We start from the raw sequence: 461,373 nt of genomic DNA, 5'->3' as shown, positions 1-461,373 counted from the left end.
CAGTCCCGGTCGTGATGTTACCCCATTGGTCGGAACCACCCATCTGCAAGCGGCAACCTTCGTTCTGATACAAGAACAGGAAATCGTATCCCTGCAACAACTGGTAAGAAAATTCAGTGAAGGACATACCTACACTCGATTCGGAGCTAAGACGTTTCTTTACAGAATCCTTAGCCATCATATAATTAACTGTCAGGTGTTTACCGATATCACGGATAAAGTTCAGGAAGGTATACTCTTTCATCCAGTCGTAGTTATTCACCAACTTGGCTGCGTTAGGAGCATCTGAATCGAAATCCAGGAACTTTGACAACTGTTTTTTGATGCTTTCCTGATTGTGGCGAAGCGTTGCTTCATCCAGCAGATTACGTTCTGCCGACTTCATTGAAGGGTCTCCGATCATACCGGTGGCACCACCGACCAGAGCGATAGGACGGTGTCCGGCACGCTGTAAATGCTTCAGCATCATTACACTAACAAGGTGTCCGATATGTAATGAATCGGCCGTCGGGTCAATGCCTACGTACGCAGAAGTCATTTCTTTCTGTAACTGCTCTTCTGTTCCGGGCATCATATCATGAATCATGCCCCTCCATCTTAATTCTTCAACAAAATTCATCGTTTTAATTATTCATTATTATATAGTTAATGCGGGCAAAGATACGACTTTATGTGGATACGCAATTCATAAAGTAAACATAAACAAGACAACCGCATCAAAATAAAGATTCACTTTGTTGACAGATTATATATATTATAACCCAAATTGCAGATTACCATCCACTAAAAGTTATTCTCTTCTACATACTAATTATTCATAAATCCGTCAGCCATAATTTTTGCTATCTAAAACCAATATTCTATCTTTGCTGTCATTACCGGGGAGAAATCCGGTAATTTGTTATAGAGCATTTAATTATCTAGCTGTAAAACTGGAAATTTAACAAAGATGATATTTAGATGTTCGTGCCACGCTTATGTAAATTTTGTTACGATAAGTGGGGGTACGGGCATACTATGTATTCTCATCTTTGGGGTATTCCAGTACCTACAGCTAGGGTTTATGTATATGTTACGTGCCCCTTTTTTGTGCGGTTGCGAAACATATCTGACTTAAAATTCAGTAGGATATGAAAAAGAAAACACTAGTACAACTTCGCCACATCGCCGACCGCATCCCGCAACAATGCCCCTGTGAGATTGCCGCCTTTCTTTACTCCATCTGTGAGGAGTGGGAATTTGCTTTTTTGAACGGTTGCCTGGTATTTATAGCAGATGGAAACCCTGTCCTCGTCATGCCGCTAACCACTATTTATGGGACATTAAGAACAGGCAATACACTCTATATCCTTTGTAATAACGGAGCACTGCATTATTTCGACCGAAAAACACACCAGCATTGGGTTTCTTTCCTCGACAATACGGACGAAGACCTCTTTAACTGTATGTTCAACTGACGCGGATCAAACGAACTTATTATCAGATGTGAAAATGATCTCTCATCCCATTGATCCGATCATTTTATTCCAATGAATAGGAGAAGAGTTCTCAATGTCTTTTTACTTAGAGGTAGGTGTAAACAGATTTAGAGGTAGGTCTATTTTCATTTAGAGGTAGGTGTAAATTGATTTACACCTACCTCTAAATGAAAAGTCATTGGATACATGTCGGAATAACTATTAGACGATACGGACAAAAGATTATGATGCGGTAGCCCCGGAACATAAACGATGTACTGTTAGTTCAACCTGGTTACCCAACTCATCAACAGATATTTGAAGGGCAGCAGCGATATGCTGATAGATTTCCTGTATAGGACAGGAGGATTCGTCTGTTTCAATCAACAAACATTCCGGCCAGGCTTTACGCAAAGCCGATTCCTGGAAGTGTTCCCCAAAAGAGAGGTAAAAGCCTTGCTTCAATAATTGCTCAGCCTGCTCTCCCTTTTTACGGAAGCCGTGAATGATCCAGGGCATAGACGGAGCGCATTTCTTACGGATGGCTATCAACTCTTCCCACGCCCTGACGCAATGGATGATCAAGGGTTTCTTCAACTCTTCAGAAACACGAATCTGTTCTTCAAATACCTTGACCTGCAAATCAAACGGTATGGATATTTGCTTATCCAGCCCGGCTTCTCCTATCATTATCACTTGCTCATTCAGGGCCAATTCCCGGAACCGCGCCAGTTGCTCTACCACCGCCTCCTCCCGGATATACCACGGATGGATACCGCAGGATACAGGTTGCCCGGAAGATACATCTGAAAGAGCACCTTTTCCTACAATTACATTGTAACAAGCCACTACATCCTCCACCACAGAAGTCTGTACCGAGTGAGCATGTATATCATAATATACAGTATTTATCTGCCTTTTCAATTCATTCATAATGAACGACAAATATAACAAATAGACGGAAGAATATCTCTTTCAAAGGAAGTTTGAAGTAAAATAAGAAACCGGGAAACGATTTTACGGTACCGGATCATATCCGCTTCCGCCCCAGGGATGGCATCGGAGCAGCCGTTTGACAGCCAGATAAAGACCTTTTATGGGACCGTGTTTTTTCAGTGCCTGCACAGCATATTCGGAACAAGTAGGTGTGTACCTGCACGAAGCCGGTGTCATGGGTGAGATACAATATTTATAGAAATAAACCGGCAACAGGAGAAGTGTTGTAAAGAATTTCTTCATTATTCCTTGTCGCGCAATATCCTGATTGCTTTTGTCATCGCTTTCTCCATATCGGTAAAAGGATGGATTTCCTTATCCAGATAGAGGAAAGCAATAAGCATGCGCTTGTTTTTTTCTGTCAACGGATCGATCAAATCGTATTTACGTACCCGGTAGGCTTCACGCACCTGACGCTTGATCAGGTTCCGTTTTACGGCACGTTTGAATTTCTTCTTGGGGACGCTGATCAGGATAGAGACAGGAGCAGACATCTCTTCCTCCAGCGGTAAATAAACAACCCGCAGTGGAAACGCCACAAACGATTGTCCTTTTTCAAATAACAGGTCAATGTAACGTTTCCACGACAGGCGCTCTTCTTTAGAAAGGGTATACCTTTTATTTTCCATTCTTTTTGTTTCCACCCAACTCTTTCTTCAGATACAAATCCAGAGCAGCCGTCATCGACGGAGCCTCGGGAGTAGGTGCTTCCACATCCAACCGGAGTCCGGCGTCCTTCACAGCCTTCGCTGTCGTAGGACCAAAGCAGCCGATCTTTATATCTTCCTGTTTAAAGTTCGGGAAGTTCTTCAGTAATGAAGAGATTCCTGAAGGACTGAAGAATACCAACATATCGTAATCGAATTTCTCGTCTTTCGCAAATTCGTTACTAACCGTTCTATACATTACAGCTTTTGTGTAGTTGATTTTCTTAGCTTCCAACATAGCCAACAGATCATCTTTGTGCACATCGGATACAGGCACCAGATATTTTTCTTTCGCATGCTTTCCGATAACAGTCACCAGATCTTCTGGCTTTCCGGTCTGGCTAAAAAAGATTTTACGTTTTCTGTACACGATATACTTCTGAAGATAAACTGCAACAGCTTCTGTCATACAGAAATATTTCATTGTTTCCGGAATGGCTACACGTAGTTCTTCACATAAATGAAAAAAGTGGTCAATAGCTGTACGGGCGGTAAAAATTACTGCCGTATAGTCCAGAATAGAAATTCTCTGCTGTCTAAACTCTTTGGAAGAAAGAGCTTCTACTTTGATAAAAGGACGGAAGTCGATCTCGACCCCATATTTCTCTGCAATGTCGAAATACGGTGACTTCTCGGATGCAGGCTTCGGTTGTGATACCAGCAACTTTTTGATGTTCAATGCCATAGAGTACTCGTCTCAATAAAGTTATACAAAAAAATCATACCTTCGTACAAAAATATGAGGGGTAGGATTTCTTGGGTGCAAAGGTACAAACTAATATATAAAAAACCGACATTATTCTTGTGAAATATCCGTATTGTCTTATAAATTATTACAAAACGACACAAAAAATAGAAAATACAAAACAATATTACGGGAGCTAATGTTTTACTTCCTACGAACATTAACCATACGACCGGAATATATAATAACATCCCCCAGGACCCCATAATTGCATTATAATTCTTCTTCCAGAATTTATATTTATCAGGGGGCGAAAAGACAAAGCCTAACAGATAATAACTCAACTGCTTGAACTGGTAAAACAGAAATAATACTGAAAAAATAATCAAAATGGCAAAGAGTACCTCCTTTTCTCCCAGATGATTGACCATCCCTCTTGCCCGGGCAATTGCAAACAAGGCAATACTGCAAAGAAACAAAGCCTGGAAAGTCATAAAATTACGGAAGAAAGAACCACTTTTACCGATGGTTTCGTCAAACAGGTTTTGCCGCTCCTTCAGATACACGACATCTTTCAGCATCTTTACAAAATGCTGAAAATTAGAGCGAAATATAATAGCAAAGGCAATCAGCAGGGACAAGAGCAGCGAGAAGATCACATCATCCACCAGCTGCCCGTCCCATAAACGAATGCCTACATACCCTTCAAACATATCCATGCGCTGCGATTTAGCTTTGCAAAGATAGAGATTTAAATCAATAAAGTGCTTCTTTGATTATCTCTCCGACAGTAGGATGCGGGAATACGATTGATTTAAGTTCTTCGGCTTTCATGCCTTTCTCGATGGCAAGGCCAGCTATCACGATCAGTTCAGAAGCTGGATTTCCCAACAAATGAGCGCCAATTACCGTTTCATCTTCGGCCAGGATCAGCTTGCAGACACCGTTTCCTTGCTCATTTTCTGCCACGAAACGACCGGAAAAAGCCATCGGTAACTTCTTTACCGTATAAGGGATTCCTTCCGCCTGCAATTCTTCTTCAGTTTTACCTACACCGGCAATCTCCGGATTTGTATAGACAACACCCGGTATTGCTTTATAGCTCATTCCGCCACCGGCTTTTCCCTGAATATGTTTCACGGCGACTTCCGCCTCACTTACAGCGGTATGGGCAAGCAAAGAGAAAGCAGTGATATCACCGCAAGCATATACGTTCGGCAAAGAGGTCTGCATGTATTGATTCACTTTTATACCGTTCCGGAAAGGCTCGACACCCAACGTTTCCAGTCCGAAACCTTTGGTTACCGGGCGGCGGCCAACGCTTAACAATACTTTTTCTCCGTTGATGACAAAGCTCTCCCCGTCTTTCTCGACGGTGACTTCGCCATCGTGAACGGCTGTCACTTTATGGCTCAGATAGAATTTGATGCCTCTTTTTGCGTATTCAGCCTGAAGCATATCGGACAATTCCTTATCCATCGGACCTAATATTTTGTCCAGCATTTCTACCACATGTACCTCCGTTCCCATGCTATTGAAGAAAGAGGCAAACTCCATACCAATCACGCCGCCACCGATAATAACGAGGGATACGGGAAGCTCTTTTGTCTGCAATGCTTCACGGCTCGTCCAGTACTCAGTTTCTGCCAGGCCGGGGATCGGTGGGATCACCGTTTCAGAGCCGGTACACAGTAACAGGTTGGCTGCCTCATAAGTTTCTTCACCACAGGCGACAGTGATAGTTCCGTCGGCGGCACGCCCTTTAATTTCAGCCTCTCCACTAACGACAACAACCCCATGTTCCGTCATTTTCATCCGGATACCGGCAGTCAGTTTTTTCACCACCTTATTTTTACGGGCAATAATTTTAGGAAAATCAAATGCAGGATTCTCCGCTTTAACGGCATATTTCTGTGCATGTTTAATAGTATCATACACTTTAGCCGAATAAAGCAATGTTTTTGTGGGAACACAGCCTTCATTGAGGCAGACACCTCCCAAGGCATTTTTTTCAAACAACACAGTGGATAGTCCACTGGCAGCCGCTCTCTCAGCAGCCGTATAACCGGCAGGTCCTCCCCCGATTATAGCAACGTCGTATTTCATGTTTTCAGATTTAATTAAGTTTTATATTTGGATTTATTTCTAATAAAGTTGATATAAAAGTATCGATATCTTTCACAGCAAAGAAACGTTTCCGTTCAGCCTTACCTCCTGGCCAAGTATAGAATACCCTAATCCCTTTATCGATTTCTTGAATACGGTGAATCTGATCTACCTGAATCGTTCCGTTTCCTTGAAGTACATTTATATCGGTCAGCTCATAAGGTTTCAAATAGGCCACTATCATAAAAGGCAAACAACCTAGTAATCCTCCACAGTATGCAAATCTGAGTGAAGTCAACGCCACACAAAGTAAGACTAACAATAAAAAAACAGAAAATAAGACAATAGGAAACCATATCGCCTTGTGACTGAAATCTTTTTTAAATTTCGCTTTCATAATATCCCGGCATTACTCTTAATCTCGATATCCGGATTAATTTTCTTCAACAGCTTTACAAACTCTTTCTCGCTTTGCGGAGATATCAACATCCACATTTTTCCTTCTTTCCAGATAACGATCCTGTCCAACGATAAGGAATAACTAAATACAGGCAGAATGGAAGGTTGTAACGCCTCTATATCAGCGATGGCAATCTCTTTTTTAGGAAAGAAGCCGCAACGGAGCAGCAACATTCCGTCTGCCGTAATCACATAATAGGTATTAAAAAATACATGCAACGTCAATGCGCTGGCAACCAACGATGTAACAATAGCCGCTACATTCTGATGTAAGACAGATATTACACACAATACTGCCAGCACAATAATCAATAAATGATACCACCAGCCGATCTTAGATTTAAAGACTCTATCCATTTTACGAATTTTCGCGCAAGATAGTCATTTCTTCATTTACTTGTTGTAAAGCAGCCACAAATCCTTCGGTATCGACCGGATAGACCGTGTTGGTGTACTCCTTGTCTTTATAAGGTTTAGTGTAATAAATCACGACACTACCAGACTCTTTTACAAATAACTTCTCTATATCCTTGATAGGGATCGCCACAAAATTACCTTGCGTCAGATAACCTTTATCGATCTTATAAGGATAAAATACCGGTATAATGAAAATCAGGATCAAAATATAAGCAATCAACTGTATCTGGTTCAAATAAAACAATCCAAACAGGATTACTATGCTGACCGCTATCGCAACATGCTTCGGGGTCACTATTCTCTTTCCAAACGTCTTCTTTTCCATAACCTTATGTATTAAAGTTTGCAATAAGCAATATTACGAATTTTTGCTCACAATAAAAATGTTTACCGGACTAAAATATTATCATGCAGAAAAACAAATAATACAAAATAACATCAAACAATACGATATTCTAACAAAAATAGAAAATAAGCACTATTTCAGTAACTTCAATTAACAAAAAAAGAGTCGTTCCAGCATTCAAAAATAAACATATATTAACACCAAATCCTGCTTTTTCTCTTTTTTCCTACTCCCAAACAAACTCCAAAATTCGTCTAAAGCAAAATATAAATCCATTTAAAACGAAATAATATTCATTTTAAACGAGATATTATTTCGTTTAAAGGGGAAAAAACGTTCATTTAGAGTAGAAAAAAACTGCTATACAGCAGATTTTATACTCTACAACAACATTATACCCTGTTAAATTCCAACTAACAATATGTCTACAAAAATATTATTAAGACAAAATAGCAATACAATCAGCAACAAAACAGCAACATAAAGCAACCATTACGTCAAATATGTATCTTTACGATATTCCCTATCTCTCCGAGAAACGCATTAAAATCAAACGTTCAGACTCCACACTTAAATATGCGAACCACAGCCAGGGTAAAATAACATTTTGATAAAATCTCATTAAGAATAAAACAGACAAACTTCGGTGTGATCCTGATCACGACAAAAGGCGAATATCTCGGGAAACAAGAAGACAGATATTGGAAACGTTATCGGAATAGAATAAAAAAAGAGAGTGAATTCTAATATCCTTCAAGGAATTCACTCTCTTTTAAACAACACTCCCTATTGTTGTTTTAGCCTTTTAATCACTTTCTCCCTCAGGTAGTCGGGGAAATTCTCATGAAAAGGAAATCCGGAAGTAAAATCCGGTTCTTTTTCGATAGCATTCCGATCATCCGGTTTATTTATAAAATTGCCGTAAAAGACATTTCCATCAAACTGAGTAGATTTACTGCTACCTGTTATGAACTTATATTCCAGATCATCGTTTATTACATAAAAAATATTTTTATTGAACACCGTATTTTCCGGCCAGGGTCCTCCCCAGTTATCCATGATAAGTACCGAACGGTCTATCTCCGGTGAAGGCTTTTTCATAATAACAATCACATTCTCTTCAATAGCGGTCTGTTTTGCCGGTCCGGAAATATGTATGACAGGAGAGAACCAGCCGGGACGTGTCGGATAAGCACGCAAACCGTCGTTGATACTTACATTATGACGGATTATCGTATTTTCCGTTCCTATATTATAAGGTTCACCCAAAGTATTGCCTTCGTTACACACCATCACAAAACCTCCGGCATTATCATGGCTGAAATTGTATTGGATAACGGTATTACGACAATTGTAATCCGAATCGAAAGCCTGCCCGTCCCATTTGGCATTCTGTCCGCTTACCTCATTAAACTGGATAATCGTGTTATCACAACTCCAGGGCCAGATACCGGCAGCGGCATCTTCTATCCGCAGAAGATCAGGACTATCCCTCACTATATTATGTTCTACCAATGCACCGTCGCAGGCAATAGGAACAATCCCGTCTCCCGGAACCTGCTCGATCAGGTTCCCCCTGATAACGACATTCAAACTGGGAAACCATTTGTCACGCCCACTATTACCATTACCGGTTATTCCATTCCGCTGGCAACGGTAAATATGGCAATTCTCTATCAGTAAATCAACAAAACGGGTCGGCACTTCATCTCCCCCGTTATGCCAGTAAATTCCGTTTCCGGCTCCTTCATTCTTTATACAACTTCCGTTCACATCCCTGACAGTCAGGTTTTTCAAATGGATATGATGTACGTCACCTTTATCCCAGGCATAAATAATAATACCATTTCTACCGGGATCCGGTTTTTCCCCTTTATTGGTAACTTCCAGATTATTCAACTCCCAATACTCAAGTCCTTCCAGTAGTATCGTATGTTGTTTCTGACCGTCTCCATGCAGGATAGGTTTCCCTCCGTCTCCGTATTTATCGACCATCACCGGTTTTCCTTCGCTCCCGCTACCTTTCGGTTCAAACTGCCCGACATATTCAGTCCCCGATTTAAATAAAATCCTATCACCCGGTTCAAAGACTTGCTGGTTCAGTTTATCGAGACTTTTCCAGGCTTCTGTCGGTGAAGACCCTTTATTCGCGTCATCTCCGGTTATGCTATCCACATAAAAGGTTCGCTGTGTTGAGGTACAGGCACATAATAACAATGCCAGTACGAAAGTGTACATTTTCATTTTCTAAAGTTCTATTGTTTCTAAATCGAGGTATTATAAAGAGAAGCCACCGTAAACAGGTTTAGAGTGGCTTCTCTGCTCATTCTATTCTTACCAATCTGGATTTTGTTTCAAAAGTGGATTTTTAAACAATTCTTCATTGGATACAGGATACAGATACATCTTGTCACTCCATGTACGCTTGTCAACAAGCTGACGGGTATAGATCAATCCGTCCCCCTGTTTCTCAATCTTCACCCCATAAATATCCATTGTCTGAGGAGCGATTTTCCATCTTCTGACATCCCAGAACCGATGATCTTCAAAAGCGAGTTCCACCCGGCGTTCATTCCTGATCCGTTCAAGAAAATCATCCGAAGCAACTCCCGGCATTCCGGCACGTGCCCTGACTTTGTCGATGGCTGCCCGTGGAGATAACGTAAACGTATTATCCGTATAGTCCGGATTGCCGTAGGCCTCATAAAGAGCTTCCGCATAGTTCAATAATACCTCTGCGTACCTGAAAAGTATCCAGACATGACGATCGGTAGTCGTATTGTTCGGATTCAGACTGATTGTTTCGACAACATATTTCTTCAAATAATAGCCTGTCGGTGTCGCACCATCCAGAGGCGCTCCGTTTTTACCGCCTACAAAAGTCTCAACAGCCGCATTCTTGAAAGTAGAGCCATTCGTCAGAACAGTCTTAAACAAGCGGGGATCCCTCTTTTCCGGATTGTACATATTATCGATATGTTCCTGGTTTCCCCAGTCGAACCGGCTTCCATCCTTCATTTCAAAAGCATCCACGAGATTTTGTGTAGGACAGGTTCCGGAGTTTCCTCCCTCATAACCGATAGGGAAATTCAGTTTTTCAAAATCATTTGAATTACCTCTGCGCGTTTCCAGAATCAGTTCTTTGGAAGCCAGATTATTCCATATCTGTTCATCTACCAGTTGATACCGCCCGTCCGATTCAACCTTATCGATCAGTTGTTTGGCCGCTTTAGCCGCTGCAATCCATTTTTCCTGACCAGCCGTCCCGGCATATAAAGGGCTGGCTGCATACAGTAACGTTCTTGATTTCAAGGCCATCACGGCTCCCTGGGTGATACGGCCCGTTTCATATCCCGGCACATCTTTATAGGATACAGGCAGCTTATCCATGATCTCATCGCATTCACTGACAATAAAATCAATCACTTTATCAAAATCAGAAGGAGTCACGCTATTCGCCTCATCGAGTTCCAGACATTCCGTAATCAGCGGGACGTTCTTATACCGTTTGGCCAACTCGAAATAGTAGAAGGCACGTAAAAAACGAGCTTCATACGGATAGTACTGATATTGCTGCATCAAAGTCTCATAATTATCATTCCATTCAATATTGGTGAAGTCTTCCTGATAATTATTCAGAAACATATTAGCAGAGCGGATTGCGGTATAGTAAGTGCCCCACACATTATCGATTGTCAGGATCGGACTCCACGAACCGTTATTATACCGGATGATGCCCGATGTATTCCAAGCATATTCCGCTTCATCGGTCGCCGCTGCACGGGTCGCTCCGTCAAAATTACCGAAATCGGCGGGTAGATATGAATATACAGTGGTAAGCATACCTTTTGCTCTTTCAAAATAGGTGAACATATCTTCTTTGTCAAATCCGGACGATTCATTATAATCCAGATAATTGCAGGAAGACATACACACTGCAAAAGCAAATATGGCAGATAATATTTTCTTATTCATAATGTCTATTTTTAAAAATCAAGAGTTAATCCAATGTTATATGATCTGAAAGATGGATAAGTAGCATACATTTGTTCCGGGTCCATATCTTTCACATGGTCAAATGAAAACAGATTCATACCTCTGGCAAACAGGTTGATATTGCTGAGTCTGATCTTGTTTACCCATGATTTAGGTAAAGTATAGGCCAACTCCACATTTCTCAGTTTCAGGAAATTGCCGTTTTCAGCCCAGATAGAACTTTCCCTGAAATTATTATCATTCTGTTTAGTTGTCAGACGCGGATACCGGGCATTGGTATTCTCCGGTGTCCAGCGATTTTCCAGATAATGTTGAGAGACGTTCTTATTACCGACCAAAGGACGGTACATACTTGACATATTTCTAACTAACGTATAGTTGGCTACTCCCTGGAAATCAGCTTTCAGACTTACATTCTTATATCCCAATCCAATAGAAAACCCGTACATAATTTCCGGCAAAACAGTACTGTAACCGATAGCCACCTTATCATAATCATCGATCACCTTATCACCATTCTGGTCTTTATATTTTACATCGCCCGGAACCACATTGGAGAAAGACTGTGCAGGACTGCCCGCTATATCTGCCTCATCCTGAAAGAAACCGATAGCCTCCAAACCATAATACTGCCCGATCCGGTTTCCTGTATTTTTCAGGTAATCATACGGTTTATATCCTTCGTCCATATTTACAATCTCATTACGGGCAAAAGTGAAATTACCAGCCAGCATATAGGTGAAATCTCCGATACGGTCACGCCAGGAAAGACCGGCTTCAAATCCATAGTTCTTAACTTCGCCATCATTCAAAATCGGTGTGCTGACTCCCAACACGGAAGAGTAAATAGCAGAGGAGTTCACCAGAATATTCGTCCGCTTTTCATAAAAGGCATCCGCTGATAAAGACAATCGTTTGAATACTTCCATATCGATACCGAAGTTAAACTTATAGGCTGTTTCCGGCTTCAACTTCAAATTAGGTAAACGGAACTCGCCATTACCAGATACAGAGTTATTATTATCTCCGAAAAAATAGGAGCTGATGCCCGTTTTGAAATAATATTTATCATAATCATAAGCAAACCGGTCACTTCCGGTAATACCCCATGAAGCCCTCGCTTTCAGATAATCTATCGCTGTAACTTCTTTCATAAAGTCTTCGGAAGAAATGACCCAACCGGCAGAAACGGCAGGAAAAAATGCATACTTATCAGAACTTCCCAATACACTCGACCCGGAATAAGTCAACACCAAATCGGCCAGATACTTGCTTTTATAAGCATAGCTTGCATTTCCTATATAACTCTGCCGTCTATACGTATTATTAATTCCTTTCAGGGAATTTTCTTCCTGATGATAAATGACCGCAGCATTCAGTTGATGCATATCCTGCCAGTTTTTTTCGTAATTGACTTTTGCCTCGAATGTTGTTACACGGTTCTGATATCCCAGGCTGGAACTGAAAGACAAATCCGTTTCCTGTCCGTAACGTGTACGGGTTATGTCGGTAATAGTACCTCCGTTATCCCTGACCGGCTGCAAACTTTCATACAGATAATTCTTTGTTTTATTATCCCAATAGCTGGCCCGGTTATCATAAGCAATAGCAAGCTCTGCACTCAAACCGGAAGTAAGAACCGACAGGTCCTGGATAATCCGCAAGTCGGCATATAAAGCCCGGTCATTTCCAACGGAAAAACCTTTAGCCACCGATTCTGCAACAGGATTTTTGCGTACATTATCACCGCCCCATACACCAGTACTCGTCTTTACCGGGAAAGCCGCTGCCGGAACATCATAGATCATCGGGAACAAAGTCGAATACTCCGTTGCCGGACGATTATGTTGCGACAATTCACCCAACAAATTCAATTTTACCAGCGTGAGTTTTGTCGCATTAATATCGAGGTTCGCCCTGGCACTCAGTTTATCCCACGACATCTGACTGGAATAATCCGGGCTGAAATAGTTCTCATTCATAAAACCGTTATCGCCGATGTAATTGATTGCAGCAAAATAACTCACATTCTTTCCCCCTCCGGTAAAAGAAGCATTAAACTGATGAGTCGTTCCTTTATTTTTCAATACTTCATCCTTCCAGTTCACATTCGGGAAAAGCTCCGGGTTAGAACCCGTACGAAAAGCTTCCAGATCAGAATTGCTATACAAAGCAGACAGTCCGTCCATCCGTAAAGCTTCGTTCATTGCCAATGCATACGTATATCCGTCCGCCATATCGGGGAGACGAAATAGAGTATTTATCCCGAACTGATAGCTTGCATGCACTTTCATTCCTTCCAAAATACCGCGTTTGGTAGTCACCAGAATGACACCGTTTGCACCCCGTACACCATACAAGGCCTGCGATGCAGCATCTTTCAGAACCGTAACACTCTCTATCTCATCCTGTGACAAGGAACTGAGGGGGCGTTCAAAACCGTCGATTAGAACCAAAGGAGTTCCTGCCCCCATCGTGGCAAGACCTCTCACATACATTGTCGGATCATTATCCCATGCTACAGTCGAGCCTTGCAGACTGAACAATCCGGGAAGTTTTCCATACAGGGAATTAGCCGGATTAATATCAGACGTTTTAGAATCATCCATATATATCGTGGAAACTGCCGCCGTACTTTCTTCGCTACGCCCGGATAAATTGAATCCACGGTTTATCATTTTTGTATCCTGTGCATAGGAGAAAACAGACACAGACAAAAATGCAGCTACATATATTTCTTTTATTATTTTCATAACCTGCTTTTATGATTTATCAAATGAATTACCATCCCGGATTCTGGACCAATCCATAACCTTTATTAATCTCTTCAGGCGGGAATGCACACAAATACCATTTGGGCGACCAGTTCTTCTTCCAGTAACGTTCGGCCAACTGCCATTTTTCATATTTATAAGAACCGTCTGCCTGACGCCAGATTTTTACACCGTACAGAGGTTTGGTAAAATCTTCCGCACGTTTCCAGCGGACCAGGTCAAACCATCTGATCTCTTCAAAACCAAATTCCACGGCACGTTCATTCAGTACCATTTCACGGAATTGCTCCTGTGACAGATTACGCTGCAACTTCGGTAAACCGACCCGTCCGCGGACTTTGTCTACCCACTCATAAGCTTCACCCGTACGTCCGAGTTCATTCAAAGCCTCCGCATAGCTCAGATAAATCTCAGCCAGACGCAAGTAAGGCCAGTGAATAACCGAACCGGTCAGAGTGGCATAATCATGTTCACGAAGGAATTTACGCATAACGGAACCGGTACGGCAACGCGTCGAATTTTCAGTATTCTGTTCTTGTCCGCCGATATAGGTTTCAGCCGTACGTCCCTGCCATTTGTCGCCATTAATAACAAGAGTTTCATACAACCGGGGATCTCTGCCATCGAACGGATTGACGCCCTGCGGTATATTATCCCAGTCTATATTAAAAGACGTTCCGTCGGCATTACCGAACATATCCATATAATTCAATGTCGGACAGCTACAACCATACCAGCCGGCCGACTGCATAAAATAAAAATTTCCATCCCAAATATCCGGGCAAGTATAAGCTACACGCGTAGATATCAGCACTTCACCGTTTCTTCTTTTATACCATGCATCCTGAAAATCCTGCCGGTAATCCCCTGTCTCAACCAACTGGTAGTTATAAGAACCCGAGTTGTTCGCCTGTTCGAATTCTTTACAGGCATCCACAACATCCTGCCAGCGTTGATCGGATTTATTTCCATACCAAACCATCAGGTTCGTACTGGCTTCGCCATCCAGATAAGGCTGGTTGTCATTAAACAAAGGACTAGCTGCAAATAATAGCACACGCACCTTTAATCCGAGTGCAGCAGCCTTGGTGAAGCGCCCGTCTTCTTCCACCGATACCTGCCAGGGAAGTACGGATGCGGCTTCATTACACAAATTGACGATAAAATTAACCGTCTTTTCAATGGTTTCACGCGGATAATTATAGTCATCGCCCGGATAAATCGCTTTATCAATCAAAGGCAAGCCGCCGAAATGACGCATCATTTGAGTGTACTGTACTGCTATCACCATCTTGGCTTCACCCTTACGGATAGCCTTTTCTTCTGCTGTCATATCCGGTACCCTGTCTACGTTTTCCAGGAAAATATACGCTTTACGGATGGCTTCCCAACTGCGTTCTTTTGTGTAAGCATACATTACATCATAGGTGTCGGCAACCGAAGCATTATATTGTCCGTTATAATAATGGCGTTCCGCACCACATCCCCATCCCAGATAAGACTGGCAAAGGTCGGTTGTCGATTCAAGCAGATCCACTCCCAGTTTGTCTTCGGCAGGGTCCCAACTGTACATAACCCCATAAGGTAAATGTCTGTAAGCCGCAGCCAGCGCACGTTCGGCATACTGCTTGGAGGCAAAAATCGTATCCAGGGTAACATCAGCTCCCGGAGCCTTTTCCAGAAAATCATCGCCTATCTTCAAGTCGTTACATGAACCGAAATAGAAAGAGGCGGCTATTATAGATATTGGTATTAATAATCTTTTCATACTATTGTATCATTAGAAATTTACATTCACTCCAAAATTGTAAATACGCGTATTGGGATACTTGTTCTTATTACTGATTTTTGATTCCGGGTCGATAAATCCCAGATGGTCAAATGTCAGCAGGTTATATCCGTTGGCAAACACCCTGAGTTTCTGAATACCGACTTTCTTCAACACATCCGTATTCAACGTATATCCTATCTCCAGGTTCTTCAAACGCAGATAAGAGGCATCTCTCACCCAGAAATCCGACATTTGCGAATTATGCATTCTGTTGGTTTGAGTAAAACGCGGGAATTGGGCCGATTGTCCTTTCTCTTCTGTCCAACGTTCCTCGACCATCCATTTCATCAGGGGAGCGTCACCGGTATTGAACGGACGGGTAAAGTCTTCTTCCAAACGTCTGGAAACGTTAGTTGCCCCTGTCCAATTCATCGAGAAGTCAAAACCTTTATATTCAAATCCGGCATTCAGACCGAAAATATACTCGGGATTTTCTCCATAACCGAAATAAGTTTTATCATCCCCATCGATTACTCCGTCATTATTCAGGTCTTTGAACAGAATATCACCTGGCTTGAATGTTCCCGACTGCGTAGGGATTCCCGTGATTGTCGAACCATCCTCATTAAAGTCTTTTGCCTCGAAGAAACGATCGAAAACATATCCGTAATTCAAACCGATAGAACGTCCTGTTTCATACATATAAGGTTCATTCTGTGGAATTTCATCTTTATAAACAATCTCATTTCTGGAAAAAGAGACATTTCCTTTCAGCCAGTAGCGGAACTTGCTGCCAATTTTATCGTTCCATCCCAAAGAGATTTCATATCCTTTATTGTTCACTTTACCCAAATTGACAGCAGGCAGGTCGGCTGCAACGAATCCCGGAACTGTATTTTGCTGAATAAGAATATCCTTACGTTTCTCAAAAAATACATCCAGAGAGAAATTCAAACGCTGATCCAGCAGATTCATATCCAAACCGTAGTTTTGTTTGGCAGCCTTCTCCCAGGTAACATCCGGATTTCCCAAAATCAGTTCCGATGCGCCCGGATAAGCCTGCGGAGTATTCACTCCCCAATAATATCCACCCGAACTGGCTGAATATGAGTCCGGCAAATACAAGAAACGTTTATATTCATTCAATATGTCGTTACCTACCAGACCGTAAGAAGCTCTTAATTTAAGGAAGCTGATAAAATCTACCTGCTTCATAAACTTCTCTTCCGATATCACCCAACCGAGTGAGGCAGCCGGAAAAAATCCGTACCGTTTACCCGGAGCAAAGTTTTCCGAACCATTATAACCGGCATTGAAATCGACCAGATAGCGGTCTTTATAAGCATAGGTGACGCGCCCAACCAATCCCAAATATCCTTTCGGGATATCCGTATTAGCCTTGGGATAATACTGTTTGGTCATATTATACAAGAGCAAGCCGCCGACTTTATGATCCCCGAAAGTACGGTCGTAACGTAAGCTGGCCTCTACATACCAGTCACGCGTTTTGGTACTCCAGTCCTCCGACGCAGACAAAGCACTCGCTGTACCTTCAAGCTGATACACAATCGTATGATCAAAATTAGGATCATCAATAGCCAATCCCGGATCGGTCAGACTGGATTTGTAGACCGGAGTATACGATTCCATCGAGCCGTTCCATGATTTACTTCCCGTATAAGAGGTATTGTAAGCTCCTTTAATATTAAAAGAAAGACCTTTGGTGATGAAATCCAGTTTCTGTGTTAAATCCATATCCAGATTCATCGTATTTTGCGAAGCCTCTGTATATCCTTTTCCATAATACATGGAGAACAGGTTACGCATTGTCATCGGGATATAACGGTTCTTAATCTGAACCAGATTTCCATCTACAAAGCCCGGACTGGAGAATGGTTGTACACGGAGAATCTCCATCCATAAATTGTTTTGTTCGCCGAATTTAGGATCCTTCTTTGTTTCCAGACGTCCGCCCAACCCCAATTTCAAAGTAGTGCTCTTAGTTACGTTAATGTCGAGATTCGCCCGGTAGTTATAACGATTATTTTTATAGTTCGGATTATAACTTTCATAAAATCTCTTCAGCAAACCATCCTGATACAGATAACCCAGGGAAATAAAAAACTTCACATCCTTCGTTCCTCCCGAGATATTCAGGTTATGCTGGGTTTGCAAAGATGTTTTCTTAAACATCAAATCTTCCCAGTTCGTATTCGGGAACATGATCGGATCGGCATTCGTCCGGAACATATCCAATACATAAGGCGAGAATCTCAAATCGTTGGGACCTAAATCGGGATTGTCGCTCAATTGCATTTCATTGAAATATTTGGCATGGTCATAACTCCCCATCATTTCCGGAACACGCATCGCTTCACTGATACCGACTGAAGAAGACAGCGATATTTCCGTACGTCCTTCTTTTCCTCTGCGTGTCGTTACCAGGATAACTCCATTCGCACCCCGTACACCGAATACGGCCGTTGCCGAAGCATCCTTCAAAACAGTAATATTCTCTATTTCATTAGGGTCCATGCGGAAGAAAGAACGTTCCACCCCATCCACCAGAATCAATGGTTGTGAGCGGGCGCCATCCAAAGAAGCAATACCTCTGACAAATATTTCCGGGTCTTCAGCTCCGGGCTGTCCGCTATACTGAACGGTTGAAATACCCGAAACAGAACCGGCCAGCATATTACCGATACTGGACGTGGGCGATTTCAACAAATCTTTTGTGTCTATCGAAGAAACAGAGCCGGTCACAGTCAGTTTCTTCTGGGTTCCATAAGCGATAATTTGCACCTCTTCCAGCAATACATTATCGGAAGTCAAAATAACATCTATGACTTTTCGGTTACCAACCTTTATATCCTGAGGCGTATAACCCAGATAAGAAACCTGAAGAATATCATTATCCGTACATTCAATTTCATAATTTCCATTCATATCAGAAAGAACTCCCTGGGTCGTTCCTTTGATAGAAATCGTGGCTCCTATCATTAATTCGCCAGCATCGTCGCTGACCGTTCCCTTTACCAGCTTCTTTTGTCCTTTTTGCTGGGTTATAGACGGGACATTACTATCCGGACCGGAAGCAAAGGCTGGATTGTTAGCTTCAGCCTGTACATCTGGTCGTATAAACAAAATAAGCAGCAACAGTACGCCGACCTTTTGAAGGGGACTACCTACCAGCTTATACTTAGCCTGTACTTGATTCATAAGTTTAATCGTATTTTTAGTTTAAAGTCAAATTCACCAATCATTTTTCTAAGAGTCCGTCGATTAGACGGAGGTGGTCCTTTCTGCATAATAATTACATTTTTTTTCATCTGATTTCAAATTTAAGATATACCGACAAATGTATAGTCTGCTTTCAAAAAGGGCGTCAAATCCTGTCTAAAAGTATTCCTCTATCGTATAATCATTTATTAATCAGCAGATAACAATCAATAGTTTTGAGTACAAATTCACTCTTCAGGCTATTATCCTTGTTGGGAAATTCATTGTTTAGCCGTATATTTGTAAAAAAAGTAAAACTGAATTATGAAATTTTTTTCACACATAGCATATATTATTCTACTCTGTCTTTTACCTGGTATCGGACAATGTAACAACGCCAGCTATTACTTCAAACAAATAGCAATCGAGCAGGGATTATCACAATCGAGCATCAACTCTATTCTATGTGATCATAAAGGAATATTATGGATAGGAACAAAATCCGGATTAAACTGCTACGACCAACATGAGCTAAAAAGCTTCTTCAACGAAAAAGACAATAAATATTCGCTTCCCGGTAACCACATACAGTTTGTTGCGGAAGATTCACTCAATAATCTTTGGGTTTCTACTAACAAGGGACTGGTTAAATATAATCCGGACTATAACCACTTCGACCCGATCATAAAAGAAAAGATATTTTCTTATCTCTGTATACCCGGAGGGATTCTTTTCGGAGGAGAAAAAACACTCTACCGATTCGACTACAAAAACAAAAATACCGAACGTATCCTTCTCCATACGGAAAATCACCTACGGGAAACCGGAGAATACTCCATTCTCAACATATTAAAGATAGAAGGAAATAAAGTATTACTGAATACAAAAAAACATGGGCTGCTCACCTATAATTATACGACAAACGAAATTTATAAAGATAACTCGTTGCCGTTTACCAATACCGTATCCGCCATTTTTATCAATGAAAAAGGATATATTTACCTGTCACCATACAGACAGGGACTTTTCTGCTACGATCCGAAAGGGAAATTGATCGCCCACTATAAAAGTGAAGACTCTAAACTCAGTAACAATATCATTCTCAGTATTCTGGAAAAAGACGGAAACATATGGATAGGGACAGACGGAGGAGGAATCAATATTTATCATCCCGACACAAAAGATTTTACCGTCTTACAACACATTCCGGGAGATGTGAATTCACTTCCCGTCAATTCCATCACTGTTCTCTATATGGATAATGAAAATAACCTCTGGGCAGGGAGCGTGAGAGGCGGTATATTCGGAATTAAAGAAACTTATATCAAGACATTCAAAGACGTAGCCTTAAACAACACCAACGGATTAAGCGAAAAAGCCATTACCAGCCTGTACGAAGACAATGACAGTCTTTTATGGATCGGGACAGACGGCGGAGGAATCAATGTATACAACCCATTTACCGATACATTCAAACAATTCACCTCCACCTACGGCGATAAGGTGACTTCCATCACCGGCTTATCCGACACGGAGCTTTTGGTTTCGTTATTTAACCAGGGAATAGTTGTCTTCAACAAGCAAACGGGAAAATACACCCCATTTACCATTGTCAACGACCAGATCAATACAGAAGAATGTTATTACGGCTTTATGCCCCTGGCGCATAAAGTCAGCAACGACAAAATATATATTCTGTCGCTCAGTGCACGTATCTACTATCCTGAAACAAAGACCTTTTCTACCCTAAAAACAAAAGAAACCGATTTCTCCCTGGAAGCGTTGAATCTGACCTATGCGGACGATTCGCTTATTTTCATGATAAAAGAGAATTATGTCTTACAGACATTACAAAAGAACGACAGCCTGTCCCTTCTATTCACCACTGAACCAAGCGAAACGATCCATACCCTGTGTTATGACAAAAAAGGGACCGTCTGGATAGGAAGCGACCAGGGACTCAGTTATTACAATCTGAACGAGAAAGTATTACACCGAATCAATACCCGGCTTTTCAATAACGTGTCTTATCTTTTCTTCGACGATAAAGGGCGTCTCTGGATAGGTGCACAGAATATGCTCTTTTCGTATGTTATCGATGAAGGGAGATTTATTATCTGGAGCGAATCCGATGGATTTTCGCCGAATGAAATCCTGTTTATGTATCAGGAACAGTCCAAAACAAATAACATCTACCTGGCAGGAACCGACGGACTGGTAAAAATAGATAAGAATATTTCCTATAATGACGATCTTCAACCGGAAATTGATTTATCCGATATTCTATTCAACGGGAGTACCTATCTGAAACAATTCAACACGACTCACCGGTCGGTTGCAATTCCCTGGAATTATACATCTCTATCGGTCGTATTCAATATAAATCAGAAAGATATATTCAGAAAAACAATGTTCCGATACAAAATAGAAGGGGCAAACGAGCAATACATCGAATCTTATAATAACAAACTAAACCTACCGGTATTACTCCCGGGAAGTTATTCGATTATTGCATCCTACAATACGAAAAGCGGGATATGGAGCCAACCCAAAAAGATACTCACACTCCATATCACTCCCCCTTGGTATAAAAGTAACCTTTTTATTTTCAGCATAATTCTGTTAATCTTAGGAATTATTACCGTCACGGTATATATTATCCTGAAGAAAAAAGAAAACCGACTGAAATGGGAAATGAAAGAACATGAACAGGCCATGAACGAAGAAAAGATACAGTTCCTGGTCAATATAAGTCATGAACTCAGGACTCCCCTTACACTCATTTACGCCCCGTTGAAAAGACTTATCGACACCAGCCATGAGAATCTGACTCCCGAAGTTATTCACGGACAGTTAAATACTATTTACAAACAGTCGAGAAAAATGAAAAACCTGATTAACATGGTTCTCGACCTGAACCGTATCAAAACGGAGCAGAAGTCTTTACAGAAACAGCCTCATCCATTAAATAAATGGATAGTATCCGTCTCCGAAGATTTCAATACTGAATTAAAGGAAAAGAGTATCCAGCTGATATATCAGCTGGATACTCAGATTGAATCAATCTGGTTCGATGAATGGAAATGCCAGACTATTTTTTCCAACATACTGATGAACGCCCTCAAATTCAGTGAACCGGAGACACAAATAACAATATCGACCCAACTAATAGATAACTATGTCAGAGTCGCCGTCGCAGACCAGGGTATCGGTCTGCAAAATGTGGACCCGAAAAAGCTTTTCAACCGTTTTTATCAAGGTGAACATAATAAGAGCGGTAGCGGAATCGGTTTATCTTATGCCAAAGTATTGATTGAAATGCATGGAGGGCGGATAGGCGCCTATAACAATCCGGACAGAGGAGCTACATTCTATTATGAGTTACCCGCATTGACCGATAGCATCAACTCCGGACAGCAAGAGGTACAGGAAACAGAGATTAGCGAAAATCTATCTATACCGTTAGACTTGTCCGCGACCGGAATTTCCTGCGCGGGATATTCTTTACTCATCGTAGAAGATAAAGATGAACTCCGCCTTTTCCTGAAAGATTCGTTCAAAGATATATTCAAGCAGGTTTATACCGCAGAAAATGGTCTTGCCGCCCTGGAAATAACCAAAGCCAAACAACCGGATATCATCGTCAGCGACGTCATGATGCCCCAAATGGACGGCTATGAACTCTGTAAGAATATAAAAAACGATATTGAAATCAGCCATATCCCCATCATCCTGCTGACAGCCAAATGCGATCAGGAAAGCACTGCACAAGGATATAAGCTCGGTGCGGATTTTTATATCCCGAAACCGTTTGAGTTAGACTTCCTGCTGACTATCATTCTTAATTTGCTGAAAAGCCGGGAAGCCGTCAAACAAAAATATAAGGAATCTTCTACCCTGCTCCTGCCACAGGAAGTCACGATCAGCAATGCGGATGAACACTTCATGTCAAAGATGAATGAACTGATAGATAACAACCTAGCCAACCCGGACCTCGATGTAAGCTATCTGATGAAAAAGATGACCATGAGCCGTGCTTCCTTATATAATAAGGTAAAGGCTCTGACCGGTATGGGCGTTAACGATTACATCAATAAAATCCGTATAGAGAAAGCCTCTCTGATGCTTATACAAACGGATTTGACCATATCGGAAATATCATATGAAGTAGGTTTCACTTATCAACGGTATTTCAGTACCATATTTAAACAAGTTAAAGGAATGACTCCAACCCAATTTAAAGAAGAAAACAGAAGGAAAGAGAGCTGACAGGGGAAAAGAAAATACGCCGCCGCTTCACAGCAACAGCGTATCCACTTAAACCGGTCAAACAATTCCAAAAAGGAATATATTTTACTTATTTCACTTCTTCGAGTACGGAATAAGATTGTAATACATTATTATTATTGTATTGCTCCGTACGGACTACCCCGATATTGGGAGCATACCATTCATATCCGTAACCTTCGATTGTTTCTTTCGGGGAACGTGATTTGATTTTAAATTTTACTTTCGTACAATCGAATGTTCCTGCCGGAGTGGTGATCTCTTCGGTTTTCACATATTCGCGGTCGTAAATAGAAATGTTCTTTCTGTCCTTACGATTCTTCTTCGAATAAATGTTGATCACGGCATCGTCGAAATAGACATCATCCGAAGATGCTCCCTGCGCTACGCTCGGATAATTGATTACGGCATCTGTAGCCGCCACTGCGGTATTCGTTGTAGTAACAAAAGATGGATTGGACAGCACCTCTTTCATATCCATAAAGAATTCGCCATCCTGACAAAAAGCCTCCAGTTCGCCTTTATCGATAACTGTCCCGTTATTATTGACGAACACGTAATCGGCTTCGACTTCCAGGCCGGATTGTTTACTTTCCACCTCATCCACTACATAAGTCATCACACCTGACAGGTTTCCTTTGCCGTCATAACTCTTTTTCACCAGTTTTGTACCTTTTGTCGTAGGGAAAAAGAATGTACAATCTTGTGCCATAGCCCCGCCTGCCAACATAGCGGCCAAAGCTACCAGTAAAACTTTAGATTTCATATTTCAAAACGTTTAAGTATTAATAATAAGCCGGATATCCAATGCGTAGTTAAAACAGGGGAAACCTGTGAATGTTTATGGCTTTTCTTTTAAAAATAGCAAAAGAATGCCTATTTCGCCCTTATTTATAAGGAAAGGGGGCATCGAAGGGTACAACCATAAAAGTTAATTCCTAACTTTGGCGATCTAAACAGTAATGTCTTATGGTACAAAGATTCGATTTCTTAGTGATAGGTTCCGGTATTGCAGGAATGAGTTTCGCACTTAAAGTTGCCAGCAAGGGAAAAGTAGCCCTGGTATGCAAAACTAATCTGGAAGAAGCTAACACATATTTCGCTCAGGGAGGCATCGCCTCGGTAACGAACCTGATTGTTGATAATTTCGACAAACATATTGAAGATACAATGATAGCCGGCGACTGGCTCAGCGACCGCGATGCCGTGGAAAAGGTCGTGCGCAACGCCCCTCAGCAAATCAAAGAGCTAATCAGTTGGGGTGTAGACTTCGACAAAGACGAGAAAGGCAACTTCGACCTGCACCGTGAAGGGGGACATTCCGAATTCCGCATCCTGCACCATAAAGACAATACAGGTGCCGAAATACAGGATAGCCTGATTCAGGCCATCCAGAAGCACCCCAACATCACCGTATTTGAGAATCATTTCGCAATCGAAATACTGACGCAGCACCATCTGGGTGTCACCGTCACCCGTCAGACACCGGATATAGAATGCTACGGAGCCTATATCATGGACCCGAACGGACGAATCGACACCTTCCTTTCCAAGGTAACGCTGATTGCAACCGGCGGTGTAGGTGCCGTTTATCAGACAACGACCAATCCGTTGGTAGCCACAGGCGACGGCATAGCGATGGTTTACCGTGCAAAAGGGACCGTTAAGGACATGGAGTTTGTACAGTTCCATCCAACGGCTTTGTACCATCCGGGCGACCGCCCTTCCTTCCTGATTACGGAAGCGATGCGTGGTTACGGCGGTGTTTTGCGTACGCTGGACGGAAAAGAGTTCATGCAGAAGTATGATAAACGTCTTTCACTGGCTCCCCGCGATATTGTGGCACGCGCCATTAAAAACGAGATGGATACCCGTGGAGATGACCATGTATATCTGGACGTTACACACAAAGACCCGGAAGAGACAAAGAAACATTTCCCGAATATTTACGAGAAATGCCTGAGCCTGGGCATCGACATTACCAAGGATTATATCCCGGTAGCTCCTGCCGCCCATTACTTGTGCGGAGGTATCAAGGTCGATCTGGATGCACGTTCTTCTATCGACCGTCTCTATGCGGTAGGCGAGTGTTCCTGCACCGGTCTGCATGGCGGCAACCGTCTGGCTTCCAACTCACTGATCGAAGCTGTTGTCTATGCCGATGCAGCAGCCAAGCACAGTTTGGGAATCATTGATTCATTGAAGTATCAGGAAAACATCCCGGAATGGAACGACGAGGGCACGACCTCTCTGGAAGAAATGGTCCTTATCACCCAAAGCGTGAAAGAAGTAGGACAAATCATGAGTACATACGTCGGCATCGTCCGCTCCGACCTGCGCCTGAAACGTGCCTGGGACCGTCTGGACATCATCTATGAAGAAACGGAGAGCCTGTTCAAACGCTCGGTAGCTTCGAAAGATATCTGCGAACTGCGTAATATGATTAATGTAGGTTATTTAATCATGCGCCAGGCCATCGAACGAAAAGAGAGCCGTGGATTGCATTATACGTTGGATTATCCGCCGGTAAAGAAATAACTATCAAAAATTACTGTCGGAAGTCTCAACATAATACACAGATTGAGACTTCTGACATATTTACTTATTCACTTCACCTTTTCCAGTTTGAGCGTCCAGGCATAATTACAGGAAAGTTCTTCAAAAGACAAAAATGGCATTGTTATCCGGATATTATCCTTTTCCTGTTTCCATTCTACCTCTTTATCACATCCCAGTAGTGATATTTTTGTTTGCGATGTAGAGTAAATGTCTTTTAAAACAATACTTTTGAGATACTTTGGCAAGATTGCATATATATTATCACCCTTAGATGTAAAGAAAACTTCTTGTACCGCATAACCCGGATCCGGATCAACAGTCTGCTTAAGTATAGCATTGCCACTTACATAATATTTCCCATTATATTTCCAGTTTCTGTCACCACTAGACCACTGATCTACATGCTTCCACCGACGTGTTCCATAAATAGCCTCTCCGTTAATTTTCAGCCATTCACCCATTTGGGACAAACGTTCCTGCATGATCGGAGGTATTTTCCCATTAGCTGTCGGTCCGATATCCAGAAGTAGATTACCACCTTTGCTAACAATATTAACCAATGTCAATATCAACGCCTGAGGAGTTGCATAATCTTCCAAATCTTCATTTTGATTATACCCAAAAGAAAATCCCATACCACGGCATTCTTCCCAAGGCTTATCAAAAACAGCATCATTGGCACTGTATTCACGCGTATAATAATCGCCATGTTTCTTACCATCCGAGAATTTAGCCCATCTGTCATTTACGACAACACTATCTTTTACAACAGATTCTGAATACAACCACGATAAAAATTCTTTTGTCTTCCAAACCGTATCACTAATATCGTCCGGACCATCAGACCACAGAAGATCCGGCTTATAACGATTAATCAGATCTTTCAACTGAGGATAAAAGTGCCTGTCAACATAGAGATCCATTGTCTCAGGGAAATATAAAGGATTATCCCACTCGCGACAAGAGAAATAACATCCTACTTTTATATCTGTTTTTCTAATAGCTTCGACATATTCTCCGACCAAATCTCTCTTAGCGCCAATCTCCATACTATTCCAAGGTCTCCCATAATCGCGAGAAGCCTCTTTGCTGGGCCATAAAGCAAAACCATCATGGTGCTTTGTTGTCAACACTGCATATTTGGCTCCCGCCTCTTTAAATAAAGCAGCCCATTCATTGGCATCATAGTCCTGAGCTTTAAACAACGGAGCAAAATCTGCATAAGTAAACCCCTCTCCATACGTTTTTACATGGTAGTCGTATATTTCAGTACCTTTAAAATCGCCATTACCGAACAATTTCTTATTATCCAACCAATACTTGTACCACTCCGAATAAGTGCCTTTAGGCGACCATGCCGGAACTGAATATAATCCCCAATGAATAAAAATGCCCAGTTTGGCATCCTCAAACCAAGAAGGAACAGACCGTTTATCTATAGACTTCCAATCCGGTTTATAAGGTTGGGCAGATATTATCATCCCCAATAAACAAAAAGAAAAAACGAAACTCAATCTTCTCATACTCATTCTTCTTTAACAATAATAATGAGGGAGGTGTCAAAAAAGTCTGTATTCGGTAATAGCTTTTTTGATTCACCTCCCTTTTTACTAATAAATAATTACATCAATTATAGAAAACTTATTTACTACCTGCAGGTTCATACCCCAGAGTTTGTTTCAAAGCAGTATTATTAGTCAATGTAGTTCTGTCAATCGGCCATAACAGCTTTTGTTCATTTCCTTTTTCAGCCCAGGTATATTTAAATACGTATTGACTTCCAAAACGACGTAAATCATACCAACGTTTTCCTTCCATTATAAACTCTTTAAAACGCTCTTCAAGAATAGCCTCATTGACATCTGAATCAATTGCTTGATGGGGATAACCATAAACAGATTCTTTATAATTTTTTCCATAAGCACGCATTCTCACCTCATTAATCTCTTTCGAAGGATCTTCACCCAACAAAGACTTTGCTTCAGCCAACAATAATAATAAATCGGCATAACGATAAATAGGGTAATCATCATTCAAAGACCGACTATCACCAACATCCTGAATTCCCTGATACTTGTAAGTGAAAACACCAACTAAAACAAAATTCCCGTTTTCATCCTTATTATAAACTCCTTTCAAGGTACCCTGTTTCCGGCTATCCGCATCATCATAACGGTCAAGATTGGCATTCCTTATACCCAATCTCACTAATCCAAATCGATTCTCCTTCACTATATCAAATAGTTCGCCTGTAGCTATATCGTAATAGGTATTCAATCCATTCGAATGAGGAAGAAAATTACCACCAAAATTCCCATTCCATAACGAAGTCTCATTCAATTTATTCCGAACGGCAAAAAGAATTTCTTTATTTCCTTTCAAACCATATGCAAAAGCATCGACAAAGTTATCCATAAGTCCGAGGTCTGAGATATTATTTTGAATATCGGTTAATGCATTCTTTGCGATCATTGCGTCATTCGTTCCTCCGTTCATCTGACGGCTGGACCATAAATAGACTTCCGCCTGCAACATAAGGCTGGCAGCCTTAGACCATTGAGATTTTTGATCTTTAATCGTATAATCAGTACCAAAACGTTTCAACGATGCGTCAAGGTCTTCCTTTATTTGTTTCATTACATCTACTTCCGATGAAGCCGGTTTTGCCAGGTTACTTACATCCAGGGAATAAGTCGGAGTTGTAGTAATTATAACACTTCCCCAGCTACGCAATAAATGAAAATAATAATAAGCTCTCAATCCGTATGCCTGCCCTAAATAATAATCCCTTTTTGCCTCTGATATAGCGGTCGTTTCAATAGCTTTATCGATAATCAAATTAATTTGATTGATATTTTCATAAAAACTCCCGTAGTTTGAAACTAAAGGCGTTTCTTCATTCATCGTATTAAAAGGAAGCCGCTCCAAATCCTGAGAAGACGTTCCACCTATTGGAGGATCTCCAAAAACATCACTTCTAGTTTCTCCCAATACAAAAAATGTATAAGAATGATCTCTGAAACGTGCATGGATACCCATCATAAAGGCATCATACTGATCATCCGTTTGCCAATATTGTTTGTCTGAAATAGAGCTCACAGGTGTTGTATCAAGCCAATCACAACTTCCCAACAACAGGAAAGCAATAAAAGTCAAATATAAATATCTATTTTTCATGTCTGTATTATTTTTATGTTAGTAATTAAAATGAAACGCTGACTCCTAAAAGAACCGTACGTGGCATCGGATATCTTCCCTCGTCCACACCGGCATTATCTTTTTTGATCGACGGTTCAGGAGACATCCCGCTATAGCCGGTAATATAAAACAGATTTTGTCCGGTAATGTAAATAGAAGCATCACTCAAAGTTGCCTTCTCTATCCAGTTTTTAGGCAAACGATAACTCAGAGTTATTTCTCTTAATGCCAAGTAGTCTCCTTTCTCGTAGAAACTGGAATTGTTGCTATTAATATTAGCACGGGCAACATTAGAACGTGTTATATTTCTTTTTATAGACTGATCTGCATAATAGAACCGGGGAAGATCACTATTCGGATTATCCGGACTCCAACTGTTTTTCACTTCTTTGATTATATTGAATGATCCTTGATACTGACCCAATGAACGAGCTTTAAGGTCATTATACAAAACATGGCCTAATGAATAATCAAAACGGGCAAACAAAGAAAAGTCTTTATATGACAGATTGGTAGAGAAACCGCCTGTCCATTTGGGGAATACATTTCCAATTTTCACCTGATCATATTGATTGATAACTCCATTGTTATCCAAATCTGCCCACAGTACATCTCCCGGCTCAATCGGACGCTTGCCTTTTCTTTCATCCTCACTCATTTGTGCCCATTTATTAGGACCGTACAATTCTGCAACAGCATCATAACGATCACCCGCATTTGCTTTTACATCATCCCAGTCTCTAAATATCCGTTCCTGCTTAAACGCATATACATCTCCTAAAGTCTGACCTTCCTGGTAACCGCCTACCCAAATATATTCTCCGGATTTCGGATCATATACTTGCAGGCCGCCCTGACGATTATTCTGATTACCATTCTCCGGCAACTCTATAATTTTATTTTTTACAAAAGAAGCATTGAAAGAAACATCCCAGATAAAAGCTTTCGGATTAGAAAGAATGTTAACTTTTACCTCTGCTTCAAATCCTTGATTACGTAATGACCCTAAATTTGTCCGAATACTACCAAATCCTGTATATCCCGGAAGAGCCAAATTAGTCAACAAATCAGTAGTCGTTCTATTATAGTAATCTGTAATGAAATTGACACGATTATTAAAAAGCCCGAAATCTAATCCAGCTTCAAACGATTTACTCTTTTCCCAACGAAGACCTCCATTAATAAGTTTTGTATTCAGAAAACCGATATTTCCATCATAAGCAGTCTGTGTCCCATACTCCCCATAGACTTCGTAATTACCTAATCCGGCAACATTCCCATTAACACCATAGCTAATACGAGGTTTTACACTTGACACAACAGAGGATAATTTTGAATCTTTAAAAAAGTCTTCCTCATGCAAATTCCATCCGGCTGAAACACCGGGGAAGAATCCCCAACGATTGTCACTCAATTTAGAGATTCCGTCATAACGAGCCACTACAGAGAACAAATATTTGTAATTGAAATTATAATTGATACGCCCGAAAGCAGACATCATACGGTAACCATCTTTATAAGAGTATACCTCTGTTCTGTCGCTGGAGGCATTTAAAGTAGGTATGTCATCACTCGGCGCTTTTTTTCCTTTTGCCTGAAGCTTAAAACGACTATAATCAAACAATTCACCACCGATCATTACATCTAAATTGTGCTTTTCAACAAATGACTTAGCATATGTCAAAGTTGCATTATGCTGTTGTTGAAACTGACGCTCATACATGGCACGCGCAGATCTTGTATCATTGGGAGATCCGCTACTTGACAACTTAAACTTTTTATCAAAATCTTCCTGTTCATTATCAATATAATAAATAGAACTATTTTCATTCAAAGACACGCCGGGAATAATTTCCCAGGTACCTCCTATATTGAAAGTTGTTTTACGTATATTGTTTATACGCTGCAATTTATTTTTCCAATATAGCGGATTACCATCAGAAGAGCCAATACCGGATGTCGGTTCTCCATTTTCATCGTATGGGCTTACAGTCGGCCATATACTCATAGTACGGTAAAATAACTGTGCCTCACTCATCCACAATCCAGGTTTCTTGGAAAAAGAATAAGTTGCTCCTGCATTTATATTGATATTATCACGAACTTTATACGAGCCGTTAACATTACCAGTAAACCTTTCATAAGAGGTACTTACAACCTGGCCATCCTCCTTATAATATCCAAAAGATGCCAGAAAAGAAGCTTTGTCATTTCCTCCTGTTATATCCACATAATGATCTTGGGTAAAAGAAGGATCGTTAAATGCTTCTTTCATAATCTGGCCACTATAGTCTTTGAATAATAACTGGGTAGTCTCATCATACGGGTCAGTCATTTGTTCCCAGCCCTCTTGCAAAAGATGCTCATTTTCATCCGACAAAAAGCGAATTGAAAACCAATCTCCGGCATTAGGTCCATATCCTGAAGTTCTATTCACATCCGCTAATGTTCTACCCGCATTTTTATTACCTAACCTGTTATAATGAATAAAATCTCTCGCGTTAAGGAACTCATAACCTTTACGAGCAAAGGTCAAACCTCCTTTAAATTTGTAAGACACAGTCGCTTTGCCTGCCTTGCCCCTTTTGGTAGTAACCAAAATTACACCACTGTTAGCACGTGCTCCATAAATGGCAGTAGAAGCTGCATCTTTTAAAACCTGGATTGATTCAATATCAGCCGGATTGACATCATTCAGGGATCGTACAATTCCATCGATAACAACAAGAGCCTGGTTATATGACGGATCATTTGTTATTGTTGCGCCACCACGCAAAACGATATTCGGTGCTTCCCCCGGTCTTCCTGAAGTATTCACAACACGCAAACCACTGACACCTCCCTGCAAAGCCTGGGCAGCATTTGATACCGCCACATTCTCCAATGCTTTATTATCCAACTTTGAAATAGCAGTGGTCAACGTTGTACGTTTTTGCATACCTCCATAACCGGTTACCACAACTTCTTCCAACTGCTCTGTATCTTCAGACAAAACAACATTGATGGTTGTTTTGTCTCCCACAGGGACTTCCTGTGGCCGGTAACCAATGTATGAGAACTGTACAACAGCATTATCTCCAGTAAGAGAAAGCTGATAGCTCCCATTCAAATCAGTAACGGTTCCGTTAGTTGTTCCCTTCTCTATAACATTCGCACCGATAACGGGTTCTCCAAACTGATCTTTTACGAGCCCTTTAATACTTCTGACATTTTGCTGGGGAGAGGATACTTTTTTCATTAACAAGATATTACTGCCTTCCATTGCATAAGTAATATCCGAATTCTCAAATATATTATTCAAAACCTCTGCAACAGTCTTATTACGGACGTTCAAAGAGACCGTCTTACTCAGATCGACCTTTTCGTTATTATAAACAAAAAGATAATCTGTTTGCTCTTCTATCAGCTTAATAACATCTTTCGCCTGTAACTTATTTGCCTCAATACTGACACATGCAGTCTGAGAGTTTACATTATTGGCAAAGATTGTTGAACCACATAATAGTAAAAAAATTAAGGATAACTTCATAACTCTAAAAATGTGTTTAAATTCGCTTAATAACAGGGCATAACATCCCCCTGTAGATTTTTTTTTCATAACTTTGTATTATCTGAAATGTTAGTACTGATTAATTTTTGCTAGGTTGTCAGCATGCTGACATTTTCGCCGGATTATGCGTCAACATAATCCGGTTTTTTATTCGTTTCTTCTATTATTTCATCATAGGCAATTCATTTTATGGTGATTTTATTTAATTCATTATCTTTTATATAGGTGAACTTATGTTCCAACTGTAACACTTTCAATATATGTTCAATACCATCTTTTATACGGAATTTCCCGGAATACCTTTGTTTTAAGAACGAACGGTCTGTTGTACTTATTTCGATGTCAAAATACAGGCTCAGTTCATCCATAATCTCAGATATAGGTTGGTTGCTAAAACATAAAAGTCCTTCTTTCCATTTAAAGTAATCCATATCTTTTATATCGGTAGATATATATTTCCCCTCCTTAAGGCGAATCTGTTCACCCGGCTTCATTCTATATTTCAGAGATGATTCCGAAGATTTCAGCTCAACACAACCTTTTAACAATGCAACTTTAAATTCCAGATTTTTTGAATAAGCGGAAACATTAAACTCAGTACCCAGTACTTTCACATCCATCTTCTCTGTCTTTACTATAAAAGGGGAAGTTTCGTCATGCTTCACATCGAAATAGGCTTCTCCGTCAAGTTCTACCCGACGATAGTTTTTATTAAAAGTAACCGGATAAACGATCCGGGAATGTGCATTCACCCACACTTTCGTACTGTCAGGAAGAATCAACTCAGCCCGCTGACCGGATGGGACATATAAAGTTTGAAATAAAGGAGCCACTTCTGCCATATCCTCCTTTTCTAATAGAAATTCAATACCCAATACCACCAAAACTATTGCAGCTACTTTTATAACTTCATTTATAATACGACGAAGCAGGGGCGGGCGGGAAGTTCCTGTTTTTTCCTGTGATAACACAGGTTGATTTAAAACAGAAATGTTATACAGTTTATGTAAAGACATGAGTTCCTTTACATGTTTTTCATTTGCATCCAGCCAATCAACAACTGTCTCCACCTCTTCCGGTGTGACGTTGCCTTCAACATATCTTTGTAATATATCTTTATTCATCTCTATTATACCGTTTCTAATATAGAGAGACAACACAGAAACAAAAATCCCTAAATAGTTTTGAAATTATTTTACTAATAAAGCATGAAATAAAAAACAAAAAGATATTCCTTTAATGATATTCGCAAATATTTTAATGATTTGGTTATATGATATTCGACGCTTTTGGGACTAATGGATAACTCTTCCGCTATTTCTTTTACTGAACGACATTCATAACGGCTCATCTCAAATACACGACGTGTTTGCTCCGGTAACGATTGTAATGTTTCCTGTACTATACGGGTTATTTCTGAAGAAAACATTTCTTCAGGATCACAGGCTTGTAAAGTTGACAGCCTATAATTCAAGTCGCGTGTCATTTTAGAAGAGATAGACTCCGATGCGGTTTGCTTGACCTCCAAATGTTTCAAATAATTTAAAGACTCATTTTTCAAAATAACTAAAAGCAATGACAAAGGGTGTTCCACTTTTTCTTTTTTAGTTGTTTCCCATAGATTAATCAGAGCATCAGACACAATATCTTCGGCCACCATATCATCTCTGACATACGACTTTACAAACAGAAAGGAGCGTTTGTAATAACTGGTGTATATTTCACTGAAACTAATGCTCATATCCCCTTTAGGCATCCTCAAGAGTTTTATCCATCATCATTATGCAAAAATAAACTTTATTCCTACATGAGACAATCTTTATTGAAGAATCTACATTTTAATCTTTCTATTACTTATCACAACTGCATTCCTTTCATATCACAGTTGGATTCCGTTTGTTTCACAGCTGTGATATGCAAAGGGAATGCAATGGTAAGGGAAACGATACACCGGGTTAACGACAGTCTCTCCCTGGTAACCGGCTCTACCCCAAGGGTAACGGAAACTATAAAGCATTATAACGGGAAGGCGATACACCAAACTGATTCGTAAAGTGCTTGCGGAATGTATTTATATCGTTATAACCGACCATTTCGGCCACCTCCTGAACAGAATATTTCTTCTGCATGATCAGGGAAGCTGCCTTGCTGATACGGATACTGCGGATCACTTCGATAATCGACAGGTTACTCTGCTGCTTCATCTTCCGGTATAAGGTAGGCTGGCTGAGATTCAACAGGCTTGCCAGGCTTTTGGCACTGAAATCCGGGTTCGTCAGGTTGGCTTCGACGATACTGATTACCTGCTGCATGAAAAGGCCGGCCTGCTCTTCTTCCTCCGGCTTCTCTACCGTATGTTTCAACATCAGGGTTTTCGTATAGATACGTTTCAGCTGCTCACGCATGCGGATCAGGTTCTCTGCCTTGGCTTTGAGTACTTCGGGGTTGAAAGGCTTCATGATATAATCGTCCACACCGATCCGGGTACTTTTCAGCAAATCCTCCTCCTCAGCTTTGGCCGTCAGCATGATGATCGGGATATGGGCCGTCTGCAACTCCTGCCTAATCTCCTGACAACAGGTAAAGCCGTCTTTGACCGGCATCATTATATCCGAAATGATCAGGTCAGGGATCTCTTCACGGGCGATCCGCACGCCCTCTTCACCGTCCCGGGCCTCCAGGACACGGTATTTCTTCTTGAATAGCGTATGGATATAATGTCTTATCTCATCGTTATCTTCAATAACCAGCAATTTCTTGCCTGATTCGGGGGATGTCTCTTCACGAACCTTTTCCGGGGCAATGAATGCTTCCTCCTTCTGTTCATCACGGGTATCCTCAACCAGTTGATATACATCTTCTTTAAAATGCTCGCGCCCCAACGGAAGGTAAAGGATGAACTCGGAGCCTTTGCCGGGAGCACTGTTCAGCAAGACTTTCCCATGATGGAGGTCCATCGTGTTTTTAACGATACGCAGACCGATACCCACCTTGGTAGAAAATGAGGGATCATTTTCGCCCGTTATAAAGGATTCAAAGATGCGTCCCTGCAAATTTTCAGCGATGCCGGGACCATTGTCTGCAACGGATAATAAACAGAACATTTTCCCGTCCACTTCCTTCTCCGTGATCGTAACCCTTATCTTTCCGCCCTTCGGGGTATATTTGAGCGCATTCGAAAGAAGGTTCTTCAAGGCTGATTCTATTTTTGGAGCATCCAGCCATAAATCAAGCGACGAGATACCGGAGTTCAGGACATACTCATGCAAAACGATACTTCTTTCTGGTCTATATCGCCTGATGTTCTTTCCCTTGTCCTGATCGATTACAAAAAAAATAAAGATGGAAATATAGCAGAGGTTGACCTGAGGGTAGAAATGGAGTTTACCGGTTTAGGAGGAAACGATACCGATTATATGGCTTTTTGCCAGTCGCCGGAAGGCTTGATCTATATCGGGACGAATTGGGGAAATATCATTACATTCGATCCGGAGACATTCCAGGTAATAAGTAAAGGTGAGTTGCCGAAGGTTAGTAAAATGCATGTACATAGACTTTTATATTCCGAAGGATATGTGTGGATCGCCACTTGGGCGAACGGGGCGATCCGCTATAATCCGGAATCGGGAACTTATACGCAATATACTTATAATCCGGAGGACAAAGTAAGAACATTATCCCATTGGGATGTTTACCAGATGGTATCGATCAGCAACAGCCGTTACCTGGCAGCCACCTGGAATGGATATACGATCATGGTACCTGACAAAGATGATTCTACCCGTTTTACGACAGAAGTATATAATAATACAGCATCGCAGTTACATCGCAATCTGGAGACTCGTATGATCTCTGCTTATTATGATCCTGAAGGAATTATTTGGGTGGGAACACAGGGAGGAGGAGTTTATGCTTCTGATTTGCGTAAGCAGTTTTATCAGCGTTTTCATCAGGAGACGCATAATGAAATATGCGGAATGGCAACCGATAAAAAGCAATATATCTGGCTGGCAACTTTCCACAAAGGAATCCTTAGAAGTACGAAACCGTTTGACCCGCAAAGCCGTCTGTCTTTTGAACCGGTGTCGTCCGGTAGCGGAAATACGGTCTTGTGTGTTACCACTGATAAACGGGGTGATTTGTGGTTTGGTAATAACAGGTCTGAACTGATTCACTATCATTCGGATACCGGTAAGCTGAGTATTTTTCCTATTCGTGTATCCGATAATCCTCAATGGACGGGTTGGATCTGGACTTTATTGTTTGACAGCCAGGAGCGTTTATGGTTAGGGACATCAAACGGTTTGTTACTTTTCGATCCTGTTACGGGATTGTTTACGCATTATTCTACCGGTTCCGGTGCTATACGGGCAATGACAGAGATATCTGGAGAATGTCTGTGGTTAGGAACTATATACGGACTTAAAAAGTTTAGCTTCACAGATGGTACTATCCGTTCGGGATTTGAAAAGCAAACTAATATCCCGGCCAAGGAGATTCGTTCCCTCTTTTCTTCCTCTGACGGAAAGTTGTATATCGGTTTTACAGACGGGTTTGGTATAATGGATTTGTCTTCTGATACGATCGAGAGTTTTTATACAACCCATGATGGGTTGAGCAGCAACTTTATCGGCTGTATCAGCGAAGATTCGAAAGGACATCTTTGGCTGGGTTCCAACTCCAGCATTTCGCGTTACAGCAAGCATCAGAAACTCTTTTATAACTATTATATATCGGGTAATAACCGTTCGGTAATGCATTATAAGAATTTCTTGTTCTGGGGAAATAACAAGAATATGACCTATTTCCTTCCGGACGAAGCCATGAATGACCATCCAGTCTCTGACAAAGTGGTAATAACCCAATTGGAAGTCGATAACAAATCCGTCGAGATCGGACAAAAGGTGAACGATCAGGTCATTCTGGAGAAAGGTATTCCCTATACCAATGAGTTTACACTGACTGCTGCCAATAATAACTTTTCACTGATGTTCAGTAATCTGACTTATTCGGACGAGTTACAGAAGTACAGCTATCGGTTAACGCCGGCTCAGTCGGACTGGCTGATTGCTGCCGATGGGGAAAGGGTTTCCTATGCCAATTTACCCCCGGGAGAATATCTTTTTGAAGTAAGTAGTATTATGCCGGACGGTTCCAATGGGAATGCGACTTCGATGGTAATCCACATTTTGCCTTTCTGGTATGAAACAGCCTGGTTCCGTTTCCTGATAGCTACTCTGGCTGCCTTTCTTATTTATTACCTGATACGTCGTGTAAGGAGAGAGCAAGCCCGGCTGAGACAGGAGGAGCGCCTGAAACATGAGTTGTTTGTTTCCAATCTGGAACGCGAGAAAGAGAAGCAGATCAACCGTGAACGCGGAAACTTCTTTACGAACGTATCCCATGAACTTCGTACACCTCTCACACTGATTCTTTCTCCTTTACAGGAGTTGTTGCAGACGGAGCGTCTTTCAGAAACTTTGCATGATAAGTTATCGTTGGTCTATAATAATGCGACCTCATTATCTACCCTGGTGAACCAATTGCTGTACGTCCAGAAAATCGAGGCCGGAATGGTTCAGCTACATTTGTCGAAAGTGGAGATCGTTGCTCTGGTTGAACACGTAATGTCTTCTTTCAGGCATATGGCCGAGATAAAAAGTACTGAGTATGTCCTGAACTCCGGTATATTTTTCACTGATCCTCACCGGTATGAAATGCTCCATCCGGCGGTCGAAACAAAACAGTTGTCCGTTGGCTATCAGCCAAAGCAAGCCGTTCTCCGTCTCGCTGATATGAAACACCTTCATATAAAGGCTATCCGAACCGAAGTTCTTAATGTTTTTTCCGTCATACCGACTCAGTCCGTTATCAGTACCGAACCACATGAAACCATCCCGGTCCTTATGGATGCAGGAAACCGTATTATCGGCCAATCCATTCTGCATAGTAAGTACCCGGATATCCTTTTCAAAAAAAGCATAGCCTGTAAAGCTATAAAAGATAACAAACGATATAACTATAATAAATTTCCTCATTTCCACATTCACGTACCTCCCTGAGGTTAACATCAGGTTCATATACAAAGAAACAAAAAAAGAAGGAGAGTAAGGACAATTAAACAAAAGAAAAACCACCCGCATAGCACGAATGAACAAAATACCCACTATCCGTGAATAAAATACAAAGTATACTGAATATCAATAAGCGAAATAAAGAAAATACCCATTGTTAATGACTAAAACACTTGCCAGTCCATTCAGGCATACCCGATACTTTTGCTTACAAAGATTATTTAAAATTTAGTATTCACAACCTTAAAACTAAAAGAGGATGAAGAAGAGAGTCACATTATTAATTGCACTGCTGATGGCCAGTATATCCTATATATATGCACAGCAGTTAACCATTACTGGTACTGTTACAGACAAGGGTCTGGGTGATCCGGTTATCGGAGCAACCATTCTGGTACAAGGAACCACCAACGGAACTGTCACCGATATGGACGGTAAGTTTTCCCTGGATGTATCAAAAGGAGATATACTACATATTTCCTATATCGGTTACCAACCACAAACCATCAAAGTTGACGGAGTACAGAAGGTGTACACCATCCAGTTGGGTGAAGATACACAGGCACTCGACGAAGTAGTCGTTGTCGGCTTCGGTACACAAAAGAAAGTAAACCTGACAGGAGCCGTTTCCACCGTCGACACCAAAGCACTCGAATCACGCCCGGTAGCTCAGGTAGGACAAGCCCTGCAAGGTGTTGTTCCCGGTCTGAACCTTTCACTCAACAACCAGGGAGGTGCCCTGGGTAACGCTTTGAAAGTAAATATCCGCGGTACAGGTACAATCGGTGAAGGTTCTAACGATGCCCCACTAATCCTTATCGACGGCATCGAAGGAGATATGAACGCATTGAACCCGGATGATATCGAGAACATCTCCGTATTGAAAGATGCTGCCGCATCCAGTATTTACGGTTCGCGTGCCCCGTTCGGTGTGATCCTGATTACTACCAAAAGCGGAAAAAGCGGAAAGACACAGGTTACCTATAATAACAGCCTGCGCTGGTCTACCGCCACCAACTTGCCGGATATGATGGACTCATACACGTTTGCCAAGTACTTCAATGCAGCTGCCCTGAACAGCGGACAAAGTGCATCATTCAACGATGAAACTATCGGTCGCATTATCGCTTATCAGAAAGGAGAATTAACGACATCAACCATACCGAACAGTGCCAACGGAATGTACCAGTTCCACCAACTGGCCAATGACAACCAGAACTGGACCCGCAATCATTTCAAAACAGCTTTCAGCCATGAACATAATGTTAATGTAAGCGGCGGTACAGAAAAGCTGACTTATTTCATGTCGGGTGCCTTTATGGACCAGGGCGGTAACATGCGTTACGGCGATGATGACTTCAAACGTATGAATGCCTCGGCTAAGATCAACTCGAAAGTAAACGACTGGTTGCAGATTGGTTTAAGTACCCGCTTCATCCGTGAAGAACTCGATCGTCCGACTTATGCAAATGACGATCCGGACAATACGGCAAACGGTATCCAGGTCGGTTTATATTACCACGACATCTCACGTACCTGGCCGACCATGCCTTTCCAGGACCCAAACGGCCACTACATGCGTAACTCCAAGATCATCCAGATCAAAGACGGCGGACGTTATAAACGCCGGAAAGACATTATCTATACACAGGCCAACGTAACTATCACTCCGCTGAAAGACTGGAATATCCGCGGAGACGTTAGCCTGAAGGCAGAACATATAAACAAAGACGAAAACCTGGCTAAAGTGTATGAATGGAACTCAAAGAATGAACCGGTGCCTATGGCATTTGCCGGGAGTTATGGTCCGGGAGCAACCTATGCATGGTCTTCCGCACAGGACAATAACTTATTGACAACCAGCTTGTATACCGATTACTTCAAGTCGTTCAATAAGAATAACTTCAAAGTAATGGTCGGTTTCAACACCGAACTCTACAAGCAGAACTATGTGTATGCTAAACGTGACGATGTGATCAGCGACGAAGTACCGAGTATCGACACCAGTATGGGTAAAGATTATACTTCTGCAAACAAGAAGGAATGGGCAACTGCCGGCTTCTTCGGACGTTTGAACTACGACTACGACGGTCGTTACCTGGCTGAGATCAATATCCGCTACGACGGTTCTTCACGCTTCCTGCGTGATAAACGCTGGAATGTATTCCCTTCTTTCTCGTTGGGATACAACATCGCACGTGAAGCATTCTGGGAAGATCTTTCGGAATATGTAGGCACTTTGAAGCCCCGTTTCTCATGGGGTAAGCTGGGCAACCAGAACACGAAGGAATTTTATCCGTTCTATCCGGCACAGCCGCTGGGACTGAAAAACGGAAAATACCTGATCGGCGGACAGCAACCGACTACGGCTACTGCCCCATTGATGGTCAGCGACCTGATGACATGGGAAAAGATCACGACCACCAATATCGGTTTCGACTTCGGTGCCCTGAACAACCGCCTGACAGGTTCGTTCGAATGGTACATGAGAAAAACAGACGACATGGTCGGTCCTCCCGAAGAGAAATCCTCTATCATCGGTATCGACAACGACAAACTGCCGCGTATCAACAACGCTGCCATGCAAAGTAAAGGATGGGAACTGGCTTTAACCTGGAACGACCAGATCGGTAAGGTGGGCTATACCGTCGGATTTACCTTGGCAGATGCCCGTACCAAAATCACCAAATACCCGAATGATGCGCAAATCATCGACCGCAAGAATTCGGATGGAATCATGGAATATGTCCCTTATAACGGCAGATACATGGGTGACATCTGGGGATTCGAAACCATCGGTATTGCCAGGACAGAGCAGGAAATGCAGGATCATCTGGCAACGACAGACCAGTCACAGATCGGTAGTAAATGGGGGGCAGGCGACATCATGTATAGAGATATCAATGGTGACGGTAAGATCACAACAGGCTCCAACACGGTTGGCGATCCGGGCGACCGCAAAATCATCGGTAATGAAACTCCCCGCTATCAGGTAGGTATCACACTGGGAGCCGATTGGAACGGTTTCGACTTCCGCGCTTTCTTTCAGGGAGTCTGCAAACGCGACATCTGGCTGGACGGTAACTTCTTCTGGGGCGCTGTAGATGGCGGTATCTGGCAATCTATCGGATATAAGGAACATTTCGATTACTTCCGTCCGGAAGGTGATGATATGGGTGCCAATCTCAACGCTTACTTTCCAAAGCCCTATTTCGACGCTAATGCAACAAAGAACCATAAAACACAGTCCGGTTATCTGCAAAGTGCCGCTTACCTGCGCCTGAAAAACCTGCAGATCGGTTACACGTTGCCTAACCAGCTCACCTCGAAGATCGGTCTGAGCAAAGCACGCGTATTCTTCTCCGGCGACAACCTGTTTACCATTTCTTCCATCTTCGGTGTATTCGATCCCGAAGCAGTAGGCGGAGCATTGGGTAACGGTAAAATCTATCCGCTTTCAAGAACACTGTCATGCGGAGTAAATGTTTCATTCTAAAATATTAAAGCATCATGAAAAAGCAATCAATCATTATATTATCGCTGGCAGTCGGTTCCCTCAGTTTCACTGCGTGTAACGATTTCCTCGACCGTGAACCCCTGTCGTCCGTCACTTCCGAACATTATCTGAATACGGAAGCCGAGTTAGCCAGTTTCGGAGCTGCCCAATACGACGCACTTCCGGCACACAAACCGGGTGAATACAGTATCGGTGTCTTCAAAACAGACAACAACAGCGACAACCAATGCGCTGCAAAAGAAGATGATAACTTCGTTCCCGGCGAACGCCGCGTACCGACCAGCGGAGAATGGGATTTCAAGAAGATACGCGATTGTAACTATTTCCTCGAAACCGTACTGCCCAAATATGAAGAAGGTAAGATCAGCGGCTTAGATGCCAACATCCGCCATTATATCGGTGAAATGTATTTCTTCCGCGCTTTCCAGTACTTCACATTCATGAAAAAGTACGGTGACTTCCCGATCGTAGATAAAATCCTGTCGGACGATTATGTCGAACTGGCCGAAGCCAACCAACGCCGTCCGCAAAACGAAGTGGCACGTTTCATCCTGACCGACCTGGATAAAGCCACAGAGATGATGAAAGAAACAGCTCCCGAATCCAACCGTCTGACTAAATACGTAGCCCTTCTGCTCAAATCGAGAGTCGCTTTGTACGAAGGAACCTGGTTGAAATATCATGCAGGAACCGATCGTGTTCCGGGCGGACCAGGCTGGCCGGGTGCCAATGCCAGTTATCTGAAAGATTTCACCATCGACCTGAATTCGGAAATAAACTTCTTCCTCTCGGAAGCAAAGAAAGCATCCCAGGAAGTTGCCGATGCTTTCCCACTGGGAGATTATTCAAGCATGTTCAACAGTGTTGACCTGTCCGATATGAAAGAGGTTTTGCTTTGGAGACGATACGACATCAGCCTGAAAGTATTCCATTACGTTGTTTCTTATCTGCAAACGGTTCATCCCTCCGGCAACGGTTGCGGAAATACAGGTTTTACCCGTACGCTGGTTGAAAGCGTTCTGATGAAAAACGGGCTGCCTATCTATGCCTCCGGTTCCGGTTATAAAGGCGATAAGACATTGGAAGATGTAGCGACCGACCGCGACAATCGTTTCCGCGAATCAATAAGTATCCCGGGCGATCCGATCAACAGCCTCAACAACTTCACCCGCCCGGGCATAACTATCGTTACGGAAAACAAGAGTACCACCGGTTATTGCCTTCGTAAAGGATTGAACCAGGATATCAGCATGGGCCCGACGTTGCCGAGCAATACCGGATGCGTAATTTTCCGTGCCGCAGAAGCATATCTGAATTATATCGAAGCAAACTACGAACTCGACCATAATCTGGATGCCAAGAGTACCGCCTACTGGAAAGCCCTGCGCAACCGTGCCGGTGTGGATGAAGATTTTCAGAAAACTATTGCAGCTACCGACCTGTCGAAAGAAAACGATTTTGCCACTTATTCCGGCGAACAACTGGTAGATGCTACATTATATAACATACGCCGCGAAAGACGTATCGAGTTTTTGGCTGAAGGCTTCCGCCTCGACGACCTGTACCGTTGGAGAGCACTCGATCGAATGAAAGACTACCAGGTAGAAGGTTTCAACCTCTGGGATGAAAATTATAAGTTGTATGACGACCTGAAAGTGGAAGGTGAAACAGACGAACCGAACGTTTCCAGCCGTTACAACAAGTATCTCCGCCCGTACCAAATACAACGTAACAACAAGGCATACCTGGGATATACTTTCATGAAAGCTCATTACCTGGCACCTATCGCTTACGACGTGATCCGTCTGAGTACCCCTCAAAAGGGAGGTGATATAAGCACTGCTTACATCTACCAGAATCCGGGATGGGACGTACAACCGGGAACAAGTGCCAAGAAGTAAAGGACATAGTAGGCAGAAAGCTACAGCCTGCTAATACAAACGTCCTTATCTGATATACTTTTGACCTGGGTCAAACGGGTATTCGACCCAGGTCAAACACATAGTCGACCCAGGTCAAACATGTATTTCACCTGGGTCAACTATATAAAAGGTCCTATATTAAACATTACAAAGCAGATATGAAACACTTACCGGAATACTTACTTTTGATTACTTCCTGCCTATACAGCGGCACCATACAAGCTAAAGAGAAGCCATCTTCTCCTAACCTAGTATTCATTATGGCCGACCAATGGCGCGGACAGGCTATAGGATGCCTGGGATTGGAACCGGTCCGGACACCCAATCTGGACAAGCTGGCCTCCGAAGGTGTGCACTTTACGGATGCGATCAGCAGTTATCCCGTCTCATCCCCTGCCCGAGGCATGCTGATGACTGGCATGTATCCGGTAAGCAGCAAGGTAACAGGCAACTGTAATTCCAATACTGCCCCTTACGGAGTTGAACTTCCCGAATCGGCCCGTTGCTGGTCCGACGTCCTGAAAGACCAGGGATATGAGTTGGGATACATTGGAAAATGGCATCTCGACTCCCCCTATCAGCCCTACATTGAAACCAATAACAACAAAGGAAAAATAGCCTGGAATGAATGGTGTCCCAAAGAACGCCGCCACGGTTTCAGCCACTGGATCGCCTATGGCACATACGATTATCATTTGAAACCCATGTACTGGGATACGGATGCTTCGCGCGACGAATTTTATTTCGTCGACCAATGGGGACCGGAATATGAAGCCGACCGGGCCATCGACTATATCGCCAATCGAGATAATAAATTACGCGACGCAGGCAAGCCTTTTGCCCTGGTCGTATCCATGAACCCGCCTCATACCGGATATGAGCTGGTTCCCGACAAATACAAAGAAATCTACCGCAACGTAGATGTCGAAACAGTATGCAACTCCCCCATCATCGCCCCCAAAGGGACAAAAATGGGAGACTTCTACCGCAAGAGTGTGTTGGATTATTATGCCTGTATGACAGGTGTCGACGAACAGGTCGGCCGTATCATCCGCCAGTTGAAAGAACAGGGATTGTTCGACAATACAATTGTGGTGTTTACTTCCGATCATGGCGACAGCATGGGGATGCACGAGCATATCGGTAAAAATATTTATTACGAAGAAGCCATGCGCATCCCGATGATGATTAGCTGGCCGGAAAAGATCACGCCGCGCCGGGATTCTACCCTGATGATTGCTTTCGCCGACCTGTATCCTTCCCTCTTGTCATTAATGGGATTCAAAGACCGGATACCGGCAGAGGTCCAGACTTTCGACCTGTCCGCTTCTATCCTCTCACCGGAGAATACACAGGAGATCGTACAGCCCTATTATTATCTTCTCCCTGAAAATTTAACAACCGGATACAGGGGATTACGGACGAAAAAATATACATTTGCAGTACACGCCACAAACGGCCGGACTGACGAATGGATATTATTCGACCGCGAACAGGATCCATTCCAGCTAAACAACATAGCCCCCGATCAGCCGACACTGATTAAACAGTTTTCAAACCAGTTGAAAGACTGGCTGAAGAAGACCAACGATCCGTTTATGAACTGTCTGTAAATTATATACACATGAAAACACATCTTTATCTGGCAATCTTACTGATAGCAAGTATTTTCCCGGCAACGGGACAAGAGGCGGATATCCCCCGTCCGGCCCCTCACCAGTTGAAATGGCACGAGTCGGAAATGGGCGTCGTCTTCCATTATGATCTCCATGTCTTCGATGGCATCAAATACGGTCAGGGCAACAACCGCGTCCAGCCAATAGAAGATTACAATATCTTCAACCCTACCCAACTAAATACGGACCAGTGGGTACAGGCGGCAAAAGCAGCGGGGGCCAAGTTTGCCGTCCTGACGGCCACCCACGAGACAGGCTTTGCCATTTACCAGAGCGATGTCAATCCGTATTGCCTGAAAGCGGTGAAATGGCGCGACGGGAAAGGGGATATCATCCGCGACTTTGTCAATTCATGTAGAAAATACGATATAATGCCGGGGATCTATGTCGGTATCCGGTGGAACTCACTTTTTGGCGTTCATAATTTCAAGGTACAGGGAGAAGGAGAGTTTGCCGCTAACCGTCAACAATGGTATAAGCATTTCTGCGAACGCATGGTTGAAGAACTTTGCAGCCGCTACGGTGATTTGTTTATGATCTGGTTTGACGGTGGCGCAGACGATCCGAAAGGCAACGGGCCGGACGTATTGCCCATCGTCAGCAAGTACCAGCCGGAATGCCTTTTCTATCATAACGTAGACCGGGCGGATTTCCGCTGGGGCGGTTCCGAGACAGGGACGGTCGGTTATCCCTGCTGGTCTTCTTTCCCCTACCCTTACTCACACAGTAATAATACGGAAGGGAGCCGAAACCATAACGATCTGTTGAAACAGGGCGACAAGGATGGAAAATACTGGGTTCCGGCTATGGCAGACACTCCCTTGCGAGGCATGAACGGACGGCATGAATGGTTCTGGGAGCCGGATGACGAGAATACGGTTTACCCGGTTGAATCTTTAATGAATATGTATTATAAATCGGTCGGAAGGAATGCAACACTGATTGTCGGTCTGACACCCGATACAACAGGCCTGATCCCATCCGGCGACGTGCAACGACTGAAAGAATGGGGCGACGAGATAAACCGCCGCTTCTCCTCTCCGCTTGCCTCTACCTCCGGACAAAAGAAAAGCCTGACACTGAAACTGGATAAGGCGCAACCGGTCAATCATTGCATTATCCAGGAAAACATCCGGAACGGTGAGCGTATCCGTCAATATAAAGTAGAAGCCAGGGTAAACGGTAAATGGCAAACCATTTGCGAAGGCGAATCGGTAGGGCACAAGCGTATAGAACAGTTCCCGGCAGTAGAGGCTTCCGCTTTGCGCCTGACAATCTCTCAATCGGTAGCACAACCGGATATACGTAACTTCAGTGTTTTCAACGTTCAAGAAGTAAATAAATGACAAGAAACAAGACATATTTGCTGACATTGATCCTGAGTAGTGCGGCCTGGCTCAGCCCTTCCCTCTCCGGACAAACAACCTTTGTCTATGAACGGGGAAAGATGTTCAACGATGTCGATGCTTTCCGGATGGAGCAGGCTATCGATCTGAAGAAGCAACAGACACCTGTCTATTATGAAAAGAACATACCGGGAGAGCAACAAACAGTCTCTTATAAAACGAATATACCCTCCTATAAACAAGGCATATTCTTTAGTCGCGACTCCCGCTCCGGCGATTATCAGTGGCCCAATAATACCAACCGGTTACTGACCTGGGTCTTTACCCGGCTCGACGATCTGGCGAAGGAAGATTATCCGGGTATCCCGTCTAACGGGGCGCCTTCCCTGCTGGGAGATGCCTTATTGCTGGAACTGGTTGACGGACAATATATGTTTGCCAAAGCTGTTGCCGGAGAGAATAGTATCAGCTGGTTCCGGGTGAACAGGGATGGTTCGTTAACAGTCTTCCTCTCTACTTTGGGAACAGACAATCTCGCTCCGCAAGCTCCCGTCCTGTTAATGGAAAAAGGGAAAACGGCCTATGAAGCCATTCATAAAGCATATATCGCTTTAACCGGCAACCGGGAGGTTTCGGCATTGCAGAAGAGAACGGATAAAGATTATTTCGAAGCCTTTAAATACCTGGGTTGGTGTTCCTGGGAACATTATCATTACGATATCGACGAAACAAAGATGCTGAATGACCTGGACGGCATCGAGGCTTCCGGCCTCCCCATCCGTTACGTCCTGATAGACGACGGCCATCTGGCGAATAAAAACCGCCAGCTTACCAGCTTCGTCCCGGATAGAGAACGGTTTCCCAACGGATGGAAGAACATCATCTCCCGGAAGAAAGAAGATAAAGTGAAATGGATGGGGTTATGGTATAACTTCTGCGGGTATTGGATGGGAATATCTCCGGAAAACGATTTCCCGGAAAAGGTGAAGCAATCGCTTTACCCTTACAACGGCAGCCTGTTACCCGGACAAAGCAGGGAGAATATCGACACGTTCTATCACTATTATATCCGGACATTGAAAGGATATGGTTTCGATTTCCTCAAGATAGACAACCAGTCTTTCCTGTTGCCTCTTTATATGGGAAACAAGGAGGTCGTACGGCAGTCTAAAGCATGTAACCTGGCATTGGAAGAGCAAACCCATAACCAGCAGGTCGGACTGATGAACTGCATGGCACAGAATATTCTGAACATAGACCATACACAATACAGCGGTGTGACCCGTGTCAGCATCGACTATAAGAAATATGATGAAGATATGGCCAAATCGCATCTGTTCCAGTCGTATACCAATACGTTACTGCAAGGACAGACAGTCTGGCCCGACCATGATATGTTCCATTCCTGCGATACGGTTTGCGGCAGCCTGATGGCCCGCTCGAAAGCCTTATCCGGTGGTCCGGTCTACCTGTCGGACTCTCCTGCCGATTTCACCCGGGAAAACATTCTCCCTTTGATCGACGAGGAAGGAAAGTTATTCCGTCCCGAAGCCCCGGCTATCCCGACACCCGAATCGATCATCACCAATCCTTTACAGGGTGGAAAGGCATACCGTGTATTTGCTCCGACCGGAGACGAGGCCGTTTCACTGATCTGCTATAACCTGAATACATCGCCTCAACACCGCAAGGTACAGGCTACGATCAGCCGGTCCGATTACCTGTTGCGTGAAACCATGACAGGAAAACCCATTCCTCAGAACAAACGGATCATCCTTTACGACTGGACCGGACAGACGGCCAGCGAACTGGATACGGATCAACAGACAGAACTGGAAGGTTTCACCGACCGGTTATATCATCTCTGTCCGGTAAACAATGGCTGGGCGGTTATCGGAGTACAGGAGAAATTTCTGTCGCCGGCAACCGTCAGGATCATCTCCTGCAACCGGAAACAACTCACCCTCGATGTCCTCTGCCCCGGAACCGTCCGTGTATGGGTAGAATCAGGGAACAAAAAGGAATTACGCAGTATCCCGGTAACAACTCCGGGCACTATAACAATTAACAAATGAACTAAAAACGATACGAGCATGAACAAGAGACTATTTCTATCACTGGCAACACTTCCATTATTGGGAGCAGCCGGGCAAGCCGAAGCGGCCAAACCGCAGGACCGGCCGAATATTATTCTCTTCCTGGTAGATGATATGGGCTGGCAAGATACTTCCCTCCCTTTCTGGAAGGAAAAGACACATTATAATGAAGTATACGAAACGCCTAACATGGAACGCCTTGCCCGCCAGGGTATGATGTTTACCCAGGCTTATGCTTCCAGCATCAGTTCGCCGAGCCGTTGCAGCCTCTATACCGGTATGAATGCAGGCCGCCACCGGGTAACGAACTGGACGTATCCCAAAAACAAATCGACAGACCGGCAAAGCGATGTGCTGGAATTGCCGGACTGGAATGTAAACGGTATCTGTGAGGTCGCAGGCATCGAACATACTTACCAGGTCACCTCTATGGCTCAAATACTGAAAGATAACGGTTATCATACCATCCATTGCGGAAAAGCCCATTGGGGAGCGGTAGACACACCGGGAGAGAACCCGTATCATTTCGGATTCGAAGTAAACATTGCCGGACATGCCGGCGGCGGCCTTGCCAGTTATTTGGGAGAAGCCAATTTCGGTAACCGAACAGACGGTAAGCCGAATCCCTGGTTCGCCGTTCCGGGCCTGGATAAATACTGGGGAAAGGATATCTTTATCTCGGAAGCCCTGACACAGGAAGCTACCAAAGCACTGGATAAGGCGCAACAATACGATCAGCCGTTCTTCCTTTACATGTCGCATTATGCCATTCATGTCCCGATAGATAAGGATATGCGTTTCTATCAGAAATATATCGACAAAGGACTGGGAGAGAAAGAAGCCGCTTATGCCGCCCTGATAGAAGGAATGGACAAAAGTCTGGGCGATATCATGGATTATCTGGAGAAGAACAAGCTGGCGGATAACACGATCATCATCTTCATGTCCGACAACGGCGGTCTGGCTGCCGAACCGGAATGGCGCGACGGCAAACCTCATACCCAGAACTCCCCGCTGAACAGCGGTAAAGGTTCCGCTTACGAAGGCGGCGTTCGTGAACCGATGATCGTCAGCTGGCCGGGCAAGGTACAGCCGCAGAGCAAATGCGATAAATACCTGATCATCGAAGACTTCTTCCCGACCATCCTCGAAATGGCCGAAATAAAGAAATACGAGACTATCCAGCCAATAGACGGCGTCAGTTTCATGCCGCTGCTGACCAATACCGGCGATCCCTCCAAAGGGCGCAGCCTGTACTGGAACTTCCCGAACCTCTGGGGCAACACAGGGCCGGGTATCGGAGCCACCTGCACAATCCGCCAGGGTGACTGGAAACTGATCTATTATTATGAGACAGGAAAAAAAGAGTTATTCAATATTCCCGACGATATAGGCGAAAAGAATGACTTGTCCGCTTCCCATCCCGACTTGATAAAGAAACTATCCAAAGACCTGGGCAAACAATTACGAAAGATGGAAGCACAGCGTCCGTCGTTTAAGGCAACGGGTAAACCTTGCCCCTGGCCGGACGAGATATAATTTTTAGCAGTTATTCCTGCACTCTTTCAATATTATATCCTATCTTTGCCTGTAACAAAATTATTTAACTATGAAGAACAGGCATAAGACAAAAAGAATGTCCATACCTCTACAGGTACAACAGCTACAGAAAGAGGAAGCGAACATTCTCAAAGAGTTTGGAAAATATCTATTGGATATATCGAAACTAGTAATCGGAGGTGCTGTAATTACTACTGTTTTACAACTCAATACCGATAAAATTTTGGTGATAACAATAGCTGTTAGTATAGCAATTCTTTTATGTATTGCAGGGTTTTTAGTATTAACCTATAAAAAGAAATAAATATGGAACCTGCTATATTTTTATATCTCCTTTTAGGTGCGATTGCCATAGGAATTATTATTTTTGTTAAAACTCCAGCAGGCAAACGTTGGCTAGACAAATATAGTTAACTGGCAAATAAGATTCCAGGCACGGATCACACGATCTATTATCGCATGTGCTCCGTGCCTGATTATTTATATAAACCTCTCCCTCTTCTGCAAATTCAGCAACCCGATCATCATCCACACAATACCACCTATCAAAAGGAAAATACGGTTCTTGACGATCAACCCTTCCCAGATTACCGGCAGGAAGTTATCAGGTACTTTAAAAGGATTCAGGAGGATATTCCAGAATGAACGTTCTATTATTTCCATCTCGCTCGTTATCAGAAGGAGAATAGCCAGGATAATCGTAAACACAGCCGTGCCGTTGCCACTGCGGGTGATGGTGGAGAGCATAAAGGCCAGATTCCCGAAAAAGACAAGGGGGAACATCAACTGGACAGACATCTCGAACGGATTGACCGGATATAACAATAATGTAGCCAGATAAGAAAAAGCCACCAGGATAAAGAATATAGCGACATAAATCATCAGCAGGCGTACTCCCCAGACTTTATATTTGTAGTCAGGGATACCGAAAAGGATTTCCAGTATCCGGTTATCCTCATCATTCTGGATGCCGAATACGGCAGGATAGAATACCAGCAGGACACAAGGGAACATCAAAAGGTTATAGATCAGTCCTTCGTTGATCTCCGCCCTATTCCAGGCAGCCTGGAACATGAAATAGGCAAAGAATGCGAATGCCGCCAGCAAGAACCAAATGAACTTGCCGGCGAAGATGATCTTCAGGTTATATTTTACCACCTTGGGTAATAAAGGTATCAATTGCTTTATCGTCATAACTATCTTTTTACAACATTAATCTACCACTTGAGTCTCGCATCACGCCTGAGATTAGCAAGAAACTCATTGTCCGCTTTTCCCTTCCATATTTTTCAGCAAGCAGAGATAAGCATCTTCCAGGTTCGGCTCTACTTCTACGGCTCCCTCATAAGGCGAACCGACAGACAGGTAACGCACCTGTATCGTATCTCCATCCTGTATATGATGGACCACCATCGTTTTGTCCAGCACCTGTTCGAACGACTCACGGTCGATATGGAACTGCCAGACCTTACCGGTAGCCATATCCACCATATCGGTCGGATCGCCGAAGTATTTCAGTTCGCCTTTGTTGATAACCACCACCTGGCTGCATGAACTGGAAATATCTTCGATAATATGCGTGGAGAAGATCACGATACGGTCTTTACTCAACTCTACCAGCAGGTTACGGAAACGGATACGTTCACGCGGGTCGAGACCGGCTGTTGGCTCATCCACCACCAGAATACGGGGAAGATGAAGCAGGATGAGGGCTATACCGATACGCTGTTTCATACCGCCGGAGAAAGAACCGATCTTGTCGTCTTTCCGTTCGTACATATGAACTGCTTTCAACACATATTCCAGACGTTCTTCCCTCAGCTTATTATCGGTAAGCCCTTTCAGGATCGCCTGATAATCGAGAAACTCCCAGGAAGACATATTCTCGTAAGTTCCGAACTCCTGCGGAAGGAAGCCGATCAGGCTCTGCAATTCCTCCCGGTAAATGCGGGTATCCAGTCCATTAATCCAGATGCTGCCGTAACTCTGTTCCAGGATACCGCAGATAATACGCATCAGAGTTGATTTGCCGGCGCCATTAGGTCCCAGCAAACCGAACATTCCCGTACGGATCTCAAAAGATACGCCTCGCAAGGCTTTGAAAGGCCTGCGCTGTTTCCCGATCAACGGAATCCCTTTGACCATACGGAACCAGGAGCGGCGAAGTCCGGCCAGCCGTCCTTTGATACGTTCTATATTGACATTCTTTTCATACAAGTATTGCGAAGAAACATATACGGCAATACAGAAGGCCCACAGAAGGCCCACAACGGAAATCAGTCCGGTATTATCCATCTTCCGGAACAGAATAAACAGGATGATCGGAGGAATACTCCAGAATATCAGACGGTTTATATATTTCACCCGCTTATTTTCCCCGAAACGGTAGAACAGGTATTGACGGACCTTCCGCCACAGATAAAGGATCGTGGCATAGATGGCAAACGACAACAGGAATATCCACAGCCTGTTATTGATGAAGAACCAGGTGAAATACATACCGAAAAGCAACATACCGAACTGCCACAGAACGTTGACAAAATCTTTCAGCGAACGATATTCATTGCTCAGTCCCAGATGCCGGCGGATATTCAGGCCGCTATTCCACTGACGGCTGATACGTCCCGGCCAGTCGTATATCTTCACCAGATTGCGGACAGAGATATGTATATCTTCCCCGGGATCGATTACTTTCGAACGGGCACGCCTCAAACTGGTCTGAGCAAAATAAGTCACTCCCGGAATACCGAAAACCAGAAGAACCATGTAAACAGACTGCCACAGCATCCCGTCGGCATACAACCAAATACCAGCAACCCCCAACAGGAACAGTACCAGATGGAATATCCAGATTTTACGGGACAGGCCCCGATACCACTGCAAGGTATTCTCCAGCCCCATACAAACAGTCGGTATCAGGATCAGCGTCAGCAACGCAGAGAATGTCAACCCGCCGATCACCGTAATGGCAAACGGCGCACCGATAGCACCGGCATATTCCGAATCGCCCATCGCCAACGGGAACATGGCGACAATTGTCGTTATCGACGTAATCAGGATCGGACGGATACGTGACAAGCCAGCCGTCATCAATGCCCTGTTACGCCTGTAGCCTCGTTTGCGAAGGATATTGGAATAGTCGATCAGGATGATACCGTTATTCACGACCACGCCCAGCAGGATCAGGAAACCGGTCAGCGTATTCGCATTCAACAGGCTATTGCTTGTCAGCAACAATGCCAACAAAGAACCGATAGCAGCCAGCGGTATCGAGAAAAGCAGGACGAAAGGCGTCACCAGCGATTCAAAGACAGAGGCCAGTATCATAAAGATAAGGATGAAAGCTGCCAGTATCAGGAACTTAAAGTCTGCAAACTCATCTTCTTCATGGAACACCTCCACAGCAACCCCCGACGGCAGATTATAATTGGCAACCAACTGGTCGATATCCGAGCGATATCCCTCGAGCAGGTCTTTCGACGATTGCACGTCTTTGGAGAAATTATAGAACACCTCTATCTGTTTATCCTGGTTGACCCGCATGATACGGGTACGTCCCCGGCCATAATTGACAGAGGCCAGGTCCTGCAAATCATGCAGTCCGCCGTTGGCATTCTGTATCTGTACGCGGCGCAGGTCATCGACGGTTTTGTCTTTCTTTTCCGTCTCTGCCTCTTCTTCTTCGTTCTCTTCGTCGCCGGGGATATCGTTACGGATGATAATATCGTAGGTATCCTCCCCGATCTTGAAAGAGGTGCCCGAAGAATACTCCGGATTAAGCGCCGCCAGCCCGGAGGAAATATTGGCACGGGTAATCTCGTATGAAGTCAGCAGGATCGGATCGAAATCGAGGTGGATTTCAGGCTGCCGGCGGTTGTAGGAGACGCGCGAACCACGGATAAACTCCTGTTCATCGAGGTAATAGCGGAAATCTTCAGCTACCAGTTGCATCACATCGAAATCGGAGCCTTTTATCACGATCCGTTCACGGTTCTCACCGATACCCAGCAGGCGCATGAAATTGCCCAGGCCAGCCATAGCTCCTCCTCCTGCGCCACCTCCGCCGCCGCCACCCGACATCGATTCCTCCACGGAGATTTCCGCTCCCTGGATATTGGATACGGTGGCCTGCACCGTGGCTTTATATTCAGCCATTTTACTTCCCGCCTTCTTCACAAAGTCATCGGTGAAGTTAAGCGTGAGGACGGCATTCTTTTCATTTATACGACTGATCAAGTCTTTCCTGCCGGGAAAACTGTCCAGGCGCGCTTCGATCACCTTCACCAGTTTATCCGCATTATCGAGCGTACTGCCCGTCGGCATCGTCACATAGATATTGATACGGTCGGTATTCACATCTTTCATCTGCTGCACATTCATGTAGATGGAAAGGATCAGGGTGACGAACAGGACGATGATCGCCCCGAAAATCGTTACTCCCGGATTCCGCATACATGTTTTCAGCAAAACCAGGTAGACCTGTACAGGACGCTGTACAATCGAAACCTTTTCATAAAAGACGCTCTGCCCGTTTTTCTTCCTCAGCAGCAGGTAAGTTGCCATCGGGATGAACAGCAGGGCGACAAACAAGGAGATGGTCAGGGTAGAGATAATCGAAACACCGACATGATGCCCGATCAGCTTGATCATAAAGTTGTCGGAGAAAACGAAGGGAAGGAAGACCGTCACCGTCGTCAGCGTAGCCGCCACGATAGAACGCCATACCTCCTTTGTACCCTGTGTAACGGAACGTTCGGGCGTACAACCGGAAGCCGAAAGGCGGTAGATATTTTCAAGCACCACCACACTATTGTCGAGCAGCATCCCGATAGCCAGCGCCATCCCCACCAGCGTCAGACTGTTGATCGTTATACCGAAGGCATAGAAGAAATTAAATGCCGTATAAACGGATATAGGGATTGAAAGGGCAATAAAAAATACCAGCCGCAGGTTCTTCAGGAACAGCCAGAGAATCAGTATGGCCAGCAGACCGCCCACCAGGGCGAGATTGATGATCTGGTCGATATTATTCTCCATTGTCTCGGCCGTATTCTCCTGCACCACCACTTCCACCTCGAGATAAGCCAGCTTCTCGTTCAGCCGGTCGATAGCCTCGACGGCCCGGTGCGACAAGTCGATCAGGTTCGCCTGCGAATCGCTCATCAAGGCAACCGATACCGCATCTTTTCCGTTCACACGGCTATAGGAAGTCTCTTCCTTCAGGTCGAAAAAGACGGTGGCTACATCTTTCAGCAGCACAGGACCGGGGGCGACCACGATATTCTCCAGGTCGGACACCTTCGAATAGAGAGCATTGACATGGATAAAGTATTTGCTGTCCGGTTCATTGGCAAAACCGACAAAGGCCTTATCCTGCGTGTTCTGCGTCAGCAGGCCGCTGATGGAAGACGGCGTCAGGTTCAACGCCTTGCAAGCCTCGGGGTTGAGGCGTATCTCAATCGCTTTCTCCCGGCCGCCGTAGATATTGACGGAAGCAACCCCGTCCACATTCTCCAGGTCGGAACGAATCTCCTTATCCACAATATTACGTACCCTGTCGACACCGCCCGAACCGCGCACCTGCAAAACCATAAAGTTATTGGCCATCTGGCCGACATCGACCTTCTGCAACTGCACATTGAAGCCGTCGGGGAAAGTGGCTGCCAGTTCGTTCACCTTCTCCTGTAGACGGAGGGAGGTGATCTTGAAGTTCACCGTGTTTTTGAAATCTATCTGTATGGTAGACTGGCGGCTGTCGACGGTGGATTGTATCTTATCCACCCCTCCGATCGAACTGATCGCCCCTTCAAGCGGAATAACGATTTCCGATTCCACGTACGAAGGGTCCATGTCCTGCTGGGATGAAACCTGTACGAACAGCATCGGCAGTTCGGCATTGGGCAATAACTCCACCGGCAACTGCTTATACGACACATAACCGAGCATGGTCAGTGCGATAAACAGCATACAGATCGTTATTCTTCTATGTAGTAAAAAGTTCATATTCTTTTTTTTATATATTACACCCTGTAAAATACCTTCGTATCGTGCGCCGGGACTTTGCAGGCCTGCAAAATGCTTTCGCATCGTGCGCCGAGGCTTTACACGTCTGCAAAATGCTTTCGCATCATGCGCCAGGACTTTGCATGTCTGTAAAACGTTTTCGCATCATGCGCCGGGACTTTACACGCCTGTAAAACGCTTTCGCATCATGCGCCGGCATTTTACATTATTTGTTCCCTCTATTCCAGCTATTCTTGAGTCTTTCCAACACATAATAGACACATGGTATCACCATCAAACTCATCAAAGTAGATGTCACCAACCCTCCGATCACGGCAATAGCCATCGGCGAACGCAACGAAGCACCTTCGCCAAAGCTGAACGTCATCGGGAGCAGGGCAAGTATCGTAGTGAGCGTTGTCATAATGATCGGACGGATACGTTGTTGTCCGGCCTGTACGATGGCATCTGTCAAGCCGGTTCCGTCTGCTTTCAGCTGGTTGATACGGTCTACGAGGATGATCGAGTTGTTCACCGCGATACCTACCAGCATCACGATACCGATCACTCCCATCATATTGATCGTCGTGCCGGTCAGGAAGAACAACAGGATAGCACCTACCACCGCCAACGGGATCGTCAGCAGGATCGTGAAAGGATGCAGCAACGATTCGAACTGGGAAGCCAGCACCATATACACCAGGATGACCGACAGGGCAAGGGCAAACAGCAGACTGTTCATCGACTCCTGACGCTTCTCCTCTTCTCCGGTTACCGTAACCGAATAGTTGACCGGCAGTTCGATGCCTTTCACCGCCTGACGGATTTCTTCCGCCACCTTGTCCAGTGACTTGCCGGCATCCATATTGGCCATTACCTTGCTGATGCGGTTCTGGTTACGCCGGTATATTTCTTTCGGGGCCTGCGATTCACCGAAGGTGGCTATCTCACGCAGGCGGAACTCCTGTTCGCCATTCTTGATAACCAGGTCGCCCAGGGCACGCAACGGAATATCAGGAACCTTGATGACGATGTCGCGCATCTCTCCGCGATATTCCATCTTTCCGGCTTCTTTCCCGCTGAGTTGTTGTTTCAATTGTTCGATGACGGTCGATACACTCAGGTTGTTGATACCCGCGATCGTCCGGTTGATAGAGATCGTTATCTCCGGAGCACCGTCTTCAATGGAAGATACAATATTATAGAGTCCCGGTACCTCCTGCATCCGGCTTTTCACTTCTTCCGTAATATCGGCTATTTCATCCAGTTCTTCCCCTTTCACTTCAACAACGATAGGGGCACCTTCGCTACCCAGTAACGAGCTGAGAGAATTTTCCTCCTGTTTGATGGTCAGTTCCAGTCCGTCGGGATTCTCCGCCGTATGGACAAACTGCTCGATAACAGCCTCGGGAGCTACCCCGCACTCGGAGGAAAGGACTACTTTCATCATTGCCGTGTTCTCTCCTTCGAAGATGGCATTCTCCGAACCGCTACCCTCGCCGATATGGCTGTAAACGGTCAGCAGGCTATCGCCCGTAATGGTATAAAGCAATTCTTCCAGGTTCGCCACCGCCGAAGAAGTACGTTCCAGCTTTGTCCCTTCCGGCATCTTCACCACAACAGTAAAAGCCTTACTTTCCATGCGCGGCATAAACTCCGTCCCAATGAAAGGAAGCAGAAAAACCGTCAGCACCATCAACCCGACTGCCGCCGAAATAACAATCCAGCGATGTCCGATCAGGCTACGCAACAGATGGCTGTACCCTAATAACTGAATACCTCTTCCAGCCTCATTACCTGCTTCTTTTTTAGCGTCCGATGGTATCCGGCTCCCCTCTCGAGAGGGGGCAGGGGGTGTGTTCATCAACCTATCATACAACATCGGTATCACCAAAATAGCCACAAACAACGACGACACCAGCGAGAACGTCACGGTCCAGGCCTGGTCCTTAAACAATTCCCCCGAAGCTCCATGCAGGTAAACGATCGGCAGGAAAACCACAATAGTCGTCAGCGTCGAGGCAATAACAGCCCCCGCCACCTCCGACGTTCCCCTGATAGCCGCTTCACGTATGGACAACCCTTTCTCCTGGTTCCGGAAGATACTTTCGATAACGACAATAGCATTATCCACCAACATACCGGCTCCCAGAGCCAATCCTCCGAGCGTCATAATATTCAGCGTAAGCCCGTTAAAGAACATCAGGTTGAAAGTAGCGACAATCGAAATAGGAATCGCCATACTGACAATCAGCGTCGTCCCGAACCGGCGAAGGAAAACGAACAGCACGACAACCGCCAGGACGATACCTAGCACGGCACTGTCTTTCACCTCCCCGATCGCATTCTTGATAAACGTCCCCTGGTTGGTTATCACTTTAAACTGATAACCAGGCAACGCCTGTTCGATAACACCCAGCTGGCGGGATACACCGTCCACCACCTTCACGGTGTTATAACGCATTTCTTTATAGATCGAAAGTCCTATGCTACGTTTGCCGTTGATACGGACGATATTGTCGGGGCGGGCATTTTCAAAAGTTACGGTAGCGACTTCCCGCAAGAAAAGCGGAGCCTTGTCGCCCGAAGCCGTTGCCGTACCGGCGGAAGCATTCGTGCCTGTTTCCTGTTTAGCCACCTGTTTATAACCGACTATCAGGTTCTCGAAATCCTCTTCCGAACCGAACAGACTGGAACTTTTCACCAGATACTGCAAGCCCAGTTCACTGACACGGCCTCCCGATATGCTCTGATTGTTTGCTTCGATACGCGAAGCGATATCTTCTATCTTCAGACCGAAAGCATCGAGTTTATAAGGATCGGTGCGGATCGTCAGGGTACTCTCCTCCTGTCCCGACAGCGTCACCTCGGCAACGCCTTCCAACCGGATCAGCTCGTTGCGGATATAGCTTTCCGCCACCTTCCGGAGCTCCGCCATATCGGTTATATTCTGATGGGACATTCCGATCAGGATAACCGGTGACTGGTTCGGATCATGTTGCGTGATCTTCAACTCGGTGATATCTTTATTCTGGGCAAACGGATTCATTGCTTTCTGCAAGTCAAGGAAAGCCTCATCCATATCTTTCGTCCAGGTATATTCCACTGTGATACGGGCCGAACCGGCTTTAACAACCGACGAAACTTGTGTGACATCGCTCTGACGGATAGCCATCGACTCCATGTTCTTCACAAACTGTTTCTCGATCTCTTCCGGCGGACGCTCGCCGGCCTTCAACTCGATGAACAGCCGGGGATTATTCAGGTCGGGCAGCAGGTCGACACTCAGCTGGTCGTAGGAAATCTTTCCCAACAGCAGGATGGCCAGCACGACCATACAGATAGTGACCGGATTGCTTACCGCAAATTTGACAATGTTCTTCATAATGTTCCAATATTATCAGATATAAACTGTCCGATTATTGACCGGTTGTACCTGGCTCCCCTCTCAAGAGGGGAATTGGTTACTCCCGTTACTACAAACAGATAGTTCACCTTTTTCTATTTCTGTACTTTCACTTTACTGTTCTCCTTCAATGTTTCAAAGCCTTTGGTGACAAGGTTGTCGTTTTCGCGAAGGCCTTCCAGAACCTCGATATTGTTCTCGTCTTCCATTCCGGTCTTGATATTCCGCAGGATAGCCGTATTCTTATCCACGATAAACACAAATTTGCGGCGACGGTTGGATTGTACCACGTCTTTCGGAATGATGATAGCGCTGTCGGCCCTGTCAACGACGATATCCGCCTTGACGAACATTCCCGGACGCAGTTTCAGGTCATTGTTCTGTATCATCACTTTTCCCTTGAATGTGCGTGTTTCCGTACTGATAGCCGGCGAAAGTTCGCTGATTACTCCCTTCAATGTATCTTCCGGCAATGTATAATGCGTAATAAATACAGGCTGATCCGATTTGACATAACTGATGGCACTTTCCGGCAGGTTGACATCCATGTACATCCGGGCATAATCCATAATACCCACCATCGGTTTCCCCTGTTCTACCCGCACATCAGTCGTGTAATGAGGCAGATCGACAATAACACCGTCGAAAGGAGCCTTTATATTCATCTTCTCCAGATTGATCCGGGCATTCTCGAGGTCATAACGGGCATTCGTCACTTTCACTTCGGTATTACGCATTTCGCTCAGGGTCACACCGCCTTTTTCATAAAGGGCTTTCTGTTTCGACTGTTCCTGTTCTGCTATTTCCAGACTCAATTCCTTGGCATCTATGGCAATACCGTTCTCATATTCCTTATCTTCCAGATGGATAATCAACTGTCCTTTAGAGACCAGGTCGCCCAGTTTGAAAGGTCTTCCTGTCTTCGGGTTGATCTGGAGTTTGTACAGACCGCTCATTTCCGAGTTAAGATCGACTCCATACGTAGGCTGTGCCGTCCCGGTCGTGTTAATCAGTTTACTGATAGAACCTTTTTTCAGTTCCGTTACCGAAACCGGTGTGGCTATATCGCTGGGAGGATTCTGCGGCTGATTGTTACAACCGGTTGTTACTATGGCAAATAATACAAAAGATACAAAGGTATGACTATACTGTTTCATGGCTGATTATTTTTCTGATATAAAGTCTTTCATCGGAACGATCGGAGCATTCAGCTCAAAGTCGTACAGGGAAAGTATTTTAAGATTCAACAATTCGATCTTGTAATTGATCAGGGCTTGTGTATAAGAGATCTTCTTATTCGACAACTGTGTCTGAAACTGACTCATTTCCATTCCGGTCAGATCGCCTTCACGATAACGGGTCAGGTTCAGATCGTATGTACGTTGTGCATTCAGCACGTTCTGTTCGGCAATCTCTATCTGTGTCCGTAAGTTTTCCAGGCTACGCCATACTTGGCGGATATTCAATTCGATATCGACTTTATCTTCATGGAAATCGAGTTTGTTGATATTCTGGGCCACTTTCTGCGCACGGACACGGGCTTTCTTTTCTCCCCAGTCGAAGATGGGCACCGTAAAGCTGATTGCCACCCGCGGGTTCTGTGTCGGGTTTTCATAGATATTCTGAAAACGTTTGTTGTCACCTATCAAACCAAAAGAGAGTGAGATATCTCCCTTAAATTCATTCAAGGCCTTCGTCTTGATCATATCGAAACCAAGTTCATCACTTTCAATTTCCCGCTGGCGAAGCTCCAGGCGCGATTGCAGACCGTGATCTATCGCTTGCCGGAGGTTAACATCGATCGGTTTGATATCTATCTCGGCAAAAACCATCAAGTCGTCATCCAGGTTCATACCCAATGCCTGTTTTAGTTTATCTTTTGCATTCTCCAGGGAGACTTGCTGTTCTTCTACCGAAGAGCGGGCGGTTGCCAGGTTCAGTTCCGCCTGAAACAGTTCGTCTTTGGCTGACAGATCAGCTTCCACCTTATTCTTTATAATATCGTAGCTTTGCTGGGCATTCACCAATTCTTCGCGGGTAATAGCCAACTGACTTTGCGCCATATAAACACTATAGAATTGATTGGTGATGTCTTTTTCGGTATTCAAGCGTTGGAGAGCATAGCTGATATGGGCATTCTCGTAATCATACTCGATCTGTTTCAACTCCATCTTTCGCTTATTGTAAGTAAAGATTGGTTGCGAAAGTTGCAGATAGAGGTTGTTGTTAAACGCCTTATTACTATTCTTGTCACCGTCGATATTCGAATTATTATCCTGCCAGCCGAACGTATTGATCAACGAAATCTCACCATCCGTCCACAAGATAGGCTGGTCCACCCGGAAAGTTCCGCTGGTACTGAGTTTTTCGTTTGTATACCATTGCGACAAACGATTGTCGAAACTCCTGTTCTTACTATAATCCAGGGGATTCAGGTTCAGTGAGAATTTGGATTTAAGGGAAGCCCGCTGGGCTATCAGCGTTTCCTGATACCGGTCCAGGTTCATGTGCGAACGGCGCAGGGTCGGACTGTTCTCTTCTGCTATATCCAATGCCTTCTCGATGGTCAGTGACAGTTGTCCGTGGGAAAACAGAGGGATTCCCGACAAGAGAACAACCACAAGGATCATCTTTTTCATCCATACTAACTCTCTTTGCATATAAGTAGACTGTTTTAATGATTATCGTTTTACCAGTTTGACGGCATCGGCCGTTACACTTCTTAATTTACATTCATTCGTTAGGGTAATGTAAGCCGTATCGGCCACAAAATAATAGACGCCCAGCTGTTCCCATCCTTCATTCGCTTTCCGGAGGTTGATATACGCATCTTCGCTTTCTTCCCCCTGTCTGATCCTGAAACGATATTCCCCCTGGGCCCGGTCATTATACCGGAGTTCGTTATCCTTACTTACATAATAATAGGCATCATAGGTACCCTCCGACGGGACAGGAATTTTCCAGGTTGCCGTCTGGCTACCGTTGCCGCTCTTTATCACATAAGCGGAACGAATATATTTACCGTAATAGTTTGCATTGGTGGTTGCCGTCCATTCCAATGGAGGCCGCCAGCTGGAAACACCTGAATACTTGAATGAAGTATCTTCCACCTTATCCAGCCATTTAGGTAATAACCCCACTACATCCGGTTCGGAAAGGATGAACAATGTACTGTCTTCATTATCTACAATAATTTCTCCCTCCGTCCCGAAAGAGGAATCGGAAATTATAAAATCTCCTTCTGCATCTATATTCTGCCTTCTCTCCTGTCTGATATTTCCGACAGGTTGATTGATCACACTCGGCAAATTACCGGATATCAAGGTATTGACGGTTACATCACGGGGAGCATCCTCCCAAACGGATACCAGTTCCTTTGTCTGGTGAGCTTCCAACGGAATCTTCCGGCTGGTACGCGGATCGATATCGTTCTGGCTGCTTCTTCCGACTCCCTGAATATCGATATGTATAATTCCATCATAATCCGAATTATTGCTGACCTGCATTTTCAGGACAAAAGATTCCTGTCCCCGGTTAGTGATTTTTGTCACTTCCGGTCGTCCCAAACTATAAATTGGCAGAGGCGTAGGATGCAACCATTCCTCCAATCCCGACCGGATATCCGCATGGCTAATCATCCCCAACGTATCCAGTAAACTTTCAAACTGGATATTCCGGAAAGTATTCCGTTCGAGTAATGTATAAAGCGAATCCCTGAATGCATTCACCCCGATATTGATCTCAGGAATAGCAAACAACCGATAAGTCTTTAAACTGATAATATTCTCCAGCAAATCCCGGTATTCCACATTACCCAGCAACTCCTTAAAGGTTTGCTTTTCCATCAGCAGGCTGGCTTTTTCATTGTTACTGATGCCATTGATCTCACGCTCCCAGCCATAGTTATCCGATTTCTTTTGCAGATAAAGTTCGATCGCAGTATTGGCGACCGGCCATTCGGGAGAAAATATATTGTACCGGTAATTATACAATTGCGGGAACAGGAAATAAGGGTTTGCCTGCGAACTGATATTATAATTACCACGGCCGCTGGATGAGAAATTATAGTTTCCTTCCGGCCGCTGGAATATCCAGAAGAAGTTGTTCAGTGTACGTATCTTTGCCTCTTCTTCCGTTATCTCACGTCCTCCCCGCTTCGACCATTTCACCTGGTTACGCCACATCTTGTCCACATCCAGCTGGCCGAACATACATCCTTTTTCCGGGAATAAAACCATCTCGGGCTGTACAGCTTCCTGAGCCTGCGACCAGGCACGGGTATAGGTGGAGAACTGAACAGGCACTTCCACAATCGAGAAACGGCTGAACGGATAACTCAGTTTATAGTTACGTTCCAGATTATCTCTCATATTACGGATAAAGCTGGGGATGGTATCGAGTATGGAGTCGAAAGTAGCCGTATAATAATCGTTTCCCTCAATGTGCCATATACTATATAATGTACTGTCCGATTCCAGACTTTGCTGTTTGTACTTACCCACAATCACGGAAATTGCCTGTGCCGGATATTCGGAGGCAAACGAATAAACGCCGTCCTCTCCTTTCACTCCCTCCCCTTGCGAAAGCGGGGTGAGACCCGGAAGAGGCTTTACTCGCAAACCGAATTTACTGAAATAAGTCTGCTGCCAATCCGGACTCATATTGCTGTAGGAGGTTCCGGGGCGCGGATACCAGTATGTTTCGGGAGTGAACAACAGATAATCCGGTGTCTGAAACACATATTGCTTATCTATATTAAACAGGAAATCCCTGCGCTCTTTCTGCAAAACCTCTGCCGGAATATCCAGGTAACAGAACTTACTGTCAATTTTCCCGCTATACCTGATAGAGAAAGATACCGTATCGCCAGGTAAAACCTCCTCACCGAAATCGACCAGCAGTATCTGATTATCCCTCTTGAAATCAAGAGGCTTCCCTCCTCTTTTTATTTCCTCCACCTGCAAACCGGGATTCAGACAAAAAGTGAAAACAGTCGCCGGCTGCAAAGCCATCCCTTTCATTTCCACCTCCGAAACCACTCGTTCCGGTTGCTGTTCGAGTGATATATCGTATTGATTGATTATCATCTTGGGAGTATTCACATACTTATTATTGATCTCGGTGTAAAGGGTACGCACCTCCCCTTCTCCCAGGATGGAATGAACATGTTTATATCCGGCCGCCCCACTTATCAGCAGCATACAAAACGAAAGGAACAACCACGGATAATTACTGCGCGACGAATTGGGCAACCGCCTGAACAGAAAGATCGTAAAAAAGATAAAAGCCAATCCGGCAAAGAAATAGATCGCCCGGTGATTCAATACAACTTCCAGATTGGTAAAGCCCACGATAGTCGATTTAACCAGCGGCAGACTATAAGCCATATAATCGAACAGGTAATAAAACTTATCGCTGATATAAAACAATGTCAGTCCAATATATCCCAACAGGATAATAAAGGTCAGTGCCTGATTTTTCAGTACCAGCATCAGGAAGATGGACAATCCGATGATAAAGATCAGTGTCGGAATACTTATCAGCAGGAAATAAACCGGATACGATAGCCAGTCTACCGACATGCCCGATCCTATAAAATTAAATATCAGAGCCATTCCCATGACGATCAGGTTCAGTATCAGGAAGACCCGCAGGTTTCCCCATATCTTTCCGATCACATACTCCGCATTGCTCAACGGACGGACATAAAAGACCTCGGAGGTATCCAGCTTCTTATCCCTTTTCAAAAACTCCGAAGCAAGGAATATCGATATGACTGCCTGCCCGGTATTCAGTAAAAGCAGGTTCAGGTAAGGGAGATTGGAAGGGAGTGCTTTCAACATCCACATACCTCCGCCATTGTCGGCAACCAACATACCAAAGTCAAAGAATCCGAGTATCAGAAGAGCCAGCACGGTAAACACCTTAAAGAACCAGCTTCGGATCAATATCTTGCTTTCGTATTTTGCTACCGATTGTATATTGTTGACAAACGACATAGGGGGTAAAGTAAAAGGTTACTAATCATTGGTCCAGAGATTCAATTTATTTTCCATATAATATACATAAGCATGTTCCAGATTGGGAGGATACGATTCAGCCTCATACCCTTCGATCTCGTCGGCCACCACCTGCACTTCCCAACCCGAACCGGAAGGAATCGTAGAGATAACAGGATATTTCTTATCCACCTCGTGCAGTTCATCACTTGTCACTTTAATGCGCCAAACTTTCCCTTCCGCCTGTTTCAACATATCCTGCGGAGAACCGTAAAAGGAAACCTGTCCCTTGTTCATCAACGCCATGCAGTTGCAGGTACTGGATATATCTCCCACAATATGAGTGGAAAGGATAATCGTCACATCATTCTCACTGACTTCCGACAGCAGATTACGGAAACGGATACGTTCTTCCGGGTCCAACCCTGTCGTCGGTTCGTCCACAATTATCACCTTCGGATGGTGGATCAATGCCTGGGCAATACCCAGACGGCGTTTCATACCGCCCGACAGTTTATTCGCATACCGTTCGCGCACATCGAAAAGACCGACATTTTCCAGCATGGCATCGACTGCCTGCTTGCGTTGCTTGCCATTCGTCATGCCTGATAAACGGGCCGCATAATCCAGAAATTCATGTGTCTTATATTTGGCGAAGAAACGGAAATCCTGCGGGAGATAACCTAATATTCCCCTGATCTCCTTCCGCTGTTTGAACAGATCGTATCCGCAAATATTCACCTGTCCTGACGACGGTTCCATTAATGCAACCAGGATACGCATCAATGTAGATTTACCGGCACCATTGGGCCCGAGCAGTCCAAACATGCCCGTAGGTATCTCCAGATTAATGTCTTTCAAGGCGTGGTTTCCGTTCGGATACACCTTATTTAGGTCTTTTATCGATATGCTCATTCTGCCAACTATTCAGAAGAAATTAGAATTAAGTATTAATGGCTGGTAAAGATATATTTTATTCGCATGAATACAAATAAAAAACGTCCTTATCCCCAATATATTGGATAAGGACGCTTAATTTTTTAATTAAAATCTGATTTTAATAGTTCTGCTTCATCGGTTCGAAGAATGCCTGCGGATGTTCGCATGCCGGACATTTCATCGGCGCTTTCTTGCCTTCGATCACGAAACCGCAGTTACGGCACTGCCAGAAGATAGCTTCGTCTTTTTCGAATACTTTGCCTTCTGTCAAGTTAGCCAACAGTTTACGGTAACGTCTTTCGTGTTCAGCTTCCACTTTAGCAATCATTCTGAAAGCAACTGCAATGTTTTTGAAACCTTCTTCTTCTGCGATGTCAGCGAATGCAGGGTATAAGTCAGCCCACTCTTCGTTCTCACCGTCAGCAGCAGCAGCCAGATTTTCCATTGTTGTGCCGATCACACCGGCCGGATAACAAGCAGTAATTTCCACCATACCACCTTCCAGGAATTTGAAGAAACGTTTAGCGTGTTCTTTTTCCTGTTCAGCTGTTTCCATAAATACACCGGCTATTTGTTCGTAACCTTCTTTTTTAGCTACGCTTGCAAAAAATGTGTAACGACTTCTTGCCTGAGATTCTCCGGCAAATGATTTAAGCAGATTCTGTTCGGTACGTGTACCTTTAATACTTTTTTCCATAATGCTAATTATATATGTAGTATAAAATGAGTTTGTAAGATCGCCCTATTGAAATAACTCTCAAAAGTAGGAAAATGTTTAATACTTTAATTCATTCTTTTACTTAAAATATATCTATCCACAGATAAATTCCATCTATTACTTTTCTCCCGAAAGACAAGTAATCATTAGTTCAGGACAGATACAGATACAATTTTTACCACATTTGCAATGTCGACATTACAATATATCCTATATTTTATGCTTTACGCTAAATATTATTGTATCTTTGCATCAAAATTTAACATACTAGGCAGAAAGATGGAACGTAAATTTGATTTTCAGCCCAAGTTGATCTCGGCACTGAAAAACTATTCCAAAGAAAAATTCATGGCAGACCTGATGGCAGGGATCATTGTGGGCATTGTAGCCCTTCCGCTTGCCATCGCATTCGGTATTGCTTCGGGAGTTAGTCCGGAAAAAGGATTGATCACCGCTATTATCGGTGGGTTCATTGTCTCTTTTCTGGGAGGCAGCAATGTGCAGATCGGGGGACCGACGGGAGCATTTATCGTCATTGTATACGGTATCATACAGAATTTCGGTATCGAAGGACTTGCCATTGCAACCGTTATCGCCGGTATCATACTGGTAATTATGGGAGCATTAAAACTCGGCACAGTCATTAAGTTCATCCCCTACCCGATTGTTGTCGGCTTTACCAGCGGTATCGCACTGACTATTTTTACCACACAGATGAAAGACCTGTTCGGACTGACGATGGAAAAAGTGCCGGCCGATTTTATCTCCAAATGGATTGCTTACTTCGAACATTTCCATACGGTCAATCCTTGGTCGTTCGTAATAGGGATTGTCAGTATACTTATTATTGCCATCTCTCCCCGATTTTCCAAAAAGATACCGGGATCGTTGATTGCTATTATCGTCATGACAGTCATCGTATATATTATGCGCAATCATCTGGGTATCGCAGGTATTGAAACCATTGGCGACCGTTTCACTATCAATGCTTCCCTCCCGCAACCGGAAGCTATTTCTTTCAATATGGAAACAATCAATCTCCTGCTTCCTGCGGCTTTTACCATCGCCATGCTGGGAGCTATCGAATCACTTCTTTCAGCAACTGTAGCCGACGGTGTGACGGGAGATAAACATAATTCGAACACGGAACTGATCGCCCAGGGAGCTGCCAATATCATTGTTCCCATCTTCGGAGGTATTCCCGTTACCGGAGCAATTGCCCGTACGATGACCAATATCAACAACGGAGGCCGTACACCTGTTGCCGGTATTATCCATGCAGTCGTACTGATGCTGATCCTGTTGTTTCTCGGACCGCTTACCAAGCATATTCCGATGGCTTGCCTGGCAGGGGTGTTGATTATTGTATCTTATAATATGAGCGAATGGCGTACCTTCCGTTCGTTGATGAAGAATCCGAAAAGCGATGTTTCTGTTTTGCTGGTCACATTCTTCCTGACCGTTATTTTCGACCTGACCATCGCCATTGAAATAGGTTTGCTGATCGCCATGTTCCTGTTTATGAAACGGGTAGCGGAAACGACGCATGTGTCTGTTTCCAAAGACGAGATCGACCTGTCCGATGAAGGAGAAATCCATCATGATGAAGAAGTGCTGACTTTACCGAAAGGCGTAGAAGTGTACGAAATCGACGGTCCGTTCTTCTTCGGCATAGCAAATAAGTTCGACGACGTCATGAATATCATAGGTGACAAACCTAAAGTGCGTATCATCCGCATGCGCAAAGTCCCGTTCATGGATTCGACCGGTCTGCATAATCTGGAAAGCCTGTTCCGTCTGTCGAAAGCAGAAAATATCCATATGATATTATCCGGAGTAAACGAAGATGTACGCCGGGTATTGACCAAATCCGGATTCGACAAGAAGATCGGACCGGATAATATCTGCTCCAACATCAACGAAGCCGTCAGGAAAGCGGAAGAAGCTGTAAAATAATTTCTAAAACTGAATGCCTATGGAAAGGAAGAACGAATGCGTCATCTTCTTTTTCCATAGCATATCGTTTAGCGGTTTCCGTTCAATCACGAGGTTACGGCGACCGCCATACACATCATAGTTAGAAATGGTATATCCGGCTGAAAATACCCAGCTTTCTACTTCGATCTGCATAAAACTCCTTACATTCCAATATAACCAATCCCCCTTCAGGTTAGTCACATCTTCCGTATGCAGAGCCGGAGTGGGGTGTTTTTCATTTTCATAACCCACCCGAAGCGTTTCGTTGGCAGGAACAACCATATATGCGCCGGGTTCCATATTGAACGTTACCTTCAGGTCACGATCTCCCCACCTGTTTATATTGGGTGTACGCAACCGGAGGGCCGGACGGAAAAGTATCCGTTTTACATTCGATTCATCCGAACCGATATACCATCTCATGTTTCCCGGAGCAGAGCCGGAATAATATTCATCGTAAAACTGTCCTGTAAAATTAACACCTCCTGTTATACCGACATACCGGCAAACAAAGAAAGTAAACGCCGGCTCCACCTCCCAGGAATAGTTATTATTCAACCCTCCTGAAAGAGCAAATTCCCATCTCCTGAATGCCTCTTCCTCTTTTGCCCCGGCAACAACAGGGAGCAACAACACCATCCATAACAACAATCGTTTCATATCTTTTCCGTTTTCACTATTGTGAAGACATGAAAAACAAGAAATACCCCTATCAATAGGATAGAGATATTTTACTTAATCCACCTTCAATATATTAATTCTTATTCCATTTTATTCTCTATATAATCCTATTCTTTTTACTTACATTTGCGTTTTATAACCGAATAATCTAAAATTATGGCACAATCAGGAAGACTGCTCTCACTGGACGTAATGAGAGGTATTACAATTGCAGGGATGATCATGGTGAACAATCCGGGAAGCTGGGGATATGTATATGCTCCGCTACGGCATGCATCATGGAACGGCCTCACTCCTACCGATCTGGTATTCCCGTTCTTTATGTTTATTATGGGAGTTTCCATGTTCTTTTCATTGCGGAAATACGACTTCAAATTATCCGGAGAAAGTGTTACGAAAGTACTGAAACGGACCGTGCTGATCTTCCTGGTCGGATTTGCCTTGAATTTATTCGGACATCTCTGCTACAACGGATTTTCCAATTTCGAAAACCTGCGTATCCTGGGAGTTATGCAACGGCTGGCACTGGCTTACGGGATCGGCTCACTGATCGGATTATCCGTTAAGCATAAATATATTTTACAGACAGCAGCCGGAATACTGCTGTTTTACTGGATACTTTTAGCCGCTACCGGCAGCCAGACGTTGTCGGAAGATAATATAATTGCAATAGTCGACCGTGCACTGTTCGGAAATACGCATATGTACCATGATTATCTGGCAGACGGAACCCGCATCGCCTTTGACCCGGAAGGGTTGCTGAGTTGCCTGGGAAGTATCGGGCATGTATTGCTCGGTTTCTATGTGGGTAAAATGATTCTCGACTGTAAGAAGAACAATGAATTAATTATCAGGAATTTGTTTATCTTTGGAACAATTATTCTGTTCCTGGGATTCCTGCTAAGTTACGGCTGCCCGATCAATAAAAAACTATGGAGCAGTACATTTGTATTAACCACTTGCGGATTCGGCTCGTTGTTTCTGGCGTTGCTGATCTGGATCATCGACATAAACGGCAAAAAGAAATGGTCGCTGTTTTTCGAATCTTTCGGGATTAATCCGTTATATCTCTATGTACAGGGAGATGTATTTGCAGTGGTACTCGATAAATGCGGAGTGACACCGTATGTATATGCAGATGTCCTGGTCCCGCTCTTCGGAAACTTCGGAGGTTCGTTGGCATGGGCTATTTTGTTTGTCGTATTGAACTGGATACCGGGATATTGGTTATATAAGAAACGTATCTACATCAAATTATAATGAATCGTTACAAACTGTTTTATCACTGCATTTATATAAGTATCATCTGCTTATTCCTGTTTTGCCCCGGCAAAGCAAAGTCGCAGATAAGCGAAGGAGGAAAACCGGTTAGTTTCAACTATCAGAACCCGTTGAAAAGCTGGCAACCGGCTGTTCAGATACCGGTAAATTTCAGTGTGGAAGACAGGATAGCAGTCGATGAATGGCGGGTAAGCCAGGGAGCACCTCTGGCTGTTTCTGCATTGATAGATACGGATTTGAATATGGAAAATGCCGGAGAATGGCGGGTATTGCCCGGCGGAGAAAAAATCTGGCAGCTTCGCCTTCAGGCAAAAGGGGCGATTGCCTTAATGTTATATTATGAAACATTTTACCTGCCTGAAGGCGGAAAACTATTCATATACAATGCAGAAAAGACGCATTTACTGGGAGCCTATACTTCGCAAACCAATCCGGACGGAAAATCATTTGCTACGGAATTTGTGGCCGGCGATGATATCATTCTCGAATACGAACCGCCTGTTTCGGACGAAAAAGCCCGTATAGCCATTAATCAGATAGGATACGGATACAATCATCTGCATGTAACTACTGACTTACGGAATACCGGCCCGGGAACTTCCGGTTCCTGCATGGTCAATATCAACTGCGAAGAAGGAGAGGAATGGCAACACGAAAAGAACGGTGTTTGCATGATGGTTGAGAAAATAGGGAAGGCCGGATACCTCTGTTCCGGTTCACTGGTGAACAACACGGCGAAAGACATGAAACCTTATATATTGTCGGCTTTCCATTGTACACAAGATTACGATAACGGAACAACTGCTTCGGAAACAGATCTAAACCAATGGGTATTTTATTTCCATTTTGAACATACCGGATGCGAAAACGCTTCGCCAATAGCCGGACATAAAACAATGACCGGCTGCCGGCGGATTGTAAGTATTCCGATAGAGGGCGGTTCCGACGGACTGTTATTATTGCTGAACGACAAGATCCCGGCAGAATATAATGTATATTTCAACGGTTGGGACAGAAGTGAAACGGCTACTTCATCCGGAGTGAATATTCATCATCCTTCCGGCGATTATATGAAAATATCGACCTTCGGTAATCACCCGGTAAAAACAACGACCTGGATAGATAATCTATCCAAAGCCGGAGCTCTCAATGCCCATTGGAATGTCATTTTCGACAAAACAACCAACGGGCACAGTATCACGGAAGGCGGTTCTTCCGGTTCGCCGCTTTTCAATGAAAATAAGCAGATAGTAGGTACACTGACCGGCGGTAATTCTACTTGCCGCCTGACAAGCGGCAATAACTTATACGGCAAGTTTTCTTATCACTGGGATAAATACAGCCAAGCTGATACCGGACGTATGGATATCTGGCTCGATCCGTTGAACACCGGTGCAACAACAATTCCCGGTTTGTCGCAAACCGGAGAGGAGGGGAGCCTTATCAATTATAAGTCACCGACAAATGTTACTGCCCAATCCATTTCTTCCAATAATGTTCTTATTCAATGGAATGCACCTGTATATACACAGTTGATCGGTTGGGGTACACAAAATTCGGACGCACAAATCGGATACCATGGCACTCCTTTTTATTTCGGTCAAAGATGGGAGTCTAAAGAATTGATAAACATACATAAAAAGAAATTGGTAAACGTAAAATTCATTCCTGTCTACAGTGTGAATTATGCCATCTTTATCAAACAAGGAGAACGGACCTATCAACAGGAAATAACCAATCTGACGGCCAACCGGTCCAACACGATAGAGTTGAAAACACCTTACACGATTGATGCCAACCAGGATCTGATCGTTTCCATCTATGCCAGGAAATACGGACGTTCGGTTTATCCTGCTTTCGTAGATAATGGTCCGGCCATTAACGGAAAAGGGAATCTGGTATCTTTTGACGGAAACGAATGGGAATATTTGCTGGACGAAGAATTCAATATTAATTTTATCCTGTCTGCTACCGTCACTTCCGAAGAAGGTGAACCGACACTTCCCCTTCCCGCAGCAAACAGTAATATACAGATTCCGGCTTTCCCTGCTATTACCGGATATAACATATACAAAGACCAGATGTTACTAGCTTCTGTCCCTGCTTCCACATTACAACACACAGATAAAAATGTCACCGGAGGCAAGCATGACTACAGTGTTTCTGCTCTATACGATTCAAAAGAAAGCAGAGCAGCCACAGCTACAGCAGAAACAAATGTAAATACGGAGAGTATACAGGAAACAACCGATTTCCATATCACCCCTGCAATATTCAAAGACCGGATACAGATAAATAATTACCAGCAAGTCAAAAGCCTTGAAATTTATTCATCCGACGGAAAACTGATCCGGAAATTAACCGATCCGGCAGAATGGATAGAGACAGGTAATCTTCCGCAAGGTGTTTATTTCTTCAAACTAAGCAATGATAAGACTTTCAAAACCATTCGCGGCATCAAACAATAATGAACAAACATTACTAATGTGTTAATGAATAGAGCAATTAGTTCAATTATTTCTATATTGGAGTTTCATAATAATGTTTCATCAAATGTACTGTCATACTATCATATTTTTATATAATACGCATATAATCAATATGTTATTCTATGACAGTTGCCATTTTCAACTATCATAATACTGTCATAAAACCATCATTTGGACTATATTTTAATTAAACATACATTGTTTAAGACCTAAAAAAGGCTTTACAAATAGGATAAATCGCACTTATATATTGCTTTCCCTACTATATATTTTGCGAAAATATATAGACTAATCTCACAGGAATACATACTTTTTGTTCTCAAGATGCCCTTCTCAGCCTGTTTTACACCCGGATGTTGACCGTGCCCAGACCCGGGTCTCAATATTGTCGACACCCAGGTCTCGAGCAACATAAATAACTATTTCGCTGATAATAAGTCATATATTTCAGTAAAACAAGAAGCATATATTGGGTTTCAGGATAAGACTATGATAGTTGCATGATAAGTAAATGACGGTTGAAAACAGGAACTATCATAGGATAACCTATTGATTATAGGTATATTATATAAAAATATGATAGTATGATAGTTCTTTTATCCCTGTGATAGTTTTGAGAAACGCCTTTCATCTCTTTAATAGGAAACCGTCACATCAAACCCTTCTTTCCGTGCCCGGTCGGCTATGGCGTCCAATGCTTCTTTGGAAACTTTTTTAAGTCCTTTCAAAGGAGTTTCACGGTCGATGGTATAGATCATTACCTGTTTCGGTTTGATTTGCTTCAAGGCTTCAAGCCAGCCGGTTATTTCTACTTCGGTTGTATTATCCACTGATTCGCCATTCACTTCGCCTTTCAGGAACATAGTCTGGATAATCAGGTTTCCTTCGAAACGGCATAACTGTCCGAGCAATTTATCGAATGTAAAAGCAGGAGAATTGGGAGCATTCAACTGTTGTATCCGGCTGTCGAGCACAGAATCGAGTTTCAGGATATTATCTTCAATTTTATTCAATGCCCGGAATACTCCTTCCTTATGCAACATGGTTGAATTGGATAAGACAGCAATTTTGGCATTCGGAAAAAAACGGTCGCGGGTGGCAATTGTATCTTCTATAACACCTTCAAACTCCGGATGCATGGTAGGTTCTCCGTTACCGGCAAAAGTAATCACATCGGGAACAATTCCTTCGGCCTGCATAGCCGATAACTTTTCCGTCAATGCTTCCTTCACTTCTGCACGGGTCGGCAATTTGGTACGTGTACGCCGTTCCCCGTTCAGTCCGCATTCACAATAAATGCAATCGAAAGAACAAAGTTTGCCGTCCACAGGAAGCAGGTTCATACCCAGAGAAACACCCAACCGCCGGCTATGTACCGGACCGAACACTATTTTATCAAAAAGAATCGTTGACATATCTAATACGTTTTTATCTATCAAGTTCTCTATATAACAAAGAACAGGACAATATTTCCTGAATTACGGATACAAAGCTACAAAAGACCTTATAATTACCAAGGAAGAAAAACTAAAAAGAGGATCGTCACCCTTGCTTTATTGAAACATAATTTATTATTAATTAAATAGGCAATAAGCTATGTTTCACTACTTTTGCGACTGATCGATGATCATATATAGGCGATATTTATCATAGAAAGCGTCCGGCTTTATCCTTTTCAGTTTATATTTCATAGTTTATAGAATTTCGACACACTAGTATTTCACATTACCTGTAACAGGTAAGTAGTGATATACCAGGGTGCCTTATTGTGTGCTGTAAACTGTGATGACTGACTGTTGATACGATAAAAACCGGTAAATTCCTGCGTTTTCTTTTATAACAATTGTCACTTCAGGGAATCAGTGACATAATTTTTTATATTGTGCTGTTTAATTCCATTGAATTCATTTGCTTCCTGCCGATCGTTTTCATTGTATATTGGTTAGCAGACAAGCATTTGAAATGGCAGAACTTCCTTGTCGTAACAGCAAGCTATATCTTTTATGGCTGGTGGGATATACGTTTTCTTTCTCTGATCATACTGACCAGTTCCTTTTGTTTTGTCAGCGGACTTCTCATCGAACAGGCCGAAGGCAACCGGAAGAAACAGAAGATAATCAACACGATCAATATTTTACTCAATATAGGTATCCTGGGAACGTTCAAATATTTTGATTTCTTCAGTACCAATATTGAAACTGCATTACATTCATTAGGGTTTGAACCGGATTGGATAACACTGGATATACTTCTTCCCGTAGGTATTAGTTTTTATACTTTACAGGCTTTAAGCTATAGTATCGACGTATATCAAAAGAAAATATCCGCCTGTCATGATCCGATTGCATTCTTCGCTTTTGTCAGTTTCTTTCCGCAGCTGGTGGCAGGTCCCATAGAAAGGGCCACCAATCTGTTACCCCAATTTTATAAACGACGTACATTCGACTACAGTAAGGCAATAGACGGTTGCCGGCAGATGTTATGGGGATTTTTTAAGAAGATGATCATTGCCGATAATTGTGCGATGGCAGTCAATGAAATATGGGGCAGTTATCAGTATCAGAGTGGTTTTACTCTTTTACTCGGCGGTCTTTTATTTACTTTTCAGATATACGGAGATTTTTCCGGTTATTCGGATATTGCTATCGGATGTGCCCGGTTATTCGGAATAGATTTAATGAAAAACTTCAATTATCCCTATTTTTCAAGAGACATATCTGAATTTTGGAGACGCTGGCATATTTCATTAAGTACCTGGTTCCGCGATTATATCTATATCCCGTTGGGAGGAAGCCGTTGCAAGAAAACAAAAGTAATCAGAAATACTTTCATCATATTCATTATCAGCGGACTCTGGCATGGGGCAAACTGGACGTTCATTCTATGGGGTATTTATCATGCCTTGTTGTTTATGCCTCTCTTGCTGCTCAATAAGAACAGGAGATATACGAAAAATGTAATCGCCGAAGGCAAACTTTTACCCTCTTTCAAAGAAGCTGTACAGATGTTTTCCACCTTTTTCCTTGTCCTTATCGGATGGATTATTTTCCGGTCCAACGACATCGGCGAAGCATCCGACTATTTAGCACGTCTTTTTTCCCCATCTTTATTCGAGGTATCCTTTCCGCACGGCAAAAGAGCGTTGATATATTGCTTAGTGCTACTCATTATTGAATGGATGCAACGGGAAAAAGAACATGCATTACAGATAAATAAAGAGATCAAATCACCTGTGGTACGTTGGGGAATCTATTATATCCTGATTTTTATAATCGTCTTTCTGCAAGGTACACCGGCCGATTTCATTTATTTTCAATTCTAAACGATATGAAGAAATTTATAAAACGATTGATTATCTTTCTGATACCTATCCTGATACTGTTCATCCTGTTGGAGTATGCTATCCGGCAAATACCGAATACTTACAAATATAAAAACGAATGGATGTCACAGCATGCAGATAGCCTGAATACACTCATATTGGGTAATTCACATTGTATGTCGGGAGTCAATCCTTTATACCTGACCAACAGCGCTTTCAATTTCGCAAATTCTTCACAGGATTTGGAACGTGACTATTTTGTATTGACCAAATATGAGAATATGTACAATAATTTAAAATGCGTTATTCTTTCTTTTTCGTATTGTACGCTTCAGGACAGGATGGATAATACGGATAAATCCCGGTTAAAATATTATGGTATTTATATGGGATATGAAAAATATAAATACAGTGTGGAAATAACGAGCAGCATTACTTATGAGAAAATAAAAGATTATCTGAAAGAGGGTACTTCACAATATTCTCCTTTAGGATTCAGAGTAAACAAATTTTCAAAAGATAATTTGGAAGTAAGTGGTATAAAAGCAGCCAAACGACATACATTAAATAACCGGAAAGATTTGGATGATAATCTGAAATATCTTCACAAAATCATTCAGTTCTGTGAAGATAAACAGATTCAATTAATTCTTGTCACCACACCAACCTGGCATAGTTATTATGAGCATCTGGATAAGCATCAACTCGACCAATTATTATCCATCGCAAAAGAGCTGGATAATAATCACAAAAATGTATTTTATTTCAACTTTCTAAAAGATGACCGATTCAATGATAACGATTTCAAAGACGGCGATCATTTATCAGAAGAAGGTGCTGAAAAATTCACTAAAATACTAAAGGATTCAATCAAACATAAATTAGATATTGAATTGTAAATATATATTCTAAAACTTATACCGTAAAAGCATATACATATCCGTTTTATTATGTCCTTTTATCTCTTCCTGATCCGTACCGATTAAGTCGCGGTCTGCATAATAACTATGTCCTAGTTTAGCAGAAAGAGAAAGTTTCTTTAGTATATCCCATCGGAAAGAAAATGACAACCTGATTCCTTTCCCATAAAACGAAGGCATACTGAAAGCATACAATATATTTTTCTCATACGAATTGATACGGCTGTAATAATCGTCCGTATGAAAATAAGCCAGGTAAATATCTGATTGGAATGGGAGAGAAGACGGTTTCCAGCCTGCACCTTGCGAAATCATCCATCCGAGACTTCGTTTTCCTTTTCCTTCATCATAATAAACACCGTCGGCCGATGTTTTCAACACCCATGTCGATTGTATTCCGTAAAGCAATTGCAGTCTGATACGCTGCTGGGAATAAGGCAGAATACTCAATGCCGATTCATTTTCCAATGTCCGGTTCTTTTCTTTCTTTCTGTATTTATAACGCAAATAGGTTGTAAAGTTTTTTCCCGAATTATAATCCAGCTGAACCATATATTCCTGGCCCGAAGAAGGAGCATCCACACCGTATTTCAACCAGGGGAAACGGAACAAATCCGCATACGCCGACAATTTGAAACGGGCAAACGGCGTCCACTGCATCCCGGTATAAAACCCCTGTTCATTCTGTACGGATGAATGCTGTCCGAAAGCATTCCCGAAAAAAGCCTGATACTTTTTATCATAATAACGATGAAGCAACAATAAAGAAAAATAGGAGACAGGCGTTAACCGGATGGCATTCAATGTGGCAACTGCCTTGTTTGAAGACATGGCAGTTTCTCCGTAAAACTTTATTTTCTTTGTTTTAAACATGTAATCAACGCTTATGTCGATATTATCGTTTCCACGGAAATAGAAAAGATTATAGGGTTTCGGATCCGGTTGTACCTGATATTTTCCGAAAGAGTAGGAGAGAGCTGTAAACCCGATGGAAAAATTAGAAGTCGTATAGTGTACATTTCCGCCGTATGTCTGCATAGGAACCGTATGTTTCTTTTCCCAATCCCGCTCCAGCCGGTGCAAACCATCTGTTTTAAATGTACTGACTTCATAGTTATCAACACCGGCATCTAACTTTCTATACGAATATAACAAACTGATATATACCTGTTTTAATACTAAAGTAGAAGCTACTCCGCGAAAGTAATCATTTTCATTTGTTGAAAAGTGACGACGGAAACCATTGCTGCGTCTTTCTGCCTGTGCCACTATCGAACTGCGGCCGGGAGTAAAATCATTACTGATAACCAGACCTTGCCCGAAAGAAACCTTATAATCACCGATGGCCAAAGTTTTCAACCATTTATTCATATCTTTGAAAAACAAGTGTACTGAATAAAAATCATAGCCTTTATGATAGTTATTCCAAAACGGTTCACCGGCATCTTTTTCAGCTACCATTCCCCATTGAAACCTGTCATCAAAAGTATACGAATAACGCAGGGAATGATAGAAAGGTTCCCCCAGATATTTCCGGTTCGGATATTGCTGCAAGATACTATCCGGATATGAACAATATCCCTTTTTCTGTTGAAAACACTTATCATATCTGATTTGCAACTCATTAGAACCATACTTCAACATGTTCTTAACAGAAAAGAGTCGCTTATTAACCGATATATCTCCGATATAAACAAACGGAAGCAATAAAAAAATCGTTGAAAAATCCATTCCTTCCACATTCTTCAGTTCATAAAGAGTAACCAGCTTTCCATATTTCACACGATAAGCCAACAGGCTGTTTATTTGTTGGTCGGACAGGAAAGGCAGGCGTTTCAGTTCAGTTTCGGTCACACTGTTCAGTTCAAAAGGGTGTTCCGACAGATAGGAAAGGTCCGAATACAGGTTTTCAATCTGTGCTTCATCTTCCGTTTCAGAAGCCATTTCTTCTATATATTCCATCCACTTATCAACAGAATATATAGTCTGACTATTAAGGTTATAACTATTTATAAACAGGTATACCAACAGGGTTGTCAACAATCTTTTCATAGTGATCATTCCGTTAAAAACAATACTTCAAACCAATACCGGAACTTATTCCCAACACCGGGTGATAAAGAGCGGCCACATCTACAATAAAACCCGATAACCGGTATCCTATTCCCAGGGTGGGCAGGAGAGGGGTTGTCTTAATACCGGTGCGTACATAAAAATGAGTAAGCAACTGATATTCCATGCCGATACAACCTGTTAATACAGTCTGTTTATTCGTCTCCGCATTTCCAGCTATCAACAGGTTGTTAATTACTTCCCATTGAAAACCTATTTGTAATGAATAGGATATAAAAGACTCTATATCAATCTCTTTTTTCTGAATACTGACGGATGGAAAATCCTGTATCAACACACCAATCAACAGCTTTTCAACGGGAATAAACAAGATACCGACATCGGCGGACAAGTATTGCGGCTTTTCTTCAACCAGCTCGGTCTGAAAAAATGTATATTGAATACTGATACCGGCTGTCCATTTTTCAGTAAGTGATTTTCCCAGGAAAACACGGAACATACTTTCCCGGTATCGGTCATAACCGAAAGAAGAGATATTAACACCCGCAGAAAGTAAGTTGTTCGGATAACTGAACGACAAACCCACCGTTCCCAGTTCTTTCAGTCCGTAATAATTAAAGTAATTGATATCAAAAGACTTATAACTGTCCAAAGCAACTACCGCAGGATTAAAAAGTGCAGATTGCACAACACCACATTCGCCCATTCCCATACAACGAACACCGGGCAAACGAAGGTTATTAACAGCATGCAAACAGGGAGAAATCCCCAACAGGAGGCATAAAAACAATTGTTTCATAGATAAGATATTTTTGGTTGTTAATAAATAAACGCTCTTTTAATGCAAAATACTATTCAATGTTCATAGTCATATCGTTTTGTCATTATCAGAATCGGAGCAAATATAATGATTCTTATTGACTTGACAACTTATTAACAACTAAATTATCATTTCCATATAATTAGTCAAATTCTGTAAAACCGGTACAGGCTATTGGTAAATCACCTACTTTTGTAAACGATGATAAAGAAGAGATGGTATAAAATCCTGATTTTATTTCTATTCTGTGCAGTCGGAAGCCAGGCGCAGAAGCTGAAAATAAATACACTTCCCGAAGGTGTACAAAGAGCGTATGTCGACGGGAAAGATACCATTGCCGTTGTTAACTTGCAGGAAGTCTTTGTCTTTCCGCAAGTTCGTTTTAAAAACAAACGGGAAGAACAAAAGTATAACAAACTGGTCCGCGATGTCAAACGTACGTTACCTTATGCCAAGATGGTCTACGAAACATTAATAGAAACATATGAATACATGGAAACCCTTCCCGATGACAAAGCCCGCCAGGCTCATCTGAAGCGGATGGAAAAAGACTTGTTCAAAGAATATAAACCAGAGTTGAAAAAACTGACCTTCTCGCAAGGCAAATTACTTATCAAACTGATAGACAGGGAATGTAACCAATCCAGTTATAACCTGTTGAAAGCCTATCTGGGTAGTTTCAGGGCCGGCTTCTGGAACCTGTTTGCCGGTATGTTCGGAGCCAGCCTGAAATCCGAATACGACCCGAAAGGAAAAGACGCCATGACGGAACGTGTCGTTATTATGGTGGAAAGAGGATTACTCTGACAACTGTTTAAAGAAATCCCAGATAACAATCCCGGTCGTTACCGACACATTCAATGAATGTTTTGTCCCGTACTGAGGTATTTCAATACACATATCACAGTTATCAACAACGGATTGTTGAACACCTTTTACTTCATTCCCCATGACAATAGCGTATTTTTTATTCCTGTCTAACAACAACTTATCTAACATCACGCTTCCCTCTGCCTGTTCAATGGCACATACGGCATACCCTTGTTGTTTCAGGTTATCAACAGCCTCGTGTGTATCTTTAAAATATTTCCAGTCGACCGTTTCTTCCGCCCCTAAAGCCGTCTTGTGAATCTCTGCATGAGGAGGACAGGCTGTAATGCCACATAAATAAATAGCCTCTACCCGGAACGCATCGGAAGTACGAAAAACGGAACCGACATTGTTCAGGCTCCTAATATGGTCAAGTACAACAATTAAAGGTATCTTTTTACTTTCCTTGAAAGCCTCCGGCGTGAGGCGGTTCATTTCTGTTATCTTCAGTTTACGCATAGCTATTTTCTTTGGTTGCAAAAGTAGCGAATTAATGTGGATATGCCGTTGAAAAGGTATTGATAAGTAGTGAACACAAAATGAAAAAAAGTTCTTGCATTATTCAGAATCTCCGTTATACACCCCCTTGTTTTAATTATGCAACAATTATAACCCATTATTTATTACGAGCTATTAACAAGGGTTATACACGTTTCAACAACCATCCGGAGATATAAACTTTTACACACAACCAGTTATCAACATAAAACTAATAAAGTAGCTAATATAAAGATATACAGCAATTAAAATATCATTATTCATGTTAGTATCCTCTTGATAACCGGTTCATATACTTTAATAACTCTCCAAACAAATATTGTAACATAAATGTATTAACTGTTTCAACAGGATATCATATTCATCATATTTAAATTTAAAATTAAAGATTAATAAGAATATAATATATGATTGTGGATAACTAATGGTTGATGAAACCTCATGTCATTAACTCCTGTCATCGGATTAAGAATAGTGACAGCGAATGTCCCGAAGGGACTAACTGTGAATACCCCCCGGATCCGGTCAATAACATTGAATTAAAACCTTCGTATTATTATCCGGATAGCTATGACTAAGGTCAAAGGTAATAGACTTTAAGCGTAAAAGCAATAGGCTTTAATGATAAAAGCTATTAGCTTTGAATATTGTCGTCCCGGTGAGGCGGCATCAACATCGGGATGGCATTTCAATGTCATCGGGATGATAATAAGCTACTTCCATTGAATGTATTCAAATGTTAACGGTGACAAACTCAAGGGCAAAAGTAGTATGTTTTTACCCCTGGTTGTAATCGTTTTTAAGGGTAATCGTTTGATAATGAGGTGTGACAAACTCTCTGCTCGCCCCTATAGAATAAGGTAAATAATTTATACCTTTTTTGTCATCGGATAGCTAAGTTTTGCTTTTGTTTTTCGGCGGGAATGAATAAAGTTTTTACCTTTGCAGATTATCAACAAGAAGTTAATAACTATACTAATAGTAAGAATATCAATAATAAAGACTGGTGATAACCTTGTTGATAGGCTATTGAAATCAGGAATAATATAATAGATATACTATGTTGACGAATCAATCAATCGGATATATGGACGCACTGGTTCCTAAAGATATAAATCTGAAGGAGGCCATCGATAAGTTGCGTAAAGAGAAAAATGCGGTTATCCTCGCTCATTATTATCAGACAGGAGATATACAGGATATAGCAGATTATGTAGGAGACAGCCTGGCACTGGCTCAGTGGGCGGCTAAAACAACGGCGGATATCATTGTTCTTTGCGGTGTTCATTTCATGGGTGAAACGGCGAAGATTCTTTGTCCGGATAAGAAGGTACTGGTTCCCGATCTGAATGCAGGCTGTTCGCTGGCAGACAGTTGTCCGGCTCCGGAGTTTGCTGAATTTGTAAAACAGCATCCGGATCATGTGGTTATTTCTTATGTGAATACAACTGCTGCTGTGAAAGCGGTGACAGATGTGGTGGTAACTTCCACGAATGCCCGTCAGATTGTTGAAAGTTTCCCGGAAGGAACGAAGATGATTTTCGGCCCGGACCGTAACCTGGGTAATTATATCAACAGTATTACCGGACGTAATATGTTGCTGTGGGATGGTGCCTGCCATGTACATGAACAATTTTCACTGGAAAAGATACTGGATTTGAAGAAACAGTATCCGGATGCAGAAGTAATCACCCACCCGGAATGCAAACAGCCCGTTATACAGGTTTCCGACTTCGTAGGTTCGACTGCGGCACTTTTGAAGCACACTATCAAGTCGGACAAGAAACAGTTCATTGTAGCGACGGAAAGCGGCGTCATTCACGAAATGCGGAAAAAGAGTCCGGAAAAGGAGTTTATCCCGGCTCCGCCAAACGATAGTACCTGTGCTTGTAACGAATGTAATTTCATGCGTTTGAATACGATGGAGAAGCTCTATAACTGCCTGAAGTATGAGATGCCGGAAATATTCGTAGACGGAGAGGTGCAGAAAAAAGCTATTAAACCGATTCGGAAGATGTTGGAGATATCTGAGAAGTTAGGTTTATAATAAAAAATCAGCCCTGTTATTCATCATGATAACAGGGCTGATTTTTTATTTTACTACCATTATTTTAGTAACGACACTTTCTTTAGCTTCCGGTGTTGCTGATAATACCAGGTAAATTCCGGTAGCAACACGGCCACCACCTTTTCTTCTGCAATCCCATGTAAATGTTCCGCCGGCCGATTTACCCTGATAAATGATATTGCCTTTCAGGTCGGTTATTTTTACATTTGAATCATTCATCAGTCCGACGATGGTTACACGGTCATTCTGTTCCGGCCGAACGGGATTCGGATAAGCATATATATCCGAATAATCTTCACTGCCTTCCGTGGCATCTCCCATATAAGATACCAATCCTTTTTCGGTACCGATGAAGACTTCTCCTGTCTGCTGGTTGATAGCTAGAGTATTGACCTGGTTGGATGGGAGTGGAGAATTGGCTGTTGTAAAGTTGGAAATGGTTTCCATCCCGTCTTCACTGACTAAAAATACACCGGAACTTTGTGTTCCTATCCATTTACGGTTTCCTCCGTCAACGGCGATGGCATTGACTTGTTCACCATCCAGAAATGCATAACCTTCTCCATTTCCGTCTTCTAACGGACGAATGACACGGGAGAATTGTAGTTTACTTATTTCAGCTTTGGAATTAAGACAATAGACAGGACCTCTGTTTGTCCCAATCCAGATTTGTCCGTTCTTATCTTCTGTAACACAATAGAAACCGGCAGCTTCTATACTTTCGTTATTATTCTTGAATATTGTAAATGAATCAAATTCATCATCACTGACGTCATCTATCGTTCCTTTATCATCTAAAACGAAAATACCAATTGGAGATGGAGAGTTAATCCATTTTCGATTATTTGAAGCAATTAATATTTTATCTGCCTGATAAGCATGATTCAATTTGTCATGAATCAGAGAAATCCAAGTACCATCTGCTTTTAATACTTTGATGCTTCCATCGTCTATCTCACAGTTGGTCATCCATAGATTACCTTCTTTATCGAAGGTTAAACTTCCTATTCGGTTGTAAGTGAATTGTTGTTCAGTTGTTTTATTTAATGCGGGAGATATAGTACTATTAGTATGATTGTATAGTTTTACGAATTTATTTTCTCTAAACTCTAATACACCTTCTCCATAAGCGGAAACAAAATAATGGGTAGGATCTTTGGGGTCGACTGCTATCCCTGTGTAATCTTTTGTTGTAAATATGAAGTTATTCTCTGGAAATTGTTTGTTGACTTCTTTATTAACTTCGTTTTCGTCGAGATTAAACCATTCGTTTCCATTGTAAATCATTAATGTTCCGGGAATATTTAATCGATCAGAATTACGGCCTCCACCTACAATATATAATTGATTGTTTTCTATGGTCATAAAATAATTATAATTCCGTTTGGGAGAATATAATTCATTATTTGTATTTTCCAGGATAGTAGTATATTGTTCGTTGCTCTTTTTAATTCCTTTTATACCATTTATTCCGGTAGCTATCCAAAATGTATTAGCATCTTTACCGGATGTAACATCATTGATATTTTCTACATTAATAGCATCTTTAGTCGTAAAATTTGAATAGATATAAAGAGTGGAACCAGTATAAGTAATTAGATTTTCATTCCGGACAAGTAAATTTTTTAATTGATTGTTTTGAGAGATTATGTTTATCTGTCCGTTAGATTGGTAATAAACTCCACTATTCTGAACAAAGAAACATAAATTATTTTGGAATAAAACTATTTTTCTGATGTTATTACTATTAAATATAGAAGTATTGAGAGAATAAGCAGACCAGTTATTATGATCTAATAAATTACTATCTAATTTAGCTCTGATTACTCCGCTCTCTGTAGCAGCATAGATATACTCATCTTTAATACAGACAGAATATACTTTTTTATTCAGCTTATAGGTATCTGTAATGTCTTTTTTATCTATATTGATTAGCATAATTCCAAAATTGGTGGATAAATAAGCGTATTCATTATATATGAATATACTGTTAATCGTCTTATCCTGAATATTGGAATTATTCATTAAATAAGGTAGGTTGTAGATACCTTTATCACTCAATAGGTCAATATTTCCACTGATGCTATATGTAATTAGTAGTGTATTTGTAGTCGGGTTGAATGCTACATTATTTATATCATTGTCACTTAACCCTGTTTGTTTTGAGTAATAGGATATACTGTTATCTTCTTTATTATAACTGTATAACGAACCGTTGGCTACACCGAATACATGATTATTACCTTCAGCAACCAAAGTTGTTGAGTAATAAGATAAATAAGTATTCCATTGGCCTATTGCCTTTTGAGCTACTGCATTCGTAACGAGTAAGCAGAAGAATATAAGTGTATATAGTATCTTCTTCATAATTTATTCTGATAATGTAGATAAAAAAGCACTTAATTTTTTTACAGCTTCAGCCCGGTGGCTGATTGTATTCTTTATATCATTACCCATTTCGGCAAATGTCTCCGTATGATTGTCCGGCATAAAGATAGGGTCGTATCCAAATCCGCTTGTTCCGCGTTTATCCTTTGTTATCTGACCGTTTACTATGCCTTCGAACAGATATTCCTTTCCATCCAGAATAAGTGCTATAACGGTACGGAAACGGGCTTTGCGGTTTTCCATCCCTTCCATTTCCCGGAGAAGTTTTTTCATATTGGCTTCCGAATCATGTCCGGGACCGGCATAGCGGGCAGAATATACACCGGGAGCATTGTTCAGCGCTTCTACTTCGAGGCCGGTATCGTCGGCAAAGCAGTCGTAACCGAATTTATCTTTAATGTAACGAGCTTTCTGGAGCGCATTACCTTCCAGGGTATCGGCTGTTTCCGGTATGTCATCATGACAATCGATGGCAGCTAGACTTACTATTTCTGTATGACTGGCTGTTATTTTTTGTACTTCATCCAACTTATGTTGGTTATTTGTTGCGAATACGAGTTTCATATCTATAAATGTCTAAATAAAAAAGCACTTCTGTACGATATATAACGTATGGAAGTGCTTTTAATTGTTTGAATGAATCTTTTATGTTTTTATCTGGTCAAATCCTTCTCCGTAAACTCCCCGGACAATACTTTGCGAGATGAATGCCTGATGGTCTATCTGTTTTACCAGACGGAAAATGGATACTGATTCTGATTTCTTAGCTAATAATACGACAACTTTGACCGGTTTGCGGGAATAACCTCCGACACCGTCCAGGATGGTACATCCACGGTCCAGGTCGTGAATGATTCGTTCGGCTATTTCATCGTATTTCTGTGAGAATATGAGGAATTGCACCGATTGACGGTTACCATTCAATACCATGTCGAGGACATAGTTGCTGATTATCATTTCTACGAAACCAAACACGATCTTATCCACATTATGGAAGAGGAAGAAAGAAGAACTGATAATGAAGAAATCGCAGAATAACAAGGCACGTCCGATGGATATGTTCTTGTATTTATTCACGATAGCTCCGATAATATCGGTACCTCCCGTACTTCCGTTTGCAGAAAAGACCAGTCCGAGTCCGGCTCCGCAAAGGAGGGCACCAATCATGATAGCCATAAACGGCTGGTCGTGCAGAATCGGGTTTCCTTTCAGCAGCCATTCAAAAAATGAAAGGGAAGCGGAAAGGGAGAATACTCCGAATATGGTTTTTATCAGGAACTTAAAACCTAATATTTTAAGTGCGGCCAGTAGTAAGACTACATTGATAACAAAGTATGAAACCGATACCGGTATGGCGCCGCCTGTGGCGAAGAATATCAGCGCACAGATACCACTAACGCCACCGGTAACAATTTCATTCGACAGGATAAATGCATTGAATCCGAAACCATATAATAAGGTCCCGAACAGAATCATCAGATAATCCTGTATTGAAAAATAAATTTTATAAAACTGAGCAGCTTTCATCAGATAACGATATTAACAATCTTACCCGGAACGACAATAACCTTTTTAGGTGTTTTGCCTTCCGTCCACTTAGCGGAACTTTCATGGCTGAGAGCTGCCTTTTCAACCTCTTCACGGGGCATGTCAGCCGGAAGTTCCATACTGAAACGGGCTTTTCCGTTGAATGAGATAGCGTAGGTAACTGACTTTTCTTTCAGATACTCTTCGTTGTGCTGGGGCCATTGAGCATCGCAAACCGTAGTCGTATGACCGCATTCGTGCCATAACTCTTCTGCCGTATGAGGTGCAAACGGGGCAAGCAGGATAACCAGTTGCTCCAGGATAGCACGCTTGTTACATTTCACGCTACTTAATTCATTGACACAAATCATGAAAGCACTGATAGAAGTATTATAAGAGAAATGCTCGATATCGAATGTTACTTTCTTAATCAGTTTATGTAATGACTTTAATTCCTCAGCTGTCGGTTCGGCATCGATTATCTGAAGGTTGTCGGTATTTCCGTAGAATAAAGCCCATAGCTTTTTCAGGAAACGATGAACACCGTCGATACCGTTTGTATCCCAAGGTTTGGATTGTTCCAACGGGCCTAAGAACATTTCATACAGACGTAATGTATCTGCACCGTATTTTTCAACAATCATATCCGGGTTTACTACGTTGAACATAGATTTTGACATCTTTTCAACAGCCCATCCGCAGATATATTTGCCGTCTTCCAGGATAAATTCAGCATTCTTATATTCCGGACGCCAGTTTTTAAAGGCTTCGATATCCAGAATATCATTGTATACAATGTTTACATCTACATGGATAGGAGTAACTTCGTACTGGTCTTTCAGGTTCAGAGAGACAAATGTATTGGTATCTTTGATACGGTATACGAAGTTTGAACGTCCCTGAATCATACCCTGGTTAATCAACTTCTGGAACGGTTCATTCTCGCAGATAACTTCCATATCATACAGGAACTTGTTCCAGAAACGACTATAAATCAGGTGACCGGTAGCATGTTCCGTACCACCGATATACAGGTCTACGTTTTTCCAGTAATCATTTACCTGTTTATCTACCAGACCTTTGTCGTTATGAGGGTCCATATAACGCAGGTAATAAGCGGAAGAACCGGCAAAACCGGGCATCGTACAAAGTTCCAGCGGGAAGATTGTTTTATTATCTATCTTGGAGGTTTCAACTACTTCTTTATTAACCGAATCCCAGGCCCATTTGGTTGCATGTCCCAATGGAGGTTCGCCTGTGGCAGTCGGTAGGAATTTGTCTACTTCCGGTAATTGTAAAGGCAATGCTTCAAACGGTAACATCTGAGGCATTCCGTCCGCATCATAATATACGGGGAACGGTTCGCCCCAATAACGCTGACGGCTGAAGATAGCATCACGCAGACGGTAATTTATTTTTACACGTCCTAACTTATGTTCTGCTACAAATTTCTTGGTGGCGGCAATAGCTTCTTTAACGGTTAATCCATTCAGTGACAATTCGCAATAAGGAGTAACGTCCGGTCTCGGTGAGTTGCAGACGATACCTTCCTTGGCATCGAAACTTTCTTCGCTAACGTCGCAACCTTCAATCAACGGGATGATAGGCAAGTTGAAATGTTTTGCGAAAGCATAGTCACGGCTATCGTGAGCCGGAACAGCCATGATGGCTCCTGTACCGTAACCGGCCAGCACATAATCGCTAATCCATACAGGCACTGCATCTCCGGTAAACGGATTGATTGCGTATGAACCGCTGAACACACCTGTTACCTGGCGGTCGGCAATACGTTCACGTTCTGTACGTTTTTTGGTACGGTCCAGATAAGCGTCTACTTCTTGTTTTTGTTCCGGAGTTGTTAATTTCTCAACCAGTTCGCTTTCGGGAGCCAGTACCATGAAAGTAACACCGAACATCGTATCGGCACGGGTAGTGAAGATAGTAAATTCCAGGTCGCTGTCTTTTACCTTGAAATTGACTTCGGCACCTTCGCTTCGGCCTATCCAGTTACGTTGTGTTTCTTTCAATGAATCCGTCCAGTCGATGGTATCCAGTCCGTCCAGTAAACGCTGGGCGTAAGCAGATACACGCAGACACCACTGACGCATCATTTTTTGTTCTACCGGGAAGCCTCCACGTTCGGAAACGCCGTTTACAACTTCATCATTTGCCAGTACGGTTCCCAGTTCGGAACACCAGTTAACCATTGTATCACCCAGATAAGCGATACGGTAATTCAGTAATATTTCTTGTTTTTCTTTGTCACTTTTAGCTTTCCATTCAGCGGCGGTGAAACTTAATTCTTCGCCACAGGCAACGTTCAGACCTTCAGTACCTACGGTTTCAAAGGCTTCAATCAGGCTTTCGATAGGAAGTGCTTTCTTTTCATCGTTGCAATAGTAGCTGTTGAACATTTTGATGAATGCCCATTGTGTCCAGTGATAATATTCCGGGTCGCAGGTACGGATTTCACGACTCCAGTCGTAGCTGAAACCTATTTTATCCATCTGCTCACGATAACGGGCGATATTTTGTTTGGTAGTTACTTCGGGATGCTGTCCGGTCTGGATGGCATATTGTTCTGCCGGCAAGCCGTAAGCATCGTATCCCATCGGGTGTAATACGTTGAAACCCTGTAACCGTTTGAAACGGGAATAAATGTCAGAAGCGATGTAACCGAGCGGATGACCTACATGTAGTCCTGCACCGGATGGGTAAGGGAACATATCCAACACGTAGTATTTGGGTTTATCCTTATTTTCTTTCACTTTATAAACCCCGTTGGCAATCCAATATTCTTGCCATTTTTTCTCGATTTCTCTGAAATTGTACTCCATAATATCTAATCGTTTTTTATCGTTTTCAGTTTAAAGCCACAAAGTTAGTTATTTTATTTAGTTTTACTTCACATAACGAATCTTCGGTCCGGGTTTATCGTTCTTTTTGAACGAAGACTCGTACAAAATGAGCCTGCTTCGGCGGATACTTATTTGCCTCATTCTACCCCGTCACAATTTCCTTAGCAGGAAACTCTAGTTTCTTCCATAGGAAACACGTGTTTCCTGTCTGGGAAATTACAGTTCCCTATGGAGGAAATTGAACCTTCTTTCCATCCTCTTTGTTATTGAATGACAATAAATTTGAAACGCCATTAATGCCTTTAACCCGACCTCTGACAAGCAAGCTAAATTTAAACTATAAAAATTACAAGTAATGAGAAGATGTACTATTGTTTTCCTGGTTGCCTTGTTGACAATGTCGATAAGCGCTGCCCCTGTCGATGTGGAACAGGCCCGGAGCGTTGCGCTCAGTTTTCTGAAAAGCAATCGTCCGCAGACCAAATCCTCGCTTACGAAACTGACGTTAGTCTGGTCGGATGGCGGAGTCGCTACCAAATCGGATGCCGGTTCGCAGGATGCTACTTTTTATGTGTTTAATCAGGGCGATGATAACGGTTTTGTGGTCGTTGCCGGTGATGACGTTGTTTATCCTATTCTGGGATATGGTATGCAGGAACCGTTCCGGAAAGATTCCATGCCGGTTAACCTGCGTTCATGGTTTGACAGTTATCAGCGTCAGATTAACTGGATGCGCGGAAATAAAACGGTAGCCGGTAAAGAGATAACTGCCGCCTGGAATCAGTTGCGGCAGGGCACTATGCAACTGAGTTCGGATGGTGTATTACTGACGACTGTGTTGTGGGACCAGATGACACCTTATAATAATCTTTGCCCGGTGGTAAACAGCCAGCGTACTCCGACCGGTTGCGTGGCGACTTCTACTGCTATTGCCATGCAATACCATAAATGGCCGGATGTAGGACAGGGCAGTCATTCCTATACTTCACAGACATATGGCTTATCTCTTTCCGCTACTTTCAATACGCCTTACCAATGGGATAATATGCCTTCTACTTATACTGCCGGACAATACACTACCCAGCAGGCGCAGAATGTAGCCACTCTGATGTATGATGTCGGTGTTATGTCGGAAATGAATTACGCGCCCGGAAACAGTGGTGCGCTGACAATTACAGCAGCCCAGGGCCTTGTCAATTATATGAAATACGATAAGTCCCTTCATGTATTGCAACGTGAAAACTATCAGACGGCTGAATGGGAGTCTATCATCAAAGGTGAATTGGATGATAATCGTCCTGTCATTTATGGTGGTGAAAATGGTCAGAACGAAGGTCATCAGTTTATTATCGACGGATACAATACATCCGATTATTATCATGTGAACTGGGGTTGGAGCGGACTGGCGAACGGTTATTACCTGCTATCGGTTCTCGAACCCGAAGAACAGGGAACAGGTGGCAATAGCGGTGGTGGTTTCTCCCTCGACCAGAATGCCATTATCAGCATGATGAAGCCGGTGGAAGGTTCGACCTATCAGGACGTACTGGTGTTTTTCTATGGTGAAAATGAGGGTACTGTATTCAATGGTCTGTCTGTTACGACTGACGATTTCGAACAGAACCAGCTTTTCGGTCTTCAATACGGTTATGTAGGAAATATGAGTATCCGTGATTTCACCGGTAACCTTGTTGCAGCTCTTGTGGATAAGGATGGAAATACCAAAGAATTTATTTCCAGCGAAGAACCTGTCACTATCGAGATAGAACGCGGAGTGGGGCAGGAGATACCTTGTACGATTACCAAAGCAATCGTTCCGGGTGACCGTATCCGTTTGCTTTATAAGAGCAGTGACGGCAGCGAATGGAAATGGGTAAGAGGCGGTGGTAATACGACCGGCGAGATTCTGGTGGCTGCCGACCCGACTTCGACGGAAGAAATATCTTCGGATATGAATGTTTCTGTCTCCTATGTGGATGGTACAGCTTATGTAACTTCTCCTGTAGCTATTCTGGAAGTTGCTTTGTATGATATGAACGGCCGCCTGTTAAAAAAGCAGCCGGGAAGCAATAACTCAACCGTTACGCTTTCTTATAGCGGATATCCGGCAGGTATTTATGTGATGGAAGTACAGACTGTGGAAGGAAGAAGCAGCCATAAGTTGGTAAAAAAGTAAATATATAATAGAAGTAGAAGGGATGTCCAAAAGTCGGACATCCCCTATTTTCAATGGTTTTACTTCTTCAGCAACGGCCAGTTCGGGTCTTCGATGTGTTCACGAACCATGATTTCTTTCAGTTCGGCTACTTTTTCAGGATATTTATCCAGGATGTTATGTCTTTCCGAAGGATCGGCTGCTAAGTTATAAAGCTCATAATAAGGCTTATCGCCACGGATATTCATGTGAACCAGTTTCCACGGACCTTGACGGACAGCCTGACGACCGTTCATTTCCTGGAATTCGAAATACAGGAATTCATGTTCTTTCTGTCCTTTACGGTTTTGAAGCAACGGTAACATGCTTACGCCATCCATCTCTTTCTGTTTAGCTTTCGGGCTGATGATTTCTTCGAATGTAGGCAATACATCCCAGAAAGAACACATAAAGTTTGTTTCTGTTCCCGGTTGGATATGTCCCGGCCATGAGATAATCATCGGCACGCGGATACCGCCTTCATATAAGTCACGTTTGTAGCCACGGTACATACCGTTGCTGTTGAAGAAATCAGGATCAGCACCACCTTCCATGTGCGGACCGTTGTCGCTGGCGAAAATAATGATTGTATTATCGTATAAACCTTTATCTTTCAGCTTCTGAACAATCTGTCCCACATATACGTCCAGACGATATATCATAGCAGCAAATGTAGCGTGCGGATGAAGCTGTGTGCAATAACCGCCTTTGCGGAAAGCCGGACTGCCCGGTTCTGTTCCTTTGTAAGCCTTTTCGGGATACATGCCACGGAATTTCTTAATGATACTGTCTTCCGGTACGATCAGTTCGGCATGCGGCAGGATAGTCGGATACCACATAAAGAAAGGTTCGTCTTCCTTGAGGTTATCCAAATAATCGAGTGCTTTTGAATGGATAAGATCCTGCGAATAAGTACCTTTTCCGTATTGAACTTCCAATACATTATCTTTTAGTTCCACTCGTTGGTCGTTATCCCACAGGTGGTCGGGATAGTAACTATGTGCCAGCAACTGGCAGTTATATCCGTAGAATGTTTCACAACCCTGGTTTTTAGGATCGCCCGAAGTACCGATATAACCCAATCCCCATTTACCGAAGGCAGAAGTCTTATATCCTGCATCCTGCATTACATGGAAGATGGTGCGGGTACCTTCCGGCAACGGGAATTGTCCTTCCGGGTCGAGTTCTTTGTTTCCCCGAACAGGAGTATGTCCGCTGTGGGTACCGGTCAACAGGCAGGAGCGGGAGGGGGCACTGACAGTCGTTCCCGAATAGCACTGGGTGAAACGCATACCGTTTTGCGCCAGTTGGTCGATGTTCGGAGTTTCAAACTTTTCCTGTCCGTAGCAGCTTAGGTCACCGTATCCCAGGTCATCTGCTAAAATAAATACGATGTTTGGTTTTTTGTCTTTGTTCTTTTGTGCTTGTACAAAAGGAACAGCCAGCATAAAGCCGGAAGCGAGTAATAAAGTTTTTTTCATGATTCTAAGATGTTTCTTGTCAGACATGCTGGCAAAGTTATATTTTTTATTTAAAAAGTGTAGGAAAGTTTTCTAATTAATAAAGAAGCTGATGCAAGAAGAGGTTATTTTTCTCTCACAAAAATTTGTACCTTTGTGCGGTTGTAAATAAAATGATAAAAGATATATCCCGTGGCAAAGATCGTTGAAACCCCATTGATGAAGCAGTATTTCGATATAAAGGCGAAACATCCGGATGCTGTACTTCTGTTCCGTGTAGGAGACTTTTACGAAATGTATGGCGAAGACGCCGTGATTGGTGCCGAGATACTGGGAATCGTACAAACAAAAAAAGCCAACGGGCCGGGCCAGTTTATTGAAATGGCCGGATTTCCGCATCATGCCCTCGATACTTATCTTCCCAAGCTGGTCCGTGCCGGTAAACGTGTTGCTATCTGCGACCAGCTGGAAGACCCGAAGATGACTAAGAAGCTGGTGAAACGCGGAGTGACGGAGTTGGTTACGCCGGGTGTCTCTATCAACGACAATATCCTGAATCATAAAGAGAATAATTTCCTTGCCGCCATTCATTTCGGTAAGGATGTTTGTGGAATTTCCCTGCTGGATATTTCCACCGGTGAATTTCTAACTGCTGAGGGAACAATCGACTATATCGACAAACTGCTCAATAATTTCTCTCCGAAGGAAGTATTGATCGAGCGTAATAATAAGAAACGTTTCGAAGAAGCCTTCGGTCCCCGTTTCTTTACCTTTGAAATGGAAGACTGGGTATTCTCGGCCGATGCCGCCAACGACCGTCTGTTGAAACATTTCGAAACAAAGAATCTCAAAGGTTTCGGAGTAGAACATCTGAAACTGGGCGTCGTCGCATCGGGAGCAATCCTTTATTATCTGGATCAGACACAACATACACATATTTCGCATATTACAGCATTGTCACGTATTGAAGAAGACCGTTATGTGCGCCTGGATAAGTTCACCGTGCGCAGTCTGGAACTGGTCGGTACGATGAATGACGAAGGAACCAGCCTGCTGGACGTAATCGACAAGACGGTTTCTCCGATGGGTTCACGTATGTTGCGGCGTTGGGTACTTTTCCCGTTGAAAGATGTGAAACCTATTCAGGAACGGCAGAATGTCGTAGATTATTTCTTCCGTCATCCGGAGGTGAAGGAGATACTGGATGAACAAATCGAACAGATCGGTGATCTGGAACGTATTATTTCAAAGGTAGCGGTAGGCCGTGTTTCTCCCCGGGAAGTGGTGCAACTGAAAGTTGCTCTCCGGGCAATCGAACCTATAAAGGAAGCCTGTATGGCCAGCGACGAACCGAGCCTTTCCCGTGTCGGTGAGCAGTTGAATGCCTGTACCGAAATACGTGACCGTATCGAGAAAGAAATCAATAATGACCCGCCCGCTTTGCTGAATAAAGGAGGTGTGATAGCTAAAGGTATCAATGCAGAACTGGACGAATTGCGTGCCATTGCCTATTCCGGTAAGGATTATTTGTTGCAGGTGCAGCAGCGGGAAAGTGAGAAAACGGGTATTCCGAGTTTGAAGATTGCTTTCAATAATGTATTCGGTTATTATATCGAAGTGCGTAATGCGCATAAAGACAAAGTTCCCGCCGAATGGATACGCAAACAGACGTTGGTAAACGCTGAGCGTTATATCACGGAAGAACTGAAAGAATACGAAGAAAAGATATTAGGAGCGGAAGAAAAGATTCTCGCCCTCGAAAACCGCCTGTTTACCGAATTGGTTACCTGTCTGGCAGAATTTATACCACCTATTCAGGTGAATGCCAATCTGATAGGTCGTCTGGATTGTCTGTTGTCGTTTGCTAAAGTGGCGGAAAGTAACCGCTATATCCGTCCGAATGTGGATGATTCGGATGTAATCGACATCAAGTCGGGCCGTCATCCGGTAATCGAAAAACAGTTGCCGTTGGGGGAGGCTTATATTGCCAATGATGTGTATCTGGATAGTGAGAAGCAGCAGATTATTATTATTACCGGTCCGAATATGGCGGGTAAATCAGCGTTGTTGCGTCAGACGGCATTAATTACCCTGATGGCGCAGATAGGTTGTTTTGTGCCGGCTGAGTCTGCCCGTATCGGTATGGTAGACAAGATATTTACCCGTGTAGGAGCTTCCGATAATATCTCTGTCGGTGAGTCTACTTTTATGGTAGAGATGAACGAAGCATCGAATATCCTGAACAACATGTCTTCGCGCAGCCTGGTTCTTTTCGATGAGTTGGGCCGCGGAACAAGTACTTACGATGGTATCTCGATTGCCTGGGCGATCGTTGAATATATCCATGAGCATCCGAATGCCCGTGCAAAGACGCTTTTTGCCACTCATTATCATGAATTGAATGAGATGGAACGTTCTTTCAAACGCATCAAAAACTACAATGTTTCGGTGAAAGAGGTTTCAAATAAGGTAATATTCCTGCGTAAACTGGTTCCCGGAGGTAGCGAACATAGTTTCGGTATCCATGTAGCCAAGATGGCCGGTATGCCGAAAAGTATCGTGAAACGTTCCAACGAAATCCTGAAACAACTGGAAACGGATAACCGCCAGGAGGGAATCGATTGCAAGGAGAAAGCTAAAGGTAAGGTAAAGGCGAAACCAGTCAAGGAGATTGCCGCTGCTGCCGAAGGCTTCCAGTTGAGTTTCTTCCAATTGGACGACCCCGTATTAAGCCAGGTTCGCGATGAGATCAAGAATCTCGACGTAAACAACCTGACACCTATCGATGCGTTGAACAAGCTAAGCGAGATACGGAAGATCATTACAGGAAAGTAGGTTTACCTGTGGAATGTCGGATATTTATTATGGAACCGGTATCCGATACCCAGCATTAAGTAATTGGGAGTATGGAAATTTTGCAGGTTATATCCTACGTGGATAAATGAACTGCGGGTAACTTCTACTTTGAGGGCCAGTACCTGGTATAAACCTTTCAGGTCACCGCCACGATGTATGACATTTCCTCCCAATCCTATTCCGACTGTGAAATAAGGCATGACATATTCTGCCCGGGCAGAAAGTCCCAACGCCATTTGGTAGCTGAGAGGCGGCCTGTAGAAGCGGTCGGACGAAGAATATTCGTCGGCATAAATATTGGCGCTCTCATCATAAACGCCATCCAATGATACTCCGGCGCGGAAGTTATATCCGAAGTTGTACATCGGGTTTATATTGAATCCCGCTACTGCAAAAGCACCGGGGGCAGCAATTTGTCCTTCTCCTACATAAACTCCTTTCCGCCGCCAGGAACCGAATAAGACCACATCATAACTGATATGACGGGGAAAGCGGGGGACAGGAGGTTGGAATAAGGGACGGGAAAGACATTCATCCTTCCTGTTGATGTTATATACTAATCCGATTTTTAATCCGATCGTGTTCAGTCCGGCATTCGGGAATCTTGTGTTACCATTCGAGAAATGTGTTAAATCGACTCCGGCTGTCAGGTCTATTTCTTTTGAAAGGATATAGTCCAGATAGAAATTCGTATTGATATAAGCATTGATTTTCGAACCGATCACCTTATTATACCGGTTTTCAACTTCATCGAAAGGTTTCCAGCCGAAAGATGCGCCGAAGTTCCATTCGTAATTGAGTGACAAACGTGGATTGAATCGTTTGATGCGGGCTCCCTGGAAAACGTAGACAGCTATCGGATTTCCCAGTTCTTCCTTATTCTGGAACGAGTATCCCGATAATCCGATACCTTGGTAGGAGCCTCTGTAAATCCGGTCTGTGTAACTGTTCGGATAGTATTGGAACGAGTATTTTAAATGTGCGGAGACAGACCGCCGGATGGGTTCCATTTCCGTATTCTCTCCTTTCAGGAAAGAATTGGTAGGGAAAATATAAGTCGGCCGCACGTCGAAACCTAACCGATGGATTAAACGACGTGAATAGGATACGGAATCCGTCATATCCCCCGATGCGTTTTTATGTGCTCCTTCATCAGCTAATGCAATGGCGGATGGAAAACACATTGCAATCAGGATAATCAGTACATTCAACCTCTCTGTTCCACTTTTCATACGTTATTCTGCTCGTTTGTTATTTTAGATAATCAAGGTAAATCCCTTATATTTCGCAAATATAACATTTTAGAGCATTTACTATGGTCTATAATCGCTTCATTTTTACTTTTCTACGATAAAGTTGTAAATACCCGAGCCTGTTTCCACCTTAATCCGCCCGTTTACAGGGGCGCTGAACTTCATTCCTTTTATTTCTTGTAACGGTATTCCGCTTTCCGATATTTGTCCGGGAGCATTGGCCGGCAGGTAAATCGAGGCACTACTGTTTGCCGGTATTTCTACCCGGAGACTGAATGTTTCCTTATCATCTTTCCAGGACGAATGAATCAGGCCATAAGGAGATTCATAAGAGGTATCCGCATCCCGGATATCACCTGCCGGCTCCGGTTTGATGACGATGTTCTTAAAGGCGACAGATCCTTTTTCCTGGCGTATGCCTCCCAGTCCGCTGAAAAGCCATTCCATCAGATGTCCCAGCATACAGTGATTGTTCGAGACAAAGCCGTAAGCCTGCCACGACTCTGTCAGAGAGGTCGCTCCGTGTGCCAGTTGCCAGCCGTAACCGGGAACATCATATTTGCAGTTCATATCGTAGATTACATCGGATGCGTTATTTTCTTCCAGTGCACGGAGCACATAGCGGTAACCGACATCACCGGCTGTCAGGGCATTATTGCGGTTACGGATATCGGCAATCAGGTTGTTGAATACCTGTTCTTTGTTGTGGGGTTCGACTAAGCCGGTATATAAGGCGATGGCATTAGCTGCCTGGCTATCGCGGTCGTATTTGCGGGTGGATTTGTTCCAGAATGTAGTGTTGAATGCTTCCTTGATTCGGGAAGCCTGCTCTGCGTATTTGTCGGCATCGGCGGACTTATTCAGCAAAGATGCGATTTGCTGCATGATAACCGTATTGTAATAGAATATGGCTGTTGCGGTTACTCCGTTGCTGGTTAGCTGGGATTCACCGGGGTGGTTCGGGCCGATATCATACCAGTCGCCCAGACCATAGGAGATGATATAATTATCGGATTTCGACAGCAGGTAATCCAGGTAACGTTGCATGTCGGGATAATTCTTTTCGATAAGCTGTTTGTCCCCGTACCACTGATAAACGTACCAGGGAGAAATGATAAAGGCGCTGCCCCATTCGGGGGTATCTTTGAAACCACCTTCAAACTCAACCAGTTCGGGGGTAGTAGTGGCTATCTGTCCGTTTTCGGCTTGTGTCGAACGCATATCGTTCATTACTTTTTCGTAAAAGCGAGCCATATTATACCTGTACTGGATGGAGTATTGCATCAGATGTGCAACTTCCAGCCAACCCAGTTTCTCCCGGTGAGGGCAGTCGGTCAGTACACTTGCCATATTGCTGCGGACAGACCAGTCGATCAGGTTATATATCTTATTGAACATTTCGTTGGAGCAACTGAATTTACCGGCTTCATCCGCAGAGTTGCATGTATGGAGTCCGGTGATGTCGATGATTTCAGGCAGTCCTTCGGGATTCGGTTGTCCGCTCGGGACGGCACCTTCCACTTGTACGTAACGGAAACCGTAATAGGTGAACTGGGGTTGCCATGACGCTGTCCGGTTACCACCTTCAGGGATATAAGTAAAATAGAACGGTGCTCCCGATGCGCTTTGATTGATGCTGTTGTCCGGATTTAATAACTCTGCCGGATACAGTTTGACCGGATGCCGGTCGGTTGCCCGCACCTTTAGTTGGAGGATACCGGAAAAGTTCTGTCCGAGGTCGTATACCCAGTCTCCTTTTTCTGTTTGAAGGAGACGGATTGTCGGGATTCGGTCGCGTACTTTTAACGGAGGAATGCGTTGGGAGATTAATGCAGTTTTCCAGTTTGAATTGATAGCCTTATTCCAGTCGGTATCATTGAAGCCGGGCTGTTTCCAGCCTTCCTGTTCTTTGCTGGCATCATATTCTTCTCCTCCGTAAATGCTGCTGAAGGTGATGGGGCTTTCTGTTACTTTCCAGTCGGTGTCGGAGACGATATGCTGTGTACTGCCGTCAGTATATTCCAATTGTATCTTCATGATGAGTTTAGGAGCACCGTAAGAGGTCAGTATCTTGTAATAACGCTCTCTCGGAATATTGAAAAAGCCGTTTCCCAACATGACTCCGACGGCATTATTTCCCTGTTGTAAATGTTCGGTAATGTCGAAAGATACATAAAGAGCGCATTTATCGTATTTGGTCCATCCCGGATCAAGGAAATTGTCTCCTATTTTAGTACCGTTCAGGAACATATCGAAATGACCGAGCCCGGAAACATAGGCTATGGCACGTTTAAGCTGTTTGTTGACAGCAAACTCTTTTCTGAATTGCGGCAGGCGGTATGTCCCCGTTTTCTTATCTCCAATGGCATTTTCTACCAGCGGAGCATGGATACCTGTCGTAATAATCTCTTCTTTTCTGTCTTTTTCTAAAGCGATCCATTTAGCGTTGCTCCAGTCCTTTTCCGAAAGCAGGCCGATATTGAACTGATTGGCAGGGCTCCAGGGAGAAGCATTCCCTTGTTTATCCCATATCCTGACTTTCCAGAAATAAGTTTGCCCGGCTTCCAACCCCTTCCCGTTAAAAGGAACCAGGATGGAAGCCGGACTGTTTACCTTCCGGCTATTCCAGATAGTACCGTTTTCGTTGTCGAGTGCTTCGGGGGTGTCGGCAACCAGTATTTGCCAGGCTGCCTGTTCAAAGTTTCTTTCTTCTGCATTGATCTGCCAACTGAAGCGGGGCTGGAGTTTTTCTATTCCCAGAGGATTCGTTTCCTGTTCGCATTTCAGATTATAAACTGAAAAGGAACCTTTGGCAAACATAGCCAATGAGAATAAAGAAAGCAGTATGGAGATATGGAAAGACCTTCTATTTTTCATTTTGTACAGAATTAAAGTGTAATAGCTGTACAAAGATGCTTATTTATGAGTAAAATAAGGTATTAAAAATGATTTTATGACTTAGGAAAATGACATCTTCCGTTTTTTACTTATTCATTTCTTTTGTGATCTCCTGAATGTCCTGGAGGGTGAAGTTACCCAATAACTGGATTACGTTGAAGCTATTGTCCGTATCGGCCAGCATGATCATTTCGCTTATCAGGTCTCCTTTCTGTTTGACATAGAAGGTGGCGCGTGTCTTGCCGTCTTTCACCCGCATCAGTTCCTGGTGGTCTTTACTGATCAGCTTTTTGAAATCATCACGCATTTTTTCCTTTATGCTGTTGTTCTCGGTAGTGAGGACTTGCAGACTTTCTATTTTCCCTTTCAGGTTCATCAGGTTGAGGCCGTTTGTTTCGATCTTGGGCATCATCTGGAACATGGCTTTTGAGATATAGACGGAGGTGACGTTATCCATTTCGGAATATTTGTCGAAAAGTTTGTTCTGGGCAAAGCAAATGCTTGTGCAGCACAGAAAGAGAATGAGCAATATATTTTTAGTTTTCATCTTGTTAATCTTTTAAATGTTTATTCAGTATTTTGTTTACTTTATTCATTTCCTGTTGGGCTTCGTTCACTTGTTCGATTCCCTTATTCAGGTTTACAGACATGAAAGCGAGTGCTTTCTGGGCGGCCATGGCGGCTTCTTGCGGATTGGTATACGTATCTGCCAGTTGGTGTTCCTCATTGGGGGTAGTAAACTGGAAGATGCCTATGCATAACAGTGCTACGGCAGCGGCTCCGCTGAGCCAGTAGAGAGAACGGCGGCGGAAAGATGAACGGATCGTCTCCTTCTTTTCGGCGGCGGCCCAGGCATCTATCTGCTGCTCCAACCGTTCGGAAAGTCCTTCCGGTAGCGTTTGATCCTCCCGGAGGGCCTTGTTGATTAATTCATCTATCTGTTTATCGTTCATATTCGTATAATTTTTCAAATTGTTCCCTGATTACTTTTCGTGCCCGGGAAAGTAGCACACGTACATTTACGGCATTCAGGCCGGTTATCTGTTCTATTTCATCCATCGAGCAATCGTCGATTCCCCGGAGACGGAGTACCTGCCGCTGGTTTTCGGGTAAACGGTTGATCAGCTGCCGGATTTGTTGTTCCTTGTCTTTCGTTTCCAGTTCCTTTTCCGGTGAAGAATCGGTTGCCAGCGTAAATACACTTTCTATTTCTTCTTCCCGTCGGTTGGCACGTGGGGAACGGAGGAAATCGAGAGAGAGGTTCTTGACCAGGGTCACACAGAAGGCTTCGGGATTCTCTATGTCGGGCAGTTCGTCCCGTTTGTTCCATAATTTGAAGTAAGCATCCTGAAGGATATCTTCTGCATCGGCTTTATTCTCAACAAGTGCGTAGGCGATCCGGAAAAGCTTGGGGTGGAAGGAGAGGAACTTTCGTTTGAAGTTCTCAGCATCCATTCCCATGATCTTTCACCACTTTTTCTATATCGGATGGTTTGATCTTACCTTTGATGCGTACCAAGGCATTGCTGTTGCCGGTGGTGAGGACTACCATTTCGCGGATCATGTCTTTTTCGATACGTACCATGACCTTTGTGCGACTGCCTTTTTCGTTGGAGGTGACCATTGTCTCGAAGTCGGGGTCTTTCAGTTCCTTGATCGCTTTTTCGAAACGTTGTTTTACATCGCTGTTACAACTGCCGAACTCGAGGACTTCGATGCCGTTTACGCCCATTGTTTCAGTGAACAGACTGGCAAGTTTCATAGTGATATTGCCTATTTTGACATGGTTGATCTGTTCTATTTTGGAGAACTCGTTGAACAATTGGTTCATTGTCTGGCTGTTTCCTGCCTGGCAGATCAAGATCAGCGCCAGGATAACAAAGTATCGTTTCATCTTTCTATTGTATTAAATGATTACTAATTCTGTTTGTTTCCGCCTTTCCTCGTGCGCACTTCGGAGAGGCTTCATAAGGTAGACGGGAACAAAGAATAAGTTGTTACAAAGAAAGGGAAAAAAATTATCTTTTATCTTTGCTTTCCGCTATTTCAACGAAATAGACGCTCGAACAGATCAGTGCGATGGCGATCATCTGATACCAGCTGAAACGGTCCTGCCCGATGGAAAGGGAGACGATGGTGGCAACAATCAATATAATGTAGCCGTAGAGGGCAACCAGCGTAGTACTCAGATATTTCAGGCCTATCGGAATGAGTAGATAACTGATTGTGGTGGGAAAGATAAGGACAAACATCAGGACAAGGAAAGGCGTCCATTCGAAATGACTGAACAGATGGCCGTCGAAACCGGTAAAAGCCATCACGATCAGAGAGGATACAGCTGCTCCGAGGAAACTATAGCGTAACATATTGAGCGAACTGACTTTTCCCAATACTACATTGCTTACGATCAGATAAGCAGCGTAGGCTATAGAACTGATCAAACAGAGCATATTACCCGTAAAAGCATCGGAAGCCAAATCGTCGCTTTTCTGCGTCAGGATACAGAGTAGTGCGCCGCCCAAGCCGATCGCGATACCGATTATCTTCATTGCCGTAATACGTTCCCGTAGGAAAATGACGGAAAGGATGAATACCCAAATCGGTTGCAGGCTGCTGAACAGCGAACTGGAGACCGGTGTTGTTTTGCTGACTCCAAGCAAATAAAAGAACATGAAACCATATAATCCGATCGCTCCCAGCAGGAACAGGGTTATCTTCTCCCGCCGGGTTGTTTTCTCTTGTTTCCAGAATATACTGATGATCCAGAACACAATGGCAGCGAATACACAACGAAACATAACTCCTGTCAGCGGAGCAATCCATAAGGGTAGGAGATATTTGAGGGCATTCGCATTCAAACCGCTGAAGGTTTTGGATACGATCATACTTAGGTTGGCTTCTGTCTTTTTATTCTTCATATTATTGGCGTTTTAATGATTAAAAATCGGATGTAAAGGCTTCTTAGGCCTAGGAAATGGCATTTGAATGGTGAAAGTGGCTTCCCGAGGCCTCGGAAACCGGTTTTCAACGTTGAAAGTGACTTCCCGAGGTCTCGGAAATGACTTTTCAATAGTGAAAGTGGCTTTCTTAGGCCTAGGAAACCGACTTTAAACGTTGAAAAGTCGTTTCTGCTTTTCCGGAAGTCAACTTTCACCATGTAAATGCCATTTCCGGAAATGTTGAAGCCGTTACATCATCTAAAACTTATCGTTAAACAGGAACGAATCCTGTTTGATATAAGCCCAAACAGCAGCAGCCAGTGCAATGATCATATTGAATATGAAAGCGAACTGTTGTGTTTCTATGTGGAGCATATCTTTGAATACATTGATGATAAACGGGCATAACAGGATGGCCAGGTAATTCATTGCCATCACGAAAGCCAGTGCCAGTGTTACTTTCGATGGAATAGCCGTGCGGGTCGTCTTGTCGTAAGCGATTGGCTGGATAACGCCATAGGCAAATCCGGTAAAGATACAGCCTAAGCCGATCAGCCATTCCGTTCTTGAAATCAGGATCAGTAGCATACCCAGAGCGATCGAGAGCAAACAATAGAATTTCGTCTTTTTGCCCAGGAGGTCGACGATCTGGTTCAAGATAAATCCCGGAGCCATGATAGCCAGGAAAAACAGCGAGATCATGATACCTGAATTACCGCTGGTGAAATGGTATTCTTTCATCAGGAAGGGCAGGTTGAAGCTGACTATGATGACCAAATAAGTCGCCAGTCCGTAGAACCCCATGATCTGCATCAGGTGTTTAACCTGTATGCCCAGTTTTCCGAATGTGGGATCAGCAGTAATAGTTTTGTTTTTCTCCGAAACTGTTGCATGAACGGGTAGGGGATCGATATTCTTTTTCAGATAGAACGACAGCACGATCGAGATCAACGGAAATAGATAAACCAGGAACGGCAGATGCCAGTTCACCTCCGCCAAATAACCGGTCAGGATGGTTGCCAGGACCAGTGTAACGTTGGTGATGGCGGAACTCAGACCGAACTGCTTTGTCCGGTATGCCCCGACGAAAAACCGTGAAATTAAGCCGGTCGACAGCGGAACAATCAGTCCCGAACCGATGCCCAGCAGGGCGCTTACTGCAATCAGCTGCCACATCTTGGTTGACAGCAGATATAATACTCCGCTGACGGCGAAGATGCTCAACCCGATTTGTAACAACCAGATGTTGTTGACCTTTTCCGTCAGCTTCCCCGATAATATAATAAAAGGTATAATCAGCAGCGAAGGCAGAGATGATAACATTTGTATATCCAGCTCCGTTGAGTGGGGGAATATGGCGGACAATTTTCCCAGGATAGGAGAGACCGCCAATCCCGGCAGTGCATTCAGCGCCGAAATCGACCATATACCTATTAATGTAATAAGGGGTATCGTCCCCTGTCCGGTTTTTATTCTCATAATTAAATAGCTGTTTTATAAGACAAAAAACAATTCTTATGGCTGAATGTTCATTTTAACAGAATTGTCATCTGCGTGCCATTAACGAACTTATTACTGTTTTCTCTCATTTTAAATAACATTGTTTTAATAAACCCCAAATATTCCCTCATTAACCAAAATCGAAGAACAATTCTTTTCAGAGGCTGTTTTTGCACTACAAATCGACGCACGAATGTCGGTTGCGCCAATTCTTAATAATTTAAAAACAAAAAGACATGAAAGATTCAAGTTTTAGAGAAGGTGATGCCAAAACCGCGATTTTTGGCTCGAATGCAATGTTGCATCCCGCTCCAGTAGATGTAATCCCTGATGGTCCGACCACTCCGGAGATTGCTTATCAGATGGTAAAAGACGAAACTTTCGCCCAGACACAACCCCGTCTGAACCTGGCTACATTCGTTACCACCTGGATGGATGATTATGCAACAAAGTTGATGAACGAAGCAATCAACATCAACTATATCGACGAAACTGAGTATCCGCGTATTGCTGTGATGAATGCTAAATGTATCAACATCATGGCTAACCTGTGGAACAGCCCCGAACAGGCACAGTGGAAAGCCGGAGCCTTGGCCATCGGTTCTTCCGAAGCATGTATGTTGGGTGGTGTTGCCGCCTGGTTGCGTTGGCGCGAAAGAAGAATAGCACAGGGCAAACCGACCGACAAACCTAACTTCGTTATCTCTGCCGGATTCCAGGTAGTATGGGAAAAATTCGCCCAGCTGTGGCAGATCGAAATGCGCCAGGTGCCATTGACACAAGAACATATCACACTCGACCCGCAGGAAGCCCTGAAGTATTGTGATGAAAACACCATCTGTATCGTCCCCATCCAGGGTGTTACCTGGACAGGTCTGAACGACGATGTGGAAGCCTTGGACGCTGCACTCGACGCATACAATGCAAAGACAGGTTACGATATTCCTATCCATGTGGATGCCGCTTCCGGTGGTTTCATCCTGCCGTTCCTGAAACCGGAACTGAAATGGGACTTCCGCCTGAAATGGGTACTTTCCATCAGTACTTCCGGCCATAAATTCGGCCTGGTATATCCGGGTCTGGGTTGGGTTGTCTGGAAAGATAAAAAATACCTGCCGGGCTCCATGTCTTTCAGTGTAAATTATTTAGGTGCAAACATCACTCAGGTCGGTTTGAATTTCTCCCGTCCTGCCGCTCAGATTCTGGGACAATACTATCAGTTCATCCGTCTCGGATTCCAGGGTTACAAGGAAGTACAGCAGAACAGTATGGCTGTAGCCGACTACCTGCATGCTGAAATCGGCAAGATGGCTCCGTTCCAGAACTACAGCAAAGATGTTGTGAACCCATTGTTCATCTGGTATCTGAAACCGGATTATGCTAAATCAGCTAAATGGACACTGTACGATTTGCAGGATAAACTGAAACAGAGCGGATGGATGGTTCCGGCTTATACATTGCCTGAAAATCTCGAAAACTGGGTAGTTATGCGTATCGTTGTCCGTCAGGGCTTCAGCCGCGACATGGCAGACCAGTTGCTGGGCGACATCAGCAATGCGATCACCGACCTGGAAAAACTGGAATATCCGACTCCGACCCGTATCGCACAGGACAGACAACAGGCTGTAAAAGGCTCTGTCTTCACTCATACCGGCTGTCCTAAATCAACTAAATAATTTGTTTGGTTATGGATAAAAAGATTTCCGTTTCACAAATAAAAGAAGTGGCCCAGGAAGCCTATGAAATGTTCAAGACGAACACAGGCGGTAAGAATGCCGATTACATTCCTTATCTGGCAAATATAGATAAGAACTTGTTCGGTATCAGTATCTGCCTGATGGACGGGACACTCATCCAGTTGGGCGATTCCGAATATCGTTTCGGTATAGAATCCGTCTCAAAGGTACATACCGCCGTGTTGGCATTGCGCCAGTACGGTGCACAGAAATTGTTGGAAATGATTGGTGCCGATGCAACCGGACTGCCTTTCAACTCCATCATGGCTATCCTGCTGGAGAAAGACCATCCGTCTACTCCGTTGGTCAATGCCGGTGCAATTACTGCCTGTAGTATGGTTCAGCCGATAGGCGACTCAGCTAAGAAATGGGACGCCATCGTTGCCAATATTACCGACCTTTGCGGCAGTGCGCCTCAGCTGATCGACGAATTGTACAAATCGGAATCGGCTACCAATTTCAACAACCGCTCCATTGCCTGGTTATTGAAGAACTACAACCGTATCTACGATGACCCGGATATGTCGCTCGACCTGTATACCCGTCAGTGTTCGCTGGGAATCACAGCTGCCCAATTGTCTGTCTGCGGAGCAACGATTGCCAACGACGGCCTGAACCCGATATCCAAAAAGCAGATATTCGACGGTTCATTGTCACCGAAGATTACTTCGCTGATTGCCACCGTTGGTTTCTACGAACATACCGGCGACTGGTTGTACACCTCCGGTATTCCTGCAAAAACAGGTGTAGGCGGTGGTGTGATGGGAGTGATGCCCGGCCTGTTCGGTATCTCAGCCTTTGCCCCTCCAATTGACAGCGCGGGTAATTCTGTAAAAGCACAATTGGCCATCAAATATATAATGAATAAACTGGGTCTGTCCATTTTCAATGGCGACCGGGTAACAATAACTGAATAACAAACAGTTTATTCTTTTAATTGGCAAGCCTCTTCGTACCTCGTTCAGAGGGCGGGAGGCTTGTTTGGTTATGGATTTCGTCTAACACCCATCTTTATGGAATTGGAGGTCACGATTTGTGACTTCCAATTTTGAGTTTCTCCCCACTTTCCCCATGCTTGTGGGGAAAAATCCCCACAAGCATGGGGAATATGTCCCACCATAGTGGGGAAATTCTTTCCCCCTTACCAAGCATGTCGTTCTACATATTGGTCGAAGACCGGTTTGGTGTCGATTCCGTGTCGCGTAAGAATACAAAAAGTGAATCTGTTTAAGTATCTCACAGACGTGATAAACAGAACCGCAGAATGGTAACCTTCTGTCGGCAATGAAGATATCCATTCTGCTGGGATAGAAATAGCAATAAGGGGTTATAAACTCTGTATCAAACATCCTGAGATGAGAAATAAGCCTTTATATATCACTTCATTCAATGGAAGTATCGTTAGGACAAACTTGTTGAACGGAACCTATACCGAAATAGATGTTCCGGCTAAAGGCACATATATTATTTTCTTTGAAGGATTCAGTCAAAAGATTGTAATAAAATAGTAGAATAAAACACTCACTACAGGCATGGGTTTCTTTTATGAGGTCCATGCCTGTTTTTTTGTATAGAACGTTAGTGATCGAAACAGCTTGTTTCCTACGATGTTATTTTTCCCCTTCCGCAGGTTTCGATGCCGTCTGTTTTGCTGCTTCCGGTTGCGGCGTATTATCTTCATTATATAATTCATTCTTCCGTTTATTCGCGTTCTGTACGAGACTGGTTACATAAACGGTGAAGATCGGGAACATCATCATTCCCAGTGCTGCCAGCAGAACCGATAGTATCCGTCCTGTCGGTGTGACGGCGTAAATATTTGAGCCAACTGTCGTAACGTCCATAAAGGCCCACCAAAGAGCATCATCATAGCCGGTGACCTGCGGATTTACCTTATGTTCGATCACGAAGAATATCAGGCTGGAGAAATAAACCGTTGCCAGCAACATGGTCAGGTAGGATACGAATAGTCCTGAAGCCTTGTTTGAAGATAACCATCCTACTACGATTGCCAGTGCATATCCGCTGCGTGCCAACGGGATAAAACGCAGGAAATAGGTGATTTCCGGGGAGAATTCAATTCCGTAATAACTGATAATATTAAGATAAGGAATAGATACGATTAAGAAAATAAAGTGGGTTTGTAGATAATATAATTTACGTTTTGATAAGAAAAACTCCAAAACGAAATCGGCAATAAAGAACATGCAGATCCAGAACTGTATCTTCAGATAGGAACCCTGTGTCATGAAAGGGATATTCTTAAATGTATCGACTGAGATGACTACAATAAGGAAAAGGGAGAGTAGCAAAATGATAACATGCAAGACTCCGTATATTCCTCTTTTCTCGTAAATAATGTCATTGAAAGCAGACTTCATTGCGTTTAATTATTAGGCGTTTAGATAGAAATATTTTAGGTTATCTAACAAAGGATACCGTGATTTTGTTTTTAACACTATTCTGTTAATTAACCTAGTTTGACATCTTGTTGACAAACTAACACAATAACGATTTGTTTTACTGACATATTTAAAGCGAAACTAAACAATACAAAATTCACATTTAAACAGTAAAATTCATGGCAAATGTAGGAAAAGCAGTAAAACTTGGAGTTTTTACTCTTGCAATTATGAATGTTACGGCGGTAGTGTCTCTCCGCGGACTACCTGCCGAGGCTGTATACGGATTAAGTTCAGCCTTTTATTACTTATTCGCGGCAATCGTATTTTTGATCCCTACGTCGCTGGTGGCAGCCGAGTTGGCCGCTATGTTCCAGGACAAACAAGGTGGAGTTTTCCGATGGGTCGGGGAAGCCTACGGGAAAAAATGGGGTTTTCTCGCTATCTGGGTACAATGGATTGAAAGTACGATCTGGTATCCTACCGTGTTGACCTTCGGTGCTGTTTCCATCGCCTTTATCGGGATGAATGATGCGCATGATATGACACTGGCTTCAAACAAAATGTACACGCTGGCTGTGGTGCTGATCATTTACTGGCTGGCTACCTTTATTTCGTTGAAGGGGTTAAGTTGGGTTGGTAAGGTTGCTAAAGTGGGCGGTATTGTCGGTACGATCCTTCCGGCTGCCCTGTTGATTATCCTTGGAATCGTTTATCTGTCTATGGGTGGTCATTCAAACATGGACTTCCATGGTGATTTCTTCCCTGATTTCTCTAAGTTCGACAACCTGGTGCTGGCCTCCAGTATCTTCCTGTTTTATGCAGGTATGGAGATGGGAGGTATCCACGTAAAGGATGTGGAAAATCCCTCTAAGAACTATCCGAAAGCCGTATTTATCGGTGCGTTGATCACTGTTCTTATCTTCGTATTAGGTACTTTCTCTCTGGGTGTTATTATTCCTCAGAAAGATATCAACCTGACACAGAGTCTGCTGGTCGGTTTCGACAATTACTTTAAATTTATCCATGCTTCCTGGTTATCTCCGATCATTGCCGTAGCTTTGGCATTCGGTGTGCTGGCAGGTGTATTGACATGGGTTGCCGGTCCGTCAAAAGGTATCTTTACCGTGGGTAAAGCAGGTTATCTGCCTCCTTTCTTCCAGAAAACAAATAAGATCGGTGTTCAGAAAAACATTCTGTTGGTACAGGGATGTGCGGTTACTTTATTGAGCCTGCTGTTCGTGGTAATGCCTTCCGTACAGAGTTTCTATCAGATTTTGTCACAGTTGACAGTGATCCTTTATCTGGTTATGTATCTGCTGATGTTCTCCGGTGCTATCGCATTGCGTTACCGGATGAAGAAGGCAAACCGTCCGTTCCGTATCGGTAAACATGGCAACGGATTGATGTGGTTTATCGGTGGTCTTGGTTTCTGTGGTTCGTTATTAGCTTTCATCTTGAGCTTTATTCCACCCAGTCAGATTTCTGTCGGTAGTAATACCGTCTGGTTTGCTGTATTGATTATCGGTGCCATTGTTGTTGTGGCTGCTCCATTCATTATCTATGCTTCTAAAAAAGCATCATGGGTTGATCCGAATGCACATTTTGAGCCTTTCCATTGGGAAGAAGCTAAAGTACAGGCTCCTGTTGCCGGTGCAACAGCCACAACTCAGACTGCCAATACAAATAGCACAAATACAACTAAATCGAATAATACACAAGCATAATATATACTTATGTAATTTCTATTCTACGTACTAAAAAGAGGAGGGGCGGAACCGTGATGGTCTCGCCCCTTTATTATACAGTGCGGGTCTCGGATTAACGGACTATTTCGATGGATGCAGTACCCAACAGGCCGGCTTTCGTACTACCCCGGTACATGGTCGGGACAGACAGGTAATAGTTGGCTGCGGTATTGTAAAGCAATATCTCGATCTGGTTATCTCCTTCCCTTATATATTCCGTGATGTCGAAACGCCAGGGCGGAGTGAGCTTCAATCCGGCTTTCTGCTTATTTATCCAGACTTCGGCTGTGGAGACCACTTGTCCCAGGTTCAGATATACTTTATCTCCGTTATTCTTTTCCAGATGAATGTTTTTCCGGTACCAGACACCACCGGAGTAAGTGGAAAGACCCTCTATCTGTGTCCAGTCTCCTGCGGAAATGAGACCGTCCCCGCAGGTTTGTTTAATCGGGCCGTCGATAGCGGCGCCTCCGGCATTTCCCCAGGGTTCTTTTATGGATATGGCTACGGTTGATATCCGTTTGGACGGATTGGTCATTACGGCTTCATATCGGATCAGGCCGTCCGGACGTTTCTCTTTTACGCTTAGATTGCATAAGGTACCGTTTATCCAAACTTTGGTCTCACCGAAGGCCGAAAACTCGAGTTTCTTCAGTCCGGGAGCAGAGGTGAAGCGGTATTGGCCGTAAGTAGGCTCTTCGGTTTTGTTTATATCGAATGGCAAAAGGGATAAGTCCCCCCGGAAATTCGTAGCGAGAGGTTTTTCTGCGGTAACTTCTTTCAGTATACGAGGGGTATCTCCGGCTTTACGCACCACACAGTAAGTTACCCCGAATGTATCGTAATGGAGAACGATTTCATTGGTTCCTCGGTTAAGAGTGACGGTAGAAGTGGAGGGGCTGACTGCTTTACCATTGATGTAGATATCGGCAGGTTTTAGTTCTCCGAATATCAGTTGGTAATTACCCGTTTCGGGAGCCAAAACGTTTGAATAGAGGTAATAGTTTTTGTTTCCGTTAGGATCTTCTACGCGGACTGTTTCTCTGAACTCTTTTTCGAGTTTACCCATACGGATAAATTCATCGTGAACAGTGGCTTTCAATCCATGCCATCCCTGATGACCGTAATCGTTCTCAACACCCCAGCGCCATGAATATTCATAGGGTTTCCAGGCATATTTCTTATTATCGATTTGAACCCTGTTGCTTTGATAGGGAAGATGGGTGAGAAGTTCTTTCTCAGATAATTCAGGAGTGGCTTCCAGTATCATAAACTTGGTTCCGTAGGTGAAAGTCTGGCTTTTCCATCCTGAATCGTCGAAGGAGGGAGATTGCCAGTCCGCTGTTTCGGAAGAGACCTGGTTGTATCTGGCTTTATAGATATAAGCACCCAGCAGTTCATCGGTTGCAGGCCAGTGGAAGTCTCCGAATTTATTATTTAAAGAAGGTTTGAGGTCGAATGACCATTCACCGTCGAGTAATATGGTTTTGGAGACGCTCGTTTGAGGTACTTCTGCAATTATAGCCTTTTGGGCCGGATCGAAGACGAATAGATGGAGGTCTTGTTTTTCCATCGGCATTTGGATGATAGTTCCTTTGTCTGTTGTTTTTGAGGCGGTAATTTCTTTTGTTTTACCTGTCCAGGGATCCCATAATTCGATTCCTCCGGTGGCGCGGAAAAAGCATTCGGTACCGGAAGGAACATTGTATACGGCATACAAGTCCTTATTTCCGAGTTTACGGTGCATGATGTATGGCATATCTTTTTGCGGTTGCTGCGACAGGATGCGGAAGTCGCGGGTAAGGTTTGTGTCGAGAATGTCGAGTACTTCTTGGTTCTCCTTGGCTACAAACGCGTTCTTGCTGTCGGGCCCGAACAGTTTGTTTAGTAACGAACGTACTTCGGGATCGTTCAATCCTTTCTTTTCCGTTGCTTCAGGTAGTTCTCCCAGGTTGATGACTATCCCGCCATTCTGTTTGAACTGCAAGGCTTTTTTCAATGAAGAATGACGGATTGCTTTCATGGACGGGATGATCAATACTTTGAATTCTTCGCCGGAGATATGGATCTTACTGTTTTTTATACTGGCTTTTGCAAGCGATTCATAATCCATAAAGTCGAAATCGACACCTTCCCGATATAGATATTCTCCCAGGCTGAATGCTTTTTGCACAGCTGTCTGGTCGTAGCCGGCTACAACTGATTCAACCGGATACAGGATAGCGACATCGGCCCGGTGGTATCCCTGGGAGAGAATGTAGCTGAGACGTTCGGTACATTCCAGGAACGGTCCCATTTCTTCCCAGTAAGGCATGTGGGTATGATTACATGGAGGCGCCCATTCCCACCAGCCGCCCATCGTACTGTAGTAGAAACCATGCAGGCTGAGCAGGTTTTGCCCCATCACGAAGTTGGCAAAGGTGGCATCGGTCAGATTGGCTGTATTGGTATCCCAGTTACTGCTGTGGAAACCTTCCAGCCATACCCTTGGACGTTTGTAAAGGTGGGCGATGGAGGAGGCTACTTTGTTCTTTATAATGTCTTTTCCCAGGTTTGGCTGGTCGCAACCCGGTGCCTGGTTCCATCGCTGGGTACGGAAATAATCGCCGAATTCACTGACATCTTTTCCCCGTCCGCCATGGTCGCAACCATAGATCAGGTTACGGTCTTCGTGCCATTGGTATACCGGAATAAAGAAGTTTTCTTCACTCAGTGAAACCATGACATCGTTGTAGTCAAGCCGTATTTTAGGTGTGATCGGACCGATATGGGTGAACAGGGCGGTAAGATAAGGAACGATATCGTATCCCTTACGTTTCCGGAATTCGTCTCTGAAGATTGAATTCCATATATAACCATGCAGATTGAAGTTCAGCTCATCGGAGAAGAAGAAGTTCAGTCCTCCTTTGGATTGTTCCGGGAACCGGTCTTCAAACCGTTGGAAGAAGTGTTTGACATAGCTTTTTCCGGAAAGAGGGTGCATCGGGTCGAGCGAAGGTTTTTTAGCTACGCTGTATACCTGGGTGACGATCCAGTTTCCTTCCGCGGGTGATTGCCATTCTATTTTGTTGCCTTTTAGATTTCCGGACAGGTCTATGCCTGAGTTTTCGATGATTTTCCCATCTGTTCCCAATTGGTAGGCGTAGAGGGAGAGTAACTGGTTGTGGCATGTTTTTGCATACTTATCCTGGATCGTATCGCTTTCGAATTTAAGTTCGGCTCCTGTCAGTCCGGGATTTTCATTGAGGGCGTCGTCTACATAGGAACCTTGTCCCACTCCTAAAGTATAATCGCTGAGGCTGACGGTCATATTCCGTTTCTTTGCTTCCTCCATGAACCATCCGAACAGGTCCCACCATTCTTCTGTGAACAGGGCCGGTTTGGAAGGAAAAGTCAGTCCATAGCTGACGCCTCCTTTGTCCGAATGGGCATAATTTACCTGTAGGCTGGTTACTTTTTTAGCTGCCATCTGATCCAGATGATAGGTAAGATGTTCTTTGGTTAGTGTATCTCCCATCCACCAGTAAAAAGGTACTTCACCATACCCTTTGGGTGGCGTTGCAAAACCTTTCTTCAGGTCTGTCTTAGCGGTGCGGTCCGGATGACCGGGAGATAATTGTCTCGTCTGTGCAGCAATGGACAGGGACAAGACAGATAGAATAAGGGTAAAAAGTTTTTTCATGGGTGATTAGTTTAGAATATGTATTGAAGCAAAAATAACTATTAATCAGAAGAATAATGTTTCAATAATGATATTAATGTTATGTGTTTTGGCTGAAAAAGCAGAGGGATGCCATAACGAAGGCATCCCTCGATCTGTTTATAGTTGATTTGTTCCGGTATTTGCGATTCGTTCGTTGAGTATCGTTTGTTTGTTGCTGTCCCAGTACTTACAATCGAGTTCGAAGAAGGTGGAAGTATAGGGTTTTGTCAGTTTTGTTTTGATGATGACTACTTCAAACAGATTGCTGATGCTATCCAGTCGGGCTATCAGGTCATCATGCCTGATGCTCGTTATTTCAGTTGCCGGAAGGACATTTCCCATCTCTGTTTTCAGATCATTTATCCCCGGGCAAAAACCTTCTTCCAGAAAAGATAGTTCTTCGTCCTGATAGATATGGGCATACACATGCAAAGAGTTATCCACCATCTTTTTTACTGTGCCCAAAACTTCCGTATAAGGCTCGTTTGCATATAAAGTGGTGATACCTTCCCTGGTTTGTAACGGATAAGCCATATCTGTGATGACAATCCAGTTACGGTGTCCCAGCAGAGGGAGTTTGTCTTGCAGGACGGTTTGCCAGTTTGTTTTGTGTTGGGAGTGGTGGTTGGTTGCTTCTTTTTGGATACACCCTCCACTCAGGAACAAACAAGCGAGTAAGTAGTAGATAATGTTTGATTTACCCATGGCTTTATCGTTTTATGACTTGTTTGTTGCCTTCTTTCAGGTCAAAATGCTTTAACCGTATTTCTTTTTCGCTACCGACGGTAAGGGATTTCAATTGGAGAGAACCGCTTATTACTTCGATTGTGATATCCTTGTCGCTGACGTCGATAGTTCCCCATGAGTAGCCATTACTCCAAAAATAATTTCCCGGGCGTGCCGTAATTTTCATACTTTTATCAATGCCTGAATACTGAAAGTCGCTAAGTGCAATGATAGCAGACCAGCTTGCCATGGATCGGGCGTAATGATGACCGCATTCCGGTTCGCTGAATGGATTACGTTTTGCCCCATCATGGCGGTCGCGGATGGACCGGATACAGGTGAGTGCTTCTTTTTCCATTCCTTCGTAAATCATACCTACGGCTGCACAGTATTCAAATCCTGTCATTACCTCAGCAAAATAAGGAAACGGTACTTCCAGACGGCCTTTGGGCCAGGATGCCATAAGTAGCCCGGATTCATTGCCCATCACATATGAACGCATATTGTTGAAATGACGGCTGAAATCTGATACGTAGTTGTATTTCATGATGCTGTTCATGGTGGTCTGAATATGATCTTTGTTTCCGAGATAACCCAGCCCGCATAAATGTGACATGTATTGGCCGACTAACTGGTCTACCAGACAGCCGGGGCCTAGCTGGAAAGATGGAATTTTGACATTCGGATTATTCATATCGAGGTATTCAAATGTCTCCGGATCGGTTATTTTGTGTTCATAATATTCGCCGTTGAATAAATTTTTGTCCATCCAGTTACTGCCTTGTTCGAACAGAGTTCGGCACTTTTGAGCGAAGCCTTTATCTTTCATCGCTATAGCCATTTTTTCCGCTGCTTTTAGTGCTCCCATATACCAGAAGCCCATTTGAGGGTTGGGACCAAAGTAATTCACGTCCATAGTGTTGTGTTGCGAACCCTCCATTACGCCATCCTGGTTGCCATCCCACCCCTTTTCAGTCCAAGCGTAAGAGAGTACTTTTTTGATCTGTCCCCAGTTATTTTTCAGGAAATCATTGTCTCCGGAAAGTTGCCATTCGCGGTATATCTTCATGATACAGCCCATTTGTCCATCGGCTGCGGCACTGTTTCCTTTATTTGCTTCATTTAGTGGGAGAGAGGCTCTGAAGTTCATCAGGCCGTTCTCTTTAGTTGCGTAATTGAACTCTACGTCACGCATTGTTTTTGCCAGTTCTCCGAATAGATAAGGAGTAGCTGTTTCATAGTTCCAGACATGCGTACAGGAACCGGCGCAGGAACCGAAACGATCCATTACGCCTTCCCAACCCATCATATGACCGCTGGGTAAACGGAATACGGTTTGCGACCGTAAGGTTGCCAGGTTGAATAATGCTGCTTCTTTTACAACATCCGGATAAGAAGTATTGAGTAAGGCGTTTACGAAAGATAAGGTTTTTTTCTCCAGTCCGGGAATTTGCGGAATGATTGTTTCTGCCGCTTTCCAGGCATCTGTATATTGACGGCTGTAATAATTTCCGACAACTGTGGAGGACCAGGCTTTCCGGTTTGGAAAATTCCAGGTGATATAGAATGTGAATGTTTCCGTGCTTTGCGGTTTTACTGTTTTTTTTACGGAGAGTGAGGCCATCGGGTCTTCATCTTCCTGTTTGTTTCGCTCGGTTAGCATACCGTCGGCACTGAAATCATCCCAGAAGTTCAGGATACCGTTATTCCAGTTGTCGGCTTTCGATGAAGTACGGTAGCTTACTCCACTGGTTGCCTGTGTCGTGAGAGCGACTGTTCCCCAGGCAGGATCATTTTTATCCACTCCGTCTGAATAGAGATAGATTCCTTTTATTCCTTTGTTTTCAACGTATTTGTTTTTATTGTCTTTTACACCGGTTGGGATATAGTCTCCTTTCCAGTCGGTACGGAATTTGCTTCCGTCTTTCCCTATAAAATTGCGCATGGAGCCACAAATAGCAATTTCCATCGGTTGACTGGTTGTATTGGTCACTTCATAGGAAAGTACGGCAACAGGTAATCCGCTTGCTTCTGCATCCCCCGGAATAAGCGGGTTGAATCCTTTTATCGTGACTTTCACCGGTAGGTCTTTGTCTGATAAATGTACTTGTCCGAACGGATAAGCAGCATCAAATGAAGCCTGTGCAAAGCGAGGTAAGCCATGATGATTTACCGGACGACCTTCATAATGGAGATATTCCTGAGGGTATAAAGGACCGGCCAGTAGAGTGGTGGTGGCTTCCTGATTTTGTGGCTTCGCATAGATTGCGAAGAACGGGGCATTGTTTCCGGTTGTTACCGTACTGTATTTCTTGGCAGGTACATTCATGATCTCCCAATCCCGGAGTTCTCCGCGACCACCCAGCGATACCGTTCCGGTCCCGATGCCTCCTAATGGAAGTGCAATCTGGTAAAGGTGTTCCTGGTCGTAGTTTTTCAGTACCGGCCATTCTTGTGGCTTCCATTCCTGAGATGCAATGGCTCCGGAAACGAGTGTACAAATTGTTAGTAATATTAATTTGTTCATATTTTAAAGTTAGTATAAAAAGCCGATCAGACTTTATTCGGATCGGCTTTTTCTTGTTAATATAATTACCAATTCGGATTTTGCCCTAAGTTAGGATTCTTATCTCTTGCTGACTGAGGAATCGGCCACAGGTAATGTTTACTTGCGTCAAAAGTACGGTTTTGTCCCAGGAATTGTTCTACGGAATAATCTCCAATAGGAGCCTTTTCATCCTTATTGATGCCGTACCCTGGTTCGTTTAGAACTTTTTCTGCTGTTTTCCAACGAAGAATATCAAAGTAACGTTTATGTTCCGCTACGAATTCGTGTCGTCTTTCTTCCCGTATCTTTTCTCTCATTGCTACCTGGTTCCCTGTCAGTTGATCCACACCAGGCAAACCTGCTCGTCCGCGCACCTGATTGGCAGCCCATGCTATCTGTGGGTTTCCCGGATCATATTCATTTAATGCTTCTGCATAGATCAAGAGGACTTCTGCATACCGGTACAGGCTGAAATTAGTCCAGGAGGCATCGGGTTTCACCAGTTCCTGATCATTGTATTTCAGATACATATATCCTGTAATACCGCCTCCTTCATGATTTATTCTCTCGTTTTTATTGTAAGCCGGATGTGGCATATAAGGTTCGTATGAACCGTTCGGACGCAAGCATTCATAACCAGGCAGGAAGAATGTTTTCTTCAGTCGGGCATCCCGGTTTTCCCACGGGTTGTTCATGTCATATAAATCCGATTCAAAAATGGTTTTACCGTCTGTCATTTCGTAAGAATCGACCAACTGGCGGGTCGGACAGAAACTTGCCCATCCTTGTCCGGTAATTCCGGTTCCGGCCGGAGATGCTAAAATCGGTAACATGTGAGTGATTTCATCTTCCTTATATTGGTAAGCCAGAATAACTTCCTTATTGTTATTATTTGCTGCTGATTTAAAAATGCTTGCAAAGTCATCTTCCAAACTGTACAGGTTCATGTCGATCACTTTCTTTGCAGATTGGGCGGCTTCTTTCCATAACTCTGTGCCGTCCTGGTTGTGATGAAATTTTGCGTAACTAGCCATATCCAGGTACATATCGGCTTTCAATGTCAGAGCTGCTCCTTTGGTTATGCGTCCGATATCATCACCGGAATAGGTTTCCGGCAGATATTCGATTGCTTTATTAATGTTTTCCAATGCGTAGTCGAGTACCTCCTGTTTAGGCGAACGTGGCAATGCTGCTTCATCCAGGTCTATCGGCTTTTCTTTGATTAGCGGAATGTCGCCGAAGTGACGTGTCATACGGTAATAGCGTAATGCCAGGATAAACCGTGCTTCCCCTTCGAAACGTTTCTTTTTGCTCTCATCGATGTTCATACCTTCCAACCGTTCCAGGAAATAAAGGATTCTGCGGATATGGTCGTATTTCCACTCCTCGGAAAGGTAACCGGTAGCTGCGTTATGTGATCCCTGACAGATATATCCCAGCCCGCTTTCGCCCCAGGCATTGGTCATTAATGAGTTATCACTTTGGCAATCTCTCCAGAAATCACGGGAGTTGGGTAATAATGGGTATAATGCGTTTACACCTGCCAACGCATCAGCCTCTGTTTGCCAGAATGTATTTTCTGAGGCTTGGGAAAGAGGATCCCGGTCCAAAAAGTCCGAACAACTGCCGAATGTAAGGGCAGAAGCCAATATCAATGCTATACTATATTGTTTCATAACTTATTAAAATTGAAGATTAAAACCAAATGAGAATGTTCTTGCCAGCGGATACCATCCACCTTCCGGGTCGAAACCGTCATAACCTGTGATCGTAGCTAAATTCTGGCCGGACAGATATACTCTCAAATATTTAATATTAACACGTTCCAACACACTTTGGGGGACAGTATAACCGACCTGTACGTTTTGAATTTTCAGGTAATCGGCTGTACGTAACCAGAAACTATTATATCGTGAATCATAATCATTGGATGTGTTTGTCAGTGTCAATCGTGGATAAGAGGCATCCGGATTACTTTCGTTCCATGCATCCAGGTGCATAGGGCGTGCATTGTCTGTCAGATAGAAAGCCCATCCTTCGTATCCTTGCAGATACTTTTTCGTATTCAGTTTTCCATACATATTCAGGGAGAAATCGAAATCTTTGTATCCGAAAGACAGGTTCATACCGAAGTTCAGAGGGATTTTCCGGTTCAGCACTACGCGGTCTTCCCCGTCGATAATGTTATCGCCGTTTTGATCTTTATATTTGATATTACCGGGTAGAACATTTCCCTGGTTCGGAGAATTGGCAATCTCTTCTTCGCTCTGGAACAGGCCGATCGCTTCGTAACCGAACGGTAGCTGATAACGGTCGTTCAGATAGGTTACCGTATTATTTTCAATCCATCTTTCAGAATCTCCCATTTCCAGCACCTTGTTTTTGGAATAACTGAGGTTGACGTCGATGCCCCAATGGAAATCACCGTTCCCATCCTGATAACCTGCCATGATATCCATACCCTGATTCTTCATTTTCAGTAAGTTTGAGTAAGGAGCATTTAAGCCGAATTCGCTTGGAACGGGTGGTCTGTACAGGATGTTGTCTCTCATGTTTATAAAATAGTCGGCAGACAATTTGATCCGTTGGTCAAACAATCCGAAATCCAAACCGATATTGGTATATTTGGATTCTTCCCATGTGATGTTCTGGTTGACGGCGATGTTATTGTATGCACCCCCTACCAGTTTATCATTGAAGGCATAAATCTTTGGATCATAAGATAATATCTGAGCTGTCGGATAGTAACCTACTTTTTCGGCATCTCCCAGGACACCCCATGATGCTCTTATTTTCAATTCGGACAGCCAATTGTTCGTTTCAATCATAAATGATTCACGGTGCAAATTCCAACCGGCCGAGAAAGACGGGAATACCCCCCAGCGGTGATTTTTGGCAAAACGGGAAGAACCGTCCGCACGTAAACTGGCTTCGAATAAATACTTTCCTTGATAATCATAATTCAATCGACCGAACCAGGATTGAACCGCCACGTCATTGGCGTATTCGTTTCCGTCACCGTCTGCACTACCATTTTGTTTATTGCTGCTACCGGTGTTTAATACGTCCACATTATCAAACGGCATGTTATCCCGGGATGCCCAGAAACCGTCGGATTTATAATATTCCTGCGAGTAACCGGCTAACACTTTAAAGTTATGATCGGATGCGATTTTAAAAGAATAGTCGGTTGTAAACTGCAACTGTGTACGGAAATTGTATGTATTCGTTTCTTTTAGAGAAGATACCCGGTTTTCCGTTTTTGCGATATTGCCTTCTTCGTCGTATAAGTAATATGTACTTACACGGTTTTTGGTAGTCGTATTATGGGAATAAGTAGCTATATTTCCTTTAATATTCCAGTCTTTCAGAGGAGAATAGGTCACATCGAAGATCGCCATCATTTCTTTATGCCTTTCTTTGGAATAGCCGGATTCGTTTACTCCCGCAATCGGGTTGCCTCCCATTGCCCCACCGGCAGCGTATGAACCGTCAGAATTCCTGATCGGAGTGATCGGAGAGATTCGGGCAGCCTGTGATTGCCATCCTGTAGTACCTCCGTTCGGGTTTTTGATATTTGTCTGTGTATATTGCAGGCTGGCATGTGCTTCCAGGTTCTTCAATATCTGAAAACGCATATCCGGTTTGAAGATCAGACGATTGTAATTATTATTCGGTAAGTTTCCATCCTGATAGTCGTTGGATATGGAGAAACGGTAAGCAATCGATCTCTCTTTACCGGACAACGCCAGATGCGTATTATTGATAATGGTATTTTTCTTATAAATTTCTTTGTACCATTTATTATCTACATACTTACCGGCTCTCAGGTCCTGGATGCCCTGTTCTCCGTAAATAGCATCCTTTCCATCGTTGATCATTGCCTGGTCGTATAGACGCATGAAATCTTCTGATCCGACAAAGTCCAGCTTAAACTGTGGATTTTGTATACCGATATTACTGGAGAACTCCACAGTCGGACGCTCTGTTGCTTTGGCCGTTTTGGTAGTCACCAAAACAACACCATTGGCAGCGCGTGAACCGTAGATAGCAGCAGAAGCAGCATCTTTCAACACGGATACACTTTCTATATCATTGGGATTTAATGTATAGATATTACCCGGCATACCATCGATGAGAACCAGAACGCCGGAACTGTTACCGATAGTGGAAGTACCACGTATGTTGATGCTTGCACCGGAACCGGCTGCACCGCTTCCTTTCGATACGACCATACCCGGTACCGAACCGGCCAGCAATTCCTGTACGTTGGTCACAGGACGGGATTTAAGGACCTCATCTGTTTTAACGGTACCGATCGATCCGGTCAGGTTCACTTTCTTTTGTGTACCGAACCCGACCACAACCACCTCGTCGATAGCCTGGGTATCCTCCTTCAGAATGATTTTCAAACTGGTTTGTTTTCCGGCTTTGATTTCTTGTGAAGTATAACCGATGTATGAAATAACGATAATATCATTATCAGATATATTTTCCAGGCTGAAATTGCCGTCTACATCTGTGATCGTCCCGTTCGTAGTACCTTTGACAGATACATTTGCACCGATCACAGGCTCTCCGTTATTGTCTTTAACCGTACCTGTAATTTTCCTGTTTAACTGTTGGTTATCATTAACGGCATCGGAGTGATTCTTTTTAGATAACAAAATGTATTTGTTGGTAAATTCGTAACTGATATCTGTACCTTCGAAAGCGTCTTTCAGGTATGAGATCACTTTTCCTGATTTTTCCTGAACACGTATTGTCCGTTCCGTATCAACTTCCCGGTTGCGAAATACTACCAGATAGTCTGTTTGTTTCTCTATTTGATTGATGAGTTGCCCGATGGATATCACATTTGTTTCCAGTTTCATAATGGCATTCTGTGCTTCTGTATTTGTTGCCATCAGTTGAAAAATACAGACGAATAGCATAAATAGCGATACTCTCATGATTCTAAAATATTCTTTAAAGTGTTGATCATGTACAATAAAGAGTGGTAACAAAGTTTTTATTTTCATATCTTTGCTAATAATTAAGTGAATACTAAAAATTTTTGACTTGATGTGTTTACTTGATTGTCAACGGCGGATGTTACAGCATCTGCCGTTTTTGCTTTTAAAAGTGTTTCTTCATAGGCATACTAATTTTAATGATTATACATGTTATCTGCTTAATGTGAAGATATTCTTTTCTTCATCTTTGCTGATTTTGAATTTGTGTATTTTCTGTATCATGTGTAAAATTTGATCGATGCCATCACGTTGACGGAATTTCCCGGTGTATTCCCAGTTGTATATGGATTGATCTTTTACAATGATCTTTACGTCATAATAGAGTTCGAGTTTCTTCAATATGTCGATAAGCGGTTCGTTGATAAAGCTATATATCCCGTCTCTCCATAAGAAATAATCTGCATGGGGCAGGGAGCCTATTTTCATTTGGTTTCCCTTTATTGTCACTTGTTCATCCGGTTTGAGGATAACTCCTTTGGATTCGGCATGAGGAAAATATACTTTTAACCCTCCTTCAAGCAGGCTTGTTTGAATTGTCTCTTTCCCCGGATAACTGTGGACATTGAATTTTGTGCCCAGGACCTTCATTTCTACTCCCTGTGAAGATACGATAAACGGTTTTTCCGGGTTTTTAGCGACATCGAAAAAGGCTTCACCTTCCACGGTTACTCGTCTTTCTTTTCCAGAGAATAAAGCCGGATAAGTTAATTTTGTTTGTGAATTCAGCCAGACTTCAGTTCCATCCTGCAAAGTCAGTTTTACACGTTGACCGGCCGGTACATACAGGGTATTCTCAATGTCCGCTACAGACTGTTGTATATCATAGTGACTGGTGGTAAACCAGTAGGTAGACAAAACCAGTAATGTGATGGCTGCTGCATAACTGGCAGTATGTAATATGATTTTGCGTATCTTTTTTGTTCGGATGATTTTGTTGAACAGTATATATCCCTGTCTGTTTTCCTCTTTATTATCTGACTGATCGGAAAGAGTTAGCAGGGCATGCATGTTTTTATATTCAATGAATTGTTTTTTCAACTCACTGTTAGTTTCCACCTGTCTTAAAAACTGCAATCTTTCTGTAGTATTAAGCTCTCCCTGGAAATATTTTATTATTTGTTCATTCATAATTTTGTCCTTGTATATAGTAAACACCTAAGCATGAAAAATCCGCTAAACGGGAAAATATTTTTTTCTGATTTCTTAAAGACAAAGAATAAATAGTAGTATCGGAAAGTAATCTTTAAGTTCGATTCTGAGTTTTTTATAAGCAATGCCCATTTGAGTTTCAATGGTGTTAATAGAGATATTCAATTCCTGGGCTATTTCTTTTTGTTTTTTACCTTCGATTTTACTCATAATGAATATTGTCCGGCATTTTTCAGAAAGGGTGTCTAATGCACGGGAAATAATTTTTTCTATATCCTGGTCAGAAAAAAGGTTATTATCGAATGCTTCTAATGAATCTAAATTCATTCGTAGGGAAATGGTGTATTCTTCCTGTAGTTTACTGGCTGTTTCTTGTACGACTAATTTGTGACGAAGATGATTCAGGCATTTGTTTTTTATGGTAGTGAACAAATAGGCGATGAGATTCATATGCATATTGAGCATTTCTTTGTTTTCCCAAAGTTCAACGAAGACATCCTGCACAATATTTTCGGCATCTTCCTCTGAGATAACGTATTCTTTGGCAAAATACTTCATCTTTGAGAAATATGAGAGATAGATGTCTTCAAATCTGGTCTCTTCTCTTTGCTCAGGGAATGCCTTTATTTTCATAGGTTAATAACTTTGTTCTAGAAGAACTACTATGTTTATTCAAATGCAAATATAAGTTATTTATGAGATAAGTACCTAATTATGTGGAACAATTCATTTAGTTCCTCAAATTGTATAAAAAGGATGTTTACGTTGTAAGTATGAGTATGTTTCTTAATAATCAGTGTGTTGATTTTGTAATAATGATATAGTTCTTCTAGAACTAAGTCAGTTTTAGTATTTCAAAAGCTTTTCCTTCCTTTTTGTTGAATAAAGAAAACCTGTTTCCAGAGTCAATTTGTTTGAATATTGACCTGATGCGTTGCCCATCCAGATTTCGATAGTTCTGAGAAGCTGTTTTGATTTCATTGTTTTGCTTCATTTATAGAAAAAGGTGAAACCTTCAGAGAAAAAGCTTACGTTTTTTTCAGAATGGGTAGGCAGCCATTTCAAATAAGTGCCGCAGTGATTTTTCATAACCGCGGCAACTACTGCAAATGACTGTAGTTGGTATCTAAAATGGCTCCTACAAGCGAGATCCATATATTTATCTTTCAGCCTTCAGTTATTTCAAGGTGTTGATTTATAAAGTGTTATCCTGAAATGATAATAAAACGTGTCATTGAGGTAAAATATGTACTGTAGCGTCCTGAATTTAGTTGTCAGATTGTATTTCTGCCAACTATTTTCATCCTTCAGGATTATGATCTGATTATCAAAGGGAGGAAGCTCCTGAAAGCTGAAACGTGTATAATGAATAGATAGTTATGTATGTGACGTTACATAGTTATCTATATGCAATTACATAGTGACTAAAATCCAGCCTATAGGGAAACAACTGCTACCTTCAAGGGAATAAGCAGGCAGGATATAGAGAAGCGGCAGCTGCCCTTTAGGGAAAAAACAGGTACATTTCCGGGGAATAAAGTCTGCTTGACCAGGGTTCACCGCCACTTTCATACCAATTTCTAACAAATAAAGCAATAAGTTATTCATAAACGGCAGTATAAAAAAACTCCGGCTCATACTTTTGTTATAATAAGTATGAACCGGAAAATGTGTGGATTGGAAAAGTAGTCGTTATTTATTCATGTTTACGTAATCCTGTTTCAACTTTTTCCATCTGTCTCCTAAACTTTGAATCGTGACAATATTAGGTTTTTTACCTTTGCTGGCCTCGTAAATAAAAGGGCCTTCATAGCCTGATTCTACTAAGGCTGAGAGTAACTCTGTCCAGTCAATAACTCCTTCTCCTGGTAACCAATGTCGTTCGTTTTTACGGTCGTAGTCAGACATGTGGGTATTTTGGATCTTTCCTTTTGTATTTTTCACAAAAGTGACCTGGGGTTCAATTAACAGGTGATTCACATCGAAGCATATTGCTGTATTATCAATGCCGTTAATGATCTCCAGTAACTCGGTGGATGTATTTCCCAGGCATGTTCTGGGAAGATTTTCAACCAATAAAGGAATATTCAGTTCCTTTGCTTTAGCAGCCAGTTCTTGTAGAGACTTCTTACTGGCTACTATCCTTGTTGCACGTTCCTCATTGGAAATAGGCTCTGCACTGGGATGAATGACAAACTTTTCAGGTGCAACGATTTTTGCACTTAATATCATATCATTCATATTCAGTTCTACCGCTCTTTGCCTTAAAGTATCGTTCGTTTGCGAAATATCGTAAGGACCGCCAAATGGCAAATGAACAGACCATATCACGATTCCGGCCTTATCTGCCCGATTTTTGACTTTTATGGCCCATTCTTCCATCTCCTCCTGCGTTTTTTTAGCAGAATAAGGCCAGTCTATTTCCAGATACGGCAGATCGTTTTTGGCGAGTGCATCCATCTCTTCCTGCGTCATTTCAATAAATACGTCATCGTTGGCCGAACCTGCTTTCCAGTAGTCTAGTGGAGATGACTTTTTTTGACTGCAGCTCATCGTGAGAAAGGCTGTGGCAGCAATTATCAAATGTATCTTTTTCATTGTTTATCAGAATATTAATCAGTTGAGAATAATTGTCCATTGTTGGGAGCGTGTACCGCTGGCAGAAGTGACGGTAAACGTCTTCGTCTTTGAAGACCAGTCACTGTATCCATCTAATGCCGGTGAAATGTTAGCTCCTGAAGAAAGCCCGCAAGTGAGGAAAATACTGGATAGATCCGTTCCTGTTTTCACAGAAATGGTTACAGTTCCTTTCTCTGTATCGATAATCGGATTTTCTGAGATGATATTTCCTTTGTTTCTATCATAAGCATTCACTAATAATATTTCTGTTTTATCGAAGTTAGGTGCATCCGGAATTTCTGTTTTTTCGCATGCGGAAAGGACAAAACAGGTTATAATGGCTATTATATATTTTAATTTGTTCATAATGATACATATTTATGTTAGACAATTGCTTAGTAACCAGTATTTTGTTTGATGGCACTCACTCTGATAATCTCCTCATAAGGAATAGGATGGAGATAAAGGCGATCGTCCCAACTTCTGGTGTCGACTGTCTCAACAGTAAATTCAGTTGGTGAAACGAATTTGAGTCCATGAAGTTTACCTTGTGTCTGTGCACCGATTCTCCATCGGCGAACATCGTAGAATCGATGATCCTCAAAGGCAAGTTCCAGACGGCGTTCTTTCCGGATCAGCTGACGGAGTTTTTCCTGATTTGTTTCTGTATAGGCAGGTAACCCGACGCGTGCCCGAATTTCGTTTACGGCTTTTAAGGCACCTTGTATGTCATTAGTCTCTACACGGGCTTCTGCTTCATTCAAAATAACTTCGGCGTAACGGATCATGATCCAGTTCGTACTATGATCTTTGCCCGAAGCACCTGCATATGGATAATTATAATTGTCATAATCGATCCATTTCCATACGTTATAACCGGTTTGTGAAGCATCGCCTTTGTCGGGGGTATCCATTAAGTAATGATCTACCGTAACGGGGCCTTTATCTCCTTTGAAAAATATTTCCGATCCGTGGAAGACTATATTAGCGTAAAATCTTGGTTCCCGGTTTTCATATATTTTGGAGGTATTGACATCAAACACTTCTCCGTTATCTTTTTGTGAGAATGCGGGAGCAGGTGTTCCGTCTTTCAATTCAAACTCGTCTACCAAATCCTGTGTCGGTCCGATGCCGCCCCAACCTCTGTCTCCATAGGGATTATTTATATAACATACCAGATTGAAAACCATCATATTGTTATATACGTCCGGGCTTTTGAATTGTAGGTCGAATATGATTTCCTTATTATCCTTATTCGTTATCCACCAGATGGAACGATAATCTTCGGGTGTTGTGCCGGGTATCAATTCATAATCCAGTTGTCTGACAGCTTCGCAACTCTTAATGGCATCGGCATATCGTTTGTCATATAGTTCTGCTCTCGATTTTAAAGCCAGGGCTGCACCTTTAGTTGCTCTTCCCTTGTCTTTGCCGCTCCACGTGTTCGGAAGTAGTTCGATCGCTTTATTCAGGTCGGCAATGATAAAGTCATAACTTTCTTTTTCTGAGCTACGTGGAATTTCCCAGTTATCTTCCATCGTAAGTACTTTATCAAGAAGTACTACTCCGCCATACCGTTTAACAAGGTCGAAGTAAAACATGGCCCGCAGGAAATGGACTTGTCCTGTCAATACATTTTTTTCATCTTCTTCAATACTAGACTCTCCTATTCTTTCGAGAAAACGGTTACACTTACGGATTTTCTCGTAGTGATCGTTCCAGATGTTATCGTTCGGATCGGTGGCACTCACCAGATTATAATTAAACAAGTAAGTACTGGCACGAAACTTATCTCTTTGAGCCGAAACGGAGTTGTCTGTTCTGTTTTCTTGCTCCAGACGTGTGTCCAAATAGATTATTGAATATAGATTATTTACATAATAATCGACTAATATCGGGTCTGCCCAGAATGCATCATCTCCAATCTCATCCAAAGGAGTTTTATCCAATATGCTGTTACAGCCATACGACAGGAATGCCAGCAGGAATAAAAGTGATAATTTTATATTTTTCATACTGTGGTAATTTTATTATTAGAAGGTAATATTTACTCCAAGTGTATAATTCTTCATCTGAGGATATGCCGAACCATCCATACCGGCATCTGTTGCGTTGTCGGTACGTAACTCAGGGTCCATGTATTTGATGGCAGAGATTGTAAACAGGTTCTGTGCACTGGCAAACAGTCTCAATCCCTGGATCATAGCTACATTCTTCAGGAGATACTTTTTGAAGTCGTATCCTATTTCAATGTTTTTCAGGCGCAGGTAAGAACCGTCTCGTTGCCAGAAAGATGAAGTATAGTTGTTATTGGGATTGCCGCCATAATACAGGCGTGGAAACTCTGCATCTCTATTCTCCGGTGTCCAGGTATTGTTTATATGATGTTCGAACAACGTACTACCTTTACCTTCTGAATAGGGATGTGCCAGAAATCCGGTGTAACCATAAGTTGTAAGCCCTGCTCCCTGAAAGAATAACTGGATATCAAAACCTTTGTATTCACCGTTCAGATTTAGACCGAATACCAGTTCGGGGAATTTGCTTCTTCCGATAGCCACCTTATCTTCTGCATCAATAATACCATCACCGTTCTGGTCTTTGTATTTGATATCTCCTGCTTTTGCTTTACCGAATTGTGGTTGCGGAGAGTTATCTGCTTCTTCGTCGGACTGGAATAATCCTAAAGCCTCATAACCGAATTGCTGGTTCATCGGACGTCCTGTTATTCTTGTGTTAGGGTTATTTTTCTGTCCGGCGGGTTCCAGCAGGTCTATAACCTTATTTCTGGCCCATGTCAGGTTTCCTGTTACCGAGTAATTGAATTCGCCTACCGTATTTCGGTGAGAAAGATTCATGTCAATCCCGCGGTTATCAACCGTACCTACATTGGCTGCCGGTAGTTTGTAGCCTAAGATTCCCGGCATATCAGTACGTTCACGTAAGATGTCGCGGGTAATTTTATAGAAATAGTCGGCTTCCAATGTCAGCTTACTGTTGAAGAAGGAAGCATCCACACCCACATTGAACATTTCTGAAGTTTCCCAGGTAATGTTGGGGTTCGGGAATCTGTTTTCCGTATATCCTATGGCAATTTCGGGCGACTGACCGCCGAACACAGCATTATCTCCGGTTCCATAAGCAGACATATATCTGAATCGCCCGATATTGTCTGTGCCGGCTTTACCCCACGATGTTCTTATCTTCAGGTTGTTGACAATGTGTTCTACCGGTTCCATAAAAGGTTCCGATGATATTCTCCAGGCTGCAGATACGGATGGGAAGAAACCATATCGTTTGGCTTTAGGAAATTTCTCTGAACCGTCTATACGTCCGTTTGCTTCGAGCATATACTTTTCTTTATAGTTATAGGTCAGACGGAACACGGATCCAACTTTTGCATCTTCCTTGGCCTTGCCGCTGTTGTCTTTATCTTTGTCGGGTCCCGCAAATAGTTGATGGATAGATGATATTTGATATTTATACCGGGCAGCCCAGAAGTCATCTCCCTGTCCCTGTGATGTCGTGAATACGAATAAGGCACCTAACTGGTGATCTTTTGCAATCGTTTTGTTATAACTGGCTTGTGCCTCAAAGGTATAAGACTGGTTTTGTTCAAATGATTCTTTCAGGTCGGCTCCTTCTTTGTTAGGCGAGCTACCGTCGTATTCACCCAGTATCTTGTTCCAGATATAGAAATTGACGGGGCTTGTCCATGTTTTTGTTTTGTCGAAGTCCTTGTCGTAGGCGAAGATACCTTTTACATTTAATCCTTCTACACCGGGTATTTTTAAGTCAAGAACAAAGCGTGTGTTCAGGATGCTTTTCCTGTTATGGCTATAACCGCCGTCTGTAACCAATCCGATCGGGTTGTATCCTAACGACACCTTTCCCAGTTTGCCGTCAGGGAACCGCCCCGGGTCTGTCTGTGGATTACGATACATATTAGAGAAGATAAAAGAGGTACTTTCTGCAATTGTATTTCTATCTTCCTGTCTGTATGCCATGTCTGCCGATAAGGTAAGCCATTTGTCAATGATATTGGCGTCTATATTGGCACGGATATTATAACGTTTGAAATCAGTAGAAGGTGTATTAGTACGTGTATCTCCATATAGGGCGTCCTGATTTACAAAACCGAATCCTACGAAATATTTTACGCTCGAATTTCCACCGCTGGCTGTCAGGCTGTGTTGTTGTTGCCATGCTCTGGGCAGCAGGACTTCTTTGGTCCAGTTGGTGTTCGGGTATCCGTAAGGATCTGAGCCGTCTCTGAACTTTTGCAATTCGTCTTCCGTATATACACCATACATACCCGGATCATTGCCCATGCTCATTTCTTTGTTGCGCCATGCATCATTCATAAGGCGTGCATGATCGTAAGAACTGGCTATTTTCGGCATGCGCGTCGGGACTCCAAAGCCACCTTTGAAGCTATAATTGACAGATGTTTTTCCGGTATTCCCGCGTTTGGTGGTAATCAGGATAACCCCGTTGGCTCCGCGTGCACCGTAAGGAGCAACAGCAGATGCATCTTTCAGGACCGTCATACTTTCTATCTCGCTGGGGTCGAGCTGACTCATGCTACGTCCGACTATTCCGTCCACAACGATCAGCGGATCTGACGACGTAGGAGAACTTGAACCGCGGATAATAATTTTAGGATTCTCATAACCCGCTTCACCACTACTTTGTTGTACCAGCAAACCACTGACACGTCCGCCCAGCGAAGATGATAAGTTGGTAGAAAGCAATGACTCCAGGCTCTTCACCTTTACAGTAGAAGCGGATGCTGTTACCGTCTGCTTTTTCTGGACACCGTATCCTACTACTACGACCTCTTCGATCTTTTGCGTATCCTCAAGCAGTTTGATCGAAAAAGAACTCTTATTTCCTACAGCTATTTCTTGGGTAAGATAACCGATATATGATATCTGCAATAAAGAGTTTTCAGGTATGCTTAAAGAGAAGTTACCATCTACATCGGTAATTGTTCCGATAGTGGTTCCTTTTACAGATACGTTTGCTCCGATAATTGCTTCACCGTTCTCGTCGGTAATTATGCCGTTAACTGTTTTTTCTTTTTGCTGTGAAGCCTGAACCTCTGCTTTTGATTCTTTCTTCATCAGCATAATGTTGCTGCCCTCCATTGCATAGACGATATCGGTATTACCGAACGTCTTGTTTAGGATCTCTGCTACCGTTTTGTTGTCTGCATTGATCGTTACTGTTTGATTCAGGTCAACTTCATTTTTATTATATACAAACAGATACTCTGTCTGTTTCTCTATTTCCCGGATAAGATCTTTTGTAGAGATACTATTGGCAACAATGGAAACTCTCGCAGTCTGTGAGGAGGCTTCCGTTGCAAATAGTCCGGAAACAAATACAAAGAGGCACATAAAGGCTAGTTTCATAATACGAAATATGTGTTTAAATTGTGGTTTAAGCGGGACAAAAGAGCCCCTGTACAAAATATTTTTCATACTTTTGTAAACTGTGTTAGTTAATACTTAGATATTTAAGGAAAGAAGTCGGGTATTGACTTACTCTTGGCCGGAAAGTGTTGGAGCACTTTCCGGTTTTTGTTTGTTCATGTCTTTTATCTCATAGGCTAACTGTTTTTGTGATTAATTATTTAATGATTATCAGATTCAAGTCATTGTCTTTCGTATAGGTAAACTTATTCTTTAATTGAAGAACTTTCAATACATGCTCTACACCGTCTTTGGTACGGAATTTTCCAGAGTAACGGTTCCTGAGCAATTCCTTGTTTTGTACATCAATCTTTACATCATAGTATAATTCAAGTTTTTCTATCATTTTTCCTACAGGTTCATCATAGAAGCATATTAGTCCTTCTTTCCATAAGAAATAAGTGTCGTGTTCTATTATTCCTTTTTTCAGCTTACCGTTTTCTATATAAGTACGGGTGTTGGGCTCCAACCTGACGGTGGTGTGGGTGTCTGACGACGAAACTTCGACAGAGCCTTTTAGCAAAGAAGTTTCAAAGTTAGAAGAAGCGGAATATGCTGTGACATTGAATTCTGTTCCTAATACCCTGATATCATATTTCTCGGTTTTTACGGTAAAAGGCTTTTCTGCATCTTTAGCAACATCGAAATAACCTTCTCCGTCCAATATGACGTTGCGGCTGTCGGCTGTAAATCTGTCGGGGAAACTAAAAGTAGTCTTTGCATTTAGCCAGACCTTTGTTCCGTCTGTCAGTGTCAGCTCGGCCCGTTGTCCAGGCGGAACAAAAATTGTTTGCATATTAGCCGGGTCTGTTGTTTCCTCATTTATAATAAATGAGTACACGACGGTAAAAGCGATGATGAAAATGGCAGCTATTTTAGATAATTCAATGGCTATAGTCCGTAATGTCCATTGTTTCTTGTCTGTCGCTTTGTTTTCCTGAATAGTGGAATTCGCTTCCTGCTGCCAGATAGATATATCATATAGTTTACGCAGGGCAAGAAACTCTTTCATGTTTTTCTTGTCGGTATCCAACCAGCGGGCAACCTCTTCTTTTTCTTCCGGAGTTGCATCACCTGCGATATATTTATTTAATAATTCCTGGTTCATTCCTTTACTTTTGTGGGGATGTGTTTCATGCCCCGTTATTATTAAAACGATTCATTGAGTGATAACCCTAGTGGAGTATGAGAAATTATTGGAAAAAAAAGTAGAAATAGAAGAGCGGCAGGTAATCCTTCAGATTTTCACGCAGAGGCTTTAAAGCCTTTGTGATATGATACTCAACGCCTTTAACTGTAAGTTGGAGTTCTTCGGCTATTTCTTTATTTGTTTTGTTTTCGAAGCGGCTCATTTCAAAGACACGCCGGGTCTGTTCTGGCAGAAGAGCTAAAGTTGCTGTGACAATCTGCTGCACTTCGGTAGAGAATATGTCTTCGGGATTACATGCTTCCAACGTAGAGATGCGGATATCCAGTTCCCTTTGTCTCATATCCGTCAAGGTGTGAAGTGCTTCTGTTTTGACAGCTTCATGTTTCAGGTGGTCGAGCGATTTGTTTTTTAATGTTGTCAATAGCAAGGCTTCAATATGTTCTATCTCCTTTTCCTTCAATATTTCCCATAATTTAATCAGGACGTCCGATACAATATCTTCGGCGATACATTCGTCATGTACATAGGATTTAGTGAACAGAAAGGATTTTCTGTAGAATTTAGTATATAAAGTGTTGAAGTTATGTATTTCAGTCCCGATCATTTATTTCCGTTGTATTCACAATAGTCATTGGAAAACAAAAGTAGGGAAAATATGGAAAATATAATTCTATTTGATGAAATAATACGTATTGAATTTTTGAGGAAAAGAAAATAGTAGCATAATGAAACCGGCCCCGGCAAGGTTTATAGTCAAATAAAAGAGTGTTGTCGGCGATAAGTTGAGAGGGAATATGTGTCCTGTTGAGTGCAGGACGCGGTATTCGGGGCCGGCTTCATTACTACTATTTTAGTATTAATTAAATGTATACGTAACTCTCACGAGTTAGTTCGTTCAATCATTTTAGGAAAGGACCGGCCGCTGCCGGATCCCGGATGGTTGTTTCGGTGTAGTGGCCGGTGGCAAGAAGCATGGAACAACTTGCCACGGCGTTTACACTTATAGAATCCTGTCGGAAGGTTGTTTTTTAGGCCTCTTAACCGGATGTCGGGGTTGTGAGGGAGACTGCTTTCCTTCCTTGGCGGTAACTGTATTTCTTCTTGCAATGCCGGACTGTCTGCTCTATCAGACGAATCGTCCGTACATCCGGGCACCAGTGCATCGGCATCGCAACAAAATACAGTTACCCAGTGATTCTAAACCATAACCAAAACATAAAATAAAACTTACATAATGCTGCTTGTAGCATCTTCACCGTTACCCTGTATCCAGTCCGTAACGGATACCTCTTTCAATGTAAGAGCCTCTCCGCTGAGAGTTAATTTGTAGAGGTATTTATGTCCTTTTTCCCACATCGTCTGTGCAGGCATCTTGTACTTATATGAATTCCCGTTGATTGTGAAAAGAGCTTCGATGTCTCCTTCCGCTATGGGGGCCGTTGTCGGAATCACCCTGATCTGTTGGGTTTTGCAATATTCCTTACCTAATGTAACCGGTTCCGGCAAATTCAGACGGGTCGAGGTGCTGCAACCGGCTATTTTAGTGATTCGTCCGTTTCTGATGTCCATCATGCCTTTGCATATCAGGGAGCTTCCTCCGGCTTTATTTCCTATCTGTATGGCACTTAGCTGATAGCTTTCATTTTCTCCTTCCGGCAGATTCACCTGGAAAGAAATGAGCGACAGCGCATGTTCCATATTCAGCAAGACCACCGGGGAGATGCTGTTTACTATTTTTTGGCCGAGAGCGTGTGTGCCATACATATAGTCGCGGGTTTGAGTGGCATCGGGCGACAGCTTCACAGGAATGCTTGCTGTTCCGAGCTTCATCTGCGACTGATATGGATAATAGGCATACACGGTGGCCGGGTCAAAATTAAGTGTGACTTCCGGCGTTTGCCGCCAGGAGATTTTATTACTAATTAAATTTGCTTCTGCTTTTACATTTATATAATCACTATCCTCGTCATAAAGTCCGCCGTCGCTTTCGCGTGTAATCAGCAGTCCTATTTCCGAACCTTCTTTGAATTCCTGTACGAAATTCGCCGATTTAGTAGTTAAAATACGTGTAATAATTTTTAATGGCTTTTCTTTCGCGCTAATACTCTCAATGGCTGAGAAATTGCTCTCGTGCGAACAACCAGCCAAACCCGAAATCAGTGTAATTAATAGTAATAAATTTCTCATACTTTTATGCTATTTTTGTATCAAATTTCATATTGCAAATATCCGGCAGTTTGGGGAAAGAGAGGGATCATACGGTATAAAACCACGATGAAATGGTATAAAAACGCATGGTGCAAATAATCCAGAGGCGTCAAATTGTCTAAATAGAGTGCAAATCAACTAATTGAGGGACCAAATTGTTTATACTAAAACGAGGGGAAAGAATATGCTGGACAAAATACAGTTTTTATTGAGTATGCAAATAATAGGCCTGTGCGTATTAGGAGGCATTATGATGCTATTGAGGTCATTTGGTAACCGAGCACGACTTATTTTGGCATGGAGTATGATTATGTGGGCTTTGATGGCTGTAATCAGAATTTCCGTTAATTCTTATGTGGATGAAGCAAAGGAAGCGTTCCATCCCGACGTTCTTATTGCAAGCTGTTTTGTGACAGCCTGCCTTGCTAGTTATGTGATTGAAAAGCTACGTCCCGGTTTCCTTACTTTAAGGCGTTTTTCGGTTTTTCTTTCGCCTGTTATAGTAGGTGGTTTATCGTATCTTACTTATCGGTTATCGGGTGGGGAGATTCATGTTTTTTATTCGATAAAAGATGTTTTTACGCATTTTAATCTGGATGTATTTCTGCGGCTATTGGTCTTGGCGCTTACTCTTTTTTATATGATTGTGCCGATATATCTGGTTATAAAATATGCCGATGAATATACAGCTTATTTAAGTGAAAATGTGTCGGACCCTGAAAACTATGACCTGGAGTGGTTGAGGCGGACAATGATCGTGTTGTCTATCCTGTATTTCCTTTATGTTATTTTGTTGCTGACCGACCGGACGATTCTTTATGTCGTTATTAAGTCTGTTATGCTGGTAGTATGGTTTTATTTCTTCTATAAGGCTTTATTCCTTAAAAATATCCGGCTTGAGCATTCCTTTAAGAACGGGTGGGATCTTCCTTCGAATGATGAGGAAGAGGATGATGATGACGAGGAACAGCGGGGTGCCCTTTTCAAACGTTATGCAGAAGAGGTGAATACTTGGTTCGAGCGGGAGAAACCTTATCTGAATGATGACCTCCGGTTAACTGATCTTCAACGGGTGTTCCCTATCAGTCGTTCCTATCTTTCGCAATTGTTTAATAAGGAATTGGGAATGTCATTCTCCGATTATGTAAACCAGTTCCGGGTGGAGGAGAGTAAGCGCCTGATGGATGCCGAGTCGCTTGCCAGTATCCAGGAGATTGCCGAACGTTCCGGTTTTCATTCCATGAGTACATTCCGCCGTGCCTTTATTAAGCAGACAGGGATTGTTCCTTCCGAGTACAAGAGGGGATAGGTTGTATTATCGGTTTTACTATATAACGGTCTGAGAGAAGTATCATATATTATGATATTATAGTCGCATATATTATGAAAATGTTGTATCATAATATATGATATTTTGTTATCGTAATATATGAAATAAATATCTTGTAATGTACGGAACTATTTTCTACTTTTACGTCCTATTAAAAAATACGCTTACCATGAATAACACAACTACTACTGCCCGTCCGCATATTGTCTGGCTGGACGCACTTCGCTTCGTTGCTATCCTGATGGTGATTGCCTGCCATTGTACGGACCCTTTTAATGCCTCTCCGGAGTCGCGTGCCAATCCTGATTTCAATTTCTGGGGATCAGCTTATGGATCAATGCTGAGGGCCTGTGTGCCTCTGTTTGTGATGATGACAGGTTTCTTGTTGCTTCCGGTGAAGCAGGAGGCTTCGGTCTTTTATAAGAAACGTATTCCGCGTGTCTTTTTTCCTTTCCTGATCTGGTCAGTGCTGTTTAATCTGGCTCCATGGTTTATCCAATGGGTAGGAGGGAGTCCGGAACTGGTGACAGACTTTTTTCCTTACGCACCCAATCCTTCAGCTTCTTTGGCCGACGGGTTGAAAGATGTAGCTATGATACCGCTCAATTTTACCGTTTACGCAACGCCGATGTGGTATATTTATGCTTTAATCGGATTGTATCTTTATATGCCTGTCTTTTCTGCCTGGGTGGAAAAAGCATCCGAAAAGGGTAAACGCTGGTTCTTATATATTTGGGGAGCTTCGTTGTTTATTCCTTATCTGATGGAGTTTGTTTCTCATTATCTTTTCGGAACTTGTTCATGGAATGCTTACGGCCTATTCTATTATTTTGCCGGTTTTAACGGGTATTTATTGCTCGGGCATTATTTAGGGAAAGGAAATGACTGGTCGGTCGGCAAAACACTGGCTGTTGTTGTTCCTTTGTTCCTGATTGGCTATCTGGCCACTTTCATTGGGTTCAGATATATGACATCGGACCCGAATGTGAGTGAGGAAGGCATGGAACTGTTCTTTACTTATTGCTCTCCGAATGCGATGTTGATGACGGCGGCCATATTCCTTCTGATGCAGAAGGTCCGTATTACTTCTCCTTTGATTTGCCGGGCGTTGGCTAATCTGACGAAACTGGGGTTCGGCGTTTATTGCGTACATTATTTCTTTGTAGGGCCTTCTTATTTACTGACGCTTTGGTTGGGTATTCCTATTCCGGCAATCGTTCCGGTATCGGCTGTCTTTACGCTGGCAGCGACCTGGCTGTTTGTCTATTTATTGAGCAAACTGCCTTACTCCAAATACATTATCGGGTAAGGCGCTTCAACGGCCCGGCCGGCCTTTTGTGCAAATGATGTTAAAAGCCGCTCCGGGAAGTATATCGTATCTATATAACCACTACTTTTGTGTTATAAAACATATTTATAGAATATGTTTAGACAAAGAGATCGTTTTAAATAATTAGTATTGCGCTATGAAAAAGTTAGCAAGAAAGTGTCTCAGCTACCTGGAAGTTTTGGGTAGATATGCGATGCAAAAGTATGGAATAGAATAAAATGAAGTTTTTCAGTGTTGGGGATATCCGGAAGGGTGTCCCTTTTTTATGGCTGATAATAGCCGTAAGGTATTAACTCTTCTCTGTTTTTTATCTCTTTCAGGTAGCAATCGTCGAGCAGGGTGATTCGGTTCGCTATTTTGTGTACTTCCCTGAAATTGTGGTCTGTCAGAATGATTCCGTGGTTTTGGGCGCTTTCGGTCATCAGTTTGCGTATCTGTTCGGCAACAACGGGCGAGACGCCGCTGAAAGGTTCGTCCAGCAGGATATAAGGGGCCGGACTGAAAAGGGTGGTTTTGATTTCCAGATAACGTTGTTCTCCGGTTGATATTTCACAGATACGGGAGGTCCGGATGCGAAATAGTATTGGGTCTGCGAAAAAGCGTTTCCTGTCTTCCGGAGCGATACAAAGTTCTGCTATCCGTGACACTTTCAGATGTGAGGGAAAGGAGGGATGCTGTGGCAGATAGGCAAGCAGTCCGGAGCGGAAAGCCGGCCCTTTTATGACTTTTCCGTCGATGCGGATAAACTTCCGGTCGGCTTTCAAGGTGCCGAAGATGATATTCAGCAAGGTTGATTTGCCTGTCCCGTTTCGTCCGAAAAGGGCAATAATATCTCCCCGGCAACATTTCAGGTAAACATCTGCCAGTATGGTCCGTTCGCCGAACGATTTAAGTATGCTGTCTATTTCAAGGCCTGTGTACATAGCTCGATGATTTGATTCAGTAGATTACAGCAGATGAACATGACGATAAACGTAACGATCCAGAGTTGATACTTGCCGATTCCCTGATTATAATAGAAAAAATATTCTTCTTTGCGTGTCAGTTCCTTGTAGATATAGTCGAATCCCAGTCCGACCGTAGGGATGAGTTGTAGCCATAGTCTGATAGAGTCGATCATGCTAACATAGAATCGAAGTGCGCTAAAAGAGGCAAACAGAAAACCGATCAGGACACTGAATTTTAATGTACTGAGGAAGAATGTCCGGTAAAACCGGTATTGTGTTTTCCATCTTTGCAGGCTATCCATAATCGATCGGTTTTAAGAGGATAACTGATTTTCCGCTAAGATATTCAAATCCGGGGGAATTGAGGTGGGATTCTTTTTAATAAAGTATAAAAGGGGATGAATAAGATCTTTTAATTCACACCTCAATGTAGGTTTCATTGTCTGTTTGGTTCCGCATAAACCACATAATTGGAATATCCTGTATTATCATCCAGCAGCAATAAAACAATATTGACACGTTCTGTCACCCAAATGGCAACAGGGTAAGCACTAGGATATACCTTTTGTTCGGAGAACAGTTCGTCATACAGTTGCCACATCTTATCTCTATTATCTTCATATGTGGGGACTGAATAGAGTTTGCAGAAATAGTCGTAAAGTTGGTAGCTTTGAGTCATGTTGCCGTTAAAAACCCTTACTTCGGCATATGGGACAGTGCCGCAAAGGCCGTATGTGGTCATCAAATTAGGGCCACTTTTAAGTACATCTGCATAAGTACTCCATGCTGATGAGTTTTTAGTAATGTCTTTCCAGTTGTATTCCAGAAAATCCTTCTCATCGGTAATGGTGACGGCGAGTTGATGACGGAAGATAACCTTGTTGTCTTTCCATGCAGTCAGGTTAGTTTTATATTCACCGGGATACTTGAAACAGTGCCCCCATTCCAAAGTCAGACGGTTACCTACCCCTTCGTGTTCAAACACTCTGAAACTGTTGTTTATCTCATCTACTGTCCAAACAATAGAATCGCATACAACAGAAAGACTATTAGAATTAATTGACTTCGAATCTTCATTATAGAGATAAAAATTCATCGTATCGAAAATGTTCCCTTTCGGTTGTTTTACGGCAAGACGGGGCATCGGGTATTCTGTCACTTTCACCTTTATTGTGGCTGATTCTCCCGTTTCATGGTCGGTGACGACAAGATCTGTTTCACCTTTCTGTTTACCCTTAATTTCTATTTTAGCCTTATAGTCGTCAAGCTCCCAAATATAAGCGGCATCAATAAGCTCCGGGTTTTCAACATTCAACGTAGTGTTTTCATGAGCAGTCAGATCAATGGAAATACTGTATCCCTGTATTACTTCGCACGAGTTTTGAGAAAGCTCCAAATAGTATTCCTGTTTATCATCTTCACTACAACTTGTAAAACCCATTGTGAACAGGAACAAAAGCATTCCAAATAGACTTTTTATTTTCATATATTTCTTGTTATATATTCTTATATTCTGCCAAAGATACGAAAAGTATTCACTAATCTCCGCTTTTTGTTTAATAGCCAATAAGATTCATGATTTTTCAAGCCTTTTCTCCTTTATCTCTGTGGCAAAGAATTAATCTTTCTTTTTTCAAATAAATATTCCCTCTAACTTTGCGAAATCTCTGAATTGTTTCGAAAGCAGGAGGGAATAAAATATGCGGATAGGCTATGATTACCTGTCTTTTACTTTACAACAAAAGTCTCTTTTAATTTGATATCGTTGGAAGAGGCTCCGATGCGGACTTCAAATTCGCCCGGTTCGACTGTCCATTCCATATGTCTGTCGAGAATTTGCAGGTCTTCCGGCAAGAGGACGAAGGATACGGTCTTTGTCTCGCCCGGTTGCAGGGAGATACGTTCAAAGCCGCGTAACACGGATTCGTAAGCGATTACACTGCTTACTTTGTCGCGGATATATAACTGTACGACTTCGTCACCGGCACGTTTGCCTGTGTTGGTGACATCTACGGTAACGGTTACAGGACTTTGCGAATAGGGTGTTTCCTGTTTTACGGAAAGGTTTGAATAAGCAAAGGTGGTATAACTCAATCCGTAGCCGAACGGGTAAAGAGCACCGTTTACACGGGTTCTTCCTGAACCGTTAGGGCCTTCGAAGTATTGGCCGTCCTGTGAACCCGGCTTGAACGGGAAGTTGAACTCGATCTGTCCGATTGAACGGGGGAAGGTAACAGATAAGCGGCCGCCTGGGTTATAATCGCCGAATAAGGTCTGCGCGATCGCTTCTCCACCTAACTGGCCGGGGAACCAGGCTTCCAGGATGGAGGGAATGTTGCGATCAGCCCAGTTGATAGTCAGCGGCTGTCCGTTGATCAGGACGAGTACGACGGGTTTGCCGGTGGCGTGCAAGGCTTCCAGCAGTTGTTGCTGACGGCCCGGAAGATCGAGGCCAGTGCGGGATTTACTTTCGCCAGTGCAGGATTCGTCTTCTCCCAGTACGGCAATGATAACGTCACAATCGGCGGCGGCGGTGGCGGCTTCGGCAATCCCTTTCTTTTCCTCGTCGGTTAGCGGAGTCGGGACGATTTCGCTGTCGGGCCAGTTGGCGTCTTTTACTTCGCAGCCTTTGGCGTAAATAACTTCTGTCTGATTGCCCAGATAGTCTTTGATGCCGTCGTAAACAGTGATGTTATCCAGTCCCTGAGGGCCGTAACGGCTGATCATATAGTTCGTTTCCTTGGCTAACGGACCGGCTATAAGAACCTTTTTCGTCTGGTTCTTGTCCAATGGGAGCAGGTTGTTTTCGTTTTTCAGCAATACGAGGGATTGTTTCTGCATATCCAGTACGAAGTCGCGATGTTTGTCGGCTCCGACAATCTTATCGGCGGCTTTCGGGTCTTTTACATACGGAGAATCGAACAGTCCCAGTTCGAATTTAACGCGCAATACGTCGGCAACCATGCGGTCGACCGATTTCATGGAGAGTTTGCCTTCCTTTACCAGTTTACGTACCGGCAGGATATAGTCTTTCGGATGTGTGAAGTTGGTGCGGACGTTCAGGCCGGCTTCTACTACCTGGCGTACGGCTTCTTCATAAGAATCGGCTACATGGTGCTTGGTCTGAACGAACTCGACCGCTTCGCTGTCACTTACTATGTATCCTTTAAAACCATATTCCTGGCGCAACAGCTGTGTCAGGAAATAATAGCTGGCTGTTACAGGCACACCGTCCCAGTCGTTATAACTGCTCATCACACCTTTCGGATGCGCTTTCTGGACAACTCTTTTGAAAGGATAGAGATGGATCTCATGCAGTTCGCGGGGAGCCACATGCGGGTCGGTACGGACGGCGGCATCGCGGCCACCCTTCGGAATGCTGTAAACGGCAAAATGTTTCAATGTGGAAGCTACACCGTTCTGCTGGATACCTTTTACCATCTGTGTGCCCAGTTCGCCTACCAGATAAGGGTCTTCTCCGTAAGTCTCCAGCACACGTCCCCAGCGCGGATCGCGGGCGACGTCGAGGATGGGAGCGTACACATTATTGTATCCTAAAGCCTTTGCTTCCTTACCGGCTATATCTCCCGCCTGATGAACCAGGTCGCGGTTCCAGGTGCTGCCGATATTAATGGGAGCGGGCAGGGGAGTTGCCTTGGTATGGTTCAAGCCGTGGATGCCTTCGTTGGAGAAGTCTACAGGGATGCCCAGGCGTGTTTCTTCGATGAACCAGCGCTGCGTTTTGTTGATCGCTTCGGCATGGTTGCTGAACGGGTAGATCAGGTCGGGTGTGCGGCGGCGGGCGCTTCCCACACCGTTCAGTTGTTCGTCGATATTGGCGATACCGTCTTTCCAGATCTCATTCTTCCATCCTTCGGTGGGCAGGGAGTCTTTCAGGACACGCCCGAAGCCGTAGAGGGTGGCCATCTGGCAACTTTTTTCTTCCAGTGTCATCTGGTTCAGAAGGTCTTGTACACGCGCTTCGATAGGGGCTTCGGGATCTTCATAAACGTCTTTTACGCCGTTCTTGTTAAGGTCTATCCACCCTTTTTTGTAGATCGAGTCTTTCGCTTGTATAGTCACACTACCCAGACAGGCGGCAGCAAGTAATAGATACTTCACATTCATGTTTTTCTTCGCTGATTATGATATTTTTGTAATAATAAAAACCGTATGATTGTAATCATTACAACAAAGATAAGGATTATCAACCATACGGTCAAGAGATTAGTGACAAAGTGAAAAATACTTATTTAGTATCCCACCATAAACGTGCATCAATTTTGTTGAATTCAGCTTGCGTGTTATAGTTTTCAGTATTCATAGAAGCCTCTTTTGCCGGATACAACACACGTACAGGTGCATTTTCCTTGTTTAGCAAAGCCCCGTTCAAGCGGTCGTCATCCAATATAGGCAGGTCTGTACGACGATATTCAGCCCATGTTTCATAGATTTGCAGGAAGTTAAGATGCATCCACTTTTGCGTAGCGATCTGTTCCAACGCCTTTGAAGCATCAAACTTGTAGGCAGAAGAAGCAATCCAGTTACGTAAAGTCTCGTCCGAAACGTCTGTTCTGGCTAATTCTTCGTCCTTGCCTTCCGCATCACTGGTCTTGTAGTAGTCGTAATAGTTTTGTACAGACAAAGCGATGCCTTTGTTATAAAACTCCTCTGCATTCCCGCTGTACAATCCACGTTGAGCAGCTTCCGCCAGGCAAAGGTAAGTTTCGGCAGCCGTCATACCAATTCCGACAGGGAACTGGAAGTTCTTACGGAAAGTAACCGAATTTAAACAACCATAGGTTTCGCGCAGACTTTTTTCAGTGTTTCCATTATATTCGTTGATCAAAGCAATGGCCTTGTCGGCTGAAGCCGGATAACCTAGGATCTCTTTGCTGTCTTCATATACCTTGCCTTCGTCATCTGTTGCAGGTTGATACAAGACATACAGGCGAGGGTCGTTTGCTTCTTTGAACTTGTTGACCATCAACTCCGGCGCATACATATAAAAACCTTGTCCCGTAGAATGGCTTTCATTCATAGCACGCCATAGGGCATCAGGAGCGGTTGACTGGCCTGAAACTTTGATATACGCATTATCATCGTTGGTTGTAATCAATTGGTCGATAGACAATTCAGACAGTACAGATTTGGCCTTTTCAGGATCTACGTTTGAGATACGCATCGCATAACGCAGGCGCAGTGAATTAGCAAATTTAGACCAACGCTGGCAATCGCCTGCATAGATGATATCCTGACGTTTGAATGTATCGTCTGAAGTTGCTGTCTTGAAATAATCGGCAGCCACCTTCAAATCGTCCAGCATGTTGTAGTAAATATCCTTTTGCGTATCATATTTCGGGCGGAAAATCACTGCTCCTCCGTAGATAACATTACGTGCGGTAAAGGCTTCCGAGTAAGGCATATTGCCAAAAAAGTCACTAGCGATAGCCGTATTGAAGGCCTTCATCACCTTTGTCGCTTCGAAATATTTTTGATAGCTTTTTTGTTCTTCGGGAGATAACGTGGCATAAATCTTATCGATTTCCGTCAACGTTCTCATACGCGTTTCGTAATAGTTTTCCCAACGTCCCAGGTCGTCGGTAATATTCTGATACAACGTATTGCGGTTTTCACCTTCCTGGCGGGCCGTTGTCTGGAGATAAACACCCAGGCGGCGGAACGTCAAGTTGTATGTATCTACATAGTCGATAGCGATTGTTTGAAGCGCTCCTTTAGTAAACAGATATTCTATTTCGCTGGAAGTAAACGCATCCGGATTATCATGCTTTTCATCCAACTTGTCTGAACAAGAAGAGAAAGCGACCATTGCGCTTAAAATGAATCCATATATTGTTTGTTTCATAGATTTACTTATTATGTACATTAATTTTCAAAAAACTTAGAAACTTGTTTTAAGTGCAAAACCGAAACTACGAGCCGACGGGTAAGTCGTATATTCTACATAAGCGTTGGTTCCGCTTGTACCCAAAGTAGCTTCCGGATTGATGTTGGGGACGCTCTTATAGATGTAGAACAGGTTGCTACCGATAAGAGAAATATTCAGGTTCTGCAAACCGATTTTAGACACCCAGTTGTTAGGAAGCTGGTAAGACAGTTTCAACTCACGCAGTTTGATATACGTGTTGTCATACAGGTTATCTTCCGAACCGTTACGGTTATAACGCGAATTGTAGTAATCCGAAGCTGCCACGATGATGTCGTTCTTGCTGCCATCAGCCTTTACACCTTCTGCAATCATACCGTCATGATGTACGCGGCCTTCCAACGCATTGGCAGGAGCCGAAGCACTGTGGCTATCCAAAGCTACTTTTTGGTTGGTGTTCTTGTCAATATAGTAAGCCAAACCGCCATATTCTTCATCACGGCCGAACAAAGATTCTTTGCCGGCACCTGTGGCTTTCAAGAAGTTGTTGGTGAATGAAAGCAATTTACCGCCAAATGAACCGTCAATATGCGCACTCAATGAGAAGTTCTTATAGTGGAAGGTATTTGTGAAGCCGGCTACCATCTTGGGTGCAGCGCTTCCGGCATACGTAAATTCTGCTTCCTGCTGGTAATTACCGTTTTTATCTACAATCATATTTCCCTGATCATCGCGTACCCATTTGCGGATGAATACACTAGGAGTAGCATATCCCGGGACAGCTTTGAAGATAGCCGCACTCCAAGGAGAACCGATCTGGCGGTCTTCCATACCATCAATCAACGAGATCAACTCATTGTGCGTGAAAGAGAAGTTCAGCGTACTTTCCCACGTGAAATTCTTTGTTTCAACCGGTGTACCGTTCAGTTGAAGCTCGATACCGTAGTTACCGATTTCACCGGCATTCATACGCATACCTGTGGCACCTGTAGAGGGAGCGACCGGCACGGTGATAATCTGGTTTTTGGTTCTGTTGGTATAATAAGCCAGGTCGAAACCGAGGCGGCCGTCAAACATGCGGCTTTCCAAACCGAATTCCCATGAATACGTCTTTTCGGGAATAATGTTTGTAGGCGGAACGTCGTTGCCGAAGTCGTTGGTAATGGCCGAGTTGTTGAACGAACCGTAATTGTATTCCGTATTAGTGAAATAAATAGTCGGTGTCGTATTACCTACAACCGCGTATGAACCTCTGATTTTTCCGTAATTCCACCAATCCGGCAGATCCAATGTTTCGGTGAACACAAAGCTTAAACCGGCAGAGGGATAGAAGAAACTGCGATTGCCTGCGCTCAGGCGTGAAGACCAGTCGTTGCGGGCCGTCAAATCCAGATACAAGAACCGTTTGTAAGCCAATTGGGCAGATGCGAACACAGCACCCAGGAATTCACCTCGGTTGTAGCCCGTATCTCTACCTGCAGCTTTCGGGTCTTTCTTGTTATTGTTGGTAGAGAACATGCCGTTGTATTTCAAACCTTCAGAGCTCCAGGTCATACCGGTTTCCGCGATATCTTCGCCTGAGATACCCAAGTTGGCTGTCACGTCGAAGTCTTCTTTAAAGGTTTTGTTGAACATCAACAAACCTTCTACATAATCTTTGCGGTAATGATTGTCGGTCTTGCGGTAAAGCCCCTGCAAGTCGCTCATGTTTGCCGGATCGGCATATCTCTTGAACATTTCCTTGTCTTCCTTCTTGTCGTTGTAACGGTCCGTACCCCCACGCAGGCGGAAGTTCAAGAAATCGAATATCTTGACATTGGCAGACAACGAAGCGATCAAACGTTCGCGCGTCTGTGTATACTGGTTTTCATTCTGCTGCCATAACAGATAGTTGATGATGTTGTCGCGGTTTGAGCCGCTGATGCCACTGATTTCGTCGGTCAGGTAGTAGCCTTCGCTGTTCTTATAGTGATCCTTCCACAACTGGGTGATTTCGTTACGAGGCATCGGGTAATTGGATACGCGGTCAATACGCGTGGGCGGATTTTTTGTATCTGAAATGTTGAAAGAGACGGCAGCATCGAATGTCAAACGTTCGTGCACTTTGAAGTTGCCCGAGAGGCTGAAGTTATGCTTGTTCTGTTTAAAGTTTTCCAGGTAACCGGCATAGTTCATATTGGTATATGACAAGCGGATGTTGTTCTTGTCGGTGCCGTTTGTAATAGAGATACTGTTATTGTTGGTAAAACCATCTTTAAAGATATCGCGATAGTTATTAGGCTGCGGAGAGAACGGACGTTTCACGCCATCCCACCAAACCACCTCCGTACCGTCCATGCGCGGACCGAAGCTGCGGTAAGTAGTACCACTGTAGGTATAATCTCCGTTTTCGTTAGCCACGAAATAAGGCGTGCTACCTCCACCGAAGACGTTCTGATATTCAGGCATGTAAGCACGCTGGTCGTATGTATAGGAGGTACCTACCTGGATGCCTAATCCCTTCTTTCCGCCGTCGCCGCGTTTGGTTGTGATCACGATCACACCATTCGTTGCACGCGAACCATACAGGGCGGCCGCATTAGCACCTTTCAGGATAGACATGGATTCGATGTCGTCCGGATTGATATCGTTCAAGGCAGAACCCTGTTGCGTCTGGTCACGTTCGCGACCAGCCCAGTTAGAGTCTGTATCGTTAATAGGAATACCGTCAACAACGATTAGCGGACGTGTATTACCTTCTACGGAGTTGATACCGCGGATTTGAATCTTTGTACCTCCCGTAGGACCGGCAGCCGTCTGTGCAATTTGTACGCCGGCAGCCTTACCATATAATGAGTTGGCTACGTTTTGTACCGGCACGAGCTGGATATCGTCCGACTTCAGTTCGCTCATGGCATAACTCAAGGCGCGTTTTTCCTTTTTGATACCCATGGCGGTTACGACTACTTCATCCAGTTTCTGTGTGTCTTCCACTAATTTGATATCCAACGAAGTCTGTCCGGTATACTTGATTTCTTGCGAAATATAACCGATAAAGGAGATCGTGATAGTAGCACCCTGGTTTACTGCCAAAGAGAAGTTACCGTCCATATCTGTAATAGTACCTTCATTGGTTCCTTTCACAGAGACGGAAGCTCCGGCAACGGGTCCGAATTCATCAACAACGGTTCCTGTTACCTGTTTTTTTTGTTGATTGATGGCAAAAGCCATTTCCGGCTTACTGTCTGCCGCATACACCTGGTTGGGAGCGCAGAAAATACCGGAAAGCAAAATAAGTCCGATAGGTCTGAATACTTTTTTCATAAACGAATTTTTAAGTAGATTCAAGAAATCTGAAATTTTTGATTGCAAATCTATATGATTGTTAAAGGATGATGTATTAATATAGGTTGTTAAAGTGTTGAATGCGGTTTGCGACGGATTTTATCGTTTTTTTGACAGATATTGCTATTTTATTGTTTCATAGTCGCTCTTGCTTCAATGATCCTTTAATGATCCTCCAGTGAAGGTCCACTCATGGGAAGTGACGTAACAGTGACGTAACAGTGGCGTAACAGTGGCGTAAATGCAGTAAACATACGATAAAATGTTATTTGTATGTCATTTTGAGGCCCGCCGTCCGGCCGGATATTCGTTTTGGAGGTATAATTATATATAAACATTATCATTAATCGTTGAAAATAGTTTATTTTTGCATTAAATACCTACTAATCATGAAATCCAAATGCTTCTGTCTGCTTCTTTGTTTATGCGTATTTCTTCCCGTATTGCCGAAAGATTTATATTTCAGGCATATTGATTTGAATGAAGATTTTACGCAACCTTCTGCCATATCCGTTTATCAGGATGCTCAAGGACTGATTTGGTTTGGAAATGATAATCTGAATGCCTATGATGGGAGAGTGGTACACTCTTTTCGCCTTTCCAATTATCTGGAAGGGGCGGAAGATAATAATATCCACGGGATATGTGGGGATGGAGAGGCGTTGGTTTATATGCTGGCCAACAAGGATGTGGTTATTTTTGACAAACAGGCTGAAGAGTTCCGCTGGGCAGGCGTAAAGGCGCAAGCCATCGAATATCATGAGGGAGTGTTGTATTATGCTGTCGGGAATGAAGTGTTTCGCTATCTACCGGAGGGGGAGGCGGAAAAGGTCTGTGCGTTGCCTGAGCGGTCGGTTATAATCAAGGATTTGTTTTGGCAGGACGGGGTTTGTTGGATGGCTACCACGCGTGGCGTGTATTGTTTTGATAGGAACACGTTGCAGGCGATGTTGGAAGACGAGTCGGTCACTTCCTTGTTTATGGATCGCGACGGGAGATTGTGGGTAGGTACGCTGTCGAACGGGGTGAAGATGCTTGATCGGGGGAGGTGGCTGTCATGGCAGGAAAACGACCCTGTACGTCCTTTGGTCAATAATCAGGTACGCGTCATCAATCAAGACGACAAAGGGAATGTCTGGATCGGAACCTACGATGGCATCACTGTGGTAGATCCTTCTCTTCGCGATCATTATCATTTGTTGCATAAGGAGCAGGCGCCTTGGTCGTTGAAGCATTCGTCGGTGTATGCGATTTATAAGGATAACCAGGGGGGCATGTGGGTTGGCACGTATTATGGCGGATTGAGCTATTTTAATCCGGATACGGAGAATTATGCATTCTATTCCAATGTCGGCGGAGCGGGCGGTTTGAACGGTTTTTTGTTCGGCAAAATGACTGAAGACGGCAGGGGCAATTTGTATGTGGCCACCGAACACGGGAAGTTGAACTGCCTGGATCGTAATACCCGGAGGGTAAAGCCGCTCGATGCGGCCTTGTCGGGGCTACCGGCCTCTACTACCAAATCTGTCTGGTATGATGCTGCTACCGGGTGTCTGTATATCGGCACGTTTCAATATGGTTTGTATTGCTATTCGTCGGGTCGCCTCGAAGCGGTGGGGACAGATTTGCTTGCGAATGATAGTCAGCGTATCATAACCGACCTGATTCCCTGGAAGGACGGGCTGATAGTCGTTTCGCAAGATGGATTGTTTTTGCTGGATTTGGATACCCGGCAGTTGTCGCCTTTATTTTCCGACAAGGGCCTTCGTGAGCAGGCGGGAGGTATTATCAGGTCTGCCTTTTTGGATAGGGAGAACCGGTTGTGGCTTGCCCTGGCCAATAAGGGGGTGGTTTGTGTCCGTATGAATGACCAGGTTGTCGAGGTGATTCCTTCGGTGAGAAACCGGATCGGAAAGAAACCGGTACAAAGCATTGCGGGCGACGGGCGCGGGCATATCTATTTTGCCGTGTCGGGTATCGGCCTGCTGGCGTATGATCCGGTGGATGACTTTTGGTCGTGTTATAACCAGGAGCAGGGGCAGTTGCTGACGAACGATTCTTTTCGTGTGCTGGTCACTCCCACGGGGCGGTTGTTGGTTACTTCGAGCCGGGGCATCACGTTGTTGGATATGAAAACCGGGAAAGCGGCTCATACGCTATTGGGGGTATCTTCGCCTTTGCACCGTCTGAATGCCAATTGCGGCGTGTATCTTTCGCCTGCCGACAGCATGATTTTTATCGGTGGGATAGAGGGGATGATTGCGATGAAAGAAGCTGGCTTTTCGTCGGTGGAGACGCCTTATACGATATTGTTTAACAGTCTTTCTGTGAATAATACGCCGGTCGGGCCTTCTGCTTCTTCCGGTATTTTACAGAAATCGATTTTCTATACCTCCGGGTTTACTTTGCCTTATGACCGGAATAACATAACGTTGGGTTTTACTTCTACAAATTACCGGCATGTGGAAAAGAATCTGTTTGAATATAAAATGGAGGGGTTGGACAAGCAATGGACACGTACACGGCACCGGCAGATTGTCTATACTTCCATTCCTCCGGGAAAGTATACTTTATGCCTTCGTGAGATGGGTGGGGGGAAGCAGATTAACCTGTCTGTACAGGTACGTGCGCCTTTTTATGCCTCGTGGTATGCTTTTGCGTTGTATGGTTTATTGATTCTTTTATTTTTGGTCTGGTTGATTCGTTTTAACAGGAGCCGTGCGGTTTTGAAGGCTTCGTTGCAACTGGAGCAACAGGAAAAGGAGCGTATAGAGCGGTTGAACCAGATGAAGTTGAAGTTCTATATTAATATATCGCACGAACTGCGTACGCCGTTGACCTTGATAATTACTCAGATTGATCTTATTCTACAAAATTACGGCTTGACAGGAGCCTTGCGGAGCAAACTGTTGAAAGTACGTCAGTACACCTCTCAGATGCAACAGCTTATTACTGAAGTACTTGATTTCAGACGTTTGGAGCAGGGGAAGATGCCGCTTCGTGCCAGGCCGCAGAATATGGTTGTATTCATGCGCCGGTTGTTTGATTCCTTTAAGGATTATGCTTTGACCAATCAGATTCAGTATAGTTTTGAAACAGTGGAAGATGAGATACCTGTATGGTTCGATCCGATACAAATACGTAAAGCGTTTAATAATTTGCTTTCCAATGCGTTTAAGTTTACTCCGAAAGGAGGAACGATCCGGGTGAGTCTACTTCGTAAAAAAGGGATAGTCGAGATACGTATCTCTGATACTGGCTCCGGCATTCCCCGGAGCCAGCAGGCGCATATCTTCGAACGATTTTATCAGGCGGATAATGCGTCGGGGGTTACTTCGGCGGGAAGTGGTATCGGTCTGTCGCTGACCAATGAGATCATTATGCAGCATAAAGGGCAGATCGGGGTGGAGAGTGAATTGGGAAAGGGAACCACCTTTACGGTTACTTTGCGCTTGGGTGACGAGCATTTTACTTCCGAACAGAAATCAATAGAGACGCAATCTACCGACATGCTGCCCGGACAGGAGGTGGTGCAGGAGAGGGGTGTGGCCGGTTTATTGGATTTGCCGGACATCGGAGAGGAGGCAAAGTCTTTTTCCGTATTGCTTGTAGAGGATAATAAAGATTTGTTGCAAGTCTTGGAAGAGGCTTTTTCCATCAAATATAGGGTCTATAAGGCAGAGGATGGAGAAGAAGGCATTCGTTTGGCTGAGGAGAAGCAGCCGGATCTTATTATCAGCGACGTGATGATGCCGGGTATATCGGGGACTGCTATGTGCCAGCGGCTGAAACGTCAATTAGAGACGTCGCATATTCCGATTATCCTCTTGACAGCCCGTGTCGATTTAGAGAATGCCTTGGAAGGGCTTAAATGCGGTGCTAGCGATTATATCATGAAGCCCTTCAATATTGAGTTGCTTTTGTTGAAGTGCCATAATATCATTACCACTTTGAAAAGCCATCAAACTCGTTTTCATGCAGAGGTGGCATCGGTTCCTTCCGAGTTGGCAACCAATCGTCTGGACCAACAGCTTTTGGACGAATCTGTGCGGATTATAGAGGAAAATATGGAGAATAAGGATTTTGACATCGATATGTGGTGCCGTGAGATTGCTATCGGCCGTACCCGTCTGGGTACCAAGATCAAAGCGATAACAGGCCTGACCTTGAATGATTTTATCATTCAGACGAAACTTCGTAAGTGTGCCTCTTTGTTGGAAAAGACAGATTTGACGATTGCAGAGATTAGCTGGAAGACCGGCTTTTCCAGTTCCAGTTATATGGGGAAAAACTTTAAGGACTATTTCGGTGTCACTCCGTTACAGTACAGGAAAACGAAGAATGCTTCTTCCTGAAATCAGTAAGAAGAATCCTTTTCTTCCCCCTCCATGATTTTTAAACTTCATCCATCACAGCTGTAATGTGTTGTATTATAGTTTTTTGTGGTGAAGTCTGCCTTTCCCGATTATTTTTATGCTCAGAAGAAAAAAACTTCCGAATGAGTAGGCATCCGTTCCGGAACGGATAGTTATCCACCGGGCAACCGATGCCTATCCGTTTGGGAGACCGTACGCTTTCGAATAATTCACATAGTAGTCCTACCATTAATCACACTATTGTGCTAGCTATACTGACACAGTAGTGTGATTAATGGTAGGATTACTATGCTATAAGGTACCGCCCGATAGTGTATAGGGGATCATTTGTATTACAACGTAATATAATCGGTGAAGGGTGAAAGTAAATATATAAAACCCCATTGTAGGAGAGCGTTTTTCATAAAAAAAGACATTTTTGTTTGGTTTTATAAGGAATATATCATAAATTATATGCGTAAAAAAGATACCTTATGAGAAAAGTAATGTTTTATTTAGTCCTGTCGCTTTCGTGTCTGGTACTAAGTGCTCAGAAGGTAACCCGTGACAGCTCGCTTTGTGCACGACGAACGGCAGAGATTGTTGCCGAGAAGTTACAAACCCAGTTGGCCTTGTTTCCGCAAGAAAAGCTTTACCTGCATTTGGACAAACAGGTGTATGCACCGGGCGAGCAGGTCCGGTTCAGAGCCTATCTGGTGGATGCCGCTTCGCATCGGCCGGTGACGAAGAGTGGTTATGTATATGTGGAATTGGTTGACCGGGAAGAACGGGTGGTGAGCCTGGCGAAGGTGCGTGCTGATTCGTTACATCTGTTCCATGGTTATTTGTTGCTTCCTAAAACGTTGGAGGCGGGTAGTTATCGGGTGCAAGGGTACACGGATTATATGAGGAATACGGGGAATAAAGAGTACCTGTTCCGGCAGACGATTCAGGTGTTGGCAGAAGCATGCCCGATTGCAGAGCAAGAAACGGTACTTTTGGAGCAAGAAAACTATGTTTTGCAGGTGAAAGAAGTATCGGATAAGATCGCTATAGAGGTGACACAATCGGATCATGTAGCCTATCCTACCGATTCTTTGTATCTGTTGTTGCATACGCGGGGTGAACTGCTTTCTTGGACAAGCTGGAAACCGGGGCAGGAACTGCTTTGTTTGGATAAGGATCGTTTGCCTGCCGGTGTTTCCCAATTGCTTTTGTTGGATGGAAGGAATCGCTTGCTTAGTGAACGGTTACTTGTCATGAGACAACCTGAGAAGGAACAGATAAAGGTCGAAGCCGAACGGCATGGGGAACGGATGACGTTGCATTTCTTTTTAGTGGATAGTACGCTGATTGCTTCAGAAAATTACGTTTCCATAGCGGTAGTGGCGGGCAAGAAGAAGGTTGCAGGTTCTTCAGGTATCTATTCAAATATGTTGTTCACTTCTGATTTGTTGGAAGGGGAGGTGCCTGAGGATGGCCTGTCGGTGATGCGTCAATCTTGGAAGAGGTATGACATGGAAGCTGTATTGAATAACCGCTATGTCGTTCCTTCTATTCCTTATGAGTCGGCTTTGTCGGAAGCTGACGATTGGCTGGTAACAACCAGGTTGGATGAAGATGGAAAGCAAAAGGTTTCTTCCGAAAAAGGATTTTCCCGTTATCAACACTATTGTTCCTCTTCTCTTTCTAAGAAGGATATAGAAAAAAGGAAAGCAACGACTACAGATGAGTTGTTGGTTCGTTTGCCGGGAATGAGTAAATATCGGAACTTTTATCGGGCTTTGTCGGGCGGGACAACGCCTAAGGGGAATGGTTGTATGGTGGTTTTCAATGATGAGTTGATGCAACCTTATTTTGATATCAATCAGATAGAACCTTCTGCTATTACCTTTATGGGGGTTATTTCCGGTCCTAAGATGGCCATGTTTGGAAGAGAAGGTTCACCGATTGTGGATAGGAATAATTTGACAATAACACCACAACATGCGTTGGTGATTTCTACCCGTTCTGTGGATGATTCATCTGAAAAACGTGTAGAGCTATCGGAGGTTAAAGGAAGGGATAAAGATACGATCTTCTATTGGAATCCGGCGGTAAAGTTGGAAAAGGAGTTTTCCATATCGTTCGACATGCCCTCATCTCACTCAAACTATCGGGTTGTGTTGGAAGGGATACTGGAAGACGGACGGGTTGTTTGTGTGGATGCCTATTGCTGATTATTTTATGATGGAACCACGTTTGAAAGATAAGTATTGTGAATACACGTTACCCATCGGATTCCATTCTTATTGGGAGACAGGAAAAGGAGAGGTGACGATAGGCGATAAGTAGTAATGTTGTGAAGGTGAAAATAGCGGTGCCATCGTGTGACTGGTACCGCTATTTTATTTTTTACACGTTGAATCGGAAGTGCATGATATCTCCATCCTGTACGACATATTCCTTGCCTTCTACGCTCATCTTGCCGGCTTCTTTCACGGCGGTTTCCGAGCCGTAGTGGATATAGTCGTCGTATTTGATTACTTCGGCACGGATGAAACCTTTCTCGAAGTCGGTATGGATCACACCGGCACATTGCGGGGCTTTCCAGCCTTTCAGGAACGTCCAGGCACGGCATTCGTTGGGACCGGCGGTCAGGAAGGTTTGCAGGTTCAGCAAGCGGTAGGCCGATTTGATGAGGCGGTTCACGCCCGACTCTTCCAGCCCGATCTCTTGGAGGAACATCTGGCGTTCTTCATACGTTTCGAACTCGGCGATTTCGCTTTCGATCTTGGCGGCCACCACCAGGATCTGCGCATCTTCGTCTTTGACGGCTTCGCGTACGGCTTCGACATATTTATTGCCGCTGACAGCACTCGCTTCGTCGACGTTGCAGATGTACATGACCGGTTTGCTGGTCAGCAGGAAGAGGTCGTGGGCGATCTTCTGCTCGTCTTTGGTCTCGAAGGTGACCGTACGCGCGCTTCTACCCTGTTCCAAGGCTTCTTTGTATTTGACTAATACTTCGTAGGCTTGCTTGGCTTGTTTGTCGCCGCCTGTCTGGGCCTGTTTCTGCACTTTGGCGATGCGACTTTCGATGGTTTCGAGGTCTTTGATTTGGAGTTCGGCGTCGATGATTTCTTTATCGCGCACAGGGTCTACCTTGCCATCTACATGCACGATGTTGTCGTCGTCGAAGCAGCGCAAGACATGGAGAATTGCATCGGTTTCGCGGATATTGGCCAAGAATTTGTTACCCAGCCCTTCGCCCTTGCTGGCACCTTTCACCAGGCCGGCGATGTCGACGATTTCGACGGTTGTCGGGATCACTCGTTGCGGATGTTCAATTTCCGCCAGTTTGTTCAGACGCTCGTCGGGAACGGTAATTACACCAACGTTCGGTTCGATCGTACAGAACGGGAAGTTTGCTGATTGTGCTTTTGCATTTGATAAGCAGTTAAAAAGGGTAGACTTCCCAACGTTCGGAAGACCTACGATGCCACATTGTAATGCCATAAATTAGTATGTTGTTTTTATTATCTATTCGTATTGTTTCATCTCGGAAGCTGCCGTCCGGCAGACTTTTTCAGCGGGCAAAGATAACCATTCTTTCTTGTATATGTGCAATTTTCATTTATTGAAGAGGTTATTCATAGTTTCCCGTAGATTTCCAACTTGAGTTCGTCTATCAGATACAAATCGCTTCGGCAATGTAAATCGGCTTCTCCATCCTGCAATAATTGAAATGTAAGGGAATGGAAAAATAAATCCATAGCTTTTGCGTAAGGTATTTTCATTTGCTCTGCGAACCCTTTGATGATTCGTGCATATTTCAATAGCTTTAATGTTCCGACTGCATCCATAACTTTTTATATCAAATCGATTGCTTCTTTAAATACCAGATATTGCTCCAGGATAGCATCATTCAATATGCAAATCTGATGGTTAGGCTTTTCATATTTCAACCTGTCCAATGCAATGTCTTTACTCATATATCCTGAAAAATAAGCATCCAATGTGGCAAACACATTATCATTCGCCACACCTCCGATTATTACATCGTATTGTAGATAAATAGTTTCTCCCTTCCGGCAAGCGAATATAAAATCCAGCCATTCTTCATCATAGGCAGTAAATGTTTTTACCTTGAAGCCGGAGGACTTTAAAAGATTTTCATCCAGTTCGTATACATTGAGTATAGCTGCTTTTCGGGCTCTTAGAAAACGTTTGCTCCAACGTTCTGCCTGCTCGCGGATAGGGGTTATATAGAAGCCTTTACCAAAGTCTAACTTTTCCCGGGAGAAAGTGAGTTCCGGCCTCTCCACCCTGCAATATGAACCGTGATAAACAATCATAGGATCTGATTTTCTTTCATTAAGTTGATAATATCTTCCACTATATATTCCCGGCTTTGTGTGTGTAGTACATCATAAAACTCGACGATATAGTCTTGCAGAACCCGGTTTTGCATCATGAGGTCATATATTTCTGTTGCCGGTTTTTGCAGTTCTTCAGCAACGCACATCACACAAAAAACAGCAAATTCCATTTGCCGGGGTGTCATATTATTATATTCTGCATCGCTCATAGATTTTTGTTGTTAATTGGAGTTGGCAAAGATAACCATTCTTTCTTGTATATTCTTCAAGAACAGGGATTATCCTGGTTTTTACAGTTAATTTATGCTGCTGCGGGAGAAGGCCAGATGCCTGTGACCTGCGGTGTAGCGGGTGCCTTCTTTTTCGTAAGGGATTTTACGCAGCATTATTTTCCAGATGTAATCGTAGAGTGACATAATCGGTGGGTTTATAGGGTTGTTTTTAACTTGCTTAGGTACAAATGTTGTTCTTCTATGTCGTAAGAGACGGCATATAAATTTTCCTCACGGCTGTCTGTTACCAGGTAGACGACCGGGTTTTTTATCCGGAGGCAGGAGAGTAGCTTTCCGCTTTTGTCGAATACTAATATTCCGTTTTCTTTCATCTGTTTTTCCGACAGGTACTGGCTGAAGGCGTAGATATGTTCTTTTCCGGCTGTGATGCATCCGAATCCCTCGTGGTGAAGGTTGTCGAATTCGATGCGGTTGTTTACCCTTTGGTACAGGAAGTCGGACGTTTGCTTTTCCCATTGTTTGGTCAGGCGTTCGTTTTCGTAAGAATAGGAAGCGATATAACCGAAATAGGTGCTGGCGTATATGAACTGGTTGTCGTGCCGGGCCAGGTGTCCCTGGAAATAGTCGAGGTATTCCTGGTATTGATATTCCGTGCCGGCAATGGGATAATTTCCGAAGAAGTTGATTTCTTTGCTTTGTTTGTCTTTGTCGAAAACACTGAGTAGTCCTTTGAGGTAAGGGCCGAGACCAACAAATAGTTTATCGCCTACCTTGAACGCTTCTTTGGGCGAGAATTTACCTAACCGCAGGCGGGTGAAATCGGCGATCGACATTTCTCCGCGGTCTACAGCGAGTTCGTAATAGACGTTGTTGGCCGGGTTCAGATATTCGAGCCGGGCCTGTAAATTCTTGTCGGGAGATATGACGATGGCGGTGTCTTTCTTTTTTAGTGTATACTGGTTCATTTCTTTGCCTGTAGTCTGGAAGATACGGATGGAGGAGGCATCTTGCTGGTTCAGCAGGCAGAGTAATGTATCGTTCAGCAGATGCAGGGGAGGAGCGAATAGGTCCGGGAGATCGGCCAATGCCTCTTCTTCGATTGAGATTTGTGAGACTGCGTATGGGTCGATCTTTTCTAATCTCACTTCCGGCCCCGAACAACTGCTGGCCAGTAAACCTGCGAATAGAACAGATAAAATGTTTCTTTTAGTCATCTTTCTTTGATTTATTTCATATTACCGTATTATACTGATGCTGTTTCATGCACTATCCGTCTGTCTTTTAGTTTTTGAATTTCAGGATCATCAAGACCGGGTTATCTTCTTCCTTTAGGTTGGAGGCTATTTCTTTCAGTTTCTCGTCCGTTATCTGGTTATTGGCGTAGGCTTCTGCCAGGTCCATGGCATTCAGTTCGATCAGGCCGTAGCCGTAGGGGACAGCTGTAGTGTTGATGAACTTCGGGTCCATCTCGCGGTTGTTTATGGCACGGTTGCGATAGACCGGTTCGCACCATTTCGGCGATATCTTGCAACCAGACTTCTTTGGGTGGATAGTTCTTTGCGACGTCGACTGTGACCAGTTGTATGTTTTTATCGTTCGTTTGCTTACAGGAGCAAACGAACGATAATGCCAGGGCAAGAATGAGGTATTTCATATACTAGTATGTTTTATCAGACCTCTGTTTAATGTGCCTCCAGCCAGTTCTTCCCTTCACCGCAGTCGGCGATCAGGGGGACTTGGAGCTGGATGGCGTTTTCCATTTCTTCGAGGACGATCTGACGTACTTTTTCCTGCTCGTCTTGGCAGACGTTGAAGTTGAGTTCGTCGTGTACCTGAAGGATCATTTTGCTTTTCAGACCTTCTTCTTCGAAACGGTTGTAGATGCGTACCATCGCTACCTTGATGATGTCGGCGGCGCTACCCTGGATAGGGGCGTTGATCGCATTTCGTTCGGCATAACCGCGTACGATGGCGTTGTGCGAATTGATGTCCGGCAGGTAACGTTTGCGTTTGAATATCGTTTCGACATAGCCTTTTTCTTTTGCGATGCGGATACTCTCGTCCATGTAATCGCGGATACCCGGATAGCTTTTGAAATAACCTTCTATAAGCTCTTTGGATTCTGCCCGGGGAATGTTCAGCCGTTCGGCAAGTCCGAATATGGAGATGCCGTAGATGATCCCGAAATTGGCCGTTTTTGCCTTGCGGCGCATGTCGCCGGTCACTTCCTCTACCGGGATGCCATATATCTTGGCAGCGGTTGCGGAGTGGATATCGGCGCCGCTGCGGAAGGCTTCGATCATGTGCTCGTCCTGGCTCAGATGGGCCATGATGCGGAGTTCGATCTGCGAGTAGTCCGCCGAGAAGAAGGTGCAATCTTCGTTGTCGGGAATGAATGCTTTACGGATCTCACGTCCCAGTTCGTCGCGGATAGGGATATTCTGGAGATTCGGATTCGTCGAACTCAGGCGGCCGGTAGCCGTGACGGTCTGGTTGAACGAGGTATGGATCTTGCCTGTTTCCGGATTAATCAGTTCGGGAAGGGCATCTATATAGGTACTCAACAGTTTTTTCAGTCCGCGATATTCCAGCAGCTTGCCTACCACCGGGTGTTTGGAACGCATTTTTTCCAGAATATCTTCGCTCGTACTGTAACTGCCTGTTTTTGTCTTTTTGGCTTTCTCTTCGATCTTGAGATGTTCGAAAAGGACTTCGCCCACCTGTTTGCTGGAATTGATATTGAATTTGACTCCTGCCAGTTCGTAAATCTCTTTTTCCAGATTGTTGAGTGCGGCGGTCAGTTCTTCCGATGACTGCTTCAACGCAACCGTGTCGAGCTTGACGCCTGTCACCTCCATTTCTACCAATACATATATTAAAGGCATTTCGATGTCGAAGAAGAGAGACTCGATACCGGCTTTCTTCAATTCGGGGGCAAAGAAGTTTTTGAGCTTGAGGGTGACGTCGGCATCTTCGGCGGCGTACTCGGCGATCTGGGCGAGAGGGACGTCGCGCATGCAAAGCTGGTTTTTCCCTTTCGGACCGATCAACTGCGAGATGGGGACGGGTTTATATTTGAGATACGTTTCCGCCAGGTAGTCCATCCCGTGACGAAGTTCCGGGTTCAGCAGGTAGTGGGCGATCATCGTGTCGAATAACGGACCGGCCACGCGGACTCCATACTTGCGGAGGACGATCATATCGAATTTGATGTTTTGTCCGATTTTCTGTGATTTGCGATTTTGGAGGGCAGGGGAGAAGTGGGCGACAACTTTCGTAGCTTCTTCCTTGTCGGCCGGAACCGGGACGTACCAGGCTTCGTTTTCCTTCACCGCGAACGACATTCCGACCAATCCGGCAGTAAGCGGGTCAATGCCATCTGTTTCCGTGTCAAAAGCGAAAAAATCCTGATCTGCTAAAAAACGGCCTAATTTAGCCATTTCTTCTTCAGTATCAACGGTTTTATATACATGAAGGGTCGTTTTTAAGCTCGCGAGAGTCGAATATTTTGGAACACTCGGCTCCTCGGTCGCAAATAAGTCAAAGAGATTGCCTTGAACAGGGCCTTTCGCTGCTACCTTCTGCGGGGCGGGGGCGGGCTTTTTCTCTTCGCCTGTCATTTTGTTAATAAATGTTCTGAATTCTAATTCCGTGTAAATCTCGGTCAGACGGGTTTCGTTCGGTTTTTCACGGACGCATTTCGCGGCATCGAACTGGATGGGGACGTCCGTCTTGATCGTTGCCAGGAATTTGGAGAAGCGGATTTGTTCGGCATTCTCCGTCACTCTCTTCTGGAGGGCGCCTTTCAGCTTGTCGGTATTCTCCAACAGATTTTCGATCGAGCCATATTCCTCGAGAAGTTTCTGCGCCGTCTTCTCTCCGACACCCGGGCAGCCGGGAATGTTATCGGAACTGTCACCCATCAGACCCAGCAGGTCGATCACCTGGTCGACCGAAGTCAGCGAGTATTTATTCAGGACTTCTTTGACGCCCATCACCTCGTAGTCGCCTCCGAACTTGGGGCGGTACATAAATATATGTTCGGATACCAGCTGGCCGTAGTCTTTGTCGGGTGTCATCATATAAACTTCGAATCCCTCTTTCTCGGCCTGCTTCGATACGGTGCCGATCACATCGTCTGCTTCAAAGCGGGGGACTTCCAGTATAGGGATATTGTATGCTTCTATAATATCCTTTATAATAGGAACGGATTGCCGGATCACTTCTGGGGTTTCTTCCCGCTGTGCCTTGTATAACTCGTAGGCTTCGTGACGGAAGGTCGGGCCTTTCGGGTCGAAAGCCACGGCGATATGCGTCGGGTTCTCGCGTTTCAGAACGTCTTCCAGACTGTTGATAAAACCGAAAATGGCAGAAGTGTTCATGCCTTTCGAGTTGATACGCGGATTTTTAAGAAATGCGTAGTACGACCGATAGATCAGTGCATACGCGTCTATGAGGAATAGCTTCATCTCTTTTAACACGTTTTAGGGTGACAATAGACGGTAAATGTACGAAAAAACTCGCTTACTCAATACTTTTTGTTACTTTTGCGAATCTTTGGATAGATTATGAATGATAGAAAGAAAATAGAACAACCGGTTGCGGAAGAGTTTAAACGCTTTAACGATGAGTTTGCGGATTCACTTCGTAGTGAGACGCATAGGTTGCAATCAGCTATCGACCAGCTCTTGCATGCCAGTGGCAAACATGTCCGCCCGTTACTGGTACTTCTCACAGCAAAAGCTTGTGGAAAAGTAACCGACCATACGATCAATTCGGCCGTTTTCCTTGAATTGTTGCATACGGCTACCCTGATACATGATGATGTTATCGACGAGACGAAACAGCGTAGGGGAGTCCCTTCGCTGAATGCTATTTTCGATAACCGCATTTCGGTGTTGGTAGGTGATTATGTCCTTTCCACCGCATTGATTCGTTCTATTCAAACAGGCAATTTGCAAATCATAAATATCGTATCCAACCTCGGACGTGACCTATCGGAGGGTGAGATCAAGCAGCTCGAAACGGCCGAAGAGAGTATCCTCGACGAGGCTTGCTATATGCAGGTGATTAAGAAAAAGACGGCTACGCTGCTTTCTTCCTGCACGGAGATCGGTGCTATTTCGGCGGATGCTCCGCAGGAACTGGTGCTTAAATGCCGTAAGTTCGGAGAGTATCTGGGGTATTGTTTCCAGATCAAGGATGATATTTTCGACTACTTCAAAGAAATGAATATCGGCAAACCGACCGGTAACGATATACGTGAGGGAAAGGTGACGCTGCCTTTGCTGCATGCACTTGAAAGTGGCAGGAGAGAAGAGGTGGAGTCTTTCTTGAAAGTGATTAATGAAAAGGATTTCTCATCCGGGAATATTGATGCTTTGATCGAGTTTGCCAAGGCGAACGGCGGTATTGAATATGCAGAAATGCGTATGAAAGAGTATCACGACAAAGCAGTGGAGGTGCTTATGCAGCTTCCGGAATCGGATGCCCGCGAAGGTTTGCTGGCGTTGGCCGATTATATTATGGAACGGCAGAAGTAATAGCTTCCAAGTTTGTTGGTTGTATCTGATATCTTAGAAAGGGGACGCGGATTACGCAGACGGGCGCAGATGAACACAGACTTTTTGTTTTTGAACAATAATTATCTGCGTTTCTTTGCGCCCGTCTGCGTAATCCGCGTCCCTTTTTTCTAAGATCGCTTTTCCGGAGATGAATTTATATCCCCAGGCGGTGCTCAATATCTTCAACCAGGCTGCTGGCACCGATACGGAACAGTTCCTTGTTCAGCCAGTCGTTGCCCAGTACTTCTTTGACGATTGTATAGTATTTGACACCATCTTCGGCAGTGCGTACACCTCCCGATACTTTTATACCGATCTGCTTTCCTGTGATGGAATGGTACTTTTTGATCACTTTACACATCGTATAGACGGCTTCCGGGGTTGCGCCGGGGTAACCCTTGCCTGTGGATGTTTTGATGAAATCTGCGCCTGAATACAGGGCTAAGATAGCAGCTTTCCGGATATTCTCCGGAGTGACCAGGGCACCGGTTTCGAGAATCACTTTCAGCTTGCTTTCGCGGCAGCTTTCTTTGATCTCCTGTATCTCTTCAGTCAGTTCTTCATAGTTATCTTCCATGAAATAACCGAGGTTCATCACTACGTCTATCTCGTCGGCTCCCGTCATGACTGCCATGGCTGTTTCTGCAATCTTCACTTCGATGAATGTCTGTGAGGAGGGGAACCCGGCAGCTACCGAGGCGATCTTTACTTCCTGTGCCGTCAATGCCTGCTTGACTGTTTCCACGAATAGGGGATAGGTGCAGATGGCAGCGACATTCGGAACGTCGGGGCGGGTACCTTCGAAATCATTTACCCGGTCTACCAGTTTCCAGATACTTTCTTTTGTGTCGATGCTGGTCAGCGAAGTCAGGTCGATGCATCCGTGGATTTGTTTCAGGACTTCGGGAGTGAAGTTCTCTTTTTCGTGTTTCTCCAGAATGGATGCAACGTGCTTTCCTACTATTTCTTCCGTTCCGGCCGGGTCGAATTTGGCGAACGCTTCATGGTATTTGTCCATGTGTTCGTGTTCATGATCGTGATGATGTTCATGATCATGGTCGTGACCGCAGCTGCAATTGTGTTCGTGTGCCATAAATTATAATTTATTGTTGTTTATATGTCGTTCTTTGTCCCGGCTGGTTTTCTTCTGCATATTCTTTTCGAATGCTGCGGTCAGGTCCACGCCGGTCTGGTTTGCCAGGCAGATCAATACCCATAGCACATCGGCCATTTCATCGCCCAGATCGCGGTTTTTATCGCTTTCTTTGAACGATTGTTCGCCGTAGGTGCGTGCCATGATCCGCGCCAGTTCGCCAACTTCTTCGGTCAGGATCGTCATATTGGTAAGCTCGTTGAAGTAGCGTACGCCATACGTTTTGATCCACTGGTCCACTTTCTCCTGGGCTTGTTGCAAGGTAATATCAGCCATCTTATTCTTTATTTTGCGAGTCGATCAGGATAGTGACCGGCCCGTCATTCAGTAACTCTATTTTCATATCTGCGCCAAACTCTCCGGTGGCGACATTCTTGCCGATTTGCAGTCCCATTTCGGCACAGAATGATTCATACATCGGGATGGCAAAGTCCGGTTTGGAGGCATGGATGTAGGAGGGGCGGTTTCCCTTCTTTGTAGAGGCATGTAAAGTGAATTGGCTAACCACCATTACCTCGCCGCCCGTATCGATTACAGAGCGGTTCATAACCCCGTTTTCATCGTCGAAAATGCGCAGGTTGGCAATCTTCTTGCACAACCATTCAATGTCCTCCTGTGTGTCGCGGTCCTCGATACCGACCAATACCAGCATCCCGTTTCCTATATTGGATTTGAGTTGTCCGTCGATTGTAACGGAGCAATGCTGTACACGCTGTATAACTGTTCTCATTTGTATGTTTACTTTAAACCATTTATTAATGCTTTTGTTTTAGCTTCCCCGATCAATTCCTTCAATTCATCGAAGCTGGCTTCCCGTATTCTCTTTACGCTCTTATAATGACGCAAAAGTAATACTTTAGTCTTTTCTCCGATTCCATTGATGCTGTCCAGTTCGGAGCGGGTCTGGCTTTTGCTGCGCTTGTCCTTGTGGAAAGTGATGGCAAAGCGGTGCACTTCGTCCTGTATCTGTGTAAAGAAACGGAACATCTGGCTTTGTATCGGCATACCGACCGTAACGGGAGGGAAACCGAAAAGAAGTTCAGAGGTCCGGTGCTTTCCATCTTTCGCCAGTCCGGCTATCGGTATGTCGAGATGGAGTTCGTCTTGTATGACTTCCCGGACAACTTCCATTTGCCCCTTTCCACCGTCGGTAAGGATCAGGTCGGGCAGGGGAGAACCTTCGTTTACGGCTCTCTGGTAACGGCGGCGTACCACCTCTTTCATGGATGCGTAATCATCGGGGCCGACCACCGTCTTGATAATGTATTTGCGGTAGTCTTTCTTTGATGGTTTCGCCATTTTGAAGACAACGCAGGCAGCCACGGCATCGCTTCCCTGTATGTTGGAGTTGTCGAAACATTCGATATGTATCGGCAATTTGGGTAGATGCAAAGCGTCCTGTACTTCTTTCAGAATACGTGTGTTCCGTTGTTCCGGGTTGAGTTTTTCCGCTTGTTTCAGTCGGTCTACCTTAAATTGCTTTACATTCATTTCGGATAGTTCCAGCAACTTCTTTTTATCGCCACGCTGTGGAACCGTAAAGGTCACATTACCTAATTCCATTTCCATTTCGAAAGGAACGATGATTTCGCGTGCCGTACTTTTAAAACGATCGCGCATTTCTACGATACCCAGGCTGAGCAGTTCTTCTTTGGTTTCGTCCAGCCGTTTTTTGTATTCAAAAGTATAAGCCTGTACGATCGCCCCGTTTCCGATATGCATGAAATTGATATAAGCCGACTTCTCATTCTCTGCAAAAGAGAATACATCTATATTATGAAGCATAGGCGTAACTACTGTCGATTTTGCCCGGTAGTTTTCTATTACTTCGTATTTCTCTTTTATTTTTTGAGCTTCTTCAAACTTCAGTTCTCCGGCCAAAACCTGCATCTCTTCATAGAGGTGTTTACTGATCTGGGAGATATTTCCGCGAAGGATTTCCTTTATTTCGGAAATGTTTTGCTGGTATTCTTCCATAGATTGCAAACCTACGCAAGGCCCTTTGCAACGTTTGATATGGTATTCCAGGCAGACCTCGTATTTCCCTGCTGCAATAGATTCCGGTGTCAATGGATATTTGCAGGTACGTAACGGGTAAAGTTCCTTCAGCATCTGAAGCATGACTTTGGCAGTGTATACGGACGGGTAGGGGCCGTAATATTGTGAGCCATCCTTTACTATATTCCGGGTCTGAAATATGCGGGGAAAATATTCGTTTTTTACGGTAATCGAAGGATATGTTTTGTCATCCTTCAGCATGACGTTGTATCGGGGGCGATACTGTTTAATCAGATTGTTCTCGAGTAGCAAGGCATCCTCTTCTGTGTTGACAACAATGTATTTGATGTCGCGGATTTGCTTTACCAGTACACGTGTCTTATTGCTGTCGTGTTCCTTGTTAAAATAGGAGGATACACGGCGCTTCAGGTTCTTTGCCTTGCCTACATAAATGATTGTTCCCTTGTCGTCGAAGTACTGGTAGCAACCAGGCTTGTCCGGCAAGATAGAAAGTATCATTTTTATATGTTTCTCCGTTTCTGAACTCATCTTGTTTAACTGTTTCTGTCCTATACCCAGTGTTTTAGCTTCTTTTACCTAAAGTAAATGTTTCACGTGGAACAATTCGCGTTTTATCTTCCGAGGAGTACCAGTAGGATGTTTATATCGCTGGGGGAGATGCCTGGAATACGGCTTGCCTGCGCAATAGTATCCGGGTCGATCTTCGTGAGCTTTTGCCTTGCTTCGGTCGATAAAGACTGGATCGAATTGTAGTCGAATTTACCTTTGATATGGATATTCTCCAGGCGGTTTATTTTCTCTGCGATGATCTGTTCGCGCCGGATATAACCGCTATACTTGATCAGGATTTCTGCTGCTTCGATAATCTCTTCTTTACGTGAAGCAGGAACCTTGTCCAACTCTGTGCGGAGTGCGGGGACGAGGGTGGCAACGCTTTCCAAAGTGAGTTGCGGACGAAGGATCAGGTCGATCAGTTTACAACCGTGAGCGAGTGGGGTAGTACCCAGCTTTTCCAATCCTTCGTTTATGTATTGCGACTTTACGGAATAGTTTTCTGCAAAGTTGATAATAGCATCCCTGTGTTCTTTTTTCTCTGTCAGCAGGTCGTAACGCTCTTGTTTAGCCAAACCTATTTTGTAGGCTTTTTCTGTCAGGCGCATATCGGCATCATCCTGGCGGAGCAGGATGCGATATTCGGCACGGGAGGTAAACATACGGTAAGGTTCGTCTACACCTTTCGTTACGAGGTCGTCAATAAGTACGCCGATATAGGCTTCATCGCGTCCTAGGATAAACGGTTCGCCTCCGTGGCAATTGATATGTGCGTTGATGCCGGCTATCAATCCTTGTCCGCCTGCCTCTTCGTAACCGGTTGTACCGTTAATTTGTCCGGCAAAGAACAGGTTACGGATTTGTTTTGTTTCCAGGTTATGATGTAATTGCGTCGGATCAAAGAAATCGTATTCGATTGCATATCCCGGGCGATAGATTTGAATATCTCTGAATGCAGGGATTGCTTGCAGCGCACGCAACTGGATGTCTAATGGGAGAGAGGAGGAGAAGCCGTTCAGGTAATACTCCTGTGTTGTTTCGCCTTCCGGTTCCAGGAACAGTTGGTGTTGGGTTTTATCTGCAAATGTTACGATCTTTGTTTCGATGCTGGGACAATAGCGCGGACCGATACTCTGGATTTGTCCGTTGTACAGGGGAGAGTCGGGGAGACCTTCACGCAAAATATTATGACATGCTTCGTTTGTGAAAGTCGTCCAGCAGCTAAGTTGTTTTAACGGGCGCGGCTGAAAATCGAGATAAGAGAATTTATGAAAGTCGTTCTCTCCCGGTTGTTCGCCCATTTCATCGAAGTGTATGCTGCGACCGTCGATACGTACAGGTGTTCCGGTCTTCATCCGTTCCGATTTAATTCCCAGAGAAACCAGTTGTTCCGTGAGCCCCGTTGCTGCCGGTTCCGAGATGCGTCCGCCACGTAATTGTGTACGTCCGATATGCATTAGGCCGTTCAGGAACGTTCCGTTAGTTAAGACTACGCTTTTTGCCCGGAATTCTACATCCATATTGGTTTTGACCCCACAAACAGTATCTCCGTCCAACATTATTTCGCGGACAGTATCCTGCCAGATATATAAGTTCGGAAGGTTCTCCAGTATTCCCCGCCAGCAATCAATAAAGCGGGCACGGTCACTCTGGGCACGGGGACTCCACATAGCCGGACCTTTGCTCCGGTTCAGCATGCGAAACTGAATCGCAGTGCGGTCTGTTACAATCCCCATATACCCACCCAGCGCATCTATTTCACGGACGATCTGTCCTTTGGCGATACCGCCTACGGCCGGATTGCAACTCATCTGTGCAATCTTGTTCATGTCCATGGTGATAAGAAGCGTTTTTGAACCCAGGTTGGCGGCAGCTGCTGCGGCTTCACAGCCTGCATGGCCAGCACCTACCACGATCACATCGTAATTGAAAGTCATTGTCGTAATTCTCTTTGTTTCTTTTGCAAAGATAGTCATACTCCGCCTTTTAGCCACCATCCCAAAGGATATTTTGCTTATGCTTTGTTTCGTTAAAGATTCCACGGATGCAGATCTGTTGGTGGCTTTATCCTAAATATGTTTTTTTATATGTTTCTGTGCAGCTTTTAAATTCTATAGTCCATCATATATATAAGTCTAAAAAGAATGTTATGAAAAAGTATTTGTTTTTATTGGGGCTGTTGATGTCAACCCTTTCGTTGTTTGCCCAGGAGGCGTCGGTCGGAAAATCGTTGTTTTCTGTCCATGCGGGTCCCTCCTGGTATTTGGGAAAGATGATCGGGATTACAAACAACTCCGATGCTTATCGCAGTGATTTGCGGAACGGGGTTTCCTGGGGTGTTAACTACTATTATCTGGGGGATAAATATATCTTCGATTCATTTAAACTGTCTCCCGGTCTCATTTATCAGGGTGGACAGTATAAAAACAGTCATGATGAAGGCTCCGATAAAATTCTGATGAACTACATTGCGCCACAAATCGCCCTGTTCTACGTCAAGCAGAAGTTTAATTTATCTTTGTCGACGGGTTTGGGATACCAGCTTTACAAAGATAAAAGTTTGGTGTACGATAAACCGCGGAATGTGTCGATGAACAAGCTCGCTTATAATTTATCAGCAGGCGGTGAATATCTCTTTTCCCAACATATAGGAATCTCTGCAAAGGTGAATTGGATCGTTACCTCTTCGGACAGCTATTCCGTCAAATATCATGGTCAGAAATGGCAGGTCGAGTCACCTGAATTGAATGGCGGTGGCGGCTGCTTTTCTCAATTATCGTTGTTGTTCGGTATGAATTTTCATTTTTAATTAGACACCATTATGAAACATATATTATTTATCTGTTTGCTTTTTTTCTGTATAGCCTGTGAAGAGAATAAATCGGTTGATCCCACTCTTATGCCTGAGGCTACTGCGACCGGTGCGAATACATTCGGTTGTCTGGTTGACGGTTGGGTATCTGTAAGCGGCCGCTGGGGGTTACCGGTTGCTGAATTTACTCAGCTGGAAGATAGTACCGGTATGACGGTTTCGGCACAAATCGGCTTCGATTCTTACCTTCGCTTTTCAATACCTAATCCCAAACAGGGAGAAACGCTTCCGTACACGAATGTCTCTTTTGATAACCAAAAAATCGGAGATGGAAAAGTCCACATTACCCGGATGTCTGACGGGATATTCAGCGGGACTTTTGAGGGAGACCGTATTACAGAAGGACGCTTCGACCTGAAATATAAAGAGTGAACGGGAATCCGGGCCGCTACGGCTTACAACTGCTTTAAAACTTCCATCACATAATTCCGTCGTTGGCGGGAAATGCTGATGGAAGAACCGTCCTTCATGCGGATATATCCCCCATCGCTTTTGATGAAACTTTTTATTTCCTCCAGATTGATCAGATGTGATTGATGAACACGGAGGAAATTGTAAGGTGTCAGCAAGTCGTCAAATTCTTTTAATGTTTTTGATACGATCAGTTTCTCTCCCGATTTAAGATAAAAAGTGGTATAGTTGCTTTCCGATTCGCAACGGACGATAGAGCCGATTTCAACAAATTCAATTTTATCGGCGACCGACAGGGCTATTTTCTTTTGTTTATCCAGTGCCCGCTTGTTTTGCAGAAGGTTTTGCATCCGTTTGTTTTCCTGTTTTCGTAAGACGACCTGGACGGCTTTATCTACAGCATGTGTCAGTTCTTCCGGGTCAATAGGCTTCAGTAAATAGTCGAGTGCGCTGAAGCGGATAGCCTGGATCGCATAGCTGTCGTAAGCCGTTACAAAGATCACTTCAAAAGGAATATCCGGCAGACTTTCCAGGAGGGAGAAACCGGTATCGTCGCCCAGCCGGATATCCAGAAAAAGGATATCCGGTTTAGCTTCGGGCAGGACGGTACGGGCTTCCGTGACTGAACTGCAAATAGCCGATATTTTGATTTGCGGACAATAGGTACCGAGCATGCGGAGCAGGTTTTCCCGGTTCCCCTGCTCGTCATCAACAATTGCTGCGGTTATTTTTGTCTCCATATTTTTGTTTTTATAGAGGAATGGATAATTGGACGTGACAACCGGAAACAGACTCTTTCTCCTGTCTGTTTTCGATCGTAATACCGATTTCCGTATTGTACAAAGTCTTTAATATTTCGAACTCATTGGTGACGGCACGGATACCGAAGCCTCCATTTGCCTCTGTTTTCAATCCGGGACCATCGTCAGTGATATCGATTATCAACAACTGATCCTGCAAAGATAATCGAATTATGATTTCTCCCGTACCGCGCGGAGCGATTCTGTGCTTAACAGCGTTTTCAACGAAAGGTTGTATCAGCATTCCCGGTATTTCGATTGCATCCGGCTTGATATTCTGATCGACAGTCAACGAGTAAGAGAAAGGATAACGAAGTTGTTCGAGTTTCAGATACAGTTCCAGTTGCTCGATCTCATCCGAGAGAGGAACCAGTTTCTTTTCGGATGTTGCCAGAACTTTGCGCAGTAAACGTGAGAAATCGATCAGGTATTTGTTCGCCTCCTGATTGGCCGAGCGATTGATCAGATTCTGTATCGAACTTAGTGCATTAAAGATGAAATGCGGGTTCATCTGGGAACGAATGGCACGGAGTTCGAGTTCGCGGATATGACGGCGGTTACGTTCCTGCTTCTGTTTGTTTTTGTTTCGGAAATAGTATATGATACCGATGATTGCTGCGATTAGGAGCGCACCTAAAATGCCCTCCTTGAATCCTTTCATAAAATCGTTGAAAGATTTGTCTTCTCTGTTCAGGTCTTTTTTTATTAATTCAAGGATTGGCTCGGTGTTTAAATATCCGAAATCCCGATGGATAATCGTCCCGTCTTCGCGCATCAGGACCGTCAGTAAAGAGATTCCCTTATTATAAATTAAATCCTTTTCGACCTTTTCGGGTATGGCTTTAAACGGTTTTACCACTTTCGCGTTGTGAGCTTTAAAATGTGCGTAAAGTTCGAATTGGACGATAGAGGCCAACCCTTCTGTTTTGAGTTGTTTTTCCAAGTCGAGTGCCGTTTGCAGGCTCATTCCGCCAAGACCATCGGGGGTGGATACATATAGCAGGATGTATTTCCGGTCGCTTCCTTTCACCAGATGCAGGCTGTCGGTTACGATTAGACCGGTTTCCTTGATATTCTTTCCATATTCGAAAGGTAATAGTTTATTGTATGCTCTTTTTACTTCGTTTGTCAGGCTGGTATCTGGACAGGAAGCGATAAAATCGTTATAATCATCTTCTATTTCATGTAGTGTCTTACTATACATCAAACTTGTCAAGTTCGCTCCGTTTACAAAGTATTTAGGATAGCCAGAGAAGATTTGTTTATTTAGCAGATAGTCTTCTTGTGGAGTTATTTTTTGTTTGTTCAGACACAGATTGTCCGATTTGAGCTCCTGCTTTTTATAGGTAGCATACATATGCAGGAAAAAACCGTAATGTGCTGAATAAGGATTCTTCAAGTGGTAGGCATTATCAATAAGCGGATTGACTGATGCGAAAGGAGGAGCTTGCCAATCGAGTAAACTGCTATCATACCAGGCTTCTTTGTCGCTCTTAAACATGTAGCACCGTAGGATAAATCCTCCTTTGAAATACTGTTCCGATAATTCAAATACTCTCTTCCAATAAGGATCCATTTTCTTAAAATCTTTTTCTAAGGTAGTTTGAAAAAGAGAATCACGGTGCTGGAAGGATTTTTTTAACTCGTCAGGAGAAATGTTGCCGTATTCAGAATTGTAATAAGAAAATCGTTGAGTGTTGTATTGTAGGTTATTCTGTTCACTACCTCGTCCCTCGTAACGATAGGTATGTGTATTCGTAAATGCCTCTTTGTCTTGAATAATGGAATCTCCCGGAGTAAGCAGAAGTTTTATTCGTTCTCCTACTTTATATTCTGTCGGGTAAGCGATAAATATTTTCTTGTGAATAGTCGAATCTTTAGATGTATCGAGACCATAATTACTACATGTAAATTCTGTATTCGGAGGAAGAGCAAATGAGGCATCCACAACCCGTGTATCCGGTGCGAATAAGATAGTTCCATCTGTTTTCCATTTGGTCAGGATATCGTAGGTTATCGGAGTCAGTAACTGTTCCAGGTTAACCGAGTCGCGGATAGTAATTGCCATATAATCGGATAATCTTTCCGATCTTACTCCGAAAGGAACATACGTTTTCGAATAGGAATAGGATGAGTTCTCTTTATTGAATACGAGTGGTTTCCGGCTTTTCCGGTCGTACGTGACATGTAAAATCTGTTTGTCTGACGTATTATTTTCGAAAGCAAAATCTTGCTGATAACGGCTGTCGAAATAATAAAAGCCGGGTTTCTCTTTGGCGTTATGGCAATCGTACAGGTTATCCAGCGTATAGTCAATAGAAATGGACTTGTCTGTTTTTTCTGCTACTGTAGCTAGTATGGTTATCCGGCGTATATTCTCCGCCCTCCAGGGGATTTCTTCTTTAATCCCCGGAGCGATATAGGGATAGTAATGGACAGTTTCGAGGGTTATCCAATCTCCCTTTTTCAGTGAGTCGGGATTGTAAGGGACGAATGTGTCCGCCCAGCCGTTCCATGTCAGGCACAGGAATAAAAATAAGAGTCTCGCTTTCATAACTGTAAATTTAAATGAAAAATCTGATTACAGTTCAAAAGTATAGGCGAAAGACTCTTATCTGTTTGAACAATGAGTAAATGGCAAGTTCTGATGAGTATCAGGATTTATTTTAAACTTTTGTTTGTAGAGGATATTTTTGCTGTTAATCGGTATACAGTTTGTATGCTCCTTGGAAACTCATTTTGATAGCCAAGGCGAATGATATTCCACCGACGATTGTTCCGAAGGCAAGTAATGAAAGGGCATTAGGTTCGGTTCCTAGTGGAAATTCATCATACTCGGAGAGGGCTGCTGCTATAAAAAATGAAGAAAAGAAACACAAAACAACTCCCAGTACAAGGCTTATCCATGCAGTTTTTTGAATCAATTGTTTGATAAGTATGCTTATTAAAATGACCGCTATTGAAAGAAGAATGAAAGGAATTGTCCATTTCCCTTTGCTTCCTATTTCGAAGATTGCGTCGAAAATAGTCGGTACAGCCAAAATCAACAGGAACCAAATCTCAGATATATTATTGATAGCTTTTTGGATTCCGAGTTTTAAAGAGGTTGTGTTCATGATAATATGTTTTTGAGTGACTACTAATTAATAAACGAAGTATTTACCAGTTTTATTGCTTCAATGACTTTATACATTAAAAATTAAGTACTCATGCAACATATTAGTAATATCCGGCATCTATCTATTTAACAATGTTATTAGATATGTTATGAAAAAGTTAGTACTCCTTTTGTTTGTTGCCCTTATCTCTATTCAGATATCTGCACAAGAGTTTCATTTTATTCCCCGTATCGGGTTTAATCTGGCTAATACCTACCCGGAAAGTTTCGCGGATATGCGGCCTGGTGTAAATGTCGGAGTTGCCGGAGAAATCCGCTTTTCCAAATTGTTTGCACTGGAACCGGGAGTTTATTATTCCATGCAGGGATACCGGTATAAATATAAAGGTGAAACATCCAAATTGGACATTGATTATTTAAATATTCCTATTTATGCAAAGTTCTATTTGTATAAAGGTTTCCATATGTTTGGTGGTCCGCAATTAGGTATTAATGTCCGGGCAAAAGGAACCAACTTCAAATATTCGTTGGGTTACCCTCCTTTTGAAACAAAAACCGTTTCGAGGAATATAAAGGATGATATGAGTCCGTGTGATCTTTCTTTTTCCATGGGTGCCGGTTACACGTTTGATATGGGATTAATCGTTTCCGTCAATTATAATTTAGGTTGTACTTATATCTTTAAGGAGTCGGAATATACTTTGGGTGGCAGTAATCTTTTCAGGGGAAAAGATCATAATGGCGTTATCCAGTTTAACGTCGGATGGCGTTTCTGATTTTGGTTTATTAGAAACAACAGATGAAAAATGCCGGAATTAACTCTCCCGGCACTCTTCCGGCAAAATAGCCAGTGCTTTATTTTCGTTTTCTTCCATGATCTCCCTCTCCCCTGGCCCTTTGTCGTTGATGCCGCACAGATGAAGGATTCCGTGGATGATCGTACGATGCAGTTCTTCGTTGTATGGAGTTTCGAACTTTTCCGCATTTGTTTTTACCGTATCCAGACTGATGAAAAGGTCGCCCGATATCTTGTTTCCGCTGGTATAATCGAATGTGATGATATCCGTATAATAATCATGTTGCAGATACTGGCGGTTTACTTCCAGAATCTTTTCGTCGGAACAGAAGATGTAACTGATATCCCCTGTCTTTTTACCGTATGTTTCGGCAACTCTCCTGATCCAGTTGCTGACAGCCTCTTTCTTGATGGCCGGAAGTTCGATGTCTTCTGCGTAAAATGATATTGTCATAATGCTATTATTATTCTTATTTGTCTTTCTGAATGATATGTTAAAAAATATTACCCGGTATAGTATTTTCAAATATCTGCCATATTAATCCGATTTACCCGGTATAGTAGTGACATTTTGATAATCGGAAATTTGCTGTCAGGCAAAGAATATATACGTCAAAGTTATTGCGGCAATAGCCCCTACCAGGTCTGCCAACAGTGAACATTGTATGGTGTAACGGGTATTGCGGATACCAACGCTTCCGTAATAAAGGGCGACTACGTAAAAAGTCGTATCCGTCGAGCCTTGTACGATGGAAGCCAGCCGTCCGACAAACGAATCGGCACCATAGGTATTCATCGCATCCAGCATCATTCCGCGTGCACCGCTTCCGCTAAGCGGCTTCATCAGGATGGTCGGCAGGCCACCGACAAAATCAGTATTGACCCCTAATGCACCGACACCCATACGGATTCCTTCAATGATAAAATCCATCGCTCCTGAGGCACGGAATACCCCTATCCCGACCAATATGGCGACCAGATACGGTATAATCGTTATTGCCGTCTTAAAGCCTTCTTTGGCTCCTTCTATAAAAGTGTCATACACATTGATTTTTTTTCGTATGCCGCTGACAATGAATCCGCAGATTATAGTAAACAATAATGTGTTTGCAAACAAGGTGGAATAAAGCGAAACCTGTTCCTGTTCCAATGAGTTGAACAACCAGACCAGTCCGCCTATAAAGGCAGCCAGGCCTCCGAAGAACAGGACCAGATTTCTTTGGAGTATATTGATGCGTTGTTTGATGCAGACGGCCAGTATGGCAATTAATGTGGATGAGAATGTTGCCAGCATAATCGGCAGGAAAACGTCCGAAGGATTGGCTGCCCCCATCTGTGCCCGGTACATCATGATGGTGATTGGGATAAGGGTTAACCCCGAAGCATTGATGCAAAGGAACATAATCATCGGGTTGCTGGCAGAATCCTTTTCAGTATTCAGTTCTTGTAGTTGCTGCATTGCTTTCAGCCCCATCGGTGTGGCTGCGTTGTCCAGTCCCAGCAGGTTGGCGGAGATATTCATAAAAATAGAACCTGTCACCGGATGCTCTTTCGGTATGCCCGGGAAGAGCTTGCTGAAAACCGGTGCCCCCAACCGGGCAAACGACTGGATGACTCCCCCCTTTTCGCCAATCTTCATAATTCCCAGCCAAAGTGACAAGATACCGGTCAGTCCGAGCGATATCTCGAATCCGGTCTTGGCAGACGCAAAAGAGGAATTGATAATCTCTGTGAAGACAGCCGTATCTCCGGCAAAGATAAGTTTGCCCAGCGCGACGACGAAAGCGATTAGAAAGAAAGCGATCCAGATGTAGTTCAGAACCATATGTTAGTTGTTATAATTTATCATAAGCTAAAAAGCAGGGTTGATTTTGTTCGTTTATTTCTTGTCAGTTTTGAATGTTCACTATTTGCCAGAATTGAACTATCCGATTATTGACCGGTTGTACCCAGCTCCCCTCTTGAGAGGGGGAAGGGGGTGTGTTATAGTTTCGCCCTATAACTCGCTTTAACACACCCCTTATCCCCTCTCAAGAGGGGAATTAGTTACTCCCGTCACTATAAACAGATAACTCAATTTTTTTCTATACATGAATATAACTAATCACATCCACTGCTTTTTGATATTATACCTGCAAAAATAGGAATTTATTAACGATAGATTTGTATTTTTGCCCGAATAATAATCGTAATGACTTATGACAAAGATATTAGTAACCTACGACATGTTCCGCGAGGGCTTCACGGAGCTGGAAAGCAAGTATGATGTAACTTTTCCCGACGGAAGAGATTTTACTTATGAGGAAGTATTCGAAATGATCCCGGAGTATGATGTATTGTGCTCCATGTTCGATTTCCCGGTGAATAAAGAACTGATCGACCATGCACCGGATTTAAAGATGGTAGCCAATTATGCGGTGGGTTACAATAATATTGATGTGGCTTATTGTCTGGAAAAAGGTATTACGGTAGCCAATACCCCGGACCCGGTGACCGCCCCTACGGCGAACCTGGCACTCGGTTTGATGATCGATACCGCCCGCCGTATCACCGAATGCGACCGCAAACTGCGTACGCTCGGCAAAGAGATGAAGGTGGGTGTACTCGAAAATCTCGGCGTGAATATTACCGGACAGACACTCGGTATTATCGGCATGGGACGTATCGGAAAGGCGTTGGCCAAACGTGCGAATGCCTGCGGTATGGAGGTGATTTACCATAACCGCCGCCCACTTTACGTGGAGGAAGAGACGAAACTGAACGTGACGTACGTCTCTATGGAAGAGCTGTTGGCGAAGTCCGATTTTGTCTCCCTGAATGCTCCTTATACTCCCGATACCTACCATATCATCGGCGAAACGGAACTGAAGCAGATGAAACCGTCGGCTATCCTGATTAATACCGCCCGTGGCCCGCTGGTGGACGAACATGCGCTGGTAAAGGCCTTGCAGGACGGAACGATTCATGGCGCCGGACTGGATGTATTTGAATTTGGCGACTATCCCCTGCCCGAATTGCTGGAAATGGAAAATGTGGTACTGACGCCTCATATCGGCACGCAGACAATGGATGTACGTATCGTTATGGCACGTACTGTTTGCAACAACGTAATCGGATTTCTGGAAGGCGACCGTCCTGTGTCACGCGTCATGCGTCCATGACGGCGGCTTTTGTGTTGAGCGAGCTTCTCTCGGTGGCGAATCCGGAGAAGGCCGCTTTCTTGCAACGTTTTTTCAAGACGGGGCCCGGTGAGTATGCCGAAGGAGATGTGTTCCTCGGGTTGGTCGTTCCCCTCACCCGCAGTATTGCAAAAGCGAATAAGCAGACGCCTTTATCCGAGTTGCAGCTATTGATTGAAAGTGAATACCATGAAGCCCGCCTTTGTGCCCTGCTGATTGCGGTCGAGCAGTTCAAAAAGGCCTCTGAGGCCGACCGTAAGAAATTGTATGATTTCTATCTGGATAATGCCCGGCGCATCAATAACTGGGACTTGGTAGACGTTACCTGCCCGCATCTGGTAGGTCTTTACCTGCTGGATAAAGACCGTACCCGATTATACGAACTGGCGGATAGCGACTGTTTGTGGGAGCAGCGGATTGCTATGGTTTCTACCGTCACTTTCATCCGTAACCGCGAATATACCGATACATTGGCATTGGCAGAAAAGCTGATGACGCATACACATGACCTGATGCATAAAGCGGTAGGTTGGATGCTCCGCGAAGTCGGCAAAAAAGACCGGGAAACATTAACCGACTTTCTCGAAAAGCACGCTACACGCCTCCCCCGCACAGCTCTCCGTTATGCCATCGAACATTATCCGGAGGAACAACGGCAGTATTTCCTGAAGAAGAAGTAATGTATGAATGAAGAAATAAAAGAAAAACTCCGCCGGTGGGCGAATGAATATAATGTTAGCGGTTTTATCAAGGACGATCCTGTCCAGTTTCCCCATCGGTACACGGAGAAAAGGGATATTGAGGTGTCCGCTTTTATTACCTCCTGGATTTCTTACGGACGCAGGGAACTAATCCTCCGGAAAGCGAACGAACTGCATGATGCAATGGGCCCTAGTCCTTACCGTTGGATTAGGAATGAAGGATATAAGAACTTGGCGGGAAATTCGGTAGAACTCGGTAAGAGAGATACTTTTTACCGTTTCTACACCTACTCCCATCTATGTCAGTTGTGCGACCGGCTGAAAAGTATTTATGAAGAATATGACTCGCTGGAAGATGCTTTGTCTGCCAGTCCTTATCCGAATCCGGTGACAAAGATACAGGATATTTTCTCAGGAATCGAAGGGATTCCCGTACTGACGGGGACGTCTGCCTGTAAACGTCTTGCCATGTTCCTCCGGTGGATGGTCCGGAAAGACGGTATTGTCGATTTCGGTATCTGGGAAACAGCCATCAAACCGCATGAATTAATCATCCCTTTAGATACCCACGTCCATCAGATTTCGTTGGAACTGGGATTGACCGAACAAAAGAACGCTACCCTCAAAACCGCCGTCGAGATTACCGAAGCCTTAAAGCAGGTATTCCCGGATGACCCGTGTCTGGGGGATTTCGCTTTGTTCGGGTATGATATAAACCGGGAGAAGTGAAAAATCAAATAGACTTTGCTATGATGTCAGGCAATTCTCCAACCAAGTAGAAAGGTAAATTAATAAGCCGGAATTGCTTTCCCTGAACAGTCTTTACTTCGTTGACCGAATAAGGTTGTGACCATACCCGGAAAGCAACGGTTTGAGAAGAGCGTTCCATGAAAGAATGAAGTGAACGTAAATGAGCGTTATGCCCGGATTTCACTTCAATGGGAAAGATGCTGGATTCCTGTACCCATATATAATCAACTTCAGCACTGGAATCATTTTGTCCCCTTACCCAGAAATTCCGTTTCTGACTTACTTTGTTTGTCAGTGTCAGTAGCTCTTGCGCAACAATTTGTTCTGCAATCATACCTCTCCAGGCATCCAGAATATCGTTTGCTCCTAATATCAGTTTTTGTACCTGGGCAGCGTAATTTACCAATCCGGTATCCAACCATATTAACTTGGGTGTACGTTTGATTTCTGACGTTGCCGGTACTTCTGTTGCAGTTGTAGGATAGACCAATTCCAGCAGCATCGCCTTTTCCAATAACCGGAATGCTTCTCCTACTTCACGTGCTTTGTAGGATGAGCCGGCAAAACCTCCGAGTGTAATATTTTGACCAGCTTTATGCCATCCCTCCTTTAAAAGGAAACGTACGACATCCGGTAGGAGTTTTCCGGTGGTATATTTTTCTACGTCATCCCTATACCCTTGTAAAAGTGTTTCATAAATGTTGTTGAGAGATAAAATGTCTCTTCTTTCTGCATATAGCTGTATAACTTCCGGCATACCTCCGATTAAGGTATAGATGTTGAATAAGTTCATCAATCGTTCATGAAACGCAGATGTTATCTCCGGTTGTGCAAGTACAGGCAATAATGTTTCTTCTTGGATGGCTTGCAGAAACTCCCGGAAAGAACAAGGGCGTAGAGCTAAATATTGTACACGTCCTACCGGAAATGAAGTGTGTATGTCTACTATATTCTCTAATAAAGAACCTGCTGCTATCACATATATATCGGGCAGTTCTTCATAGAAATAACGTAACAGTGAGATTGCTTTGGCTGAATTTTGTATTTCATCGATGAAAAGAAGTGTGCGTCCTTTCTTGCGTATGACTCCGCGATGGGCAAACAAAAGAGGCATTAAGTCTTTCAGCGGGACAGACAAGTCGAATAGTTTGGCAGCTTCCTGCTTTTCCAGATTTAATGGCAAATAATTGTCGAACTGTTTGCCGAATTCATTCACAACAGTAGTCTTGCCTACTTGTCTTGCTCCACGCAGGATAAGTGGCTTCCGATGGCTATCTGCTGCCCATGCTTCCAGGTTTACGATGATGTCTCTTTTGAACATTTTGTTTATAGGACTGGTTTACAGATGCAAATATACCAAATTGTTTCAAACCGGAGGCAAAAGCCAGTTGTTTTTGTTCTAAACCGGAGGCAAGTTGGTGTGTTTTTTGTTTCAAACCGGAGGCAAACTATATCCAACCCTGGCATCTTTTAGCGTCAACTAAGGGAGAAACTAATCCTCGGGTCATGACTTTGTATTATTACCCTGTACACCCTGGCTTATTAAGGTGTACACCTTGCGTAACTATCCTGTACACCCTGGTCGATTATCCTGTACAGGGTAGTTTTAGTGGGTAAGGACTTTCGGGCTAGTGAGTTACCACTTAATAAATAGTATCATACTACCTGCCGCCTAGTTGTGGCTGAATATCCCTGGCCGGATATATTGCAAATGACAAACGCCATTGCAAATAAAAAAAGTGTTTGCAATGGCGTTTGTCATTGGTTTATAGTAGTTTGCATTCCTGTATTGCAAATGGCAAATATTTTTATCAAAACTTTGTGTAGAAAGTTATTTTGTTATCTCTGCATAATTCACCTGCGGTGTCCGGATACCCGGCTTCAGTTCACCGTTGACGATGATCAGGCTGTCACCTTTCAATACGGCTCCTGCCCCGGCACGGGCTAACTGTTCGTAATCTCCCAGCTCGGTCCATTCTTTGGTAAATGTGTTGTATTGTAAGAGGAATGTATTGAATTTGTACCATTCCACCGGATAATGCATGTACTCTTTTCCCTCTTTTATCAGCCTTTCGAGTCCTTCGAACTCTAATCTTTCTTCGGCCCGCTCCATATAGATGGAACGGTTGAGGGCTGTTAAGAAACGGCCGTAGTTGACGCCGCCCATAAGTAGGATTGAACTGTCGCCATAAGCAACTGCGCAACCTCCGGTGAAGGTACGCCAGACTTGGCCTTTGACTGGAGGCAATTTAGTCTCCGTAGTCCAACTTTTTGTAGCCGGATGGTATGAGAGCATATCTGAAGAGACAATTGCATCCACATCCTTTCCATACGCATCCTTGGAAACAGGCTGAAAGCCGCTCGACAGGTAAATACGTACTCCGTCGGCCGACTGTTGGGCGGCTAAGACCGGTTGAAGGCGTGCCTGACCGGGGAAGTCCGGCAGTTTTTCCCAGTTTCCGTCGAGGTTTTTGTTCAGTTTCATTGAATAGAAGCTATGGCCGGGTTTCCCGTTCTCATTTCCTCCGGCTACATATATCGTATGGTCGATATAGGCCGCAGAAAGATTATCCATCGATACGGGAAGTGTATCCAATTTGTAAATATGTGCCTTTTCATCGGACCTGGACATAGACAGCAGATAGACATCGGCTAAAAAATCGGTGCTGTTGTTTCCCCCTATGCAGACGATACCTTCCGGCGTCGTGACGGAGGCTCCGTAGGCAACTGGAAGAGGCAGGTTGCCGGCTTTCTGCCATTGGGCGTTTTTGTCTGAAAGGTCGAGGGCGAATATATCGCTGTAATATCGTTTGGCTCCTCCCTCGGTGACCGGTTTGTCGGGGAAATTACAACCGCCGGCAACCAGCAGTATTCCGTTACTGATGCCGACAAAAGGGGCTGAAACCCCTAATGAGGCGGTGTCTGCCATGCCCGGCAAATCGGGTAGTTTATTCCAGGTACAGGTAATCATATGATTCGGTTTAGATGTTGGTGGCTGACTGCATCCGGCTAACATGACTGCCAGCAGGAGAAGACATCCGGTTAATATGGATTTGTTGTGCATGATACTATTGTTTCTTTGTCCTGAATGTTGAAGCCGGGAGTTCATCACTGTTGACCAGGTTGGCACGGGTGAATGGTTGCCAGCCGTAGCGGACCAGCTTCGGATTCGTAACCTTCTCACTGCGGATTTTCACCTTTCCATCGATTATTTCGGCCTGGGCGGGGAAGAATAGCCCGTCGTGTTCCGCTATTTCGAATGTGCGTATCGGTTGCCCGTCGGAGGTGTGCAGGCCGTCGGCGTAATCGAAGGTGATGTAGGCGGCGTTGTCCCTGAATTCGACTGAACGGAATAAAGGACCTGACGGACTGAGTGCATGTCCGTATGTCTTGTTGAGTGCCCAACGGGCCAGGCGTTCCCCTATTTCGCGTTTGTATACCGGATGCACATTCAACGAATCTCCCCGGTCGCTGCTGACGGCCATACCGCTGTTCGGAATCGTCTCCATCAGTTCACGTTGGCTGTTGCGGAACCAGGTCCAGCTCGGGCGGTCGATGCTCGACAGCTGAACGTAATAGAATGGAAACTCTTCTCCCCAGTTTTTGCGCCAGCTTTCCACCAGCAACGGGAACAAACGTTCGTGTGTTTCGATATTCTGGGCATTCGATTCGCCCTGGTACCAGATGACTCCTTTGATCGGATATTGCTGCAATGGCTGGATACCCGTTTCGTACAGATAGCAAGGCTCATACGGATGGCGTTGCAGTTTGTCGGATGATTTCTTCGTGTTGAGAACCGCCCGACCGCGTACCCAGTCCTGGATAAAGTCGTTCTGTGTCCAGTTATACAGTATATCGGTAAATTCAAATTCCAGTGTTTTCCGGTCTATCCAGGCTTCGGTACCCGACCCCCCTATGGCATTCAGGACGAGTCCGACCGGAACTTGCAGGCTGTCCGACAACATCCGTCCGAAGGCAAAGGCTACGGCCGAGAACTTATCGGCTGTCTGTTTGTTGCACGGCGTCCACCGGGTGTCGTGGTAATATTGCAGGCGGTTGAGGGAATCCATGACAGAAATGTCCCATTCCACCGCATTCGTATACCAGCGGGGCTGCATATTGAAGAGACGTATCTGTGGTTGGCTGTCCGCATATTCGAGTAGTTCCTTACGCTGGCTGTCTGCCAGTTCGTCTACCCGGAAAGCCATGTTGGACTGCCCGGAACAGAGCCATACTTCGCCGACCAGTACCTCTTTATAGGTCAGTTTCTGTGAAGCCGGTACTTTCTTTTTGCTTTTCTTCTCTGTGGCGGGCGAGGCTTCGATGGTCAGTTCATAAGGACCTCCTGCCTGTAACGGGTCGAGCGTGACAGACCATTTGCCGTTGGAGGCGGTTACAGACTCTTTCTTTTGTCCGGCAATCTGCACGGTTACTTTCTCACCGGCATTGGCAGTCCCGGAGATGAGTAAAGGTTTTTCCCGCTGTAAGACCATATTGTCGGAGTACGTGGCAGGCATATGGAGGCCTCCGTAGTTGCCGGTCAGTTCCCCGTAAACCGTTTTGGCGAGGATACCGGCTCCTTCCGTGTTCGGATGAAGGGCATCGGGTAACAGGTCCGGGCGGTTGTACAGGCCTTCCTGCAAGTCTATCAGTCCGGTGTTGGCCAGCCGGGCTATTTCTTCGATTGTCTCCTGCTCCATCCAGTACCAGTCACGGGTACCCGATTTGAAACGCGGATGCCGGTGTGAGATGGGTGTCATCCGGCAAATCCATATCCGGCAATCCGGATTAGCTTTGCGGAACGACGCTATCAGGGAAAGGTAGTCTTTCACGAAATGATCCCGGTAGTTAGGCCAGTTGCGCGGGTCGGTATCGTTCAGTCCGAGATGGATGACTACCCTGTCGCCGGCAAAGTCGAGTGCCGCTTTGTATTCTTCCTGCTCGCAGTAAGGGCGATGTCCTTTGTTGAGCAGCGTGGCACCGCTTTTACCGAAATTCACCACTTCGTAGTCGTCTCCCAGCATACGTTGCAGTTGAGCCGGATAAGAATTGACCTCCCGGTTCTCTATGCCTGCACCGTATGTCACGCTATTACCTACACAAGCTACCTTAATCTTATTCTGACCGTAGGCAGCTGTGCAAAGTAACAGGCATAATAGTAAAAGAGTTTTTTTCATTGTATGATAGTCTGTTTATTTCTTTTTATCCGGTGAATAGACCAGGCCGTCTACCGCCTTTTCACCGTCCGGGGTGACAAAGACGAATGTGAACATCCATTTGTTTAGCCTGACTTCGGGAAGCGTGAACTTTCCGACGGGAAGTTTCAGGAAAACCTTGTTCCATCCCTTTTGCAGGTGTACCCTGAGTGGTTCCCTGGCAACACAGTTCTCATTCCCCAGCGCGATTTCATTCGATTTTACGGTATGGGTTGCAGTCCATTCCGGCGGAAGCAGTTCCCGGTCGTTCAGCCATATGCGGCTACCTTTGTAGTCCCACTTGCCTTGCGGTGGCGCCAGGTCCATTTCCGAACGGCCGTAGTTCTGGAATTCTATCCAGGCACCAGCTTCCTGGTCTTTGGGCGAATATACCCAGGTCCAGGCATAAGCGGTATGGTTTTCTTTCGGGTCTTTGTAAAAGCCGGGAACGAGTGTGCCCCATACGTGGCGCAGATAGATTCCGGCACCGATGGTTTCGTTTGTTTCGTAGGTTTTCCCGTCGTAGGTATAGCTGTTTTGCAAGGCCGTTTCAGGCGGGAACACGCTATTCAGGTCGCCGTTATTGGAGAATGCGTCGGTGATGCGCCATTTCACGTTTGTCTGTTTTACGTATGAAAACGGATATCCTTTGAAATGATGCTCTTTATGCCAGAGCATTCGTTGTTCGAATTCGGCAAAGGAAGTGTATGCGCGGCTGTCTTCGGAAGGCAGGTTGGTCCCTTCTTTATCGAAGTATTCGTAGCCTCCTCCCCGCCAGGCACGGTCGGCTATGGCAAGCATGTTAGGATACAGGTGGTTTTCCCGTATCATGTTTTCTTCCGGCTGTACCAGGCGGTCGTTCCAGACGGCCAGGATGACGCCTGCCATATCATCGCTGCCTTCGGTGTGCCGGTAGACGGTACTGTTGTATAAAGCACGGATGTCGGCAAAGGTATCGAAATGGTTCAGATAATGGAAACGGGAGTCGATGGCCGGTATTCCCGGCTGGGCTTTTCCCCGGTAACTCCACAGGTGTGTCATATCTATTTCCCCCGGTTGGTAATGCCATCCCGGGTTCCAGGAGATTGCTTTTTTGCCTTTCGACCGGACGAATGCGACCATCTCCGGCACAAACCGGGGATTGGTGAACTCCACTTCGTCGGTCCCGATATGCAGATAAGGCATATCGAATGTTTCGCAGACTTCTTCTATGAGCAGTTTCAGTATTTTCATTCCTTCCGGACTTTGCATGTCGTGGCGGAAGGTCCGTTCGAAAGCGGCACTGTGCCCGGGCATGTCGAGTTCGGGTATCAGCATCACCTGGTGTTGTTTGCAGAAAGCAACGAGTTCTTTGGCCTCTTCCAGTGTATAATATTTGCCCGGCATGCGGGTTGTATTGATGCTGTCGTTTATCATCGGAAAGACTTTGCTTTCCAGTCGCCAGGACTGGTTCTCGGTGAGATGCCAGTGGAAAACATTGATTTTGTAACGGGATAAAATGGCTATTTCCCGTTTCAGTTCTTCCAGGGAGATATAACTGCGGCCTACGTCCTGCATGAATCCGCGGATACGGAAGGCAGGCCAGTCTGTAATCCGGCATCCCGTGATATAGGCTCTGTCCCCTTTCTTTTCCGTTAGTTGGCGAAGGGTTTGAATAGCCCAGTATATTCCCTGTTCCGTGGTGGCTTCGATGGTGATACCCTGGGAGGATACTTGTAGTTTATAGGCTTCGTTTGCGTTCAGCTTTGCCTCCGGCAGTTCTTTTACAAGTTTTATTTGTAATTTGTGTTTGCTGGCGGGGTTGATGCCGATGTTATTCTCCTGCAACCAGGCCGTAACCATCTGCTCCGTATTTCCTTCTGTCTGGAGGGCGATTTCTTTTCCGGAAAACGTTTGCTTGTTCCAGTCTACCTGTTGCGGCCAGGGAAGTAAGTTCGGGATACCGGTAGCATAGGCCACCGGTATCCATACACATAATATGAATGTTATGAACAGCTTTTGTTTCATCGTATTTATTTAATCAGGTCTGTTAGTTTGACAGCCTGGAAGGTCATGTGTGCCACACTTGATTCGTAGAAGATACCGACTGTTTCCTTGTCGATCATGGACAGGCAGGAATATCCCCATCCTTCGTTTTCGTCCAGTAATACCTGATGTTCTGCCGGCCAGGTCAGGCCACCGTCGAGACTGGCTTTAATCGTGATATGGTTGCGTCCTTTCGTGGTGTTCGGATTGGAGAACAATAACAGTTTCTTTCCGGTGATGTTGTCTTTCGCATCCACTTTGATGAGGCTTGCCATACAAACCGGTTCCTGCAAGGCACTGCGGCTTGAGGGATGTTCGGTCCAGGTCTTGCCCAGGTCTTTGGTAACGGCTACGGCACGGCTACCGCCACGGTTATCGCGCATGTTGAGCATGAGTACGCCGGGTTCAACTTCTGCTACTTGTGCTTCGGTGGTATTGGTGCGTGCCAGGTTATGCAGATGCCAGGTTTTGCCACGGTCTTTGCTGTACATCACGCCTGCATTCGGTACACGTGTCGCATCGATGAACTGGATGGGGAAAACCAGCGTGCCGTCCTGCATGGTGATACCGCGTCCCGGACCCTGCAACAGGAAGTACCAGGAAGGGTCTTTCACCTGCGAAGTGATGTTGATAGGTTCGCTCCAGGTCTTTCCGTCGTCTTCGCTCTTGACAAGCATCAATTGGGCCGTTTCATCGGGAGTCATACCCGGCATGGAGTTCCACCAGGCGCGTCCGTTACCCATTCCGTGAGTCCAGGCGGCAACAATCCAGATGGTGTTTGTCTTTTCGTCTACCAGGATGGACGGGTCGCCTACACCATTTTGTGCATGAGGCAGGCCACCGGTCTCACCGAAGGTCATGGCTACCTGCATCGGCTCCCAGGTTTGTCCTTTATCCGTACTGCGGCTCACGCCTATGTCGACCATTTCCTGCAAGTCGACACTGCTGTTGTAGCGGATATCGTAAACGCCGAGAAGCGTGCCGTTGTTGGTCGTAACCAGTCCCGGGATACGGAAGGCTGCCGAGCCGTCATCGCCTGCCTGGCGTACACCGACACCTACGCGGCGGGGTGTTTCTGCTTTTCCTTTCCATTCGATGGCTGCGGGTTTGTTATTGATGGTGGCCTCCGGCATCGTGAAGGATACTCTCGACAATAAAGAGGTCTCCGGTTTCATTTCGATGCTTACCCAGAAGTAGTTGGGACCTTTAATCATTGGTTGTTTGGACGACAACCTGATTGTTTTTGCCGGAGCGGTAACTTCATCTTGTTTGACAGAATAAGAAGGGTTCGCAACCCGTGTCTTGCCCGGTGTGTAACTGGTAACGTATGTCACCGGGTTGAAGTGCGTGCCCTCCCTGGACGGTGCTTCCGTGCCGCTATAGAATAACCGTACGGCTTTTATGTCAGACAGGTTCGTCTCTTCTCCGAATTGGAGTGTGAAGTTATTTAATACATCTCCCTTCTGAGCGGGAATACGCATTTCCAACAGTACATTGTCCGTACGGTCTATCAGAATAGGAATCTGCTGTTCCCTTACGTACAAGCTGTCTGCTGCAAAGGCGGTTTGTGCGATGAATAGAAGACAGAGATAAAAGATGCTTTTTTTCATGGTGATTGTTCTATATGTGTTGTTTGTTAAATACTGAGTCAAATATAATCATATTATTTTCAACTAATCCGTCATGTTTGCCACTTTCGGTCGAAGGAAGCAAATCTGAATGAGTAAAGCGATTGCGACGAGTCCTGCCAGCATGGCGAAGTCGTGCCCCAGGTTGCCGGCATCTGTCGACCTGCCCAGCAGGTCTGTAATGGCTGCTCCGGCAAATACACCGGTCATATTCATGATACCGTAAGCCGTAGCCCGGTAACGTGGTGAGATGAACTGGCAGAGTATCGGCATATTATTGGCATCAAAGATACCGAAACCGATACCGAAACACAAGCCTCCGCCGACAATCATCAGGAAGTTATGTCCGAAACCGAGCAATAAGAGCGATGGAATGGTCAATGCCAGTCCGATAGCTCCGGTATAAACACGGCCTCGTACGTTGGTCTGTATCCATTTGTCGGATAAGATACCGCCTGCAATGACTCCGATAAACGAAGATAAAGCGATTGTAATCGTTGATAACGGGCCTGCTTCCGACATGTCGATTGACAGATTCTCGGAGAATAATGTCGGCAACCAGTTCTTGGTAGCCCAGCCCGGTAGACTCGGGGTTGCAAAATAAAGCAGGATAATCCAGAAAGAGATATTCGTAAACAACATACCCATCCCTTTGAGAGCCCCTTTCACCGGATTCTCGACGGCAGCGCCCGCCTCTTTGATTTTATGAACGATATGGTCTTTTTTATCTTTCAGGAACAGAATAAGAATCACGCTGTATGCAATACCGACAATCCCGAACCAGTGGAAAGTCGTTTCCCAGGTAAAGGCGCTTGCCACTGTCGCACCGAAACCGCCTAAAGCCTGTCCGGTGTAAAGGCCGGTCATGTGGATGCCTACTGCCAGCGAACGGGTTTTCCCTTGGTGGTAATCGGTTATCAGCGACAATCCTGCCGGGATATACAAGGCTTCGCTTACTCCCATGAGGGCGCGCAGGAAATAAATCTGGTTGAAAGTGGTGCAATAACCCATCATCAGCGTGACGAACGACCAGACGAACAGGCTGCCGACGATCAACCATTTGCGGTTTACCCTGTCGGCTATCATTCCCGCTACAGGGCTCATGAATCCGTATATCCACAGGAACACGGCCATCAGGCGGCCGAAGTTGGCTGCCGATTCCAGTTCGGTGATGTCTATCATCATCGCGTCTTTCATGGTGGAGAGCATTTGCCGGTCCATATAGTTCAGTAAGGCTACGCCCCACAACAGGCCGACAACTACCCAGGGATAGATTTTCTTATTGCTCATATCGTTTATTTTGAAAGCATTTCTTTACAAAGCAGGTTACATTTCAGAAGCATCCGAGGGATGTGGAACGGGCCTTTATACATATTACCTTTGGCCGGCTGTGACAATGTTCCGTCATAATGGAAATAGCCGTACCATTCCCCATATTCCCTGTCCGGGAAACGGGCGTATGTGTATTCATTAATCATCCGGTGCATTTCAAGGTATTTCCTGTCACCGGTAACTTCATAGGCATAAAGTGTGGCGATGATGGCTTCACATTGCGGCCACCAGAATTTCATATCGTGCCAGTATTCCTGCTGGGGAAGGTTCTTGCAGTCTCTGAAATAAGTGATTCCACCGTATGTTTTGTCCCAGCCCCATTCCCAGGCCCAGTTGAGGATAGTCAGTCCCATTTCTTTCAATTCCGGGTCCCAGTTGCGGTACTTGGCTTCTTCCAGGATGAACCAGGCTGTCTCGATGGAATGGCCCGGATTGATGGTTCGTCCGGGGATGGAGTCGATGAATTCGCCATTCGGTCCGACTGTTTCGAGGATTGTTTTGAATTCCGGCTTCATGAAGTCGCGGCGGAGTTCGTTGATGGACTCGTCTATCTGTTTTGTCAGTATTTCATCGTCGATAGCTTCGCGGATGCGGGCGGCTGTATCAATCAGTATCATGCATAAGGAATGCCCTTTGGCGACGAAGCCTTCGCGGAATTTAGGTTCAAGCAATCCCGGTGTATTTTTATAATGAAGGACTTGTTTGAAGAGGCTGACTGCTTTCTCCGCATAGCTTTTGTCTCCCGATGCGATGGAATATTGCGCCATGGCGATAGCGGCAAAAGTTTCGGAAAAGACATATCTTCTTTTGCGGACCGGAACGCCGGTTGCCGTCACCTCATAAAACATGCGGCCATCTGTGTCGAAGCAATATTTCTCGATGAAATCAATGCCATTCTTACAAGCCTGCAACCATTCCTGACGTTTCTCTATATGGTTGTAAGCATAGGCCAGGATGAAAGCGAAACGTCCCTGAAACCATACCGATTTGTTCGAATCCATCAGGGAACCGTCCCGGTTAAGGCAGGTGAAATAACCGCCGTTCTCTTTGTCGATGCCGTATTTCAGCCAGAAAGGCATGACATCGTTCACGAGGTCGTTTTTGTATGTTTCTTCCCAGTAACCCAGATATTCTGCCGGTTGGGATATGTTTGTCTTTGCTTCCATAGTCGTTAGAATTTGTTACATCTTTCAAAGAAATTGATAGCTTCGAGTTCAGCTTTCATAGCCGCTTCTTCGGCATCGGTCATATTCTGGAACGGCGTACGGTTTTTACCCAGGTTCAGACCAATCAGTTTCATGATACGCTTGCCTCCTACGATGTTTCCGCGGTAATGACAGATTACGTTAATCACATCCTGTGAGAAGTTTTGTTTTTCGCGGGCTGTTTCCAGGTCTCCGGCTTCCCAGGCCGTGATGATACCGACCAGTTCCTTGCCATTATAGTTGGTTGTTCCGCCGATGCCGCCTTGTGCGCCACCCATAGCCAGGCAGGGCAGAATAGTCTCATCCTGTCCGTGAAGCATGTCGAATTTGCCGTCTTTATATAACCTGCACTGGTTATATTCGTAAAGGCTTTCATAGGTATATTTGATTCCTGCGAAATTAGGGATGCGTCCGTCTACAGCTTTTAAGAAATCTACCATTGAAAGGAATGCGCCGTTGAATGCCGGGATATGATAATAATAGAAAGGCAGCTCCGGTGCCCCGCAAGCAATTTCTTCGCAATATTTCACCAGTTCTTCCACGCGGTTTACTTTAGGGAACGGAGAAGCCATGGCACCTATTCCCCATGCTCCGATTTTTTGTGCGTGGGCAGCCAGGTTACGGCTGGTCTTTACACAAGTACTACCTACATGTACGATTACTTTGAATCCTTCCGGCACAACTTCCATCCATCTTTCGGCCAGTTTGATACGCTCTTCTTCCGTCAGCATATAGCCTTCGCCCGATGAGCCGTTGATGAAAACACCTTTCAAACCGTTGTTGGCTAAAAGTTTGGCATAGGCTTCAATAGGTTCGTAATTCACTTCTCCATTTTCATAAAACGGAGTAAAAGGGGCATCAATCAGACCTTTAATCTTTTCCATGGTACGCAGTATTTAATAGTTGTTATGTGTGTTGTTTTAAATATGAGGCAAATATAAATAAAATAATTTAATAATATGGGGCTGGTTGAGAAAATATCCCTATAATATGTGTGGGTTGTTTTTATGGATTTATTATATGTGTGATACTTTGGAAGAATAAGAATAATCAGAAAAGATTGAAATCCAAAGAAGGGATGTATCTTTGTGCAAGATAAGCCTTCTTTGGAATTCAAAATGTATGAAAATTTATTCGGCTCCTGCTGGTTTGTAACCTGGAGTTTGTTTCAGAGCACGGTTATTGGTTAACGTTGTTTTATCTATCGGCCATAATAACTTGTCAGTATTACCGTTTTCTGCTAATGTATATTTAAATACATATTCACTGCCAAAACGACGCAAGTCATACCAACGTTTGCCTTCCATGAAAAATTCTTTGAAGCGTTCTTCTAAAATAGTTTCATTTATATCTTTATCATTTGGCTGATTGGGAAAACCAATTGTTTTGCTATTGTAATTTTCTCCATAAGCTCGTTGACGTATAGCATTTATTTCTTCAGCCGGATTTTCTCCCAGCATCGCTTTTGCTTCTGCCAACATGAGCAGAAGATCTGCATAACGGTATATAGGGTAATCATCACACATAGAACGATTGTCTGCAACGTCCTGAACTCCTTGATATTTATAGTTAAAAACACCTATGAGATCCAGTGAGCCATCTTCCAGTTTATTGTAAACGCCTTTCAGTGTCATTAGCTTACGGCTGTCTTTGTCATCGTATCGATTTATATTCTCTTTTTTAATGCCCAGACGGATTCCCCCTAATCTGTTTTCTTTTGTCAGATCGAATTTTTCTCCGGTTGCGGCATCATAATAGGTGCCAAAATAGCTTCTTGAGGGAAGAAAATTCACTTGAAAAGATCCGTTCCATAACTCGTGTTCTTTAAGTTGATTCCGGAATGCAAAAATGATTTCTTTGTTTCCTTTTTCAGTATAAGCAAAAACGTCGCTGAATTTTTCCATCAGACCCAGTACAGATACATTATTTTGTATATCTGTCAAGGCGCTTTTGGCAATGGTTGCATCTCCGTTTCCTCCTCCCATTTGCTTTCCGGACCAAAGATATACTTCTCCTTTTAGCATTAATGTTGCAGCTTTCGACCACATACTTTTTTGTCCCTTGATGGCATAATCGGAACCAAATGCATTTATAGAGACTTCGATATCTGCTTTTATTTGTTTCATAACATCTGTTACCGGAGAAGCTTCTTTTGTCATGTTAGAAACGTCTACCGTAAATGTAGGTTCGGTTGTAATGACAGCATCTCCCCATGATCGTAGAATATGGAAATAGTAGAATGCCCGCATACCATAACATTGTCCGATGTAATAGTTTTTTTGTGCTTCGGTTAATATTTCAGTTTCATTAGTACGAAGTATCATCAGGTTTAACTGATTGATATTCTCATAGAATTTTCCGTAATTGGAAATACCTGGATTTTCTTCATTTATGGTATTATATGGAAGGCGTTCTACACCCTGTGATGCTTCACCTCCAAATGGCAAGTCTCCGAAAACGTCGCTTCGTGCTTCTCCTAAAATGAAGAAATTATAGGCATGCTCTCTGAAGCGAGTGTGTAACCCGGTCATGAAGGCATCGAACTGGTCAGCTGATTTCCAGAAATTTGCATCTGATATAGAACTGATTGGTTTCATGTCCAATGATGTACATCCCCCTATAAAGAGTGATGAAATGATGGCTATTGATAAAAATATTTTTTTCATGTTGCTTAAAAATTTGAAGTGATTATCAGAATGAAACAGAAATACCTAATAATATGGTTCGAGGCATAGGATATCTACCTTCATCTACTCCGGCGTTGTCTTTCTTGATTGCTGGTTCGGGTGACATTCCCGTATAGCCGGTAATATAGAATAAGTTTTGTCCTGTTATGTAAACAGAAGCGTCACTAAGTGTCGCTTTTTCAATGATTTTTTTAGGTAGACGATAACTTAATGTGATTTCTCTCAATGCTAGATAATCTCCTTTTTCATAGAAACGGGAGCTATTATTATTGATGTTAGGATTCGCATTATTTGAACGTGTTATATTTTTCTTGCCTAGCTGATCTGCGTAATAGAATTTCGGCAGGTCTGCATTTACATTCTCGGGAGACCAAGTGTTATAAACGTCTTTTATTATGTTGAAAGAACCTTGATATTGTCCCAGTGAACGTGCAGCGAGATCATTGTAAATGATATGGCCTAATGCATAGTCGAAGCGGGCAAATAAAGAGATATCTTTATAAGAAAGATTTGTAGAAAAACCACCCGTCCATTTGGGTAAAACATTTCCGACTTTTACACGGTCATATTCGTTGATTACACCGTTATTATCAAGGTCTGCCCACATAACATCCCCCGGCTCAATCGGTTTTTTGCCGATCTTTTCCTTATCGCTCATCTGTGCCCATTTGTTTGGACCATATAGTTCAGCAACTGCGTCATATCTGTCACCGGCATTGGTTTTTACGTCATCCCAGTCTCTGAAAATGCGTTCTTGTTTATAAGCATATACTTCGCCAAGGGGCTTTCCTTCCTGATATCCACCTACCCAGGTCACTTTTTGAGATTTTGGGTCATATACTTCCATACCTCCCTGGCGGTTATTTTCGTTACCATTATAAGGTAGTTTAATGATTTTGTTATGTACCAGCGATGTGTTGAATGAAAAATCCCAACTGAACGCTTTGGGGTTAGAAAGAATATTAAGTTTTATTTCTGCCTCGAAACCAGTGTTACGCAAGCTACCCAGGTTTGTTCTGATACTGCTGAAACCAGTATATCCGGGTAATTCTAAGCTGGTCAGCAGGTCGCTGGTGGTTCGGTTATAATAATCTAGGATCAGATTGAAACGATTGTTTATGAAACCTAGGTCGAGACCTACTTCAAAAGAATTACTCTTTTCCCAACGCAAGTCACTATTGATCAGTCCGGTATTTAGGAAGCCAACGTTGCCATTATAGGGAATAGGAATACTGGAACCGTCGTTGATTGTGTTGTATTCTCCATATACTTCATAATTTCCTAGTCCGGCGACATTTCCATTTACACCGTAGCTGATACGCGGTTTAATGGTGGATATATATTTGGCGATTTCCATATCTTTAAAGAATGACTCTTCGTGTAAATTCCAACCGGCAGAAACACCGGGAAAGAATCCCCAGCGGTTGTCGCTTAGTTTGGATATGCCATCGTAACGGGCAACAACAGAGAACAGGTATTTATATTCATAGTTGTAATTGAGACGAGCGAAGCCTGATAACATGCGGTATCCATCCTTATAAGAATAGACTTCTGTTTTGTCGCTTGCCCCGTTCAATGTAGGAATATCGTCACTTGGACCTTTATTCCCTTTTGCTTGTAGTTTGAAGCGGTTGTAGTCGAAATATTCGCCGCCGACCATTGCTTCCAGGTTATGTTTTTCTTTGAATGATTTATTGTAAGTCAATGTGGCGCTATGTTGCTGTTGAAACTGACGTTCGTACATAGCACGGGCATTACGTGTATTGTTGGGAACTGTGCTGTTCTGTGTTTGATATTGTTTATCGAAGTCTTCCTGTTCGTTGTCGATATAATAGATTGAACTATTTTCATTCAGTGCCAGTCCGGGTATAATTTCCCAGTTTCCGCCGATGTTGAAAGTTGTTCGTCGTACATTGTTGATACGTTGTAGTTTATCTTTCCAATAAAGAGGATTTCCGTCTGCAGCTCCAAGACCGGATGCCGGATTTCCATCTTCATCAAGAGGATTTAAGGTTGGCCATAAACTCATTGAACGGTAAAAGAGCTGTGCTTCACTGATCCATAATCCGGGTTTTTTTGAAAAAGAATAAGTGGCTCCAGCATTGATTTTAATATTGTCTCGTACTTTATAAGAGCCGTTGACGTTTCCTGTAAAACGTTCATAAGAAGTACCTACAACTTGTCCTTGTTCATTATAATATCCGAAAGATGTCAGGAAGGTTGCTTTATCATTTCCTCCGGTAACACTAAGATAATGATCCTGAGTAAATGAAGGATCATTGAATGCTATATCCATCATTTGGCCACCGTAGTCTTTAAAGATTAACTGACCTTCGCCATCATACGGGTCTGTCATTTGTTCCCATCCTTCATTTAGAAGATGTTTATTTTCTTCTGTTAGATAATGAACAGAGAAATGGTCGCCGGTATTTGTCCCGTAGCCGGTTGTATTGTTAACCTGTTGTAATGTTCTGGTATAGCCAGCATCATTAATGTATTTGTTACCAAGTCTGTTATAATATAAAAAATCTCTGGCTCCGAGAAACTCATATCCTTTACGGGCAAAATTCATACCTCCTTTAAATTTGTATGAGATAGTCGCTTTCCCTTCTTTGGCTCTTTTAGTCGTTATCAGAATAACGCCACTGTTAGCACGAGCTCCATAAATGGCTGTGGAAGCTGCGTCTTTTAGTACCTGAATCGATTCAATGTCGGCAGGGTTTACATCATTCATGGAACGTACGATACCATCAATCACAACAAGTGCCTGATTGTTTGCTGGATCGCCGGTAATTGTCGCACCTCCGCGTAAGACAATATTAGGGGCTTCTCCCGGTTTACCGGATGTATTTACAACGCGTAAACCACTTACAGTTCCTTGTAATGATTGTCCGGCATTAGAAATTGCTACATTTTCCAGTGCTCTGTTGTCTAATTTGGAAATAGCGGTGGTTAGGGTTGCCCTCTTTTGTTGTCCACCGTAACCGGTAACAACAACTTCATCCAGTTGTTCCGTATCTTCACGTAAGATAACATTTACTTTTGTTTTTCCGGTTAACGGAACTTCCAGTGTTTTGTAGCCGATAAATGAAAATTGTAGAATAGCATTTTTGTTAGATACAATAATGAAGAAGTTACCATCAAGGTCAGTAACAGTACCATTTGTGGTTCCTTTTTCTACAATAGAAGCACCCGGTACGGAGAAATTAGATTCGTCCATTACCGTTCCTGTGATAGTTATCTGCTTTTGTCCCCATGCAAAAGCAGGAAGCAACATAACAAGCACTAAAATTAGAAAATTTTTCTTCATAATAAATTACTTTTATTTGTTAATAACTAAGGTTGACTCTTTTTGATAAATTAATGTTTGTGTCGTATGAAGACATAGTTCTTAGAAGACTATGATGTATTATGTTTTTTTTAATTAAAAGGATCCCTTGTTTTTGAATGCTAGAACGATTTCTGATGCATAAATTGGATTTGCAAGATCGACTGTTACATATTTTTTTTATTTACTCAGAGGACTATTTGAAGAATATTTATCTACTTTTGTTTATTCAAATGACAGAAGTAAAAAAAATAGTACCATGAATACAAAATTCCTTATCACGGCCGATAGCAATCGTAGTGCATTATTAAAAAAGAAGATTATACATTATTATATAGCTAATGGTGATGCCACAATTGCAGAATTGTGCAAGGAAATGGATTTGAGTATTCCTACCGTAACGAAGCTGGTAGGAGAATTACTGGATGACGGTTATATCCTGGATTTTGGAAAACAGGAGACTAACGGGGGGCGCAAACCGAATATCTATGGTTTGAATCCGGTTTCTGGTTATTTTGTTGGCGTGGATGTTTTCCGGAGCAAAATTAATGTTGCAGCTGTCGATTTCAAAGGAGACAAGTTACGTGTAGAAGAAAATATTCCGTATTCATTGGAGAATACACCAGAGGCATTGGAGATATTATGTAATCTGATTAACGACTTTATTGACCGATTGAGTGTTCCTCGCGAAAAAGTATTAGCTGTAGGTGTAAATATATCGGGGCGTGTTAATCCTGTGTCAGGCTATAGCTACAGTATTTTTTATTTTGAAGAAAAACCGTTATCCCAGATTCTGGAGGAGCGCATTAATATAAAAATTTATATAGAAAATGATACCCGTGCAATGATGTATGGTGAATATATGCAAGGTGTCGTAAAGGGAGAAAAAAATATATTGTTCATTAATATGGGATGGGGATTAGGACTTTCCATCTTTATAAACGGTGAACTGTATTATGGCAAGTCCGGTTTTTCCGGTGAGTTCGGACATTTCTGTTTCTTTGATAACGAAATTCTGTGCCATTGCGGTAAAAAGGGGTGTATTGAAACCGAAGCATCCGGTTCTGCCTTGCATCGTAAGTTGCTGGAACGTTACCGCGAAGGCAGCAGTACTATACTCGCTGAAAAAATAGAAAAGAAAGAGAAGATAAAAATGGCCGATATGATAGAGGCAATCCAGAAGGAAGATGTGCTTTGTATCGAAATCCTGGAAGAAATGGGTGAGAAGCTGGGCCGTGGAATTGCCGGACTTATGAATATCTTCAACCCGGAGTTGGTGGTACTCGGTGGAACTTTGTCTTTGACCAGCGAATATATCAGTCTGCCTATTAAAAGCGCTATACGGAAATATTCTCTTAATTTGGTTTCTCAGGATACCGAAATCAAAGTCTCCAGGCTAGGAGAACGAGCAGGTGCACTGGGTGCATGCTTGCTTTCACGAAGCAAAATGTTGGGAATGATTCGTTATTAATTAATATTTTTATTAATAAGACTTTGATAGTAAAACTTTGTAATACAATAAAATAGATATTGTTGTTTCTGCGATGTGAGCGGAATATTTGTTTATCAAAAGAGAGCATGCATTTATCGCTCTCTTTTAATATTTACGTACTTTCCCTTCAAAACAATATCTGTAAATGATTATTTTCGTTTTAGATATATTTGATAGAATATTTAATTTATTTCTTCTCTATATTAAAAATATTTATTTATATTTGCGGTGTAATTAAATGTATCGATCAAGTGATTGGGAGATATTGAGTTTATGAAAACAATTTAGAAGAGTCCTTTAGTTATGTAAAATGAAAAGTTAACTGTAGTTGTTTTTTAATGCATTGAATTATCTTTGGAACCTCTTTTTTGTAAATGAGTTCTACTCTTTTAGTACTGGCGGTATTCCATTCAGCACTTTATTACAAAGTAAGAGAACTAAAAAAGATGATTGTTACTTGCTAATATGCAATCTCATAAGGGTATATAAGATTTTAGTAAATACTTTTAAAAAATGAGATAATTGAATGCATAAAAGCTAACCGTAGTCTTCTAAGAACTAAGTCATTTTGAATTAAAAGTATATTAAACGAAGATACATACCTCTAAAAAGATGTTATATCTATAGATTGTTTTTTATGCTCTTATTGCGGCATAAAAAATCTATTTAGACGAAACAAATTGTCAGTGTTCGTTTTGATTTAAATATTAGCTTCGTATATTTGCTGCTATGCTAACAAAATCTATCAACGAGGAACTATTAGTGAAGGAACTGGTCCAGGGAAGCCAAGATGCTTTTCAGGCAATATTCATGCACTATTATCCTAAAGTCCACAATTTTGTATACGGCTTGGTTAAATCGCAACAAGATGCGGAAGATATTACCCAGGAGGTTTTTTCAAAAGTGTGGGGAAGTCGCAGTATGTTTGCCGATGTCAGGAATTTGGGAGCTTATCTGTTCATTTTATCTAAAAATACTACTTTTAATTTTTTGGAGGCTCGACAAATACGTATAGAAAGGTTGAATGAAAAGCCTTTTGAGGAAGAGGCTCATGACTCACCGGATGAAGATCTGATAGCAAAAGATTTACAACTTTTGATAGATATGGTAGTGGCTAATATGCCGCCTCAGCGTAAACTGATTTATCAGCTGAGCCGTGAGGCGGGATTATCGAATGCAGAGATCGCAGAGAAATTGGATCTGAGCAAGAAGACGGTAGAGAATCACTTGAATCTGGCGTTAAAAGAGTTAAGAAAAATCTTATTATACCTATTGATACTTTATTTGTGTTAAAAAATTAGGGGTGAATAGCATGAGAGTAGTCTTTATAATATAATCGTAAAGGAGAAATGAGTTATATAAAAAAAATAGTTGATTATTTCTTTCACCATGATCTCCCGGAGGAGATGAACTGGAAGATACATCGACGGTTATTGAAAAAAGAAGACAGACCGGAAGTTGATGAGGCATTGCAATCGGTTTGGGATACTATGGGATTTCCGGAAATGAATGAAGCTCGTCCCCGGCAGGCTTATTCCATATTGAGTAAGAATTTAGGTTTTACAGAACAGAAAAAATCCGCATCAAAAAATGTGCGGATCATACCGTTTTGGGTAAAACTGACAGCTATATGGCTTTTACCATTGATTATGTTTTCCACATCCGTCTATTTTTATTGGCAGGCAACCAGTGTGAAAGATGTGTTGGCGACTGTTTCGCTGATAGAACATTTTGTTCCTGCCGGAAAACGTGAGCAGATTGTTTTGCCTGACAGTAGCCGGGTCTGGCTGAATTCCGGTAGTGTACTGATATACCCTTCTATATTTGTGGGAGACAGACGTGAGGTTTATTTGTCAGGTGAAGGTTATTTTGAGGTGGAAAAGAATGCGGAACAACCGTTTATCGTTAAAGCCCGGACACTGAATGTCGAGGTGTTGGGTACCCGGTTCAATCTTTTTGCTTATCCTGAAATAGGGCAGATTGCGACTACGCTTGAAGAAGGGGCTGTACAGGTCCGTTTGCAGGATGAAGAGGGGAAAAGTTTTCACCTGGTGCCTGATGAACAATTGGTCTATTATATAGAATCCGGAAGCGTTGATGTGAGAAAGGTTGTTTCTGCCGATTATTCTGATTGGCGTGAGGGAGGTTTGCTGTTTGATAATTATTCATTCACTGATATTATTCGTATCCTGCAACGTACATATGGATTGGATATACATTTGCAGACATCTGCCTATAATAAGAATCTGCTGACAGTTCATTTTAATAAAAATGAATCGGTAGAAAATATATTCATGCTTCTGAAAGAGTTGATACCCGGTCTGGAATATAAAATTGACGGGAAAAGTATTTATCTGAAATAGGAAACAATAAAAAAATCACATGTAATTTGAAAAAGTTTTACGATTGATTGGGTGCAACGTTTTTTCCATCTGTCATTATAGATGAGTACGTACTCAAATCGGTGCAATTGTTTAACTATTTTAATTACATATGAAGAACAAACACAAATCCAGACGAATTGGAACCTATTGTCTGAGCTTTTTGATCGCAGGTTGCCTGCAGATCAATGCGCAAAAGGTCTCCTTTAGTGAAGGAACTGTTTCTTTAAAGGAAGCATTCCAAAAGATTGAAGCTTCATCCAAGTACAAAATCGCCTATAATGGTACACAGTTGGATGTAAACAAGAAAGTTGTGCTTAATCAGAAAAATGCGGAAGTATTGGATGTATTGAGTCAGGTGCTGGCTGGTACAGGCTATACTTATTCGGTAAAAGGTGACTATCTCGTCATTACCTCTCCCTCCCAAAATGCGGTCAATCAGAAAGTAAAGAACGTAAAAGGTGTTATTGTCGATGAAACAGGCGAGCCTGTTATCGGTGCAAACGTCGTTGTTTCAGGAACAACGAACGGTACGGTTACTGATTTTAACGGTAATTTCTCGTTAGAAGTTCCGGAAAATGGTACATTGGACGTTTCTTTCATCGGTTATCTGACACAATCGGTATCTCTGAAAGGGAAAAGTGATTTTCGTATTACATTGAAAGAAGACACCCAGAAACTGGACGAAGTAGTGGTTGTCGGTTATGGTACCCGTTCCCGTAAGAGTATTACCGGATCTGTGGACCAGGTGAACAGCGAGATTTTTGAAAATCGTCCGGTAACCAATGCGACTCAGGCGTTGCAGGGAGCTTCTGCCAACCTTATTATCCAGAGTAAAAATGCGAATCCGAACGATAACAGTATGAACATCAACATCCGTGGTGTCAGTACGATGGGGAACAATGACCCGCTGATCGTTATTGATGGATTGGTATCGAGTTCATCGACTCTGAACAATCTGAACCCGAACGATATTGATAATGTATCTGTCCTGAAAGATGCAGGTAGTGCAGCCATCTATGGTTCCCGTTCTGCAAATGGTGTTATCCTGGTAACGACTAAAAAGGGTTCTAAAGGCAGTAAACCTGTTGTGGCGTTCAATGGACAGGTCGGTATTCAGGACCCGCATATTTTATTTTCACCAGTCGAAGGCTGGCAAAACGCCATGTTGAGAAACCAGGCAAATATGAATGTGGGTAGTGCTCCCCAGTTCACGCCCACCCAGATTCGTGATTTGTATGATCACCGTAATGAAGAAGAATGGTTGTATGACCAAATCATCAAATCCGGTCTCCAACAGAACTATAACATAAACGTATCCGGAGGTAGTGAAAATACGACCTACATGGTATCCGCCAGTTACTATAACCAGGAGAGTAACTTCCAGGGTAGCTTCGGTATGGAACGTTATAACTTCCGTAGTAATCTGAGTACGGAATACGGACGCTTTAAGTTGACATCCTTGATGGCTTATAACCGTCGTAAAGACAGAACCGTGGCCGGTGGTACAGGAAACACGATCATCAACTCATCCCGTGTCCCTTCTTATTATTACTACAAATTTATGGAAGGCGACAAATATTTGGTCAATGATATAGTCGGCGATGACAATCCGTTGGCATTGTTGCAGGACGGCGGTTATGAAAAGAAAGACGAAGACAATTTTATCGGAAGTATGAACCTTGATGTTAAGATCATCGATGGTTTGAAAGCAACCGGTTTGGTTGGTCTGGATTTGACCCAGCATCATCGTTATCGTCGCGACAAGAAAGTGCCGTTGTATTCTTCTGCCGATTTGGAGAATCCGGTACTGTACATGCACTCCAATACAATGACTGAAGATTATAATGAAAAGCGTTATACTCTGAGTACACAATTCTTATTGGATTTTAACCGTACATTTAATAATGTCCATAACGTAAGCGCATTAGTCGGTGTTTCAAACGAATCTTACACAAAACAGGCAAGCCGTATTGCCTGGGAATACACGGATGAAGACCTGGGATTGCCGACGACAGACGAATCCATCCAGAATAAAGATAACAAAAACTCGAACAATGATACGGACCAGACAAGTATAACTTCCGTATTTGGTCGTGTAGGCTATAATTATATGGATAAGTATTATGGAGATGTTTCTTTCCGTTATGACGGTTCTTCAAAATTTGCCAAAGATCAGCGCTGGGGGTTCTTCCCTTCGTTCTCTGCCGGCTGGCGTTTGTCTGAAGAAGCCTTTATGGATACGTATAAGAGTAACATCGGCGATTTGAAACTGAGAGCATCGTACGGTGTACTGGGAAATCAGAATGTGGACAATTATTCTTACCAGACTGTCTACCAGATGAACAACAACGGCTATGTATTCAATGGCATATCCGTCCCGGGAACGAGCTATACAGACGGTAATGCCTTCCTGACATGGGAAAAATCAGCTAACTTTAATATTGGTGCTGATGCAACCTTCCTGAACGGGAATTTATTCTTATCCGTAGACTATTTTGATAAGAAGACATCTAATATATTGTTAACACCGGAAGTTTCGTCCATCTATGGCGGTTCCGCAGCCAAGGAGAATGCCGGCGAAATGAAAAACAGAGGTTGGGAATTAACGATCAACTACAAATTAAATTCCGGCGATTTCCATCATAACTTCAATTTCAATATTTCCGACTCAAAGAATAAAGTGACTGATTTCGGAGGAAAAGAACGTATCGACCAGAATGACCAGTTGTATAAATTGATTCGTGAAGGGCAGCCGTTAGGTTCATATTTCGGTTATAAAACAGACGGATTGTTCCAGAGTTACGATGAGATTGCGAACAGTGCGCTGCCGGTAGGAGCTTCCGTTCAACCCGGTGATGTGAAGTATGTTGACCAGAACAACGATGGTGTCATTGACGAGAAAGACCGTGTGATACTGGGTAATGCATTTCCGCGCTATACATTCGGTTTCACTTATAATATGACATGGAAAGGTTTTGACTTGAACGTCATGCTGCAAGGTGTGGGCAAACGTTCCATGTATCTGCGTGGTGAGTTGATAGAACCATTCCACTCAAACTATTCCTATTGTATTTATCAACATCAGTTGGATTTCTGGACTCCGACAAATCCGGATGCCCAATGGCCTCGTTTAGTTGCCCCGGGTTCATCTTCTTCTACGAACAACTGGGGTATGGCCGGATCAGATATTTATTTGTTGAATGCAGCTTACTTACGTGTAAAGAATATCCAGATCGGATATACCTTACCGAAAGCTTTGACTCAGAAGTTTGGTGTACAAAAATTGCGTGTCAGCGTAAATACCGAAAATCCGTTGACATTTACCAAGAACTCATTTATCGATCCGGAATCTTCTGAATTCGGCAGCGATATGGGGGGCATCGGTGGCATCGGGGCAAACAGCGGACGTAACTACCCGACACTGACTTATTATGGATTTGGTTTGGATATAGAATTTTAAGACATAGACTTTGTTATGAAAATGAATATTTTGAAATATTTGCCAAGTATAGCATGCGCTATACTTGCATCATTCGTATCTTGTAATGATTTGGATCTGGCTCCTACCAATAAGTTTACGGATTTGAATTACTGGACTTCCGAGGCAAAGGCTTCTTCCGTATTGAGCATGGCTTACAGTCAGATGATGAGTTCCGGCTATTTCTTCGCAGACGAACGGTTATCGGACAACTTATACGAAGGGCGTGGTAGTACGGATGAGAAACTGATTACTTCGGGTCAGGCAAACGCCGCTTTGGGGCGATTCTCTGAAGATTGGAAAAAATGTTTTGAAGGCATTAAAACATGCCACACATTCCTGGAAAATGTTGATCGTGTCCCCGACATGGATGAAACATTAAAAAACAGGATGAAGGCAGAAGCACGTTTCATTCGGGCCATGTTGTTCTTCCGCCTGGCTAATAATTATGGCGATGTTCCTTTGTTTGACTATACACTGACAATCGAAGAGGCTAATACGATTGCCCGCTCGCCGAAAGCGGATGTTATCAAGTTTGTCCGTGACGAACTGAATGATATCGTCGGTACATTGCCGACAAGACAGGAATATGCGGCAGCTGATAACGGCCGGATCACAAAAGGGGCTGCTATGACTCTGCTCGCCCGTACTTATCTGTATGAGAACGACTGGCAGAATGTTTCGTCTGTCTGCGAGAAAATAATCAATGGCGAATATGGTGAATATGCATTATTTTCAAGCTATGCAGGTCTGTTCTTGCCGGAAAACGAATACAACAGCGAAGTGATCCTGGATATGGGATATCTGCTGAATCTGAGAACCTGGAGTGAAATGTACGATGGGATTCCCTTGTCTGTGGGCGGACGTGTAAACGGTTTTGCTCCGACACAGGAACTGGTGGACGATTATATCATGAAAAATGGCCGGTCGATTCATGAAAGTGGTTCCGGCTATAAAGAAGACGATCCTTACATAAACAGAGATCCTAGATTGCAGGCTACTATCGTTTACCATGGTTACCAGTGGACAGACGGTAACGGCAAAACGTCCACAATTTATATCAAACCGGGTTCTTCTGCCGATGCAGGTGCTGCTAATCTGGATGAATATATCGGTCCGGGACAGAACTCCACCGCTACAGGTTATTATCTCCGTAAATGGTTTGATCCGACCGCTCCGGCAGGTCTTGCTTCCGGCTTGAATCTGATTCTGATGCGCTATGCCGATGTCTTATTGATGTATGCTGAAGCAAAAACAGAACTGGGTGAGATGAACGAAACCGTTTGGAACAAGACGATCCGTCCGATCCGCGAACGTGCCGGTTTCACAGACGCTTCTGCTTTGAATTACCCGGCTTCAGGTGATATGCAGACTATTGTACGCCGCGAACGCCGTTGTGAATTGGCTATCGAGGGGACAAGACTCTATGATATCCGTCGTTGGAAAACGATCGAGACGGCACTAAATGGCAATCCTCGCGGAGCTAAATTTGCTGCGGATAATACACAGTATATCCAATTGGATAAGAGATCTTTCAATAAAGATAGAGATTACTTGTTCGCTATTCCGCAGTCACAACGGGATATCAATAAGAATCTGACTCAGAATCCGGGATATTGATTAAAATTTTAAATCCAAAAAATCTAAGAGATATGAAAATAATATCTATAAAATATATGATGCTGTTCGCTTTTGCTATGGTCTTTGCGGCATGTAGCAGTGACGGGGAAGTGAGGCATTTGGGCGTGACTGCCGTTAAAGCGTTATATGAACCGGATAATGGGAAAGCCGTTGTCCTGCAAGCATCGGCATCGGCTTCTTTGTATTTTGAATGGGAGCCGTCGTTAGCCGAAGATGGTGGTGCTGTGTTGTACGAAGTTGTTTTCGATAAGGCGGATGGTGATTTTTCCGATCCTGTTTCTATAGTTACTGCCGACAACAATGGCGGAACTAATCATGCAACGATCACACATAAACAGTTGAACCAGATCGCCGCTTCAGCAGGGATCGGATCTGCGGAAGAAGGGACTCTGAAATGGACGGTATATGCCTCCAAAGGTATCAATCCGGTCAAGGCTGAAGAAGAACGTACGCTGACGCTTACCCGTTTGGCAGGATTCGCAGAAGTTCCGAGCCAGTTGTATATCACCGGTGAAGCCACGGAAGTAGGAGCTGACCTGGAGAATGCCATGATCATGAAAAAAGTGGCTGACGGCGAATTTGAAGTTTTCATGAAACTGACGGAGGGCAAGTCCTTCAAGTTTGTCAGTGCCAATACCGGTACTCCGACTGAATACTCGTTGAACGGTGAAAAACTGGTAGAAGGCGGTAGTACGACAGCAACCAAAACCGGTATCTATAAATATTATATTGATTTTAATGCCGGATCGTTTACTTCCAAAGAGGTGACTAAAGTGAAATGGTTCCTGAACTGGTCACAGAAAGAGATAGAACTGGATTACCAGGGTCTCGGTGTCTGGGCTATCAGCAACTATACGGTAACGGGATTGACGGATAGCGATAATTCGGACGACCGTTATAAGTTCAGAATGGAAAGTTCTGACGGAGAGACCGAATGGAGAGCCGCCATCAATAATGATAGCAAACCGACCGGCAATGATGAGTATTACTACATGGCTGAAAAGACGAATGTAGAACAGTGGACAAACAACGAAGTCTGGAAGAGCCCGGCTACCGATGGCTGGAGCGATAAGGCGTATGATGTTACATTCTCTTTGAATACGCAGGGTGAATATACTCATAATTTAGTAATCAAATAAAAAGGAGGAATTATGAAAGCGATATTTATAAAACTGATGTTCATCACCTCTGCCGTATTGGCCTTCATGGGATGTAATGATAATATGGGTGACACGGATAACCGTTTGGCAAGTGTCAGTACATTACTTGAACCGGCGGATGGAAAATCCGTTGTTCTGGAACCGTCCGCATCATCCAGTGTTTATTTTGAATGGCAAACACCGAGTGTAGAGGAAACAGGTACTGCTCTTTACCAGATTGCATTTGATAAGGTAGACGGTGATTTCTCAAAACCGGTGTATGTGATGTGTGCCAATAATAACGGATTTGGCAATTATGTATCCGTTACGCATAAACAGTTGAATCAGATTGCAGGTAAGGTCGGCATAAAACCGTCTGATACGGGTACATTCAAATGGACTATACTCTCTTCAAAAGGTCTGCAGAGCGTAAAAGCCGGCGTTGAAAATAAGATTACGGTAACCCGCCTGGCAGGTTTCGAAGATGTTCCGATCGATGTCTATGTGACCGGAGAGGCTTCTGAAGGTGGGGCTGACCTGGCAAAGGCACATAAAATGAAAGCTGTTGCCGGTGGTGAATTTGAAGTGTATACAAAACTGGCGGCAGGCAAACCATTCTATTTTACGGACGGAAAGACCGGTACTCCGAGAGAGTTCTATACAGCGGACGGCATGGTGAAAGAGAACGGAACGACAACGGTCGCTAAAGACGGTGTTTACCGTATTACATTAGACTTTAATACCGGTGCCTGTACCTATACGCTGGTAAACAAAATAACTTTCTATTTCTGTCCGGACGGAGAATCTCTGTTTGAATTGCCTTATGTAGGTTATGGTGTATTCCAGGCGAAGGAAACGGTTACTTTCAAACAAGAGAGCTGGGGTAGGGATGAACGCTATAAGTTCAGAATGACTATCCGGGAAAATGGAGGTGCCGATGCAGAAAAGGAAGTCGAATGGGGAACATTGAACCAGACAGACTCCCGTCCGACGGCAAGCAGTCCGGAGTCTTATTATTACCTGCAACTGTTTACCGAGGTATCCCAGTGGGATAATAAATGGAAGCTGATGGGCGATTTTGATGGTGTTCCGGCTACTTATACCGTCTATCTGACGGCAGACCAGCCTTACACACATACAATCGTTAAATAGTTTATTACAAATATTTGGTAAGAAGGACCCGGAATTGTATATTTCGAGAAAAATGGATCTTATTCCGGGTCCTTCTTTTTTAACAGCTAAAAATAATGTCATGAAGAATATACTCCTTTTCCTGTTTCTCCCCCTTTTTCTGGGGGCTTGTGGCGATGATGATAATACTCCGAACGGACCGGATGAAAATGATAATATTAATTGGTATGCCGCTGCCGACAGCAGTACGACAGCATTGGTAAATTCATTCTGGAATGCAGGAGGAAAATATTTTAATTATGATAGCAACGGAAATACGACGTTCCATTACTGGCCTCAGGCGCATGCGCTGGATGTTTTGACGGATGCTTATTTGCGTACGGAAGATGCAAAATATAAAACCTATTTCGACCAATGGTTTGAAGGCGTGAAGATCAAGAACGGCAATTCGTTCCGGAATGACTATTACGATGATATGGAATGGAATGCCCTCGCTATTCTTCGTGCTTACCAGGCAACCAAAGAACAGAAATATAAAGAGGCGGCATTGCAGATATGGGATTATATCAAAGTGGGTTGGAATGAGAATGCAGGTGGAGGTATCACCTGGGTAAAAGGGCAGGAGTATAGCAAAAATGCCTGTTCAAACGGTCCGGCTTGTATTCTGGCAGCCCGCCTGTATCGTGAGTTTGGAGATGAGACCTATAAAGAATGGGCACTCAAGATATATAACTGGGAGAAAAGTACATTATTCAACAGCAATAACGGAATGGTGTATGACAATATAAACAGTAATACCGGAGAAATACAGAAAGACTGGATATTTACCTACAATGAAGGAACATTTGTCGGATCGGCTGTTGAATTGTATAAGATATTGGGAGAAAAAGCCTATCTGAACGATGCTGTTTTGGCCGCTGATTATACCATCAGTACATTGGTTAACAATTCTATTCTGAAGGATGAAGGAACTGGAGACGGAGGATTATTCAAAGGTATTTTTATCCGTTATTTCACGGATCTGATCCAACAGGACCGCCTGGATGCAGGTGCTAAACGACGTTATGTGCAGTTCCTGAAAACCAATGCCGAGACATTATGGACGCAGGGAACCAATAAGTCGAATGTCTTATTCGGTACTTACTGGCGGAATGTCCCGGGAGCATCTACAGGACTGACCGAACAACTGAGCGGTTGCATGTTGATCGAAGCAGCTGCGTTGCTGGACGATTTGAATCTATTATAAGTTATACGTGTTTTTAATTTCAGACAGATATAGTTTTTAATTCTTGATCATTATCATATTCTAATAATTAATTTAGCATGAAAAACTCTTTTTTTGCAGGTTTGCTGTCATTAACCATAATGATAAGTTGCCAGCCGGATAAACAACTTACGAATTATGTGAATCCTCTTTTGGGGACAGCCACGCTATGGGAAACGAAAGATCTGGGTTATGAGCGTCATTTGAAGACAAGGACCTGGGGAGCAGAAGTCTTTCCCGGTTCTTCCGTCCCGAATGCGATGGTACAGCTGAGTCCGGTGACTCAGTTCCGGAGTGGGGCCGGTTATCAGTATGAAGATACGGTCATCTATGGTTTTTCGCATACCAACAAAGGACATTGGAATCTGCTGCATCTCCCTATCCTTCCGGTGACAGGAAATGTTTCCTCCGGTGATTATGCTTCAACATACAGTCATTCGAACGAATCGGCCCGTCCGGGTTATTACCAGGTGTTTCTGGAAAGGTACGGGGTCAATGCCGAACTGACTTCCACGCTCCGCTGTGCTTATCATAAATATACTTTCCGGCCGGATGACGACAAGAAAGTATTAGTGGATATCACACGGACAAACAATGGAGTAAGAGACTGGAGTATTCAAAAAGTCGACGATTATACTTTTTCCGGTAATCAGGATGCGGAAGGAAATATCCGTTTCTATGCTGTTTCCAATTATAAGATTGAGGATATCAGACAGTTGAAAAATGGTGAACATGAAGTTTCGGTTGTCAGTTTTGCCGATAGCAAAGGAAGTAAACCGCTGGAATTAAAGATCGGTTTTTCTTTCGTAAGTATTGATAATGCAAAGATGAACCTGGAGCAGGAAATGAAGGATAAGAGTTTTGCGCAGGTTCGTAAGGAGGCTGATAAGACCTGGGAGAATTTGTTATCCAAAATAGAAGTAACCGGCGGAACAGAACGTGAGAAAGGCATTTTCTATTCCTGCCTGTACCGTTCGTTCTTATGGCCGGCGTTGCGTAGCGACGTGAACGGGGAATATACGGATGCCAAAGGTAATGTGGTAAATAATGGTTTCCGTTATTATACCGATCCGTCATTCTGGGACGATTATCGCAATAAGTTGATTTTATTGGGAATGATTTCTCCGGATGTAACGACCGATGTGATCAAGTCCATCACGGATAAAGGCGAAAAGCGAAATGGTTATATGCCGACCTTCTTCCATGGTGACCATGCCTCTGTATTTGTTGCCGGTAACTATTTACGCGGATTGAAGGACTTCGATCTGAACCGGGCTTATAAACTGTTGGTGAATAATGCCACTGTCCCGGGAAAAGGCGGCAGGCCATATCTGGATGAATACATCGAACAAGGATGGATTGCAGAAAAGGATACCACCAATGTCCCGACCTGGGATGAATACAAAGCCGCTGTAACAAAGACTGTGGAATATGCATACGATGATTATGCGACCGCTTTGTTGGCTAAGGAGTTGGGAGATGAAAGTATTTATAAAACATTGATGGAACGTTCCGGCAATTATAAGAATCTGTTTGACCCGGGTACGGGCTTTTGGCGCGGAAAGATTGCCGATGGCAGCTGGATCAAGGATTTCGATCCTTACTATCCTTATTATGCCTATATGTATCGTGAGGCTAATGCCTGGCAGTCACTGTTCTTTGCTCCCCATGATCCGGAAGGCATGATTGCCCTTTATCCCGGTGAAAAAGCGGTCGAACAGAAGCTGGATTCACTGTTCACTGAACCGTGGAGAAACTATGAAGCGCATAATATGACCGGTTTCATCGGAAATTATTGCCATGGTAATCAACCGGACCACAGTGTTCCCTATACTTATTATTTCATCGGTAAACAGGAAAAAGCGCAATGTGTGCTGGATAGCATCATGAACCATTATTACGATATGGGTAAAGAGAAGCTCGCCTATTCGGGAATGGATGATGCCGGTGAAATGTCTGCCTGGTATGTATTCAATGCCATTGGTTTATATACCTATTCTCCGGCTGATCCGGAATATATTGTAACCGTACCTTTGTTCGATCAGGTGAAATTCACTTTAGGCGATAATAATCAGTTCGCGATCGTAAAGAACGGTAATGGGCGGAAGATTACGGATATCTCTTACGACGGTCAGAAAATCAAAGGTTGGTTTATTTCACATGACCTGTTGAAACAAGGAAAACAACTGACGATTACTACTGAATAAATATATAAAACGTTTTTCTATTCGAATTAGGGGGTGTTTCAAAGCCCCCTAATTTGTTTAGTACATGCCTATCGGATTGAAGGACTAAATAAGTCTCTTTATCTGATCGGAAGCCTGATCTTCTATGGTTGAATAGAGCCGTTTTTGAAGCATTTCGAACTGGTCCTTGGAATAGCTGTGGTCAATTGCCCCGTGATCGATATGGTGGATATAATCGCAACAGGAAGTCAGTGTTTCGAAAACATGTGAGGTGACCAGCACTGTTTTGCCCCCTTTCCGGAGTTGTTGCAGGATGAGGGTGAGGATATGGGCACTTTCCAGATCCAGGCCGTTGAACGGTTCATCCAGAACAACGATTGGTTTATCCAGCTTCAGAACGGCCAGCAGAGCGAGTTTCTTTCTCATCCCGGTTGAATAGTTCTCCGTTATATCGTCTAACGGAATATGGAAAAGTTGTTGCCAGTTGTCTGTTTTAAAGCCGTTTGTGCCGGCCGGGAAAAGATCCAGATATTCGCGCCCTGTCATATAAGGATAAAAGTAGTTTTCTGCTTCCAGATAGGCAATATCCTGCCTTTTTAGAGATCTGTCGTTATAGCTGACCGAGCCTGCGGAAGGACGGATGAAAGAATACAGCGTATTCAGCAAAGTCGTTTTTCCGGCACCGTTCAGGCCGACCAGACCATGTATTTTCCCTGATTCCATCGATAAGTCGATCCCTTTCAGTACAGGAAATTCTTTTTTATATTCTACTTGTAGATTTCGGATTGTAAGCATATAAATAAGTTGTTAGATTCCGGCGGGCAGCCAGATAGTTTTTGACCAGGAAAAACAAGACTACCGGTAAAAGAACCGGAAAGGAAATGCTTATTACGGCTATTGTTATGGGGACCTGTCCTCCTGTTATTTTTGTATTCGGCAGATAATGGGCATATTTATTTATAATAAACAGTGTTATGTTCAGGGAAACCGCAGCCAGAAAGGTGAGGATGAACCACCAATGCTCCGGATATAAAAGTGTATATATTGCGCAAACAGGAGTTGTTGCACATAAGAATAACTTCAAATTTAAACGAAGCTTTCCGTGCAGGAACCTGTTGACCGGACGCTCCTGTGAGCAAAGTATCTGTACTGGTTCTGAAAATCTGAATATATCGGATACTATGACTGTGAAGAACCAGAGCGATGCCAAAGAAGCAAAAGGCAACAACAGGCCTATCCATGCACTCACATAAAGGATCAGTAATAAACCGCCGTATTGCCGTATCCCTGACCGCAGTTCAAAGGCTTCCGCCGGTATCCATTTAGGAGAGTTCATTCCTTTTTTTGTCCGGTGGAAAGGCTGTTTTATGAAACCAAGACTTATGCATCCGGCTATAATTGCCAGCGATACATACCAGTATGAATTTACCGATATGATGATAAGGACCGGCAAGGACAGTAAGAGATAATCCATACTGAATACTTTCCAGGCTTTCTCCTCTGCAAGATGGATAAAATGATAGTCTTTTCTCCGTAATTGAATCAATGAAAGGAAAACAAGCAGGATACCCGCTATAATCAGGCTCCCATGTAAATCTTTTGTAAACTGATACAGTGCAATCCCGGCTATCAGTAAAATACCTGTCAGTATAACCAGATAGATAACAGGTATTTCACGAATAAACTTTCCTGCCTGGCGGAGCCGGAAACGGAGGAATGCGCTGTTCATATTATACGTAATTTAGTGTTCTGGACAAATGTAGGTAATTTTATTTGTTCTGCTAAAAATAAAAGCGGATTCCAGCATCAAAACTCAGGCGGAAAATACCGCTTCTTTCGTCATCCGATTTCTGGTACCCGGCATTTTATTGTTTCTTTAAACGCCAAGTTCTGTTTTTTGTTGTATCCGACGGATATTATCCCTATCTTTCGGCTATCAAATCATACCTTTCATTATCAATGCTTATTCCATACTTCTCTTGCTGACATCCCATACATTTTAGCGGCCGATAATTGTGAGCCGCTTGGCTCATAATTATCAACCAAACGGCTCATAATTGTCGGCCAATCGGCTGATGGTTATCAACCGCTGATTTCCTGCCGGGGAAATTGGAGTTAGTACGTATGGTAATTATAAAAGGATAGGGAAGAAATAGAAGTTTGATCGGGAGCTAATTGTTAGTTTTCTATAAACATAAGTTTGTAACTATCTTTAAATTCATATTGGATATATAATCCCAGTGGTTTTAAGGTTATATTTAAACGCGAGATAGCCTGTTGAATTGTGTTCTCTTCTACTGTACATCCTTTCCAGACCAGATTGCATAAGTCATTTATTGAACAGGTATTTTCAGGTGCATTGCAAAACGCGACTAATAATTGTTGTTGCTGACGGGTTAGTTTTATAGTTTCTCCGTTGTACTTTAATGTCTTTGTGCTTTTTTCAAATAGCAGATGAGGAGAGAAGATATGGATATCAGGATCATTGCTCTGTTTTTCCAGTTGTTTGAGTATTTCTAGTTTCTCTTCCGTTTGGATCAACTCATTTTGCAGTGAATTTTCTCTTTCTGTAAAATCATTGATAAGGACCGGGATCTTTTTTTTAGATTGTCCCAGGCATACCCCATAGACAATGTGAATAAAACCCAACCGACTAAGGCAACCCAATATGAGGTAGGCATACGGTATCCTAATGTAAATCCGGATATTTTTATATAAGCATTCAAAGTGATTCTCGTGGAACTAACTATATAAGGTTCCGTAAATAACGGGTCGAAAGAGGTTATATTAAAACGAGTACACTTTTGGCTCTTTTTATTGATCGTGTCGGTCATACATACAGCAGTAGTTATATGTATATTCTCTTTTTTCAATTTTTGTTGGAAAATCGTATCCAATTGATAAATGTTTATTGGATTTTTGAAAGATAATATAGATTGGAGGAAAGCGGTTAGTTTTTCGTCTAATGACTGATTAGATAAAGCAGGTGCTTTTACCTCAATTGTTTCAGATTTGAAAATACAACTGTCGGGAGTGGTTATAGCTGACGGTACATCCATCAAAGATACTTTTTCTGTTAATCCCTGAGATCTGTTATGAAAATCTTCTTTGACCGATTCTTTAAACAGGGTGACAGACTTTTCCAGAATATGTCTTTTTTCTATTTGGAAGAATGATATTATATGGAAAAGGATAAGAAGGAATAACATAAGTAATGCAAGATAGCATAAACTCGATGAAAAGGTGTTTTTTATTAGTATTCTTCATGATCATCGGTAATTGTCTGCGCTTTTATTTCAAATGTCAGTGAATGTCAGCACGTTTTTCAAAAAGATTAGTTTCATTTGCAAAGTAACGTAAATCAAGTGATATATGAAAAAGAAAATATGTAAAATGTTGTCGGTAGCAATAATTGGGATCGTGATGGTAATAGTGGGTTTGTATGCGACAACCTCTGATCAGGAAGAAGAAGTATCCGATCTGCTATTAGAAAATATAGAGGCATTGGCCTCTGGTGAAGGTAGTTCTACGGTTTTATGCTATGGGAAAGGTAGTTTACCCTGTCCGGATGGAACCAAAGTAGAGTTTGTTCAGTACATGGAGTAATTGCTTAAACACAAATTACTTCTTAGTAATGATGATGAATAAGAGTATTAAAAACAGGAGAAATGCAAAAGGAGTTCACCCACCAACGGCTAAGAAAGTGAAGGTAAACTCCCGGAGTTCTCTTCTAAAAAGGAAGAGAGGTGTGTATGGAAACTTAGCGTAATCAGGCTTTAAGCCGAATATTTACCGAAAATCTTTCGGTAAAGGTAAGAATTAAATAATTTGTAAACTTAATTTTAAGAAAAGATGAAAACAAAATTGATTATAGGATTTATTGCTGTAGCTGTAGCGGCTTTGGCTGGTTGGAATATTAACAAAAGTCAGAATGAAGCTTTCCTTTCGGAGTTGGCTTTGGCTAATGTTGAGGCGTTGGCTAGTGGGGAAATAGTAATAGAATGTGATAATTCAAGTATGGCTATCAGATGTCAAAAAACATGTTTATCTTGTGGTACTGTTTGGACTGCAATAGGAGGATATGGGCTTTCTGGTAAAATGAAAGGACAATGCACATGCGGAGCACTTTACTTCTAATAAAAGTTACCACCATAATAATGGTGGTTTCTTTCTTATCATGTCAGAATAAGAAAGAAGTATATAATGTACCTAATTTTCCCACAGAGAAAAGGTTAACATCTCATATCATTACTGATAGTGCATTAATCGCTTATTCTTATGGGATGTGTGTAGATGACCAAAATATCTATATACTCTCTTTAGTGGATAATAATTGGATTCAGGTTTATGACAAACAGACAGGTGCATTGGCTGGAAGCGGTGTAAAACAAGGGCAGGGTCCAGGTGAAGTAGTAATGGGAATATCCTTTTATTTTGATAGGGAAAGTCATTTATTTAATGTATATGACCAGAGTCAGATGCGAATGAACACATATCGCTTTGACAGGGAGAAGCAGTCTTTTTTATTTGTAGATAGTAAATCTTTTAGTGACTATAAAGGTGTTGTTCGTCGGGCGTGGCCTTTGGAGAATGAGGCATTTCTCATAGATGGACAATTAGGAAAGGATACTATAGGGTTGAAACGATTTCAACTTTTTTCAAAAGGGAATATTGAGGCAGAATATAATCGTTTCCCTGTTTCGGAAACTGAAAAGAATCCGGTTTTTATAACAGCTTCAGTTTCAGTTTCTCCGGATAAAAGGAAAATGGCTGTGGGAACTTTATTTGGTGGTATATTGGAGTTTTTTCAATTATCTGATGATATAAATATATCTTCCACATGTTATTTTTATTCTCCTGAGGTTAATTTTAGTGGTGGTTCATTACTTCCTACAGATCAAACTGTATATGGTTTTTCTGCTTTGTGCGCAACAGATGCTTTATTATATAGTGTGTTGATTGCCGATAAAGATCCGAATCAGTTTAATAAGATTTGTTCTTTTGATTGGAAAGGTAATGAAATTGCTAAATATCAAACAGATTGCCTTGTTTTTAATCTTTGTGCATCTGATACCGACACAAATAGATTATATGCAATAGCTATTTCTCAGGAAAAAGGTTTTTATTTAGTCAGTTTTGATTTGGAATAACTAATTTGAAAATCGGAAATAGCTGACGTAACAATTTTTGCTCTACTCTCATTTGGTCAGGAAAGATGTTTCTCTTATGTTATCAGAGGATAGGCTGTTGTGTCTTCGACTTGTTTGACTGCCCCTTTTCAAATATAGGAAAGGGGCTAATAATTAAGTCCGAATTGCCACAAAGGAATTACGTTCATATATCCCTGTTCAATGTTATCCTTTACAATAAAACCATTCTCAGAACCTTGTAATTGTTTTTGTTTTTTATTTTTGCCACCAACTTCAAAAATATAGTTAGCTATTTGAAAATCGGAAATAGCTGACGTGATAACTTTTTGTTCTACTCTCGTTTGGTTTAGAAAAAATGTTTCTCTTATGTTACCAATCTCTGAAGTATCCTGACCTAAACTATACATGAGAGTTGGATTATCTAAATAGACTTTATCCACTTTTCCAAGTCCTCTGATACCGCCTGTTCCGTCACGTAGTTGTGCTATTAACCCGGCTTCTTCCAGGTAAAGAAAATAGTCTGATAAATTGTTGCGACTTACTCCTAATATGGTAGCAATACTACTCATATTGGGTTTGAATGGTACACTTTGGGCTATGATTATAAGCAATTGTTTTAACTTTCGAGTTGTCGATATACTCATTTCTGCATATTGTGGAATGTCAACTTCCAGTGTTTTGTTTATCACTTGTTGCAAACGAATATTGAATTGATCTTCTTTAGAGAATGGATAATATCCTTGTTCTAAATAAGATTGGAAATAAGCGTAAGGGCGGAATTTATCAGGGAGTTCTGCACGATGTTGTATGATATCTGTCAATGAATAGGCGGGAATCTTTATATGATGAAACATCTCTAGATATTCACGGAATGAAAGTCCTTGCATGGAATAGACAATAGCGCGTCGGCTCAGATCTGTTGATCCTTTGTGGATATCAAGAATGGAAGAACCTGTAAAGAAAACTTTTAAGTCTGCATGATAGTCATATATTAGTTTTAATTCGCGTGCCCAGTCTTTGTATTTGTGGATTTCATCAATAATGAGATGTGTTCCGCCTCGCTTCACAAATTCATCGGCCAGATCAACGAGGTGATGCGCGGAAAAATATAAATCGTCAGCATTGACGAATAGTGTTGTATTTCGATTTAGTTTTTCTTTGGCATATTGTAACATCAATGTTGTTTTACCTATGCCACGTGGACCAACCAAGCCTAACAGACGATTATCCCAATTAATGCGGTTGAACATGTATCGATGAAACGTAGTGGATATACTACGTAACATTGCGTCAAAACTAGCTTGTAACTTTTCCATATGCTATGTGTTTTTTGCAAATATACTAATTTGCACTTCGGGAAGTGCAAATATGGCCTGTATTTGTGTTTTTTTTAGTGCAAATTGTGAATAAACTATCCGTAGATTGTTTCAGATAGCTCTTTCTGAGGATAGACCGCTACGTAAGTTATGAACGGGAGCCAGACGGTATAAAGCAAATATATTTACTATCTTTGCAAGTCAATGAGCAAAAATATGGAAGACGATTTTGATATAAGGGACACCCGTATGCCGGAAAGTGAACGAGAGTATGAGAATGCGCTCCGACCGCTTTCTTTTCATGATTTCAGCGGACAGGCCAAGGTGGTCGAGAACCTGAAAATATTCGTGATGGCTGCCCGTATGCGTAAAGAAGCATTGGATCATGTGTTGCTGCATGGCCCTCCCGGATTAGGTAAAACAACGTTGTCGAATATTATAGCCAATGAGCTGGGAGTTGGTTTTAAAGTAACTTCCGGGCCGGTTCTGGATAAGCCCGGTGATCTGGCGGGGGTACTTACTTCGCTGGAAAAGAATGATGTGCTTTTTATTGATGAAATCCATCGGTTGAGTCCGATCGTGGAAGAATATCTTTACTCGGCTATGGAAGATTACCGGATCGATATTATGATCGATAAAGGACCGAGCGCACGTTCCATTCAAATAGACCTGGCTCCTTTTACACTGGTTGGGGCGACAACCCGTAGTGGTTTGCTGACCAGTCCGCTGCGTGCCCGTTTTGGCATCAATATGCATCTGGAATATTACGAGATGGAGACATTGACGAAGATCGTGTTGCGTAGTGCCGATATTCTGAATGTAAAATGTGAACTGACAGCTGCCCGTGAGATCGCTTCCCGGAGCCGCGGTACGCCTCGTATTGCCAATGCGCTGTTGAGGCGTGTACGTGATTTTGCACAGGTAAAAGGTTCCGGTGAAATAGATAAGGCAATTTCCTGCTATGCGCTGGAGGCACTAAATATTGACCGATATGGCCTGGATCAGGTTGATAATAAGTTGCTGACTACAATTATAGATAAATTCGGCGGTGGTCCGGTCGGACTGACTACGATTGCTACGGCTTTGGGAGAAGACCCCGGAACGCTGGAAGAAGTGTATGAACCTTTCCTTATCAAAGAAGGATTTATCAAACGCACACCTCGGGGACGTGAGGTTACGGATCTGGCTTATACCCATCTGGGACGTAAAAGGGGCGAAGAACAAGGGTTTTTATTTGACTGAAAATAGTTATGGCTGGAGGAATGAAGCGGCTCGCAGGAGAGACTGCGATTTATGGTGTTAGTAGTATCGTAGGGAAGTTCCTGAACTGGATGCTGGTGCCGATGTATACGCGTGTGCTGGCGACGGAAAGCGATTATGGAATCGTAACCAATTTGTATGCCTGGACGGCATTGCTGATGGTTATTCTGACTTATGGGATGGAAACGGGATTTTTTCGTTTTATGAATAAGAAAGAAATTGCGCTCCCGATGCGGGTTTATGCTACTACATTATTTAGCATTGCTCTTACTTCTGTTCTGTTTGTGGTATTGATATTCAGCGCGCTGACTCCAATCAGTGATTCTTTGGGGTATGGTTCGAATCCTGAGTTTGTAGGGATGATGTCGGGAATTGTGGCAGTCGATGCTTTTTGTTGTATACCGTTTGCATTTCTCCGGTATCAGGGGAAAGCGGTTCGTTTCGCTTCTATTAAGCTGTTTAATATTTTTCTGAATATTGTTTTAGTTCTTTTCTTTCTGATAGCTTGTCCATGGCTCTATGATCATGCCCCTGCATTGGTCGATTGGTTTTATATCCCAGATTATCAGGTTGGATATATTTTTGTTGCGAATGTAATAACATCGCTTGTTACATTTGTGTTATTGTTTCCCGATATGATTCCGGGTTTACGGGAAAAAGCCAGTTTTGTTTTACTCAAGCAGATGCTTGCTTATTCTTTTCCGATCCTGATTTTGGGGATTGCAGGTATTTTTAATCAGACAGCCGATAAAATACTATTTCCTTTCCTATTCGAAGATAAGGAGATGGCTAATACCCAATTGGGGATATATGGCGCTTGTTTTAAAATAGCAGTTGTGCTGGTAATGTTTACACAGGCATTTCGCTACGCTTACGAGCCATTTATTTTTGCAAAGAATAAGGATGATGACAGTAAAAAGTCATATTCGGAGGCGATGAAATATTTCATTATATTCGCTTTGCTTATTTTTCTGGCAGTGATGTTTTATATCGATATATTTAAACATATTGTCCCGGCTTCCTATTATCCGGGTTTACGCGTTGTTCCTATTGTTATGTTAGGAGAATTGTTCTTCGGAATATATTTTAATCTCTCGTTCTGGTACAAACTGATTGATCAGACACAGTGGGGTGCTTATTTTTCGACAATAGGATGTGTTGCGACGATCCTGATCATTGTTTTATTTGCTCCGACATACGGATATATGGCTTGTGCCTGGGCTTCTTTTGTTAGTAACTTAGTTATGATGTTGTTATCCTATTTTATCGGACAAAAGAAATTCCCGATCCAATATGATCTTAAATCAGTGATCACTTATTCTGTATTGGCAACCGTATTTTATCTGGCCGGCATGTTGCCGACGATAGAGTCGGAAATCCTGCGTCTGGGTTACCGCACATTGCTGCTTTGCCTCTTTGTCGGTATCGTTGTAAAACGCGATCTGCCATTGGGAGAGTTACCTTATGTAGGGCGTTATTTCGCTAAAAAGAAATAATTTTATTCTGGTTTGATCGGGATGATCAGCGTAATGCGTAGTCCGGTTGTATAATCCGGGTCTACGTAGATGTGACCTTTCATACGTTCTGCGATCTGGCGGCAAAGATATAATCCCAATCCTGAACCGGGAACGAAATCATCCGCTTTGGTGAACCGTTCGAATATCCATTCACGTTTATCGGGCGAAATACCGCAACCGGTATCTGTGATGCTGACAATCATCCGGTTTTGTTCTTCTTCCGCTTTATAGGAAAGGACAATACTTCCCTGTTCAGTAAATTTGTTTGCATTGTTCAGCAAGTGGGCCAGGATCAGACTAAAATGGCTAGAGTTGGTAAAAGCAATATCCTTATTCCGGTCGCCTTCTATCTGGTAATCGATGTCTGGTTTGCTGTTGAGTCTTTTGAGTTGTTCCATTTCGCAGGAACAAAGCAGATGGATATTTACTGGTGATAAGGGTAAATCCTCCTTGTTGCTATCCAGCTGGGCAATTTCGAGTACGCTGTTCATCATGGAAGTGATATGGTTGCAGTTCTCGAAAATGATCTTGCTGAATTCCTGCTTTTCTTCAGGCGTAATGTCTTCTGTCGTAATCAGGTCGGCAAACCCGTTGATCGCGTTCAGGGGTGTGCGGACTTCGTGACACATGTTCTTAATGAAGGCATTCTTCATCTTTTCACTTTCCTGTGCTTTCTCGCTGGCGAGGATGACCAGGCGGTTCGAGTCCTGTAATTTCTTATACAATGAATTGATTTTCCATAAGCGGAACGCAACAAAGACTGCGAAACTGATAGCCAGGATAAACAAGGCCAGGAACATATATAGCTGGCTACGGCTTTTCTGTAAGTCCACTTCCAGTGCTTTCTTCTCAATAACCAGTTCGTCTACCCGTTTATTGATTTCCAAGTCTTCCAGTTTGTCTTTCATGTTTTTGAGTCGTGCCGAATCCACCAAAGCTGCGTATTCTTTGTGGGATTCATAAGCTTCCTTATATAGATGCAGGCTGTCGAGCATATCTATCTTTTCTTTGAGCGTCGAAACGACATGGTCTGATAAATCGATTTTAAAGTCGGCATTGCGGAAATAATGAATAACGGAGTCGCAATATCGTATGGCCATCGGATAATCGTTGGTTGTACGGTAAAAATTCAGAGCTGTGAAGAAACGGTCATATTCGGCAGAGAAAGCAGCGTCTTCCGGATATTTCCTGTTCAGTTCCATAAAGTGCTGGAAATAAGAAGAGGCTAGGTCTTTTCCAAGCGTCTTTGCCGTAACGGCCAGAGAAGAATAGGCGTTCAGTAAATGCCGTTTGCTGATGTAAGGACGCTTTTTCATCTCTTTCGTTTCTGCATATTCTTTTTGCATTTCCAGATAGCGAAGTGCATAAGTCGCCTGGTCATTCATCGCGCCTGAATAATTCGATTCACCTGAATAGAGGGTCAGAATACTGAACGTATTTAAGCGGAATAAGTAAGAATATTGTAGCGGGATATTTTCCGACAAGTCGATGATCGCTTTAAAACGTGTGCATATACGCTTGTTCCATTCCTCTTCGTTACCCGGTTCGACCCGGTTGCCGTAAGCCATTCCGAGCACATAATTGATCGATATTTTTTCGAGGACCGAAAGATTTTTGTCTGTTTCCAGTTTAAGCCGGTATTGCTCGATCAGTTTCTTCCTGTCTTCTCCTTCGGTATAGAAAACCACGCGTACGTCGATGATTGTCTGCATATAAGTTACCAGAAAATCGCGTGCTTTGCCTTTCAGCTCGCGTTTTGCTTCTTCCATGTAAACGTTTGTGCTGTCTTTGATGTCGTTGTTGACATAAAAGCGGAGAATTTCGGTCAGGGCAGCTTCTTTATAATAATCGTTATCGTTGGCCAGTGCTTCCTTATACAGCTGTTTGGCATAGTCAACCTGTTCTTCCTGCCGGGAGATATCCATCAGGTTTGTCAATGTCTCCAGCTTTTCTTCCGGGGAGGATATTGATTTTAAAGCAACGCTTAAAGCCTCTTTGGTAGCCGTGTTGTCGGCAGCAGCAAAGAGTATATTGCCAAGCATGTATATCAGAATTAAGCAGCGTTTCATTATTTATATAAACATTTAGATGGACTCCTTTTCAAAATAATATTCTTCTTTGTGCAAAGTTAATTGAAAATCAATAAGACTTCGAATTTTATGCCGGTTATTCTTGTTCACACTTCTTATTTTTTATTTAGGGATACTATTTCTATCTTTGCACGATTAAGGTGTGGCTATTAGTCGGAGTATTTATCAATACAAGAGAGTGGGATGGAAAAAGGAGTGTTACACAAGCAAATAAGAGACTTCTTTGTTCGTAATTTTGACGTTCGCCAGGAGAAGGAAGATGAACTCGAAACGGTTGAGTCTATAAGAAAAGGTATTGAGTTTAAAGGTACTAATCTTTGGGTTTTGATCTTTGCAACATTTGTCGCTTCGTTGGGTTTGAATACAAACTCTACGGCGGTGATTATCGGTGCGATGTTAATCTCTCCGCTGATGGGACCTATCATGGGGTTCGGTCTCGGATTGGGCATCTATGATTATGACCTGATCAAGCGGTCTTTCCGTAATTTTGCGACGGCAACGGTGTTCAGTGTGATCACTTCAACCCTGTTCTTTTTGATCTCTCCGATCAGTGAGGCGCAAAGTGAATTGTTGGCGCGTACGCAGCCGACCGTCTATGATGTCCTGATCGCTTTCTTCGGTGGATTGGCCGGTATTGTTGCCAGTTCAACCAAAAGTAAAGGAAATGTGATCCCGGGTGTGGCTATCGCTACGGCGTTGATGCCACCGCTCTGTACGGCCGGTTTCGGATTGGCAAGTGGGAATCTTTATTATTTCTTCGGTGCTTTTTATCTCTATTTTATCAATACGGTGTTTATCAGTCTGGCGACTTTCCTGGTGGTCCGTATACTGAAATATCCAAAGAAGATATTCCTGGATAAACAACGGGAAAAGGTGGTAACACGCTATGTCGGGGTAATTGTTTTTTTCACGATCGTACCGAGTCTTTTCCTGAGCTATAACCTGATCCGTACCAGTTATTTCAATGACCGGGTCGCTAATTTTGTGACGGAAGAACTGGCTTTTCCGAATACACAGATATTGAGTAAAACAGTGACGGATACGAGCGAGAAGAAAGAAGTGAAAGTCGTAATGATCGGTGAAAATGTGCCGGAACCCATGATCGAAATTGCCCGGACCCGGCTTCGCAAATATGGTTTGAAAGATGTCTCTCTGATCGTCCAGCAAGGTTTCGGACAGGAAGCTACCGATATAAACGAACTGAAAAGCATGCTGATGCAGGATCTATATAAAAATAGTGAAGAGGTTCTTCGGGTACAATCCATACAGATCGATTCCTTGAAAAAGACGGTAGACCGGTATAAGAGTGCTTCGCGTATGACTTCGGAGTTGATCCCAGAGATGAAAGTTTTATTCCCGTCTGTTCTTGAAGCCTCTTGTTCGAATACCTATATTGTAAGTACTGACAGCATGAAACAGGACACAGTCATGTTGGTTTACCTAAAAAGCAAAGAGCGTATCAATGAAAAAGAACAGTTAAAGATCCGTGAGTGGCTCGGTGCACGCGTAGATGCGAAAAATATTAAATTACTAATAGAATAAAAAAGAATGAATTTTATGAAGAAGGTGTGGGCAGTTTTACTGCTTCTTGTTGCTGCAGGCCAGGTATATGCCGACGAGGGCATGTGGGTTCTGAAGGAACTTAACAAACAAAATCTGGCTCGAATCAAGGAATTGGGATTTGTCCCGTCCTATCAGCAACTTTACAGTGAAACCGACCCGTGTGTGGCCAATGCTGTTGTTATTTTCGGTGGCGGATGTACCGGTATTACCGTATCGGAAGAAGGATTGATCTTTACTAATCACCATTGTGGTTTCGGTTCTATCCAGCAGTTGAGTAGCGTTGAACATGATTATCTGAAAGACGGTTTCGTTTCTCAGAGTAAGGAAGAAGAGTTGGCCGTTCCGGGACTGAGCGTGCGCTACTTGCGTGAAACGGTTGACGTAAGCGACCGTATCAACGGTGAAATCGCCGGTATTGAAGAAGAATATCTGCGTTTGGCTGCTGCCGATTCTATCGGACAGGTCATCTGCGACTCGATCGGCAATACGGAATTCCAGGCTGCGGATGTAGTTCCTTTCTATAATAATAACAAGTATTTCCTGGTTGTTTACGATGTGTTCAACGACGTTCGTATGGTATTTGCTCCGCCCAGTTCAGTCGGAAAGTTCGGTGGTGACACGGATAACTGGATGTGGCCGCGTCATACAGGCGACTTTTCCGTATTTCGTGTGTATGCCGATGCTGATAACAAACCGGCGGAATACAGCAAAGACAACAAGCCTTACAGCCCTAAATATGTAGCAGAAGTTTCCCTTCAGGGATACCAGGATAAAGATTACGCGATGACAATTGGTTTCCCGGGCAGCACAGACCGTTATTTATCTTCCTGGGGTGTGAAACAGCGTATTGAAGACAGCAACAAGCCTCGTATCGAGGTACGCGGCATCAAACAAGCTATCTGGAAAGATGCTATGTCGGCAAGCGATGAAGTCCGTATCAAATATGCCTCCAAATATGCCGGTAGCTCTAACTACTGGAAGAATTCTATCGGTATGAACCGCGGTCTGGCTAATCTGAACGTGATAGAGCGTAAGAAGGAAGAGGAAGCTGCTTTTGCCGTCTGGGCCGGTCAGACACCTGAACGTAAAGCCAAATACGGCGAAGTGCTGAACCTGTTGGAAAAAGGATATACTTCGACGGATGAATACCGGAAAGTTTCCACTTATCTGTCAGAAGCATTTGTCAGCGGTACTGAAATTGTGCGCCTGGCGCGTATGGTACAGGGTGTGGATATAAACGGTTCTACTCCGGAAGAAATAGACATGGTCCTGAAAGATAAGATCCAGCCGTTCTTTAAAGATTACGATGCCTCCCTTGACCAAAAGGTATTGGCTGCCATGATGAAAGTGGTGAAAGAACGTGTTCCGGCTCAATATCTTCCGGATATCTATCAGAAAGTGGATAAGAAGTATAAAGGTGACTATGCAAAATATGCAGCAGACGTCTTTAAGAAGACTTCGCTTTTGTCGTATGACAAGATCGAGAAGATGCTGAAAGATCCGAAACTGTATGCGAAATTGAAAAAAGATCCGGCAGCCGAACTGAGTTTGTCCACGCTTATCTCTTTGTTCGAGTTGCAGCAGTTTATGGGCGATGCTCATTACGATATTGCCAAAGGCGAACGTCTGTATTTTGCCGGACTGAAGGAAATGTATCCGGAAAAGCCCCTTTCTTCGGATGCGAACTTCACGATGCGTTTAAGCTATGGTTCTATCGGAGGGTATCATCCGTATGATGCAGCCTGGTATGACTATTATTCAACGGAGAAAGGTATCCTGGAAAAAGAAAATCCGGAAGATGATGAGTTCTGGGTTCAACCGGAAATCCTGGACCTGATCCGTAGCAAGGACTTTGGTCAGTATGCCAACGAAAACGGACAGTTGCAGCTTTGCTTCCTGACAAACAATGATATTACCGGCGGTAACTCCGGTAGCCCTGTATTCGATAAGAACGCCCGCCTGATCGGTCTTGCTTTCGACGGAAACTGGGAAGCCATGAGCGGTGACATCGCTTTCGAACCCGACTTGCAGCGTTGTATTGCAGTAGATATCCGTTATGTACTTTATATGATCGACAAGTGGGGTAAATGTCCGCGACTGATCAAGGAATTGCAACTGGTCAGATAATATTGAAAGATCAACGTACTGAAAAAGCATGAAACTGTGCCAAAAGTCTTTGGCTGGTCTGTGATTGATAGGCTGGTTCCGGAAAAAGACTTTTGGCACAGTTTCTTTTCTCTAATGTACTTCCAAAATGTTAAATAATGATTGTAATGACATAGTTTTTGAAGAACTATGGTATAAAATCGATGCAAATATAATGTAATTTTCTAATAAATTAATAATGCACCCTTATTATTTTTACATATAGATTAAATTTTAACATAGAGATAACCACTACCATAATGTCTGATTTACAATTACATACTATTAACGGAATACAATTAGATAACAAACGAAACAACCAAAAGTTTATTAACATTTATTTACCGTATTGAAAGTATAGAAATAAGCGACAACGCTATTCTCAAAAAATGCATATAATGTTGAAAACCAGTCGATTCAAAACACCTTTCTCGTTCAAATTCCCATCTGTTTTCGATGCTTGGAACGGAGTCAGAACGGACTCACAACGGAGTCAGAACGAAGGCAGAGTGGAGGGAAACCGGGGTCAAAACGGGTTCAGATAGGCTTTACACTGTTAAGGTATCAAAAAAAACAAGATCATCCATTGTTCATTTTATTTATGGTTATTTAGTATATATCCGCCACAGAAGGGGGGTTGCTTAACACTTAGTTTGTATTTTATTCAAAAAGAAACATATGTAATCATTTCTGTCTTTTTGACAACTATTGTCACCATAGTTCTTCAAAGACAATGGTCTTTTTAATGAGTTTAAACAAACGAATGAAAAACCTACGAGTATTTCTCAATGCGATTAGCTGTGGTCGAAGTTGTTGATATTAAAAGAGCTTGCGCTCTTCCATATATTTTTAATATGAAAAAACAGAATTGTTTAACTTTTAAATTTATTTTATGTTGACAAATTCGAAACTGGTTAAAGCTTTGGTTCTGGCAACCGTATTCGGTATGGGCGGAACTATCCATGCAGCCGTAATCCCTTCCTCCGAAGGAACTATGATTACACAGCAGAAAAACAAAGTTACAGGTAGTGTTGTAGACGAAATGGGACCTGTAGCCGGTGCTTCCATTTCTGTGAAAGGTACTTCAAACGGTACGATTACCGACCAGGATGGTCGCTTTGTTTTAGATGGAGTACAAAAAGGAGCGGTATTGGTTATTTCGTTTGTCGGAATGGCTACACAGCAGATTACTTGGGATGGACATAGTGCCGTGAATGTAAAACTACTGAGCGATACGCAGGATTTGGACGAGGTGGTTGTCGTTGCCTATGGTACGGCAAAGAAATCGTCGTTTACCGGTTCTGCCTCAATAGTCAAATCCGACCAGTTGGAAAAGATTTCAGGGGCCGGTTTTGCGGAAGCTTTGCAAGGTATGTCGGCCGGTGTGAATGTCTCTAATAATGAGGGTAACCCGGGGGGCGAAACGCGTATTCAGATTCGCGGTATAGCTTCCATGTCCGGAAAGTCGACACCTTTGTATGTGGTAGACGGCATGCCTTATGATGGTAAGTTGACCTCTATTTCGCCTTCGGATATAGAGTCGATGACGGTATTGAAAGATGCCGCGGCAGCTTCGTTGTATGGTTCGCGTGCAGCGAATGGGGTAGTGGTAATTACGACAAAGAAAGGTAAATCGGGTAAGCCTGTTATCAATTTCAGAGGAGCGTGGGGTACTTCCGATAATGCGGTGGCTAACCCTAAAAAGGCAGATCCTTACCAGCAAATGACCAATTTGTGGCGTGCCTTATATAATGATAAGTATTACGTGGAAGGGATGAGCAAGCAGGATGCAGGCGATTATGCGTCGGCAAACTTGTTGTCGCGTGCTGTAAATCCACGTGTAAATTCAAAAGGCGAAACGGTTTATGTAACCCCGTTCAAGTGGACCGGCGATGCTTCGAATTATGTATTGCATGATGGAAATGGCAACTGTTGGGCTAATCCTAATTTGGAAATGGTTTGGGATGAAAACGATTATGACTGGTACGGGGCTGTTTTCTCACGTAAGTTGCGCCAGGATTACGGGCTGGATGTCAGTGGTTCGAGCGATAACGGGAAAACAAACTATTATACTTCTATTTCTTATTTGAACGATAAAGGGTATGCTAATAACCAGTATTACAAGCGTTACTCATTCCGTGCGAGTGTGACTTCGCAAGTGATGGATTGGTTGCAGATGGGAGGAAACTTGGCCTATAGCTATTCTCGTCAGAACGTTTCAGGGGCAAACCGTGCGTTGGTTTATTCAAACACGTTGAATTCGCCTTGGTTAAGAAATGAAGACAATACGGATTGGTATCGCTCGGAGAAGACCGGTATGCGTATGAACGATTACGGTGTGAACAGTCGTAATTTCTTCGGAATCCATGTCTTAAACGGGGCCGGCGATTATTGGAATAACCCCAATGATGATAATTTCAGCAATAAAGAGGGAGGTATGTTGACGGCCCATTATTTTGCCGAATTTTCTTTGCCGTTCGATATTAAGTTTAAGACGAATGTGAATCTTGATGATATTCAGGAGAATGGCTACGGGTATAGCTCGGCCGTGCATGGTTCGGGGCAACAGAAGCCTTTTGGCGTGACGGTTATGACCAATGGTGGAGATGCCACACGTGAAAACTGGAAAACAACTTCTGTTACATGGAATAACTTGCTGACTTGGAATCGGTCTTTCGGCGAACATAATTTGGATGTATTGTTGGGGCATGAGTTATATTCTTATAACCAGCAATATAATTATGGTTATGGTGAGGGCATCATGCAAATGGGACAGTATGAACTGGAATCAACGACTGCAAACTGGAGCGTAAGTTCTTACCGTAATCGTTATTCTTTGTTGTCTGTTTTTGGCAAGATAGATTATAATTTCCAAAACAAATATTATTTGTCCGGTTCTATTCGTCGCGACGGCTCTTCACGCTTCAGTAAAGACAGTCGTTGGGGTAACTTCTTCTCCGTAGGTGCTTCTTGGAGAATTTCGAAGGAGAATTTTATGGAAGATATCAATTGGGTTGATAATTTGGCTTTACGTGGTAGTTATGGTACTTCCGGTAACGATAAGTTGGTGCCTCGTAATACAAGTAGCGGTACTGCAGGAGATGAAATTTTATATGCTTATCAAGCCTATTATACTTCTGCTGATTTTTATGGTGCTGCCGGATATAAGCCGCGTACGATTGCTACACCTAATTTGAAGTGGGAACGCAACGAACAGTATAATATAGCGTTAGATTTCAGTGTCTTAAGTCGTTTGAGCGGAACGATTGAGTATTATTCCCGTAGTTCGAAAGATTTGTTGTATTACAGGAATTTGCCGTTATCCGCACAGGTAGGTGATGCTGCCGGTTATAACACCAATATGGGAAATGTGCGTAACAGTGGTTTGGAATTGACACTGAGTGCAGTAGCCGTCAAGACCAACGATTTTCAGTGGAACATTGATTTTAATATGTCTACCTTGAAGAACGAGGTGACATATCTGCCGGGTGGCTCTTATACGTATGCGAACCGTGGTGCAACATATAAATTGGAAGAAGGACGTTCTTTATATGAATTTTATATGCCGAAACATGCCGGAGTAAATCCGGATAATGGTAACAGAGTCTATCTGATTAAAGACGATAATGGTGGTTGGAAAACTACGGAAAATTATTCAGACGTCACGATGGACGATTATCAATGGTGCGGCTCTGCGATACCGAAGGCATTCGGTTCTTTGACTAATACGTTTACATATAAGGGATTTGATCTTTCTTTTATGTGGTATGCTTCTTTGGGGTCGAAAATGTACGATTATGTATGGTTGGAACGTACTGCCGGTTTGGATGGAGTAGGCATGATTATGGATCAGGTGGAAAGCAGATGGGAAAAGCCGGGTGATGTGGCAGAATTCCCTCGTTTGTCTTCTGCGAATGCCTCTTTGAACGTAAAAAGAACGGATTTCTTTATTCATAATAATGATTTCTTGCGTTTGAGAAACCTCAATTTAGGATATACCTTACCGAAGGCTTTGACCAAAAAAGTCGGGGTTTCAAATGCCCGCGTATATATTTCAGGCGATAACCTGTTGACGTTTGGTCCTGCCGCAAAACGTCATTCGGAACCGGAAACAGGTGTTATGGGTAACAACTATAATGGTAATACCGAAACAGACAACGGTATCCAGGGGTCAAGACGAGTTTATATGTGTGGTATTCAGGTTTCATTTTAATAAGAGTTTGATATGAAAAGAATATATAAAAATATGAAGTTTGTTGCTGTTGCTCTGTTGGCTTTTTCTTTGAGTAATTGCAATGATGAATTGACAACAAATTCATCGACTGATATAGATGAGAATACGATTTTGGGAAGCACTACGGGGCTGAACATGGCTTTGAATTCGGCTTATAAATATTTGTTGATGGGTGAACAAGGTGGAAGTAGCCAGAACGATGCTTGTTATGCTGGCGTAACCGGTCTGTGCATGTATTACGATTTGCCTGGTGCGGATATTATGAGTACGAAGAACTATGGCGGTTCGGTAGAGGATAGCTATCGCTTGACGGAAGGACGTACACAGGCCGCAGGAGATTATTCTAAACGTATTTGGACGAATATGTATAAGATTATCAACCAGGCGAATATTATTATCGATGCACTTCCGGAGGCTTCGGGTGATGAATCGGAAAAGCCGGTTATCAAAGGACAGTGTTTGGCCATGCGTGGAATTTCTTATTTTAACCTGTTGTTAAATTATCAGCAGACTTATGCGATAGCCAAGGATAAAAGAGGAGTTATCTTGCGGACTTCTTCCAACGAGCCTGATTCCAAAGGGTTCTCGACTGTGGAAGAATGTTATAAGCAAGTGCTTGATGACTTGACGGCAGCCAAAAGCTTGCTTGCTTCATATGACCGGGAGGAACAATGGAAACTTAATGTGGATGTGGTTTCCGGTTATTTGGCTCGTGTTTATCAGGTAATGGGTGATTGGGATAAAGCTTTGGCTGAGGCTAAAAGTGTTTATGACAAGTATAATACGTTGATGAGCAAAGAGGAATGGTGCAGCGGATTCGATAATTTGTTATCGGATGGTTGTAAAGAAGTTATTTGGGGGCTGAATTTTACTAATTTGTCGAATATTAGTTCGAATACTGAATTCAATTACTGGTATAATCAGGATCCGAGTTATGGAGAAGGTATGACAGACGGTCCGATTTATAGTTTTATCAATTTGTTTGTAGACGATAAATTCGTTCAATTGTTTGATGAAACAGATTTTCGTGGTAGTAAATGTACAAAGACCGAAAGCGTAACGGACGATGATGTTAAGTCGGTAATGTTCTGGCACCGTACAGCTAATGGAGACAAAGAGATTGCTGCTAAATGGGCTTACAATAAATTTAAATATTATGGAGATGCCAATGGTGCTCCGCAGGGACATACTTATCCGGAGTTTTCATTAATGCGTTCTGCTGAAATGTTATTGATTATGGCAGAAGCGGAAGCGAATCTCAATAATACGGCAAATGCATTAACTTATTTGAATACACTGCAGAGTGCACGTAACGTTGCGAAGCCAACAACTACAACGGCTAAAACAGAGTTGTTGGAAAGTATATATGTAGAACGCCGTAAAGAATTGTTGGGCGAAGGGGTGACTGGTATGTATGATTTGTTGCGTTTACAAAAACCTTTGTATCGCTATGGTGCAACAGCTTCAAATCCGGCCGGGCATTTTTCTTTAGGTATGACTTATTTGGATAACTATAATGCAGCAGATGCTGAACCTTATGGATATCTGCCGTCAAATGATTATCGTTTTCTTTGTCAGATTCCTCAGTTAGAGTTTACTAATAATGACGCAATAGATGCTTCAAAGGATCAGAATCCTTTCCGTGGACAATAATAATGTTGGAGTATGTTTTAAAAAGGAAGATGGGATAAATTAAATAACGTTTTCTATAACGGGGCTGGTTTTCATTTGAGACAGCCCCGTTTTTGTGTTTCTTTCTTTGCATCCTGACATCTGACCTGCGAGTCCGAAATTACCCAAGAATACCAGATGTACATTTTCTGACGTAACATAAGATATTTTGATTGTGGATGGATACGCACGGCCATATGGCGATCGTCCTCCTCTGTCATGATCAATTCCGGAACTATCGGGCGTAACCCGGATGATCTTGATTACGGAATCATTCGTTTGGTACGTACCGTCACGTTACCTTTTAGACCGACGGCTTCGCCTGTCGTGCCGTTCAGCAGAACGCGCAGGTCACATCTCTCTTTTGCGGCAGGAAATTCAACAGTGAAATCCTCTTCCTTATCTGTCGTTTTTGAACCGATCAGTTGACCGTTGAGCCAGATTTCGGCTTTTCCTGTCAGTTGTTTGAAGAGGATACTTCCGCCTTCTTCCCGATGAGCCTGGTAAGGATTGAATGTCGCACGTAAAATAACGAAATTGGCATTCTCCAGTTTGATCAGATCGCCGCCTGAAATAGGTTGCCAGCTGTTCATATCGTTGTCGGCTATCTGACGGGTAGCGTCGGGTTTATCGGTGGAAAGGGGAGAGGCTACCCATCTGTTCAGTAACATCGGCGGAAATTCTGGTGCGACGGATGGGACAGGGGCAACCTGATCGGCATTGATCGTGATGGTTGCCGGCTTCAGTCCCGGAGTTGAGGCTGTCAGGGTGATTGGACCCGAACCTTCCTTGCTTTGGATGATAACTTGTGCGAGACCGTAGAACAGGCTGCGTTTGTTGCCCTTTTCAGGCTCGTGGCAGTTCGGATTTCCATTGCCCAGACCGATGATTTCGGCAGGTCCTGTAACGGTGAATTCCATCATATTGTTGGCTGTCGGTACGTGACGACCTTTGGAGTCTACAACCTCCACGGTTATCGGCATAGCGTCCCGGCCATCGCCAGCCAGGCTGTTACGGTCAGGCGTCAGGCGAACCTGGACGGGGTCTTTAGTTGTCTCTACTTTGGTACGTGAGACGATCTTTCCGTTCTTGTAGCCGATGGCTTCCAGCTTGCCAGGTTTATAAGGAACAGACCAAGTATTCATTTCGTACGGATCTACCACTTGTTCGGATATTACTTTACCGTTCAATAAGAGCTTTACTTTATCTGCATTGCTTAATGCCATCACCTTGATAGGCTTTCCGATGGAGTCGGCAGGCCAGTTCCAGTGAGGCACCAGTTCCAAGACATCTTTATCCTTTACCCATTGTGCCTGATGCAGGTAATAAGCCATTTTGGGGAATCCGCATAAATCCATGATACCGAAGAAAGAGCTGACTGTAGGCCAGCGATGCGGAGTCGGTTCGCCATGATAATCGAATCCGGTCCAGTAGAAGCACCCTGCCATCCAGGGGCGTTCAGCCACGGCTTTCCAGGCTCTGCGGTGGGTAGCTCCCCAGTCCGCACATTGTGTATCGTATGAATCCATCAGGTTTTTCGACCTGTCTGTTACATATTCACCCCGGATCATAAAGGCGGAACCATCTTCTGAACTGGTCAGAGGCAGGTCCGGGTTTTCTTCGTGGAAACGGTCGTAACTTTCGATCTGATAATTGAATCCTCCGACATCTACCGCCTGCGATACATTATATTCAGAGAAGAATCCTCCGTTCATCGCAGCTGTTATAGGGCGTGTCGGGTCCATCTTCTTCACTACGTCGTACATGCGGCGAACCATTTCAACCCCGTTTTCCGTGCCCTGCATCGGTTCTTCGTTGAAAACGGACCAGAGGATTACGCTCGGACAGTTACGGTCGCGGCGTACTTGCCACTCCAGTTGACGAACATATTCGGGTGAAGTGTTGAACAATCTGTTTTCATCCAGTACCATGATACCCATGCTGTCGCAAGCAGCCATAAATTCTTTGGCAACCGGATTATGAGCAACACGATAGGCATTGACTCCCATCTCTTTTAGTTTGCGCAGGCGGAATTCCCACAAAGCATCCGGAACGGCGACACCCACACCGGCATGATCCTGATGGTTACAAACGCCTTTTATCTTGATATTCTCTCCGTTCAGCCAGAAACCGGTGTTATTATCGAAACGGATCGTGCGGAAACCACATTTGGTTTCGGCTTCGTCCGTTACAATGCCGTTTTGCTTTACAACGGTTTTGACTGTATAAAGAGCGGGGCTGTCCGGTGACCAAAGTTGAGGGGTTGAAACTGTCATTGATAAGTTTGCAATCCCTTCTCCCAATGCTCTGACAGAGAGTTTCTGGGTTTGTGTCGTGATCGATTTGCCATCCGGGGCAAACAAAGAAACTTCTACTTCACTATTGGCAGGTAGTTTACCTGAGTTATATAAGGAAACCTCTACAGGTATTTCCCACTGGCTTTCGGTCTTCTTTACAGGATTGGCAAAGACACCATCTGTGATAATATGCAGCGGCGAGCGTTTTACCAGCCAGGTGTGGCGGTAAATTCCTGCTCCTTCATACCACCAGCCTTCCTGGGCTTCTGCATCTACGCGTACGGCAATGGTATTCACATCGTCACCATATGTTGCATACGGCGTGATGTCGATATACATGGATGTATAACCGCACCAGTTGCGATGCAGTACGGTTCCGTTAACCCAGATCGTGGCATGTGTGGCAATACCGTCGAACTGTAATTCCAGGTGCTTCCCTTTATCTTCGGGAGACAGTTTGAATTTACGGCGGTACCAGCCGAAACCGCGGTCGTAGTAACCCTGCGAAAGGTTGGCTTCCGGGTTTACCCGTCCTTCAATCGCCCAGTCATGGGGGATGTCTACGATACGCCAGGAGGAATCATCGTTGTTTGGGGAAGCAGCTCCGCTCACGTATCCGGCTTTAGCGTTCCGGTAAGTCGCGTTATGTCCTTTAATGACCGGATAGGGGATATCTCCCTTATGAAAACTCCATCCTTTGTCCAGAGACAGAGTTTCCCGGACGGTTACTTTTTCCTGTGCATACACCTGTAAAGAAAAACTGATACACAAAAGAAGTAGAAGACTTTTGAGTGTTGTCATAGCATTTATTATAGAATTATTTGAATATTGTTTCGATCACTTCACCTGTCCAGGATAAGGGTTGTTTAACCTTGAACAGGTGCAGGATGATAGCTGCTGTGTTCACCGTGTTATTGGTTTCCGTGATCTTGAATCTTTTCTTTATTCCTGGTCCGGCGATCCCCCAGGGGACGATCATTTCATCCGTACTCACTCCGCCATGTCCGTAGTTAATGCCGCCATGATCTGTCAGGAACATGAAGTGAGTATCTTTGTATAATCCTTCCTGTTTCATCTTCTCGATGAACTTTCCGATCTCTACATCGGCTTCCTCAATGGATTGTATGTATTCCGGAGACATCCATTTATGTTTGTGTCCGGCATGGTCGGTATGTACGGAATAGAGGAATGCCAGTGTCGGGTTTTTCCGGTTCTCCATCAGAAAAGAAAGCGCTTTCTCGTAGTTCGGCACGTAGGCATCTTCTTCCAGGTAGCTGACTTCATCCAGATACTGTTTATTGTATGGGTAGAACAGGTTGATCCAGTTATAATAGAAAGCTGTTTTTGCCTGTGGAAGTGCCTCTTTCAATACTTTGAATACGGAAGGGTAATATCCTTTGCTATCTGTTTCAATCGCAGGTAATACGAATTTGGAGATTTCCCAGCTATTATCGACTACACCATGCTGTTCGGGGCCGCTTCCGCAAAGATGGCTGGTCCAGTTAGGCAATGTCACCGAAGGCATGACCACACGTGTATCCAGCGAGAGTGAACCTTCGGCCATCAAGGCATCCAGATTCGGAGTTTTTGCCTTCAGGTATCCGTCTACACAGATTCCGTCGAGTGATATTAAAACAATACGTTTTGCAGTAGGCGCATTTACTTTGGCAGTAACTGCCGATATAGGTTGGGTAATGGAGGCAGTGCCTAATGCGACAGCTCCCGCCAGTCCTTTTTTGAAGAAGTTTCTTCTTGAGTTTTTCATATTTTCCATGCTGTGTTTATAAGTATAAGTAAGAAGATCAGTCTTCAAAGGTAGTGGAAAATGTTATTTTGAAGACTGATTCTTTTCGTAAAAAGTACGCAAAGGTTTGCGCTTTCAATAACTATTTATTCCATTTCCAGATTTCCCCTTTTTTCAAACCGTTTGCCTGCAAATAATTACCGTTATACCAGATACGGAATTTATTCCCCTGTAGCGATTTAACGGAAGCATCGACTATTTGTCCGTTTTCCCATTTCACCGCCACTTCAAATCCTCCCCGGGCTTTTAAGCCTGAGAATTCTCCTTTTTTCCAATCGGCAGGAAGGGAGGGAAGTAATTGAATGATATAACCTCCCTGATCGTACACATGACTCTGTAACAACATTTCGGCTATCCCTGCCGTTGTTCCGAAGTTAGCGTCGATCTGGAAAGGAGGACATATTGTGAAGAGGTTCGGGTTGATGCATTTCTTCATGACATCGTCCAGGTTCTCTTTCGCTTTTTCGGCCTGATGCAAGCGGGCATATTGGCTGATGGCCCATGCCGAACTCCAACCGACATAGCCTCTGCGATGCTGGATGCGGTAGTCCAGCGATTTGTTGGCTGCCTCGATCAGGTCGGGAGTTTGCAACATATTGATCTGCGATCCCGGATGGATGGCGAACAGGTGGGAGATATGACGGTGACCAGGTTCAACTTCAGGGAACTCGTCGGCCCATTCCATGATGCGTCCGTCAGAACCAATTTTCGTATCGGCCAAACGATCTTTTGCATCAGCAACCTGGCGTGTAAAATCATCGTCGATGGATAATTCGCTGGATATCATGGCGAAGTCGTCAAACAGTTGCCAGATAGTTTGCTGGTCGTGTGCCGGTCCCATGCTGATCTGGCTATGGCTGCCGTCGGGAGCGACAAACGTATTTTCCGGAGAAACAGCAGGACCGGAAACTAGTTCTTTGGTTTTCGGGTTCTCTGTCAGCCAATCCATATAAAATTCGATAGCTCCTTTCAGTACAGGATATGTTTTGCGTAAAAAGTCTTTATCGCCTGTAAACCGATAGTGTTCACCGATATGTTGGCAAATCCATGCCGGAGCACCGGTGTGCATACCCCAGGAAGCTGCTTCGCCCGGAGAGGTATATCCCCATACGTTCGTGATAGGGTGTACTACCCAGCCCTTCTTATTGTATTGGATTTGTGCGGTCTTGCTCCCTGGTTCAACTAGCGAAGCAATCAGGTCGAACATTGGCAGATGCATTTCTGACAGGTTGGTTACTTCCGCAGGCCAGTAGTTCATTTCGATATTGACGTCGGTATGATAATCGCCATTCCAGGCGGTCTGAAGCTTGTTTGCCCAGATACCTTGCAGGTTGGCGGGCATAGTACCCGGTCGCGACGACGAGATCAGGAGGTAACGGCCATATTGGAACATTTGTTCATATAGGTGAGGGTCTATCATGCCTTTTCGGGCATTCATAACCTTAATGTCGGTAGGGATCGTATCAGGCGTATTTGTCAGTTGCAGATTTGCTCTTTGGAAATAGTCGGTATATTCTTTTACATGTGTTTCATAAAGCTGATTGTAAGATTTGTTTATAGCTTTATTTAAAGATGCTTCGGTGATGCTGCTGAAATCCCGTCCTTTGTAGATGGGATATTCCAGCTTATAATCTGTCGATGCGGTTAAAAACAGAAGAACTTCATCCGCATCTTTCACTGTCAAGGTAGAATCAGAATACGTAACGGAACCATTCATCGGTACAGCTTTTAACCTTGTCATGTATTGAAGCCCATCTCCTCCTTTACCGTCTGAAAGTGCCCCGGCCATGATCAGTTGCTCGTTTTCCGTATAGGTAGAGTAGCGTTCCGGCCGGTTCATCCGGCAAGTAAAAGAGAGTTGCTGCTTTTTATCCGCAGATATTCTCATGACCATGGACTGATCCGGGTGGCTGATAAAGATTTCACGTTTGAAATTTACATCTCCTTGTTTGTAGGAAATCCTGGCTGTCGCATCATCCAGATTCAGTTCCCTGCGATAATCGGTGTAGGGCGATTTATTATCGAAGTCGATCCACAAGTCGCCCATCGTTTGATAACATCCGAAAGGGGCGTTGCTGCCTTGTCCGTGCCCGGAACCTTTTCCGGTACATATTTGTGTACGGTTTGTCAGGTCTGTGGCTTCTTTATATTTACCGTCAAACAATAGTTGTTTGATTTCTTCTATATGTTTGGCCGCTTCCGGATTGTCGCTATCCTGTATGCTTCCTGACCACATGGTCTCTTCATTTAGTTGGATACGTTCTTTGTGTACATCTCCAAAGACCATAGCACCGAGTGAACCGTTTCCTAAAGGTAAGGCTTTCAGCCACTCTGCATCATCGTCATATCCTTTATTCGGATTATCCGTGGCGGTTGCGTCGGCGGGAGTATTGTACCATAATGTTAATGGTACTTCTTTATGTTCTACGGAACAGGCGGTAAAACATAAAGAAAAGAGGCCTATAACAAAAACTATGCTTCTAATTTGTTTTTTCATGACTTATAAGTTCTTATAAATATAATCGGTGGAATTTCTTCACAGTCTTTAATATTACTTCTGTACGGAGAAAGTAAAATAAAGACTGTGTAAAATTAAGGAACAGACTTCTATTATAGTTGATAAAATGAGATGAATACTTTGCATAATTCGATATTATCAGGATAATGATAGTTGTTTTATTTTATTATTGTATAGAGTGCTAGTTGAAATTAAGCTGTATCCATCCGGCTACGTCTCCGTCTTCGTCTTCGGCGATATATGAATCCAGATATCTTGTCCTGTTGGAGTCGTAATTAAAGTAGAACTCATTACCTGCATCAGAATAATTGGCAACCAGGAAGGATATAGCATCGGGTAAAACCCAAGCTCTGAAATGTTGCTTTCCATTCGACTCGATTGTTACGATAACTTCGATTTTTGTTTTTTTTTGGTGTATATTCAATGTTTTATTAAAATGGAACTTCTTCGAAATATTGTTGGAGATTTAGGAACAAAAGTAAAGAATTCTGTAAGTATCGCGAGGTATGGTGGTACTTACAGAATTCTTTTTACTTTGTTCTTTACGGGAGAGCAGTTATAGATATCTATGATTTATTGATTATTTAGTTCGAATCGATATTCCTGTTTTACCAGTATATCAGAAATAGTCGGAACGACACAATCTGCCGGAACGACATTTTTCTCGAAATAAATAGGAACATCAGCCGATTTCAGCCCGTCGATGCGGATCACCATCGGATTGGTATCGATAGATTCTTTCAGGCGGCTTAAGCTGAGAATCCACTCTGTGCCATCATAGAAGGAGTCGCCGATCAGATTTCCGTTCAGGTAAGCGTTGGCTACATCTCCTTTATAAGAAATATACATACGTGTTTCCTCGTTGCCACAAGTCGCAGCCGGAGCTTTTACTTCATAAAGGCCTATATGTTCTTCAGGAGCAAAGGCGGAAGGCTTGTTCTTTCCGGTAGTTGTTGCAACAGGTTTGTTGTCTGCCGATAACCAGGTTGCATCTGTATTCCAGAGGATACGTTTACCATTCTTCAAAAGAACTTCTATTTCCGCTGTGATCTCTTTATCATTAGAAAGATTAAATTCGATCGTATTGTTGCCGTTTTGAATGAAGTCGGTTACATTAGCATAGGAATAACTGTCCATAGATGTCGTTTTTGTTTCTTTTCCGTTGATCATACAACTGATTGGATCGGATGATACATAACGTAAATAGGCGCGTTCTACTTTTGAGAATGTGCTCAATGAGAACTGACGTTTTGCTATATTACCTTCTGTTGGACGTATCCACAGGCTTTTTTCCATCGGAGTGATCGGACGAAATTCTGCTTGCAGATTATGCGCGCTGCTTTGGAATGTTTGTTGCTTGAAATTACCGTCCTCATATGTCCATATCTCTGTTGACGGTTGATCGTCGATTAGAGTGATCTTATCGTTATCGTAGATTAATGAGGAATTAGTAATAGCAACAAACTTTTTACCTTTTATCGTACCTTTCCAGATATGATCCGATTCTTCTTCAATCAGCGTGACAAAGCGTACTGTGGAACCATTTTCTTTTGTAATCTTTATGATACATTCTTTCCCCGGAGTCAGTTGGTTGATGAAATATCTGTCTTTCTCTTTCCGGTAAGAGCCATTCTTTACTTCGATATTCCGGATGTCTTTATTTTCAATTAAATATTCTCCCGGTATGGCATCGTCTTCAAAGAAGAAATAGGTATGGTTGTTGCCTTCTTTTAAGGAACAAACAGGTTGGGTTGTTGAATATTTCAACAGTACATTACTTAGTTCCTGATTGAACGGCCAGAGAAAGTAAGTTCCGTTTTTTACCGTTACTTTCTGACGTGGTATACGGATTGTCTCGTCTTTCAACTTTATGGAGAACTGAACATTTTTATAGTCTTTCCGGCTATGTTTGTATAAATAATTGGAACAGAACAGATAACCGGTATTCCCGTTTAACCGGACGGCCCATTGCAAGTTGTCTCTATCCTGGTTAGTGGTAGGCAGGTAAGCGACAGCCGGAGCCAGCGCTGTTCCGAAATCATTCATGAAATAGTTATATTTCTTCGTTTCCTGCATGACTGTACCCAAAGTTCCGAATTCACGGATGGGGGCCTGGTAGTCGTAACTGATGCGAGGACCGGATGATTGGTATGTACTTATTTTCCCGACAGGATTAGTACCACCGGTGTACATATAATATCCCATCATATTGGCTCCGCACCCCAAGCGTAGATTGATGTTTTCTCCCGCCATTTCTTCCGGTACGACGGCACGACGTTGGTAGAATGCTGTGGTTCCAACGCCTATTTCACAGGTGAAGAAAGGGGAGTCATTATTTTCTCCGCTTAAAGATTCTACATCTCCTTCGATCTTGATAATATCGGTACCAATATTATCAGAAAGACGGTTGTAAGTGAAAAACTCGAAGTTGGAAGTCGGTATTTCATTTTTTCCAGATGCAGTCCATGGAGCCTCGATATAGAACCCGGCATAGGGCACGATTTCCCCTTTCGGATACTCGCTGTCCATCCAGTGGGTCATCGAATAAAGAGGAACATCGAATCCTATTTCTACTGCCATCTTTTTCAGGTTGAGAAGATGCGAGACGATCATTCCCGGGCGTACGTATTCGTTTTCCAGTTGAAGAGCCATGACGGGGCCTCCGTCTTTCCATAATAATCCTTTTACCTGGTCGTATACAGCCTGATACCAACGCCGTGTATATTCGAGATACAAAGGATCGTTTGAGCGGGTTATCAGATTTTTATTATTGACGATCCAGTCAGGTAATCCTCCGTTTTTGATTTCCGCATTACAGTAAGGACCGAAACGCAAGTGCACTTTCATGTCCAGTTCCTTGCACAATTCGATAAAACGGCGGAGATTGAGATGACCTTCCCAGGATAGTTCACCTTCAAATTCCTCGTGCAGCGACCAGATACAATAAGTGGCCACAATGTCAATGCCGGATGCTTTCATTTTCAATAAGGCATCGCGCCAGTATCTCGAATCCATCCGGTTATAATGAATTTCTCCCATTACGGGGAGTTGAGGAATGCCACCTTCTTCCAGATACAGGTTATTAATGCGGATTTCTTTCCCGGCAGGACCGGTATGGCCTAGCGACAGGTAGTTGATTGTCGGTGGGGTGATGCGGTTTAAATCTATTTGGTACTGGGCGGATGCTGCTCCAGCTAAAAGAAGGAATGTTGATAATAAGCGTGTTTTGTACATGTTTTATTGATGTTTTGAGTTTTTAATGCAAAGAAAAGGTTTTGGTTTGGAAATAACAATATCATTGTTATTTGATAGGTAGTCAATAGTCTTTTATTTTTTCTATAATGTTGTCTTTTATCATAACATTGTTACACTCTCGTGTTTTTATTAGTTTTTCTAGGTTTGAATTTTCTGGTGTAAGGAATAAGTTTCCGGTTATATTTAAGCCATCAACTGATTTTGCGGAAATTGCGTCAACTCCTTTTAATTGGAAACGATTATTGGAGATTGTAATATTTTGATGTACATAACCTGCATTTTGAATATTTTCAGGAGCAATAAGGATAACAGGAGTATTACATTCAATGAAATTATTGTTACGGATGGTAACATTACGTACCATTCCTGATTCAAACCAGCTGCGTGCATCATCGGCTATAAGGAGACCGTTCATTTGCATACGGAAAAAAGTATTATTTTCAATCAAAATTTTTTGACGAGTGGTTACGAGTAGTCCTCGGGATGGAATACGGGTAAAATAGTTATTACGTATAACCACTTCCGGGGTATAAGTTACATTTTCAACAACGAGATTGTTTGTTTCCCTGATTTTTTGTGGAACGGATTGATTTAGTGTAATGACTATTTCACGTTCATTTCTCATTTCTGCATTTTTTACTTTGAAAGATGCTAATGGCATTAATGAATGAGCATTAATGAAGTCTATTTCGTTCCCTGGTAGGAATGATTGAAATCCATATGTTTGAGGATGCATATATTTAACAACCAATTTATTAGGCGAAAGAAATTTAGTGACAGCTAAATGTGTACCGTGTATATTAATAGGATCATCTTGTGCTCCGGAGAAACGGGAATTTTCAATAAGGATTTTACCTTTGCATCCTGACATTTGTATGAAGTCTGCGAATCCGGCACATGTACGCCCACTTATGGCTTCCGGTTCAAAAGTTAAATGGCGGTATGTAATATTTTCTGAAACCTGTCCAACAAGTCCAAAATTGCCCAAAAAGGCAAAATGTATATCTTCTAATGTAATGTCTTTACTATATTGAATCAGTCCGCAAGCTTCATAACGATAACCACTACGCATTTGGAATATCATGCCTGGTTTTGCTTCAGGTTGTTTATTGTATACAAAACGAAGTTGGTTGGGTTCTAATTCAATTGCCTTTTGTAAATCGGTTAATGGTGACCAACTACGCCATGTAATGTCTTTTTCCGGATCATATATTTGGGCAATACCTTTTGATAATCTCCAATTGTCACCTACAAAAGAAAATTCCCCATCTTTGATAGCATATTTTGATTGTGGATGGATACGTACATTCATATGACGATTCCCGACTTTGGTAACAGTCAATTCAGGAACAGTCGGGTCAGATGCCGATATTGTGAAATTTTTGAATTTAATATTTTCACATTGGTCAATGACAAAACTAGTCATCTCGCCATGTGTAATAAAATGGGCTCCTTTTCCATCGATTGTTACATTTTTTAATCCTTTCAACCACAAACCGATATGCTTGATAGGATTAGGATTGTCTTGCTCTGATGTTGTATTGGAAATATGATAAACTATCTGTGATGAGCTATTTCTATGGATATGATAGTTTGCATTTTGAAATTCAATTACAACTGCTTTTCCGTTATATTTTTTTGCTTTATCTATAGCGGCCTGAATTTTTGTAGTCATATCGCCTTGTTCAGGTATAACTCGAATTACATTTTGTGCAGTTGCTGTAATTATAAAAAAAGAATAGAGGAATAAATAGAATGCTTTCATGATATTTTTGATAAAGAGAGAGTGCATCAAAATTCACGATTAAGTCTGTTAAAACAAAACAGAATTTTGACACACTCTCAAATGAAACTTATTTTTTGAAATCAATGATTTTTATGCTCCACTCTGTCGATGTCCCACTTGCAGAGGTTACTTGATATATAAAGTCTTTAGCCGAAAAATCCTGAGGAGCACCTAAAGTAGGTGAATTTCCAATTGGTTTGATACGTGCGGCAGTAGAAATATCAACATTCATTGTTAGATTATTTAATGATACATTCTCACGGACTGTGGAAGTAAAGGCATTGGAAGCCTCAGGTACGGTAATTGTACAAGAAATTTCCTTGCTTTTTGCATCAATATTTTTGTCAACATTCATTTCTATGACTCTTAATCTTTTTTCTGTTTCATCCCACCATCTGTATTCGAACCTTATATTGGTGATTTCGCTTTGATCATAAGTTTCCAAATCATCCAGTCCTGCCTTTAGGCATGATGATGTTGAAACCATCAGTAAAAGAAGTAGTATAAAATTATTAATTGTTTTCATATGCTCTATATTTTTTGTAAAAGCTATTATTACCATAAATCATTTTGATCCAATGAAGGATTCAGATCCCTCTCACTTTGGGGAACGGGGAATAAGTATCTCTTTTTGGTAAATATACGTTCATTTTCACTTGATCTATATGGAAGAAGAATATGTTCGAATGATTTTCCATCTTCTGAAATAGAAATAGATTGATGTACTTTCGTTAATTCTTCAACTATATCTTTTCCATCAGCTTTTCCCCATCTTAACAAACTCCAGTAGCGATCACTTTCATGAACTAATTCCAATCTGCGTTCTCGTTTGTATTCTTTCCAAACTTCCTCTATAGGTAGACCTGTAGGTAATGCTGGTAATTTCCCGTGTGCGGTTCGGGTCTTATTTATGTATTCTATTGCTGTATTTGCATCATTCAACCGTAACATTGTTTCAGCATAGTTTAAATAAGAACGTCCTAAACGCATGATTATATAGTGATAATATGTGGGATCTGCATACCAAAGAGGTTTTTTAGTATATACGCCTTTTCGATAAAGATAACCTGTTAATGCAATTCCCCAGTCTCCACCTATTCTACTGTCCCAATGTAGGTTTCCTAATTTGCGGGTAGAAATGAGGCTATTGAAATATTGAGTGGAGTCATAAACAATAGTTGAATAAAAACGAGCATCTCTATTTTTATAGATTGTTTGTGAGACATAACCTCCATTTACTTTATAATCTTGGTAATAACTGGTTTTATCCCAATCTTTAGCTTTGCCATCTTTGTCTATTACTTGGTAGGTATTTACTAAATCAACCGATGGAAGCATGGATACCCAACCTTCAAAGCTATCGTTTAATTTAGGTAGTGCCTCATCAATAATTTTACTATTATTGACATTCGGAATAAGCCCTTGCATCCATGTGTCAGCAAAAGTCGTTCCATTTTCAGGTTCCCATTGGGCGAAGATGATTTCTTTGGAATTTAATGCATAATCGAAATCATTAAACATCTTTTCGTAATCTGTGTCCAATTCGTAAGCATTCAGATTAAAAAGAGCTTCACTGGCTTCTTTGGCTATCATATAATAGTCATTCTGGCCGGTTTCAATATAGGCAGCACCATGTAAAGCAACTTCTGCTATTAATGCATAAGCTGCTCCTTGGGTTAACATCCCTTGCTGGTTTGATAAAGTTACAGGTAGATCAGGTGCAGCTTCCTGCAAATCTTTCAGGATGAAATCATATGTTTCTTTAATTGTGTTGGTTCTTGGAAATTCCATATTTTCATCCTTATCGATCAATCGATCTACAATCATGAGCTTTCCAAATAAACGTGCTCTGCTATAGTAGATCATTGCACGTAACATTTTAGCTTGTGCTGTAAAATATGTTTTATCTTTCTCCAGAAATGATGAGTTTTTCATGTTTTCAAGAACAAGATTACAGTTACGAATACCTTCATATACATCTAATCCTACACTTTCATCATAGGCATTCCATCCTGCATCATAATACCGGTCAATTTGCTCTTTATTGACTTTTGAATCTCCAGAACGATCTACAATAACATCATTATCTGTTCTGGAATCATCATTGACTAATTTCCTTGCAGCATCATTCAGTGTTGGATAAATGAAGGCTTGTGTTAGTTCGGGTGATCCCCAGATATCATCTTCGGAAAATTTGTCCAAAGGTTTTTTATCCAGAACATCACTGCAACTGAAGCAACCTAATGTTAAGGATAAAGCCATTATTTTTATATTCATTTGTTTCATGATAATATTAAGTTTTAAAAACCAATTAATACACCTAAAGAATAAACACGTTGAAATGGATAATAAGCGTAATCTACTTCGGTTTCCGGATCTTGGAAGTCATTTATGCCGGAAATAGTAAATAAGTTAGTACCTGTTAAATTAATTTTACATGTACTTATCCATGGTACATTTTTTAATACTGAATATTTAAAATCATAACCTAAGGTTAAGTTCTTTAATCGAAGATATGAAGCGTTTTTTACCCAGAATGTAGATTTTTCCTGATTATTACCACCGTTTACGTTACTTGTTAACGATGTTCTGGGGAAAGAAGCATCTTGATTATCCTCTCTCCAATAGTCTAATTGTACTTTATCAAAAAGAACACGAGCTTCTCCCATTCTGTATCCATTATTAATAATGATATTACGTTTACCTGTACCGTAAAATAGACCGGATAAAGTGAAGCCTTTATAACCCAACAAGAAATCAACACCATAAGTAAAATGGGGTTCTGTAGGCATTCCGTAACGAATTTGATCTTCACTATCAATCTTTCCATCACCATTTATATCCTGGTAAGAAATATCACCTAATTTGGTTTCAGAAGATTGTAAACGGCGTGCCGAGTTTAAAATCTGTTCAGGAGTATGATAGAGTCCGTTAGCCATATAAATAAGATCTTTATAATGGTCTGTTTGATGTGTAACTCTTTTCCAAGGGTTTTTTAAATCAGTGATTTTTTCATCTGCTTTTTTTACCCATAGATTGTTGTAATAAGTCATATTGGTTCCTATTTCATAAGTAAAATCTTCCACATTGTCAGACCATTTTGCATTGAATTCAAATCCTTCACGACGATGTTTGCTGTCTGATTTAATTTGTGGAAGGTCTTTACCTAAAGGAGTTGTATATCTGTCTTTAGGAGACATTAAACCTCCTTCAGTAACATAATAAAAATAGTCGATATTACCTTTAATGCGATTGTTCAGAAATGCGTAATCTAATCCATAATTTAAAGAATTACGTGTGTACCAAGTCAATAATTCGGGAGCAACTAAAGCTCCTTCGCTGAATCCAAAGAGTGATTTACCTCCTATGCAGATGACATCCTCTTTTAATGAATATGTTGATAAATAACCGAAACGTTCTACGTCAGTTTCTGTTCCGGTTTTCCCGTATGAAGCTCTGATTTTTAATAGATTGACATTGGATAGATTTAATGCTTTGAAAAATGGTTCTTCTGTGATATCCCATGCTGCAGCAACAGAAGGGAAGAAGCCCCAACGATATCCTGGTGCAAAATTATCGGATCCATCATAACGGAAACTACCTTCAATATAATAGCGGTTATCGTAGTCATATTTCAAACGACCGACTACACCCATACGACCTCCTTCTTCGGATTTTCCGGAGTTTTGCATTCCAACTGACGGACCTGCGAAAAGCTGATCGACTTTGCTGGATAGGTAATCTCTTCTAGAAGCCCAAAAATCACTACCTGTATTTTCAGTTACAGTGAATACGGCTTTTGCATCAATATTATGTTTTTCGAAAAAAGTCTTCTGATATGATGCATTCAGTTCTAAATTGTATACTTCTCCAAAATATGCTTCTTCTTTTAAGTGGGGTTTGGATACAATAAATTCTGAACCATCTGTATTATATTGGGGAGCACGTGCTACAAATTTTTTCACATGAGAAGAATTTAGACGATAATGTAACATTGTACCCAACGACAGTCCTTGTATCCATGGCAATACCCAGTCTGCTATGAATTGAGTGTTTACAAACAATCCGTCTTCTTTGTTATATCCAGAGCGTTCATCCATCTCTGCTAACGGGTGATGTGAAAGAGATGTGTAAGTCCCATCTTGGTTAAAGGCTGGAGTTACAGGTTCAAGGCTATTATAATGGACTCCATTTGCCCCTACTGAAGGCGCATGTCTTTTTTCCATTGCTGCATTGACATTTAAGGCGACTTTTAATCCAATCTTGTCAAAAGTGGTATTAATATTACTTCGCACATTATAACGTTTATAACTTAATGCATCCGGAGTACTGTATAAGCTTCCTTGATCAAGGGCTCCTAACGATAAATAGTAATTTATATCTTTTGCATTTCCGGACATCGATAAAGAATGCTTATATTCAGGAGCAAAATCATTAAATACTAAATCTCTCCAATCAGTATTCGCGTATACATATGGATTTGTTTGGTTCTTAATTGTTTCAAGAACTTCTTCTGAATACCTGCTATATGGACCAAAACCATCTGATATACCTGCATTATTTTGTTCAACAGCAAATGTATAGCCGTCAACTTTATCAGGGTAGAAAGTCGGTTGACTAAATTGTGCATTAAATGAATATGTAATAGCAGTTTTTCCTTTACGACCCTCTTTAGTTTTTACCATGATGATACCGTCTGCAGCTCGAGAACCATATACGGCTAATGATGCAGCATCTTTTAAAACAGATATACTTTCAATATCATCCGGATTAAGAGTTTGGAATTCCCATCCGTCCCTACTTATGACACCGTCAATGACGTAAACAGGATCTCCACCTCCTCGAATAGATACTTTAGGTTTTGCCCCTGGTTCGCTACCATGTTCCTGGATAATAACTCCGGAGGCACGTCCTTGAAGGGTGGTTGCAACAGAATTGAAAGGAAGTTCTTGTAATTTTTCACCTTTTACAGAGGTAACCGCCGATACCATTTTCTTGGCAGAGGTTGTACCGTAACCAATCACGACCACTTCGTCCAATAATTTTGTATCCTCTTTTAATGAGATAGCAAATTCGCTTTTGTTTCCTACTTGGATTTCTTGCGGAAGGAATCCAATATAAGAGATTACCAGCGTAGCCTGTTCAGGAACTTCCAGTGTGAAACGTCCGTCCATATCGGTAACAGTACCGATGGTGCTTCCTTTTATCATGATGTTTGCACCGGCTACAGGTCCTAAGTTATCAGAAACAACACCCGTAATCTTTTTTTGTTTTTGTTGAACAGAGGCGCCTTTCGTACGTAACGAAATATACCCCTCATTAAAATTATATGCAATTTCACTATTACCGAATACCTCTTCCAGCACTTTGGATACAGGTTTATTCTTTGCATTTACTTGTACCTGTTCCTGTAAGTCTATCTCTTTTTCACTGTACATGAAAAGATAATCGGTCTGCCTTTCTATCTCATTGATAAATTCTTTGAGTGGCAGATTATTCCTGTTGATGCTCACTTTTGCATTTTGCGAATGCAAAGAGGTTGCACTAAGCTGGAAAATTGCAATTAACGTGAGAACTGTTGTTATTTTCATAATACGAATTGTATGCTTTAATTCAATATAATTGACACAATTGAACAATAGCAATAAGTTTTTTTTCATAACTTTGCTCATAGCTTTAAAAGTTAATACTGTTTTTGAATGTTTGTGGAATACATGAAAGAAGGAAGGTATTGACTTGGGGTGAGTGCTGGTAACACTTGCCCCTTTTTTATACCATTCCTGTGTAATGATCTGGCTTTACTTCATAGGCATTCTATTTTTAGGTGAATATGTTGTATTTAATATATTTCGATCTCTTCGTTATTGATTATCTTATACTGGAAATGATGCACCCCTTGTAACGCTTTCAGGATCCTTTCAATTTCATCACTCTGGCGGAACTTACCAGATACATACTGGTCGATCCGGGCAGATGATTTCACATCGAATTTTACGTTATACCATAACGTGAGATAATCCAGTATTTCCGAGAATTTCTTGTTGCTGAAATAGAATATTCCGCTTTTCAGATATTCTTCGTTGTTGAATGAAGCGGCTGTTTTTATCAGATTCCCATTCGACAAGGATACCATCTCGTAGGGTTTCAGTATAATGTTTTCCTCTGGCTTACTGTTGTTTGTGACTTGTACACTCCCCTTTACCAGGTTTGTTTCAAATCGTTCGCTTTCCGAATAAGCAAATACATTGAAGCGGGTTCCGAGTACCTTTATATCATAACGTTGTGTTTTCACGATAAAAGGTCGTTTGGCATCTTTTGTTACCGAGAAAAATCCTTCACCATCCAGTTCTACCGAACGTTCATCCTTGCTGAATTCATTCGGTATTTTGATAACGGAGCGGGGGCTTAACCAGGCTTCTGTCCCGTCTTGTAGGGTCATAAAGATACGTTGGCCTTTAGGGACTTCTATCTTTGTATAGAGCGGTGCTTTTTCTTCCGGGATGAATTTGTCGGTAAGCAGCCAGATGTTAATCAGTAAGATGGCTACGACAGCGGCATATTTTGCCAGATTGAGATAAAGCCGGCGAGCCTGTTTCCGGTTGATGCGACTTCCCAGTTCTTCTATTTTGAGTGAAGCCCATTTATCGTCTCCATTCTGTTCTCCCAGCTTTGAAATAGTTACTGTATTTTGCATACGGATAAATTCAGCTTTCTTTTCCGGACTGGATTCTATCTGGTCGAAGAGATCTTTCTTTTCTGTGTCTGAAAGTTCCCCAAGGAAATATTTATCTAGTTGTTCGTTCATGATACTTTATTACTCTTTCTATTAGTATGACGAAATATTTCCGACCATCTACTAGTCGGAAACAGAAAAAAATAAATTTTTTTTGGAAAAGATTTTAGATAATGAAAATAAAGAGAGGGAGGTAGTCTTTCAATTCAACCTTTAATTTACGTATAGCGGTTACGATGTGATTTTGTACGGTATGGACAGAAATATTCAGTTGCGTGGCTATTTCCTCATGCTTTAATCCGTTCATTCTGCTCAGAATGAACACCTGCCGGCATTTCTCCGGCAGGTGTTCAATTGCCTGGGCTAATAAATTTTCTATTTCTTTTTCGGTAAAAATGTTTTCATCGAATTGCATCAAGGCTTCCATTTTCAGTTTCAGTTCTCTGTCCTGTAGACTGTCCAGTGATTCTTTTTTGCTGTCTATTAATGTTTTATGGCGATAAAAGTCGATGCATCTGTTTTTAGCCAGTGTGAACAGGAAAGCGTTGAGGTTGGTCAGGGACTCCAGCATATCGCGGTGTTCCCACAAATACATGAAAATATCCTGTACGATGTTTTCGGCATCTTCGATGGATACAACATATTCGCGTGCGAACCGTACCAATTTAGGAAAATATATCAGATATATTTTCGAAAAGGCATGTTTCTCTGTCCCTGAAAAGTTATTCATATTTTTTCCTGTTTATTAATGGGCACATATAATACAGCCTTTCCATATCCCAGCTTTTTTATTCTGCCGTCTTCGATCAGCTCTTTCAGGTCGCGCACGGCTGTGGACCGGTTACATCCGTTTAACCGCATGTATTGTGCCGCAGTGAAAAACTCTTTTTCTTCCGATGCGATCAGCATACGGCCTTTCCGTTGTTCAGGAGAATAGCTTGTAGCACAGGCATCGGAGTCCCTTTCCAGGTCTATAGACTTCAAACGATTTTTTAATTTTTTACTCCCTTTGAAATGCACATTCCCGAAATTTACGGACCAGGAACGTATTTCTTTTTTATCCATCACCGGGCGACTTTTCAGGGAGATGGAAAATGAACCCAGGTCATCTAACTCGACAGTATATCCGTACCGCAGATTTTTCGAAATAACTTTGGCCAGCGCATCCAGCATTCCTTTGGTGGTGGCCGTGGAATAGCCGCAACTATCAGCTATCTCTTCTGCAATCTCCTGTGTATGGATCGTTCCTCTGGGTACAATCCGGGCATGTAAAGGTTGCTTCTTTCCGTCGCCTTTGGGGTTCGGATTCTCATATAACGCATATTTTGCTCCCATAATAGTCGTTGTAAAAAGGTAAATTTCAGTTTAGTATTGCATATCACAGTTGTCTTCCTTTCATATCACAGTTGGATTCCGTTTGTTTCACAGATGGATTTCTTTTGTTTCACAACTGTGATATGAAAAGAGGATTTGTACAAATGTATAATATATCTCGGGAAAATCACTCTGTCCGGCAGGTAATTTTTTATTCCCGGCGGGTAATTGGGATTATCTTTGGGGAACTTTCGACGAAATGAATTAATAAGATATACTGTCGGATTATAGAATTAATGCCTATATTTGATGAGATTCAAAACATGACTGTAAATCCGGTGTTATTATGAGAAACTTGATAATAAGTATTTTGATGTGGTTATCCTTTATAGGATGTTCTGATAAGGATGGTTTGTTAAGTCCGGCAGAGATGAAAGAGGATATCCGGTTCTATTTTCATATGATCAGGGATATTCATCCGGATCCCTATCAACGTTATGATTTGCTGACTTTTGTCAGGTTGGAGGCTGAGATGATAGAGTCTTGTTCTGAGCCTATGGCGAGAGAGGATTTTGGATTCAGGTTGATGAAGACCCGTAAATTCCTGGATGGGCATGTCGGGGTTTTCGATTTCTTTTCTCCTCCGGGGCGCTATCATTTTCCGACTGTAGAATTTCAGGGAAATCTGATGTTGTTAGGGAATGATACTTTATTGGCTGTGAGAGATTCTTTCGCTTCTTATACAGCCCTGGATGTAGATTCTATGATTCCGTGGGACCAGCCTTCGAAAATCCGAAATGAGAATATGAATTTGTTGTTGAATTTGTTATTGTCTCCAGCAAATAAGAGTACAATGACCTATACCGGCGTATTAAAGACTGCGAATGGAACTCGCGATACGCTTATTTGTGTGGATACCCGTAGGGTAAAGAAGAATCCTATTTATACCCAGCCTTATTCTTCAAAAGTTTATCCGGAAGATTCAATAGCAGTTCTTTATTATAATAGTTGTATGATTTATGGCGAAGAAGATGTGAAGCGTTATAAGGAATACGTGGATACCTTTTTTGACGAACTGAAAAGTAAGGGGATAAAAACGTTGTTTATAGATGTCGCGCATAATGGAGGCGGATCGGATGGTAATAATTCTGTCATAATAAATCATTTAAAAGCAGATGCGTTTACTTCCAAAGTAAGAATGACGGGTAAGAAAGCAGGGGTGGAGGAATTCATCAATTCAGATCTAATCAAGAAGTTCTTTAATGAGAATCAAGAAGAAAAGAATTACTGGATGGAGACATTTGGGAATCCTATTATGGAAAAGGGTGTTGCGTTTCTGGAAGAATATACGCCAGGCAGGGAATCCGGTTATGATGGAAATGTTTTTGTGATTATGGGAAATAGAACGTATTCTGCCGGAGCTGATTTTTGTTTGACAATAAAATTGTCGAATGCAGCCATATTAGTAGGGGAAAAGGCAGGTCAATATTATCCGATTTGTGGAAACGTTATCAAAGGGACTTTACCTAACTCGAAGATAATATATCAGGTACCTTCGACGGAGGGTTTTCATGAACCGGAAACTTTATTTGAGGATGGGTATATCTGTCCGGATATTTCATATCCGCTGAAGGAAGAGATGGGGGTGGAGGATTATAAGAAAGTGCTTAGTATTTCTTCAGCATCTTGATTAATTATATATCCGGAATTTTGACACAGTCCTAGCAGAACTATGTATAAATAATACACAAATATAATAAGATTATTTAAAAATACGTTTAAATTCATTCATATTGTAGTCTAAAATTTAATATGTGAACCAAACTTAGCCATAAGCGGTGTTATTTTTTTCTTGTTTATTCATCCTTTTTTCTTTTTAGGCATGAGTTCTGCTAGGACTATGTTAGTTAAATAATGTATAATATTGGGCTTCAAGATATTAGATGTTTTTAAGATACGGGAGAGGATGATGATATGGAGCTTTGTTAACTTGTTCGCTGTATTAATATTAAGCAGATTTGATGGATAGAATCCGTTTGGCTATTTGGACTTTTATGCTTCTCTTATTCTCTGTTACTATATGGGGAGATGAAATCTATTTCCGGTCTTTGGGTGTAAAAGACGGATTGTCTCAGCCTTCCTCTATAGCAATATGGCAGGATCGGCTGGGGAGAATATGGCTCGGTAATAATGCTGTAAATTGTTATGATGGCATTTCTACTAAAGTAATTCGTTTGTCTGAATATTTCCCGTCTCTCGAAGATGCTAATATTCATAATTTCTGTGGAAATGATTCTACATTATATCTTTTAGCGGAAAACAATATAATCTGTATTGATTTACAGATGAGGCAACCTTTCATGCCGAAGATTACAGCAACGGCTATTTGTTATTCAGATAATCAACTTTATACTGTTGAAGGACATTCACTTTATAGATGTAATATCCGGTCGGGAGAAAAAGAGATTTTGTTTTCTGATGAAAGATATGTTTTTACTCTCATAACTCCGATTGGCGATAATCAGTTTTGGATAGGGACGACTACCGGTGTATTGAAAGTTGATCTGACGGAAAAACGGATTATAACCACCTGTTTTCAGAAAGAGAACATAACTACTCAGTTCCTGGACTCGGAATCTCGTTTGTGGCTGTCGGCTAAATCTGGTTTAGCTGCTGTTGTTTCACCAAATGGTGAATCTATCGTTCTTAATGACTCGGGAGGTTCTTCCATACCCTATATTCATTGCTTTACTGAGGATACACGGGGGATAATATGGGTGGGAACTTTGGCCGGTCTTTATAGGATAGAAATGAAAACAAATGGTATTCCGGAAATAATGAGTAACCAGCCGTATATGGCGGAAACTTCGATTACTGCATTATTTACTGATCGGCAAGGAAATTTATGGATTGGACCCTATTATGGTGATATCCGGTATGGAAATATAGATTTGGATGATTTCAAATGTTTTTATAGCGACGAAAAAGTTGAGGATCGTCTGCATGGAACTGTTATCGGTTCTATGGCTGAAGATAAAGAAGGTAATTTGTATGTAGCATCTGAGGGCAGTGGTATAAACGTCCTGAATAAGAACAGGGAAGTAATCCGGCATATCACCAAGACTACCCACCGATTGCCGGATAATAAGATTCGTGCACTGTGGTATGATGAGCAGACGGATAACCTGTTTATCAGCGTCTACAAAAATGGACTTTATGTGCTTGACAGGAAAACAGGCCGTATCAAGCAGATCGATTTTTCGTTTTTCGATTCGGCTTCTCAGCTGACAATAGAAGATATTGTTCCTTATCGGGATATGCTGGTGTTACCGTCTACCCAGGGTATTTTTAAACTTGACAGGGAAAATCTGCATACCTCTTATTTGTTGGATGATTCGTTGCTGCAACAAAAATGTTCCGGAAATATTCGTACCGTATATATTGATGACAAGGACCGCTTATGGGTGTCTTCACTGGAAGAAGGATTGTTTTCTGTAGATCTGAAATCGCAAAAGGTAATCTTTCTCTATGGAGATGGCTTGCAAAAAGGGAGTCGTATTCCCAGTGCCGTTAATTCGATTTGTGGTGATTCCAGGAATGGTTTATTCATGTCTACCCTGAATTCCGGACTTTTATTATATAATGAGGAAAAGAATGATTTTTCATCTTATAGGGAACAGGATCATTTTTTACTGAGTGATGTATGTTATAGTGTAACCCGCTCGTTTTACAGGAACCTGATCGTAACAACAGACAAAGGTGTTTCTATTTTGGACATGTCGGTAAAAAAGAAACCTCTTTCTGCATTTCATATTCCTTTAAGTAATCTGCCTGCCCCGCTTTCTCTCAGTGGTGATTGTGGCATTTATGTCTCACCGATGGACCGGAATGTTTATGTGGGTACCATATGTGGATTATTTTCTTTTAATGAGCAGAATTTAAATCGTTCGGGTAGGAATTACTCTTTGTTTTTCTCTTCGATCTCTGTGAATAATCAATTGTTGACACCTGCGAATTCGGATTTTCTTCAACAGGATATCGCCTTTTCCCGAAAAATAAAACTGCCTTATAACTTGAATACGATCAGCCTTACCTTTTCGACAAGTAACTATCTGCTTTCTAATTACGGACAATATGAATATAAGATGGAAGGTCTGGATGAACTATGGATAACGACTTCCAACAGGACGATTACTTATTCTTCCCTGCGCCCCGGTAGGTATAATCTGATTGTCCGCGAGCTGGATAATCCTCAGAATGAAGTTTTGCTGGAAATTATAATTATGTATCCGTTCTGGCTTTCGTGGCCAATGATATTGCTGTATGTTTGTGTAACGATTTCTATTATAGCCTGGCTGGTTTGGTTCAATAAAACAAAGACTCGATTGATGCTTTCCCTGGAAATGAAAAAGATGGAGGTGGAGCAAATGGATAAATTGAACCGGGATAATCAGCAGTTCCTAACTAATATTTCCAATGAGTTCAGGAAACCTCTGACTGTAATCATTGCCATATTGAATAATATTGTTGCTGATGCAGCAGTTGTAGCCGGTAAAAACCGAATCGGGAAAGTATTGAAGCAGGTTGTTTATTTGCAAGGGTTAATTACCCGGTTACAGACGTTCAACAGAGAGGAACAGGAAGACGTTGCGTTTAGTTTCGGAAATCCTGTCTACGATGCGGAATCGCCTGTGGAAGAGGTGATTGGAACAGAAGATAACACTCTTTATACGATGTTGATAATAGACAGTGACAGCGAGATAAGGGCTTCGCTGAAAGAGACATTTTCGTTTGCCTATCGTTTGATTGAAGCGGAGGATACAAAGGAGGGTTATTTGATCGCATTGAGAGAACTCCCGGATATTATTTTGAGTGAGATCGATATGGCGGACGGTTCCGGGATAGAATTGTGCCGGATGATTAAGGCGCATGTAGATACATTACATATTCCTGTTATTCTGATGACTTACCAGCCATCTCCGGAACAACAGATTCAAAGTATTCGTTCCGGTGCTGACGATTATGTGGTCAAACCTTTTTTTATGGATTTACTTCAGCATAGATGTAATTCTCTGGTAAGAAACAGTAAACGTATTTTGTCAAGGTATATCAAGCAGAAAGAGGAACAAGATTACGTGCCGCTATTGGCAACTAACGTACAGGAAAAAAGACTGTTGGATACGGCTACCCGTGTTTTGGAAGAGCATCTGGAAGATCCGGAATTCGATATAGCCCGCTGGGCTAAATGTATGGGAATGGGGAGGACCAGTTTGTTCAACCAGATTAAGATGGTTACAGGAATGACCCCGAACGATTATATTGTTTCCTTTAAAATGGACCGGGCTAAGCTTTTGTTATCAGATGAGTCTTGTTGTCCTATAGCGGAGGTTGCCTATCGTCTCGGGTATTCTGATCCGATTTATTTCAGCCGTACCTTTAAGAAGCATGTAGGGGTATCCCCCATGCAGTACAGAAAAAATATGCTGGTGTCGCAGAAAGAGGAAGTATCCTAAAAAAACAGAAAGCCCGCCATATGGCGAGCTCTCCTCTTTTCAACTCCCTATTACTCTTTTTCTATCTCGATGAAAGTGTCTCGATAGTAAGATTCAGATCTTTTGTCTTGTGGTACATAATAAATGGGCGAAGAATAGTTGTTCTCTGCTTTTACTTTAGCAAAGTTCTCTGTATTGTTCAATTCTTCGGAATCCGGATATTTTATACGTTCAACCTGCGGTTTGATATTTGTGAAATACGGCGGGAAGTTAACCGGTTCCAGTTTCGGATGGCGGGTTCTGCGCAACTCTGTCCAGCATTCGTTGGGAGCCATCAGATTCAGGTGGATATACTTCTGCTGCATGATAATTTCTATCTGATCATCCAATGTTTTAGCTTTCTGGTATTCTGCTTTCAGAAAATCTCCATATGTCTGAACAACTTCGGCAGATGGTTTTTCCGGGAAATAACGCGGATAATCTGTCGCACTTGATACTGACAGGGAGTTTATATAATACCATAAGTCTGTTGAATGAGTCATAGCATCGCTTATATGTTCACCGGCTGTTTTACCGGTTGAAGCATAGTTTCTGGCAGCTACTTCTGCCAGGAGCAATTCTGTTTCAGCCAGCGAGAACATATAAACCGGGAAATTAGCATAGTAATAAGTAGCCGGGTTATACATGGATACGCAGTTTATATCGTAGTAACTCAGTGTACCTTTGGCATCGCGGTATGCAGTATTGTTATTGATATAGGATTTATGACGTTCCCATGTTCCTTCGTCGATATAATCCGGGCGCATGTTTTCTTCACTACCGGCGGCAATAGAGTCGTAAGCCGGCTGGTGGTATAGGTTGTCCATGCGGATACCACGATAGTCGTTGTAACGTGTCGGAGCGGCTATGGCCGGCAGACGCGGGTCATCGATTCCCGGTTCATATTTCAATCTGTTATGGTTCATTCTTTCGAGAATCACATTGGGGATGAATAACGAAGTAAAGCGTTCGAACCATCCACGGTTGATAGTACCGCCTCCCGGTAAATCTTTGGCCGGATTGGTAGGCAAAAGCCAGATCATATCTTTGGTGGGAAGTCCGTCCTGTATCGCTGATGTAATCTGAGTTTTTGCGTAGGCTTCGTCGGCAGCAGACATGCGGACTGCAAATTTCAATCTCAATGCATTGATATATTGTTTCCATAACTGAATGTCTCCTTTAAAGGCGACATCTTGTTTGGCAAAAGTAGCTTTTGCATCCGGAGACATTTTATCATAATCGGCAACTATATTTTCCGATATTTCTTTCAATTCATCGAGAATTGTTTTGGTAACTTCCAGGGGATCGTCATACTCTGCAAACAAAATTCCCTTGTTTCCCTGAATGGCGTTGTAATAGGGAATACTGTTGAAAAAGTCGATATTGCGGAGCATGGTATAGTCTTTCATAACAGTAGTCAGCTGGTAATATACGTAGCTGTTTGTTAATGTTTCTCCCGTATATTCTTCTTCGACTAATTGTTTGAAGATTGACCAGGTTTTCATTTTGGTATACATATTATTAAAATAATTACGTATACCGTTGTCTGCCGAGAATCCGTTACCGGTGGTTACATCTTCAAAATCCTGGTAAATACCGGCATAATTTTGTGTAGTAGGTCGAACACCGACCTGGGCATAAGCTGTAACACCGGCACCTGTCAATGACCACCACCATTCTCCGTAGTCCTGTACATAGACTTGCCATTCGTAAAGCGTTTTTGTGAACAGGCCGGCAGCCAGTTTGTCTTCCGGCGCCTGGTAGTTTTCAGGGTTGTAGAAATCTTCTTCCAGTTTATCCTGGCAGCCGGACAATAATAGTGAGGCTGCCGCCAAACCCGTTAATAATATATTTTTCATAATTTCTTGCATTAAATTGTGTATTTAGAAACTAACTGAAACACCGATACCGAAACTTCGGGTAGAGGGGAAGAATGAATATTCTTCGTAAGAGTTCGTACCGAGCGTTGATTCTGCATCAATATTCGGAATAGCCTTATAGAGGTAAAACAGGTTACGTGCTGTAGCTGTCAGAGTCACTTTTTGCAGTTTAGCCTTTTCTACGATTCTTTTCGGAATGGTATAGGAAATACCGATTTCGCGGAACTTGATATAGTCATTCTTATAGATATTATCCGGTTGCAGATCGGCCGACATGTCATGGATGAATGTAGAATAGTATTCGTAGGCACTTAGGATGATATCATTCTTACTGCCGTCTTCCTTCACACCGTTGAGGATAAGACCATCATGATATACCCGGTTATCCTTGGCTCCGGCAGGGGCTGCTGTGTTGTGTTCACAGGGAACCTTTACGTTCTGTTCGTTGATGTAGTAAGCCAAACCGCCATGTTTCTCGTCACGATAAGGCAAAGATTCCTTTGACAGACCATTACCGATAAGGTAGTAGTTGGACATAGATAACAGGGCTCCACCGAATTTGTAGTCAAATCCCAGGTTGATATTGAAGTTCTTATAGTAGAACGATGTATTGAAACCACCGATGAAAGATGGATTGATGTTGGAGTTTTTCTTGAAACCGGCATCATAATCCAGTACATAGAAACCATTCGAGCTTACAACACGGTTGCCATGTTCATCTTTCTTATAATCATAGGTAAGTAATTCACCCATTGGCTCACCTACTTCGGCCACAACTTTATATCCTGTTCCGCCACCGATTAATTTCTGTGTAATACCCGGATATAACTTCTTCACCTTTGCATACTGATTTGCTGCTGTGAATGATACATCCCAACGGAAATCTTTGCCTACCAGCGGAGTCCCTTTCAGGAAGATTTCATAACCGTAGTTATGCACGTTACCGGCATTAATCCTGATTTCGCTGTATCCGGAAGTGGATGACAGGGGAACGGACATGATTTGGTCGTATACATTATTCGTATAGTAAGAGAAGTCGAATTCAAGTCTGTTCTGATCGAAGAAGCGTAAGTCCATACCGATTTCATATTCTCTTTTGCGTTCTGGTTTCAATAAACCTGAGAATAGGGCACTTGGAGGTGTTACGATCGAAGCTTCGGTTTCTGCAATCTGTCCCAGGCTGAAGACGTTGTTTGCAAAGTAGCGGGAAGCAGGACGACCGGCATCGGCCCAGGCCATACGTATCTTACCGAACTGCAATTGCGGGATTGGAATCTGGTCTTTGAAGTTCCAGTTGAATGAGATACCCGGATAGAAGTAGGAGTTGTTTCCTGCGGGTAAAGTAGAAGCCCAGTCATTTCTTCCGGTAATTTCTACATAATAACGTTCGTCCAGGGAGAGAGTCACACCGCCGTAAAGACTGTAGAGGAAGTCGGAACCGCGCGACATACCTCTAACCTTCCCTTTGTCGCCAGCGCCTGGCCATGAGCCTTCATTATTCAATGAGTACCAATCCGGATAAAGCATGTCACCGTATGTTGAAACGTTAATGCTCTTATCTTCATTGCTGCGGTAACCTCCACCGAAGAAAGCCAGTACATTTAAACGGTCTTTCATGAAATTCTTGTCAAAATTCAACATTGCATCGTAGTTCTGTACTACATAACGTTCTTCTTTCCTAGAATATTTACCACCGACCACGTTGGGCTCCGCCTGAGTAACTCTGGCTTTCTGGTTATATTCAATATCCGTATAGTCGATACCTCCCTGTAGCACAAGGAATATATTTTTATGGAAATCGAACTTACCTTTTAATGATGTGATCATGTGAAATTTATCATCCACATTCCTGTTTTCGCGTTGGTGCCACAGCAAATCCATGATATTGGACCCATAACTGCTCATAGTCAGATCTTCCTTGTTCCGTTTGTATCCGGAATCATCTTTATATAGTCGTTCCAGCGTTGAAAATGGTTGGTCTCTGTTGATACCGTATGAAACGAGACCTCCGATATTAGGATAACGGTTTTGGGTGACAATGTTATAAATGTTTGAATTGATTTCGAAAGTAGCAAACTTCGATGCGTTCATTTTTCCGGAGAAACTGAGGATATTCTTTTTCTGTTCAAAATTATCCAGAATACCCTGATATTTATAATTGGTATAGGAAACACGCATATTTCCCATTTCATTACCTCCGGCAATGGCGACGTTGACGTTGTCTGAATAGCCTTTACGGAAGAAATCCATAAAGTTATCCGGCTGTGCTTCGTAGTTGATAATATTACCGTCTATATCCATGATCGGCTTGCCGTCAAAAGCGGGTCCGAAGTTGAAGCGGGAAGTACCCAGTCTTCTCATGGAGGTTCCATCGGGCAATTTACCTGTCAGTTCATCATAAACACTTGTTCCCGTACCGAATTCATTCTGAAAATCAATATAAGAAACCGGTTGTTCAACGGTATACTGGAAAGAGGCCGTTACTCCTAAACCTCTGGTATTGGCCCCTTTTTTGGTTGTGATCAATACAACGCCGTTGGCTCCTTCACTACCATATAGAACGGATGCTTTCGCACCTTTCAGGATTTCCATTGATTCGATATCTTCAGGGTTAATATCATTGATACCAGCGCCATAGTCGAAAGAGTTCAACGGGTCATAACCACGGGTTGCCATAGATGATTCCTGGTCATGAATGGGCACACCGTCTACAACGAACAACGGGCGTGTCTTGGAGGATGATTCCAGACTGGCTGCTCCACGAATCTTAATGTTTACACCTCCGGTCGGACCTGCTGCACTCGACTGGATACCAACACCGGCAGCTTTACCATATAGAGATGTTAAGGGGTTTGCTGCCTTACCGGCAAGCGTGAATTCGTCTCCTTTGATGGTTGTTAATGCATAACCAAGGCTTTTATGAGAACGTTTCATTCCGAGGGCGGTAACAACGACTTCATCGATAGCTTGCGAGTCTTCCACCAATTTGATATCCAGATTTTCCTGTCCTTTATAGGCGATTTCCTGTGTCGTATAACCCAGAAATGAAATTTGTATTATTTCGCCTTTTTTGACTCCATTCAGGACGAATTTTCCATCGCTGTCTGTTATGGTTCCTTTAGAGGTACCTTTTACTGCAACTGATGCTCCGGCTACCGGTCCAAGATCGTCTGCGACGATACCTGTAACTTTCCCTGATTGCTGATTAACTTCAGAAGTTTCTCCTATTGTCCCTTCGGATGCGAAGGCATTCCAGGCAGATCCTAATGAGGCCACCAGCAATAATGCGCTGATAGGTCTGTAGATCTTAAACATAACAATTAATTTAATTAGACATATAATTAACAAACGTTTTTTAAAACGTTGCAATGTATGCCTGGAATAGGGAATGGAGTTGTTATTAATTGATATTTAACTTGTAACAAAAATACAAGTGTATGATTTTACATAGGGTTTGTACTAAAATTACAGGTTTTTATACTTATATGTTAGGAATAGCTGTAGTGAAAAATAAATATTATTAATATATTCGAAGAGATTCGTAAAAACAATTGGATGATTTCATTTGCCCTATATGCTAGTGTGGTCGTTGTGTACAAAAGGAATGGAATTATCAGTCAGAATGTCTTGTATTCGGTAAATATTTTTACCTTTGTTTATCATGACAAAGTAAAACATACAATTATGGCTGTTATTTATCCGATTGGAATTCAGAATTTTGAGAAGCTACGTAAAGATGGATATCTTTATATTGATAAAACTGCTTTTGTACATGAATTGGCTACGACAGGGAGTTACTACTTTCTGAGCCGTCCAAGACGTTTCGGCAAAAGCCTGCTGATCTCAACGCTGGAAGCTTACTTTGAAGGTAAGAAGGAGCTTTTTGAAGGGCTGGCATTGGAAAATCTGGAAAAGGATTGGATAAAACATCCGATTTTGCATATAGACCTGAATACGGAAAAATACAATACTCCGGAAAGTCTGGAGCGGATATTGAACTTTACTTTGTTGAAGTGGGAAAAGCTGTATGGGACCGGAGCCGGTGAGACTTCTCTTGCTCTGCGTTTCCGGGGAATTGTTGAGCGTGCGGTTGAACAAACCGGTCAGCGTGTCGTGATCCTGATCGATGAATACGACAAACCGATGCTCCAGGCAATCGGGAATGAAGAATTGCAGGCGGCTTACAGAAGTACGTTGAAGTCATTTTATTCGGTCATGAAGACCATGGACAAATATATCCGTTTTGCCTTCTTGACCGGAGTGACGAAATTCGGAAAGGTAAGTGTGTTCAGCGATTTGAATAATCTGCAGGATATCAGCATGGATAAACGTTATGTAGATGTTTGTGGGATTTCGGAAAAAGAAATTCATGATTATCTGGAACCTCAGTTGCATGAGCTTGCTAAAGCTAATAAGCAGACGTATGAGGAAATTTGCCAAAGACTGGAGCTGAATTATGATGGGTATCATTTTGTTGAAAATAGTATAGGAATCTATAATCCTTTTAGTCTGTTGAATACGTTTAAGACATTGAAATTTGGCAGTTACTGGTTTGAGACGGGAACTCCTACCTATCTGGTCGAATTGTTGAAACGGGCAGAATACGATTTGTCAGAAATAGGCAGGGAAGAGATAGATGCGGATGTATTGAACAGTATCGATATAGCCTCTTATAACCCGATACCTGTCATCTACCAAAGCGGTTACCTGACCATCAAAGGGTATGATGAGGAATTCGGTATGTACACGCTCGGCTTCCCCAATAAAGAGGTGGAAGAAGGTTTTATGCGTTATCTGCTTCCTTTTTATACTACCGTAAAAGAGGGTGAGACAGCTTTTCAACTGAAGAACTTTGTAACGGATCTCCGCAAAGGCAATCCGGAGGGTTTCCTTCGTCGCTTGCAGACGTTTTTCTATGGTGTACCGTATGAATTGACCGGTGGGGTAGAGCGGTACTATCAGAATGTTCTTTTTATAGTCTGTAGACTGATGGGTCTTTATGTCCAGGCGGAATACCACACCTCTTATGGTCGTGCGGATATGATTTTGCAGACGAAGGATTATATCTATATCTTTGAATTTAAGTTGGATGGTTCGGTGGAAGAGGCGTTGCAACAAATAGAAAGCCAAGGGTATGCCCGTCCGTTTGAAATGGATAGACGGAAGTTGGTAAAGATAGGAGTGAATTTTGATTCCCGAACCCGAAGCATGGATAAGTGGAAGATATCATAATATGACTGTTAAAGAGTTGTTTAATACTATATATACGCAATATTACGCTAAATCATTCCGGTTTGCAAACCTGTATGTCTGGAATGATTTGGCTGCCGAGGATATTACAACCGATAGGTTTGTCTGTATCATGCATTTATTCTTATCGAAGCATTTTCTCTATTTTTAGTGGGGTCATTTATTTTTTTCATGCGTTTGTATTAAAAGGATCTGTGTAATGTTGGTTCTTTAACTATGACTGAAGCTTCAACAAGATGTGAAGATGGAGGGAAAGAACAATGTTCTTCAATGGACTGTGGAGAATTTTGGATCAAAATGGCTCAAGTCCATGGTGCACCAGCTAAATAATAATTAGGGGAAAGGCTGTTCTGATAGAGCTTGATTTTAGAGCGTTATCTATATTAGAACAGCTTTTTCATAAAAAATGCTAAAAGTAAAAGTAGTATGTTTATCTATATCGAGAATGTCCGATTATTGGAGATCCTTCCTGTTCCTTGGTTATTAAGGATGAGAAAGGAGAAATCGTAAATAAATATTATCCTCTTGTTGAAAAATTGTCATATATCAATGATTGTATTTTTCGAAAACTTGATAACGAGATTCTTTTTGTAGAAGATATGCGTGATTCTATTTTTTCTTTGAGAGGAGATAAATTAACTCCAAGATATTTTGTTGATTATAAGGATAAATCAATGAGTAAGGTAGATCGTAAGAGTATTTTAAAACGAACTAGGGAACCTCTTATTGTTCAACAAGAAAATTTACAATCAGCTATTGATAAGGGATTTAAATATTGGCAGAAAGAAGGACTTCTTGCTGCTGAAAGAGCCGAAGAATTAAAGAATATGATTGAGGAACGATTCCCTGACCGAAATAACATTGGTGAGACAAATCCTGTACTCTTTTTGTTGAAAGTAAAGAAATAATAATTATAAAATCGAAAATATATGAAAAGGATTTATTTATACATTGCTATTCTGGTCAAGCAGACTTTATTCTCCGGAAATGTACCTGTTTTTTCCCTAAAGGGCAGCTGCCGTTTCTTTATATCCTGCCTGCTTATTCCCTTGAAGGTAGTAGTTGTTTCCCTATAGGCCGGATTTTAGTCACTATGTAATTGCATATAGATAACTATGTAACGTCACATATATAACTATCTATTCATTATACACGTTTCAGCCTTCAGGAGCTTCCTCCCTTTGATAATCAGATCATAATCCTGAAGGATGAAAATAGTTGGCAGAAATACAATCTGACAACTATTTTCAGGACGCTACAGTACATATTTTACCTCAATGACACGTTTTATTATCATTTCAGGATAATACTTTATAAATCAACGACTTGAAGTGGCTGAAGGCTGAAAGATAAATATATGGATCCCGCTTGTAGGAGCCATTTTAAATACCAGCTACAGTCATTTGCAGTAGTTGCCGCGGTTATGAAAAATCACTGCGGCACTTATTTGAAATGGCTGCCTACCCATTCTGAAAAAAACGTAAACTTTTCGATAAAAAGACGTAAGCTTTTTCTCTGAAGGTTTCACCTTTTTCTATAACCGACTCAGCAATTCCTGTATATCCATTCATTTCAATGGATATACAAACCTTTATCCTTATTATTTTCCCCCCAACATGTCAAAAAACGCTAGGTCGGAACGGCTTTGACATGTTGGGGAGGGAACCCGTAAACTGATCTATCGTGCGATTGACCGTATCCGTGAAAAATATGCCCCGGTATTATTTTATTTATTCTTGTCGAAGCATTTTTTTTATTTTTAATGGGGTCATTTATCCTTTTTCATGCGTTTGTATTAAAAAAGCATCTGTGTAGTGTTAGTTCTTTTACGGATGGTATACGGATAATTATATTTAATGCTTATGAAAAAATCACCCCGGAATATATCCATTATAATTCCTTGCTTCAATGAAGAGGAATGCATCGATATGCTATATCGGAATTTGCATCCTGTATTGGATAAATTACTTTTCCCTTATGAATTAATATTTGTTGATGATGGAAGTACAGACCGCACTTTAGAGATCTTATTGTCTCTATCAGAGCAGAACCCTCATGTTCGTTGGTTAAGTTTTTCCCGGAACTTTGGACATCAGAAAGCATTGAAAGCCGGTTTGGATTATGCACAGGGTGACGTCGTTATTACTATGGATGCGGATATGCAACACCCCTCATCTCTGATCTCTACTATGTTAACTTATTGGGCGGATGGATATGATATCGTGGATACGATTAGAATAGATAACAAACAGTGCAGTTATTTCAAAACGATTACTTCTCGTTTTTTTTATCGTCTGATGGATTTTTTGTCTGATATTGCGATAACAGAAAACGGTGCAGATTTCCGTCTACTCGACAAGAAAGTTGTCAAGGTTTTGCGAGATTGCCGTGAAGAATACCTGTTTTTGCGGGGGATGGTTTCATGGGTTGGTTTTCGCCGGATACAGATACCTTATCAGGCAGGGATACGCTATGCTGGAACAACAAAATACTCTTTTAAGAAAATGGTCTTGTTTGCTGTTTGCGGGATAACCTCTTTCAGCATCCGTCCGTTACGCTTGGCTGTTCTTTTTGCTGCTTTTTTCGCATCACTTTCCGTTGTGGAAATTATTTATGTATTATATGCTGTTTTTATTTCGGGGCAGGCTGTGACAGGCTGGGCGTCTCTGGCTATACTGATTTCTGTGTTGGGGGCAGTAATCTTATTAATGCTCGGTATTATAGGAGAGTATTTGGGTAAAATGTTTATGCAGTGCAAGAACCGTCCTGAATATATTGTACGGTCGGGAAATTGTTCGTCATCTTTTAATGTGTAACCGGCTAAATATAAATACTATGAATATGCCAACAAGAATAAAAAGGTATTGCCCTCTGTTTTTTATACTGGTGATGACGTGTATCGTTTATCATCCTTTGTCAGAAAATGATTTTCTGTATTATTGGGATGATCAATGGTGTGTGATTAATCCGTATACTTCCGGGGGACTTACCTGGGAGAATCTGTACCGAATTTTCACAGAAACTCATGGTGGTCAGTATTCGCCCCTGAATGAAATAGGCTATGTACTTATTTATTCATTATTCGGGTACTCTCCGGTGATATTTCATTTGGCCGGTTTGGGAGTACATCTGTTGAATGTCGTATTGCTTTACTTTTTTCTTTCCGGTCTATTGACTCAATCATCCCGGCTTACGACGATGTACAACAAACAAATCGTTTTTCTGGCTACTTTGTTATGGGCAGTCCATCCGGTCAACGTAGAACCGGTTGCCTGGATAAGCGCATCCAAAGTCCTTGTTTATACATCATTTTATTTAATGGGACTGTTGTGCTACTTAAAATATATCCGTACGGAAAAGTTAAGTTATTATGTGGCAACCCTGGCTTTAGCTCTTTGTTCCTGTTTAGGGAAAGAACAGGCTGTGGTATTTCCATTATGTTTATTACTGGTCGATTTTGTAACAGACAGAGGACTGTTTCGCCTGAAAATATGGGAAGAAAAACTGCCATTTCTGCTGCTGTTTCTTTATATGGGAACTATCCCTATACTGGCACAGGGATTCCGGCGGGAAGAGCTGGATTATCCATTGATTGACCGGGTTGTCTTTGCGGCTTATTCCTTAATCGAATATTTGACAAAATGTTTGATACCCATTAAATTGTCTTATTTGTATCCTTTCCCGATCTTACCGGGATACGCTATGCCTTTCCATTATTGGTTTTATCCGGTAGTCGTTGTTTTTGTCGTTTGTTGCATTTATCTGTTACGACAAAAAAGGATCATTATTTTTACTTCGTTATTTTTCCTGATACATCTGTTATTTGTACTTCATATTATACCTATATCACGATTTGCGATTGTGGCTGATCGATACCTCTATTTGCCGGGTGTTGGCGTTTGTCTTCTTATGGCCTATTTGTTTGTGACGATCATACATTTAAAAGTGAAACGTATTCAGTTCATGATGATTGTAGGGTTGATTCTCTATTTGTGTTATTTGGGCTGTTACACGAATTATTATGTCAGGCAATGGAAAAATAGCGATAGTGTGAAAAAGGAACTTCGGGAGTTGATAAACGAGCGAGAGGATATAAAAAATATGCAGGAGTTACAGCAACTCATGCGTAATCAATAAGTAATAACAATTAAAGTTGGAGGTAAGCATGACAAAGAAAAGCTTTCTGAAAATCGGTGGAGCAATGCTCCTTTTGGCAATTGTGTTAAACATCCAATACGCCTGGAGTGGCTATGGTGTTAAGGATCATCCGCTTCATTTAGAAGTGTTGGGGCAGAGTAATGATACCGGAACGAGTGGTGATATTGAGACACATCCTCTTTGGTCACGGCTAGCATCATCATGTACAATGGATGTTGAAGGGGAACCTGGTTCTGAGGTTTCTGTTTTTGGAATAAAAGTTAAAATTAGAGCTGATGGGATTGCTCCTATAATTGTTAGTGATGCTTCAGTAAAATGTCAACGTGGAGGTAATGCACAATGTACTCCTTTCTTTTGTGCGGACTTTTGGAAACAAATGACTGAAATGTATGGTACACCTGCTACGCAGTAACTTAGGAAAGATACTGCTCTGAAAGCAAATCGGTTTTATAGAACTGATCATTTTAGAGCAGTATTTATTGGTATAAATGCTAAATAGTAAAAATATGAAGAAAAATATATTGTATGTATTGTTGATTTTTATATTTATTGCGTGTGATTTAACAAAAGAAGATAAGAAAAATACTGTGAGAGGAGATATCGTTTCTATACCGATAACGGAAATGGAAACTGATTACGGTAAATTATCCGATTTTGCAGAGGATATAAAAATGATTCCTCTTGAATTTTCGGGTGATTGTATATTGGACAAAGTTGAAAAGATTGTGATGTCTGACAGTTGTATTTTCATAATGGAAAGATATAATCAAAAGGGTATTTACGTTTTCGATCATAGTGGAAAATATTTATATAGGGTTGGAAATTGTGGACAGGGACCTGACGAATTTGTTGATTTATCTGATTTTTCGTTGAATGAAGAGCAACAACTTATTTATTTGTATGACATAATGAGAAAGAAAGTTCTTATTTTTTCTTTTGAAGGAGATTTTATAAAGGATATACAGATGAATTATTACGCAGATAAGTTTGAGTATCAAGATAACTTATTTTACCTATATAGGGAAAGTCCGGTTATGGGTGATCCTGCTTATTCTTTGGTAATCAAAGATGATAAAGGAAAAACGATTAATAAGTATTATCCGCTTATTAATAAATCTCCATATATTCATGATTGCATTTTCCGAAAACTCGATAATGAAATTCTTTTTGCAGAATACATGCGTGATTCTGTTTTTAGTGTAAGAAGTGGAGAGTTAACTCCAAAATATTTTATTGATTATAAAGATAAATCAATGAGTAAGATAGATCGTGAAAGTATTTTGAAAGGAACTCGTATGGCTCTGACAGTTTTATTGGAATGTAAGAAAATGGCAGGTATTGAGGATATATTTGAAATAAACGATAAAGTATTTATTAACAATACCAATGTAGTTGTTCCTAAGTTTACGGTTTATGACAAGAAGACACAAGAAGTCAAAACATTTAGCTATATACTGAATGATTTTTTGTTTATCGGTTTTGATCATCCTATTGGTCAATATAAAGATAATTTGATATCAATTGTTGGACAAGAAGATTTTCAAACGGCGATAGATGATGGTTTTAAATATTGGCAGAAAAAAGGTATTCTGACTGCTGAAAGAGCTAAAGAATTAAGGGCGATGATTGAGGAACGTTTTCCGGATCGGAATAATCTGGGGGAGACTAACCCGGTACTCTTTTTGATGAAAGTAAAGAAGTGATGGTTAGATAGGGTTGATAATTTATTCGTGTTATTTGGGCAATTAAAAAATATGTAGGAGTTACAGCAACTCATGCGTAATCAATAAGTAATAACAATTAAAGTTGGAGGTAAGCATGAAAAAGAAAAGCTTTCTGAAAATCGGTGGAGCAATGCTCCTTTTGGCAATTGTGTTAAACATCCAATACGCCTGGAGTGGCTATGGTGTTAAGGATCATCCGCTTCATTTAGAAGTGTTGGGGCAGAGTAATGATACCGGAACGAGTGGTGATATTGAGACACATCCTCTTTGGTCACGGCTAGCATCATCATGTACAATGGATGTTGAAGGGGAACCTGGTTCTGAGGTTTCTGTTTTTGGAATAAAAGTTAAAATTAGAGCTGATGGGATTGCTCCTATAATTGTTAGTGATGCTTCAGTAAAATGTCAACGTGGAGGTAATGCACAATGTACTCCTTTCTTTTGTGCGGACTTTTGGAAACAAATGACTGAAATGTATGGTACACCTGCTACGCAGTAACTTAGGAAAGATACTGCTCTGAAAGCAAATCGGTTTTATAGAACTGATCATTTTAGAGCAGTATTTATTGGTATAAATGCTAAATAGTAAAAATATGAAGAAAAATATATTGTATGTATTGTTGATTTTTATATTTATTGCGTGTGATTTAACAAAAGAAGATAAGAAAAATACTGTGAGAGGAGATATCGTTTCTATACCGATAACGGAAATGGAAACTGATTACGGTAAATTATCCGATTTTGCAGAGGATATAAAAATGATTCCTCTTGAATTTTCGGGTGATTGTATATTGGACAAAGTTGAAAAGATTGTGATGTCTGACAGTTGTATTTTCATAATGGAAAGATATAATCAAAAGGGTATTTACGTTTTCGATCATAGTGGAAAATATTTATATAGGGTTGGAAATTGTGGACAGGGACCTGACGAATTTGTTGATTTATCTGATTTTTCGTTGAATGAAGAGCAACAACTTATTTATTTGTATGACATAATGAGAAAGAAAGTTCTTATTTTTTCTTTTGAAGGAGATTTTATAAAGGATATACAGATGAATTATTACGCAGATAAGTTTGAGTATCAAGATAACTTATTTTACCTATATAGGGAAAGTCCGGTTATGGGTGATCCTGCTTATTCTTTGGTAATCAAAGATGATAAAGGAAAAACGATTAATAAGTATTATCCGCTTATTAATAAATCTCCATATATTCATGATTGCATTTTCCGAAAACTCGATAATGAAATTCTTTTTGCAGAATACATGCGTGATTCTGTTTTTAGTGTAAGAAGTGGAGAGTTAACTCCAAAATATTTTATTGATTATAAAGATAAATCAATGAGTAAGATAGATCGTGAAAGTATTTTGAAAGGAACTCGTATGGCTCTGACAGTTTTATTGGAATGTAAGAAAATGGCAGGTATTGAGGATATATTTGAAATAAACGATAAAGTATTTATTAACAATACCAATGTAGTTGTTCCTAAGTTTACGGTTTATGACAAGAAGACACAAGAAGTCAAAACATTTAGCTATATACTGAATGATTTTTTGTTTATCGGTTTTGATCATCCTATTGGTCAATATAAAGATAATTTGATATCAATTGTTGGACAAGAAGATTTTCAAACGGCGATAGATGATGGTTTTAAATATTGGCAGAAAAAAGGTATTCTGACTGCTGAAAGAGCTAAAGAATTAAGGGCGATGATTGAGGAACGTTTTCCGGATCGGAATAATCTGGGGGAGACTAACCCGGTACTCTTTTTGATGAAAGTAAAGAAGTGATGGTTAGATAGGGTTGATAATTTATTCGTGTTATTTGGGCAATTAAAAAATATGTAGGAGTTACAGCAACTCATGCGTAATCAATAAGTAATAACAATTAAAGTTGGAGGTAAGCATGAAAAAGAAAAGCTTTCTGAAAATCGGTGGAGCAATGCTCCTTTTGGCAATTGTGTTAAACATCCAATACGCCTGGAGTGGCTATGGTGTTAAGGATCATCCGCTTCATTTAGAAGTGTTGGGGCAGAGTAATGATACCGGAACGAGTGGTGATATTGAGACACATCCTCTTTGGTCACGGCTAGCATCATCATGTACAATGGATGTTGAAGGGGAACCTGGTTCTGAGGTTTCTGTTTTTGGAATAAAAGTTAAAATTAGAGCTGATGGGATTGCTCCTATAATTGTTAGTGATGCTTCAGTAAAATGTCAACGTGGAGGTAATGCACAATGTACTCCTTTCTTTTGTGCGGACTTTTGGAAACAAATGACTGAAATGTATGGTACACCTGCTACGCAGTAACTTAGGAAAGATACTGCTCTGAAAGCAAATCGGTTTTATAGAACTGATCATTTTAGAGCAGTATTTATTGGTATAAATGCTAAATAGTAAAAATATGAAGAAAAATATATTGTATGTATTGTTGATTTTTATATTTATTGCGTGTGATTTAACAAAAGAAGATAAGAAAAATACTGTGAGAGGAGATATCGTTTCTATACCGATAACGGAAATGGAAACTGATTACGGTAAATTATCCGATTTTGCAGAGGATATAAAAATGATTCCTCTTGAATTTTCGGGTGATTGTATATTGGACAAAGTTGAAAAGATTGTGATGTCTGACAGTTGTATTTTCATAATGGAAAGATATAATCAAAAGGGTATTTACGTTTTCGATCATAGTGGAAAATATTTATATAGGGTTGGAAATTGTGGACAGGGACCTGACGAATTTGTTGATTTATCTGATTTTTCGTTGAATGAAGAGCAACAACTTATTTATTTGTATGACATAATGAGAAAGAAAGTTCTTATTTTTTCTTTTGAAGGAGATTTTATAAAGGATATACAGATGAATTATTACGCAGATAAGTTTGAGTATCAAGATAACTTATTTTACCTATATAGGGAAAGTCCGGTTATGGGTGATCCTGCTTATTCTTTGGTAATCAAAGATGATAAAGGAAAAACGATTAATAAGTATTATCCGCTTATTAATAAATCTCCATATATTCATGATTGCATTTTCCGAAAACTCGATAATGAAATTCTTTTTGCAGAATACATGCGTGATTCTGTTTTTAGTGTAAGAAGTGGAGAGTTAACTCCAAAATATTTTATTGATTATAAAGATAAATCAATGAGTAAGATAGATCGTGAAAGTATTTTGAAAGGAACTCGTATGGCTCTGACAGTTTTATTGGAATGTAAGAAAATGGCAGGTATTGAGGATATATTTGAAATAAACGATAAAGTATTTATTAACAATACCAATGTAGTTGTTCCTAAGTTTACGGTTTATGACAAGAAGACACAAGAAGTCAAAACATTTAGCTATATACTGAATGATTTTTTGTTTATCGGTTTTGATCATCCTATTGGTCAATATAAAGATAATTTGATATCAATTGTTGGACAAGAAGATTTTCAAACGGCGATAGATGATGGTTTTAAATATTGGCAGAAAAAAGGTATTCTGACTGCTGAAAGAGCTAAAGAATTAAGGGCGATGATTGAGGAACGTTTTCCGGATCGGAATAATCTGGGGGAGACTAACCCGGTACTCTTTTTGATGAAAGTAAAGAAGTGATGGTTAGATAGGGTTGATAATTTATTCGTGTTATTTGGGCAATTAAAAAATATGTAGGAGTTACAGCAACTCATGCGTAATCAATAAGTAATAACAATTAAAGTTGGAGGTAAGCATGAAAAAGAAAAGCTTTCTGAAAATCGGTGGAGCAATGCTCCTTTTGGCACTTGTGTTAAACATCCACTACGCCTGGGGTGGCGATGGCGTTAAGGATCATCCGCTTCATTTAGAAGTGTTGGCACAGAGTAATGATTCTATTAGTACTGGTGGAGACGCAGGTAAGGGAGCTGGTACTGACACTGGCGTTCTTTGGACTGAAATATCAGAAGATTGTTTCGTAATTGTCACAGGTGCAGCTGACACTGTTACTGCTTTTGGATTACAATTCAAAGTTGAAGCTGATGGGTATGGAATCTTATCTGTCAGTAATGCTTCAACAAGATGTAAACCAGGAGGAGATAAGCAATGTTCTTCATCACCTTGTGGCGAATTCTGGATAGAATATGCAAAAGCCGATGGTGCAGCTGCATCAATAAAAGAAGAGCAAAAGAGAACAGAAATTGGTGATATGGTTTCTATACCGATAACAGATATGGAAACCGATTATGGTAAATTGTCTGACTTTGCAGAGGATATAAAAATGATTCCTTTAGAATTCAAAGATGAATGTATTTTAGGAGAAATCAGAAAGGTTGTGATGTCTGACAGTTATATTTTTATCATGGAAAGAAATAATCCAAAAGGCGTTTATGTGTTTGATCATATGGGGAAATATTTGTATAAGATCGGGAACCGTGGGCAGGAACCTGAAGAATTTGTTGATTTATCCGATTTTTCATTGAACGAAGAGGAACGAGTGGTCTATTTGTATGATTTAATGCGAACGAAAGTTCTTGCTTTTTCTTATGAAGGAGATTTTATAAAAGATATACCGATGAATTATTATGCTGATAATTTTGAGTATCAAAATGGATTGTTCTATTTGTATCGGGAAAATGTGGTTCATGGTGATCCTTTATATTCTTTAGTTATCAAGGATGATAAAGGGAAAACGGTGAATAAGTATTATCCGGTTATTGAAAAACTATCAAAAACTAATTATTGTGTTTTCCGAAAACTGGATAACGAAATTCTTTTTGCAGAAGATTTGCGTGATTCTATTTTTACTATAAGAGGAGATGAGTTAACTCCAAAATATTTTATTGATTATAAAGCTAAATCAATGAGTAAGGTCGACCGTGAGAGTATTCTTAAAAGAACTCGTCTTCCTCTGACAGTTCTATTAGAGTGTAAGAAAATGGCAGGGATTAAGGATATATTTGAAATAAATGACAAGGTCTTTATTAAAAATAAGCATATAGTTATTCCCCAGTTTACGGTTTACGACAAAAAGACACAAAAAGTCAAAACCTTTAGCCATATATTGAATGATTTTTTGTTTATAGGTCTTTCTCATCCAATTGGCCAATATAAAGATTATTTGATATCGGTAGGTCCGCAAGAAAGGTTGCAGGCAGCTATTAATATAGGTTTTAAGGTTTGGCAGGAAGAAGGACTTCTGACTGCTAAAAGAGCAAAAGAATTAACAGCGATGATTGAGGAACGTTTTCCGGATCGGAATAATATCGGGGAAACTAATCCGATGATCTTTTTATTGAAAGTAAAGAAGTAACAACTATAAAATTGAATCTATATGAAAAGAATCTATTTGTATATTGCTATTCTGATTTCCGTGGTAGCGAATATATTTTTAAATTTTGCCATGAAAAAGAATGACAATAAAGTCGTTTCACAGAATGAAATAGTTTCCGACGAGTATTTGAATGAAGAGTTGGGGAAGGCCTATTCTTATTTAAAACTGAACGGGAAAAAGTTTGAGAATGTAACAGGGACATTGGGGTATCAGGATAAAATGATAGGACGCATGGGACTGGAAACATTGATAAGAGGCTATAATGTCGTTTTCTATTTTTCGGACTTATCATGCTTTTCTTGTATTATGGAACAGCTGAATTCATTGGAAAAACTGAAAAAAATAATCGGAGGGAGGATGCTGATCATATCGCATTTGCCACGAAAAGATGTGCAAAATGAACTGCTACGATTGAAATCGGAAATACCGGTATTTTATATGGATGACAAGTATGTATCTGTGTTGGAGGAGTTCAGCAAAAATCATCCGGCGGCGATAACATGGATGATTACAGATGATTTGTTTATAGTCAGCTCTGGTGTGACTGATAGCCATACCAAACATTTTAATTCGGAATTTTATGATGCGATCGTACGATTCTTTAAGTATAAGGTAATATACTGAAAAATAAGTGGTAAAGTCATATTTTGATGAAAAAGGTCATTGCTGTTATTTTATTCATACTTTTTTGTCTTTTTATCCGGATTGCAGTAGGAGAGTTATGTATAGTACCTTCCGGTAGTATGGAACCGACACTCCTTTGCGGTGATAGGGTTTGGATAGATAAGATTACGTATGGAGCACGTTTTCCTGCTAGATGGGCGGATATTCCGGTTATCAATGTTTTCACATGGATACGCCCGTTGCGGGAAATGGACAGGAATACTCATTGGAAATATAGGCGACTTCCTGGAATGGGTTATCCGGGAGTCGGTGATATAGTGGTTTTCAACAGTCCGGAAAATATGGACCAATTATTAGTAAAGCGAATTACTCGGATAAAGAAAGAGAATGATACTTTACATATCAGACGGGAGAATTATCTGTTCCTGAGAAAACTAATTGCAGAGGAGGGAAACGATGTGAGAATGAGAAACCGTGCTGTTTATATAAATGGCATTTGTGATTCTATTTATAGGCTTAAACGTACTTATTATTATGTTGAGGGAGATAATTCTGCCGATTCAAGGGATAGCCGAAATTTCGGATATATTCCGGAAACCTTAATTGTGGGTAAATTTAATTACGTACTGTTTTCTGTTAACAATCTGGGTACTAAAGGTAAAAAGATTAGGCTTAGACGTTTTTTTCATAAAATAACCTGATAGGTCCTGATTCTTTTATCTTACATTGTTCCAGTCAAAGAGTTTGTTTGTAATAATCAACGTAGTTCTTGTAGAACGATGGAATAATAAATACAAAAATAGGGTAAAAAAGTATTATATCCCTTTATAAAGGAATGATATTGTATGAAAAAAGAGATTTGGCACAAAAAAGTGACCTCTTAGGCTTGATTTTTTTACCCGAATCAATAATATCTCATACATATTTGGTCAATTGCTAATAAAAATGCATTTGTTCTACAAGAACTATGGAATAATGGTCCATTGCATAATAAATTAGGAAAAATGTTGAAAACAAAACAATGTGACTATAAAAGACTATATGAAAAATATGTAGGTCAGATGTATTCATATGGTAAGGCACTCGGTGTTGATGATGATGCGTTGTATGATTTGATTCATGATGTATTCCTACATTTTTTTGAACATCAGAATGAGATTGTCGATAATGATAATGTAAAATATTATCTTTTCCGGTGTTTAAAAAATCGAATGATTTCTGAAAAGCGGAAGGAAGTTACTATGGAAGATATCGATGAATCAGATGATTATCTGTTTTCTATAACTGTGTCCGGACTGGATTATATAGAAGAAGAGGAGGAGCGAAAGGAAATTGCCGAACAAATTGAAAATATGTTATGCAGTCTTACGGGACGACAAAGAGAAGCCATTTATTTACGCTATATGCAAGAATTAGAGTATGATGAAATTGCTGTATTACTGAATCTTACGACTAAGGGGACACGCAAATTAATATATCGCGCAATCGAACGTATGCGTGAGCAATATGGTCCTGTTTTATTTTATTTTTTTCTTTCCGATCATTTTTTTTCATTTTAATGGGGTCATATTTCTTCTTTGTGCGTATTTATTTAAATGAATACTCATAAAAGTAAGGAATGAGCGATAAACAAATACCAGAAATAGTACATAGATTGTTGCATGACCACAGTTTTGTCATGTGGTGTATGGTGCCGACCCAAGAGTTGGATATTAAATGGCATGCTTGGATAAAAGAACATCCGGAAAACCAGCGGGCTATTGACGAAGCACGTTTAATATTAAGATCAGTACGGTTGAACGAGTATTCTATTCCGGATGAAAAATCAGAACAAATTTGGCTGAGGTTACAAAACGAAATGCAGCAAAAGCGTTTTAAAAAGCGTAATCTATTTATGAGATATGCAGCGGCTTGTGCTGTTTTTGTAACAGTTAGCCTGGCAGGATACTGGTTAATGGATAGAGGTCTGTTTTCAGGAAATAATCTGATGACAGGTATCGGTATGGCTATTGACACGGTTCATACAGAGGTTACATTGATAACGAAGGATCAGAAAGTTATAAATGTGGAGGACAATACCTTGATCTCTTTCAACTCTGATGTAACGATGAAAAATTCTCCGGATGAAGAACTCGTTGTAAAAAAGATTGAGGCTGAAGGGATTGAAAAGAATATTGATGAGACAGTGATGAATACGTTGGTCGTACCTAAAGGGCGCCGTTCTTCATTATTACTGGCTGACGGTTCTAAAATTTGGATAAACTCAGGGAGCGTGTTGCGTTTCCCTTCCCGGTTTGATGGTGACGATCGTACTATCGAAGCGGAGGGGGAGATTTATATCGAGGTCGTAAAAAGTGGCAAACCTTTTCATGTGAAAACGGCTAGTTTTACAGTCAATGTGTTGGGGACTAAATTCAATCTTTCCGCTTATGGTGACGAGCAGGCACAATCAGTTGTTTTAGTAGAAGGTAGCGTGATGGTTGACACAAAGGAAGAAGAAAATATACAATTAACTCCAAATCATAAGTTGACCCTTCAGCCTGATAAACACGAAATTAATGAGGTAGATGTTTTAGACTATATCTCCTGGAAAGATGGCGTACTTATTTTTAAAGGAGAAACAATGGAAAATATCCTGATGCGTTTAAGTCGTTATTATAATGTGCAAATTGAATGTGCTCCTGGTATTGCCCAGCGGACAAGTTCCGGTAAACTCGTCTTGTTTGATAACATAGAGCAGGTCATGGAAACTTTTTCAATGCTTTATAATGTTCATTATCGCTTTGAATCAAATACATTACTAATAGAATAATAACTTAAAAAGAATTGCCTATGGAATATAGAATATGAAAAACGCTTGAAATTAAAAGCCCGAACGATGGGCAAGATCGTCCGGACTTGTCAGAAATTTAAATTTTCCAATTAAAAATGAAAAACCTAAAGACATACAAATGTATGAAAAAAATCAGACATATTATTGTATTACTGCTGAGTATGGGTATAACCTGTGCTTATGCAAATAATGAGTCGTTTATTTCGATAGAACAAATACTGGAACAAAAACAGTCCACTATGCTGGACGTTCTTAAATTCATAGAAACCGAGACCGGTTATGTGTTTTTCTATTCCGATGAGATCAAAAGCGAGTTGAATAGAAATGCGCAAACTGGAGTAGTGAAAGGTTCTATACAAGAAATTCTTAATCCGCTGTTTGAGAAGACAGAACTAACTTATCAGATAAATGGTAACCAGGTGGTGGTAAAAAGAAAAGCGGTTTCCGGTCCTGTTTCTTTACCTGCTGTTTCGCAAAAGAAAAGTATAACGGTAACCGGGGTTGTCAGCGATGCGACCGGTGAACCTTTGATTGGGGCGAATATCTGGTTGAAGAACAGTTCTGTTGGGGCTGTTACTGATATTGATGGTAAATATTCAATTAAGATAGATGGTGTCGGCGGTGTTTTAACTTTTTCATATATGGGTATGAAAAGTGTGGATATTGCCGTAAATAACCAGACAACTATCAATGTCACATTGGCTACCGATGATGAAGTTTTGGATGAGGTGGTGGTGGTCGGCTACGGTCGTCAGAAGAAAGAAAGTGTGGTTGGTGCTATTTCTACCGTAGATGTAGCAAATTTAAAAATGCCTGGCTCATCTATTTCCAATGTGCTGGCCGGACAGTTGGCTGGTGTTGTAGCAATGACCCGTTCGGGAGAGCCTGGAAAAAATAGTGCTGCTGATTTTTATATTCGTGGTGTATCTTCGTTTAAAGGTAGTTCTACTCCATTAGTGCTGGTTGATGGTATCGAACGTGAACTGGACCTGGTAGATACCGATGATATCGCTTCTTTTTCTATCCTGAAAGATGCTTCGGCTTCAGCTGTGTATGGGGTACGTGGAGCAAATGGTGTTATTCTGATCACAACTAAAAAAGGTAATCTTGGAAAACCCGTTATTAATGTGCGTGCCGAAGCAGGTATAACCAGCCCTACTAAGATGCCAAAGATGGTTAATTCTGCACAATGGGCTGATTTGTATAATGATATCCAGCCGGGATATTACTCTCAGGATGCAATTGATAAATATCGTACCGGTGCTGATCCTGATCTGTATCCGAATGTGAACTGGATCGATGCACTCTATAACGACCTGGCATCTAACCAGCGTGTAAACCTGAGCATTACAGGTGGTACCGATATTGTGAAATACTATATTTCAGGCTCTTTTTATAATGAAAGCTCTATTTTTAAAAGTGCCGGTAATTTGTATGACTATAATTCGTCTGTTCATTATGATAAGTTCAATTTTCGTGCTAATGTAGATTTGGCTTTAACCAAAAGCACGACACTAAACCTGAATCTGGCAAATATCTATGAAAAATCGTTTGGTCCGGGTGATAGTGATAATGATAATCGAATATGGGAATATACCTATCTGGTATCACCCAACGCTTTCCCCATTGAATATTCGGATGGAACGATTGCTGCTCCGTCAACCGATTCCGGTTATAATCCCTGGAATATGCTTGTGCACTCCGGATATCGCGAACAATTCTGGAACTCTTCGCAATCCCTGATAGGATTGACACAGGATTTTGGAGCTTTATGGGAACCCTTGGAAGGATTAACCGGTAATTTCAAGTTCTCATGGGATGCATGGAATACAACGATTCAACGCCGTAGCAAAGAACCAACCCAGTATCATGCAACCGGAAGAGATGAGAATGGGGATCTTATTTTCGGTTCTCCTGTCCGTACAGGTAGCGGAGAGTTGTCATACGCTATCGGTCGTGACGGAACAATGACTACTTATATGGAAGCTTCATTGAATTACGACCACTTATTCGCAGACAAACACCGTGTAGGAGCGTTGTTCCTTTATAATCATAAAATACATACACGTACGCAGGAAGGGGATAAATTTAAATCTTTACCTTATAAGAACCAAGGTATTGCCGGACGTGTGACCTATGCTTTCAATGATACGTACTTCGCTGAGGCTAATATGGGTTACAACGGTTCAGAGAATTTTGCCCGTGGACATCGCTTTGGCTTTTTCCCTGCTGGTGCTATCGGTTGGATGGTTTCGAATGAAAAATGGTTCAAGCCGCTAACAAAAGTGGTCGATATGCTGAAACTGAAGGGTTCGTATGGTATAGTTGGAAATGACGATATCGGAGGAGAACGCCGCTGGGTATATGAATCGACTATTCTGGTAGGTAATGATGCTGGAGCAGGCCAATGGAATTATGGTTCCGCCGGAGCTAATGGTGGCGGAGGTATTCGTGTTGGAGATGTGGAGAACTTATCTGCATCCTGGGAAGAAGCTACTAAGATGAATGTCGGAGTTGAATTGTCATTACTCGACAAAGTGAGGGTACAAGCCGATTATTTTCATGAAAAACGAACCGGTATCTTTCTTCAGCGTGCCGGCTTACCGGCTATTGTAGGTTTATCGGTTATTCCTTATACGAATATCGGGGAAACAATGAACCAGGGATTCGACGGTACGGTTGAATATACACAGAAGGTCGGAGAGGTATTTCTGACCGGACGTGCCAACTTTACTTACAACCGGAATAAATTGCTGAATAACGACGAACCGGATTGGGAATATAAATATCAGAACAAAATCGGCAAACCGTTTGGTTCGGGTGGCAATTTGCAGCCTTTTGGATTAGTTGCCCTGGGACTTTTCGAAAGCCAGGAAGAAATTGACAATAGTCCCAAGCAATCCTTTGGTGAGTATAGGGTCGGCGATATCAAATATCAGGATATAAACGGTGATGGTCAGATCGATTCACAAGATAAAATCGCTATGGGATTTACAAACCTACCGGAAATTGTATACGGTTTCGGGGCTACCGCACAATGGAAGAATTGGGATGTGAATGTCTTTTTCCAGGGTGTTAGCCATGTAAATTTCTTTTTAAGCGGGTCTACCATTAAAACACCATTTGGTTCCGGAAATATGGAACGTGCTGCCATCAATGAAGATGTGTATGATAAAGTATGGCGTCCGGGTAATACGGCTGAACAAAATGCTGGTTCGATTTATCCCCGGTTGAGCTGGAGTGGTGCTGTCGGATCATCTAATAATTCACAGACATCCGATTGGTGGATGCGTGACGGTAGTTTTCTGCGCCTGAAAAATTTTGAAGTGGGATATACGATGTCAAAAGGGTTAATGAACAAAACGTTTATCAAATCGTTGCGTTTTTATCTTTCGGGTAATAACTTGTTGACATTTAGTAAATTCAAACTTTGGGACCCGGAAAAAGGGAATGGTGACGGCTCCGGTTATCCTCCTAACAGGGTGATTACCGTAGGTTTAAATGCTAATTTCTAATTCATTAAAAAAGATATATATGAAAGTCTCGATAAAAACTTCTTTTCAAATCATTTGTTTTGCTGTGGGGGTAATATTCTTTTCCTCTTGTAATGATTTTTTGGACAGGCAGGAAGATGAAAAACTGACCTTCGATAAAATATGGGAAACTCGTAATGATACAAGGAGTTATTGGCTCAACTCGATGAGTTTTCTTCCTGATGATGCCGGTGACTTTACGAATTTACCCTGGCTGGGAGCCTCTGATGAAGGAACTGTTACTTATGCCCGCGAACTTCGCTGGATCAATTTCGGATCCTGGAATGCAAGTAATGTCCCTAATTATCAGATGGATCGCTTTTATAAGGGAATTCGTGAATGTAATATTTTTATGCAGAATGTAGATAGATGCTCTGATCCTATTGTCACAAAAGAAGAATTAGCCCAGTATAAAGTGCAGAGTCGTTTTGCCCGTTCTTATTATTACTTTCTGATGATGCGTATTTATGGTCCGGTCTTCTTGTTAGGTGACGAACTGTTGGATTTTACAGCGTCTACGGAGGCTCTTTATCGTCCGCGCAATACATGGGAGGAATGTGTGGATTATGTTGTAAGTGAAATGGAAGCTTGCATTAACGATCCGGCTATGGCTGAAAGTTATTCGGATGTGGAGAAAGGATTGGCTACTAAAGGTACTTGCCAGGCTGTTATTGCTCGTTTGAAACTTTATTCGGCACGTGACTTATTCAATGGTAACAAACTTTATAGTTCTGTAAAGAATCCGGTTACTGATCTGTTTCCCGAATTGTCGGGTGTGAATCTTTTTCCGCAAAATTATGATGCCAATAAATGGTTGGAAGCAGCCAAAGCAGCTAAAGTGTTAATTGATAATCCGTTGTATAAATTGTATCGTGCCGGTGACGGTTCTGACCCATATGCTAATTACTATGGTATCACACAGGAATATTGGAATTCAGAGCTTATCTGGTCTACAGGGTATAAAGGACGTTATCAGTTAGGAGTACATACAGTACCGACCGGTATTTCCGGAACTGCTTATGGCGGTGTTGGACCGACACAGCAGCAGGTTGATGCGTATGCTATGAGTAACGGACGTTATCCTATTACTGGATATAACGGAAAAGAACCGATTGTTGACAGAAGTTCGGGATATAGTGTTGATGAGTTCGAAAAGACGACATGGAAATATCCGGCTTGGGGAGGTGCGGGAGAATATGATTTGACGGCTCCTAATATGTATAAAGATCGTGAACCCCGCTTCTATGTGTCTGTATTTTTCGGGGATAACTGGTGGCATCACGGCAGTGGAATGACAAAGATTTCTTTTGCGAAAGGTGCTAACAGTAATAAATCGCATGACTATCCTAAATCCGGATATCTGGTTAATCGTTTTTATGACCATACGCTTAATTCAGCGAGTGGACAATGGGGAAATATTGTATTTCCGACTTTTCGTCTGGCTGAAATGTATCTTAATTTCATTGAAGCGGTACTTGAATGTAAGCGACACAATGTTGCTATGCCCGGAGGTTATGAGGCGCAGGCAATGGAAGTGTGGGCTGATTTGCGTGATCGTGCTGGGTTGGCTCCTATTACTGAAGTTTACCCCAACGCTTCAACAGAAAAGTTGATCGAACTTTGTCGTAACGAGCGCCGGATTGAACTTGCTTTCGAGAATCATCGCTATTTCGATACGCGTACATGGATGATAGCCAAAGATGTTGATGGTGGCCCGATGTACGGAATGAATGCACAATTTCCTGGTAGTGGGGATGTGACTCCTGACGGTTTCTGGGAGAGAACGGTTTTCGAAACACGTGTGTTTGAAGACAATCATTATTTGTATCCTTTCATACAAAGCGAATTGGATAGAAATAAATTGTTAACCCAGAATTATGGTTGGTAATAGAAACCATTCTTACGAATCTAAAAAGAATTATTTATGAAAAAGATTTTAATGATATCGCTTTTGTTCTCTTTAACTGTCGGTTTTGTGGCATGTGATGACAATAAAGATGAATATCTGAGCGACTATAGCACAATTGTCTATTTTAGAAACAGCGGGGAAATACCGTTGACACTCTATAAGACTGGGGAAGATACGGAGTATCAACTAACTGTTAATAAATCAGGCTCAGACCTGGCAAGTGTGACAGATGTAGAAGTGGCAGTATTGGACGATGCGGCTCTGGATGCTTACAATGCACAAAACGGGACTTCTTACGTCAAGCTGCCGGAGAATTGTTACCAACTTGCAGATAACCGGTTGGTGTTCGGTTCGGACAATTTATATAAAATGGCGAACATTGTTTTTAAGACGGATCTTATTTACAACTTGCCGGCTGGTACGAAGTATGTGTTACCCGTTTCTTTGGTAAATTCAGCCGATTCTATCAATTCGGAAAAAGATAAGACTATTTTGATACCATCCGTAGAAATACCTTTCGTTTATTTCGAGCAAACTGGTTTTGTTTCGAATACATTCACCGACGGAGGGGATACGCAGGCTAAGTTTACATTACCGGTCTCTATACCGATGGTTAGTAAATGGACGTTCGATTGTACGGTAGGAGTAGACGAATCTTTACTGGAGGAGTATAACAAAGAGAATGAGACTAATTATGCCATATTGCCACAAAGTGTATATTCACTAAGTAGCGATGGAACCGTGTCGTTCGTTCCGGAAGAGAATTCGAAAGATCTGGAGATAACGGTAGACCGTACGAAGCTGGAGTATGGAAACTTTGTTTTGCCGTTACGATTGATTGATTGTTCGAAAGACGGATTTGTGATTGATGCTGCTAAAAACGCTTGTTTATATGGTATTTCATATGTACCGGACGAAAGCAAATTGAAAAAAGTGGAATTGACAGCCGATATGCTTTCTTCAAATGCGGTTGAGCCGTCGGAAGGTTCATTGGCAAATCTGTTGGATGGAGATGTGGAAACTTACTTCCATTCTGCCTGGAGCGTTGCTGTGGAAGGTTCTCATTACCTTCAGGTTGCATTACCGGCAGAGACTACTGCGTTTAATTTCTATTATACGACACGTTCGGCAAATGGCAGTGCCGCACCGGCAAAGATCATTATTGAAGGAAGTCTGGATGGTGTATCTTTTAATAAGATAAGCACGCTGACCGATGGACTGCCGACTGGTGGTAAAGAAACTTATAATTCGAAGATTATGGTAGGAAAGCCGTTTAAGATTATTCGTTTCTCTGTTCCGGAAAATGCGACAGGAGGTAATTTCTTCGTATGGAGTGAATTTGGAATGAAGGTTTTCTAGACTTTATTTCCCAGACATAAGTCTTTTGTTATTAAAGGCGGAAGTATGGTTCATTAGATTCCATATTTCCGCTTTCTTTGTAATTGTTCTATGAAATAATCAAATGCTGTAACTTGAAAAATACTTACCCTTTCTTCTGCTTCTTATACTCCCTCGGTGACATCCCCATCACCTTGCTGAATAGCCGGGAGAAATAATAGGTATCTTCTATTTCTATCCGAATATTTATATATACCGAATATTCTTTTTATTTTTGCCCCAGGAGGAGATGTTATAAATATGCCCGTAACCACGTTATTCAATAGTATATATGCACAATATTATGCCAAATCGTTTCGATTTGCAAATTTGTATGTCCGGAATGATCTGGCTGCGGAAGATATTGTGACGGAATCGTTGCTCAAATTATGGGAAACGATGAAAAAAGAATCTGTGGAAAAACCACAGGCATTATTATTGACTATTTTGAAGCATAAATCATTGGATTACCTGAAGGCGCGTGCTCATGAACAAGAGGCTTTCGATGCTATGCAGGAGTGGCGCAGTCGTGAACTGGCAATTCGTATCTCGACTTTGGAGGCATGTGATCCGGATTATATTTTTTCAGATGAGATACGTTCGATCATGGCTGATACGTTAAATAAGCTTCCGGAGCAGACCCGAAGAATCTTTATCATGAGCCGTTTTGAGAATAAGTCGGGTAAAGAAATAGCCGACATATTGGGTATTACTGTTAAAGGAGTGGATTATCATATGGGCAAAGCCTTAAAAGCCTTGCGAATTTCGTTGAGAGATTATTTACCTATCCTTTATTTTCTGTTTTATTGATTTCCTGTTTTATCCGAAAGGAGAAAAAGTTTCATTCGGATGGAAATTTTTTTTCATCTGGTACTAGTGAATTCTTTTCGAGGGTCGTCTTATATATGAAAAGCGATAAAATATGGATGACAAACTATTACAATTATATTTTGAAGGCCGGACAACAGACGAGCAATCACGTCTGATTACTGAATGGTTGGATGTTGATGAAGCTAATTTGAAGCATTATCAGCAACTGTGCCGTTTGTATGAAATCAGTTTTTGGCATGAAGAACCGAAAGTTGTCACAAAATCGTTGAAAGAAAAATTCAGATGGCAACTTCTTTTGAAGGAAACAGTGAAAATTGCGGCTGTTTTTATGTTGGGGTTTATGCTGAATCATTGGTTCAGTCCGGGGGGTGAGGAGGTTATAGCTATGCAGACCATACATGTCCCGGCAGGACAGAATGCACAGTTGACTCTGGCGGATGGTTCAAAAGTCTGGCTGAATGCCGGGAGTACACTGAATTTTCCGACTCGCTTCGTTGAGGGAAAACGGCGGGTCACTCTGGAAGGTGAAGGTTTTTTTGAAGTAAAGGCCAATAAGGAAAAACCGTTTATTGTTTCGACATCTACTTATGATGTTAAAGCTTTGGGTACATCTTTTAATGTACATGCCTATAATCAGTCAAAAGAATTTGAAACAGCATTGTTAACAGGGAAAGTCGAAATTTCAGATCGTATGACAAATCATTCCATATCCCTAACCCCGAACAATCGGGTTGTGATTGGAGATGGTGGATTGTCGGTTATTCCTATCGAAAGTGTGGACTATTTCTTGTGGCGTGAAGGTATTCTCTATTTTGATGAACCATTAACAGATGTTCTGGAAAAACTGGAATTATATTTCGATGTAAATATCCATGTGAATAATAAATCCGTATTGGAAAACAAACGGCATTGTACGGGTAAGTTCCGGACAAGGGATGGTCTGGATCATATCCTAAGTGTTCTGCAATTGACAAATCATTTTACCTATAAGAAAGATGAGGAGAAGAATCTGATTACTATTAACTGACTTTATTGTGTAACCTTTTAAATTCTGATAGCCTATGACACAAACGTAGAAAGTATATGAAAAACCGGCAAGCGCGCCAACGCTTACCGGTTATGGGTTAGAACCCCGAACTGGGATATTTATCGAAGTACTAACAACTTATTAATTACAAAATTATGAATTATATTTTGTACAGACAATCTATACTTGAATTTAAACATTTATTTCGAATTATGAAAATCACTATTGTAGCTTTGTTTACTTGCATTTATACACTTTTTGCAGTAGAAGCCAACTCGCAGAATGTGAAGGTTTCGATACAGGCTAACAGTTTCTCTATTCAGAAAGTGATTAGTGAAATAGAAAAACAGACTGATTACTTGTTCGTGTATGACAAGAATGAAGTCGATGTGAATAAGAAAGTCTCTGTCGATGTGAATAATGAACCTGTTTCTGAAGTTCTTAACAGAGTTTTTGAAGGTACTGGTGTAGCTTATAAGGTGGTAGGTAAGAATATTACTTTAGTGAAAGGTGCTGTTACCTCGGAAAATATGGTGAAACAACAAACAGGAAAGAAAGTAACGGGCATTGTCAAAGATCAAAACGGTGAACCGATTATCGGAGCGAATGTGCTTGAGAAAGGGACAACGAATGGGACAATAACAGATGTAGAAGGAAAATTCATTTTAGAAGTGGATGATCGTGCTTCTATATTGGTCAGTTTTATAGGTTTTGTGGATCAAGAAATTTCTGTAAAAGGACAGAATACTTTATATTTAACTTTAGTGGAAGATACTCAAAATTTAGAAGAAGTTGTCGTTACAGCATTGGGTATCAAGCGTTCGGAGAAAGGATTAGGTTATTCTGTCCAAAAAGTGGATGGAGATAAATTGACGAGCGTGAAAAATATTGACGTAACTTCCAACTTAATCGGAAAAGTGGCGGGTATGAATGTAAAAAGTAGTACGGAATTCAATGAAGCACCGACGTTGACATTACGTGGAGAATCCCCCTTGTTGGTAATAGATGGAGTTCCTTACACGAATATTTCCTTACGAGATATAGCGGCTGATGATGTAGAATCAATGAGTGTGCTGAAAGGAGCTACAGCTTCTGCTCTTTATGGTTCTCGGGGTGGTTCGGGAGCGATTATTATTACGACGAAAAAAGGAAATAAGAAAGGAGGTTTACAGGTAAATGTCAGCAGTAATACCATGTTTGAAGCTGGTTATGTTGCATTCCCGGAAGTTCAGACTTCTTACAGTTCCGGAGGTGCCGGACAATATCGTACCGGTGATTTTGTGTGGGGAGCTCCACTGGATGCAGGGTATATGGCAACTCAATACAATCCGTACACCTATGAATGGGAAGAAAAGGAATTGGTTTCAAAAGGAAAGGAAAATTTTAAGAATTTTCTGGAAACAGGCCTTGTAACAAATAATAATATCAACCTTTCTTATCAGAGTGAAAAAGGAAGTTTCCGTACTTCTCTGACACATGTTTATAATAAAGGACAGTACCCGAATACAAAGTTGAATAAGTTTACTTATTCGGTTGGAGGTGATTTTAAAGTAGATAAATTCAGTTTCGAAGGAAATCTGACTTACAATAAACGTTTTTACCCGAATGATAAAGGTACTAAGTATGGTTCCGGTGGTTTTATCTATAATCTTGTTGTTTGGTCTGGTACCGAATATGATATCCGAGATTATAGGGATTATTGGCAGAGAGGCAAAGAAGGAGAAACACAGAACTGGATGGAAAATACTTGGTATGATAATCCTTATTTTTTGGCAAATGAGGTGCGGCATAACGATGATTATGATGTAACAAATGGATCATTGTCAATGAAATATGATGTGCTATCTTGGTTAAGCTTTACACTTCGTTCTGGTTTTGATTATTATCAGGATAAAGAAGAGTGGAAATATGCTAAATCTTATACAATGAATAAAAAAGGTTACTATTATGTGGATCAGGAGAATGCTTTCAGTATGAATAACGATTTCCTGGTGACAGCAAATCATCAATTCGGAAAGTTGGGTATTGACGGATTGATCGGTGGTACTATCAATTATAAACAAGGAAGTAATGTATGGGGTGAAACCAATAATGGACTTTCTATCCCGGGGTTCTATTCTCTGAATGCTTCTGTAGATCCGGCAAAAACAGGACAGAAAGGATTCAAGAAACAGGTGAATAGTTTTTTTGGAAAAGCGACCCTTTCGTGGGGTAGCCTGTTATTTGTTGATATTACGGCTCGTAATGATTGGTCAAGTACATTGCCTAGCTCTACACGTTCTTATTTTTATCCCTCAATAGCGGCTAGTTTAGTTCTTTCGGAGTTGGTTAAAATGCCTGATTGGATTAGTTTACTGAAAGTAAGAGGGTCATGGACACAGAATAAAAATGATTTGGATATTTATGCTATAAACAATACTTATTCTATCACAACTAATATGTGGGATGGAAAAACCGCTGCTTATTATCCCCAATTGATTAGGGGGATCGATTTACGTCCGGAAAGTTCCCGTTCATATGAATTGGGTACGAATGTCAATTTCTTGAGTAATAGGGTGTGGTTAGATTTAACCTATTATAATAAGCGGAGAAAAGATTTTGCAGTGAAAGCTCCGTTGAGTATGAGTTCCGGATATGATCAGACCTATATTAATTCGGAAGAGGAACGAGAGAGAAGAGGCTTTGAGTTATCCATTGGAGCTACTCCGGTAAAAGTGAAGGATTTTGAATGGAATACGTTGTTTAACTGGTCGTCCGAACGTGATGTTTTTGTGAAACTGGATCCCAAATATTCGACCAAAGCACCATGGGTGAAAGAAGGAATGCGTTGTGATTATCTTACAACGACCCTTTGGGACACAGACTTGTATGGAAATATTGTACATGGAAAAAGCGGATTACCGGAAAGTATACCTTATAGTGGTTTGATGGGGTATTCTTCACCCGATTGGATTTGGGGATTCTCAAATACGTTGCGTTACAAAGATTTTACCTTCCATTTTGCTTTTGACGGGTGTGTTGGTGGAGTTGCTTATAACTGGACAGACCAAGTGATGTGGAATTCCGGTTCTCATATTAAATCAGACAATCAATGGAGATATGACGAGGTTGTAAATAAGAATATCAGCTATGTCGGTCCTGGTGTGAAAGTTATTTCGGGAACAATAGAACGGGATGAATACGGGCAGGTTATCAGTGATAATCGTGTATATGCCCCAAACGACACAAAAGTATCGTATGAGAATTATATTCGTCATTATTCTAATGATTATTATGCTGGTAAACCACAATCTTATTACAATCGTACGTATTTTAAACTTCGCGAAATTGCATTAAATTATACGGTGCCAAATACATTGACAAAAAAAATAAAGATGACTGATTTAACAGTTGGTATTACCGGTAATAATTTATTGTTATGGACAAAAGAATTTAAATATTCGGATCCCGATAAAGGGTCAGATAATTTGAATTCTCCTTCTATGAGATATATCGGGTTCAATTTAAAAACATCTTTTTAAAAATGTATGATTATGAAATACTATAAAATATTAGGAGTTTTCTTATCTCTATCCATCTTGTTTTCTTGTTCTAATTTTGATGAGATTAACAATAATCCGAATGCTACCAATAAGGTTGCACCAGGGATGTTGGCTACAGGATTGCTTATAGGTATGACTAAGCAAAATTATGAATACGGATCATTTATCGATCATAATTTCATGAGCAAGCATGCTATTACGGCTGAACTGATTCGGAGTGAATTATATAACAAGATTTTACGTTCAGGTTTCGATTCTTTTCTGGATATAACTAATGCAAATCGAATGGTAGCATCTGCTGCACCCGAAATTAGGACGCCTTATGAGGCTTTGGCTTGTTTTATTAAAGCTTATAAATGTTTTTATTTGTCGTTGACATTCGGGGATATTCCTTATTCGGAAGCGGTGAATCCGGAAACAATAATTTATACTCCCAAATATGATACACAAAAAGAGGTGATGCAGGCAATTTTAAAAGATTTGGATAAAGCGGCTGAGTTGTTCGGGAAAAGTCAAAGTTTTGAAGGAGATCCAATCTTTAATGGTGATCCTGCTAAATGGGAGAAAGTTGTGAATGGTTTTAAGCTGAAAGTCCTTATTAATTTATATATGCATGATACGGAAGCAGACTTGAATATTCAGTCACAATTTAGTGAATTGGTAAATAGCAGATCACTGATGGAAAGTAATGATGATAATTTCCAGTTGGTCTATTCTAATAAGGGGGGACAGGTTTATCCTTTCAATGATCTGCAAGCACGTAGTAACGGGTATTGTGTCTTATCTTCCAATTTGGTGGATTCGTTGAAGGTATTGAAAGATAATCGATTGTTCTACTTTGCGGAACCATCGGAATATACTTTAGGACAAGGACTTGCGAGTGGAGATTTTGATGCTTACATTTCTATTGATCCTAGTTTGCCATTCAGTGATATTACTAAATTATATGGTGATGGTAAGTGCTGTAAGTTGAACTTACGTTATCAGGATATTAATAATCCTGCAGGGGAACCTATCATGAGGATTGGTTATGCAGAACAATGTTTTAATATCGCGGAAGGAATTATAAGAGGATGGATGCCTGGAAATGCCAAGGAATTTTATGAACGGGGAGTTCGCGCAGCTATGCTGTTCGTAAAAGATCATACTCCTGATATGTATGTAGAAGGAAGACCTGCCATTACTGACGAATACATTACTGATTATCTATCGAATGGACGAGCGGCGTTTGCATCGGATGTGGATACTCAGCTAAAACAGATTTTCCAGCAAAAGTATTTTATCTATTTCTTACAAAATCCATGGGATGGATATTATGAATATCGTCGGGTTTTATATCCTGTTTTACCGATTGATCCAAAGACTAATATGAATGATGTCCCCAATCAGTTACCGAAGCGTTGGATGTATCCGCAACGGGAATATGATGAAAACGGAGAGAATTTGAAAATCGCTTTGGAGCGTCAATATAATGGGAAAGACACTAATAACGATTTAATGTGGATATTGAAAAAATGAAGATGGTAAAAATAAAATGTTTCTTTTATGTTACTTTCCTGGCCTGCCTTTTGGCAGGCTGTCAGGAAAGGCGAACATCACGAATGGCAGAAAGTATTACAGTACAAGATGGCAATGTTTATTATTATATAAAGGGGTTAGAAAAGCCGTTTAATGTATTATTCCTTGCTGATACCCATTTTACAATCGAGGATGAGCGAGGAAGAGATTATTACGATTATACTCGCCGAATGGGAGGAAGCACTGTTGAGCCTGAGAACTATGGAAAAGGAAATGGACGTGATTTGGCTCTTTGTGCTTCTCTTGATAAGGCTAAAAAAGAGGGTTCGGAATTGGTGATTTTGGGTGGTGATATTATTAATTTCCCTTCTTTAGCTTCAGTTGAATATATTGATTCTCTACTTGATAAATCGGGTTTAGAGTGGATGTATATTGCGGGTAATCATGATTGGCATTATGAAGGGGAATCGGGAACCGCTTTCTTTCAACGGGAGAAATGGACATATTCTAATTTGAAAGATTTATATCAGGGAGACAATCCAATGTGTTATTCCAAGGTTGTCCATAATATAAATTTTGTAATGATTGATAATTCTGCTTTTGAGATAACCCAAGAGCAACTTTCTTTTCTTCAAGGGCAGATCAATAGGGGATTACCAATTATTCTATCGATGCATATTCCAGTTTATTTATCGGGACACAATATAGACTATGGTTGCGGGCATCCGGATTGGAATAAGAAAAATGATATTTATTATGAGATAGAACGGAGAGATCCTTGGCCGGAAAAAGGATTTACAGAGATAACCTATCAATTCCGGAATTTGGTTTTAAATAGTCCGGAAGTAATAGGCATTTATGCCGGACATACACATGAGGAAGCTATAGACTTTTTTAATGACAAACTTCAATATGTAGTTGATGCTAATTATAATAAAAAAGATGTTTTGATACATTTTATACCATCGGATTAGATATACTCCAGTATATTGGCATTACTGATATTGGGCGAACGGTTTGCAGATGCTATTGTTTTAGCCGACACAAAACATCGTTTTACAAGATTGTAAAGGGAGTTTAAAACATGAGAAAGTCCGCGGCGGATACAATCTCCCCCCTCCATGATTTTCATACTTCATACTTCATCCTTCACATACGTAATGCGTTGTATTATAACTTTTTACTGTGAACCCAGTCTTTTCCCGGCTATTGAGGGAACCGTAACAGGAAACCTTCCGATGAGCAGGCATCCGTTTGAGGACGGATAGTTATCCGTTGGGCAACCGATGCCTGTCCCTTTGGGTGTCACTTACCTTCACACAGTAATGTGAATGGTACTGACACTACGATGCTGACCGGATGGGATAGTAGTACCAGTATGATGATACACCTACCCTATAACGTACATACCGGTAGGGTATAGGGGATCGGATACTACTTTACACGGTATGAGCTGCCGGGATATAGGGGAAAAAACGTACGTATTCTTGGGAAAAGCCGTACGCTTTTGTTCGAAACAACATTTTATCACCCTTCACTCTGCCTTCACCTCAATTCATTGTATTACAGTAAGGTATTGCTTGTGAAGGGTGAAAGCAAATGTATAAAACCCCGTATTTTACCCCTTTTTCTGCTTCTTGTACTCTCTCGGTGACATCCCCATCACCTTGCTGAATAGCCGGGAGAAATAATAGGTATCTTCTATCCCTATCTTATAACAGATCTGGTTTACTTTCATATCCGTAAAGTCCAGTAGCTGGCAAGCCTGTTGTATCTTCAGTTGGTTGAAATAAGTCAGGGGGGCATATCCGGTACGCTTGCTGAACAGGACGGAAAAATGGGAAGGGGAATAGCCTATATGGGTAGCCAGGTCTGCTAATGTTATTTTCTTTTCCAGGTTTTCTTTCATATAATGGATGGCAGCGGTAACGATATCGTTCTGATCCGATTCGTTACGGGCTGCTTCACGATATTGTTGGAGATAGCGTAAAGAACCTAAGTAATAATGGAAAGCAGAACAGGCATACAATAAGTTTTCATGGCTGTATCCCATCTCCAATGTGCGGAATATCTCTTCGAAAAGGTCATTTCTGTTACTGATCCGGGACTGGACGCTCGGTTTTATTTCGATCGGACGGCTGGCCTGGCCGGCAAAGTAAGAGGCCAGCTTCCCCTTGAAATGTATCCAGTAAATGGTCCAGGGATTCGTATCATCCGAACCGTAGGCATGCGTGACTCCGGCTGGCAGGATAAAATACTGGTTGGCTGTGACCGTATATTCCTGGTCGCCGCAACGGAACCATCCGGCTCCCTCTATACAATAAATGAAGACGAACTGGCAGATCGGCTCTTTCCGTTCACGGAAATGATGCAGGGCCTTCGGGTAATAACCGATGTCCGTAATGTGCAGGATCGATGAAAGCGCGTCTTTCTCCATTTCTTGTATAATAGATTGGGGTAATACAAGGGCCCGTTCTCCGCTAAAACCGTCTTTGAGTTTGATCATGGTACTGGATTTATAGATATGCACAAAGATATGTTATTTATATTATATCTTGTTGTTTTTGGAATGTAAATCGAAAGATTGTCCATCTCTAAGCCAGTTTTATCTATTTCACTATTAACCGGAAACCTGTTTCTTTGCACCATAACTTTAATACTAATGTCATGAAGCGAACAACTGCTTACTTATTACTTATTTGTCTGGTCTCAGCTATGGGCGGATTATTATTCGGTTACGACTGGGTAGTGATCGGAGGTGCCAAGATATTTTATGAACCCTTTTTCGGGCTTGAAGGCTCTGCCGCTCTTCGTGGGTGGGCGATGAGTAGTGCCCTGATCGGTTGTCTGGCCGGTGCGTTGCTTTCCGGTGAATGGAGTGATAAGTACGGGCGAAAAAAGATGTTGATTATCGCTTCTTTCCTTTTTGTACTGTCTGCCTACGGAACGGGGGCGGTAGACAGTTTTAACTGGTTTATCATTTATCGTATAGTCGGTGGATTCGGTATCGGTATCGCTTCGAACATTTCGCCGGTATATATTGCTGAGGTCGCTCCGGCCTCTGTCCGGGGAAAGTTTGTTTCCCTGAATCAGCTGACGATTGTTTTGGGTATCCTGATGGCGCAGTTGGCTAACTGGCAAATCGGAGAGTACTTTATACAGGGGGGTGAAACGTTGAGTGCCAACAGTATCGAGTGGGCCTGGCGATGGATGTTCTGGGCGGAACTGATTCCGGCCGGATTGTTCTTTATCCTTTCTTTTATTATTCCTGAAAGTCCGCGCTGGCTGGCAACCGTGCAAAAGACGACTCAGGCACGGGCTATCTTACTACGTATTGGTGGAGAGCAATATGCCGATCAGACATTGGACGAACTGGCGCAACTGACCGATAAGAAAGAAGAAAAAGTAAACTGGGGGGCTCTGTTAAAGCCGGGTGTTCGGAACGTGCTCATTATCGGAATCGTATTAGCGATCTTCCAGCAATGGTGCGGTATCAATGTGATCTTTAATTATGCTCATGAAATCTTTTCGGAAGCCGGTTATGCGGTGTCGGATGTCTTGATGAATATTGTAGTGACAGGGGTGACTAATGTGATCTTTACTTTTGTTGCCATCTATACGGTTGACAAATGGGGTAGACGAAGCCTGATGTTTGTTGGTTCGGCAGGACTAGCTGTTATCTATGGAATATTGGGAACCTGCTATTTCTTTGAAGTAAGCGGTTGGCCGATGCTTCTACTGGTAGTGATGGCGATTGCATGCTATGCTATGTCTCTTGCACCGGTGGTTTGGGTGGTTCTTTCCGAGATATTCCCTGTAAGGATACGCGGGATGGCAATGGCTATCTCCACATTCTTCCTGTGGGCGGCCTGCTTCCTGCTGACTTATACTTTCCCGATATTGAATGAAGCGGTGGGTGCTTCCGGAACCTTCTGGTTGTATGGTGCCATCTGTTTGAGCGGATTCTTCTTTATACGTGCAAAACTTCCTGAAACAAAAGGAAAAACATTGGAAGAACTGGAAAAAGAATTAACAAAATAAATATACTGAAATGACTGAAAATGTGAAAGTGTGGGAAGAAGATATCCTTCTTCCTACTTACGGTATTGGCAAAGCCGAAAAGAATCCGATGTTCCTGGAGAAGCGTGTTTACCAGGGAAGCAGCGGAGTGGTGTATCCTTATCCGGTAGTGGAAAAGATTGAAGATACCTGCGAAGAAAAGAGTTATCATGCTGTTTATCTTGAAAACGAATATATCAAAGTTATGATCCTCCCGGAGCTGGGCGGACGTGTACAGATGGCATACGATAAAATCAAAAACCGTCATTTCATCTATTATAACCATGTGATTAAACCGGCTTTGGTCGGTTTGACCGGTCCGTGGATTTCCGGTGGAATCGAGTTCAACTGGCCGCAACATCATCGTCCGAGTACGTTCCTGCCGATCGATTATACGATCGAACGTTGTGCCGACGGCAGTGCCATCGTTTGGGTGAGCGAGCGCGAACGTATGTTCCATCAGAAAGGGATGGCCGGTTTTACCCTTCGTCCGGGACGGGCTGTCCTGGAGATTCAGGGAAAACTGTATAACCCGACACCGATACCGCAGACTTTCCTTTGGTGGGCGAATCCGGCTGTGGCCGTAAATGATGCCTATCAATCGGTGTTCCCTGCCGATGTGAATGCTGTGTTCGATCATGGTAAACGTGATGTGTCACGCTATCCGATTGCTACCGGTACTTACTATAAGATGGATTATTCGGCAGGAGTGGATATTTCCCGTTATAAGAATATCCCTGTTCCTACCTCTTATATGGCAATCCGTTCCAACTATAATTTTGTGGGGGGATATGAGAATGATACACGTGCCGGTGTGCTTCATGTGGCAAACCATCATATCTCGCCGGGTAAGAAGCAATGGACCTGGGGTAATGGCGATTTCGGACAGGCCTGGGATCGTAACCTGACAGATTCCGACGGCCCTTATATCGAACTGATGACCGGTGTTTATACCGACAATCAGCCTGACTTCACCTGGCTTCAGCCTTATGAAGAAAAAACGTTTACCCAATACTTCATGCCTTATCGCGAACTGGGTGTGGTGAAGAATGCCTCTTCCGACCTTCTGATGAACCTGGAACCCGATGGAAAGGGCGCTTTATTAAAAGTTTTCGCTACGTCCGTACAGAATGATTTGCATATTGTCGTGGAGAAATCCGGAGAGGTTTGTCTGGATATTACCCGTGATATTACTCCCGAAAATATACTGGAGGAATTTGTTCCGGTTGCAGATTTGTGCGATGTGAAAGTCTGTATCCGTAACGCAAAAGGGAAGCAGATGTTATACTGGGAACCGGAACCCGATGTGATTAAGGAAGTACCCGAACCCGCCAAAGCGGCTCTTGACCCGAAAGATGTGCGTACCACCGAACAGCTGTATCTGACAGGCTTACATCTGGAACAATACCGCCATGCCACTTATTCGGCAACTGATTATTATGAAGAAGCACTTCGCCGTGATGCGACCGATGTACGTAATAATAATGCGATGGGATTGTGGTTGATTCGTAAAGGTCAGTTTGCCAAGGCAGAACCTTATCTGCGACAGGCGGTGAAAACACTGACGGAACGTAATCCGAATCCTTATGATGGCGAGCCATTATATAATCTGGGTCTTTCTTTGAAATATCAGGGGAAAACAGAAGAAGCATATGACTTTTTCTATAAAGCCTGTTGGAATGCAGCCTGGCAGGATGCCGGCTACTATTCCCTGGCTCAGTTATCGGCAGCACGCGGGGATTGGGAAGAGGCTCTCTATGAAATAGATAAATCTTTACTTCGCAACTGGCATAATCTGCGGGGACGCCATTTGAAAGCGGCTATCCTTCGCCATCTGGGACGGAAGGATGAGGCACTGGCTTTGATTGAGGATTCCCTGCGTATCGACCGTTTTAATTTCGGTTGTGGTTTTGAAAAATATCTGATTACCGGAGTTGAGGCTGACCTGAAAGAATTGCTCGCTCTGATGCGTCCGGAGGCCCATAATTATGAAGAACTGGCCTTGGATTATGCATCTGCCGGCTGTTGGGAGGAAGCATTGATGGCGGCTGAAACGGCTATCGGCCAAAATGTTTCGGGACAGACTATGCTTCATTATTATAAAAGCTGGTTCCTGATTCAACTGGATCGTAAAGAAGAGGCCTTGGCAGCTATCCGTGAAGCGGAACAGCAATTGCCTGATTGTTGTTTCCCCAATGTATTGGAGGCAATTCTTGCTCTACAGTCTGTTATCGGGTTTGCAACAGAAACTCCGAAAGCCTTGTATTATCTGGGTAATTTGTGGTACGACAAGCGTCAGTATCCGGAAGCAATCACCTGCTGGGAGACTTCCATGCAGCAGGATGATACCTTCCCGACCGTCTTGCGTAACCTTTCCCTGGCTTATTTCAATAAGCTGAATAGGCAGGAAGAGGCGGTTACTCTGCTTGAAAAGGCTTTTGCGCTCGATATGACGGATGCCCGTATCCTGATGGAGCTCGATCAGTTGTATAAACGCCTGAATTGTTCGCATGAAGATCGTCTGGCTTTCCTTGAAAAGCATAAAGACATAGCTTTCCAGCGTGATGACCTGTATCTGGAATATGTCACCTTACTGAATCAACTCGGACAATATGAAGAAGCAATCCGTATGATCGATGCCCGTAAGTTCCATCCGTGGGAAGGGGGAGAAGGCAAGGTCCCGGCACAATACCAGCTGGCTCGTGTAGAATTAGTAAAGCAGTTATTAGCTGAAAAGAAATATGAAGAAGCTCTGGCCTTGATTGAGGAATGTTTCATCTATCCGCATAATCTGGGCGAAGGCAAACTATATGGTGCACAGGAAAACGACTTTAATTATTATAAAGCCTGTGCTCTGTCCGGCTTGGGACGTAAAGAAGAAGCGATGGAATTATTCCTGGCCGCCAGCATCGGAAACAGCCAACCGGCTGCCGCTATGTATTATAACGATCAGAAACCGGATAAGATATTCTATCAGGGACTGGCTTTACGTAAGTTGGAACGTGAAGAAGAAGCTCGCGGACGCTTTAATAACCTGATTTCTTATGGCGAAAAGCATCTGTATGATGTCTTTAAGATGGATTATTTCGCTGTATCCTTACCTGATTTACAGATATGGGAAGATGATATGAATAAAAAGAACCGTATCCATTGTAATTACCTGATGGCATTAGGCCACCTGGGATTAGGTAATAACGAGAAAGCAATGAAATATTTCGATATCGCTGCCGAAATGGATAATAACCATCAGGGAGTTCAGATACATCAGAAGATGATCTGATCTTTTCCGATGGCATGAACAGTGCTTTTCATAGTGTATGAACAGTACTGTTCACGGTATATGAACAACGTTGTTCGTGCTATCGGAACAGCATTGTTCATGCCTCTTGAAAAAACTGGTTTTTTATAGCATTTTTGGAGATACTCATTTAAAGAAGAAATAATAAATATGTTGAAGGGTTTTTTATCTATATGTATAACACTGATGTTGCTGACTTCTTGCCAAAAGCCATCGTCAGAGATTTCTTTGGCAGGCAAGTGGCAGTTTGCCATGGACAGTACGGATGTCGGGATAACGGAGAAATGGTTTGAACGTTCGTTTGCTGATAAAATACAGCTGCCGGGAACGACCGATGAAGCGGGATACGGCATTCCGAATACGCTTCCCCCTTCAGTGGAGAAGCCGCAGATTCTTCATCTGACTCGTAAAAACAGTTATGTCGGTCCGGCCTGGTATTCGCGGGAAGTATCCATTCCATCGGATTGGGAGGGGAAGTCTATAGAACTAAAACTCGAACGTGTTATCTGGCAAACTTCTGTTTGGGTAGATGATAACCCTGTGCAGGGAAGTTGTGAAAGCCTGATAAGTCCGCATCGATTCGATCTGACCGGTTATCTGACGCCCGGTAAACACAAACTGACGATTCGTGTGGACAACAGGAAACAACATGATATTACTGTAAACGATATGGCACATGCTTATACCAACGAAACACAGATTATGTGGAACGGTATAATCGGCGATATCTCTCTGATAGCAAAAGAAGCCCTTTCCATCGAAGATTTGCAGGTTTATCCGGACGTATCAGGTAAACAAATCCGTATAAAGGGAAAAGTTTCCAATACGGGTGAAGCTACAGAAGGTTTGCTCTCGGTAAAGGTGGAAAATCAAAAAAGTGGATTGGTCGTATCTGTCCTTAAACAAAAAGTGGATTTTCAATCAGGCGAAAACCTTGTAAATCTAACCTGTTCAATGGGGGACTCGATAGAAATGTGGAATGAGTTTAACCCCGTTTTATATAAAGTGGATTTAGAGGTAAATGCAGGTTCGGTTAAAACGGAAAGGAGTACAAAGTTTGGCATGCGCGAATTCAGCCGAAACCAATCGGACCTGCTATTGAACGGAAATAAGGTCTTTCTGCGAGGTACACTCGAATGTTGTATCTTCCCGCTGACCGGACGTCCTCCGATGGAACCGGAAGGATGGAAGAAAGTGTTCCTTACGGCTCGCGAATGGGGATTGAACCATCTGCGTTTCCATTCCTGGTGTCCGCCCGAAGCTGCTTTCCAGGTGGCAGATTCATTGGGATTCTATTTGCAGGTAGAGCTTCCCCTATGGTCGGTAAAAGTGGGAGAAGATTCTCATACAAATGACTTCCTGTATGCTGAAGCTGACCGTATACTTGCAGAGTACGGCAATCATCCCTCTTTCTGTTTCTTCAGTCTGGGTAATGAACTGCAACCGGATTTTGAATTCTTATCCCGATTGTTGAAGCATACCAAAGAACAGGACCCGAGACATTTATATACAACCACTTCTTTTACATTTGAAAGAGGACATGGAGACTGGCCTGAACCGGATGACGATTTCTTTATCACGCAATGGACTAAGAAAGGCTGGGTGAGAGGCCAGGGGGTATTCGATTCCCAGTCTCCTTCGTTTGACAAGGACTATATCGCTTCTGTCGAAGGAATGAATGTTCCGCTTGTTACTCATGAGATCGGGCAATATTCTGTTTTTCCTAACCTGAAAGAGATAGATAAATATACCGGAGTCCTGGATCCTTTAAACTTTAAAGGCGTAAAGCAGGAACTGGAGAAAAAAGGCTTATTGGATAAGGCTGACGATTACCTGAAAGCATCCGGTTATCTGGCGGCTATCTTATATAAAGAAGAGATTGAACGTGCGATGAAAACGGCAGGTTGCAGCGGTTTCCAGTTATTGGACCTGCATGACTTCCCGGGGCAGGGAACTGCTTTAGTCGGATTGCTGGATGCCTTTTGGGATAGCAAAGGTGTAACTGATGCAGAAACATTCCGTCAGGCCTGCTCGCCGGTAACACCTCTGGTTCGTTTCCCGAAAGCAGTTTATACGAGTGGGGAATCTTTTACAGCGTCTGTCGAAGTTGCTAATTTCACAGATAAAGAACTGAAAGATCAGTCTGTTTCCTGGATACTGAAAGATGAAAAAGGAAAAGAAATAGGAAAAGGCATGATGTCCTGCCCTTCGCTGTCAATCGGGTTGAATAGATTGCCGGAAGCTATTACCTGTCCGTTGGCGCAGCAGGAAGCAGCTCGGTTACTCCTGTCCGTTGCTTTGGATAATACTCCATATAAGAATGAATGGAGTATTTGGGTATATCCATCCCAATTGAATCCGGTGAAGGATGATGTCGTTGTTACCCGTGATTTACGGGAAACTCAGAAGGCGCTTGCCGATGGAAAGAAGGTTTTATATAATCCGGACTATAAAAAGATAGAAGGGTTGGAAGGTAAATTTGTCCCTGTATTCTGGAGTCCGGTTCATTTTCCGAAGCAGGCAGGTTCGATGGGAATTCTTTGTGATGCGTCCCATCCGGCATTCGCCCATTTCCCGACAGGCAATTATACCGATTGGCAATGGTGGTCACTGCTGAAGCAATCAAAAACGATTGTTATGGATACTTTGCCGTCCGTGACCCCTTTGGTGGAAGTTGTCGATAACTTTGCTAATAACCGCCGTTTGTCAAACCTGTTTGAAGCAAAAGTAGGTGAAGGAAAATTGCTTTTCTGCTCAATGGATATATTGTCGGACTGGGAACAGCGTCCGGAAGCCCGGCAGTTGTATTTTAGTTTGCTTGAATATATGAAAAGTGATTCGTTTGATCCGTCAAGTGCGATGGAATCGGATGTTTTGGCTCAATTGTTAAAGTCCGGCCTCTCTTCGGGAGCAAGTAATCCGGAAGATATTTATTGATTAATGTAAAGATGTAACTTATGAAGAAGCTGTTTATCGTATTATTTGCTTTAATGGCAGGGATGACTTGGGCACAGCAATCTCCTGTTACTGCCGGCAGCGACGGAAAGTCGTGGACGTTGGCAACACGTTCTTTTATCTATCAGATCCGTGTTTCGGATCAGGGAAAGGTGAATATGTTCTATTTTGGCGATAAAAGTCAGAATCCGGACATGCTACGGAATCCGCTGGGAGAAGAAATAACTGTCCGTGGCGGTTATTCTGCTACGACACCGATGCTGGAAGCCGTTTTTAAAGACCGGGTAAGGGATATAGAACTCACTTACGAAGGGTCGGAAATGCTGACGCAGGATGGGTATGCCACATTGGTTATCCGTCAGAAGGATAACTATTATCCGTTGGCTGTTACCGAATATATCCGTGTTCTGCCGGAATACGATTTGCTTGAGAAATGGGTAGAAATAAAGAATACCGGAAAGAAAGGGAATATTGAAATAGAAAATGCCCAGTCCGGAACGTTCTTTCTTCCGAAGAACGCTTATGAGCTGACGCATCTGTCCGGCAGATGGGGCTATGAATATCAAATGAATGTAACCAAACTGACACAGGGATTGAAGACGATTCAGACAAAAGACCTGCGTTCGTACGGTTCCTCTTTCTTTGCAATCAGACCCGAAGGCGAACAGGAGGAGACTTGCGGCGAAGTATGGTTCGGCTCGTTACAATATAGTGGCAACTGGCGGATGGACTTTGAGAAATATGCTCCCGGCGAAGTTCAGGTTACCGGAGGAATAAATTTCTGGGACCAGTTGTTGGTTCTACAGCCCGGAAAGAGTTTTACCACTCCTAAAATGATGATCGGATATACCAACCGGGGGATGGAAGGTGTTTCGCAGAACCTGGCTTCGTTTACCCGTGAGAAAGTTCTGTATCCTTCTCATCGCGATCAGGTTCGTCCGGTTTTATATAACAGCTGGTATGCTACCACTTTTGATGTGAATGAAGAACATCAGCTGGCTTTGGCAAAGATCGCAAAAGATTTGGGCGTTGAAGTCTTTGTTATTGACGACGGTTGGTTTAAAGGGCGTATCAACGATAAAGGCGGTCTGGGTGACTGGACGGTCGATAAGAATAAATTCCCTAACGGTTTGCAACCGATGATCGAGAAAATCAATGCTCTGGGACTGGATTTCGGTATCTGGATAGAGCCGGAAATGGTAAATCCGAACAGTGACCTGTACCGCCAGCATCCCGACTGGGTGTTCCATTATCCGAACCGCACCCGGCATGAAACCCGTAACCAGTTGATGCTGAACCTGGCACGTGAAGATGTCTATCAGTATTTATATAGCTGCTTCTCTACGTTGTTACGTGAAAACAATATCAAGTTTATCAAATGGGATATGAACAGAGGGGTGACGGAACCTGGATTTCTGTCGGCTCCGACCGATGAACAGCGGGCCGTTCGTATTAAATACATCGAGAACCTGTACCGTTTGTTTGAAACATTGCGTGCGGAATTCCCGGAAGTATGGTTTGAAAACTGTGCCGGAGGTGGCGGCAGGGTAGACTTGGGTATGATGGCCCGTACCGATTTCTGCTGGGCAAGCGACAATACCGACCCGGTGGAACGTACGTTTATCCAGTATTCTTTCCTGAATGCTTTCCCGTCTAATTCAATGATTAGCTGGGTGACGCAGGAAGATTGGCATAACCAGAGGCATCCGCTTGAATTTAAGTTCGATGTATCCCTGTGCGGTGTCCTGGGTGTTGGTTATGATATTACGAAATGGTCTGATAAGGAAAAAGAGGTTGCCCGTGAGAAGATTGCTCTTTATAAAGAAATCCGTGAAACAGTTCACAAAGGTGATCATTACCGTCTGATATCGCCTTACGAACATAACCGGAGCGTACTCCAGTTCGTCAATAAACCAAAATCGGAATCAGTTGTGTTTGTGTATAATCTGGCGGAATATCCGGATAATGCCATACCGGAAACCAAACGTTCTAAAAAGGTAAAGCTGCGTGGTCTGGAACCTGATGCCTCTTACCGGATTGAAGGTATGGATGGTCTTTATGCTGGTCGTCAGTTGATGAATATCGGAGTGGAATTTCCCTTGTACGGAGCATTCAAAAGCCGTATATTTAAGATTGTAAAACAATAATACATGGTTTGTCAGATGAATTTATTGTCTGCATCAGCATTCAGCGGAGAGGGTTCAACCTCTTCCGCTGAACTGGTTACACTAAAGAACCGTAATGGCCTTGTCGCCCAATTCACCAATTATGGTGCCCGTTGGGTGAGTATGTGGACACCCGACCGTGATGGCTGTATGGGGGATATTCTCCTTGGTTTCGATACGCTCGACGGCTATTTGACGGCAGGCGAGCAATATCATGGTGCGATAGTGGGCCGTGTCTGCGGACGAATTAATAATGCCCGTTTTACCTTAGAGGGACAAGAGTTTTTACTGGCTTCCAATGATGCCTATGGAAAACCTGTCCGCAATCATTTGCACGGTGGAATGGCCGCTTTTCACAATCGTTTCTGGAAATCCCGCCTGTTTGTCACTCCTTCCGGAGAGGAAGCTGTTGAATTTACAACCTGTTCCCCAAACGGGGAAGAAGGCTATCCGGGAAACCTCGAAGTAAAGGTGACTTACTTGCTGAAAGATAATAATACCCTGCGGATGGAGTGCGAAGCAACAACCGACCGCCTAACACCTGTCAATCTCACGAATCATGCTTTCTTTAACCTGCAATCATCTTCTGGTATTACGGATAAAAAGAATGTTTTATCTCACAATCTAACCCTGAATGCTTCCGCTATCATTGAATGTGATAATGAATTAATCCCTACGGGCCGGTTATTACCTGTAAACGGTACCTTGCTGGATTTCCGTTTGCCCCACACTATTGCTTCGTCTTTGACAAAAGAACATTCACAAATACAAAAAGGCAAAGGTTTTTCCCTGGCGTATGCTCTGGACGGAGAAAGTGGTGGAGAATTGAATTTTGCTGCTTGTTTATCAGATGAAATCAGCGGAAGAAAGATGGATATTTATACAAATCAACAATCTGTGCAGGTATATAACGGTTATTTCATGGATGGAACGGATATGGGAAAGGGGGATACTCCTTATTATGCCAGTGCCGGCATCGCCATCGAAACCCAGGGATATCCGGATGCTCCGAACCAGCCGTCTTTCCCCTCTATCTTGATTGATAAAGTGGAAAAGTACCGGCATATCACTGAGTATTGTTTTCTTTCGGATTGAAATTTACCCTTACTTTGTTTCTTTATCCGAGCAAATTTACCCCTACTTTGTTCCATTTGAGCGCACAATTTACCCTTACTTTGTGCCTTTGCTGAATATAATTGTTATCTTTGTCATTGTATAACAGTATGATATATGGCATTTCGAAGAAACATAGAAGATAAGTTAAAGGCATGGAGCCAGTCACCTTTTCGGAAACCGTTGGTTTTGCGGGGAGCCCGACAGGTAGGAAAGACTACGGCTGTGAAGCAGTTCGCTGTCAATTACGAACAGTTTATTTACCTGAATCTGGAAACGGATGATGCAAAATCGTTTGAGGGAGAGCGTGATATACACAAAATAGTTGATCGGATCTTTTTCTTGAAAGATGGCGAAAAGGGGAAGGCTGATACATTAATCTTTATAGATGAAATTCAGGAAGTCCCGTCTGCTTTGAATATGCTGCGCTATTTTTATGAAGAATATCCGGAATATCATGTGATTGCTGCCGGTTCTTTGTTGGAATCGCTTTTCGATCGGGATGTCAGTTTTCCGGTAGGGCGTGTGGATTATCTTTATATGTATCCGTTTACGTTCGGTGAATTTTTGGAAGCTTTGGGCGAAAGGAATGCATTGAATGCCTATCGTCAAGTTCCGGTTCCTGATTATGCGGTTGATAAATTGATGCAGCTATTTCATACCTATACGCTGGTAGGAGGAATGCCTGAAGCGGTGTATCGTTATGTAGTCACAAAGGATTTATCGCAGGTCAAACCTGTATATGATTCGCTTCTTCTGTCTTACCTGGATGATGTGGAGAAGTATGCGAAAACAACGAATCAGATGCAGGTGATGCGCCATTGTATCCGTTCTTGTTTTGCGGAAGCGGGTGAGCGCATCAAGTTTGCCGGATTCGGGGAATCGGCTTATTCTTCGAAAGAAGTAGGAGAAGCGATGCGTACTTTGCGTAAGGCGTTAATTCTGCATCTTACTTATCCGACAACGCAGACGATGCTTCCTTTTACCCCTGATATTAAACGGTCACCTCGTTTACAGGTATTGGATACCGGCATGCTTAACTATTTCTCTAATATACAGAAAGAAGTGTTTACTTCTAAAGACTTGAATAATCTTTATAAAGGAAGGATTGCCGAGCATATCGTAGGGCAGGAACTGATTGCTCACTCTGATAATTATCTGCAACCTCTTCAGTTTTGGATAAGAGAGCAAAAAACTTCCAATGCAGAGGTTGATTTCTTATATCCTTCTGCTTATGGCCATATACCTGTGGAAGTGAAAGCGGGAGCTACCGGACATTTGAAATCATTGCTGATGTATATGGATTTATCCGGAGCATCTTTGGCGATTCGTTTGTATGCAGGACCTTATCACCAGGAAGAAATTAAGATTTCCGAAAGCAAGAGTTTTACTCTTATAAATATGCCGTATTGTCTAACAGGTATGTTGTCTGCTTATATTGAGTCGTATATGGCTATTAAGGAACGCGGATGACGCGAGCTTCCGCGTTCCCTAATTGTTTTTATAAGCCTAATTTTGTTTTGATCGCTTTCGGGATAGCGTCTTTATGAACCATTACATAAATGGTTTTGGCGCGGACGAAGCTTTCCGACATATTCAGGTAGCCACCGAATTTGTTACGGTCTGTGCCCCATGAATTTTTGGTGATGTAGTACTTGGTGCCGTTCTGGTCCTTGGCGATACCGGTTAGATGCATCAGATGGTCATCGGTAGTCACGAATGCTTCGAAACCTTCCTGACGGACTTCGGGGGTTACTTTTACTTCCGGATACGGCTGTTCGAACTTGTATACTTCTTCCAGGCGCTCTTTCTCGTCCATCTTTTCGAAACGGGCGCGGTCGGTATTTGAAAGGTCTTCCACCTTCTTTACTTCCGGGTTGATGGCTACGCCATTCTTAAAGGAGAAGCCTTTTTCGCTGACGTCACCATCCCAACATACGGTGAAACCGTTGTTCAGGGCATAATCGACTGTCTCGATCATTTCGTCGAGCGGCAGGTTGTACATGAGCTGATGTTCCCAGTTGTCTGGTACTTCAATGTCGAATTTTACGTAATACGGATGATGGGTGAAGCTCGTCAGTTCGATGTAATCGTCCATATTCAGTCCCAGGGATTCAGCAAATGTCTTGGGAGTATATTCTTTCCCTTTGTAAGTGAATGTAGCCGGAAGCTGTCCCAGGTAGGTATCGAACAGGTTTTGTATCAGTTTGTCGTATTCAGGGCTGCGTTTCTTATTTTTTACCGCAACGTCAGCGATAGCTTTCATATATTGAGCCATTTCGCTGTGATTGTGGCGTTCGGAATTGTAGTTGATCCCTTTGTAAACCTCTTCGGGAACGATTCCTACCTGACGGTATGCATTTTTAAAAGTATGTGCCAGACTGCCTTGTCCGATATTTCCTTCGCCACGTCGCAGGTAATTATCCTGTAACTGGTTCATATATTTCTGGCGTACGATGAACATTTCAGAGAGGTCGTATTCTCCCTTTCCCATGCGTAATAACTCCGATTCCATAAATGAGGTGGTGGCGAAACACCAGCAAGTACCGGTGGCTGCCTGATTTTTTACCGGGGTAGCCGGAACTGTCACGACTTCGGTAAACTGATAGCCTTGGGCGAATGCGCTGAGTGCGGAAAGCAGCAAGGCGCAGGATATGAATAATGCTTTCATAAAATATGATTTAATAGTTTGTAATCGTTATTTAGAAACCTCGTGCAAACATCTTCCAGAACTCGTCAGCCATTTCGCGCCAGCGTTGCATGGCGGCGCCGGCAAAGTCGGAAGTATAGCCGGTCAGATAAGCATTTGCAGCTTCATCGCCTTTCGTTTGTTGGATTTGTTTGTATTGAGCTTCAACAAAAGGTAATTCTGTTTGTCCTTTTTCTTCGAAATGGGCGATGGCTGTTTGCATTTTCTCTTTTGTCAGTCCCCAGCGTACAGTTGCCAGTTTATTGGCTTCGCGGAACGACCAGATGGCGGCATCGGTACGATGGCGATGCTGTCCGCAGATACCGAAACTCGGAGGAAGTGCGGTGGAACCGGAGAAAATAGGAATACGCGGGCTCTGTCCCGGATTGTCGAAAGACAACCAGGCAACCCCTCCGACTGCATCAGGCAGCCAGTTTCGTAACTGGATAACATGGGAGTAAGAACATTGGGGAACGGCTACCAAACGGTTGCGGTCGACCGTCCTGGGTTTTACTTCATTCAACATATTGATCATATCGGTCGTCATCCAGGGATTGGCGGCCGGACTGGTGATAGAATCTTTATCCGAACTGTCTTTCTTTTTGGATGGGACTTTCAGATTTTTGGTTGTATCCCAGTCTGTCCCTTCATAGGTTGCACGCAAAAGCGCCATTACATCGGTTACGGCTACCTGCTTATCCGGTTTTACGCTCAATGGCAGTTCTTCCGAATCATACGATAGCTTCAGGGAAGGAGCAAGGCTGTTCAGGATAAAGAACTCACGCAGGCTAAACGATTTCAGTTCGCCGAAATAATTCCCTCCGCTGTAAGCCTTCCAGAAACGGAACGGTTCCTTCCCATCCCAGAATCCCATCTTTTTGGCAACATCGAAGACATTGGCGGAAGCCATATAATTGTCTTTATCCTTTAAATCCAAAGTAGATATGCGGGAGATATTAGCCGATACACTGACATGGTCGTCCGGAATGCGGACAGCTGCCCAGACACCGCCGATTTTGTCCGGCCCTTCACCGAAGACTTCAAATATCCAGACTTCATCCGGGTCGGCAATTGTCAGACATTCGCCGGAATCGCCATAGCCGTGTTCTTTGACCAGTTCACCGATCAGGCGAATGGCATCGCGGGCAGTCGTGCAGCGTTGAAGAGCGATCTTTTCCAACTCTTCGATCATGAACATGCCTTTCTTGTTAATCAGTTCTTTCCGTCCGGAAATGGTCGTTTCGCCGATGCCCAGTTGTTTTTCGTTGAGGCAAGGGTAGGAGGTATTCAAAAACTGATAGGTGGAACGGGCCTGCGGGATGGTTCCTTTTAACTCGACGTTGGTCTGGTCGCCCGGATATTCCGTATGCATCCGTCCGTTCCGGATGGCGACGGTCGTGTCGCGGTCATAGGTGGCGGCCGGAACAATATCCATCCAGGTACGGTAATTTCCGTCGCAAGTGTGGCTGGTCATTACCGAGCCGTCGGCAGAGGCTTTCTTGCCGACCATAATACTAGTGCAACTTTCCGGTGTGTTGACCGGTTGGGCATATTCAATCTCCTGCGCAGTTGTGATCAGACAGTGGCAGATAAGTGTAAGAGTAAAGAGAAACAATCTGTTCATGTGTTTGTCATTTGATTTAATGGCTAAAGATACAAACTGTATCGGAATAATTGCATATATTTGCCCAAATCTAAGGTGTGTACGATAACATAACAATTATAATCCCATGAGAAAACTATTATCTATTGTAGTATTGCTGGCTTTTCTTGCTTTGCCGGCATTTGCACAACTTGCTTTGTTCCCCACACCGGCGAAGGTTTCGGGAGGCAAAGGATCGTTTACAATCGGCACGGCTTCCCCGATCAGCGGGAATGGCGGATATGCCGATGAATTGGCTAAAAAACTACAGTCTGAACTAAAAGGACTGGGTTTATCAGGAACACCTTCCAAAGGCACGGTTCGACTGGTATTGGATGAAAAACTGAAAATGCCGGATGAGGCTTATTCATTAACAGTCAGTCAGGAATCCGTTTTACTGGAAGCCTCTTCGGAATCCGGCCTGTTCTATGCGAAAGAGGCCCTGAAACAACTGGCCCGTTTTGGAAAAGGAACAGTGAGAGCTTGTAAGATCACTGACCAGCCCCGTTATGGCTGGAGAGGTTTTATGCTGGATGAAAGCCGTCATTTCTTCGGTAAGGAGAAGGTGAAACAATATCTGGATATTATGGCTTCTCTCCGTATGAATATTTTCCACTGGCATTTGACCGACGAACCGGGCTGGCGTATCGAGATCAGGAAATATCCGAAGCTGACCTCTGTCGGTGCTATCGGTAACTGGCATGATCCGGAAGCCTCGGCTAAATTTTATACCCAGGAAGAGATAAAGGAGATCGTGGCTTATGCGGCAGAACGTCATATTATGGTAGTGCCGGAATTCGATATGCCCGGACATGCTACCGCTGTCAGCCGTTCTTATCCGGAACTGTCCGGTGGCGGCGAAGGCAAATGGGACGGTTTTACTTTCCATCCTTGCAAAGAGACGACCTATCAGTTTATCAGCGATGTTCTCGATGAAATCGTCTCTTTATTCCCTTCTCCATATATCCATATCGGTGGGGATGAGGTTCATTACGGTAACCAGAGCTGGTTTACCGATCCCGAAATCCAGCAGTTCATCAAAGATAAAGGATTGCAGAATGAAACCGGACTGGAGCACTATTTCGTGAAACGCGCAGCCGATATTGTAGCCTCTAAAGGTAAAACCATGATCGGTTGGGATGAAATCATCGATGCCGGTGTTTCTCCCGATAAAGCAATTGTGATGTGGTGGCGTCATGACCGTAAACACCAGCTGGTAAAAGCGCTGGAGAATGGTTACAATGTGATTATGACACCGCGCCGTCCGTTTTATGCAGACTTTGTCCAGTATGGCGAACATAAGGTGGGCCGTCTGTGGAACGGTTATAATGCGATCGAAGATGTCTACCGTTTCCCGGAACCTATTATTCACCTGACGAAAGATTATGAAGACCAGGTGATGGGCTTACAGTTCTCATTGTGGACGGAACGTGTGGCAGATGAGAAACGTCTGGACTTTATGACTTTCCCCCGCCTTGTCGCTGTTGCCGAAGATGGCTGGACACCTGCCAAGGCAAAAGAATGCAGTCTCTTTATGAAGAAGTTGCCTGTTTTCCTGCAATATCTGGATTCATTAGGTATCTATTACTTCAATCCGTTTGATCCGGCTTCGACTCCTGAGCCGAATGCTCCGGAAAAAGAAGATGTGTTGCAGAATGGTTGATCTGAAATAAAAAGAAGGGACGGAATCTATTACGATCCGCCCCTTCTTTTTGTTATCTATAATTATAGATTAATATCTTTTCTTACGGGCATTGCGGTCTGACGTTTCACGTCTCCACGGTTTTTCGCTGTTGCGTCTGTCGGTTGTGCTGCCGCTGAAACCACCGTCGCGTTTGCCTTTATAGCCACCGCCACCCTTATAACCGCCTCTGGAACCACTGCCACCGCGTGAGTTATTTCCTCCACGGCTGAATCTTCCACCCCGGCTGCTTCTGCCTTCGCCTTTGCCCTGCGCAGGCTCAACGGAGATGCGGCGTCCTTCGATCTCGAAACCGTTCATGCTGTCCATTACGCGCTGTGCTTCGCCTTCCTCTACTTCGAAGAATGAGAAGTTGTCGCGCAGGTCGATCTTGCCGATGCGAACCTTACCCGGTACGCATTTGTTGACAAGTTCGATCAGTTGGTTCGGATATAAGCCGTCTGATTTGCCGAAGTTCAGGAAGAAGCGTGAGAAACCTTCTTCTGCATTGTGGGCACGGCGTTCGCCGCGTTCTGCACGGTCGAGACGGGCCGAACGTTCGTCTACTTCCTGTATCTCGTCAGCATCTTTATAATAGTCGATCATACGGTTGAATTCCAGCGAAACAACACGTTTGATGATGTCTTCCTTGTCCAGCCATTCCAGTTTACGATAGATCTGCGGCATCAGTGTTGCGATCTCTTCTTCGTCCACCTTCACTTTTTCGATCTGGTCGACGAGGTTGAAAAGCTGCTTTTCACAGATGTCGTGTCCGGTCGGCATTTCACCTTTTTCGAATTTCTTCTTGATGATATTCTCGATCAGACGTATCTTACCTTTTTCCTTTACGTGGCAGATGGAAATAGAAATACCAGTCTTGCCGGCACGACCTGTACGGCCACGGCGGTGAGTATAAGATTCTACTTCATCAGGTAAACCGTAGTTAATTACGTGAGTCAGGTCATCCACGTCCAGTCCGCGGGCAGCGACATCGGTCGCAACCAACAACTGAATGTTTTTAACACGGAACTTCTGCATCACATAGTCGCGCTGCGCCTGGCTCAGTTCGCCATGCAGCGAATCGGCGTTGTAACCGTCCTGTATCAGTTTGTCGGCAATTTCCTGTGTTTCCTTACGGGTACGGCAAAAAACGATACCGTAGATGTTCGGATAGAAGTCGGCAATACGCTTCAATGCCAGGTATTTATCCTGTGCACGAACCATATAGTAGATATCCTTGATGTTCTTGTTACCTTCGTTTTTGTTCCCGATAACGATCTCTTTCGGGTTCTTCATGTACTTCTTCATGATGCTGGCAATACCCTGCGGCATTGTAGCGGAGAAAAGTAACATGTTACGTGCGGGGGGAACCTCAGCCAGAATCGCATTGATGCTGTCGGTGAATCCCATGTTCAGCATTTCGTCCGCTTCGTCCATAATAACGTTCCGGATCGTACCCAGATCGACTGTCTTACGGTTCATCAGGTCGAGCAGGCGTCCCGGTGTCGCTACCACTACATGTACGCCACGTTTTAACGTCTTGATCTGACTTTCAATGCTGGAACCTCCGTATACCGGCAGCACCTTCAGGTTGTCGATATATTTGGAGTAATCATTCAGGTCGTCGGCAATTTGCAGACAAAGTTCCCTGGTGGGACAAAGTATGAGTGCTTGAGGCTGATATCTTGTCACATCGATCTTCTGCAGGATGGGCAGACCGAAAGCGGCTGTTTTTCCTGTTCCTGTTTGTGCTAATGCAATTACGTCGTTGTCTTCTCCCAGCAAGAAAGGAATCACTTCTTCCTGTACCGGCATGGGCGATTCGTAACCCATTTCTTGAATTGCCTTCAATATGGGGGCGGCAACTCCTAATTCTTCAAATGTTTTCAAAATGTGATATATGTGTATATAATAAATTCAGAGGGTACAAAGGTAGATAAATAATTCGGATTCACATTAATATAACATAATTTCTTTTAATGTATCCCGCTTCTTATCTGTCAGATGTAATCCTTTTGACAGATATTTGTCTACCGAGCCGTAATCTTTCCGGATCCGTTTCAGGACCAGGTCGATCAACCCTTCGTTGACAGTGACCAAAGTGGTGATCGTTTCCTGTGCATTTGTACTCAGGTCGCGTGCCATATAGGCCAGATGTCCGATATTGATATTCTCGTTGGAAGCCATGTAATCTTTAATGATTGTTTCTTCCGGTATTCCGAGAGCAAACAGCAGTATGGCGGTCAGGTAACCCGTACGGTCTTTTCCCATCGAGCAGTTAATCAGGATCGGATAATTATCCTTATCCAGAAAAACATCGAGCGCCTTAGCGTATTGTTCGCTGTAATCAGTAACGTACTGCAAATAAGTGTCCTGCATGAACAGGATTCCGTCTCCTTTACGCATCCGGTCTTCCTGTATGCGGGCAACTACGTGATCCATATTCTTTATGGGAATAGGGATGTGTACGATGTTTGCATTGGAATAACGTAGCGGACTGGCTGCTACTTCATCATTCCCGCGCAGGTCTATAACCGTTTTGATATGCAGATTGTTCAGACGGATCGAATCCCATTCGCTCAGGGAGCTGAGTTGTCCGGAACGGAATACCTGTCCCCAGCGGGTCGTTTTATGGTTGTGGGCAGTCCCGTAGCCACCGATTTCCCGTAGATTCTGGAGGCTGTCCATCGATACGGAGCGGGCACCGATCGTCTTGAAATATTTATCGTTGAAAGACAACAGGAAATATTTACGCGACATATTATCGTTGGTGATATAAGTCGTGACACCGTCTTTTATGTTGGCATATCCTGCGGGAAGAGATCTGTTGAACGATTCGGGATCGTCGGAAACATACATCTTAAGTATACCTTCCATTTGCGGTTCGGTTTCCCATTTCAGAATATAATTCCCTATATCATCGCGCAGGCAGAGCGCCCGTATTTCCGGATTGTTGGAGGAACAACCCGTTATCAACGTAACACAAGCAAACAGAGAAAAAATCTTTACTAACATCGTCTTTCTAGCATACATACATTACAAAGATAATAATTCCTGCCCTTTTTCGTACCGGAGTTAATGATATTTAAGACTACTGGCGGTATGAGGTTGCAAATTCTTTAGAAATGTAATTATCATAGCTTTGGCATACTTCAGACGCAAGGTCCATGCCGCAGCGGATAATCTTTTCCCAGGTTTCTTTGCTCATGGTCGAAAGATCATGATATCCGATATTATATTTCAATAATCCGTAAATGATACCGGCATTGAAATTATCTCCGGCACCGATAGTACTGACTGGATTGATCATGTCGGTATCGAAATGTTCGGACAATTTGCCTGTGTACAGATTCACCCCGTTTGCCCCGTGTGTGGAGATGAACCGTTCACAGTAAAATTTGATATGGTCGGCATAGACCCGTTCTACCTCTGTCTTTCTGAAAATATTGAAGAAGTCTTCGTCCGAACCACGTACGATATCTGCATATTCCAGATTTTCGAAGATGGTGGGAGTGAGGTATATCGCTTCATGGGCGTGCGCTTTCCGGAAGTTCGGATCATAATAAATGATCGCTTTCCGTTCTTTCGCATATTCCAGAAATTCAACCATCCGTTCTCTCAGAGCCGGATTCAGGGAGTAATAGGAGCCGAAAATAAAGATATCGTCCTCATTGATGACCGGTAGCGGTACTTCCAGCCGTTGTTTGGGATAATCTTTATAAAAAGTGTAATTGGCATTGTTTTCATTGTCGAGGAAAGCCAGCGATATCGGACTCTTCCCGTCCGGGAAACGGTCTACAAATTCTGTCGAGATATGATTCTCTTCCATGAATCTACGGATGATCTCACCTACATGGTCGTTGCCGACTTCGCTGATGAAAGAAACCGGGACTCCCAGACGCCCCAGCGACACTAATCCGTTGAAGACTGATCCGCCCGGCACGGCTGTGTGCGGCTGGTCGTTCTTAAAGATAATGTCGAGAATCGTCTCTCCGATGCCAATAACTTTTCTCATATAATGGGCTGTTTATAGTCTATTCATTCTTGCTCTGTTCGCGGCTTTTCGATCCGAGGTAACCGCCGTGATGCCGTTTGGCATAGTCTTTATTGTTGAAATTGATCCTTTTCATCGTACCTACCACCAAAATATCCCCGATAACGGTCATCACCGTCGTTGAAGTGGTCGGAGTGAGTCCCAGCGGACACACTTCTTTCGGAGCTCCCGTAAGCAGGCATACGTCGGCATCTTTTGCCAGCGAACTTTCCGAATTGCTGGTGATAACGATAAATTTCATGTCGGGCACCAGACCGCGTGTCAGTTCTACCAGTTCCAGCAATTCGCGTGTCTTTCCGGAATTGGAGATCAGTAACATGATATCATTGTCACGCACGATACCCAGGTCGCCATGTTGTGCTTCGCTGGGATGCAGGAAAAAGGCCGGCGTACCGGTCGAACTGAAGGTGGTAGCAATGTTCATGGCAATCTGGCCGGCTTTTCCCATTCCACTGGTAATCAGTTTCCCTCCCAGTTCGTGAACATATTTGACAATAAGAGTTACTGCTTCTTCATAGCCGGAGGTTACCGGGATATTCAGTACTGCTTCAGCCTCCTGTTGCAGGATGCAGGCGATTGCTTCGTGTGACATAGATACTTTATTAATTATACAATTATCCTAACAGTGTGCAAAAATACGATTAAAAAAATCAATTCATTCCCCGGGCTTTATAAATTTTTGCCTTAGCATCATTGATGCGCTGGAATTTTTCGTTGGCCGCTTTGTGGATATCTTCTCCTAAGGCAGCCACTTTGTCCGGATGATGTTTCAGGGCAAGCCGGCGATAGGCGGCACGTACTTCTTCGTTGGTTGCTTCCGGTGTTATTTCAAGAACCTTGTAAGCCTCTTCCAGCGTATTTGTTTCCAGATTAAGCATCGACTCGACCTCTCTGTCCGATAATCCCATGGATAAGGCTACTTCTTTGAGAGCTTCTATCTCTTCCGCGCATACATGCCCGTCGCTTTTGGCGATCTGGGCCAGAAAAGCCATGAGTTGCAGGCGTTCTTCGTAACTCAGGTTGTATGCGATCTGTGTTCCGCATTCCCGGATGGTATTTTTGAAAGCCATCGGATTTTCACGATCCATGCGTTTCTGCTGTTCGAAAAGGTTCAGTAAAATCTGTTCCCCCTGGGATACGGCCATTTCTCCGAAATTTCTTCTGAGGAACTGGCGCACAAACTCCATTTCACTGTGCATGATCCGCCCGTCGGCTTTGATGATGTACGATGCCATCACGAGCATGGAGAAAAGGAAGCTGTTTCGCTGGCCCGTGTATCTGTCTTCCGGGGAGGGTTCACTTTCATAACTCCTTCCGCCGTATGCCTGTCCCGCCTGATTGATCCCTTCATCAAACAAAGAGCCGAATACGATTCCGGCCAGAGCGCCCAAAGGCCCTAAAGCCATAAATCCGATAATGCCGCCGATCCATTTTCCTATTCCCATACGATTTTTGTATACTTTTCCGGCAAAGATATGAATTATTTTATTGGGATGATATATGATATGTATAAGGAGGATGAGAAACCGTTTCTTTGTTCCCGAACAAATATAAAATAGATCCCGATGTTTTTGGATTTACTATACGTACTAAACAGAATTACTACGGCAGCTAATCAATGGTTGATAACCATCAACCGATTGGCCGACAATCATCAACCGTTTGGTTCATAATTATCAACCATACGGCTGATAATTATCGGCCGCTGAAATGTAACGGTTGTCTCAATGAAGAGAATGGAGTAACTGGTTGGTAATGAAGTAATAACTTTGACAAGCGAAGATAAGGATAAAACTGCTGTGTTGCAAGAAAATTTTGCTTTCTTCAAAACCATTACGGGTTTATTTTAACCGATGAAAGGGAAACCTTGAAATTCCGCGAAAGAAATTGATTCTATCCACATATTAATGTAATATAAAATCTTATATTTGCCACATAACGAAAATCGTTGATCTAAATGCTCTGAATATGAAACCGTTTAAGCAAGTTTACCTTATTATTATTGTGATTGGCCTTTTGTCTTGTCATTCAGGGCAACTCGATAAAGTATTACAGCAGGCAGATTCTCTGATGGAGAATGACCCGGATAGTGCTTTGGAACTTTTATCGTCTTTCCCTCATCCGGAAACATTGAACCAGGCAGACTTTGCCGCTTATCAGTTGATGTATACGAAGGCGAAGGATAAATGTTATATGGATTTATCCTGTGATACCACCCTTATTTTAAAATCATTGGTATACTACAAGGAACAAGGCAATGCTTCTCAAAAAGGCTGGTCGAATTATTATGCAGGCCGTGTCTATGAAGAGGCCGGAAAGCTATTTGAATCCGGATTGTATTTCCTGAAAGCGGCCGAATATGCGGGGGAGATACCTGACCATCTTTTGGGGATGATGGCTAATTATTATTTGGGAGAGTTGCACGATAAGCAGTATGCTTTTGATAAATCGCTGGAGGCTTATAAAACATCGTATGCTATTTACGGTCAAACTTCCGGAGAGAAATATACAGGAACTTTACTGCATGCGATTGGTTCCGAGTTTGGAATAAACGGTAATCGGGATAGTGCTTATTTTTATTTGGAGAAGGCATTGGAACTTACTCGTGAGCGGAATGATTCTGTGGAAATAGCTGCTATATATAATGATATAGGACTTTATTTGAGAGAAGATAGCCAATATCCGAAAGCAAAATATTATTTCCAGCAATCATTGTCATTTGACAATGATAGTAGTTGGACAACCATTCAAAAGATAACTTTAGCTGAAATTCATGCATATTTGAATGAGACGGATTCAGCACTTTTTTTATTGAAAGATGTGAAATCTGTCGTGGAAGCGTCAGAAGATATAGAATTACAGGCTATTTATTATTCGGCCTTGGCAGAAACGGAAGCCGCAAATAGAAAATATGAGTCTGCATATCTTAATCAAAAGCGATATGTTACCTGTGTTGATTCTATTTATCAACTTCAGCGTAAAAGTTCATTAGCTGAAACAGAGCAAATCTATAATTATATAAAGTACCAGGAAGAGAATGAAAAACTAAATGCGATACAACATAATGCTATTATTATTGGGGGAGTTGCTTTGGGTGGATTTCTCCTTCTTATTTTTGCTATTATCTGGAAAAGATGGAAGAAGAAACTGGATTTATCAAATGCAGAAGAGACAGTAGAAACCTTGCGAAAGATGGAAAAAGAAAGTCAAACATCATCCGGTTGTTCTGGAGAGAAGAAGGATAAGATGGTAAAAAAAGCATTGTTGATGCAATTAAATATAGCAAAAGTATTGGCACAATTAGACGAAAGTTCAGATGAGGACAGGACTTTCCTGGAGGAATTTAATCGTTTATTTTATAAAGGTCAGCATACGATAGGGATCAATTGGAATGAATTTTATTCGTTAGTAGATTTACTGTATGATGATTTTGTCAATAAATTGCAAGATAATTATGGGAAAATCTTACTGGAAAAAGAAATTCAACTTTGTTGTCTGCTTAAGGCAAATATGAGTACTTCTGAAATAGCTTGTATAATGGGACAAAGTATATATACGGTTCGTACACGAAAGACTAGTATACGGAAAAAACTGAATGCTCCTGATGCTGCCGATATTATTATTTTTTTGGAGAAGGAACTAGCATCTAAGTGTTAAATGGATTTAAATATTAATCTCTGTATATGTTGATGGTGAATCATACTATGTGAAATATTAATTTTATCAAATGTGTGAAAATTTAATTGTCTGATTTATAGCTGCTTTTAGATTTTACATATTAATAGCTACCATTGAAATATAATTCATTAAAAGCTTGTTATATTAATTCTTCTCAAAATACCTTTGCTAAAAATTAAAACAAGTAGCAAATATGGGAACGAGAATAATTAGTTTATTGTTAACTATTACGTGTTGTACAACATTCTTAGTGAAAGCAGATCAAGTAAAAATAAAAAAATCAAGGAAAGATTCTGGTGGGGTACGTTCCATCTCCTTAGATCCCTCTCATCTCACGGTTAATTTGGATAATAATGTAATCCATGTTGATTTTCTCATATTGTTGAGAGATGTCAATATTTCTATTGTCAGTTCGAATGGCAGACAGGTTCATCAACAAGTTATTTCTCCTCAAACTTCTTCGGTTGATATTGACTTAAGCGGAGAAGAGTCGGGAGTATACACGGTTTATTTTACTGATGCGACAGGTATCTGTTTGTTTGGTGAATTTGTATTATCGCAGATAACATATAAAATTTGATACTATGAATAAGAAATTGTTTACCTATCAATCATGGTTGTTAAAAATTACCATGATTACTTTTTGGGGTGTTGTTTTTTGTCAGTGTAAGTCGGATAATGATTTACCAGAACCTGATAGCCCTGAACCAGAAGGAGAAATACCTCTTATAACTAAAGCTGCCTTTGATGACTATTTTGAGTGGGACAGGTTGGATAAATTTCCAATTTACAATCCTAATATAGGTCGTTCTGATAATATTGAATTACCTTGGGCCAAAGGTTCTACAGTCTCATTGGGTATTCCGAACGAATGGCTGGATCCTAATGCATATAGTCCGACATTTAGCGAACGATATTATTCGAGGGAAAATAATTGGGTGTTAGTCTACAGTAATTTGACAAAAAATACGGTAAATAAATATTTTGCTTTGTATAATACTCATACAGGGTTGCTACGTTTTTTTGTTTATGCTTTATCTAATGCTTCTGGTGGTGGAGTTAGCAGTTCGTATTGGGGGATTCGTGTTGATAAATCAACATCTCTGTTCAATTTTACAACAGAGTTTGCGGATGATATGACAAAAAAGATTGCAAGTCCTTCTTATATAACTTCGCCTCCTGGAACAGTTATGGGTACACAATTTATAGGGAAAGGGTATCAGGTCAATAATTGGTATGGTCTGGAAGTTGAATGTGCATATGACCCATCTATTGCAGTTGGAACTCTATATAATTTTGAGATGATGGGATGGGCAGTTAATAAAACAACTATAACTGGTGACGGGAAGACCGATGGTTCAATAACAGGAACTGTTGAATTTATGGCACCTACCTCTAATTTTAATATTAGTCTCAGTGAAATGTTTAAGCAGAGCAATTCCAAAACAAATATTGTGGCCGACAATGGTGGTGTTGTTCGAGGTCTGGGTGATAAGATAGAGGAAGGAATCAGTAAAAATGATTCTTTTTTTAAAGGATTATGGAATAATATAAAAAGAAAAGCAATGTCCGGTATTGGTGACGGTGTGAAAAATGGCCTACAGGCTATATTTACCTCTGGTGGTTCGGTTGCTGCTAAAGCGTTGACCGGTGCTGTCAGTTCCATATTGGGAATAGGAGGAAGTAAACCTTCTGTCGGTAAAGTTGATTTACGCCTATCTTCTAATACTAAGTTTACCTTCGAAGCGGAGCAGGTACTTCCTGGTTGGGGAACAGTTTCACAATTACCCATTCCCGGTTGTTCAACAAATCCTAATGATATGCCGCTATATAATGAATCGCTTGGCGTATGGAACCTGAATAAGATGCCAATTCTGAATATAGAAGGAATTTCTCACGATTTTTATATTAATACGCAAACCTTTTACAAGGGAGTATATAATTTTCGCTATTATTTGGATTGTACCCAAAACGATTTAATCATAAATAGTGCTATCAGGAATAAAGTGACGATAAGTAGTTTTAATGTGCAAATCGCAGCAGAAGATAATAATCCATATATATTCGGTTCTTCTTCTGTTGGTGAATATGGTGGATATGAGCCAGAACCGTTTGGATGGATTGGAAATAAAAAATATTATTCTAAAATACTTATTGGAAGACCGTCAGGAAGTAGTTCTACAGTTAGTGCTCTATATGGTTCTGTTTTTGTTAAAAATTATCCGGTATATGAAGATATAAGACATGTGTCACCTACGGAATTCTATCATGGAAATTTTAAAGCTGTTGTTTCCTTTGATATGAAGGATAATGCGACAGGAAAAGTTTATTCATTCTCAAAATGGTTTAATGTGAAATTAGGTAGTCAGACTGTTAATTACAAGAAAATAGAGGTGAAGGGTGAGAGTGATTGTGAAAATTATATTAATGCGATTAAAAATTCAGCATATCCACCTGCATCAGGATATTATACATGGGATGAGTTTGATATAAAAAAGTAATAGAATTATTTTTCTATTCATATTTTAGAAAATCTTTCTTGACATGGAGATGTTATTTTATTATTGCATCTCTATGTTTAATATTTTATAATATGAATGATATTTGATTTTTTATTCGTATGTTTAAAGCCATTGATTAACATAAAATATAATCGCATGAAAAAACTCAATCTAACATTATGTTGGCTGTTTGTGGCAGTATTTGCTTTACAACAGCTTTGTGCACAACAGTTGCAACCTCTTCCCGTTGATCCGAAGGTAAAATATGGGAAGTTGGATAACGGGCTTACTTATTATATCCGGCAGAATAAATTGCCGGAAAACCGTGCCGATTTTTATATTGCACAACAGGTAGGTTCCATACTGGAAGAAGATTCCCAAGCCGGATTAGCTCATTTTCTGGAGCATATGGCTTTTAACGGAACAAAAAATTTCCCCGGAAAAATGATGACTAACTATCTGGAAACAGTCGGTGTCCGTTTTGGCGAGAATCTGAATGCCTATACTAGCTTTGATAAAACTGTGTATATGATTATGAATGCGCCTGTTACGCGTCAGGGTATTATAGACTCCTGTCTGTTGGTGCTTCATGATTGGTCTAACGGTATTTCGTTGGATGGTGAGGAGATCGATAAGGAGCGTGGCGTCATACGTGAAGAATGGCGTACCAGCGGAAATGCCGGCATGCGCTTGATGAAACAGCAGCTTCCGGCTATGTATCCGGGTAGCCAGTATGCCAATCGTTTGCCGATAGGAAGTATTGATGTGATCAATAACTTTAAACATGATGAGATACGCGCTTATTATAAAAAATGGTATCGCCCCGATTTGCAGGCTGTTATTGTGGTGGGTGATATTGATCCGGATAAGATTGAGGCTCAATTAAAGACGCTGTTTGCCGATGTGCCTAAGCCTGTAAATCCGGCAGAACGTATTCTGTATCCGGTTCCTGATAATGAGGAACCTTTGGTTTCGGTTGCACAGGACAAAGAGGCGACAATTCCTTATGTGTACCTATTCTTTAAACATGATCAAATGCCGGATGAGGTGAAAGCATCGGCAGCGGGAATAGTGATGAACTACATAAAAAATGTCTCCAGTGTCATGATGAACGAACGTTTCCGTGAAATCCTGCAAAAACCGGATGCTCCGTTCCTGGGAGCTTCGGGATATGATGGTAATTACTTTGTCGCTAAAACAAAAGATGCCTGGAATGTATTCTGTGCTGCAAAAGAAGGAAAGGTTACTGATGCGCTTGCTGCCATTACGCGCGAAACAGAGCGGGTGAACAAATATGGGTTTACCGCTTCCGAATATGAACGTGCCCGGGTGAATGTGTTGAAGAATTATGAATCGAATTATAAAGAACGGGATAAACAGAAAAACGGAACTTACTCAAACAGATATGTGGGCCATTTTACAGACGGGGGGTCCATCTCAGGGATAGAAAATGAATATGCTATGATCAACCAAATAGCACCGTCGGTTACTCTTGAACAGGTCAATCAATATATTCAGGATATAATCGGAGAGAAAAATGTTGTTATATCTGTATCCGGCCCGGAAAAAGAAGGACTTGTATATCCCACGAAAGAAGAATTGCTGGATGTATTTAATAAAGCACGTCAGGAGGAATTGACGCCTTATGTTGAAACGGTGTCTGATGAACCTTTGATAGAGGAATTGCCTGCACCCGGCAAGATCGTATCATCTAAGGAAAATGAGTTGCTGGGTGTAACGGAACTGACTTTGTCCAACGGCATTAAGGTTTTACTGAAAAAGACAGATTTTAAAGATGACCAGGTATTAATGACAGCCACCAGTCCGGGAGGTACGACTATGTTCGGCAATGAAGATATTGCGAATCAGAAGTTGATAAATAGTGCAATCAATCTGGGTGGTGTTGGAAATTTCAGCAAAACGGATTTAGCTAAAAAACTTGCGGGAAAGAAAGTTAATGTTTATGTTTCTCTCGGTCCGGATTGTGAGAAAGTGGATGGGTCTTCCTCTCCGCAGGATATTGAAACAATGTTCCAGTTGATCTATCTCTATTTTAATAAGCCTCGTATGGATAATGATGCGTATGCTTCATTTGAAGAAAGAATGAAATCACAGTTGACAAACCTGGATCTCAATCCGATGGTTTCGTTCAGTGATACACTGAGCACTTATCTATATAATGGAAATCCCCGTGTAATGCGTGTACAGTTGTCTGATTTTGATCATATAAGCTATGCCCGGATGATGGATCTTTATAAAGAACGTTATGCGGATGCATCCGATTTTATTTTCACATTTGTCGGAAATGTAGATACGGATGCTATCAAGCCGTTGATAGAACAATATCTGGCAACTTTACCATCTCTTGGTCGCAAAGAACCGAAAGGTCGGGAAGATGTATATGCTCATATGCAAAAGGGAATTACGGAAAAGCGTTTTGCTCGTTCGATGGAGACTCCTAAAGCTTCTATTGTCGGCATTTATTCCGGACAACTGGATTTTACACCCGAAAATATGACATTGCTCACCGCCTTGAAACAAATACTTGATATTGTTTATGTGGAGAAGGTCAGGGAAGAAGCCGGTGGAACGTATGGCGTCAGCGTTTCTTCACAGTTGGGTTATTTCCCGAAAGGAGAGGTCGCTTTGCAAACATATTTCGATACGGACCCAGAGAAGGCTGATTTAATGAATAAAATTGTACGTGAGGAACTTCAGAGTATCGCGAAAGATGGTCCGCGTATTGAAGATTTTAATAAGACGAAAGAAAATATGCAGAAGAAATATGCGGAGAATCTGAAAGAAAACAGTTATTGGTTGCGTGTGGTCGATGATTACTATTTCCATAATCTGGATCGCCATACACCTAATAAAGCAGTACTTGACGGTATGACTTCAAAGCAGATACAGGAGATTGCTCAAAAGATACTTTCGCAGGGGAATATGCTGGAAGTATTTATGGAACCGGCTAAATAGGATTATATAAAAAACTGATATAGAGGATCTGGGAAGTGTTTAAAATACTTCCCGGTTCTTTAAATGAAAATAGGCATTATTAAACGAATTCTGGTCTAAATCCTTATCTTTGTCTGAATGTTTAATCCGGTTGAGTTATGGAAAGAAATTATCCGATAGGAGTACAGAGTTTTGAGAAGATACGGAAGGACAATTATGTATATATAGATAAAACCCGGTATGTTTACAGGTTGGCGAAAACCGGTTCATATTATTTTCTGAGCCGTCCGCGACGTTTTGGAAAAAGTCTATTGATTTCTACGTTTCAGGCCTATTTCGCTGGGAAAAAAGAACTTTTTGAGGGGTTAGATATCGAACAATTGGAGAAAGACTGGACGACTTATCCTGTGCTTCATCTCGATCTGAATGCACGAAATTACGAAGATGAAAATTCCCTGCTGGAAGAATTGAACAAACATTTGGAAATATGGGAGCGTGAATATGGAAGCCATTATGGCGATCGTGCTCCGGAAGAGCGTTTTTTTCATGTCATTCGTTTAGCATATGAGAAAACGGGGCAACGGGTAGTTATTTTGGTGGACGAATACGATAAACCGATGTTGCAGGCTATCGAAGATGACAGGTTACAACAGGTGTACCGAAACCAATTGAAGCCTTTCTACGGGGTGATGAAGAGCATGGATAGTTATATCAAATTTGCTTTCTTGACAGGGGTGACCAAATTTGGGAAAATAAGTGTTTTCAGTGATTTGAATAACTTGAACGACATTTCAATGAACCCTGATTTCGCAGCTATTTGTGGTATGACTGAAAAGGAGATACATCATTATTTTGATTTGGATATCCATACATTGGCAACCAAAGAGGATCTGACTTATGATGAAACTGTTGAATTGCTAAGGGATAATTATGACGGTTATCATTTTACCGAAAATTCGGAGGGTATCTATAATCCTTTCAGCTTACTGAATACGTTTTATGCCATGCGCCCCGATAGTTATTGGTTTGCAACGGGAACACCAAGTTTTCTGGTGTACCTTTTGCAAAGATCCCGTTATGATTTATGGGAATTGGAAGAGGTGGAAACAGACTCCGATGTGTTGGATAGTATTGATTCCTTTTCGAAAAATCCGATACCGGTAATTTATCAAAGTGGATATCTGACCATCAAAGGATATGATAAGCGCTTCAAATTATATACGTTGGGTTTCCCGAATTTGGAGGTTAAAGAAGGCTTTTTTAAATACCTGTTGCCTTATTATGCCGATGTAAAGGAAACGGATACGACTTTCAATATCCGTAAATTTGTAGGTGAAGTGGAAACTGGCGATTACGACTCTTTCTTTTCCAGGCTTCAAACCTTCTTCAGTAACATTCCTTACGACTTGGGCGGCGATTTGGAGAAACATTACCAAAATGTACTTTATATTATAAGTTGCTTGATGGGATTTTATGTTGATGCTGAATATCACACCAATCGTGGAAGGGCGGATTTAATCCTGAAAACTCCGGCTTACATTTATATAATGGAGTTCAAATTGAACGGAACATTAGAAGAAGCGATTCGCCAGATCGAAGAGAAAGGTTATGCCGAGCCGTTTGCTCACGATCCTCGTAAATTGGTCAAGCTAGCTGTAAATTTCAGTTCTAAAACAAGGAATATCGAAGGATGGAAGGTGGTCTGAGCATAACTTTAAAGATTGTCTACCACGGAAATTTATCAGGCATTCTTCCTTTCTCCTTTTATTATTGTACTTTTGCACGTCAATTAAGCGAAAGATAACAATGCATTACTTCTCACATATTTTACCTAATGGTCTTCGTATGGTACATTTGCCGATGGAATCGCCGGTTTCGTACTGTGGATTTGCTGTAAATGCCGGAACCCGGGATGAAGAATCGAACGAATTTGGTCTGGCTCATTTTGTGGAGCATATGATGTTTAAGGGTACCGAAAAGCGGAAAGCCTGGCATATCCTGAACCGGATGGAGAATGTAGGCGGAGAACTGAATGCTTATACGACCAAGGAAGAGACATTTGTGTATTCTATCTTTATGGAAGAACATTATCAGCGTGCTTTCGAATTACTGACGGATTTGATCTTCCATTCACAGTTTCCGCAACAGGAAATAGAGAAAGAAGTGGATGTGATCCTGGATGAGATTAATTCGTATGAGGACAGCCCTTCGGAACTGATCTTCGATGAATTCGAGAATTTGCTTTATGACGGGCATGCGCTGGGACATAATATATTGGGAGATGAGGCTTCTCTTCTGACCTTTAATTCTGAATCGGGCCGTTCGTTTATGCGTCGTTTTTATGCACCGAAAAATATGGTATTCTTTTCGATGGGGCGTGTGGATTTCAAGAAGATCGTTAAACTGGCGGAAAGTCTGCTGTCGGATATCGCTTTCCCGATTGCTTCCCGCAACCGGGTGGCACCTGCCGGAATTCTTCCGTGTGTGAAGAAAGTGCATAAGGATACGCACCAGGCGCATGTACTGATCGGTAGTCGTGCTTATAGTATGCATGATGAAAAACGGATACCGTTGTTCCTGCTTAATAATATGCTGGGTGGTCCGGGCATGAATAACCGTCTGAATGTTTCACTCCGTGAGAAGCATGGATTGGTTTATAATGTTGAATCGAATGTTACTTCTTATACCGATACAGGCCTGGCTAGCATCTACTTTGGTACGGATCCGAAGAATATGGAGAAAGCTTTGAGGTTGGTTCATAAAGAGTTAGGTAAGATACGTGACATCAAGTTGTCCGCCACGCAACTGGCTGCTGCCAAAAAGCAGGTTATCGGTCAGTTGGGTGTTTCGGGAGATAATAAAGAAGGACTTTTCCTCGGTTTGGGAAAGAGCTTCCTCCACTATAACCGGTATGATACCCTTCCGGAAGTTTTCAGCAAGGTCGAAAGCCTGACTGCTGAAGAGATACAGGAGGTGGCGAATGAGGTGTTCGCGCCGGAGCGGTTGTTTAGCCTGATTTATCAGTAATATACAATATATCTCATACTTACCAACATTCTGCCTTGTCCTTTAGCTCAGGGATGCTGTTTTTGGTGAATACGGGACTTGCTATTCCTTTTCGTTTCTGGGTGATGTAATCGTTGAGTAAGAGGAATGCCTGACGACCGAGCAGGGAGATGGCAATCAGGTTGCAGATCGTCATCAGTCCCATTGTTATATCGGCCAGGCTCCAGGCCAGGTCGAGGCTTGCCAAAGCACCGAACATAACCATTCCACCGACTAACAGGCGGTAGGTGAACAACACGCTTTTCTTTTGAGTGACGAATCGTATATTGGCCTCTCCGTAATAATAGTTACCGATAATGCTGCTGAATGCGAACAGCAAAATGGCTACAGCGACGAAGATACTGCCGATATTTCCAACCTCATTGGTCAGTGCATGTTGCGTCAGTTGTACGCCGTTCACACTCCCGTCGAGCGGGGCACCACTGAAAAGGATAATGAAGGCCGTACAGGAGCAGATGATCAGTGTGTCGGTGAAAACACCTAATGTCTGGATAAGACCTTGCTTTACGGGATGCGATACGTCGGCTGTTGCCGCTACGTTCGGAGCCGAACCCATACCTGCCTCATTACTGAACAGGCCCCGTTTGATTCCCTGCATCAAAGCGGCTCCGACCGTTCCGCCGATGGCCTGTTCCCATCCGAAAGCATTGCCGATGATGAGTTCTAGTACGGCTGGAAGTTTTCCTATGTTGAAAAGAACGATACCCAATGCCAGCGCAACATATCCGAGAGCCATTACAGGAACAATAATACTGCTCACTTTCGCGATCCGTTGAATGCCACCAAAAATAATGAGGATGGTCAGGATGGTTAGTATGCCGCCAATAATCCTGTGGTCGAATCCGAAGGCCCCTTCCCAGGCTGCGCAGATCGTGTTACTTTGTACCGAATTGAAGGCAAAGCCGAAAGTGATGGAGATCAATACAGCAAAAAACACGCCCATCCATCGTAACCCGAGGCCGCGTTCCATGTAATAGGCCGGCCCTCCGATAAAGGAGTCTTTTCCTCTTCTTTTATATAATTGTGCTAATGTCGATTCGACGAAGGCGCTGGAGGCTCCCAATAAAGCAATGATCCACATCCAGAATACGGCTCCCGGACCGCCAACCGCAATTGCCGTAGCTACTCCCGCCAGATTGCCCGTTCCGACACGGCTGGCCAGCGATACGGCAAATGCCTGAAAAGAAGAGATATGTTTTTCACCGTTTTTAGTTTTTCCGGTAGAATCTCCAAGCAATTTTATCATTTCTTTTATCATGCGGAACTGTACGAAACGAGTTTTCAGGGTAAACCAGACGGCACAACCCAATAGCATGATAATTAATATATATGACCATAATACATCATTGATGATGCTAATCCATGAGTTTACGATATCCATGTGTTTGGCTTGTTTTGTTTCAAAGATAAAGTTTTTTTGCGTACCACCTCTTCACTCCTTATAACAACAGCGAAAAAAATCGTGTTAAAATCGCATTAACATTTACCCTCGGAAAATGGCCCATTTGTTAAAGAATTACCTCCGTTTTACCCCCAATCGTAGGGAGTGGACCTTCACTGGAGGTTCACTGGAGCTAATACGGAGGTTATATGGAGCATTTCGGTGTTAAAACCGACAAGAATCTTTATGCATATTTAACCGGTTTTGCGTGAACACAATTTTGGATTATTCGCTATCGGCATGTAACCAATATCAACCCGGAAGAGCATGAAGTTTGAATTATTTTTCATGATTTACTATTTGAATGTCAAATTATTAGACACTGGTGTATAAAAATTAGACATTGGTATTTTTATATGGTGCATACAATTATGTGATAAACAATCAGATATGTTTTTGGCATATATTTTGGATAATAGGAGGAAATGATAAATCATATGAAAACGATATTAAGAAATTCTCTAAGTGTATTACGACGTTTTAAGATGGCGGCTTTTTTGAATGTAACAGGGTTGGCCGTTGCTTTTGCCGCTTTTATTGTTATCCTGATACAGGTAGATTACGAACGGAATTTTGATCATTGCCATTCGACTTCAGATCGGGTATATCGTTTGGATTTGACGTTTCCCGGTACTTTCGGTACGATTCTGCCTCGTGCTTTTGTGGAGGAAGTTATCCAGTCATCGCCCCATATCGAAGCCGGTAGTCTGATCTATCCGTATAATCCGGAAGTCTATTTTTCTGTGATGGAAGACGGACAAAAGATTGGTTATCGGGAGTTGATACAAACTTGCCATCCGGCTATTACCCGGGTATTTGATTTTCAGATTATTGAAGGAGAACGGGATTGTCTGAAAGACCCGGAAAAAGTAATCTTGCCGGAAAGTATGGCTCTCAAAATGTTTGGTGAACAGCCCGCTGTAGGAAAAGCCATTCATGCCGAAGAAGCAATTCAGTCGAAAGACAACCGTGAGTATACGGTTGGGGCGGTCTATAAAGATTTTCCGGGAAACTGCCAGATGCGTAACCTGATCTATACGGCAATCGGTGAAACCTATCAGCGGGACAATTTCGATGCCAGCAATTATATTTGTTACCTCTTGCTTGATACGCCGGAGTCGGCACAAGCTGTAACGGATAATTTTAATACCCATTTTGATTATGCCAAAGTAGGTTTGGAGGGAGAGGGAGGTATCAGGTTGACCCCGTTGACAAGTATTTATTATATGAACGAAAGCCAAGACGGAACGATCTTTCGGAGTGGCAATAAGGAAGTTACCGGGTTGCTATTCTTTATTGCTTTGCTAATCATCATTGTGGCTGCCATCAACTTTACTAATTTCAGTACATCGCTGACGCCTATGCGCATTAGAAGCATCAACACTCAAAAGGTATTGGGTAGTTCGGATGCCGTATTGCGTTGTGCGTTATTAGTGGAGGCGGCAATTATTAGTATGATAGCTTGGGTACTGAGCCTGTTTATGATATGGATATTGGGACGTACGGAGGCTTTGCCTTTTGTGGAGGCAAATTTGGAGATAGTAAGTAACCTGTCTATTATATTATTGACCGGTGTTATAGCGCTGATTACCGGTATTGTCGCCGGATTGTATCCCTCCTGGTATGTGACTTCTTTTCCTCCGGCATTGGTTTTGAAAGGGAGTTTCGGACTTTCACCTTCCGGGCGAAAGTTGCGTACGGTTTTGATCGGTGTTCAGTTTGTCGTTTCTATTCTGTTGATTATCGGAGCTGTTTTTGTACGTCTTCAAAACAATTATATGCGTGGTTATTCTTTGGGATTCGGCAAGGAGCAGATTGCCGTTGTCCGTTTGAACGGAGAAATCTATAACAAATCGCGCGAAACGTATGTAAATCGACTGAAAGAATATTCGGGTATCGAAGATGTTGCTTTTGCTATGGAGAAAGTAGGTTCGAAAGATGGTTACAGTACCAGCTCCGGTTCTGTAAAGGAAAAAGAAATACAATTTTTTCAGATATATGCCTCATCCAATTTTCTTCGTGTTATGGGAATTCAGGTAGAAGAAGGGCGTGATTTTTTACAAGCAGATGAGTTGTCGGAAGAAGCCGTATATATCTTTAACCATACAGCGCAAATGAGTGCGGATATGGAAGTTGGCGACCGGGTTACGTCGTGGTTGGCTGGTCGTATTGTAGGTCTTACCGGTGATGTGAAATTTACTTCGCTTCGCAATGGAGAGAATAATATTGCTTTTGTGACAGGTAATATGCCTATCCCTTTGACAGTTTCTTATATTCGCTTGAAGGCCGGAACAGACATACTTGGAGCTGTTTCTCATATCCGTGAAACAATGGCCGACATGGACCCGTCTTATCCTTATGATATTGAGTTTTATGATGAGATATTTAATCAATTGTATCATAAGGAAGAGAACTTGCGCAGTCTGATTATGGTTTTCAGTATATTGGCGATTATCATATCACTTGTGGGGGTATTCGGTTTGGTCGTATTTGATACACAGTATCGTAGGAAAGAAATCGGTGTACGCAAGGTACATGGAGCGACTAACGGGGAAATATTAGAAATGCTCAACCGCTCTTATATGTATATCGTACTGGTTTGTTTTGCCTTAGCAGCGCCGGTAGGCTACTATGGTATTAAGAAATGGTTAGAAGGTTTCGCATATAAAACACCGATGTATTGGTGGGTATTTCCGGTTGCTTTATTGGTGGTGTTGAGCATTACGATTGGAACAGTGACATTCCAGAGTTGGCGGGCGGCAAATGCCAATCCGGTAGATAGTTTGAAATCGGAATAAACGGATTCGGTTAGACAGGTTTGCACATATGTTTTCCGGTAACAAATGTTGCTTGATACCTGGATATCGAAGCCTTCGATACCCAGGTGCGAGCATCATTATATTGCGTTCCTGTTTTTTTGAGGTAAGTGTTTTAGGGTTGTATCATGCATATTGAAAGCCATCCAGTTTACTCTGTAATTCTTTACGAGCGAAAAAGATACGACTTTTCACTGTGCCTAGGGGAAGATTCAGTTTATCTGCTATTTCTTGATATTTGTAGCCGTTTACGAATAAAGAAAACGGGATTTTGTAATCCTCATTTAAAGCGGCAATCGCTTTTGTGATCTCTTTGATCTGATAAATCTTGTCGGGAGAACCGGAAATGGAGTCGCAGGTAATATTCAGGTTGTACAAATCGACATTTTGATCTACTGAAGTTTGTGCACGTACCATCTTATGATAATTATTGATAAAAAGATTGCGCATGATGACCATAACCCAACCTGCAAAATTAACATTGTCTGTAAATTTTTCCTGACTGTTTAACACCTTCAGCGTTGTGTCTTGTAAAAGATCCAGAGCATCCTCTCTGTTTGCTGTTAGTTTGAGAGCAAAATTCATCAGGCGATCTTGTATTCCTATTAGTTTTTGTTGAAATTGTAAGCTGTCCATAATACTAGTTTTTTATTGTTGTTGATTTGATTTTGTTGCAAATCTATTTTTTATGTTGCTTTTGTGATGTTCAATGTGGTACGCATTGTTTCAGGTATTGTTTGATAAAGAGTCTGGAAATTATATATCGGTAAATTTCGAACATTTGCCGAACGATTTCGGTATACGATTATGTGGGGCGATGAGATTTTTTTTCGTTTTTCGTGTAACTTTTTTTGAAGTAGCTTCGTCTTACTTGCAGAAATAAACGACAGGCAGGCATGGCCACCCTGCCGGAAAAATAAATTATAAACGTATGAAACGGATTCTATTTGCCATCATGCTGCTCGGCTGCATGATACAGGGAGTTTTTGCCCAAAATTTGGAAATAAAAGGTATGGTGAGGAATGGTCGGGATAAAGCTCCTCTTGAATTTGCCAACGTTGTGTTGCAGACGGCAGATTCTGTCTTTATAACCGGTACGACTACGGATGGAAAAGGGCGTTTTATGTTGGATAAGGTGAAAGCAGGCGATTATTTACTGGCTGTATCCAGCCTTGGATATGAAACACAATATATTGCTTTGGATGGATTTAATAAAAGTATCGACCTGAAAGAGATCTTGATGGAAGATGCGGCCGTCTCGTTGGATGGCGTCACGGTCAGTGCGTCTAATACAAGCAGTCGCTCCGATCGCAAACTGATATTCCCTTCCGATCGGCAGGTAAAAGCATCTACTAACGGAATGGATTTGCTACAACAGTTGATGTTGCCGAAGATAACAGTTAACCCGATGTCGAATGAGATTAAAGTGCCGGGAAACGGTGAAGTGCAGCTTCGTATCAATGGCGTAAAAGTGGAGTTGGATGAAATCAAAGCTTTATTGCCGACTGATATTATTCGTATTGAGTTTCATGATAATCCGGGTTTGCGTTATAGGAATGCGGAAGTCGTGCTCGACTATATTGTTCGCCGGCCTGAAACGGGAGGAAATTTCAGTGTGGATATGAGCCAGGGGGTGAATGCTTTATGGGGCGAACACCGTGTTTCGGGAAAGATCAATCATAAGAAATCGGAGTTCGGTGCTTCTTACCGGATCGGGCCACGCGATTTCTATGGCATGTCGAGAGATAATGAAGAGATTTTTCATTTGGCGGATGGAACAGTGCTGCATCGAAAAGAGACTGGCGATCCGAGTCATGCCAGTATGTTCATGCATAACCTGAACCTGAATTACAGTGTGCAGGATCCTGAAAAGTATCTGTTCAACGCTACGTTCCGTTATTGGAACAATCATCAGCCGCACTGGGATTACCGGGGAATTCTCTCCAACCTGGACAATCCGGATGATTATGTAGACATGGTTGACTTGAATAGTAGCGATAATCAGGTTCCGGCTTTGGACTTGTATTATCAGCGTAATCTGAAGAACGACCAGACATTGGTGTTCAATGTGGTGGGAACTTATAACCGCACTTCTTCCCATCGTTTCTACCAGGAAAGCCGGGGGGAGGAATTACTGACGGATATCAATAACCGTGTTTCCGGAAAGAAATATTCCCTGATCGGTGAGGCGATCTATGAAAAGAAATTGGCTAACGGGAATAGTCTGAGTGGCGGTGTTTGGCATACGCAATCTTTTTCCGATAATGAGTATCGAAACGGACATGATTATGAGACACATATGGATCAGTCTGCTAGTTCTATTTATGGTGAGTTCAAAGGCAAAGTCCGAAAATTGGATTATATGTTGGGAGTAGAATTGGCACGTTTGTACTACAAACAGGAGGGGACGGATGATTCGGATCAGTTTTATACATTTAATCCCCGTTTTACTTTGCAATATGCTTTACCCGGACAGTCGTTTATACGCCTGAAGGGGTATGTCGGCAATCTGTCTCCTTCTTTAGGCAACCTGAATGCCGTCGAGCAGGTGATCGATTCCCTTCAGCTGCAACGCGGTAATCCGAGACTGGAGTCTTATATGAGCTACCTGTTGGATCTTAATTACGAATATCAGAAAGGTATTTTTTATGCGCTCGTCAACGGTACGTATGAATATGTACCTAATGCTATTATGGATGAAAAATACCAGGAGGGCAATAAGATTATCCAAACTTGGAACAATCAGAAAAACTGGCAGCGTGTGGTGGGCTTTGCCATGTTTCGGGTAGGGCCGATCAAGGATATTTTGCAATTTTCTTTTACCGGTGGTGTGAATCATTATATCAGCAATGGCAATACGTATTCTCACCGCTATACGAACTGGTATTGTAATATGCAGGCGTCGCTTACCTGGAAGAAGTTTATGCTGATGTATCAGTTGGATACGAACTGGAATTGGTTCTGGGGTGAAACGTTGGAGGGAGGAGAGAATATTCAGATTCTTATGGCGAAATATAATTTCAAGAACCTTTCTTTAGGTATTGGGGCATTTAATCCTTTCTCCGATAACTGGAAAGTGCAGTCCGAGAATTGGAATCAATATGCTTCCAGCAAAAAAACTTCTTACATCAAGGAAAGTTCCCGTCTTTTTGTTGTTTCGGTATCGTATAATTTCTCTTTCGGACGTACATATAAGGTCGGACAGAAACGTTTGAACAACAGTGACAGTGATTCGGGCGTAATGAGTACAGGTAAATAATATTCTTTGTATCTTTGAAGGAAATTAAAGAGTATAAAATATGAAAGCAATTGAACCCAATCTGATAAAGGATAACTTTATTGAAATTATCGGGAAGGAGTGGATGCTGGTAAGTGCCGGTGATAAGGATAAGTTTAATATGATGACAGCCAGTTGGGGCGGCGTAGGTTTCCTTTGGAACAAACCGGTGGTGTTTGTCTTCATCCGTCCGGAGCGTTATACCCGTGAATTTGTCGATGAAAAGGGGTGTTTTACGCTCTCTTTCCTGGGAGAAGAACACAAAGATGCTCATAAAGTTTGTGGTTCCAAGTCAGGCCGTGATATGGATAAAGTGGCGGCTACAGGCCTGACTCCTTATTTCACGGAGCTCGGAAATCCCTGTTTTGAAGAGTCACGCCTGACGTTGGAGTGCAAAACGCTTTATGTGACAAAGATGGATAAAAATAGTTTCATCGATCCGGCTTTGTATGAAAAATGGTACAGCGCATTGGCGGGTAATCTGCATAATGTATATGTGGCAGAAATCGTGAATGCCTGGGAAAAGTAATTTTACTTTATTCCCAATTCCCTGAGCATTTGTTCCGTATGAGTCAGAAAATACTTCGTTAACTGGTAATGTTGTGTTTCCTCATACGGAGTAATATGTGCTCCATCCTCATCTATGGAATAGATATCTGCTCCCGGATAAGCCATGATGATGGGAGAATGCGTAGAAATAATCAGTTGGCAGCCTTGTGCCACCAGTTCTTGTATCCGGACCAGTAAAGCCAGCTGGCGTTGAGGCGATAGGGCTGCTTCCGGCTCATCGAGGATGAAAAGGGTATTTCTTCCCGCATAATTCAGAAAAGTGCTAAGAAAACTTTCACCATGCGACTGTTCGAGGAGGCGGCGTCCTCCGTAAGCTGCCATAGAATAATCGCGGCCATAGTTTAGTATGTCTTTCATCGATTTGGCATCTATTTCGGCTGCATGTTCAAAGAAAGATTCTGCCCGAAAGAAAAAATGGTCGAACGGTTTCCGTTCTTCGATGAGGCGGATGCATTGGGGCAATACGTTTGAATAGGATTTCCAGGCTTCTTTTCCGTCATATAGCATGCCCTGGCTGTCTTCATCCCGTTCTTCGTATTTGAACATGATGCCTTCGAGCAGGGTTGATTTACCGGCACCGTTTTCACCGACCAGGAAAGTGACCGGTTTTCGGAAAACAATCGATTCGATGTATCGTACTGCTGCGGCTCTGAACGGATATTTGAGCTCTTCTACCGGGCCTTCCACTTCGGCAGGGTTGAGTAATTGTGCTTGTTTGAGATAAATCATAGCTTTCTTTTTTACAAATGTATATAAACTTCCTGTTTTATTCAAATGATAAATAAGGAGTCAGTCTTTCTTTATCTGTTTCAGTAAATTCTTCCAGTAATTGAAGATTTTCCCAGCCGGATAACTTCCCTTTCTGTTTCCGTAGCTGTTCGATGATGCGGGCTTGCTGATAATTTATATAAGGATGTTTGCATAGTTCTTTAAAGGAGATTTTATGGATCTCTAACGGACAGATTAGGGACATATCTGCCGAAAACCACGATTTCATCGCATTATATCGTTCTTCATCAAGACCGTACACTTCACGAAGTTGTTCAACTGTAAAGAAACCTCCCAGCAGTTCTCTGTATTTAATGATTCGGCGGGCAAAAGTGCTTCCGATCCCGGGAACTTTTTTCAGGATTGTGGTGTCGGCAGTATTTAGTTCGACAACAGTTCCGACAGGGTATTTTTCTGTTTTAGGAAAAGTCCTTCTTTCGGATGTATTTTTGGTTTCTCCCGAATGAAATTTATTTTTCTCTCGGGAGGAATTGTTTTTTCTCCCGGATGCAGGAGTTTTTACCTTTTCCGGATCAGGACTATTTACAGGGATATTTTGAGCCGTTTTTACTGGTTCAGATAGTCTGTTATTGTTGACAGGTGTGTAATCGGTTTTTTCATCCGTCAGCAGTAAAATGATCCAGGAAGCAACAATCAGACAAAGTAGGAGAGTCAACGCTCTGCGTTCTCCTTTGGAGAAATAAAGTAAATCACGCCAGTTCATAGTTGTTACGGTTTAATGTTTCTGTTTTTTTTAGCTTGAGTAATACTTACAGCTTGATGTAAGATGTTCAGAACTTCTATCCGATCTTTTGTTATTCGATAAAGAATAAAATGAGCGGGAAGTATGGCCCTTCTGTATCGCTTATCTTTTGTGGGAAGATAAGGATATTCTGCATTTAACAAATAACCGGAAGTTAATTGTCGAACAGTTTCATAAATAAGGTTTTCGTATTCGATAGCTTTTTTTTCTCCAAAGTTTATTTTTCCATATTCAAAGATTTGGTCAACAGAAGAAAAAAAGAGAAGCGAAACGACTACCGGTTTCTTCTTTGTTCCCTCCATTGTCTTATCATTTCTTGTCCTTCTTCCAAAGTATAAAAAGGTCCTTTTTCTGCAACTTTTACCATTGATTTAAATTCGTCAATAGTTAATTCCCCTCCCTCAATGGCTGGATTGAATTTCAGTCCCTTCCATTCCTGCATTTTTTGTTTGATTTCTTCCAATGTACAAAATGGTCCTTCTTCGGCTTTACGAACGCGGGCAATAAACTCTTCCTGAGTCATGTCTAATCCAGAAAGTAACTTTCTTTTCTTTGAGACGGTTTTGATTTCCATATTTATAATTATTAAATGATGAATACTCTTTTGCAAAGATATAAGTTACCTGTTGATAAGCAAACAATTTATACCTTTTTATTTTCAAAACAAGGAGGTTATCTTTTTGATCAGTCCCAATTCGTTCAGGAAGATCAGGCCGATTGCTACGGGAGCGATGTATTTTATAAAAAACGCATACGTATTGAAGAAGTAAAAGGTGATTGTTCCTTTATTCGTCAATTCTTCTTTCAATACTTTTCTTTCGATGCGTAAACCGACAAATACGCAGATCATCATTCCGCCGATAGGCATCATAATTTTTGCCGTAAGATAGTCCAGTGCATCAAAAATGATCAGTCCGCCGATGGTATATTCTTTCAATAGACCGAAAGAGAGAGAAGCAAGGGCTCCGATGACGGCAACACCGGCAGAAACGATCCAGGCCGCTTTCTTTCTGGTCATATGATATTCTTCATGTACATAGGCCGTTGCCACTTCATGTAGGGAAATGGTAGAGGTCAAAGCTGCCAAAGCTAGTAGAATGAAGAATATGAAAGACCATATATTTCCGAAAGGTAGCTGTTCAAAGATATTCGGAAGGGTGATGAACACCAGTTCCGGGCCTGCAGTTGGCTCAATACCAAAGCTGAATACAGCCGGGAATACCATGATGCCGGCCAGTAATGCGACAAAAGTGTTCAGAACAGTCACCTGTATCGCTGTTAATTGCAGATTCGTATCTTTCCCGAAATAAGAAGAATAGGTGATCAGACATCCCATTCCGATACTCAGAGAAAAGAATGTTTGTCCCATAGCGCTTAAAATAACGGAGGAGGTGATCTTCTCGAAGTCCGGTTTGAACAGGAAAGATAATCCTTCGTTTACCCCCGGTAGGGTTATGGACCGTATACATAATACCAGCAGTATAAGGAATAAGGCCGGCATCATGATCTTGGATGCCCTTTCAATTCCTTTTTCAACCCCTGAGACGATGATGAAATGTGTGATTGCGATGAATACGATTGTCCAGCCGATCGGTCTGAGTGCGCTGGAGGAAAAGGCTTCGAACTCGGTGGTAAACTCGGCAGTAGTTTTTCCCGACAAAGAGCCGGTCATTGCCTGCCAGATATATTCCAGCGTCCATCCGGAAACGACGGAATAGAAACCTAATATAAGAAATGCAGCCAAGACTCCGTTATAGCCGATCAGCGACCATTGTGTTCCCGGCGCTAGCTCCTTAAAAGCTCCGGCAGCGTTTCTGCGTGAGTGGCGGCCGATAAAAAATTCGGTGATCATGATAGGAAGTCCCAGTAAAACAGTGCATATCATAAAGACCAGCAGGAAAGCTCCTCCACCGTTCGATCCTACCATATAAGGAAAACGCCAGATACTACCTAAACCTACAGCACACCCTACAGTTGCTAATATTACTCCGATTTTACTTCCAAAAGTTACTCTATCTTTATTTGCCATAGATTATTTGTCCTCTTTCTATTTATAATAAAACAACCCCGTCCTTGATATGGATTACGCGGTCGGTGTTGGCAGCCAGTTGTTCATCGTGCGTTACGATCACAAATGTCTGGTGCATCTGGTCACGTAATTCGAAGAAAAGGCTGTGTAATTCTTCTTTGTTTTTGGTATCCAGGCTGCCCGAAGGTTCGTCAGCCAGAATGACGGCCGGGTTATTGATTAATGCACGGGCCACGGCGACGCGTTGTTTCTCGCCACCGGATAATTCAGCCGGTTTATGAGTCATACGGTCCGATAGTTTCATGAAATCAAGTATTTCCTTCGCTCTTTTTTCTGCATCGGACGCCTTTTCCCTGGCAATCAGTGCCGGGATCATTACGTTTTCCAACGCTGTAAATTCCGGTAGCAGCTGGTGGAACTGAAATACAAAGCCGATATTCTTGTTTCGGAAGGCAGCCAGTTCTTTTTCGGAAAGTTTGCCTGTTTCTGTTTCGTTAATAAATAACTTACCGTTGTCCGGCGTATCCAATGTCCCGATAATCTGGAGCAACGTCGTTTTTCCGGCACCGCTGGGGCCGACAATAGCTACTACTTCACCTTTATTGATCGTCAGGTCGATGCCCTTCAATACCTGTAAATTCCCGAAACTTTTAGTAATACCCTGCGTTTGTATCATGTTGATTAAATATTTCTTATTACATAGGAAGCCAGATAACAGCCGAAAATAGCCGGCATATACGAAACTGTCCCGGTAGTCGTCCGCTTACATTGTTCGTTTTCCACTTCCACTACGGCTTCCGGATTGGCGATTTCTGTTGAGAAAACGACCGGAATACCTTTGTTTAGTCCCATTCCCCGAAGCCGTTTGCGCACCGCTTTTGCCAGTGCACAGTTGCAAGTCTTGGAAATGTCAGCTATTTTCACCTGCGACGGATCGATCTTTGCTCCGGCACCCATGGATGAAACAATGGGAATTTCACGGCGGTAAGCATGATATAGCAGGTATGCTTTCGGACTGAGTGAATCGATGGCATCCACGATGAAATCGTACTTTTGGGCAGAAAGAACCTCTTCTGTCCGTTCGTCACGCAGGAACTCATTGAGTATTGTCAGCTTCAATCGCGGGTTGATATCCAGTAAACGTTGTCCCACAACTTCTGCTTTCTGCATCCCCAAGGTAGAATGTAAAGCCGGCAGTTGGCGGTTAATATTGCTGTCGTTCACCGCATCCGCATCCACAATGGTCATATGTCCTATCCCGGCACGGCATATCTGCTCGGCTGCATAAGCTCCGACGCCTCCGAGTCCTACGACCAACACATGGCAATGTGACAAGTACTCCATCCGTTCGGCCCCCAGTAAGAGTTCCGTCCGTGTGTTCCATTTGTAACTCATTTATATGTTTTTGAGCACAAAAGTAATAAATCAATCAGAAACCGCCTTTTTATTAGTCATCTTTTAACTATTCCTTCATTTTCGGTTTGTGCAGATGAGTAAAAAGCAGTAATATTGTACGCTTAAATTTAAAATACAATGAAGATAAAACGCTATTTAATGCTGGTTGCAGCGTGTACTCTCTTTTTAGGGAAAAGTTTTGCTGCCAATAACGAGAAACCGTTCGTGATACCTGAATTACAGGAATGGAGAGGTGCTCAGGGAATGTTTACTCCTTCTGCTACTTCCCGTATTGTTTATGCGAGTAAAGATCCTGCCGTTGCCCGTGTAGCCAATCAGTTTGCCCAAGATTATGAAACAATGTTCGGGCGTAAGTTGGCTGTCGTGCAGGGAAGAGCCTCTGCCGGTGACTTTGTTTTCTCCATATCCGGAGACAAACAACTGGGTGAAGAAGGATATGCCGTGAAAATTGCTGACCGTGTAACCGTATCGGCTCCTAAAGCCAAAGGTTTATACTGGGCAACCCGTACGCTTCTTCAGATGACGGAGCAAAACAGTGACCTGGCTTTGTCAAAAGGTTCAATGCGCGATTATCCGGATTATGCGATCCGCGGTTTTATGATGGACTGCGGCCGTAAATTTATCCCGATGAACTTCTTGCGCGATTACGTTAAGATGATGGCCTATTATAAGATGAATACGTTACAGGTTCACCTGAATGATAACGCTTTCAAACAGTATTTTGAACATGACTGGAACAAAACATATGCAGCATTCCGTCTGGAAAGCGAGTTCTTTCCGGGGTTGACGTCACGTGACGGCTATTATACAAAGAAAGAATTTATTGATTTCCAGTTGATGGCCGATAGTCTGGGCGTAGAAATCATTCCGGAAATAGATGTCCCCGCTCATTCTCTGGCATTGACACATTATCGCCCGGAAATCGGTAGTGAGGAATATGGCATGGATCATCTGGATTTGTTCAAGCCGGAGACTTATCAGTTTGTCGACAGTCTGTTCCGGGAATATCTGGAAGGCAGGAATCCTGTATTTGTTGGTAAACGGGTACATATCGGAACAGACGAATATTCAAATAAAAAGAAAGATGTAGTGGAGAAATTCCGCGAATTCACCGATCATTATATTCGTTTCGTGGAAGGCTTCGGTAAGCAGGCCTGTGTTTGGGGTGCTTTGACACATGCCAAAGGCGATACTCCTGTGAAATCGGAAAATGTGCTGATGAGTGCTTGGTACAATGGTTATGCTGATCCGAAAGAAATGATCAAACAGGGATACGATCTGGTTAGTGTGCCCGATGGCTATCTGTATATCGTTCCGGCAGCCGGTTATTATTACGATTATTTGAATACGGAAATGTTATATAAGAAATGGACTCCGGCGCACATCGGAAAAGAGGTTTTCCCCGAAAAGCATAAACAGATTAAAGGAGGAATGTTTGCCGTATGGAATGACCATGCCGGTAACGGGATCAGTACGAAGGATATTCACTACCGCGTATTCCCGGCTTTGCAGACATTGGCTGTGAAGATGTGGACTGGAAAAGACTGTAAAGTACCTTATGAAACATTCAATGCGGCTCGCCTTTCCTTGAGTGAAGGTCCGGGAGTCAATGTAGCCGGGCGTATCGGTAAAACACCGCGTGCCGTATATAATCAGGAAACATTGAAGCCGGGAACCGAGACCGGGCTGAAGGAAATAGGTTATCAGTATACTGTTTCTTTTAATATCACATCAGTTCCCGAAGAGCGGGGAACAGAGTTGTTCCGTTCGCCGGATGCCGTCTTCTATCTGTCCGATCCTGTTTCTGGCAAACTGGGATTTGCTCGTGACGGTTATCTGAATACGTTTAACTATCAGTTCTACCCCGATGAAATGGCTTCAATTGCTATCAGTGGCGATGAAAAATCGACTCGTTTATATGTAAACGGACAGTTGAAGGAAGATTTGAATATCCAGAAACGTTTCTTCAACGGAGGAAAAGATTCCATGAGCTATGTTCGTACATTGGTTTTCCCGCTGGAAAAGGCCGGAAATTTCAAGAGTACGATTACTAATTTGGAAGTTTTGAATTATTGTAAGTAATAGGAAAGAGTCAAAAGCCTTTAACAATGGCTTTTGACTCTTTTAAGATATTTAGAGCGGGATATTCTTGTCTTATTTTTTATAAAGAACTCCTGTCTGTTGCTTTCTCTTTATTTTTCAGTGGACCTGTTTTGGATAAGGAATGGAAAGAGGTTCATATTTCGAAAGAAAATCTTCTACCATTGCTTTCAGTTTCATGCCAATATATTTCTCATCTGATACATTAATGATGTTTGTTGTCTCATAAGGATCCTTATTCAAATTATAAAGTTCATGATTTCCACTACGTGTATAAATGAATTTGTATCCTAAATGGATTACGGAAGATGCCTGGTCATCGTAGCTGCGATAGAAAAATAAAGGCTGTGCAGGTGTAGTTCCTCCTTCAAATGTCTTTTTAAGAGATAACCCGTCTAATTGAGGATAATCTTTCAAGTCTCCTCCGGAAAGTTCGACGAGAGTTGGAAATACATCTAAAGTACTGATTCTTTCTTTTACTACACGCCCTTTATCCATTTTAGGTAATTTTACGATGAAAGGAACTTTTGCTCCCCCTTCGTAAAGGGCTGTTCCCGCTTGTTTACCTCCTTTAAGAGGGTAGTTTGTAAAAAAACCTCCCTGATCAGAGATAAACATAACAATGGTATTATCTTCAACTCCTGCTTGTTTAACTGATTTAAGAATGTTTCCTACAGATTCGTCTATGCTTTCTACCATAGCATGATAAGTTGCATATTTTTCAGGAAGTCCCTGTTTTCTGTATTTCTCTATTTTATCTTTAGGCGCTTCAATAGGAGTGTGTACTCCATAATGAGCCAAATACATGCATAAGGGAGCTTTTTTATAATCATGTGTTTCGATAACCTTTGTTGCGTATTCTGTCAGATAGTCTGTCAAATATTTTCCATTTTTATCATGTTTCTTTTCATGTGTAAAATAAGGAGGAAAATATCCGGCAGGATTGCCCAGGTCGCTTTCTCCATATACGATGTCAAAACCTTGTTTTTGAGGATAATAGAATTTATTACCTAAATGCCATTTGCCGATAGAACAAGTTGTATATCCTTCTTTTTTTAATGCTTCCGCGAAAGTAACTTCTTGAAGAGGCAAATGTTGTCTACTGGGTTTTTCTCCGGGATCACCATCCCATAATCCGAATTCTCCATTATTGTAAGGATCCAATGCATTCGCTTCTATGTGGCGTGTAAATCCGACTTTAATGGGGTGTCTTCCTGTTAAAAGTGCGACTCTGGAGGGAGAAGAGGTTGGGGATGGTACATAAGCATTTGTAAAATCGATTCCTTCGGCTGCCAATTTGTCGATATTGGGCGTCTCAAATGAAGACGAACGATACCCTAAGTCATTATACCCTAAATCGTCAATAAAAAGTATAATAATATTCGGTTGTTGTTTCTCGGCAGCAAACATATTTGCTGCTGAGAAATGTAATACACTAACAAAAAAGCAACTCTTTTTAATGAGACTGATAGATTTCATTTGTATTATTTTATCTAAGATTAGGATTGATATCTTGTTCGGATTGTGGAATAGGCCATTGATAATCCTGTGGTTTTCTGAAGCCATATGAATCTACAAACCATCTTCCGTATTTGTCGACAATACCTTCTTTATTCGGGCTTGTCACAATTGAGTTAGGGAAAGGTGCACCATAGATATCTCCTTTGAATATTTCATGAGCAATTCCCCAACGGAGTAAGTCCCAATAACGAATACCTTCCAATGCTAATTCTACCCTACGTTCGTTGCGAACAATGGTGCGTAGTTCAATTGGATTGGTTTCGGTAATAGGCGGCATGTTTACAGAAGCTCTTCCTCTGATTTTATTAATTGTCTCATCCAATAATGATTGCGTAATAGGCTCTCCCGATTCTATTTTTGATTCCAGATAGCTGAGCAATATCTCCGCATATCGGATGATTGGAATGTTCCCTCCATAACTGACTAAGTTACCGGAATAAGACTCATCGAAATACTTTCTCATCAAAAAACCTGTTACAGTCGAGTTACGGGTAGTAATTAAGTCCGGACTTGTTTTATCCGGATGACAAACGAACTCTGTACCACAGAAGATTGCTCCGTCATAGTAGATAGAAGCTTTCAGACGTGGATCTCTGTTTTTACTTAAATCAGTAGGATCATATAGGGGATTGTCATAACTGAAATTTGTACCGTCTATGAACTGGTATGCTTCAAACAAGGCTGCTGTAGGGTTTAATATAGCCCAGCCCCCATCTTTTCGTGGATAAAAATGTTGAGGCATGCCACAACCGGTCATATCCTGTACATATTGTGTAGAAAATATATTTTCAGCACTGTTTTCGTTGGCTGTTGTAAATATAGATGTATAATCAGAATCAATAATATTATCTCCGAAATCAATTATCTGTTTGTATACATTTACCGCTTCTTTATAGTTTTGCTCTCCCAGATAGGTTCTTCCTAAAAAAGCCAGAGACGCTTGTTTAGTTGCCCGTCCTATTTCAGTTGTTGCTAAATCTTTATGGCGGGGAAGACCTTCTGCAGTTTCTTTAAATTCGGTAATAAGAAAGTCGACAATCTCTTTACGAGTGTTTTTTTCAACAGTATTTGCTTCGTCACGGGTAAGCACTTTCGTCACTAAAGGAACGTCGTGGTAAAATTGCGACAAATAGAAATATTGTGTTGCACGAATAAAGCGAACCTCTGACTTAAAACGATTGACTAATGCCGGATCTGTTTCTAATTTATCAATGCCGGCAAGGAATCGATTACATCGTGCTATTTTTGAATATGAGTTCTTCCAGTAGCTTTGTACTATGCTGTTGTTTGATAGTAAGTTTCCATTATTCAGACGGTTATAATCGGAGTTCATGCCTCTTCTGTCGTAACAATTGTCACTTGCATTTTCTAACATAACCAAACCTGCATAATCCCACCAATCACTTGCAAACCCCGTTCCATTAAATAATAAGTTTGCTCTGTAAATTCCTGTTAAAGCCAACATTGCATTGTCTTCACTTACCCAGAATTTATCATCTGAAAATTGATCAAGCGGTGTCCGCTCTAAATCACATGACTGGATGAGGAAGAGTAAACTTAGAATAGATACTATATTTCCTCTATAAATAAACAAACGTGAGTTCGAAATAAGTACCATAACCTTCCTCAGAATAACAGTCAAGCCATGTTTAATAACATGTATGTGTAAAAATATAACAAAAAGTTTGTATTAAAGAAAAATAAACCTGTCCTTTGACGAAAAGATTTTAACTATGAAAAACACAAAGAGATAACATTGCCACAGTCTTGACTATGAAATGTATGATCTTTGGGAGGGAGTCTGTATAAGGGTCCCTTTTTTCTTATTATTTTCTGTGTAATAAAAGTTACACTAACCTTATTTCGAACTCCCGTTAAAATAAGATCACTTTGTAGCTGTCCCTACATTTTGTCTATGTAGAGAGTGATAAATAATTTCCTCTTCGAGCTTGTTTGTCTCAGACGCAATTCCTTGCCAGAGCGTGCCTGTATACCAGTTTGCAAAAACGGGGTTTACTCCACCACAAATATAAGGGTCTTGGAACGCTCATTAAGAAGCAACCATTAATTCACCAATGGCATATAAGGTTGCTTTTTAGCTAATAAATTCCAAATAACAACGAGTAGCTTTCGAGCATTTGCCATTAAAGCCTTGTTGTGATTCATTCTCTTTTTCAAGGTATGATATCTGCTATAAAATTTAGATGTTTGAGTCCTGCAGGCTCCCCATGCACATTGTGTAAGCATAACACGTAAATACTTGTTTCCATGTAAAGTCTTTCTTCCTTTGATCTTTCCTGCACTTTGATCATTTCGCGGTCTTAATCCAGCCCAGCCAACTAAAGCTGATGCTGTTAGAAAGGCTTTCATGTCAACACCGATTTCTGCTATGATTCTCATAGCGCTTTCCTCTTTTATCCCAGGAGCTGTTTGAAGGATTTCCAGTTCCTCGGCATAATGTCCCTCGCAAATTATTCGCATTTTCTCTTTACACTCAAGAAGCTGACGATCATAAAGTTCCACTTCTTCCAAACTCATTTTAAGCATGTCTCTGTCTGATGAAGATACAATACCAGTCAAAGACGACTTAATAACCTCATGACAATGTTTATTACGAATACGCTTGTGAACCAACAGAGCTAATACTTCAGAATCAGTTTCACCACAGATTAATGCATTGACCACCTTACGCATGGATTTACAACCAATATCAGAAACATAATTACTCAAACGAATATTGCAACGTTGCAACGTTAGATCGATAGCAGATTCAGCTTGCTGTTTGCGACGAGTCAAATGGAAGATACGACGACTGTACTGACGTAATTCCTGTATTTTTGAATCAGGAATATAACTTCCCTTAATTAGCTCTTTCTGAAGAACAGTCGCAATCCATTGGGCATCTTTAATATCAGTTTTACGACCAGGGAGTTGACGGATGAAATAAGGGTTAACCAATTTAACATCAAAATCGCATTCCAAAATGCGCCAAATAGGAACCCAATAAATACTGGTGCTTTCCATTGCAACTTTACCAACACCATGAGAGACTAAAGTGTCACGAAGGCGATCCAGTTCCGGTGTTAAAGTTCCAAACACATCTTCAATTTTCTCACCGTTTGCTGTGAGAATACACATAAAGACACTATCTTTATGCACATCAAGACCACAAACTCTGTCCATAAGATATAGTTTTTTTGTATTACAACTTTAAAATAACGAAAGTCGGTGGAATAACAGCAGGGAGTGGTCTTTATTTTTATTAGACGCGCTTATAAATCTCAATTTTTATGTAAGTTTGTAATTCGTTTCATGGTTATTTAAAATTTAAGATTGATACCCAATGTATAAGTAGCAAGAATTGGATAATAGTTTCCGCTTGTATTAATTTCCGGATCCCATCCTTTTCTATAACTGTTGAAAGAAAATGGATTCTCTGATTGTGCATAAATACGTAAATTGCTGATCCTTAACTTTTCTATCCATTGTTTGGGGAATGTGTAACCCAATTGTATATTTTTTAACCGGATATATGACGCATTTAGAATCCAGAAATCGGATGTTTGGTAGTTCGGTGGTACCGAATTTCCTAAAATATCCTGAAGTCTTGGATATTCCGGATATTGTGTCGGATTATTCGGATCGAATCTGCCATCCGCTTGCCAAGTTTGTATATTCCCTTTATTACGTAAAGCATAGCCGGCATCACCTTCCAGAAAACCTTTTACCCCTGCTACTCCTTGTAACAAAGCAGAGAAATCAAAATTTTTGTATTCTAAATCAATGTTTAATCCAAAAGTATATTTGGGGATACGGGATCCTAGCGGGACTCTGTCATAGTTCGGATCTACTTTACCGTCGGGAACGCCGTCAGGTCCGCTAATGTCGACATAACGAATATCTCCGGGGGCTGGGCTAGCATTTACTTTTGATTGATCCACCCAATTATTAATGTCATTCTGATCGACGAAAACGCCATCTGTTTTATATCCATAATATAATTGCATCGGATGACCTATGAATAGATCGCTACCATTACCAATCATACCGTTAAGTTGTTCTACATTTCCTACGCCAAGACTGATGACTTTATTATTGATGATACTTAAATTTCCACTTAAACTATAAGAAAAATCACCGATTTTATTTTTATGGCTAATCTCAAATTCCCATCCCTGATTCCTTAGTTTCCCTGTATTCATTTCTGATATATCTTGTCCTAAAATGGAAGAAACGCTGCCTGTCGGTTTATAAAGGATATCGTAAGTATTTCTGTGGAACCAATTTGCATTAAAACCTAAGAGTCCGTTCCATAAAATACTTTCAAAACCGGCATCTATAGTCTCTGTTTCTTCCCATTTAATAGTTGGGTCAGTCGCTTTTATAACAGCTGCGCCCTGATATACGGTTCCTCCGTATGAATAGTTTTGACCTAATTCATAAACTGTTTGATACGGATAATTGGTAATATCCTGATTGCCGAGTCTTCCCCAGGATGCTTTTATCTTTAATCCGGAAAGCCAGTGAAGTTGTTCGTTTTCTTTTATAAACTGTTCTTCGGAAATACGCCAACCGGCAGCTACAGAAGGGAAAAAACCAAATTTTTGGTCGGCAGGAAAACGTGAAGAACCGTCATAACGGAAAGTCGATTCAAATAAATATCGTTCTGCATAATTATATTTTAATCGACCGAAATAAGATTGGATAGCCCAACCATATCCTCCCCCCGAGACCTTCTGGTTGTCTGGCGAACCTACATTTAGATAAGGAAGATCATTGCCGGGAAACTTATCTCGGGAGCCTAACATATTTGTATAATCTTCTTGTTCCCATGAATAACCGGCTAAGACCGCAATATTGTGTTTATTAAAAGTTTTATTGTAGTCAATAGTAGCCTGGAACGTCTTATATGTCGTTCTTTGGGCTTCTTCTGCTAAAGTTGATGGAGAGGTTGTTCTGCCATCGGAAAGCTTTAATGTAGAACGGTATGTTTTAGTGTCATTAAATGTCTTATTATAACCTCCGATTGCGGATAATTGTAAATCTTCAATCGGTGAATAATCCAGTCTGACATTTCCATTGACATTGAAATAAGGATTCTCATAGAAAGAAGAACTTTTTATCCATGTGGTTGGTGTACCTGTCATTTCCGGTCCGACAGCATAAGATCCGTCTGATAAAATAGAAGGAGTTAAGCCCGGAAAGCGGAATGCCAATTGTATTGCTCCCAACATATTGTTTGCAGCCGGGTTGCCTCCTGGAACAGATGGTTCTTTACGTTTACTATAGATGCCGGAAGCACGGGTTGTAAGTTTTAAATTAGGTAAAAGCTGATTCGTTAAATTGATTCGTGCATTATAACGCGAATAGTTATTTTTCTCAACGATACCATCTTGCGACAGATAACTGAATGAGACTGCATATTTCGTTTTCTCATTTCCTCCGTTAATAGAGAGGTCATGACCTGTTTGAAGTCCTTTCTTTGATAAAACTTCTTCTAAATAATTTGCATTTCCGTAATGGTCAGGATCGCTACCGTCTTTATATTTTGCGATTTGTTCAGGTGAATAAATCTGAGAGTTTGTTGCTTCATTATATAACTCGGCCCATCTCCAGGTATCGACGAACTCTGGGAGTGCAGTTGGGGTGTTGAATCCTACGTATCCATTGTAGCTGACGGTTGTTTTTCCTTCTTTTCCGCTTTTAGTTGTAATAAGTATAACACCGTTGGCTGCTCTTGCTCCGTAAATAGCGGAGGTCGATGCATCTTTTAAAACGGAAACGCTCTCCACATCTTGCATATTTATGTTATTCATATTACCAGGAATACCATCAATTAGTACTAATGCTCCGGGAGTTGCTCCGAAGGAACCGACGCCACGAATTCTGATTTCACCACTGCTATCTCCCGGATTTCCGCTGCGCTGTATAACTGTCACACCTGACATTTGTCCAGTCAATGCATTTGATAACTGGGGAGTTGGGCGGTTTTCTAATACCTCGCTGTTTATTTGTGAAATAGAACCGACTACATTCGCTTTTTTCTGAACACCATAACCAACCACAACAACTTCATCAAGCGCTTGTGTGTCTTCTTTTAGATTAATTGTGAACGAACTGGTATTATTCACTGGTATAAATAGTGAATTGTATCCGATATAACTTATTTGTAAGGTCGCATTTCGATGGACCTCGAGTGTAAATTTACCGTTAATATCAGTAATCGTACCATTGGTTGTTCCTTTTTCTACTACATTCGCCCCAATGATAGGGGTATCTTCGTTATCTAAGACTATACCTGTAATTCTTTTATTATCAGATTGCTGAGGAGATGAAACTTTCGTTTTGATAATATTGATATTCCGGTCATTTATGGTATAAGTCAATCCTGTGCTATTTAGTGCATGTGAGAGAATTTCATCAACCGACTTATTTCTTGCCTGAATGTTTACATATATATTATTAACTTCCTTATCTACATAAAAAAATAGAAACTCGCTTTGCTTCTCTATTTGAGAAAAGAGGTCGATAAGTGATATTTGTTGGGCTTTTACCGAAATAGTAGTCGATTGAGAGTATGACGATTCAATGGCTACAGCTTGCAACATTACTGTGAAAAGCATAACAACTGTAATTCTCATAATTGTAAAGATTTTTTTTAAGTCTTTGAATAGGAAAGACTTGTAATACGAAACATTTTCCATATTTTTGTACTGATTTAATGATTAATGAATTGCATTATCCATAATGTTTGGTCGCGGAATGGATGGTGCGTTGTTAATTTTTGAAAGTGAGCCGGTTATACAATAGCATAACCGGCTTTTTAATGATGTTATCTTTCTTTCATGGGCATTCTTTTATAGTTTAACAATGTTGTAAATTTGATTATTGGATATAGTATATCCCGTTATCATACGTCCAATTAAATGGTAGACTTTGAGAAATAACTTTTAGAATTTGTTCTATACTTTGCTTTTTACTGAAACTGCCGGATATGATAATATCATGTTTCATCAGTTTTTTGTTCTTAATGATTATTCTTGTTTGATATTTATCTTCCAATTCCTGAATTAATTCGGTAAAAGGAATAGACTTATATCTTAACAGTTCACTTTTCCAAGAAATAGACTCTTCTGTATCTACATGTGCGATATCCAGACTGTTTGATTGTTGATTGAAACTGAGTTGTTGTCCGGGTTTCAACAAGACTTTTTGTTCCGGAGTTTCAAAACAAATGCTGCCTTCGATAAGAGTCGCTGTTATACTGCTTGATTTAATTTCATTTTTGAGATTGAAAGAAGTACCTAATACGGTAATTGTGCTATTCCCCATTGTTATACGGAAAGGTTTCAGAGAATCTTTGGTTACATTGAAATAGGCTTCTCCTTCCAATTGTACAGACCTCATTTCTTTTCCATATTTATCGGAATAAGTTAAGCGGCTGTTTTTATTCAATGTGATTTGGGTACCATCTTCCATTGTCAGATCAGTCTTATCATTATTAGTTAAATAAGTATAGTATTTGCTCTCGGTGTTTTTCATTTGTGTTAAGATGAAACTGCCTGATATCGCTAATAGTAAGGCTATTGAGGCCACTAATGGAATAATATATGTCTTTATTCGTCTTCTTTTGGCTACTTTGTTTTGTTTTTCTATCTTTTGTTGTAGCTTTTCCATGGAAAGCATGGGTAAAATGGAGTGTTCGAGGCTAATTTCAGCATCCCAGTAGTTTTTTAATTCACAAAACTCTTTCTGATGCACTTCATTTTCGTTCAACCAATTACTTAAATAGAGGATATCTTTAGAGGAAGCTTCTCCACTAAGTACTCTTGCAATAATATAATCTATCTTGGTTTCCATCTTTATTGTTTCTATAAGTATAGTCGCAATACTTTAGGAAATCCCTTAGTTATAAAATCAAATTTATTTTTTTCGATGATTTTTATTTTCGAATGAATTATGATTTTGCAATTAAAACCGTACCTGCAATCGAACCTGCATCATATTGATTTCGCATTTACCCAATGCAGAATACTTGTCCATCCAAAGATGTGCGTAGTTCAGGCGGGAAGAAATGTATTTGTTGAAATAATAATTGATGCCGATGGATACGTCGTGCTGGCTTCCTCCTGTGATATGGCTGCTGAAATCATTCAGGTTCGTATAGTTGTAACGGCAGGCAAGCAGAATAGAATGTGGGTCTTCAGGCATTACCGGTATTGCATCGAGTGTATCGTAAGCATATTTGCTCCCTTTTAGGAGGAATCCGCCCAATATATATCCTCCGTGGGCGGAATAGGAGGGTTGGGAAGAATTTTGTTTGATTTTCGTGTAAAGAAACTCTGTTTGTAACAGCCATTTTTTTTGAAACAACAGGCATTCTACGTTCGACTGAACCTGATTTTTGGCATGTTTGAATGTCAAATCTAACGTTCGGGGGGATGGAATATAAGTAACGCCTTTTGTCTTTAACCGGATTTGTTGTTCACCGGTTTCCGTATTTTCATCAGGGACTTTGAATAAAGCTCCTGTGCCTATATGGAATAATTGTCCCGGAGAATTTATTGGGCGCCAGACGACACGTCCGGAAAAGTTATAACCGGGTTTGGTTGTCTCGGAGAAGCTGAGTCCGTCACCGCAAAAAGCACCGGCTGATAAATAATAAGAAGGAAGGGAACGTGTGTAGGATATGCCTATTCTGCGATCCGGATAGAAAGTTTCCGCCACATTGGAGGCTGTGTTGAAAATTAAATCATTTGTGCTGGTGGACTGGTCTATACTGTAATAGCCGAGCATATAACCGGCACGGAAATAATTTCCGTCTTTGCCATATTCGGTGAATGCATCTTTCAGTGTTATCTTATTGTTTGCAAAGCCTACATCTATTTTGGTATACCAGTTCGAATAGATACGGACTTTAGCTGCCAGCCGGACATCTGCGATATGCGCTCCGGCATGTAACTCTTTGGGAGAATGAATATAAACACCGCCATCCAGGAATAAACGGCCTGATAATTTCCAGTCGATAGGTGAAGAATCCGGCGTTGCAAAAACTGAAAAAGCAAATAGAATAAGTAGAAATAAGGGTGTTATCCGTCTCATGAAAAATGTTCCTTTACAGTATTGAAACTGTAAAGGAACGAAAAAAATGGAAAAAATCGAAGTGATATTGTAAAGATATTGGTTATAGACCGAGTTATATCGTTTATTACTAAGACAGGAATTTTGAAAATACCCCTACTGGTATGGAAAGAAATATTGTAGTTTGGAAGATACAAAAAAACGAAAGGGAAAGTCCGGATTTGACTCCGGGCGTTTCCCTCTCTAACTTAACCGACCCCCTTATTTCCCAATAAGTTTTATATTACAAATGTATGTGATTTGTGACAATGATTTGTTTCGTAATTCAAGCAATTGGTATTAAAGGTCAGACAAATTTCATTTTGTTTTCTGCCGCTTTATCTTTTGGCCGATAAAAGGATGATTTCTATATATTGTTGTTTTGAAAAGAACAACAGGCTGTTGATGTTTGTTTCGGTTCGGGAGTATTGAGGGATAGCGGTGACTTTTTTATTTATTCTTCCTTTCTAAGAGATTCGCGTAGTTTCTTGATAGCAGTAGCAAGGTGGGCTTCAAGTGTTTTTACGGAAATTTCCAATATAGCTGCTACCTCTTTATATTTGAGCTTATCTTCACGGACTAACTTGAATGCCGTTTTGCATTTTGCCGGCAATGCTTCAATGGCATTATTTAGTTGGTTGATTCTTTCTTTGGAGATGAGGTCGTCTTCCGGAGTTGTTTCCGTATGGATGAAAAGGTCTATTGAAAGTTCGTTCAATTCTATTTGTTCCATGTGTATGGAACGGTAATAGCTGATAGCTTTATGTCTGGCGATAGAATAAATGTAAGAATCGAAATTTGTTACTTTCAGTAGAGATTTTCTATTGTTCCATACTGCCAGGAAAGTATCGGAAACAATTTCTTCTGCTTCCACTGTGGAGGAAACATAGAGTCTCGTAAATCGTATTAACCTTTGGAAGTAAGTCAGGTATAACGATTTAAAAGCAGTCTGGGAGTCGGTCAATGCCATTTCACAGAGCCATTGCAGTATGTCATCTTTATGGTCAGCCAATAGTTAATAGTTAACAACTCTGCTAATATAGTCGTATTTAAGAAGAAAAACCCTTAGTGTGATAACTTTCTTTTTTCTCCCTTGTTTTAATAATAAGGGCGTTTTAACAATTGTAACATGTTTGTAATATCTGTGTAACACATGTGAAATATTTGTTTCAGACCTTTGTTGTCGAATATGTAACACTCATTTATGGAAACATTCTATCTGTTCCTCGTAATTTTTCTTTTCGTGCTGGCGGTATTTGACTTGTCGGTCGGAGTCAGTAATGACGCAGTAAACTTTTTGAATTCTGCAATCGGTTCGAGGGCCGCATCGTTTAAAACTATTATGGTCATCGCCGCAATCGGTATTTTTGTCGGCGCTTCTTTGTCTAACGGTATGATGGATATTGCCCGGCATGGGATTTATCAGCCGCAACACTTCTTTTTCTCTGAGATTATGTGTATCCTGCTGGCTGTTATGCTGACCGATGTCGTACTGCTCGATATCTTTAATTCATTGGGGATGCCGACATCGACGACCGTTTCGCTTGTGTTTGAATTGCTGGGAGGTACGGTGGCCCTGTCACTGGTCAAGATAGCCAATTCCAACGGTGCTTTGCAGTTGGGGGATTTGCTGAATACCGATAAGGCTTTTACCGTGATTCTCGCCATCTTCCTTTCTGTAGCGATTGCTTTCTTCTTCGGAAGCGTGGTGCAGTATATTTCACGTCTCATCTTTACATTTAATTATAAGAAACATACAAAATACTTTATAGCGCTGTTTGGCGGCCTGGCGGCTACTTCCATCCTTTATTTTATGCTGATAAAAGGGTTGAAGGAAAGTTCTTTTATGACCGGCAATCTGAAAGAGCTTATTTACGGCAATACCAGCATGGTGGTGTGGGGCGCTTTTATTTTCTTTACTATCCTGATGCAAATCCTTCACTGGCTGAAGGTGAATGTATTCAAGATTATTGTGATGCTGGGTACTTTTGCCCTGGCGCTGGCTTTTGCCGGAAATGACCTGGTGAACTTTATCGGTGTTCCTCTGGTTGGCTATTCTTCTTATATGGATTTGATGGCGCAGGGGGGAACGACGACGACGGATACATTCCTGATGGGTTCGCTGCTTGCTCCGGCTCAGACACCCTGGTATTTCCTGGTCGGTTCCGGTCTGGTGATGGTGATTGCATTGGCTACTTCCAAGAAGGCGCATAATGTGGTGAAGACTTCGTTGGATTTATCCCGCCAGTCGGAAGGAAACGAGAGTTTCGGAACATCACCGGTGGCACGTATGCTGGTCCGCACTTGCAATAATGCTTCCAGTACGATTCTGAGTGTGGTTCCGCCGAAAGTAAAGGACTGGATTGACAGCCGTTTTAATAATGATGAAATTATTCTGGAAGACAAAGCCAGCTTTGACCTGGTCCGTGCTTCGGTTAATGTGGTACTTTCGGGATTGCTGATTGCGTTGGGTACTTCTCTGAAGCTGCCGCTTTCAACGACTTACGTGGCTTTTATGGTGGCAATGGGTAGTTCGTTGGCCGACCGTGCCTGGGGACGGGAAAGTGCGGTTTACCGTATTACCGGTGTGCTGTCGGTTATAGGCGGATGGTTTATTACGGCGGGAGCTGCTTTTACGATTTGCTTCCTGGTTGCTATCGTTATTCATTTCGGAGGCATTGCAGCGATGGCGGCGATGGTCGGCCTGGCAGTTTATATGTTGATACGTAGCCAGATTGCTTATAAGAAAAAGATGAAGAAAGAAGCCCTGAAGGAAGAAGTGAACACGACAGTTGCCAAACTGCGTGATACGACAGACAGCCGTGAAGCCCTTTCTTTGTTCCGTGAACATAGCCGCGAAGAATTACAGTCGGTATTGCTGTTTACTGCGGATGCACTCGACCGCTCCGTCCATGGTTTCATGAATGAGAATCTCCGGGAGCTGCGTAAAGTCCTGAATGAAATAGAAGAGAAAAAGATACATCTGAAGCAAGTAAAACGTGTCGGTACGCTGGGCGTAACGCATCTGGAACACGATATTGCCGTCGAAAAGGGATTGTATTATTATCAGGGGAATGATTTCGCCAGCGAGATTATCTTCAGTGTCCGCCGTCTGACAGAACCCAGCAAGGAGCATGTGGATAATAACTTCAGTCCGCTCAACGATATTCAGAAAGAAGATTTCAGCAAAATGACGGAGAGCATCATTACTTATCTGAAACGTTGCGCTGTCATGATTGAAACGAACGATTATCATCGTCTGGACGATGTCATAGTCGAATCCGTCTCCTTGACCAACCAGCTCACCGCCCTGAAGAAAGGTGAATTGAAACGTATACAGGGACAGAGCGGAAGTACGAAGGTAAGCATGGTCTATCTGAATATGGTGCAGGAAGCGCAGAACGTTGTATCGTTTACTGCAAATCTGGTGAAAGTAAGCCGTAAATTCCAAAAGGAATAAGGATGAAAAACGGTACCCGGGCAAAATGTCTTATAATGTTATCCGCTAGCCGATTACATTTTCCTCGTAGTTTCTGTTTCAGGAAACTGTAGTTCCCCGGGCAGGGAACTGTAATTTCCTAGGCAGGGAACGCGAGTTTCCAAGGCAGGAAACTACAGTTTCCTAATAAGGAAATTGTAAGGAAACTATACGGAGTTTATAAAGGAACTGTCAGGGAAGAAGATGCCGGCTTTATAATGCCAGCATCTTCTTTTCTTTTATCAGGTCGCTTTCGTCCATGCGGAGAGAAGGGACGGTGCACATTTTGATGTAATCGCCGGTCTGGCAGGTGTAGTCGTAATAGGATTGTTGTTCGGGCGTGAAGTCTTCTTTGGCTATCAGGCCGTTTTTCATTGCCAGAAACTCTTCGATGTCCGTACTTTCCGATTCCTTTATGAGGACGATACGGCGGGCGACCGGATTGCGGTTGTAATCCAGTCCCAGATATAAACCGCGCAGCTGGCGGGGATTCTTGAACATGGGAATTTGCAGATAGACAGTAACCAGCGTTAACGGGGAACCGGATTTTCACTGAACATGCAATAGAAGTTTTGAGGGTCCCCGTTTACCCCGATGCCCCATTGCACTTCATCGTATGCATTGAGCCGGCCGATACGGATATGGTCTTTATTGTCGGACAATGTGATTATATAAGGTTCGCATTTCAGGCAATCGCTGGAGGAAGAGAGACTATAGCTGGTATATAACCCGCAGATGTTGGTCGTCTTCCGGGCGGAAAGAGATAATTCCTCGTTGAGCGACTCGATGAAAGGAATCCCTTTCTGTGTGTGCAATGCCGCCGGTTCCAGTTCGTCGAGTCGGTTCAGCGTGTTTTCCAGTCCTGAAAGCAGTTTTCTTTTGGATACGTTATTAACCAGCGATAGCGCCTGGTCGAGCGCCTCTTCCTGCGGCATTGTTTTGGCCGATTCAAAATAGGCGGGCAAGACGGTCGTATAGAGCGATGACAATACGCTCGGAGCCATTCCCACCCAATCGGCTATTTCTTTCATCTTCGTACCGTTGTTCCTTAAATATTCAATCCTTTTGTAGAGTTCTGAGAAGTCATTCATCATGTAACATTTTCTTTAATACAATACAAAATAACGCCCCGTTTGTTGCATTTCCGTTACATGAATGTTACATAAATATTTCTTTATAATTTATTGATATTTAGTTATATATTAATAATACATATTCATGTGTTCAGTAATATTCCTGTAACATCTCCGGGATACTTTTGCCGTCGAAAACAAAACGACAGCATGATGAATAATTTGTTACATATCAACGAAACAACCCGGAAACGTCTTTCCGATTTCCTTTTTATCCTTTGGGCCGGAGGTGCCGCCTTGTTATCCTATTCATTAGTATATGCATTACGCAAACCTTTTACGGCTGCCTCCTTTGAAAATGCGGAATTCTTCGATTTGGATTATAAAGTGGTGGTGACAATCTCACAGATACTGGGATATGTTATTTCCAAATTCATAGGGATTAAGCTGATTTCCGAGTTGAAACCGGAAGAACGGTTTAAGTTTATCCTCACTTCTGTGCTGCTGGCGGAGTCTTCGCTTATTTTATTCGGATTGCTTTCCACGCCGTTCAATGTGGCTGCCATGTTTCTGAACGGGTTGTCGCTGGGATGTATGTGGGGAGTCATTTTCAGTTTTATCGAAGGACGCCGGGTGACGGATATTCTGGCAAGCCTGCTGGGAGTCAGTATGGTGATTAGTTCGGGTACGGCCAAGTCTGTCGGGTTGTATGTCATGAACCATCTCCATGTGAACGAGTTCTGGATGCCGGCCCTGATTGGTGGCGTTGCGCTTCCCCTTTTGTTGTTGCTCGGTTGTGCGCTGAACAAACTTCCGGAGCCTAACAAAGAAGACATCGCCATGAAGTCTGAACGCGAAACGTTGAACGGACAGCAGCGCTGGGAGTTGTTTAAGAGCTTTATGCCTTTCCTCAGTATGCTTTTCGTGGCAAACATAGCCATTGTAGTCCTGCGGGATATAAAAGAAGACTTCCTGGTGAATATCATAGATGTCACTGCTTATTCTCCCTGGCTTTTTGCCCAGATTGACAGTGTGGTGACATTGATTATCCTGGGGATATTTGGTTTGATGGTCTTTGTGAAAGACAATCTGAAAGCATTATCCGTCCTGTTCGGTCTTATCATCGTGGGAATGATTGCAATGTCGGTCGTTTCTTTCGGGCAGGACCGGTTCCGTCTGTCGCCTGTGACATGGCTGTTTATTCAGAGCCTGTGCCTGTATATTGCCTATCTGACTTTCCAGACTATCTTTTTCGACCGGTTCATCGCCTGTTTCAAGATACGTGGAAATGTAGGGTTCTTTATCGTGACGACAGACTTCCTGGGATACACCGGAACCGTATTGGTTCTTATCCTGAAAGAGTTTTGTAACCCCCATATTAATTGGGCGGTATTTTATAATCAACTAGCCGGTTATGTTGGCATCTTTTGTTGTATCACTTTCATCTGTTCTTTCGTATATTTGCATCAACGTTTCCGTAAAGAAACGGGTATGACAGCCGCCAGGGAAGAGACACTTGAAGCCACTCCGCAGAATGCCATCACCGTAGCCTGAGAGAAATAATAAAAACTAGTATATAAAGTTATGAAGAAGATTTCGTGTGTAATTATGGACTGGGCCGGAACGGCCGTCGATTTTGGTTGTTTCGCTCCTTTGAACGCCTTCCTGAAAGTCTTTTCGGAAGAAAAAGGAATAGACATTACTTACCGTCAGGCACGTGAGCCGATGGGACTTCTTAAAATAGACCATATCAAGGCTATTCTGAATATGCCGGAGGTGAATGATAAATTCCGTGCACGTTATGGCCGCGACTGGAATATGGACGACGTGAACGAGATGTATCAGAGTTTCGAAAAGCATCTGTTCGCTTCCCTGAAAAACTTTACGACTCCGATACCCGGTGTACTGGATACTATCCGACTGTTACGTGAAGACGGACTGAAGATTGGTTCGACAACCGGCTATACGCAAGCTATGATGGACGTGGTCCGTCCGGGTGCCGCCGCAAAAGGTTATGTGGTGGACAACCTGGTGACTCCCGATGATGTCCCCGCAGGCCGTCCGGCTCCCTATATGATTTATAAGAATATGATTGACCTGGCTATCCCGTCGGTGGATAATGTGGTGAAGGTGGGTGATACGATTGCCGATATTAAAGAGGGAGTGAATGCGAAAGTATGGACTGTCGGTCTTATAACGGGAAGCAACGAGATGGGGCTTTCGGAAGAAGAATACAACCGCCGCTCTGCCGACGAACTGGCCGGACTGAAACACGAAGTACGTGAACGCATGTTGGCTGCCGGTGCCCATTTCGTATTGGACAACATCACGGAACTTCCAGCTTGCATTGAGAAAATTAACAGATAAAATAAGGATATAATAGCTATCATTAAATATGAGAAATTATCTTTTACTGACACCCGGCCCATTAAGTACGTCACAGACCGTGCGCGAAGCCATGCTCCAGGATTGGTGTACCTGGGATAAAGATTATAATGGAGGAATCGTAACCCCAATCCGTAAAGGTCTGCTGGCTATCGCCGGACTGGATGAAAACGAATATACTGATGTGCTCCTGCAAGGCAGCGGAACCTACTGTGTGGAAGCAACCATCGGAGCCGCCGTGAAACCGACCGACAAATTGCTTATCCTTGCCAATGGCGCTTACGGGAAACGTATGGCGCAGATTGCCGGATATTACCATATCGACCATGTCCTGGTCTCTTTGCACGAAACAGAACTGATAACAGGCGAAGTTGCCCGCCGTGCCCTTGAAGAGAATCCGGGCATTACTCATCTTTCGATGGTACACAGCGAAACGACGACCGGCCTGCTGAACCCGATTGAAGAGGTGGCGGAAGTCATTCGCGGCAAGGGTATCACTTTTATTGTCGATGCCATGAGCAGCTTTGGCGGTGTACCTATCGACATGAAGAAGCTGGATATCGACTTCCTGGTGAGTAGTGCCAATAAATGTATCCAGGGAGTTCCCGGTTTCGGTTTTATCATTGTAAAGAGGGAAAAGCTGATGGCTTGCAAGGGTGTGGCCCGTTCATTGTCACTGGATATCTATGACCAGTGGGAAACGATGGAGAAGGGTGGAGGTAAATGGCGTTTCACGTCTCCCACACATGTAGTCCGTGCCTTTTACCAGGCTATGAAAGAGCTGAACGAAGAAGGAGGTATTGCCGCCCGTTACGAACGTTATAAAAAGAACCACCGGACATTGGTTGACGGAATGCGTGCACAAGGTTTCAAGACCTTGCTTCCCGATGCTTCCCAGGGTCCGATTATCACTTCTTTCCTTTATCCGCATGCAGGGTTTGATTTTAACGCATTCTATGCAGCTCTGAAGCAGAAAGGATTTGTGATTTATCCGGGTAAAATATCCGATGCGGATACTTTCCGTATCGGTAATATCGGCGATGTGTTTCCGGAAGATATGGAGAAGCTGCTGGAGGCAATCCGGAATACTGATTACAAATAGAATATAACTCTGAAAACAGTTGATATACTATATTATAACCGGATGTTGCCGTTCACTTCCGGTTATAATTAGCCCAATCTGAAAAAAATGCAAGAATAATGAACCGATAATTGCTTTTATATTGTATATGATAATAATTTTGAGTACGTTTGCTCCCATTAAAAATCAAGTTATTCAGGAGATTGTTCGAAATTGATTCATCAGTGCCTATTTAGTTGATGGATGGTAGTAATTTAATAATAAAAGCAAATGAAACGGTCAGATTTAATTGCAGCTATAGCTGCTGAAAGTGGTTGTAGTAAGAAAGATGTAGATGCAATGCTTGAAGCATTTTGTTCTGTTGCGACTAATGCACTTCGCCAGAGGGACCCAATAGTGCTGAAAGGCTTTGGTACTCTTTCTCCAAGAGAGCAGAACAGTCGTCCGGCCCGCAATCCCAAGACAGGTGAGGTTGTTATTATCCCGAAACGTCTGAGTGTGAAGTTCAGCGTTGGTAAGTTCCTTTTTGAAGACCTGAACAAGTAACTGCTATCGGTGGGCGATGGAATCCCGCAGGACGAGTATTCCTTCCGGTCCCATATTGAATAGTAAGTCTACGATACTTAAGTTGGGGAGGAATCCGAATTTATCTCGAAATACCTGATAATAGGGTTGCGGGAGAAAGGCGGAATCTTCCCCTTCGTGTTTCGGGCGGATGATTTCCCGGAAATCGTTCGGTACTTCCGGCATGTAAGCTTCCGTATAGACAACGTTCGGTTGCAGGTCCAGCAACCGGCAGACCAGCATGCGCAGCTCCTCGTTGAAATCAAACAGGAACTCATATTTCTTCTCGTAGAACGGTGCGAAATCTTCCTCATAATATTCAAAGAACGGACTCATATTATAAGCCGAGACCAGTGCATTCCAATGCAGGTGGCGCCAGTTCCCGTGGTCGGATATGCGGATATCCTTCGTCGGGCATTTCAGCGTGTCGGGCTTGACGATGGGGACGGAGAGTGACAGCGGACCGTTGGCAGCCGCGATTGTACAGCGGTTGCGGTAGGTTTGCTTCAGATAGTTTTCGGCTGTTTCTATCCGTACCTCTTCAAATTGGTAGAGTTTGCAGTATTGTTGTACCGGGCCCAGGTAGGCTGAAGAAATATATACAGGTTGCATGATTAGTTTACGGGTTTAAAAATTCGTTGCCGGTCTTTGCTGTACCAGCAGAGCCAGGCGTTTCCAATGATATGGTTGCGTGGGATGAATCCGAGGTGACGCGAATCCACCGCTTCGTTGGCATTGTCGGAAAGCATCCAGTAATAATCCTGATTGAAGAAGAAGAAATCTGTTTCCCGACCGTCCAGGAATAACTTCCCGTCACGGAACACGGCCTTGTCGCCGGCTTCGGCCCGGATGGCTTCACGGCAGGCGGTGAGTGCAGCTGCATTGAGGCGGTAGGCTCTGCCTTTTTGGGGAACAACCAGTTCGTACGTATCCATCGGGTTTTTAAGGAAACGGATGTTGGCATCTTCCGATAATTCTTCTCGTATCTGATATTCCTCAAAGGAAGTCAGGTTGAAGGAGATGCCGAACGATTCTTCTTTCATCTCCCTGAGCGGGATATTCAGTTTCTTCTGTGCTGCCAGTACTTCCTCCTGTGCCGCCTGTGTCACGATATAAGTATTGAGTGACCGGGGGGAATGAGGAATCAGCCTTCCGTTTACCCGGTATCCGTCATTACTAATCCGGATTGTGTCGCCCGGCATACCGATACAACGGCTCAGAAATAATGGGCTCGATGTCGTATCTTTCAGCAGCGGACTGGTAAATAGAACTACCCGGTTGCGCCCCGGGTTGTCTTTTTGCGGGAGCTTGTTCACCAGCATATAATCGCCTTTATGCAGGGCAACTTCCATGGAGTCGGTCGATACGCGATACGACTCCATACAGAAATAACGGATTACCATAACGCCCTCCACCAGCAACACGATTGTCACCAGCCATTTTACTGCGGATATGAAGGAGCGCTTTGTCATTATTCTTAATTCGGATGCACCATGCGGAACAGACGGTTCCAGCGGATACCACCGTCGAACAGGCTGCGGTCTTTATCCAGTGACAACCAGATAAGGATAGGCTTTCCTACGATATGGTCTTCCGGAACAAATCCCCAGGAGCGGCTGTCGGCACTGTTGTGACGGTTGTCGCCCATCATCCAGTAATAATCATATTTAAATGTATAGTCTGTTTCCGGCTTTCCGTTGATATAATATGTACCGTCTTTTTCTTCCAGTGTATTGTTTTCGTAGTTTTTGATGCAACGGCCGTATAGAGCTATGTTGCGTTCGTTCAGCGGTATTGTCGCCCCTTTCTTCGGAATCCACAGAGGACCGTAGTTGTCGCGTGTCCAACCTGTTTCATACCATGCCGGATAAGTCAACCCCGAAAATGCATCCGGTTCGATTACAATCTTTTTTACAATAGGCAGTTTCTCGGCTATCGCCAGTGCCTTCTTGGTCAGCGGCATGCGATAGACCGGATTGTACTGTCCGGGGGCAATCGATTCGAAACCGAGGAAAGACATTAAATCCTGGTAATATCCGTTGTTGGAAACCAGTATCCGGTCTTCTTTGCTTACGTTCATCAGGCGGAACTGTTCTTCCGTGATAGGGGAACCATCCGTTTCGACATAGTAACAGAACTGCATATTCTCCGGATTCTCTGCTGCTTTACCATCGATATATACCTGGTTGTCGCGTATTTCTATGGTGTCGCCCGGCATACCGATGCAACGTTTCACATAGTTTTCACGTTTGTCTACAGGACGGTAGACTACATCCCCGAAGGTGTTTTTATCCATCCAGATACGTTCGCGTCCGTGCTGCATAACCAGTTCGTCATAGCTCGGATTCTGCTGTTTCAGGGCGACTGTGTCGCCGGCAGGAAAGTTGAACACCACGATATCATTGCGTTTTACATGACCGAAACCTTTCACCCGTTTGTAACCCCATTCCGGCCAGTCCAGATATGATTTACAGTTGAAGAACGGCAGCGTGTTCTGTACCAGCGGGAACGACAGCGGCGTGTTCGGAACACGCGGACCGTAACTCAGCTTGCTTACAAACAGATAATCGCCTACCAATAAAGATTTCTCCAACGAAGAACTCGGAATCTGATAATTCTGGAAGATGAACAGATTAATGAAATAGACGGCAATCAGTGCGAACAGGATATCGTCCACCCATTCCAACGCATTTCGTACTGCTGGGTTCTTTGACCGTTTCCAGGCTCCCCAGGGAATATATTTGGTCAGGAAAATATCTACGAGTACAATCAACCCGAGCAACAACCAGAGGTTCTGCATCCAGATTGAAAAGAGTATATACAGCACGGCAGAGATGCCGAACTTAATCCATTGTTTCTTGGAAATTTGTTTCATTTGCTGACTAATGTGGAATTAAAATTTAAGCATATCGTCCATACCCAGAAAGCCTTTCTTCCCGGCGGTAAATTCAGCGGCAACGACAGCGCCGAGTGCGAAACCTGCGCGGCTCTTGGCGTCATGTTTGATACTGATATAGTCGACATCCGACTCATAGGTCACCTCGTGGATGCCCGGCACTTCGCCTTCGCGGATGGCGTGGATTGGCAGGTCGGTCGGCTGTTCGGCTGTTTCCAGTGTCCAACGGTCTTTCCGGTCTACGTTTTCAATGATTCCTTCTGCCAGTGTGATAGCGGTACCGCTCGGAGCATCCAGCTTGTGGATATGGTGCGTTTCCGTCATGCTGATATTGTAGGAAGGAAAATTATTCATGATTTTCGCCAGGTACTTGTTGAGGGCGAAAAAGATATTTACTCCGATGCTGAAATTGGAAGCGTAGAAGAAGGTCTTGCCTTCCTTTTCACATTTCTCTTTTATCTCGCCGATACGGTCCAGCCAGCCGGTCGTGCCGGAAACAACAGGAACGCCGGCAGCGAAACTCTTCATATAATTGTCGAATGCCGTGGCCGGAGTCGTGAACTCGATGGCTACATCTGCGCTCTTGAAATTAGCTGACTGAAATTCTTCCGGGTTGTTTATATCTACGATAGAGACGATTTGGTGTCCTCTGTTCAATGCAATCTGCTCGATGGTTTTACCCATCTTTCCGTAACCGATAAGTGCAATCTTCATAATCTTTTCAGAATAAAATGAATAAATAAGCTAATAACTTAGCCTTCAGGGGTGCAAATATAAAGAAAATGAATTAGATTTGTGGCATAAATCTTAACTCTGAAAAGAATATGGAACGTTTATTACATTATGTTTGGAAATACAGACTGTATCCAACGACTTCGCTTCTTACTACTGACGGACGTACAGTATCGGTCATTGACCCCGGAACACCCAATACCGACGCGGGCCCGGACTTCTTCAATGCAAAGATGAAAATAGACGGTACTTTGTGGGCTGGGTGTGTTGAAATCCATGACAAAGCCTCCGACTGGCTGCTTCATCGCCATGATAAGGACAAGGCTTATGATGCCGTTGTTCTCCATATTGTGGAGGTGTCGGACTGTATCGTTTACCGGATGAACGGAGAGGTTATTCCGCAAATGGAACTGACAGTGCCGGAGTCGGTTGTGCGGAATATCGACTGGTTGCTTCATCATGACAACTCTCTTCCCTGTGCCGGATATATCCCTCAAATGGAGCCCGTTCACATTACATCGTGGCTGGGGGCTCTGCTCGGCGAACGGCTGGAACGGAAAACGGCCGATATATTCCGTTTGCTGGACCAGTATGCCGGTGACTGGAACGAAGTCTTTTATATTACTTTAACCCGCAATTTCGGTTTCGGTGTGAATAACGACATCTTCGAGCGTCTTGCCAAGAGCTTACCGCTCAGGTATATTCAGAAGCAACGCGGCAGCAGTTCGCAGGTCGAAGCGATGCTGTTCGGACAGGCCGGGATGCTGAATGAAGCGATCGATTGCCCTTATTATCGTTTGCTGCAACGCGAGTATCAGTTTCTTCGCTATAAATTCGGATTGACTCCGCTGGACTGTTCTCAATTCAGGAACCTTCGTACCCGGCCCATCAATTTCCCCTGTCTGAAGTTGGCGCAACTGGCGGCTGTCTGGATGCAATACGATACCTTGTTTTCTGTTATCCTGACGGCAGGCAGTATCGGTGAGATTAAGCAATGTCTGCGTGTCACACCTTCCGCTTATTGGGAGACGCATTATCATTTCCGGAGCGCTTCCGCTATAAAAGAGAAAACAGTCGGGGAGAATTCTTTGTGTATATTGTTGATAAATACGGTAGTTCCCATTCTTTTCGCTTACGGAGTCAGGAATAAGCAACCCGAATACTGCGAGCGTGCAATCCGTATCCTTGAAAATCTTCCTTCGGAGAAGAATACGATTGTTTCGGGTTTTAGCCGGGCAGGGATAAAAGTCTGCCATGCAGGCGACAGTCAGGCGCTGATTCAATTGAAACGGGAGTATTGCGAGAAGAAGAAATGTTTGTATTGCCGGATCGGGTACAGGTATCTGAAACGGGGTATTCCCTCTTTATAGAATGCAAAGATTTCTTATTTAGCGTATATATCACTATTAGTCACCGGATTTTTCCCTATTTTTGCCATCTGATTAAAAAGCGATTGAATGGGTAACAGATATATAAAAGATTTATTGCTGGTACTGTGCGGAGTGTTTCTGTTGGTAACCATGTATTCGTGTGCCAATATGGCTTCTCCGAACGGGGGACCTTACGACGAGACCCCCCCTAAATTCATAAGCAGTCTGCCTGCCCCTAATCAGACGAATTATAAGGGGAAGAAGGTGGAGATTCTGTTTGATGAACTGGTTCAGCTGGACAAGCCGTCGGAGAATGTAATCATCACGCCGCCGCAGATGCAATTACCTGTGATCCGTGCCGCGGGAAAGAAGGTCGTGGTCGAACTGAAAGATACACTGAAAGAAAATACGACTTATACGATCGACTTCACCAACTCGATCTCCGATAATAACGAGAAGAATGTATTCGAGAATTTCTCCTTTGCCTTCTCTACCGGTGATGTGATCGATACGCTGGAGGTATCGGGTATCTTGCTGAATGCCGAAAACCTGGAACCTATGCCCGGTATCACGATCGGTCTGCATAAGAACCTGGAGGATTCGGCATTTGTGAAACTGCCTTTCGACCGTACTTCGCGCACGAACGATAAAGGACAGTTCACCATCCGCAATATCTCTCCAGGCAGTTACCGTATTTTCGGTCTGAACGATGTCAACCGCGACTATAAATTCGACCAGCCGGGCGAGGAGATTGCGTTTAACGACTCCATTATTATCCCTTCGCTGGAGTTGACCACCCGGCAGGATACGCTCTGGAAAGACAGCCTGACTATCGATACGATCCGTACGGTTGCCTATACGCGTTATTTCCCGGATGATATCGAATTGCGTCTGTTCAAGGAAAACTTCGTGCGCCAGTATCTGCTGAAACCGGAGCGCCAGCAGGAAAACTTGCTGACCATACGGTTCAACGCTCCGCTGGATACCGTACCGCTTCCGAAGCCGCTCAACTTTACGCCGGAGAATCCTGACTGGTTCTTTACACAGGAAACGGAGGCGGGAAAAGGCGTTAATTTTTGGCTGACCGATTCGCTGGTATGGAAACAAGATACGTTGCAGGTGGAACTGTCGTATCCGAAGAGCGACTCGCTGAACGTTCTCCGACCGCAAACCGATACGCTTCAGTTTGTGATGCGCCGCCGTCCCGAAAAGAAGAAAAAGAAGAAAGATGACGAGCCGGAACCGATCGTCTTCCTGGGTATGCAGATCGACGCGCCCGGTTCGATGGACTTGTTCGATACCGTATCCGTTACGTTCAATGAACCGATCCTCGAACTGCCGAAGGAAGTCTTCTATCTGGACCAGAAGGTCGATACGGTGTGGACTCCGGTTGATTTCGAGCTTTTCCCGGACTCTACCAATAGTCTGAATTACTTCATTCGCCGTCCGTGGAAATATGCCGAGGAGTATCGCCTGTCAGTGGATTCGGCAACGATCTTCAGTCTTTATGGCAAGTGGAACGAACCGTATTCGGCTGAGTTCAAGATCAAGAAAGAGGATGAATACGGACACTTATATATTAATGTAGAAGGAATTGATACGACCGCTTATGTGGAATTGCTGAACGGCAGTGATGCCCCGGTGCGGAAGGCGAAGGTGAAGAACGGCGGTGTCCTTTTCATGGACCTGAAACCGGACAAGTATTACGCACGCCTGGTGGTCGACCTGAATGACAACGGCAAATGGGATACCGGCAATTATGCCGATAAACGCCAGCCGGAAGAAGTCTTTTATTCGCCAGTTCAGTACAACGTATTGCAGAACTGGCAGGTAGAAGAGACTTGGAATGTCAAGGCAACCCCATGGGCAAAACAGAAACCTATCGAGATTACAAAGAATAAGCCGAAAGAGGCAACCAAGAAGAAAAGAAATTACAAAGATGAAGGACAACAGAAGTCTTCTTCGCGCAATAGCGGTATGGGCGGCAGCATGGGCATGCCGTTCTAAAGGAACCGGTTTATGTCTGCCGGTCCTGTTGTTGCTCCTTTCCGGAGTGGCCGGTGCGCAGACTATTCCGGTGAAAGAGCGGTTCAATGCCGGTGAGGAGGTGCAATATGAATTGTACTTCAAATGGGGTATTCTGATGCCACGCGCCGGACAGGCAACCTTATCCATTAAAGATACCCGCTATGAGGATAATCCGGCTTATCATTATAACCTGTTATTCCGAACTTCCGGCATGTTTGAGAAGATATTCTCCATGCGCGATACGATCGACTGCTATTTCACGCCTGAGATGCTGTTACTCCGTAGCGAGAAACGGGTGAATGAGAATGACTACTATCTGATCGACGACCTGAAGTTCTCTTATAGTACAGGGAAGACTTCGGCCCATTCCCATCGCTATACGCCTTCACGGACGAAGATCGACACGATGATCGTTTCTGAACAATATATGTTCGATATGCTGGGTGCTACCATGTATCTCCGCTCGCTGGACTGGGATAACATGAAACAGGGCGATGAATTTCCGTTTCATGTGGTGATCGGACGGGACCGGATCAACATCAGTTTCCGCTATACCGGGCAGCAGATCGTGGAACGCAACGAGACACTGAAATACCGTACCCGACATTTCTATATCGATATTTTTGACGACGCTTTCACCCAAAGCAAGGCGGCCGCCGAAATATGGATCGGGGACGATGAAAACCATATCCCGGTCAAGATTCGTGCCAAGCTGAAGATAGGAGCGGCCGAGGTCTATTACAAATCATCCAAAGGATTGCGTTACCCGCTTACTTCGCGGGTGGAAATTCCCCGGCGTTAGGCAGTGAGAGAGTGAAACGTGTTTCGGAGTAAGGTTGTGAACTGACCAGGAGTTCGCCGCCATGCATCCGTACGATCTGGCGTGAAAGGCTCAGGCCGATACCCGTACCTTTGTTCTTGGTGGTGAAGAAAGGAATGAAAATGTCTTCCAGCATATCGTGGGGGATGCCCGGCCCGTTATCCGTTACTTCGATCAGGGTCGTGGTGCCGGGTTGTTTTACCGTGAGTGAGATTTCACCGTTATCCTGTCCTTCCAATGCTTCCATCGCATTTTTCAACAAGTTGATCAAGACCTGTGAGAGCAGTTCTTCATCGGCATTGACTGTTATTTCGTCCTGGCAGAGGTAAACAGTCAGACCGATCTGTAAACGTTGCAGGTCCGACTGGAACAGCAGTTCGATGTTGCGTACCTGGCGGGAGAGGGAGAACGGATTGGGATTGGGAGCCTGCAACCGTGCCAGTTGGCGGTATGAATTGGTGAAGTTCATAAGGCTCTGTCCCTGGCTCTTGATCGTATCCAGTCCGCGGACCGTCTTCCGGATGGTGGCGTCGTTGATCTCGTCGCAGCTTTTCGTCGTGTCGTTGCTCCGGTAATAGGAGAGGAGCGTGCCTGAGAGGGAGACGATCGGAGCGATCGAGTTCATGATCTCGTGGGTCAGGACGTGCATCAACTTGTCGTATGCCTCGTATTCTTTCCGTAACAGTTCGCGTTCGAACTCTTTCTGCTTGCTCTCCGTCATCAGGCGGTGGATGCGGTTGAATGCCGTATGCAGGCGGCGTTGTTCTTCCGGTCCGCTGTTTTCGGGGAAGTAAAGCATCGACTCATTGTCTTCGATGGCATCGAGGAACAGTTGGATACGGCGGTTCGATGTATTGAGGAAATAGACGAGGATCCCGACCAGCCATAAGGCGATCAGTAGGGTGACGCATCCCAGTATGATGGCTTTACCGGTGATAATACCCGTTAGTCCCACGCCGGTAACAAGGAGGATGAGCGCGACCTGGAAGACTATCTTCAGATAGATGCGTGTGCTGAACATTCGTTTCACAGGTTGAACCGTTTTAGTTTGTTATATAAGGTCTGCCGGCTTACCCCCAGTTGCTCGGCGGCAGCGGTCAGGTTGCCGTCGTTCTGGGTAATAGCCGCCTCGATCGTCTTGCGTTCCACTTCTCCCAGGTTGGGGGCATCGGAGAACGAGACGGATTTTCCGGGACGGATAAAGAGGTCGGCGGCACGGATTACATTTTTCTCGGCCAGGATCACTGCTTTCTCGATGGTATGTTGCAGTTCGCGTATGTTGCCCGGCCAGTCGTAACGTTCCAGTTTGGCGGCTGCCTGTGGATGGATAGTCAGACCAGGCTGGTTGTACAGGGCCGTATACTTTTTCAGGAAGTAGTCGATGAAAAGGGGAATATCTTCCCGGCGGTTCCTGAGAGGCGGTATCTCTATTTGTATGGTGTTGATGCGATAGTAGAGATCCTCCCGGAAAAGAGATTGCTTCACCAGTTCCGGCAGGTCGCGGTTGGTGGCGGCGATCAGACGTATGTCGATCGGGATTTTACGGTTGCTTCCCAATCGGGTGACTTCGCGGTTCTGCAGGGCGGCGAGCAGTTTGGCTTGCAGGCCGACCGGGAGGTTGCCTATTTCATCCAGAAACAGGGTGCTTCCGCTGGCAGCCTCGAATTTACCCGGCCGGCTTTCGCGGGCATCGGTAAAGGCACCTTTTTCATGTCCGAACAGTTCGCTTTCGAAAAGGGATTCACTGACGGCTCCCATGTCCACGTTGATCATTTCCCGGCGGCTGCGGAGTGACAGGCGGTGTATTTCGCGGGCGAGCATTTCTTTACCCGTACCGTTCTCGCCGGTGATAAGGATATTCGCATCCGTTTTGGCAACCTTGGTCACGACCTTGATCAGTTTCATCATAACGGCGGAGTGGCCGATGATCATGGCTGGTTCCGCAGGGCGGTCGGGTCGGTTACGATCGGTCTTCTGTTTGACCTTTTCCCGTTCTACGGCTTGTAAGGCGGCGTGTATCTTTTCGAGCAGGACTTCGTTGTCCCAGGGTTTGAGTATAAAATCAACGGCTCCGCTTTTTAAGGCTTTGACAGCCAGTTCCACATCTCCGTAGGCGGTAAGCATGATGACCGGCAGTTCGGGGGCTATTTCCTGGATACGGCGTAGCCAGAACAGGCCTTCGTTTCCGGTGTTTACGCCTGCGGAGAAATTCATATCTAGAATGACAAGGTCGACCGGCATCGTATCCAGCACGGATAAGATGCTGTTCGGGTTGGAGGCGGTCTCTACCCGTTCGAATTCATCTTCCAATAATAATTCGAGCGAAGTCAGTACACTTTTATTATCATCTACAATGAGAACTGTTCCGGTTTGCATACGATTAATTTTTCCGTAAAGGTATCGGCTTCCGGGGTACTTTGCAAATGAGCGTCAAAATATTTGACACTAATAACAGGATAATATAACACTATAGTCCTAATCCGATTAGCACTCGTATGCTAAGGCAGTCAGCACAGTAGTGCTGGTGAGGGTAACACTACTGTGCTGGCCCCGTATCCGGCACAGAAGCAGGGCCTGTTTTTTTATGATTGACACATCAGCGTCCATATTTTTGACAATCGGGCGTCCATATATTTTACACTTTGCGAGGCTGTTTCTTTTGTGGAATATGATAATCAGTCAGTATGAAATGTGGCACGCCTTTTGCTTTTACATGTACATGATGAAAATGCAAATAACAATTAAATATGGATGGAGGTTAGCCTGCCTGTTGCTGTTTGGTTCGGTAGTGGGAGCAGGTGCACAGGAATCCTGGAGTGTCGACTCTTGCATGCGCTATGCGCTGGAGAGGAACCTGGCACTGAAAAACAGCCGGTTGGATACCCGTATCGCTCGCGAAGACTTTACGGCGGCGATAGGAGATTTCCTGCCTTCGGTCAGTACCAGCGGGGCTTTCGGGAAACGGATGGGACGTTCGGTCGACCCGAAAACGAATTTGTATACCACCTCTTCCTTCGTGGAAAGTACGCTGGGAGTCGATATATCATTGCCTGTTTTCGACGGGTTCAAACGTATCAACCGGGCACAGTTCACCCGGCTGAACAGGCAACTGAGCAGCGTTGCCGGAAAAGCGGAGGAGAACCGGGTGGCTTTCGAGGTGATGGATGCTTATTATGTATATATCTTTGACAGAAAGATGAGTGCCCTGGCTGCCGAACAACGTAAGCTAAGCGAGCGTTACCATGAGCAGATGCTTGAATATGTGGACCTCGGCCTTCGTTCACCCTCTGACCTTCAGGAGGTGAAAGCCCGTTTGCAGAGCGATATTTATCAGGAGACAGTGAAGAAGAAGACGGAACGTCTTTCTTTTCTTGCACTAAAAGAGTTGTTGCAGATGCGCGATTCGGACTCTTTATCCGTTAGTGACAGAGAGGGGGATGACGGCGAGTTGCCGCTTCTTGCCGGTTATTCGGCTCCGGAAGTGTATGCAGAGTCGGAAACTGCGCTTCCCGAGTTCCGGATGATGGATTTGCGGGAACAGGCGTCGCGAAAGTCGCTTGCCATCGCGTCGGGAGCTTTCTCGCCTTCCATCCGGGCGGATTTCAGTCTTTATTCGAGTTACTATGACACGGAACGCGATGCGGACGGGCACATCTCCTCGTTCGGGCAGCAGATGAAAAACAATTGGAACAAATATATCGGTCTGCGGGTATCTTTCCCTATATTCAGCGGTTTGTCCCGCTTTACGGCAGTCAGGAAAGAGCGTTTCCGCCTGCAACAGATAAGGAATAACAACGACCAGCAACGAATATCCTTATATAAGGAGATAGAAGATGCCTGCCTTTCCTTACAGGCTTCGGCAGAGGAACATCACCAGGCTAAACTGCAATTGCAGGCAGCTGCAACCACCCTCAAAGAGAACGAGGAGAAGTGGGAGGAAGGCATGGTTTCCGTCTTCGAACTGATGGAGAAACGGAACCTGTATATCCAGGCCAAAGCAGAACTGGCCCGTACCCGGCTGCAATATGACCTGAAACACCGGATGGTCGAGTTCTACCGTACCGGTTCATTTTTAGTAAAATAACAACAAAGAACAGATATGAATAACAACATGGACACCCCTATCGAACGGAAATCCCGTTTGAAGAAGAAACATCTGTATGCGATGGCAGGAGGCGCTTTCCTCCTGGTCTGCCTGCTTTACTTTATTTTCCGCGATACCTCTTCCTCCATGAAAGTGGACAAGGAACGGCTGACCATCTCCACCATCGTCCAGGGTGAGTTTAATGATTATATCCGTGTGATAGGGCAGGTGCTCCCGGACCGTATCATCTACCTTGATGCCATCGAGGGTGGCCGGGTGGAAGAACGCCTGATAGAAGAAGGGGCGCAGGTCAAGGCCGGCGATGTAATCCTCCGCCTGAGTAACCCGCTGCTGAATATCGGTATCCTGCAAAGCGAGGCAGACCTTGCTTATCAGGAGAACGAACTCCGTAACACCCGCATCAGCATGGAACAGGAACATCTGCGCCTGCAACAGGACCGTATCAGCCTCAACAAAGAACTGGTACAGAAGGACCGCCGTTACCGGCAATACGAACGCCTGTATAACAAACAACTCCTGGCGCGCGAAGATTTCCTGCAGGCAAAGGAAGACTATGAAAGCGCCCGCGACCAGCTTGTCGTGCTAGACCAGCGTATCCGCCAGGACGACCTTTTCCGCAGCAGCCAGCTGGAGAGCCTGGATGAGAATATCCGGAACATGAAACGGAGCCTCTCCCTCGTCCGCGAACGGTTGGAGAACCTGAAGGTGAAAGCGCCCGTCAGCGGCCAGCTGGGTAATCTCGAAGCACAGATAGGGCAGTCTATCGCCCAGGGGGAACGTATCGGGCAGGTCATCACCCCCGAACTGAAGGTGGAGGCCAAGATTGACGAACATTATGTGGAGCGGGTGATGCCCGGCCTCCCCGCCAGCTTCGAGCGTGAAGGAAAGACCTACGACATGGAAGTGACGAAAGTCTACCCCGAAGTGCGCGACGGCCAGTTCCGTACCGACCTTCATTTTACCGGAGGACGTCCGGAGAATATCCGTGCCGGGCAGACCTATCACCTGAACCTGCAACTGGGTGATCCCGTACAGGCCATCCTGATTCCCCGCGGCAGCTTCTACCAGGCAAGCGGCGGTCTGTATGTATATGTCGTGGATGAGGACGAGACCGTCGCGCGCCGCCGTCCGGTGAAGATAGGCCGCCAGAATCCGCAGTATTATGAAGTGACCGAAGGAGTGAAACCGGGAGAGAAAGTGATTATCTCCGGCTATGAACTGTTCGGTGAAAACGAACGATTGATTATCAGATAACAGAAAGGATAAAGATGGATTATCTCTCTCAAGTCATAAAAAGCCAGCGCGCCCGCAAGTCACTTTCGGTCATTAATATCTTCGGCCTGTCGGTGTGTATCTCTGCCGCCCTGCTGATTCTGCTCTATGTCCGTTTCGAACTGAGCTACGACTCTTTCCATGACGGCGACCGCGTGTACCGTGTCGAAAGCCGTTTGTATGAGGGAGCAACGCTGACGGATAATTGGGCGACGACCGCATTCGGCCACGGTCCGGTGATGAGCCGGGAGATACCGGGCATCGAAAAGTTCGTCCGGCTGACCGCCCAGGACCGGGAACAGGTGGTTACCTATCAGGATAAGCAGTTCGCCGAAAGCCGCTATTGTTTTGCCGAACCAACCTTTTTCGACCTCTTCCGTTTCCCTATTCTGAAAGGGGAGAGAGACGGCCAGCTGACCCGTCCCAATACCGCCGTGCTGACGGAAAGTGCCGCCCACCGTTATTTCGGCGAGGCGGAGCCGTTGGGCAAAATCCTGACCTTCCGCACGTCGACAGCCGAACAACATTTCGAAGTGACAGGCATTATTGCCGATATGCCGGCCAATTCGCATCTGCATTATGATTTCCTGCTGTCTTATTCCACGATACCGAAGGAACGGCAGGATATTTGGTATATTCACGGCGTCTATACGTATGTCCGCCTGGAACCGGGGAAAAAACCGGAAGATATAGAAAACGCCTTTGCCGCTATTTCAGATAAATACAAAACCGCAGCTTTGAAGCATAAGGACTGGAAGGTGGAGTTAATCCCATTGAAAGATATTCACCTGACTCCGCAGAAGTCGTATGAGAAGGAGACGAAAGGCAGCCGTACCGCCGTGTATATCCTTTCGGTGATGGCGATTGCCCTGTTGCTGACAGGCTGGGTCAATGCGTTGAACCTGATGGTGGCGCGTTTCCTGGAACGGGGAAAAGAGTTCGGAGTGCGTAAAGCCTTCGGTGCTTCCCGCCGGCAGATGCTGTTGCAGGGACTGACGGAGGCCGGCATCGTCAACCTGCTGGCAACCTTGATTGCGCTCGGTTGGTTGGAGGTATTGCTGCCGCTTGTCTATACCTGGGTGGAACATGATTTTGGTGCCGATATATTAGTACAACCGCAGTTTTGGCTGGCCGTAGCGGTTATTGCCGGGCTGGGGACGCTTTTCACCGGCTTATATCCTTCCTATCTGCTGACACGCATCCGTCCGTCGGATATCATACGCGGGAAGTTATTACATAGCCGGAAAGGCAATAAGATGCGGAAAACATTGATTGTCGTGCAGTTTGTCGCCTCCTTTATCTTGATAACGGGCACGTTTGTCGTTATCTCCCAGGTTCGCTACATGCAGAAGGAGGCCGCTTCTCCCGGGACAGACCGGATCATCGTATTGAAATATCCCTCTTTTACAGATGAACTGTTCGTCAGGATGGAAAGCTTCAAGAAAGAACTGAAGCGGAAGACGTATGTCCGCCAGGTGACTGTTTCCGGTGCCGTGCCGGGGGTGGAGGTCGCCAATTATTTTGCCAACCGTCCGTTCGGCAGCGACCCGTCCGAGGTGAAACTGATTCAGATGTTCGCCGTCGATTACGATTACCTGGCCACCTATTCGCCGGAGATGGTCTGCGGCAGGGGATTCTCGGAAGAGTATGGAGATGAACTGAATAAGGTCGTGCTGAACGAAGAGGCCGTCCGCCTCCTGGGTTTCCCTTCTGCGGAAGCTGCTTTAGGCAAACAACTGACGATGGAAGTGCTGCAAGACCCTCTCCAGGTGATAGGAGTGGCGAGGAACTATCACCAACAGTCGCTGGCCGTCCCTTATAAGCCAATCATCTTCTTCCTGAAAGACCGCGTTCCGATTATCGGGACACCTTATATTTCCATCCGCATGGACGGTGTGGTCGGTCCGGCCCGTCTGGCGGAGATAGAACAAATCTATCGCGATTTCTTCCCGACTTCGTTGTTCTCTTATTTCTTCCTCGACGATTTCAACAGGAACCAGTATAAGGAAGACCGGAATTTCGGATGGATATTTGCCGCATCGTCTTTGCTGGCCGTCTTTGTCGCCTGCCTGGGATTGTGGGTAATCACGCTTTTCTCGACCCTCTCGCGGGTGAAGGAAGTGGGAATACGTAAGGTGCTGGGAGCGGGTAAAAGGAATCTTTTTGTAGTTTTGACGCGTGAATTATTGCTCCTTACGGTACTTGCGTCCGTGATAGGTATTCCCGTGTCCGCTTTCCTGATGAATAGCTGGCTTGAAAGCTATGCGTTTCATATCCCGTTGCCCTGGTGGAGTTATGTGGTGGCGTTCGTGCTACTGATGTGTATCGCTTTCGGGACGATTGCCCGGCAGGTATGGCGCATCATCCGCCTGAAACCGATGTATATTTTAAGGAGTGAATAATTTATAAATAGGAACATATGATTAAAACAGAGAATCTGTCTATGCTCTTCACCACGGAAGACGTACAGACCAAAGCATTGAATGAAGTAAGCCTGGAGATAAAGAAAGGCGAATTTGTGGCTATCATGGGGCCTTCGGGTTGCGGCAAATCCACCTTGCTGAATATCCTGGGAACGCTTGATTCGTCAACTTCGGGCAAATACTTCTTCGATGGAAAGGAGATCGATAAGATGAGCGAGAGCCAGCTGACTTCTTTCCGTAAAGGGAATATCGGCTTTGTATTCCAGAACTTCAACTTGATTGACGAACTGACGGTCTATGAAAACGTAGAACTGCCCCTTGTCTATCTGAACAGCAAGAAGTCCGAACGCAAAAAGAAGGTGATGGAGGTGCTTGAACGTATGAATATCGCCCATCGTGCCGGCCATTTCCCGCAGCAATTATCCGGTGGCCAGCAGCAACGTGTGGCTATTGCCCGTGCAGTGGTAACCGACTGTCCCCTGATTCTGGCGGATGAGCCGACGGGTAACCTGGATTCGACAAACGGCCTCGAAGTAATGGAACTGCTCAGCGAACTGAACCGGCAGGGAACGACGGTCGTTATCGTCACCCACTCCCAGCGGGACGCGAAGTTTGCCCACCGGGTCATTCATTTGCTGGACGGGCGGATTGTATCGGAGGAGAAACGTTGACGGTAATCATCAACGGAGGTTGACGGTGTCCGTCAGTTACCGTTGACGACTGTCGTCAATGAGAGTTGACGATGACCGTCATCACAGACAGGATAAAGTGAAGTACTAATATTTTATTGACAGATTCAGAATACTATGATTATTTCAAACTATTGGAACAGTGCCCTGCGCAGCCTGACGAAAAAGAAAGGCTTCAGTGCAATCAATATAATCGGCCTGGCAATCGGTATGGCGGCCGCCCTGCTGATTCTGACCTACGTGGCTTTCGAATATAGCTACGACGATATGCACAGCCGTGCCGACCGCATCTTCCGCGTGGAAGCACGTTTCTACGAAAACGGCGAACTGACGGATGACTGGGCGAGCAGTTCGGCCGGCTACGCCACCGCTATGAAACGTAACCTGGCGGGCGTGGAGGATTATACCCGCGTCGGCAGCCAGTACTATCCGGAGCAGGTCGTGAAATACAACGAACTGCTCTACCGTGAGACAGGCATCGGGTATGCCGAGAAGAATTATTTCAACTTCTTCGATTATGAATTACTGAAAGGGGATAAGAATACCTGCCTCGACGGGCCGAACAAGGTGGTGATAACCGAGCGCATCGCCAATAAATACTTCAAAGGGGCCGACCCGATTGGGAAGATACTGATTTTCCGCAGCAATATCGGCGAAGAGGCGTGCGAAGTGACCGGCATCATGAAAGATATGCCCGTCAACTCGCATGTGCGTTACAGCATGATGATCTCCTACGAAACTCTTCCGAAATGGATGGATGAATACTGGTATCGCCACGAAGTGTACTCATACGTCCTCCTGAAGTCGCCCGCCCTGAAGAAACAGGTGGAAGAAGCCTTCCCTGCAATGGCGGAGAAATACAAGACGGAAGAGGCGCTGAAGAATAAGACCTGGGCAATCGAATTGACCAACCTGCGCGATATCCACCTGAATCCGCAAAAGGCGTATGAGCCGGAGACGAAGGGGAACAGTTCTTCCATGCTGGTGCTGATATGTACGGCGTTGGCTATCCTGTGCATTGCCTGGATCAATTATATCAATATGACGGTTGCCCGCTCGATGGAACGGGCCAAAGAGATCGGCATTCGAAGGGCTTCGGGGGCGAGCCGCCGGCAAATCGTGGCACAGTTCCTGTTCGAATCGCTGATAACGAATGGGATTGCCTTTATCCTGGCTATCGGGTTGATGGAGGCGTTGATGCCTGCTTTTAACAGCCTGACCGGGCGTGACCTGGGATTCTCTGTGTGGGTGACGACCTCGTTGGGGTGGATGCTGTTGTTGATTTTCGCCTTGGGCGTGTTCCTGTCCGGTTTCTATCCGGCGACGATTTTGTCGGGTATTAAGCCAATCCGGATGCTGAAAGGGAAGTTCACGCATACGAAGAATGCGGCGACGACCCGTAAGGTGCTGGTCGTTTTGCAATATACGGCGTCGATGGCTTTGCTCTGCGGGACGCTGATCGTGTATGCACAGTTGCAGTTTATGCGTCAGGCCTCGCTGGGTGTCCGTGTGGACCAGACGTTGGTGTTGAAATTTCCGGCGCATTGCGAGGAACTGTCTACGAAGCTGACGGCGATGAAAAGGGAGTTGAAGGCATTGCCTTCCGTGAAGAATGTGACGGTTTCCGGTGCCGTTCCCGGGACGGAGGTGGCTGATTTCCTGTCTATTGTCCGTTTGAGTGATGCCACAAAGCAAACCCGCCTGCTGGAAATGCTCAGTTGCGATTACTATTATCTGGATGCCTACGACCTGAAGTTTGTTGCCGGCCGTGGTTTCGGGGAGGATTTCGGTGGTGATGTATATAATATCGTCCTGAATGAGGCAGCCGTCCGTACATTGGGCTTTGCCTCGGCCGATGCCGCGATTGGCGAACGTCTTTCCGTGGAGACGGTAGACCAGCCGATGAAGATTATCGGTGTGGTGAAAGATTATCATCAGCAGTCCCTGAATAAAGGCTATACACCTATCCTGTTCGCCCTTCACGACAAACTGAGCTGGATGAAGCAGCGTTATATCTCCGTGGTGATGGAGAATGCCAATCCTCGTGAGTTGGTGAAGCAGGCGGAGACGGTCTGGAACCGTTATTTCCCGGATTCCAGCTATGATTACTTCTTCCTCGACCAGTTCTTCGACCAGCAATACCGGCAGGATGAGGTGTTCGGGTTGATTGTAGCTCTCTTTGCGATACTGGCGATTTTCATCTCCTGCATGGGACTTTGGGTGCTGGTGATGTTCTCCTGTTCGACCCGTGTTCGTGAAATGGGTATACGTAAAGTCTTGGGTGCTTCCAAAATACAGCTGTTCTATGAACTGGGACGTGAGTTCTTTGTCCTGATCGGCATTGCGATAGTGATAGCTCTTCCTCTCTCCTGGTGGGTCATGGACGGCTGGCTGAGCAATTATTCGTTCCGCACCGACTGGAAAGCCTGGTTCTTCCTGGTTCCGGTGATTTTGTTGTGTGTGATTTCCCTGTTGACCATAGGCTGGCAGACTGCTAAAACAATCCTTAGCAAACCTGCCCGGTCGTTGCGGTACGAGTAAAATAATGTGCCAATATGAGGAATGCCAATGGAAATAGCATTCCTCATATTGGCACATTGTTTCACGTCTACTATTCAGGTAGATAATGTATTTTATACCTGTTTGTCGATTGACATTTCGTTTTATTCTATCGGTGCAAACGGAAGTTCCGTGTCTTTCCTGTATCCGGAGCCGCTGAACGTTGCAATCAGTTCTCCGGCTTCATTCGTGATATTTACTTCGCAGTTGGCAAGCCGTTTATGGCTGAATACTTCCCGTGCTTCAGCATATAGGAATCCTTTGCTTTCGGCTTTGAAGAAGTTGATATTGGAAGTGATGGACAATGTCAGCCGGGCATGACTGTTGGTAGCTGCCGCAAACGCCAGGTCGGCCAGCGTAAAGATGGCACCTCCCTGGCAGACACCGCCACCGTTCAGGTGCATCGGTTTTATCTCCATACGGGCTTTGGCATAACCATTGCCCGTTTCCAGTAATTCTACCCCGGCAAATAAGGCAAATTTGTCGCCTTGAAGAAATTCGTTTATTGTCATTACGATAATATGCTAATTTGAAAATATGCCAATGTGCCAATAATGTATATTCCGATTGGCATATTGGCACATTGACCGATTGATTGATTATTTACTTAGCTTCCATTCTGCTCCGTCTTTGGTATCCTTAATCTCGAATCCCATAGCAGTCAGTTCGTTACGAATCTTGTCGGAAGTAGCCCAATCCTTATTGGCTTTTGCCTGTTGGCGGATAGTCAGCAAGAGGTCTACAGCTTTACCGAATGTCTCATAATTGTCACCTCCGGCAGATGCTTCGTCTTTCATTCCCAGGATATCGAATACGAAAGTGTGGAATACTTCTTTCAACTCTTTCAGGTCTTCAGCCGAGATAGTCGCTTTGCCATCCTTTACGGAATTGATGGCGCGGGAGGCATCGAACAGATGAGAGATGACAATCGGAGAGTTCAGGTCGTCATTTAAAGCGTCATAACATTTCTTGCGAAGGTCTTTCACATCTACTGTCGAGGCATCCGAAGCTGTCAGCTTTTGCAGGTGGTTGTAAGCATCCATCAGACGGCTCAATCCTTTTTCTGCGGCTTGCAGGGCTTCATTGCTGAAATCTACCGTACTGCGGTAATGCGCCTGGAGGATGAAGAAGCGGATTGTCATGGCCGAATAAGCCTGGCTCAGCATTTTGTGGTCGCCGGTGAAGAACTCATCCAGCGTGATAAAGTTACCGAGCGATTTACCCATCTTCTGTCCGTTGATGGTAATCATATTGTTATGCATCCAGTAGTGAACCATATCATCCCCTTGTGAAGCGACAGCCTGTGCAATCTCGCATTCATGGTGCGGGAAGATCAGGTCCATGCCCCCCCCGTGGATATCGAAATGCTGTCCCAGGTATTTCTTGCCCATCGCCGTACATTCGCAGTGCCATCCGGGGAAACCGTCGCTCCACGGAGAAGGCCAGCGCATGATATGTTCGGGTTGCGCACATTTCCAGAGGGCGAAGTCGATCGGGTTATGCTTCTCGTCCTGGCCGTCCAGCGCACGGGTCGTATTCAGCATATCTTCGATATTACGGCCTGAAAGGATACCGTAATTATGGTCTTTGTTGTATTTCTCTACGTCAAAATAAACGGAACCTTCGCTTTCATAAGCATATCCGTTGTCAAGAATCTTCTTTACCAGTTCGATTTGCTCGATGATATGGCCCGAAGCATGCGGTTCGATGCTGGGAGGAAGCACGTTGAGGGCATCCATCGCCTTGTGGTAACGGTTCAGGTAGAACTGCACCACTTCCATCGGCTCCAACTGTTCCAGACGGGCTTTCTTGGCAATTTTGTCTTCGCCTTCATCGGCATCGTGTTCCAGATGGCCTACGTCGGTAATGTTGCGTACATAACGTACTTTGTATCCTATATGTGTAAGATAACGGAACAACAGGTCGAATGTGATAGCCGGGCGGGCGTGTCCCAGATGCGCATCGCCATAGACCGTCGGACCACAGACATACATGCCTACGTGGGGTTCATGCAACGGGATAAATTGTTCCTTCTTTCTTGTGAGCGTGTTGTAAATACTTAATGGATGTTCCATATCTGTTCATACTTTAAAAGTTGCTTTGTCTTTGCCTGTATCATCGTAATACTGAGGAAGACAGAATGCAAAGATAATGCCTTTGTCTATTTTGAGCAATCTTCGCAGCAACCTTTTAATACATAGTTTATACTTTCCAGCGTAAAATTACGGGGTAATTCGACCATCGGCACCGGAATATTCCGCAGGCAGAATGTCCTGTGGCACTTCAAACAATAAAAATGCGCATGAAGTTCACTGACGGAACAATTGCAACCGTTGCCGCAAACCGAATATTTCAAAGAACCTGAACCGTCGTCGATACAATGGATAAGGTGATGATCCAGGAAAAGGTTGATAGTCCTCGATACGGTCGATTTGTCTACCGTGTCCAACTCATTTTCCAGATCGAGCAGGCTGAAAGCTCTTTCAAATCGCATCATCGCTTTCAGGATAAGCAGGCGGATGGCTGTCGGTCTGATTTCTCTTTGTTTCAATATATCTAAATAAGCATCCATATCAATCTGTTTTAGTCGTCTTTAATATTCGTACGGCATTGAGGATTGCCAGCAAAGCAACACCGACATCGGCAAAAACCGCTTCCCACATGGTAGCAATTCCTCCGGCTCCCAGCATCAGAACAATCAGTTTGACACCGAAGGCCAATGCTATGTTTTGCCACACGATAGTACGTGTAAACTTTCCGATGCGGATCGCCGTTGCCACTTTGCTGGGCTGGTCGGTCTGTATTACGACGTCGGCCGTTTCGATGGCGGCATCGCTTCCGAGGCCTCCCATGGCAATGCCTATGTCGCTTAATGCAAGGACTGGCGCATCGTTTATCCCGTCGCCGACGAAAGCGATTTTGTTTGTTTTGTCCTGCTTCAATGCTTCCAGGTGGGCGACCTTTCCTTCCGGCAGCAGGTCGCCGTAGGCCCGGGGAATCCCCAATTGTGTAGCTAATTTAGAAACAATAATTTGTTTATCGCCTGATAATATTTCCAGGTTATTAATATTTAAGTCTTTTAATTGTTTGATAGCTTCCACTGCATCTTCTTTGGGCGTATCGGCAAGCAGGATATAACCGGCGTATTGCCGGTCGATCGCACAGACAACCACGGTATCCGGATTCTGTTTCCTCCTAATGAAACAGTTGTTTCTATATGGTGAAACACTTGTTTCATTAGGAGGAAACAAAACACCTTCCGAGTCCAACAGACGGGGGTTACCTACTAATACTTCCTTCCCGTCGACTATTGCTTTTAATCCGTAACCTGCCAGTTCGGTCGTATCGATGGTTGTGTCGATTGTTACCTGCTGCTCTTGGGCGTATGCCAGGATCGCTTTGGCAATAGGGTGGTTGCTCCGGCTTTCGACAGAAGCAATGATTCGGAGCAGTTCTTTTTCAGGAACGTTATTTTCCGTAGACAGGCTTCGTACTTCAAAGACTCCTTTGGTGAGCGTACCTGTCTTGTCGAATACGACCGTATTTATCTTGGTGATGGCGTCGAGATAGTTACCTCCTTTAAACAAGATTCCCTGCCGCGAAGCTGCTCCGATGCCTCCGAAATATCCCAGTGGAATGCTGATAACCAATGCACAGGGGCAAGAGATAACAAGAAATACCAGCGCACGGTATAACCATTCGTTAAAGATGAACAGGAAGTCCGGCTGTACCAATGAATAAAGATAAGGTATGAGGACAATCAGAAAAGCCAGTCCGGTTACGATTGGTGTATAAATGCGGGCAAATTTCCGGATAAACAGTTCGGCCGGCGCTTTCCGTTCGGATGCATTCTGCACCAGTTCAAGAATACGTGCCAGGGCGCTTTGGTTATATGGTTTGGTTACTTCCAGCCGGATTACCTTATCGGTCACAATCATTCCGGCCAAGACATTTTCATTCGGACTAATCGTACGCGGAACGCTTTCTCCCGTAAGTGCTGCGGTGTTGAAGGAAGCGGCTCCGCTGAGTAATTTACCATCGAGAGGAACTCTTTCTCCGGCTTTCACCTCTATGATTTCTCCCGGAATTACATCGGCCGGAGCTAACGGGACACGTTCGTTATCACGAATAACAACTGCTGTTTCGGGCCGGACGTCGAGCAGCGCACTGATATTTTTACGGGCCTTCGACAATGCATTTTCCTGAAACAGTTCGCCGACGGAATAGAATAACATAACAGCCACACCTTCCGGATATTCCCCGATATAGAATGCGCCGAGTGTAGCGATACACATAAGCGTGAATTCACTGAATATTTCTTTTTTGCGAATACTTTCAACCGCCTCTTTCATCACCGGAAGTCCGACCGGCAGATAAGCGAGTGCATACCATATAAATCTGACGGTTGGGTCGAAGAATCCGGCCTCCGCTACCTGCATCGCAATTCCTCCCAGTAACATCCCGAAGGAAATTGCCGGAAGAAGATAAGGCGAAATTTTTCTTTTACGTTCCGTATGGCAATGATTACAACTGCAATGTCCCATATCTGTCATGTTTTATTTATTTTCCTGATACAAAGGTAGGTGTTATGAGGTGCAACAAAGTTGCAAAGAATCCGTATATTTGTCGAGTTAATGTTTAGAAAATGAATAATATGAAAAACTCTCGGACTTTTATTGGTATTTTATGCTGTCTGGCCATGCTCTGTTCCTGCTCCCAGACAAAGAATCAGTATGACTTGTCGAACTTTGGCCTGACTCCCGACAAGAAAGATAATGCTTCCCCTTTGATGGCGAAGGCTTTGGAACAGATAGCCGTATCCCATACAGGCGATGATACGATAACAATCGTACTCCCTAAAGGTCGCTATGATTTCTATCCCGAAGGTGCAGCGCAAAAGGAGTATTTTATCTCCAACCACGACCAGGATAATCCTAAATTGGTGGGACTGCCTTTTGAGAATATGAGGAATGTCATTTTCGATGCACAAGGTTCGGAATTGATTTTTCATGGCCGTATGTTACCTGTTTCATTGATTAATTCGGAAAACTGTACCTTGAAGAATTTTAGTATCGACTTTGAGAATCCGCATATCAGCCAGGTAAAGATATTGGAGAACGATACGGTTGCCGGTGCCATTACCTATGAGGTGGCTCCCTGGGTGGAATATGAAATCCGTGACAGTGTATTTTATGCCAAAGGTGAAGGTTGGGAGCATGCTCCGGTCTGGGGCATCGCTTTTGAAGGAGATACCAAACGCCTCGTTTATACAACCAGCGATATTGCTGTAGGTTCTAAAGGCGTATCGGAAGTTTCTCCCCGCGTGCTTAAATCAACTAAATGGAATAACAAGAAACTGATTCCGGGGACAGTTGTTGCCATGCGCGGCTGGGGACGTCCGACACCGGGTATCTTTGTTTCTTATGATACGAATACAACACTTGAAAATATCCGGGTTCATTATGCAGAAGGTATGGGATTACTGGCGCAGATGAGTGAGAATATCACACTGGATAAATTCTCCGTATGTCTTCGTGGTGATAACGATCCCCGTTACTTCACGACGCAGGCAGATGCCACTCATTTCTCCGGTTGTAAAGGAAAAATCGTTTCTGTAGGCGGCTTGTACGAAGGTATGATGGACGACGCCATCAATGTACACGGAACTTATCTGAAAATCCAGAAACGTGTAGATGATAAAACGCTGGTAGGTGAATATATGCATCCGCAAAGTTATGGCTTTGAATGGGGATTCCCTGGGAATGCCGTACAGTTTATCGACTCAAAAACAATGGAGATAATCGGCGACCCGAATAAGGTTTCCGCCATCAAAGCGTTGGATAAGCCAAGTGCCCACGGAGCTAAAGTGTTTGAGATTGTTTTTGAGAAACCGGTCGATCCGGCTATCAGTGAGAAAGGAACATTCGGTGTCGAGAATTTGGAGTGGACTCCTGAAGTTTATTTTGCAGACAACGTAATCCGTAATAACCGTGCCCGTGGTTCCCTGTTCAGCACGCCGAAGAAGACAATTGTTGAAAAGAATGTATTCGACCATACATCCGGTACGGCCATTCTGCTCTGTGGTGACTGTAATGGTTGGTTTGAGACCGGTGCCTGCCATGATGTGGAGATTCGTAACAATAAATTCATCAATTCATTGACGAATATGTTCCAGTTCACAAATGCCGTTATTTCCATCTATCCGGAAATACCCGACCTGAAAGACCAGAAAAAGTATTTCCATAGTAATATAGTCATTGAGAATAACGAGTTTGAAACATTCGATGCCCCGATCCTGTATGCTAAATCGGTAGACGGCCTGATTTTCCGTAACAACACAATCAAACAGAATAATCAATATCCGGCTTTCCACTGGAACAAACACCGTTTCTTCTTCCAGCGTGTGATTCATTCAGAAATCAAGGATAATCAGTTTGACGGCGGCTTCGACGAGAAGCGCGATGTGAAGGTAGAGAATTAATCTGCCTTTTGAATAGCATTGTCAGACCTTTTCAAAATCTATTTTTTGAGAAGGTCTGATGATTTTATATCACATGCTATTGTAAACCGGAACGTACTTCCTTTCCCTAATTCCGATTCAACAGACATTTCTCCGCCCAGCTTGTTGACAATCATTTGGCAGATAGATAAGCCGAGTCCGGTTCCGGGAACGAACTTGTCGAATTTGGCGAACCGTTCAAATACATGGTTTAAATTCTCTTTGTCTATCCCTTTTCCTGTATCGGAAACATAGAAAGATAATCCGTTTGGAATGACTTCATAACCGATTGTAATCGAGCCTTCCGAGGTGAATTTGGCTGCATTGTTCAGTAAGTTGGTGATTACCTGTATCAGCCTGTTCTTTTCGGAATGGATAATGTACCTTTTATAAGGCAGGTTACAGATAAGTTTTACCTGTGATGGTAAGTGCGAATCATAGACCTGCTTCAAATCAGCAATGACTTCTGTAATATCAAAATCACTGTAGTTAAAGGTCATTTTCCCCGCATCGATTTTGGATATGTCGAGTATGTCGTTGATAATCTGTAGTAACAAATCGTTGTTTTCTTCGATAATCCGGATAAATTCATCTTTATCCTCATGATCATCTGTCTGGGCGAGAAGCTGGGAGAAGCCGACAATGGCATTCAACGGTGTCCGTATTTCATGGCTCATATTAGCAAGGAAAGCCATTTTCATCCGGTTGCCTTCTTCTACTTTTTCAATATGTGTGATATCGATCAGAAGACCTGTTACGCTTTTAATACTTCCGTCAGGATAATATTCAAGCGGAACGGAGAAGGTATTTGTCCAGCGGTAATCCGTGTCTCCGTCCAGCATGATCCGTAAATGCAGGTTGCTGTATCCTTTACATTCGCGGATACGTTTATCCTGTTCCTGTTGTAAAATAAGACGGTCGTCCGGGTGAACCGTGAAATTGAATGATCCCCGGATGAAGTTTCCGGGAGCGACCGGATCAGGATACAGCCGGGTATATTCCTGTGTCTTGATATCCAGATCCCATTGGATAATATTAGCGGCCTGGATTGCCAGTTCGCTACGTTGTATATAGTTGCGCAGCTTTTGTTCCCGCTCTATCTCTTCCGTTATATCTTCGCGTGTCCCGATCAATTTATGAACATTTCCATTCTTATCATATTTGGATACTTTGGCGATCAGCCTGACCCATCGGTATGAACTGTTAAGATCTTTTATGCAGAATTGAATATTCAAAAATTCGGAACGTTTATTCAGAATGTCGTCGAATGCTTTTAAATAGGTTTCCTGATGTTCGGGGGCAATTGCTTTATAAATATCTCTTGTTGTCGTATCCTGATTGAAAAATACGGATTCTCCGGCAGAAGAAAATATGCCAGTCTGATTATCATATTCCCAGATAATCATATTTGTGATTTGCAGGAGTAAATCACGCTGCTGACGATTCTCTATCAGTTCCTGCACCTTATTTTTCTGGTCTGTGATATCTTTTTGGGTACCGATTAGACGGTCTATCTTCCCGTTCTCTCCACGTATGCCCATTGAATAAATCTCATACCAGCGTATTTCTCCTTCCGGTGTTAACAGGCGGAATTGTTCGATGCTTTGTTCGTGTTTCTCTTCAACAATGTCAGTGACCAGTTTGACATGACGTTCTCTGTCCTCGGGAACCAGTTGTTTGGTGACATCCCATAGTTTCATTCCCGGCTGTGGCACCGTATTTTCATCAGATAAATCGAAGGAGTCGCTTTCGGGGAGATAAGACCATACCGACAGGTTTCCGGCTTTTAAGGCCATTGTCAGTTTGTTCTTTTCATTGATAGTCTCTAGCTGGGCTTCTACCCGTTTGGTCATGTTTCGGAATATGCCGAAAGTATAATCTTCGAAAGGAATTATATATCCTTCGGCATAACCAATATGACCTTCATTTTCAACTTCGTAATGAATTATATTCGATTTACGCGTTTCCATCGTATCCAGAAATGCATTCAGGAGTTCATTTCCGGAATCACCTCTTAAATTCTTGTAGCAGAACAGCTCCCGGATAGTTTGCCCTTTTTGCTGTTGAGGCGTAAGGAACAAAGATATTTCGGGCTGATAATTAAGCAGGTCTTCAATAAAACCTTCTTTATTAACTATTAAAACTGTATCAGGAAGGAGTTCCAGGAACTGCTTCATGCCTGTCAGAGAGTTTTCATCATTCGCCATAGCCTATAAATTTCGGAGGTTGACCGGTCGGCAAAGTTACTGAATATATTTCTCTCTGATTAAAAAAATAGAATAGAATATATTAAAACCCGATGAAATTCACAACTTTTAGTGCGTACGGGAGAATTACTTCTTTATTCGTTTTAAACTATAGTTCAGTCCGGATTCTGCTTTTTTGAAATCATCTCCAATCAAAGTGATTGTAGAATCATTCTCGCAAAGGAAATTCATCCTTTCATCGCCATTATCGGAAATTAACTGCCAAATGGTGGCATTGTCGTCTCCGGGTATTCCACGTAATGTAAGCCGTCTGCCGGTAGTGACGAATGTTGCATCTTTACCGTCTTCGGCTTCCAGGTAAGTCTGTGAAAGAGAGAATGTACCATCGCCGCTATGTTCACGACTACGGATTGTCAGGTCGTAACGGATGCCCGGACAGTCGGCGCAAGGCAACTCACCTTCATAAGTGAGCGTTTGCATTTTACCCAGGGAGTCATCGCTTTCCGCCTTGTCTTGCCGGTATATTTCTTTTTGGCGCTGGCTGATTGTCCATATACCATCTTCGAGACGTATATTCTTAGTGTCATCGTCTTCTATATTCCAGGCATAACCTCCGGCGGGAAGTGAGCGGCGGTCGAGTATTTCATTCGGTGTACCGTTTGAGAAAAATAACTCAGCCTTTAATGAGTCCGGGCTGAAAACGATATAAGCGGATGATTTACCATCGGTGGCTTCCAGTCGTATTCCCGATTCAAAAAGGCGGATACAATTTTGTTGCACTTCCGACCAGGTATAACCGGCAGAAGCAATACAGCCATGTTCGTCTTTATCATTTCCAACCATTTCGGCAGATTCGTTTTCAGCCAGGGATTCTTGTTTCGCTTTCTGTTGTCCACAGGAAAAAAGAAGGCCTGTGCAAAGGATAAGGGCGGATAGGATAGGCCCGTTGTTTGTTCTTTTCATCAGAATGAATGTTTTTAATTTGTTTATAAACGGATATCGTTACACTATAAGAAACAAAGATAAGTTATTTTTTGTTCCTTTGTGGCTTGAATAAAAGATAAAGCCTGCAAGGAATGAGAACAGCTCTTTTTACTGTAATTTTTCTGATAATAGCATATCTGTCGCCTCTCTGTGCGCAGAATGAAACAGTGTTGTCTGACAGTTTAAAACAGAAGATGCCTGTTATCGAGTACAAATTCAATGCGAAACATCTGATACTTCCGGCTTCGCTGATTACAGTCGGGGCAGTGGGTACGGCTATTGACGGTATGAATGATTTTCATCTTTTCTCGCGGAAAAGCGATGTGAAGAAAATTCATCTCGATGATTATATGGAGTGGGGGATGCTGGGTTGGGTATTTGTCTGCGACCTGATGGGGAAAGAAAAGCATAACTGGGTGGATCAGCTTTTCCTTGTCACTCTGGCGGAAGGGATGAATGCTGTTATGACACGTACCTTGAAATATACGGTAAATGAGATGCGTCCGGATGGCGGTCCGTATTCTTTTCCTTCCGGACATACGGCGAATGCTTTTTTAGGGGCACATATGGCCTATAAGGAATTTAAGGATAGCAGTCCTGTATTGGCTTATTCAGGATATGCCCTGGCCCTTTTTGTTGCGGGTTCCAGATTGTATAATAACCGGCATTGGGTAGCCGATGTTGTAGCTGGGGCCGGATTCGGTATTTTGTCCGTCGAACTGGCTTATCTCACCTATTTCCCTATTCGTAACGCCATTGCCCGTAAGATAAACCGCAAAGCAGCTCAAAATATGGTGATTGCTCCGACCTTTAATGAGCAGGGAGGAGGTGTTTATTTCTCTTATTCGTTTTGATAATCAAGATAACTGCTTATTGATAGCCAGTAATTGTTCGATATGTGTCCGGTCGTTGCTGAGGCGTGGAATTTTGTGCTGGCCGCCTAATTTACCTTTTTCTTTGAGCCATTCGTAGAAGGCGCCTTCATGGGCGATTGTGATTTCCAACGGTTGAAGAGATATTTCCTTGTAACGTTTGGCCTCATAGTCCGAGTTTAATTCCTGTAATGTTTTATCCAGTAATGAAGCGAACTCTTCCATGGAAGGAGGCATCTTTTCAAATTCGATAAACCATTGATGACGGCCTTTCGCCTTGTCGAGCATAAAAAGAGGGGCTGCTGTATATTCTTTGACGATAGCTCCGGTCTGCCGGCTGACCTTACTGATCGCTTTGTCGGCATTATCTACCATCAACTCCTCTCCGAAAGCATTGATATAATGCTTGGTTCTTCCCGAAATAACGAATTTATGCGGGAAAAGAGAGGTGAAACGAACTGTGTCTCCGATCTGGTAACGCCATAATCCTCCGGAGGTCGTTATGACCATTGCATAATTCTTTCCTGTTTCCACAGCTTCCAAGGGCAAGACGGTCGGATTGGGAGTTCCTACTTCCGACATCGGTATGAACTCGTAGAATACACCGTAATCCTGCATCAGCAACAGACTGTGGTCTGCCGGATCATCCTGTATCCCGAAGAATCCTTCCGATGCATTGTATGTTTCCATATAATGCATCTTATCCGAAGGAATCAACGCTTTATATTGTTCCCGGTAAGGTTCGAAACTGATCCCCCCGTGGAAAAATACTTCCATATTCGGCCAGACGTCGGTCAGGTATTCCCGTCCGGTCTTCTTCAGTACCGATTTAATCAGAACCAGCATCCAGGATGGAACACCGGAAAGACTGTTTACATCCTTATTCCACGTACTGTCTACGATCGCTTTTATTTTGCTTTCCCATTCATCCATCAGAATGATCCGTTTAGCCGGAACACGCATCAGGTTGACCAGCGGATTCAGGTTCTGTAGCAGAACTGCGGACAGGTCGCCGCAATGGGATTTTTGATTTAGAGGAGAAGGACTGTGGCTACCGCCCAGAATCAATCCTTTTTTGGAGAAAAAATGACTTTCCGGATTATTTCTCAGATAGAGGGCAACCGTGTCGAAACCACCTTTGTAGTGACAGCCTTGCAATATTTCCGGAGTGACGGGAAGGAATTTACTCTTGTCGTTTGTGGTGCCGCTGCTTTTGGCGTACCACTTGACTACCGAAGGCCAGAGTATGTTCCTTTCTCCATTAATCATCCGTGTGACGTAAGGTTTTATGTCGTCATATATCTGCAACGGGACACGCTGGCAGAAATCTTCATATCTTTTGATACTTTTATAATCATATTTCAACCCCCATTCCGTGTTGCGGGCTGCCGATAATAACGACCGTAGCTGCTTGCGTTGCAGTCGGTCGGTCTCCTGCCCATATTTTTCTATCTCCTTTTGACGGGGGCGGAAGAGTAGTGATATTGTATTTGTTAAAATATCCATGCTCTTTTTATTTGTATCGGTTGCAAATGTAGGCATTCTCTTTTTATTTATATCTTTGTCGTATACATAATTAACAAAACAATGAAAATAGGTATCCTTTCTTCGGGAGGTGATTGTCCCGGTATAAACGCAACGATTCGTGGTGTCGGTAAAACTGCCATAATGCATTATGGTATGGAAGTGGTCGGAATTCATAGTGGTTTTGTTGGCTTGTTGAACAAAGATATTCAATCGTTCGACGAACGTAGTCTTTCCGGTATCCTGAACCTGGGCGGAACGATCCTGGGTACTTCCCGCGAGAAACCATTCCGTAAATTACTTGCCTCCGGTGAAAGTGAAAAACCTCAGGTTATTATACAGAATTATGAAGAATTAGGATTAGACTGTCTGGTCTGTATCGGTGGAAACGGTACACAGAAGACAGCCGGAATGCTTTCTGCCCTTGGTCTGAATATTATTGGCGTTCCTAAAACAATCGATAATGATGTATGGGGAACGGATATAACGTTCGGTTTCGATACGGCTGTCAATATTGCGACGGATGCGATCGATCGTTTGCATTCTACTGCCAGTTCGCATAAACGGGTCATGGTAGTGGAAGTTATGGGGCATCATGCCGGATGGATTGCTCTTTATGCCGGAATGGCGGGAGGAGCGGATGTGATACTGCTTCCCGAACTGGGATATGATATGGACAAAGTAAACCAGACGATTCTCGACCGTGCCCATCGTGGCAAACCCTATTCGATTGTTGTTGTTGCCGAAGGAGTGGAAACGCCCGATAAGAAGCGTCCTTCCGATTATATCACCCGTGCAATTGAGGCGGCAACCGGAATAGAATCTCGTGATACGGTGCTGGGATATATCCAGCGTGGCGGTAATCCTTCCCCTTTCGACCGTAACCTGGCTACCCGGCTGGGAGGACATGCGACGGAATTGATAGCCAACCGTCAATTCGGGCGTATGGTCTGCATGAAAGGAAATAATGTGGAATCAATAGCCTTGTCGGAAGTGGCTGGTAAATTAAAACTGGTCACTCCGGAGCACGACCTGATCGTTCAAGGAGAAAGAATGGGGATTTCGTTCGGTAAGTAATTAATTACCGAACTTCTTCATTGATTGTGGCATCGATACACTGCGGGCTGTTATTGGTCACTTGCTTGACCGGAGCCTGTTCCTGCTCCGTTGCCGAATCTTCCTCCGGAAGATCTTCAAACTCATGTTCGGCAGTTGTTTCGCCGGTCTGTTTCTTTTTCAGTTCGGAAATGAATTGCTGGAATACTTTATCCGTACGCAATTTCTTGATTGCCATCTTAGCAGCGTTCTGCTGTGACTCTTTTTTGGAATAACCGATACCGACGCCTATTTGTGTGTCGGCCAGTGTGACGCCCGTTTGGAAGACCGGATTACCGTCATTGTCGGTGAACGATTCTATCAATTCGAATGTAATTTCCAGTTTGTTTTTCTGGCTCCATTCGATCAGACTGGATTTGAAGTTTACTTCTTTACGGGCGATATTATCCAGGTCGATGTATTTATTGATGATTACATCTTCTACAAAATGATAACACATACGGTATCCCTGATCCAGATAGATTGCTCCGATCAGTGCTTCCAATGCATTGCCATACATATGATTATTGTGAGAACTCAGTTTGGCTGAGTAGACAACCATTTTGTCGAGTCCCAGTTCAACGGCTACGCGATTGAGTGTTTCGCGTTGAACGATTTTGGAACGGGTATTAGTCAGGAAACCTTCCCGTTTATTTTGAAAATGTTTGTATACAATATCTGCCACGACGGCATCCAATACGGCATCACCCAAGAACTCCAGTCGTTCGTTGTTCAGCCATTTTCCATCGCTGGCTTCCACAGAGGAAGATTTGTGCAGGAAAGCCTGTTCGTAAACGTGGATGTTATCGGGGTAAAATCCCAGTATTTTATATAAAGAAGAATAAGGCTCCTTATTCTTATGTTTGAGGAGCCTTATCTTTTTGTATAATTGTGTAAACACTTTACTTTACAAATTTTTTTACAATCATGCTGGCATTGTGGCCACCGAACCCGAAGGTATTGGACAGTGCTGCGTTAACCGTTCTTTTTTGTGCTTTATTGAACGTGAAGTTCAGATTGTAATCGATTTCAGGATCATTGTCTCCTTCTTCATGATTGATAGTCGGAGGAACAATATCTTCATTAACAGCCATAATACAAGCAATTGCTTCCAATGCTCCGGCTGCACCCAGTAAGTGTCCAGTCATAGACTTCGTTGAACTGATGTTCAGCTTATAGGCATGTTCGCCGAATACATCCAGAATAGCTTTCGCTTCCGAGATGTCTCCTACCGGGGTAGAAGTGCCGTGAACATTGATATAGTCTATCTCTTCCGGTTTCATCTCTGCGTCTTCAAGAGCATTCTTCATCACCAGTTTTGCACCCAGACCTTCCGGATGAGAAGCTGTCAGGTGGTAAGCGTCTGCCGACATACCTGCACCAACAATTTCACCATAGATCTTAGCGCCTCTGGCCAATGCATGTTCCATCTCTTCAAGAATCAGACAGGCTGCACCTTCACCCATTACAAATCCGTCACGACTTGCGCTGAATGGGCGCGAAGCTGTTTCCGGTGATTCGTTTCGGGTTGAAAGGGCGTTCATCGCATTAAAACCGCCAAGACCGGGAGCCGCAATAGCAGCTTCTGCACCACCTGTAACAATTGCATTTGCTTTTCCTAAGCGAATGTAATTGAAAGCATCGGCAATAGCATTGGTTGAAGATGCACATGCTGAAACAGTCGCAAAGTTCGGACCACGGAAACCGTACATCATTGAAATATGTCCTGCTGCAATATCTGCAATCATTTTAGGAATGAAGAACGGGTTGAATTTCGGACCGATGGTGTCTTTTGTTTTTTCATAACCGGCAACTTCTTCTTCAAAAGTCCTGATACCACCGATTCCGGCAGCGAAAATAACACCGATACGATCTTTATTCTCATTCTCCAAGTCCATAGCTGCATCTGCAACAGCCTGTTTGGCTGCGCTGATAGCCAATAAACTATAGCGGTCGCATTTGCGAGCTTCCTTACGGTCCATCACCTCTAAGGGATCAAAACCTTTAACTTCGCAGGCAAAGTGCGTTTTAAATTTTGATGCATCAAAATGAGTAATAGGTCCCGCTCCACTCTTCCCGTTGATAAGGCCCTCCCAGGTTTCTGCGAGGGTATTACCAAGAGGAGTAATAGCTCCAAGACCTGTTACTACAACTCTTTTTAATTCCATACCTTTAATTAAAAGGATTGATTACTTCGCGTTAGCTTCGATATAAGCGACTGCATCGCCTACTGTTGTAATCTTTTCTGCCTGATCATCAGGAATTGAGATACCGAATTCTTTTTCGAATTCCATAATCAATTCTACAGTGTCAAGAGAGTCTGCTCCTAAATCATTAGTAAAGCTCGCTTCGTTTGTAACTTCTGTTTCTTCAACACTTAATTTGTCAACGATGATAGCCTTTACTCTAGATGCAACTTCAGACATAACTTTTTCAATTTAGATTAATAAATACGAATATACTTTTTAAATTTGCAGTGCAAAGAAAAGAATTTTTTATGTTACAAAACAAATTTAATGCACTAAAAATGCGGAAAACTGCACATTTTTTCTTTTCGTGTGCACTAAAACATAGAAAAATATGAAAAACGTAGCAATTTTTGCCTCCGGTTCGGGTACAAACGCGGAAAATATCGCCCGGTACTTCTCTAAAAGTGAAACCGTTAAAGTCGCGGTTGTTTTGTCCAATAATAAGAATGTGGGCGTTCATGCACGCGTCAATAATCTGGGAATTCCGTCTTTTGTGTTTTCCCGCGACGAATTTGTGGAAGGAACCCCCATTTTGGCGAAACTGGCGGAATATCAGATCGATTTGATTGTTCTGGCTGGTTTTATGAATAAGATTTCAGATGCGTTACTGACAGCTTATCCGGGTAAAATCATCAATATTCATCCGGCTCTGTTACCTAAACATGGCGGAAAGGGAATGTATGGGATGCATGTGCATGAGGCTGTCGTTGCTGCCGGCGAGAAAGAGTCAGGCATAACGATACATTATATAAATGAGAATTACGATGAAGGTGATATCATTTTCCAGGCTAAATGTGAGGTGTTGCCTGCCGATACCCCTGAAGAAGTGGCTACTAAAGTGCATGCATTGGAATATGCTCATTATCCGCATGTGATTGATGACTTATTGAAATAGTAAGAAAAAGGTATAAAAAATTAAGCCCTACCGGTAATTTCTTGATCCGGCAGGGCTTTTCATCTATTAGTGGTTTAATCAGAATGTCATGTTCAATTGCATCACATAAGTGCGTGGTGCCGATACCAGCATCGGGCGTGTGCAATATTCTTTATTAAAGAGATTGTTGATCATAAACTGGAATGATACGTCTTTCGTTATCTTTACGCCGGCACGCAGGTCGACTACACAATAGTCCGTATTCTTTTCTTTCCAGTATGTATTAAGCGTTTCTCCGCCGATATTTCCATACAGCAGCTGACGGATATACTCCATGGCATCCGGCTGTTCTTTTTCGCGCTCGTCTACCATCAGATAATCGACTGCCAGCATCTTACTTTTCCAAGTCACATTCATACCCAGGTTCAGGCGTTTCCACTGGAGATCAAGCACACCTTTCACCGTGTGTTTCTGACGATATTTCAGATATTTGGAGTCGTTGGATTTTTCCTTGGCACGGAGAGGGTCGTTATATTGTGCTTCGATTTCATTCTTTTCCTTGTAATCGATATCCTCGGGTTCGATGAAAACATATCCCAGGTTATAAGATAACTTGGTGTCGGGATTGAAGTTGTAGAAACCGTTTGTACTTATCTCTGCCCCATAGATGCGTGCTTTGGATACATTGTAGAATTGTGCACCGATACCCGGCATCTGACCTTTGGCGATGATACCCAGGATTTCCTGTGTGCTGTTGGCATAGGCATAAGAGTTGGGGTCGAAGAAGCCGAAACGGAATTCGATCATGTCCGTATATTGCGTATAGAAACCGGCAACATCGAAGAATCCCATCAGATTACCGAATTTATATCCTTGTTTGAAACCCAGTTCTGCATTTACCCCTTTTTCTGCCTTTACTTCATTGTTCGGGAATACACCGACTCCACCGATATCCTTGCGGGCATATTTCTCGGTCAGAGAAGGATAACGATAGCCTTGTCCGAAACTGGCCCGGATAAAGCTGTAATCAGCCAGTTGGTAATTCAAACCTGCACGGAAGATAGGTTTGACAGGTACTTTAGCTCCGAATATCTTTGTGTCGGCTTCACGAAGGAAATCGTCCACACGATAATATTCGGCACGCATACCGGCAGACACGCTCAGGCGGTCGAAAAAGCGTTGGTCATACTGGAAGAACAGGGCTGCATTGTCGCTATCGTGATTGCCTGTCGTTACAGAGGTGCTTCGCATATGTTCGTAAGTGGCTCCGGCTGTGATCTGTGTACCGTTGTCCCATTTTTTGTTGAATTGGTAATCCAGATAATACGTATAATTCTTGTCGATGGTTACCGGGTCAGCTTTCGGGTTGATCGCATTGGACAACCAAGGGATCAGGTCGGAGGTACTGCTAGGAATACCACGTTTCATCACCCATGAAAGCAGGTCGCAGTAATCGGCTGTAGTCGCTGTCGGGAAAATACTTCCCAGCAGATTGGTTGTTCCGTTTACCAGTCCGTTAAGGTCGCCTTGCAAAGCCGGCTGGATGATTGGATAGAGCATGCTGTAATCGCCGTTTTGTACGTTTTGCACAATACCGGTAATGGCATTGACATCAGTACCCATATTTCCCAAAATGTCCGTGATCGACTTCCCGCTGTTCGAGCCGTCTGCAATATTGTCACCGCGGTAATAGAAGCGGGCCTTTACCTTGTGGGAGGTATTATTATTCGGGTTTGTAAAATTAAAGAACGGGTCGATGTAGAAAGTATTTGCTTCGCGTCCCATATTGGCAATGGGAGACGGTTCATAAACATCTTTCGGCGAACGCCAGAGGAAGAAATCGGCATATTTGTCACTCATGAAGTTTACGTTGAAACCATAGTTCAGCAAATTGCCGTCTTTCATCGGCTGATGGTAAGTCAGGTTACCGCCGGCACGAAACCGTTTGTTGTAACCTTGTTTTTTATATCCTTCGTCGGTAAACATATTCAGTCCGGCCGATACGTCGAAGTTTCCGATGCGGCGGGCATGTGAGAAGTCTATCCCTTCATAAATCGGGTTGCGGATACCGGAGAATACGTTTTTACGCAGGAATGGCTCTACCTCATATTTACCTTCTTTCCAAAAAGATTTGTCGCTCCACCGGTATTCCTCGTTGTCGGGATCGCCGTAAATACCTAAATAAGCACGCAAGGTCGTTACCGGTGTCAGGCTTGGCCGTTTGGTCCGGATGTTGATTACACCGTTCAGGGCAGACGAACCGTACAGTACGGAAGAGGCCCCTTTCATAACTTCTACCTGTTCGATATTTTCCAGCGGAACGATATTCCAGTTAATGATTCCTGTACCCGAAGTAAGCGCACTCATTCCGTCGATCAGCACAAGGCTTCGTGAACCGACGCCGTAGGTCCAGCCGTTACCACCACGGATAGAAGGCTGTTTGTCGTTGATATCGACTCCCGGCATTGTATTCAGTGTGGCACTCAGGTCGGTTGGCGCTTGCTTGGTAATATCTTCGGCCTTCAGTAAATCCATGGAGACGGTGACATTGCTTAGTTTTTGTTCAAAACGTCCGGCACTGACTACCACATCTCCCAACAGGTTGGCTTTTACTTGCATGAATATATTTCTTGTCTTCGTTTCATTCCGGTTGATTACTACCGGGACCTGTTCGTTCTCATAACCGATGTAACTGAACAGCAGGTCGACACCCCCTTCCGGAAGGTTGATCTGATAAGAACCGTCTGCTTCGGAAATTGTACCGTTTGTTTCTCCCGTGATCCTTTTATAGGTAATATTGACTCCCGCCAATGGCTCATTGGTCTCCTTGTCATATACGAATCCTTTCATGATCTGTCCGAAAGCAGGACCGGTCAGGAAGGCAAGTAAAAATAGTATTGTATATTTTTTCATGTCTGTACTCTTTATTTATTATTGTATCTCCTTTTGTTTGCTTAGCATCATGCCTAGTTCCAGTGTTTTTGTTTGTTGCAGGCTACTGGCAAGCATTTCAAGCAAAGATGTTATCATCGGTCCCATTGGTCCGCCAATTATTTCTTCCGGCAGAAGATCTTTTATTAAGGGTAACAGCGGAAGGAAAGCTGCAATTTCATCTTTATCCAGATATAGGAATATATCTCCCTTATAAGCGATTTGTCCGCCCATGCTGCTGTAAGGGGCTTCCGAATTTTTGCGGATATTCATCCGGATACCGGTAGTACTCCATTTATTAAGCTGCTGGTAAATGGCTGCGATAACGGAAGTGTCGAGGCCGCCGTCTGCCTTAGTCTTATTCTGTTGAATCTGGTAAAGAATCATATCGATGTTGGGGACTATATAAAGTTCCGAGTCGTCTTTTACATAATAAGAAGCCAGGTTGATCGGCGAAGTGAGCCATTCGCTCTCTTTTCTGTTTGGGGGAGTATTTATCAAGTCTCCGATAGCTTTGCCTTCCGGCATGGTGGCGTAGCGGGCTGTGATATTGCCATCCGGATTGAAAGAGACTTCATTGATAAACCAGCAGATCAGGTTTCCTGCAATAGGCTCCAGTATGGGAACTACCTGTCCCAGAAGAGCATTGTCAGTTACCATATGAAAGGCATGGCGCATCAAAGTATATTCTCCCAAAACAGGGTCTGTTTCAATAGATTCCCCACCTTGCACCGGATACCATGTCCCATTTGAAGTCAGTTGGTTCGATGCGATTTTTACATCGGTCAGATCGAATGTCATCTTGCCTTTTTCAACATTCCCTCTGTAAGCGAAAGTAGTGCCGTTGTTTCCGGTTCCGTTTCCTGAAAAAGAGTAACTGTTGCTTCCGGAAGTAACTGCTACGTTCTCCAGCAATGTTGCGGCTTCCCCGGGGAGGATGTAATGCAGTGTAATGGTTGCCGCATTGTTACCGGTTAGTTTGAAAGAGACGTCCTTACCGATGAACTCACGTCCACTGTAAGTCAGGTTCAGTGTATTGCCACCTTCCGGTGTACTCAACTTATTGGAATAGATTCCGTTTAATTCGGAACCGCCCTCATCATCATTGTCATCGCAGGCAAACAAGAAGGGGACCATGCAGATAACATAAAGAAAGTTGCGCAATAAATACTTGTTCATTTACTTTTCTTTTTATTGTTTAATTTTGATGATACAAAGTACTGATATAACTTTGTACCAAACAATAGCTATCTTTCAGAATCAATATTCCATTATTAAGAATCGACATTTCGGAGGTGTAATAACTATCTGTATATTAGTGTATGGTAAAATGACATTATTAATAATAGAATATCGAATGTGAAAAATAGACATTGACGGATATGTTTATATCTCCTTTCTTTGCTCTCATTATGTTAATGAGTATATTGTTAGGATTTTTAGCCTTTTTGGTCCGGATGCTTTTTAAAAGGAAGGTAGCAGGTAAAAAGGTAAGTGAGGCTTGTGAGGTAAAAGAACAATGTCTCCCAGATAGCAAAGAAGGCAAAGAAGTCTGATTTGTGATGAAAAAACTACGTGTAAAATATTGAAGAATGAAAATACTGCTTGTAACAAGAGGATCGCAAGGCGATGTACTGCCTTATCTGGCTGTAGCCCGCGAGTTGGTTAAACGGGGTCATGAGGTAACGGTAAATATTCCCCATGTTTTTGAGGAAATAGCAAAGAAATATCCTGTAAAAGTCGTTTTGCAGGATTTTGATAATATTGGCGGGATGATGGCCGACGCAGCCGAGAATAAACAGAGTTTTAAAAGGATTGTTGAGTGGACGCGCGAGGCGATAGACAAACAGTTTGTGCAGGTAATTCCGCTTTTGGAACAGAACGATGTTCTTGTAGCTGCTAATACTGAATTTGCCGCTACGGGGATTGCCGCGTATTGCAAGAAGCCGTTCGTCCGCACTTCTTTTGCACCTTTTCTTCCGGGCGAGAAAATGCCGCCTCCTGCTTTTCCTTATCCGAAACCCAATCCGATCATTACACCTAAATTGCTTTGGCTGATGATGAACCGGGTATCCAACTATATGGTGAAGGATACGATAAACAAGAACCGTCGGAAATACGGATTGGCTCCAATCAGTAACTTTGGGGAGGATGCCGCAAAGAATAGTGATAACTTCTTATTGTACAGTCGATATCTGGGACATACCGATCCCGTCTGGGACAAACGTTTTCGCTGGAATATAGGCGGGTATTGTTTCAATGATACCTTTGAATATGATGAAGAGGCTTATCAGGAATTGATGGCTTTTATCAAAAAGGAACAGACACCGGTTCTCTTTTTTACGTTAGGTAGCTGTACATCGAACGACCGGGAGCGCTTTTGCGGTATGCTGGCCCGTATCTGCAAACGGAAGCAATACCGGCTGGTGGTCGGTTCAGGTTGGGCAAAGACCGGAGAGACGTTGCAGGGGAATGAACAATTGTTCCTGATGCAAAAGCCGATTCCGCATCATCTGATTTTCCCTCATTGCGACGCCGTGATTCATCATGGTGGAAGCGGAACGACGCATAGTGTGGCACGTGCCGGGAAACCTCAGCTGATCACTCCTTTACTTCTGGATCAGCCTTATTGGGGGTATCGGGTCCAGGTGCTCGGAGTCGGCCCGGAAAGAGTGAAGATCGCAAAGGTATCGGAAAGTGAACTGGAGCAAAAAATGGGTGACTTGATCAGCAATCCCGAATATAAAAAGAATGCGGCGATGCTCAGTGAGCAAATTGAAAGTGAAAAAGGAATCGAAAACATCTGTAATTATATAGAATCTTTGGCACGATAACCCGTTTTTTACCGCAGTTTGTTCTTGTTGAAATGTGGTCCAGCCTTGAAGATAAAAAAGAAAGTGGATAAAACTGTCAGGCAGGCTCCAAACAGATAAGCGTGGTTGAATCCACCGAATTCCTGTGCGATACTTCCGCCGATCATTAATCCGATTCCGATACCGACATCCCAGCTAGTGAGGTAGGTGGAAGTTGCCGTTCCGCGCTGGCTGTTGGGTGCCAGATTGACAAACAGGGTGTTGAATGCCGGGAACATGGTTCCGAAAGCAACACCTTGTGATAAAGCGATGGCTATATATAAATAGGAAGTGAACGTCGGATTCCATTTCATCAATGCATCGAGGGAAGCGAGCGCAAAGAAACTGGCACATGCCAGATACATCCCCAATGTAATAACCAGTGTGATACGCCCTTTATCTACTTGCCGGCCGGAAAACAGCCTGGAAGTCGCGAGTCCGATCGCCATAAAGGTGAAATAAAGTCCTGAATTGACAGATATACCGATCTCGTCGGCATACATTGCCACATAGGTGGTTGTCATCCCGTAAGGAATGGAAAGCATTAGTAGTGATATTCCTGCCCAAAGGCCTTTTACCAGGAAGAAGCGGTCGAGCGAAATCGGTTCTTTCTTTACCGGTTGCTTGTAAGGCGTTTTAACCAGATAAGCCATGATAAATCCCAAGAAGCAGGAAACCAGCGAGCAACTGAAAATCACTTCATAACTGAAACTGTTATGCATGAACAATCCGATCATCGGACCGAAACTCATTGCCAGATTATTCGCCATCCCGTAATATCCAATTCCTTCGCCACGACGTGAAGAAGGAAGAATGTCGATCACGATCGTATTACCCGATACCGTGACCATCCCGAATGCGAATCCGTGAAGAATACGCAGCACAATGAAAATACTCAACACGCTGGCAATCATATATCCGGCGAAAATGACCATAAATATAGCATAAGACAGTAGATATAACGGGCGACGGGCAAAGGTATCCAGCAGATATCCGGAAAACGGACGGATACAAAGACAGGCTATCGTATAACAGGACAGGATAAACCCGATCATCGACTTATCCGTCATAAACCGTTCCTGTAAATAGAAGGGCAGGATTGGCAGTATCAGGTAAAATGCAAAAAACAGCAGAAAATTAGCCGTTAATATGTTGCAAAAACCGGGTGATAATAACTTGTCTTTCGCCATAGCAGTGAATAGTAGAATGGTATTATTTGAAACCTAACTTATCAAAAAGTTCCCGCTCTTCTGTTGTCGCGTTCTTTACCGTATAAGCGGCAAACTCCCGGGGATGATGATAATTTGCCCGGAACCATTCGAACTTTTCCGGCGTTTCCCTCAGTGCTCTGTCTACACCAAGCGGACTAAAACTTTTAAGTATTGCGTGTTCGATACGATGTTCCGTCACTCCGGCGAGATCGATAACAGGATCGGCAGGCTCTGGCGGCATAACTTCTCTTAATTTCTCTATTTTCACACCGAAGAAACGTTCGATATTTTCCAGGCAGGTACGAGTCCCGTTGGCTTTGCCATCAGCGGAGAATCCGGCAATATGGGGGGTGGCAACGGCTGTAAGACTTAACAGTTCCCGGTCGATCGCCGGTTCGTTTTCCCAGCAATCTATCACTGCTTCGCTGATTTTTCCTGATTTCAGAGCTTTTATCAATGCCGTCGTATCGTGTACAGCTCCTCTTGAAGCATTTACAAACCAGGGCTTTTTACGTGTTTTGTTGAAAAAAACTTCGTTGGCAAGGTGACGGGTTGCAAAAGGTCCTTCTTTTGTCAACGGTGTATGGAAGGTGATGATATCAGCTTCTTCTGCGATCGTATCCAGCGAAACGAATCCTGCCGCTCCCTCTTCTTCTGCTCGTGGCGGGTCATTACGCAAGATATGTAAACCGTAAGCCGTACACAGTTTTTCCAGTTCTTTCCCGACATGCCCTACACCGACTATCCCGATCGTTTTTCCTTGAAGCGTTTCTCCTCTGCGAAGGGCTATCGTGATAAGTGAAGCCAATACGTATTGTGCAACCGAGACAGCATTGCAGCCAGGTGCATTTTTCCAGGTGATACCTGCTTCATCACAATATTTTATGTCGATATGATCGAAGCCGATAGTCGCTGTGGTGATCAGTTTGACATGGCTACCTTGGAGCAATTCGCGGGTGCATTTGTCAATGCTTCGTACAATGAGAGCATCTGCGTCGTGGATGGTTGAAGGAGTAAACTCGTTTGAGTTGAGGTATTTTATTTCTGCGATTGGTTCGGCTACGCCTTTTAGGTATGGGACCGTGTTGTCAGCTACTATTTTCATTTTATATGCTTTTTGCAGGGCAAAGATAGAGATTATTTGCGGAATAGACTGGTAGGTGATGGCTTGAAATCAGCATATCCATTGATAGATTATCGAAAAAGATTTTCTACCTTTGTCAACAGTATTTACAGAAAGCAAAACGATTATTTATGAATTTCAGCGAACAGTGTTACCGGATATTTGAACAGGCTACGAAAGCGTATCATGTTTCTGATGATGTGGATGCAACCATGCATAATCCGTATGAGGTAAAAAGTATAGAGTTTTATCTTTATTTGAAAAACTGGATTGATGCGGTACAGTGGCATCTGGAAGATATCATCCGTAATCCGGCAATCGATCCGGTGGAGGCAGTGGCTATCAAACGCCGTATAGACAAGTCTAATCAGGATCGTACCGACTTGGTGGAATTGATCGACAGTTTCTTTCTGGATAAATACAAAGAAGTGAAAGTATTGCCGGATGCGACGATCAATACGGAAAGTCCGGCATGGGCGGTCGACCGGTTGTCTATCCTGACATTGAAGATTTATCATATGGCCGAAGAGGCTAACCGTCCCGATGCAACTCCCGAGCATAAAGCGAAATGCGAAGAAAAGCTGAACGTGTTGCTGGAACAGAAGGTTGACCTGTCGACGGCTTTGGACCAGCTACTGGCTGATATTAAAGCCGGACGTAAGTACATGAAGGTGTATAAACAAATGAAAATGTACAATGACCCGGCATTAAACCCTGTGTTGTACGGGAAAAAATAAAACGGAATGAAAGTATATCATGGCAGCAGCACTGGAGTCGTTAATATATGAAAGGAGTTACGAGTTATGAAAAATGTATTCTTTCCGGATGAAGTAATAACGAAAGAGGATGTTTTCTATGTCTGTAGCCTGATTGAACGTATTGCACGTCGTTTGAAACAGCCGAACCGGTATGTCGTGAATTGTATGGGGAAACAGGCGCTGGCCGAGAAATTATCCCTGGCAAATGTTATGCACAGCGAAAACCAGCAGGCTGTCGTTGAACGTTTGATTGATGAATTCCGGTTGCAGGAAGGTAATTATGATGTGACAAATGTCAATCCGGCATTGGTCGATCATATTCCGACCGAGCAGGATATGGGAAAAGTTTATATGCGCCTCGTGTTGTCAACTCTCTATTCCTGGGAGGATTATGCAGATGCTATTTTATGTGTATATAATGATAAAATATGCCGTACGATAGATAATTATAATGGAAGTGCTTATTATGAACCTTCCTATTATTTAACCCGATGTTATTATAGCGGAACATTTAATTAACTCATTGCAAAAATACTTGTTATGCGACTCTCTGCATGGGTATTTTGCCTGGTTTCGATGATTTTCTCTGTCGCAAAGCGAATTATACTGAATGGTCTTGATGGCAAATTGATGTTGTTTTTAGGAATAAGATGTCTTATTGTCTTGTTTTAAGCGGTTGCTGTGACTGTGATGTCTGTCAGAATAATTGAAACAGGAGAGTTGAATATACAATATTTAACATCGTGCCTGTTTCTATGAATTTCCAATCACCGTTTTAAACAAATTATCATCTCGTTTAAAACGAATTTTTTTTCATTTTAAATGAGATGAGAGTTTATTTAAGACGAAATATTTGTTAAGTTCAGTCGGTGAAACTTTTTTGATGAGCCTTTTTTTCTTTAAAAACTATGCTGTACAGCAGATTTAGATTCCAGATGTAACGAAAAGTTGTATTGGATTTAAATATCTAATTTATATATTTATTTAATCTTTTATATCATCATTTATGGGTATAGACTATTGATGGATCAAAAAGCTGTATTTATATAGTGAAAGCCTGAATAAGGATATTTGCTATCTTCTCCTGGGCGAGATAAAAAGCGCTGTGTCTGGTCAGGACTACATACAGCTTATTGGCGATAGGGGTAATTTGACATTTTGATAAATACGACGATATCCTGTCGTAACAATGATTGCTGTGACAATATGACAACGACATGTAATGAATTCAGATAACTTATTCCGGAAATAATTTATATCTTTGTGAACAGTATTGATAGAAGTTACGAATCATGAAAATGTATTAAATTCATTACATGGCAAAAATACTTGTTATAAGACTTTCTGCTATTGGCGATGTTGCTATGACGGTTCCAGTGATCTACTCTGCCGCCAAAGCAAACCCCCAACATACGTTTACTGTACTTACGCAGGCTTTCCTGATACCTGTTTTTATGAACCGTCCGGCAAATGTGGACGTGATCGGTATCAATACGAAGGCGGCAGAAAAGACATTGGGCGGATTGCTCCGGTTTGCCTCTGCGTTGGTCAAGTATGAGTATGATGTCGTATTGGATTTGCATAATGTGATCCGTACCATGATTATCCGAGGTATGTTCCGGATAAAAGGGAAAAAGGTTTATGTTGTGGATAAGGCAAGGAAGGAACGGAAACGGCTGACCGAGCGTAATCATAAGGAACTGAAACCCTTGCGTCCGGTGATAGAACGCTATGCCGATGTGTTCCGTGCTGCCGGTCTGAACTATACGGAAACTTTCACATCCCTTTATGAATCGAAGCCGGCCGATTTGTCGGCTATGGAAGCCGTGGCCGGAACAAAGACCGGTAAATGGATTGGAATTGCCCCGTTTGCCAAGCATCGCGGAAAAATCTATCCGGTGGACGATATGGAACAGGTTGTCGCTCGCTTGTCGGAAAATGAAGATTATACGATCTTTCTGTTGGGAGGTCGTGGTTATGAAGAAGCTGTTTTGGAGCAATGGGCATTCCAGTATCCGCGTGTAAAAAGTGTCGTCGGCCGTTATTCGCTGGATAACGAACTTGCCTTGATCAGCCGGTTGGACGTATTGCTTTGTATGGACTCAGCCAATATGCATTTCGCTTCTCTGGTCGATACAAAAGTGATTTCGGTCTGGGGAGCAACGCATCCCTATGCCGGATTTTACGGTTATCATCAGGACCCGAAAAATGCCGTTCAACTCGATCTTCCTTGTCGTCCCTGTTCAGTCTTCGGCCAGAAGCCTTGTTTCCGGGGGGATTGGGCGTGCATGACACAGATTACGCCGGAGATGATTGTGGATAAGATAAATTCCACCTTGCAGAAATGAAAGTAGTAACGAATCCGGCATATCCTTTCCTGGCAGATTTTTTTTGTCATTTATCCGACCGTTTTGAGACGGAAGGAATCACGATATATGAGGGACGAAACGTGTTGAAGCGGTTTAATATCGAAGGATGTGAACTGGTGGTGAAGAGTTTCAAGGTCCCGTTCTTTGTCAATCGGGTTGTTTATACGTTATTCCGGAAATCAAAGGCCAGGCGTTCGTATGAATATGCTTTCGAGATATTGAAGCGGGGGAGCAACACGCCGGAACCTCTTGGATACATAGAAGAATATAAACATGGCCTGTTGAATCATAGCTATAGTGTTTCTGCGTATAGCGGAGCTTCCGATATCCGGGAATACATGAACGGACAGCTGAAGGATAAAACCTTGTTGACTGCATTAGGTGTTTTTATAGCCAGTCTGCATCAGGCTGGAATTTTTCATATAGATTTATCACCGGGAAATATCCTGTATTATAAGGAACAGGAAACTTTTCGTTTCACTCTGGTAGATATCAACCGGATGCAATTTAAGAAAATAACAGTACAGGATGCGATCAGGAACTTTTCACGGTTGGCCATTTCCCGTGAAGCATTGTCATGTGTCACCTGTGAATATGCACGGATTCGCGGGTTGGATGAGGACTCTTTTGTACGGCAGACTAATCAATACAGTGATCGTGTTTATAAAAAGTACGCTTCCCATCTGGCATGTAAAGCCTGGAGGAAAGAGGGTGGAAATTGGTTTACCCAACCTTATTTCCAGTACGTCATGGCGAATCTGTTCAGTCATTGTCCTCTTTTCACGAAGGCTGTGCGAGATCGTTTCCATAAAAAACGTATCCGGATTTATACCTCTTGCATATTGCCGTTTGATTTCCGTAAAGTCTTTCCTGAAAGCTCTCAGGAGGATTGATCCTCTTTTTTTTGTGATTGGGAGGTCCAGCCTGTTATCTGTGAGCAGTGGCTGATATAATATGATTCTTCTTCCGACAGATTTTTAGAATCGTTATACCATGGCTTATGTTCAGCCTGATAAGGGTATGCCGTGCGGTATGCCTCAACCGACCGGCTTCTGCTCAGTCCGACATGCGGTCGGTAAAGGGCGAAAGTCGTATCGATGGGAGCCCGGAATAAACCGTTTTCGGTCGGACGGGCATAGTATTGTTTTTCCCAGTCAATTACTTTTTGCTTATGCTCGTACTGATCCGGCAGATTATCGATCCGTAATGAAAAACCGATTTTGCGGGCAAACGGATGCGCTTTCAGTTCTTTCAGGAAATAATCGATGAAATCGTCCGGACAATCAGCTATGGGGATGACATCTGAATCCGTATAGATATAATAGTCATTACAAAATTTCTTCTTCAACTCTGATTTCCACAAAGCCTTGAATCCGAGGTTCTCTTTAAGCCGGAATACGGTAAAGGGGCATGTCTGGTAATATTCCAGCAGAGGCGGGTAGGTTGAAGCGTTATCCAATATATAAATACGCGTATATCCTCTTGAAGTCAGACTGTCCGTCAATTGGATGAGTGTTGTCAACCGGTTGAAGTTATTGATGATAATAGGGATGTCCTTCCCGTTTGATATGTGGGATGGTATTATCTTTCCTTTGAGGAAATAATAATAATTCGCGATGGCTGTAGTCAGTTTCTTTAGCATATAGAGTAATAATTTATTTAGATGCTCTGATTAATCCTCTGCGTAAATAAGGGGGCTGCATGTCATGATTGTGTGTGTAGATCATGTAGCCTTTTGAAAAACTTGTTTTGAATCCGTTACCCTGCAATATGTCCGTTAATACAACTTCATCATCATGCCGGTGATAAGTACATAACGCAATTTGCATGGATTTATTTTCATTTATCAGACGTTTTGCCCCGTACAATAGATCTCGTTCTGCTCCTTCAACATCGGCTTTTATAAAATTCACAGAGGAGTCGTCAGAGAAAAACGAATCGAGAGTTATGCAGGTATCGGTATCTTTATTTCCGACAAATTTGTGAATAATGGATACTTTCTCTTTCCAGGGTTCAAATGTTTTTTCCAGAGCCTCTATCCAGTCGTTATCTGTTTCAAAAAGATAAACATGTTGTACTTTATCTATTACACTGAGCGAAAAGTTCCCTTCCGCAGCTCCGATATCTGATAGAATATCATTGTCTTTAACATTGAAATTTCCATCGGTATAACGGTGAGGAGAAGCTATGTCTTGTTCTGCTTGCAGGGCGTTGTAGGCACGCTGTATCCGCTTTACGGACCATTTACGTTTGAAATAAAGTCTTTTCTCTTCGTGCAGGACGTATTTTAGCTGAGAGTCGTCATCCGTGAAAACCTGAATGTCTTTCGCTTTGTACTGCTCCGTAAATGATGAAAGAAATGTTGTTATAGGATGTGATCTTAAGTATCCGATTGCTTCTTTCTGCTCATTGGATAATGAATTTTGCGGAAGAGAATCGAAATAAGACAGGATGACTTTTCTGAATAATTTTCTGCGGAGGCCGTGGGGTAAAATCCGACATTTGTAAAAAGAAGATAAAGCGAACATGATTGATCTGTTTTGATAGGTTTATTATATTTATTCTTGGAATGAGATGAATTCTGTCTGTACATAATATCCGGACAAAGATAATGATTTTCTTTTGTATGGTAGGTTGGAAGGCATGCATATTCTTACTGAATATTTTGCAACTAAGAATCCATTCTCTACCTTTGTGGGGTAAAAGAGAGAAGAGATAGGCATTCTTTTCATATTATAAACTATATATGTATGATTCCGAAAGTAATTCATTTGTGCTGGTTTAGTGATGATCCTTTTCCTGTTGAAATAAAAATCTGTTTGGCAAGTTGGAAACGAATATTGCCGGATTATACGGTAAGGCGCTGGACCTATGCTGATGCGATGGCTATTGGCTGTGATTTTATAGCAGAGGCATTGCATGCTAAGAAATGGGCTTTTGCGGCAGATGCTGTACGTTTTTATGCGATTTATAAAGAGGGAGGAATATACATGGATAGCGATATGCTTGTAGAGAAACGCTTCGACTCTTTTATACCTCAGCATGGTTTTGCAACGTTTAATGAGCTGTGGGGTACGCTTTTTTTACAGGCTGCTTTCCTGATTGGAGAACAGGGAAATGCTTATTGTAAGGAGGTTTTTGAATATTACAACCAACGTCATTTTCTATTGCCTGACGGAGCTTTCGATATGTTGATCTCACCCAAGATTATGACGATGATTGCTGAGAAAAAAGGATATAAGAGGGAAGATGTCGAGCAGCGTTTGGGAGATGATATAATTATCTATCCAAGTTGCTACGTTTCTCCGTGTAAAACAATCAGATATCCTGAGGCTTTTGCCTGCCATCAGGTGTATGGCAGTTGGCGAAAACGTCGCTTCGGTAGAAAAATTGAGCGATTTTTAAAGCATATATGCCTTGTGGTTCGTTTTGCATTATTCAAACGGTAGAAAAAAATTGGATACGGAGAGTCTGAAAAGACTCTTATCGGCTTGGAATATCTAAAAGTGGATAATCGGTTGCCAGAACTTTTTCATTTTCCGTTTATACCATGAATGGCATCCGAAAGGTAACTGTCCGCCTGTCAGCTTATAACAGTAAGCCGGATATTTATCGAAGGCGAATCGGATTGCTTCCATAGCTTCCGGATAAATGAACCCTGTTGCTTCTGTTGCCCAGAACACGTCTTCATTATAGAGGTGATGCCGGTCTTGCGCCAGGTAGAAATTGATACGGTCTGCCTGTTCGCGGGTTACCCGGTAGTGGCTGTCGGTTTTGCGTAATGATAATCCTCCGTTCCCGATTTTGTTGTAGAGGTCTTGTTTGGATGGCTCTCCTTTTTGCCGGTGGTAGATATGTGCCAGATGCATAATGGTGGAGATAATGGGAAAGCGATATACCGGTTTTTGCAGCCAGGGAGCACCGATGTAATCATAGCCTTTGCTGCACCATTCCTTTAACTCATCCCGGAAAACAAAGGCATCCAGTTGGTAGATCAGTATATAAGTGCTGTCAAGGAACCGTTCGTAAAAAACGGAAGCAAGCATTAACCGGTTGTAACCACTGATCCCTTTAAAATAAGCATCATCGAATGACGTAAATGTCAATCTGGGAAATTCAGCCTGTAGTTCTGAAAGGTCCAAAGACTCGGGCTTTATTACAACCAGCGGATAAGCCTTTAAAATATCGTATGCCTGCATCAACGAACGTTTTTCCGTCGCAGTGAACGTATTTTTATAGATGGGTATGATTACTTTTACTAACTCCACAATTTACTACTATAACTTGTTATTGCGTCCAAAGATAACTAAAACTAAATAATTTGATCTAATCATGGTTGAGTGATTTCTGATCGAATGTAAGAAAAATCATTTCATAACAAATCTTTAACCAGACCAGAATACAGAACCATGACTTTACTACATATGGATGAACTATAGCCCTTCGGAAAAAGGGAGGTGTTAATTCCGTTGTAGAAATAGCGACGACGATAATGGTTAGTATAAGCAACCAATAGTTCAGTTTTTTATTTGAAGCAGGTGAGTTGACATACCAGATACCTACTCCGAGCATGGCCGTTACATAAGAACTAGCCTCGCTTCCGGAACTGAACAAGACAGTGAAAAGCAGTACATTGGCTAGTACCAGGAAACGGAAAGAGAGACTTTTGTATTGCCTGATACGCAGATATGGAATAAAAAATAAAATGAGTCCGGGAACTATTAGCCATAAGTCGCTGTAATCGGGATTTCCGGATACCCTCCTGACTAATCCCAGTAAAGACACATTCTGTGAAATGGCGAACATATTATGTGAGTTTTTCTCAGTGATGGCAATAAACCAGTCCTGATACTGGCTCATCGTATATTCCAATCCAAAGAAAGGAATTGGGAATATGAATAAAAGGATCGTCCAGAATAAACAAGATAGTAAGAATTTTATCTTGTGTTTTGAGAAAAAGAAGAAAGCCAGTCCGACAATTGAATATATTTTTACAAATGTACCGAGCAATATGACAAATGCTGCCCAAAAATCTTTTTTCTTTTCGATAAAAGCAAAAGCCAACAGGATAAAGGCAGCGACAGATATATTGAATTGCTGGACTAACTGGGCTGTTATCAATTCGATATAAGCAGTCCAGCATATTATCGCTTTTTGATTTTTTGACAGGGGCAGTTGCTGTATGGCGTAAAATAGCAGGGCTGTATTGGCCATTACCCATAATACCATTCCCAACCACTGAGGGAGAATGGCAAAAGGTGAAATGATAAAACTGAATATGATTCCGTAAAGATTGACGTCGCCATATTCTTCAGGATAAGGACCGTATAATGTGAGTCCGTGTATCGCGTGATTGTAAACACCTTCAAATATCTTGTAATTGTTGAACTTTCCGATAATCAACTTGGCTATGACTGTAATTGCTGCTGTAACCAGCCATATCGCAAGAATAGTTTTGTTTTCTTTCAGTTTAGGATTATGTAGAAAGGAGGTTACAAATTTGAGTTTACTGTTTATTTGAGGTCTGCTACTTACTATTCCCATTTTGTATTATGTTTTGTTGAAATGAAGAAAAGGTCATAAAAGTATAGTCCTTTTTTATAGAGAAGGATATCAAATCGTCCAATCGTTTTATCATACCTTCTCCCGAATGATTGGTTATGATAAATGGTAAATTCCATTTTTTCAGATTGGTAAATTCCCAGGGGTGAAAATAAGTAACAATGTAGCCATCGTGTTTCAACGTTCTCTGAAATAACCACCGATAGACTTTAGCCGGGAGGTTATGGTAGGCCAGCCAGAATAGAGGAAAACGGAAAACAGGAGAAACAGATGCAGGAAGTTGCAGGACGTCATCTTTGTAAAACCACGTGCGGGGTTTATCCAGGTGGTTGTATCTTCCCGGAATACATGTCGGGTTTAATGAAGAATTATATGTATATCCTGCTTTTTTTATTTCTTTTTCATCGATCGGCATCATACGTGCCATACGGAATCCTTTTACAGGCTGCCCGGTTTGTTGCTCAAGAAATTCGCGGGAACGTTTCAAATCTTCCATTTCAAATGAAGAATGATAGTATCCGTGTGAGGCGATCTCATGACCGTCCTGTAGGATGTTCTCGATGATTTCGGGAGCGTGAGCAGCGAAATTGGCCGTGCAGAAGAAAGTGGCATGTATCTGGTGTCTTTTAAGGCAAGCCAATATCTTTCTGGTCCCTTCGATAGACACAGCCATTTGTTGTTCAAATGGCACTTCTATCCCATGTTCCAGGGGAACATCGAATTCTTCAATATCAAAACTGAGTAAGATCATTACTGAGTAAAATTGAAAAAAAGTTTACCATTTCACGTTTTAGCACTTTGAATCCCATGTCGGATACTGTCAAGCCATCCCTGATACGTGACTGTACGGCCTGTATGTTCATTTTTTTCCGTTGAGCCTTGTATATGAACTCAGTATCAAACAAGAAGCTATTAACTTTTGTTGATAAAAAAATCCTTTTGCCTGAGCGGTTGAATCCTTTGAGTCCGCCTTGAGTATCATGTATTTTTAAACGAAGGAAAACAGCGTTGCATATATGGGACGATTCGGAAAGAAACCTCCGGAAAGGCGGTAAATTTTTTTGGTAATTCCTGTCTCTTATGGCAACAACGATATCTGCTCCGTTGAGTAATGTGTTGATTACCTGTCTGAAAGAACTATCTGTGTAGGGGAAGTCATAGTCGGTATATATGATATATTCCGATTGACAATGTCGCACGGCTTCACGCAGAGCGTATCCTTTCCCTCTGTTGGGACGATAGTCAATTACTTGGACTCCGGGGATTCCGTTTTTTAATGCGGCAACTACTTCCGGTTCGTATCCGCGTTTAGAACCGTCACTAACAATAAGCAAGTGAAAATTTACAGGATTAAACAAGGATTGTATCTCTTTGAATTTCCTGATAACCTTTTGCTCCCAGCCGGAAGGTGGGTTATAGCAAGGTAAAATAAGATCAATATCAGCTCTGCAATTCATCTTCTATTTCTTTAATCAACTCTATAGGTAAACAGATGCTCTACGTAAATATCTGATGCAAAGATATGATATTAAATTACTTGTATTGATGTTTAAACTAATTTGTACGGATATTGACAGACGTTTACAGTGTTGGCGTATAAATAAATATACAGAAATAAGTTGTATCTTTGCCTATCATTTCAGAACGGAAAAGAAGAATAAAATAAATGGAAAATATAAAGGTTGCAATTATTGGCCTGGGATATGTCGGGTTACCGTTAGCGCATTTGTTCGCAACCAGATATCCGGTTGTTGGTTTCGACATTAAGCAGGATCGGGTTGAGGCCTTAAAGAAAGGGCAGGATATAACGATGGAAGTCTCTGACGGAAAACTGAAATCTGTTTTATTGTCTCACTTACCGGAATTTGATGAAACAGGGCTCTATTTTACATCTGCTCCTTCTGATCTTCAGTCATGTAATTATTTTATAGTAGCTGTGCCTACTCCTGTAGATAGTCATCATAGTCCGGATTTGACACCTTTATATAAGGCCAGTGAAACAGTTGGGCGTGCATTATCAAAAGGGGATATTGTTATCTATGAATCAACTGTTTGTCCGGGCATTACAGAAGAGGAATGCGTTCCGATTCTTGCAAAGACTTCAGGATTGGTATATAATGAAGACTTTTTTGCCGGTTATTCTCCTGAGCGTATCAATCCGGGGGATAAGGAACATACGGTAGAGAAAATTATGAAAGTAACCTCCGGCTCCACACCGGATGCGGCGGAGAAGGTAGATGCGCTATACCGTTCTGTAATTACTGCCGGAACATTTCCGGTATCCAGTATCCGTGTGGCAGAAGCATCTAAAGTGATTGAAAATACGCAGAGGGATATTAATATTGCTTTTGTAAACGAGTTGTCTAAAATTTTCCATCTGTTGGATATAGATACAAACGAAGTGTTGGCTGCTGCTGGAACGAAATGGAACTTTCTGCCGTTCAGACCGGGGTTGGTTGGAGGTCACTGCATTGGTGTCGACCCTTATTACCTGATCCGGAAAGCGCAGGATTACGGATATCATCCCGGCCTGATCCTGTATGGGCGTCGTATCAATGATACGATGGGCGAATACATAGCCAACCGTGTGGTGAAATGTATGATTAAAAAGGATGTACCGGTTAAGAATGCGGAAGTGCTGGTGTTGGGTTTTACCTTCAAGGAAAATTGTCCGGATGTGAGGAATACAAAAGTAGGGGATGTTGTCCGTGTATTGAAAGATTACGGCATCAATGTCTCTGTGTATGATCCTTGGGCTCGTGCGGAAGAAGTCCGGGATGAATACGGAATAGAGTTGACCGGGTCTTTATCCGAAGGCAGGAAGTATGATGTGATTGTACTGGCTGTGGCTCATAAAGAATTTCTGGAACTTGACATCCCGTCGCTTGTTAGTGAAAATCACGTAGTATATGATGTAAAAGGTTGTCTGAATCCGGAATGGGTGGACGATCGGTTGTAAATATAAATCCACAACATTATAGAATGAAAACAAACATACTTTTTTCCCTCCTTATTTTTTGCTGTAGCTTTTTTACAATCTTTCCTGCCAATGCAGATTGGAGGGATAAAATACCCTTGTTAAAGTATTCTCCTCGTTATTTTGGTGCGAATGCCTTCCCTTTTCCGGAATTGATGGGCGGGAAGTTATCTCCGCGCTGGGAGGTCGAATTAAGAGGTGAATATCATAAAATGACCGGGGATAAGACGAAAGACGTTTTTGCCCGTTTGTATATCCCTATAGCCAAAGGACGTGCCGGTGTATCGCTTTACGGGGTGATTCAGGAATGGTACGAAACATCACCGGAAGTGCGTGACGAGCGTAATGCTGTCGATGTGAAATCTCCGATCCCTTGTCATGGGGATTTTATATTGAGTTGCCATTATCAGGTGCTGAAAAGTGAGAAATGGGTGGATATCGTGGTAAATGCAACTCTGAGAACAGCCAGTGGGGGACGTTTGTGTGATGCCCGTTATACAGATGCGGCTACTTATTGGTTCGATTGTAATATCGGACGGACGTTGTGGCAGAATCCGGAAAAAAATGCCTCTGTCCGTTTACAGGGAATGGCCGGTTTTTACTGCTGGATGACGAACGATCTGATACATCGGCAGAATGATGCTTTGACATATGCGATAGGGGCACAGGCTACTTATCGTGGTTTTACATTGAATTGTGACTATACAGGCATAAGGGGGTACAGAGGAGACGGGGACAAACCGATGATTGTCCGCTCAAAACTCAATTATGAGATAAAAAAGAACATTATCTCTTTCGGTTATAAACACGGTATACAAGATTATCTTTACGATAGTTTTTCGTTGGCCTATATCCGCTGTTTCTGAAAACCATCTTGAAGGAGGATTTTTCTGTTATTTCCGTCCGAAATCAGCCGGAATTTCCCCCCACACCGAAGTCTCCCATTTCAGGATCGTTGTAGTATAGGTGTTTGTATTCAGCCATTTCTCGGCACGTTCGATCAGATCGAAGATTTGCTCGTTGACAGGTTCACGTTCCAGCAGAGTCTTGCATTTCTTCTTTTTGACCCAACTGATCGCATTACGGCTATCCGAATAAATAGGCAGGTTGCTTCCTTTCTGCTTTAACAGTGCCAGACCATGAACGAGTGCCAGAAACTCGCCGACGTTGTTTGTCCCTTTTTTCAAAGGTCCGATATGGAAAATCTCTTGTCCGGTGGCTGTGTAAACACCCCGGTATTCCATATCCCCCGGATTTCCGCTACAGGCGGCATCTACCGCCAGGCTTTCGTTGATCGGTTTTCCGACAGGTGCTTTCGGTGCCAGATTGGCGGCAGCTTTGGCTGACGAAGCAGTTTTCAGGTAATGCGTATATCCTTTCTCAAAGGCTTCAACGGCCTCTTCGCGGGTTTCGAACGATTTGTATTTCGCTCCTTCTTGTCCTTCCACCTGCATTTTACACTCTGCCCAGTTGTCGTAAACACCTGGGTTAAGTCCTTTCCACACGACATAATATTTGTTCTTCGCCATCTTCTATATTCTTCGGATATGATTTGCAAAGGTAATATTTTGTTACTTTTCTATTGAAAGAAAAGTAATGAAGAAAAAAAACTTTACATTTGCGGTAAACAATCATATACGAGATGAAGCGTATTTTTTTGATAGGTTATATGGGAGCCGGAAAGACGACGGTCGGCAAAGACCTGGCCAAACGAATGGGGCTTTCTTTTATTGACCTGGACTGTTACATAGAAGCCCGCTACCATAAAACGGTCGGGCAGATATTTGCTGAAAAAGGGGAGGAGGCTTTCCGTGATATTGAACGGCGGATGCTCCACGAAGTGGCCATGTTTGAAGATGTACTGATCTCCACTGGCGGTGGTGCTCCCTGCTTTTTTGACAATATGGAGTTTATGAACGAAACAGGCTCAACCGTTTATCTGAAGGTGTCGGTGGAAGAGTTGGCTAAACGTCTTGAAATCTGTAAATCGACTCGCCCCGTACTGAAAGGACGTTCCGGTGATGAGTTGGTTGCATTTATTGCCGAAAGCCTGGAGAAAAGAACTCCCCATTATATGAAAGCTTCAATCGTGTTTGATGCCGAAGTGATGTTGACGGAAACGGATGTGCATGAGATTTCGGAAGCATTGGAAAAAATAGTATAATATATAATGTAAGGCAGTTAGGAATTGCCGGCCGTGGAATCGTATTATGGAAGCAACAGGAGACAAACAGCTTCAGGGTTCATATATTACCCAGGAACTGTTGAAGGAATTGAATAAGGTAGGTAATCGTTTACTGATTGGTATCCCTTGTGAACGGAAAGAGGGGGAAAAGCGGCTTGCGCTTACTCCTGAGGCTGTTGACATGTTGACCGATCGCGGACATCGTGTATTGGTAGAGTCGGGTGCCGGGTTGGGGATCAATTACTCCGATAATCACTATTCCGAGGCTGGTGCCGAGATTGTCGCTACTCCGGCGGAAGTTTTTCAGGCGGATATTATTTTGAAGATACTTCCTCCTTTACCTCAGGAAATCCTGTTGATGAAACCTCGTTCTACTGTCTTTTCCATGGTGCAACTCAATCTGTTTGCTCAGGACGCTTTTGAACTGATGATGGCCAAACGCATTACGGCAATCGCTTATGAACTGATGTCGGACGATCAGAAAAGGTGTCCTATCCTGAATGTTATTTCAGAGATAGAAGGGACAGCTTCTATTACCATTGCTTCCGAATTGTTGAGTAATACCCAGGGAGGAAAAGGTATTTTGCTGGGAGGAATCCCCGGAGTGTCACCGACTGAGATTGTGATCGTCGGTGCAGGAAATGCAGGAACTGTGGCTGCCCGTGCAGCCCTGGCGCTAGGTGCATCTGTTAAGGTTTTCGATGATGATATCAACAAGCTGCGCACGATTCAGCAAGTATTGGGGCAAGGTTTGTTTACTTCGACTTTTCATCCGAATGTATTGCATAATGCTTTCCGTACGGCGGATGTGGTGATCGGAGCTATGCGGTATATCAATACACGTTACCGTTATGTGATTGCGGAAGAATTGGTCAGGACTATGAAACGGGGTTCTCTGGTGATTGATCTGCGTATCAGTCAGGGTGGTTGTTTCGAGACAACCTGCTGTCTGGCTAAATCCGATCCGACCGTTTTTGAGCAATACGGTGTATTACATTATTGTATACCTAATATAAGTAATCGGGTGGCACGTACCACCTCGATGGCTTTCAGTAATATATTTGTACCCATCTTTCTTGCTTTGGGAGATGCCGGGACAGTCCAGAATATGATAAAGTCGGATGATGGCTTTCGTTCAGGTGTTTACATGTATTGTGGGAAACCTGTAAACAATTACGTGTCTAATCATTTTAATTTATCATCAAATAACCTGGATCTATATCTTTCTGCTTTTTAAGCCTCAAAAGTTTTGAACAAGCCAAGTTTATTCTTTACTTTGCGGAAATCTAACTACAAACAAGCGATTAAGCTAATATAAATAATTATGGCAGAACAAACAAAAGTAACAACGTTGGAGAAGGTTGTGATCCGTTTTTCGGGTGACTCCGGAGACGGTATGCAGTTAACCGGAACGATCTTTTCTAATCTGTCGGCTATTTTTGGAAATGAGATTTCTACATTTCCCGACTATCCGGCGGAAGTACGTGCTCCTCAGGGAACACTGAGTGGTGTATCAGGATTCCAGGTGCATCTGGGATCACGTAAAATTTTTACTCCTGGTGATAAGGCGGACGTTTTAGTCGCTATGAATCCCGCCGCTCTGAAAGTGAATGTGAAGAATATCAAGCCAAATGCAATTGTTATTATCGATACCGATTCATTCAAGAAGAGTGATCTGGATAAGGCTTTGTACACAACGGACGATCCGTTCAAAGAACTGGGTCTGAACAGTGTGCAGGTTGTCGCTGCCCCGATCTCTACGATGGTGAAAGACGGTTTGGCAGAGTTTGGTTTGGATAACAAGTCTGCGCTCCGTTCAAAGAATATGTTTGCCCTGGGCCTTGTTTGCTGGTTGTTTGACCGTCCTCTGGAAGAAGCCATGAACATGCTTCAGAATAAATTCGCCAAGAAGCCGGTGATCGCACAGGCTAATATCAAGGCGTTGACAGACGGTTATAACTATGGTCACAATATCCATGCGTCAGTTTCTACTTATCGTATTGAAAGTAAGAAAGCTGAACCGGGATTCTATACGGATGTAAATGGAAATAAGGCTACTTCCTACGGTCTGATTGCTGCTGCCGAAAAAGCCGGCCTGCAACTTTTCCTGGGTAGTTATCCTATTACTCCGGCGACTGATATTTTGCATGAATTATCTAAACGGAAAGATTTGGGCGTAATTACCGTTCAGGCTGAAGATGAAATTGCCGGTATTTGTACGGCTATCGGTGGTAGTTTTGCCGGTTGTCTGGCTGCTACATCGACTTCCGGTCCGGGTTTGGCGTTGAAGAGTGAAGCGATCGGTCTGGCTGTAATAGCTGAATTGCCGCTGGTTATCATCGACGTACAGCGTGGAGGTCCATCAACAGGTATGCCGACAAAGAGTGAGCAGACCGACCTGATGCAGGCGCTTTACGGACGTAACGGTGAAAGTCCGCTGGTAGTGATTGCCGCTTCTACTCCGACAGACTGTTTCGATGCAGCTTACTGGGCTGGTAAGCTGGCTGTAGAACATATGACTCCGGTTATCCTGATGACGGATGCTTTCATTGCAAACGGTTCGTCTGCCTGGAGATTACCTGACCTGGACAACTATCCGGAAATCAAACCGAACTACGTGTCCAACTATCAGGGAGAAAAGCCCTGGAAGGCATATCGTCGTGATAAAGATACACAGGTTCGTTACTGGGCTATCCCGGGTATGGAAGGATTTGCACACCGTTTGGGAGGTCTGGAGAAAGATTACGATACAAGTGCTATCTCGACCGATCCTATCAACCATCAGAAGATGGTTACCACCCGCCAGGCAAAGATCGACAAAATTGCTGATTTTATCCCGGAACTGGAAGTGCTCGGAGATCCCGATGCCGACCTGTTGCTGGTAGGCTGGGGCGGTACATACGGTCATCTGTATGAAGCAATGGAAACAATGCATGAACAAGGCAAGAAAGTAGCTTTGGCCCACTTCAAATTTATCAGTCCGCTTCCGAAGAATACGGCAGAGGTACTTTCCAAATATAAGAAAGTGGTTGTTGCTGAACAGAATAACGGACAGTTTGCCAACTACCTGCGTGGTAAAGTTCCCGGATTCAATCCGTACAGATTCAACCGCGTGAAAGGACAGCCTTTCGTTGTTGCGAGATTAGTTGAGGAATTCACTAAAATATTGGAGGCTTAAAAAATGACAGATATAAAATTCGAACCGAAAGATTATAAAAGCGACCAGTATGTACGTTGGTGTCCGGGTTGTGGAGACCATGCCGTATTGAACTGCTTACACAAAGCGATGGCGGAAGTAGGAGTGGCTCCTCATAATATGGCCGTTATCTCGGGTATCGGGTGTTCTTCCCGCTTACCTTATTATATGAATACATACGGTTTCCATACCATCCACGGACGTGGTGCTGCAATAGCAACAGGTGTGAAGACTGCCCGTCCCGACCTGAGTCTCTGGCTGATCACCGGCGACGGCGACTGTCTGGCTATCGGTGGTAACCATTTTATCCATGCCGTACGTCGTAATGTCGACCTGAACATAGTTCTTTTCAACAATAAAATTTATGGTCTGACCAAAGGACAATACTCCCCGACTTCCGAACGTGGCTTCGTTTCTAAAAGTTCTCCTTACGGAACAGTGGAAGACCCGTTTATCCCGGCTGAACTGGCTTTGGGAGCACGCGGAAACTTCTTTGCCCGGGTGATCGATGTGGATTTGAAGAATACAACTGAAGTATTGGCTGCTTCTGCACGCCATAAAGGTGCTTCTGTCACGGAAGTGCTGGTAAACTGTGTAATTTTCAATGACGGCATTCATAAGAGTATCGTTGATAAGGAATATCGTGCAGACCGTACCATCTTCCTTCGCCACGGCGAAAAGATGATTTTCGGAAAAGAAGGTAACAAAGGTCTTGTGTTGGATGGTCTTAAACTGAAAGCCGTTACGATCGGTGAAGGTGGCTACACAATGGATGATGTGCTGGTTCATGATGCCCATGAAAAAGATACGACACTTCATATGATGCTGGCTATGATGAAAGATGATATGCCTATTGCCCTGGGTGTTATCCGCGATGTGGATGCTCCGGTATACGATGAAGCCGTTCATCAACAGATTGAAGAGGTACAGGCAAAGAATCCTACCCGTAAACTGAAAGACTTCTTAATGAAGGGTGAAGTTTGGGAAGTGAAATAAGATTTTATTATAATAACTGGAATAGGAGGGGTGATCATATGGTCATCCCTTTTTATTTTTATAAGAAAAAGTGAGTATAAATGATCGAAACCTGTGTTTTGAAAGAAAAACGTTATTGGAACAATGAATAAAGATTATACAAAATATACTGCGGAAAAATTGTTGGAAGATGATTTTTTTATCGAGTCCAATACTTCTCCGACGTTGGATACGATCAATTTCTGGAAAAGACAGGTTGTAGACGGACTGGATGAACAGGAATATCAGTTAGCTATATTCTTTTTGCGTTCCATAAAGGTAAAAAAAGAACAAATGACTAATGAACGGCAGGATTTATTATGGACAAAGATCAAGGATTCGAATAAGATTCTGCAACTGCAACGTAGCCGTCGCTTTCGTTCTTTTATGTGGATGGCTGCCGCTAGTGTCGCTGTTTTGATTATATTCTCTATTTCATATATATATACCAATGTAAATGAGACTCCGGATGTAGAAGCTGTTGCCCGGGAAATGGCTGTCACTCCGGATGAGGGAGAGATACAATTGGTTTTATCCGACAAGCTGATTCCGATTAGCGGACAGGAATCTCAAATCGAATATGATGCGAAAGGGACAGTGGCCGTTAATTCGGAAAAGATTGCTGATGTATCTTTGAATTCTGCCAATACCTCTAAACGGTTGTCAGAGTTTAATCAGTTGATTGTCCCGAATGGAAAACGTTCCACCCTGATTTTAGAAGATGGGACTAAACTCTGGGTGAATGCCGGCAGCCGGATTGTGTACCCGGTTACATTCGCTGATAAAAAAAGGGAGATCTATGTAAATGGCGAAGTTTTTCTGGAAGTGACACCGGATAAAAAAAGGCCTTTTATCGTAAAAACGAAAGAGATAGATGTACAGGTTTTGGGTACTTCTTTTAATGTAATGGCATACGAAACGGACGAATCTTCTTCAGTTGTCCTGGTTACAGGGGCTGTACAGGTGGATACTAAGGATGACGAAGATTTCCGTTTGGAACCTAACAGAATGTTCTCTTATAACCAGGGAGAATGTGACATAAAGGAGGTTAATGTGAATGATTATATTTTATGGAAAGATGGGTTATATACATACAGAAGTGAACATTTGTCAGTAATCCTGGATCGTTTATCCCGTTACTATGGAAAAAAGATCAGCTATAAATCTGATGTGGCAGATTTAAAATGCTCGGGAAAACTTGATATGCAGGAGGATCTGGAGGTTGTCCTGGATGGGCTGAGCCAAACAGCCCCGATTCTCTATAAGAAAATAGATGAAGAGTATATAGTAGTCAAAGAAGGCAGATAAAAGATTGTATATTAGGTTATTATTTTTTTAACATATATGTTAACAACTTAAATTGGAAAGCCTATGGAAAAAGCTCGGATGGAAAAATGACAGATCTGTAAATACTAACAAAACCGGATAACACTGCCATGTTATCCGGTTGGATCTCTAAATTAACTAGTTGAAAATAACCATTTAAAAATCAATACAAAGATATGGTAAATAAACGATTCTCCAATTCCTGGAGTATTAAATATCGAATTATGAAAATCGCTGCCCTATTCCTGATCTTAGGAATAAATGCAAGTTTGGCCAGCAGTACTTATTCGCAATCGGCGACATTGTCTTTGAAAGCGAATAATAAGACAGTGCAGGAGATCTTCTCTGAAATAGAAAAGCAAAGTGAATATGTTTTTTTCTATTATGACGGTATATTGGATGTAAACCGGAAAGTGAAATTAGATATCACTGATCAGACTGTGGATATTATATTAAATCAGTTGTTTACAGGAACAGATAATACCTATGTAATTAAAGACCGCCAGATATTTATATCAAAGAAAAAGAATACCGGTTTGATCGGCCCATTGCCATTGAAAGCCCAGGACAGAAGTTCTTTTCGGGGAAAGGTACTGGATGATTTGGGCGAACCTTTGCCGGGAGCGGCTATCCTGGTTGCAGGAAGTACCCGCGGGGTGACGACTGACCTGGACGGTTCTTTTGAACTGGAAGTAAATAAATCGGATAAACTGGTCATTTCTTATTTGGGGATGGAAGATCAGGAAATCGTTATCGGTAATCAAAACGATGTTGTGATCAGAATGAAGCCAAAGGCCGATGAACTGGAAGAAGTGACCGTTGTAGCTTATGGTAAGCAAAAGAAAGCCAGTGTGATAGGTGCTATATCAACTATCACCTCCGAACAACTTCAGGTACCGGTTGCGAAACTGAGTACAAGCCTGGCCGGACAGATGGCCGGTATCGTTGCCATACAACGTACCGGTGAGCCTGGTGCCGGAGCAGATTTCTGGATACGGGGTATTAGTTCTTTCGGGGCAAACAATACACCGCTTATACTGGTGGATGGAATAGAACGTTCGATGGATTTGGTTGATCCGGAAGATATTGCTACTTTTTCAATATTGAAGGATGCGACAGCTACGGCTTTGTATGGAGTTCGTGGTGCAAACGGGATTGTTCTGATTACGACAAAGCGAGGAAGGGAAGCCAAGCCTGCTATCAATGCCCGGGTGGAATATGGGATTTCTAATCCGACCGTAACACCTAAAATGGCGAATGCCTCCCAATGGATGGACTATTATAATGATATCACATTGCAGGGGAACGGACAACTGGCTTATCAGCCGGTAGAATATGATAAACACGTCAATCATACGGATCCTGATTTATATCCGAATGTGGACTGGTGGGATACAACTTTCCGCAATATATCCAACAATATCCGTGCGAATGTAAATGTTTCGGGAGGTGGAAAAAGTGTCCGCTATTATGTTGCCGGTTCGTTTTATAGTGAGAATGGCATTTTTAAACCGGTAAAGAATCCTCAGTATGATCCTCAGGTCGGATATAAGAAAATCAATTTTCGGGCCAATGTTGATATCAATGTGACACGGCTGACTGAACTGAGCCTTTCGTTGTCGAACCAATATGAGATAAAGAACCGTTTGGGAGTTGCAATGGAAAGTGTCTATAATAACACGCTGGCTGTCCCTTCTGTTGCTGTTGTGCCTGTATTTTCAGATGGTAGTTTATCCCGTCCTATTGTAGGTACTAATCCTTATCTGGACTTGAACTATACGGGTTATTCCGCTGACTTCTGGAACAATGCTCAATCTTTGATCAGCTTGACACAGGATTTTTCATTCATTACTCCCGGCTTGAAAGGAAATGCAAAATTCTCGTGGGATGCCCGTAATGAATCGACGCTGGATAAACGTAAGTCGCCGGTTACGTACGATGCCCTGGGAAGGGATAAGGAAGGAAATCTGATTTTACATCAGAACCGCGACGGTAATGATTTTCTTTCTCTGGCTCGTTCTAACAGAGGGGCACAAACCTGGAATTTTGAAACATCGCTTACTTATGATCAGGTATTCAACGATGATCATCGGGTGAACGGCCTGTTTTTATTCAATATCCGGGAATATACCAACAATTTCCCGACTGATTATATTGCAGCTTTTGCCAATAGAAATATCGGTATTGCAGGTCGTGCTGCCTATTCCTTCAGGGATAAGTATTTCGCTGAATTTAATTTTGGTTATAATGGTTCTGAAAACTTCGCTCCTGGAAAACGTTTCGGTTTTTTCCCTTCAGGTGCTTTGGGCTATATGATCAGCAATGAAGATTTCTGGAAACCCCTGTCATCTGTGATCTCTTTATTGAAGATTAAAGGTTCTTATGGAGAGATAGGAAATGATAAGATCGGCGGTGATCGTCGTTTTGCGTATAATACCGAGATGCAGTATACGGGAGGTTGGAATTTCGGACGTGATCAGGCAAAGTGGATCAGAGGTATCGCAACCGGACATCCCGGTAACCCGAATGTATCCTGGGAAACTGCCAAGAAGACGGATGTCGGTTTTGAATTGGGACTGTTCCATCGTATTAAACTGAGTGCCGATTATTTTAAAGAAAAACGCGAAGGTATTTATATTCAGCAACAAAGTATTCCTTCGGTAGTCGGTATTAACGTGACGCAGTATGTGAATTTAGGTAAGATGCAGAATCAGGGGATAGATATGACGCTGGAATATGAACAGCAGGTAAATGATGAGTTATATATATCCGGACGTGGAAACTTTACCTTTAACCGTAATAAAGTATTGTATGATGATAAACCGAGTCAGCAATGGCCTTATTTGAATGATGTAGGTTTTCCGATGGATCAACATAGGGGGCTGGTTGCTATTGGTTTGTTTGAGTCGGAGAAAGATATAGCGAACAGTCCGACACAAACCTTCGGTCCGGTACGTCCGGGAGATATCAAATACCGGGATATAGACGGGAACGGGATTATCGACTCAAACGACCGGGTTCCGATGGGATATACGACAATCCCTGAGATCAACTATGGTTTCGGTGTGAGCCTGCGATGGAGGCGTTTTGATTTATCCGTATTCTTTCAGGGAGCTACCCATGTAGGGCGTATGATCGGAGGAAGCCAGGTGTACGGTAGTGACGGCAGTATTCTGTCTCTTGGAAACTTCTATGAAGAGGTAGCAGAGAACCGTTGGACTGAATGGAATCCGGATCCGAATGCGAAATATCCCCGTATGTGGATGTCTGCTTTCGACAATAATAAGCAACAGTCCTCCTATTGGTGGCGTGATATGAGCTATATCCGTTTGAAAAATGCGGAGATAGGATATTCATTGCCTAAAGAACTGATACAAAAGATAGGTCTTTCGACAATACGTTTTTATATACAGGGTGTCAATCTTCTGACGTTTAGCGGCTTCAAATTATGGGATCCGGAACTGAATACCGGAACCGGAGGGTTATATCCTCAAATGCGTACGGCTGCTATAGGAATGAATGTTAACTTTTAATTATTAAGCATATGAAAAAATATAAGCATAAATATACAGTAATCAGTCTGTTATACATGATTGGTATGTTGTTTACCGGTTGTGACGGTTTTCTGGATGTAGAGTTGGATAATCAGATTAAACTGGAGGAAGTATTCAATAAACGTTCCACAACCGAACAATATCTGGCACAGGTGTATGGCTTTGTTCCACAGACATATAAATGGCACGAAAATGCAGTCGGAGCTAGTGTTCCCATGAGTGATGAAGCTTTGTTTTCCTGGATGTCCGGGTTGGGGTATCATAGTTTTTTGAATGGAACATGGAGTGTCACGACAACTTCCTATGCAATCTGGAAAAATATGTATCAGGCCATTAATCAGGCTACCGTATTTATGAACCACGTAGATGAGTGTGTGGAGTTGACCCAGAAAGAAAAAGATATAATGAAGGCGGAGGCTCGTTTTTTGAGAGCTTATTTCTATACGCTCTTAATAAATCAGTACGGACCTGTTTATGTTTGGGGAGATCAGGATTCTGATTCCAGCATTCATGCGGAAGATATTGATCGCCACCCGCTGGAAGCAAATGTACAGTTCGTGCTGGAAGAATATGATAAGGCTGCAGAGGTTTTACCTTTACAGATAACGGATCTCAGTTGGTACGGACGTGTAACGAAAGGAGTTGTGTTAGCTGCTAAGGCCCGTTTCTTGTTGTATATGGCGAGTCCGTTGTTTAATGGTTGCTCTTTATATCAAGGGATGCAGAATAAAGACGGAGAATTATTGTTCCCGCAGTCACCAGACCTTGAAAAGTGGCAAAAGGCGGCTGATGCAGCTAAAGCTGTCATCGATCTGGGAATTTATGATCTGGTACGGAATACGGCGGAGACTGATCCGTTCAAACGGGCAATCCGGTCATATATGGGGGTAACATTGGAAAAGTGGAATAAAGAGGTTATCTGGGGGCAATGGCAGACTGATGGAATGTTCATTGTGGTCCGCTGTAATCCTCCTAAGTTCTGTAAGACCGGCTACGGTGGATATTGTCCTTCTATCCGTTTGGTCGATACTTATCCTATGGCTGCTTCGGGGCGCTTCCCTGTCACGGGATATAATGCGGATGGTTCTCCGGTCATAGATCCGAAGTCCGGTTATGTGGAGGATGGTTTTAAGGATAGTTATAAACACCCGTTAGATACTTTCCTACTTGTAAAAGCACATAACAGCTGCGTCGGACGTGATGCCCGTTTTTATGCTTCTGTTTTGGCGAATGGATTTCCTTGGCTGAATCCGGCGATGAGAAAAGATGCTGTTACATTTTTTGATGGAGGTACTTCTTCCTATTCAGGTAGTGGCGATTGTGTAAAGGCCGGATATTCCTGGCGCAGAATGACCGACCCGACTTTGAATACGGACCAGGGTAACTGGGGGCAATTGGTCGCTCTGATCTTTCGTTTAGGTGAAATTTATCTGAACTATGCGGAAGCCTGTAACGAAAAACCGAACCGGGATGAGGCCGAAGCTTTGAAGTATATCAACCTGATCCGTGAACGTTCCGGTTTGAATAAATTGGAGGATGCTTATCCGGAAGTCAAAGGGAATAAAAACTTACTTCGTGAGCTGATCCAGAAAGAACGTATGGTCGAATTAGCTTTCGAGACACTCCGGCTATCGGATCTTCGTCGGTGGATGACCGCTAAAGATGTTCTGAACGGAAAAGTATGGACAAGGAATGTCGCTGCGAAAAATTATGAAGACTCATGGCACAGGACAACGTCTATCTGGGCTTCAGGAGACAGGGTATTCACAGACAAAAATTATCTGTTCCCTATTCCTCAGGAGCAATTGAATGAAATGCAGAATTTGACACAAAATTATGGTTGGTAATAAAAAATGAAGAATATGAAATTCAAATATAATATATTTCTGATGGCCTTATCGGTATTCTCGTTGTGGTTTGTTTCATGTGACGAATACAGGGATGCGGATGAATTGGATGATCAGCTTTATCTGCAAAAATCAGGGTTGCTGGAAGCTAAGGTCTTTAATTGGGGTACTTTTACCTATGAACTGCCTGTGATAAAGAGTGGTAAAGGAAATCATTCCGCAACCGTCCGCCTGTCGGTGGATGAATCCATTTTGGCTGCTTATAACGAAACGAACGGTACCGATTATAAACTGATGCCGGATAATTGTTATTCGCTGAAAGAGGGGAGTTTATCTTTTACGGAAGATGATTACAGAAAGTTCTTTCTGATTGATTTTGATCCCGCCTCCCTGACTGATCTGGGCAACGATGGTTTGCAATATGTACTGCCCTGTTTGTTGGTGACCGATAACGCGGATATTCGGATCGCAGAGGAGGATAAGGCGCAGATTCTGATCAAGCCTTCTGTCTATCAGCCTTATATTGGTTTCGAAACTCCGGGTATATACAGGACGGGATCTGAGTTCAGCATAAAAACGGATGACGATGATGTTCTGGTCATTTATCCTAAGGTACAGGTCAATTATTATAATGACTGGGATATTTCTTATGATGTCGAGGTCAATTCAGCTGCACTGGATGAATATAACGGTTCCCTGAGTGCAGGTGCCCGAAAATATAAATTACTGCCGGAAGGTGCGTATACGATAGATCGTTCGACTTGTATCCTGAATAAGAACCGGGATTATGAATATCTAAAGATCACATTGGAGGAGAAAGCATTTAAAGTGGATGAAAATAATTATGCTTTCGGGTACTATGCCCTTCCTCTCAAAATAGCTTCTGTCTCAAAGTATGGAATCGATCCGGAGGCGGATGTGACAATCTATCCGATTTCTATCCAACCCCCGGTTATGGAGAAAACCGGCTGGACGATAGAAGAGTGTAATTCTATTATTACAGATGAAGTCGAGAACGCTTCGTCGATGGATATACCGGATAATCTACTGGATAATAATAATAACACTTATTGGTGTACAAGAGCTATCAAGCCGATAGAATTTCCTTATTTTGTCACTATAAACTTGCAGGAGAATTGTAGTTTGTATCGTTTGGGATTCCAGTTGCCGGAAGATGAATCACTTGGAAATATCAAATCAGGTTATTTTGAAGTTAGCACAGATGGTGAGAATTGGACAAAAATTGTAGATTGGAGCCGCAAAAGCAATCTGGAGGATCGTTCGATGGAACTGGATTTCTCAATGCAACAAGCCAATTATATCCGTTTTGTTATTACGGATGCGTTTGAATATGCAGATCCTGCATTGGGCAAAGCAAGTGGTGCGGTTTGCCAGGTTGCAGAGATTAATGGTTGGGGTATTTAATAACAGATGTTATGTCAAATAGAAGAACTTTTATTAAACAAATGATGGCTGGAGGTATATTATTACCTTCAGCTCCCCAACTTCTGGCGGAGGGAAACTCTTCCGGAGTGGTTGGAAATGGGGAATCTGTCGGTTCCAGCGAGATACGCATTGCTTTAATCGGTAAAGGCGGAATGGGGACTGCTGATGCGAATTGTGCTTTACGGGTACCAGGGGTAAAGATCACGGCCGTATGTGATGTTTATGAAACGCGTTTGGAGGATGCTAAAAAACAGTGGGGAGATCATATTTTCATAACAAAAGATTATAATGATATTCTGAAACGTAGTGATGTCGATGCCGTACTGATCGGAACTCCCGACCATTGGCATCAACCCATTGCCATTGCAGCCATGAAAGCTGGTAAGCATGTATATTGTGAAAAACCGGTTATCCATAAAATAAGTGAGGCGGAAAAACTGATTGATGCGCAGCGGGTAAGTGGTATGTATTTTCAAGCCGGGAGTCAGGGTATGGCTTCTTTAGGGAATAGAAAAGCCCGGCAACTGTTGCGATCCGGGGCTATCGGCAAAGTCAATTTTATAGATGGGCAGTTTACAGGTGCTCCGGGAACATTGGGGTATTATCCGGTTGCTGATAATGCTTCTGAAAAAACAATCTGGTGGAAACGGTTCTTAGGAAATGCACCTAAGCATAAATTCGATCCCCAACGTTTCTTTTATTGGAGGAACTGGAAAGATTACGGAACCGGCATTGCCGGAGATCTGTTCGTGCATGTGCTGGCAAGCCTTCACTATATAACTGATGCTATTGGTCCGGAAAAAGTTTATACGACAGGTGGTATCCGGCATTATACAGACGGATACCGGGATACTCCTGATGTGATGCTTGCTTATCTGGATTATCCGGACAGGGAGGATCTGGGAGCGTTCACCGTACAGTTGGGTGCAAACTATGTCGACGGTGTTTCGCGTAAATGGGGAAGTATGGACTTTCGTATTGTCGGTTCGGAAGGAACTCTCGATGTGGCATGGGATAAGGTCACTTTGAAAACGTTGCATAAGGCTGATACAGCTTTCTTGCAGGCATTGGAACCGATTGGGCAGGGGATCGATACGCCGGTTGTCAAATCGGAAAAGGAGATAGAATTCATTGCTTCATCGGACTATAAGGGGGGGCATTATGATCATTTTGAAAACTTTTTTACGGGTATCCGTAATAAAACCCCGCTTGTTTGTGATGTCATGTTTTCTGTAAGATCTGCTGCTCCGGCCTTATTAAGTTATGAAAGTTATGAACGGGGAGAGGCTGTTTATTGGGATGCTGAGAATCTGAAAGAAAGAAAAAAATAAACTTAAAAAAGAGATTTGTCTATGAAAATTATAGAATATGCAGTCTTGTTGTTGCTAATAAGCTGTCCTTTGTTCGCATCGAATCCGGTTCTTTCGTCGACAGCGGAAACAGTTGTCCCATACCGGTTATCGGAGCAGGAGAAGAAAGATGGTTACCGGTTGTTGTTTGACGGAACTACTCTGGATGGATGGATTAACAACTCTGATGAGTATATATTGGAAAACGGTTGTATTGCTAAAAAAGCCTCGGGATTCGGAAATCTTTATTCGGAAGATAGTTTCTGTAACTTTGTATTGAAGTTTGAATTTCAACTGACACCCGGAGCAAATAACGGATTGGGGCTTCGGCACATCATAGTTCCGGAAGGTTATTTGGGAATGGAACTTCAGATACTGGATAATGACGATCCTCAATATAAGGATCTGAAGCCCTACCAGTATCACGGAGGTTTATATAATTATGCTCCGGCCAAACGCGGGTATTTAAAACCAGTGGGCGAATGGAATCAACAGGAAGTGATAGCTCGGGGAGCCAATATTAAGATCATTTTGAATGGGACGGTCATTCTCGATACGAATATCAAGAAAGTGATTAAGGATATTCCGTATGATAAGGTACAGTCCGGATTGCGGAACTCATGTGGTCACATCGCTTTCTTGGGGCATGACTCGGTAGTCAGGTTCAGATATATCCGTATAAAAGTTCTCGAGTGAGAACCACGCAATTGCTTATAAAACAACGACAGACTACTGATTGACTTGTTTTATAGGCAATTGTAAGTTACATGCTGATAAGAAGGAGCAGGACAAATTGCATTTCTGCCTGTGAGAAAGTGGTACGTAGCTTTTTTAAAGACCTTTGTATCAGATTCTGGGTAGATTGGTAATTCATATCCATGATCTGGCAAATCTCTTCATAAGATAATCCTTCTACAAAACGATAATAGATGATTTCTTTCTGGCGTGGCGATAAAACCTCGAGCATCCGGATCATTTTCTCATTCAGGAATTGTTCTCTTTCATTTTCGATAATCTCATCCTCAATCGTATATTCTGCCGCAAAAACAGGTTCCAGCGAATCGATCTGACTGTATTTTATGTCTTTTCTAAATATATTGAATAGCTTGTTTTTCAAGGCAATAAAAAGGTATAGTTTGATGTTGTCTGTAGACTGGAGGTGTCTGCGGTTCTGAAATATCTTTATAAACACATCCTGTATACAATCCTCTACCAGCCCTTTATCAGAGGTAAAATGCATGCCATAAGCATATAGCGCCTGCGAGTACTCTCTATAAATATATGTATAAGCTTCATCATCTCCACAAAGAAAATTCTCCCAGATTATCTGATCTGAGTTTCTCTTTTTTGTAGTCATGGGGGTTGACTCAGTGTTTTTTCTCATAAGAATGCTACGTGGTTAGACCTTGTTCAGAATCAGAACACAAAAATTGGGGAAAACTACTCAACTTTTTCTGTAAATATATTCACTTTTTTCTAAGTGACTACTTTAGTTGACACTTCTGTCGCAGATTGTAAAGTCTAGTTGACAAATAGACTGCCCGGATTGTTAATTGCATGGAAAAGAGCAATTATTACTGAAAAATTTCCTTAATAGAGTACCAGCTATAAAAAAATGTATTACTTTTGTACCGGTCTTAACAAGGCGCGATAATAGCAAGTTAGATGTAGGTATTGGAGCCCTGTTATTTTAATTTCGCGAGAGAGAAAAGTTATATAAAGTCAATCATTTAAATTATTATCAAGAATGGCTAATTTAGATTTAAGCAAGTACGGAATTACCGGTGTAACAGAAATTTTACACAATCCGTCTTATGATGTTCTGTTCGCAGAAGAAACAAAACCATCTTTGGAAGGTTTTGAAAAAGGTCAGGTAACAGAACTGGGTGCTGTAAACGTAATGACAGGTGTTTACACAGGTCGTTCACCTAAGGATAAATTCTTTGTAAAGAATGAAGCCAGCGAAGACTCAGTATGGTGGACTTCTGAAGAATATAAAAATGATAACAAGCCTTGTACTGAAGAAGCATGGGCTGATCTGAAAGCTAAAGCTGTAAAACAATTGTCAGGCAAACGTCTGTTCGTTGTCGATACATTCTGCGGTGCAAACGAAGCAACTCGTATGAAAGTTCGTTTCATCATGGAAGTAGCTTGGCAGGCACATTTCGTAACTAACATGTTTATCCGTCCGACAGCTGAAGAACTGGCTAACTACGGTGAACCTGATTTCGTTTGTTTCAACGCTTCTAAAGCAAAAGTTGACAACTTCAAAGAACTGGGTCTGAACTCTGAAACTGCTACAGTTTTCAACTTGAAGACTAAAGAACAGGTTATCCTGAACACTTGGTACGGTGGTGAAATGAAGAAAGGTATGTTCTCTATCATGAACTACATGAACCCGCTTCGTGGTATCGCTTCTATGCACTGCTCTGCTAACACGGATAAAGAAGGAACTAGTTCAGCTATCTTCTTCGGTCTGTCTGGTACAGGTAAGACTACTTTGTCAACTGACCCGAAACGTCTGTTGATCGGTGATGACGAACACGGATGGGATAACGAAGGTGTATTTAACTACGAAGGTGGTTGCTATGCTAAGGTTATCAACCTGGACAAAGAAAGCGAACCGGATATCTACAACGCTATCAAACGCGATGCTCTGTTGGAAAACGTAACAGTTGCTGCTGACGGTACTATTGACTTCGCAGATAAGAGCGTAACAGAAAATACTCGCGTTTCTTATCCTATCTATCACATTGAAAACATCGTTAAGCCGGTATCTAAAGGTCCGCACGCAAAACAGGTTATTTTCCTGTCTGCTGATGCATTCGGTGTATTGCCTCCGGTATCTATCCTGACTCCGGAACAAACTCAGTACTACTTCCTTTCTGGTTTCACAGCTAAATTGGCAGGTACAGAACGTGGTATCACTGAACCGACTCCTACATTCTCTGCTTGTTTCGGTGCTGCATTCTTGTCATTACACCCGACTAAATACGGTGAAGAACTGGTTAAGAAAATGGAAATGACTGGTGCTAAGGCTTATCTGGTTAACACTGGATGGAATGGTAGCGGTAAGCGTATCTCTATCAAAGATACAAGAGGTATCATCGATGCTATCCTGGATGGCTCTATCGACAAAGCTCCGACTAAGGTTATTCCTTACTTCGACTTCGTTGTTCCGACAGAACTTCCGGGTGTTGATCCGAAAATCCTTGATCCTCGTGACACTTACGCTGATGCTGCTCAGTGGGATGAAAAAGCTAAAGATTTGGCTGCTCGCTTCCAGAAGAACTTCGCTAAGTTCACAGGTAACGAAGCTGGTAAGGCTTTGGTTTCTGCCGGTCCGAAATTGTAATTCAAACGCCGGAGGTAAATCTTACCAAAGGTTAAGAATAATATCATCAAAAAGCGTGGAACATACCGTTCTGCGCTTTTTTTTGTATATCTACATTAATTTTATCATAAATGTTAGTTTGTTTTAAAATCTATTGTTATCTTTACCGCGTATTATCCGTTAATGTGTGGGTTTAAGGTATAATGATAAAACGTTTATTACTGATTTTAGGAGTCGCATTGTTTTTGTCGTCGTGCGGCAAGGACGTCTCTTACCGAATTGAAGGCAAGTTGTCTAATTTGGAAGATGAGACGCTATATGCTGTTTTTGAGAATGACAATTATAAAGTTGTTGATACCATCACTTGCGAGAAACCCGGACAATTCTCCCTGAAACGGAACGAAGGAGATTTCAATACCGTAACGATTTTCTTCGATAATAAAAAAAGCTGGACCACGGCTTACCTGATGAAAGGAGAGAAAGTCACCATAACCGGTGATGCTCTTTATCCGGCTTTGCTTCAGGTGAAAGGCGGACGTGTCAACGACCAGTTGAATTCTTTTCGTAAAAGTGTTACTCCCCTGCTGAAGGAGCAGGCAGACCTGATCAAGATATTAACGAGTAAAAGCAGTCAAACAAATACAACGGAAGATACTGATATTCCTTCTCGTCTGACGAATGTAAACCATACCCTGAGTGAACGGGCGATGGAATATATACAAGAACATCCGGATGAAGAAGCTTCGGCTGTTTTATTGCAATATTATTTTATGAATCCGGATGATACCCGCAAAATGGATGAATTGCTGGCTGTGTTAAGTCCGAAATTGAAAGATTTTTATCTGATTCGTAAAATGCAGGATTACAGTATGAAAGCACAGCGAACTTCTTTGGGTGCAGAAGCTCCGGGTTTTAATGTAAAGAATGTATATGGACATACTGTGAGTCTGGATTCGTTTCCGCAGCGATATTTGTTACTTGCTTTTACGGCTCCTTGGTGCGATATGTGCCAGACAGAAGATCTGTTTTTGGATAAGGTCGCGATGAAGTACCCGAAAGAGAAAGTCGATATGCTGTTGATCAGTCTCGATGACGACCCGCAGGAGGTACGCAAGTTGTTGGCAAAGGATAGCATCAACTGGAATTTGGTAACCGATTCTGCCGGACAAGCAACAATGCTGGTTGATCTGTATAATGTGAATGCACTTCCTCGCTGTTTTCTGATCGATGAGGAAGGAAAGATCATCATGAAAACGGATAACGGTGTAGAAATAGAACAAACACTTGAAAAACTGGTAGAAAAATGAGATAACGAATTATAAACTTCCAACCAAAATCATTAATTATGTTAGTAAAATCTTATGCCGCCGCGGTGCAGGGCATCTCTGCAACCATTGTCACCATTGAAGTAAATTGTACAAAGGGAATCCAATTCTTTCTGGTAGGTCTTCCCGATGTTGCTGTGCGTGAAAGCCACGAACGTATCATTTCTGCGCTTCAGGTGAGTGGATATAAATTCCCCCGTAATCGAATTGTGATTAATATGGCACCTGCCGATATTCGGAAGGAAGGTTCTGCTTATGATCTGCCACTGGCTGTCGGGATACTGGCAGCCGCCGAGGAATTGGATGCTTCGCGGCTGGATAAGTTTATCCTGATGGGCGAACTATCGTTGGACGGAAGCCTGCAACCGGTAAAAGGCGTGCTCCCTATTGCTATTAAAGCGAGGGAGGAAGGCTTTAAGGGTTTCATACTGCCCAGGCAGAATGCCCGTGAGGCCGCTGTTGTCAATAACCTGGAGGTCTATGGGGCCGATAACATCAAAGAGGTGATCGAATTTATGGGCGGAAAATGCGAACTGGAACAGACTGTTGTTGATACGAGGAAAGAGTTTTATGCCCGTCAGGAGCAATTCGAGTTTGATTTTTCAGATGTACGCGGCCAGGAAAATGTAAAACGAGCTTTGGAAGTCGCTGCGGCAGGAGGCCATAATCTGATTATGATCGGTCCGCCGGGAAGCGGAAAATCAATGTTGGCCAAACGACTGTCCACGATCCTTCCACCATTCACCTTACACGAATCGTTGGAGACGACTAAGATACATTCTGTAGCCGGAAAGATAGGGGTGGAGACTTCCCTGATGGTGCAACGCCCCTTCCGTTCGCCGCATCATACCATTTCAAATGTAGCAATGGTGGGAGGCGGTGCCTATCCTCAACCGGGTGAAGTGAGTCTGGCTCATAACGGCGTGCTGTTCCTCGATGAATTACCGGAATTCAACCGGAGTGTTTTGGAGGTGATGCGACAACCGTTGGAAGATCGAAAGATTACTGTTTCTCGTGCCCGTTTCTCGGTCGATTATCCGGCCAGCTTTATGCTGGTTGCCTCGATGAATCCTTGTCCCTGTGGTTATTACAACCATCCGGACAGGGCTTGCCTTTGCCCTCCGGGGGCAGTGCAGAAATATATGAACCGTGTATCCGGCCCGTTGCTCGACCGTATCGACATACAGGTGGAGATTGTACCAGTCCCTTTTGAAAAGATATCCGAACAACGTCCGTCTGAACCCAGTGCTGCTGTTCGTGAACGGGTTGTTAATGCCCGTGCAATTCAGGAAAAACGTTTTGCCGACTACGAAGGTGTATATTGCAATGCACAGATGACCACGCAACTTCTGCATAAATATGCCGTACCCGACGCCGCTTGCCTGTCTCTTCTTAAAACGGCCATGCAACGTCTGAGCCTTTCCGCCCGTGCTTACGACCGTATCCTGAAAGTAGCCCGTACCATTGCCGACCTTGATGCCTCTGAAAAGATAGAAACACGCCATCTTGCCGAAGCCATTAATTACCGGAATCTGGACAGGGAGAGCTGGGGATTGTAAAAATTATTCCGTACCTTTGCCCCTCAAAAAGAGAACACAAGGTATGGAAAAACATTTTAAGAGAACGCTGATAACTACGGCGTTGCCGTATGCGAACGGACCGGTACATATCGGACATCTGGCCGGGGTGTATGTACCGGCCGATATTTATGCCCGCTACCTTCGTCTGAAGGGGGAAGAGGTATTGATGATCGGGGGATCGGACGAACATGGTGTGCCTATTACCCTCCGTGCTAAGAAAGAAGGTGTTACACCGCAGGATGTGGTGGACCGTTTTCATGGCATTATCAAGAAGTCTTTCGAGGAGTTCGGCATCTCGTTCGATATCTATTCACGCACAACTTCGTCTACTCATCGTCAGGTAGCGTCGGACTTTTTCCGTACCCTGTATGAAAAAGGAGAGTTTATCGAGAAGACCAGCGAACAATATTACGACGAGGAAGCCAAACAATTCCTTGCCGACCGTTATATAACCGGTACATGTCCGCATTGCGGTAACGAAAAGGCTTATGGTGACCAGTGCGAAGCCTGCGGTACATCGTTGAATGCTACAGACCTGATCAACCCGAAGTCTGCCATTAGTGGTAGCGAACCGGTGATGAAGGAGACCAAACACTGGTATCTGCCCTTGGATAAGCATGAACCGTTCCTGCGCAAATGGATTCTGGAAGATCATAAAGAATGGAAACCGAATGTGTACGGACAGTGCAAGAGCTGGCTGGACATGGGATTGCAACCGCGTGCCGTAAGCCGCGACCTGGACTGGGGTATCCCTGTTCCGGTAGAAGGAGCGGAAGGCAAAGTGCTTTACGTATGGTTCGATGCCCCGATCGGTTATATCTCCAATACAAAAGAATTACTTCCCGACAGTTGGGAGACCTGGTGGAAAGATCCTGAAACCAAGATGGTACATTTCATCGGAAAGGATAATATCGTGTTCCATTGCATCGTATTCCCAGCCATGTTGAAGGCGGAAGGTACTTTCAATCTGCCGGAGAATGTGCCAGCCAATGAATTTCTGAACTTGGAAGGCGACAAGATCTCTACTTCCCGCAACTGGGCGGTATGGTTGAACGAATATCTGGTGGATATGCCGGGAAAACAGGACGTGTTACGTTATGTCCTGACCGCCAATGCTCCGGAAACAAAAGATAACGACTTTACCTGGAAAGACTTCCAGGCACGTAATAACAACGAGTTGGTTGCCATCCTGGGTAACTTCGTAAACCGTGCTCTGGTGCTGACTGAGAAATATTTCGAAGGAAAAGTGCCGGCAGTAAGCGAACTGACTGACTATGACCGTCAGACTTTGAAAGATTTCGAAGATGTAAAAGCAAATGTGGAACGTCTGCTCGACACCTATCATTTCCGTGATGCCCAGAAAGAAGCCATGAACCTGGCCCGTATCGGTAACAAATACCTGGCAGATACGGAACCCTGGAAGCTGGCAAAGTCAGATATGACTCGTGTGGCAACAATCATGAACATCGCTTTGCAGATCACAGCCAACCTGGCTATTGCTTTCGAACCCTTCTTGCCGTTCAGCATGGAGAAACTCAACAAGATGTTGAATGTAGAACCGTTAGGCTGGAGCCGTCTGGGCGCAACCGATTTGTTGGAAGCCGGACATCAGCTTGGCAAATCCGAACTGCTCTTTGAAAAGATCGAAGACAGTGTGATCGAAGCGCAGGTTCAGAAGTTGCTGGATACAAAGAAAGCGAACGAAGAAGCCAACTATAAAGCGAAACCGATACGCGAAAACATCGCGTTCGATGATTTCACAAAACTGGATATCCGTGTGGGAACGATCCTGGAATGTACAAAGGTGCCTAAGGCCGACAAGTTGTTGCAGTTCCGTATCGATGACGGTCTGGAGAAACGTACGATCGTTTCCGGTATCGCCCAGCATTATGCCCCCGAAGAGTTGGTCGGAAAACAGGTTTGTTTTATTGCCAACCTTGCTCCGCGTAAGTTGAAAGGCATCGTATCGGAAGGTATGATCCTCTCTGCTGAAAACTTCGACGGCAAGTTGTCTGTCATCACTCCGGAAAAAGAAGTGAAACCGGGTAGCGAAGTAAAATAATATAAGATCTCCGGTGCTATGGAACGTAAGAGTGCCGGGAGTATGAATGATAATAGAGCCGGTATTCTTATCTGTAAGAGTCCCGGCTCTCTCATAGGTAAGAGTCCCTAAGCTCTCACTTATCATAGAAAAGAATGTTAAAGGTCTTTTATGCAATAAAAGATTATTTGAAACGTTTTAATCTTCATAAGATAAACAGTGGTATACAATAGGAAAGATGCTTGAAAGACATATACAAATGGTTGACTTGCAAGGTCAGTATCATCGCCTGAAAGAGGAGATAGATGCAGCCATGCAAACTGTTATTGAAAGCAGTGCCTTTATCAACGGTCCTCAGGTGAAAGCTTTTGGTGATCATTTGGCTGATTATTTGGATATTCCCTATGTGGTTCCTTGCGGAAACGGAACGGATGCTCTTCAGATCGCTTTGATGGCGTTGCAGTTGCAGCCGGGGGATGAGGTGATTGTTCCGGCATTTACCTATGTGGCGGCTGCCGAGGTGATCGCTTTGCTGGGATTGACTCCTGTGCTGGTGGATGTAGATCCGCGAACCTATAATATCGATCCCCGTAAAATAGAAGAATCTATTTCCCGTAATACCAAGGCAATCATTGTAGTTCACCTGTTCGGACAGTCCTGCGATATGGCTCCGATCCTGAGAATAGCCGGCATGTATCATCTCCATGTGATAGAAGATAATGCGCAGTCTGTTGGTGCGGAGTATACTTTCCCGGATGGGCAGGTGAAGAAAACAGGGACAATGGGCGTTATCGGTACGACTTCGTTTTTCCCATCCAAGCCGCTGGCCTGTTTTGGTGACGGAGGCGCTTTAATGACTTCTGATGAGAGTCTGGCAAAGCGTATCCGTATGATCGCAAATCATGGTCAGGAAGTTAAATATCATCATAAGTTGATAGGATGTAACTCTCGTCTGGATACCCTGCATGCCGCTGTTTTGGATGTGAAGCTGAAGTATATCGACGAGTTTACAAAAGCCCGGCAGGTCGTTGCCCGAAGATATGACGAAGGTTTGGCTTCATGCGAGCAGTTGATTCTTCCGAAGAAGAGTGATTTCTCTACACATGTCTATCATCAATATACGGTTCAGTTGAAACCGGTTCCGGAGTATTCGGATACGGCAAAGCATCGGGAGGCATTACAAGCGGCCCTTAAAGAGAAAGGTATTCCTACCATGGTATACTATCCCGTTCCTTTACAAGCACAAGATGCCTATAAATGGATGGCACGTACCCCCGGAAGTATGGAAACAGCAGCCCGTTTAAGCAACTGTGTTCTATCTTTGCCGATCCATACGGAGATGACAGTGGAAGAACAGGAATATATAATAGATGTATTGGTAAAGGAGTTAGAGAATAGAAAAATATGAAAGAAAATAAGATAAAATTCGCCGTAGTCGGTTGTGGTCATATCGGAAAGCGCCATGCCGAGATGGTAACCCGTGATCAGGATGCCGAATTAGTCGCTTTATGCGATATCCGTCCTCGCGAAGAATTGGGAATAGAGGGGTATGAAGTCCCTTTTTTTGCCGGTTTGCAGGAATTATTGCAGAGTGGCATTCAGATAGATGTCATTAATATCTGTACTCCGAACGGTTTGCATGCGTCTATGGCGGTACAAGCTATCGAAGCCGGTTGTAATGTGGTGATAGAAAAACCGATGGCGTTGACACTGGCTGATGCGGAGAAGGTGGTATATGCTTCTTTGAAATACCGTAAACAGGTATTTTGCGTCATGCAGAACCGCTATTCCCCTCCTTCCGTGTGGATTAAGGATATGATCGACTCTGGCAAATTGGGTAAAATATACATGGTTCAGTTGAACTGCTATTGGAACCGTGACGAACGCTATTATAAACCCGGTGGCTGGCATGGGGATGCTGCGCTGGACGGCGGAACGCTCTTCACCCAGTTCTCCCATTTTATCGATATTATGTATTGGTTGTTCGGGGATATCTGTAATATCCAGGCCCGTTTTGCCGATTTCAATCATGATAAACTGACCTCTTTTGAAGATTCCGGCTTTGTGAACTTCAATTTCGTGAACGGAGGAATGGGTAGTCTGAGCTATTCGACTGCTGTCTGGGACAAAAATATGGAAAGCAGCATGCTGATCGTGGCAGAGAATGGCAGCGTAAAGATCGGCGGACAATATATGAACGAAGTGGAATATTGCCATGTGAAGGAGTATGAAATGCCTGAACTAGCTCCAACCAATCCGGGTAATGATTACGGTCCTTACAAGGGATCGGCTCAGAATCATAATTTCGTGATCCGCAATGTGGTCCGTGTCCTTTCCGGCTCCGGTTCGGAATGTATTACAACGAATGTCTTGGAAGGTATGAAAGTCGTAGATATAATACAACGTATCTATGCTCAAAAGTAACGATTCTGAATAAGAAATAATGATCGGTAATTTCCCTTTTATATAAATAACGATTTTAGAAGGGAAAGAATCCCTTCAAATTCCTATCTTTGTGGAAGTTTTGTCATTTCCAGCATGGGACTGACCAACATTGTTGTGCTCTCATTCTTATGAAAAGGACTGAGATATATAGAGAAACTCAAATTGAACAGATAGCATGAAACAGATTTTAGTTACCGGAGGAGCCGGTTTTATCGGCTCTCATCTTTGCGAACGCCTGCTGAAAGACGGGAACAATGTGATTTGTATGGATAATTATTTTACAGGTCTGAAACAAAACATTGTTCATTTACTGGACAATCCCTATTTTGAGCTGGTTCGCCATGATGTGACATTCCCGTATTATGTGGAGGTCGATGAGATTTATAATCTGGCTTGTCCGGCATCTCCGATACATTACCAGTTCGATCCGGTGAGTACAACTAAAACATCTGTTATCGGTGCCATCAATATGCTTGGGTTGGCTAAACGTACCAAAGCACGTATTCTTCAGGCTTCTACCAGTGAAGTTTATGGTGATCCGATCGTCCATCCCCAGGAAGAAAGTTATTGGGGAAACGTGAATCCGATCGGTTTGCGCAGTTGTTATGATGAGGGCAAACGTTGTGCGGAAACTTTATTCATGGATTATCATCGTCAGAATAAGGTAGATGTCAAGATTATCCGTATTTTCAATACCTATGGTCCCCGTATGCGTCCGGATGACGGCCGGGTTGTTTCCAACTTTATCATGCAGGCGTTGAAAGGCGAAGATATTACTATTTACGGAGATGGAAAGCAAACCCGTAGCTTCCAGTATGTCGACGACCTGGTGGAAGGTATGATTCGTATGATGGCTTCCGAAAACTTTACCGGACCTGTCAATTTGGGAAATCCGAGAGAATTTACCATGCTGGAGTTGGCCGAGTTAGTATTGAAGATGACTAATTCGAAATCAAAAATAATATTTACCCCTCTTCCTTCTGATGATCCGAAACAGCGTAAACCGGATATTACTTTAGCAAAAGAAAAACTGAATGGCTGGGAACCTAAAATCCGTTTGGAAGAAGGTTTGATAGATACAATTAAATATTTCAAGAGCCTTTAATTTTGCATTTTGATTATAAATTATGAAAATAGCGATAGTAGGAACAGGCTATGTCGGCCTGGTTACCGGAACCTGTTTTGCAGAAATGGGGACCGAAGTTTTTTGTGTAGATGTTAACACCGAAAAAATTGAAAACCTTAAAAAGGGGATAATCCCTATCTATGAACCCGGCCTGGAAGATATGGTCCATCGTAACCAGCAGGCCGGAAGATTACACTTTACAACCGATCTTACTGAATGTCTGGACGAAGTGGAAGTTTTGTTCAGTGCCGTAGGTACGCCTCCCGATGAGGATGGTAGTGCCGATTTGAAGTATGTGCTTGAGGTAGCCCGTACTGTCGGTCGGAATATGAAGAAACATATTCTGGTCGTAACAAAGAGTACGGTTCCCGTCGGCACAGCAAAGAAAGTACGCCGGGCTATCCAGGAAGAACTGGATAAACGTGGAGTAGAGATCGAGTTCGATGTAGCTTCTAATCCTGAATTTCTGAAGGAAGGAGCAGCGATCAGCGACTTTATGAGTCCGGACCGTGTTGTTGTGGGTGTAGAATCTGAGCGTGCAGAAGAGCTGATGACTCGTCTGTACCGTCCTTTCCTTTTAAATAATTTCCGTGTGATTTTTATGGATGTGCCATCTGCCGAGATGACCAAATATGCTGCGAACGCCATGTTGGCTACCCGTATCAGTTTTATGAACGATATAGCCAACTTGTGTGAGATTATCGGTGCGGATGTAAATATGGTACGTAAAGGTATCGGTTCCGACAATCGTATCGGTAACCGTTTCCTATATGCCGGTATTGGTTATGGCGGTTCATGTTTTCCTAAAGATGTGAAAGCTTTGATTAATACAGCCAAGCAAAATAATTACCCGATGCGTATCCTCCAGGCAGTCGAGGAAGTAAATGACGAACAGAAATCTCTTTTGTTCCATAAACTCGAAAAGCATTTTAATGGAGACCTGAAAAGTAAACGTATCGCTATCTGGGGACTGGCTTTTAAGCCTGAAACAGACGATATGCGTGAAGCTCCTTCTTTGGTTTTGATAGAAAAACTGTTGGCGGCAGGTTGTGAGGTATATGCTTACGATCCTGTAGCAGTAGAAGAATCAAAACGTCGTATCGGAGATGCGATTCATTATGCAAAAGATATTTATGATGCAGTAGTGGATGCCGATGCCCTGATGCTTGTAACGGAATGGAAAGAGTTCCGTATGCCTTCCTGGTCTGCCATAAAGAAACTGATGGCTACTCCGCTGGTTCTTGATGGCCGTAATATTTATGATATCAAGGAGATGGAGGAGAACGGGTTTGTTTATCATTGCATAGGGAGGTAGAATACAAGTATGGAATAATGTATTATAAACTAAAAACAATTAACTATGAAAGAAGATGTGATTAGATTCAGTGATGTAGAAGATTGTATTCTAACGCTAAGGCAACAGAGTGTATTGCTTGATTGTGATGTCGCAATTCTTTATGGGGTTGAAACGAAACGTGTAAATGAAGCAGTAAAAAATAATCCTGATAAGTTCCCTGAAGGTTATGTTATTGAATTGACAAATAACGAATTCAAAGATTTGCGGTCGAAATTTTCGACCACAAATCTTACGAAGTCAAGGGTTTTACCAAAAGCTTTTACAGAAAAAGGACTTTACATGTTGGCTACGATCCTGAAAAGTAGTAAAGCAACACAGACAACAATAGCAATAGTTGAAGCCTTTGCGAGAATTAGGGAATTGTCCAAGACTGTTTTACAGTTACCTACCGCCGATGAAGCACAGCAGAAAACACTTATGCAGCGCACGAGTGAGTTAATGGCTGACTTATTAGATGATGAACCAAAAGTAACAGATTCGGAAACGACAATAGAATTGAATCTGGCTGTTTTAAAGTTTAAGCATACGGTGAAAAGAAGATAAGAGTGGTTGGTCATAAAGAAGTTTTTTGAAAAATAACTATCATACTATCATATTTTGTTTGTACTCATTGATTTACAGGATGTATAACTATGATGGTTGATGAATTTATCTATCATAGAACTATCATAAACTGTCATTACCGTTTTACTCTCCGTCTGTTTTGTGTTAAGTATGACATTTAATTTGTCAAAGTAGTTATCTTTTTTAGCTAAAACAGGGAGAAAATTTTCCCGGGACCCTCATTTCGACAGTTTTTATACCCCGGTCTAAACGATGCTGACACCCGGGTGTGGAGATGGTTAAGACCCGGGTCTGAATGAATTTGTATAGTTATGTCTTTGAAAATAAGCAATATACTGTTTGAAAAAAGATAGCTGTTTTTATGATAGTATGAGAGGGTAATTTGTATCTATCATGTATACTGTCATAGCCTGTGTGTAATGAAATTGAAACTGTATAAGTGTTTAAATGAGAGTATGACAGTTGTTTTGAAAGAAAAGTCAAAACTAAAATTAGAAATACCTTATTCCTGTTAGTGATTATGGCTGAGGAAACTTTGAAAGATAAAACGGCTAAAGGCCTTTTTTGGGGAGGGATTAGTAATGGAATTCAACAACTCTTAAATGTTTTATTTGGTCTTATTTTAGCACGTATTTTAGATGCTAATGATTATGGGATGGTAGGAATGCTTGCTATTTTTACAGCGATAGCTTCTACTATTCAAGAGAGTGGTTTTACTTCAGCATTGACAAACCAAAAAGAAATTCGTCATGAAGACTATAATGCTGTTTTCTGGTTTAGTGTGTTGACAGGTATATCTTTTTATATTATTCTTTTTTTTTGTGCTCCATTAATTGCAAATTTTTATGATAAACCGGAATTAGTTAATCTTTCTCGTGTCGTTTTTCTTGGCTTTTTAGTTGGAGGATTTGGTATAGCTTCTAATGCTTATCTTTTTAAAACTTTAATGACAAAGGAAAGGGCAAAGATTGATGTTGCTTCTTCATTGGTTTCAGGTATAGTTGGTATTATACTTGCAATTAATGGATATGCATATACAGGTTTGGCTATTCAAGCAACAGTCTATGTGGGAATAGGATCTTTTTTGAAACTATATTATGCACCTTGGCATCCGACATTTCAAATTGATTTTCTACCGTTGAGAAAAATGTTTAATTTTAGTTCCAAATTGATTTTAACTAATATCTTTACTCAGATCAATAATAATATATTTTCGGTTATTATTGGCAAATTCTATAATCCTACGCAACTGGGGTATTATTCACAAGGCTTGAAATGGAAAAATATGGGAGATTTGTTAATTGGTGGGGTGATAAATAATATTGCTCAACCTGTTTTGGTACAAGTCTCAGGTGAAATTGAGAGGCAACGAAAAGTCTTTAGAAAATTAGTCCGATTTGGAGCATTTATTTCTTTTCCTACAATGCTAGGATTAGCATTTATTGCTAAAGACTTTATTTCTATTTTACTTGGTGAGAAATGGTTGCCAAGTGTTCCATTTCTTCAAGTCTTTTGTTTATGGGGAGCAGTCGCTTTCTTATGGTTGTTGTATACTAATTTGTTACTGAGCCACAATAAATCGAATGTCTATCTATATGGGGTTGTTTCTATTGGGTTAGTGCAGTTGGTTTTGATAATATTCTTATTACCTTTAGGCATATATCAGATGGTATTTGGATATATCATTTCTTACTATATCGCTTTGTTATATTGGCATTATAATTGTAATAAAATACTGAAAATTAGTCTTTTTGTTTTGATAAAAGATATGTTTCCTTATTTGTTATTTTCGATTTTGTCAATAATGATTGCTTATTTTATTACGAATTTATTTTTTAATATATATATAGTGCTAATTCTAAAAATATTAATAACAGCTTCTGTTTATGTGTTTTTACTTTGGTATTTTGATTCTGTGATTTTTAAAGAGCTGTTTTCTTTTGTTTTAAGAAGGATTAACCATAAAGTAATTTAATGTTTATGGTTATGTTGTCGTAAGTTTGTTAAGTGACTCAGTTATGAAAATATTATTTATTTCTTTGGGGGATGGTCCTGATTATCAAAGTGATGTTGTTTTTTATGGATTAAACGAAATACCAGAATTAGATATCTATACAACTTCTGATATGTGGTATATGTATGAAGGCAATGATCCTCAAAGAGTGTTGAGTTTATATGGTAAAGGTTTTTCTTTATATAATAGAATAAAAAGGAAACCAAAAGTGGAATCATCAGATTGTATAATTGAAAAAATAAAATCTAAATTTTATGATCTCATAATTTATGGTTCTATAAGAAGGTGTGATTTTTATTTAGAAATTGTTGAGAGAGTTTATAGGAAAAATGAGATTGTTTTTATAGATGGTGAAGATTCTGATTTTAGTTCCTGTTTAGAAATAAAAAAATGCTATTTGTATTTGAATCGCTTAATGAAAAATAGGAGCGAATATAATAGATCTTTAGATTTGTCAAAGAAGGGCTTGTATTTTAAAAGAGAATTAAGAGATTGTGATCGTAAACATTTCTTACCAATATCCTTTGCTATACCTAGCGATAATTTAATAAATAATATTGAAATTCCAGAAAGAGATTTAGCATTTATTATTCCTGGAAAGATAGATACGTATATATATAACAACGAAGAAGATTATTATAGAGGGTACGCAAAATCGAAGTATGCTATTACTATGAGAAAAGGAGGTTGGGATTGCCTGAGACATTATGAAATTCTTGCTAATGGATGTATTCCATATTTTATTAATATAGAACGATGTCCGATTTATACGATGACAACATTTCCAAAAAGTGTAATTATAGAAACAAATAGACTTATACAAAACGGTTTGATGAATGATCGTTTATTTAACTATTATAGATATTTTTTGTTAGAATATACAAGGACATTTTTAACGACAGATAAAATAGCAAAATATATCTTGTCATTTGTTTAATGCTATCTACTTGTATATGTGTTACTTTGGTATTGACATTTGTTTTAAATATTGTAGTTGGTAAAATAAATATTACAATGTTTGTTTCTTGATTTAAATAAATAATAGAAGCCATGTCTGTGTTTTTTGTGAATATGTATAGAGATTTATTCTCTAAGAATATACGAGATCGTATTTATAAACTTTTTTTAGGTGATGTTCTTTTCTTTTTTCGTAATTTTAAAGAGTGTTTATGGTATAAATTGTATTTTATATATTGTTTTTTTAGAAAACCTCGAAATGATCAGGAACGATCTTTTCAGGTATTAGGTAAAATAGGAGTGTCTCCTTATCCTTATTTGTGGAGGAAGGAATATGAAGTAGTTGATTATCCTACTTTCATAGATAGTGATAATGGGTTACCTTATGTACTACATAAGCATAAACGTTTGTATTTTAAAAGAGATATGCATGATATCGTATCTAACGTATATAGGTCTTTACTTATAGAGCAAGATGAACGCTCTGCACATTGTTATGTGCATTCTAGTGAGGAACTTAAGAATAAATATTTGTTGGATGTTGGTTCTGCAGAAGCTTATTTTACGTTAGAAATGATAGATCATGTTAAACATGCTTATTTATTTGAATGTGATGAAGATTGGATAGAGGCATTAAGCGCAACATTTAAACCGTGGTCTGAAAAAGTGACTATAGTTAGACGTTATGTTAGTGATACTGATGATGAAAATAGCATAACTTTAGATAGTTTTTTTAAGGATAAAAGTGCAGATAATCTTTTTATAAAAATGGATATCGAAGGATATGAACGAAAGGCCTTACAAGGATGTAAAGAACTTCTGAGTAGTTTTAGAAATATATCAGGTGCTATTTGTATATATCATCGTCATGATGATGCAAAAGTTATAAAGGAGTATCTATGTAATAACGCATGTAATACCTCAATACAGCCTGGGTATTTGTATTTTGAGAAAGAAATGAGGCATGCGGTATTACATTTTAGTCAAAATAAATAGTTTTGTTTTAGCAATGGATTTGATCTCAATAATTACAATTAATTATAATTGTTATCCTGAAACAATAGAGTTTTTAGATTCTATAAAGAATAATCTTACATGCAATGGCTATAGATATGAGATGATAGTTGTAGATAATGCTTCAACTGCAGATGAAGCGGCATTATTGAAAGATAGATTTCCTTGGGTTAAAGTTATTTCTAGTTTTCAAAATAGAGGGTTCTCCGGTGGAAATAATTTAGGAATAGAAAACTCTTTAGGCAATTACTATTTGTTTATTAATAATGATGTTATTATAGAGCATGATATAATAATTCCGTTGTTAAGTAGATTCCGTCAAAGTGCAGATATTGGAGTTGTAACTCCTAAAATATTGGATTTTGATACTCATAAAATTATTTATGCTGGCTCAAAGCCTTTGGGGAAGTATTTGATTAGAATTCATTATTATGATGATAATGTATCGGCATATAAATCATTTCGAATACCATATGCACCAGGAACTGCAATGCTGGTGAAAAAAGATGTTGTAGATAGAGTCGGACCCTGGCCTGAAATATATTTCCTTTATGAGGAGGAATTAGATTGGTGTTTGAATATAGGTCGACATGGGTATGAAATTTGGTATGAGTCTGATGCATCTATATATCATAAAGGATCTATAACAACAGGGAAGAACAGTCCTTTAGTACAATATTATACTACTCGAAATCGATTGTTGATTTTTAATCGTAATTTGAAAGGTTGGTATAAATATTGCTCAATAATTTTTACATTAGGTGTTTCAATCCCTCAAAGATGTTTGAAATATTTTGTAAATCAGAGGTATAGTTTGATTAGAGCAACATTATTGGGGGGTGTCGATTTTCTTCGTGGCATTTTTTATCAAAGATTAAAACCCTTTTAGTCTTTATGAATAATAAGATTAAATACTATATTATTAAGTGTAGAAAGCTTGTAATGCGTTTACTATGCTTTAGACAATTGTTATTTTCGAGAAAAGTCTTGAATTTGTTAGAGGCAGAAAAAGAGACACCTGAAAATATAAAAGCATTTGTGAATTATCGTTTAAATTTAATTCTTGATTCAGCAGGAAGTAATGCTTTATTTTATAGAAGGAATAAAGGAAATGGATTAATGGACTTTCCTGTTGTTGATAAAAAGATTATTAGAGAGAATATGGATGATTTTATCAATCTTAAATGTCCCTTTTATAATCGTTTTAAATTTAATACAGGTGGAAGTACTGGCGAACCATTTGTTTTTTATGCCAATAGATTGTCTGGTTATATAGATGCTATTCATCAACGTTTTTTGCATAAAAAAATAGGATATATACGGGGAGATAAAATTTTTTCAATTGACGGAACAATCATTCCTGATAATTTGCAAAAAAAACATATCTATTGGGTTAAAAGTGATTCTTCTGATGCTGTATTTGGTTCATATGCTTATTCTGCATTATCAATATCACCAGAAAGTATTCCTTATATTCTGGAATCATTTGAACGTGAAAAGCCTGCGATTTTAAGAGGTTACCCTAGTGCACTTTGTGAAATAGCTGAGTTTATGTTGAAGTCAGACTATCAAGTAGGTTTTAAATTGAAGGGAATAGTCTTAACTGCGGAGAATGTAATGGAAAAACATATACATTTACTTAATGAGGCTTTCCATGCTCCTGTGTATGGTCAATATGGGCATTCTGAAAAGTGTATATTTGCTTATACAGAAGCAAATTCTTTGTCATATATATGTTCTTCTTATTATGGTTTTGTAGAAATATTAAATGAAAGAAATGATCATGTTAAAATAGGAGAAGTTGGTAGAATTATTGTATCGAGTTATTATAATGATGCAATGTATTTTTTAAGATATGATACCGGTGATTTGGCTGAATATGGTGGAGTTGATAAAAATGGGAATGTTATTTTGACTACTATAATCGGACGAAAACAAGATTTCATATATGATATAAAGAAAAGGCGTATTAATATAACAGCACTAATATTCGGGCAACATTTTCATGCGTTTGAAAATATTGTGAGATGGCAGATCATTCAATTAGAATTTGGAAAAGTAGAAATAAAAATAATAAAGAGTGATTGTTATACCGAAAGGGATGAGTTAGAGATAAAAAAGCAATTTTTTTTAATGGGATTTGAAATTGTTTTTTTTTATGTGAATGATATTCCGTTAACTCCACGTGGAAAATATAGGTTGGTTAAACAAATGCTTGATATTTAATATGAGTAAAGAAAAAAAAATATTGCGTTTGTTTTTTGTAGGAGATTTTTATTCGAAAAATGTTGAGAGGATAAATTTTTCATCAGACTTAGAAAGGATAATTGATACAAGTAATATTGTTTTTTGTAATTTTGAGGCTCCTATTAAAACTGATAATATAGCTGCACAAAAAGTTGGTCCATCTTTATTTCAATCTGTAAATGCTCCTGAGTTTCTTGAGAAAAAAGGATTTAATGTTATTGGTTTAGCAAATAATCATATTGCTGATTTTGGGCAAAAAGGAATTCTTAAAACGATGGAATCTTTTCAACATTCGTTGCTGCTTGGGGTAGGGACTTTTGATCAGGCCTATTCTTTGAAAAAAGTGGAAATAGAAGGAACAACAATTGGTTTTTTAGCTTTTTCTCATTATGAATTTGGAATTCTTGATAATAGGGTAGATAATAAGACTTTGGGATCGGCATGGATTAATCATCCATGTATAGATGATCTTATACGGGAAAGTGTAAAAAAAGTTGATATACTAATACTGATAGCACATGCTGGAGTTGAAGATATTGATTTGCCTTTACCGGAATGGAGAGAACGGTATAAAACTTTTATTCATTTAGGTGTTGATGCCGTAATTGGTATGCATCCACATGTACCACAGGGATGGGAATTGATAGATGGGAAACCTATATTTTATAGTTTAGGCAATTTTTATTTTGATATGCATTCGGATAATCCTCAATTTTATAATGGATTAGGAGTTCTTCTTGATTATAAAAATAATAATATTGTTGATATTAATGTTTTAAATTTATTAAATGATAATGGGTTGGTTAAAATAGACGAACGCCCTGAGGTTAATGAATATATAGAAGGACTGTCAAAATGCCTAAGTCATGAATTATATATGAATTCTCTTAATGATTTAATTCTTGATTTATGGAATAATGTGTATGAAAAATACTTATTTATAGGAACAAATGGGCTAACTATGAAATATGGGATGAAGTTCTTTTTGAAGCGCTTGTATGGAACATTATTTCGTAAGAAAGGAAAGCCTTTATTTTTATTAAATATATTTAGGTGTGAGAGTCATAGATGGTTAATTCAAAGGGCATTAAACTTGATTGCTGAAACGAAATAAAACTTGTGGGATGGGAAGTATAAAATATAATAAATTTGCACCAATAGTTTTGTTTGTTTATAATAGGCCAATACATGTACAGAAATTAATATCCTCTCTTTTATGTAATGAGTATATTCAGTATAGTGATTTGATTGTTTATGCGGATGGCCCAAAAAATTCAAAAGATATTGATCTTGTACAACAAACGCGTACATATATAAAATCTATATCAGGGTTTAAAAGTTTGAGATTAATAGAGCGCTCTATCAATTGTGGACTAGCTAATAATATAATAGATGGAGTGACCTCTGTTATAAATGAGTATGGGAAGGTTATTGTATTAGAAGATGATTTAGTCGTTTCACCGTATTTTCTTAAATATATGAATGATGCACTAAATATGTATGAAAATGAAGAAGAAGTTGTTTGTATTCATGGATATGTCTATCCTGTAAAAAAGTCTTTGCCTGAAACTTTTTTTATAAAAGGTGCTGATTGTTGGGGATGGGCGACATGGAAACGTGGTTGGAATTTGTTTTGTAAAGAAGGTGAAATACTGTTGAAAAATATTGAAAGGCGAAATTTGAAAAAAGAATTTGATTTTGATAATTCTTATCCTTATTATAGAATGTTAAAACATCAAATAGAAGGGAAGAATAATTCATGGGCAGTCCGTTGGTATGCATCAGCTTTTTTACATGATAAGTTAACGTTATATCCTGGTCGATCTTTGGTTAATCAAATAGGAATGGATGGGAGTGGTACACATTGCGATACAAATGAAATGTTTGATGTTACTTTGGCTAATTCACCTATAGTTCTTTCTAATATAAATATTCAAGAATCAAAGCAGGGAAGAAAAGCTTTTATTTATTATTTTAGATATATAATGTTTTACTATAAAGTTAAAGCTCGATTTAAACGCATTTTAAAATTTAGTAGATATGCTTAATTTTTGTACTCTTTTTGATTCTGTTTATCTTTCAAGAGGGTTGGCAATGTATAATTCGTTAAGTCAACATTGTAAAGATTTTCATTTGTATGTATTTGCTTTTAATGATGAGTGCTATTCAATTCTACAATCATTACAATTGAAAAATGTCACGATTATTTCTTTATCTGAATTTGAAGATGAAGAATTGTTAAAAGTAAAACCAATTCGTACAAGAGCTGAATATTGTTGGACTTGTTCTTCTTCAACTATATTGTATGTACTTGATCATTATAAAGTAGATCATTGTTCCTATCTGGACTCAGATTTATATTTTTTCTCTTCTCCTCAGGTTTTGTTGGATGAGATGGGGACTAATTCAGTACTGATAACTCCACATCGTTATACTAAACAATATGATCAAAGTAAAAAGACTGGGATATATTGTGTGCAGTTTGTTACTTTTAAAAATAATGAACAGGGGAGGACTGTGCTAGAATGGTGGCGTAATGCTTGTCTTGAATGGTGCTATGCTCGCTATGAAAATGGGCGTTTTGGAGATCAGAAATATCTAGATGATTGGCCTTATCTTTTTGAAGGAGTTTTTGTTTCTCAAAATTTAGGGGGTGGGGTTGCTCCCTGGAATATGCAACAATATCAGTTTGAGCAGGAGAATGGTATGATAAAAGGTATTGAATTAAATACCAATAAAAAATTTCCGGTCATCTTTTTTCATTTTCACTCTTTTGTGTTTGTTTCTCCTGATTTTTTCTCTCCACGTCCTTATTACAAAAGAAATGACTCATCGATATTATTGCTATTTAAACCATATGTAAAAGAAATAAAACAAATAAGAAGTAAATATCCTGTAATACAAACATCTGAATTATATTTGCATGGGTTGAAATATTACAAATATCTGCTTGAACTATTTGTTCGTCGTGGATTTAAGGAAAAACATTATATTAAGTTATTACATGAAAATTAGAATATGGCTCATATTATAGATTTAAAAACGTTTACAGATAATCGTGGAAATCTGACTGTGGTAGAAAAGGTTTTACCGTTTGATATAAAACGAATATTCTATATATATGGTGTTGATGATTCTGTTAGAGGAGGACATCGCCATCATAAAACAGTACAGGCAGCTATCTGTTTGCAGGGACATTGTACGATCTCTAATAATACAGGTATAGAAAAACAAGAATTTGTATTAGATTCTCCACACAAATGCTTGATTTTGGAACCTATGGATTGGCATATTATGCACCATTTTAGTAAAGATGCTATTCTAATGGTATTGGCTTCTGAGTTTTTTGATTCAAATGATTATATCTATGAGCCTTATGATTGAATATGAGAGTTTAGGACGATTGAACAAATCTTTTGAAGATGAATACGTGCAATGTTTTAAAGATTTATTGGATAGCGGTTGGTATATTCTTGGTAAACAAGTAGCAACTTTTGAAGAAGCATTTGCTCAATATTGTGGAACAAAATATTGTATAGGGGTTGCTTCTGGTTTGGATGCTTTGATGTTAGCTCTACGGTGTTATGATTTTCCAGTAGGAAGCGAAGTACTTGTTCCCTCAAATACTTATATAGCAACAATTCTGTCTATTCTTCAATGTGGTCTTAAACCGGTTTTAGTAGAACCGGATATTCATACTTATAATATTGATCCTTTGCGAATAGAAGAAAAGATCACGAAGAATACCCGTGCTATCATGGTTGTTCATTTATACGGAAAGTCATGTGATATGGGGAGTATCATGGCTATTGCTGATAAATACGAATTACCTGTTATTGAAGATTGTGCTCAGGCTCATGGTGCAATGTTTAAAGGACAGAAGGTTGGAACTTTTGGTATTGGTGCTTTTTCTTTCTACCCAACAAAGAATTTAGGAGCTTTAGGTGACGCTGGTGCGATTACAACAAATGATTCTGCTAGAAATGATTTATTTAGAGCTTTAAGAAATTATGGTTCAAAGGTTAAATACCAGAATGATTATATCGGTTATAATTCACGTTTGGATGAAATTCAGGCAACATTACTGAATGTAAAACTTAAATATCTGGATCAGATTAATTCATATAAAAGAAAACTGGCCGATGTTTATTTAAAGGAGTTGAAAGGGGATTTTATAAAGCCGGTAGTTTCTCCTGATTATTTTGATGTATATCATATTTTTAATATACGACATCCAAGAAGAGATGAATTGAAAGAATATCTTCTTAAAAATGGGATTAAAACAGAGATTCATTACCCTATACCTCCTCATAAACAGAAAGCGATGGAAGGGGTTATTGAGGGAGAATACCCATTGTCGGAAGAAATACATAAGACAACATTGAGTCTTCCCATATCATATGGGCATACATTGGCTGATATTTCTAAAGTTATAGAAGTCTTAAATAAATTTTAATAACAATGAACATACCGATAATCATAGTACATAAAGGAGATACTTTTTATCTGAAACTTGTTTTAGAACAAATTCGTTTATTTAATCCTTTTACTAGAATTTGTTTAATTAGTGATGCCTCTACTGATAAATATGATTTTGTAGAACATTACAATATGGATAATTATTCGGAAGGAGCTGATACCTTTAAGAAGGCTTATGTACATATGTCATCTAATCCCTATGATTATGAGTTGATATGTTTTCAGAGATGGTTTTATATTCGAGATTTTGTAAAAAATCAGGGAATAGAGAACTTTTTTTGTATGGATTCTGATGTATTATTGTATTGTAATATCGAAGAGATTATGCAAAAGTATATTTCTTATGATTTTACTACGTGTAATAAACAGGGACCTGGTTCTGCTTTATTTAATATATCTTCTATTTCAAGTTTTTGTGAATATATGATGTCTATGTATACAAAAGATATTCTTTTAACTAAAATGAAATCTGTGTATCAAGATATGATTGATAATAAACAATTGGGAGGGATATGTGATATGGTTGCATTTGTATGGTTTCAAGATAATACAAAATGTAATGTGATAGATATAGCCATTCCCACAAATGGTACATGTTTTGATGGATGTATTACATGGGGACAGGGGTTCGAAATGGAAAATGGTAAAAAAAAAGTCTATTGGATAGACAATCTTCCATATGGAAGATTAACGAGTGATAACTCGTTAATCTTCCATATGGAAGATTAACGAGTGATAACTCGTTAATCCGTTTTTACTGTCTTCATTTTCAAGGGCGTTCAAAATACTCTATCTTTAAATATATATTAGATAAGAACAAAATTCACCATTCAGGTTTCTGGTATGATTTAAAATGGTTATTATCGAAGGATATTCTGAATGCCCGTTTAAAAGGTATAAAAAAGGCAATCAATAATCCGAAGATGGTGGTTAATTTTGTTAAGGCGAAACTAAAGTAAGCCGTAAATTTTAATGTAAATACAAATAGGAAAGTCTAATTAATGCAACAACCAGTTTTTTCAATCATAACAATCACCTATAATGCTTCCCGTTGGTTAGAGCAGACTATTCTTGGGGTGCTGAGCCAATCGTATCCGAATATTGAATATATCGTTAT

General features: G+C 42.6%; 318 protein-coding genes and 5 pseudogenes (2 of these 323 running past the window's edge). 150 read left to right on the top strand and 173 right to left on the bottom strand.

Going from position 1 to position 461,373, the window contains the following annotated elements:
* A protein-coding gene (gene tyrS, locus HMPREF1535_RS08770; RefSeq protein WP_046145892.1) for a tyrosine--tRNA ligase crosses the window boundary here: on the bottom strand, positions 1–619 show its 5' end (the start). The gene continues 674 nt to the left of window position 1, outside the view; 619 of the gene's 1,293 nt are visible here — the first part of the coding sequence; its start codon is at positions 617–619; its stop codon lies off the left edge, out of view.
* A gap of 511 nt (positions 620–1,130) precedes the next feature.
* On the opposite strand from tyrS, the gene HMPREF1535_RS08765 reads away from it, so the two are divergent.
* Complete coding sequence (locus HMPREF1535_RS08765; protein WP_046145891.1) at positions 1,131–1,457, top strand: hypothetical protein; 327 nt, start codon at positions 1,131–1,133, stop codon at positions 1,455–1,457.
* A 243-nt stretch (positions 1,458–1,700) separates the two neighbouring features.
* On the opposite strand, the gene HMPREF1535_RS08760 is transcribed toward HMPREF1535_RS08765, so the two are convergent.
* The 14 genes from HMPREF1535_RS08760 to HMPREF1535_RS08695 form a co-directional block, all read right to left on the bottom strand.
* The gene (locus HMPREF1535_RS08760) at positions 1,701–2,390 is read right to left on the bottom strand and encodes a TatD family hydrolase (RefSeq protein ID WP_046146476.1); all 690 of its coding nucleotides are present in this window, start codon (positions 2,388–2,390) and stop codon (positions 1,701–1,703) included.
* Between the two features lie 84 nt (positions 2,391–2,474).
* Positions 2,475–2,696 (bottom strand): membrane protein insertion efficiency factor YidD, encoded by a 222-nt coding sequence (gene yidD / locus HMPREF1535_RS08755; RefSeq protein WP_009860402.1) that lies wholly within the window; start codon positions 2,694–2,696, stop codon positions 2,475–2,477.
* The gene (gene rnpA, locus HMPREF1535_RS08750) at positions 2,696–3,082 is read right to left on the bottom strand and encodes a ribonuclease P protein component (protein WP_046145890.1); all 387 of its coding nucleotides are present in this window, start codon (positions 3,080–3,082) and stop codon (positions 2,696–2,698) included. Before rnpA ends, yidD begins: the two co-directional genes overlap by 1 nt.
* Complete coding sequence (locus tag HMPREF1535_RS08745) at positions 3,072–3,839, bottom strand: uroporphyrinogen-III synthase (protein ID WP_044215119.1); 768 nt, start codon at positions 3,837–3,839, stop codon at positions 3,072–3,074. Before HMPREF1535_RS08745 ends, rnpA begins: the two co-directional genes overlap by 11 nt.
* Positions 3,836–4,564 (bottom strand): DUF4271 domain-containing protein, encoded by a 729-nt coding sequence (locus HMPREF1535_RS08740; protein ID WP_046145889.1) that lies wholly within the window; start codon positions 4,562–4,564, stop codon positions 3,836–3,838. The genes HMPREF1535_RS08745 and HMPREF1535_RS08740 overlap by 4 nt, the downstream gene beginning before the upstream one ends.
* 37 nt (positions 4,565–4,601) lie before the next feature.
* Positions 4,602–5,951 carry a dihydrolipoyl dehydrogenase gene (gene lpdA, locus HMPREF1535_RS08735; protein WP_046145888.1) on the bottom strand — a complete coding sequence of 450 codons (1,350 nt, stop codon included), beginning with the start codon at positions 5,949–5,951 and terminating at the stop codon, positions 4,602–4,604.
* Between the two features lie 10 nt (positions 5,952–5,961).
* Complete coding sequence (locus tag HMPREF1535_RS08730; protein ID WP_010801131.1) at positions 5,962–6,348, bottom strand: hypothetical protein; 387 nt, start codon at positions 6,346–6,348, stop codon at positions 5,962–5,964.
* Positions 6,345–6,767, bottom strand: coding sequence for a PH domain-containing protein (locus tag HMPREF1535_RS08725; protein WP_046145887.1), 423 nt, complete (start codon positions 6,765–6,767; stop codon positions 6,345–6,347). The genes HMPREF1535_RS08730 and HMPREF1535_RS08725 overlap by 4 nt, the downstream gene beginning before the upstream one ends.
* 1 nt (position 6,768) lies before the next feature.
* Positions 6,769–7,152 carry a hypothetical protein gene (locus tag HMPREF1535_RS08720; protein WP_009860409.1) on the bottom strand — a complete coding sequence of 128 codons (384 nt, stop codon included), beginning with the start codon at positions 7,150–7,152 and terminating at the stop codon, positions 6,769–6,771.
* 807 nt (positions 7,153–7,959) lie between these two features.
* Complete coding sequence (locus HMPREF1535_RS08715; protein ID WP_010801134.1) at positions 7,960–9,417, bottom strand: right-handed parallel beta-helix repeat-containing protein; 1,458 nt, start codon at positions 9,415–9,417, stop codon at positions 7,960–7,962.
* A 90-nt stretch (positions 9,418–9,507) separates the two neighbouring features.
* The gene (locus HMPREF1535_RS08710) at positions 9,508–11,148 is read right to left on the bottom strand and encodes a RagB/SusD family nutrient uptake outer membrane protein (RefSeq protein ID WP_046145886.1); all 1,641 of its coding nucleotides are present in this window, start codon (positions 11,146–11,148) and stop codon (positions 9,508–9,510) included.
* An 11-nt stretch (positions 11,149–11,159) separates the two neighbouring features.
* On the bottom strand, positions 11,160–13,922 hold the full coding sequence (locus tag HMPREF1535_RS08705; protein ID WP_046145885.1) for a SusC/RagA family TonB-linked outer membrane protein: 2,763 nt from the start codon (positions 13,920–13,922) through the stop codon (positions 11,160–11,162).
* 28 nt (positions 13,923–13,950) lie between these two features.
* Entirely contained in the window at positions 13,951–15,711 is a 1,761-nt protein-coding gene (locus tag HMPREF1535_RS08700) for a RagB/SusD family nutrient uptake outer membrane protein (RefSeq protein ID WP_010801137.1), read from the bottom strand.
* Between the two features lie 12 nt (positions 15,712–15,723).
* Positions 15,724–18,933: a SusC/RagA family TonB-linked outer membrane protein gene (locus tag HMPREF1535_RS08695; RefSeq protein ID WP_009860414.1), complete on the bottom strand. Its 3,210-nt coding sequence runs from the start codon at positions 18,931–18,933 to the stop codon at positions 15,724–15,726.
* Positions 18,934–19,257: 324 nt separating this feature from the next.
* Here HMPREF1535_RS08695 and HMPREF1535_RS08690 point away from each other — a divergent pair, with 324 nt between their 5' ends.
* Positions 19,258–23,202 (top strand): two-component regulator propeller domain-containing protein, encoded by a 3,945-nt coding sequence (locus tag HMPREF1535_RS08690; protein WP_046145884.1) that lies wholly within the window; start codon positions 19,258–19,260, stop codon positions 23,200–23,202.
* An 88-nt stretch (positions 23,203–23,290) separates the two neighbouring features.
* Here the strand turns inward: HMPREF1535_RS08690 and HMPREF1535_RS08685 are convergent, their stop codons facing one another.
* Positions 23,291–23,986: a TapB family protein gene (locus tag HMPREF1535_RS08685; RefSeq protein ID WP_046145883.1), complete on the bottom strand. Its 696-nt coding sequence runs from the start codon at positions 23,984–23,986 to the stop codon at positions 23,291–23,293.
* A 203-nt stretch (positions 23,987–24,189) separates the two neighbouring features.
* Between HMPREF1535_RS08685 and nadB the strand changes: the two genes are divergently transcribed.
* On the top strand, positions 24,190–25,758 hold the full coding sequence (gene nadB / locus HMPREF1535_RS08680; protein ID WP_046145882.1) for an L-aspartate oxidase: 1,569 nt from the start codon (positions 24,190–24,192) through the stop codon (positions 25,756–25,758).
* 68 nt (positions 25,759–25,826) lie between these two features.
* On the opposite strand, the gene HMPREF1535_RS08675 is transcribed toward nadB, so the two are convergent.
* The 6 genes and pseudogenes from HMPREF1535_RS08675 to HMPREF1535_RS08650 form a co-directional block, all read right to left on the bottom strand.
* The gene (locus tag HMPREF1535_RS08675) at positions 25,827–27,260 is read right to left on the bottom strand and encodes an alpha-L-fucosidase (RefSeq protein ID WP_046146475.1); all 1,434 of its coding nucleotides are present in this window, start codon (positions 27,258–27,260) and stop codon (positions 25,827–25,829) included.
* Between the two features lie 160 nt (positions 27,261–27,420).
* The gene (gene nanU / locus HMPREF1535_RS08670) at positions 27,421–28,956 is read right to left on the bottom strand and encodes a SusD family outer membrane lipoprotein NanU (protein WP_046145881.1); all 1,536 of its coding nucleotides are present in this window, start codon (positions 28,954–28,956) and stop codon (positions 27,421–27,423) included.
* 25 nt (positions 28,957–28,981) lie between these two features.
* The gene (locus HMPREF1535_RS08665) at positions 28,982–32,506 is read right to left on the bottom strand and encodes a TonB-dependent receptor (protein WP_082207530.1); all 3,525 of its coding nucleotides are present in this window, start codon (positions 32,504–32,506) and stop codon (positions 28,982–28,984) included.
* Between the two features lie 203 nt (positions 32,507–32,709).
* On the bottom strand, positions 32,710–33,651 hold the full coding sequence (locus HMPREF1535_RS08660) for a FecR family protein (RefSeq protein ID WP_046145880.1): 942 nt from the start codon (positions 33,649–33,651) through the stop codon (positions 32,710–32,712).
* A gap of 74 nt (positions 33,652–33,725) precedes the next feature.
* Positions 33,726–34,283 (bottom strand): RNA polymerase sigma-70 factor, encoded by a 558-nt coding sequence (locus tag HMPREF1535_RS08655; RefSeq protein ID WP_390573473.1) that lies wholly within the window; start codon positions 34,281–34,283, stop codon positions 33,726–33,728.
* Between the two features lie 250 nt (positions 34,284–34,533).
* Positions 34,534–35,754: pseudogene (locus HMPREF1535_RS08650) on the bottom strand (hybrid sensor histidine kinase/response regulator transcription factor); the annotation flags it as partial.
* Between the two features lie 36 nt (positions 35,755–35,790).
* Here HMPREF1535_RS08650 and HMPREF1535_RS08645 point away from each other — a divergent pair.
* Positions 35,791–38,088: pseudogene (locus tag HMPREF1535_RS08645) on the top strand (ligand-binding sensor domain-containing protein); the annotation flags it as partial.
* 21 nt (positions 38,089–38,109) lie between these two features.
* Here the strand turns inward: HMPREF1535_RS08645 and HMPREF1535_RS26475 are convergent.
* On the bottom strand, positions 38,110–38,475 hold the full coding sequence (locus HMPREF1535_RS26475; protein WP_392391962.1) for a two-component regulator propeller domain-containing protein: 366 nt from the start codon (positions 38,473–38,475) through the stop codon (positions 38,110–38,112).
* 385 nt (positions 38,476–38,860) lie between these two features.
* Here HMPREF1535_RS26475 and HMPREF1535_RS08640 point away from each other — a divergent pair, with 385 nt between their 5' ends.
* From HMPREF1535_RS08640 to HMPREF1535_RS08610, 7 genes are all read left to right on the top strand, one after another.
* On the top strand, positions 38,861–42,097 hold the full coding sequence (locus tag HMPREF1535_RS08640) for a SusC/RagA family TonB-linked outer membrane protein (RefSeq protein ID WP_046145878.1): 3,237 nt from the start codon (positions 38,861–38,863) through the stop codon (positions 42,095–42,097).
* 14 nt (positions 42,098–42,111) lie between these two features.
* On the top strand, positions 42,112–44,019 hold the full coding sequence (locus tag HMPREF1535_RS08635) for a RagB/SusD family nutrient uptake outer membrane protein (protein ID WP_046145877.1): 1,908 nt from the start codon (positions 42,112–42,114) through the stop codon (positions 44,017–44,019).
* 179 nt (positions 44,020–44,198) lie between these two features.
* Positions 44,199–45,653, top strand: coding sequence for a sulfatase family protein (locus HMPREF1535_RS08630; protein ID WP_046145876.1), 1,455 nt, complete (start codon positions 44,199–44,201; stop codon positions 45,651–45,653).
* Positions 45,654–45,664: 11 nt separating this feature from the next.
* Complete coding sequence (locus tag HMPREF1535_RS08625; protein WP_046145875.1) at positions 45,665–47,062, top strand: alpha-L-fucosidase; 1,398 nt, start codon at positions 45,665–45,667, stop codon at positions 47,060–47,062.
* Positions 47,059–49,137 (top strand): Sip1-related alpha-galactosidase, encoded by a 2,079-nt coding sequence (locus HMPREF1535_RS08620; RefSeq protein WP_046145874.1) that lies wholly within the window; start codon positions 47,059–47,061, stop codon positions 49,135–49,137. Before HMPREF1535_RS08625 ends, HMPREF1535_RS08620 begins: the two co-directional genes overlap by 4 nt.
* Positions 49,138–49,155: 18 nt before the next feature.
* Positions 49,156–50,697, top strand: a complete 1,542-nt coding sequence (locus HMPREF1535_RS08615) for a sulfatase (protein ID WP_009860432.1) — start codon at positions 49,156–49,158, stop codon at positions 50,695–50,697.
* A gap of 70 nt (positions 50,698–50,767) precedes the next feature.
* Complete coding sequence (locus tag HMPREF1535_RS08610) at positions 50,768–51,022, top strand: DUF6722 family protein (protein ID WP_009860433.1); 255 nt, start codon at positions 50,768–50,770, stop codon at positions 51,020–51,022.
* 176 nt (positions 51,023–51,198) lie between these two features.
* Here the strand turns inward: HMPREF1535_RS08610 and HMPREF1535_RS08605 are convergent, their stop codons facing one another.
* From HMPREF1535_RS08605 to rbr, 8 genes are all read right to left on the bottom strand, one after another.
* On the bottom strand, positions 51,199–51,912 hold the full coding sequence (locus tag HMPREF1535_RS08605) for a hypothetical protein (RefSeq protein WP_009860435.1): 714 nt from the start codon (positions 51,910–51,912) through the stop codon (positions 51,199–51,201).
* A 66-nt stretch (positions 51,913–51,978) separates the two neighbouring features.
* Positions 51,979–56,721 carry an efflux RND transporter permease subunit gene (locus HMPREF1535_RS08600; protein WP_046146471.1) on the bottom strand — a complete coding sequence of 1,581 codons (4,743 nt, stop codon included), beginning with the start codon at positions 56,719–56,721 and terminating at the stop codon, positions 51,979–51,981.
* Between the two features lie 226 nt (positions 56,722–56,947).
* Positions 56,948–60,106: an efflux RND transporter permease subunit gene (locus HMPREF1535_RS08595; protein WP_046145873.1), complete on the bottom strand. Its 3,159-nt coding sequence runs from the start codon at positions 60,104–60,106 to the stop codon at positions 56,948–56,950.
* A gap of 116 nt (positions 60,107–60,222) precedes the next feature.
* The gene (locus HMPREF1535_RS08590; protein ID WP_009860438.1) at positions 60,223–61,284 is read right to left on the bottom strand and encodes an efflux RND transporter periplasmic adaptor subunit; all 1,062 of its coding nucleotides are present in this window, start codon (positions 61,282–61,284) and stop codon (positions 60,223–60,225) included.
* Positions 61,285–61,290: 6 nt separating this feature from the next.
* The gene (locus HMPREF1535_RS08585; protein ID WP_009860439.1) at positions 61,291–62,787 is read right to left on the bottom strand and encodes a TolC family protein; all 1,497 of its coding nucleotides are present in this window, start codon (positions 62,785–62,787) and stop codon (positions 61,291–61,293) included.
* A gap of 21 nt (positions 62,788–62,808) precedes the next feature.
* A complete protein-coding gene (locus tag HMPREF1535_RS08580; RefSeq protein ID WP_009860440.1) occupies positions 62,809–66,126 on the bottom strand; it encodes a golvesin C-terminal-like domain-containing protein in 3,318 nt (1,105 codons plus the stop codon).
* A gap of 21 nt (positions 66,127–66,147) precedes the next feature.
* The gene (locus HMPREF1535_RS08575) at positions 66,148–67,041 is read right to left on the bottom strand and encodes an ABC transporter ATP-binding protein (RefSeq protein WP_044215046.1); all 894 of its coding nucleotides are present in this window, start codon (positions 67,039–67,041) and stop codon (positions 66,148–66,150) included.
* A 142-nt stretch (positions 67,042–67,183) separates the two neighbouring features.
* A complete protein-coding gene (rbr, locus tag HMPREF1535_RS08570; RefSeq protein ID WP_009860442.1) occupies positions 67,184–67,762 on the bottom strand; it encodes a rubrerythrin in 579 nt (192 codons plus the stop codon).
* A gap of 300 nt (positions 67,763–68,062) precedes the next feature.
* Between rbr and HMPREF1535_RS08565 the strand changes: the two genes are divergently transcribed.
* Complete coding sequence (locus tag HMPREF1535_RS08565; protein ID WP_046145872.1) at positions 68,063–69,739, top strand: SulP family inorganic anion transporter; 1,677 nt, start codon at positions 68,063–68,065, stop codon at positions 69,737–69,739.
* Positions 69,740–69,742: 3 nt separating this feature from the next.
* Here HMPREF1535_RS08565 and HMPREF1535_RS08560 read toward each other — a convergent pair whose 3' ends face one another.
* Positions 69,743–70,420, bottom strand: coding sequence for a hypothetical protein (locus HMPREF1535_RS08560; RefSeq protein ID WP_010801160.1), 678 nt, complete (start codon positions 70,418–70,420; stop codon positions 69,743–69,745).
* A 177-nt stretch (positions 70,421–70,597) separates the two neighbouring features.
* On the opposite strand from HMPREF1535_RS08560, the gene HMPREF1535_RS08555 reads away from it, so the two are divergent.
* Positions 70,598–71,701 carry an acyltransferase family protein gene (locus HMPREF1535_RS08555; protein ID WP_046145871.1) on the top strand — a complete coding sequence of 368 codons (1,104 nt, stop codon included), beginning with the start codon at positions 70,598–70,600 and terminating at the stop codon, positions 71,699–71,701.
* Complete coding sequence (locus HMPREF1535_RS08550) at positions 71,701–74,190, top strand: T9SS type A sorting domain-containing protein (RefSeq protein WP_046145870.1); 2,490 nt, start codon at positions 71,701–71,703, stop codon at positions 74,188–74,190. The genes HMPREF1535_RS08555 and HMPREF1535_RS08550 overlap by 1 nt, the downstream gene beginning before the upstream one ends.
* 656 nt (positions 74,191–74,846) lie before the next feature.
* Here HMPREF1535_RS08550 and HMPREF1535_RS08545 read toward each other — a convergent pair.
* Positions 74,847–75,626: a radical SAM protein gene (locus HMPREF1535_RS08545; RefSeq protein ID WP_046145869.1), complete on the bottom strand. Its 780-nt coding sequence runs from the start codon at positions 75,624–75,626 to the stop codon at positions 74,847–74,849.
* A 467-nt stretch (positions 75,627–76,093) separates the two neighbouring features.
* Between HMPREF1535_RS08545 and HMPREF1535_RS08540 the strand changes: the two genes are divergently transcribed.
* Together HMPREF1535_RS08540 and HMPREF1535_RS08535 are read left to right on the top strand one after the other, a co-directional pair.
* Entirely contained in the window at positions 76,094–77,533 is a 1,440-nt protein-coding gene (locus tag HMPREF1535_RS08540; RefSeq protein WP_046146470.1) for an MBOAT family O-acyltransferase, read from the top strand.
* Positions 77,534–77,538: 5 nt separating this feature from the next.
* A complete protein-coding gene (locus HMPREF1535_RS08535) occupies positions 77,539–78,432 on the top strand; it encodes a hypothetical protein (protein WP_046145868.1) in 894 nt (297 codons plus the stop codon).
* A 9-nt stretch (positions 78,433–78,441) separates the two neighbouring features.
* Here HMPREF1535_RS08535 and HMPREF1535_RS08530 read toward each other — a convergent pair whose 3' ends face one another.
* Entirely contained in the window at positions 78,442–80,505 is a 2,064-nt protein-coding gene (locus HMPREF1535_RS08530; protein WP_046145867.1) for a helix-hairpin-helix domain-containing protein, read from the bottom strand.
* Between the two features lie 13 nt (positions 80,506–80,518).
* On the bottom strand, positions 80,519–81,325 hold the full coding sequence (locus HMPREF1535_RS08525; RefSeq protein WP_046145866.1) for a hypothetical protein: 807 nt from the start codon (positions 81,323–81,325) through the stop codon (positions 80,519–80,521).
* A gap of 222 nt (positions 81,326–81,547) precedes the next feature.
* On the opposite strand from HMPREF1535_RS08525, the gene HMPREF1535_RS08520 reads away from it, so the two are divergent.
* Positions 81,548–82,153, top strand: a complete 606-nt coding sequence (locus tag HMPREF1535_RS08520; protein WP_046145865.1) for a DUF4294 domain-containing protein — start codon at positions 81,548–81,550, stop codon at positions 82,151–82,153.
* On the opposite strand, the gene HMPREF1535_RS08515 is transcribed toward HMPREF1535_RS08520, so the two are convergent.
* Positions 82,145–82,675 (bottom strand): RNA methyltransferase, encoded by a 531-nt coding sequence (locus tag HMPREF1535_RS08515; RefSeq protein WP_046145864.1) that lies wholly within the window; start codon positions 82,673–82,675, stop codon positions 82,145–82,147. The genes HMPREF1535_RS08520 and HMPREF1535_RS08515 overlap by 9 nt on opposite strands.
* Positions 82,676–83,774: 1,099 nt before the next feature.
* Here HMPREF1535_RS08515 and nadA point away from each other — a divergent pair.
* The gene (gene nadA / locus HMPREF1535_RS08510) at positions 83,775–84,761 is read left to right on the top strand and encodes a quinolinate synthase NadA (RefSeq protein WP_046145863.1); all 987 of its coding nucleotides are present in this window, start codon (positions 83,775–83,777) and stop codon (positions 84,759–84,761) included.
* 45 nt (positions 84,762–84,806) lie between these two features.
* Here the strand turns inward: nadA and porZ are convergent, their stop codons facing one another.
* From porZ to leuS, 4 genes are all read right to left on the bottom strand, one after another.
* On the bottom strand, positions 84,807–87,149 hold the full coding sequence (gene porZ / locus HMPREF1535_RS08505) for a type IX secretion system anionic LPS delivery protein PorZ (RefSeq protein WP_046145862.1): 2,343 nt from the start codon (positions 87,147–87,149) through the stop codon (positions 84,807–84,809).
* A gap of 3 nt (positions 87,150–87,152) precedes the next feature.
* Positions 87,153–87,734 carry a non-canonical purine NTP diphosphatase gene (locus HMPREF1535_RS08500; protein WP_046145861.1) on the bottom strand — a complete coding sequence of 194 codons (582 nt, stop codon included), beginning with the start codon at positions 87,732–87,734 and terminating at the stop codon, positions 87,153–87,155.
* A gap of 81 nt (positions 87,735–87,815) precedes the next feature.
* Positions 87,816–88,697: a YitT family protein gene (locus HMPREF1535_RS08495; RefSeq protein WP_009860457.1), complete on the bottom strand. Its 882-nt coding sequence runs from the start codon at positions 88,695–88,697 to the stop codon at positions 87,816–87,818.
* Positions 88,697–91,534, bottom strand: coding sequence for a leucine--tRNA ligase (gene leuS, locus HMPREF1535_RS08490; RefSeq protein WP_046145860.1), 2,838 nt, complete (start codon positions 91,532–91,534; stop codon positions 88,697–88,699). The genes HMPREF1535_RS08495 and leuS overlap by 1 nt, the downstream gene beginning before the upstream one ends.
* 376 nt (positions 91,535–91,910) lie before the next feature.
* Between leuS and HMPREF1535_RS08485 the strand changes: the two genes are divergently transcribed.
* Positions 91,911–93,731 carry a thiol protease/hemagglutinin PrtT gene (locus tag HMPREF1535_RS08485; RefSeq protein ID WP_046145859.1) on the top strand — a complete coding sequence of 607 codons (1,821 nt, stop codon included), beginning with the start codon at positions 91,911–91,913 and terminating at the stop codon, positions 93,729–93,731.
* 59 nt (positions 93,732–93,790) lie between these two features.
* On the opposite strand, the gene HMPREF1535_RS08480 is transcribed toward HMPREF1535_RS08485, so the two are convergent.
* On the bottom strand, positions 93,791–95,197 hold the full coding sequence (locus HMPREF1535_RS08480) for an arylsulfatase (RefSeq protein ID WP_449590794.1): 1,407 nt from the start codon (positions 95,195–95,197) through the stop codon (positions 93,791–93,793).
* A gap of 231 nt (positions 95,198–95,428) precedes the next feature.
* Here HMPREF1535_RS08480 and mutS point away from each other — a divergent pair, with 231 nt between their 5' ends.
* The gene (gene mutS / locus HMPREF1535_RS08475; RefSeq protein ID WP_392391961.1) at positions 95,429–98,044 is read left to right on the top strand and encodes a DNA mismatch repair protein MutS; all 2,616 of its coding nucleotides are present in this window, start codon (positions 95,429–95,431) and stop codon (positions 98,042–98,044) included.
* A gap of 2 nt (positions 98,045–98,046) precedes the next feature.
* On the opposite strand, the gene HMPREF1535_RS08470 is transcribed toward mutS, so the two are convergent.
* The 8 genes from HMPREF1535_RS08470 to HMPREF1535_RS08435 all read right to left on the bottom strand — a co-directional run bounded on the left by HMPREF1535_RS08470 (position 98,047) and on the right by HMPREF1535_RS08435 (position 106,634).
* The gene (locus HMPREF1535_RS08470; RefSeq protein ID WP_009860462.1) at positions 98,047–99,297 is read right to left on the bottom strand and encodes an acyloxyacyl hydrolase; all 1,251 of its coding nucleotides are present in this window, start codon (positions 99,295–99,297) and stop codon (positions 98,047–98,049) included.
* Positions 99,298–99,402: 105 nt separating this feature from the next.
* Positions 99,403–102,195 (bottom strand): alpha-L-rhamnosidase, encoded by a 2,793-nt coding sequence (locus HMPREF1535_RS08465; RefSeq protein ID WP_046145857.1) that lies wholly within the window; start codon positions 102,193–102,195, stop codon positions 99,403–99,405.
* 106 nt (positions 102,196–102,301) lie between these two features.
* The gene (locus HMPREF1535_RS08460; RefSeq protein ID WP_009860463.1) at positions 102,302–102,763 is read right to left on the bottom strand and encodes a DUF4252 domain-containing protein; all 462 of its coding nucleotides are present in this window, start codon (positions 102,761–102,763) and stop codon (positions 102,302–102,304) included.
* Positions 102,764–102,767: 4 nt separating this feature from the next.
* Entirely contained in the window at positions 102,768–103,169 is a 402-nt protein-coding gene (locus HMPREF1535_RS08455; RefSeq protein WP_046145856.1) for a FecR family protein, read from the bottom strand.
* Positions 103,159–103,671 (bottom strand): RNA polymerase sigma factor, encoded by a 513-nt coding sequence (locus HMPREF1535_RS08450; protein ID WP_044215113.1) that lies wholly within the window; start codon positions 103,669–103,671, stop codon positions 103,159–103,161. The genes HMPREF1535_RS08455 and HMPREF1535_RS08450 overlap by 11 nt, the downstream gene beginning before the upstream one ends.
* Positions 103,661–104,110, bottom strand: a complete 450-nt coding sequence (locus HMPREF1535_RS08445; protein WP_009860466.1) for a DUF4252 domain-containing protein — start codon at positions 104,108–104,110, stop codon at positions 103,661–103,663. The genes HMPREF1535_RS08450 and HMPREF1535_RS08445 overlap by 11 nt, the downstream gene beginning before the upstream one ends.
* A gap of 124 nt (positions 104,111–104,234) precedes the next feature.
* Positions 104,235–105,134 (bottom strand): DMT family transporter, encoded by a 900-nt coding sequence (locus tag HMPREF1535_RS08440; protein WP_046145855.1) that lies wholly within the window; start codon positions 105,132–105,134, stop codon positions 104,235–104,237.
* Positions 105,135–105,413: 279 nt separating this feature from the next.
* A complete protein-coding gene (locus HMPREF1535_RS08435; protein ID WP_010801182.1) occupies positions 105,414–106,634 on the bottom strand; it encodes an MFS transporter in 1,221 nt (406 codons plus the stop codon).
* A 257-nt stretch (positions 106,635–106,891) separates the two neighbouring features.
* On the opposite strand from HMPREF1535_RS08435, the gene gad reads away from it, so the two are divergent.
* Together gad and glsA are read left to right on the top strand one after the other, a co-directional pair.
* Positions 106,892–108,331, top strand: coding sequence for a glutamate decarboxylase (gene gad / locus HMPREF1535_RS08430; protein WP_046145854.1), 1,440 nt, complete (start codon positions 106,892–106,894; stop codon positions 108,329–108,331).
* An 11-nt stretch (positions 108,332–108,342) separates the two neighbouring features.
* Entirely contained in the window at positions 108,343–109,308 is a 966-nt protein-coding gene (gene glsA / locus HMPREF1535_RS08425; RefSeq protein WP_046145853.1) for a glutaminase A, read from the top strand.
* Between the two features lie 71 nt (positions 109,309–109,379).
* Here glsA and HMPREF1535_RS26470 read toward each other — a convergent pair.
* Both HMPREF1535_RS26470 and HMPREF1535_RS08420 read right to left on the bottom strand, forming a co-directional pair.
* A pseudogene (locus HMPREF1535_RS26470) lies at positions 109,380–109,448 on the bottom strand (ORF6N domain-containing protein); the annotation flags it as partial.
* A gap of 553 nt (positions 109,449–110,001) precedes the next feature.
* Positions 110,002–110,772, bottom strand: a complete 771-nt coding sequence (locus HMPREF1535_RS08420; protein WP_010801188.1) for a potassium channel family protein — start codon at positions 110,770–110,772, stop codon at positions 110,002–110,004.
* A gap of 200 nt (positions 110,773–110,972) precedes the next feature.
* Here HMPREF1535_RS08420 and gadC point away from each other — a divergent pair, with 200 nt between their 5' ends.
* The gene (gene gadC, locus HMPREF1535_RS08415) at positions 110,973–112,520 is read left to right on the top strand and encodes a glutamine/gamma-aminobutyrate antiporter GadC (protein WP_046145852.1); all 1,548 of its coding nucleotides are present in this window, start codon (positions 110,973–110,975) and stop codon (positions 112,518–112,520) included.
* A gap of 94 nt (positions 112,521–112,614) precedes the next feature.
* Here gadC and HMPREF1535_RS08410 read toward each other — a convergent pair whose 3' ends face one another.
* From HMPREF1535_RS08410 to HMPREF1535_RS08340, 15 genes are all read right to left on the bottom strand, one after another.
* The gene (locus HMPREF1535_RS08410; RefSeq protein WP_046145851.1) at positions 112,615–116,223 is read right to left on the bottom strand and encodes a glycosyl hydrolase; all 3,609 of its coding nucleotides are present in this window, start codon (positions 116,221–116,223) and stop codon (positions 112,615–112,617) included.
* A 138-nt stretch (positions 116,224–116,361) separates the two neighbouring features.
* The gene (locus tag HMPREF1535_RS08405) at positions 116,362–116,949 is read right to left on the bottom strand and encodes a hypothetical protein (RefSeq protein ID WP_009860475.1); all 588 of its coding nucleotides are present in this window, start codon (positions 116,947–116,949) and stop codon (positions 116,362–116,364) included.
* Positions 116,950–116,953: 4 nt separating this feature from the next.
* The gene (locus HMPREF1535_RS08400) at positions 116,954–119,497 is read right to left on the bottom strand and encodes a GH116 family glycosyl-hydrolase (protein ID WP_010801192.1); all 2,544 of its coding nucleotides are present in this window, start codon (positions 119,495–119,497) and stop codon (positions 116,954–116,956) included.
* Between the two features lie 65 nt (positions 119,498–119,562).
* Complete coding sequence (locus HMPREF1535_RS08395) at positions 119,563–121,194, bottom strand: RagB/SusD family nutrient uptake outer membrane protein (RefSeq protein ID WP_046145850.1); 1,632 nt, start codon at positions 121,192–121,194, stop codon at positions 119,563–119,565.
* Between the two features lie 6 nt (positions 121,195–121,200).
* Positions 121,201–124,425 carry a SusC/RagA family TonB-linked outer membrane protein gene (locus HMPREF1535_RS08390; RefSeq protein ID WP_244275582.1) on the bottom strand — a complete coding sequence of 1,075 codons (3,225 nt, stop codon included), beginning with the start codon at positions 124,423–124,425 and terminating at the stop codon, positions 121,201–121,203.
* A gap of 258 nt (positions 124,426–124,683) precedes the next feature.
* Positions 124,684–125,661, bottom strand: a complete 978-nt coding sequence (locus HMPREF1535_RS08385; protein WP_009860480.1) for a FecR family protein — start codon at positions 125,659–125,661, stop codon at positions 124,684–124,686.
* Between the two features lie 75 nt (positions 125,662–125,736).
* The gene (locus HMPREF1535_RS08380; RefSeq protein WP_010801197.1) at positions 125,737–126,315 is read right to left on the bottom strand and encodes an RNA polymerase sigma-70 factor; all 579 of its coding nucleotides are present in this window, start codon (positions 126,313–126,315) and stop codon (positions 125,737–125,739) included.
* Positions 126,316–127,095: 780 nt separating this feature from the next.
* Positions 127,096–127,290, bottom strand: coding sequence for a hypothetical protein (locus HMPREF1535_RS08375; RefSeq protein ID WP_147426525.1), 195 nt, complete (start codon positions 127,288–127,290; stop codon positions 127,096–127,098).
* 84 nt (positions 127,291–127,374) lie between these two features.
* Positions 127,375–128,280 (bottom strand): sugar phosphate isomerase/epimerase family protein, encoded by a 906-nt coding sequence (locus tag HMPREF1535_RS08370; RefSeq protein ID WP_052716674.1) that lies wholly within the window; start codon positions 128,278–128,280, stop codon positions 127,375–127,377.
* Positions 128,281–128,298: 18 nt separating this feature from the next.
* A complete protein-coding gene (locus HMPREF1535_RS08365) occupies positions 128,299–128,667 on the bottom strand; it encodes a DUF5018-related domain-containing protein (RefSeq protein WP_010801201.1) in 369 nt (122 codons plus the stop codon).
* A gap of 29 nt (positions 128,668–128,696) precedes the next feature.
* Positions 128,697–130,316 (bottom strand): RagB/SusD family nutrient uptake outer membrane protein, encoded by a 1,620-nt coding sequence (locus tag HMPREF1535_RS08360; RefSeq protein WP_046145847.1) that lies wholly within the window; start codon positions 130,314–130,316, stop codon positions 128,697–128,699.
* A gap of 18 nt (positions 130,317–130,334) precedes the next feature.
* Complete coding sequence (locus HMPREF1535_RS08355) at positions 130,335–133,787, bottom strand: TonB-dependent receptor (RefSeq protein ID WP_046145846.1); 3,453 nt, start codon at positions 133,785–133,787, stop codon at positions 130,335–130,337.
* A 148-nt stretch (positions 133,788–133,935) separates the two neighbouring features.
* The gene (locus tag HMPREF1535_RS08350) at positions 133,936–134,886 is read right to left on the bottom strand and encodes a FecR domain-containing protein (RefSeq protein WP_046145845.1); all 951 of its coding nucleotides are present in this window, start codon (positions 134,884–134,886) and stop codon (positions 133,936–133,938) included.
* A gap of 85 nt (positions 134,887–134,971) precedes the next feature.
* Positions 134,972–135,532 (bottom strand): RNA polymerase sigma-70 factor, encoded by a 561-nt coding sequence (locus HMPREF1535_RS08345; RefSeq protein WP_046145844.1) that lies wholly within the window; start codon positions 135,530–135,532, stop codon positions 134,972–134,974.
* Positions 135,533–136,155: 623 nt separating this feature from the next.
* Positions 136,156–137,115, bottom strand: a complete 960-nt coding sequence (locus tag HMPREF1535_RS08340; protein WP_046145843.1) for a fimbrillin family protein — start codon at positions 137,113–137,115, stop codon at positions 136,156–136,158.
* Positions 137,116–137,320: 205 nt separating this feature from the next.
* Between HMPREF1535_RS08340 and HMPREF1535_RS08335 the strand changes: the two genes are divergently transcribed.
* Positions 137,321–138,445, top strand: a complete 1,125-nt coding sequence (locus HMPREF1535_RS08335; RefSeq protein WP_046145842.1) for an AraC family transcriptional regulator — start codon at positions 137,321–137,323, stop codon at positions 138,443–138,445.
* Between the two features lie 190 nt (positions 138,446–138,635).
* On the top strand, positions 138,636–139,775 hold the full coding sequence (locus HMPREF1535_RS08330) for an acyltransferase (RefSeq protein WP_044245301.1): 1,140 nt from the start codon (positions 138,636–138,638) through the stop codon (positions 139,773–139,775).
* A gap of 284 nt (positions 139,776–140,059) precedes the next feature.
* Here the strand turns inward: HMPREF1535_RS08330 and HMPREF1535_RS08325 are convergent, their stop codons facing one another.
* The 6 genes from HMPREF1535_RS08325 to HMPREF1535_RS08300 all read right to left on the bottom strand — a co-directional run bounded on the left by HMPREF1535_RS08325 (position 140,060) and on the right by HMPREF1535_RS08300 (position 149,933).
* On the bottom strand, positions 140,060–140,719 hold the full coding sequence (locus HMPREF1535_RS08325) for an ATP-binding cassette domain-containing protein (protein WP_010801209.1): 660 nt from the start codon (positions 140,717–140,719) through the stop codon (positions 140,060–140,062).
* Positions 140,698–141,045, bottom strand: a complete 348-nt coding sequence (locus tag HMPREF1535_RS08320) for a hypothetical protein (RefSeq protein WP_046145841.1) — start codon at positions 141,043–141,045, stop codon at positions 140,698–140,700. Before HMPREF1535_RS08320 ends, HMPREF1535_RS08325 begins: the two co-directional genes overlap by 22 nt.
* 134 nt (positions 141,046–141,179) lie before the next feature.
* A complete protein-coding gene (locus HMPREF1535_RS08315) occupies positions 141,180–142,229 on the bottom strand; it encodes a hypothetical protein (RefSeq protein ID WP_046146468.1) in 1,050 nt (349 codons plus the stop codon).
* A gap of 242 nt (positions 142,230–142,471) precedes the next feature.
* Positions 142,472–144,871 carry a glycoside hydrolase family 3 N-terminal domain-containing protein gene (locus tag HMPREF1535_RS08310; protein WP_010801212.1) on the bottom strand — a complete coding sequence of 800 codons (2,400 nt, stop codon included), beginning with the start codon at positions 144,869–144,871 and terminating at the stop codon, positions 142,472–142,474.
* A gap of 121 nt (positions 144,872–144,992) precedes the next feature.
* Positions 144,993–146,609: a SusD/RagB family nutrient-binding outer membrane lipoprotein gene (locus tag HMPREF1535_RS08305; protein WP_010801213.1), complete on the bottom strand. Its 1,617-nt coding sequence runs from the start codon at positions 146,607–146,609 to the stop codon at positions 144,993–144,995.
* A gap of 36 nt (positions 146,610–146,645) precedes the next feature.
* On the bottom strand, positions 146,646–149,933 hold the full coding sequence (locus HMPREF1535_RS08300) for a SusC/RagA family TonB-linked outer membrane protein (protein ID WP_046145840.1): 3,288 nt from the start codon (positions 149,931–149,933) through the stop codon (positions 146,646–146,648).
* Between the two features lie 410 nt (positions 149,934–150,343).
* On the opposite strand from HMPREF1535_RS08300, the gene HMPREF1535_RS08295 reads away from it, so the two are divergent.
* Positions 150,344–154,309: a hybrid sensor histidine kinase/response regulator transcription factor gene (locus tag HMPREF1535_RS08295; protein WP_046145839.1), complete on the top strand. Its 3,966-nt coding sequence runs from the start codon at positions 150,344–150,346 to the stop codon at positions 154,307–154,309.
* Positions 154,310–154,803: 494 nt separating this feature from the next.
* On the top strand, positions 154,804–156,528 hold the full coding sequence (locus tag HMPREF1535_RS08290) for an MG2 domain-containing protein (RefSeq protein ID WP_046145838.1): 1,725 nt from the start codon (positions 154,804–154,806) through the stop codon (positions 156,526–156,528).
* 175 nt (positions 156,529–156,703) lie between these two features.
* On the opposite strand, the gene ychF is transcribed toward HMPREF1535_RS08290, so the two are convergent.
* From ychF to polA, 7 genes are all read right to left on the bottom strand, one after another.
* A complete protein-coding gene (gene ychF, locus HMPREF1535_RS08285; protein WP_046145837.1) occupies positions 156,704–157,807 on the bottom strand; it encodes a redox-regulated ATPase YchF in 1,104 nt (367 codons plus the stop codon).
* A gap of 134 nt (positions 157,808–157,941) precedes the next feature.
* The gene (locus tag HMPREF1535_RS08280; protein ID WP_009860502.1) at positions 157,942–158,154 is read right to left on the bottom strand and encodes a hypothetical protein; all 213 of its coding nucleotides are present in this window, start codon (positions 158,152–158,154) and stop codon (positions 157,942–157,944) included.
* A 6-nt stretch (positions 158,155–158,160) separates the two neighbouring features.
* Positions 158,161–158,646: a DUF3990 domain-containing protein gene (locus HMPREF1535_RS08275; protein ID WP_046145836.1), complete on the bottom strand. Its 486-nt coding sequence runs from the start codon at positions 158,644–158,646 to the stop codon at positions 158,161–158,163.
* Positions 158,643–158,879, bottom strand: a complete 237-nt coding sequence (locus HMPREF1535_RS08270; RefSeq protein WP_009860504.1) for a DUF3791 domain-containing protein — start codon at positions 158,877–158,879, stop codon at positions 158,643–158,645. Before HMPREF1535_RS08270 ends, HMPREF1535_RS08275 begins: the two co-directional genes overlap by 4 nt.
* A 218-nt stretch (positions 158,880–159,097) precedes the next feature.
* On the bottom strand, positions 159,098–160,117 hold the full coding sequence (locus tag HMPREF1535_RS08265; RefSeq protein WP_046145835.1) for a hypothetical protein: 1,020 nt from the start codon (positions 160,115–160,117) through the stop codon (positions 159,098–159,100).
* Positions 160,118–160,184: 67 nt separating this feature from the next.
* Positions 160,185–160,541 (bottom strand): hypothetical protein, encoded by a 357-nt coding sequence (locus HMPREF1535_RS25765; RefSeq protein WP_129697236.1) that lies wholly within the window; start codon positions 160,539–160,541, stop codon positions 160,185–160,187.
* Positions 160,542–160,585: 44 nt separating this feature from the next.
* Positions 160,586–163,372, bottom strand: a complete 2,787-nt coding sequence (gene polA / locus HMPREF1535_RS08255) for a DNA polymerase I (protein WP_046145834.1) — start codon at positions 163,370–163,372, stop codon at positions 160,586–160,588.
* Positions 163,373–163,471: 99 nt separating this feature from the next.
* Here polA and HMPREF1535_RS08250 point away from each other — a divergent pair, with 99 nt between their 5' ends.
* Positions 163,472–164,446 carry a polyprenyl synthetase family protein gene (locus HMPREF1535_RS08250; RefSeq protein ID WP_009860509.1) on the top strand — a complete coding sequence of 325 codons (975 nt, stop codon included), beginning with the start codon at positions 163,472–163,474 and terminating at the stop codon, positions 164,444–164,446.
* Between the two features lie 175 nt (positions 164,447–164,621).
* On the opposite strand, the gene deoC is transcribed toward HMPREF1535_RS08250, so the two are convergent.
* The 5 genes from deoC to mnmG form a co-directional block, all read right to left on the bottom strand.
* Positions 164,622–165,560: a deoxyribose-phosphate aldolase gene (gene deoC / locus HMPREF1535_RS08245; RefSeq protein ID WP_046145833.1), complete on the bottom strand. Its 939-nt coding sequence runs from the start codon at positions 165,558–165,560 to the stop codon at positions 164,622–164,624.
* Between the two features lie 3 nt (positions 165,561–165,563).
* On the bottom strand, positions 165,564–165,896 hold the full coding sequence (locus tag HMPREF1535_RS08240) for a nucleotide pyrophosphohydrolase (RefSeq protein ID WP_009860511.1): 333 nt from the start codon (positions 165,894–165,896) through the stop codon (positions 165,564–165,566).
* 1 nt (position 165,897) lies between these two features.
* Positions 165,898–166,350 carry a D-aminoacyl-tRNA deacylase gene (dtd, locus tag HMPREF1535_RS08235; RefSeq protein ID WP_010801225.1) on the bottom strand — a complete coding sequence of 151 codons (453 nt, stop codon included), beginning with the start codon at positions 166,348–166,350 and terminating at the stop codon, positions 165,898–165,900.
* Positions 166,351–166,358: 8 nt separating this feature from the next.
* Entirely contained in the window at positions 166,359–168,167 is a 1,809-nt protein-coding gene (uvrC, locus tag HMPREF1535_RS08230; RefSeq protein WP_046145832.1) for an excinuclease ABC subunit UvrC, read from the bottom strand.
* An 83-nt stretch (positions 168,168–168,250) separates the two neighbouring features.
* The gene (gene mnmG / locus HMPREF1535_RS08225; protein ID WP_046145831.1) at positions 168,251–170,128 is read right to left on the bottom strand and encodes a tRNA uridine-5-carboxymethylaminomethyl(34) synthesis enzyme MnmG; all 1,878 of its coding nucleotides are present in this window, start codon (positions 170,126–170,128) and stop codon (positions 168,251–168,253) included.
* Between the two features lie 212 nt (positions 170,129–170,340).
* On the opposite strand from mnmG, the gene HMPREF1535_RS08220 reads away from it, so the two are divergent.
* Together HMPREF1535_RS08220 and HMPREF1535_RS08215 are read left to right on the top strand one after the other, a co-directional pair.
* On the top strand, positions 170,341–171,000 hold the full coding sequence (locus HMPREF1535_RS08220) for an outer membrane beta-barrel protein (RefSeq protein ID WP_010801228.1): 660 nt from the start codon (positions 170,341–170,343) through the stop codon (positions 170,998–171,000).
* 12 nt (positions 171,001–171,012) lie between these two features.
* Complete coding sequence (locus tag HMPREF1535_RS08215; protein WP_046145830.1) at positions 171,013–171,435, top strand: Riean_0653 family protein; 423 nt, start codon at positions 171,013–171,015, stop codon at positions 171,433–171,435.
* 23 nt (positions 171,436–171,458) lie between these two features.
* On the opposite strand, the gene HMPREF1535_RS08210 is transcribed toward HMPREF1535_RS08215, so the two are convergent.
* The 3 genes from HMPREF1535_RS08210 to HMPREF1535_RS08200 form a co-directional block, all read right to left on the bottom strand.
* Complete coding sequence (locus HMPREF1535_RS08210) at positions 171,459–172,214, bottom strand: LytR/AlgR family response regulator transcription factor (protein ID WP_009860517.1); 756 nt, start codon at positions 172,212–172,214, stop codon at positions 171,459–171,461.
* 10 nt (positions 172,215–172,224) lie between these two features.
* The gene (locus HMPREF1535_RS08205) at positions 172,225–174,828 is read right to left on the bottom strand and encodes a sensor histidine kinase (protein WP_046145829.1); all 2,604 of its coding nucleotides are present in this window, start codon (positions 174,826–174,828) and stop codon (positions 172,225–172,227) included.
* A 145-nt stretch (positions 174,829–174,973) separates the two neighbouring features.
* Positions 174,974–175,390 (bottom strand): hypothetical protein, encoded by a 417-nt coding sequence (locus tag HMPREF1535_RS08200; protein WP_046145828.1) that lies wholly within the window; start codon positions 175,388–175,390, stop codon positions 174,974–174,976.
* 151 nt (positions 175,391–175,541) lie between these two features.
* Here HMPREF1535_RS08200 and HMPREF1535_RS08195 point away from each other — a divergent pair, with 151 nt between their 5' ends.
* Positions 175,542–176,168 (top strand): porin family protein, encoded by a 627-nt coding sequence (locus tag HMPREF1535_RS08195; protein WP_009860520.1) that lies wholly within the window; start codon positions 175,542–175,544, stop codon positions 176,166–176,168.
* Between the two features lie 39 nt (positions 176,169–176,207).
* On the opposite strand, the gene ybeY is transcribed toward HMPREF1535_RS08195, so the two are convergent.
* Positions 176,208–176,642 (bottom strand): rRNA maturation RNase YbeY, encoded by a 435-nt coding sequence (gene ybeY, locus HMPREF1535_RS08190; protein ID WP_046145827.1) that lies wholly within the window; start codon positions 176,640–176,642, stop codon positions 176,208–176,210.
* 138 nt (positions 176,643–176,780) lie between these two features.
* Positions 176,781–178,013 carry a nucleoside recognition domain-containing protein gene (locus HMPREF1535_RS08185; protein WP_046145826.1) on the bottom strand — a complete coding sequence of 411 codons (1,233 nt, stop codon included), beginning with the start codon at positions 178,011–178,013 and terminating at the stop codon, positions 176,781–176,783.
* 373 nt (positions 178,014–178,386) lie between these two features.
* Here HMPREF1535_RS08185 and HMPREF1535_RS08180 point away from each other — a divergent pair, with 373 nt between their 5' ends.
* Genes HMPREF1535_RS08180 through HMPREF1535_RS08170 form a run of 3 tightly spaced genes read left to right on the top strand, consistent with a single transcriptional unit; the run spans position 178,387 to position 180,797 of the window.
* Positions 178,387–179,349 (top strand): 2-hydroxyacid dehydrogenase family protein, encoded by a 963-nt coding sequence (locus HMPREF1535_RS08180; protein ID WP_046145825.1) that lies wholly within the window; start codon positions 178,387–178,389, stop codon positions 179,347–179,349.
* On the top strand, positions 179,346–180,047 hold the full coding sequence (locus tag HMPREF1535_RS08175; RefSeq protein WP_009860529.1) for a DNA alkylation repair protein: 702 nt from the start codon (positions 179,346–179,348) through the stop codon (positions 180,045–180,047). Before HMPREF1535_RS08180 ends, HMPREF1535_RS08175 begins: the two co-directional genes overlap by 4 nt.
* A 3-nt stretch (positions 180,048–180,050) precedes the next feature.
* Positions 180,051–180,797 (top strand): TIGR02757 family protein, encoded by a 747-nt coding sequence (locus tag HMPREF1535_RS08170; RefSeq protein WP_046145824.1) that lies wholly within the window; start codon positions 180,051–180,053, stop codon positions 180,795–180,797.
* Between the two features lie 4 nt (positions 180,798–180,801).
* On the opposite strand, the gene HMPREF1535_RS08165 is transcribed toward HMPREF1535_RS08170, so the two are convergent.
* The 10 genes from HMPREF1535_RS08165 to HMPREF1535_RS08120 all read right to left on the bottom strand — a co-directional run bounded on the left by HMPREF1535_RS08165 (position 180,802) and on the right by HMPREF1535_RS08120 (position 198,200).
* Complete coding sequence (locus tag HMPREF1535_RS08165) at positions 180,802–182,139, bottom strand: ATP-binding protein (RefSeq protein ID WP_046145823.1); 1,338 nt, start codon at positions 182,137–182,139, stop codon at positions 180,802–180,804.
* Positions 182,140–182,649: 510 nt separating this feature from the next.
* A complete protein-coding gene (locus HMPREF1535_RS08160) occupies positions 182,650–183,882 on the bottom strand; it encodes a cyclically-permuted mutarotase family protein (RefSeq protein ID WP_046145822.1) in 1,233 nt (410 codons plus the stop codon).
* A 4-nt stretch (positions 183,883–183,886) separates the two neighbouring features.
* Positions 183,887–185,995, bottom strand: a complete 2,109-nt coding sequence (locus HMPREF1535_RS08155; protein WP_046145821.1) for a GDSL-type esterase/lipase family protein — start codon at positions 185,993–185,995, stop codon at positions 183,887–183,889.
* Positions 185,996–186,010: 15 nt separating this feature from the next.
* On the bottom strand, positions 186,011–188,020 hold the full coding sequence (locus HMPREF1535_RS08150) for a family 20 glycosylhydrolase (protein WP_046145820.1): 2,010 nt from the start codon (positions 188,018–188,020) through the stop codon (positions 186,011–186,013).
* A gap of 5 nt (positions 188,021–188,025) precedes the next feature.
* A complete protein-coding gene (locus HMPREF1535_RS08145; protein WP_046145819.1) occupies positions 188,026–189,648 on the bottom strand; it encodes a sialidase family protein in 1,623 nt (540 codons plus the stop codon).
* A gap of 63 nt (positions 189,649–189,711) precedes the next feature.
* Positions 189,712–190,956, bottom strand: a complete 1,245-nt coding sequence (locus HMPREF1535_RS08140; RefSeq protein ID WP_046145818.1) for an MFS transporter — start codon at positions 190,954–190,956, stop codon at positions 189,712–189,714.
* 5 nt (positions 190,957–190,961) lie between these two features.
* On the bottom strand, positions 190,962–192,164 hold the full coding sequence (locus HMPREF1535_RS08135; protein WP_046145817.1) for an AGE family epimerase/isomerase: 1,203 nt from the start codon (positions 192,162–192,164) through the stop codon (positions 190,962–190,964).
* Between the two features lie 5 nt (positions 192,165–192,169).
* Positions 192,170–193,087: a dihydrodipicolinate synthase family protein gene (locus tag HMPREF1535_RS08130; protein WP_046145816.1), complete on the bottom strand. Its 918-nt coding sequence runs from the start codon at positions 193,085–193,087 to the stop codon at positions 192,170–192,172.
* Positions 193,088–193,333: 246 nt separating this feature from the next.
* Positions 193,334–194,869, bottom strand: coding sequence for a SusD family outer membrane lipoprotein NanU (nanU, locus tag HMPREF1535_RS08125; protein WP_046145815.1), 1,536 nt, complete (start codon positions 194,867–194,869; stop codon positions 193,334–193,336).
* A gap of 25 nt (positions 194,870–194,894) precedes the next feature.
* Positions 194,895–198,200: a SusC/RagA family TonB-linked outer membrane protein gene (locus tag HMPREF1535_RS08120; RefSeq protein WP_046145814.1), complete on the bottom strand. Its 3,306-nt coding sequence runs from the start codon at positions 198,198–198,200 to the stop codon at positions 194,895–194,897.
* Positions 198,201–198,477: 277 nt separating this feature from the next.
* On the opposite strand from HMPREF1535_RS08120, the gene HMPREF1535_RS08115 reads away from it, so the two are divergent.
* From HMPREF1535_RS08115 to HMPREF1535_RS08075, 9 genes are all read left to right on the top strand, one after another.
* Positions 198,478–199,689, top strand: coding sequence for an ROK family transcriptional regulator (locus HMPREF1535_RS08115; protein WP_046145813.1), 1,212 nt, complete (start codon positions 198,478–198,480; stop codon positions 199,687–199,689).
* A gap of 750 nt (positions 199,690–200,439) precedes the next feature.
* Positions 200,440–201,003, top strand: coding sequence for an RNA polymerase sigma-70 factor (locus HMPREF1535_RS08110; protein ID WP_009860543.1), 564 nt, complete (start codon positions 200,440–200,442; stop codon positions 201,001–201,003).
* A gap of 56 nt (positions 201,004–201,059) precedes the next feature.
* Entirely contained in the window at positions 201,060–202,073 is a 1,014-nt protein-coding gene (locus tag HMPREF1535_RS08105) for a FecR family protein (RefSeq protein WP_046145812.1), read from the top strand.
* Positions 202,074–202,203: 130 nt separating this feature from the next.
* A complete protein-coding gene (locus HMPREF1535_RS08100; protein WP_046145811.1) occupies positions 202,204–205,554 on the top strand; it encodes a TonB-dependent receptor in 3,351 nt (1,116 codons plus the stop codon).
* A 15-nt stretch (positions 205,555–205,569) separates the two neighbouring features.
* A complete protein-coding gene (locus tag HMPREF1535_RS08095; RefSeq protein ID WP_046145810.1) occupies positions 205,570–207,192 on the top strand; it encodes a RagB/SusD family nutrient uptake outer membrane protein in 1,623 nt (540 codons plus the stop codon).
* A 32-nt stretch (positions 207,193–207,224) separates the two neighbouring features.
* Positions 207,225–208,352: a SusE domain-containing protein gene (locus HMPREF1535_RS08090; RefSeq protein ID WP_046145809.1), complete on the top strand. Its 1,128-nt coding sequence runs from the start codon at positions 207,225–207,227 to the stop codon at positions 208,350–208,352.
* Positions 208,353–208,364: 12 nt separating this feature from the next.
* Positions 208,365–209,504 carry a SusE domain-containing protein gene (locus tag HMPREF1535_RS08085; protein ID WP_046145808.1) on the top strand — a complete coding sequence of 380 codons (1,140 nt, stop codon included), beginning with the start codon at positions 208,365–208,367 and terminating at the stop codon, positions 209,502–209,504.
* 100 nt (positions 209,505–209,604) lie between these two features.
* The gene (locus tag HMPREF1535_RS08080; protein WP_046146467.1) at positions 209,605–210,729 is read left to right on the top strand and encodes a glycoside hydrolase family 76 protein; all 1,125 of its coding nucleotides are present in this window, start codon (positions 209,605–209,607) and stop codon (positions 210,727–210,729) included.
* 77 nt (positions 210,730–210,806) lie between these two features.
* Positions 210,807–212,954 (top strand): GH92 family glycosyl hydrolase, encoded by a 2,148-nt coding sequence (locus HMPREF1535_RS08075; protein ID WP_046145807.1) that lies wholly within the window; start codon positions 210,807–210,809, stop codon positions 212,952–212,954.
* Between the two features lie 84 nt (positions 212,955–213,038).
* Here HMPREF1535_RS08075 and HMPREF1535_RS08070 read toward each other — a convergent pair whose 3' ends face one another.
* The 3 genes from HMPREF1535_RS08070 to HMPREF1535_RS26205 all read right to left on the bottom strand — a co-directional run bounded on the left by HMPREF1535_RS08070 (position 213,039) and on the right by HMPREF1535_RS26205 (position 215,474).
* Positions 213,039–213,728, bottom strand: coding sequence for an ATP-binding cassette domain-containing protein (locus HMPREF1535_RS08070; protein ID WP_046145806.1), 690 nt, complete (start codon positions 213,726–213,728; stop codon positions 213,039–213,041).
* Entirely contained in the window at positions 213,694–214,662 is a 969-nt protein-coding gene (locus HMPREF1535_RS08065; protein ID WP_046145805.1) for a hypothetical protein, read from the bottom strand. Before HMPREF1535_RS08065 ends, HMPREF1535_RS08070 begins: the two co-directional genes overlap by 35 nt.
* Before the next feature lie 449 nt (positions 214,663–215,111).
* Positions 215,112–215,474, bottom strand: coding sequence for a winged helix-turn-helix domain-containing protein (locus HMPREF1535_RS26205; RefSeq protein ID WP_229102730.1), 363 nt, complete (start codon positions 215,472–215,474; stop codon positions 215,112–215,114).
* An 831-nt stretch (positions 215,475–216,305) separates the two neighbouring features.
* On the opposite strand from HMPREF1535_RS26205, the gene HMPREF1535_RS08055 reads away from it, so the two are divergent.
* From HMPREF1535_RS08055 to HMPREF1535_RS25345, 3 genes are all read left to right on the top strand, one after another.
* Complete coding sequence (locus tag HMPREF1535_RS08055; protein WP_046145804.1) at positions 216,306–216,539, top strand: NVEALA domain-containing protein; 234 nt, start codon at positions 216,306–216,308, stop codon at positions 216,537–216,539.
* 246 nt (positions 216,540–216,785) lie between these two features.
* On the top strand, positions 216,786–217,070 hold the full coding sequence (locus tag HMPREF1535_RS08050) for an NVEALA domain-containing protein (RefSeq protein ID WP_046145803.1): 285 nt from the start codon (positions 216,786–216,788) through the stop codon (positions 217,068–217,070).
* Between the two features lie 20 nt (positions 217,071–217,090).
* A complete protein-coding gene (locus HMPREF1535_RS25345) occupies positions 217,091–218,083 on the top strand; it encodes a BF3164 family lipoprotein (protein WP_082150387.1) in 993 nt (330 codons plus the stop codon).
* A gap of 146 nt (positions 218,084–218,229) precedes the next feature.
* Here HMPREF1535_RS25345 and HMPREF1535_RS08040 read toward each other — a convergent pair whose 3' ends face one another.
* Entirely contained in the window at positions 218,230–219,399 is a 1,170-nt protein-coding gene (locus HMPREF1535_RS08040; RefSeq protein ID WP_009860555.1) for an ATP-binding protein, read from the bottom strand.
* 216 nt (positions 219,400–219,615) lie between these two features.
* On the opposite strand from HMPREF1535_RS08040, the gene ruvB reads away from it, so the two are divergent.
* Both ruvB and HMPREF1535_RS08030 read left to right on the top strand, forming a co-directional pair.
* Positions 219,616–220,641, top strand: a complete 1,026-nt coding sequence (gene ruvB, locus HMPREF1535_RS08035) for a Holliday junction branch migration DNA helicase RuvB (RefSeq protein WP_044215110.1) — start codon at positions 219,616–219,618, stop codon at positions 220,639–220,641.
* 8 nt (positions 220,642–220,649) lie between these two features.
* Positions 220,650–222,155 (top strand): lipopolysaccharide biosynthesis protein, encoded by a 1,506-nt coding sequence (locus HMPREF1535_RS08030; protein WP_046145802.1) that lies wholly within the window; start codon positions 220,650–220,652, stop codon positions 222,153–222,155.
* 2 nt (positions 222,156–222,157) lie between these two features.
* On the opposite strand, the gene HMPREF1535_RS08025 is transcribed toward HMPREF1535_RS08030, so the two are convergent.
* The gene (locus HMPREF1535_RS08025; protein ID WP_082207507.1) at positions 222,158–224,218 is read right to left on the bottom strand and encodes a sensor histidine kinase; all 2,061 of its coding nucleotides are present in this window, start codon (positions 224,216–224,218) and stop codon (positions 222,158–222,160) included.
* A gap of 231 nt (positions 224,219–224,449) precedes the next feature.
* Between HMPREF1535_RS08025 and HMPREF1535_RS08020 the strand changes: the two genes are divergently transcribed.
* From HMPREF1535_RS08020 to HMPREF1535_RS08005, 4 genes are all read left to right on the top strand, one after another.
* Positions 224,450–225,808, top strand: coding sequence for a TIGR00341 family protein (locus tag HMPREF1535_RS08020; protein WP_046145800.1), 1,359 nt, complete (start codon positions 224,450–224,452; stop codon positions 225,806–225,808).
* Between the two features lie 15 nt (positions 225,809–225,823).
* Positions 225,824–227,956 (top strand): dipeptidyl-peptidase Dpp7, encoded by a 2,133-nt coding sequence (dpp7, locus tag HMPREF1535_RS08015; protein ID WP_392391954.1) that lies wholly within the window; start codon positions 225,824–225,826, stop codon positions 227,954–227,956.
* A 910-nt stretch (positions 227,957–228,866) separates the two neighbouring features.
* Positions 228,867–232,187: a SusC/RagA family TonB-linked outer membrane protein gene (locus tag HMPREF1535_RS08010; RefSeq protein ID WP_009860561.1), complete on the top strand. Its 3,321-nt coding sequence runs from the start codon at positions 228,867–228,869 to the stop codon at positions 232,185–232,187.
* 12 nt (positions 232,188–232,199) lie between these two features.
* Positions 232,200–233,861: a RagB/SusD family nutrient uptake outer membrane protein gene (locus tag HMPREF1535_RS08005; RefSeq protein ID WP_009860562.1), complete on the top strand. Its 1,662-nt coding sequence runs from the start codon at positions 232,200–232,202 to the stop codon at positions 233,859–233,861.
* A gap of 281 nt (positions 233,862–234,142) precedes the next feature.
* Here HMPREF1535_RS08005 and galA read toward each other — a convergent pair whose 3' ends face one another.
* From galA to HMPREF1535_RS07945, 12 genes are all read right to left on the bottom strand, one after another.
* Positions 234,143–236,977 (bottom strand): beta-galactosidase GalA, encoded by a 2,835-nt coding sequence (galA, locus tag HMPREF1535_RS08000; RefSeq protein WP_046145798.1) that lies wholly within the window; start codon positions 236,975–236,977, stop codon positions 234,143–234,145.
* Between the two features lie 16 nt (positions 236,978–236,993).
* The gene (locus HMPREF1535_RS07995) at positions 236,994–237,941 is read right to left on the bottom strand and encodes an alkaline phosphatase family protein (RefSeq protein ID WP_046146465.1); all 948 of its coding nucleotides are present in this window, start codon (positions 237,939–237,941) and stop codon (positions 236,994–236,996) included.
* A 121-nt stretch (positions 237,942–238,062) separates the two neighbouring features.
* On the bottom strand, positions 238,063–240,477 hold the full coding sequence (locus tag HMPREF1535_RS07990) for a glycoside hydrolase family 95 protein (protein WP_046145797.1): 2,415 nt from the start codon (positions 240,475–240,477) through the stop codon (positions 238,063–238,065).
* 202 nt (positions 240,478–240,679) lie between these two features.
* Positions 240,680–240,922: a hypothetical protein gene (locus HMPREF1535_RS07985; protein WP_046145796.1), complete on the bottom strand. Its 243-nt coding sequence runs from the start codon at positions 240,920–240,922 to the stop codon at positions 240,680–240,682.
* Between the two features lie 149 nt (positions 240,923–241,071).
* Entirely contained in the window at positions 241,072–243,732 is a 2,661-nt protein-coding gene (locus HMPREF1535_RS07980; RefSeq protein WP_046145795.1) for a beta-galactosidase, read from the bottom strand.
* A gap of 82 nt (positions 243,733–243,814) precedes the next feature.
* A complete protein-coding gene (locus HMPREF1535_RS07975) occupies positions 243,815–245,518 on the bottom strand; it encodes a right-handed parallel beta-helix repeat-containing protein (RefSeq protein ID WP_087880759.1) in 1,704 nt (567 codons plus the stop codon).
* An 88-nt stretch (positions 245,519–245,606) separates the two neighbouring features.
* A complete protein-coding gene (locus HMPREF1535_RS07970) occupies positions 245,607–246,065 on the bottom strand; it encodes a DUF5018-related domain-containing protein (protein ID WP_046146463.1) in 459 nt (152 codons plus the stop codon).
* Positions 246,066–246,094: 29 nt separating this feature from the next.
* Positions 246,095–247,825, bottom strand: coding sequence for a RagB/SusD family nutrient uptake outer membrane protein (locus tag HMPREF1535_RS07965; protein WP_046145794.1), 1,731 nt, complete (start codon positions 247,823–247,825; stop codon positions 246,095–246,097).
* A 14-nt stretch (positions 247,826–247,839) separates the two neighbouring features.
* Positions 247,840–251,199 (bottom strand): SusC/RagA family TonB-linked outer membrane protein, encoded by a 3,360-nt coding sequence (locus tag HMPREF1535_RS07960; RefSeq protein WP_392391960.1) that lies wholly within the window; start codon positions 251,197–251,199, stop codon positions 247,840–247,842.
* Between the two features lie 179 nt (positions 251,200–251,378).
* Positions 251,379–252,344 (bottom strand): FecR family protein, encoded by a 966-nt coding sequence (locus tag HMPREF1535_RS07955; RefSeq protein ID WP_046145792.1) that lies wholly within the window; start codon positions 252,342–252,344, stop codon positions 251,379–251,381.
* Between the two features lie 94 nt (positions 252,345–252,438).
* A complete protein-coding gene (locus HMPREF1535_RS07950; protein ID WP_046145791.1) occupies positions 252,439–253,002 on the bottom strand; it encodes an RNA polymerase sigma-70 factor in 564 nt (187 codons plus the stop codon).
* The gene (locus HMPREF1535_RS07945) at positions 252,999–253,607 is read right to left on the bottom strand and encodes an HU family DNA-binding protein (protein ID WP_009860572.1); all 609 of its coding nucleotides are present in this window, start codon (positions 253,605–253,607) and stop codon (positions 252,999–253,001) included. Before HMPREF1535_RS07945 ends, HMPREF1535_RS07950 begins: the two co-directional genes overlap by 4 nt.
* 325 nt (positions 253,608–253,932) lie before the next feature.
* On the opposite strand from HMPREF1535_RS07945, the gene HMPREF1535_RS07940 reads away from it, so the two are divergent.
* Together HMPREF1535_RS07940 and HMPREF1535_RS07935 are read left to right on the top strand one after the other, a co-directional pair.
* Positions 253,933–255,276: a S41 family peptidase gene (locus HMPREF1535_RS07940; protein ID WP_046145790.1), complete on the top strand. Its 1,344-nt coding sequence runs from the start codon at positions 253,933–253,935 to the stop codon at positions 255,274–255,276.
* A gap of 331 nt (positions 255,277–255,607) precedes the next feature.
* Positions 255,608–259,099, top strand: a complete 3,492-nt coding sequence (locus HMPREF1535_RS07935; protein WP_046145789.1) for a helix-turn-helix domain-containing protein — start codon at positions 255,608–255,610, stop codon at positions 259,097–259,099.
* A gap of 50 nt (positions 259,100–259,149) precedes the next feature.
* Here HMPREF1535_RS07935 and HMPREF1535_RS07930 read toward each other — a convergent pair whose 3' ends face one another.
* Positions 259,150–260,976: a SusD/RagB family nutrient-binding outer membrane lipoprotein gene (locus HMPREF1535_RS07930; protein WP_235438383.1), complete on the bottom strand. Its 1,827-nt coding sequence runs from the start codon at positions 260,974–260,976 to the stop codon at positions 259,150–259,152.
* A 24-nt stretch (positions 260,977–261,000) separates the two neighbouring features.
* Entirely contained in the window at positions 261,001–264,312 is a 3,312-nt protein-coding gene (locus tag HMPREF1535_RS07925) for a SusC/RagA family TonB-linked outer membrane protein (protein ID WP_046145787.1), read from the bottom strand.
* Between the two features lie 369 nt (positions 264,313–264,681).
* Here HMPREF1535_RS07925 and HMPREF1535_RS07920 point away from each other — a divergent pair, with 369 nt between their 5' ends.
* The 18 genes from HMPREF1535_RS07920 to HMPREF1535_RS07835 all read left to right on the top strand — a co-directional run bounded on the left by HMPREF1535_RS07920 (position 264,682) and on the right by HMPREF1535_RS07835 (position 287,681).
* Positions 264,682–266,229 carry an ATP-binding protein gene (locus HMPREF1535_RS07920; protein WP_044215109.1) on the top strand — a complete coding sequence of 516 codons (1,548 nt, stop codon included), beginning with the start codon at positions 264,682–264,684 and terminating at the stop codon, positions 266,227–266,229.
* A 494-nt stretch (positions 266,230–266,723) separates the two neighbouring features.
* Positions 266,724–267,155, top strand: a complete 432-nt coding sequence (locus HMPREF1535_RS07915) for a 6-bladed beta-propeller (protein ID WP_044245320.1) — start codon at positions 266,724–266,726, stop codon at positions 267,153–267,155.
* A gap of 954 nt (positions 267,156–268,109) precedes the next feature.
* Entirely contained in the window at positions 268,110–269,063 is a 954-nt protein-coding gene (locus HMPREF1535_RS07910; RefSeq protein ID WP_009860581.1) for a glycosyltransferase family 2 protein, read from the top strand.
* A 25-nt stretch (positions 269,064–269,088) separates the two neighbouring features.
* Positions 269,089–270,384, top strand: a complete 1,296-nt coding sequence (locus HMPREF1535_RS07905) for a hypothetical protein (RefSeq protein WP_046146462.1) — start codon at positions 269,089–269,091, stop codon at positions 270,382–270,384.
* 28 nt (positions 270,385–270,412) lie between these two features.
* A complete protein-coding gene (locus tag HMPREF1535_RS07900; RefSeq protein ID WP_010801275.1) occupies positions 270,413–270,817 on the top strand; it encodes a hypothetical protein in 405 nt (134 codons plus the stop codon).
* Between the two features lie 94 nt (positions 270,818–270,911).
* Positions 270,912–272,108, top strand: coding sequence for a 6-bladed beta-propeller (locus tag HMPREF1535_RS07895; RefSeq protein ID WP_009860584.1), 1,197 nt, complete (start codon positions 270,912–270,914; stop codon positions 272,106–272,108).
* A 115-nt stretch (positions 272,109–272,223) separates the two neighbouring features.
* The gene (locus HMPREF1535_RS07890; RefSeq protein ID WP_046145786.1) at positions 272,224–272,628 is read left to right on the top strand and encodes a hypothetical protein; all 405 of its coding nucleotides are present in this window, start codon (positions 272,224–272,226) and stop codon (positions 272,626–272,628) included.
* Positions 272,629–272,722: 94 nt separating this feature from the next.
* Entirely contained in the window at positions 272,723–273,919 is a 1,197-nt protein-coding gene (locus tag HMPREF1535_RS07885) for a 6-bladed beta-propeller (protein ID WP_009860584.1), read from the top strand.
* Between the two features lie 115 nt (positions 273,920–274,034).
* Entirely contained in the window at positions 274,035–274,439 is a 405-nt protein-coding gene (locus HMPREF1535_RS07880) for a hypothetical protein (protein WP_046145786.1), read from the top strand.
* A gap of 94 nt (positions 274,440–274,533) precedes the next feature.
* A complete protein-coding gene (locus HMPREF1535_RS07875) occupies positions 274,534–275,730 on the top strand; it encodes a 6-bladed beta-propeller (protein ID WP_009860584.1) in 1,197 nt (398 codons plus the stop codon).
* 115 nt (positions 275,731–275,845) lie between these two features.
* Complete coding sequence (locus HMPREF1535_RS07870; protein WP_046145785.1) at positions 275,846–277,402, top strand: 6-bladed beta-propeller; 1,557 nt, start codon at positions 275,846–275,848, stop codon at positions 277,400–277,402.
* 21 nt (positions 277,403–277,423) lie between these two features.
* Positions 277,424–278,047, top strand: a complete 624-nt coding sequence (locus HMPREF1535_RS07865) for a hypothetical protein (protein ID WP_046145784.1) — start codon at positions 277,424–277,426, stop codon at positions 278,045–278,047.
* A 26-nt stretch (positions 278,048–278,073) separates the two neighbouring features.
* A complete protein-coding gene (lepB, locus tag HMPREF1535_RS07860) occupies positions 278,074–278,748 on the top strand; it encodes a signal peptidase I (protein ID WP_046145783.1) in 675 nt (224 codons plus the stop codon).
* A 303-nt stretch (positions 278,749–279,051) separates the two neighbouring features.
* Complete coding sequence (locus HMPREF1535_RS07855) at positions 279,052–279,606, top strand: RNA polymerase sigma factor (RefSeq protein ID WP_009860588.1); 555 nt, start codon at positions 279,052–279,054, stop codon at positions 279,604–279,606.
* Between the two features lie 59 nt (positions 279,607–279,665).
* The gene (locus HMPREF1535_RS07850) at positions 279,666–280,859 is read left to right on the top strand and encodes a FecR family protein (protein WP_009860589.1); all 1,194 of its coding nucleotides are present in this window, start codon (positions 279,666–279,668) and stop codon (positions 280,857–280,859) included.
* A 143-nt stretch (positions 280,860–281,002) separates the two neighbouring features.
* The gene (locus tag HMPREF1535_RS07845) at positions 281,003–284,395 is read left to right on the top strand and encodes a SusC/RagA family TonB-linked outer membrane protein (protein WP_009860590.1); all 3,393 of its coding nucleotides are present in this window, start codon (positions 281,003–281,005) and stop codon (positions 284,393–284,395) included.
* Positions 284,396–284,414: 19 nt separating this feature from the next.
* Positions 284,415–286,301 (top strand): RagB/SusD family nutrient uptake outer membrane protein, encoded by a 1,887-nt coding sequence (locus HMPREF1535_RS07840; protein ID WP_046145782.1) that lies wholly within the window; start codon positions 284,415–284,417, stop codon positions 286,299–286,301.
* A 36-nt stretch (positions 286,302–286,337) separates the two neighbouring features.
* A complete protein-coding gene (locus tag HMPREF1535_RS07835; RefSeq protein WP_046145781.1) occupies positions 286,338–287,681 on the top strand; it encodes a BT_3987 domain-containing protein in 1,344 nt (447 codons plus the stop codon).
* 124 nt (positions 287,682–287,805) lie between these two features.
* Here HMPREF1535_RS07835 and HMPREF1535_RS25760 read toward each other — a convergent pair.
* Positions 287,806–287,901: pseudogene (locus HMPREF1535_RS25760) on the bottom strand (AraC family transcriptional regulator); the annotation flags it as partial.
* 59 nt (positions 287,902–287,960) lie between these two features.
* Between HMPREF1535_RS25760 and HMPREF1535_RS07830 the strand changes: the two are divergent.
* From HMPREF1535_RS07830 to HMPREF1535_RS07810, 5 genes are all read left to right on the top strand, one after another.
* A complete protein-coding gene (locus HMPREF1535_RS07830) occupies positions 287,961–288,509 on the top strand; it encodes an RNA polymerase sigma-70 factor (RefSeq protein ID WP_046145780.1) in 549 nt (182 codons plus the stop codon).
* 112 nt (positions 288,510–288,621) lie between these two features.
* Positions 288,622–289,557: a FecR family protein gene (locus HMPREF1535_RS07825; protein WP_046145779.1), complete on the top strand. Its 936-nt coding sequence runs from the start codon at positions 288,622–288,624 to the stop codon at positions 289,555–289,557.
* 212 nt (positions 289,558–289,769) lie between these two features.
* Positions 289,770–293,078 carry a SusC/RagA family TonB-linked outer membrane protein gene (locus tag HMPREF1535_RS07820; protein WP_046145778.1) on the top strand — a complete coding sequence of 1,103 codons (3,309 nt, stop codon included), beginning with the start codon at positions 289,770–289,772 and terminating at the stop codon, positions 293,076–293,078.
* A gap of 12 nt (positions 293,079–293,090) precedes the next feature.
* The gene (locus tag HMPREF1535_RS07815) at positions 293,091–294,617 is read left to right on the top strand and encodes a SusD/RagB family nutrient-binding outer membrane lipoprotein (protein ID WP_052716672.1); all 1,527 of its coding nucleotides are present in this window, start codon (positions 293,091–293,093) and stop codon (positions 294,615–294,617) included.
* Positions 294,599–295,591: a metallophosphoesterase family protein gene (locus tag HMPREF1535_RS07810; protein ID WP_129697754.1), complete on the top strand. Its 993-nt coding sequence runs from the start codon at positions 294,599–294,601 to the stop codon at positions 295,589–295,591. Before HMPREF1535_RS07815 ends, HMPREF1535_RS07810 begins: the two co-directional genes overlap by 19 nt.
* Here HMPREF1535_RS07810 and HMPREF1535_RS26085 read toward each other — a convergent pair.
* Complete coding sequence (locus HMPREF1535_RS26085) at positions 295,588–295,749, bottom strand: hypothetical protein (RefSeq protein ID WP_154670867.1); 162 nt, start codon at positions 295,747–295,749, stop codon at positions 295,588–295,590. The two genes, HMPREF1535_RS07810 and HMPREF1535_RS26085, sit on opposite strands and share 4 nt — an antisense overlap.
* Positions 295,750–296,235: 486 nt before the next feature.
* Positions 296,236–297,123 carry an AraC family transcriptional regulator gene (locus HMPREF1535_RS07805; protein WP_044215019.1) on the bottom strand — a complete coding sequence of 296 codons (888 nt, stop codon included), beginning with the start codon at positions 297,121–297,123 and terminating at the stop codon, positions 296,236–296,238.
* A gap of 161 nt (positions 297,124–297,284) precedes the next feature.
* On the opposite strand from HMPREF1535_RS07805, the gene HMPREF1535_RS07800 reads away from it, so the two are divergent.
* The 6 genes from HMPREF1535_RS07800 (at position 297,285) to HMPREF1535_RS07775 (ending at position 309,680) form a co-directional block, all read left to right on the top strand.
* Complete coding sequence (locus HMPREF1535_RS07800; protein WP_046145775.1) at positions 297,285–298,658, top strand: sugar porter family MFS transporter; 1,374 nt, start codon at positions 297,285–297,287, stop codon at positions 298,656–298,658.
* 10 nt (positions 298,659–298,668) lie between these two features.
* The gene (locus tag HMPREF1535_RS07795; protein ID WP_046145774.1) at positions 298,669–301,956 is read left to right on the top strand and encodes a tetratricopeptide repeat protein; all 3,288 of its coding nucleotides are present in this window, start codon (positions 298,669–298,671) and stop codon (positions 301,954–301,956) included.
* 168 nt (positions 301,957–302,124) lie between these two features.
* On the top strand, positions 302,125–304,911 hold the full coding sequence (locus HMPREF1535_RS07790; RefSeq protein WP_046145773.1) for a glycoside hydrolase family 2 protein: 2,787 nt from the start codon (positions 302,125–302,127) through the stop codon (positions 304,909–304,911).
* Positions 304,912–304,931: 20 nt separating this feature from the next.
* Positions 304,932–307,076 (top strand): alpha-galactosidase, encoded by a 2,145-nt coding sequence (locus HMPREF1535_RS07785; RefSeq protein ID WP_046145772.1) that lies wholly within the window; start codon positions 304,932–304,934, stop codon positions 307,074–307,076.
* 3 nt (positions 307,077–307,079) lie between these two features.
* On the top strand, positions 307,080–308,189 hold the full coding sequence (locus HMPREF1535_RS07780; protein ID WP_046145771.1) for an aldose epimerase family protein: 1,110 nt from the start codon (positions 307,080–307,082) through the stop codon (positions 308,187–308,189).
* 135 nt (positions 308,190–308,324) lie between these two features.
* Positions 308,325–309,680, top strand: a complete 1,356-nt coding sequence (locus HMPREF1535_RS07775; RefSeq protein ID WP_046145770.1) for an ATP-binding protein — start codon at positions 308,325–308,327, stop codon at positions 309,678–309,680.
* A gap of 28 nt (positions 309,681–309,708) precedes the next feature.
* On the opposite strand, the gene HMPREF1535_RS07770 is transcribed toward HMPREF1535_RS07775, so the two are convergent.
* The gene (locus HMPREF1535_RS07770; protein WP_046145769.1) at positions 309,709–310,878 is read right to left on the bottom strand and encodes a C1 family peptidase; all 1,170 of its coding nucleotides are present in this window, start codon (positions 310,876–310,878) and stop codon (positions 309,709–309,711) included.
* A gap of 31 nt (positions 310,879–310,909) precedes the next feature.
* Entirely contained in the window at positions 310,910–312,520 is a 1,611-nt protein-coding gene (locus HMPREF1535_RS07765; protein ID WP_046145768.1) for a dipeptidase, read from the bottom strand.
* Positions 312,521–312,626: 106 nt separating this feature from the next.
* Between HMPREF1535_RS07765 and HMPREF1535_RS07760 the strand changes: the two genes are divergently transcribed.
* Positions 312,627–314,201 (top strand): beta-N-acetylhexosaminidase, encoded by a 1,575-nt coding sequence (locus HMPREF1535_RS07760; protein WP_010801288.1) that lies wholly within the window; start codon positions 312,627–312,629, stop codon positions 314,199–314,201.
* Between the two features lie 69 nt (positions 314,202–314,270).
* Here HMPREF1535_RS07760 and HMPREF1535_RS07755 read toward each other — a convergent pair whose 3' ends face one another.
* The 5 genes from HMPREF1535_RS07755 to HMPREF1535_RS07735 all read right to left on the bottom strand — a co-directional run bounded on the left by HMPREF1535_RS07755 (position 314,271) and on the right by HMPREF1535_RS07735 (position 319,718).
* Entirely contained in the window at positions 314,271–316,052 is a 1,782-nt protein-coding gene (locus HMPREF1535_RS07755) for a DEAD/DEAH box helicase (RefSeq protein WP_044245324.1), read from the bottom strand.
* 123 nt (positions 316,053–316,175) lie between these two features.
* Positions 316,176–317,234, bottom strand: a complete 1,059-nt coding sequence (locus tag HMPREF1535_RS07750; RefSeq protein WP_009860604.1) for a tyrosine-protein phosphatase — start codon at positions 317,232–317,234, stop codon at positions 316,176–316,178.
* Between the two features lie 76 nt (positions 317,235–317,310).
* Entirely contained in the window at positions 317,311–318,234 is a 924-nt protein-coding gene (locus HMPREF1535_RS07745) for a carbohydrate kinase family protein (protein ID WP_009860605.1), read from the bottom strand.
* Between the two features lie 19 nt (positions 318,235–318,253).
* Entirely contained in the window at positions 318,254–318,865 is a 612-nt protein-coding gene (locus HMPREF1535_RS07740; RefSeq protein WP_009860606.1) for an SIS domain-containing protein, read from the bottom strand.
* 58 nt (positions 318,866–318,923) lie between these two features.
* A complete protein-coding gene (locus tag HMPREF1535_RS07735; RefSeq protein WP_009860607.1) occupies positions 318,924–319,718 on the bottom strand; it encodes a DnaJ domain-containing protein in 795 nt (264 codons plus the stop codon).
* 748 nt (positions 319,719–320,466) lie between these two features.
* On the opposite strand from HMPREF1535_RS07735, the gene HMPREF1535_RS07730 reads away from it, so the two are divergent.
* The 6 genes from HMPREF1535_RS07730 to HMPREF1535_RS07705 all read left to right on the top strand — a co-directional run bounded on the left by HMPREF1535_RS07730 (position 320,467) and on the right by HMPREF1535_RS07705 (position 330,434).
* On the top strand, positions 320,467–321,930 hold the full coding sequence (locus HMPREF1535_RS07730; RefSeq protein ID WP_232312395.1) for a hypothetical protein: 1,464 nt from the start codon (positions 320,467–320,469) through the stop codon (positions 321,928–321,930).
* A 214-nt stretch (positions 321,931–322,144) separates the two neighbouring features.
* Complete coding sequence (locus HMPREF1535_RS07725) at positions 322,145–322,531, top strand: DUF3244 domain-containing protein (protein ID WP_009860609.1); 387 nt, start codon at positions 322,145–322,147, stop codon at positions 322,529–322,531.
* Positions 322,532–322,535: 4 nt separating this feature from the next.
* Positions 322,536–324,452, top strand: coding sequence for a hypothetical protein (locus HMPREF1535_RS25060; RefSeq protein ID WP_052716671.1), 1,917 nt, complete (start codon positions 322,536–322,538; stop codon positions 324,450–324,452).
* A gap of 156 nt (positions 324,453–324,608) precedes the next feature.
* Positions 324,609–327,428, top strand: coding sequence for a M16 family metallopeptidase (locus tag HMPREF1535_RS07715; RefSeq protein WP_046145767.1), 2,820 nt, complete (start codon positions 324,609–324,611; stop codon positions 327,426–327,428).
* A 137-nt stretch (positions 327,429–327,565) separates the two neighbouring features.
* Positions 327,566–329,113 carry an ATP-binding protein gene (locus tag HMPREF1535_RS07710; RefSeq protein ID WP_009860613.1) on the top strand — a complete coding sequence of 516 codons (1,548 nt, stop codon included), beginning with the start codon at positions 327,566–327,568 and terminating at the stop codon, positions 329,111–329,113.
* Between the two features lie 100 nt (positions 329,114–329,213).
* Positions 329,214–330,434: a M16 family metallopeptidase gene (locus tag HMPREF1535_RS07705; RefSeq protein ID WP_046145766.1), complete on the top strand. Its 1,221-nt coding sequence runs from the start codon at positions 329,214–329,216 to the stop codon at positions 330,432–330,434.
* A gap of 19 nt (positions 330,435–330,453) precedes the next feature.
* Here HMPREF1535_RS07705 and HMPREF1535_RS07700 read toward each other — a convergent pair whose 3' ends face one another.
* Complete coding sequence (locus HMPREF1535_RS07700) at positions 330,454–331,854, bottom strand: alanine/glycine:cation symporter family protein (RefSeq protein ID WP_046145765.1); 1,401 nt, start codon at positions 331,852–331,854, stop codon at positions 330,454–330,456.
* A 497-nt stretch (positions 331,855–332,351) separates the two neighbouring features.
* Here HMPREF1535_RS07700 and HMPREF1535_RS07695 point away from each other — a divergent pair, with 497 nt between their 5' ends.
* On the top strand, positions 332,352–334,712 hold the full coding sequence (locus HMPREF1535_RS07695; protein ID WP_046146460.1) for an ABC transporter permease: 2,361 nt from the start codon (positions 332,352–332,354) through the stop codon (positions 334,710–334,712).
* Between the two features lie 144 nt (positions 334,713–334,856).
* Here HMPREF1535_RS07695 and HMPREF1535_RS07690 read toward each other — a convergent pair whose 3' ends face one another.
* Entirely contained in the window at positions 334,857–335,366 is a 510-nt protein-coding gene (locus HMPREF1535_RS07690; protein WP_010801305.1) for an RNA polymerase sigma factor, read from the bottom strand.
* Between the two features lie 295 nt (positions 335,367–335,661).
* On the opposite strand from HMPREF1535_RS07690, the gene HMPREF1535_RS07685 reads away from it, so the two are divergent.
* Together HMPREF1535_RS07685 and HMPREF1535_RS07680 are read left to right on the top strand one after the other, a co-directional pair.
* Complete coding sequence (locus HMPREF1535_RS07685) at positions 335,662–337,989, top strand: TonB-dependent receptor (protein WP_046145764.1); 2,328 nt, start codon at positions 335,662–335,664, stop codon at positions 337,987–337,989.
* Positions 337,990–338,029: 40 nt separating this feature from the next.
* Entirely contained in the window at positions 338,030–338,536 is a 507-nt protein-coding gene (locus HMPREF1535_RS07680; protein ID WP_009860620.1) for a flavin reductase family protein, read from the top strand.
* 2 nt (positions 338,537–338,538) lie between these two features.
* Here HMPREF1535_RS07680 and HMPREF1535_RS07675 read toward each other — a convergent pair whose 3' ends face one another.
* The 7 genes from HMPREF1535_RS07675 to HMPREF1535_RS07645 all read right to left on the bottom strand — a co-directional run bounded on the left by HMPREF1535_RS07675 (position 338,539) and on the right by HMPREF1535_RS07645 (position 343,532).
* Positions 338,539–339,306, bottom strand: a complete 768-nt coding sequence (locus HMPREF1535_RS07675) for an AAA family ATPase (protein WP_010801307.1) — start codon at positions 339,304–339,306, stop codon at positions 338,539–338,541.
* 37 nt (positions 339,307–339,343) lie between these two features.
* On the bottom strand, positions 339,344–340,069 hold the full coding sequence (locus tag HMPREF1535_RS07670) for a helix-hairpin-helix domain-containing protein (protein WP_010801308.1): 726 nt from the start codon (positions 340,067–340,069) through the stop codon (positions 339,344–339,346).
* 5 nt (positions 340,070–340,074) lie between these two features.
* A complete protein-coding gene (locus tag HMPREF1535_RS07665) occupies positions 340,075–340,410 on the bottom strand; it encodes a type II toxin-antitoxin system RelE/ParE family toxin (protein WP_010801309.1) in 336 nt (111 codons plus the stop codon).
* On the bottom strand, positions 340,383–340,682 hold the full coding sequence (locus tag HMPREF1535_RS07660; protein ID WP_046145763.1) for a hypothetical protein: 300 nt from the start codon (positions 340,680–340,682) through the stop codon (positions 340,383–340,385). The genes HMPREF1535_RS07665 and HMPREF1535_RS07660 overlap by 28 nt, the downstream gene beginning before the upstream one ends.
* An 84-nt stretch (positions 340,683–340,766) precedes the next feature.
* Positions 340,767–342,137 (bottom strand): sodium-dependent transporter, encoded by a 1,371-nt coding sequence (locus tag HMPREF1535_RS07655; protein ID WP_009860625.1) that lies wholly within the window; start codon positions 342,135–342,137, stop codon positions 340,767–340,769.
* 22 nt (positions 342,138–342,159) lie between these two features.
* Positions 342,160–342,813 (bottom strand): ABC transporter ATP-binding protein, encoded by a 654-nt coding sequence (locus HMPREF1535_RS07650; RefSeq protein WP_009860626.1) that lies wholly within the window; start codon positions 342,811–342,813, stop codon positions 342,160–342,162.
* A gap of 5 nt (positions 342,814–342,818) precedes the next feature.
* Positions 342,819–343,532 carry a tRNA threonylcarbamoyladenosine dehydratase gene (locus HMPREF1535_RS07645; RefSeq protein WP_046145762.1) on the bottom strand — a complete coding sequence of 238 codons (714 nt, stop codon included), beginning with the start codon at positions 343,530–343,532 and terminating at the stop codon, positions 342,819–342,821.
* A 138-nt stretch (positions 343,533–343,670) separates the two neighbouring features.
* Here HMPREF1535_RS07645 and HMPREF1535_RS07640 point away from each other — a divergent pair, with 138 nt between their 5' ends.
* Positions 343,671–345,635 (top strand): family 20 glycosylhydrolase, encoded by a 1,965-nt coding sequence (locus HMPREF1535_RS07640; RefSeq protein ID WP_046145761.1) that lies wholly within the window; start codon positions 343,671–343,673, stop codon positions 345,633–345,635.
* 117 nt (positions 345,636–345,752) lie between these two features.
* On the opposite strand, the gene HMPREF1535_RS07635 is transcribed toward HMPREF1535_RS07640, so the two are convergent.
* The 7 genes from HMPREF1535_RS07635 to HMPREF1535_RS07605 form a co-directional block, all read right to left on the bottom strand.
* Positions 345,753–347,132 (bottom strand): sulfatase, encoded by a 1,380-nt coding sequence (locus tag HMPREF1535_RS07635; RefSeq protein WP_052716670.1) that lies wholly within the window; start codon positions 347,130–347,132, stop codon positions 345,753–345,755.
* Positions 347,133–347,142: 10 nt separating this feature from the next.
* Positions 347,143–348,792, bottom strand: coding sequence for a RagB/SusD family nutrient uptake outer membrane protein (locus tag HMPREF1535_RS07630; protein ID WP_046145760.1), 1,650 nt, complete (start codon positions 348,790–348,792; stop codon positions 347,143–347,145).
* A 446-nt stretch (positions 348,793–349,238) separates the two neighbouring features.
* Positions 349,239–350,357 (bottom strand): IS110 family RNA-guided transposase, encoded by a 1,119-nt coding sequence (locus tag HMPREF1535_RS07625; protein WP_046145437.1) that lies wholly within the window; start codon positions 350,355–350,357, stop codon positions 349,239–349,241.
* Positions 350,358–350,494: 137 nt separating this feature from the next.
* Positions 350,495–353,878 carry a TonB-dependent receptor gene (locus tag HMPREF1535_RS07620; RefSeq protein WP_046145759.1) on the bottom strand — a complete coding sequence of 1,128 codons (3,384 nt, stop codon included), beginning with the start codon at positions 353,876–353,878 and terminating at the stop codon, positions 350,495–350,497.
* A gap of 181 nt (positions 353,879–354,059) precedes the next feature.
* The gene (locus tag HMPREF1535_RS07615; protein ID WP_046145758.1) at positions 354,060–355,034 is read right to left on the bottom strand and encodes a FecR family protein; all 975 of its coding nucleotides are present in this window, start codon (positions 355,032–355,034) and stop codon (positions 354,060–354,062) included.
* Positions 355,035–355,145: 111 nt separating this feature from the next.
* A complete protein-coding gene (locus tag HMPREF1535_RS07610; protein ID WP_046145757.1) occupies positions 355,146–356,276 on the bottom strand; it encodes an OprO/OprP family phosphate-selective porin in 1,131 nt (376 codons plus the stop codon).
* 472 nt (positions 356,277–356,748) lie between these two features.
* Complete coding sequence (locus tag HMPREF1535_RS07605; protein ID WP_187386429.1) at positions 356,749–357,264, bottom strand: RNA polymerase sigma-70 factor; 516 nt, start codon at positions 357,262–357,264, stop codon at positions 356,749–356,751.
* Between the two features lie 234 nt (positions 357,265–357,498).
* Here HMPREF1535_RS07605 and HMPREF1535_RS07600 point away from each other — a divergent pair, with 234 nt between their 5' ends.
* On the top strand, positions 357,499–359,754 hold the full coding sequence (locus HMPREF1535_RS07600) for an inorganic phosphate transporter (RefSeq protein ID WP_009860636.1): 2,256 nt from the start codon (positions 357,499–357,501) through the stop codon (positions 359,752–359,754).
* Between the two features lie 231 nt (positions 359,755–359,985).
* Here HMPREF1535_RS07600 and HMPREF1535_RS07595 read toward each other — a convergent pair.
* Positions 359,986–360,863, bottom strand: a pseudogene (locus HMPREF1535_RS07595) (hypothetical protein).
* A gap of 195 nt (positions 360,864–361,058) precedes the next feature.
* Here HMPREF1535_RS07595 and HMPREF1535_RS07590 point away from each other — a divergent pair.
* The 4 genes from HMPREF1535_RS07590 to HMPREF1535_RS07575 all read left to right on the top strand — a co-directional run bounded on the left by HMPREF1535_RS07590 (position 361,059) and on the right by HMPREF1535_RS07575 (position 364,857).
* A complete protein-coding gene (locus tag HMPREF1535_RS07590; RefSeq protein WP_046146458.1) occupies positions 361,059–362,399 on the top strand; it encodes a DUF5690 family protein in 1,341 nt (446 codons plus the stop codon).
* A 30-nt stretch (positions 362,400–362,429) separates the two neighbouring features.
* Positions 362,430–363,212, top strand: coding sequence for a phosphonoacetaldehyde hydrolase (phnX, locus tag HMPREF1535_RS07585; RefSeq protein WP_046145755.1), 783 nt, complete (start codon positions 362,430–362,432; stop codon positions 363,210–363,212).
* A 28-nt stretch (positions 363,213–363,240) separates the two neighbouring features.
* Positions 363,241–364,332: a 2-aminoethylphosphonate--pyruvate transaminase gene (phnW, locus tag HMPREF1535_RS07580; RefSeq protein ID WP_046145754.1), complete on the top strand. Its 1,092-nt coding sequence runs from the start codon at positions 363,241–363,243 to the stop codon at positions 364,330–364,332.
* A 249-nt stretch (positions 364,333–364,581) separates the two neighbouring features.
* Positions 364,582–364,857 (top strand): HU family DNA-binding protein, encoded by a 276-nt coding sequence (locus HMPREF1535_RS07575; RefSeq protein WP_009860641.1) that lies wholly within the window; start codon positions 364,582–364,584, stop codon positions 364,855–364,857.
* A 3-nt stretch (positions 364,858–364,860) separates the two neighbouring features.
* On the opposite strand, the gene HMPREF1535_RS07570 is transcribed toward HMPREF1535_RS07575, so the two are convergent.
* From HMPREF1535_RS07570 to dapB, 4 genes are read right to left on the bottom strand one after another with little or no spacing between them, the layout of a single operon-like run.
* On the bottom strand, positions 364,861–365,487 hold the full coding sequence (locus HMPREF1535_RS07570; RefSeq protein WP_009860642.1) for a WbqC family protein: 627 nt from the start codon (positions 365,485–365,487) through the stop codon (positions 364,861–364,863).
* A gap of 2 nt (positions 365,488–365,489) precedes the next feature.
* Entirely contained in the window at positions 365,490–366,347 is an 858-nt protein-coding gene (gene lepB / locus HMPREF1535_RS07565) for a signal peptidase I (protein ID WP_046145753.1), read from the bottom strand.
* A gap of 5 nt (positions 366,348–366,352) precedes the next feature.
* Positions 366,353–367,750 carry a signal peptidase I gene (lepB, locus tag HMPREF1535_RS07560; RefSeq protein ID WP_009860644.1) on the bottom strand — a complete coding sequence of 466 codons (1,398 nt, stop codon included), beginning with the start codon at positions 367,748–367,750 and terminating at the stop codon, positions 366,353–366,355.
* Between the two features lie 18 nt (positions 367,751–367,768).
* Positions 367,769–368,485, bottom strand: a complete 717-nt coding sequence (dapB, locus tag HMPREF1535_RS07555; RefSeq protein ID WP_010801324.1) for a 4-hydroxy-tetrahydrodipicolinate reductase — start codon at positions 368,483–368,485, stop codon at positions 367,769–367,771.
* 110 nt (positions 368,486–368,595) lie between these two features.
* Between dapB and HMPREF1535_RS07550 the strand changes: the two genes are divergently transcribed.
* The 3 genes from HMPREF1535_RS07550 (at position 368,596) to HMPREF1535_RS07540 (ending at position 372,703) form a co-directional block, all read left to right on the top strand.
* Positions 368,596–369,873, top strand: a complete 1,278-nt coding sequence (locus tag HMPREF1535_RS07550; RefSeq protein WP_010801325.1) for a DUF2851 family protein — start codon at positions 368,596–368,598, stop codon at positions 369,871–369,873.
* Between the two features lie 87 nt (positions 369,874–369,960).
* The gene (locus tag HMPREF1535_RS07545; protein WP_010801326.1) at positions 369,961–371,880 is read left to right on the top strand and encodes an Ig-like domain-containing protein; all 1,920 of its coding nucleotides are present in this window, start codon (positions 369,961–369,963) and stop codon (positions 371,878–371,880) included.
* Positions 371,813–372,703 carry a DUF3108 domain-containing protein gene (locus HMPREF1535_RS07540; RefSeq protein ID WP_044215008.1) on the top strand — a complete coding sequence of 297 codons (891 nt, stop codon included), beginning with the start codon at positions 371,813–371,815 and terminating at the stop codon, positions 372,701–372,703. Before HMPREF1535_RS07545 ends, HMPREF1535_RS07540 begins: the two co-directional genes overlap by 68 nt.
* On the opposite strand, the gene HMPREF1535_RS07535 is transcribed toward HMPREF1535_RS07540, so the two are convergent.
* Together HMPREF1535_RS07535 and HMPREF1535_RS07530 are read right to left on the bottom strand one after the other, a co-directional pair.
* Entirely contained in the window at positions 372,672–373,742 is a 1,071-nt protein-coding gene (locus HMPREF1535_RS07535; RefSeq protein ID WP_044215006.1) for a sensor histidine kinase, read from the bottom strand. The genes HMPREF1535_RS07540 and HMPREF1535_RS07535 overlap by 32 nt on opposite strands.
* A 5-nt stretch (positions 373,743–373,747) precedes the next feature.
* Positions 373,748–375,097: a sigma-54-dependent transcriptional regulator gene (locus tag HMPREF1535_RS07530; protein WP_046145752.1), complete on the bottom strand. Its 1,350-nt coding sequence runs from the start codon at positions 375,095–375,097 to the stop codon at positions 373,748–373,750.
* A gap of 352 nt (positions 375,098–375,449) precedes the next feature.
* Between HMPREF1535_RS07530 and HMPREF1535_RS07525 the strand changes: the two genes are divergently transcribed.
* The 5 genes from HMPREF1535_RS07525 to HMPREF1535_RS07505 all read left to right on the top strand — a co-directional run bounded on the left by HMPREF1535_RS07525 (position 375,450) and on the right by HMPREF1535_RS07505 (position 383,751).
* Positions 375,450–376,805 carry a TolC family protein gene (locus HMPREF1535_RS07525; RefSeq protein ID WP_232312398.1) on the top strand — a complete coding sequence of 452 codons (1,356 nt, stop codon included), beginning with the start codon at positions 375,450–375,452 and terminating at the stop codon, positions 376,803–376,805.
* A 27-nt stretch (positions 376,806–376,832) separates the two neighbouring features.
* Positions 376,833–378,080, top strand: a complete 1,248-nt coding sequence (locus HMPREF1535_RS07520; RefSeq protein WP_010801330.1) for an efflux RND transporter periplasmic adaptor subunit — start codon at positions 376,833–376,835, stop codon at positions 378,078–378,080.
* A 14-nt stretch (positions 378,081–378,094) separates the two neighbouring features.
* Positions 378,095–380,500 (top strand): ABC transporter permease, encoded by a 2,406-nt coding sequence (locus HMPREF1535_RS07515; protein ID WP_046145751.1) that lies wholly within the window; start codon positions 378,095–378,097, stop codon positions 380,498–380,500.
* A gap of 17 nt (positions 380,501–380,517) precedes the next feature.
* Positions 380,518–381,192, top strand: a complete 675-nt coding sequence (locus HMPREF1535_RS07510; RefSeq protein WP_009860654.1) for an ABC transporter ATP-binding protein — start codon at positions 380,518–380,520, stop codon at positions 381,190–381,192.
* A gap of 135 nt (positions 381,193–381,327) precedes the next feature.
* Positions 381,328–383,751 (top strand): ABC transporter permease, encoded by a 2,424-nt coding sequence (locus HMPREF1535_RS07505; RefSeq protein WP_046145750.1) that lies wholly within the window; start codon positions 381,328–381,330, stop codon positions 383,749–383,751.
* 122 nt (positions 383,752–383,873) lie between these two features.
* Here the strand turns inward: HMPREF1535_RS07505 and HMPREF1535_RS07500 are convergent, their stop codons facing one another.
* The 4 genes from HMPREF1535_RS07500 to HMPREF1535_RS07485 all read right to left on the bottom strand — a co-directional run bounded on the left by HMPREF1535_RS07500 (position 383,874) and on the right by HMPREF1535_RS07485 (position 388,313).
* A complete protein-coding gene (locus tag HMPREF1535_RS07500) occupies positions 383,874–384,281 on the bottom strand; it encodes a PaaI family thioesterase (RefSeq protein WP_009860656.1) in 408 nt (135 codons plus the stop codon).
* An 87-nt stretch (positions 384,282–384,368) separates the two neighbouring features.
* Positions 384,369–385,844 carry a cysteine--tRNA ligase gene (gene cysS, locus HMPREF1535_RS07495; protein ID WP_046145749.1) on the bottom strand — a complete coding sequence of 492 codons (1,476 nt, stop codon included), beginning with the start codon at positions 385,842–385,844 and terminating at the stop codon, positions 384,369–384,371.
* 86 nt (positions 385,845–385,930) lie between these two features.
* Positions 385,931–386,341, bottom strand: a complete 411-nt coding sequence (locus tag HMPREF1535_RS07490; protein ID WP_010801335.1) for a Fur family transcriptional regulator — start codon at positions 386,339–386,341, stop codon at positions 385,931–385,933.
* A 1-nt stretch (position 386,342) separates the two neighbouring features.
* The gene (locus tag HMPREF1535_RS07485) at positions 386,343–388,313 is read right to left on the bottom strand and encodes a heavy metal translocating P-type ATPase (protein ID WP_046146457.1); all 1,971 of its coding nucleotides are present in this window, start codon (positions 388,311–388,313) and stop codon (positions 386,343–386,345) included.
* A 155-nt stretch (positions 388,314–388,468) separates the two neighbouring features.
* Here HMPREF1535_RS07485 and HMPREF1535_RS07480 point away from each other — a divergent pair, with 155 nt between their 5' ends.
* Entirely contained in the window at positions 388,469–390,250 is a 1,782-nt protein-coding gene (locus HMPREF1535_RS07480) for a right-handed parallel beta-helix repeat-containing protein (protein WP_392391959.1), read from the top strand.
* A gap of 38 nt (positions 390,251–390,288) precedes the next feature.
* On the opposite strand, the gene HMPREF1535_RS07475 is transcribed toward HMPREF1535_RS07480, so the two are convergent.
* On the bottom strand, positions 390,289–392,475 hold the full coding sequence (locus HMPREF1535_RS07475) for a PAS domain-containing sensor histidine kinase (protein WP_010801338.1): 2,187 nt from the start codon (positions 392,473–392,475) through the stop codon (positions 390,289–390,291).
* A gap of 126 nt (positions 392,476–392,601) precedes the next feature.
* On the bottom strand, positions 392,602–393,438 hold the full coding sequence (locus HMPREF1535_RS07470) for a copper resistance protein NlpE N-terminal domain-containing protein (protein ID WP_046145748.1): 837 nt from the start codon (positions 393,436–393,438) through the stop codon (positions 392,602–392,604).
* A gap of 113 nt (positions 393,439–393,551) precedes the next feature.
* On the opposite strand from HMPREF1535_RS07470, the gene HMPREF1535_RS07465 reads away from it, so the two are divergent.
* Positions 393,552–394,313: a phosphatase PAP2 family protein gene (locus HMPREF1535_RS07465; RefSeq protein WP_046145747.1), complete on the top strand. Its 762-nt coding sequence runs from the start codon at positions 393,552–393,554 to the stop codon at positions 394,311–394,313.
* Between the two features lie 3 nt (positions 394,314–394,316).
* Here the strand turns inward: HMPREF1535_RS07465 and HMPREF1535_RS07460 are convergent, their stop codons facing one another.
* Positions 394,317–395,837, bottom strand: coding sequence for a GH3 auxin-responsive promoter family protein (locus HMPREF1535_RS07460; protein ID WP_046146455.1), 1,521 nt, complete (start codon positions 395,835–395,837; stop codon positions 394,317–394,319).
* Between the two features lie 81 nt (positions 395,838–395,918).
* Between HMPREF1535_RS07460 and HMPREF1535_RS07455 the strand changes: the two genes are divergently transcribed.
* A complete protein-coding gene (locus HMPREF1535_RS07455; RefSeq protein ID WP_010801341.1) occupies positions 395,919–396,932 on the top strand; it encodes an ATP-dependent 6-phosphofructokinase in 1,014 nt (337 codons plus the stop codon).
* A gap of 4 nt (positions 396,933–396,936) precedes the next feature.
* Here HMPREF1535_RS07455 and rnc read toward each other — a convergent pair whose 3' ends face one another.
* Genes rnc through HMPREF1535_RS07440 form a run of 3 tightly spaced genes read right to left on the bottom strand, consistent with a single transcriptional unit; the run spans position 396,937 to position 399,376 of the window.
* Positions 396,937–397,851: a ribonuclease III gene (gene rnc / locus HMPREF1535_RS07450; RefSeq protein WP_046145746.1), complete on the bottom strand. Its 915-nt coding sequence runs from the start codon at positions 397,849–397,851 to the stop codon at positions 396,937–396,939.
* Between the two features lies 1 nt (position 397,852).
* The gene (fabF, locus tag HMPREF1535_RS07445; protein WP_009860667.1) at positions 397,853–399,118 is read right to left on the bottom strand and encodes a beta-ketoacyl-ACP synthase II; all 1,266 of its coding nucleotides are present in this window, start codon (positions 399,116–399,118) and stop codon (positions 397,853–397,855) included.
* Between the two features lie 21 nt (positions 399,119–399,139).
* On the bottom strand, positions 399,140–399,376 hold the full coding sequence (locus HMPREF1535_RS07440; protein WP_009860668.1) for an acyl carrier protein: 237 nt from the start codon (positions 399,374–399,376) through the stop codon (positions 399,140–399,142).
* Positions 399,377–399,530: 154 nt separating this feature from the next.
* Between HMPREF1535_RS07440 and purN the strand changes: the two genes are divergently transcribed.
* The gene (gene purN, locus HMPREF1535_RS07435) at positions 399,531–400,094 is read left to right on the top strand and encodes a phosphoribosylglycinamide formyltransferase (protein ID WP_009860669.1); all 564 of its coding nucleotides are present in this window, start codon (positions 399,531–399,533) and stop codon (positions 400,092–400,094) included.
* Between the two features lie 78 nt (positions 400,095–400,172).
* Here the strand turns inward: purN and HMPREF1535_RS07430 are convergent, their stop codons facing one another.
* Both HMPREF1535_RS07430 and HMPREF1535_RS07425 read right to left on the bottom strand, forming a co-directional pair.
* Positions 400,173–402,986 (bottom strand): TonB-dependent receptor, encoded by a 2,814-nt coding sequence (locus tag HMPREF1535_RS07430; RefSeq protein WP_046145745.1) that lies wholly within the window; start codon positions 402,984–402,986, stop codon positions 400,173–400,175.
* Between the two features lie 18 nt (positions 402,987–403,004).
* Entirely contained in the window at positions 403,005–404,183 is a 1,179-nt protein-coding gene (locus HMPREF1535_RS07425; protein ID WP_046145744.1) for a DUF4925 domain-containing protein, read from the bottom strand.
* 413 nt (positions 404,184–404,596) lie between these two features.
* Here HMPREF1535_RS07425 and HMPREF1535_RS07420 point away from each other — a divergent pair, with 413 nt between their 5' ends.
* On the top strand, positions 404,597–405,838 hold the full coding sequence (locus HMPREF1535_RS07420) for a glycosyltransferase (protein WP_046145743.1): 1,242 nt from the start codon (positions 404,597–404,599) through the stop codon (positions 405,836–405,838).
* A gap of 8 nt (positions 405,839–405,846) precedes the next feature.
* Here HMPREF1535_RS07420 and HMPREF1535_RS07415 read toward each other — a convergent pair whose 3' ends face one another.
* Both HMPREF1535_RS07415 and pdxB read right to left on the bottom strand, forming a co-directional pair.
* Positions 405,847–407,046: an MFS transporter gene (locus HMPREF1535_RS07415; RefSeq protein WP_046145742.1), complete on the bottom strand. Its 1,200-nt coding sequence runs from the start codon at positions 407,044–407,046 to the stop codon at positions 405,847–405,849.
* A 22-nt stretch (positions 407,047–407,068) separates the two neighbouring features.
* Positions 407,069–408,172, bottom strand: a complete 1,104-nt coding sequence (gene pdxB, locus HMPREF1535_RS07410) for a 4-phosphoerythronate dehydrogenase PdxB (protein WP_046145741.1) — start codon at positions 408,170–408,172, stop codon at positions 407,069–407,071.
* A 149-nt stretch (positions 408,173–408,321) separates the two neighbouring features.
* On the opposite strand from pdxB, the gene HMPREF1535_RS07405 reads away from it, so the two are divergent.
* From HMPREF1535_RS07405 to HMPREF1535_RS07390, 4 genes are all read left to right on the top strand, one after another.
* Positions 408,322–408,927, top strand: a complete 606-nt coding sequence (locus HMPREF1535_RS07405; protein ID WP_046145740.1) for a DUF4254 domain-containing protein — start codon at positions 408,322–408,324, stop codon at positions 408,925–408,927.
* 66 nt (positions 408,928–408,993) lie between these two features.
* Positions 408,994–409,467 carry a hypothetical protein gene (locus tag HMPREF1535_RS07400; RefSeq protein WP_046145739.1) on the top strand — a complete coding sequence of 158 codons (474 nt, stop codon included), beginning with the start codon at positions 408,994–408,996 and terminating at the stop codon, positions 409,465–409,467.
* 797 nt (positions 409,468–410,264) lie between these two features.
* Entirely contained in the window at positions 410,265–411,296 is a 1,032-nt protein-coding gene (locus HMPREF1535_RS07395; protein WP_046145738.1) for a glycosyltransferase family 9 protein, read from the top strand.
* A complete protein-coding gene (locus HMPREF1535_RS07390; RefSeq protein ID WP_046145737.1) occupies positions 411,293–412,210 on the top strand; it encodes a lipopolysaccharide kinase InaA family protein in 918 nt (305 codons plus the stop codon). The genes HMPREF1535_RS07395 and HMPREF1535_RS07390 overlap by 4 nt, the downstream gene beginning before the upstream one ends.
* Here HMPREF1535_RS07390 and HMPREF1535_RS07385 read toward each other — a convergent pair.
* Together HMPREF1535_RS07385 and HMPREF1535_RS07380 are read right to left on the bottom strand one after the other, a co-directional pair.
* Positions 412,198–412,959: a glycosyltransferase gene (locus tag HMPREF1535_RS07385; protein ID WP_009860680.1), complete on the bottom strand. Its 762-nt coding sequence runs from the start codon at positions 412,957–412,959 to the stop codon at positions 412,198–412,200. The genes HMPREF1535_RS07390 and HMPREF1535_RS07385 overlap by 13 nt on opposite strands.
* A gap of 13 nt (positions 412,960–412,972) precedes the next feature.
* Positions 412,973–413,845, bottom strand: coding sequence for an FkbM family methyltransferase (locus tag HMPREF1535_RS07380; RefSeq protein ID WP_009860681.1), 873 nt, complete (start codon positions 413,843–413,845; stop codon positions 412,973–412,975).
* Between the two features lie 222 nt (positions 413,846–414,067).
* On the opposite strand from HMPREF1535_RS07380, the gene HMPREF1535_RS07375 reads away from it, so the two are divergent.
* Positions 414,068–414,766, top strand: coding sequence for a glycosyltransferase family 32 protein (locus HMPREF1535_RS07375; protein WP_046145736.1), 699 nt, complete (start codon positions 414,068–414,070; stop codon positions 414,764–414,766).
* Positions 414,767–414,817: 51 nt separating this feature from the next.
* Here HMPREF1535_RS07375 and HMPREF1535_RS07370 read toward each other — a convergent pair whose 3' ends face one another.
* The 4 genes from HMPREF1535_RS07370 to HMPREF1535_RS07355 are packed head-to-tail and all read right to left on the bottom strand — an operon-like array spanning position 414,818 to position 418,336.
* The gene (locus HMPREF1535_RS07370) at positions 414,818–415,585 is read right to left on the bottom strand and encodes a DUF5672 family protein (protein ID WP_046145735.1); all 768 of its coding nucleotides are present in this window, start codon (positions 415,583–415,585) and stop codon (positions 414,818–414,820) included.
* 58 nt (positions 415,586–415,643) lie between these two features.
* Positions 415,644–416,861 (bottom strand): glycosyltransferase family 87 protein, encoded by a 1,218-nt coding sequence (locus tag HMPREF1535_RS07365; protein WP_244275581.1) that lies wholly within the window; start codon positions 416,859–416,861, stop codon positions 415,644–415,646.
* On the bottom strand, positions 416,845–417,630 hold the full coding sequence (locus HMPREF1535_RS07360) for a polysaccharide deacetylase family protein (RefSeq protein ID WP_046145734.1): 786 nt from the start codon (positions 417,628–417,630) through the stop codon (positions 416,845–416,847). Before HMPREF1535_RS07360 ends, HMPREF1535_RS07365 begins: the two co-directional genes overlap by 17 nt.
* On the bottom strand, positions 417,611–418,336 hold the full coding sequence (locus HMPREF1535_RS07355) for a glycosyltransferase (RefSeq protein WP_046145733.1): 726 nt from the start codon (positions 418,334–418,336) through the stop codon (positions 417,611–417,613). Before HMPREF1535_RS07355 ends, HMPREF1535_RS07360 begins: the two co-directional genes overlap by 20 nt.
* A 209-nt stretch (positions 418,337–418,545) precedes the next feature.
* Here HMPREF1535_RS07355 and HMPREF1535_RS07350 point away from each other — a divergent pair, with 209 nt between their 5' ends.
* Both HMPREF1535_RS07350 and HMPREF1535_RS07345 read left to right on the top strand, forming a co-directional pair.
* Entirely contained in the window at positions 418,546–419,838 is a 1,293-nt protein-coding gene (locus HMPREF1535_RS07350) for a nucleotide sugar dehydrogenase (protein ID WP_046145732.1), read from the top strand.
* Between the two features lie 23 nt (positions 419,839–419,861).
* Positions 419,862–420,722 (top strand): hypothetical protein, encoded by an 861-nt coding sequence (locus HMPREF1535_RS07345; protein WP_046145731.1) that lies wholly within the window; start codon positions 419,862–419,864, stop codon positions 420,720–420,722.
* Between the two features lie 27 nt (positions 420,723–420,749).
* Here HMPREF1535_RS07345 and HMPREF1535_RS07340 read toward each other — a convergent pair whose 3' ends face one another.
* The gene (locus HMPREF1535_RS07340; protein WP_009860689.1) at positions 420,750–421,385 is read right to left on the bottom strand and encodes a ribonuclease H1 domain-containing protein; all 636 of its coding nucleotides are present in this window, start codon (positions 421,383–421,385) and stop codon (positions 420,750–420,752) included.
* 113 nt (positions 421,386–421,498) lie between these two features.
* Between HMPREF1535_RS07340 and HMPREF1535_RS07335 the strand changes: the two genes are divergently transcribed.
* The 10 genes from HMPREF1535_RS07335 (at position 421,499) to HMPREF1535_RS07290 (ending at position 436,469) form a co-directional block, all read left to right on the top strand.
* The gene (locus HMPREF1535_RS07335) at positions 421,499–422,020 is read left to right on the top strand and encodes a shikimate kinase (protein WP_009860690.1); all 522 of its coding nucleotides are present in this window, start codon (positions 421,499–421,501) and stop codon (positions 422,018–422,020) included.
* A 46-nt stretch (positions 422,021–422,066) separates the two neighbouring features.
* Positions 422,067–423,278, top strand: coding sequence for an alanine dehydrogenase (locus HMPREF1535_RS07330; RefSeq protein ID WP_046145730.1), 1,212 nt, complete (start codon positions 422,067–422,069; stop codon positions 423,276–423,278).
* Between the two features lie 87 nt (positions 423,279–423,365).
* Positions 423,366–425,219, top strand: coding sequence for a 2-oxoacid:acceptor oxidoreductase subunit alpha (locus HMPREF1535_RS07325; RefSeq protein WP_046145729.1), 1,854 nt, complete (start codon positions 423,366–423,368; stop codon positions 425,217–425,219).
* Positions 425,220–425,222: 3 nt separating this feature from the next.
* Positions 425,223–426,233 carry a 2-oxoacid:ferredoxin oxidoreductase subunit beta gene (locus tag HMPREF1535_RS07320; RefSeq protein WP_046145728.1) on the top strand — a complete coding sequence of 337 codons (1,011 nt, stop codon included), beginning with the start codon at positions 425,223–425,225 and terminating at the stop codon, positions 426,231–426,233.
* Positions 426,234–426,356: 123 nt separating this feature from the next.
* The gene (locus HMPREF1535_RS07315) at positions 426,357–427,559 is read left to right on the top strand and encodes a FecR family protein (protein ID WP_046145727.1); all 1,203 of its coding nucleotides are present in this window, start codon (positions 426,357–426,359) and stop codon (positions 427,557–427,559) included.
* Between the two features lie 242 nt (positions 427,560–427,801).
* Positions 427,802–431,110, top strand: coding sequence for a TonB-dependent receptor (locus HMPREF1535_RS07310; RefSeq protein ID WP_244275580.1), 3,309 nt, complete (start codon positions 427,802–427,804; stop codon positions 431,108–431,110).
* Between the two features lie 11 nt (positions 431,111–431,121).
* Positions 431,122–432,978, top strand: a complete 1,857-nt coding sequence (locus HMPREF1535_RS07305) for a RagB/SusD family nutrient uptake outer membrane protein (protein WP_046145725.1) — start codon at positions 431,122–431,124, stop codon at positions 432,976–432,978.
* A gap of 15 nt (positions 432,979–432,993) precedes the next feature.
* Positions 432,994–434,403, top strand: coding sequence for a BT_3987 domain-containing protein (locus tag HMPREF1535_RS07300; RefSeq protein WP_046145724.1), 1,410 nt, complete (start codon positions 432,994–432,996; stop codon positions 434,401–434,403).
* An 11-nt stretch (positions 434,404–434,414) separates the two neighbouring features.
* Positions 434,415–435,755, top strand: coding sequence for a Gfo/Idh/MocA family protein (locus tag HMPREF1535_RS07295; RefSeq protein ID WP_009860703.1), 1,341 nt, complete (start codon positions 434,415–434,417; stop codon positions 435,753–435,755).
* Between the two features lie 21 nt (positions 435,756–435,776).
* Positions 435,777–436,469 carry a 3-keto-disaccharide hydrolase gene (locus tag HMPREF1535_RS07290; protein WP_046145723.1) on the top strand — a complete coding sequence of 231 codons (693 nt, stop codon included), beginning with the start codon at positions 435,777–435,779 and terminating at the stop codon, positions 436,467–436,469.
* Between the two features lie 67 nt (positions 436,470–436,536).
* On the opposite strand, the gene HMPREF1535_RS07285 is transcribed toward HMPREF1535_RS07290, so the two are convergent.
* Positions 436,537–437,130, bottom strand: coding sequence for an RNA polymerase sigma factor (locus HMPREF1535_RS07285; protein WP_228100060.1), 594 nt, complete (start codon positions 437,128–437,130; stop codon positions 436,537–436,539).
* A gap of 390 nt (positions 437,131–437,520) precedes the next feature.
* Between HMPREF1535_RS07285 and pckA the strand changes: the two genes are divergently transcribed.
* From pckA to HMPREF1535_RS07180, 21 genes are all read left to right on the top strand, one after another.
* Positions 437,521–439,128: a phosphoenolpyruvate carboxykinase (ATP) gene (pckA, locus tag HMPREF1535_RS07280; protein WP_009860706.1), complete on the top strand. Its 1,608-nt coding sequence runs from the start codon at positions 437,521–437,523 to the stop codon at positions 439,126–439,128.
* 182 nt (positions 439,129–439,310) lie between these two features.
* Positions 439,311–440,414, top strand: coding sequence for a TlpA disulfide reductase family protein (locus HMPREF1535_RS07275; RefSeq protein ID WP_009860707.1), 1,104 nt, complete (start codon positions 439,311–439,313; stop codon positions 440,412–440,414).
* Between the two features lie 38 nt (positions 440,415–440,452).
* Entirely contained in the window at positions 440,453–441,991 is a 1,539-nt protein-coding gene (locus tag HMPREF1535_RS07270; RefSeq protein WP_046145722.1) for a YifB family Mg chelatase-like AAA ATPase, read from the top strand.
* Positions 441,992–442,034: 43 nt separating this feature from the next.
* Entirely contained in the window at positions 442,035–444,074 is a 2,040-nt protein-coding gene (gene metG / locus HMPREF1535_RS07265) for a methionine--tRNA ligase (protein ID WP_046145721.1), read from the top strand.
* Positions 444,075–444,291: 217 nt separating this feature from the next.
* A complete protein-coding gene (locus tag HMPREF1535_RS07260; protein WP_046145720.1) occupies positions 444,292–445,461 on the top strand; it encodes a DegT/DnrJ/EryC1/StrS family aminotransferase in 1,170 nt (389 codons plus the stop codon).
* Positions 445,458–446,477, top strand: a complete 1,020-nt coding sequence (locus HMPREF1535_RS07255; RefSeq protein WP_010801366.1) for a Gfo/Idh/MocA family protein — start codon at positions 445,458–445,460, stop codon at positions 446,475–446,477. The genes HMPREF1535_RS07260 and HMPREF1535_RS07255 overlap by 4 nt, the downstream gene beginning before the upstream one ends.
* A gap of 196 nt (positions 446,478–446,673) precedes the next feature.
* On the top strand, positions 446,674–447,603 hold the full coding sequence (locus tag HMPREF1535_RS07250; RefSeq protein WP_009860713.1) for a UDP-glucuronic acid decarboxylase family protein: 930 nt from the start codon (positions 446,674–446,676) through the stop codon (positions 447,601–447,603).
* A 22-nt stretch (positions 447,604–447,625) separates the two neighbouring features.
* Positions 447,626–448,939 carry a UDP-glucose dehydrogenase family protein gene (locus HMPREF1535_RS07245; RefSeq protein ID WP_046145719.1) on the top strand — a complete coding sequence of 438 codons (1,314 nt, stop codon included), beginning with the start codon at positions 447,626–447,628 and terminating at the stop codon, positions 448,937–448,939.
* A gap of 45 nt (positions 448,940–448,984) precedes the next feature.
* A complete protein-coding gene (locus tag HMPREF1535_RS07240; RefSeq protein ID WP_046145718.1) occupies positions 448,985–449,524 on the top strand; it encodes an ORF6N domain-containing protein in 540 nt (179 codons plus the stop codon).
* Between the two features lie 541 nt (positions 449,525–450,065).
* Positions 450,066–451,520: a lipopolysaccharide biosynthesis protein gene (locus tag HMPREF1535_RS07235; RefSeq protein ID WP_046145717.1), complete on the top strand. Its 1,455-nt coding sequence runs from the start codon at positions 450,066–450,068 to the stop codon at positions 451,518–451,520.
* Positions 451,521–451,563: 43 nt separating this feature from the next.
* The gene (locus HMPREF1535_RS07230) at positions 451,564–452,496 is read left to right on the top strand and encodes a hypothetical protein (protein WP_148499104.1); all 933 of its coding nucleotides are present in this window, start codon (positions 451,564–451,566) and stop codon (positions 452,494–452,496) included.
* Between the two features lie 113 nt (positions 452,497–452,609).
* Entirely contained in the window at positions 452,610–453,512 is a 903-nt protein-coding gene (locus HMPREF1535_RS07225; protein WP_052716669.1) for an FkbM family methyltransferase, read from the top strand.
* On the top strand, positions 453,481–454,419 hold the full coding sequence (locus tag HMPREF1535_RS07220; RefSeq protein ID WP_052716668.1) for a glycosyltransferase family 2 protein: 939 nt from the start codon (positions 453,481–453,483) through the stop codon (positions 454,417–454,419). The genes HMPREF1535_RS07225 and HMPREF1535_RS07220 overlap by 32 nt, the downstream gene beginning before the upstream one ends.
* Positions 454,420–454,424: 5 nt before the next feature.
* Positions 454,425–455,756 carry a phenylacetate--CoA ligase family protein gene (locus tag HMPREF1535_RS07215; RefSeq protein WP_048313995.1) on the top strand — a complete coding sequence of 444 codons (1,332 nt, stop codon included), beginning with the start codon at positions 454,425–454,427 and terminating at the stop codon, positions 455,754–455,756.
* Position 455,757: 1 nt separating this feature from the next.
* Positions 455,758–456,891 (top strand): CapA family protein, encoded by a 1,134-nt coding sequence (locus HMPREF1535_RS07210; protein ID WP_046145714.1) that lies wholly within the window; start codon positions 455,758–455,760, stop codon positions 456,889–456,891.
* Positions 456,892–456,901: 10 nt separating this feature from the next.
* Positions 456,902–457,825, top strand: coding sequence for a glycosyltransferase family protein (locus HMPREF1535_RS07205; RefSeq protein ID WP_046145713.1), 924 nt, complete (start codon positions 456,902–456,904; stop codon positions 457,823–457,825).
* The gene (locus HMPREF1535_RS07200; protein WP_046145712.1) at positions 457,818–458,792 is read left to right on the top strand and encodes a hypothetical protein; all 975 of its coding nucleotides are present in this window, start codon (positions 457,818–457,820) and stop codon (positions 458,790–458,792) included. Before HMPREF1535_RS07205 ends, HMPREF1535_RS07200 begins: the two co-directional genes overlap by 8 nt.
* 3 nt (positions 458,793–458,795) lie before the next feature.
* Positions 458,796–459,161 (top strand): sugar 3,4-ketoisomerase, encoded by a 366-nt coding sequence (locus tag HMPREF1535_RS07195; protein ID WP_046145711.1) that lies wholly within the window; start codon positions 458,796–458,798, stop codon positions 459,159–459,161.
* On the top strand, positions 459,145–460,233 hold the full coding sequence (locus tag HMPREF1535_RS07190) for a DegT/DnrJ/EryC1/StrS family aminotransferase (protein WP_229102458.1): 1,089 nt from the start codon (positions 459,145–459,147) through the stop codon (positions 460,231–460,233). The genes HMPREF1535_RS07195 and HMPREF1535_RS07190 overlap by 17 nt, the downstream gene beginning before the upstream one ends.
* 5 nt (positions 460,234–460,238) lie before the next feature.
* Entirely contained in the window at positions 460,239–460,985 is a 747-nt protein-coding gene (locus HMPREF1535_RS07185; RefSeq protein ID WP_244275579.1) for a hypothetical protein, read from the top strand.
* Between the two features lie 272 nt (positions 460,986–461,257).
* A protein-coding gene (locus HMPREF1535_RS07180; protein WP_046145710.1) for a glycosyltransferase family 2 protein crosses the window boundary here: on the top strand, positions 461,258–461,373 show its start. Its footprint extends 643 nt past the window's final position; the window shows 116 of its 759 coding nt (coding positions 1–116); its start codon is at positions 461,258–461,260; the stop codon falls past the right edge of the window.

The organism is Parabacteroides goldsteinii DSM 19448 = WAL 12034, assembly GCF_000969835.1.
Lineage (GTDB): Bacteria > Bacteroidota > Bacteroidia > Bacteroidales > Tannerellaceae > Parabacteroides > Parabacteroides goldsteinii.
Note: the sequence above shows the minus strand (reverse complement) of the source record. Positions and strands in the feature narration are given on the sequence as shown.

Coding starts and splice junctions, on each gene's coding strand:
- HMPREF1535_RS07455 (WP_010801341.1), top strand. CDS start 395,919: ATGAAAATAGGTATCCTTTCTTCGGGAGGTGATTGTCCCGGTATAAAC.
- HMPREF1535_RS07315 (WP_046145727.1), top strand. CDS start 426,357: ATGAATAAAGATTATACAAAATATACTGCGGAAAAATTGTTGGAAGAT.
- HMPREF1535_RS07310 (WP_244275580.1), top strand. CDS start 427,802: ATGAAAATCGCTGCCCTATTCCTGATCTTAGGAATAAATGCAAGTTTG.
- HMPREF1535_RS07750 (WP_009860604.1), bottom strand. CDS start 317,234: ATGTTAGTAAAGATTTTTTCTCTGTTTGCTTGTGTTACGTTGATAACG.
- HMPREF1535_RS07290 (WP_046145723.1), top strand. CDS start 435,777: ATGAAAATTATAGAATATGCAGTCTTGTTGTTGCTAATAAGCTGTCCT.
- HMPREF1535_RS08140 (WP_046145818.1), bottom strand. CDS start 190,956: ATGAGCAATAAGAAAATCTATCCCTGGGTAGTTGTCGGCCTGTTGTGG.
- HMPREF1535_RS07935 (WP_046145789.1), top strand. CDS start 255,608: ATGGATAGAATCCGTTTGGCTATTTGGACTTTTATGCTTCTCTTATTC.
- HMPREF1535_RS08215 (WP_046145830.1), top strand. CDS start 171,013: ATGAAACATATATTATTTATCTGTTTGCTTTTTTTCTGTATAGCCTGT.
- HMPREF1535_RS07600 (WP_009860636.1), top strand. CDS start 357,499: ATGGAAACATTCTATCTGTTCCTCGTAATTTTTCTTTTCGTGCTGGCG.
- HMPREF1535_RS07780 (WP_046145771.1), top strand. CDS start 307,080: ATGGTTTGTCAGATGAATTTATTGTCTGCATCAGCATTCAGCGGAGAG.
- HMPREF1535_RS07215 (WP_048313995.1), top strand. CDS start 454,425: ATGAATAATAAGATTAAATACTATATTATTAAGTGTAGAAAGCTTGTA.
- HMPREF1535_RS08250 (WP_009860509.1), top strand. CDS start 163,472: ATGAATGATAGAAAGAAAATAGAACAACCGGTTGCGGAAGAGTTTAAA.
- HMPREF1535_RS08590 (WP_009860438.1), bottom strand. CDS start 61,284: ATGAAACAGTATAGTCATACCTTTGTATCTTTTGTATTATTTGCCATA.
- HMPREF1535_RS07195 (WP_046145711.1), top strand. CDS start 458,796: ATGGCTCATATTATAGATTTAAAAACGTTTACAGATAATCGTGGAAAT.
- HMPREF1535_RS08185 (WP_046145826.1), bottom strand. CDS start 178,013: ATGGTTCTGAACTACATCTGGATCGCTTTCTTTCTAATCGCTTTCGTC.
- HMPREF1535_RS07360 (WP_046145734.1), bottom strand. CDS start 417,630: ATGATCTTACTCAGTTTTGATATTGAAGAATTCGATGTTCCCCTGGAA.
- HMPREF1535_RS08410 (WP_046145851.1), bottom strand. CDS start 116,223: ATGAAAAAACTTTTTACCCTTATTCTATCTGTCTTGTCCCTGTCCATT.
- HMPREF1535_RS26085 (WP_154670867.1), bottom strand. CDS start 295,749: ATGAAAATCATGGAGGGGGGAGATTGTATCCGCCGCGGACTTTCTCAT.
- HMPREF1535_RS07930 (WP_235438383.1), bottom strand. CDS start 260,976: ATGAAAAATATATTATTAACGGGTTTGGCGGCAGCCTCACTATTATTG.
- HMPREF1535_RS07815 (WP_052716672.1), top strand. CDS start 293,091: ATGAAATACTATAAAATATTAGGAGTTTTCTTATCTCTATCCATCTTG.
- gadC (WP_046145852.1), top strand. CDS start 110,973: ATGGCAAATGTAGGAAAAGCAGTAAAACTTGGAGTTTTTACTCTTGCA.
- HMPREF1535_RS08580 (WP_009860440.1), bottom strand. CDS start 66,126: ATGTCGTTTGTCAACAATATACAATCGGTAGCAAAATACGAAAGCAAG.
- HMPREF1535_RS08340 (WP_046145843.1), bottom strand. CDS start 137,115: ATGAGAAATTTATTACTATTAATTACACTGATTTCGGGTTTGGCTGGT.
- HMPREF1535_RS07885 (WP_009860584.1), top strand. CDS start 272,723: ATGAAGAAAAATATATTGTATGTATTGTTGATTTTTATATTTATTGCG.
- HMPREF1535_RS07850 (WP_009860589.1), top strand. CDS start 279,666: ATGAGCGATAAACAAATACCAGAAATAGTACATAGATTGTTGCATGAC.
- lepB (WP_009860644.1), bottom strand. CDS start 367,750: ATGAAACAAATTTCCAAGAAACAATGGATTAAGTTCGGCATCTCTGCC.
- HMPREF1535_RS08685 (WP_046145883.1), bottom strand. CDS start 23,986: ATGAAATCTAAAGTTTTACTGGTAGCTTTGGCCGCTATGTTGGCAGGC.
- HMPREF1535_RS07625 (WP_046145437.1), bottom strand. CDS start 350,357: ATGGACAGAGTTTGTGGTCTTGATGTGCATAAAGATAGTGTCTTTATG.
- HMPREF1535_RS08320 (WP_046145841.1), bottom strand. CDS start 141,045: ATGGATAGCCTGCAAAGATGGAAAACACAATACCGGTTTTACCGGACA.
- HMPREF1535_RS08095 (WP_046145810.1), top strand. CDS start 205,570: ATGAAAATGAATATTTTGAAATATTTGCCAAGTATAGCATGCGCTATA.
- dapB (WP_010801324.1), bottom strand. CDS start 368,485: ATGAAGATTGCACTTATCGGTTACGGAAAGATGGGTAAAACCATCGAG.
- HMPREF1535_RS08220 (WP_010801228.1), top strand. CDS start 170,341: ATGAAAAAGTATTTGTTTTTATTGGGGCTGTTGATGTCAACCCTTTCG.
- metG (WP_046145721.1), top strand. CDS start 442,035: ATGGAAAAACATTTTAAGAGAACGCTGATAACTACGGCGTTGCCGTAT.
- HMPREF1535_RS07475 (WP_010801338.1), bottom strand. CDS start 392,475: ATGGCGAATGATGAAAACTCTCTGACAGGCATGAAGCAGTTCCTGGAA.
- HMPREF1535_RS08165 (WP_046145823.1), bottom strand. CDS start 182,139: ATGTTCAAAAGAGACATCATCGTAAACCTGGAAGCATGGGCAGCAGAT.
- HMPREF1535_RS07805 (WP_044215019.1), bottom strand. CDS start 297,123: ATGATCAAACTCAAAGACGGTTTTAGCGGAGAACGGGCCCTTGTATTA.
- HMPREF1535_RS07300 (WP_046145724.1), top strand. CDS start 432,994: ATGAAATTCAAATATAATATATTTCTGATGGCCTTATCGGTATTCTCG.
- HMPREF1535_RS07650 (WP_009860626.1), bottom strand. CDS start 342,813: ATGATACAAACGCAGGGTATTACTAAAAGTTTCGGGAATTTACAGGTA.
- dtd (WP_010801225.1), bottom strand. CDS start 166,350: ATGAGAACAGTTATACAGCGTGTACAGCATTGCTCCGTTACAATCGAC.
- HMPREF1535_RS07545 (WP_010801326.1), top strand. CDS start 369,961: ATGGGTAACAGATATATAAAAGATTTATTGCTGGTACTGTGCGGAGTG.
- nadA (WP_046145863.1), top strand. CDS start 83,775: ATGTTGACGAATCAATCAATCGGATATATGGACGCACTGGTTCCTAAA.
- HMPREF1535_RS07305 (WP_046145725.1), top strand. CDS start 431,122: ATGAAAAAATATAAGCATAAATATACAGTAATCAGTCTGTTATACATG.
- HMPREF1535_RS08370 (WP_052716674.1), bottom strand. CDS start 128,280: ATGAAAAAGATACATTTGATAATTGCTGCCACAGCCTTTCTCACGATG.
- HMPREF1535_RS08120 (WP_046145814.1), bottom strand. CDS start 198,200: ATGAAGAAAAATTTTCTAATTTTAGTGCTTGTTATGTTGCTTCCTGCT.
- HMPREF1535_RS07615 (WP_046145758.1), bottom strand. CDS start 355,034: ATGGAAACCAAGATAGATTATATTATTGCAAGAGTACTTAGTGGAGAA.
- HMPREF1535_RS08290 (WP_046145838.1), top strand. CDS start 154,804: ATGAGAAAAGTAATGTTTTATTTAGTCCTGTCGCTTTCGTGTCTGGTA.
- HMPREF1535_RS07730 (WP_232312395.1), top strand. CDS start 320,467: ATGGATTTATCCTGTGATACCACCCTTATTTTAAAATCATTGGTATAC.
- dpp7 (WP_392391954.1), top strand. CDS start 225,824: ATGAAGAAGGTGTGGGCAGTTTTACTGCTTCTTGTTGCTGCAGGCCAG.
- HMPREF1535_RS08605 (WP_009860435.1), bottom strand. CDS start 51,912: ATGACGATAAAGCAATTGATACCTTTATTACCCAAGGTGGTAAAATAT.
- HMPREF1535_RS07340 (WP_009860689.1), bottom strand. CDS start 421,385: ATGGCGAAGAACAAATATTATGTCGTGTGGAAAGGACTTAACCCAGGT.
- HMPREF1535_RS07620 (WP_046145759.1), bottom strand. CDS start 353,878: ATGGAAAATGTTTCGTATTACAAGTCTTTCCTATTCAAAGACTTAAAA.
- HMPREF1535_RS08455 (WP_046145856.1), bottom strand. CDS start 103,169: ATGAACGATAAACAGATAGATGAATTAATCAACAAGGCCCTCCGGGAG.
- HMPREF1535_RS08380 (WP_010801197.1), bottom strand. CDS start 126,315: ATGAAAATAAAGGCATTCCCTGAGCAAAGAGAAGAGACCAGATTTGAA.
- HMPREF1535_RS08070 (WP_046145806.1), bottom strand. CDS start 213,728: ATGCTTACAATCCGAAATCTACAAGTAGAATATAAAAAAGAATTTCCT.
- HMPREF1535_RS08690 (WP_046145884.1), top strand. CDS start 19,258: ATGAAATTTTTTTCACACATAGCATATATTATTCTACTCTGTCTTTTA.
- HMPREF1535_RS08170 (WP_046145824.1), top strand. CDS start 180,051: ATGAATGAAGAAATAAAAGAAAAACTCCGCCGGTGGGCGAATGAATAT.
- HMPREF1535_RS07870 (WP_046145785.1), top strand. CDS start 275,846: ATGAAAAAGAAAAGCTTTCTGAAAATCGGTGGAGCAATGCTCCTTTTG.
- HMPREF1535_RS08115 (WP_046145813.1), top strand. CDS start 198,478: ATGAATACAAAATTCCTTATCACGGCCGATAGCAATCGTAGTGCATTA.
- HMPREF1535_RS08210 (WP_009860517.1), bottom strand. CDS start 172,214: ATGGAGACAAAAATAACCGCAGCAATTGTTGATGACGAGCAGGGGAAC.
- rbr (WP_009860442.1), bottom strand. CDS start 67,762: ATGGAAAAAAGTATTAAAGGTACACGTACCGAACAGAATCTGCTTAAA.
- HMPREF1535_RS07325 (WP_046145729.1), top strand. CDS start 423,366: ATGGCAGAACAAACAAAAGTAACAACGTTGGAGAAGGTTGTGATCCGT.
- HMPREF1535_RS08055 (WP_046145804.1), top strand. CDS start 216,306: ATGAAAAAGAAAATATGTAAAATGTTGTCGGTAGCAATAATTGGGATC.
- HMPREF1535_RS07905 (WP_046146462.1), top strand. CDS start 269,089: ATGCCAACAAGAATAAAAAGGTATTGCCCTCTGTTTTTTATACTGGTG.
- HMPREF1535_RS07960 (WP_392391960.1), bottom strand. CDS start 251,199: ATGAAAAAAAACTTATTGCTATTGTTCAATTGTGTCAATTATATTGAA.
- HMPREF1535_RS07190 (WP_229102458.1), top strand. CDS start 459,145: ATGAGCCTTATGATTGAATATGAGAGTTTAGGACGATTGAACAAATCT.
- HMPREF1535_RS08315 (WP_046146468.1), bottom strand. CDS start 142,229: ATGAAAATAAAAAGTCTATTTGGAATGCTTTTGTTCCTGTTCACAATG.
- mutS (WP_392391961.1), top strand. CDS start 95,429: ATGAAGCAGTATTTCGATATAAAGGCGAAACATCCGGATGCTGTACTT.
- HMPREF1535_RS07940 (WP_046145790.1), top strand. CDS start 253,933: ATGAGAAACTTGATAATAAGTATTTTGATGTGGTTATCCTTTATAGGA.
- HMPREF1535_RS07965 (WP_046145794.1), bottom strand. CDS start 247,825: ATGAAACAAATGAATATAAAAATAATGGCTTTATCCTTAACATTAGGT.
- HMPREF1535_RS08720 (WP_009860409.1), bottom strand. CDS start 7,152: ATGGAAAAGAAGACGTTTGGAAAGAGAATAGTGACCCCGAAGCATGTT.
- HMPREF1535_RS07220 (WP_052716668.1), top strand. CDS start 453,481: ATGCGGTATTACATTTTAGTCAAAATAAATAGTTTTGTTTTAGCAATG.
- HMPREF1535_RS07515 (WP_046145751.1), top strand. CDS start 378,095: ATGGATTATCTCTCTCAAGTCATAAAAAGCCAGCGCGCCCGCAAGTCA.
- HMPREF1535_RS08565 (WP_046145872.1), top strand. CDS start 68,063: ATGGAACGTAAATTTGATTTTCAGCCCAAGTTGATCTCGGCACTGAAA.
- HMPREF1535_RS08150 (WP_046145820.1), bottom strand. CDS start 188,020: ATGAAACAAAAGCTGTTCATAACATTCATATTATGTGTATGGATACCG.
- fabF (WP_009860667.1), bottom strand. CDS start 399,118: ATGGAATTAAAAAGAGTTGTAGTAACAGGTCTTGGAGCTATTACTCCT.
- HMPREF1535_RS07275 (WP_009860707.1), top strand. CDS start 439,311: ATGATAAAACGTTTATTACTGATTTTAGGAGTCGCATTGTTTTTGTCG.
- HMPREF1535_RS08635 (WP_046145877.1), top strand. CDS start 42,112: ATGAAAAAGCAATCAATCATTATATTATCGCTGGCAGTCGGTTCCCTC.
- HMPREF1535_RS08305 (WP_010801213.1), bottom strand. CDS start 146,609: ATGAAACAAACAATATATGGATTCATTTTAAGCGCAATGGTCGCTTTC.
- HMPREF1535_RS08495 (WP_009860457.1), bottom strand. CDS start 88,697: ATGAAAGCTGCTCAGTTTTATAAAATTTATTTTTCAATACAGGATTAT.
- HMPREF1535_RS08350 (WP_046145845.1), bottom strand. CDS start 134,886: ATGAACCAGGAATTATTAAATAAATATATCGCAGGTGATGCAACTCCG.
- HMPREF1535_RS07670 (WP_010801308.1), bottom strand. CDS start 340,069: ATGAACTGGCGTGATTTACTTTATTTCTCCAAAGGAGAACGCAGAGCG.
- HMPREF1535_RS07320 (WP_046145728.1), top strand. CDS start 425,223: ATGACAGATATAAAATTCGAACCGAAAGATTATAAAAGCGACCAGTAT.
- HMPREF1535_RS08135 (WP_046145817.1), bottom strand. CDS start 192,164: ATGGAAGCAAAGACAAACATATCCCAACCGGCAGAATATCTGGGTTAC.
- cysS (WP_046145749.1), bottom strand. CDS start 385,844: ATGGAACATCCATTAAGTATTTACAACACGCTCACAAGAAAGAAGGAA.
- HMPREF1535_RS08660 (WP_046145880.1), bottom strand. CDS start 33,651: ATGAATAAAGATATATTACAAAGATATGTTGAAGGCAACGTCACACCG.
- HMPREF1535_RS08175 (WP_009860529.1), top strand. CDS start 179,346: ATGACGGCGGCTTTTGTGTTGAGCGAGCTTCTCTCGGTGGCGAATCCG.
- HMPREF1535_RS07840 (WP_046145782.1), top strand. CDS start 284,415: ATGAAAGTCTCGATAAAAACTTCTTTTCAAATCATTTGTTTTGCTGTG.
- HMPREF1535_RS08765 (WP_046145891.1), top strand. CDS start 1,131: ATGAAAAAGAAAACACTAGTACAACTTCGCCACATCGCCGACCGCATC.
- HMPREF1535_RS07900 (WP_010801275.1), top strand. CDS start 270,413: ATGACAAAGAAAAGCTTTCTGAAAATCGGTGGAGCAATGCTCCTTTTG.
- HMPREF1535_RS08020 (WP_046145800.1), top strand. CDS start 224,450: ATGGAAAAAGGAGTGTTACACAAGCAAATAAGAGACTTCTTTGTTCGT.
- HMPREF1535_RS07355 (WP_046145733.1), bottom strand. CDS start 418,336: ATGAATTGCAGAGCTGATATTGATCTTATTTTACCTTGCTATAACCCA.
- HMPREF1535_RS07610 (WP_046145757.1), bottom strand. CDS start 356,276: ATGAGACGGATAACACCCTTATTTCTACTTATTCTATTTGCTTTTTCA.
- HMPREF1535_RS07755 (WP_044245324.1), bottom strand. CDS start 316,052: ATGGGTTACGAATCGCCCATGCCGGTACAGGAAGAAGTGATTCCTTTC.
- HMPREF1535_RS08040 (WP_009860555.1), bottom strand. CDS start 219,399: ATGGAAAAGTTACAAGCTAGTTTTGACGCAATGTTACGTAGTATATCC.
- HMPREF1535_RS07350 (WP_046145732.1), top strand. CDS start 418,546: ATGGAAAATATAAAGGTTGCAATTATTGGCCTGGGATATGTCGGGTTA.
- HMPREF1535_RS07185 (WP_244275579.1), top strand. CDS start 460,239: ATGAACATACCGATAATCATAGTACATAAAGGAGATACTTTTTATCTG.
- leuS (WP_046145860.1), bottom strand. CDS start 91,534: ATGGAGTACAATTTCAGAGAAATCGAGAAAAAATGGCAAGAATATTGG.
- HMPREF1535_RS07225 (WP_052716669.1), top strand. CDS start 452,610: ATGTCTGTGTTTTTTGTGAATATGTATAGAGATTTATTCTCTAAGAAT.
- HMPREF1535_RS07205 (WP_046145713.1), top strand. CDS start 456,902: ATGGGAAGTATAAAATATAATAAATTTGCACCAATAGTTTTGTTTGTT.
- HMPREF1535_RS07690 (WP_010801305.1), bottom strand. CDS start 335,366: ATGGACAGCTTACAATTTCAACAAAAACTAATAGGAATACAAGATCGC.
- HMPREF1535_RS07955 (WP_046145792.1), bottom strand. CDS start 252,344: ATGAACGAACAACTAGATAAATATTTCCTTGGGGAACTTTCAGACACA.
- glsA (WP_046145853.1), top strand. CDS start 108,343: ATGGATAAAAAGATTTCCGTTTCACAAATAAAAGAAGTGGCCCAGGAA.
- HMPREF1535_RS08700 (WP_010801137.1), bottom strand. CDS start 15,711: ATGAAAAGATTATTAATACCAATATCTATAATAGCCGCCTCTTTCTAT.
- HMPREF1535_RS07575 (WP_009860641.1), top strand. CDS start 364,582: ATGAAACGGTCAGATTTAATTGCAGCTATAGCTGCTGAAAGTGGTTGT.
- HMPREF1535_RS08585 (WP_009860439.1), bottom strand. CDS start 62,787: ATGCAAAGAGAGTTAGTATGGATGAAAAAGATGATCCTTGTGGTTGTT.
- HMPREF1535_RS07800 (WP_046145775.1), top strand. CDS start 297,285: ATGAAGCGAACAACTGCTTACTTATTACTTATTTGTCTGGTCTCAGCT.
- HMPREF1535_RS07535 (WP_044215006.1), bottom strand. CDS start 373,742: ATGTTCAGCACACGCATCTATCTGAAGATAGTCTTCCAGGTCGCGCTC.
- HMPREF1535_RS08535 (WP_046145868.1), top strand. CDS start 77,539: ATGAAGAAATTTATAAAACGATTGATTATCTTTCTGATACCTATCCTG.
- HMPREF1535_RS07995 (WP_046146465.1), bottom strand. CDS start 237,941: ATGAAAAACTCAAGAAGAAACTTCTTCAAAAAAGGACTGGCGGGAGCT.
- HMPREF1535_RS07830 (WP_046145780.1), top strand. CDS start 287,961: ATGCCCGTAACCACGTTATTCAATAGTATATATGCACAATATTATGCC.
- HMPREF1535_RS07505 (WP_046145750.1), top strand. CDS start 381,328: ATGATTATTTCAAACTATTGGAACAGTGCCCTGCGCAGCCTGACGAAA.
- HMPREF1535_RS08640 (WP_046145878.1), top strand. CDS start 38,861: ATGAAGAAGAGAGTCACATTATTAATTGCACTGCTGATGGCCAGTATA.
- nanU (WP_046145881.1), bottom strand. CDS start 28,956: ATGAAAAATAGATATTTATATTTGACTTTTATTGCTTTCCTGTTGTTG.
- lepB (WP_046145753.1), bottom strand. CDS start 366,347: ATGACAAAGCGCTCCTTCATATCCGCAGTAAAATGGCTGGTGACAATC.
- HMPREF1535_RS07770 (WP_046145769.1), bottom strand. CDS start 310,878: ATGAAAGCATTATTCATATCCTGCGCCTTGCTGCTTTCCGCACTCAGC.
- HMPREF1535_RS07695 (WP_046146460.1), top strand. CDS start 332,352: ATGAAAACGATATTAAGAAATTCTCTAAGTGTATTACGACGTTTTAAG.
- polA (WP_046145834.1), bottom strand. CDS start 163,372: ATGAAGCTATTCCTCATAGACGCGTATGCACTGATCTATCGGTCGTAC.
- phnX (WP_046145755.1), top strand. CDS start 362,430: ATGAAGAAGATTTCGTGTGTAATTATGGACTGGGCCGGAACGGCCGTC.
- HMPREF1535_RS07760 (WP_010801288.1), top strand. CDS start 312,627: ATGAGAAAACTATTATCTATTGTAGTATTGCTGGCTTTTCTTGCTTTG.
- HMPREF1535_RS07680 (WP_009860620.1), top strand. CDS start 338,030: ATGAAAGCAATTGAACCCAATCTGATAAAGGATAACTTTATTGAAATT.
- HMPREF1535_RS07285 (WP_228100060.1), bottom strand. CDS start 437,130: ATGACTACAAAAAAGAGAAACTCAGATCAGATAATCTGGGAGAATTTT.
- HMPREF1535_RS08030 (WP_046145802.1), top strand. CDS start 220,650: ATGGCTGGAGGAATGAAGCGGCTCGCAGGAGAGACTGCGATTTATGGT.
- pckA (WP_009860706.1), top strand. CDS start 437,521: ATGGCTAATTTAGATTTAAGCAAGTACGGAATTACCGGTGTAACAGAA.
- HMPREF1535_RS08705 (WP_046145885.1), bottom strand. CDS start 13,922: ATGAAAATAATAAAAGAAATATATGTAGCTGCATTTTTGTCTGTGTCT.
- HMPREF1535_RS08050 (WP_046145803.1), top strand. CDS start 216,786: ATGAAAACAAAATTGATTATAGGATTTATTGCTGTAGCTGTAGCGGCT.
- HMPREF1535_RS07255 (WP_010801366.1), top strand. CDS start 445,458: ATGAAAGAAAATAAGATAAAATTCGCCGTAGTCGGTTGTGGTCATATC.
- HMPREF1535_RS07335 (WP_009860690.1), top strand. CDS start 421,499: ATGAAGCGTATTTTTTTGATAGGTTATATGGGAGCCGGAAAGACGACG.
- HMPREF1535_RS08620 (WP_046145874.1), top strand. CDS start 47,059: ATGACAAGAAACAAGACATATTTGCTGACATTGATCCTGAGTAGTGCG.
- HMPREF1535_RS08145 (WP_046145819.1), bottom strand. CDS start 189,648: ATGAAAAAAAGCATCTTTTATCTCTGTCTTCTATTCATCGCACAAACC.
- HMPREF1535_RS08695 (WP_009860414.1), bottom strand. CDS start 18,933: ATGAATCAAGTACAGGCTAAGTATAAGCTGGTAGGTAGTCCCCTTCAA.
- HMPREF1535_RS08270 (WP_009860504.1), bottom strand. CDS start 158,879: ATGAGCGATGCAGAATATAATAATATGACACCCCGGCAAATGGAATTT.
- HMPREF1535_RS07950 (WP_046145791.1), bottom strand. CDS start 253,002: ATGAATAACTTTTCAGGGACAGAGAAACATGCCTTTTCGAAAATATAT.
- HMPREF1535_RS25060 (WP_052716671.1), top strand. CDS start 322,536: ATGAATAAGAAATTGTTTACCTATCAATCATGGTTGTTAAAAATTACC.
- HMPREF1535_RS07880 (WP_046145786.1), top strand. CDS start 274,035: ATGAAAAAGAAAAGCTTTCTGAAAATCGGTGGAGCAATGCTCCTTTTG.
- HMPREF1535_RS08325 (WP_010801209.1), bottom strand. CDS start 140,719: ATGTACACAGGCCTTGAAATAGACAGCATACTTAAATCGTTCGGCGAA.
- HMPREF1535_RS08025 (WP_082207507.1), bottom strand. CDS start 224,218: ATGCTTGGCAATATACTCTTTGCTGCTGCCGACAACACGGCTACCAAA.
- HMPREF1535_RS08740 (WP_046145889.1), bottom strand. CDS start 4,564: ATGGATATGTTTGAAGGGTATGTAGGCATTCGTTTATGGGACGGGCAG.
- HMPREF1535_RS08595 (WP_046145873.1), bottom strand. CDS start 60,106: ATGAAGAACATTGTCAAATTTGCGGTAAGCAATCCGGTCACTATCTGT.
- HMPREF1535_RS08205 (WP_046145829.1), bottom strand. CDS start 174,828: ATGAAAGCGAGACTCTTATTTTTATTCCTGTGCCTGACATGGAACGGC.
- HMPREF1535_RS07700 (WP_046145765.1), bottom strand. CDS start 331,854: ATGGATATCGTAAACTCATGGATTAGCATCATCAATGATGTATTATGG.
- HMPREF1535_RS07375 (WP_046145736.1), top strand. CDS start 414,068: ATGATTCCGAAAGTAATTCATTTGTGCTGGTTTAGTGATGATCCTTTT.
- HMPREF1535_RS07820 (WP_046145778.1), top strand. CDS start 289,770: ATGAAAATCACTATTGTAGCTTTGTTTACTTGCATTTATACACTTTTT.
- HMPREF1535_RS08480 (WP_449590794.1), bottom strand. CDS start 95,197: ATGCTGGCTGTTCCTTTTGTACAAGCACAAAAGAACAAAGACAAAAAA.
- HMPREF1535_RS07980 (WP_046145795.1), bottom strand. CDS start 243,732: ATGTACAAAACACGCTTATTATCAACATTCCTTCTTTTAGCTGGAGCA.
- HMPREF1535_RS08300 (WP_046145840.1), bottom strand. CDS start 149,933: ATGAAAAAAGTATTCAGACCTATCGGACTTATTTTGCTTTCCGGTATT.
- HMPREF1535_RS08385 (WP_009860480.1), bottom strand. CDS start 125,661: ATGAATGAACAAATAATAAAATATTTCCAGGGAGAGCTTAATACTACA.
- HMPREF1535_RS07200 (WP_046145712.1), top strand. CDS start 457,818: ATGCTTAATTTTTGTACTCTTTTTGATTCTGTTTATCTTTCAAGAGGG.
- HMPREF1535_RS08500 (WP_046145861.1), bottom strand. CDS start 87,734: ATGAAACTCGTATTCGCAACAAATAACCAACATAAGTTGGATGAAGTA.
- HMPREF1535_RS08195 (WP_009860520.1), top strand. CDS start 175,542: ATGAAAAAGTTAGTACTCCTTTTGTTTGTTGCCCTTATCTCTATTCAG.
- HMPREF1535_RS07295 (WP_009860703.1), top strand. CDS start 434,415: ATGTCAAATAGAAGAACTTTTATTAAACAAATGATGGCTGGAGGTATA.
- HMPREF1535_RS07895 (WP_009860584.1), top strand. CDS start 270,912: ATGAAGAAAAATATATTGTATGTATTGTTGATTTTTATATTTATTGCG.
- HMPREF1535_RS08280 (WP_009860502.1), bottom strand. CDS start 158,154: ATGGATGCAGTCGGAACATTAAAGCTATTGAAATATGCACGAATCATC.
- HMPREF1535_RS08760 (WP_046146476.1), bottom strand. CDS start 2,390: ATGAATGAATTGAAAAGGCAGATAAATACTGTATATTATGATATACAT.
- HMPREF1535_RS07825 (WP_046145779.1), top strand. CDS start 288,622: ATGGATGACAAACTATTACAATTATATTTTGAAGGCCGGACAACAGAC.
- HMPREF1535_RS07630 (WP_046145760.1), bottom strand. CDS start 348,792: ATGGTACTTATTTCGAACTCACGTTTGTTTATTTATAGAGGAAATATA.
- HMPREF1535_RS08725 (WP_046145887.1), bottom strand. CDS start 6,767: ATGGATAGAGTCTTTAAATCTAAGATCGGCTGGTGGTATCATTTATTG.
- HMPREF1535_RS08005 (WP_009860562.1), top strand. CDS start 232,200: ATGAAAAGAATATATAAAAATATGAAGTTTGTTGCTGTTGCTCTGTTG.
- HMPREF1535_RS07525 (WP_232312398.1), top strand. CDS start 375,450: ATGCAAATAACAATTAAATATGGATGGAGGTTAGCCTGCCTGTTGCTG.
- HMPREF1535_RS08665 (WP_082207530.1), bottom strand. CDS start 32,506: ATGAAGTTATCCTTAATTTTTTTACTATTATGTGGTTCAACAATCTTT.
- HMPREF1535_RS08085 (WP_046145808.1), top strand. CDS start 208,365: ATGAAAGCGATATTTATAAAACTGATGTTCATCACCTCTGCCGTATTG.
- HMPREF1535_RS07385 (WP_009860680.1), bottom strand. CDS start 412,959: ATGCTAAAGAAACTGACTACAGCCATCGCGAATTATTATTATTTCCTC.
- HMPREF1535_RS07975 (WP_087880759.1), bottom strand. CDS start 245,518: ATGAAAGCATTCTATTTATTCCTCTATTCTTTTTTTATAATTACAGCA.
- HMPREF1535_RS07530 (WP_046145752.1), bottom strand. CDS start 375,097: ATGCAAACCGGAACAGTTCTCATTGTAGATGATAATAAAAGTGTACTG.
- HMPREF1535_RS07425 (WP_046145744.1), bottom strand. CDS start 404,183: ATGAACAAGTATTTATTGCGCAACTTTCTTTATGTTATCTGCATGGTC.
- HMPREF1535_RS08180 (WP_046145825.1), top strand. CDS start 178,387: ATGACAAAGATATTAGTAACCTACGACATGTTCCGCGAGGGCTTCACG.
- HMPREF1535_RS07345 (WP_046145731.1), top strand. CDS start 419,862: ATGAAAACAAACATACTTTTTTCCCTCCTTATTTTTTGCTGTAGCTTT.
- HMPREF1535_RS07845 (WP_009860590.1), top strand. CDS start 281,003: ATGAAAAAAATCAGACATATTATTGTATTACTGCTGAGTATGGGTATA.
- HMPREF1535_RS07775 (WP_046145770.1), top strand. CDS start 308,325: ATGGCATTTCGAAGAAACATAGAAGATAAGTTAAAGGCATGGAGCCAG.
- HMPREF1535_RS08105 (WP_046145812.1), top strand. CDS start 201,060: ATGAGTTATATAAAAAAAATAGTTGATTATTTCTTTCACCATGATCTC.
- rnpA (WP_046145890.1), bottom strand. CDS start 3,082: ATGGAAAATAAAAGGTATACCCTTTCTAAAGAAGAGCGCCTGTCGTGG.
- HMPREF1535_RS08675 (WP_046146475.1), bottom strand. CDS start 27,260: ATGATAATATCTGCCCAACCTTATAAACCGGATTGGAAGTCTATAGAT.
- mnmG (WP_046145831.1), bottom strand. CDS start 170,128: ATGACTTTCAATTACGATGTGATCGTGGTAGGTGCTGGCCATGCAGGC.
- HMPREF1535_RS07365 (WP_244275581.1), bottom strand. CDS start 416,861: ATGGGAATAGTAAGTAGCAGACCTCAAATAAACAGTAAACTCAAATTT.
- HMPREF1535_RS07835 (WP_046145781.1), top strand. CDS start 286,338: ATGAAAAAGATTTTAATGATATCGCTTTTGTTCTCTTTAACTGTCGGT.
- HMPREF1535_RS08525 (WP_046145866.1), bottom strand. CDS start 81,325: ATGAAACAATTGTTTTTATGCCTCCTGTTGGGGATTTCTCCCTGTTTG.
- HMPREF1535_RS08555 (WP_046145871.1), top strand. CDS start 70,598: ATGGCACAATCAGGAAGACTGCTCTCACTGGACGTAATGAGAGGTATT.
- HMPREF1535_RS08355 (WP_046145846.1), bottom strand. CDS start 133,787: ATGAAAAATATTTTGTACAGGGGCTCTTTTGTCCCGCTTAAACCACAA.
- HMPREF1535_RS07470 (WP_046145748.1), bottom strand. CDS start 393,438: ATGAAAAGAACAAACAACGGGCCTATCCTATCCGCCCTTATCCTTTGC.
- HMPREF1535_RS07855 (WP_009860588.1), top strand. CDS start 279,052: ATGTTGAAAACAAAACAATGTGACTATAAAAGACTATATGAAAAATAT.
- HMPREF1535_RS08390 (WP_244275582.1), bottom strand. CDS start 124,425: ATGGCAACAAATACAGAAGCACAGAATGCCATTATGAAACTGGAAACA.
- HMPREF1535_RS07675 (WP_010801307.1), bottom strand. CDS start 339,306: ATGATTTATCTCAAACAAGCACAATTACTCAACCCTGCCGAAGTGGAA.
- HMPREF1535_RS07415 (WP_046145742.1), bottom strand. CDS start 407,046: ATGGCGAAAGACAAGTTATTATCACCCGGTTTTTGCAACATATTAACG.
- HMPREF1535_RS08710 (WP_046145886.1), bottom strand. CDS start 11,148: ATGAATAAGAAAATATTATCTGCCATATTTGCTTTTGCAGTGTGTATG.
- uvrC (WP_046145832.1), bottom strand. CDS start 168,167: ATGAGTTCAGAAACGGAGAAACATATAAAAATGATACTTTCTATCTTG.
- HMPREF1535_RS07250 (WP_009860713.1), top strand. CDS start 446,674: ATGAAACAGATTTTAGTTACCGGAGGAGCCGGTTTTATCGGCTCTCAT.
- HMPREF1535_RS07735 (WP_009860607.1), bottom strand. CDS start 319,718: ATGGGAATAGGAAAATGGATCGGCGGCATTATCGGATTTATGGCTTTA.
- HMPREF1535_RS07500 (WP_009860656.1), bottom strand. CDS start 384,281: ATGACAATAAACGAATTTCTTCAAGGCGACAAATTTGCCTTATTTGCC.
- HMPREF1535_RS08065 (WP_046145805.1), bottom strand. CDS start 214,662: ATGAACAGCGCATTCCTCCGTTTCCGGCTCCGCCAGGCAGGAAAGTTT.
- HMPREF1535_RS08420 (WP_010801188.1), bottom strand. CDS start 110,772: ATGAAGTCTGCTTTCAATGACATTATTTACGAGAAAAGAGGAATATAC.
- HMPREF1535_RS07910 (WP_009860581.1), top strand. CDS start 268,110: ATGAAAAAATCACCCCGGAATATATCCATTATAATTCCTTGCTTCAAT.
- HMPREF1535_RS08330 (WP_044245301.1), top strand. CDS start 138,636: ATGAATAACACAACTACTACTGCCCGTCCGCATATTGTCTGGCTGGAC.
- purN (WP_009860669.1), top strand. CDS start 399,531: ATGAAAAACGTAGCAATTTTTGCCTCCGGTTCGGGTACAAACGCGGAA.
- HMPREF1535_RS07395 (WP_046145738.1), top strand. CDS start 410,265: ATGGCAAAAATACTTGTTATAAGACTTTCTGCTATTGGCGATGTTGCT.
- HMPREF1535_RS08075 (WP_046145807.1), top strand. CDS start 210,807: ATGAAAAACTCTTTTTTTGCAGGTTTGCTGTCATTAACCATAATGATA.
- HMPREF1535_RS08560 (WP_010801160.1), bottom strand. CDS start 70,420: ATGAAACGATTGTTGTTATGGATGGTGTTGTTGCTCCCTGTTGTTGCC.
- HMPREF1535_RS07875 (WP_009860584.1), top strand. CDS start 274,534: ATGAAGAAAAATATATTGTATGTATTGTTGATTTTTATATTTATTGCG.
- HMPREF1535_RS07400 (WP_046145739.1), top strand. CDS start 408,994: ATGAAAAATGTATTCTTTCCGGATGAAGTAATAACGAAAGAGGATGTT.
- HMPREF1535_RS07605 (WP_187386429.1), bottom strand. CDS start 357,264: ATGGCATTGACCGACTCCCAGACTGCTTTTAAATCGTTATACCTGACT.
- HMPREF1535_RS08445 (WP_009860466.1), bottom strand. CDS start 104,110: ATGAAACGATACTTTGTTATCCTGGCGCTGATCTTGATCTGCCAGGCA.
- HMPREF1535_RS08010 (WP_009860561.1), top strand. CDS start 228,867: ATGTTGACAAATTCGAAACTGGTTAAAGCTTTGGTTCTGGCAACCGTA.
- ruvB (WP_044215110.1), top strand. CDS start 219,616: ATGGAAGACGATTTTGATATAAGGGACACCCGTATGCCGGAAAGTGAA.
- HMPREF1535_RS07990 (WP_046145797.1), bottom strand. CDS start 240,477: ATGAAAAAACAAATTAGAAGCATAGTTTTTGTTATAGGCCTCTTTTCT.
- HMPREF1535_RS07465 (WP_046145747.1), top strand. CDS start 393,552: ATGAGAACAGCTCTTTTTACTGTAATTTTTCTGATAATAGCATATCTG.
- HMPREF1535_RS07660 (WP_046145763.1), bottom strand. CDS start 340,682: ATGGAAATCAAAACCGTCTCAAAGAAAAGAAAGTTACTTTCTGGATTA.
- HMPREF1535_RS07640 (WP_046145761.1), top strand. CDS start 343,671: ATGAAGATAAAACGCTATTTAATGCTGGTTGCAGCGTGTACTCTCTTT.
- HMPREF1535_RS25345 (WP_082150387.1), top strand. CDS start 217,091: ATGGTGGTTTCTTTCTTATCATGTCAGAATAAGAAAGAAGTATATAAT.
- HMPREF1535_RS07645 (WP_046145762.1), bottom strand. CDS start 343,532: ATGAGTTACAAATGGAACACACGGACGGAACTCTTACTGGGGGCCGAA.
- HMPREF1535_RS07590 (WP_046146458.1), top strand. CDS start 361,059: ATGAATAATTTGTTACATATCAACGAAACAACCCGGAAACGTCTTTCC.
- HMPREF1535_RS08435 (WP_010801182.1), bottom strand. CDS start 106,634: ATGAGAATAAAAACCGGACAGGGGACGATACCCCTTATTACATTAATA.
- HMPREF1535_RS07490 (WP_010801335.1), bottom strand. CDS start 386,341: ATGGATGCTTATTTAGATATATTGAAACAAAGAGAAATCAGACCGACA.
- HMPREF1535_RS08405 (WP_009860475.1), bottom strand. CDS start 116,949: ATGGGTAAATCAAACATTATCTACTACTTACTCGCTTGTTTGTTCCTG.
- HMPREF1535_RS07480 (WP_392391959.1), top strand. CDS start 388,469: ATGCTCTGTTCCTGCTCCCAGACAAAGAATCAGTATGACTTGTCGAAC.
- HMPREF1535_RS07260 (WP_046145720.1), top strand. CDS start 444,292: ATGCTTGAAAGACATATACAAATGGTTGACTTGCAAGGTCAGTATCAT.
- HMPREF1535_RS08295 (WP_046145839.1), top strand. CDS start 150,344: ATGAAATCCAAATGCTTCTGTCTGCTTCTTTGTTTATGCGTATTTCTT.
- HMPREF1535_RS08240 (WP_009860511.1), bottom strand. CDS start 165,896: ATGGCTGATATTACCTTGCAACAAGCCCAGGAGAAAGTGGACCAGTGG.
- HMPREF1535_RS08630 (WP_046145876.1), top strand. CDS start 44,199: ATGAAACACTTACCGGAATACTTACTTTTGATTACTTCCTGCCTATAC.
- HMPREF1535_RS07920 (WP_044215109.1), top strand. CDS start 264,682: ATGGCTGTTATTTATCCGATTGGAATTCAGAATTTTGAGAAGCTACGT.
- HMPREF1535_RS07240 (WP_046145718.1), top strand. CDS start 448,985: ATGAAAGAAGATGTGATTAGATTCAGTGATGTAGAAGATTGTATTCTA.
- HMPREF1535_RS08155 (WP_046145821.1), bottom strand. CDS start 185,995: ATGAAAAAAACTCTTTTACTATTATGCCTGTTACTTTGCACAGCTGCC.
- HMPREF1535_RS07795 (WP_046145774.1), top strand. CDS start 298,669: ATGACTGAAAATGTGAAAGTGTGGGAAGAAGATATCCTTCTTCCTACT.
- HMPREF1535_RS07550 (WP_010801325.1), top strand. CDS start 368,596: ATGGAACGTTTATTACATTATGTTTGGAAATACAGACTGTATCCAACG.
- HMPREF1535_RS08460 (WP_009860463.1), bottom strand. CDS start 102,763: ATGAAAACTAAAAATATATTGCTCATTCTCTTTCTGTGCTGCACAAGC.
- HMPREF1535_RS08310 (WP_010801212.1), bottom strand. CDS start 144,871: ATGAATGTGAAGTATCTATTACTTGCTGCCGCCTGTCTGGGTAGTGTG.
- HMPREF1535_RS07710 (WP_009860613.1), top strand. CDS start 327,566: ATGGAAAGAAATTATCCGATAGGAGTACAGAGTTTTGAGAAGATACGG.
- HMPREF1535_RS08360 (WP_046145847.1), bottom strand. CDS start 130,316: ATGAAAAATATAAAATTATCACTTTTATTCCTGCTGGCATTCCTGTCG.
- HMPREF1535_RS08090 (WP_046145809.1), top strand. CDS start 207,225: ATGAAAATAATATCTATAAAATATATGATGCTGTTCGCTTTTGCTATG.
- HMPREF1535_RS07740 (WP_009860606.1), bottom strand. CDS start 318,865: ATGTCACACGAAGCAATCGCCTGCATCCTGCAACAGGAGGCTGAAGCA.
- nanU (WP_046145815.1), bottom strand. CDS start 194,869: ATGAAAAAAATATTTTTATCAATAGCCATCATTTCATCACTCTTTATA.
- HMPREF1535_RS07635 (WP_052716670.1), bottom strand. CDS start 347,132: ATGAAATCTATCAGTCTCATTAAAAAGAGTTGCTTTTTTGTTAGTGTA.
- HMPREF1535_RS08530 (WP_046145867.1), bottom strand. CDS start 80,505: ATGAAAAGATTGTTGACAACCCTGTTGGTATACCTGTTTATAAATAGT.
- HMPREF1535_RS07790 (WP_046145773.1), top strand. CDS start 302,125: ATGTTGAAGGGTTTTTTATCTATATGTATAACACTGATGTTGCTGACT.
- HMPREF1535_RS07420 (WP_046145743.1), top strand. CDS start 404,597: ATGAAAATACTGCTTGTAACAAGAGGATCGCAAGGCGATGTACTGCCT.
- lepB (WP_046145783.1), top strand. CDS start 278,074: ATGAAAAAGGTCATTGCTGTTATTTTATTCATACTTTTTTGTCTTTTT.
- HMPREF1535_RS08375 (WP_147426525.1), bottom strand. CDS start 127,290: ATGAATAACTTATTGCTTTATTTGTTAGAAATTGGTATGAAAGTGGCG.
- HMPREF1535_RS07945 (WP_009860572.1), bottom strand. CDS start 253,607: ATGGGAGCAAAATATGCGTTATATGAGAATCCGAACCCCAAAGGCGAC.
- HMPREF1535_RS08395 (WP_046145850.1), bottom strand. CDS start 121,194: ATGAAACAATATAGTATAGCATTGATATTGGCTTCTGCCCTTACATTC.
- yidD (WP_009860402.1), bottom strand. CDS start 2,696: ATGAAGAAATTCTTTACAACACTTCTCCTGTTGCCGGTTTATTTCTAT.
- ychF (WP_046145837.1), bottom strand. CDS start 157,807: ATGGCATTACAATGTGGCATCGTAGGTCTTCCGAACGTTGGGAAGTCT.
- HMPREF1535_RS07765 (WP_046145768.1), bottom strand. CDS start 312,520: ATGAACAGATTGTTTCTCTTTACTCTTACACTTATCTGCCACTGTCTG.
- pdxB (WP_046145741.1), bottom strand. CDS start 408,172: ATGAAAATAGTAGCTGACAACACGGTCCCATACCTAAAAGGCGTAGCC.
- gad (WP_046145854.1), top strand. CDS start 106,892: ATGAAAGATTCAAGTTTTAGAGAAGGTGATGCCAAAACCGCGATTTTT.
- HMPREF1535_RS08200 (WP_046145828.1), bottom strand. CDS start 175,390: ATGAACACAACCTCTTTAAAACTCGGAATCCAAAAAGCTATCAATAAT.
- HMPREF1535_RS08715 (WP_010801134.1), bottom strand. CDS start 9,417: ATGAAAATGTACACTTTCGTACTGGCATTGTTATTATGTGCCTGTACC.
- HMPREF1535_RS08625 (WP_046145875.1), top strand. CDS start 45,665: ATGAAAACACATCTTTATCTGGCAATCTTACTGATAGCAAGTATTTTC.
- HMPREF1535_RS07390 (WP_046145737.1), top strand. CDS start 411,293: ATGAAAGTAGTAACGAATCCGGCATATCCTTTCCTGGCAGATTTTTTT.
- HMPREF1535_RS07725 (WP_009860609.1), top strand. CDS start 322,145: ATGGGAACGAGAATAATTAGTTTATTGTTAACTATTACGTGTTGTACA.
- HMPREF1535_RS07380 (WP_009860681.1), bottom strand. CDS start 413,845: ATGTTCGCTTTATCTTCTTTTTACAAATGTCGGATTTTACCCCACGGC.
- HMPREF1535_RS07665 (WP_010801309.1), bottom strand. CDS start 340,410: ATGGAGGGAACAAAGAAGAAACCGGTAGTCGTTTCGCTTCTCTTTTTT.
- HMPREF1535_RS07785 (WP_046145772.1), top strand. CDS start 304,932: ATGAAGAAGCTGTTTATCGTATTATTTGCTTTAATGGCAGGGATGACT.
- HMPREF1535_RS07540 (WP_044215008.1), top strand. CDS start 371,813: ATGAAGGACAACAGAAGTCTTCTTCGCGCAATAGCGGTATGGGCGGCA.
- HMPREF1535_RS08485 (WP_046145859.1), top strand. CDS start 91,911: ATGAGAAGATGTACTATTGTTTTCCTGGTTGCCTTGTTGACAATGTCG.
- HMPREF1535_RS07745 (WP_009860605.1), bottom strand. CDS start 318,234: ATGAGAAAAGTTATTGGCATCGGAGAGACGATTCTCGACATTATCTTT.
- HMPREF1535_RS07705 (WP_046145766.1), top strand. CDS start 329,214: ATGCATTACTTCTCACATATTTTACCTAATGGTCTTCGTATGGTACAT.
- HMPREF1535_RS08470 (WP_009860462.1), bottom strand. CDS start 99,297: ATGAAAAGTGGAACAGAGAGGTTGAATGTACTGATTATCCTGATTGCA.
- HMPREF1535_RS08610 (WP_009860433.1), top strand. CDS start 50,768: ATGAAGAACAGGCATAAGACAAAAAGAATGTCCATACCTCTACAGGTA.
- deoC (WP_046145833.1), bottom strand. CDS start 165,560: ATGGCACACGAACACAATTGCAGCTGCGGTCACGACCATGATCATGAA.
- HMPREF1535_RS08080 (WP_046146467.1), top strand. CDS start 209,605: ATGAAGAATATACTCCTTTTCCTGTTTCTCCCCCTTTTTCTGGGGGCT.
- phnW (WP_046145754.1), top strand. CDS start 363,241: ATGAGAAATTATCTTTTACTGACACCCGGCCCATTAAGTACGTCACAG.
- galA (WP_046145798.1), bottom strand. CDS start 236,977: ATGACAACACTCAAAAGTCTTCTACTTCTTTTGTGTATCAGTTTTTCT.
- HMPREF1535_RS07230 (WP_148499104.1), top strand. CDS start 451,564: ATGAAAATATTATTTATTTCTTTGGGGGATGGTCCTGATTATCAAAGT.
- HMPREF1535_RS08440 (WP_046145855.1), bottom strand. CDS start 105,134: ATGAAGAATAAAAAGACAGAAGCCAACCTAAGTATGATCGTATCCAAA.
- HMPREF1535_RS07235 (WP_046145717.1), top strand. CDS start 450,066: ATGGCTGAGGAAACTTTGAAAGATAAAACGGCTAAAGGCCTTTTTTGG.
- HMPREF1535_RS07270 (WP_046145722.1), top strand. CDS start 440,453: ATGTTAGTAAAATCTTATGCCGCCGCGGTGCAGGGCATCTCTGCAACC.
- HMPREF1535_RS07970 (WP_046146463.1), bottom strand. CDS start 246,065: ATGAAAACAATTAATAATTTTATACTACTTCTTTTACTGATGGTTTCA.
- HMPREF1535_RS08335 (WP_046145842.1), top strand. CDS start 137,321: ATGCTGGACAAAATACAGTTTTTATTGAGTATGCAAATAATAGGCCTG.
- HMPREF1535_RS08160 (WP_046145822.1), bottom strand. CDS start 183,882: ATGCACAACAAATCCATATTAACCGGATGTCTTCTCCTGCTGGCAGTC.
- HMPREF1535_RS07440 (WP_009860668.1), bottom strand. CDS start 399,376: ATGTCTGAAGTTGCATCTAGAGTAAAGGCTATCATCGTTGACAAATTA.
- HMPREF1535_RS08400 (WP_010801192.1), bottom strand. CDS start 119,497: ATGAACAAATTAATATTACTAACAATTTGTACACTCGTTTCCGGAGCC.
- HMPREF1535_RS08730 (WP_010801131.1), bottom strand. CDS start 6,348: ATGAAAGCGAAATTTAAAAAAGATTTCAGTCACAAGGCGATATGGTTT.
- HMPREF1535_RS08275 (WP_046145836.1), bottom strand. CDS start 158,646: ATGATTGTTTATCACGGTTCATATTGCAGGGTGGAGAGGCCGGAACTC.
- HMPREF1535_RS08265 (WP_046145835.1), bottom strand. CDS start 160,117: ATGACTAAAAGAAACATTTTATCTGTTCTATTCGCAGGTTTACTGGCC.
- HMPREF1535_RS08575 (WP_044215046.1), bottom strand. CDS start 67,041: ATGAGCATATCGATAAAAGACCTAAATAAGGTGTATCCGAACGGAAAC.
- HMPREF1535_RS07520 (WP_010801330.1), top strand. CDS start 376,833: ATGGACACCCCTATCGAACGGAAATCCCGTTTGAAGAAGAAACATCTG.
- HMPREF1535_RS07890 (WP_046145786.1), top strand. CDS start 272,224: ATGAAAAAGAAAAGCTTTCTGAAAATCGGTGGAGCAATGCTCCTTTTG.
- HMPREF1535_RS08110 (WP_009860543.1), top strand. CDS start 200,440: ATGCTAACAAAATCTATCAACGAGGAACTATTAGTGAAGGAACTGGTC.
- HMPREF1535_RS08655 (WP_390573473.1), bottom strand. CDS start 34,283: ATGCCTAAAGGGGATATGAGCATTAGTTTCAGTGAAATATACACCAGT.
- HMPREF1535_RS08450 (WP_044215113.1), bottom strand. CDS start 103,671: ATGGATGCTGAGAACTTCAAACGAAAGTTCCTCTCCTTCCACCCCAAG.
- HMPREF1535_RS08520 (WP_046145865.1), top strand. CDS start 81,548: ATGATAAAGAAGAGATGGTATAAAATCCTGATTTTATTTCTATTCTGT.
- porZ (WP_046145862.1), bottom strand. CDS start 87,149: ATGAAGAAGATACTATATACACTTATATTCTTCTGCTTACTCGTTACG.
- ybeY (WP_046145827.1), bottom strand. CDS start 176,642: ATGACAATATCATTTTACGCAGAAGACATCGAACTTCCGGCCATCAAG.
- HMPREF1535_RS07405 (WP_046145740.1), top strand. CDS start 408,322: ATGAATTTCAGCGAACAGTGTTACCGGATATTTGAACAGGCTACGAAA.
- HMPREF1535_RS08345 (WP_046145844.1), bottom strand. CDS start 135,532: ATGATCGGGACTGAAATACATAACTTCAACACTTTATATACTAAATTC.
- nadB (WP_046145882.1), top strand. CDS start 24,190: ATGGTACAAAGATTCGATTTCTTAGTGATAGGTTCCGGTATTGCAGGA.
- HMPREF1535_RS08545 (WP_046145869.1), bottom strand. CDS start 75,626: ATGTCAACGATTCTTTTTGATAAAATAGTGTTCGGTCCGGTACATAGC.
- HMPREF1535_RS07245 (WP_046145719.1), top strand. CDS start 447,626: ATGAAAATAGCGATAGTAGGAACAGGCTATGTCGGCCTGGTTACCGGA.
- HMPREF1535_RS08130 (WP_046145816.1), bottom strand. CDS start 193,087: ATGGAAAAGATTAAAGGTCTGATTGATGCCCCTTTTACTCCGTTTTAT.
- HMPREF1535_RS07685 (WP_046145764.1), top strand. CDS start 335,662: ATGAAACGGATTCTATTTGCCATCATGCTGCTCGGCTGCATGATACAG.
- HMPREF1535_RS08100 (WP_046145811.1), top strand. CDS start 202,204: ATGAAGAACAAACACAAATCCAGACGAATTGGAACCTATTGTCTGAGC.
- HMPREF1535_RS08515 (WP_046145864.1), bottom strand. CDS start 82,675: ATGCGTAAACTGAAGATAACAGAAATGAACCGCCTCACGCCGGAGGCT.
- HMPREF1535_RS07510 (WP_009860654.1), top strand. CDS start 380,518: ATGATTAAAACAGAGAATCTGTCTATGCTCTTCACCACGGAAGACGTA.
- HMPREF1535_RS08365 (WP_010801201.1), bottom strand. CDS start 128,667: ATGAACAAATTAAAATATATAATAGCCATTATAACCTGTTTTGTCCTT.
- HMPREF1535_RS07570 (WP_009860642.1), bottom strand. CDS start 365,487: ATGCAACCTGTATATATTTCTTCAGCCTACCTGGGCCCGGTACAACAA.
- HMPREF1535_RS08550 (WP_046145870.1), top strand. CDS start 71,701: ATGAATCGTTACAAACTGTTTTATCACTGCATTTATATAAGTATCATC.
- HMPREF1535_RS07460 (WP_046146455.1), bottom strand. CDS start 395,837: ATGGATATTTTAACAAATACAATATCACTACTCTTCCGCCCCCGTCAA.
- HMPREF1535_RS07715 (WP_046145767.1), top strand. CDS start 324,609: ATGAAAAAACTCAATCTAACATTATGTTGGCTGTTTGTGGCAGTATTT.
- HMPREF1535_RS07330 (WP_046145730.1), top strand. CDS start 422,067: ATGGAAGCAACAGGAGACAAACAGCTTCAGGGTTCATATATTACCCAG.
- HMPREF1535_RS07655 (WP_009860625.1), bottom strand. CDS start 342,137: ATGGCAAATAAAGATAGAGTAACTTTTGGAAGTAAAATCGGAGTAATA.
- HMPREF1535_RS07865 (WP_046145784.1), top strand. CDS start 277,424: ATGAAAAGAATCTATTTGTATATTGCTATTCTGATTTCCGTGGTAGCG.
- HMPREF1535_RS08465 (WP_046145857.1), bottom strand. CDS start 102,195: ATGAAAAATAGAAGGTCTTTCCATATCTCCATACTGCTTTCTTTATTC.
- HMPREF1535_RS07430 (WP_046145745.1), bottom strand. CDS start 402,986: ATGAAAAAATATACAATACTATTTTTACTTGCCTTCCTGACCGGTCCT.
- HMPREF1535_RS08615 (WP_009860432.1), top strand. CDS start 49,156: ATGAACAAGAGACTATTTCTATCACTGGCAACACTTCCATTATTGGGA.
- HMPREF1535_RS26475 (WP_392391962.1), bottom strand. CDS start 38,475: ATGCAGAATGGATTGGCCGATAATACGGTTTCCTGCATCCATAAGGAC.
- HMPREF1535_RS07925 (WP_046145787.1), bottom strand. CDS start 264,312: ATGTTTAAGATCTACAGACCTATCAGCGCATTATTGCTGGTGGCCTCA.
- lpdA (WP_046145888.1), bottom strand. CDS start 5,951: ATGAAATACGACGTTGCTATAATCGGGGGAGGACCTGCCGGTTATACG.
- HMPREF1535_RS08600 (WP_046146471.1), bottom strand. CDS start 56,721: ATGAACTTTTTACTACATAGAAGAATAACGATCTGTATGCTGTTTATC.
- HMPREF1535_RS07485 (WP_046146457.1), bottom strand. CDS start 388,313: ATGGGACATTGCAGTTGTAATCATTGCCATACGGAACGTAAAAGAAAA.
- HMPREF1535_RS07210 (WP_046145714.1), top strand. CDS start 455,758: ATGAGTAAAGAAAAAAAAATATTGCGTTTGTTTTTTGTAGGAGATTTT.